The organism is Streptomyces europaeiscabiei (assembly GCF_036346855.1).
Classification (GTDB): domain Bacteria; phylum Actinomycetota; class Actinomycetes; order Streptomycetales; family Streptomycetaceae; genus Streptomyces; species Streptomyces europaeiscabiei.
Genome location: NZ_CP107841.1, coordinates 1,828,220 through 2,289,592 on the forward strand (window position 1 = coordinate 1,828,220; position 461,373 = coordinate 2,289,592).

Annotated in this window: 399 protein-coding genes, 8 tRNA genes, 8 pseudogenes and 1 riboswitch (1 of these 416 running past the window's edge); of the genes and pseudogenes, 143 read left to right on the top strand and 272 right to left on the bottom strand. The window is 70.7% G+C overall.

Features of this window, described 5'->3' with window-relative positions; all coding sequences use genetic code 11:
* Positions 1–118 precede the first annotated feature (118 nt).
* Entirely contained in the window at positions 119–511 is a 393-nt protein-coding gene (locus OG858_RS07750; RefSeq protein ID WP_086747158.1) for an ankyrin repeat domain-containing protein, read from the bottom strand.
* Between the two features lie 271 nt (positions 512–782).
* On the opposite strand from OG858_RS07750, the gene OG858_RS07755 reads away from it, so the two are divergent.
* Positions 783–977 (top strand): hypothetical protein, encoded by a 195-nt coding sequence (locus OG858_RS07755; protein WP_005485586.1) that lies wholly within the window; start codon positions 783–785, stop codon positions 975–977.
* Positions 978–1,014: 37 nt separating this feature from the next.
* Positions 1,015–2,565 carry an ATP-binding protein gene (locus OG858_RS07760; protein WP_327743553.1) on the top strand — a complete coding sequence of 517 codons (1,551 nt, stop codon included), beginning with the start codon at positions 1,015–1,017 and terminating at the stop codon, positions 2,563–2,565.
* Between the two features lie 105 nt (positions 2,566–2,670).
* Here OG858_RS07760 and OG858_RS07765 read toward each other — a convergent pair whose 3' ends face one another.
* Positions 2,671–4,170, bottom strand: coding sequence for an SCO1417 family PLP biosynthesis transcription factor (locus tag OG858_RS07765; RefSeq protein WP_319067408.1), 1,500 nt, complete (start codon positions 4,168–4,170; stop codon positions 2,671–2,673).
* A gap of 201 nt (positions 4,171–4,371) precedes the next feature.
* Here OG858_RS07765 and yczE point away from each other — a divergent pair, with 201 nt between their 5' ends.
* From yczE to OG858_RS07785, 4 genes are all read left to right on the top strand, one after another.
* Positions 4,372–5,004 carry a membrane protein YczE gene (yczE, locus tag OG858_RS07770; protein WP_086752353.1) on the top strand — a complete coding sequence of 211 codons (633 nt, stop codon included), beginning with the start codon at positions 4,372–4,374 and terminating at the stop codon, positions 5,002–5,004.
* Positions 5,001–5,768, top strand: a complete 768-nt coding sequence (locus OG858_RS07775) for a glycerophosphodiester phosphodiesterase (RefSeq protein WP_086752351.1) — start codon at positions 5,001–5,003, stop codon at positions 5,766–5,768. Before yczE ends, OG858_RS07775 begins: the two co-directional genes overlap by 4 nt.
* 40 nt (positions 5,769–5,808) lie before the next feature.
* Positions 5,809–7,164 (top strand): MFS transporter, encoded by a 1,356-nt coding sequence (locus tag OG858_RS07780; RefSeq protein WP_107482453.1) that lies wholly within the window; start codon positions 5,809–5,811, stop codon positions 7,162–7,164.
* A gap of 266 nt (positions 7,165–7,430) precedes the next feature.
* Positions 7,431–7,805: an RNA polymerase-binding protein RbpA gene (locus tag OG858_RS07785; RefSeq protein WP_003977404.1), complete on the top strand. Its 375-nt coding sequence runs from the start codon at positions 7,431–7,433 to the stop codon at positions 7,803–7,805.
* Positions 7,806–8,072: 267 nt separating this feature from the next.
* Here OG858_RS07785 and fxsA read toward each other — a convergent pair whose 3' ends face one another.
* From fxsA to OG858_RS07805, 4 genes are all read right to left on the bottom strand, one after another.
* Complete coding sequence (fxsA, locus tag OG858_RS07790; protein WP_319067390.1) at positions 8,073–8,669, bottom strand: FxsA family membrane protein; 597 nt, start codon at positions 8,667–8,669, stop codon at positions 8,073–8,075.
* Positions 8,670–8,782: 113 nt separating this feature from the next.
* Entirely contained in the window at positions 8,783–9,598 is an 816-nt protein-coding gene (locus tag OG858_RS07795) for a polyprenol monophosphomannose synthase (protein ID WP_319067389.1), read from the bottom strand.
* A 592-nt stretch (positions 9,599–10,190) separates the two neighbouring features.
* A complete protein-coding gene (locus tag OG858_RS07800; protein WP_086753675.1) occupies positions 10,191–11,795 on the bottom strand; it encodes an amidohydrolase in 1,605 nt (534 codons plus the stop codon).
* 179 nt (positions 11,796–11,974) lie between these two features.
* Positions 11,975–12,415, bottom strand: a complete 441-nt coding sequence (locus OG858_RS07805; protein WP_086753677.1) for an Lrp/AsnC family transcriptional regulator — start codon at positions 12,413–12,415, stop codon at positions 11,975–11,977.
* Positions 12,416–12,684: 269 nt separating this feature from the next.
* Between OG858_RS07805 and OG858_RS07810 the strand changes: the two genes are divergently transcribed.
* The gene (locus tag OG858_RS07810; protein ID WP_086753682.1) at positions 12,685–13,110 is read left to right on the top strand and encodes a hypothetical protein; all 426 of its coding nucleotides are present in this window, start codon (positions 12,685–12,687) and stop codon (positions 13,108–13,110) included.
* A 135-nt stretch (positions 13,111–13,245) separates the two neighbouring features.
* Positions 13,246–13,545, top strand: a complete 300-nt coding sequence (locus OG858_RS07815; RefSeq protein WP_256961091.1) for a hypothetical protein — start codon at positions 13,246–13,248, stop codon at positions 13,543–13,545.
* On the opposite strand, the gene OG858_RS07820 is transcribed toward OG858_RS07815, so the two are convergent.
* Positions 13,508–14,716: an acyl-CoA dehydrogenase family protein gene (locus OG858_RS07820; RefSeq protein WP_086753680.1), complete on the bottom strand. Its 1,209-nt coding sequence runs from the start codon at positions 14,714–14,716 to the stop codon at positions 13,508–13,510. The two genes, OG858_RS07815 and OG858_RS07820, sit on opposite strands and share 38 nt — an antisense overlap.
* 356 nt (positions 14,717–15,072) lie before the next feature.
* Here OG858_RS07820 and OG858_RS07825 point away from each other — a divergent pair, with 356 nt between their 5' ends.
* The gene (locus OG858_RS07825; protein WP_086748914.1) at positions 15,073–16,320 is read left to right on the top strand and encodes a glycoside hydrolase family 18 protein; all 1,248 of its coding nucleotides are present in this window, start codon (positions 15,073–15,075) and stop codon (positions 16,318–16,320) included.
* A gap of 88 nt (positions 16,321–16,408) precedes the next feature.
* Here the strand turns inward: OG858_RS07825 and OG858_RS07830 are convergent, their stop codons facing one another.
* The 3 genes from OG858_RS07830 to OG858_RS07840 form a co-directional block, all read right to left on the bottom strand.
* Positions 16,409–17,068 carry a TetR/AcrR family transcriptional regulator gene (locus tag OG858_RS07830; protein WP_086748913.1) on the bottom strand — a complete coding sequence of 220 codons (660 nt, stop codon included), beginning with the start codon at positions 17,066–17,068 and terminating at the stop codon, positions 16,409–16,411.
* Between the two features lie 103 nt (positions 17,069–17,171).
* Positions 17,172–17,318: an SCO1431 family membrane protein gene (locus OG858_RS07835; RefSeq protein WP_107305778.1), complete on the bottom strand. Its 147-nt coding sequence runs from the start codon at positions 17,316–17,318 to the stop codon at positions 17,172–17,174.
* Positions 17,319–17,466: 148 nt separating this feature from the next.
* On the bottom strand, positions 17,467–18,849 hold the full coding sequence (locus OG858_RS07840) for a peptidase C39 family protein (RefSeq protein ID WP_327723538.1): 1,383 nt from the start codon (positions 18,847–18,849) through the stop codon (positions 17,467–17,469).
* A gap of 173 nt (positions 18,850–19,022) precedes the next feature.
* Here OG858_RS07840 and OG858_RS07845 point away from each other — a divergent pair, with 173 nt between their 5' ends.
* Together OG858_RS07845 and OG858_RS07850 are read left to right on the top strand one after the other, a co-directional pair.
* Entirely contained in the window at positions 19,023–19,676 is a 654-nt protein-coding gene (locus OG858_RS07845) for a uridine kinase family protein (protein WP_319267731.1), read from the top strand.
* Between the two features lie 434 nt (positions 19,677–20,110).
* The gene (locus tag OG858_RS07850) at positions 20,111–21,985 is read left to right on the top strand and encodes an AAA family ATPase (protein ID WP_319267733.1); all 1,875 of its coding nucleotides are present in this window, start codon (positions 20,111–20,113) and stop codon (positions 21,983–21,985) included.
* 143 nt (positions 21,986–22,128) lie between these two features.
* Here OG858_RS07850 and OG858_RS07855 read toward each other — a convergent pair whose 3' ends face one another.
* The 9 genes from OG858_RS07855 to OG858_RS07895 all read right to left on the bottom strand — a co-directional run bounded on the left by OG858_RS07855 (position 22,129) and on the right by OG858_RS07895 (position 29,608).
* The gene (locus OG858_RS07855) at positions 22,129–23,217 is read right to left on the bottom strand and encodes a hemolysin family protein (RefSeq protein WP_086748496.1); all 1,089 of its coding nucleotides are present in this window, start codon (positions 23,215–23,217) and stop codon (positions 22,129–22,131) included.
* Complete coding sequence (locus OG858_RS07860; protein WP_086748497.1) at positions 23,214–24,557, bottom strand: hemolysin family protein; 1,344 nt, start codon at positions 24,555–24,557, stop codon at positions 23,214–23,216. The genes OG858_RS07855 and OG858_RS07860 overlap by 4 nt, the downstream gene beginning before the upstream one ends.
* A gap of 268 nt (positions 24,558–24,825) precedes the next feature.
* Positions 24,826–25,290 (bottom strand): PH domain-containing protein, encoded by a 465-nt coding sequence (locus OG858_RS07865; RefSeq protein ID WP_086748498.1) that lies wholly within the window; start codon positions 25,288–25,290, stop codon positions 24,826–24,828.
* A 20-nt stretch (positions 25,291–25,310) separates the two neighbouring features.
* Entirely contained in the window at positions 25,311–26,168 is an 858-nt protein-coding gene (gene hisG / locus OG858_RS07870; RefSeq protein WP_086748499.1) for an ATP phosphoribosyltransferase, read from the bottom strand.
* Between the two features lie 50 nt (positions 26,169–26,218).
* Positions 26,219–26,491, bottom strand: a complete 273-nt coding sequence (locus OG858_RS07875; protein ID WP_037701316.1) for a phosphoribosyl-ATP diphosphatase — start codon at positions 26,489–26,491, stop codon at positions 26,219–26,221.
* 34 nt (positions 26,492–26,525) lie between these two features.
* Complete coding sequence (gene ribH, locus OG858_RS07880) at positions 26,526–27,011, bottom strand: 6,7-dimethyl-8-ribityllumazine synthase (protein WP_037701318.1); 486 nt, start codon at positions 27,009–27,011, stop codon at positions 26,526–26,528.
* A 49-nt stretch (positions 27,012–27,060) separates the two neighbouring features.
* Positions 27,061–28,350 carry a bifunctional 3,4-dihydroxy-2-butanone-4-phosphate synthase/GTP cyclohydrolase II gene (locus tag OG858_RS07885; RefSeq protein ID WP_086748500.1) on the bottom strand — a complete coding sequence of 430 codons (1,290 nt, stop codon included), beginning with the start codon at positions 28,348–28,350 and terminating at the stop codon, positions 27,061–27,063.
* Positions 28,347–28,979, bottom strand: coding sequence for a nicotinamide mononucleotide transporter family protein (locus tag OG858_RS07890; RefSeq protein WP_328545029.1), 633 nt, complete (start codon positions 28,977–28,979; stop codon positions 28,347–28,349). The genes OG858_RS07885 and OG858_RS07890 overlap by 4 nt, the downstream gene beginning before the upstream one ends.
* Positions 28,976–29,608 (bottom strand): riboflavin synthase, encoded by a 633-nt coding sequence (locus OG858_RS07895; RefSeq protein WP_319067383.1) that lies wholly within the window; start codon positions 29,606–29,608, stop codon positions 28,976–28,978. The genes OG858_RS07890 and OG858_RS07895 overlap by 4 nt, the downstream gene beginning before the upstream one ends.
* Before the next feature lie 156 nt (positions 29,609–29,764).
* A riboswitch (FMN riboswitch) is annotated at positions 29,765–29,895 on the bottom strand.
* Between the two features lie 378 nt (positions 29,896–30,273).
* On the opposite strand from OG858_RS07895, the gene OG858_RS07900 reads away from it, so the two are divergent.
* Both OG858_RS07900 and OG858_RS07905 read left to right on the top strand, forming a co-directional pair.
* The gene (locus OG858_RS07900; protein ID WP_327723540.1) at positions 30,274–31,164 is read left to right on the top strand and encodes an RNA polymerase sigma-70 factor; all 891 of its coding nucleotides are present in this window, start codon (positions 30,274–30,276) and stop codon (positions 31,162–31,164) included.
* 126 nt (positions 31,165–31,290) lie between these two features.
* Complete coding sequence (locus OG858_RS07905) at positions 31,291–32,049, top strand: SDR family oxidoreductase (RefSeq protein WP_319067381.1); 759 nt, start codon at positions 31,291–31,293, stop codon at positions 32,047–32,049.
* A 259-nt stretch (positions 32,050–32,308) separates the two neighbouring features.
* Here OG858_RS07905 and OG858_RS07910 read toward each other — a convergent pair whose 3' ends face one another.
* Positions 32,309–33,514 (bottom strand): ROK family transcriptional regulator, encoded by a 1,206-nt coding sequence (locus OG858_RS07910; protein WP_319067380.1) that lies wholly within the window; start codon positions 33,512–33,514, stop codon positions 32,309–32,311.
* Between the two features lie 421 nt (positions 33,515–33,935).
* Here OG858_RS07910 and OG858_RS07915 point away from each other — a divergent pair, with 421 nt between their 5' ends.
* Positions 33,936–35,147 carry an MFS transporter gene (locus OG858_RS07915; protein ID WP_086750449.1) on the top strand — a complete coding sequence of 404 codons (1,212 nt, stop codon included), beginning with the start codon at positions 33,936–33,938 and terminating at the stop codon, positions 35,145–35,147.
* 213 nt (positions 35,148–35,360) lie between these two features.
* On the opposite strand, the gene OG858_RS07920 is transcribed toward OG858_RS07915, so the two are convergent.
* Positions 35,361–36,515, bottom strand: a complete 1,155-nt coding sequence (locus tag OG858_RS07920; protein ID WP_327749573.1) for a glycoside hydrolase family 6 protein — start codon at positions 36,513–36,515, stop codon at positions 35,361–35,363.
* Positions 36,516–36,770: 255 nt separating this feature from the next.
* Between OG858_RS07920 and OG858_RS07925 the strand changes: the two genes are divergently transcribed.
* A complete protein-coding gene (locus tag OG858_RS07925; RefSeq protein ID WP_086753432.1) occupies positions 36,771–37,454 on the top strand; it encodes a DUF5995 family protein in 684 nt (227 codons plus the stop codon).
* A 47-nt stretch (positions 37,455–37,501) separates the two neighbouring features.
* Here OG858_RS07925 and OG858_RS07930 read toward each other — a convergent pair whose 3' ends face one another.
* The 8 genes from OG858_RS07930 to OG858_RS07965 form a co-directional block, all read right to left on the bottom strand.
* Positions 37,502–39,214, bottom strand: coding sequence for a flavin monoamine oxidase family protein (locus OG858_RS07930; protein WP_086753430.1), 1,713 nt, complete (start codon positions 39,212–39,214; stop codon positions 37,502–37,504).
* A gap of 57 nt (positions 39,215–39,271) precedes the next feature.
* The gene (locus tag OG858_RS07935; protein WP_319067379.1) at positions 39,272–40,060 is read right to left on the bottom strand and encodes a carbon-nitrogen hydrolase family protein; all 789 of its coding nucleotides are present in this window, start codon (positions 40,058–40,060) and stop codon (positions 39,272–39,274) included.
* Positions 40,061–40,324: 264 nt separating this feature from the next.
* Positions 40,325–41,521, bottom strand: coding sequence for an MFS transporter (locus tag OG858_RS07940; RefSeq protein WP_327723542.1), 1,197 nt, complete (start codon positions 41,519–41,521; stop codon positions 40,325–40,327).
* Between the two features lie 148 nt (positions 41,522–41,669).
* Entirely contained in the window at positions 41,670–43,139 is a 1,470-nt protein-coding gene (locus OG858_RS07945) for an HAD-IA family hydrolase (RefSeq protein ID WP_086750503.1), read from the bottom strand.
* Between the two features lie 255 nt (positions 43,140–43,394).
* Positions 43,395–44,468, bottom strand: coding sequence for an ABC transporter ATP-binding protein (locus OG858_RS07950; RefSeq protein WP_086750502.1), 1,074 nt, complete (start codon positions 44,466–44,468; stop codon positions 43,395–43,397).
* Between the two features lie 3 nt (positions 44,469–44,471).
* Positions 44,472–45,320, bottom strand: coding sequence for an ABC transporter permease (locus OG858_RS07955; protein ID WP_086750501.1), 849 nt, complete (start codon positions 45,318–45,320; stop codon positions 44,472–44,474).
* A complete protein-coding gene (locus OG858_RS07960) occupies positions 45,308–46,210 on the bottom strand; it encodes an ABC transporter permease (protein WP_086750500.1) in 903 nt (300 codons plus the stop codon). The genes OG858_RS07955 and OG858_RS07960 overlap by 13 nt, the downstream gene beginning before the upstream one ends.
* Positions 46,207–47,358: an ABC transporter substrate-binding protein gene (locus OG858_RS07965; protein WP_086750499.1), complete on the bottom strand. Its 1,152-nt coding sequence runs from the start codon at positions 47,356–47,358 to the stop codon at positions 46,207–46,209. The genes OG858_RS07960 and OG858_RS07965 overlap by 4 nt, the downstream gene beginning before the upstream one ends.
* 228 nt (positions 47,359–47,586) lie before the next feature.
* Here OG858_RS07965 and OG858_RS07970 point away from each other — a divergent pair, with 228 nt between their 5' ends.
* Positions 47,587–48,330: a GntR family transcriptional regulator gene (locus tag OG858_RS07970; protein WP_086750498.1), complete on the top strand. Its 744-nt coding sequence runs from the start codon at positions 47,587–47,589 to the stop codon at positions 48,328–48,330.
* A 13-nt stretch (positions 48,331–48,343) separates the two neighbouring features.
* On the opposite strand, the gene OG858_RS07975 is transcribed toward OG858_RS07970, so the two are convergent.
* The 6 genes from OG858_RS07975 to rpe form a co-directional block, all read right to left on the bottom strand.
* Positions 48,344–48,796 carry an Lrp/AsnC family transcriptional regulator gene (locus OG858_RS07975; RefSeq protein WP_086750497.1) on the bottom strand — a complete coding sequence of 151 codons (453 nt, stop codon included), beginning with the start codon at positions 48,794–48,796 and terminating at the stop codon, positions 48,344–48,346.
* Between the two features lie 10 nt (positions 48,797–48,806).
* Positions 48,807–50,318 (bottom strand): amino acid permease, encoded by a 1,512-nt coding sequence (locus OG858_RS07980; protein WP_327749170.1) that lies wholly within the window; start codon positions 50,316–50,318, stop codon positions 48,807–48,809.
* A 344-nt stretch (positions 50,319–50,662) separates the two neighbouring features.
* Complete coding sequence (locus tag OG858_RS07985; RefSeq protein WP_037702236.1) at positions 50,663–52,105, bottom strand: GuaB1 family IMP dehydrogenase-related protein; 1,443 nt, start codon at positions 52,103–52,105, stop codon at positions 50,663–50,665.
* Between the two features lie 131 nt (positions 52,106–52,236).
* On the bottom strand, positions 52,237–52,875 hold the full coding sequence (locus tag OG858_RS07990; RefSeq protein ID WP_328545028.1) for a hypothetical protein: 639 nt from the start codon (positions 52,873–52,875) through the stop codon (positions 52,237–52,239).
* A 70-nt stretch (positions 52,876–52,945) separates the two neighbouring features.
* Positions 52,946–53,989, bottom strand: a complete 1,044-nt coding sequence (locus OG858_RS07995) for a sugar-binding transcriptional regulator (RefSeq protein WP_037701381.1) — start codon at positions 53,987–53,989, stop codon at positions 52,946–52,948.
* A 137-nt stretch (positions 53,990–54,126) separates the two neighbouring features.
* On the bottom strand, positions 54,127–54,813 hold the full coding sequence (gene rpe / locus OG858_RS08000) for a ribulose-phosphate 3-epimerase (protein WP_046705599.1): 687 nt from the start codon (positions 54,811–54,813) through the stop codon (positions 54,127–54,129).
* A 161-nt stretch (positions 54,814–54,974) separates the two neighbouring features.
* On the opposite strand from rpe, the gene OG858_RS08005 reads away from it, so the two are divergent.
* On the top strand, positions 54,975–57,122 hold the full coding sequence (locus OG858_RS08005; protein WP_086750493.1) for an MMPL family transporter: 2,148 nt from the start codon (positions 54,975–54,977) through the stop codon (positions 57,120–57,122).
* 11 nt (positions 57,123–57,133) lie between these two features.
* Here the strand turns inward: OG858_RS08005 and OG858_RS08010 are convergent, their stop codons facing one another.
* On the bottom strand, positions 57,134–58,564 hold the full coding sequence (locus tag OG858_RS08010; protein ID WP_319067372.1) for an RsmB/NOP family class I SAM-dependent RNA methyltransferase: 1,431 nt from the start codon (positions 58,562–58,564) through the stop codon (positions 57,134–57,136).
* 158 nt (positions 58,565–58,722) lie between these two features.
* Entirely contained in the window at positions 58,723–59,655 is a 933-nt protein-coding gene (gene fmt, locus OG858_RS08015) for a methionyl-tRNA formyltransferase (RefSeq protein ID WP_086750491.1), read from the bottom strand.
* Positions 59,656–60,013: 358 nt separating this feature from the next.
* Here fmt and OG858_RS08020 point away from each other — a divergent pair, with 358 nt between their 5' ends.
* Positions 60,014–60,571 carry a hypothetical protein gene (locus OG858_RS08020; RefSeq protein WP_037701392.1) on the top strand — a complete coding sequence of 186 codons (558 nt, stop codon included), beginning with the start codon at positions 60,014–60,016 and terminating at the stop codon, positions 60,569–60,571.
* Between the two features lie 85 nt (positions 60,572–60,656).
* Here OG858_RS08020 and OG858_RS08025 read toward each other — a convergent pair whose 3' ends face one another.
* From OG858_RS08025 to pyrR, 14 genes are all read right to left on the bottom strand, one after another.
* Positions 60,657–62,852 (bottom strand): primosomal protein N', encoded by a 2,196-nt coding sequence (locus OG858_RS08025; RefSeq protein ID WP_319067370.1) that lies wholly within the window; start codon positions 62,850–62,852, stop codon positions 60,657–60,659.
* 173 nt (positions 62,853–63,025) lie between these two features.
* On the bottom strand, positions 63,026–64,234 hold the full coding sequence (metK, locus tag OG858_RS08030; RefSeq protein ID WP_037701396.1) for a methionine adenosyltransferase: 1,209 nt from the start codon (positions 64,232–64,234) through the stop codon (positions 63,026–63,028).
* A 240-nt stretch (positions 64,235–64,474) separates the two neighbouring features.
* Positions 64,475–65,677 carry a bifunctional phosphopantothenoylcysteine decarboxylase/phosphopantothenate--cysteine ligase CoaBC gene (gene coaBC / locus OG858_RS08035; protein WP_086747547.1) on the bottom strand — a complete coding sequence of 401 codons (1,203 nt, stop codon included), beginning with the start codon at positions 65,675–65,677 and terminating at the stop codon, positions 64,475–64,477.
* Between the two features lie 141 nt (positions 65,678–65,818).
* Positions 65,819–66,088 (bottom strand): DNA-directed RNA polymerase subunit omega, encoded by a 270-nt coding sequence (gene rpoZ, locus OG858_RS08040; RefSeq protein WP_005485492.1) that lies wholly within the window; start codon positions 66,086–66,088, stop codon positions 65,819–65,821.
* Positions 66,089–66,152: 64 nt separating this feature from the next.
* On the bottom strand, positions 66,153–66,710 hold the full coding sequence (gmk, locus tag OG858_RS08045) for a guanylate kinase (protein ID WP_319265597.1): 558 nt from the start codon (positions 66,708–66,710) through the stop codon (positions 66,153–66,155).
* A gap of 60 nt (positions 66,711–66,770) precedes the next feature.
* Positions 66,771–67,094: an integration host factor gene (locus OG858_RS08050; RefSeq protein ID WP_003977346.1), complete on the bottom strand. Its 324-nt coding sequence runs from the start codon at positions 67,092–67,094 to the stop codon at positions 66,771–66,773.
* Positions 67,095–67,360: 266 nt separating this feature from the next.
* Positions 67,361–68,200 (bottom strand): orotidine-5'-phosphate decarboxylase, encoded by an 840-nt coding sequence (gene pyrF / locus OG858_RS08055; protein ID WP_327723699.1) that lies wholly within the window; start codon positions 68,198–68,200, stop codon positions 67,361–67,363.
* On the bottom strand, positions 68,197–69,303 hold the full coding sequence (locus OG858_RS08060) for a quinone-dependent dihydroorotate dehydrogenase (RefSeq protein WP_086747549.1): 1,107 nt from the start codon (positions 69,301–69,303) through the stop codon (positions 68,197–68,199). The genes pyrF and OG858_RS08060 overlap by 4 nt, the downstream gene beginning before the upstream one ends.
* Before the next feature lie 75 nt (positions 69,304–69,378).
* Positions 69,379–72,687 carry a carbamoyl-phosphate synthase large subunit gene (carB, locus tag OG858_RS08065; RefSeq protein WP_086747550.1) on the bottom strand — a complete coding sequence of 1,103 codons (3,309 nt, stop codon included), beginning with the start codon at positions 72,685–72,687 and terminating at the stop codon, positions 69,379–69,381.
* Entirely contained in the window at positions 72,680–73,822 is a 1,143-nt protein-coding gene (gene carA / locus OG858_RS08070) for a glutamine-hydrolyzing carbamoyl-phosphate synthase small subunit (protein WP_319265589.1), read from the bottom strand. Before carA ends, carB begins: the two co-directional genes overlap by 8 nt.
* Positions 73,819–74,439, bottom strand: a complete 621-nt coding sequence (locus tag OG858_RS08075) for a PH-like domain-containing protein (protein ID WP_086751522.1) — start codon at positions 74,437–74,439, stop codon at positions 73,819–73,821. Before OG858_RS08075 ends, carA begins: the two co-directional genes overlap by 4 nt.
* Complete coding sequence (locus tag OG858_RS08080) at positions 74,436–75,722, bottom strand: dihydroorotase (RefSeq protein ID WP_327723701.1); 1,287 nt, start codon at positions 75,720–75,722, stop codon at positions 74,436–74,438. Before OG858_RS08080 ends, OG858_RS08075 begins: the two co-directional genes overlap by 4 nt.
* A 4-nt stretch (positions 75,723–75,726) precedes the next feature.
* Positions 75,727–76,758 (bottom strand): aspartate carbamoyltransferase catalytic subunit, encoded by a 1,032-nt coding sequence (locus OG858_RS08085; RefSeq protein WP_328545027.1) that lies wholly within the window; start codon positions 76,756–76,758, stop codon positions 75,727–75,729.
* Between the two features lie 89 nt (positions 76,759–76,847).
* Positions 76,848–77,459 carry a bifunctional pyr operon transcriptional regulator/uracil phosphoribosyltransferase PyrR gene (gene pyrR / locus OG858_RS08090; protein WP_319265583.1) on the bottom strand — a complete coding sequence of 204 codons (612 nt, stop codon included), beginning with the start codon at positions 77,457–77,459 and terminating at the stop codon, positions 76,848–76,850.
* Positions 77,460–77,678: 219 nt separating this feature from the next.
* Here pyrR and bldD point away from each other — a divergent pair, with 219 nt between their 5' ends.
* A complete protein-coding gene (gene bldD / locus OG858_RS08095; protein ID WP_069761463.1) occupies positions 77,679–78,179 on the top strand; it encodes a transcriptional regulator BldD in 501 nt (166 codons plus the stop codon).
* 175 nt (positions 78,180–78,354) lie between these two features.
* On the opposite strand, the gene nusB is transcribed toward bldD, so the two are convergent.
* From nusB to aroB, 5 genes are all read right to left on the bottom strand, one after another.
* Entirely contained in the window at positions 78,355–78,789 is a 435-nt protein-coding gene (gene nusB, locus OG858_RS08100) for a transcription antitermination factor NusB (protein WP_037701424.1), read from the bottom strand.
* Positions 78,790–78,791: 2 nt separating this feature from the next.
* The gene (efp, locus tag OG858_RS08105) at positions 78,792–79,358 is read right to left on the bottom strand and encodes an elongation factor P (RefSeq protein WP_005485474.1); all 567 of its coding nucleotides are present in this window, start codon (positions 79,356–79,358) and stop codon (positions 78,792–78,794) included.
* 59 nt (positions 79,359–79,417) lie between these two features.
* Positions 79,418–80,524 carry an aminopeptidase P family protein gene (locus OG858_RS08110; protein WP_086751514.1) on the bottom strand — a complete coding sequence of 369 codons (1,107 nt, stop codon included), beginning with the start codon at positions 80,522–80,524 and terminating at the stop codon, positions 79,418–79,420.
* A gap of 195 nt (positions 80,525–80,719) precedes the next feature.
* A complete protein-coding gene (locus OG858_RS08115) occupies positions 80,720–81,688 on the bottom strand; it encodes an AAA family ATPase (RefSeq protein ID WP_327723704.1) in 969 nt (322 codons plus the stop codon).
* 177 nt (positions 81,689–81,865) lie between these two features.
* Positions 81,866–82,957, bottom strand: a complete 1,092-nt coding sequence (aroB, locus tag OG858_RS08120; RefSeq protein ID WP_086753694.1) for a 3-dehydroquinate synthase — start codon at positions 82,955–82,957, stop codon at positions 81,866–81,868.
* 158 nt (positions 82,958–83,115) lie between these two features.
* Between aroB and OG858_RS08125 the strand changes: the two genes are divergently transcribed.
* Positions 83,116–84,324 carry an RNA-guided endonuclease InsQ/TnpB family protein gene (locus OG858_RS08125; RefSeq protein ID WP_319265579.1) on the top strand — a complete coding sequence of 403 codons (1,209 nt, stop codon included), beginning with the start codon at positions 83,116–83,118 and terminating at the stop codon, positions 84,322–84,324.
* Between the two features lie 13 nt (positions 84,325–84,337).
* On the opposite strand, the gene OG858_RS08130 is transcribed toward OG858_RS08125, so the two are convergent.
* The 15 genes from OG858_RS08130 to OG858_RS08200 form a co-directional block, all read right to left on the bottom strand.
* Complete coding sequence (locus OG858_RS08130; RefSeq protein ID WP_086753702.1) at positions 84,338–84,820, bottom strand: shikimate kinase; 483 nt, start codon at positions 84,818–84,820, stop codon at positions 84,338–84,340.
* Between the two features lie 32 nt (positions 84,821–84,852).
* Positions 84,853–86,037 (bottom strand): chorismate synthase, encoded by a 1,185-nt coding sequence (aroC, locus tag OG858_RS08135; protein ID WP_086753696.1) that lies wholly within the window; start codon positions 86,035–86,037, stop codon positions 84,853–84,855.
* A gap of 325 nt (positions 86,038–86,362) precedes the next feature.
* The gene (locus tag OG858_RS08140; RefSeq protein ID WP_086753700.1) at positions 86,363–86,821 is read right to left on the bottom strand and encodes a (2Fe-2S)-binding protein; all 459 of its coding nucleotides are present in this window, start codon (positions 86,819–86,821) and stop codon (positions 86,363–86,365) included.
* Positions 86,822–86,901: 80 nt separating this feature from the next.
* Positions 86,902–89,109: a xanthine dehydrogenase family protein molybdopterin-binding subunit gene (locus tag OG858_RS08145; protein WP_328545026.1), complete on the bottom strand. Its 2,208-nt coding sequence runs from the start codon at positions 89,107–89,109 to the stop codon at positions 86,902–86,904.
* Between the two features lie 107 nt (positions 89,110–89,216).
* Positions 89,217–90,056 carry a shikimate dehydrogenase gene (locus OG858_RS08150; protein ID WP_319067362.1) on the bottom strand — a complete coding sequence of 280 codons (840 nt, stop codon included), beginning with the start codon at positions 90,054–90,056 and terminating at the stop codon, positions 89,217–89,219.
* Positions 90,057–91,859, bottom strand: a complete 1,803-nt coding sequence (gene mltG, locus OG858_RS08155; protein WP_327743566.1) for an endolytic transglycosylase MltG — start codon at positions 91,857–91,859, stop codon at positions 90,057–90,059.
* A 124-nt stretch (positions 91,860–91,983) separates the two neighbouring features.
* A complete protein-coding gene (gene ruvX / locus OG858_RS08160) occupies positions 91,984–92,490 on the bottom strand; it encodes a Holliday junction resolvase RuvX (protein ID WP_037701449.1) in 507 nt (168 codons plus the stop codon).
* Positions 92,487–95,159, bottom strand: coding sequence for an alanine--tRNA ligase (gene alaS, locus OG858_RS08165; RefSeq protein WP_328545025.1), 2,673 nt, complete (start codon positions 95,157–95,159; stop codon positions 92,487–92,489). The genes ruvX and alaS overlap by 4 nt, the downstream gene beginning before the upstream one ends.
* Positions 95,159–95,533 (bottom strand): hypothetical protein, encoded by a 375-nt coding sequence (locus tag OG858_RS08170; RefSeq protein ID WP_086750973.1) that lies wholly within the window; start codon positions 95,531–95,533, stop codon positions 95,159–95,161. Before OG858_RS08170 ends, alaS begins: the two co-directional genes overlap by 1 nt.
* 7 nt (positions 95,534–95,540) lie before the next feature.
* Positions 95,541–95,987 carry a DUF948 domain-containing protein gene (locus OG858_RS08175; protein ID WP_086750974.1) on the bottom strand — a complete coding sequence of 149 codons (447 nt, stop codon included), beginning with the start codon at positions 95,985–95,987 and terminating at the stop codon, positions 95,541–95,543.
* Between the two features lie 244 nt (positions 95,988–96,231).
* The gene (gene rpsD / locus OG858_RS08180) at positions 96,232–96,846 is read right to left on the bottom strand and encodes a 30S ribosomal protein S4 (RefSeq protein WP_005485453.1); all 615 of its coding nucleotides are present in this window, start codon (positions 96,844–96,846) and stop codon (positions 96,232–96,234) included.
* Positions 96,847–97,146: 300 nt separating this feature from the next.
* Complete coding sequence (locus OG858_RS08185) at positions 97,147–98,502, bottom strand: replication-associated recombination protein A (protein ID WP_086750975.1); 1,356 nt, start codon at positions 98,500–98,502, stop codon at positions 97,147–97,149.
* A 122-nt stretch (positions 98,503–98,624) separates the two neighbouring features.
* A complete protein-coding gene (locus OG858_RS08190) occupies positions 98,625–99,263 on the bottom strand; it encodes a vitamin K epoxide reductase family protein (protein ID WP_319265567.1) in 639 nt (212 codons plus the stop codon).
* Positions 99,264–99,400: 137 nt separating this feature from the next.
* Positions 99,401–100,663 (bottom strand): histidine--tRNA ligase, encoded by a 1,263-nt coding sequence (gene hisS / locus OG858_RS08195; protein WP_086750977.1) that lies wholly within the window; start codon positions 100,661–100,663, stop codon positions 99,401–99,403.
* A 13-nt stretch (positions 100,664–100,676) separates the two neighbouring features.
* On the bottom strand, positions 100,677–101,387 hold the full coding sequence (locus OG858_RS08200) for an MBL fold metallo-hydrolase (protein ID WP_319317333.1): 711 nt from the start codon (positions 101,385–101,387) through the stop codon (positions 100,677–100,679).
* 169 nt (positions 101,388–101,556) lie between these two features.
* Between OG858_RS08200 and OG858_RS08205 the strand changes: the two genes are divergently transcribed.
* Together OG858_RS08205 and OG858_RS08210 are read left to right on the top strand one after the other, a co-directional pair.
* Entirely contained in the window at positions 101,557–102,399 is an 843-nt protein-coding gene (locus OG858_RS08205) for a peptidylprolyl isomerase (protein ID WP_086750980.1), read from the top strand.
* A 135-nt stretch (positions 102,400–102,534) separates the two neighbouring features.
* Positions 102,535–103,764: a DUF349 domain-containing protein gene (locus OG858_RS08210; RefSeq protein WP_086750981.1), complete on the top strand. Its 1,230-nt coding sequence runs from the start codon at positions 102,535–102,537 to the stop codon at positions 103,762–103,764.
* Positions 103,765–103,864: 100 nt separating this feature from the next.
* Here the strand turns inward: OG858_RS08210 and OG858_RS08215 are convergent, their stop codons facing one another.
* The 15 genes from OG858_RS08215 to pgsA form a co-directional block, all read right to left on the bottom strand.
* A complete protein-coding gene (locus tag OG858_RS08215) occupies positions 103,865–106,408 on the bottom strand; it encodes a RelA/SpoT family protein (RefSeq protein WP_319067357.1) in 2,544 nt (847 codons plus the stop codon).
* A gap of 372 nt (positions 106,409–106,780) precedes the next feature.
* A complete protein-coding gene (locus OG858_RS08220; RefSeq protein WP_046704895.1) occupies positions 106,781–107,320 on the bottom strand; it encodes an adenine phosphoribosyltransferase in 540 nt (179 codons plus the stop codon).
* Positions 107,317–108,411, bottom strand: a complete 1,095-nt coding sequence (gene secF / locus OG858_RS08225; protein WP_086748862.1) for a protein translocase subunit SecF — start codon at positions 108,409–108,411, stop codon at positions 107,317–107,319. The genes OG858_RS08220 and secF overlap by 4 nt, the downstream gene beginning before the upstream one ends.
* A gap of 1 nt (position 108,412) precedes the next feature.
* Positions 108,413–110,197 (bottom strand): protein translocase subunit SecD, encoded by a 1,785-nt coding sequence (gene secD / locus OG858_RS08230; protein WP_319265564.1) that lies wholly within the window; start codon positions 110,195–110,197, stop codon positions 108,413–108,415.
* A 133-nt stretch (positions 110,198–110,330) separates the two neighbouring features.
* Positions 110,331–110,837, bottom strand: coding sequence for a preprotein translocase subunit YajC (gene yajC / locus OG858_RS08235; RefSeq protein ID WP_319063118.1), 507 nt, complete (start codon positions 110,835–110,837; stop codon positions 110,331–110,333).
* A 174-nt stretch (positions 110,838–111,011) separates the two neighbouring features.
* Entirely contained in the window at positions 111,012–112,082 is a 1,071-nt protein-coding gene (gene ruvB / locus OG858_RS08240) for a Holliday junction branch migration DNA helicase RuvB (RefSeq protein WP_086748859.1), read from the bottom strand.
* A 190-nt stretch (positions 112,083–112,272) separates the two neighbouring features.
* Entirely contained in the window at positions 112,273–112,878 is a 606-nt protein-coding gene (ruvA, locus tag OG858_RS08245) for a Holliday junction branch migration protein RuvA (RefSeq protein WP_046704891.1), read from the bottom strand.
* Positions 112,875–113,459 carry a crossover junction endodeoxyribonuclease RuvC gene (gene ruvC / locus OG858_RS08250; protein WP_319265560.1) on the bottom strand — a complete coding sequence of 195 codons (585 nt, stop codon included), beginning with the start codon at positions 113,457–113,459 and terminating at the stop codon, positions 112,875–112,877. Before ruvC ends, ruvA begins: the two co-directional genes overlap by 4 nt.
* Positions 113,460–113,604: 145 nt before the next feature.
* The gene (locus OG858_RS08255) at positions 113,605–114,357 is read right to left on the bottom strand and encodes a YebC/PmpR family DNA-binding transcriptional regulator (RefSeq protein ID WP_037701510.1); all 753 of its coding nucleotides are present in this window, start codon (positions 114,355–114,357) and stop codon (positions 113,605–113,607) included.
* Positions 114,358–114,405: 48 nt separating this feature from the next.
* Positions 114,406–115,014 (bottom strand): pyridoxal 5'-phosphate synthase glutaminase subunit PdxT, encoded by a 609-nt coding sequence (gene pdxT / locus OG858_RS08260; RefSeq protein ID WP_037701512.1) that lies wholly within the window; start codon positions 115,012–115,014, stop codon positions 114,406–114,408.
* A 6-nt stretch (positions 115,015–115,020) separates the two neighbouring features.
* Positions 115,021–115,938: a pyridoxal 5'-phosphate synthase lyase subunit PdxS gene (gene pdxS / locus OG858_RS08265; RefSeq protein ID WP_086748856.1), complete on the bottom strand. Its 918-nt coding sequence runs from the start codon at positions 115,936–115,938 to the stop codon at positions 115,021–115,023.
* Positions 115,939–116,202: 264 nt separating this feature from the next.
* Positions 116,203–116,748, bottom strand: a complete 546-nt coding sequence (locus tag OG858_RS08270) for a LemA family protein (protein ID WP_086754586.1) — start codon at positions 116,746–116,748, stop codon at positions 116,203–116,205.
* A 194-nt stretch (positions 116,749–116,942) separates the two neighbouring features.
* A complete protein-coding gene (locus OG858_RS08275) occupies positions 116,943–118,103 on the bottom strand; it encodes a glycosyltransferase family 4 protein (RefSeq protein ID WP_319265556.1) in 1,161 nt (386 codons plus the stop codon).
* Positions 118,100–119,089 (bottom strand): phosphatidylinositol mannoside acyltransferase, encoded by a 990-nt coding sequence (locus tag OG858_RS08280; protein ID WP_086747698.1) that lies wholly within the window; start codon positions 119,087–119,089, stop codon positions 118,100–118,102. Before OG858_RS08280 ends, OG858_RS08275 begins: the two co-directional genes overlap by 4 nt.
* A complete protein-coding gene (pgsA, locus tag OG858_RS08285; RefSeq protein ID WP_086747697.1) occupies positions 119,086–119,826 on the bottom strand; it encodes a phosphatidylinositol phosphate synthase in 741 nt (246 codons plus the stop codon). The genes OG858_RS08280 and pgsA overlap by 4 nt, the downstream gene beginning before the upstream one ends.
* 275 nt (positions 119,827–120,101) lie before the next feature.
* Here pgsA and OG858_RS08290 point away from each other — a divergent pair, with 275 nt between their 5' ends.
* Positions 120,102–122,300, top strand: a complete 2,199-nt coding sequence (locus OG858_RS08290; RefSeq protein ID WP_086747696.1) for an elongation factor G-like protein EF-G2 — start codon at positions 120,102–120,104, stop codon at positions 122,298–122,300.
* A 267-nt stretch (positions 122,301–122,567) separates the two neighbouring features.
* Positions 122,568–124,238 carry a hypothetical protein gene (locus tag OG858_RS08295; RefSeq protein ID WP_319265553.1) on the top strand — a complete coding sequence of 557 codons (1,671 nt, stop codon included), beginning with the start codon at positions 122,568–122,570 and terminating at the stop codon, positions 124,236–124,238.
* 213 nt (positions 124,239–124,451) lie between these two features.
* Here OG858_RS08295 and OG858_RS08300 read toward each other — a convergent pair whose 3' ends face one another.
* On the bottom strand, positions 124,452–125,012 hold the full coding sequence (locus OG858_RS08300) for an HIT family protein (protein ID WP_086747694.1): 561 nt from the start codon (positions 125,010–125,012) through the stop codon (positions 124,452–124,454).
* A 67-nt stretch (positions 125,013–125,079) separates the two neighbouring features.
* Here OG858_RS08300 and OG858_RS08305 point away from each other — a divergent pair, with 67 nt between their 5' ends.
* Entirely contained in the window at positions 125,080–125,736 is a 657-nt protein-coding gene (locus OG858_RS08305; protein WP_086747693.1) for a potassium channel family protein, read from the top strand.
* 52 nt (positions 125,737–125,788) lie between these two features.
* Here the strand turns inward: OG858_RS08305 and thrS are convergent, their stop codons facing one another.
* The 3 genes from thrS to OG858_RS08320 form a co-directional block, all read right to left on the bottom strand.
* The gene (thrS, locus tag OG858_RS08310) at positions 125,789–127,765 is read right to left on the bottom strand and encodes a threonine--tRNA ligase (RefSeq protein WP_319067352.1); all 1,977 of its coding nucleotides are present in this window, start codon (positions 127,763–127,765) and stop codon (positions 125,789–125,791) included.
* A gap of 100 nt (positions 127,766–127,865) precedes the next feature.
* Positions 127,866–129,293, bottom strand: coding sequence for a hypothetical protein (locus tag OG858_RS08315; protein ID WP_328545024.1), 1,428 nt, complete (start codon positions 129,291–129,293; stop codon positions 127,866–127,868).
* Positions 129,290–129,856 (bottom strand): DUF4365 domain-containing protein, encoded by a 567-nt coding sequence (locus tag OG858_RS08320; protein ID WP_037701541.1) that lies wholly within the window; start codon positions 129,854–129,856, stop codon positions 129,290–129,292. Before OG858_RS08320 ends, OG858_RS08315 begins: the two co-directional genes overlap by 4 nt.
* A 168-nt stretch (positions 129,857–130,024) precedes the next feature.
* Between OG858_RS08320 and OG858_RS08325 the strand changes: the two genes are divergently transcribed.
* Positions 130,025–130,750 (top strand): 3'-5' exonuclease, encoded by a 726-nt coding sequence (locus OG858_RS08325; RefSeq protein WP_086749982.1) that lies wholly within the window; start codon positions 130,025–130,027, stop codon positions 130,748–130,750.
* 37 nt (positions 130,751–130,787) lie between these two features.
* Here the strand turns inward: OG858_RS08325 and OG858_RS08330 are convergent.
* Both OG858_RS08330 and OG858_RS08335 read right to left on the bottom strand, forming a co-directional pair.
* Positions 130,788–130,859: transfer RNA gene (locus tag OG858_RS08330), tRNA-Val, on the bottom strand.
* A 39-nt stretch (positions 130,860–130,898) separates the two neighbouring features.
* The gene (locus OG858_RS08335) at positions 130,899–131,357 is read right to left on the bottom strand and encodes an SRPBCC family protein (protein WP_086749983.1); all 459 of its coding nucleotides are present in this window, start codon (positions 131,355–131,357) and stop codon (positions 130,899–130,901) included.
* Between the two features lie 66 nt (positions 131,358–131,423).
* On the opposite strand from OG858_RS08335, the gene OG858_RS08340 reads away from it, so the two are divergent.
* The gene (locus OG858_RS08340; RefSeq protein WP_107482385.1) at positions 131,424–133,892 is read left to right on the top strand and encodes an SCO7613 C-terminal domain-containing membrane protein; all 2,469 of its coding nucleotides are present in this window, start codon (positions 131,424–131,426) and stop codon (positions 133,890–133,892) included.
* Between the two features lie 94 nt (positions 133,893–133,986).
* On the opposite strand, the gene OG858_RS08345 is transcribed toward OG858_RS08340, so the two are convergent.
* The 7 genes from OG858_RS08345 to OG858_RS08375 form a co-directional block, all read right to left on the bottom strand.
* Positions 133,987–136,734, bottom strand: a complete 2,748-nt coding sequence (locus tag OG858_RS08345) for an exo-rhamnogalacturonan lyase family protein (protein ID WP_086749984.1) — start codon at positions 136,732–136,734, stop codon at positions 133,987–133,989.
* A 113-nt stretch (positions 136,735–136,847) separates the two neighbouring features.
* Positions 136,848–137,456, bottom strand: a complete 609-nt coding sequence (locus tag OG858_RS08350) for a hypothetical protein (RefSeq protein ID WP_086749985.1) — start codon at positions 137,454–137,456, stop codon at positions 136,848–136,850.
* Positions 137,457–137,468: 12 nt separating this feature from the next.
* Complete coding sequence (locus tag OG858_RS08355; RefSeq protein WP_086749986.1) at positions 137,469–138,368, bottom strand: carbohydrate ABC transporter permease; 900 nt, start codon at positions 138,366–138,368, stop codon at positions 137,469–137,471.
* A complete protein-coding gene (locus OG858_RS08360) occupies positions 138,365–139,366 on the bottom strand; it encodes a carbohydrate ABC transporter permease (protein ID WP_179201178.1) in 1,002 nt (333 codons plus the stop codon). Before OG858_RS08360 ends, OG858_RS08355 begins: the two co-directional genes overlap by 4 nt.
* Positions 139,366–140,655, bottom strand: a complete 1,290-nt coding sequence (locus OG858_RS08365) for an ABC transporter substrate-binding protein (RefSeq protein WP_319067350.1) — start codon at positions 140,653–140,655, stop codon at positions 139,366–139,368. Before OG858_RS08365 ends, OG858_RS08360 begins: the two co-directional genes overlap by 1 nt.
* A gap of 553 nt (positions 140,656–141,208) precedes the next feature.
* A tRNA-Val gene (locus OG858_RS08370) sits at positions 141,209–141,280 on the bottom strand.
* A gap of 77 nt (positions 141,281–141,357) precedes the next feature.
* On the bottom strand, positions 141,358–141,837 hold the full coding sequence (locus tag OG858_RS08375) for a TIGR02611 family protein (protein ID WP_037701562.1): 480 nt from the start codon (positions 141,835–141,837) through the stop codon (positions 141,358–141,360).
* Between the two features lie 191 nt (positions 141,838–142,028).
* On the opposite strand from OG858_RS08375, the gene OG858_RS08380 reads away from it, so the two are divergent.
* Positions 142,029–142,442: an SsgA family sporulation/cell division regulator gene (locus tag OG858_RS08380; RefSeq protein ID WP_004002642.1), complete on the top strand. Its 414-nt coding sequence runs from the start codon at positions 142,029–142,031 to the stop codon at positions 142,440–142,442.
* Between the two features lie 300 nt (positions 142,443–142,742).
* Entirely contained in the window at positions 142,743–143,303 is a 561-nt protein-coding gene (locus tag OG858_RS08385) for a CGNR zinc finger domain-containing protein (RefSeq protein ID WP_319317448.1), read from the top strand.
* An 83-nt stretch (positions 143,304–143,386) separates the two neighbouring features.
* On the opposite strand, the gene OG858_RS08390 is transcribed toward OG858_RS08385, so the two are convergent.
* Together OG858_RS08390 and OG858_RS08395 are read right to left on the bottom strand one after the other, a co-directional pair.
* A complete protein-coding gene (locus tag OG858_RS08390) occupies positions 143,387–143,539 on the bottom strand; it encodes a hypothetical protein (RefSeq protein ID WP_162948480.1) in 153 nt (50 codons plus the stop codon).
* A gap of 181 nt (positions 143,540–143,720) precedes the next feature.
* A complete protein-coding gene (locus tag OG858_RS08395; protein WP_328545023.1) occupies positions 143,721–144,179 on the bottom strand; it encodes a hypothetical protein in 459 nt (152 codons plus the stop codon).
* A 159-nt stretch (positions 144,180–144,338) separates the two neighbouring features.
* Between OG858_RS08395 and OG858_RS08400 the strand changes: the two genes are divergently transcribed.
* A complete protein-coding gene (locus tag OG858_RS08400) occupies positions 144,339–144,857 on the top strand; it encodes a DsbA family protein (RefSeq protein WP_086749432.1) in 519 nt (172 codons plus the stop codon).
* Positions 144,858–144,882: 25 nt separating this feature from the next.
* Here the strand turns inward: OG858_RS08400 and OG858_RS08405 are convergent, their stop codons facing one another.
* From OG858_RS08405 to OG858_RS08415, 3 genes are read right to left on the bottom strand one after another with little or no spacing between them, the layout of a single operon-like run.
* Positions 144,883–145,707 carry a GNAT family N-acetyltransferase gene (locus tag OG858_RS08405; protein WP_086749431.1) on the bottom strand — a complete coding sequence of 275 codons (825 nt, stop codon included), beginning with the start codon at positions 145,705–145,707 and terminating at the stop codon, positions 144,883–144,885.
* A gap of 51 nt (positions 145,708–145,758) precedes the next feature.
* Positions 145,759–146,580, bottom strand: a complete 822-nt coding sequence (locus tag OG858_RS08410) for an aminotransferase class IV (protein WP_086749430.1) — start codon at positions 146,578–146,580, stop codon at positions 145,759–145,761.
* Entirely contained in the window at positions 146,577–147,620 is a 1,044-nt protein-coding gene (locus tag OG858_RS08415) for a chorismate-binding protein (protein WP_327723712.1), read from the bottom strand. The genes OG858_RS08410 and OG858_RS08415 overlap by 4 nt, the downstream gene beginning before the upstream one ends.
* Positions 147,621–147,777: 157 nt before the next feature.
* Between OG858_RS08415 and OG858_RS08420 the strand changes: the two genes are divergently transcribed.
* The 5 genes from OG858_RS08420 (at position 147,778) to OG858_RS08440 (ending at position 148,251) form a co-directional block, all read left to right on the top strand.
* Positions 147,778–147,850 (top strand) — tRNA-Gly (locus OG858_RS08420).
* Positions 147,851–147,886: 36 nt separating this feature from the next.
* A tRNA-Cys gene (locus tag OG858_RS08425) sits at positions 147,887–147,960 on the top strand.
* A 1-nt stretch (position 147,961) separates the two neighbouring features.
* Positions 147,962–148,033, top strand: a tRNA-Val gene (locus tag OG858_RS08430).
* 40 nt (positions 148,034–148,073) lie between these two features.
* Positions 148,074–148,145, top strand: a tRNA-Val gene (locus OG858_RS08435).
* Positions 148,146–148,179: 34 nt separating this feature from the next.
* Positions 148,180–148,251, top strand: a tRNA-Val gene (locus OG858_RS08440).
* A 76-nt stretch (positions 148,252–148,327) separates the two neighbouring features.
* On the opposite strand, the gene OG858_RS08445 is transcribed toward OG858_RS08440, so the two are convergent.
* The 4 genes from OG858_RS08445 to OG858_RS08460 form a co-directional block, all read right to left on the bottom strand.
* Entirely contained in the window at positions 148,328–148,633 is a 306-nt protein-coding gene (locus tag OG858_RS08445) for a TFIIB-type zinc ribbon-containing protein (protein ID WP_037702246.1), read from the bottom strand.
* Positions 148,634–148,720: 87 nt separating this feature from the next.
* Positions 148,721–149,662 carry a phosphotransferase family protein gene (locus tag OG858_RS08450; RefSeq protein WP_319067348.1) on the bottom strand — a complete coding sequence of 314 codons (942 nt, stop codon included), beginning with the start codon at positions 149,660–149,662 and terminating at the stop codon, positions 148,721–148,723.
* Positions 149,663–150,019: 357 nt separating this feature from the next.
* On the bottom strand, positions 150,020–150,220 hold the full coding sequence (locus OG858_RS08455; RefSeq protein WP_020114444.1) for a hypothetical protein: 201 nt from the start codon (positions 150,218–150,220) through the stop codon (positions 150,020–150,022).
* A gap of 252 nt (positions 150,221–150,472) precedes the next feature.
* Positions 150,473–150,712: a hypothetical protein gene (locus tag OG858_RS08460; protein WP_028796681.1), complete on the bottom strand. Its 240-nt coding sequence runs from the start codon at positions 150,710–150,712 to the stop codon at positions 150,473–150,475.
* 196 nt (positions 150,713–150,908) lie between these two features.
* Here OG858_RS08460 and OG858_RS08465 point away from each other — a divergent pair, with 196 nt between their 5' ends.
* Entirely contained in the window at positions 150,909–152,228 is a 1,320-nt protein-coding gene (locus OG858_RS08465; RefSeq protein ID WP_179200777.1) for a serine/threonine-protein kinase, read from the top strand.
* 119 nt (positions 152,229–152,347) lie between these two features.
* On the opposite strand, the gene OG858_RS08470 is transcribed toward OG858_RS08465, so the two are convergent.
* From OG858_RS08470 to OG858_RS08505, 8 genes are all read right to left on the bottom strand, one after another.
* Positions 152,348–153,169, bottom strand: a complete 822-nt coding sequence (locus OG858_RS08470) for a TrmH family RNA methyltransferase (RefSeq protein ID WP_086746491.1) — start codon at positions 153,167–153,169, stop codon at positions 152,348–152,350.
* A gap of 107 nt (positions 153,170–153,276) precedes the next feature.
* Positions 153,277–154,509, bottom strand: a complete 1,233-nt coding sequence (gene cobA, locus OG858_RS08475; protein WP_086746490.1) for a uroporphyrinogen-III C-methyltransferase — start codon at positions 154,507–154,509, stop codon at positions 153,277–153,279.
* A gap of 331 nt (positions 154,510–154,840) precedes the next feature.
* A complete protein-coding gene (gene cobT, locus OG858_RS08480) occupies positions 154,841–159,289 on the bottom strand; it encodes a nicotinate-nucleotide--dimethylbenzimidazole phosphoribosyltransferase (RefSeq protein ID WP_319266498.1) in 4,449 nt (1,482 codons plus the stop codon).
* Between the two features lie 347 nt (positions 159,290–159,636).
* On the bottom strand, positions 159,637–160,848 hold the full coding sequence (gene cbiE, locus OG858_RS08485; protein WP_319266496.1) for a precorrin-6y C5,15-methyltransferase (decarboxylating) subunit CbiE: 1,212 nt from the start codon (positions 160,846–160,848) through the stop codon (positions 159,637–159,639).
* Positions 160,849–160,974: 126 nt separating this feature from the next.
* Positions 160,975–161,613 (bottom strand): GNAT family N-acetyltransferase, encoded by a 639-nt coding sequence (locus OG858_RS08490; RefSeq protein WP_086746276.1) that lies wholly within the window; start codon positions 161,611–161,613, stop codon positions 160,975–160,977.
* A gap of 200 nt (positions 161,614–161,813) precedes the next feature.
* Positions 161,814–162,644 (bottom strand): MetQ/NlpA family ABC transporter substrate-binding protein, encoded by an 831-nt coding sequence (locus OG858_RS08495; protein ID WP_086746275.1) that lies wholly within the window; start codon positions 162,642–162,644, stop codon positions 161,814–161,816.
* 83 nt (positions 162,645–162,727) lie between these two features.
* Complete coding sequence (locus OG858_RS08500) at positions 162,728–163,459, bottom strand: methionine ABC transporter permease (protein ID WP_086746274.1); 732 nt, start codon at positions 163,457–163,459, stop codon at positions 162,728–162,730.
* Entirely contained in the window at positions 163,456–164,499 is a 1,044-nt protein-coding gene (locus OG858_RS08505; protein ID WP_327749118.1) for a methionine ABC transporter ATP-binding protein, read from the bottom strand. Before OG858_RS08505 ends, OG858_RS08500 begins: the two co-directional genes overlap by 4 nt.
* A gap of 454 nt (positions 164,500–164,953) precedes the next feature.
* Here OG858_RS08505 and OG858_RS08510 point away from each other — a divergent pair, with 454 nt between their 5' ends.
* Together OG858_RS08510 and OG858_RS08515 are read left to right on the top strand one after the other, a co-directional pair.
* A complete protein-coding gene (locus tag OG858_RS08510; protein ID WP_086746272.1) occupies positions 164,954–165,313 on the top strand; it encodes a hypothetical protein in 360 nt (119 codons plus the stop codon).
* Between the two features lies 1 nt (position 165,314).
* Positions 165,315–165,752, top strand: coding sequence for a hypothetical protein (locus OG858_RS08515; RefSeq protein ID WP_086746271.1), 438 nt, complete (start codon positions 165,315–165,317; stop codon positions 165,750–165,752).
* Between the two features lie 76 nt (positions 165,753–165,828).
* Here the strand turns inward: OG858_RS08515 and OG858_RS08520 are convergent, their stop codons facing one another.
* The 3 genes from OG858_RS08520 to OG858_RS08530 all read right to left on the bottom strand — a co-directional run bounded on the left by OG858_RS08520 (position 165,829) and on the right by OG858_RS08530 (position 168,221).
* A complete protein-coding gene (locus OG858_RS08520; protein ID WP_328545022.1) occupies positions 165,829–166,326 on the bottom strand; it encodes a GNAT family N-acetyltransferase in 498 nt (165 codons plus the stop codon).
* Positions 166,327–166,371: 45 nt separating this feature from the next.
* A complete protein-coding gene (locus OG858_RS08525; RefSeq protein ID WP_086746269.1) occupies positions 166,372–166,878 on the bottom strand; it encodes an RNA polymerase sigma factor in 507 nt (168 codons plus the stop codon).
* 140 nt (positions 166,879–167,018) lie between these two features.
* Positions 167,019–168,221, bottom strand: coding sequence for a glycerophosphodiester phosphodiesterase (locus tag OG858_RS08530; RefSeq protein WP_319067344.1), 1,203 nt, complete (start codon positions 168,219–168,221; stop codon positions 167,019–167,021).
* 331 nt (positions 168,222–168,552) lie between these two features.
* Here OG858_RS08530 and OG858_RS08535 point away from each other — a divergent pair, with 331 nt between their 5' ends.
* Positions 168,553–169,227, top strand: a complete 675-nt coding sequence (locus OG858_RS08535) for a lysophospholipid acyltransferase family protein (protein WP_037701619.1) — start codon at positions 168,553–168,555, stop codon at positions 169,225–169,227.
* 91 nt (positions 169,228–169,318) lie between these two features.
* Here OG858_RS08535 and OG858_RS08540 read toward each other — a convergent pair whose 3' ends face one another.
* From OG858_RS08540 to argH, 4 genes are all read right to left on the bottom strand, one after another.
* A complete protein-coding gene (locus OG858_RS08540) occupies positions 169,319–170,842 on the bottom strand; it encodes an MFS transporter (protein WP_319067342.1) in 1,524 nt (507 codons plus the stop codon).
* On the bottom strand, positions 170,839–171,405 hold the full coding sequence (locus OG858_RS08545) for a TetR/AcrR family transcriptional regulator (RefSeq protein WP_162948287.1): 567 nt from the start codon (positions 171,403–171,405) through the stop codon (positions 170,839–170,841). Before OG858_RS08545 ends, OG858_RS08540 begins: the two co-directional genes overlap by 4 nt.
* Positions 171,406–171,509: 104 nt before the next feature.
* Positions 171,510–172,481 (bottom strand): aldo/keto reductase, encoded by a 972-nt coding sequence (locus OG858_RS08550; protein ID WP_086746265.1) that lies wholly within the window; start codon positions 172,479–172,481, stop codon positions 171,510–171,512.
* Positions 172,482–172,692: 211 nt separating this feature from the next.
* Positions 172,693–174,123, bottom strand: a complete 1,431-nt coding sequence (argH, locus tag OG858_RS08555) for an argininosuccinate lyase (RefSeq protein WP_086746264.1) — start codon at positions 174,121–174,123, stop codon at positions 172,693–172,695.
* Between the two features lie 266 nt (positions 174,124–174,389).
* Between argH and OG858_RS08560 the strand changes: the two are divergent.
* From OG858_RS08560 to OG858_RS08580, 5 genes and pseudogenes are all read left to right on the top strand, one after another.
* Positions 174,390–175,238 (top strand): annotated as a pseudogene (locus OG858_RS08560) (hypothetical protein); the annotation flags it as partial.
* A gap of 778 nt (positions 175,239–176,016) precedes the next feature.
* Positions 176,017–176,604, top strand: coding sequence for a pyridoxamine 5'-phosphate oxidase family protein (locus OG858_RS08565; RefSeq protein ID WP_086746262.1), 588 nt, complete (start codon positions 176,017–176,019; stop codon positions 176,602–176,604).
* A 168-nt stretch (positions 176,605–176,772) separates the two neighbouring features.
* Positions 176,773–178,110, top strand: a complete 1,338-nt coding sequence (locus tag OG858_RS08570) for a ferredoxin reductase family protein (RefSeq protein WP_086746261.1) — start codon at positions 176,773–176,775, stop codon at positions 178,108–178,110.
* 156 nt (positions 178,111–178,266) lie between these two features.
* Positions 178,267–179,352: an FMN-binding protein gene (locus OG858_RS08575; protein ID WP_328545021.1), complete on the top strand. Its 1,086-nt coding sequence runs from the start codon at positions 178,267–178,269 to the stop codon at positions 179,350–179,352.
* A gap of 4 nt (positions 179,353–179,356) precedes the next feature.
* Complete coding sequence (locus OG858_RS08580; RefSeq protein ID WP_086753802.1) at positions 179,357–180,151, top strand: FAD:protein FMN transferase; 795 nt, start codon at positions 179,357–179,359, stop codon at positions 180,149–180,151.
* A gap of 271 nt (positions 180,152–180,422) precedes the next feature.
* Here OG858_RS08580 and OG858_RS08585 read toward each other — a convergent pair whose 3' ends face one another.
* From OG858_RS08585 to OG858_RS08615, 7 genes are all read right to left on the bottom strand, one after another.
* Positions 180,423–180,959: an arginine repressor gene (locus OG858_RS08585; RefSeq protein ID WP_319067337.1), complete on the bottom strand. Its 537-nt coding sequence runs from the start codon at positions 180,957–180,959 to the stop codon at positions 180,423–180,425.
* Positions 180,960–180,966: 7 nt separating this feature from the next.
* Positions 180,967–182,193 carry an acetylornithine transaminase gene (locus tag OG858_RS08590; RefSeq protein ID WP_319067336.1) on the bottom strand — a complete coding sequence of 409 codons (1,227 nt, stop codon included), beginning with the start codon at positions 182,191–182,193 and terminating at the stop codon, positions 180,967–180,969.
* Positions 182,190–183,101 (bottom strand): acetylglutamate kinase, encoded by a 912-nt coding sequence (gene argB / locus OG858_RS08595; RefSeq protein ID WP_086746561.1) that lies wholly within the window; start codon positions 183,099–183,101, stop codon positions 182,190–182,192. Before argB ends, OG858_RS08590 begins: the two co-directional genes overlap by 4 nt.
* The gene (gene argJ, locus OG858_RS08600; protein WP_086746560.1) at positions 183,098–184,252 is read right to left on the bottom strand and encodes a bifunctional glutamate N-acetyltransferase/amino-acid acetyltransferase ArgJ; all 1,155 of its coding nucleotides are present in this window, start codon (positions 184,250–184,252) and stop codon (positions 183,098–183,100) included. The genes argB and argJ overlap by 4 nt, the downstream gene beginning before the upstream one ends.
* A gap of 109 nt (positions 184,253–184,361) precedes the next feature.
* On the bottom strand, positions 184,362–185,390 hold the full coding sequence (gene argC, locus OG858_RS08605) for an N-acetyl-gamma-glutamyl-phosphate reductase (protein WP_086746559.1): 1,029 nt from the start codon (positions 185,388–185,390) through the stop codon (positions 184,362–184,364).
* 132 nt (positions 185,391–185,522) lie between these two features.
* Positions 185,523–187,046: a hypothetical protein gene (locus tag OG858_RS08610; protein ID WP_328545020.1), complete on the bottom strand. Its 1,524-nt coding sequence runs from the start codon at positions 187,044–187,046 to the stop codon at positions 185,523–185,525.
* A gap of 220 nt (positions 187,047–187,266) precedes the next feature.
* Positions 187,267–187,671 carry a DUF5997 family protein gene (locus OG858_RS08615; protein WP_319067332.1) on the bottom strand — a complete coding sequence of 135 codons (405 nt, stop codon included), beginning with the start codon at positions 187,669–187,671 and terminating at the stop codon, positions 187,267–187,269.
* A gap of 321 nt (positions 187,672–187,992) precedes the next feature.
* On the opposite strand from OG858_RS08615, the gene OG858_RS08620 reads away from it, so the two are divergent.
* Positions 187,993–188,757: a LysR substrate-binding domain-containing protein gene (locus OG858_RS08620; RefSeq protein ID WP_086748891.1), complete on the top strand. Its 765-nt coding sequence runs from the start codon at positions 187,993–187,995 to the stop codon at positions 188,755–188,757.
* A 107-nt stretch (positions 188,758–188,864) separates the two neighbouring features.
* Here the strand turns inward: OG858_RS08620 and OG858_RS08625 are convergent, their stop codons facing one another.
* The 4 genes from OG858_RS08625 to OG858_RS08645 all read right to left on the bottom strand — a co-directional run bounded on the left by OG858_RS08625 (position 188,865) and on the right by OG858_RS08645 (position 194,531).
* On the bottom strand, positions 188,865–191,348 hold the full coding sequence (locus tag OG858_RS08625; RefSeq protein ID WP_319067331.1) for an alpha-L-arabinofuranosidase C-terminal domain-containing protein: 2,484 nt from the start codon (positions 191,346–191,348) through the stop codon (positions 188,865–188,867).
* 594 nt (positions 191,349–191,942) lie between these two features.
* A complete protein-coding gene (locus OG858_RS08635) occupies positions 191,943–192,518 on the bottom strand; it encodes a histidine phosphatase family protein (RefSeq protein ID WP_086748889.1) in 576 nt (191 codons plus the stop codon).
* 105 nt (positions 192,519–192,623) lie between these two features.
* On the bottom strand, positions 192,624–193,070 hold the full coding sequence (locus tag OG858_RS08640; RefSeq protein WP_319266476.1) for a GNAT family N-acetyltransferase: 447 nt from the start codon (positions 193,068–193,070) through the stop codon (positions 192,624–192,626).
* Positions 193,071–193,088: 18 nt separating this feature from the next.
* Entirely contained in the window at positions 193,089–194,531 is a 1,443-nt protein-coding gene (locus OG858_RS08645) for an aminotransferase-like domain-containing protein (RefSeq protein ID WP_328545019.1), read from the bottom strand.
* Between OG858_RS08645 and OG858_RS08650 the strand changes: the two genes are divergently transcribed.
* Together OG858_RS08650 and OG858_RS08655 are read left to right on the top strand one after the other, a co-directional pair.
* A complete protein-coding gene (locus OG858_RS08650; RefSeq protein WP_319315760.1) occupies positions 194,530–195,528 on the top strand; it encodes a DMT family transporter in 999 nt (332 codons plus the stop codon). The two genes, OG858_RS08645 and OG858_RS08650, sit on opposite strands and share 2 nt — an antisense overlap.
* A gap of 102 nt (positions 195,529–195,630) precedes the next feature.
* Positions 195,631–195,828 (top strand): DUF1918 domain-containing protein, encoded by a 198-nt coding sequence (locus OG858_RS08655; RefSeq protein ID WP_037701681.1) that lies wholly within the window; start codon positions 195,631–195,633, stop codon positions 195,826–195,828.
* Positions 195,829–195,855: 27 nt separating this feature from the next.
* Here the strand turns inward: OG858_RS08655 and OG858_RS08660 are convergent.
* The 13 genes and pseudogenes from OG858_RS08660 to OG858_RS08720 form a co-directional block, all read right to left on the bottom strand.
* Positions 195,856–196,195: pseudogene (locus OG858_RS08660) on the bottom strand (hypothetical protein); the annotation flags it as partial.
* Positions 196,196–196,666: 471 nt separating this feature from the next.
* Positions 196,667–197,815 (bottom strand): hypothetical protein, encoded by a 1,149-nt coding sequence (locus tag OG858_RS08665; RefSeq protein ID WP_328545018.1) that lies wholly within the window; start codon positions 197,813–197,815, stop codon positions 196,667–196,669.
* Positions 197,816–197,905: 90 nt separating this feature from the next.
* Positions 197,906–199,489, bottom strand: coding sequence for an amidohydrolase (locus OG858_RS08670; protein ID WP_328545017.1), 1,584 nt, complete (start codon positions 199,487–199,489; stop codon positions 197,906–197,908).
* Positions 199,490–199,672: 183 nt separating this feature from the next.
* Positions 199,673–200,458 (bottom strand): AlkZ-related protein, encoded by a 786-nt coding sequence (locus OG858_RS08675; protein WP_179201035.1) that lies wholly within the window; start codon positions 200,456–200,458, stop codon positions 199,673–199,675.
* Positions 200,459–200,506: 48 nt separating this feature from the next.
* Positions 200,507–201,544, bottom strand: coding sequence for a methyltransferase (locus OG858_RS08680; RefSeq protein WP_086748883.1), 1,038 nt, complete (start codon positions 201,542–201,544; stop codon positions 200,507–200,509).
* Entirely contained in the window at positions 201,541–202,257 is a 717-nt protein-coding gene (locus OG858_RS08685; RefSeq protein ID WP_319266467.1) for a DUF6875 domain-containing protein, read from the bottom strand. The genes OG858_RS08680 and OG858_RS08685 overlap by 4 nt, the downstream gene beginning before the upstream one ends.
* A 21-nt stretch (positions 202,258–202,278) precedes the next feature.
* Complete coding sequence (gene speD, locus OG858_RS08690; RefSeq protein WP_179201034.1) at positions 202,279–202,725, bottom strand: adenosylmethionine decarboxylase; 447 nt, start codon at positions 202,723–202,725, stop codon at positions 202,279–202,281.
* A 5-nt stretch (positions 202,726–202,730) separates the two neighbouring features.
* A complete protein-coding gene (locus OG858_RS08695; protein WP_086748881.1) occupies positions 202,731–203,927 on the bottom strand; it encodes an ATP-grasp domain-containing protein in 1,197 nt (398 codons plus the stop codon).
* Positions 203,924–205,159, bottom strand: a complete 1,236-nt coding sequence (locus OG858_RS08700) for an MFS transporter (RefSeq protein ID WP_328545016.1) — start codon at positions 205,157–205,159, stop codon at positions 203,924–203,926. The genes OG858_RS08695 and OG858_RS08700 overlap by 4 nt, the downstream gene beginning before the upstream one ends.
* Before the next feature lie 44 nt (positions 205,160–205,203).
* On the bottom strand, positions 205,204–206,628 hold the full coding sequence (locus tag OG858_RS08705; RefSeq protein ID WP_319266461.1) for a coproporphyrinogen-III oxidase family protein: 1,425 nt from the start codon (positions 206,626–206,628) through the stop codon (positions 205,204–205,206).
* Positions 206,628–207,830, bottom strand: coding sequence for an ATP-grasp domain-containing protein (locus OG858_RS08710; protein WP_086748878.1), 1,203 nt, complete (start codon positions 207,828–207,830; stop codon positions 206,628–206,630). Before OG858_RS08710 ends, OG858_RS08705 begins: the two co-directional genes overlap by 1 nt.
* A 512-nt stretch (positions 207,831–208,342) precedes the next feature.
* Positions 208,343–208,841, bottom strand: a pseudogene (locus OG858_RS48505) (IS1380 family transposase); the annotation flags it as partial.
* Positions 208,842–209,289: 448 nt separating this feature from the next.
* On the bottom strand, positions 209,290–210,561 hold the full coding sequence (locus tag OG858_RS08720; RefSeq protein WP_319266457.1) for a glycoside hydrolase family 10 protein: 1,272 nt from the start codon (positions 210,559–210,561) through the stop codon (positions 209,290–209,292).
* Between the two features lie 176 nt (positions 210,562–210,737).
* On the opposite strand from OG858_RS08720, the gene OG858_RS08725 reads away from it, so the two are divergent.
* Both OG858_RS08725 and OG858_RS08730 read left to right on the top strand, forming a co-directional pair.
* A complete protein-coding gene (locus OG858_RS08725) occupies positions 210,738–211,613 on the top strand; it encodes a 3-hydroxybutyryl-CoA dehydrogenase (RefSeq protein WP_079024363.1) in 876 nt (291 codons plus the stop codon).
* A 204-nt stretch (positions 211,614–211,817) separates the two neighbouring features.
* Positions 211,818–212,075: a hypothetical protein gene (locus OG858_RS08730; RefSeq protein WP_086748876.1), complete on the top strand. Its 258-nt coding sequence runs from the start codon at positions 211,818–211,820 to the stop codon at positions 212,073–212,075.
* A gap of 28 nt (positions 212,076–212,103) precedes the next feature.
* On the opposite strand, the gene OG858_RS08735 is transcribed toward OG858_RS08730, so the two are convergent.
* From OG858_RS08735 to infC, 10 genes are all read right to left on the bottom strand, one after another.
* Positions 212,104–212,649 (bottom strand): NUDIX domain-containing protein, encoded by a 546-nt coding sequence (locus OG858_RS08735; RefSeq protein WP_086748875.1) that lies wholly within the window; start codon positions 212,647–212,649, stop codon positions 212,104–212,106.
* Positions 212,650–212,747: 98 nt separating this feature from the next.
* Entirely contained in the window at positions 212,748–214,088 is a 1,341-nt protein-coding gene (locus tag OG858_RS08740; RefSeq protein WP_086748874.1) for a transcriptional regulator, read from the bottom strand.
* Positions 214,089–214,448: 360 nt separating this feature from the next.
* Positions 214,449–215,417 (bottom strand): PP2C family protein-serine/threonine phosphatase, encoded by a 969-nt coding sequence (locus tag OG858_RS08745; RefSeq protein ID WP_328545015.1) that lies wholly within the window; start codon positions 215,415–215,417, stop codon positions 214,449–214,451.
* 321 nt (positions 215,418–215,738) lie between these two features.
* Positions 215,739–218,240, bottom strand: a complete 2,502-nt coding sequence (gene pheT / locus OG858_RS08750; RefSeq protein ID WP_328545014.1) for a phenylalanine--tRNA ligase subunit beta — start codon at positions 218,238–218,240, stop codon at positions 215,739–215,741.
* On the bottom strand, positions 218,240–219,370 hold the full coding sequence (gene pheS / locus OG858_RS08755; RefSeq protein WP_086748872.1) for a phenylalanine--tRNA ligase subunit alpha: 1,131 nt from the start codon (positions 219,368–219,370) through the stop codon (positions 218,240–218,242). Before pheS ends, pheT begins: the two co-directional genes overlap by 1 nt.
* Positions 219,371–219,505: 135 nt before the next feature.
* Positions 219,506–220,642, bottom strand: coding sequence for a sensor histidine kinase (locus OG858_RS08760; protein WP_319067322.1), 1,137 nt, complete (start codon positions 220,640–220,642; stop codon positions 219,506–219,508).
* 53 nt (positions 220,643–220,695) lie between these two features.
* Positions 220,696–221,538 (bottom strand): TrmH family RNA methyltransferase, encoded by an 843-nt coding sequence (locus tag OG858_RS08765; RefSeq protein WP_319067320.1) that lies wholly within the window; start codon positions 221,536–221,538, stop codon positions 220,696–220,698.
* Between the two features lie 289 nt (positions 221,539–221,827).
* Entirely contained in the window at positions 221,828–222,211 is a 384-nt protein-coding gene (rplT, locus tag OG858_RS08770; protein ID WP_057580434.1) for a 50S ribosomal protein L20, read from the bottom strand.
* A 114-nt stretch (positions 222,212–222,325) separates the two neighbouring features.
* On the bottom strand, positions 222,326–222,520 hold the full coding sequence (gene rpmI, locus OG858_RS08775; protein ID WP_003977225.1) for a 50S ribosomal protein L35: 195 nt from the start codon (positions 222,518–222,520) through the stop codon (positions 222,326–222,328).
* Between the two features lie 131 nt (positions 222,521–222,651).
* Entirely contained in the window at positions 222,652–223,398 is a 747-nt protein-coding gene (infC, locus tag OG858_RS08780; protein ID WP_406195364.1) for a translation initiation factor IF-3, read from the bottom strand.
* A gap of 331 nt (positions 223,399–223,729) precedes the next feature.
* On the opposite strand from infC, the gene OG858_RS08785 reads away from it, so the two are divergent.
* Positions 223,730–224,086: a DUF1844 domain-containing protein gene (locus OG858_RS08785; RefSeq protein WP_020114430.1), complete on the top strand. Its 357-nt coding sequence runs from the start codon at positions 223,730–223,732 to the stop codon at positions 224,084–224,086.
* 46 nt (positions 224,087–224,132) lie between these two features.
* Here OG858_RS08785 and OG858_RS08790 read toward each other — a convergent pair whose 3' ends face one another.
* Entirely contained in the window at positions 224,133–224,864 is a 732-nt protein-coding gene (locus OG858_RS08790) for an SseB family protein (RefSeq protein WP_328545013.1), read from the bottom strand.
* A gap of 149 nt (positions 224,865–225,013) precedes the next feature.
* On the opposite strand from OG858_RS08790, the gene OG858_RS08795 reads away from it, so the two are divergent.
* Positions 225,014–226,078, top strand: coding sequence for a serine hydrolase (locus OG858_RS08795; RefSeq protein ID WP_328545012.1), 1,065 nt, complete (start codon positions 225,014–225,016; stop codon positions 226,076–226,078).
* 9 nt (positions 226,079–226,087) lie between these two features.
* Here OG858_RS08795 and mycP read toward each other — a convergent pair whose 3' ends face one another.
* Both mycP and OG858_RS08805 read right to left on the bottom strand, forming a co-directional pair.
* The gene (mycP, locus tag OG858_RS08800; RefSeq protein WP_319067313.1) at positions 226,088–227,323 is read right to left on the bottom strand and encodes a type VII secretion-associated serine protease mycosin; all 1,236 of its coding nucleotides are present in this window, start codon (positions 227,321–227,323) and stop codon (positions 226,088–226,090) included.
* On the bottom strand, positions 227,320–228,144 hold the full coding sequence (locus OG858_RS08805) for a hypothetical protein (RefSeq protein WP_328545011.1): 825 nt from the start codon (positions 228,142–228,144) through the stop codon (positions 227,320–227,322). The genes mycP and OG858_RS08805 overlap by 4 nt, the downstream gene beginning before the upstream one ends.
* Before the next feature lie 1,709 nt (positions 228,145–229,853).
* Between OG858_RS08805 and OG858_RS08810 the strand changes: the two genes are divergently transcribed.
* Positions 229,854–231,056 (top strand): amino acid deaminase/aldolase, encoded by a 1,203-nt coding sequence (locus tag OG858_RS08810; RefSeq protein ID WP_086753912.1) that lies wholly within the window; start codon positions 229,854–229,856, stop codon positions 231,054–231,056.
* A gap of 55 nt (positions 231,057–231,111) precedes the next feature.
* On the opposite strand, the gene OG858_RS08815 is transcribed toward OG858_RS08810, so the two are convergent.
* From OG858_RS08815 to OG858_RS08830, 4 genes are all read right to left on the bottom strand, one after another.
* On the bottom strand, positions 231,112–232,041 hold the full coding sequence (locus tag OG858_RS08815) for a DUF2510 domain-containing protein (protein WP_327743581.1): 930 nt from the start codon (positions 232,039–232,041) through the stop codon (positions 231,112–231,114).
* Positions 232,042–232,096: 55 nt separating this feature from the next.
* Complete coding sequence (locus OG858_RS08820) at positions 232,097–232,879, bottom strand: 3-oxoacyl-ACP reductase (protein ID WP_046709794.1); 783 nt, start codon at positions 232,877–232,879, stop codon at positions 232,097–232,099.
* Positions 232,876–234,270, bottom strand: a complete 1,395-nt coding sequence (locus OG858_RS08825; protein ID WP_179201469.1) for an aldehyde dehydrogenase family protein — start codon at positions 234,268–234,270, stop codon at positions 232,876–232,878. Before OG858_RS08825 ends, OG858_RS08820 begins: the two co-directional genes overlap by 4 nt.
* A 167-nt stretch (positions 234,271–234,437) precedes the next feature.
* On the bottom strand, positions 234,438–235,796 hold the full coding sequence (locus OG858_RS08830; RefSeq protein ID WP_086753918.1) for a glutamine synthetase family protein: 1,359 nt from the start codon (positions 235,794–235,796) through the stop codon (positions 234,438–234,440).
* Positions 235,797–235,901: 105 nt separating this feature from the next.
* Between OG858_RS08830 and OG858_RS08835 the strand changes: the two genes are divergently transcribed.
* The 3 genes from OG858_RS08835 (at position 235,902) to OG858_RS08845 (ending at position 239,039) form a co-directional block, all read left to right on the top strand.
* Complete coding sequence (locus tag OG858_RS08835; RefSeq protein ID WP_086753920.1) at positions 235,902–236,648, top strand: FadR/GntR family transcriptional regulator; 747 nt, start codon at positions 235,902–235,904, stop codon at positions 236,646–236,648.
* A 127-nt stretch (positions 236,649–236,775) separates the two neighbouring features.
* Positions 236,776–238,215: an ethanolamine permease gene (eat, locus tag OG858_RS08840; protein WP_086753922.1), complete on the top strand. Its 1,440-nt coding sequence runs from the start codon at positions 236,776–236,778 to the stop codon at positions 238,213–238,215.
* Positions 238,216–238,346: 131 nt separating this feature from the next.
* Positions 238,347–239,039, top strand: a complete 693-nt coding sequence (locus OG858_RS08845; RefSeq protein ID WP_086753924.1) for a gamma-glutamyl-gamma-aminobutyrate hydrolase family protein — start codon at positions 238,347–238,349, stop codon at positions 239,037–239,039.
* Between the two features lie 899 nt (positions 239,040–239,938).
* Here the strand turns inward: OG858_RS08845 and OG858_RS08850 are convergent.
* A complete protein-coding gene (locus OG858_RS08850) occupies positions 239,939–240,865 on the bottom strand; it encodes a LysR family transcriptional regulator (protein WP_037701736.1) in 927 nt (308 codons plus the stop codon).
* A 70-nt stretch (positions 240,866–240,935) separates the two neighbouring features.
* Between OG858_RS08850 and OG858_RS08855 the strand changes: the two genes are divergently transcribed.
* The gene (locus OG858_RS08855; protein ID WP_319067291.1) at positions 240,936–242,120 is read left to right on the top strand and encodes a TDT family transporter; all 1,185 of its coding nucleotides are present in this window, start codon (positions 240,936–240,938) and stop codon (positions 242,118–242,120) included.
* Here the strand turns inward: OG858_RS08855 and OG858_RS08860 are convergent.
* The 3 genes from OG858_RS08860 to OG858_RS48100 all read right to left on the bottom strand — a co-directional run bounded on the left by OG858_RS08860 (position 242,047) and on the right by OG858_RS48100 (position 244,500).
* A complete protein-coding gene (locus tag OG858_RS08860) occupies positions 242,047–242,790 on the bottom strand; it encodes a helical backbone metal receptor (protein WP_086746617.1) in 744 nt (247 codons plus the stop codon). The genes OG858_RS08855 and OG858_RS08860 overlap by 74 nt on opposite strands.
* Positions 242,791–242,797: 7 nt before the next feature.
* Entirely contained in the window at positions 242,798–243,379 is a 582-nt protein-coding gene (locus OG858_RS08865) for a helix-turn-helix domain-containing protein (RefSeq protein WP_037701740.1), read from the bottom strand.
* A gap of 404 nt (positions 243,380–243,783) precedes the next feature.
* Positions 243,784–244,500 (bottom strand): glycine betaine ABC transporter substrate-binding protein, encoded by a 717-nt coding sequence (locus OG858_RS48100; RefSeq protein WP_179200788.1) that lies wholly within the window; start codon positions 244,498–244,500, stop codon positions 243,784–243,786.
* Between the two features lie 447 nt (positions 244,501–244,947).
* Between OG858_RS48100 and OG858_RS08870 the strand changes: the two genes are divergently transcribed.
* From OG858_RS08870 to OG858_RS08880, 3 genes are all read left to right on the top strand, one after another.
* Positions 244,948–245,892, top strand: coding sequence for a 5'-3' exonuclease (locus tag OG858_RS08870; RefSeq protein ID WP_086746620.1), 945 nt, complete (start codon positions 244,948–244,950; stop codon positions 245,890–245,892).
* A gap of 176 nt (positions 245,893–246,068) precedes the next feature.
* The gene (locus tag OG858_RS08875; protein ID WP_328545010.1) at positions 246,069–246,914 is read left to right on the top strand and encodes a siderophore-interacting protein; all 846 of its coding nucleotides are present in this window, start codon (positions 246,069–246,071) and stop codon (positions 246,912–246,914) included.
* Positions 246,915–247,458: 544 nt separating this feature from the next.
* A complete protein-coding gene (locus tag OG858_RS08880) occupies positions 247,459–249,075 on the top strand; it encodes a serine hydrolase (RefSeq protein WP_328545009.1) in 1,617 nt (538 codons plus the stop codon).
* Here OG858_RS08880 and OG858_RS08885 read toward each other — a convergent pair.
* Complete coding sequence (locus OG858_RS08885; protein WP_319263366.1) at positions 249,062–250,060, bottom strand: N-formylglutamate amidohydrolase; 999 nt, start codon at positions 250,058–250,060, stop codon at positions 249,062–249,064. The genes OG858_RS08880 and OG858_RS08885 overlap by 14 nt on opposite strands.
* A 260-nt stretch (positions 250,061–250,320) precedes the next feature.
* Between OG858_RS08885 and OG858_RS08890 the strand changes: the two genes are divergently transcribed.
* The 3 genes from OG858_RS08890 (at position 250,321) to OG858_RS08900 (ending at position 254,402) form a co-directional block, all read left to right on the top strand.
* A complete protein-coding gene (locus tag OG858_RS08890; protein WP_319263367.1) occupies positions 250,321–251,871 on the top strand; it encodes an amino acid permease in 1,551 nt (516 codons plus the stop codon).
* Between the two features lie 457 nt (positions 251,872–252,328).
* The gene (locus tag OG858_RS08895; RefSeq protein WP_086748366.1) at positions 252,329–253,414 is read left to right on the top strand and encodes a hypothetical protein; all 1,086 of its coding nucleotides are present in this window, start codon (positions 252,329–252,331) and stop codon (positions 253,412–253,414) included.
* Positions 253,415–253,460: 46 nt separating this feature from the next.
* Positions 253,461–254,402, top strand: a complete 942-nt coding sequence (locus OG858_RS08900) for an RluA family pseudouridine synthase (protein ID WP_086748365.1) — start codon at positions 253,461–253,463, stop codon at positions 254,400–254,402.
* Positions 254,403–254,447: 45 nt separating this feature from the next.
* Here OG858_RS08900 and OG858_RS08905 read toward each other — a convergent pair whose 3' ends face one another.
* The 6 genes from OG858_RS08905 to OG858_RS08930 form a co-directional block, all read right to left on the bottom strand.
* Entirely contained in the window at positions 254,448–255,917 is a 1,470-nt protein-coding gene (locus OG858_RS08905; RefSeq protein ID WP_086748364.1) for a cytochrome P450, read from the bottom strand.
* A 90-nt stretch (positions 255,918–256,007) separates the two neighbouring features.
* A complete protein-coding gene (locus OG858_RS08910) occupies positions 256,008–256,646 on the bottom strand; it encodes a GTP-binding protein (RefSeq protein WP_086748363.1) in 639 nt (212 codons plus the stop codon).
* Complete coding sequence (locus OG858_RS08915; protein ID WP_319067277.1) at positions 256,627–257,049, bottom strand: DUF742 domain-containing protein; 423 nt, start codon at positions 257,047–257,049, stop codon at positions 256,627–256,629. The genes OG858_RS08910 and OG858_RS08915 overlap by 20 nt, the downstream gene beginning before the upstream one ends.
* Positions 257,046–257,453, bottom strand: coding sequence for a roadblock/LC7 domain-containing protein (locus OG858_RS08920; RefSeq protein ID WP_037701766.1), 408 nt, complete (start codon positions 257,451–257,453; stop codon positions 257,046–257,048). The genes OG858_RS08915 and OG858_RS08920 overlap by 4 nt, the downstream gene beginning before the upstream one ends.
* Positions 257,450–259,105 (bottom strand): sensor histidine kinase, encoded by a 1,656-nt coding sequence (locus tag OG858_RS08925; protein ID WP_328545008.1) that lies wholly within the window; start codon positions 259,103–259,105, stop codon positions 257,450–257,452. Before OG858_RS08925 ends, OG858_RS08920 begins: the two co-directional genes overlap by 4 nt.
* Before the next feature lie 346 nt (positions 259,106–259,451).
* A complete protein-coding gene (locus tag OG858_RS08930) occupies positions 259,452–260,087 on the bottom strand; it encodes a TetR/AcrR family transcriptional regulator (protein ID WP_319067276.1) in 636 nt (211 codons plus the stop codon).
* Between the two features lie 191 nt (positions 260,088–260,278).
* Here OG858_RS08930 and OG858_RS08935 point away from each other — a divergent pair, with 191 nt between their 5' ends.
* The 4 genes from OG858_RS08935 to atzF all read left to right on the top strand — a co-directional run bounded on the left by OG858_RS08935 (position 260,279) and on the right by atzF (position 267,187).
* A complete protein-coding gene (locus OG858_RS08935; RefSeq protein WP_328545007.1) occupies positions 260,279–261,103 on the top strand; it encodes an urea amidolyase associated protein UAAP1 in 825 nt (274 codons plus the stop codon).
* Entirely contained in the window at positions 261,100–261,735 is a 636-nt protein-coding gene (locus OG858_RS08940) for an urea amidolyase associated protein UAAP2 (RefSeq protein ID WP_319263374.1), read from the top strand. The genes OG858_RS08935 and OG858_RS08940 overlap by 4 nt, the downstream gene beginning before the upstream one ends.
* Complete coding sequence (locus OG858_RS08945) at positions 261,732–265,250, top strand: 5-oxoprolinase/urea amidolyase family protein (protein WP_327743585.1); 3,519 nt, start codon at positions 261,732–261,734, stop codon at positions 265,248–265,250. Before OG858_RS08940 ends, OG858_RS08945 begins: the two co-directional genes overlap by 4 nt.
* Positions 265,251–265,522: 272 nt before the next feature.
* Positions 265,523–267,187 carry an allophanate hydrolase gene (gene atzF / locus OG858_RS08950; protein WP_327743586.1) on the top strand — a complete coding sequence of 555 codons (1,665 nt, stop codon included), beginning with the start codon at positions 265,523–265,525 and terminating at the stop codon, positions 267,185–267,187.
* 481 nt (positions 267,188–267,668) lie between these two features.
* Here the strand turns inward: atzF and OG858_RS08955 are convergent, their stop codons facing one another.
* The 11 genes from OG858_RS08955 to OG858_RS09005 all read right to left on the bottom strand — a co-directional run bounded on the left by OG858_RS08955 (position 267,669) and on the right by OG858_RS09005 (position 279,288).
* Positions 267,669–270,518 (bottom strand): DEAD/DEAH box helicase, encoded by a 2,850-nt coding sequence (locus OG858_RS08955; RefSeq protein ID WP_086747783.1) that lies wholly within the window; start codon positions 270,516–270,518, stop codon positions 267,669–267,671.
* A gap of 132 nt (positions 270,519–270,650) precedes the next feature.
* Positions 270,651–271,607 carry a twin-arginine translocase subunit TatC gene (gene tatC, locus OG858_RS08960; protein ID WP_086747782.1) on the bottom strand — a complete coding sequence of 319 codons (957 nt, stop codon included), beginning with the start codon at positions 271,605–271,607 and terminating at the stop codon, positions 270,651–270,653.
* 50 nt (positions 271,608–271,657) lie between these two features.
* Entirely contained in the window at positions 271,658–271,945 is a 288-nt protein-coding gene (gene tatA, locus OG858_RS08965; protein WP_060891971.1) for a Sec-independent protein translocase subunit TatA, read from the bottom strand.
* Between the two features lie 258 nt (positions 271,946–272,203).
* Positions 272,204–272,398, bottom strand: a complete 195-nt coding sequence (locus OG858_RS08970; protein WP_086747781.1) for a hypothetical protein — start codon at positions 272,396–272,398, stop codon at positions 272,204–272,206.
* A gap of 167 nt (positions 272,399–272,565) precedes the next feature.
* The gene (locus OG858_RS08975; RefSeq protein WP_037702271.1) at positions 272,566–272,826 is read right to left on the bottom strand and encodes a hypothetical protein; all 261 of its coding nucleotides are present in this window, start codon (positions 272,824–272,826) and stop codon (positions 272,566–272,568) included.
* Positions 272,827–272,984: 158 nt separating this feature from the next.
* The gene (locus OG858_RS08980) at positions 272,985–273,983 is read right to left on the bottom strand and encodes a helix-turn-helix transcriptional regulator (RefSeq protein WP_107084625.1); all 999 of its coding nucleotides are present in this window, start codon (positions 273,981–273,983) and stop codon (positions 272,985–272,987) included.
* A 14-nt stretch (positions 273,984–273,997) separates the two neighbouring features.
* Entirely contained in the window at positions 273,998–274,951 is a 954-nt protein-coding gene (locus OG858_RS08985) for a helix-turn-helix transcriptional regulator (protein ID WP_086747780.1), read from the bottom strand.
* Between the two features lie 150 nt (positions 274,952–275,101).
* Positions 275,102–275,473, bottom strand: a complete 372-nt coding sequence (locus tag OG858_RS08990; protein WP_046707742.1) for an FKBP-type peptidyl-prolyl cis-trans isomerase — start codon at positions 275,471–275,473, stop codon at positions 275,102–275,104.
* 61 nt (positions 275,474–275,534) lie between these two features.
* Positions 275,535–276,527, bottom strand: a complete 993-nt coding sequence (locus OG858_RS08995; protein WP_328545006.1) for an FKBP-type peptidyl-prolyl cis-trans isomerase — start codon at positions 276,525–276,527, stop codon at positions 275,535–275,537.
* Between the two features lie 130 nt (positions 276,528–276,657).
* On the bottom strand, positions 276,658–278,019 hold the full coding sequence (gene pafA, locus OG858_RS09000; RefSeq protein ID WP_086747778.1) for a Pup--protein ligase: 1,362 nt from the start codon (positions 278,017–278,019) through the stop codon (positions 276,658–276,660).
* 9 nt (positions 278,020–278,028) lie between these two features.
* A complete protein-coding gene (locus OG858_RS09005) occupies positions 278,029–279,288 on the bottom strand; it encodes an MFS transporter (RefSeq protein ID WP_086747777.1) in 1,260 nt (419 codons plus the stop codon).
* 108 nt (positions 279,289–279,396) lie between these two features.
* Between OG858_RS09005 and OG858_RS09010 the strand changes: the two genes are divergently transcribed.
* Positions 279,397–280,410: a LacI family DNA-binding transcriptional regulator gene (locus tag OG858_RS09010; protein ID WP_327723747.1), complete on the top strand. Its 1,014-nt coding sequence runs from the start codon at positions 279,397–279,399 to the stop codon at positions 280,408–280,410.
* A 152-nt stretch (positions 280,411–280,562) separates the two neighbouring features.
* Here OG858_RS09010 and prcA read toward each other — a convergent pair whose 3' ends face one another.
* The 6 genes from prcA to arc form a co-directional block, all read right to left on the bottom strand.
* The gene (prcA, locus tag OG858_RS09015; protein WP_037701805.1) at positions 280,563–281,303 is read right to left on the bottom strand and encodes a proteasome subunit alpha; all 741 of its coding nucleotides are present in this window, start codon (positions 281,301–281,303) and stop codon (positions 280,563–280,565) included.
* Between the two features lie 67 nt (positions 281,304–281,370).
* Positions 281,371–282,216 (bottom strand): proteasome subunit beta, encoded by an 846-nt coding sequence (gene prcB / locus OG858_RS09020; protein ID WP_037701807.1) that lies wholly within the window; start codon positions 282,214–282,216, stop codon positions 281,371–281,373.
* Positions 282,168–282,761, bottom strand: a complete 594-nt coding sequence (locus OG858_RS09025) for an endonuclease VII domain-containing protein (RefSeq protein WP_256960558.1) — start codon at positions 282,759–282,761, stop codon at positions 282,168–282,170. Before OG858_RS09025 ends, prcB begins: the two co-directional genes overlap by 49 nt.
* Before the next feature lie 43 nt (positions 282,762–282,804).
* Positions 282,805–283,020: a ubiquitin-like protein Pup gene (locus OG858_RS09030; RefSeq protein WP_045557092.1), complete on the bottom strand. Its 216-nt coding sequence runs from the start codon at positions 283,018–283,020 to the stop codon at positions 282,805–282,807.
* A gap of 189 nt (positions 283,021–283,209) precedes the next feature.
* Positions 283,210–284,721: a depupylase/deamidase Dop gene (gene dop / locus OG858_RS09035; RefSeq protein ID WP_406195401.1), complete on the bottom strand. Its 1,512-nt coding sequence runs from the start codon at positions 284,719–284,721 to the stop codon at positions 283,210–283,212.
* 234 nt (positions 284,722–284,955) lie between these two features.
* Complete coding sequence (gene arc / locus OG858_RS09040) at positions 284,956–286,722, bottom strand: proteasome ATPase (RefSeq protein ID WP_046707750.1); 1,767 nt, start codon at positions 286,720–286,722, stop codon at positions 284,956–284,958.
* Positions 286,723–286,973: 251 nt separating this feature from the next.
* On the opposite strand from arc, the gene OG858_RS09045 reads away from it, so the two are divergent.
* Complete coding sequence (locus tag OG858_RS09045; RefSeq protein WP_086749425.1) at positions 286,974–287,273, top strand: ferredoxin; 300 nt, start codon at positions 286,974–286,976, stop codon at positions 287,271–287,273.
* 90 nt (positions 287,274–287,363) lie between these two features.
* On the opposite strand, the gene OG858_RS09050 is transcribed toward OG858_RS09045, so the two are convergent.
* From OG858_RS09050 to OG858_RS09060, 3 genes are all read right to left on the bottom strand, one after another.
* On the bottom strand, positions 287,364–287,939 hold the full coding sequence (locus tag OG858_RS09050; protein ID WP_086749424.1) for a hypothetical protein: 576 nt from the start codon (positions 287,937–287,939) through the stop codon (positions 287,364–287,366).
* A 248-nt stretch (positions 287,940–288,187) separates the two neighbouring features.
* Positions 288,188–289,090: a tRNA (adenine-N1)-methyltransferase gene (locus OG858_RS09055; RefSeq protein WP_037701818.1), complete on the bottom strand. Its 903-nt coding sequence runs from the start codon at positions 289,088–289,090 to the stop codon at positions 288,188–288,190.
* Positions 289,091–289,238: 148 nt separating this feature from the next.
* Positions 289,239–291,020, bottom strand: coding sequence for a site-2 protease family protein (locus OG858_RS09060; RefSeq protein ID WP_319263386.1), 1,782 nt, complete (start codon positions 291,018–291,020; stop codon positions 289,239–289,241).
* A 218-nt stretch (positions 291,021–291,238) separates the two neighbouring features.
* Here OG858_RS09060 and OG858_RS09065 point away from each other — a divergent pair, with 218 nt between their 5' ends.
* The gene (locus OG858_RS09065) at positions 291,239–292,138 is read left to right on the top strand and encodes a RecB family exonuclease (RefSeq protein ID WP_319263388.1); all 900 of its coding nucleotides are present in this window, start codon (positions 291,239–291,241) and stop codon (positions 292,136–292,138) included.
* Positions 292,139–292,246: 108 nt separating this feature from the next.
* A complete protein-coding gene (locus OG858_RS09070) occupies positions 292,247–292,918 on the top strand; it encodes a response regulator (RefSeq protein WP_046709843.1) in 672 nt (223 codons plus the stop codon).
* Between the two features lie 79 nt (positions 292,919–292,997).
* On the opposite strand, the gene OG858_RS09075 is transcribed toward OG858_RS09070, so the two are convergent.
* The 4 genes from OG858_RS09075 to metH form a co-directional block, all read right to left on the bottom strand.
* Positions 292,998–294,581 (bottom strand): ABC transporter substrate-binding protein, encoded by a 1,584-nt coding sequence (locus OG858_RS09075; protein WP_086750910.1) that lies wholly within the window; start codon positions 294,579–294,581, stop codon positions 292,998–293,000.
* A gap of 92 nt (positions 294,582–294,673) precedes the next feature.
* A complete protein-coding gene (locus OG858_RS09080; RefSeq protein WP_328545005.1) occupies positions 294,674–296,278 on the bottom strand; it encodes an ABC transporter substrate-binding protein in 1,605 nt (534 codons plus the stop codon).
* 406 nt (positions 296,279–296,684) lie between these two features.
* Positions 296,685–297,389, bottom strand: a complete 705-nt coding sequence (locus OG858_RS09085; protein ID WP_086750912.1) for an HAD family hydrolase — start codon at positions 297,387–297,389, stop codon at positions 296,685–296,687.
* A 222-nt stretch (positions 297,390–297,611) separates the two neighbouring features.
* Entirely contained in the window at positions 297,612–301,139 is a 3,528-nt protein-coding gene (gene metH, locus OG858_RS09090) for a methionine synthase (protein WP_086747094.1), read from the bottom strand.
* Positions 301,140–301,521: 382 nt separating this feature from the next.
* Here metH and OG858_RS09095 point away from each other — a divergent pair, with 382 nt between their 5' ends.
* The 5 genes from OG858_RS09095 to OG858_RS09115 all read left to right on the top strand — a co-directional run bounded on the left by OG858_RS09095 (position 301,522) and on the right by OG858_RS09115 (position 307,572).
* Positions 301,522–302,286 carry an IclR family transcriptional regulator gene (locus OG858_RS09095; RefSeq protein WP_086747095.1) on the top strand — a complete coding sequence of 255 codons (765 nt, stop codon included), beginning with the start codon at positions 301,522–301,524 and terminating at the stop codon, positions 302,284–302,286.
* Between the two features lie 446 nt (positions 302,287–302,732).
* A complete protein-coding gene (locus OG858_RS09100; RefSeq protein WP_086747096.1) occupies positions 302,733–303,533 on the top strand; it encodes an MIP/aquaporin family protein in 801 nt (266 codons plus the stop codon).
* Between the two features lie 100 nt (positions 303,534–303,633).
* Positions 303,634–305,172: a glycerol kinase GlpK gene (gene glpK, locus OG858_RS09105; protein WP_086747097.1), complete on the top strand. Its 1,539-nt coding sequence runs from the start codon at positions 303,634–303,636 to the stop codon at positions 305,170–305,172.
* Between the two features lie 54 nt (positions 305,173–305,226).
* Complete coding sequence (locus tag OG858_RS09110; protein ID WP_086747098.1) at positions 305,227–306,843, top strand: glycerol-3-phosphate dehydrogenase/oxidase; 1,617 nt, start codon at positions 305,227–305,229, stop codon at positions 306,841–306,843.
* A gap of 156 nt (positions 306,844–306,999) precedes the next feature.
* Complete coding sequence (locus tag OG858_RS09115) at positions 307,000–307,572, top strand: SMI1/KNR4 family protein (protein WP_086747099.1); 573 nt, start codon at positions 307,000–307,002, stop codon at positions 307,570–307,572.
* Here OG858_RS09115 and mtnK read toward each other — a convergent pair.
* The 4 genes from mtnK to OG858_RS09135 are packed head-to-tail and all read right to left on the bottom strand — an operon-like array spanning position 307,558 to position 312,503.
* Positions 307,558–308,733 carry an S-methyl-5-thioribose kinase gene (gene mtnK / locus OG858_RS09120; RefSeq protein WP_319263393.1) on the bottom strand — a complete coding sequence of 392 codons (1,176 nt, stop codon included), beginning with the start codon at positions 308,731–308,733 and terminating at the stop codon, positions 307,558–307,560. The two genes, OG858_RS09115 and mtnK, sit on opposite strands and share 15 nt — an antisense overlap.
* Positions 308,734–308,748: 15 nt before the next feature.
* Positions 308,749–309,795, bottom strand: a complete 1,047-nt coding sequence (locus OG858_RS09125) for an ABC transporter permease (RefSeq protein ID WP_086747101.1) — start codon at positions 309,793–309,795, stop codon at positions 308,749–308,751.
* 58 nt (positions 309,796–309,853) lie between these two features.
* Positions 309,854–311,407, bottom strand: a complete 1,554-nt coding sequence (locus tag OG858_RS09130) for a sugar ABC transporter ATP-binding protein (RefSeq protein WP_328545004.1) — start codon at positions 311,405–311,407, stop codon at positions 309,854–309,856.
* On the bottom strand, positions 311,394–312,503 hold the full coding sequence (locus OG858_RS09135; protein ID WP_086747103.1) for a substrate-binding domain-containing protein: 1,110 nt from the start codon (positions 312,501–312,503) through the stop codon (positions 311,394–311,396). Before OG858_RS09135 ends, OG858_RS09130 begins: the two co-directional genes overlap by 14 nt.
* 594 nt (positions 312,504–313,097) lie before the next feature.
* Between OG858_RS09135 and OG858_RS09140 the strand changes: the two genes are divergently transcribed.
* The 3 genes from OG858_RS09140 to mtnB are packed head-to-tail and all read left to right on the top strand — an operon-like array spanning position 313,098 to position 315,033.
* On the top strand, positions 313,098–313,697 hold the full coding sequence (locus tag OG858_RS09140) for a 1,2-dihydroxy-3-keto-5-methylthiopentene dioxygenase (protein WP_086747104.1): 600 nt from the start codon (positions 313,098–313,100) through the stop codon (positions 313,695–313,697).
* Positions 313,694–314,428 (top strand): acireductone synthase, encoded by a 735-nt coding sequence (mtnC, locus tag OG858_RS09145; protein ID WP_328545003.1) that lies wholly within the window; start codon positions 313,694–313,696, stop codon positions 314,426–314,428. The genes OG858_RS09140 and mtnC overlap by 4 nt, the downstream gene beginning before the upstream one ends.
* Positions 314,425–315,033 (top strand): methylthioribulose 1-phosphate dehydratase, encoded by a 609-nt coding sequence (gene mtnB / locus OG858_RS09150; RefSeq protein WP_328545002.1) that lies wholly within the window; start codon positions 314,425–314,427, stop codon positions 315,031–315,033. Before mtnC ends, mtnB begins: the two co-directional genes overlap by 4 nt.
* 72 nt (positions 315,034–315,105) lie before the next feature.
* On the opposite strand, the gene mtnA is transcribed toward mtnB, so the two are convergent.
* Complete coding sequence (gene mtnA / locus OG858_RS09155; RefSeq protein ID WP_086747107.1) at positions 315,106–316,137, bottom strand: S-methyl-5-thioribose-1-phosphate isomerase; 1,032 nt, start codon at positions 316,135–316,137, stop codon at positions 315,106–315,108.
* 151 nt (positions 316,138–316,288) lie between these two features.
* On the opposite strand from mtnA, the pseudogene OG858_RS09160 reads away from it, so the two are divergent.
* From OG858_RS09160 to OG858_RS09170, 3 genes and pseudogenes are all read left to right on the top strand, one after another.
* Positions 316,289–316,802: pseudogene (locus OG858_RS09160) on the top strand (amidohydrolase family protein); the annotation flags it as partial.
* A 67-nt stretch (positions 316,803–316,869) separates the two neighbouring features.
* Positions 316,870–317,541: a FadR/GntR family transcriptional regulator gene (locus OG858_RS09165; protein ID WP_086747108.1), complete on the top strand. Its 672-nt coding sequence runs from the start codon at positions 316,870–316,872 to the stop codon at positions 317,539–317,541.
* 158 nt (positions 317,542–317,699) lie between these two features.
* Positions 317,700–318,725, top strand: coding sequence for a PAC2 family protein (locus tag OG858_RS09170; RefSeq protein ID WP_328545001.1), 1,026 nt, complete (start codon positions 317,700–317,702; stop codon positions 318,723–318,725).
* Between the two features lie 115 nt (positions 318,726–318,840).
* On the opposite strand, the gene OG858_RS09175 is transcribed toward OG858_RS09170, so the two are convergent.
* Complete coding sequence (locus tag OG858_RS09175; RefSeq protein WP_319263400.1) at positions 318,841–319,848, bottom strand: SMP-30/gluconolactonase/LRE family protein; 1,008 nt, start codon at positions 319,846–319,848, stop codon at positions 318,841–318,843.
* 252 nt (positions 319,849–320,100) lie between these two features.
* Between OG858_RS09175 and OG858_RS09180 the strand changes: the two genes are divergently transcribed.
* Entirely contained in the window at positions 320,101–321,963 is a 1,863-nt protein-coding gene (locus OG858_RS09180) for a S8 family serine peptidase (protein WP_328545000.1), read from the top strand.
* A 144-nt stretch (positions 321,964–322,107) separates the two neighbouring features.
* Here the strand turns inward: OG858_RS09180 and mshC are convergent, their stop codons facing one another.
* From mshC to OG858_RS09200, 4 genes are all read right to left on the bottom strand, one after another.
* Entirely contained in the window at positions 322,108–323,337 is a 1,230-nt protein-coding gene (mshC, locus tag OG858_RS09185) for a cysteine--1-D-myo-inosityl 2-amino-2-deoxy-alpha-D-glucopyranoside ligase (RefSeq protein WP_086750770.1), read from the bottom strand.
* 265 nt (positions 323,338–323,602) lie between these two features.
* Positions 323,603–324,472: an SCO1664 family protein gene (locus tag OG858_RS09190; protein WP_086750771.1), complete on the bottom strand. Its 870-nt coding sequence runs from the start codon at positions 324,470–324,472 to the stop codon at positions 323,603–323,605.
* Positions 324,436–325,026, bottom strand: a complete 591-nt coding sequence (locus OG858_RS09195) for a DUF3090 domain-containing protein (RefSeq protein WP_086750772.1) — start codon at positions 325,024–325,026, stop codon at positions 324,436–324,438. The genes OG858_RS09190 and OG858_RS09195 overlap by 37 nt, the downstream gene beginning before the upstream one ends.
* Positions 325,027–325,122: 96 nt before the next feature.
* Positions 325,123–325,809, bottom strand: coding sequence for a histidine phosphatase family protein (locus tag OG858_RS09200; protein WP_086750773.1), 687 nt, complete (start codon positions 325,807–325,809; stop codon positions 325,123–325,125).
* 119 nt (positions 325,810–325,928) lie between these two features.
* On the opposite strand from OG858_RS09200, the gene corA reads away from it, so the two are divergent.
* Entirely contained in the window at positions 325,929–326,924 is a 996-nt protein-coding gene (gene corA, locus OG858_RS09205) for a magnesium/cobalt transporter CorA (RefSeq protein WP_086750774.1), read from the top strand.
* A 91-nt stretch (positions 326,925–327,015) separates the two neighbouring features.
* On the opposite strand, the gene OG858_RS09210 is transcribed toward corA, so the two are convergent.
* Together OG858_RS09210 and OG858_RS09215 are read right to left on the bottom strand one after the other, a co-directional pair.
* Positions 327,016–327,804, bottom strand: coding sequence for a hypothetical protein (locus OG858_RS09210; protein ID WP_086750775.1), 789 nt, complete (start codon positions 327,802–327,804; stop codon positions 327,016–327,018).
* Positions 327,805–328,085: 281 nt separating this feature from the next.
* Positions 328,086–329,141: an LLM class F420-dependent oxidoreductase gene (locus OG858_RS09215; protein WP_086750776.1), complete on the bottom strand. Its 1,056-nt coding sequence runs from the start codon at positions 329,139–329,141 to the stop codon at positions 328,086–328,088.
* Positions 329,142–329,486: 345 nt separating this feature from the next.
* Between OG858_RS09215 and OG858_RS09220 the strand changes: the two genes are divergently transcribed.
* Both OG858_RS09220 and OG858_RS09225 read left to right on the top strand, forming a co-directional pair.
* Positions 329,487–330,470 (top strand): aldo/keto reductase, encoded by a 984-nt coding sequence (locus OG858_RS09220; RefSeq protein ID WP_037702285.1) that lies wholly within the window; start codon positions 329,487–329,489, stop codon positions 330,468–330,470.
* Positions 330,467–332,788 (top strand): helix-hairpin-helix domain-containing protein, encoded by a 2,322-nt coding sequence (locus OG858_RS09225; protein ID WP_319067229.1) that lies wholly within the window; start codon positions 330,467–330,469, stop codon positions 332,786–332,788. Before OG858_RS09220 ends, OG858_RS09225 begins: the two co-directional genes overlap by 4 nt.
* 97 nt (positions 332,789–332,885) lie before the next feature.
* Here OG858_RS09225 and OG858_RS09230 read toward each other — a convergent pair whose 3' ends face one another.
* On the bottom strand, positions 332,886–333,575 hold the full coding sequence (locus tag OG858_RS09230; RefSeq protein WP_086750778.1) for a hypothetical protein: 690 nt from the start codon (positions 333,573–333,575) through the stop codon (positions 332,886–332,888).
* 47 nt (positions 333,576–333,622) lie between these two features.
* Between OG858_RS09230 and OG858_RS09235 the strand changes: the two genes are divergently transcribed.
* Positions 333,623–333,811 (top strand): DUF5703 family protein, encoded by a 189-nt coding sequence (locus OG858_RS09235; RefSeq protein WP_005485166.1) that lies wholly within the window; start codon positions 333,623–333,625, stop codon positions 333,809–333,811.
* 69 nt (positions 333,812–333,880) lie between these two features.
* Here OG858_RS09235 and OG858_RS09240 read toward each other — a convergent pair whose 3' ends face one another.
* The 3 genes from OG858_RS09240 to OG858_RS09250 all read right to left on the bottom strand — a co-directional run bounded on the left by OG858_RS09240 (position 333,881) and on the right by OG858_RS09250 (position 336,939).
* Entirely contained in the window at positions 333,881–335,029 is a 1,149-nt protein-coding gene (locus OG858_RS09240) for a chaplin (RefSeq protein WP_328544999.1), read from the bottom strand.
* A 132-nt stretch (positions 335,030–335,161) separates the two neighbouring features.
* Positions 335,162–335,395, bottom strand: coding sequence for a chaplin ChpH (gene chpH, locus OG858_RS09245; RefSeq protein WP_037701886.1), 234 nt, complete (start codon positions 335,393–335,395; stop codon positions 335,162–335,164).
* A 218-nt stretch (positions 335,396–335,613) separates the two neighbouring features.
* The gene (locus tag OG858_RS09250) at positions 335,614–336,939 is read right to left on the bottom strand and encodes a M20/M25/M40 family metallo-hydrolase (RefSeq protein ID WP_328544998.1); all 1,326 of its coding nucleotides are present in this window, start codon (positions 336,937–336,939) and stop codon (positions 335,614–335,616) included.
* A 199-nt stretch (positions 336,940–337,138) separates the two neighbouring features.
* On the opposite strand from OG858_RS09250, the gene OG858_RS09255 reads away from it, so the two are divergent.
* The 4 genes from OG858_RS09255 to OG858_RS09270 all read left to right on the top strand — a co-directional run bounded on the left by OG858_RS09255 (position 337,139) and on the right by OG858_RS09270 (position 343,340).
* Positions 337,139–337,223, top strand: a tRNA-Leu gene (locus OG858_RS09255).
* 281 nt (positions 337,224–337,504) lie between these two features.
* Positions 337,505–341,380, top strand: coding sequence for a Pls/PosA family non-ribosomal peptide synthetase (locus OG858_RS09260; protein ID WP_328544997.1), 3,876 nt, complete (start codon positions 337,505–337,507; stop codon positions 341,378–341,380).
* Between the two features lie 77 nt (positions 341,381–341,457).
* Positions 341,458–342,840, top strand: coding sequence for a M1 family metallopeptidase (locus OG858_RS09265; protein ID WP_319263408.1), 1,383 nt, complete (start codon positions 341,458–341,460; stop codon positions 342,838–342,840).
* 59 nt (positions 342,841–342,899) lie between these two features.
* Positions 342,900–343,340, top strand: a complete 441-nt coding sequence (locus OG858_RS09270; RefSeq protein WP_319263410.1) for a YchJ family protein — start codon at positions 342,900–342,902, stop codon at positions 343,338–343,340.
* 1 nt (position 343,341) lies between these two features.
* On the opposite strand, the gene OG858_RS09275 is transcribed toward OG858_RS09270, so the two are convergent.
* Complete coding sequence (locus OG858_RS09275; protein WP_319067220.1) at positions 343,342–344,067, bottom strand: FadR/GntR family transcriptional regulator; 726 nt, start codon at positions 344,065–344,067, stop codon at positions 343,342–343,344.
* Between the two features lie 143 nt (positions 344,068–344,210).
* Here OG858_RS09275 and OG858_RS09280 point away from each other — a divergent pair, with 143 nt between their 5' ends.
* From OG858_RS09280 to OG858_RS09290, 3 genes are all read left to right on the top strand, one after another.
* Entirely contained in the window at positions 344,211–344,729 is a 519-nt protein-coding gene (locus tag OG858_RS09280) for a gluconokinase (protein ID WP_328544996.1), read from the top strand.
* Between the two features lie 75 nt (positions 344,730–344,804).
* The gene (locus OG858_RS09285; RefSeq protein WP_319067217.1) at positions 344,805–346,202 is read left to right on the top strand and encodes a GntP family permease; all 1,398 of its coding nucleotides are present in this window, start codon (positions 344,805–344,807) and stop codon (positions 346,200–346,202) included.
* Between the two features lie 111 nt (positions 346,203–346,313).
* Positions 346,314–346,514, top strand: a complete 201-nt coding sequence (locus OG858_RS09290; RefSeq protein WP_327723759.1) for a type II toxin-antitoxin system VapB family antitoxin — start codon at positions 346,314–346,316, stop codon at positions 346,512–346,514.
* A gap of 192 nt (positions 346,515–346,706) precedes the next feature.
* Here OG858_RS09290 and OG858_RS09295 read toward each other — a convergent pair whose 3' ends face one another.
* The 3 genes from OG858_RS09295 to OG858_RS09305 form a co-directional block, all read right to left on the bottom strand.
* Positions 346,707–347,330, bottom strand: a complete 624-nt coding sequence (locus tag OG858_RS09295; RefSeq protein WP_086754179.1) for a cytochrome b/b6 domain-containing protein — start codon at positions 347,328–347,330, stop codon at positions 346,707–346,709.
* The gene (locus tag OG858_RS09300; RefSeq protein WP_319067214.1) at positions 347,314–348,108 is read right to left on the bottom strand and encodes a molybdopterin-dependent oxidoreductase; all 795 of its coding nucleotides are present in this window, start codon (positions 348,106–348,108) and stop codon (positions 347,314–347,316) included. The genes OG858_RS09295 and OG858_RS09300 overlap by 17 nt, the downstream gene beginning before the upstream one ends.
* An 88-nt stretch (positions 348,109–348,196) precedes the next feature.
* Positions 348,197–349,852 (bottom strand): FAD-binding dehydrogenase, encoded by a 1,656-nt coding sequence (locus OG858_RS09305; protein ID WP_319067213.1) that lies wholly within the window; start codon positions 349,850–349,852, stop codon positions 348,197–348,199.
* A 305-nt stretch (positions 349,853–350,157) separates the two neighbouring features.
* Between OG858_RS09305 and OG858_RS09310 the strand changes: the two genes are divergently transcribed.
* The 8 genes from OG858_RS09310 (at position 350,158) to OG858_RS09345 (ending at position 356,449) form a co-directional block, all read left to right on the top strand.
* Positions 350,158–351,072 carry a DMT family transporter gene (locus OG858_RS09310; RefSeq protein ID WP_319263417.1) on the top strand — a complete coding sequence of 305 codons (915 nt, stop codon included), beginning with the start codon at positions 350,158–350,160 and terminating at the stop codon, positions 351,070–351,072.
* 122 nt (positions 351,073–351,194) lie between these two features.
* Positions 351,195–351,710, top strand: coding sequence for an NUDIX hydrolase (locus OG858_RS09315; RefSeq protein WP_319067210.1), 516 nt, complete (start codon positions 351,195–351,197; stop codon positions 351,708–351,710).
* A gap of 51 nt (positions 351,711–351,761) precedes the next feature.
* Positions 351,762–352,154, top strand: a complete 393-nt coding sequence (locus OG858_RS09320; RefSeq protein WP_037701919.1) for a YidH family protein — start codon at positions 351,762–351,764, stop codon at positions 352,152–352,154.
* A complete protein-coding gene (locus OG858_RS09325) occupies positions 352,151–352,483 on the top strand; it encodes a DUF202 domain-containing protein (RefSeq protein ID WP_319263421.1) in 333 nt (110 codons plus the stop codon). Before OG858_RS09320 ends, OG858_RS09325 begins: the two co-directional genes overlap by 4 nt.
* 192 nt (positions 352,484–352,675) lie before the next feature.
* Positions 352,676–352,972: a hypothetical protein gene (locus OG858_RS09330; protein WP_037725554.1), complete on the top strand. Its 297-nt coding sequence runs from the start codon at positions 352,676–352,678 to the stop codon at positions 352,970–352,972.
* 150 nt (positions 352,973–353,122) lie between these two features.
* On the top strand, positions 353,123–354,034 hold the full coding sequence (locus OG858_RS09335) for an MBL fold metallo-hydrolase (protein WP_327723761.1): 912 nt from the start codon (positions 353,123–353,125) through the stop codon (positions 354,032–354,034).
* 159 nt (positions 354,035–354,193) lie between these two features.
* On the top strand, positions 354,194–355,228 hold the full coding sequence (locus OG858_RS09340; RefSeq protein WP_086750835.1) for a phosphotransferase family protein: 1,035 nt from the start codon (positions 354,194–354,196) through the stop codon (positions 355,226–355,228).
* 6 nt (positions 355,229–355,234) lie between these two features.
* On the top strand, positions 355,235–356,449 hold the full coding sequence (locus tag OG858_RS09345) for an acyl-CoA dehydrogenase family protein (protein WP_086750833.1): 1,215 nt from the start codon (positions 355,235–355,237) through the stop codon (positions 356,447–356,449).
* 142 nt (positions 356,450–356,591) lie between these two features.
* Here the strand turns inward: OG858_RS09345 and OG858_RS09350 are convergent, their stop codons facing one another.
* Both OG858_RS09350 and OG858_RS09355 read right to left on the bottom strand, forming a co-directional pair.
* Positions 356,592–357,185, bottom strand: coding sequence for a TetR/AcrR family transcriptional regulator (locus OG858_RS09350; RefSeq protein ID WP_037701931.1), 594 nt, complete (start codon positions 357,183–357,185; stop codon positions 356,592–356,594).
* Positions 357,186–357,327: 142 nt separating this feature from the next.
* The gene (locus OG858_RS09355) at positions 357,328–358,092 is read right to left on the bottom strand and encodes an SDR family oxidoreductase (RefSeq protein WP_086750832.1); all 765 of its coding nucleotides are present in this window, start codon (positions 358,090–358,092) and stop codon (positions 357,328–357,330) included.
* 256 nt (positions 358,093–358,348) lie between these two features.
* Between OG858_RS09355 and OG858_RS09360 the strand changes: the two genes are divergently transcribed.
* Together OG858_RS09360 and OG858_RS09365 are read left to right on the top strand one after the other, a co-directional pair.
* Positions 358,349–359,602, top strand: a complete 1,254-nt coding sequence (locus OG858_RS09360) for an exo-beta-N-acetylmuramidase NamZ family protein (RefSeq protein ID WP_086750831.1) — start codon at positions 358,349–358,351, stop codon at positions 359,600–359,602.
* 106 nt (positions 359,603–359,708) lie between these two features.
* Positions 359,709–361,028 (top strand): serine-threonine protein kinase, encoded by a 1,320-nt coding sequence (locus OG858_RS09365; protein ID WP_086750830.1) that lies wholly within the window; start codon positions 359,709–359,711, stop codon positions 361,026–361,028.
* 44 nt (positions 361,029–361,072) lie between these two features.
* Here OG858_RS09365 and OG858_RS09370 read toward each other — a convergent pair whose 3' ends face one another.
* A complete protein-coding gene (locus OG858_RS09370; protein WP_327743596.1) occupies positions 361,073–363,889 on the bottom strand; it encodes a penicillin acylase family protein in 2,817 nt (938 codons plus the stop codon).
* Between the two features lie 334 nt (positions 363,890–364,223).
* On the opposite strand from OG858_RS09370, the gene OG858_RS09375 reads away from it, so the two are divergent.
* On the top strand, positions 364,224–364,826 hold the full coding sequence (locus tag OG858_RS09375) for a hypothetical protein (RefSeq protein WP_086750828.1): 603 nt from the start codon (positions 364,224–364,226) through the stop codon (positions 364,824–364,826).
* An 86-nt stretch (positions 364,827–364,912) separates the two neighbouring features.
* Here the strand turns inward: OG858_RS09375 and OG858_RS09380 are convergent, their stop codons facing one another.
* Positions 364,913–365,434 carry a hypothetical protein gene (locus tag OG858_RS09380; protein WP_086750827.1) on the bottom strand — a complete coding sequence of 174 codons (522 nt, stop codon included), beginning with the start codon at positions 365,432–365,434 and terminating at the stop codon, positions 364,913–364,915.
* A 121-nt stretch (positions 365,435–365,555) separates the two neighbouring features.
* Positions 365,556–366,266, bottom strand: coding sequence for a hypothetical protein (locus OG858_RS09385; protein ID WP_319067201.1), 711 nt, complete (start codon positions 366,264–366,266; stop codon positions 365,556–365,558).
* A 170-nt stretch (positions 366,267–366,436) separates the two neighbouring features.
* Between OG858_RS09385 and OG858_RS09390 the strand changes: the two genes are divergently transcribed.
* Positions 366,437–367,513, top strand: a complete 1,077-nt coding sequence (locus tag OG858_RS09390; RefSeq protein ID WP_086748284.1) for an RNA ligase (ATP) — start codon at positions 366,437–366,439, stop codon at positions 367,511–367,513.
* Positions 367,514–367,725: 212 nt separating this feature from the next.
* Here the strand turns inward: OG858_RS09390 and soxR are convergent, their stop codons facing one another.
* Entirely contained in the window at positions 367,726–368,253 is a 528-nt protein-coding gene (gene soxR / locus OG858_RS09395) for a redox-sensitive transcriptional activator SoxR (RefSeq protein ID WP_086748283.1), read from the bottom strand.
* 108 nt (positions 368,254–368,361) lie between these two features.
* On the opposite strand from soxR, the gene OG858_RS09400 reads away from it, so the two are divergent.
* Positions 368,362–368,823, top strand: coding sequence for a MaoC family dehydratase (locus OG858_RS09400; RefSeq protein WP_086748282.1), 462 nt, complete (start codon positions 368,362–368,364; stop codon positions 368,821–368,823).
* A 102-nt stretch (positions 368,824–368,925) separates the two neighbouring features.
* Here the strand turns inward: OG858_RS09400 and OG858_RS09405 are convergent, their stop codons facing one another.
* From OG858_RS09405 to OG858_RS09425, 5 genes are all read right to left on the bottom strand, one after another.
* Positions 368,926–369,630 carry a polysaccharide deacetylase family protein gene (locus OG858_RS09405; protein WP_319067196.1) on the bottom strand — a complete coding sequence of 235 codons (705 nt, stop codon included), beginning with the start codon at positions 369,628–369,630 and terminating at the stop codon, positions 368,926–368,928.
* Positions 369,627–370,325 (bottom strand): glycoside hydrolase family 11 protein, encoded by a 699-nt coding sequence (locus tag OG858_RS09410; RefSeq protein ID WP_086748280.1) that lies wholly within the window; start codon positions 370,323–370,325, stop codon positions 369,627–369,629. Before OG858_RS09410 ends, OG858_RS09405 begins: the two co-directional genes overlap by 4 nt.
* 230 nt (positions 370,326–370,555) lie before the next feature.
* Entirely contained in the window at positions 370,556–371,182 is a 627-nt protein-coding gene (locus tag OG858_RS09415) for a TetR/AcrR family transcriptional regulator (protein ID WP_086748279.1), read from the bottom strand.
* 124 nt (positions 371,183–371,306) lie between these two features.
* Positions 371,307–371,594 carry a YiaA/YiaB family inner membrane protein gene (locus tag OG858_RS09420; RefSeq protein WP_086748286.1) on the bottom strand — a complete coding sequence of 96 codons (288 nt, stop codon included), beginning with the start codon at positions 371,592–371,594 and terminating at the stop codon, positions 371,307–371,309.
* A 91-nt stretch (positions 371,595–371,685) separates the two neighbouring features.
* Positions 371,686–372,837 (bottom strand): acyl-CoA dehydrogenase family protein, encoded by a 1,152-nt coding sequence (locus OG858_RS09425; RefSeq protein ID WP_086748278.1) that lies wholly within the window; start codon positions 372,835–372,837, stop codon positions 371,686–371,688.
* A gap of 73 nt (positions 372,838–372,910) precedes the next feature.
* Here OG858_RS09425 and OG858_RS09430 point away from each other — a divergent pair.
* A pseudogene (locus OG858_RS09430) lies at positions 372,911–373,537 on the top strand (TetR/AcrR family transcriptional regulator); the annotation flags it as partial.
* 229 nt (positions 373,538–373,766) lie between these two features.
* A complete protein-coding gene (locus OG858_RS09435) occupies positions 373,767–374,792 on the top strand; it encodes a DMT family transporter (protein ID WP_328544995.1) in 1,026 nt (341 codons plus the stop codon).
* A 173-nt stretch (positions 374,793–374,965) separates the two neighbouring features.
* Here the strand turns inward: OG858_RS09435 and OG858_RS09440 are convergent, their stop codons facing one another.
* The 10 genes from OG858_RS09440 to OG858_RS09485 all read right to left on the bottom strand — a co-directional run bounded on the left by OG858_RS09440 (position 374,966) and on the right by OG858_RS09485 (position 388,029).
* A complete protein-coding gene (locus tag OG858_RS09440) occupies positions 374,966–376,309 on the bottom strand; it encodes an MFS transporter (RefSeq protein WP_327723763.1) in 1,344 nt (447 codons plus the stop codon).
* A 228-nt stretch (positions 376,310–376,537) separates the two neighbouring features.
* Positions 376,538–377,623, bottom strand: coding sequence for a Zn-dependent alcohol dehydrogenase (locus OG858_RS09445; RefSeq protein WP_319067182.1), 1,086 nt, complete (start codon positions 377,621–377,623; stop codon positions 376,538–376,540).
* A gap of 130 nt (positions 377,624–377,753) precedes the next feature.
* A complete protein-coding gene (locus tag OG858_RS09450; protein WP_319067180.1) occupies positions 377,754–379,142 on the bottom strand; it encodes an aldehyde dehydrogenase family protein in 1,389 nt (462 codons plus the stop codon).
* 138 nt (positions 379,143–379,280) lie between these two features.
* On the bottom strand, positions 379,281–379,823 hold the full coding sequence (locus OG858_RS09455; protein WP_319263432.1) for a DUF3574 domain-containing protein: 543 nt from the start codon (positions 379,821–379,823) through the stop codon (positions 379,281–379,283).
* A gap of 123 nt (positions 379,824–379,946) precedes the next feature.
* Positions 379,947–380,579, bottom strand: a complete 633-nt coding sequence (locus tag OG858_RS09460; RefSeq protein WP_319067304.1) for a class F sortase — start codon at positions 380,577–380,579, stop codon at positions 379,947–379,949.
* Between the two features lie 406 nt (positions 380,580–380,985).
* Positions 380,986–381,762, bottom strand: a complete 777-nt coding sequence (locus OG858_RS09465; protein ID WP_328544994.1) for a hypothetical protein — start codon at positions 381,760–381,762, stop codon at positions 380,986–380,988.
* A 100-nt stretch (positions 381,763–381,862) separates the two neighbouring features.
* Entirely contained in the window at positions 381,863–383,167 is a 1,305-nt protein-coding gene (locus OG858_RS09470; protein ID WP_319067175.1) for an MFS transporter, read from the bottom strand.
* 146 nt (positions 383,168–383,313) lie between these two features.
* Entirely contained in the window at positions 383,314–384,771 is a 1,458-nt protein-coding gene (locus tag OG858_RS09475) for a CitMHS family transporter (protein WP_086749435.1), read from the bottom strand.
* Between the two features lie 121 nt (positions 384,772–384,892).
* Entirely contained in the window at positions 384,893–387,148 is a 2,256-nt protein-coding gene (locus OG858_RS09480) for a molybdopterin oxidoreductase family protein (RefSeq protein WP_319067173.1), read from the bottom strand.
* Between the two features lie 263 nt (positions 387,149–387,411).
* Positions 387,412–388,029, bottom strand: a complete 618-nt coding sequence (locus tag OG858_RS09485) for a TetR/AcrR family transcriptional regulator (protein ID WP_086753298.1) — start codon at positions 388,027–388,029, stop codon at positions 387,412–387,414.
* 292 nt (positions 388,030–388,321) lie between these two features.
* Here OG858_RS09485 and hmgA point away from each other — a divergent pair, with 292 nt between their 5' ends.
* The 3 genes from hmgA to OG858_RS09500 are packed head-to-tail and all read left to right on the top strand — an operon-like array spanning position 388,322 to position 391,634.
* Positions 388,322–389,647 carry a homogentisate 1,2-dioxygenase gene (gene hmgA, locus OG858_RS09490; RefSeq protein WP_319067171.1) on the top strand — a complete coding sequence of 442 codons (1,326 nt, stop codon included), beginning with the start codon at positions 388,322–388,324 and terminating at the stop codon, positions 389,645–389,647.
* Positions 389,648–389,675: 28 nt separating this feature from the next.
* Positions 389,676–390,425 carry a GntR family transcriptional regulator gene (locus OG858_RS09495; RefSeq protein ID WP_319263440.1) on the top strand — a complete coding sequence of 250 codons (750 nt, stop codon included), beginning with the start codon at positions 389,676–389,678 and terminating at the stop codon, positions 390,423–390,425.
* Between the two features lie 12 nt (positions 390,426–390,437).
* Positions 390,438–391,634 carry a type ISP restriction/modification enzyme gene (locus tag OG858_RS09500; RefSeq protein WP_319067169.1) on the top strand — a complete coding sequence of 399 codons (1,197 nt, stop codon included), beginning with the start codon at positions 390,438–390,440 and terminating at the stop codon, positions 391,632–391,634.
* Between the two features lie 100 nt (positions 391,635–391,734).
* On the opposite strand, the gene OG858_RS09505 is transcribed toward OG858_RS09500, so the two are convergent.
* Positions 391,735–392,442: a TetR/AcrR family transcriptional regulator gene (locus OG858_RS09505; protein ID WP_086747120.1), complete on the bottom strand. Its 708-nt coding sequence runs from the start codon at positions 392,440–392,442 to the stop codon at positions 391,735–391,737.
* 63 nt (positions 392,443–392,505) lie between these two features.
* Between OG858_RS09505 and OG858_RS09510 the strand changes: the two genes are divergently transcribed.
* The 3 genes from OG858_RS09510 to OG858_RS09520 all read left to right on the top strand — a co-directional run bounded on the left by OG858_RS09510 (position 392,506) and on the right by OG858_RS09520 (position 395,583).
* The gene (locus OG858_RS09510) at positions 392,506–393,474 is read left to right on the top strand and encodes an ATP-binding cassette domain-containing protein (protein WP_086747121.1); all 969 of its coding nucleotides are present in this window, start codon (positions 392,506–392,508) and stop codon (positions 393,472–393,474) included.
* Entirely contained in the window at positions 393,471–394,253 is a 783-nt protein-coding gene (locus OG858_RS09515; protein WP_319263444.1) for an ABC transporter permease, read from the top strand. Before OG858_RS09510 ends, OG858_RS09515 begins: the two co-directional genes overlap by 4 nt.
* 106 nt (positions 394,254–394,359) lie before the next feature.
* Positions 394,360–395,583: a CaiB/BaiF CoA transferase family protein gene (locus OG858_RS09520; protein ID WP_319067167.1), complete on the top strand. Its 1,224-nt coding sequence runs from the start codon at positions 394,360–394,362 to the stop codon at positions 395,581–395,583.
* Positions 395,584–395,623: 40 nt separating this feature from the next.
* Here OG858_RS09520 and OG858_RS09525 read toward each other — a convergent pair whose 3' ends face one another.
* The 3 genes from OG858_RS09525 to OG858_RS09535 form a co-directional block, all read right to left on the bottom strand.
* Positions 395,624–395,890: a hypothetical protein gene (locus OG858_RS09525; RefSeq protein ID WP_086751565.1), complete on the bottom strand. Its 267-nt coding sequence runs from the start codon at positions 395,888–395,890 to the stop codon at positions 395,624–395,626.
* A gap of 115 nt (positions 395,891–396,005) precedes the next feature.
* Positions 396,006–396,818 carry an anti-sigma factor gene (locus OG858_RS09530; RefSeq protein WP_086751567.1) on the bottom strand — a complete coding sequence of 271 codons (813 nt, stop codon included), beginning with the start codon at positions 396,816–396,818 and terminating at the stop codon, positions 396,006–396,008.
* Between the two features lie 82 nt (positions 396,819–396,900).
* The gene (locus OG858_RS09535; RefSeq protein ID WP_086751569.1) at positions 396,901–397,443 is read right to left on the bottom strand and encodes a sigma-70 family RNA polymerase sigma factor; all 543 of its coding nucleotides are present in this window, start codon (positions 397,441–397,443) and stop codon (positions 396,901–396,903) included.
* A gap of 265 nt (positions 397,444–397,708) precedes the next feature.
* Between OG858_RS09535 and OG858_RS09540 the strand changes: the two genes are divergently transcribed.
* From OG858_RS09540 to OG858_RS09555, 4 genes are all read left to right on the top strand, one after another.
* The gene (locus tag OG858_RS09540) at positions 397,709–399,229 is read left to right on the top strand and encodes a DUF4331 domain-containing protein (RefSeq protein ID WP_086751570.1); all 1,521 of its coding nucleotides are present in this window, start codon (positions 397,709–397,711) and stop codon (positions 399,227–399,229) included.
* Between the two features lie 138 nt (positions 399,230–399,367).
* The gene (locus tag OG858_RS09545) at positions 399,368–400,948 is read left to right on the top strand and encodes a tetratricopeptide repeat protein (protein WP_328544993.1); all 1,581 of its coding nucleotides are present in this window, start codon (positions 399,368–399,370) and stop codon (positions 400,946–400,948) included.
* Positions 400,945–402,807 carry a HoxN/HupN/NixA family nickel/cobalt transporter gene (locus OG858_RS09550; protein WP_328544992.1) on the top strand — a complete coding sequence of 621 codons (1,863 nt, stop codon included), beginning with the start codon at positions 400,945–400,947 and terminating at the stop codon, positions 402,805–402,807. Before OG858_RS09545 ends, OG858_RS09550 begins: the two co-directional genes overlap by 4 nt.
* A 60-nt stretch (positions 402,808–402,867) precedes the next feature.
* A complete protein-coding gene (locus OG858_RS09555; RefSeq protein WP_328544991.1) occupies positions 402,868–404,613 on the top strand; it encodes a serine/threonine-protein kinase in 1,746 nt (581 codons plus the stop codon).
* Here OG858_RS09555 and OG858_RS09560 read toward each other — a convergent pair.
* The gene (locus tag OG858_RS09560) at positions 404,597–405,403 is read right to left on the bottom strand and encodes an SGNH/GDSL hydrolase family protein (RefSeq protein ID WP_319067164.1); all 807 of its coding nucleotides are present in this window, start codon (positions 405,401–405,403) and stop codon (positions 404,597–404,599) included. The two genes, OG858_RS09555 and OG858_RS09560, sit on opposite strands and share 17 nt — an antisense overlap.
* Before the next feature lie 316 nt (positions 405,404–405,719).
* On the opposite strand from OG858_RS09560, the gene OG858_RS09565 reads away from it, so the two are divergent.
* On the top strand, positions 405,720–406,925 hold the full coding sequence (locus tag OG858_RS09565) for a S8 family peptidase (RefSeq protein WP_319263457.1): 1,206 nt from the start codon (positions 405,720–405,722) through the stop codon (positions 406,923–406,925).
* Between the two features lie 137 nt (positions 406,926–407,062).
* On the opposite strand, the pseudogene OG858_RS09570 reads toward OG858_RS09565, so the two are convergent.
* Positions 407,063–407,655 (bottom strand): annotated as a pseudogene (locus tag OG858_RS09570) (xylan 1,4-beta-xylosidase); the annotation flags it as partial.
* 223 nt (positions 407,656–407,878) lie between these two features.
* On the opposite strand from OG858_RS09570, the gene OG858_RS09575 reads away from it, so the two are divergent.
* Both OG858_RS09575 and OG858_RS09580 read left to right on the top strand, forming a co-directional pair.
* Complete coding sequence (locus OG858_RS09575) at positions 407,879–408,973, top strand: DUF5925 domain-containing protein (protein ID WP_319067162.1); 1,095 nt, start codon at positions 407,879–407,881, stop codon at positions 408,971–408,973.
* Positions 408,974–409,024: 51 nt separating this feature from the next.
* A complete protein-coding gene (locus OG858_RS09580; protein WP_086750458.1) occupies positions 409,025–409,795 on the top strand; it encodes a DUF72 domain-containing protein in 771 nt (256 codons plus the stop codon).
* Between the two features lie 364 nt (positions 409,796–410,159).
* Here the strand turns inward: OG858_RS09580 and OG858_RS09585 are convergent, their stop codons facing one another.
* The gene (locus OG858_RS09585; RefSeq protein ID WP_046705023.1) at positions 410,160–410,528 is read right to left on the bottom strand and encodes a GntR family transcriptional regulator; all 369 of its coding nucleotides are present in this window, start codon (positions 410,526–410,528) and stop codon (positions 410,160–410,162) included.
* Positions 410,529–410,599: 71 nt separating this feature from the next.
* Here OG858_RS09585 and OG858_RS09590 point away from each other — a divergent pair, with 71 nt between their 5' ends.
* A complete protein-coding gene (locus OG858_RS09590) occupies positions 410,600–411,529 on the top strand; it encodes a GNAT family N-acetyltransferase (RefSeq protein WP_086750457.1) in 930 nt (309 codons plus the stop codon).
* Positions 411,510–412,022 (top strand): DUF402 domain-containing protein, encoded by a 513-nt coding sequence (locus OG858_RS09595; protein WP_086750456.1) that lies wholly within the window; start codon positions 411,510–411,512, stop codon positions 412,020–412,022. Before OG858_RS09590 ends, OG858_RS09595 begins: the two co-directional genes overlap by 20 nt.
* 50 nt (positions 412,023–412,072) lie before the next feature.
* Here the strand turns inward: OG858_RS09595 and OG858_RS09600 are convergent, their stop codons facing one another.
* A complete protein-coding gene (locus OG858_RS09600) occupies positions 412,073–412,732 on the bottom strand; it encodes a class I SAM-dependent methyltransferase (RefSeq protein ID WP_319263462.1) in 660 nt (219 codons plus the stop codon).
* Between the two features lie 138 nt (positions 412,733–412,870).
* Between OG858_RS09600 and OG858_RS09605 the strand changes: the two genes are divergently transcribed.
* A complete protein-coding gene (locus tag OG858_RS09605) occupies positions 412,871–413,005 on the top strand; it encodes a hypothetical protein (protein WP_267893159.1) in 135 nt (44 codons plus the stop codon).
* Positions 413,006–413,078: 73 nt separating this feature from the next.
* On the opposite strand, the pseudogene OG858_RS09610 reads toward OG858_RS09605, so the two are convergent.
* Positions 413,079–413,409, bottom strand: a pseudogene (locus OG858_RS09610) (GNAT family N-acetyltransferase); the annotation flags it as partial.
* A gap of 441 nt (positions 413,410–413,850) precedes the next feature.
* Entirely contained in the window at positions 413,851–414,621 is a 771-nt protein-coding gene (locus tag OG858_RS09615) for a dienelactone hydrolase family protein (RefSeq protein ID WP_086752332.1), read from the bottom strand.
* 282 nt (positions 414,622–414,903) lie between these two features.
* Between OG858_RS09615 and OG858_RS09620 the strand changes: the two genes are divergently transcribed.
* Positions 414,904–415,956 carry a lytic polysaccharide monooxygenase gene (locus tag OG858_RS09620; RefSeq protein WP_086752330.1) on the top strand — a complete coding sequence of 351 codons (1,053 nt, stop codon included), beginning with the start codon at positions 414,904–414,906 and terminating at the stop codon, positions 415,954–415,956.
* A 120-nt stretch (positions 415,957–416,076) separates the two neighbouring features.
* On the opposite strand, the gene OG858_RS09625 is transcribed toward OG858_RS09620, so the two are convergent.
* Positions 416,077–416,946 carry an esterase/lipase family protein gene (locus OG858_RS09625; RefSeq protein WP_086752328.1) on the bottom strand — a complete coding sequence of 290 codons (870 nt, stop codon included), beginning with the start codon at positions 416,944–416,946 and terminating at the stop codon, positions 416,077–416,079.
* Between the two features lie 296 nt (positions 416,947–417,242).
* On the opposite strand from OG858_RS09625, the gene OG858_RS48105 reads away from it, so the two are divergent.
* Both OG858_RS48105 and OG858_RS09635 read left to right on the top strand, forming a co-directional pair.
* Positions 417,243–417,527, top strand: coding sequence for a hypothetical protein (locus OG858_RS48105; RefSeq protein ID WP_179201372.1), 285 nt, complete (start codon positions 417,243–417,245; stop codon positions 417,525–417,527).
* Positions 417,521–417,787: a hypothetical protein gene (locus OG858_RS09635; protein ID WP_256960920.1), complete on the top strand. Its 267-nt coding sequence runs from the start codon at positions 417,521–417,523 to the stop codon at positions 417,785–417,787. The genes OG858_RS48105 and OG858_RS09635 overlap by 7 nt, the downstream gene beginning before the upstream one ends.
* On the opposite strand, the gene OG858_RS09640 is transcribed toward OG858_RS09635, so the two are convergent.
* Both OG858_RS09640 and OG858_RS09645 read right to left on the bottom strand, forming a co-directional pair.
* Positions 417,778–418,578 (bottom strand): DUF6585 family protein, encoded by an 801-nt coding sequence (locus tag OG858_RS09640; RefSeq protein ID WP_086752326.1) that lies wholly within the window; start codon positions 418,576–418,578, stop codon positions 417,778–417,780. The genes OG858_RS09635 and OG858_RS09640 overlap by 10 nt on opposite strands.
* A 46-nt stretch (positions 418,579–418,624) precedes the next feature.
* Positions 418,625–419,728, bottom strand: coding sequence for a M20 family metallopeptidase (locus OG858_RS09645; protein WP_408059470.1), 1,104 nt, complete (start codon positions 419,726–419,728; stop codon positions 418,625–418,627).
* Between the two features lie 267 nt (positions 419,729–419,995).
* Here OG858_RS09645 and OG858_RS09650 point away from each other — a divergent pair, with 267 nt between their 5' ends.
* The 4 genes and pseudogenes from OG858_RS09650 to OG858_RS09665 all read left to right on the top strand — a co-directional run.
* Positions 419,996–420,880, top strand: a complete 885-nt coding sequence (locus OG858_RS09650; RefSeq protein ID WP_319067149.1) for a LysR family transcriptional regulator — start codon at positions 419,996–419,998, stop codon at positions 420,878–420,880.
* A gap of 991 nt (positions 420,881–421,871) precedes the next feature.
* On the top strand, positions 421,872–425,324 hold the full coding sequence (locus OG858_RS09655; protein ID WP_328544990.1) for a DNA polymerase III subunit alpha: 3,453 nt from the start codon (positions 421,872–421,874) through the stop codon (positions 425,322–425,324).
* 5 nt (positions 425,325–425,329) lie between these two features.
* Positions 425,330–426,310 (top strand): DNA polymerase Y family protein, encoded by a 981-nt coding sequence (locus OG858_RS09660; protein ID WP_319263528.1) that lies wholly within the window; start codon positions 425,330–425,332, stop codon positions 426,308–426,310.
* Positions 426,311–426,595: 285 nt separating this feature from the next.
* A pseudogene (locus OG858_RS09665) lies at positions 426,596–426,778 on the top strand (IS5 family transposase); the annotation flags it as partial.
* 141 nt (positions 426,779–426,919) lie between these two features.
* On the opposite strand, the gene OG858_RS09670 reads toward OG858_RS09665, so the two are convergent.
* Positions 426,920–428,026: an ABC transporter substrate-binding protein gene (locus tag OG858_RS09670; RefSeq protein WP_086746256.1), complete on the bottom strand. Its 1,107-nt coding sequence runs from the start codon at positions 428,024–428,026 to the stop codon at positions 426,920–426,922.
* Between the two features lie 157 nt (positions 428,027–428,183).
* On the opposite strand from OG858_RS09670, the gene OG858_RS09675 reads away from it, so the two are divergent.
* Both OG858_RS09675 and OG858_RS09680 read left to right on the top strand, forming a co-directional pair.
* Complete coding sequence (locus OG858_RS09675; RefSeq protein ID WP_086746255.1) at positions 428,184–428,660, top strand: MarR family winged helix-turn-helix transcriptional regulator; 477 nt, start codon at positions 428,184–428,186, stop codon at positions 428,658–428,660.
* 418 nt (positions 428,661–429,078) lie between these two features.
* Positions 429,079–429,366, top strand: a complete 288-nt coding sequence (locus tag OG858_RS09680) for a hypothetical protein (RefSeq protein ID WP_086746254.1) — start codon at positions 429,079–429,081, stop codon at positions 429,364–429,366.
* A gap of 184 nt (positions 429,367–429,550) precedes the next feature.
* Here the strand turns inward: OG858_RS09680 and OG858_RS09685 are convergent, their stop codons facing one another.
* Genes OG858_RS09685 through OG858_RS09720 form a run of 8 tightly spaced genes read right to left on the bottom strand, consistent with a single transcriptional unit; the run spans position 429,551 to position 436,882 of the window.
* Positions 429,551–430,009: a hypothetical protein gene (locus OG858_RS09685; protein WP_328544989.1), complete on the bottom strand. Its 459-nt coding sequence runs from the start codon at positions 430,007–430,009 to the stop codon at positions 429,551–429,553.
* A 2-nt stretch (positions 430,010–430,011) separates the two neighbouring features.
* On the bottom strand, positions 430,012–431,610 hold the full coding sequence (locus tag OG858_RS09690; protein ID WP_256960139.1) for an acyl-CoA synthetase: 1,599 nt from the start codon (positions 431,608–431,610) through the stop codon (positions 430,012–430,014).
* A 50-nt stretch (positions 431,611–431,660) separates the two neighbouring features.
* On the bottom strand, positions 431,661–432,497 hold the full coding sequence (gene hcaB / locus OG858_RS09695; RefSeq protein WP_086746251.1) for a 3-(cis-5,6-dihydroxycyclohexa-1,3-dien-1-yl)propanoate dehydrogenase: 837 nt from the start codon (positions 432,495–432,497) through the stop codon (positions 431,661–431,663).
* Positions 432,494–433,351, bottom strand: coding sequence for an alpha/beta fold hydrolase (locus tag OG858_RS09700; RefSeq protein WP_256960138.1), 858 nt, complete (start codon positions 433,349–433,351; stop codon positions 432,494–432,496). Before OG858_RS09700 ends, hcaB begins: the two co-directional genes overlap by 4 nt.
* Before the next feature lie 12 nt (positions 433,352–433,363).
* Positions 433,364–433,939, bottom strand: a complete 576-nt coding sequence (locus OG858_RS09705) for a 3-phenylpropionate/cinnamic acid dioxygenase subunit beta (RefSeq protein ID WP_256960137.1) — start codon at positions 433,937–433,939, stop codon at positions 433,364–433,366.
* A gap of 59 nt (positions 433,940–433,998) precedes the next feature.
* Positions 433,999–435,195: an NAD(P)/FAD-dependent oxidoreductase gene (locus OG858_RS09710; protein WP_328544988.1), complete on the bottom strand. Its 1,197-nt coding sequence runs from the start codon at positions 435,193–435,195 to the stop codon at positions 433,999–434,001.
* The gene (locus OG858_RS09715; RefSeq protein WP_086746248.1) at positions 435,192–435,533 is read right to left on the bottom strand and encodes a non-heme iron oxygenase ferredoxin subunit; all 342 of its coding nucleotides are present in this window, start codon (positions 435,531–435,533) and stop codon (positions 435,192–435,194) included. Before OG858_RS09715 ends, OG858_RS09710 begins: the two co-directional genes overlap by 4 nt.
* The gene (locus tag OG858_RS09720; protein WP_327743611.1) at positions 435,530–436,882 is read right to left on the bottom strand and encodes an aromatic ring-hydroxylating dioxygenase subunit alpha; all 1,353 of its coding nucleotides are present in this window, start codon (positions 436,880–436,882) and stop codon (positions 435,530–435,532) included. The genes OG858_RS09715 and OG858_RS09720 overlap by 4 nt, the downstream gene beginning before the upstream one ends.
* A gap of 101 nt (positions 436,883–436,983) precedes the next feature.
* Here OG858_RS09720 and OG858_RS09725 point away from each other — a divergent pair, with 101 nt between their 5' ends.
* From OG858_RS09725 to dmpG, 5 genes are read left to right on the top strand one after another with little or no spacing between them, the layout of a single operon-like run.
* Positions 436,984–437,982, top strand: coding sequence for a zinc-binding dehydrogenase (locus OG858_RS09725; protein ID WP_086746246.1), 999 nt, complete (start codon positions 436,984–436,986; stop codon positions 437,980–437,982).
* Positions 437,979–438,926 (top strand): 3-carboxyethylcatechol 2,3-dioxygenase, encoded by a 948-nt coding sequence (locus OG858_RS09730; RefSeq protein WP_319318284.1) that lies wholly within the window; start codon positions 437,979–437,981, stop codon positions 438,924–438,926. The genes OG858_RS09725 and OG858_RS09730 overlap by 4 nt, the downstream gene beginning before the upstream one ends.
* Positions 438,923–439,726, top strand: a complete 804-nt coding sequence (locus OG858_RS09735; protein WP_319318281.1) for a 2-keto-4-pentenoate hydratase — start codon at positions 438,923–438,925, stop codon at positions 439,724–439,726. Before OG858_RS09730 ends, OG858_RS09735 begins: the two co-directional genes overlap by 4 nt.
* Positions 439,723–440,676: an acetaldehyde dehydrogenase (acetylating) gene (locus OG858_RS09740; protein ID WP_086746243.1), complete on the top strand. Its 954-nt coding sequence runs from the start codon at positions 439,723–439,725 to the stop codon at positions 440,674–440,676. Before OG858_RS09735 ends, OG858_RS09740 begins: the two co-directional genes overlap by 4 nt.
* The gene (dmpG, locus tag OG858_RS09745) at positions 440,673–441,695 is read left to right on the top strand and encodes a 4-hydroxy-2-oxovalerate aldolase (RefSeq protein WP_328544987.1); all 1,023 of its coding nucleotides are present in this window, start codon (positions 440,673–440,675) and stop codon (positions 441,693–441,695) included. Before OG858_RS09740 ends, dmpG begins: the two co-directional genes overlap by 4 nt.
* A gap of 63 nt (positions 441,696–441,758) precedes the next feature.
* Here the strand turns inward: dmpG and OG858_RS09750 are convergent, their stop codons facing one another.
* Positions 441,759–442,544, bottom strand: a complete 786-nt coding sequence (locus OG858_RS09750) for an IclR family transcriptional regulator (protein ID WP_328544986.1) — start codon at positions 442,542–442,544, stop codon at positions 441,759–441,761.
* Positions 442,545–442,615: 71 nt separating this feature from the next.
* Between OG858_RS09750 and OG858_RS09755 the strand changes: the two genes are divergently transcribed.
* Positions 442,616–443,278: a helix-turn-helix domain-containing protein gene (locus tag OG858_RS09755; protein WP_319067303.1), complete on the top strand. Its 663-nt coding sequence runs from the start codon at positions 442,616–442,618 to the stop codon at positions 443,276–443,278.
* A gap of 22 nt (positions 443,279–443,300) precedes the next feature.
* On the opposite strand, the gene OG858_RS09760 is transcribed toward OG858_RS09755, so the two are convergent.
* Together OG858_RS09760 and OG858_RS09765 are read right to left on the bottom strand one after the other, a co-directional pair.
* Positions 443,301–443,879, bottom strand: coding sequence for an amidohydrolase family protein (locus OG858_RS09760; protein ID WP_330346587.1), 579 nt, complete (start codon positions 443,877–443,879; stop codon positions 443,301–443,303).
* A gap of 30 nt (positions 443,880–443,909) precedes the next feature.
* Positions 443,910–445,103 carry an acyltransferase family protein gene (locus tag OG858_RS09765; protein WP_327723778.1) on the bottom strand — a complete coding sequence of 398 codons (1,194 nt, stop codon included), beginning with the start codon at positions 445,101–445,103 and terminating at the stop codon, positions 443,910–443,912.
* 404 nt (positions 445,104–445,507) lie between these two features.
* Between OG858_RS09765 and OG858_RS09770 the strand changes: the two genes are divergently transcribed.
* The 3 genes from OG858_RS09770 to OG858_RS09780 all read left to right on the top strand — a co-directional run bounded on the left by OG858_RS09770 (position 445,508) and on the right by OG858_RS09780 (position 450,713).
* Positions 445,508–449,221: an nSTAND1 domain-containing NTPase gene (locus tag OG858_RS09770; RefSeq protein WP_328544985.1), complete on the top strand. Its 3,714-nt coding sequence runs from the start codon at positions 445,508–445,510 to the stop codon at positions 449,219–449,221.
* Positions 449,222–449,719: 498 nt separating this feature from the next.
* A complete protein-coding gene (locus tag OG858_RS09775) occupies positions 449,720–450,472 on the top strand; it encodes a LolA-like protein (protein WP_256960132.1) in 753 nt (250 codons plus the stop codon).
* Positions 450,473–450,581: 109 nt separating this feature from the next.
* Complete coding sequence (locus OG858_RS09780) at positions 450,582–450,713, top strand: hypothetical protein (protein ID WP_319067122.1); 132 nt, start codon at positions 450,582–450,584, stop codon at positions 450,711–450,713.
* 176 nt (positions 450,714–450,889) lie between these two features.
* On the opposite strand, the gene OG858_RS09785 is transcribed toward OG858_RS09780, so the two are convergent.
* Positions 450,890–451,588: a TetR/AcrR family transcriptional regulator gene (locus OG858_RS09785; protein ID WP_086746236.1), complete on the bottom strand. Its 699-nt coding sequence runs from the start codon at positions 451,586–451,588 to the stop codon at positions 450,890–450,892.
* A 300-nt stretch (positions 451,589–451,888) separates the two neighbouring features.
* Between OG858_RS09785 and OG858_RS09790 the strand changes: the two genes are divergently transcribed.
* Positions 451,889–452,962 carry a DUF3533 domain-containing protein gene (locus OG858_RS09790; protein WP_086746235.1) on the top strand — a complete coding sequence of 358 codons (1,074 nt, stop codon included), beginning with the start codon at positions 451,889–451,891 and terminating at the stop codon, positions 452,960–452,962.
* A 57-nt stretch (positions 452,963–453,019) separates the two neighbouring features.
* On the opposite strand, the gene OG858_RS09795 is transcribed toward OG858_RS09790, so the two are convergent.
* The 6 genes from OG858_RS09795 to OG858_RS09820 all read right to left on the bottom strand — a co-directional run.
* Complete coding sequence (locus OG858_RS09795) at positions 453,020–454,099, bottom strand: S1 family peptidase (RefSeq protein ID WP_086746234.1); 1,080 nt, start codon at positions 454,097–454,099, stop codon at positions 453,020–453,022.
* 529 nt (positions 454,100–454,628) lie between these two features.
* Positions 454,629–455,495: a slipin family protein gene (locus OG858_RS09800; protein ID WP_328545350.1), complete on the bottom strand. Its 867-nt coding sequence runs from the start codon at positions 455,493–455,495 to the stop codon at positions 454,629–454,631.
* Between the two features lie 234 nt (positions 455,496–455,729).
* Entirely contained in the window at positions 455,730–456,632 is a 903-nt protein-coding gene (locus OG858_RS09805; protein WP_037702068.1) for a S1 family peptidase, read from the bottom strand.
* 489 nt (positions 456,633–457,121) lie between these two features.
* A complete protein-coding gene (locus OG858_RS09810; protein WP_328544984.1) occupies positions 457,122–458,222 on the bottom strand; it encodes an LLM class flavin-dependent oxidoreductase in 1,101 nt (366 codons plus the stop codon).
* Between the two features lie 304 nt (positions 458,223–458,526).
* Complete coding sequence (locus tag OG858_RS09815; RefSeq protein WP_179201394.1) at positions 458,527–460,347, bottom strand: FAD/NAD(P)-binding protein; 1,821 nt, start codon at positions 460,345–460,347, stop codon at positions 458,527–458,529.
* 411 nt (positions 460,348–460,758) lie between these two features.
* Positions 460,759–461,373 carry the 3' portion of a DUF5685 family protein gene (locus tag OG858_RS09820; protein WP_319067115.1) on the bottom strand. Its footprint extends 603 nt past the window's final position, so the window shows 615 of its 1,218 coding nt (coding positions 604–1,218); the start codon falls outside the window, past its right edge — the gene reads right to left on this strand; its stop codon occupies positions 460,759–460,761.

A 461,373-nucleotide genomic window follows, 5' to 3' on the forward strand; every position in this document is an offset into this window, starting at 1 on the left:
TGTCCGTGAATCACGACGTCATGATGACCCGGCGGTTCTTCCTACCGCGACCGAAATATCCGGCGGCCCCGTACCGCCTCCCCCGTCTTTCGTGTTTTACCTGGTCAGAACTTGTGGATCAGTGTGCTGCGAACAGTTCGAGCAGTTCGTTCCTGCCGAACATCCGGGCGGTGTCGATCGCGTTCGGAGTGCCCGCGACCGGGTCGGCCCCGCCGTCCAGCAGGACCCGGACGACGCCTTCCTCACCCTTGAAGACCGCCCCGGCGAGGGGGGTCTGGCCCCGGTCGTTGACGCGGTCGGCCGCACCGCCACGGGCCAGGAGGGCCCGTACCGCGTCGGCGTGACCGTGGTACGCGGCGAGCATCACGAGCGAGTCGCCGCGGTCGTTGGTGAGATCGGCCGGAACCCCCGCGTCGACGTACGCCACGAGCGCCTCGGTCTCGCCCCGTCGGGCCAGATCGAAGATCCTGGTCGCCAGCTCCACGACCTCCGGGTCGGGGGCTTCACTCATCGCCGGGACCACCTCTCACAATCGCGTTTCGAGCCGAACGGGTGAATCGCCAGGGTACTGGCTCCCCGCGCACATCAGCGGACAGAGCCGAGGCAAAGATCACACCGAGTCCCGTCGTGCGCAACAGCCCAGCCCGGACGGCCCAACGCGGATTCCGCCACTCAGGCGAAATCTGCGGAATTTCACCCAGTTGCACCTTTTATCGTATGGATACATGCTGTGACCTTGGAAGAACTCATGGTGACTGTCCCCATCAACCAGGAGAACCCAAATGATCCTGAACATCTCAGGCGTCGTCCTGCTCGGCGTCATCGTCTTCCTGTTCTTCCGCAAGGACGGCCTGAAGGCCTCGCACTGCATCGTCGTCACCCTCTTCGGGTTCTACCTCGCCAGCACGGGCATCGCCCCGAGCATCACGGCAGGCGGCGAGAGCCTCGCGAGCCTCCTCGGTGGGATCAAGTTCTGACCCCGTCCCCATCCGCACGCACCCCCAGGAGACAGCCGTGGCCCGGGTCCCCCTCCCCCGCATTCTGAGCAGCGGCGGCGCGCACCTCGCCAGGAGCCGGGAACTGGCCCGGACGGCCGCCGACGGCGCCACCGACGTCCTCCACCCGTTGATCACGATCACGCGTGGACTGCGCCGGCTGGTCGCCGCCGGGCGGCGCAGATGGGCCGAGACCCCGAAGGACCGCCGGGGGTCACTGCTCTTCCTGGCGGCCTCGGTCGTCCTGGTCGTGACCCTGGTGCCGTACGGCCTGCTGTTCGCCGTCATCACCCTGATGGCGGCGGCAGCCTGGGCGGGCCGGCCCGGCGCCGCCCGGGAGCCCGTCGGCCCCGACGAGTCCCAGACCCAGCGTCTGCGCTCCCTCTACGAGGCCCTGGTCCCCTATTTTTCGGCCGCCGAGGACCCCGAGCCCCTCTACTCGCACGGCGGCGCCTGGGACAAGGCCTTCCCCACCTACGCGTTCGACGGCACGGGCCGCGTCTGTCATCTGCTGATCCGCTACCCCGCGTACTTCACCGACGGCGAGCCGGAGGCCCGCGCGCGCATCGAGCAGCTGCTGCACGCCAAGGCGGGCCGCGGCCGTGAGTACCGCTTCACCTGGGACGAGGAAGGCAACGAACTCACCGTGGCCGTCCTCCCCCCGCTCGCCACCGACATCACCGCCCAGCGCTTCGTGACGGCCCCGGGCGAGACGGTCCTCGGCTTCACCGACGCCGTCCACGTCCAGCGCACCCTTCCCCTCTCCTCCGGCGAGGAGCAGCGCGACGTGCCGCCGGTCGTCTGGCGCACCGGCCTGCGTTCCACCGAGCCGCATCTGCTGGCCGTGGGCGAACCGGGCAGCGGTACGACGACCCTCCTGCGCTCGATCGCCCTCCAGGCCCTCCAGCACGGCGACGTCGTCATCGTCGAGGGCGGCGGCAGCGGCGAGTACGCCTGCCTCACCGGCCGCGACGGGGTCCTCGCCGTGGAGTGCGGTCTCTCCGGAGCCCTGGCGAGCCTGGAGTGGGCCTCCCAGGAGACGGAGCGCCGACTGATCGCCACGAACCGGGCCCGCCAGGCGGGGCAATCCGCACCGGACGACATCCGTCGGCCCCTCTGGCTCCTTCTCGACCGCCCGAGCGTGCTGACCCACCTCGCCGCGGCCGACGGCCGGAGCGACCCGCAGTCACTCCTCCAGGTCCCCCTGCGCCACGGCCGGGCGGTCAACGTCACCGTCGTGATCACCGAACAGTTCGACCACCTGGACACCCTCACGGACGCGGTACGCCGGCACACCCGCGCGCGCGTGGTCCTGGGCCCCGCCTCCCCCGAGCAAGTGGAAGCGGTCCTGGGCACGGCACCCCCCACCACCCCCACCCCGGACGTCCCCCCGGGTCGCGGCTACGCCCGTCTGGGCCCCGCTCCCACCCTCCGCCTCCAGGTCCCCACCACCCCGGACCCCTACGACGAGAACACGCCCGAACCACACCGCCAGGCGGTCCTGGCCCTCCTCCCGCCACACACGACCCCACCGGACTCGCTCGCGAAAGCCGCGGTGGCCGAGACCTGAGGCTCCCCGCCCGACCGCGGACAGCCGTGCCGCTGGGGGCGACGGGTGCACCTCCCGCTCGAGCGAAGCCGAGAGCAGGGAGGGTGGGCGCAGCCCGGCCGAGTCTCACGCCACGAACGTCCGCGGCCCCTCGCTCCCGCCCGACGCCCCGTCCCGCACCAACCGCGCGGCCGCGGCCAACCGCGCGGCCGCCTCCTCGGCGACCGCTCCCCCCACGGTGAACGGCAGCCGCACATACCCCTCGAACGCCCCGTCAACCCCAAAGCGGGGCCCGGACGGCACCCGAACACCCACCCGCTCCCCCACCTCCGCGAGCCTCGACCCCGACAGGCCCCCGGTACGGACCCACAGGGTCAGCCCACCCCGAGGCTCCGAGAACTCCCAGTCCGGCAGCTCCCGACGCACCGCGGCCACCAACGCGTCCCGGTTCCCCCGCGCCTGCTCCCGTCGGATCCCCACGGCCTGCGCCCAACCTCCCGTACTCATCAGCCAGTTCACGGCCAACTGCTCCAGCACGGGCGTCCCCAGATCCGCATAGGCCCGCGCCGCGACGAGACTCCGGATCACATCCGGCGCCGCCCGCACCCACCCGATCCGCATCCCCGCCCAGAAGGCCTTGCTGGCCGACCCGACCGTGATGACCGTGGACCCCGCCGGATCGAACGCACACACGGGACGCGGCATCTCCACCTCGTCGTCGAGCCACAGCTCGCTCATCGTCTCGTCGGCGACCAGCACCGTCCCGGCCCCCCGCGCCGCGTCGACGAGCCCCCGCCGCCGGTCATCGTCGGCGAGCGCGCCGGTCGGATTGTGGAAGTCGGCGACGACGTACGCGAGCCGGGGCGCCGCGTCCCGCAGGACCTGCCGCCACCGGTCCATGTCCCACCCGGCGAGCCCGTCGGCCATGGCGACCGGCACCAGCCGCGCCCCCGCCTCCCGCATCAGCTGAAGGATGTTGGCGTACGACGGCGACTCCACCGCGATCCGTTCCCCGCGGCCCGCGAAGAGGTGACAGATCGCGTCCATGGCGCCCATGGCTCCCGTCGTCACCATGATCTGCTCGGGCATCGTGGGGATGCCGCGCGCGGTGTAGCGGTCGGCGAGCATGGAGCGGAGCGCGGGCAGTCCGGCCGGGTAGTCGCCGTGCGTGTGGGCGTAGGGCGGCAGTTCCTCCAGCGCGCCCTGCACGGCCCGGGTGAGCCAGGGCTCGGGGGCGGGCAGAGCCGCGCAGCCCAGGTCGATCATCGAGCCGAGCGCCTCGGGCGGGAGGGGCTCGAGTCCGCGTGCGGGAAGCGGCTTCCCGGCCGGCACGGCGGTCCAGCTGCCCGCTCCCCGCCGGGACTCCAAAAACCCTTCCGTGCGCAGTGCCTCGTAGGCCGCCGCGACGGTCGTCCGGCTGACGGAGAGGGACAGGGCCAGCTCGCGCTCCGCGGGGAGCCGGGCGGCCACGGGCACGCGGCCCTCCAGCACCAGCAGCCGGATCCCGTCGGCGAGCGCACGGTAGGCGGGCGGGCGGCGGGTGCCGGGGCCGGCGGGACGCTCCTGCTGCGAGGTGAGCAGCCGTGCGAGCTGGGCCGCTCCCACCGCTGAAGTCCACTGCGCCATGATTTCCAGTCCACCTTCCCCGAATTGGCCATGGATGGCTGCACTCTCCAAGCCACAGAGTGTCATGCATCAGGCCACCGGCACCACCAGGGGGAAGCCTTGCCCACACAGCACGAGCCGCCGCACGAATCGCAGCACGAATCGCAGCAGGACCCGCGGCAGGATCGGCGACATGACCCGCGGGACCATCCACAGCGCCGTCTGGGCCGACGGCTGACCCAGCTCTACACCGGCCTCGCGCTGTACGGTGCCAGCTCCGCGCTCCTCGTGGAGGCAGGACTCGGCCTGGAACCGTGGAACGTGCTGCACCAGGGCCTGGCGGAGCTGACCGGCCTGACCATCGGCGTGGTGTCCATCATCGTGGGCGCGATGGTGCTGCTCCTGTGGATCCCGCTACGGCAGCGCCCTGGCCTCGGCACGGTCTCCAACGTCTTCGTGGTCGGCATCGCGATGGACGCCACCCTGGCCCTGGTGCCCGAGGCGCACACCATGGCCGTACGGATACCCCTCCTCGTCGGAGGGATCGTGCTCAACGGCGTGGCGACCGGCCTCTACATCGCGGCCCGTTTCGGACCGGGCCCGCGCGACGGCCTGATGACGGGACTGCACCGCCGTACGGGACGCTCGGTCCGGTTGATGCGGACGGCCGTGGAGGTGGCGGTGCTGGCGACCGGTTTCGCCCTCGGCGGCACGGTCGGCGTGGGCACTCTCCTCTACGCCCTCTCCATCGGCCCGCTCGCCCAGCTCTTCCTGCGCATGTTCGCCGTCCCCTCGGAATCCGGCAGCACGGTCGTTGCCACCGGTCCATCGGAGCGGGCCATACTGCCCGGGTGACCGCCCTCGTACGCCACCCCTACCTCGACCATCCGGGCCCGATCGCCTTCGCCCACCGGGGCGGGGCGGCCGACGGCCTGGAGAACACCATGACCCAGTTCCGGCGGGCGGTGGAGTCGGGCTACCGCTACATCGAGACCGATGTCCACGCCACGCTCGACGGCAAGCTGGTCGCCTTCCACGACTCGACCCTGGACCGGATGACCGACGGGTCGGGCCGGATAGCGGACCTGCCGTGGAAGGACATCGGGCACGCGCGCGTGGCGGGCGTCGAGCCGGTACCCCTCTTCGAGGATCTTCTCGAAGCGTTTCCCGAGGTCCGCTGGAACGTCGACATCAAGGCGGAGCCCGCCCTCCACCCTCTCCTCAATCTGATCGCCCGCACCGATTCCTGGGACCGTGTCTGCGTCGGTTCCTTCTCCGAGTCCCGGGTCGCCCGCGCCCAGCGCCTCGCCGGGCCGCGCCTGGCCACCTCGTACGGCGCGAGCGGCGTCCTGGGGCTGCGGCTGCGGTCCTGGGGCGTCCCGGCCTCGGTGCGCCGCTCGGCGGTCGCGGCACAGGTGCCCCAGGCACAGTCCGGGGTGCCCGTGGTCGACCACCGGTTCGTGCGCGCCGCCCACGCGCGCGGGCTGCACGTCCACGTGTGGACCGTGAACGAACCGCAACGTATGCACCGGCTGCTGGACCTGGGCGTCGATGGCATCATGACCGATCACATCGACACGCTGCGCAAGGTGCTTGAGGACCGGGGGACCTGGGTCTGACGCCCTCGCGCGGACCGTTCACGGGGAAGCGAGGGCACGGGTGGGCACCGACACCGTGCGGACGGACACGGCCGACGAAGCTGCGGGCAGGCGGCGTGAGCAGCGCGGCTGGTACTTCTACGACTGGGCCTGCTCCGTCTACTCGACCAGCGTCCTGACCGTGTTCCTCGGCCCCTATCTGACCGAGGTCGCCAAGTCCGCCGCCGACACGGATGGTTATGTACACCCGCTGGGCATACCGGTCCGCGCGGGCTCCTTCTTCGCGTACTCGGTGTCCCTGTCGGTGATCCTCGCCGTCGTGATCATGCCTCTGGTGGGTGCGGCCGCCGACCGCACGGGCCGCAAGAAGCCTCTCCTGGGCGCGGCCGCCTATGTCGGTGCCGCCGCGACCGCGGGCATGTTCTTCCTGGACGGTGACCGCTACCTGCTCGGCGGCGTCCTGCTGATCGTCGCGAACGCGGCGCAGTCCGTGGCGATGATGCTCTACAACTCCTATCTCCCCCAGATCGCACCCCCCGAGGAACGCGACGCCGTCTCCTCGCGCGGCTGGGCGTTCGGCTACGCGGCCGGCTCACTGGTCCTCGTCGCCAACCTGATCCTCTTCACCGCCCACGACAGCTTCGGCCTCTCGGAGGGCATGGCGGTCCGTATCTGCCTGGCCTCGGCCGGCCTGTGGTGGGGTGCCTTCACCCTCATCCCGCTCCGCCGCCTGCGCGACCGCCGCAGCCCGGCGGCCGAGACCGGGGAGGCGACCGCCCCCGGCCTGCGCCAGCTCGCGGCGACCGTCCGCGACATGCGCCGCCACCCGCTGACCCTGGGCTTCCTCCTCGCCTACCTCGTCTACAACGACGGCATCCAGACGGTGATCTCCCAGGCCTCGGTGTACGGCTCCGAGGAACTCGACCTGGAGCAGTCCACGCTCATCGTGGCGGTCCTGCTGGTGCAGATCCTGGCGGTGGGCGGCGCCCTCGGCATGGGCCGGCTCTCCCGGCGCTACGGCGCCAAGCGCACGATCCTCGGCTCCCTGGTCGCGTGGACGGTGATCCTCGCCGCCGGGTACTTCCTCCCGGCCGGGGCGCCCGTCTGGTTCTTCGTCCTCGCCTCGGGCATCGGCCTGGTCCTCGGCGGCAGCCAGGCCCTCTCCCGCTCCCTCTTCTCCCACCTCGTCCCGCCCGGCAAGGAGGCCGAGTACTTCTCCGCGTACGAGATGAGCGACCGCGGCATGAGCTGGCTGGGCCCGCTGCTGTTCGGTGTGACCTACCAGCTGACCGGAAGTTATCGGGACGCGATCATCTCCCTGGTCGTCTTCTTCGTCCTGGGATTCGCCCTGCTCGCGAGGGTTCCGGTGCGCCGGGCGATCAGCGACGCGGGAAACCCCGTACCGGACAGGATTTAGCGCCGGAAGCGAAAGGGCTGTAGTGTACGCGTTTGGCCTGCCAGGCGTACCGTTACTGCGCGTCAAAGATGCCGAAACGCTGGGTGACATCTGCTGTCAGATGTGACAAACCGGGCGCGGGTGGGTAAAACAAGGGCGGCTACGACGGCGACGCGTGACCCGGATCGGGACACGCAACGGGAATCTTTACCGCCGACCGGACGTTGACCGGATGACGACGACAGCGACACCTGTCCTGTGGGCGACAAGCCCGGGAGGCACGATTCATGAGTGAGCGAGCTCTTCGCGGCACGCGCCTCGTGGTGACCAGCTACGAGACGGACCGCGGCATCGACTTGGCTCCACGCCAGGCCGTGGAGTACGCATGCGAGAAGGGGCACCGCTTCGAGATGCCCTTCTCGGTCGAGGCGGAGATTCCGCCGGAGTGGGAGTGCAAGGTCTGCGGGGCCCAAGCACTCCTCGTGGACGGCGACGGCCCTGAGGAAAAGAAGGCCAAGCCCGCGCGTACGCATTGGGACATGCTGATGGAGCGGCGCACCCGTGAGGAACTCGAAGAGGTCCTCGAGGAGCGCCTCGCAGTTCTCCGCTCCGGCGCGATGAACATCGCGGTACACCCGCGAGACAGCCGCAAGTCCGCCTAGCCCGCCCTTCTGGGGGTTGAGCGGAACCACACAGCGCAACCGATGACCGTGGGCGCCGTACGAACATGTACGGCGCCCGCGGTCTTTTCGCGCGCCCCGCGCCCCATCACGGGCGCGCGGGGCATCAGGGGCGCGCGGGGCGCGGGGAACCACGCGAGAAGCCCACGGCCGCGGGCGGGAGCCACCCGAGCGGGGCAGAAGGGGCAGCAACCCCTGAAGGACGGGACGGCATGGGACGGGCAGGGGCGGCGGGGGCGAGAAGACCCCTCACCGGTTCAACGGCGGGCGCGGCCCCTGCGGCGGCGAAGCATCCCCGAAACCCTCATCGTCCCGAATCACTTCCCCCTGCACGACCTTGCCGTCGGGTCGATGGATCCGCGCCTGCTGAAAGGCGTCCCCGAGGCCCCCGGAACCCGCTTCCCGAATCTTCCGCTCGAAGGTCCGCTCCGCATAGCGCCCCAACGCCTTCTGTACCGGCGGAATCAGCAGCACCAGCCCCACCGCATCTGACACCAGCCCCGGCAGCATCAGCAGCAGGCCCCCCAGCATCAGGAACCCGTTGCCCTCGCTCTTGCCCGGTCCACCTCCGGCGCCCGGCTCACCCGCGGCGCCCTGCTGCTGTTGCAACGTCTCGCTCAGCGCCCGGAACGCCCGCCGCCCGGCCCGCTTGACCACCGCGGAGCCGGCGACGAATCCGGCGACGAGGAGCAGGAAGACCGTGAAGCCACCGGCCGAGCCCGCGACCACAGTGAGCAGCCAGATCTCCAGCACCAGCCACGCGGCGACACCCAACGGCAGAAACGTGCGCAGCCGGGAGCGCCGGGGCCGGGCGGGATACGTCGGGGGCGGAGCGCCAGTCGTCATGCTCCCAGTGTGCCTGGCCCAGGCTCAGCACGGCATAAGGGGATGATCAGGCCCGGCTGTGGAACACGACCGGACCTCCACCGGCCGCGAACGGGCCCGTCCACCCCGCAGGTTCAGCCCTGCTTGTCGTCCCCGGACCCCTTGCCGTCCCGCCCCAGCACCTTGCCGACCCGCTCCCGCACGCCCCACGCCGTGACCCGCCACAGCGCCTCGACGAGGATGTCCCGGCTCATCTTGGAATCGCCCAGCTCGCGCTCGACGAAGGTGATGGGCACCTCGACGACGTGGTAGCCCGCCTTGATCGCGCGGCGGGCGAGGTCGACCTGGAAGCAGTAGCCCTGGGAGGCGACCTCGTCCAGGCCGAGCCCTTCGAGGGTCTCGGTGCGGAAGGCCCGGTAGCCGCCGGTGACGTCGCGGACGGGAACATCGAGCAGGACACGGGAGTAGAGGCTGCCGCCGCGGGAGATGAACTCGCGGGACCTCGGCCAGTTCACCACGCGCCCGCCCGGCACCCAGCGGGAGCCGAGGACGAGATCGGCGCCCTTCAGCGCGGTCAGCAGCCGGGGCAGTTCCTCGGGCTGGTGGGAACCGTCGGCGTCCATCTCGATGAGGACGCCGTAGCCGTGCTCCATGCCCCAGCGGAAACCCGCGAGGTAGGCGGCGCCCAGCCCTTCCTTGCCCTTGCGGTGCAGCACCTGGACGCGGTCGTCCTCGGCGGCCAGTTCGTCGGCGAGCTTGCCCGTGCCGTCGGGGCTGTTGTCGTCGGCCACCAGGACGTGCGCGTCGGGAACAGCCTTCCGCACCCGGCCGACGATCGCCTTGATGTTCTCCGCCTCGTTGTAGGTCGGGATGATCACCAAGGCCGTGCCGAGCGGGCCGAACCGCCTCTCCTGGCCTTCCGCCGCGAGGGTCCCGTCGCCGTCGTTCACTGCTGCCCCTTCAAGTCCTCCGTGCGCAGGGAACCACCATAGTGGCCACGGCCTGCGATGGAGTGTCGGCCGGCGCCCGGAGAGACGCCTATTGAACAGGGGGTGTGCGGGAGCGCGCTCTGAGTAGCCTGTGTGCCGCCACAGACAGATCTCACGCCGACGCGGGACGGAGCACCGATGCCGCCTCCTGCGGATGGGGGCCCGACGCCCTTCGGGCCGACCTGGGGCCCGCTGGCTGCGGGTCGACCGAAAGCCGTTGTCTACTGAGCGTCCGGGCCCCACCCGGGTCACACCTACCCGACCGGGCCGGAACGTTCCCTCGCCGGAGCGCGAACCCTGGGCCTGGCTCCCAGTGGTGGTGCGCCGGTACGGCACACCACCCTCGACCCAGCGGCGCTCCGTACGACCGCGCGGAAGTTCCCCGATCGGACGTCCGGTGGTGGACCCGGCAGAACCTACCCGTCTCCTGCGGCCACCTGTCAACCGCTTCCTGACCTGCGAGGTTTCCCGCAAAGGCCTGGTCGGAGGGGAGGAGTCGCAGGTCGCGCGGCGCGCCGCCGGGTCGTGGTCGGCTCCGCGCCCGCACGGTAGATCACTCCCCCGGCCGTACGAAAACCGTTCGCCCGGCCACCACGGTCCGCAGACAGACGGGCAGGTCGGCGCCGGGGCTCAGGTCGGGCAGACCGGGGGTGCCGGAACGGGGGTCGGTGGACCAGCGGGCGACGCGGTCGTCGGGGGCCTGGACGACGAGTTCGCCGGTGCGCCACACCGCGTAGTCCGCGGGCGCGCCCGGTACGAGGACACCCGCGTCGTCCCGTCCGATCGCCCGCCAGCCGCCCCGCGTGTGTGACGTGAACGCGGCGCGCACGGACACCCGGTGCTCCGGCGTGCGATGGAAGGCCGCCGCGCGGACGGTGCCCCACGGATCGAGGGGGGTGACCGGGCTGTCGGAACCGAAGGCAAGGGGCACGCCGGCGCGCAGCAGAGCCGCGAACGGGTTGAGGGTGCGGGCACGCTCCACGCCCAGCCGCTGGGCGTACATTCCCTCCTCGCCGCCCCACAGCGCGTCGAAGGCGGGCTGGACGGAGGCGGTGAGGCCGAGTTCGGCGAAGGCGGCGACGGTCTCGGGGGTGAGCATCTCGGCGTGCTCGACGCGGTGCCGGGCGGCCCTCACCCGGGCCGGACCCACCTTCTCGGCGGCGGCGCGCACTCCCTCGACGACCGAGGCCACCGCGGCGTCCCCGATGGCGTGGAAGCCCGCCTGGAGCCCCGCCTCGGTGCAGGCGACCACATGGGCGGCGACTGCCACGGCGTCCAGGTAGGCCGTGCCGGTGTGCGCGGCGTCGGCGTACGGCTCGTGCAGGCACGCGGTGTGCGACCCGAGGGCCCCGTCGACGAAGAGGTCGCCCGCGGCTCCGACGGCACCGAGGGCACGCGCCCTCTCGACGTCGCGCTCCGCCCAGTAGCCGACCACGCGCGGGCCGGGCTCCTCGGCGGCCAGCCGCAGCAGCCCCGTGAAGTCGTCCTCGGAGGAGATCTCGGGACCCGCGCACTCATGGAGCGAGCCGATACCGAGCGAGACGGCGTGGGCGAGGGCGGCCCGCTGGGCCTCGGTGCGCTGGGCGGGAGTGATGGCACCGAGGGCGGTGGCACGTACGGCGTGGTGGGCGTCCCGGGTGAGGGGGCCGTCCTCGAAGGCGTGGGCGCCCGGGACCAGGTCGAGCAGGGCCGTGGTGACGACCGCCGAGTGGACGTCGATCCGGCTCAGATAGAGCGGGCGGCCGCCGGTGGCCTCGTCGAGTTCGGCGCGGGTCGGCGGGCGGCCGCCGGGCCAGCGGGCTGCGTCCCAGCCGTGGCCGAGGAGGACGCGGTCGGCCGGGCGGGCTGCCGCGAATTCCCGTACGAGAACGAGGGCGGCGTCCAGGGCGGGGGCGTCGGAGAGGTCTAGGCCGGTGAGGGCGAGGCCGGTGGCCGTGGTGTGCACATGGGCGTCGGTGAACGCCGGGGTGACCAGGGCGCCTTCGAGGTCGATCACCTCGTCGACGCCGGCCGCGAAGGCGTCGGCGGCGCCCTCGGAGCCGACCCAGGCGATCTGGCCGTGTTCCACGACCATCGCGGTGGCGAACGGGTCGGCGGGGCTGTGGACTTCTCCACCGCGGAGCAGCACGGTTTTCGACGAGGCGGTGCGATCACTCATGGGAACAGTTTCGCGTGCGCCGGCTGCCGCGCCGCACCAGGGCCGCGCTTTCGAGGTGGCCCGACCCTGTCGGCTGCGCCCATCCGTTCCGCCCTGCGGAACGATCGCCCACGGCGGTGAGCAGTCGATCGGGCCGGTCGGCCGCCGGCCGTCGGCCCGTCGGCGGCCGGCCGTATCGGTCAGATCCTCGGCGGCCTCGCCTCGTACGGCGTCGACAGGACCACCGTCGTTCGCGTCGACACGCCCGCAAGGGACCGGAGCCGGGCCAGGAGTTCCTCCAGTTCGTGCGGGGTCGCCACGCGGACCTTGAGGATGTAGTTCTCCTCACCGGCCACGCTGTGGCAGGCCTCGATCTCCGGGACGCCGGCGAGGCGTTCGGCGATGTCGTCGGGGGCGCTGGGGTCGAAGGGTTTGACCGAGATGAACGCGGTCATCGGCAGCCCGACGGCCTCCGGGTCGACGACCGCGGCATAGCCCCGGATGACGCCACGCTGCTCAAGTCGGCGCACACGCTGATGCACCGCCGACGTGGACAGGCCCGTGGCCTTGCCCAGGTCGGTGTAGCTCATCCGCCCGTCCGCGACGAGCAGCTGCACGATCTGTCGGTCCAGCTCCTCCATGGCGCAAGAACCTACAGGGCGGTTGATCTCCTTCGATACCTGAGCGGCGCAGGTCATGCCCGGTTCGTGATGCGACCGAGAGCCGCCGATGAGCCATATGGGTGACAACGTCGCCGTGTTGGGCATCTGCGAGCGGCATGTGACGAAGACCACAGCACCCGAACAGGCTTCGTGATGATCTCGTGATTACGGTCGAGACGGGGCGGGAAGTGCTTGCTGTGGTCGGAGGCCGCAGTGCCTTCACGGCCCAGCCCGAGGGGGAGAATCCCATGCAGAGTCTTAAGCGCCCTGGTCGTACCGTGCCCAAGCGGCTCCAGGCCGTCATCGATCCCGAGCCGGAGGGCGTCGAACCGGACGACGAGTTCGACGCGTACGACACCTTCGACATGTACCGGGTGATCTGCCCGGACTGCGCGCAGCCCATCGCTCTGCTGTCCGACGAGGACAGCCTGCCGGAGCACGCGCTGGTCGTGTCGCCGTGGAACCCCTTCGGGCTCACGGTCTGCGCGGGTACGGGCCGTTCGTCCGGCGACGCCCGGTCGGCGGACGAGGCCGTCGAGCCGCAGGAGCAGGACACGGCCCTTCTGTTGACGCTCCCTCAGGGCCTCGACTGGCGGACACAGCCCTTCTCGCACGTCGGCGGTCCGGGCTCGCGTCCGATGCGCGTGCCGGTGATGCGGCGTCAGGCGGCCTGATTCCAGGGCCTGTTCGGCCCAGTCCGTCCGCGCGCCCGACGGGCAGGCCCCGTCCTGCCCCGTTCGGTTCCGTCGCGAACTCAGACACGATTCCCGGGAGTGGTGACCGGGCGCCCTCACGGGCGTTGGCCCGGTATGACCCCAACATTTTCGGTGACCGGGAATCGGCGTCACATCCTCGTGCCGGCTTCGGCAGAATCGCTTCCGCAGGGGTCGGCCCAGTCGCAGGACCCGCCGATCTACCGGGCCCTGCTGCGGACTTGGGCCGACCGAGGCCGCACCCTGCCGGGGCGTCACGATCCGGAGTGGGTGCGACTGGCGACGCCGCCGAGCGGCCTCGACCAGTTCGGCAGCACCATGGATCCCTTCGCCGTGCCCGACTTCTTCCGTGGCTCCTTCAGCGTGACTCGGGCCCCGCGAGGTGACGGGCGATGACCATCCGCTGGATCTGATTGGTGCCCTCGACGATCTGGAGCACCTTGGCCTCGCGCATGTACCGCTCGGCGGGGAAGTCCGCCGTGTAGCCGTACCCGCCGAGGATCTGCACGGCGTCGGTGGTGACCTTCATCGCGGCGTCGGTGCACAGCAGCTTCGCCATGGCCGCCTGCTTGGAGAAGGGCCTGCCCGCGTCGCGCAGCCGGGCGGCGGAGAGGTAGAGCGCCCGGCCCGCCTCTATCTGCGTGGCCATGTCCGCGAGCATGAAGCGCAGCCCCTGGAAGTCGGAGACCGGCCGCCCGAACTGCCGCCGTCCGGTGGCGTACTCGACCGCCTCGTCCAGTGCCGCCTGGGCCACGCCGATCGCGCAGGCCGCGATGCCGAGCCGCCCGGAGTCGAGCGCGGACAGGGCGATCGCGAAACCCTGGCCCACCTCGCCGAGGCGCCGGCTGTCGGCGACGTGCACCCCGTCGAAGTGGAGCTGCGCGGTGGGTGAGCCCTTCATGCCCATCTTCTTCTCGGGCGCGGCGGCGCTCAGCCCCTCGGCGTCCCCGGGCACAAGGAAGGCCGTGATGCCCCGGGAGCCCTCGCCACCCGTGCGGGCCATGACCGTGTAGAAGTCGGCGATGCCACCATGCGTGATCCAGGCTTTCGTGCCGGTGATCACCCAGCCTCCCCCACTCTCGGCTCCGCTCGAGCGGGAGGTGCCTCCCTCGCCCCGCTCCGCCTTCGTCCGCAGGGACGCGGCGTCCGAGCCGGACGAGGGCTCGGAGAGGCAGTACGCGCCGAGCAGGCGGCCGCCGAGCATCGCCGGCAGATGCTCGGCCTGCTGCTCCTTGGTGCCGTAGTTGGCAAGGGCGTGGCAGGCGAGGGTGTGGACGCTCACGCCGAGGCCGACGGTGAGGCGGGCCATGGCGAGCTCTTCCAGAACCTGGAGATAGACCTCGTACGGCTGATCACCGCCGCCGTGTTCCGAGTCGTACGGCAGACCGAGCAGTCCCGACTCCGAGAGCAGGCCGAAGAGTTCGCACGGGAAACGGCCGGCGTCCTCCTCCTCGGCCGCGTGCGGGGCGATCTCCCGCTGCGCGATCTCACGGACGAGCGAGATCAGATCCCGGGCCTCTTCCGTGGGCAGTTGACGATCCACCGGCTGCGGGGCGCGGTCGGGCATGGCGACGTTCTCCTCCCTGTCGGGCACTGCGGCGGACACGCACAGGGGATGACGTGGTGCCACCGGGTCTCACGTGCCACAGCCGATGGTCCTCCTCCGGATCGCGGAAGCCGCTGATCAGCGGCGGTGGCGCTTGGAGTATGCCCGATCCGGAGCAGCGAGTCACCGGTTAACGAGCGTTCATTAGGACACATTCGACGACCGGCCCGCACCCCGCCGGAATTGGTCCGAACCATTGACCCCAGTGGTCTAGTCCTCTACGGTCTCCCCAACCAACGCGCCACCGCGTTCGTGCCATCGGCACAGCAGGTCCAGGCAGCACCCTCCCCGCCCTGCTCCCCTCCCCCGGAGTCACGATGCTCAGATCGCACAGCTCCCGCGTCCCTGTCAGGACGCTTGTCGCCGCCACGTGTTGCGCCGCCCTCGCCGCCGGACTCCTCGCCGGAGCGGGCACCGCGACGGCCACGCCCACGAAGGCCGCCCCCGAGCCCCACGCGCCCGGCGCGGCCGGCTCGAAGGTCGTCGGCTACTTCATCGACTGGGGCATCTACGGCCGCCAGTACTACGTCAAGAACATCGAGACGTCCGGTTCGGCCAAGAAGCTCACGCACATCAACTACGCCTTCGGCAACGTCGTCGACGGCAAGTGCGTGATCGGCGACCCCTGGGCGGACACCGACAAGCCCTTCACCGCCGAGGAGTCCGTGGACGGCGTCGCCGACAGCGCGGACCAGCCGCTGAGCGGCAGCTTCAACCAGCTGCGCAAGCTCAAGAAGCTGCACCCGAACCTCAAGATCATCTGGTCCTTCGGCGGCTGGACCTGGTCCGGCGGCTTCGGCGAGGCGGCCAAGGACCCGCAGGCCTTCGCCAACTCCTGCTACGACCTCGTCGAGAACTCCCGGTGGAAGGACGTCTTCGACGGGATCGACATCGACTGGGAGTACCCCAACGCCTGCGGTCTCACCTGCGACACCAGCGGCAGCGAGGCCTTCGAGGACGTGATGGCGGCTCTGCGTAAACGATTCGGCAAGAAGGAGCTCGTCACCGCGGCCATCACGGCCGACGCCAAGCCCGGCGGCAAGATCGACGCGGCGGACTACGCGGGCGCCGCGAAGTACGTCGACTGGTACAACCCGATGACGTACGACTACTTCGGCTCGTGGGACGCGACCACCGCCCCGCACTCGCCGCTGTACCCGTACCCCGGCATCGCCGACAAGGCGTTCAACACCGCCGCCACCATCAAGAAGCTGAGGAGCCTCGGCATCCCGCCGTCCAAGCTGCTGCTGGGCATCGGCTTCTACGGGCGCGGCTGGACCGGTGTCACACAGTCGGCGCCCGGCGGCACCGCGACCGGCCCGGCGGCGGGGACGTACGAGGCGGGCTACGAGGACTACAAGGTGCTCAGGGCGACCTGCCCGGCCAACGGGATCGTCGGTGGCACCGCGTACGCCAAGTGCGGTGACGACTGGTGGAGTTACGACACCCCGCAGACCATCAAGGGAAAGATGGCCTACAAGAACGCGCAGGGCCTGGGCGGCACCTTCTTCTGGGAGCTGAGCGGCGACACGGCGAACGGTGAGCTGATCAAGGCGATCAAGTAGCCGCCGCGACGGGGGACTTGGGGTGGGGGTCGGTCGGCGGACCTCCACCCCGAGCGCGTTTCCCGGGCGTTGCCGGCTTGCGGGGCGCTCAGCAGCCCCGGCGGGCGGGTTCCGGTGCGAGGTAGGCCGGGGCGAGCTCCTCGATGGCGCGCAGCGAGCCGCCCAGCATCTTGACGAGCAGATCGCGCATGGTGTCGCGGGGCAGCTCCGGGCGGCCGATCCAGTCGAGGGTGGCGCCCTCGACCGCGCACACCCAGCCGAACAGGCCCATGCGGGCGACCGGTTCGATGTCGCTCCTGCCGTACGCGCCCTCGGCGATGGTGGCGACGATCGCCTCACGCACGCCGTCCCGGATGGCGTGCACCTGGGCGTCGAAGCCGACGCCGCCACTGACGATCGTGCGGTAGGCGGCCTGGTTGTCCTCCGCGTAGCGCAGATAGCTTTCCATGGTCCGGTGCACCCGCTCCACGGGCGGCAGTTGGACGCCGCTCGCCGCGAACGTGATCAGATCGGCGACCGAGTCCTCGACGATCGCGAGGTAATAGCCGCGCTTGGACTTGAAGTAGTAGTAGATCAGCCCCTTGGCCACGTGCGCCTGCCGCGCGATGTCGTCCATCGACAACGTGTCGTACGACGTGTCGGCGAACAACTTGCGCCCGATGGAGATGAGTTCGGCGCGGCGCGCTGACGAGCGGTCGGTGCCGCGGGCCCGTGGCGGTTCGACACCACGCTGTTGGCTACTCTTCAATTTCGGTCCTGGTCTCCAACTGCCAGCGGGACAACCGCAGTATTGCAGACCCTCACCACCAGCTTGTTCGACTCTGATCGACAGAATCGACCGGCCGATCAGGTCACAGCAGACCCAGCTGGGTCACCAGCATCGCGACGACCACGACCAGGGTCCAGCCCATGATGTGCTCGACGGTCTTCGGGCCGTCGTCCCTGGGGCCGCCCGTGCGGGTCTGGACACGGTTGGCGGTGGCGGAGGTCGCGGTCATGGCAGCTCGCTGGTGTGATCGGCATGCGGTGGGCTCCCCCACCGTTCCGTCCACCTTGCCACCGCATGGGCGGTTCGCGGCCGAGAGCTTGGTCACATGGCGGCGCGGCCCCGGGTCACCCGGGGCCGCGCCGCATCGGCACACCGCGTCAGCGGACGCCCACCGCCGCGAGCGCCGTGAGCTGGCGGGACGTGGGCCGAGCCGGGAAGTACAGGTAGCAGATGCCGCCCGTGCCGGAGACGACCTTGCCGGCGGCGTTGTACCGCTTGGTCCGCAGCCAGATGTTCTCCCACTCGCGCCGCCGGTAGATCCGGCGCACCGCCTCGTTGGTCGGCGAGTTCGGGTCGTTGGCGATGACGTCGCCGTCGGCGGTGAAGCCGATCACCGTCATGAGGTGACCGGCCGTGCCGTAGCCCGCCCCCGTGAGTTCCGCCGCGAGGAACGACTGCGAGGTGATCACCGGGATGCCCGCCGCGATCAGCGTCTCCAGGTCGGTGAGCGAGCCCAGCCGGGTCACCACGCCCTGGAGGTCCTTGTAGGTGGCGGCGTACGCGGCGTTGAAGGGCCAGTTGCCACAGCCCTCGTACTGGTAGTCGAAGGTGAACCGCGCCGCGTGGCACACCTGCGGGTCCGCGTACGCCGGGTCGACCCAGGCCAGGTCCGCGGCGCTGGGCTTCCGGCCCCAGAACTCTGTGATCATCTGCGAGGAGGTGGGGCTGCACCAGGCCTCACCACCGTTGTCGTACTCGGGGTACTGGCCCTTGTGGGTCTCCTGGGAGTAGCGCGGAACGTTCAGCTCCCGGGCGAGCCCCGGGGCGGAGGCCGGGACGGTGAAGCGGTCGGGCACGTCGGAGCCCATGGCACCGAGCCGCCACACCGTGGGGGTGAGCCGGGTGCCGGGCGTGCGGTACAGGGTCAGCCGCAGCCGGTACGAGGCGAGACGCAGGCCCGTGGCCGGGTCGTCGACGGCGAAGGTGTCGGTCCAGACACTGCTCCTGCCGTCCTCCTGGCCGTCGACGGAGGTCCGTCTGATGTCCTGATCGCCGGCCGCCCAACGGCCCAGGACGTACCAGGGCGTGTCCGTGCCGTCGGAGTACGTGCCCTTCAGCTCGATCCGGATCCAGGTGCCGGCCGGGGTGCGCGCGTTCCAGGACGCGATGACCTCGGTGGCGGGCACGGTGACCCGGTGGACCGGGGAGGTCCAGGTCGCGTACTCCCAGGCGGCCGTCCGCCCGGTGTGCGGGTCGGTGTAGTCGGTGGTGCCGAGCGGCACGTCGATCACCAGCCCCGGCCGCTCCCCCGCCTTCGCCCGGGTGCCCTCGGCGCCGCCGGCACGCCAGTCGGTGTACGAGGTCCAGGCGTGGTACTCCGCCGGGCGTTCCGGTGCTTGTGCGAGGTGGGCGGGGACTTCGCCCCGGCCGCTCGTGGTGTCGGCGACCGCCCGACCCGCCGATCCTCCGGCCGCTGCGGCGGCGGTGGCGACGGCTGCGGTCAGGACGGTCCTGCGGGACGGCTCGGAAAGGCTCGTCATCTGCGGGAGACCCCCAGTGATCCGGAAGGAACGGTTCAGACGCACGGCTGTTCGCCCACTATGGACGCCGGGGAAGGGCTTCTGCCAGCACCTCGCGCCTCGCCACGCCCGCCAATATTGGTCGACACCACTGGCATGCTCCGGGGCCTCGCGCCACGGTGTTCAATCCACGTATGCACGCCTCCCCCGCGCCCATGGACCCCGTCGTCGACGCCCTCGCCGCACGGCTGCGGCGGCTGTCTCCCTCCTGCGGACCGGTCCGGCTGGTCGGCGTCGACGGGCACGCCGGCTCCGGGAAGAGCACCTTCGCCGGGCGGCTCGCCGACGCGCTCGGCGGCGCCCCGGTGCTGCACCTCGACGACATCGCCACGCACGAGGAGCTGTTCGCGTGGACCGAACGCCTGCTGGACCAGGTGATCGAGCCGCTGCGCCACGGCCGGAGCGCGCGCTATGCCCCGTACGACTGGCGTGCGCGCGGTTACGGCGCCGCACGCGTCCTGCCGCCGGCGTCCGTGATCGTCGTCGAGGGGGTGGGCGCGGGCCGGCGCGCACTGCGCCGATATCTGGCGCGGCTGGTGTGGATGGAGTTGCCGGAGGAGGAGGCCTGGGCGCGTGGGCAGGCGCGGGACGGAGCGGAGCAGAGCGAGTTCTGGGCTGGCTGGGTCCGGGCGGAGCGTCGGCATTTCGCCGAGGATCCTTCTCGGCCCTTCGCCGATCTGCTGATTCGGCCGGGAGGCGCGGGGTACGAGGTGCTCACGGGACCTGCGACGACTCCCGGATCGGGACCTCATCTCACTCAGGGTGACGACCCATCCGCAATGTGCTGAACCTGTGAAGGCGGCCGTCCGAGAAGTTCCTCAAGTGCCTCAACTCGGCTTGACCGGGGGGCCGTACAGGTCTTACGTTCTGAATGTGCGGTCGTTCGTGACCGCCCAGAGTCGCGAAGCCCCCGGTTGTTCCCCCGTGATCGGGGGCTTCGTTCTGCCTTCTTCCGGCGCTACCGGAACTCCCGGGGCACGATTCCTTCACCCTCGGTCACCGTCCGCAATGCGCCCCGTCCGCTCCCACCTCGTAAGACGAGGGCTGCGGCGCCCTTCGAAGGGCGACCGACCCGCAGGTACGATGCCCAGGGTGCGACCTTCGGACGGCTGCAGCAACGCACCGGCGCAACTCCCGTCCACGGCACAGCGGTTCGACGAAGGCTGCCGACGGGCAACGGCCCGTTCGGTTTCCAACGGGGGCACGGTTTGTGGGGGACGTGATGGACTTCGGCTCGCGGGGCCCCGAGGCCCCGGCCGACCTCGCCTGGCTGCGAGGCGTGGACGCCTACACGATGGGCGCCTATCCGCAGGCGGAGGAGGAGTTCCGCGCCGCGGTGCGGATGGATCCCGGGATGGCCGACGGCTGGCTCGGGCTGCACGCCCTGCGGGTGGACACGACGACCGCGCTGCTGCGGATGTTCCGGCATCGGGAGCGCTTCGGGGAACAGCGCACACGGCACCGGCGCACCCTCAACTCCTGGTACTGGCTGGGCTGGTGGGTGCAGCCGGTACTGGAGAGCCCGCGTGATCTGCTCCTCGCGCACGCCTCGCACTGGCTGGACGGGCGCCATGTGCCCGAGCTGGACCGGGCGCTCGCGGGGCTGCCGCCGGTCGACGCGGACCACCAGGTGCGCTTTCTGCACGCCTGCCGCGCCTACCTCGTCAAGGACTGGGAGCAACTGGTCCGGCACACCGATCCACTGCTCGACGATCCGCTGCTGGGGATCGAGGCGGGCCTGTTCGGCGGGATGGCCCGGGTCCGGCTGGAGACGTACGGGCAGGCCGAGCCGCTGCTCTCCGCCGCGCTGATGCGATGTCGCAGCGAGCAGCCGCAGCGCAAGGAGCTGCGCTACTGGCTGGCGCGCGCCCACGAGGGCACGGGGCGCAGCGCGGCCGCGCTGCCGCTGTACCGGGCCGTGCACCGGGTCGACCCCGCGTTCATGGACACCTCCGCGCGGCTCGCGGCGATCGCCATGGGGGACGGGTACGACGACGACGCGAGCGACTTCGCGGCGATCGCCCTCGCCGGGATCGGGCAGGACGTGCTCGACGGCGACGGGCTGGAGCCGTTCTTCGACCCCGAGGGACGGGATGTGAAGGTCTCCGATCCCGGACCTCCGCCGCCGGGCGGGCTGCCGCCCGAGGCCGGCGACACCTTCGTACGGGAGAAGTCCGTGGTACCGGTGGAGCCGCTGTCCCTGCCGGCCGGGCCGACGGATCCGGAGCTGCTGGAGGAGGCGCTCGCGGAGCTGGAGCGGATGGTCGGTCTTGAGCCGGTGAAGCGACAGGTCAAGGCGTTGTCCGCGCAGCTGAACATGGCGCGGTTGCGGACCGGGCAGGGGTTGCCGGTCCAACCGCCGAAGCGGCACTTCGTCTTCTCCGGGCCGTCCGGTACCGGGAAGACGACCGTGGCGCGAATACTGGGCCGTGTCTTCTACGCGCTCGGCCTGCTGGGCGGCGATCACCTCGTCGAGGCGCAGCGGGCTGACCTCGTGGGCGAGTACCTCGGGCAGACCGCGGTGAAGGCCAACGAGCTGATCGACTCGGCGATCGGTGGCGTGCTGTTCGTCGACGAGGCGTACTCCCTGTCCAACTCCGGCTACGGGAAGGGCGACGCGTACGGCGACGAGGCGCTGCAGGTGCTGCTGAAGCGGGCCGAGGACAACCGGGATCATCTGGTCGTGATCCTCGCGGGCTATCCGGAGGGGATGGACCGGCTGCTGGCCGCGAACCCCGGATTGTCCTCCCGGTTCACGACCCGCGTGGACTTCCCCTCCTACCGGCCCTTGGAACTGACCTCCATCGGGGAGGTGCTCGCCGCCGAGAACGGGGACGCCTGGGACGAGGAGGCTCTCGACGAGTTGCGGTCCGTCTCCGGGCACGTCGTCGACCAGGGGTGGATCGACGAGCTGGGGAACGGGCGGTTCCTGCGGACGCTGTACGAGAAGAGCTGCGCGTACCGGGATCTGCGGCTGTCGGGGTACCCGTCGATTCCCACGCGGGACGATCTGTCCACGCTGCGGCTGCCGGATCTGATGCAGGCGTACGGGGAGGTGTTGTCGGGGCGGGGGCCCGGGGGTCCTTCGGCGCTGTGATTTTTTCGCCCCCGCCGCCCCTACCCGTCCCATCCTCAGGGGGAGCGCGCCCCTTCGACCCCCGTCAAAGACTCGGGGCTCCGCCCCGGACCCCGTTCGCGCAGTTCCCCGCGCCCCTCAAAAAAAGGGGCGCGGGGGCGGGGTCAGCTCGCCAGGACCTCCTCCGGGGTCTCGCTGCCCCGCGGTTCCGTCACCCTGACCGGCTGGATCTCCCGGTGTGCCGGATCGCGAACCTCGCCGACCAGCAGCTCCAGGACATCCTCCAGGGCGACCAGGCCCAGGACCTTGCCGGAGGCGTCCGCCACCTGGGCCAGGTGGGTGGCCGCGCGGCGCATGACCGTCAGCGCGTCGTCCAGCGGAAGCTCCGCGCGGAGGGTGGTCATGGGGCGCCAGATCTGCTGGGGGACGGCGCGGTCGGAGTCCTCCAGATCGAGGACGTCCTTGACGTGGAGGTAGCGGCCCATGAAGGCGCCGTTCTCCGCGACCACCGGGAAGCGGGAGTAGCCGGTGCGGGCGGTCAGCGCCACGACCTGGGCGGGGGTCACCGAGGGGACCACCGTCACCAGGGAGTCGCGCTTCAGCAGGACGTCCGTCACCGGGCGGGAGCCCAGCTCCAGCGCGTCCTCCAGACGCTCCTGCTCCTCGGGGTCGAGCAGCCCGGCCTGCCCGGAGTCCTCGACCAGCCGGACCAGCTGGACGCTGGTGAATACTGCCTCGACCTCGTCCTTGGGCTCGACGTGGAAAAGTCTCAGGATGACGCGGGCACAGGCTCCGAGGCCGATCGTGACGGGCTTGCACAGCCTCGCGAAGGCCACCAGCGCCGGGCTCAGCCACAGCGCCGTCTTCTCGGGCGCCGCCATGGCCAGGTTCTTCGGCAGCATCTCGCCGATGACGAGGTGCAGGAAGATGACGACCGCGAGGGCGATCACATATCCCAGGGGGTGGATCATGCCGTGCGGCAGGTGGATCGCCTCGAAGACCGGCTCCAGCAGCTTCGCCACCGTCGGCTCGGCCACCGCGCCCAGTGTCAGGGAGCAGACGGTGATGCCGAACTGGGCCGCCGCCATCATCTGAGGCAGGTTCTCCAGGCCGTAGAGGACCTGTCGGGCCCGCGCCGTCCCCAGCGGTTCGATCTGGCTGCGGCGGACGGAGACCAGGGCGAACTCGGCGCCGACGAAGAAGCCGTTGGCGAGCACGAGAAGCAGGGCGAACAGGAGTTGGAGGACGGTCATCGGGCCGCCTCCACCGCGGTGAGGGAGTCCGTGGCCGGAGCGGTCCGCACGAGGCGTACACGCTCCGCCCGGTAGTGCCCGACCTGGCGTACCGCCAGCCGCCAGCCGGGCAGTTCCGCCCTGTCCCCCGGCGCGGGGATGCGGCCGAGGAGGTCGGCGACGAGGCCGGCGACCGTCTCGTACGGGCCTTCCGGGACGTCGAGGCCGATGCGCTGGAGCACGTCGACCCGGCAGCTGCCGTCGACGTCCCAGGCGGGGCGGCCCTCCTCGGGCGGGGCGACGGCGAGTTCGGGCAGGTCGTGCCCGTCGTGCTCGTCGCGCACCTCGCCGACGAGTTCCTCGACGATGTCCTCCAGGGTCACGACCCCGGCCGTACCGCCGTACTCGTCGACGACGACGGCGATGGGCTGCTCGCTGCGCAGCCGGGCCAGGAGCGGCTGCACGGGCAGCGACTCCGGGACGAGTAGCGGAGGCTTGGCGATGCGGCCGACCGGGGTGTGCAGCCGGTCGTGGGCCGGGATCGCGAGGGCGTCCTTGAGGTGGGCCATGCCGACGATCTCGTCGATCCGCTCCCGGTAGACGGGGAAGCGCGAGAGGCCGGTGGCCCGGGTCAGGTTGACCACGTCCTCGGCGGTGGCCGTCGACTGCAGGGCGCTGACCTTCACGCGCGGCGTCATCACGTTCTCCGCGGTCAGCTCGCCCAGGGAGAGCGTGCGGACGAAGAGGTCGGCCGTGTCCTGTTCCAGGGCGCCGGCCTGGGCCGAGTGCCGGGCGAGGGAGACCAGTTCACCGGGGGTGCGGGCGGAGGCCAGCTCGTCGGTGGGCTCGACGCCGAAGGCGCGGACCAGGCGGTTGGCGACCGCGTTGAGAGCGGCGATGACCGGGCGGAAGAGGCGGGAGAAGACGTGCTGGGGGCCCGCGACGAAGCGGGCGACCTGCATCGGCTTCGACACCGCCCAGTTCTTGGGCACCAGCTCGCCGATCACCATCTGCACGGCGGAGGCCAGCAGCATGCCGACGACCACGGCGACACCGGACACGGCGCCTTCGGGTATGCCGATGGCGGTGAAGGGGCCGTGGAGTATCTCCGCGAGCGCCGGTTCGGCGAGCATGCCGACGACGAGGGAGGTGATGGTGATGCCGAGCTGGGTGCCGGAGAGCTGGAACGACAGCTCCTTGAGCGCGCCCACCACCTTGAGGGCCCGGCGGTCACCCTCGGCCGCGGCCTTCTCGGCCTCCGGCCGCTCGACGGTGACGAGGCCGAACTCGGCGGCCACGAAGAAGCCGTTGGCGAGGATCAGCAGGAACGCGGCTCCGAGGAGCAACAGGGGGATGGTCATGCCGCCGCCTCGAGATGTCGAGAGGGGGCGGCGCAGGTACTACAGGACGATCCGTCCATCGCTGGAAGGAGTCACTCCTCGATTAGCAGGGAGCCTCCGCCTTCCGGGGGGCGGAACGGCAGAGGCGGAGGCGCGACGAAAACGCCTCCGCGAACAGATTAATCAAGACATGGGCCGGTGCGGCAGGGGCGACGGCCCCGAGTCGGACCTGATCTTGTCCGGGTCCGTCCCCGACGCGAAGCCCCACCGTCCCCGGCACGGAGCCGGGTCAGCCCTGACGCGGCTCGGGCTCGGTGACCGACCGGGCCTCCACCAGCGCCCGAAGGATCCGGGCGTCCTCGATGGCGCGCTGCCTGGCGATGCCCGGCTGGATGCCGAGCGCGGGCAGGCTGGTGCCGTCGGTGAGGTCGAGGAAGACCCAGGGGTCGCCGGACCTCAGGTTCACCTGCACGATCTCCGCCCAGCCCAGACGGCGCCTGCCGGCGATGTTGACGACGGTCACCCCGGAGTCGTCGGCGACCACCCGGGGCCGGGAGAGCATGCCCAGCACCCCGGCGAGCATGGCGGCCGTGAAGACGAAACTGAGCCGCTCCCCCGGACCGAGATTCGGCAGCAGCAGTCCGACCACCGTGATGACCACGAAGATCGCGCCCGCTGCACACAGCAGCACGGCCCGGGTGCGGCCGGGCCGAAAAGTGACCGGCAGGGCGGGGAGGGAGGACTGGTCCGGCATGGCGTACGACTCCCCGGCCGTCAGAGGCGGCAGGCGTGGATGGCGGTGGTCAGGATGGCACGGGCGCCGATGTCGTACAGGTCGTCCATGATCCGCTGGGCCTCCTTGGCCGGGACCATGGCGCGCACGGCGACCCAGCCCTCGTTGTGCAGCGGCGAGACGGTGGGGGACTCCAGGCCCGGCGTGAGCGCGACGGCCTTCTCCAACTGCTCGACGCGGCAGTCGTAGTCCATCATCACGTAGGTCCGGGCCACGAGGACGCCCTGGAGGCGGCGCAGGAACTGCTGCACCTTGGGCTCGTTCTCCGTGTCGGTGTCGGCGTCCACACGGCGGATGACGACGGCCTCGGACTTCATGATCGGGTCGCCGAAGACCTCCAGCCCCGCGTTGCGCAGCGAGGTGCCCGTCTCGACGACGTCGGCGATGACCTCGGCGACACCCAGCTCGATGGCGGTCTCCACGGCACCGTCGAGGTGGACGACGGAGGCATCGACGCCGTGGTCGGCGAGGTGCCCCGCGACGATCCCCTCGTAGGAGGTGGCGACCGTCTTGCCCTTCAGATCCGCGACACCGTTCGCCGTGCCCGGCTTGGCGGCGAACTGGAAGGTGGAGCGGGCGAAGCCGAGCGGGAGGATCTCCTCGGCCTTGGCGCCGGAGTCGATCAGCAGGTCGCGGCCGGTGATACCGATGTCGAGCCGGCCGGAGGAGACGTAGATCGCGATGTCGCGGGGGCGGAGGTAGAAGAACTCCACCTCGTTGACCGGGTCGACGATCCGCAGCTCCTTGGACTCCCGGCGCTGCTGGTAGCCGGCCTCATGCAGCATCTCCCCCGCAGGTCCGGACAGGGAACCCTTGTTGGGGACGGCGATGCGCAGCATGAGGCGAGCTTCCTTCGTTCGTATGTTCGGGATTGAATGCTGGGTGTGGCTCAGAGGTGGGCGTACACGTCGTCCAGGGAGATGCCGCGGGCGACCATCATCACCTGGACGTGGTACAGCAGCTGCGAGATCTCCTCGGCGGCCGCTTCCTTGCCCTCGTACTCGGCGGCCATCCAGACCTCGGCGGCCTCTTCGACGACCTTCTTGCCGATGGCATGGACGCCCTTCTCGACCAGCTCTGCGGTGCGGGAAGTGGCGGGGTCGCCGGTGGCGGCCTTGTGCTGGAGCTCGGTGAACAGCTCCTCGAACGTCTTCTTGGACATGGTGGGGCTCAGCCTACGCGCAACCGCCCGTGTCTCAGCGCCAGGGTTCAGATACTGAACGGAGGGTGGCCGCCGTCGCCACGGCCGCCGTCACCGCCTCGTGGCCCTTGTCCTCGTTCGAGCCCTCGATGCCCGCGCGGTCCAGGGCCTGTTCCTCGGTGTCGCAGGTCAGTACGCCGAAGCCGATGGGGACGCCCGTGTCGACGGAGACCTGGGTGAGGCCCTGCGTGACGCCGTGGCACACGTACTCGAAGTGGGGGGTGCCGCCGCGGATGACGACGCCGAGGGCGACGATCGCGTCGTAGCCGCGGCCCGCGAGGACCTTGGCGACGACGGGCAGCTCCCAGCTGCCGGGGACCCGCAGGAGGGTCGGCTCGTCGATGCCCAGGTCGCGCAGGGCGCGCAGGGCGCCTTCGACGAGGCCGTCCATCACCTTCTCGTGCCACTGGGCCGCGATGACCGCGACGCGCAGGTCGCCACAGTTGCGTACGGACAGTTCGGGTGCGCCCTTGCCGCTCACGTTGCTCCTTGGTTCCTGGAACTCTTGCTCGTTCGTCTTGCCGCTGGTGTTACTGGTTGCCGCAGGTGGACGTGGTGGTCGTGTCCAGCCAGGGCAGGTCGTGACCCATCCGGTCGCGCTTGGTGCGCAGATAGCGGAGGTTGTGCTCGCCCGCGCGGACCGGCATCGGTTCGCGGTCGGTGACGGCCAGGCCGTGGCGGACGAGGGCGTCGGTCTTCTCGGGGTTGTTGGTCATCAGGCGCACACTGCGGACGCCCAGGTCCTGGAGGATCTGCGCGCCGGCGCCGTAGTCCCGGGCGTCGGCGGGCAGGCCGAGCTCCAGGTTGGCGTCGAGGGTGTCGCGGCCACGCTCCTGGAGTTCGTAGGCGCGCAGCTTGGACAGCAGTCCGATGCCGCGGCCCTCGTGGCCGCGCAGATAGACGACGACGCCCCGGCCCTCGGCGGCGATGCGTTCGAGTGAGGTCTGGAGCTGGGGGCCGCAGTCGCAGCGCAGCGAGTGGAAGATGTCGCCGGTGAGGCATTCGGAGTGGACGCGGACGACGACGTCCTCGCCGTCGCCGATCTCGCCCTGGACGAGGGCCACGTGTTCGACGCCGTCGACGGTGGAGCGATAGCCGTACGCCGTGAAGTCGCCGAAGGCCGTGGGGAGTCGGGTCTTCGCCTCACGCTTGACGGTGGGTTCGGCCGAGCGGCGGTAGGCGATGAGGTCCTCGATGGAGATGATCGTCAGGCCGTGCTTGCGGGCGAACGGGATCAGTTCGGGGAGGCGCAGCATGCGTCCGTCCTCGCCGGCGATCTCGACGATCGCACCGGCCGGGCGCAGGCCCGCGAGGCGGGCGAGGTCGACGGCGGCCTCCGTATGACCGTTGCGCACGAGCACTCCGCCGGTCCGGGCACGGAGCGGGAAGATGTGGCCGGGGCGGACGAAGTCGCCCGGCTCGGCCGAGCCGCTCGCCAGGAGCCGGAGGGTCGTGGCGCGGTCGGAGGCGGAGATGCCGGTGGTGACGCCGTGCTGCGGGGCCGCGTCGACCGTGACGGTGAAGGCGGTACGCATGGACTCGGTGTTCTGCTGCACCATCTGCGGCAGTTCGAGCCGCTCCAGTTCGTCGCCCTCCATGGGGGCGCAGATCATGCCCCGGCACTCGCTCATCATGAAGGCGATGATCTCGGGGGTGGCCTTCTCTGCGGCGATGACGAGGTCGCCCTCGTTCTCGCGGTCCTCGTCGTCGACGACCACGACCGGGCGGCCCGCCGCGATGTCCGCGATGGCCTGCTCGATGGGGTCGAGCCCGAAGTTCTCGATGTCGTCGGTGCTGTACAGGATCGGCGCCGTGGTCATGCGGGGGCTCCTTCCAGGGCGGGCTTGCGGGAGCGCAGCCACCAGTCGCGCATGCCCCACAGGACGAGCGCGCCGTAGATGATGTAGACGAATCCGGAGAACGCGTAGCCGTTGGCGAAGTTGAGCGGGACGCCGACCAGGTCGACGAGCAGCCAGGCGAACCAGAACTCGACCATGCCGCGCGCCTGGGCGTACATGGCGACGATGGTGCCGGTGAAGACGTACGCGTCCGGCCAGGGGTCCCAGGACAGGGTGGGGAACGCGGTGAAGAGGCCGGCGACGGCGAGCGTGCCGAGCACGGCACCGGCGATGAGATAGCCGCGCTCGCGCCAGGTGGCGAAGCGCGGGGTGATGGCGCCGTCCGAGGACTGCCCCTTCGTACGGTTCCACTGCCACCAGCCGTACGCGGCGACGGCCATGACAATGACCTGCTTGCCGGCGCTGCCGGTCAGATGGCCGACGAAGGCGCCGAAGAGGACGAGGCCGGAGAGGAACTGTACGGGCCAGTTCCAGATGGAGCGGATCGCGCCGAGGGCGAGGGCGATCAGACCGAGGATGTTGCCGATCATGTCCGACCAGAGGATCTGCTGGCCGAACGCCATGAAGGCGACGGTGTTCAGCGAGTTCACCGCGCCTCCCCCGGAATACCGATCCCCTGGCTGTCCGCTCCCCGTGCGCCGAGCAGCCGCTCGACGTACTTGGCGATGACGTCGACCTCGAGGTTGACCGGGTCGCCGGGCTGCTTGCGGCCGAGCGTGGTCAGGTCGAGGGTGGTCGGGATGAGGCTGACGGTGAAGTAGTCGGGGCCGGCATCGACGACGGTGAGGCTGATGCCGTCGACGGTGATGGAGCCCTTCTCGACGACGTACCGCGTGAGGTCCGCCGGGAGCGAGATCTTGACGATCTCCCAGTTCTCGGACGGCTTACGCTCGATGACCTCGCCCGTGCCGTCGACGTGGCCCTGCACGATGTGACCGCCGAGGCGGTCGCCGACGGCCATGGGGCGTTCGAGGTTGACGCGGGAGCCGGTGGTGAGGGCGCCGAGGCTGGAGCGTTCGAGGCTCTCCGCCATGACGTCGGCGGTGAACCAGTCGTCCTCGTGCTCCACGACCGTGAGACAGACACCGTTGACGGCGATGGAGTCGCCGTGGCGCGCGCCCTGTGTGACGACGGGGCCGCGCAGACGGAAGCGGGAGGAGTCGCCGAGCTTCTCGACGGCGGTGACCTCACCCAGCTCTTCGACGATTCCGGTGAACACTTCCCGGGTCCTCCTGCCACATCGGGGCACGGACTCCGGGGCTGTCGAAGAGACAGACATGAGCGGACAGCGGCACAGGGAGCGACGCCGCGTAGAAGACCCACCCCTGTCGGGGTAGGCCAAAAACAGACGGCGGCGCGCACGAATGCCCGCCCGCCGCGCACTGCCTCCCATCCGGACTTTAACCGTCGGTCCAGGAATTTCACCTGGTCAACCGGCCGCTGGAAGCGACCGGGTCGCGGACTGTAACCGCCGGTTCGGACTTTCACCGACCCCGGAGTGCGCTGCTTCTGGTACACGGCCAGTGTGCCACGCCCGGTCGACACCCATGCGGGTGAGGGATGTGGGGTGGCTCACAGGACGCGTCACTGTACTTCTCCAGCGGGAGCCGGCGGGTTTCTGTATCACTGACCAAGGGTCAACTTCCGTGACGGCGACGGCATCCGAAGAGGGCCGACCCATTGACCGGCCTGGTCTAGTCCTTTTAAAGTCTGCGGTCGCGGTACCCGCCTCGAACGGCCCGGCGGCGGTGACGACGGCCCTTGCCCCGTCGCCGGGTCCCACTCATGTGTCTCCCGGCGGCCTCCGGGAGAGCGCGGGCGTGCGCTCGGGGAGGGTGTGCGTGCGCGCTCGGGGGGGGGTGCGCGCTCTGGGAAAGTGGGGGCGTGACGACGACCGCCGCCGCCGACGAGTTCGAAGCGCACCGCCCCCGCCTGTTCGGCCTGGCCTACCGTCTGCTGGGCTCCGCCGCGGACGCCGAGGACACCGTGCAGGACACGTATCTGCGCTTCAGCGGCGCCGACCGTACGGTCATCGAACAGCCCGGCGCCTGGCTCGCCAGGGTCGTCACCAATCTCTGCCTCACCCGGCTGACCTCCGCGCGGGCACGTCGCGAGCGGTACACGGGGACCTGGCTGCCGGAGCCGGTGCTGACCTCCGACGGCACCCTGGGCCCGCTGGAGTCGGCCGAGCAGCGCGACGCGGTCTCGCTCGCGCTCCTGGTCCTGCTGGAGCGGCTCACCCCGACCGAGAGGGCCGTGTACGTACTGCGGGAGGCCTTCGCGTACGGGTACCGGGAGATCGCGGCCGTCCTGGACATGACCGAGGCCAACTGCCGTCAGCTGTACCGGCGGGCGGCGGGGCGGGTGGCGGTGGCGGAGGCCCGGTTCGAGCCGGCACCGGAGCGGCGGGCCGGGCTGGTGGAGTCCTTCCTCGCGGCGGCACAGAACGGGGACATGGCCGGGCTGGAGAAGATCCTCGCCGAGGACGTGACCTGGTGGTCGGACGGCGGCGGCAGGGTCAGCGCGGCGCGGCGGCCGGTCGAGGGACGGGAGAAGGTACTGCGGCTGGTGGCCGGCGGCTGGGAACGGTTCGCGGGCGGCCTGGACTTCGCCGTGGCCGAGGTCAACGGCTCCCCAGCGCTGATCGCCAGGGCCGGGGACGCGCTCGTTGGCACCGCGTCCTTCGCGTTCCGGGGCGGTGTCGTGACGGACGTGCGGGTCGTGGTGAACCCGGACAAGCTGGAGTTCGCGGGCCGGCAGCTGATGGGGACGTGACCGTGCGCCGATGGCATGGGTCCGCTCGGTCGCCTCGGTTGTCACATTCCCCAGGGGCTGTCCCGTCGTAGCTGCCGTAGGGCGTTTCCGGCCGGGAGCGTCCGAGTTACGAAGGGGATGAACAGCATGACCACGATCCTGGTGACCGGCGGCACCGGCGTCCTCGGCCGGCCCGTCACCGAGCGGCTGCGGGCGGACGGGCACGAGGTGCGGGTGCTCAGCCGGCACGCGCAGCCGTACGCCGTCGATCTCCTCGCGGGCGGGAGCGGGCTGGACGCGGCCGTGGCGGGGGTGGACACCATCGTGCACTGCGCGACGTCGCCGCGCGGGGGCGACGAGAAGGCGGCGGAGAACCTGATCGCGGCGGCGGGGCGGGCCGGGGTGCGGCACCTGGTCTACATCTCGATCGTCGGCGTGGACCGGGTGCCGTTCGGCTACTACCGGTCCAAGCTGGCCGTCGAGCGGCTGGTCGAGGGGTCGGGGCTGGGCTGGACGACCCTGCGCGCGACCCAGTTCCACGATCTCGTGGTGATGCTCTTCCAGGGCCTTTCCAAGCCGCCGGTCATGATGCTCCCCGCCGGGGTGAGCGACCAGCCCGTCGCCGTCGCCGAGGTCGCCGAGCGCCTGGCGGAGCTGGCCGTGGGCGCTCCCGCCGGCCGCGTCGACGACCTGGGAGGCCCCGAGATCCTGTCCTTCCCCCAGCTGGCCCACGCCTACCTCGCGGCCACCGGCCGTCGCCGCCCCCTGCTGAACGTCCCGCTGTTCGGCAAGGCGTACCGGGCCTTTCGCAGCGGCGGCCACCTCACGCCGGGGCGGGCCGTGGGCAAGGGGACGTTCGGGGAGCACCTGGCGGAGCGGTTCGGTGGTGGTCGGGGGAAGGGGTGAGGGGCTGGGCGGGGACCGCTCAGGGGGTGGCGGCGACACACCCCCTGAAGACAGCGGTGGCGGCGGGCGGCTCGGCGGCCGGCAGGTGAAACCGCCAGGTGAAACCGGCTGGGGTGACGGGCTGGGGTCACCGGCAGGGATGACCGGCAGGGTGCCATCGATCGTCCGGCGCGTGGGCGGGGCGGCGGCCGCGTCGAGCGGCCTGCGGTGACGGGCGCCGCCGGGTCGGGCTCGGAGCGCCCGGCCCGAAACGCGCCCGCTATCGCGCGGGTGGTGCGAACAGCTCGTCCTGAGCCGCCTCCCGGGCCATGAGCAGCGCGCCGCGCAGCACAGCGGCCCCGCCCAGGCCACTGGCCCGCACCTCGGTGGGCAACGGCGACATGGCCGCCAGCCGCTTGCCCACCCTTACGGCCAGCTCCTCCCCACCGGCCTGCCCGACCTCACCCCCGAGCACCACACAGCCCGGGTCGAGCACCGCGACGACGGAGGCAGCGCCGAGGGCGAGGCGGTCGGCGAGGGCGTCGAGGAAGCGGGCGCGGGGGTCGGCCGAAGGGCCGGGCGCGGCCGAGAGTCCGGCGACCGCCGCCCGTACCAGCGTCGCCGCGTGCGGCTCGTTCGGGGCTGCCTCGGCCGTGACGCCGTGTGCGGTGGCCAGTGCCGCCACCGCCGCCGCGCCGCCCAGGGAATGGAAGCCGCCCTCGCAGTCGGTGGCCGAGGGGACCGTGGTCGTACCGGGAACAGGGAGAAAGCCGATCTCGCCCGTGCCGCCGGAGGCGCCCCGGCGGAGGTGGCCGTCGAGAACGACCGCGGCGCCGGTACCCAGGCCGAGCCAGAGGAGGACGAAGGTGTCGCGGTCGCGGGCGGCGCCGTCCCGCTGTTCGGCGAGGGCGGCGAGGTTGGTCTCGTTCTCGACGAGGACACGGGCGGGGAACCGCTCGCCGAGGGCGGCGACCAGGCGGCGGTGCCATTCGGGGAGGCCGCTGGAGACGCGGAGTTCGCCCGTGGCCGGGTCGATCAGACCGGGGGCGCCGATCGCCACCGTGTGCAGCCGGTCGGCGCCCGCCTCCTTCGCGGCACGCTCCACCAGGGTGACCGCCTGCTCCACCGCGGGCCCCGTGCCGGCGTCGTCCGCGATCGGGACGGACTCCCGCGCCAGCTCCGTACCGAGCAGATCGGCGACGACGACCGTGACGCCCTCGGTGCGCACATCGAGCGCGGCGAGATGCGCACGGTCCGCCACGATGCCGTAGAGACGGGCGTTGGGCCCGCGCCGTTGCTCCCCCGACTCCCCCACGACCTCGATCAGACCGGCGGCCGTGAGGCGCTCCACGAGGTCGGCGACCGTGGGCCGGGACAGACCGGTGAGCTGCTTCAACTGCCCGGCCGTCAGCGGCCCTTCCTGCTGCAGCAGCCGCAGGGCGAGCCGGTCGTTGATGGCTCGGGCGGTGCTGGGTGATGCGGGCATGCCGGGATCCTCCCAGATCTGCGGCGCCGTACGGCCGGTGGCCCTCGGGCGGCCGCTCCCTATCTATCAGGCAGGGTTCCTGATAGTTTACTGCGGCGCGCCGAAGGCCGGGTGGGCGGAGGGCACCGGGGAACCGGAAACTCGAAGGGCTTCGAGAAGTCCGGAGGTTTCGGGGACGTCGAAGCACTTCGCGCGCCGGGAGGCTTCGAGGACGTCGGACGCTTCGCGCACTTCGGAGGCTTCGAGGGCAGCGGGCGAGTCGGAGTACGGGACGCCGAAGCTCCGGGTTCTGCGACGCTTCGAGAACACCGGCAGCGCAGAGAACCCGGCGGCACCCGCAGGCCTGCGGGCCCGTGGGCGACGACGGACGACGACCGGGCACGCCGACATCGCGGCGCATCGAAGTACAGGGAGGCGGAGAATGAGCGTGGTGGTCTACGAGCAGCGCGAGGTGAGGCGGGCGCGGTACGCGGTGGCGGCCGTGTTCGCGGTGCACGGCGCCGTCACCGGCTCGTTCGCGACCCGCGTGCCGTGGATCCAGGACCACGCGGGGGTCAGCGCGGGCCAACTGGGCCTCGCCCTCGCCTTCCCGGCGATCGGCGCGTCCTTGGCGATGCCGCTCGCGGGCCGGATCAGCCACCGCTTCGGCGCCCGCACCGCACTGCGCGGACTGCTCTCCCTGTGGACGCTCGCGCTGATCCTGCCGTCCCTCTCGCCGAATCTCTGGACGCTCTGCTTCGCGCTGTTCGTGTACGGCGCGTCGGCGGGCATGGCGGACGTCGCGATGAATGCGCTCGGCGTCGAGGTGGAAAGCCGTCTCGGGAAGTCGATCATGTCGGGCCTGCACGGTATGTGGAGCGCGGGCGCCCTCGTCGGCTCGGCGGCCGGTACCCTCGCCGCCCATCTGGGCTCGGACGCCCGGCTGCACCACGCGCTTGCGGCGGTCACGCTCACCGCCCTCGGTCTGGTCGCCTGCCAGTGGGTACTGGACCTCAGGGCCACCGAGGACGAGGAGCCGCCGCCCAGGTTCGCGCTACCGCCGAAGTCGGCGCTGCTGATCGGCGCGGTCGGGTTCTGCGCGGTGTTCGCGGAAGGGGCGGCGCTGGACTGGTCGGCGGTCTATCTGCGGGACCAGTTGGAGACCTCGGCCGGGCTCGCGGCGGCGTGCACCACCGGTTTCATGCTGACCATGGCGGTGGCCCGGCTCGCGGGCGACGCGGTGGTCAACCGTTTCGGCGCGGTCCGTACCGTCCGGGCGAGCGGTGTGCTGGCCGCGCTCGGCGGGGTCCTGATCGTCTTCGCGAACCAGCCGGCGCTCGCCATGGGCGGCTTCGCGCTGATGGGGCTCGGCATCGCGGTCGTCGTCCCGCTCTGCTTCGCCGCCGCCGGCCGCAGCGGGCCGAACCCCAGCCAGGCCATCGCGGGCGTCGCGACCATCACGTACACCTCCGGCCTGGTCGCGCCGAGCGCGATCGGCGGTCTGGCTCAACTGACCAGCCTGGTCGTGTCGTTCGGCCTGGTCACCGTGCTGGCGTGCGGCTTGGTCGCCTTCGCGGGCGTCCTGCGCACCAGCGACCGGGACCGCCCACGACTCACGCGGACGGACGTAGCAATTCCCGACCCGAAGCCCTGACACCGCGGCCGTCCACGGAGGCGGACACAGGGTCCCCGCGTCCAGCCGTACGAGGACGTGGAAGGCGCGGACATCGAGCCGTGCGAGCGGTACGAGGACGTGTAGGACGCCGACATCCAGCCAGTACGAGCGGGACACGGGCTCGGGCTCGGCCCGTGCCGGGACTACGAGTGTCCGCCTCACCCCCGCGCGTCTCTCACCCCCGCGTGTCCCTCACCCCCGCGCCAGCTCGTACGCGTACCCCGGTGAGAACGCCCCCGCCCTCCCCCGGCAGCCGTCGGACTCGCCGGGCAGTTTCACCCACAGGTAGGCGTCGATGCGGGGCTCCCCGGTGGTGAGGGTCGGTGGTCGGCCGAGGCCGCGGCCTGCGGGGTCGCACCACTCACCGTCGGCCGGGGCGCCGTTGCCGTTGCGGCTGGTGTCGATGACGGCACCGAGGCCCGCGGGGCCGCCGAGGGCGTCGAGGACCCGGCGGTCGTAGGCGGCCTCGGCCTGCGTGCGGTTGAAGTTGGACACGTTGCTGAAGACGCCGTCGGAGCCGTCGGGCGAGGCGGCGCCCGCCCGGCGGAGAAGTGCGGCCTGCTTTCCCGGCACGTTCCACTCCGAGTGCCCGGCGTCGTAGTAGACGCGGGCATGGGGGTCGGCGGCCTTCAGGACGCGTCCGGCGCGAGCGAGCGAGGCGAAGCGGTCGGCACGGGTCTCGGCGGAGAGGCAGTCGGACTGGGCGATCGCGTCCGGCTCCAGGATCACGATGACGTCGTCCGACCCGAGCCCGGCGGCGAACGCGTCGATCCAGGCGTCGTACGCGTCCAGGCTCGGCGCCCCGCCCTGCGAGGCCCCTCCGCAGTCGCGGTCGGGGATCGCGTACGCCACGAGGACGGGCACCTGCCCCCGCGCGGCGCCCGCGGAGGCGACCGCCGCGACCCGGGACCTGGTGGTGGCCGGGGTGGGGTCGGTGAACCAGACGGCGGCCGGACGGTCGGCGATGCCGGTCTCGATGGCGGTGCTGCGCGGATCGTCCGGGTTGTCCCGGACCCAGTCGAGAACCTGGGAGTCGGGGTGGCGGTAGAGCGCGCCGGGGCCGGGCACGGGTTGCGTCCGCCGTTCGGTCCGCTGCGCCGAGGGCCCCACCCTGGCCTCCTCGGACGGTACGGGCGATTTCGAAGGCGGGGGCGCGGTGCGTGACGGGTGGGGCGAGCCCGCGGTCGGCTCGGTCGGCTCGGTCCGTCCGACCGCATCGGACAGGAGGCCCGGTGAGCGGCTCGCCAGTGGCCGGGCCTCGTGCGCGGCACCTCTTTCGCCGCCCAGCGCGGCCACCATCCCGGTGACGGTTCCGACGACTGCCATGGCCGCCGCCGCTGCCACCAGGGCGCCGCGCCTGGCCGCCCGCCTGCGCTCGGCTCGGCGTGCGGCCAGACGCCGGGCGCGCATGCCTGACACGTGGTGCTCCCCCCTGCTCCCCGGACCGGCTCCCCGGAACCGCTGCCCGCTCCCCGGACCTGCTCCCCGGACCGCGTTCCGTCGGCTTTCCGATACTTCCCGCCGGGCCCGCGTTACCCCGTTCCGGGGACGCGACGGGCACGGCGACGCCGGTGGCAGCCTAGGCCTGGGACCCTGCCCCCTATGGCGCAGTTGGAGCAATTCACCAATTCCGTGGACTCGGTGGACACCGTCGTCTCCCGTATGCACGCCCTCGACGCGGTCCTGCCCGAGCGGGACGGGATCGCCGTCTTCAACCGCGTCTACCTCACCGTCACGGAGGCCATCGACCGACGACTGGACTCCGGCCACTTCCCGGACGCCGAGGCCGCGATCACCTTGGACGTGCTCTTCGCCGAGCGGTATCTGAGCGTCGCCGAGGGCGGCTGTGCGCCCGCCTGCTGGCGGCCGCTGCTGCAGTTCCGGCACCATCCCGGCGTACGGCCACTGCAGTTCGCCCTCTGCGGCATCAACGCGCACATCGGACACGATCTCGCGCTGGCCGTCGTGGACACCTGTCGTACGCTCGGCTGCGAACCCGCCGACCTGGAGGACGAGTTCGAGCATGTGGGCGATGTCCTCGTGTCGCTGGAGGAGCACATCCGCGAGGAGCTGATGCCGGGGCCGGATCTCCTGCAGATCGCCGATCCGCTCACCCATCTGCTCGGCGCGTGGAGCCTGGAACGGGCCCGTGAGGCCACCTGGTCGACCGCCCGCGCACTGTGGGCGCTGCGTGGACTCCCCGATCTCGCCGAGGAGTCCGCCCTCCGCCTGGACGCGGCGGTGGGCCTGACGGGCCGCATGCTGCTGACCCCGCTGCCGACCTGACCGGCCGCCACCGACCGCCACCGACAGGCCCCGGTCCTCTGGCAGTTCTAGTCCTCCGGCAGTTCCACCGGTGCGATCTCGTCGTAGACGTCCCCGGGCCCGGGGTTGGTCGCGTCGGTGGCGCCCCCGAAGTGGTGCATGACGCCCCAGACCGCGTTGAGCGCGGTCTGGATCGCGCCCTCGGCCCAGCCGGCCGTCCAGGAGATGTCGTCGCCGGCGAGGAAGATGCCCCGCTTGTCCTCGGGCAGCCGGTCCTGCATGAAGTGTGTGAACAGGCGCCGCTGGTAGCGGTAGTGGCCGGGCAGGTTCGCCTTGAACGCGCCCATGAAGTAGGGCTCGTTCTCCCAGGAGACGGTCACCGGGTTGCCGATGACGTGGCTGCGGATGTCGACCTTCGGGTAGATCTCGCCGAGCGACTTCAGCATGACCTCCATCCGCTCGCTCGCGGACAGCGGCAGCCACTTCAGGCTGTCGTCGCACCACGTGTAGGAGAGGCAGATGACGGCGGGCTTGTCCGGACCGTCGTCGAGGAGGTAGGTCCCGCGCGTCATCCGGTCGGTGAGCGTCATCGACATGACGTCCCTGCCGGTCGGATTTCCCCTGTCGTCGACGGCCTTGTCCAGCCAGAAGGGCCGGTCGACCGGGACGAACAGCTTCGAGCTCTCCATGTAGTGCGTCCGCTCGATGGCGGTCCAGTGGTCGATCGGGAAGAGCGAGTCGTCGCAGGCGATCTTCGACAGCAGCATCCAGGACTGGGCGGTGAAGATCGCCACCTGGTAGGTGCGGATGTCGCCGTTCGCGTCCGTCACGGTGATCCGGTTGCCGGCGGTCCGGTGCAGCCGGGTCACGGCGGGCCGCGGCTCACCGTCGACGTGCAGGGACTTCAGGGACGTCCCGTACGGCCAGTGCACGATCTTCTCCGGCTCGCGCTCCCACAGCCGCAGCGGGAGCTGCTGGCTGCCGCCGACGATGCCGCGGTGGTGGTCGTCGGCCTCGGTGTAGACGACCCGCAGGATCTCCAGGATGGAGTTGGGGAAGTCGGTGTCCCAGCCGCCCGTGCCGAAGCCGACCTGGCCGAAGATCTCGCGGTGCCGGAAGGACCTGAAGGCCTCGGAGTCGCAGAGGAAGCCGTAGAAGGTCTGGTTGTCGAGCCGCTCGACGAGCTTCCCCCAGATCTCCCGGATGCGCGGCACATCGCGCTCACGCAGCGCCCGGTTCATGTCGGAGAAGTCGGCGCCGTCTTCGAGGCAGGCGTTCCAGGCCGCGGCGACGTCCCGGTACACCTGCGGCAGGTCGTCGATCGTCTCGGCGTAGTGCGACTCGCCCTTGAGGTCGACGACGGTCGAGGGCGTGGCCTCCGCCAGGGGGTTGGGGAAGGGCCGGGTCTCCAGACCGGCCAGATCGATGTAGTGCTGCAGCGCGGTGGAGGACGGCGGAAAGCGCATGGCCCCCATCTCGGCCGTGAGGGAAGGATCGCAGCCGTCGAACCCGACCGTCCGCAGGCGCCCGCCGATCCGGTCGGCCTCGTACACGACCGGCTTGAGCCCCATCTTCATCAGCTCGTACGCCGCCACGATGCCGGACAGTCCGCCGCCGATGACCGCGACCTCGGTGCCGTGCTCGGTGGCCGGTATCTGCCCCAGGCCGGCCGGGTGGGCCAGGAAGTCGTCGTACGCGTACGGGAAGTCCGGGCCGAACATGGTGATCGGCTGCTGCTGCTCGTCTGCGTGCTCGATGGCGTTGGGCACGGTGGACGTCATGGGGTACGGACTCCTAGCGGAAAGGGGTGTGCGGGGCGGGGCGGGGCGGGGCGGGTCTCAGACGAGGGACCCGTAGAGACCGGGACGACGGTCCCGGAGATACGGGTTCGCCTCGCGCTGGGCCGCGAGGAAGGCGGGGTCGACATCGGCGAGGACGAGCTCGTCCTCACGTCCGGCCCGGGTACGTGCGACCCCGTCGGGCCCGGCCAGTGCGGAGAGCCCGACGAACTCGAACTCCCCTTCGCGGCCGACCCGGTTGACGTACGCGACGTACATCTGGTTCTCGAAGGCCCGCACCGGGATCATCGACTCGGCGACGAACTGGAACGGATGCATCTGGGCCGTCGGCACCACGAGCAGGTCGGTGCCGGCGAGGGCGTGGGCACGGACGTTCTCCGGGAACTCCACGTCGTAGCAGATCAGGATCCCGACGCGGAGCCCGTCCAGCTCGGCCTGGACGACGGACTGCTCGCCCGGCGTGAAATGATCGCGCTCGAAGCAGCCGAACAGGTGGGTCTTGCGGTAGTTCGCCAGCCGGACGCCGTCGGCGGAGACGAGCTGCGCCGAGTTGAAGACCGCCTCACCGGCGCGCTCCGGGTACCCGTACGCGATCGCGACCCCGTGCCGCCCCGCGATCTCGGCGACCGCGTCGGCCGCGTCACCGTCGGCCGCCTCGGCGAGCCGCGCGATGTCGTCGCCGATCGCATAGCCCGTGAGGAACATCTCCGGCGCCACCACCAGCCCCGCCCCGGCCGCGGCGGCCCGCCCCGCGGCCTCGTCGAGCACCTTCAGGTTCCCGACGACCGAGCCGGGACGACCGGAGCTCTGGAGCAGGGCGGTACGCATGCGTGTTCCTCACCGGGACAGGGGGTTTGGGGGCCATCCATGGGGCCATCTAGACGGTACGGTCGGCGCGCGGGGCCGGACAAGCAGGAGCCATTGCGCGCCGAGGCGCGATTCGTTGCGTACCTGATGCCACGGACGACGATTCGTTGCGTCTGTGCTCAGGGGCGCGCCCCGCTCCCCGAGGGAACGGGGAACCGCGAGATCGATCACGCCGAACCCGCGGCCGCCCGCGGCCCCCCGGTCCATCCCCCTCGCTCCGTCCCCTCAGGCGTCCCTCCGCATCAACATGATCGCCGTCACCAGATACGGCACCGCGAACACGGCGAACGCGACCCCGTGCGCGTGGGACGCGCCGATCACGGCGTACGCGGCGAACACACCCACCGTGGCCAGTTCCGTCCCCATGCTCGCGACCGACGTCACGGTCGCCCGCCGAGCCCCCTCGATCCGATCCTGCAGCCGCGCGTCGGCGAGCACGTTGACCAACTGGAAGCCGCCGAAGGCGACGGCCACCAGCCCGATACCGGTCGGCGTACGCATCGACGCCCCCACGGCCAGCGCGAACGCCGAGCCCGCCAGCACCACTCCCAGTCCGGCCGTGCCCAGCCGCTCCCCCGCCCCGGTCAGCAGGCTGCCGATCGTCGGCCCCACCCAGATCACCAGCAGCAGATACGGCACCGTCTGCTCGGCCACCCCGGTGTCCCGGACCAGCAGCGGCGTGTACTCGTCGAGGGCGCCCCACACCGCGCCGACGGCGGGCACGAGCAGCAGCGCCCCGCGGACGGACCGGTCCCGTCGGACCTCCGCGATTCCGGTCCGCAGGGTCGTGAGAATGGAGACCCGGTCGCCTCCGCCCGACCCGGCCGACCGGTGCTCCGGGAACCGTGTGGCCACCACCGAGGTCAGCACACAGACCAGCACGCTCGCGGCGCCCACGGCCGGGTAGCCACCGAGGTCGAGGACCGGCCCCGCCAGCCCCATCGCCGCCATCACGGCGACCATGCCGACCGCCTGGGCCCGGCCGATGACGCGCGCGTACCGGTCGGCCGCGCCGAGCCGGTCCAGTTCGTCGTAGACCAGCGCCTCCAGCGCACCGGAGCCGAGCGCGCCGCGCACCCCCCACAGGACGAAGCCGAGGGCGAAGGCCCAGTACGACGGGACGATCACCCACAGCGCGAAGCCGGTGGCGGTGAGCAGCGGGCCCAGCCACAGCAGCAGCCGTCGGGAGACGGCGTCGGCCCAGGCGCCGGAGGGGACCTCCAGCAGGATGCCGGTGATCGACCACAGGGCGAACAGTGAGGAGATCTGCCAGATCGACAGTCCGGTGTCGCTGAACAGCAGCGCGTACACCGGGTAGAGCAGCACGAAGTCGTCGAGGAACGCGTATCCGTACAGCGTGGCCGTCAGCCGCCGGACACCAATGGTTCCGGCATCAGGCACACGCGCAGGTGAGAGAGTCATGAGGCCTTCCCGAAGGAGCGATTCGGACGTCGGTGGTACGGCGTCCGAGGCGGCCCTCGGGAGGAGGCACGGCTGGTGGATCAATGTCGCCAGGTCATGGCACCGATGCTAGTCCGGCCGGCCCGTCCGGCCCAGTGGATATCCGGAGTCACTCCCTGGCGGCCGTGACCGGCGCGAACATGGTGATCACCGCCGCGTGGTCGGACGGCCAGTCGTTGTCCTCGACGTCCGGCCAGGGGCGGGGCGTGCCGCTGACGTAGGTACGGGAGTCGAGGACCGCGAGGCCTCGGTGCAGAACGAAGTCGATCCGGTCCTGGGGCTCCGGCCGTCCGCTGCCGTCCTCGTGTTCGGCGTGGACCGGCGACCAGGTGTGGCCCGGCTCCCGTGCGGGGTCGGGATGGGCCTCGCGGTAGGAGTCGCGCAGGCCTGCCGTCTCGGCGGCCCTGGTGACCGGCCAGTCGACGTCCGGCCGGTCGAGGTGGGACGGGCTGTTGAAGTCGCCGACCACGACGACCGGCACGGTGCCGTCGAGCCGGCTCAGGCAGTCCCGCAGCCGGCCGAGCCGCACTTCCTCGTGGGCGGTCAGCTCGGCGGCCTCCAGCCCGTCGAAGGCGGCCTCGTAGGGCCCGTACGGCTCGCAGTCCAGGTGGACCGTCCAGATGTCCACCTCGGTGCCGGAGCCGGTCCTGATCCGGACGCCCGCCGCCCCGTAGAAGCCGACGTCGGGGTCGCCGAAGCGGGCCGTGATCGGGTGTCGGCTGATGATGCCGAGGTTGTCGCCGGCCCGGTGGTGGTGCCAGCCGAGGGCGTCGGCGAGTTCCTGCGCGGCGGTGCCGTCCGTCTCCTGGAGGCCGACCACGTCGACGTCCGTCTCGGTGATGACCTTGAGCTGCTTGGCCCGGTGATCGCGGACCCTGGTGCCGCCGTGCCAGAGGTTCCAGGTCATCACCCGCAGGGCGGGTCCGTCGGGGGCGACCAGCCGGCGCAGGCTCGCCGGGGTCACCGACTCCAGGCTCTCCCGTACGGTCCGCCCCGGGGCCTCGTCGATCGGCGCGAGCGAGGGCACGGCGAGGACCACGCATCCCGCCGCCTCGGCCGAGGCGACACCGGTCTCGGTGTCCTCGACGGCCACACAGGCGGCGGGGTCGACGCCGAGGGCGCGGCAGGCGGCGAGGTAGGGGTCGGGGGCCGGCTTGGTGTGCTCGGTGTCGTCGGCGGTGACCGAGACGGCGAACAGGTCGCGGCCGAGGGCGTCGAGGACGGTGTCGGCGACGGCTCGCGGGGACGCCGTGACCAGGGCGGTGGGGACGCCCTCGCGGGCCAGGGCCCTGAGCAGTTCCAGCGCGCCAGGGCGGGGAACGGTCCCGGTGCGGACCCGGTCGGCGAACTCCCGGTGCAGGTCGGCGGCCAGTCCGTCCCCCGGTGCGCCCGTGATCCCGGCGAGCCAGGCGGCGGTGTACTCGACCGGACGGCCCAGTACGTCCGGTTGGTCGGCCTCGGTCAGTGCGCGCCCTAGGCCGGCGGCCACCTCCTCCACCGCATCCCACCAGAGCCGCTCGGTGTCGACGAGCGTGCCGTCCATGTCGAACAGGGCGGCCTGGAGCGGGAGTCGAGACAAGGGTTTCTCTTTCTTTGACATCCTCCCTCGGCTGAAGCCTAGGGATTCCAGCCTTTGTGGGCTGAGGTTCACGGGCATTCGAACCCTCACGGGGTGTCACCCCTCCGGCGTGTCCCGCCGCGACCCGCACTGCTTCCAGCTTGGCGCCCGCTTGGTTGTCGCCAAGCGCCGCAGCCAGACCACCACTTGTGTGCGGGTCGTCACGGAGAGCCGGTGGTTCGGGGCAGTACCCGGCAGGAGCCGGGCAAGGGTCGTTCAGCGGGTGGCGCGCGCGGCGACCAGTACCGGCCGTTCGGGGAGGCTCACGGTCACGGCCGCCCCGGCGCCGAGGGCCGCCGCCTCGTGCGTGGGCAGGTCGGCCTTGACCTCGGTGCCGTCGGCGAGCCGTACGGTGAGGCGGGTGGCGGCGCCGAGGAACGCGGTGGCCACCACCCGGGCGTCGCCGGTGTCGTCCGCCCGTACCCCGACCGCCTCCGGCCGTACGAGTACATCCACCTCGGCGGTGGTGGGCGCCGCGCCGTCCACGGGCAGCCGTCGGCCCAGCACCTCGACCGTCGTGCCGTCCAGCCGGCCCGGGATCCGGCTCATCGTTCCGACGAACTCGGCGACGAAGGCGGTGGCCGGACGGCCGTACAACTCGACCGGGGCCGCGCACTGTTCGAGCCGCCCGGCGTGCATCACGGCGACCCGGTCGGCCATGGACAGCGCCTCCTCCTGGTCGTGCGTCACGAACAGCGTGGTGATGCCCAGCTCCTGCTGGAGCCGACGGATCTCCTCGCGGAGGGTCAGCCGCACCTTGGCGTCGAGGGCGGAGAGCGGTTCGTCGAGGAGCAGCACCCGGGGCCGCAGGGCGAGCGCCCGGGCGAGGGCGACGCGCTGCTGCTGGCCGCCGGACAGCTGGTGGGGGTACTGGGCGCCCTTGTCGGCGAGGCCCACGAGGTCGAGCAACTCGGCGGCGCGGGAGCGCCGTTCGGCCGTGCGCACCTTGCGCATGCGCAGCCCGAAGGCCACGTTGTCGAGGGCGCTGAGGTGCGGGAAGAGGCTGTACGACTGGAAGACCATGCCGGCGTCGCGCCGGTGGGCCGGGACGCGGGTGACGTCCTCCCCGTCGACCAGCACCTCGCCGGAGTCGGGGTGTTCGAAGCCGGCGAGCATCCTCAGCGCGGTGGTCTTGCCGCAGCCGGACGGGCCGAGCAGCGCGAGGAGTTCACCGGGCCGGACGGTCAGGTCGAGTCCGTCCAGGGCGACGGTGGCCCCGAACTCCCGGCGCAGGCCCCGGAACTCGACGGTGGCGGCGGTGTCGGTCGCAGTTTTCTCAAGCACGGTCATGGTTCATCCCCGGGAGGCGGAAGCGGTTGGGGTACGTCCGCCGAAGGAGGCGAGCGCGAGGAGCATGGCCCAGGTGACGAGCAGGCTGAGCACCGAGACGGCGACGGAGAGCTGGGCCTGCGAGCCGCTGACGTTGACGATCCACACGGCGAACGGCCTGAAGCCCAGCAGCTGGGCGACGGTGAACTCGCCGAGCACGAGCGCCAGGGTGAGGAAGGCGGAGTTGAGCAGCGCCCCGCGCAGATTGGGCAGCACGGCCCGCACCAGCGCCTGCGGCCAGCTCGCCCCGCAGCTGCGCGCGGCCTCGACGAGAGTGGGTACGTCCATGGCGCGCAGCCCCGCGTCCAGCGCCCGGTACACGAAGGGCAGCGCCATCACGACGTAGGCGAGGACCAGCACCACGGGGAAGTCGGGGTTCTGGATCGCGACGAAGGTCTGGAACAGCGGGGTCCGGGAGAGGTGTTCGGGCCCCCACTTGAGCACGGTCCCGAGCCCGGCGACGAACGCGATCGGCGGCACCACCAGCGGCAGGGAGCACACCACCTCCACGACGGGCCGCAGCCTGGGCGCGCCGAGCCGCAACGCGACCATGGCGGGCACCATCAGCAGCAGTACGACGGCGATCGTCACGGCGGCCAGCTCCAGCGAGAGCAGCAGGCTGGTCACGAAGCCCTCGGTGCCGAGGATCTGCCCGTACGCCTCGAAGGTGATCCCCTCGCCCGGCACGTCGACCGTGAAGATCACGGAGGCGGCGAGCGGGACGAGGAAGTACAGCCCGGCGCAGGCGAGGACGAGCGGGCGCCACAGGGCGGGGCGCCGCGATGCCGGGCGCCCGGGGTTCAGGCCAGCCATCGCGCGCTCCGTCGTTGCAGGGGCAGGTACACGGCCATGACCAGCCCGGCGATCAGGACCATGTCGAGGCTGAGGGCGAGCGCCACGTTCTCCTGGCCGACCAGGACGTTGCCGGAGATGGCGTCGGCGATCTGCAGGGTGACCAGCGGGATCGAGCTGCCCACCATGGCCGCGGCGGTGGCGTACGCGGCGAAGGCGCTGCCGAAGAGCAGCACGAGCCCGCCGAGCAGCGAGGGCGCGAGCACGGGCAGGGCGACGTGCAGCCAGTACTGGAAACCGGTGGCGCCGTTGTTCTGCGCGGCCTCCCGCCACTGGACGCGCAGTCCGTCGAGGGCGGGGGTGATGGTGAGGACCATGAGCGGGATCAGGAAGTACAGGTAGACGATGACCAGTCCCCAGAAGCTGTAGAGGTCCCAGCCCTTGTCCGTCAGACCCAGTTGCCGGGTCAGCACGCCGGCGTTGCCGAGGGTGGCGACGAAGGCGAAGGCGAGCGGGACACCGCCGAAGTTGGCGAGCACCCCGGAGGCGGTGAGCACGGCCTCGCGCAGCGCCGGGAAGCGGGAGGTCACCACGGCCTGGGCGAGGGGCAGCCCCAGTACGGCCGCGAGCCCGGCCGAGACGGCGGACAGCTTCACGCTGCCGAGCATGGCCGTGAGGTAGGCCCCCTGCACGGAGGCCGTCATGTTCGCCGTGGTGTACGAAGTGGCGCCCGTGGTCTGGTCCTTGACCGTGAACGCGCCGTTCAGCATGGCGAGGGCGGGCAGCCCGAAGGCGACCGCGACGAAGGCCAGCAGCGGGAGCACGGCGAGCCATCCGCCGGGGCGGGGCCGCCGCTTCGGGGAAGCGGCGGCCACCAGTGCCGGGTCGGCCTCGGTGACGACGGCGGTCACCCGGAGACCGCCTTGGCCCAGCCCTGTCCGAGCACGTCCTTGGCCTTGGTCTGCTGGTCCTCGGTCGGGAACTCGGGCGTGCCGGACACCTCGGGCAGCTTGGCCGCGGCGGTCTTGTCCAGCGTGCCCGCCTTCTCCATGGCGGTCATCAGGGCCGGGCGGGCGTATCCGGCGAGCCACAGGTTCTGGCCCTCGGCGCTGTAGAGGTACTCCTGCCAGAGCCGGGCGGCGGCCGGGTGGGGTGCGTCCTTGTTGATGGCCTGGGAGTAGTACTGGGAGAACTTGCCGTCCTCGGGGACGACGACCTTCCAGTCGACGCCCTTGGACTTGAACTCGTCGGCGTACCCGGCGTTCAGGTAGTCCCAGTCGATACTGATGGGCGTCTCGCCCTTCTCGACGGTGGCCGGCGTCGACTCGACGGGCGTGTAGTTGCCGTTCTTCTTCAGCTTGGCGAAGAAGTCGAGTCCGGGCTGGATGTCGTCGAACGAGCCGCCGCTCGCCAGCGAGGCCGCCCACACCCCGCCGAAGGCGGAACCGGACTTGGTGGGGTTGCCGTTGAGCGCGACCTGCCCCTTGTACCGCGGCTTCAGCAGGTCGGCGAAGGTCTCCGGGCATTCCTTCACGCGCTTGGCGTCGCACCCGATGGATATGTAGCCGCCGTAGTCGTTGTACCACTGGCCCTTCGGGTCCTTCTGGCCCTCGGGGATGTCGGCGAACGCGGCCACCTCGTACGGGGCGAGCAGCCCCTGCTGGGCGGCGCTCAGAGCGAAGGAGCTGCCCAGGTCGAGCACGTCGGGCGCCCGGTCCTGTCCCTTGCGCGAGGTGACGGCGTTGATCTCGTCCTGGCTGGCCCCGTCCGGGTTCTCGACCTCGATCTTGATGCCGTACTTCTTCTCGAACCCGTCGATCAGCGCGCCGTAGTTGGCCCAGTCACGGGGCAGGGCGATCGCGTTGAGCGTGCCCTCCTTCTTGGCCGCCTTGATCAGCGCGTCCAGGCCGCCGAAGTCCTTCGCCGAGGTCGCGGTGGCCGCGTTCCTGCCGTCGGTGGTGGTCGTGGTCTCGGGGGCCGCGCCACAGGCGCTGAGGGTGAGTACTGCGGCGGCGAGGGCGCCACCGATGACGGCGGTTCTCGGCGGGAAGAGGGTCACGGGCTCTCCAGGGGTACGCGCAGGGACGATCTGGGTGGAGCACTTGTCTGAACAAGTTGGCCTCATTAGGTCCGCGCTTCATATCACGCACGTAAACTCCGGCGAAATACTCGTGCACGTTTTCCCGCACAAACACTGGCCGATCAACCGGTTCGGCAGTTCCTTCGCCACCTCATTAGGCTGGCCGCACTGTGCACAGCGGGCGACCGGGACGAGCGGAGGGGGATCATGGCGGCGCGACACGAGGAGATCGCCGAGGCACTGCGGCGGGCGATCGACCGTGAGGACTACACGGTGGGGAGTCTGCTGCCCCCCGAGACCGAACTCGCGGCCCGCTACGGCGTCTCGCGCGGCACCGTCCGTCAGGCGGTGGCGACCCTGACCGCCGAGGGCCTCATCGGCTCACGCCAGGGTGCCCGCCGGGTGGTCCTGGCCGGCCGCCGCAGCCAGAGCTTCGCCGAGTTGCGCAGCTTCGCCCAGTGGGCGCGCGCGATGGGCCGTGAGGCGACGGGCCGGGTGATCGCCCAGGAGTACCGGACCGCCGGCGCGGAGGACCGCGTACGCCTCCAGCTCACCCCGGGCGCCCGCGTCCTGCACGTGCTGCGCCTGCGCGGTCTCGACGGCCTGCCCGTCCTGCTGGAGCGCACGGTCTACGCCGACTGGATCTCCCCGGCCGTCGAGCACATCGAGGCGGACTGTCCCTCGGTCACCCAGCGCCTGCTCGACGACACGGGCCTGGTCTTCGCCTACGGCGAGCACATCATCGACGCCGTGGCCGCCGGCGCCCAGGACGCCGAGTTCCTGGCCGTGCGCCGTACGAGCCCCCTCCTGCGTGTCCGGCGCGTCACCACCACCCGCGAGGGCCGCCCGGTGGAGTGGTCCGACGACCGCTACCGTCCGGACGCGGTGAGCTTCAGCGTGCACAACTCGATAGGGAACAACGCGCTGGCGAGGACGACCGCGGCTCCCTGAGGGGCACGCACTGTCAGGCGGGCGCCCCGGAGGAGAACCGCCGCAGCAGGGGCGACAGCACCAGCACGGACTTGGTCCGCTCGACGAACGGCTCCCCGGCGATCCGCTCCAGCACCCGCTCGAAGTGCCGCATGTCCGAGGCGAAGACCTGCACGAGGGCATCGGCCTCCCCGGTGACGGTCGACGCCGCGACCACCTCCTGATACCGCTCCAGCCCCCGCTGGATCGTCTCCGGCGAGGTGTTCCGCCGGCAGTAGATCTCGACGAACCCCTCGGTCTCCCACCCGAGGGCGGCGGGGTCCACCCGAACCGTGAAACCGGTGATCGCCCCGGTCGCCCGCAGCCGGTCCACCCGCCGCTTGACCGCGGGCGCGGACAGGCCGACGAGTTGGCCGATGTCGGAGTAGGAACGGCGGGCGTCCTCGGCGAGGGCGTGCACGATGCGTTCGTCGAGATCGTTCAGCACTGCGGGTGGATCACTTCTCTGGAGTCGACGGAGCCGATGAGGACGAGGGAGTCGAAGGGGTCGAGGGGATCGCGAGACGCGAGCGGCGATAGCCGTAGCTGAAGTAGAACACGAGCCCGACGGCCATCCAGACCCCGAAGACGACCCAGGTGACGGTGTCGAGGCTGCCCATCATCCAGACGCAGAACCCGAATCCGAGCGCGGGCAGCACCGGCGACAGCGGCACCCGGAACGACCGCGGCATGTCCGGCCGGGTCCGACGCAGCACCACGACGGCCACGTTGACCAGCGCGAACGCGAACAACGTACCGATGCTCGTCGCATCCGCGAGCTGCCCCAGCGGAATGGCGGCGGCGAGCACACCGCAGAACAGCGAGACGATCACGGTGTTGACGCGCGGCGTGCCGGTCCTCGGGTGCACACGCGAGAACACCTTGGGCACGAGCCCGTCCCGGGACATGGCGAACAGGATGCGGGTCTGCCCGTACAGCACGGTCAGCACCACACTCGCGATGGCGATGACGGCCCCGGCCGCCAGCAGCGTTCCCCAGAACGCGTCCCCGGTGACGTCCTTCATGATCCCGGCGAGCGCGGCCTCGGACTCGCCGAACCGCTCCCAGGGCCGCGCCCCGATCGCGACGGCGGCGACCAGTACGTACAGCGCGGTCACGATGACCAGGGAGAGCATGATCGCGCGAGGCAGATCGCGCTGCGCGTTCTTCGCCTCCTCGCCGGCGGTCGAGGCCGCGTCGAACCCGATGTACGAGAAGAAGAGCGTCGCTCCGGCCGCACTGACACCCGCCATGCCGAGCGGCATGAAGTTCTCGTAGTTGCCGGACCGGAAGCCCTGCACACCGATGAGGCAGAAGAGCAGCAGGGCGGCGATCTTGACCACGACCATGATCGTGTTGGCTCGGGCGGACTCCCGGGCCCCGCCCAGCAGGAACGCCATCGCGAGCAGTACGACGATCAGCGCGGGCAGGTTGAAGACGCCCCCGTCTCCGGGCGGAGCGGACAGAGCGGCCGGAATGGTCACGCCGATCGTCCCGTCCAGCAGCTCGTTGAGGTACTCGCCCCAGCCGACCGCGACGGCCGCCACCGACACCCCGTACTCCAGCACCAGACACCAGCCGCAGACCCAGGCGACGAGCTCGCCCATCGTTGCGTACGTGTAGGAGTACGAGGAGCCGGAGACCGGGATGGTGCCGGCCAGCTCCGCGTACGACAGGGCGGAGAACAGCGCGGTGAGACCGGCGATCACGAAGGAGAGCGTGACGGCGGGCCCGGCCTTGGGGACGGCCTCGCCGAGCACGACGAAGATGCCGGTGCCGAGCGTGGCACCGATGCTGATCATCGTCAGCTGCCACAGTCCGAGGGAGCGCCGCAGCGACCCTCCCTCCCCCTGGCCGCCCTCGGCGACCAGGCGTTCCACGGGCTTGCGGCGCATCAGCCGCGCCCCGACGCCTCCGGACGGCGGGGCGGGCCGATTCTCATGCTGCGGGGGTGCGCCTTGGTCGAGCACGCGTGGCTCCTTCATCGCTGCCGGTCAGGGCGGGTGGGGACCGACAGCACCGAACAGCAGGGGGCCACCGAGCAGGAGGTCCCCGCCACGCCACGTACAGCGCATGACCCTATGAGCCAGACCTTCACGAGCGTAATGCGGCAACCTTGCGCACTCACGCAAGATCGTTGCGTGCATCGAACGACGGCGCAGCTTCGTTGCACGGCCCTTTAAAACCCTTGCGTGACACCGGCGGAGTCAGGGGCGCGGGGCCGCATTCGACGTGCGGCTCCGCCGCATGGGCGCGACAAGCCACAACGAACCCGCAGCCGCCGCATCACCGCTCCCCGAGCTCTCAGGCGCCCCTAGCTCCAACTGGCGTGCAACGGCTTGCCCTCCGCATACCCCGCCGCACTCTGGACCCCCACCACGGCCCGCTCCGCGAACTCCTCCAGGGACCCGGCCCCCGCATACGTGCACGAGGACCGCACCCCCGCGATGACCGAGTCGATCAGGTCCTCGACCCCCGGCCGGGCCGGGTCCAGGAACATCCGCGACGTCGAGATGCCCTCCTCGAACAACGCCTTGCGCGCCCGGTCGTAGGCCGACTCCTCGCTCGTACGGTTGCGCACGGCCCGAGCCGACGCCATCCCGAACGACTCCTTGTACAGCCGCCCGCTCGCGTCCTGCTGAAGGTCGCCCGGCGACTCGTACGTCCCCGCGAACCACGACCCGACCATCACGTTCGACGCGCCCGCCGCCAGCGCCATGGCGACATCGCGGGGGTGGCGCACCCCACCGTCGGCCCACACGTGCTTGCCGTACTTCTTCGCCTCGGCCGCGCACTCGAGAACCGCGGAGAACTGGGGCCGCCCGACGCCGGTCATCATGCGCGTCGTACACATCGCACCGGGTCCGACACCGACCTTGACGATGTCCGCGCCCGCCTCGATCAGATCCCGCACTCCCTCGGCGGCGACGATGTTGCCGGCCACGATCGGCACCCGGGGGTCGAGGTCGCGCACCAGCTTGATCGCGTTGATCATCGACTCCTGGTGGCCGTGCGCCGTGTCGATGACGAGCGTGTCGACGCCCGCGTCGAGCAACTCCTTGGCCTTGCCCACGAAGTCGCCGTTGACCCCGACGGCGGCGGCGACGCGGAGCCTGCCGTTCGCGTCGACGGCGGGGGTGTACAGCGTGGCCCGCAGCGCGCCCTTGCGGGTGAGGATGCCGGCGAGGCGGCCGTCCTTGTCGACGGCGGGCGCGTACCGGCGGTTGGCCGCGTCGAGCCGGTTGAAGGCCTCACGCGGGTCGATGTCGGCGTCCAGGAGCAGCAGGTCCCGGGACATGACGACTTCGAGCTGGGTGAAGCGGTCGACGCCGGTCAGGTCCGCGTCGGTGACGACACCGACGGGGCGGAGCGCCTCGTCGACGACGACGCCCGCGTTGTGCGCCCGCTTCGGCAGCAGGGCCAGCGCGTCGGCGACCGTCTGGTGCGGGTTCAGCACGATGGGGGTGTCGAGGACGAGGTGGCGGCTCTTGACCCAGGAGATGACGTCGGTGACGACCTCGTTCGGGATGTCCTGAGGGACGACCACCAGGCCACCGCGGCGCGCGACCGTCTCGGCCATGCGGCGGCCCGCGATGGCGGTCATGTTGGCGACGACCAGCGGGATGGTGGTGCCCGTGCCGTCCGGGGAGGTCAGGTCCACGCCCTGGCGCGATCCGACGGCGCTGCGGCTCGGGACCATGAAGACGTCGTCGTACGTCAGGTCGTACGCGGGCTGGATGTCATTGAGGAAACGCACGTGCCGCACATCCCGGTCGATCAGAGGTGACCCCCTGACAGGACCGCCAGAGGGAAGAGCACGTACTTCATTGTCCCATGTCGGCGGGTACGAGTGGCCCCGACGGATCGTCCAGAGGGGCGGTGGGTGGCCTAGGAGGATCCTCCGAGAGCCAGCAGGATCCGCAGGTCGGTGCCGCTGCGGTGCCGGCGCGGTGCGGTGCGGTGCGGTGCCGGCGCGGTGCGGTGCGGTGCCGGCGCGGTGCGGTGCGGTGCCGGCGCGGTGCCGTGCCGACGCGGCGCGGTGCGGTGCCGTGCCGACGCGGCGCGGTGCGGTGCCGTGCCGACGCGGCGCGGTGCCGTGCGGTGCGTTGCGGTGCCGTGCGGTGCGTTGCGGTGGTCGGCGGCGTCGGCGGACACCTCCCGCGCGATGTTCCAGCCGTTCGGATCGGCTCCGGCGTACTCCTGCCGTCCGGTGACCTCGACCAGGCGTCCCCGGGGGCGGCGCCCGCGGCAGGTCGGTGAGGCGGTCGGCGAGGGCGTCCCGATCGCGGCCGGGTGCACCTCGGGCCGAAGTCGGGCGGGTCGAAAGCGCAGGCGCAGCGGATTGGTGCAGGCGGGCCTGGCCGCGACACCGCCCGGCTTCGGCCCGAGGTGCACCCGGCCGCCGGCGCGCAGCACCTCGGCGAGCGTGCCGTCGCTGTCCGTCCCGCACGACTCGTACTCGTACTCGTCATCGGCCCGCCGGGCTGGGACCGCGCCCCGAAGGGGCGCGGGGAACTGCGCGATCACCCCCCACGCACCCGCAGCCACCCACACACCCCACCCGGTAGACGCACCCCACCGGCCACCGAGCGGAGCGCTACGGCCCGTCCGGGTCCGCCCGGTTGAGCGCCGGCCGCGGCGTCTGACCGGCCGTCAGCAGGTAGTCCGCCGCGGAGGTGTCGGTGACGAGGCTGGTCACCAGCCCCGACCGCAGCACGGCGTCGATCGCGGCCGCCTTGCGCTGCCCGCCCGCGATCGCCACGACCTCGGGGATACGGCGGAGCTGGTCGGCCTTGACCGTGATGCACCGCTCGCCGAGGTCGCGCCCGACGCGGCGGCCCTCGGCGTCGAAGAGGTGCGCGGACATCTCGGCGGCGACACCGAGGGAGGCGTAGTGGCCGCGCTCCTCGTCGCTGAGCATGTCGTGCACCGTGGAGATGCCCGCCTCCCACGAGCCGATGGAGACACAGGCGACCGTGACCTTGTCGAAGTACTCGAAGGCCCGCGCGATCCCGGTCTGGTGGCGCAGCGCGATCGCGGTCGCCGCGTCCGGCAGCAGCATCGGCGCGTAGATGGGGTGGGCGTCGCCGCCCGACACCTGCGCGGCCCGCCGGACCGCCTCGACCGAGCCGCGCTCGGCGGTCCCCGCGTCGTACACCCCCGTCAGCTGCACCACCGTGCAGGGCGGCAGCCGGTCGAGGGCGGCCGCCATGTGGATGGTGGAACGGCCCCAGGCGAGGCCCAGGATGTCGCCCTCGTTGACCAGCTCGCCGAGCAGGTCCGCGGCGACCTCGCCGAGGTTCTCCGGGTCGGTCGTCTCCTCGGCCTCCGCCGGGGACTCGACGACCACGGCGTGCCGCAGGCCGTAGCGGGCGCGCAGCGCGTCGGAGCGCTCCGCGTCCAGTTCCGCGGGGACGCGGATCTCGATACGTACGAGATCCCGTTCGAGGGCGGTCTCCAGGACCCGGGCCACCTTGAAGCGGCTCACGCCGAACTCCTCGGCGATCTGGATCTTGGACTTGCCCTCGAGGTAGAAACGGCGGGCCATGGCCGCCGCCTGAACCAGCTCAGCGGGTCCCATCCGCATGGCTGACCGGCCCGCCGACATACCCGACACGGTCATCTCCTCACTGCTCTTCACACATGGATACGCCGTTCATCCTTGCAGATCCGGCGTTTTCGATCAGCCCGAAGGAACGTCGTTCACGTTCCCTTGGCCCTCTGGACGTACGACGTGCCGCGCTCACCTCGGTGTTCGCACAGCCGTACCCCCGTGACTCAGTGGCCGCAGGCCCACCCGGCGGTTGCCGTCGTGGCCTCCGCCTGGGCCCGCAGCGCGCGCACCGCCTCGGCCGGGTCGTCCGCCCCGTACACCGCGGAACCGGCGACGAAGACGTCGGCACCCGCCTCGGCGCAGCGCTCGATGGTGGACGCGGCGACACCGCCGTCGACCTGCAGCCACAGGTCGAGGCCGTGCTTGCTGATCAACTCGCGGGTCCGCCGGATCTTGGGGAGCATGATGTCGAGAAAGGCCTGGCCTCCGAAGCCCGGTTCGACCGTCATGATCAGCACCATGTCGAGTTCGGGCAGCAGGTCCTCGAAAGGCTCGATCGGCGTCGCGGGCCTCAGCGCCATGGAGGCTCTGGCTCCCTTGGCCCGGATCTCGCGGGCGAGCCGCACCGGTGCGGCGGCCGCCTCGGCATGGAAGGTGACGGAACCGGCACCCGCTTCCACGTACTGGGGCGCCCAGCGATCGGGGGCCTCGATCATCAGATGGCAGTCCAGCGGCGTCCGAGTCGCACGGGCCAGGGACTCCACGACCGGCACACCGAGCGTGAGGTTCGGGACGAAATGGTTGTCCATCACGTCTACATGGAGCCAGTCGGCGCCTTCGACCGCCTTCGCCTCGTCGGCGAGACGGGCGAAGTCGGCGGACAGGATGCTTGGGTTGATCTGCGCGGCCATGGGCCAAGACTGCCATGTCCGCCGGGGGTTGCGGGCATCGGTTCGGGGTGGAGACGGTGGTACGTCCGCTGTGGGCCGTTCGTGGTGGACCGCGCCCACGCGACGGAGTCGCACATGTCGCTGTCCCGCGCCCCTGAGGGGGCGCGGTCCTGGAGGTCGGTATGACAGGAAACCGGGGCATCGGTCACCTCGTCTGCGGGCGGCGTGCCAAGTGGATCGTGCTGGGGCTGTGGCTGGTGGTGCTCTTCGTGGTCGCGCCGTTCGCGACGAAGCTCACCGACGCCCAGGACAACGACGCCTCCTCATGGCTGCCGGGCTCGGCCGAGTCGACCCAGGTCCTGGAGATCTCCGAGGGCTTCCGGCCCGAGCAGATCCCCGCGGTCGTCGTCTACGCCCGTGAGAGCGGCCTCACCGCCGAGGACCGGTCGATGATCGAGGAGGACGTGCGGGAGCTCAAGCGGCTCACCGACCACGGGATCATCGGATCCCAGACCCGTGGCCCCGTCTACGACCGTGCGGTCGACCCGAGGGCCGCCCAGGTCTATGTGCCGATCACCATGGACGAGAAGGGCTGGGAGCGGATCGCGCCGGCGGTCGACTCGATCCGGGACGACGTGGGAGAGGGAGGTGGCGGGCTCGCGGTGCACATCACGGGTCCGGGCGGTACGTCCGCCGACTTCTCCGAGGCCTTCGAGGGCATCGACTCCACGCTGCTGATGTCGGCGATGGCCGTCGTCATCGTGATGCTCCTGCTCACCTACCGCAGTCCGACACTCATCCTGGTCCCCCTGATCGGGGTCATCGCCGCCCTGTTCACGGCCCAGGCCCTGATCTACCTGCTGGCTGAACACACCGGGTTGACCGTGAACGGCCAAAGCGCGGGCATCCTCACCGTCCTCGTCTTCGGCGCGGGCACCGACTACGCCCTGCTGCTCGTGGCCCGCTATCGGGAGGAGCTGCGCCGCCACGAGGACCGCCACGAGGCCATGGCCCTCGCCCTGCACCGGGCGGGCCCGGCGGTGCTGGCGTCCGGCGCGACGGTCGTCCTGAGCATGCTGGTGCTGCTGGCCGCCGAGATGAACTCGACGAGCGGTCTGGGCCCGGTGGCGGCCATCGGCGTCGCGGTCGCCCTCGTCGCGATGATGACGCTGTTCCCCGCCCTGCTGGTGATCTTCGGCCGCTGGATCTTCTGGCCGGTGATCCCGCACCTCGGCAGCGCCGACCCGACCGAGCACGGCGTGTGGGCCCGCATGGGCCGCCGTTTCTCCCGTCGGCCCCGCACGGTCTGGGTCGCCACGGCGGCCGCCCTGGCCGTGTGCTCGCTGGGTCTGCTCCAGCTGCGCGCGGAGGGCATCAGCAACGCGGACGCCTTCACCGGCGAACCGGACTCGATCGTGGGCCAGGAGATCTCCGCGACCTACTTCCCGGCGGGCAGCGGCGACCCCCTCGTGATCATCAGCAACCAGGAGCAGGCCAGGGAGGTGGGCCGCGTGGTCGCCGACACGGAAGGCGTCGTGCCGGACTCGCTCGGCCTGCCCCCCGGCACGAAGCCCGCCCACGAGGGCCAGGTCCTCTTCGAGGCCACCATGTCCGACCCCGCCGACAGCGAGGCCGCGAAGCAGACCGTGGAACGGGTCCGCGACGCCGTCCACGAGGTGCCGGACGCCGACGCCCAGGTGGGCGGCGGCACGGCGGCCCTGCTGGACATGGACGAGGCGACGACCCACGACAACATCCTGATCATCCCGTTGGTGCTGCTCGTGGTCCTGCTGATCCTCTGTGCCCTGCTCCGCGCCCTGATCGCCCCGCTCCTGCTGATCGGGACGGTGATCCTGTCCTTCGCCGCAGCGCTGGGCATCAGCGCGCTCGCCTTCAGACACCTCTTCGACTACGCGGGCGAGTCGACCGACTTCCCCCTGTTCGTCTTCGTGTTCCTGGTCGCCCTGGGCATCGACTACAACATCTTCCTGACCACCCGCATCCGCGAGGAGGCCGCCCGCCAGGGCACCCGTAAGGCCGTGGTGACGGGCCTCGCGACAACGGGCGCGGTGATCACCTCGGCCGGCCTGGTCCTCGCGGGCACCTTCGCCGCCCTCGGCACGCTCCCCATGGTCGCCTTCGCCGAGATCGGCTTCGCGGTGGCCCTGGGTGTCCTCCTGGACACCTTCATCGTGCGGTCCGTGCTGGTCACGGCACTGTTCCTGGACGTCGGACCGAAGGTGTGGTGGCCCCACCGGCTGGCCCACGAGGACGGCGGCGCGCCGCCGCCGAAGGAACCGGCGGGCAGCGCGGCGGGTCCGGGCAGCTGACGGGTGAGGGGTTACGCGACCCGGCGGATCAGGGCCAGATACATGGCATCCGTCCCGTGCAGATGCGGCCAGAGCTGGATGTCGGGCCCCTCGCCCAGCGCGGGTACGCCCGCCAGCAGCGGCCGGGCGTCGATGAGGTCGGCCGCGCCGTCGTAGTGCTTGAGCACGTCGTCGACGACCGCGCGGGTCTCGGCGAGATGGGGCGAGCAGGTCGCGTATCCGACGACCCCGCCGATCCGTACGGACTCCAGCGCGGTCCGCAGCAGCGCGCGCTGGAGCGGGGCGAACCCCTCAAGGTCCTCGGGCCGCCGCCGCCAACGGGCCTCGGGCCGCCGCCGCAGGGCCCCGAGCCCCGTACAGGGCACGTCCATCAGTACCCGGTCGAACGAGCCGGGCCGCCAGGGCGGACGGGTCCCGTCGGCGGCGATCACCTGATACGGGCCTGGATTGCCGTGCAACGCCTTCGCGACGAGCCCCGCCCGGTGCGGCTGCTTCTCGGAGGCCAACAGCACCGCCCCGCGCTCGGCGGCGAGCGCGGCGAGCAGCGCGGCCTTGCCGCCGGGCCCGGCACACCCGTCGAGCCACGCCTTGTCGGGCCCCTCCACCGGGGCGCCTGCGAGAGCGAGCGCCACGAGCTGGCTGCCCTCGTCCTGCACACCCGCACGGCCTTCCCGTACGGCGTCCACGGCACCCGGCTCCCCGCCTTCGGAGAGCCGCACTGCGTACGGCGACCAGCGCCCCGCCACCGCGGCCTCCTCGCGGAGCAGTTCCTCGGTGGTGGCCCGACCGGGCCGGGCGACGAGGGTGACCTCGGGCCGCTCGTTGTCGGCCTCCAGCAGGTCCTCGATCCCGGCGCGCCCGCCGCCGAGGGAGTCCCAGAGCGCGGAGACGACCCAGCGGGGATGCGAGTGCACGACGGCGAGGTGATCCTCCGGATCGTCGTCGTAGGGCGGTGCGACCCGCTCCAGCCACCCGTCCAGGTCGTGCTGCGCGATCTTGCGCAGCACGGCGTTCACGAACTTGGCCCGCCCGTCCCCGAGGACGACCCGCGCGAGGTCGACGGAGGCGGACACGGCGGCATGGGTGGGAATCCGCGTCCCCAGCAGTTGGTGCGCGCCCAGGCTCAGCACATCGAGCACCGGCGGATCGACCTCGCGCAACGGCCGGTCCACACATTCCGCGATGACCGCGTCGTAGGTCCCCTGCCGGCGCAGCGTCCCGTACACCAGCTCGGTCGCGAGGGCCGCGTCCCGCGCGTCGAACTTGTCGGGTCCCTCCTTCTCCCGCGCCCTGCGCAGCAGCGGCGGCAGAACCAGGTTCGCGTACGCGTCCCTTTCGTCCACGGCCCTGAGCGCCTCGAAGGCGAGCATGCGGACGGGGTCCTTGTGGGGACGGCGGTACGGCTTGCCCGGCTTACGCGGACGACGGGACTGCTCACTCACGAAAAAGGTGCTCCGGATACGGGTCGAGATGCCACCCCCAGGGTACGCCGCGGGGACGAACCGCCTGGCGTCGGCCGCGTGGGCCTGCGGGCACGGTGGCGATGGGCTCTGCCGGGCGTCGGTCCCCGGCCGGTCCGAGACGGTCGCTCTGCGACGATTCAGTCGCCGACGGACTCTCCGGACTCGATCCGCACCCCGCGCGCCCAGTCCGCGGCCCGCATCGGCTTCTTGCCCTGCGCCTGCACCCAGAGCAGTTCCACGGCGTACGACCCGGTGCCGACGTACACGTTGTTCTTGCCGACGCCGAGGGCGCCCGGAGCGAGATCGGTCCGCTCGGACACCGGCACGACCTGGATGAGCTTCAGCCGCTCGCCCCGGAACGTCGTCCAGGCACCCGGCGCGGGCGTGCAGCCACGCACCACCCGGTCGACGCGCAGCGCGGGCGTGGCCCAGTCGACCTGTGCGTCCTCCACGGTGATCTTCGGCGCCAGGGTGATCCCGTCGGCGGGCTGGGGCACGGCCTTCAGGGTCCCGTCCTCGATCCCGTCCATCGTGGCGGCGAGCAGCCCGGACCCCGCGAAGGCGAGCCGGGTCAGCAGATCACCGCTCGTGTCCGTCGGCCGGATCACCTCGGTGAGCGTCCCGTAGACGGGCCCGGAGTCGAGCCCCTCCTCGATGAGGAAGGTGGACGCCCCGGTGATCTCGTCCCCCGCCATGATGGAGTGCTGCACGGGGGCGGCGCCCCGCCAGGCGGGCAGCAGGGAGAAGTGCAGGTTGACCCACCCCTGGGCGGGCACATCGAGGGCGACCCGAGGCAGCAGGGCCCCGTACGCGACGACAGGACAGCAGTCGGGGTCGATCTCCCGGAGCCGGGCGAGGAACGCCTCGTCCCGGGGCCGGTGCGGCTTCAGCACCTCGATGCCCGCCTCCTCCGCACGCCGCGCCACAGGGCTCGCGACCAGCCGCCGCCCCCGCCCCGCAGGCGCGTCCGGCCGCGTCACGACCGCGGCCACCTCATGCCTCCCCGACGCGATCAACGCGTCCAGCGCGGGGACAGCGACCTCTGGGGTACCAGCGAAGACAAGCTTCATGGATGACTGACGGCCTCTCGCACGGAAGTTCGTACGCCCCGCACGCGACGACGCGGGACAACGCCCCAGTCTATGTTCCGCGCCCAACCACCGACCGACCGCAGCCGCCGAGGGCGATCGGCCCCTTGGCAGATCCGTTTCTGTCAGCCGACCCGCACGGACGGTGCGCGCGCGGCAGACCCGGCAAAGCCCGGCGACAGCAGGGGCGCACCCCCACCCACGCGCCCCACGCATATGCCCCCACGCCCCCACCCCGTTACCAGCGGAGCGAATTCGCGTTGGTCAAGAAAGAGTTGACCACTACGGGCCGCAATCGCGGCACTTTCCCTTTTTCAACGCCGGTTCGAGAGGCTTGTTCATGGCCGACCACGCAACCCACGACGCCCAGGCTCGGGCCAGCCTGCACTTGCTGGTGCGGGACATCGAGCGGGTCCGCCGGCAGGTGGACGCACTGCGCACCCTCACCGCCCAGTTGGGCAACGTCTACCGCCCGCGCCGCTCCGGCCCCTCCACGGGCTTCGTCGTCTACGGACGCGCCCCCGCCCCGACCGTCCGCCTCGCCCAGGAGCTGCGGGACAGTGTAGAGACCCTGGTCACGGCCGCCGTGGACTTCGACCGCTCACTCGGTTTCTCGTGGGACGCGGTGGGCTCGGCCCTCGGGGTCACCAAGCAGGCCGTACACCGCCGTTACGGCGCCCGCCGTGCGGCCGCCCAGGCAGCGGCGGAGGCGGAGCGTACGGGAGATCCCCAGGGCAGCCGCCCCGTCAATGTCGGCTCCGGCATCCCCACGGTCCCCGCTGCCCGCTCGATGCCGGCCCCGATGCCCGCGCACATGCCGACCCAGCCGACAGCCGGCAGCCCGACCCTCCGAGAAGACGTCAGACCCACGGCCTTCCCCGGCCCGCGCAACGGCTGACCCGACCCCCTGCACTGCCTCCCGGTGTCCCACCGGGAGGCAGTCGCACGCCCGGCCACCCTCCGGCTCGGGTCCCGTGAGCCACTCACCCGATGTCCGGCGGATCCACCCGGATCCGCACCCGCTCGCTCTCACTCACCCCACGCGCCATCCGCGCCGCCTGCGCACTCTTCAACGCGGCGGCCAGCGCCGCCCCGCTCCCCGGCGGCACCCGGACCAGCGCCCGCTCCCACGGCTCCCCCGCCGACGGCGCCCCTGCCCGCCGCGCCCTTTGCGCATCCGTACCCGCGACGGATCCGGTGCCGACCCCGGAGGCCGGCACCGCCATGGGCACGGGCCCCAACACCTGCGCGTCCGAAGGCAGTTCGACCGCACGCAGGAAGTCGACCACGGCCTGGGCGGCCCCGGACACGGCGGCCATCCGTGACACCGGCGGAAACCCCAGCTCGGCCCGCTCGGACAGTTCCCGCACCGCGTGCCCCACCGGGTCCCATCGCACGAGCGCCTGCACGGGCCGCAGGGTCGGCTCGGCGACCACGACGACCGTGCCGCCCACCCCCTGGTTCCGTACCAGCGCCGCGGCGCCGATCCACCGCCGCAGCGCCTCCTCCCCGGCCCGCAGATCGGGCCGCCCGAGCATGGCCCACCCGTCGAGCAGCAGGGCGGCCGCGTACCCGCCCTCGGCGACCGGCTCGGCCCCCGGCGTACTCACGACCAGCGCGGGCGTCCCCGGCACGGTGTCCAGCACATGTTCCCGCCCGGAGGTCCGCACGGGCACGGCGGGAAAGGCCCGCCCCAGTTCCTCCGCGGTCCGCCGCGCCCCCACGACCTGCGCCCGGAGCCGGTAGCCCCCGCACTCGGGGCAGTGCCAGCCGGCCTCCTCCCGCCCGCACCACCCGCACAGCAGTGCCCCGGCGCCGTCCCGCGCCTCCAACGGCCCCGCACAGTGCCGGCATCGCGCGGGCTCCCGGCACCGCGCGCAGGCCATCCGCGGTACGTACCCCCGCCGAGGCACCTGCACGAGCACGGGTCCGTCCCTGAGGCCGTCCCGCGCGACCTGCCAGGCGAGGCTGGGCAGCCGTGCCGCCCGAGCCGCCTCGTCCCGCGCGAGCTCCCCGTCCCCCACGGTCCGCACCAGCGGCGCGGCGGCCCGTACCTGCTCCCGCCCGGCCACGATCGGCGCGGCCCACCCGCTCTCGACGAGCTGGGCGGCCTCGACCGTGCAACTCCAACTCCCCAGCAGGAAAGCGCACTTGTCCCGAGAGGCCCGCAGCTCCAGCACCTCTCGCACATGCGGGAAGGGAGCGTTGTCGTCGCTGTGACTGGCGTCGCCGTCGTCCCAGACGACGACCAGCCCCAAATCCCGCACCGGCGCGAACATGGCCGCCCGCGTCCCGACCACGGCCCGTACGGCCCCCCGCCGCACGGCCAGCCACTCCCGGTACCGCCGCTCCTGCCCGGCGTCGGCGGTCAGCAGCGCGTGGCGACCCTCCCCCAGCAGCTCCCCGAGCGCCTCGTCGACCCGGGCGGCCGGCCGCCCGGCCGGTACGACGACGAGCGCCCCCCGCCCGGAGGCAAGCGTCGCCTGCACGGCCCGCGCGATCTCCTCGGCCCAATCCGGTCCCGGCAGCGCGGTCCACACTGCCCTGGGCGCACCCCCATCGGCCAGCGCACGCAGGAAGTCCGCACCTCGCCCGTACCGCGACCACGATCCGGGCTCGGGCGCGACCGGAGGCTGCGCCCGCCCCTCCATCTCCACGGCCTCCGCCCGAGCATGCCGAGGGGGAACGGCCAGCTGCAGCACGTCCGCGAGACTCCCCGCGTACCGGTCCGCCACGGCCCGCGCCAGCCCCAACAGCTCGGGGCCGAGCACCGGCTCCGGCGAGACGACCTGCGCGAGCGCGGCCAGGGGTCCGGAGTAGTCCGATTCAGCGACCCGCTCGACGAGGAACCCGTCGATCAGCGCGCCCCCTTCGCGCCGCCCTTCCCTGACATTGCGCCCCCCGGCCCCGAACCGGACCCGGACCCGGACCCCGGGCTGAGCGACGGCGTCCAGCTCCTCCGGCACCGCATAGTCGAAGTACCGGTCGAGATGCAGCACGCCCTTGTCGACGAGCACCCGGGCGACCGGCAGCTCCTTCGCCAGCGCAGCCCCCCGCCAGGTCCGCGGCTTGGCCCGCGGCACCTTGGCCTTCCGTACCGCCTCCCGTACGAGCGCGAGCTGCTCCGGCACCGCGTCCCCCGCCGCGCCGCCGCCCCTCGTCCCGTCCTCGCTGCTCACGCTTGCATTCTTCCAAACGCCACTGACAACCGACGCCGCCCGCGATCACTGAACCGAGAGCCCGGAACAGAAGGCACAGAGCTGAGGGCACAGAGCTGGGAGCACAGAACGACGAGGCCCGGCGTCCCCAAGGGGACGCCGGGCCTCGTCGGAGAACCGAGGAGCCGCGGGCCTTACAGCCCCGCGGCCTTGCGCAGCGCCTCGACCCGGTCCGTGCGCTCCCAGGTGAAGTCGGGGAGCTCACGGCCGAAGTGACCGTACGCGGCGGTCTGACCGTAGATGGGGCGGAGGAGGTCGAGGTCGCGGATGATGGCGGCCGGGCGGAGGTCGAAGACCTCGTCGATGGCCTTCTCGATCCGGTCGGTGTCGACCTTGGCCGTGCCGAAGGTCTCGACGAAGAGACCGACGGGCTCGGCCTTGCCGATGGCGTACGCCACCTGGACCTCGCAGCGGGAGGCGAGGCCCGCCGCGACGACGTTCTTGGCGACCCAGCGCATCGCGTACGCGGCGGAGCGGTCGACCTTGGACGGGTCCTTGCCGGAGAAGGCACCGCCGCCATGGCGGGCCATACCGCCGTAGGTGTCGATGATGATCTTGCGGCCGGTGAGGCCGGCGTCGCCCATCGGGCCGCCGATCTCGAAGCGGCCGGTCGGGTTGACCAGCAGGCGGTAGCCCTCGGTGTCCAGCTTGATCCCGTCGTCCAGGAGAGCCTTCAGCTCCGGCTCCACCACGAACTCGCGGATGTCGGGGGCGAGGAGGGACTCCAGGTCGATGTCGCTCGCGTGCTGCGAGGAGACGACGACCGTGTCCAGGCGGACCGCCTTGTCACCGTCGTACTCGATGGTGACCTGGGTCTTTCCGTCGGGACGCAGGTAGGGGATCGTGCCGTTCTTGCGGACGTCCGACAGGCGCTTCGACAGACGGTGCGCCAGGAAGATCGGCAGCGGCATCAGCGTCGGCGTCTCGTCGGAGGCGTACCCGAACATCAGGCCCTGGTCGCCCGCGCCCTGGCGGTCCAGCTCGTCCTCGTCACCCTCGACCCGGGACTCGTACGCGGTGTCGACACCCTGCGCGATGTCCGGGGACTGCGCGCCGATCGACACCGACACACCGCAGGAGGCTCCGTCGAAGCCCTTCTTCGACGAGTCGTAGCCGATGTCCAGGATGGTGTCGCGCACCAGCTGGGCGATCGGCGCGTACGCCTTGGTCGTGACCTCGCCGGCCACGTGCACCAGGCCGGTCGTGATGAGCGTCTCCACTGCGACACGGGACGTGGGGTCCTCGCGCAGGAGCGCATCGAGAATGGCATCGCTGATCTGGTCAGCGATCTTGTCGGGGTGACCCTCGGTCACAGACTCCGAGGTGAACAGACGACGGGACACAACGCTCCCTGGGGTTGCAGCGGCTGCTGGCTGATCATTGGCGGACGTGCTCGGGGGCTGCGCCCGGCGTCGTCCGAGAACAGTTTATCGGTCGGGCTCGGCCGCGGGCCCACCTGTCTCGCCTCTCGGGAGCTCTGTGACCTGCGGCACGTGCATTCTGCCCAAAGGCTGTCGCTGTCCGCCAGGGTCGCCACACCCCAATGTGCGAGGTTCGGCTCAGACGTGACGCGAATGGCAGCGTCAGTCGAGCCGGCTCACGACCAGGTCCCACACCGTTTCGGCCAGGGCCTCCTTCGGGCCGTACGGCACCGGCGTCTCGCTCCCGTCGGCTCCCAGCACCATGGCCTCGTTCTCCTCGGAACCGAAGGTCTTGCGCTCCCCCACCTCGTTCACCACCAGCAGATCGCACCCCTTGCGTGCCAGCTTGGCGCGGCCGTTGGCGAGGACGTCGTCGGTCTCCGCGGCGAAGCCGACGACCACCTGTCCGGGGCGGGGGCGGTCCGCCGAGATCTCCGCGAGGATGTCCGGATTACGCACCAGGACGATGGGCGCGGGCTCCTGGCCGTCCTTCTTCTTGATCTTCCCGGCGGCGTACGTGTCGGGTCGGAAGTCCGCCACCGCCGCCGCCATCACCACGACGTCCGCGTCCGGCGCCGCCTTGAGCACCGCCTCGCGCAGCTGGACCGCCGTGCCGATCCGTACGACGTCCACGCCCGCGGGGTCCGGCAGCCCGGTGTTGGCTTCGATCAGCGTGACCCGGGCGCCCCGGGCGGCGGCCGTACGGGCCAGCGCGTAGCCCTGCTTGCCGGAGGAACGGTTGCCGAGGAAGCGGACCGGGTCGAGGGGCTCACGTGTGCCGCCGGCGGTGACGACGACGTGGCGGCCGACGAGGTCCGGCTCGGTGACGCCCCGGGCCAGCACCCGGCGGCAGACCTCGAAGATCTCCGCGGGGTCCGGCAGCCGTCCCTTGCCGGTGTCGACGCCGGTCAGCCGGCCCACGGCGGGGTCGATGACGAGGGCGCCGCGGCGGCGCAGCGTCGCCACGTTCTCCTGGGTGGCCGGGTGTTCCCACATCTCGGTGTGCATGGCGGGGGCGAAGACGACGGGGCAGCGTGCGGTGAGGAGGGTGTTCGTGAGGAGGTCGTCGGCCAGGCCGTGGGCGGCCTTGGCCAGCATGTCGGCGGTCGCCGGGGCCACGACCACCAGGTCGGCCTCCTGCCCGATACGGACGTGCGGCACCTCGTGGACGCTCTCCCAGACCTCGGTGGAGACCGGGTGGCCGGAGAGCGCGGACCAGGTGGCGGCGCCGACGAAGTGCAGCGCGGAGTCGGTCGGCACGACCCGTACGTCGTGCCCGGACTCGGTCAGCCGACGCAGCAGCTCGCACGCCTTGTAGGCGGCGATCCCCCCGCTGACACCCAGAACGACCTTCGGCTTGCCCACCGTGCCTCCCCGCACTCGGAAACGTACAACTCCATGCTGCCTCACGCCTGGGGACGACCACCGTGCCCCCGAGCACACCACAGGCCCGGCAGTCGCGCTGCCGGGCCTGTGGAAAAACCTACCGCGATCTGCAGACAGGACTTACGCGGGGCCCTCGACGGCCTCGGACGTCAGCAGACCCGCGTTGATCTCGCGCAGGGCGATCGAGAGCGGCTTCTCGTGGACGTGGGTGTCGACGAGAGGACCGACGTACTCGAGGAGACCCTCGCCGAGCTGCGAGTAGTACGCGTTGATCTGGCGAGCACGCTTGGCCGCGTAGATCACGAGGCTGTACTTCGAGTCAGTGGCCTCGAGGAGCTCGTCGATCGGCGGGTTGATGATGCCCTCGGGCGCGGAGATGGAAGAGGACACGCTCTACCTTCCGATGGATGGGAAAAGATCGGTCGTGATCACAGAAAACGGACAGAACCCGTGATCACACAACATCCATCAAGGCTAGCAGCTCGCGGGCCACGTCCTCGACGGAGGTGTTGACCAGGGTCACGTCGAACTCGGGCTCGGCCGCCAGCTCGATCTTGGCCGCCTCCAGGCGGCGCTCGATCACCTCGGGCGGTTCGGTGCCCCGCCCGGTGAGTCTGCGCACCAGTTCCTCCCAGGAGGGAGGAGCCAGGAACACCAGCTGGGCATCCGACATGGTCTCGCGGACCTGCCGTGCACCCTGGAGGTCGATCTCCAGCAGGACCGGCTCGCCCCGCTCCAGACGTTCGAGCACGGCGGCCCGGGGAGTGCCGTAGCGGTTGCCGGCGAACTCGGCCCACTCCAGCAGTTCGCTGTTGGCGATCAGCTTGTCCATCTCCTCGTCGGTGACGAAGAAGTAGTGGACTCCGTCCCGCTCGCCGGGGCGCGGCTTGCGGGTTGTCGCCGACACCGAGAGCCAGACCTCGGGGTGTGCCTTGCGCATATGAGCGACGACCGTGCTCTTGCCGACCCCGGAGGGGCCGGAGAGCACGGTCAGCCGCGGACGTTCACTCATGCAGCGATTATTCCAGCAATCCCGGAGTGTCCGGGACTCCCTTCCCGGCGGTAGCCGGGATCAGGAACCGGTGCTGCCGAACTCACGCTCCAGGGAAGCGATCTGGTTGGAACCGAGGCCGCGTACACGACGGCTCTCGGAGATACCCAGTCGCTCCATGATCTGCTTGGCGCGGACCTTGCCCACGCCAGGCAGTGACTCGAGCAGAGCGGAGACCTTCATCTTGCCGATGACGTCGTTCTCCTGTCCCTGCTTGATGACCTCATGCAGGGAGGCGCCGGAGTGCTTGAGTCGATTCTTGACCTCGGCCCGCTCCCGGCGAGCCGCGGCGGCCTTTTCGAGCGCGGCTGCGCGCTGTTCAGGGGTAAGGGGCGGAAGAGCCACGCCTACGTCACCTCGGATGTCGAACTGTCGGATACGGACCGGTGAGGAACCTAGTCGCCCCACACCTGGGGTGCCACGAGCAACACGCTTGCCCGTTCACCCTGCTCGGAGACTAGCGGCCAACTCCGCCAGAGTCAGCGAGAACAGCGGAAAAGTCCTGGTCAGCCTCCATGGAGTCGGACATAAGCCGCATAGTGCCCCGGATTTGAGAATGTATTCAGACTCAAGCCGTCCGGGAACCGCCCCGCGGGCACTCATCGGAGCTCTCAGGCTGTCGCCGTCGCGGTTCGGATCTCGTCCGCGAAACGATCCGACGCGTCACGCAGTGCGACGACGTCGGGACCGTGACGAAGGACACCTCGGCTGACGTTCGGGACCACATTGCGCACAGCGGTCCCGAAGGCCTCCGGCAGATCGGCCGGCGTCGCTCCCTGGGCACCGATCCCGGGGGCGAGGAGAGGTCCGTTGATGTCCAGGTCGTAGGACGAGAGGTCACCCAGCGTGGCACCGACGACGGCGCCGAAGGACCCCAGGGGCGCCTCTCCCGCGTTCTCGGCCGCCAGGTGCGCCAGCATGGTCGCCCCGACGTTGCGGCCGTCGCTCCGTACCGCGTGCTGCACCTCGCCGCCCTCCGGGTTGGAGGTGAGCGCCAGCACGAACAGTCCGGCCCCGCTCTCACGCGCCAGGTCGACGGCGGGCTTCAGGGAGCCGTAGCCCAGGTACGGCGAGACCGTCAACGCGTCCGAGAACAGGGGTGCGTCCTTGTGCAGGAAGGTCTCGGCGTACGCGGCCATGGTGGAGCCGATGTCGCCGCGCTTGGCGTCCATGACCACCAGCGCGCCGGCCGCCCGCGCCTCCTGGACCGACTTCTCCAGTACGGCGATGCCACGGGACCCGAAGCGCTCGAAGAACGCGCTCTGCGGCTTGAGGACGGCCACCCGGTCGGCCAACGCGTCCACGACCGTGCGGCTGAAGCGCTCAAGGCCCCCGACGTCGTCGCCCAGGCCCCAGTCGGCGAGCAGGGAGGCGTGCGGGTCGATGCCCACGCAGAGCGGCCCGCGCTCGTCCATGGCACGGCGCAGCCGCGCGCCGAAGGGCTCGGTCATACCGTCTTCCTCACGTCGGCGCCGACCGCGTCGGCGAGGGTGGCGTACGGGCTCGAACGCAGGCATGCGGCGAGGCCCTTGTGGAGGGTGCGCGCCCAGAAGGGGCCCTCGTAGATGAAGGCGCTGTAGCCCTGGACCAGCGTGGCACCCGCCAGGATGCGCTGCCAGGCGTCCTCGGCGTCGCCGATGCCGCCGACGCCCACCAGCGTGATCCGGTCGCCCACGCGCGCGTAGAGGCGGCGCAGGACCGCGAGGGAGCGGTCCCTGACGGGGGCGCCGGAGAGACCGCCCGTCTCCTTCACGAGGGAGGGTTCGGATGTCAGACCGAGGCCCTCGCGCGCGATGGTGGTGTTCGTGGCGATGATCCCGTCCAGGCCCAGCTCCAGGGCGAGGTCGGCGACGGCGTCGATGTCCTCGTCGGCGAGGTCCGGCGCGATCTTCACCAGCAGCGGCACCCGGCGGGTGCGGACCGTGCGGTCGGCGGCCTCGCGCACGGCGGTGAGCAGGGGCCGCAGCGCCTCGGTGGCCTGGAGGTTGCGCAGGCCGGGCGTGTTGGGCGAGGAGACGTTGACGACCAGGTAGTCGGCGTACGGCGCGAGGCGCTCGGTGGACTTCACGTAGTCCGCGGCTGCCTCGTCCTCCGGGACGACCTTGGTCTTGCCGATGTTGACGCCCACGACCGTCCTGAAGACGGGCGTACGGGAGGCCAGCCGCGCGGCGACGGCGAGCGAGCCCTCGTTGTTGAAGCCCATGCGGTTGATCAGCGCGCGGTCGGCGACCAGGCGGAACAGCCGCTTCCTGGGGTTGCCGGGCTGTGCCTCGCCCGTCACCGTGCCGATCTCGATGTGGTCGAAGCCGAGCATCGACATCCCGTCGATCGCGACGGCGTTCTTGTCGAAGCCGGCGGCCAGCCCGAACGGGCCGTGCATGCGCAGTCCGAACGCCTCGGTGCGCAGTTCCTCGTGGCGGGGCGCCAGCGCGGCGGCCACGAAGGTGCGCAGGACGGGGATGCGGACGGCGCGGCGGATCCAGCGGAAGGCCAGGTGATGGGCGTCTTCCGGGTCCATCCGTTTGAAAACCAGACGGAAGAAAAGCTTGTACATGAGTCGGTGTCCTCTTGAAGCCTCGTGGGTCCCACGAAGAGGGGGACACCGTTTCCGGTGTCCCCCTCAGGGCTGCTAGTCGCGGGCCGCGGTCAGGTGTTCTGCGTGTTCCTGGAGTGAGCGGACGCCCACGTCGCCGCGGTTGAGCGCGTCGATGCCCTGGACGGCCGCGGCGAGCGCCTGGACCGTCGTCAGGCACGGCACGGACCGGGCCACGGCCGCCGTACGGATGTCGTAGCCGTCGAGACGGCCGCCGGTGCCGTACGGGGTGTTGACGATGAGGTCGACCTCGCCGTCGTGGATGAGCTGGACGATGGTCTTCTCGCCGTTCGGGCCGGTGCCCTCGGACTGCTTGCGGACGACGGTGGCATTGATGCCGTTGCGCTTGAGCACCTCGGCCGTGCCGGACGTGGCGAGCAGTTCGAAGCCGTGGGCGACCAGCTCACGCGCCGGGAAGATCATCGAACGCTTGTCACGGTTGGCGACCGAGATGAACGCGCGCCCCTTGGTGGGCAGCGGCCCGTACGCGCCGGCCTGCGACTTGGCGTACGCCGTGCCGAAGACGGAGTCGATGCCCATGACCTCGCCGGTGGAGCGCATCTCCGGGCCGAGGATCGTGTCGACGCCACGCCCGTGGATGTCGCGGAAGCGCGACCACGGCATGACGGCCTCCTTGACGGAGATCGGCGCGTCGAACGGCAGCTCCCCGCCGTCGCCGTTGGCCGGAAGCAGCCCCTCCGCCCGCAGTTCGGCGATGGTCGCGCCGAGCGAGATCCGGGCGGCGGCCTTGGCCAGCGGCACCGCGGTCGCCTTCGAGGTGAAGGGGACCGTGCGGGAGGCGCGCGGGTTGGCTTCGAGGACGTAGAGGATGTCCCCGGCCATCGCGAACTGGATGTTGATCAGGCCGCGCACGCCGACGCCCTTGGCGATGGCCTCGGTGGAGGCCCGCAGGCGCTTGATGTCGAAGCCGCCGAGGGTGATCGGGGGCAGGGCGCACGCCGAGTCGCCGGAGTGGATGCCGGCCTCCTCGATGTGCTCCATGACGCCGCCGAGGTACAGCTCGTGGCCGTCGTAGAGGGCGTCGACGTCGATCTCGATCGCGTCGTCGAGGAAGCGGTCCACGAGGACCGGCCGGGAGGGGCTGATCTCGGTCGACTCGGCGATGTACGACTCCAGGCGGGCCTCGTCGTACACGATCTCCATGCCGCGCCCGCCGAGCACGTACGACGGGCGGACGAGGACCGGGTAGCCGATCTCGTCGGCGATGGCCTTGGCGCCGACGAAGGTGGTCGCGGTGCCGTGCTTCGGCGCGGGCAGGCCGGCCTCGGCGAGCACCTGGCCGAAGGCACCGCGGTCCTCGGCGGCGTGGATGGCCTCCGGGGGCGTGCCGACGATCGGTACGCCGTTGTCCTTGAGCGCCTGCGCCAGGCCCAGCGGGGTCTGGCCGCCGAGCTGGACGACGACACCCGCGATCGGACCGGCCAGCGACTCGGCGTGGACGATCTCCAGCACGTCCTCGAGGGTCAGCGGCTCGAAGTACAGACGGTCGGAGGTGTCGTAGTCCGTGGAGACGGTCTCCGGGTTGCAGTTGACCATCACGGTCTCGTAGCCCGCGTCGCTCAGCGCGAAGGAGGCGTGGACGCAGGAGTAGTCGAACTCGATGCCCTGGCCGATGCGGTTCGGGCCCGAGCCGAGGATGATCACGGCGGGCTTCTCGCGCGAGGCCACCTCGGTCTCCTCGTCGTACGAGGAGTAGAAGTACGGCGTCTTCGCGGCGAACTCGGCGGCGCACGTGTCGACCGTCTTGTACACCGGGCGTACGCCCAGCGCGTGCCGGACCTCGCGCACGACGTCCTCGCGCAGCCCGCGGATCTCGGCGATCTGCTGGTCGGAGAAGCCGTGCCGCTTGGCCTCCGCCAGCAGATCCGGGTCGAGCTTGTCGGCCTGGGCCAGTTCGTCCGCGATCTCCTTGATCAGGAAGAGCTGGTCGACGAACCACGGGTCGATCTTCGTGTACTCGAAGACCTCCTCGGGCGTGGCGCCCGCGCGGATGGCCTGCATGACGGTGTTGATGCGGCCGTCGGTCGGCCGGACGGCCTCTTCGAGGAGGAGGGCCTTGTCGCCGGGCTCGCCGACGAACGTGAACTGGCTGCCCTTCTTCTCCAGCGACCGGAGCGCCTTCTGCAGCGCCTCGGTGAAGTTGCGGCCGATCGCCATGGCCTCGCCGACCGACTTCATGGTCGTGGTCAGGGATGAGTCGGCGGACGGGAACTTCTCGAAGGCGAAGCGGGGGGCCTTCACGACGACGTAGTCGAGCGTCGGTTCGAAGGAGGCCGGGGTCTGCTCGGTGATGTCGTTGGGGATCTCGTCGAGCGTGTAGCCGACGGCCAGCTTGGCCGCGATCTTGGCGATGGGGAAACCGGTCGCCTTGGAGGCGAGCGCCGAGGACCGCGACACACGCGGGTTCATCTCGATGACGATCACCCGGCCGTCCTCGGGGTTCACCGCGAACTGGATGTTGCAGCCGCCGGTGTCGACGCCGACCTCGCGGATGACGGCGATGCCGATGTCCCGCAGGATCTGGTACTCGCGGTCGGTCAGGGTCATCGCAGGCGCGACCGTGATCGAGTCGCCGGTGTGCACGCCCATGGGGTCGAAGTTCTCGATGGAGCAGACGACCACGACGTTGTCGTTCTTGTCGCGCATCAGCTCCAGCTCGTACTCCTTCCAGCCGAGGATGGACTCCTCCAGGAGCACCTCGGTGGTCGGCGAGAGGGTGAGGCCCTGGCCGGCGATGCGACGCAGCTCCTCCTCGTCGTGCGCGAAGCCGGAGCCGGCGCCGCCCATGGTGAAGGAGGGGCGCACGACGACGGGGTAGCCGCCGAGCGTCTCGACGCCCCCCAGTACGTCGTCCATGGAGTGACAGATGACCGAGCGGGCGGACTCGCCGTGCCCGATCTTGGCGCGGACGGCCTCGACGACGTCCTTGAAGAGGTCGCGGTCCTCGCCCTTGTTGATGGCCTCGACGTTGGCGCCGATCAGCTCGACGCCGTACTTCTCCAGCGTCCCGGCCTCGTGCAGCGAGATGGCCGTGTTGAGGGCCGTCTGACCGCCGAGGGTCGGCAGCAGGGTGTCCGGGCGCTCCTTGGCGATGATCTTCTCGACGAACTCGGGGGTGATCGGCTCGACGTACGTGGCGTCGGCGATCTCCGGGTCGGTCATGATCGTCGCCGGGTTGGAGTTGACGAGGATCACGCGCAGACCCTCGGCGCGCAGGATGCGGCACGCCTGGGTGCCGGAGTAGTCGAACTCGGCGGCCTGGCCGATGACGATCGGGCCGGAGCCGATGACCAGGACGGACTGGATATCGGTGCGCTTAGGCACGCTGGCCCTCCATCAGGGATACGAAGCGGTCGAACAGGTAGGCGGCGTCGTGCGGGCCCGCTGCCGCTTCGGGGTGGTACTGGACGCTGAAGGCGGGGCGGTCCAGGAGCTGGAGCCCCTCGACCACGTTGTCGTTGAGGCACACGTGGGAGACCTCGGCGCGGCCGTAGGGCGTCTCGGAGACCTGGTCGAGCGGGGCGTCGACGGCGAAGCCGTGGTTGTGCGCGGTGACCTCGACCTTGCCGGTCGTACGGTCCTGCACCGGCTGGTTGATGCCGCGGTGGCCGTACTTCAGCTTGTAGGTGCCGAAGCCGAGCGCTCGGCCCAGGATCTGGTTGCCGAAGCAGATGCCGAAGAGCGGGGTGGAACGCTCCAGGACGGCCCGCATGACGGAGACGGGGTGGTCGGCGGTGGCCGGGTCGCCCGGACCGTTGGAGAAGAACACGCCGTCGGGGTTCACGGCGTACACGTCCTCGACCGTCGCCGTGGCCGGGAGCACGTGCACCTCTATGCCCCGCTCGGCCATGCGGTGCGGGGTCATGCCCTTGATGCCGAGGTCGACGGCGGCGACGGTGAACTTCTTGGTGCCGATCGCCGGGACGACGTACGTCTCCTTGGTGGCGACCTCGGCGGAGAGGTTCGCGCCCTTCATCTCGGGGGCCTGGCGGACCTCGGTGAGCATGGTGCCGTCGTCGGGCAGCGCGTTGCCGGAGAAGATGCCGACGCGCATGGCGCCGCGCTCGCGCAGATGGCGGGTGAGGGCCCGGGTGTCGATGCCGCTGATGCCGACGACCCCCTGCTGCGCCAGTTCCTCGTCCAGCGAGCGCCGGGAGCGCCAGTTGGAGGGCACGCGCGCGGGGTCGCGTACGACGTACCCGGAGACCCAGATCCTTCCGGACTCGGGGTCCTCGTCGTTGATTCCCGTGTTGCCGATGTGCGGGGCGGTCATGACGACGACCTGGCGGTGGTACGACGGGTCGGTGAGGGTCTCCTGGTAGCCGGTCATCCCGGTGGAGAACACGGCTTCGCCGAAGGTCACCCCCACGGCCCCGTAGGCGCGGCCGCGGAAGATCCGGCCGTCCTCCAGGACGAGTACGGCGGGAACCCTGGTGGCTCCCCGGGTGGAGGTCGTCATCGTGCGCCTTCCGTTTCCGTCTTGTTGATCATCTGGTTCAGGGTCGCGACCCACTCGTTGTGCTCGGCCGCGCGGTCGGAGCGGAATCCGGAGTCCAGCAGCCTGCCGCCGTGCTCCCAGGTGACGACCAGCAGCCCGCCCTCGGTAAGGACCTTGCCGGCGATGCCCTTGTCGAGCCGGGCCTCGCGCAGGGCCTCGACGGGGACGAAGAAGTCCGTCGCTCCCGGGCGTACGACGTCCAGGCCCGCGTCCGTCAGCGTCAGCTCGACCCTGCTGCGGGTGCCCAGGCCGTGCGCCACGATCCGGTCCAGCCACTGCCCGGCGGTGGTGGAGCCGTGGTAGCGGCCGCTCATGCCCAGTCTCGCCTCACCGGGCTCGTCCGGCATTCCAGACAGCGGCGGCTTGCCGTCTCCGTTGAGGGTGGTGGTGGGCGACGGGCGGGTGGAGAGGGCGGGCAGGTCGCTCTGGAGCGTGCCGCGCCACTTCCAGCCCTCGCGCATCAGCCAGTAGACGAGCGCGACGAAGAGGGCGAGTCCGACGACCCAGCCGATGCGCGCGGCCCAGTCGGTGACCTCGGCCGATTCCTTCTCCGCGGCCAGCAGAATTACAGGTGTCACGTGAGCTTCCCGTCGACGAGCGTGGCCTTGCCCCGCAGCCACGTGTGCGTGACACGGCCCGGCAGCTCGCGGCCCTCGTAGGGGGTGTTGCGGCTGCGCGAGGCGAAGCCCGCGGGATCCACCGACCCACGGTATGCCGTGTCGACGAGCGTGAGGTTGGCGGGCTCACCTGCCGAGACGGGACGTCCGTGTCCGGCCGCCCTGCCGATCCTGGCCGGCTTGAAGGACATGCGGTCCGCGACGCCCGCCCAGTCGAGCAGACCGGTCTCGACCATCGTCTCCTGGACCACCGACAGCGCGGTCTCCAGGCCGACCATGCCCATGGCGGCCGCGCCCCACTCGCAGTCCTTGTCCTCGTGCGGGTGCGGGGCGTGGTCGGTGGCGACGATGTCGATCGTGCCGTCGGCGAGCGCCTCGCGCAGGGCCAGCACGTCGCGCTCGGTGCGCAGCGGCGGGTTGACCTTGTAGACCGGGTTGTAGGAGCGCACCAGCTCGTCGGTGAGCAGGAGGTGGTGCGGGGTGACCTCGGCGGTGACGTCGATGCCGCGGGACTTGGCCCAGCGGACGATCTCGACGGACCCGGCGGTGGAGAGGTGGCAGATGTGGACCCGGGAGCCGACGTGCTCGGCGAGCAGGACGTCCCGGGCGATGATCGATTCCTCGGCCACCGCGGGCCAGCCGCCGAGGCCCAGCTCGGCGGAGACGACGCCCTCGTTCATCTGGGCGCCCTCGGTCAGCCGCGGCTCCTGCGCGTGCTGGGCGACGACCCCGCCGAAGGCCTTCACGTACTCCAGGGCCCGGCGCATCATCACGGCGTCGTCCACGCACTTGCCGTCGTCCGAGAAGACGGTGACCCCGGCGGCAGACTCGTGCATCGCGCCCAGCTCGGCGAGTTTCCTGCCCTCCAGGCCGACGGTGACGGCCCCGATGGGCTGCACGTCGCAGTAGCCGTGCTCCTGGCCGAGCCGGTAGACCTGCTCGACCACACCGGCGGTGTCGGCGACCGGGAAGGTGTTGGCCATGGCGAAGACGGCCGTGAAGCCGCCGGAGGCCGCCGCGCGCGTGCCGGTGAGCACGGTCTCGGAGTCCTCGCGGCCGGGCTCCCGCAGGTGGGTGTGGAGGTCGACCAGGCCCGGGAGGAGCACCTTGCCGTCGGCCTCGACGACCTCGGCACCCTCGGCGGACAGGCCGACGCCCACCTCGGTGATGGTCCCGCCGTCGATCAGGACGTCCTGCTCCTCGCCGCCCAGCACCTTCGCACCACGGATAAGGATCTTGCTCATGGTCTTACTTCTCCTCGGTGGTGCGGAATTCGGAGGTGGGCGCGAAGCGCCTCGTCGAAAGGGTGGTGGTGGGCGACGGGTGGGTGACGGCGGGCTCGTTGCCGCCCAGCAGCAGGTACAGCACGGCCATCCGGATGGAGACGCCGTTGGCGACCTGCTCGACGACGGTGCAGCGGTCGGAGTCGGCGACCTCGGCGGTGATCTCCATGCCGCGGACCATCGGGCCGGGGTGCATCACGATGGCGTGCTCGGGCATCCGCGCCATGCGGTCGCCGTCGAGGCCGTAGCGCCGCGAGTACTCGCGCTCGGTGGGGAAGAACGCGGCGTTCATCCGCTCCCGCTGGACGCGCAGCATCATCACCGCGTCGGACTTGGCGAGCGTGCTGTCGAGGTCGTACGAGATGTCGCAGGGCCAGGTCTCGGCGCCGACCGGCACCAGGGTGGGCGGGGCGACGAGGGTGACCTGGGCGCCGAGGGTGTGCAGCAGGTCGACGTTGGAGCGGGCGACGCGGCTGTGCAGCACGTCGCCGACGATCGTGATGCGCTTGCCGGACAGGTCCTGGCCCAGCCCGGCGTCCCGGCCGACGAGGCGGCGGCGCATGGTGAAGGCATCGAGCAGGGCCTGGGTGGGGTGCTGGTGGGTGCCGTCGCCCGCGTTGATCACGGCGGCGTCGATCCAGCCGGAGGTCGCCAGGCGGTACGGGGCCCCGGAGGCGCCGTGGCGGATGACGACGGCGTCCACGCCCATGGCTTCGAGGGTCTGGGCGGTGTCCTTGAGGGACTCGCCCTTCGACACGCTCGACCCCTTGGCGGAGAAGTTGATGACGTCGGCGGAGAGGCGCTTCTCGGCGGCCTCGAAGGAGATCCGGGTCCGCGTCGAGTCCTCGAAGAAGAGGTTGACGACGGTACGGCCGCGCAGGGTCGGCAGTTTCTTGATCGGCCGGTCCGCGACCCGGGCCATCTCCTCGGCGGTGTCGAGGATCAGGACGGCGTCGTCGCGGGTGAGGTCGGCGGCCGAGATGAGATGACGCTGCATCTTTCAGGCTCCGTAAGGCAGTTCGGGAGATTACGGGCAGGCAGGGGCATCGCGAAGGGGCGTACGGCACGAGGCCGTACGCACGCGTGCTACTGCCGGGCGGTCCGCTTCGCACCGAGCAGAACGGTGTCCCGACCGTCTTCCTCGGCGAGCTGGACCTTGACCGTCTCCCGCAGCGACGTGGGGAGGTTCTTGCCGACGTAGTCGGCGCGGATGGGCAGTTCGCGGTGGCCCCGGTCGACGAGGACCGCGAGCTGGACGGCGCGCGGGCGGCCGATGTCGTTCAGCGCGTCGAGCGCCGCGCGGATCGTCCGGCCGGAGAAGAGCACGTCGTCGACGAGGACGACCAGGCGGCCGTCGATGCCGTCACCGGGGATCTCGGTGCGGGCCAGCGCACGCGGGGGGTGCATGCGCAGGTCGTCGCGGTACATGGTGATGTCGAGCGAGCCGACCGGGATCTTGCGGTCGGTGATCTCTTCGAGCTTGGCGGCGAGCCGCTGGGCGAGGAAGACGCCCCGGGTCGGAATGCCGAGGAGCACCACGTCGTCGGCGCCCTTGGCGCGTTCGACGATCTCGTGGGCGATGCGGGTCAGCACTCGGGCGATGTCGGGGCCTTCGAGAACGGGCCTGGCATCGGACGCCTGCGCATCCTGTTGCGCATCCTGTCGCGGGTCTTCTTGCGGAATTTCTTGCGAGTCCATATGAAACGGACCTCCTTCTCCGCCTCACGGGACGGACCTTAAAGGACGTCGGAATTGCGCCGTCAACGCTAGCAGGTCCCAGGAACACCCCTGATCACCCCCCTGGCGCAACGGATCACGGCTACCACGGAAGAGCCGGTCCGGACCATTCGGCTTGACGGGGCAGAGTCACGCTGCGTAACCTCACAGTGAGTCACCAGCCTTCGTCCGGGGAGCTATATGTCCAGCGAATACGCCAAACAGCTCGGGGCCAAGCTCCGGGCCATCCGCACCCAGCAGGGCCTTTCCCTCCACGGTGTCGAGGAGAAGTCCCAGGGACGCTGGAAGGCGGTCGTGGTCGGTTCGTACGAGCGCGGAGACCGCGCCGTCACCGTGCAGCGCCTCGCGGAGCTGGCGGACTTCTACGGGGTCCCCGTGCAGGAACTGCTTCCTGGTACGACCCCTGGTGGCGCCGCCGAGCCGCCGCCGAAGCTCGTCCTGGACCTTGAGCGCCTGGCCCACGTGCCGGCCGAGAAGGCGGGCCCGCTGCAGCGTTACGCGGCGACGATCCAGTCCCAGCGCGGTGACTACAACGGCAAGGTGCTCTCGATCCGCCAGGACGACCTGCGCACACTCGCCGTCATCTACGACCAGTCCCCCTCGGTCCTCACCGAGCAGCTGATCAGCTGGGGCGTCCTCGACGCCGACGCGCGTCGCGCCGTCTCCCACGAGGACGGCTGACACTCCCGGCAGCGCCCAGCAGAAACGTGCCGCCGGGGTGGCCCGAACCATTCGGTTCGGGCCACCCCGGTGGTTTTTTGTTTCTGAGGGGCGCGGGGAGCTGCGCGATCAGCCACGGACCACCCGCGGCCGGCGTCGTGCAGCGTCCCCCACAGTGCTTCCCTGCTCGTCGCGCCTACTCGCCCTCTCGGCGGAGCGAAGGCTTCAGGTCCTTCAGACGGCCCAGCAGACCGTTCACGAAGGACGGCGAGTCGTCCGTGGAGAACTCCTTCGCCAGCTGCACCATCTCGTCCAGCACCACCGCGTCGGGAGTCGCGTCGACCCAGATCAGCTCGTACGCCCCGAGCCGCAGGATGTTGCGGTCCACGACCGGCATCCGGTCGAGCGTCCACCCCACCGAGTACTGCGCGATCAACTCGTCGATGCGCTTGGCGTGCTCCGAGTACCCCTCGACCAGCTGCATGGTGTACTCGCTGACCGGGGGTTGCCGGGTGTCGTTGTGAGCGTGCCGGATCCAGTCCGCGAGGACGGTCAGGACGTCGGCTCCGCGCTGGTCGCCCTCGAAGAGGATCTGGAAGGCGCGCTTGCGGGCCGTGTTGCGGGCAGCCACGGTTAGCTGTTCACCCGGCCGAGGTAGTCGCTCGTGCGGGTGTCGACCTTGATCTTCTCTCCGGTGGTGATGAAGAGCGGCACCTGGATCTGGTGGCCGGTCTCCAGGGTGGCGGGCTTGGTGCCACCGGTGGAGCGGTCGCCCTGGACACCCGGCTCGGTCTCCTGGATCACGAGCTCGACGGCGGCCGGCAGCTCGACGAAGAGCACCTCGCCCTCGTGCTGCGCGACGGTGGCGGTGAAGCCCTCGATCAGGAAGTTGGCGGCGTCGCCGACGGCCTTGCGGTCGACCATGAGCTGGTCGTAGGTCTCCATGTCCATGAAGACGAAGTACTCGCCGTCCATGTAGGAGAACTGCATGTCGCGCTTGTCGACAGTGGCCGTCTCGACCTTGACGCCGGCGTTGAACGTCTTGTCGACGACCTTGCCGGAGAGCACGTTCTTGAGCTTGGTGCGCACGAAGGCCGGGCCCTTGCCGGGCTTGACGTGCTGGAACTCGACGACGGACCAGAGCTGGCCCCCGTCGAGCTTGAGCACCAGGCCGTTCTTGAGGTCGTTCGTGGAAGCCACGGTTGCGGAATCTCCTGGACTGACGTGGACGACCCCGGGCCCCGCGCACAGCCGGTGAGCTAGAGCGCGAGCAGCTCCTTGGTCGTGATGGTGAGTAGCTCGGGTCCGCCGTCCGCCTCGGGGCGTACGACGAGCGTGTCATCGATCCGGACGCCGCCCCGGCCCGGGAGGTGAACCCCCGGTTCGACGGTGACCGGCACGCAAGCGTCCAGTTTACCCATGGCCGCGGGGGCCAACTGCGGGTCCTCGTGGATTTCGAGTCCGACCCCGTGGCCCATCCGCACCGGAAGGCCGTCACCGTACCCCGCGGAGTCCAGGACCTGGCGGGCCGCGCGGTCCACGGCACGGTAGGCCGCACCGGGTGCCAACGCCTCCCGTCCGGCGCGCTGGGCTGCGAAGACCAGGTCGTACAGCTCGATCTGCCAGTCCGCCGGCGAGGTGCCGATCACGAACGTACGGCCGATCTCACAGCGGTAGCCGCGGTAGGTCGCGCCGAGGCAGACGGAGAGGAAGTCGCCCTCCTCGACCCGGCGGTCGGTGGGGATGTGACCGGGGCGGCCGGAGTTCGGGCCGGCGGCGACGGAGGTGGCGAAGGCCGGGCCGTCGGCGCCGTGGTCGACGAGGCGGCGCTCCAGTTCCAGGGCGAGGTGGCGCTCGGTGCGGCCGACGAGGATCGATTCGAGCAGTTCGCCCAGCGCCTGGTCGGCGATCTCCGCGCCGATCCGCAGACAGGCGATCTCCTCCTCGTCCTTGATCACTCTCAGCTGCTCGACCGCGCCCCCGAGGTCGGCGAGCCGCAGCCGGGGCGCGACCGAGCGGATCGCGCGGTGCCGGCCCACGGTGAGGTGGTGTTCCTCCACCCCGAGCGACTCGGCGCCCAGGGCCGTGACCAGATCGGCGGCCGCGACCGCCGCGTCGCCGCCGGGTCCGGGCAGCACCTGGATACGTACCGCCTCGTCGGGCCGGCCCTCGCCGATCTCGCCGCTCGGCGGTGTGCCACAGAGCAGGACGTCCTCGCTCCTCCCGAGCAGCAGCACCGCGCCCTGCGGTGCCGCGCCCGCGAGATAGCGCACGTTGGCCGGGCGGGTGACAAGTGCGGTGGCGCTGCCGCCGGAGTGGCAGCGTTCTCTCAGTCGAGCGCGGCGGGCCGCGTACACCTCTGACATGTGCCGAGCGTATGAGCTTCGCTGCCTGGCCGCCGGTTGAGCGCAGCCGAGCGGGGGCGTTCCGCGGGAAACGGGGGACGGGGCCGACGTGGGGTGCCGGGTGCGGCCCGGTAGGGGTTGTGCGCGCGGTTCCCCGCGCCCCTTGGGGGTCGGCTCAGGCCACGGTGTTCCCCGGTGCCGTCCTCTGGTGCTCGGCTACCACTTGGGTGGGCTGGCGATCGACCTGGCCAGGACCTCGTCCAGGACCCTCGCCGTGGCCGGGACATCCAGCTGGGAGTTGTCGATGATCGGCAGGCCCGAGCCGTACCAGCCCGCCATCCGGCCGTGGATGCGGGCGACCTCTTCGTCGGTGAGGCGGCGGTTGCCCGAGCGCTTGGCGTTGCGTTCGAGGACAATCTCCAGGCCCGGCAGGAGCACGACGGGCAGCAGGCCTGGGCCGACATGCCTCTTCCAGCCACCGAGGCCGACGACGGGGCGGTCGGGGAAGACGGCGTCGTCGAGGATGCAGGAGATGCCGTTGGCCAGGAAGTTCCGGGCGGAGAAGCCGCAGGTGCGGCGGGCGAGACGATACTGCGCCTCGGAGTTGTCGTTCCAGCCGGACTGCGGGTCCGCGAAGCCGGAGCGCACCCACTCGCGTACGTCGTCCAGGCTGATGTGGGCGGTGGGCACCCGGCGGTGGTCCGCCCAGTACTTGGCGACGCTGGTCTTGCCTGCCCCGGCGGGCCCGATGAGCAGGACCGCGAGCGTGGTGGCCGTGACGTCGGGCGCGCCGGTGGCGGGCGGCGGCATGGTGACGGGGCCGCCCGGCGGCAGTTGCACGTGTCCGGTGGTGTCCCGCGGGATCCCGGTCTGCTGCGGGGCCGAGGTGTGCGGATACCCGGGGTTTCCGGCGAAGCCCGGCGCGGGCGGGGGCACGGACCCCGGAGGCGCGGCCGGTGCGGGCGGGCCCATGGGCGCGGGCGGGGGTGGCGGCACGGGGCCCGGGTGTGTGCCCGGCGGCACCGGGTGGCTCGCGCCCGTGTGCCCCGGAGGGTTCGTGCCCGGCGCTCCCGGGTGAGGGGGTGCCGGGTGTCCCTGCTGGTTCGCGGGCGGCGCCCAGGGGGCCGCCGGGTCCTGCCCCGGCCGATGGGGCGGCGGCAGCGGAGCTCCCACTGCGTGCTGCATCCGGTGCCACTCCGTCTCGTACAGTCACATCGACACTGGCGGGCGGGGCCTCTCGACCCCGCCCTTACCGAACGGTACCGTCCCCGGCCGTCCTTTGGTGAACGGCCGGGGGCAGCCCGAAGTGCCCAAGTGGCCAGGGACACAAGGCGAATCGGGCAAGAGCTGCCCGAGCGGGCGTTACTGGCCCACTTCGCCGTAGGCGGCGAGCAGGATCGCCGGGTCGGGTCCTTCGAGGACGGTGGGCTTGGCCAGGCCGTCCAGGACGATGAAGCGCAGCAGGTCGCCCCGCGACTTCTTGTCGACCTTCATCGTCTCCAGCAGCTTGGGCCACTGGTCGTAGCGGTAGTGCAGCGGCAGCCCGACCGCTTCGAGGACCGCGCGGTGACGGTCGGCGGTCGCGTCGTCCAACCGGCCCGCCAGACGGCCCAGTTCTGCCGCGAAGTGCATGCCGACGGAGACGGCCGCGCCGTGGCGCCACTGGTAGCGCTCGTTCTTCTCGATCGCGTGGGCCAGGGTGTGCCCGTAGTTGAGGATCTCGCGGCGCCCGGACTCCTTCAGGTCGCCGGAGACGACCTCGGCCTTGACCCGGATCGACCGCTCGATCAGCTCCGCGGTGTGCGGGCCGGCCGGTGTGCGGGCCGCCTGCGGGTCGGCCTCGACCAGGTCCAGGATCACCGGGTCCGCGATGAACCCGGCCTTGATGATCTCGGCGAGCCCGGAGACGTAGTCGTTGACCGGCAGTGAGTCCAGTGCCGCCAGGTCGCACAGCACCCCGGCCGGCGGATGGAACGAGCCCACCAGGTTCTTGCCCTCGGCCGTGTTGATGCCGGTCTTGCCGCCGACAGCCGCGTCGACCATGGCCAGTACGGTCGTCGGGATGGCGATCCAGCGGACCCCGCGCAGCCAGGTCGCCGCCACGAACCCGGCGAGGTCCGTGGTGGACCCGCCGCCGACACCGACGATCACATCGGTGCGGGTGAACCCGGACTGGCCCAGCGCCTTCCAGCAGTACGCCGCGACCTCGGCGGTCTTGGCCTCCTCCGCGTTCGGCACCTGGATCGCGACCGCCTCGAAGCCCTGCCCGGCCAGATCGGCCCGCAGCGCCTCGGCGGTGTCGTCCAGCGCCTCGGGATGGATCACCGCGACCCGCTTGACCCGGTTGCCGATCAACCCGCCCAGCTCACCGAGGAGCTGACGCCCCACCAAGACCTCGTACGGCTCGGTACCCGCGGTACCGCCGACCTGGATACGGGTCACTGTCTCGCTCATCAAGATTCCTTCGTGGATACCCCGGCCGCCAGGCCGGGGAGGAAACGGACTCCTGCGGAGCAGGGCGGAGGATACCGAAGCGCTGTCAGGGCGGTCCGGTATCCGGCAGTTGCTGGCCGACACCCTTGACTCACACGGGAACTGATAGAATGTGATGCGTGACACAGCAGGTCAAGCGGGCATTCAAGTACCGCTTTTACCCCGCGGACGAGCAGGCAGCCGAGCTGTCGCGCACGTTCGGCTGTGTCCGCCTCGTGTACAACAAGGCGCTGGAGGAGCGCACACAGGCGTGGTACGGCGAACAGCGCCGCGTCTCCTACGTGCAGTCGTCCGCCGCTCTGACGGAGTGGAAGAAGAGCGAGGAACTTGCCTTCCTGACCGAGGTGTCCTCTGTTCCGCTTCAGCAGGCACTGCGCCATCTTCAGACAGCGTTCGGGAACTTCTTCGCCAAGCGGGCCAAGTACCCACGCTTCAAGTCGCGGAAGAAGTCGCGCGCATCGGCCGAGTACACCCGCAGTGCCTTCGCGTGGCGCGAAGGGAAGCTGACTCTGGCCAAGATGACGCAGCCCCTGGACATCCGATGGTCGCGCCCTCTCCCAAAGGGCGCGCAGCCCACGACAGTGACGGTGTCCCACGACAGCTCGGGTCGCTGGTTCGTCTCGCTGCTCGTCGAAGACACCATCGCCCCTGCTCCCGCCACCGACGCGGCGATCGGCCTGGACGCCGGGATCACCTCCCTGGTGACCCTGTCCACCGGGGAGAAGATCACCAACCCGCGGCACGAGCGCCGTGACCGCGCCCGCCTCGCCAAGGCACAGCGGGAGCTGTCGCGGAAGGCGAAGGGCTCCGCCAACCGGGAGAAGGCCCGGCGCAAGGTCGCCGAGGTGCACGCCCGGATCAGCGACAGGCGCCGGGACTTCCTCCACAAACTCTCGACTCGTATCGTCCGTGAGAACCAAACGGTAGTGATCGAGGATCTGACCGTCCGCAACCTGCTGAAGAACGGCAAGCTCGCGCGCGCCATCTCCGACGCAGCCTGGACGGACCTGCGCATGATACTGGAGTACAAGTGCGCCTGGTACGGGCGCGAACTCGTCGTGATCGACCGCTGGTTCCCCAGCTCGAAGCTGTGCGGGGCCTGCGGCACGATCCGGGCGAAACTGCCGCTGAACGTCCGCGAGTGGATGTGCGAGTGCGGCACAGTGCACGACCGCGACGTGAACGCGGCGCGCAACATCCTGGCCGCCGGGCTGGCGGCATCTGCCTGTGGAGACGGTGTAAGACCTCAACGGGAGTCCTCCCGGACGGGGCAGTCGTCGGTGAAGCAGGAACCCCAGCGGGCGACCGCTGGAACCCCCCGCCTTTAGACGGGGGAGAAAGTCAAGCTTCCTTCAACTCCAGTGCGTCCAGGGCCGCTCGGGTGACTTCCTCGGGCGTACGGCCGTCGGTGGCGACGACGGCCGTGGCGACCTCCTCGTACAGGTTCCGCCGTGCCTCCATCAACTCCCGCCACTGCTTGCGGGGGTTGACGGCCAGCAGCGGGCGGGCGGCGTTGAGACCGGTGCGCTTGACCGCCTCCTCGACGTCCATCGAGAGGTAGACGACGCGCTGCCCGGCCAGCAGGGCGCGTGTGTCGGCGTCGAGGATCGCGCCGCCGCCGAGGGCGAGGACGCCGTCGTGGGCGGCCAGTGCCCTGTGCACGGCCCGCTTCTCAACGGCGCGGAAGGCGGACTCGCCCTCGTCGACGAAGATCTCCGCGATGGCACGGCCCTGCTCGGCCACGATGTCGTCGTCGGTGTCGCGGTAGGCGACACCGAGCCGCTCGGCGAGCAGTTGTCCGACGGTGGACTTGCCGACGCCCATGGGGCCGACGAGTACGACCAGAGGCACCGGGGTCACCGGATCGCGAGGTGGTCGAGGTAGGAACGGACGTTGCGAGCCGTCTCGGTGACGCTGTCGCCGCCGAACTTCTCCGCCACCGCGTCCGCCAGGACCAGGGCCACCATCGCCTCGGCGACGATGCCCGCGGCGGGCACGGCGGAGACGTCGGAGCGCTGGTGGTGGGCCTGCGTGGCCTCGCCCGTGGTCACGTCCACGGTCCGCAGGGCGCGCGGCACGGTCGCGATCGGCTTCATCGCCGCCCGCACCCGCAGCAGCTCACCCGTGGTCAGACCGCCCTCGGTGCCACCGGAGCGGCCGGAGACCCGCCGGATGCCCTCGGGGGTGTTCACGATCTCGTCGTGCGCCTTGGAGCCAGGTACCCGCGCCAGCTCGAAGCCGTCGCCGATCTCGACGCCCTTGATGGCCTGGATGCCCATCAGCGCGCCGGCGAGGCGGGCGTCCAGCTTGCGGTCCCAGTGGACGTGCGAGCCGAGGCCCACCGGCACGCCGTACGCCAGGATCTCGACGACGCCGCCGAGGGTGTCGCCGTCCTTGTGGGCCTGGTCGATCTCCGCGACCATCGCCTTCGACGCGTCCGCGTCCAGGCAGCGCACCGGGTCCGCGTCCAGCCTCTCCACGTCGGCCGGCGTCGGGTACACGCCCTGCGGGGCCTTCGCCGCCGCCAGCTCCACCACGTGGCTGACGATCTCGATCCCGGCCGTCTCCTTCAGGTACGACCGGGCGACGGCGCCGAGGGCGACCCGGGCCGCGGTCTCCCGGGCCGAAGCCCGCTCCAGGATCGGGCGGGCCTCGTCGAAGCCGTACTTCTGCATACCCGCCAGGTCGGCGTGACCGGGCCGGGGGCGGGTCAGCGGGGCGTTGCGGGCCAGACCGGCGAGGATCTCCGGGTCGACCGGGTCCGCCGCCATGACCTGCTCCCACTTCGGCCACTCGGTGTTCCCGACCATGATCGCCACCGGCGAGCCCATGGTCAGACCGTGCCGCACACCGCCGAGGAAGGTGACCTCGTCGCGCTCGAACTTCATCCGCGCACCGCGCCCATAGCCCAGGCGCCGCCGGGCCAGGTGGTCCCCCACCATCTCGGTGGTGATCGGCACGCCGGCGGGAAGACCCTCCAGCGTCGCGACAAGTGCGGGACCGTGGGACTCCCCCGCGGTCAGCCAGCGCAACCTGCTCAACGGTGCTCCTCAGTGCTCGCGCCCGGTACTGCGTCCTGCCTGCGTGTACGCGTGTCCTCGCGTACGGCGACGGCTACCGGGTGCGCGGCCCCGGCCCGCCACCTCCGATCCTCCCACGTCCGGGGCGGGACCTGGTCACGGGTCCATCAGACGGACGGGCGTACACGGAGACCTCGCCGTCCGGCAGACGGGCCTGCACGAGCACCTCGCCGTCCGGCAGACGGGCGTGCACGAGCACCTCGCCCGTCGGGCGGACGGCAGCCGTACACACGGAGCACCGTCCCGCCGATCGAACGGACGACCGCGCGCGGAGCACCCCGCCGCGTCACCCCATCTTCGCCGCCGCGCTCTTGATCGCCTCGCGGATGCGGAAGTACGTGCCGCAGCGGCAGACGTTCGCGATCTCGTCGATGTCGGCGTCGGTGGGGTTTTTCGTCCGCTTGAGCAGGGCGACGGCGGCCATGATCTGTCCGGGCTGGCAGTAGCCGCACTGGGCGACGTCCTGCTCCAGCCAGGCCTCCTGGACGGGGTGCAGCTCGTCGCCGTCGGCCAGCCCCTCGATGGTGGTGACCTCGCGGCCGGCCGCGTCGGCGACCGGGACCACACAGGGCCGGACGGCCTCGCCGTCTAGGTGGCTGGTGCAGGCCTTGCAGACGTCGATGCCGCAGCCGTACTTGGGCCCGCGGACGCCGAGCAGGTCGCGCAACGCCCACAGCAGGGGCAGGTCGTCGGGGGCATCGACGGTGACGGTCTCGCCGTTGACGGTGAAGGTGTGGGAAGGCATCGATGTGCTCCTGGAGCCTGGCGCGGGTCGGCGCGCGGACGTACGAGGGGGCTCGGCGGTGACGGCTGAGGCGAGCGGGCTCAGCGGGGGAATGGCGTGAAGTCCACGTCGAAGTTGACGGGGAAACGGCGTGGCTTGGTGCCGGTGGCCCGCGCGTAGGCGTTGGCGACGGCGCCGACGGCCGCCGGGACACCGAGTTCGCCCGCGCCGCCGGGTTCGTCGGCTCCCTCGATGACGAAGATCCTGACGTCCTTCGGGGAGTCCTTCTGGCGGGCGTAGTGGAACTGCGAATAGCTGCCTTCCAGGGGCAGCCCCTCGTCGATGTGGAGCCCGGCCCGCAGGGTGGTGGAGATGGCGTCCGTGAGCCCGCCGAGGAGCTGGGCTTCCAGTCCGCGCGGGTTGATCACCCGGCCCACGTCGGCCACGATGACCGCCTTCGTCACCCGGGGTTTCTTCGGATCGGTGGCGTCGATCTCGACCAGGCAGGCCGTGCAGGCCTTGTACTCGTCGTGGAAGGCGACGCCCTGGGCCCAGCCGTCCGGCAGGCTCCGCCCCCAGTCGCCTTCCGTCGCGGCCCTGTCGAGCACGGCCCGCTGCCGCGCCGTCTTGAGGAACTCCCGCCGGAAGACGACCGGGTCCTTGCCGAGCTTCGCCGCCAGTTCGTCGACGATGATCTCCTCGGCCCCGCGTGTGTTGGCCGAGTACACCGAGCGCCACGACCCGGTGTGCATCTTGACCGGCACCTCGGTGAGCGTCTGCGTGGTGAATCCGAAGTTGTACGGGGACTTCACCGTGGTCAGGAACAGGGTCTGCGCGAAGGTCGCGTTCCCGATGCCGGACGGCAGTCCCGCCGCGGCGGCGGTGATCGCGTCGCCGAGCCCGTGTCGGAAGTCGGTCTCCACGGCGGCCACCTGGTGCTGGAAGGTGAGCACCTGCCCCACCGCGTAGGTGGCCCGGATCCGGTGGTGGGTGGCGGGCCGCATCCGCCCGTGCCGCATGTCGTCGATCCGCGACCACATCAGCCGTACGGGCCGTCCGCTCTTCTTGGACACGACGGCGGCCTCCAGAGCCGCGTCGTGGAAGAGCCGCCGCCCGAAGGAGCCGCCCGACTGCACGACGTGGACCTTCACTTTGGACACCGGAAGTCCGACTGCCCTCGCGATGGCCGCCTGCGCGACGATCGGCGACTTCAGCCCGGACCAGATCTCGGCACGGTCGGCCCGTACGTCGGCGACCGCCGAGTTGGTCTCCAGCGGCGCGTGACTGGCGAATGCGAAGTCGAACTCCCCCTCCACCTTCTTCACCAGCAGCCCGAGCACGTCCAGCGAGGGCGTCGCCGCCTTCAGCCTGGCCGTGATGGCGTCGTCCGACAGCGCGTCGACGCTCCCCGGGCCCCAGGTGACGTCCAGCGCCTCCTTGCCGTCGAGGGCCTGCCCGAACGTCTCCGCGACAACGGCGACACCACTGTCGATGGTGACCACGTCGAGCACACCGGGCATGGCCCGTACGGCGGCCTCGTTGTTCACCGCCTTCACGGTGCCGTTGATCGTCGGCGGCCGGCGCACCATGCACGGCTTGGCCCCGGGCACGTCGAGGTCCAGTGTGTAGACCTGCTTGCCGGTGACCATGGCACGGGCGTCGATGCGCGAGGTGGGGCTGCCGACGACGGTGTGTTCCGACTCCTTCTTCGGCGTGACGACGAGGGAGCCGAGGTCGAGGGAGGCGGCGGCCGCCGACAGCGAACCGTAGGAGGCGGTACGCCCGTCCGGCGCGACCACGACGCCCTGCCGCACCGCCAGATCTCCCGCGCGGAGTCCCCATTGCTTCGCGGCGGCACGAACCATCCGCGCCCGCGCGGCAGCCGCCGTATGGCGCACCGGGTCGTAGAGCGAACGGATCGAGTTGGAGCTGCCGGTGAGCTGGTTGAAGAGCAACTCGGGGCGGGCGTCGTCCAGTTGGATGCGTACCCGGTCGAGCGGGGTGTCCAGCTCCTCCGCCACCAGCATCGCCACCGCCGTGGTGAGGCCCTGCCCGACCTCCTCCCTCGGCAGCCGGAAGTGGGCGATGCCCTCCTCGTCGACGCTCAGCACCAGCATGTTCGCCGTCGGTGCCCCGGCCAGGATCAGCAGATCACCGAGGTCCACGAGATCCGCCGGCGCCGGCAGCGTGGGTATCGCCGCGTCGGCGACGTCGGGCGCATAGGCGTCCAGACCTATCTTGGTCGCTACGGCGAGCGTGGGCGCGGCCACCAGATAGGTGAGAAACCTGCGCCGGGAGTGACGTGACATGGGGGCTCCGTTCAACGCCCCGCCTGCGTCGCCGGGCCGCCCGATGATGATTGCCGCTGGTTACCCCTTGGTACAAGTGGCGCCCATGATCAGCACACTCCGGGCGCTCAGCCCCGTTCGGCCAGCGCCCGCTCCCCGGCCCGGCGCATCGCGCCCACGGGAGCCGTCTTGCACCCGGTCATCTGCTCGACCTGCAACACGGCCTGGTGCACCAGCAGATCAAGCCCGCTGACCACGGCACCGCCGAACGCGGACCATCGCGCCGCCAGCTCCGTGGGCCACGGGTGGTACAGCACGTCGAACAGCGTCGTCGGCCGCTCCGGCACCGCACCGGACAGCGCGTCCGTCGCCCCGGCAGGCGTCGTGGCGATGACGAGGGGAGCGCTCAGCCCACGCGCGGCCTCCGCCCAGTCCGCCGTACGCACCTCGACGTCCAGCCGCTCGCCCCACTGCCGCATCTCGGCGGCCCGAGCCTCGCTCCGTACGTACGCCACGACCTCACCGGTGCAGATCCGGGCGAGCGCGGCCAGCGCGGAGGAGGCGGTGGCTCCCGCGCCGAGAATGGCCGCCGACTCCACCTGCTCGATGCCCCGCTCCCGCAGGGCGGCGACGATCCCGGGGATGTCGGTGTTGTCGCCGAGCCGCCGCCCGTCCTCCGTGAACACCAGGGTGTTGACGGCCTCGACGGAGGTCGCCGTCTCGCTGATCTCGTCCAGCAGCGGAATGACCGCCCGCTTGAGCGGCATCGTGAGCGAGAGCCCGGCCCACTCCGGTCCGAGCTTCTCGACGAACCCCGGCAGCGACTCCTCGTCGACCTCGAAACGGTCGTACGTCCAGTCGGTGAGCCCCAGTTCGGCATACGCGGCCCGGTGCAGTACCGGGGAGAGCGAGTGAGCGATCGGCGAACCGAGCACGGCGGCCCGGTTCTTGCTGTCGGTGCGGCTCATCTATCCGTTCTGCGCTTCCTCGTACTTCTTACGGTTTCTATTGTGCTCTTCGTTGGTCACGGCGAAGAGCGTCTCGTCCTCGTTGATCGACACGAAGTAGTACCAGTCGCCCTTGGCGGGCTTGAGCGCCGCCTTGATGGCCACCTCACCCGGATTGTCGATCGGCCCGGGCGGCAGACCCGTGAACTTGTACGTGTTGTACGGATCGTCAATCTGCCGAAGCGAGTTCACTGAACCCGTGGCCAGCTTGGATTCACCGCGCAGGTAGTTCACCGTGGAGTCGAAGTCGAGCAGTCCGTAGGTCTCGGTGTTGTTCTCGGCGAGCCGGTTGTAGACCACGCGGGAGACCTTCAGGAAGTCCTTCTTGTACTTCCCCTCGGCCTGGACGAGACTCGCCACCGTGAGCACCTGGAGCGGATTCTCCAGCTTCAGCCCCTTGGCCTTGCCCTCAAGGTCCAGTTCCTCGTACTTCGCCTTGGCGAGGTCGACCATTTCCTTCAGGACCGCCTCGGGCTTCATGCCCTTGGCGACCGGATAGGTGGACGGGTAGAGGAATCCTTCCAGCGGATCCTTGATGTCGTCGTTGTCGTTCGCCCAGTCGGGGAGGCCGAGGGAGGCCCACTTCTTCTCGGCGACCTCCTCGGTCGTTCCCTTGTCGAGGCCCAATTCCTTGTCGATCAAGGAGTAGATCTCGCGGTTCCGAAGACCTTCCCTGATAGTGAAGTTGCTCTGACTCTTCGGGTCGAGCATCAGAGCCACAGCACTTTTGGCTGACATCTCCTTTTTGAGGAGATAAACGCCGACCTGAATCTGCCTCGTGGGATCCTTTGCCAGCGCGGCCGTGAAGGCATCAACGCTCTTGACAACCCCGGCCGCCTTGAGTTTCTGCCCGATGTCCGACCCGAATTCGCCCTTGGCGACCGTGATCGTAACGACCTCGTTCGTACCGTCCCCCGAATAGTCGGGATTCTCGCCGTAACGGCTCTGGAAGAACTGGTACCCGAAATAACTGACCCCGGCGAAGCCGCCGCCGAGAACCACGACGACCACCAGGCAGGCAAGACCACTGCGGCGCTTCTTACCACCCTTGCCCGGCTTCTTCGCCTTGCCGCCGCGGCCCTTCCGGTCGCCCCGGCCGACGCGTTCCCCGGCCTCGTCGTCATCGTCGTCGTCTCCGCCGCCGGCGAAGAACGCGTGCTCGCCCTGGTCCGGCCCGGGATCCCACTCGGTCCGCTCGGCGGCGGGCGACGGCTGCTCGGCCTCGGGCTCCGGAGAGGGTGCGGTTTCGGCTGCGGGCGTGGCTTCCGCGCGACGGCGCGAGGGCGGCTCCGGCGGCGGATACGCGTCGGGCGTGCCGTAGAAGTCCTGTTGGCCGCCGCCGTAGGCCATCGCCTGCTGCTGCGCGCCGTAGGGGTCGGCCGGGTCGCCGACGTAAGGGCCCTGCGCGTGCTGGTGTGTTCCGTTGTTCCAGCCGCCGTTGGTGTGGTCGTACTGCTGCTGGCCATGACCGGTGTACTGCTGCTGATGCTGGTTCTGGCCGGGGTACTGCTGCCCGGGGTCGCCGTACTCCTGCTGGTACTGCTGCTGGGCGTAGGCGTCCTGATGACCGTTGTTCCAGACGCCGTTGCCGTTGTCGTACTGCTGCTGGTACTGGTGCTGCTCCGGGTAGTGCTGCTGCGGCTGGCCGCCGTAAGGGGACTGCTGGCCCGCCTGGGCCTGCTGTCCGTCCCATCCGGCGTCCCCGTACAACGGGTCGTCCGGATGCCACGGTTCGGAGCCCGGGCCCCGGCCATACTCAGTCATCGATCCCCTAGAGCCGCGAGGCGGCGGTCACGCGGGGCCTGTGGCTCTGCTTTCGTCCCCGCCTCTTTTTGTGCGGTGGCTGTTCGAAGGCCACCGCATCGCGCGGAACGTTACCGTATCGCGATCAGATGACCACTTCGACGCCCTCGCCCGGAGCTTTACCAGACGCCCGTTCGGATTCCAGCGCCTGTTGCAGGATGATCACGGCTGCTGCCTGGTCAATGACCGACCTGCCCTTTTTGGATTTCACACCCGAGGCACGCAGCCCTTGACTCGCCGTCACCGTGGTCATCCTCTCGTCGACGAGTCTGACCGGAACGGGCGCGATCATTCGAGCCAACTCCTGGGCGAAACCCCGTACCTTGACGGCGGCCGGGCCCTCTCCTCCCTTGAGGGAACGCGGAAGTCCGACGATTACCTCTATGGGTACGTACTCGTCGATCAGTTGTCTCAATCGACGCTGAGCTGCGGGGATATCGCGTCCGGGAACGGTCTCGACCGGGGTGGCGAGGATGCCGTCGGGGTCGCAGGAGGCGACGCCGATGCGGGCGTCCCCGACATCGAGCGCGAGCCGACGGCCGCGGCGCAGGGCCGGGCCGTCGTCTCCGCTCGTGTGATCCGTCGTACTCACTTGGCCGTCTCGGCGACCAGGCGTTCGACCGCGTCCACGGCCTCGCCGATGGCGGCCGGGTTCTGGCCACCACCCTGGGCGACGTCCGGCTTGCCGCCACCGCCGCCGCCGAGGGTCTTGGCGGCCGTACGGACCAGGTCGCCGGCCTTCAGACCGCGCTCGCGAGCGGCCTCGTTGGTGGCGATGACCGTCAGCGGCTTGCCGTTCACAGCGGTGAAGAGGGCGACCACGACGGCCCGGCCGCCCTGGATGCGTCCGCGCACGTCGAGCACCAGCTTGCGGAGGTCGTCGGCGGTGGTTCCGTCCGGGACCTGACCGGTCACGACGGCAACTCCGGAGACGTCCTTGGGGGACTCGGCGAGACCGGCGGCGGCCTGCAGCACCTTCTCGGCGCGGAACTTCTCGATCTCCTTCTCGGCGTCCTTCAGCTTGCCGAGCATGGCCGAAACCTTCTCCGGAAGCTCCTCCGGACGGCCCTTGATCAGCTCCTGGAGCTGGGCGACGACCGTGTGCTCACGGGCGAGGAAGTTGTAGGCGTCGACACCGACCAGAGCCTCGATCCGGCGTACGCCGGAGCCGATGGACGACTCACCGAGCAGCTTGACCAGGCCGAGCTGCGAAGTGTTGTGGACGTGTGTGCCGCCGCACAGCTCCTTGGAGAAGTCGCCGATGGTGACGACGCGGACGCGCTCGCCGTACTTCTCGCCGAACTCGGCGATGGCGCCCTGCTTCTTGGCCTCGTCGAGGCTCAGGATCTCCGCGTGCACGTCCAGGTCGCGGGCGAGCACCTCGTTGATCTTCTGCTCGACGTCGGTCATCACGGCCGTCGGAACGGCGGAAGGGGAACCGAAGTCGAAGCGGAAGCGGCCGGGCTGGTTCTCGGAACCGGCCTGGGCGGCCGTCGGGCCGAGGGCGTCACGAAGGGCCTGGTGGGTGAGGTGCGTGGCGGAGTGGGCGCGGGCGATGGCCGTACGGCGACGGCCGTCGATCGAGGCCTGGGCCTTGGCACCGACGGTCACCTCGCCGACCTGGACGACGCCCTTGTGGACGTACACGCCCGGGACCGGCTTCTGGCAGTCGCGGATCTCGATGACGGCACCGGAGTCGACCTTGATCCGGCCGGTGTCACCGATCTGACCGCCGCCCTCGGCGTAGAACGGGGTGCGGTCGAGGACGATCTCGACCTCGTCGCCCTCGGTGGCGGCGGGCGAGGACAGACCGTCCACGAGGATGCCGACGACCGTCGACTCGCCCTCGGTGTCCGAGTAGCCGATGAACTCGGTCTCCCCGGCGGCGTCGGCGATCTCGCGGTAGGCGCCGAGGTCGGCGTGGCCGGTCTTCTTGGACCGGGCGTCGGCCTTGGCCTTGTCCCGCTGCTCCTTCATCAGGCGGCGGAAGCCGTCCTCGTCCACGGAGAGGCCCTGCTCGGCGGCCATCTCCAGGGTGAGGTCGATCGGGAAGCCCCAGGTGTCGTGGAGCAGGAACGCCTTGTCGCCGGGCAGCTGCTTGCCGCCGGTGGCCTTGGTGTCGGTGATGGCCGTGTCGAGGATGTTCGTGCCGGCCCTCAGCGTCTTGAGGAAGGCGTTCTCCTCGGCGAGGGCGACCTTCTCGATGCGCTCGCGGTCGGTGATCAGCTCGGAGTACTGCTGGCCCATCATGGCGATGACGACGTCGATGAGGTCCTGGACGACCGGGCCGGTGGCACCGAGCAGCCGCATGTTGCGGATGGCGCGGCGCATGATGCGGCGCAGGACATAGCCCCGGCCCTCGTTGCCCGGGGTGACGCCGTCGCCGATGAGCATCACGGCGGTGCGGATGTGGTCGGTGACCACGCGCAGGGAGACGTCGGAGTCCTTGGCGTCGCCGTAGGAGACACCGGTGATCTCGGTGGCCTTGTCGATGACGGCCATGGAGGTGTCGATCTCGTACAGATTCTGCACGCCCTGCAGAATCATGGCGAGGCGCTCCAGGCCGAGGCCCGTGTCGATGTTCTTGCTGGGCAGCTCGCCGAGGATCTCGAAGTCCTCCTTCGAGGTGCCCTCGCCGCGCTCGTACTGCATGAAGACCAGGTTCCAGATCTCCACGTACCGCTCGTCGTTGACGGCCGGGCCGCCCTCGACGCCGAACTCCGGGCCGCGGTCGTAGTTGATCTCGGAACACGGGCCGCACGGGCCGGGGACGCCCATGGACCAGTAGTTGTCCTTCTTGCCGAGGCGCTGGATTCGCTCCTTGGGCACGCCGATCTGCTCGTGCCAGATGCGCTCGGCCTCGTCGTCGTCCTTGTAGACGGTGATCCAGAGCTTCTCCGGCTCCAGGCCGTAACCACCCTTGTCCTGGGGGCTGGTGAGCAGCTCCCAGGCGTGCTTGATGGCGCCTTCCTTGAAGTAGTCGCCGAAGGAGAAGTTGCCGCACATCTGGAAGAACGTGCCGTGCCGGGTGGTCTTGCCGACCTCTTCGATGTCCGGCGTACGGACGCACTTCTGCACGCTGGTGGCGCGGTCGAAGGAGGGCTTGACCTCACCGAGGAAGTACGGCTTGAACGGGACCATGCCCGCGTTGACCAGGAGCAGAGTCGGGTCGTCCGCGATGAGCGACGCCGAAGGGACGACGGTGTGACCGCGCTCCTCGAAGAAGCTCAACCAGCGGCGGCGGATTTCAGCCGACTCCATCAGTGGTCCTCATTCCGGTTGTACGGGTACGACGAGCTGTCGACGTACCTCGGATTCCTGCTGTACTTCGGGGTGTTGGTGTTCTCGATGGCGACGATGTGCCTCGGGGCCGGAAGCTCCGGGTACTGGTCGGGGTTGGCCTCGATGCCGAGTGCCTCGCCCAGTTCGGCCTCCCGCTGGGCCATGTTGTCGCGGACGTCGAGCGCGAAGCCGACCGCCCGGTCCTTGAGCCTGTGGCCCGCCTCGACCGCCTTGTGCGCCGCCTGGGTGGCGAGGTGCTCGGGGGTGAGCTGCTTGAGCTTGCGGTTGACCTTGGTGGTGGCCCACACTCCGGCGGCGACCCCTGTGGTGAACCAGAACGTACGGCGGAACATCGCTCGGTCAGTCCTTCTTTCCACGGGAGTTGCGCCTGCTCCTGCGCGCGCCCGGCACGGTGCGGCCGACGATCACGGTACGACGCTGCTCCTCGGCGGGCTCGCCCTCCCGGCGGCCGCCCATGGCCCGGCGTACGCCGTAGCCGAAGGCGGCGACCTTGACGAGGGGGCCGCCGAAGGTGGACGCGACGGTCGTGGAGAGCGCCGAGGCGTTCGACGTGACCTCCTGGACGTCGGACGCGATGGCGTCGACCCGTTCGATCTGGGTCTGCGCGGAGCGGACGGCGGTGGACGCGTCGGCGAGGAGGGGGACGGCCTGGTCGGTCACGTCCGCGACGAGCTTGGTGGTCGCCTTGAGCGTCTGGGCCAGCCTCGCCAGCGCGACGGCGAGGAAGGAGACCAGGATCGCCCAGAAGACGGCCACCAGGATCCCGGCCACCTCTCCACCGGACACTGTCTGCACCCGCTCCCTGGAACATGCCTGAACGTCGAAAAGTCGTGTCCCGAGCCTATCGCGCCGGAGCGATCGCCCAGTACCGCATTAATGCCTACCGCAGTGCCTACCGCAGTGCCTGGCGCCGTGCCCGCCGCAGCGCCTGCCGCAGTACGGCGTCAGCCCGCCGTCCCGCCCGCCGGGAAGGGCGGGGGGACGACGGGCTGACGCTCGGTGCGTGTGTACTACGTCCGTCGAAAGAGGATCAACGGGCGTAGTACTCGACGACGAGCTGCTCGTCGCAGATGACCGGGACTTCCTTGCGGTTCGGCTCGCGGTCCAGGCGGAACGCCAGGGCCTTGAGGTTCACCTGCAGGTAGCGGGGGGTCTCACCGTCCGCGGCGAAGCCACCCTCGCGGGCGACCTCGAACAGCGGCTTCTGGCGGCTGCGCTCACGGACCATGACGACGTCGTCCGGCTTGACGCGGAAGGACGGCTTGTCGACCTTGTGGCCGTTGACCTCGATGTGGCCGTGGACGACCATCTGGCGGGCCTGGTAGATCGTGCGGGCGATGCCCGAACGCAGGACCAGCGCGTCGAGACGGCGCTCGAGCTCGATGATCAGGGCCTCACCGGTCTTGCCCTGGACCTTGGAGGCACGCTCGTAGGCGCGGACGAGCTGACGCTCGGACACGTCGTACTGCGCGCGCAGACGCTGCTTCTCCAGCAGACGGACCTTGTAGTCCGAGTTCTGCTTGCGGCCGCGGCCGTGCTCGCCCGGCGGGTAGGGGCGGGCCTCGAAGTACTTGACGGCCTTCGGGGTCAGCGCGATGCCGAGGGCACGCGACTTCTTGACCTTGGGGCGGGACTGGTTCGCCACTTCTTTTCCTTTTCTCTTCGGCTGCCTCAGGGTTAAGGGAGGTCGCATCCGCAGCCGGGGAATCCCGTCAGGTCCACGAGGGACTTGTCGGGTAGCCGTTCCCCTGGTCTGGGCACATACGTGCAGCACACGAACGGCCCACCGACCGGTCCCGGGATTCCGAGTGGTGGTGGGCTGCCCGCGACACCTACGACGGTGCGCGACGCTCCTGGATCATGAAGATCCGGCTGAATGTCCCGCCTGAGGCGCCGACCGGAGCCGGACACGGGACGCAGCACTGGGGAGAAGTCTACAGGGGGTTCAGGACTGCTTCCGACCGAGGTTCTTCCTGGTCCACTCCACCGCGTCGGCGTACCGGGCCTCGGCTCCGTGCCTGGTCGGTGTGTAGTACTCCCGCTCCTTGATCTCGTCCGGCGCGTACTGCTGGGCGGCGATCCCCTCGGGCAGATCGTGCGGGTACACGTACCCCTGCGCGTGCCCGAGCTTGGCCGCGCCCTTGTAGTGCCCGTCCCGCAGATGCGGGGGCACGGGGCCGGCCAGCCCCTTCCGTACGTCCTCCATGGCGGCGCCGATCGCCATGGTCGCGGCGTTCGACTTGGGCGCCAGAGCGAGGGCGATGGTGGCGTGGCTGAGGGTGAGCGCGGCCTCGGGGAAGCCGATCATGGCGACGGCCTGGGCGGCGGCGACGGCTGTCGGCAGCGCGTTCGGATCGGCGAGGCCGATGTCCTCGCTGGCGGAGATCATCAGGCGGCGGGCGATGAACCGGGGGTCCTCACCGGCCTCGATCATCCGGGCCAGGTAGTGCAGCGCGGCGTCGACGTCGGAGCCCCGGATGGACTTGATGAGGGCGCTGGCCACGTCGTAGTGCTGGTCGCCGTCGCGGTCGTACTTCACGGCGGCGCGATCGACGGTCTCCTCCAGCGTCTGGAGCGCGATCGCCTCCGCCCCCTTGTCGAGGGCGGCGCCGGCCGCGGCCTCCAGGGCGGTCAGGGCGCGGCGGGCGTCGCCGCCGGCGATCCGCAGGAGGTGGGCCTCGGTGTCCTCGGGGAGGGTGACGGCGCTCTTGAGGCCGCGTTCGTCGGTCAGCGCGCGCCTCAGGAGGCCGCGCAGGTCGTCGTCGGTGAGGGGTTCGAGGGTGAGGAGGAGGGAGCGGGACAGGAGGGGGGAGATCACCGAGAAGTACGGGTTCTCCGTGGTCGCCGCGATCAGGGTGACCCAGCGGTTCTCGACGGCCGGGAGCAGGGAGTCCTGTTGGGCCTTGCTGAAGCGGTGGATCTCGTCGAGGAAGAGAACGGTCTCCTTGCCGTACCCGCCGGTGGCGCGGCGGGCGCCCTCGATGACCGCGCGGACCTCCTTGACGCCGGCGGTGATCGCCGAGAGTTCCACGAAACGCTTGTCGGTGGCCTTGGAGACGACGTACGCCAGGGTCGTCTTGCCGGTGCCGGGCGGGCCCCAGAGGATCACCGAGGAGGGACCGGCGGGTCCGCCGCCGGACTCGCCGACCAGTCTGCGCAGGGGCGAACCGGGCTTCAGCAGGTGCTGCTGGCCCACGACCTCGTCGAGGGTGCGCGGACGCATCCGTACGGCCAGGGGGCTGGCGGCGGGGTCCTTCTCCTGGCGTTCTTCTGCGGCGGCGGTGAACAGATCGGGCTCCACGCGAAAACCCTATGTCACGCCACTGACAGTCCGGCCGGTGCGGTCGGCCGGTACGGTCGGCCGGTACGGTCGGCCGGTACGGTCGGCCGGTGCCCGGGGCCGCCGACGGCCGTCCGGGGCCGTCAGCTGGTCCAGAAGTCCCACCAGCGGGTGAGGATCAGCATGCCGATGACGCCGATGTGCATCACGGGCAGGACCCAGGTGAACTCGCCGAAGAAGTTCTTCAGCCAGCCGGGCGCGGGCAGGAAGCCGTGACGAATGTTGGAGGACGTGACGTACCAGAACATCAGGATCGTGGCGACCCAGGCGAGGCAGCACCACAGGCAGAGCGAGTTGATGTTGTACAGCGACTGGTACTGCAGCCAGGTCACGAAGCCGACGCCGAAGGCGGTGCCCGCGTTGAAGGTCAGCCAGTACCAGCGCGGGTAGGTCGCGCGGGCGAGCAGGCTGATGCCGACGCAGATGACGATGCCGTACGCGACGAGGCCGAGCATCGGGTTGGGGAACCCGAAGACGGAGGCCTGGTCGCTCTTCATGATGTTGCCGCAGGAGACGACCGGGTTGAGGCTGCAGCCAGGGATGAAGTCCGGGTCCTCGAGCAGCTTGAACTTGTCGATCGTGATGACCCAGGACGCGAGCAGCCCGGCCGCGCCGGTGATCAGCAGCAGGATCGCGAAGGCACGACTGCCGCCCACCGTGCGTGGGACCACGGTGTGTTCCCGCTCGGCGGCGGAGACGTCCTTGACTGTCGTCTTGCTCATCACGTCGATTCCATAGCTTCGAAGGGGCCTCTGGGGCACGGTCATTGTGCCGTACACCCTCGCGCGCGCACCGTTCGCTGGACATAAAAGTCGCCCCTGCCACCCGTACAGGGCGGCAGGGGCGACAAGGGTTCGACTCAGCCGAGCCGGGCCTCCAGCTCCGCCACGATCTCGTTCACGCCGACGGCGACCTGCTCGCCGGACTCCATGTCCTTGAGCTGGACGACGCCTTCGGCCAGGTCGCGCTCCCCGGCCACGACGGTGTAGCGCGCACCGCTCCGGTTGGCGTTCTTCATCGCGCCCTTCAGCCCCTTCCCGCCGTACGAGAAGTCGGCCGCGATGCCCACCTTGCGCAACTCCGTGACCTTGGCGAACAGCAGGCGGCGGGCCTCCTCGCCGAGCGGGACGGCGAACACGCTGGTGGCGGCGGGGAGTTCGAGCTCGACGCCCTCCGCCTCCAGGGCCAGGACGGTGCGGTCGACGCCGAGGGCCCAGCCGACCGACGGCAGCGCGGGGCCGCCGATCATCTCGGAGAGGCCGTCGTAGCGGCCGCCGCCGCCCACCGCGGACTGCGAGCCGAGGCCGTCGTGGACGAACTCGAAGGTCGTGCGGGTGTAGTAGTCCAGGCCGCGCACCAGCTTGAGGTCGTCCTCGAAGGAGACGCCCGCCGCCGTGATCAGCCCGCGCACCTCCTCGTGGTACGCCTTGCAGGCGTCGCAGAGGTAGTCACGCAGCAGCGGGGCGTCGGTCAGCTGCTTCTGGACGTCCCCGCGCTTGTCGTCGAGGACCCGCAGCGGGTTGATCTCCGCACGGCGGAGCGTGTCCTCGTCCAGGTCCAGGCCGCGCAGGAACTCCTGCAGGGCGGCCCGGTAGACGGGACGGCACTCCTTGTCGCCCAGGCTGTTGAGCAGGATGCGGAAGTTCCGCAGCCCCAGCGAGCGGTACGCCTGGTCCGCCAGGATGATCAACTCGGCGTCCAGGGCCGGGTCCTCGGCACCGATGGCTTCGGCGCCGACCTGGGAGAAGTGGCGGTAGCGACCGGCCTGCGGCTGTTCGTAGCGGTAGTACGAGCCCGAGTACCAGAGCTTGACGGGGAGGTTGCCCTGGCGGTGCAGGTTCGCTTCCAGCGCGGCGCGCAGTACGGACGCGGTGCCTTCGGGGCGCAGGGCCAGCCTGTCGCCGCCCTTCGTCTCGAAGGCGTACATCTCCTTGGTCACGATGTCGGTCGACTCACCGACACCGCGCGCGAAAAGCTCGACGTTCTCGAAACCGGGCGTCTCGACGTAGCCGTACCCGGAGTTGCGCAGCGGGCCGGCGATCGCCTCACGGACCGCGAGAAACGTCGCGGAGCGGGGCGGCAGCAGGTCGTACGTGCCCTTAGGGGCCTGAAAGGTGCTCACGGAAGGTCTCTCGTCACATTCCTCGTCGGGGAGCCGAGGGGGCTCCCTGGCCGCCGGCGGCCACCTGCCGCAGATACGGGTTGGTGGCGCGCTCCTGGCCGATGGTCGTCTGGGGGCCGTGGCCGGACAGCACCACGGTCGAGTCGTCGAGCGGCAGGCACACGCGGGCCAGCGAATCGAGCATCTCGGCCATGTCACCGCCGGGCAGGTCGGTGCGTCCGATGGAGCCGGCGAAGAGCAGATCCCCGGAGAAGAACACGGAGGGGATCTCCGTGTTCTCGGGCATCCGGAACGTCACCGACCCCTTGGTATGGCCGGGCGCGTGCGCGACGGACAGTTCCAGACCGGCCAGCTCCAGCCGAGCGCCGTCGGTCAGCTCCTTGACGTCACCCGGCTCCCCCACGGTCAGCTCGCCCATGAGCGGCATGCCGATGGAACGGCCGAGCGCCTTCTCGGGGTCGCTCATCATGTACCGGTCCTCGGGGTGGATCCACGCCGGTACGTCGTGCGCGCCGCACACCGGGACGACCGAGGCCACGTGGTCGATGTGGCCATGGGTGAGGACGACGGCGACGGGCTTGAGCCGATGCTTCTTCAGCGTCTCCTCGACACCCTGGGTGGCCTGGTGGCCCGGGTCGATGATCACGCACTCCTCACCCGCGGCGGGGGCGACCAGATAACAGTTGGTCCCCCAGGCCCCGGCGGGGAACCCGGCAATGAGCACGATCGTCCTTCTTGTGTCGTACGAGGGTGGTGGGTTGCTGTGGATCAGAGCCTACCGGCGCTGCCGTTTCCCCAGCGAACCCATATACGGTACGGGTCACACGCAAACAGTCGACTCAACGGACGCGCGACACACCCGTCGACATACAGACTCATGAGGAGAGAACCCCGTGGTCAGCCAGGATCAGCGGCGGCGTCAGCTCGCCCGGGAGAAGTTCTTGCGGCAGCAGCAGCGGCGTACGTCCGCGCGACGCAAGGCCCATGTCCGCAACGCCGTGATCGCCTCGGTGCTCGGTGTGATCCTGGTGGGCAGCGTGGCGCTGTACACGACCGACGTCCTCAAGGGTGACGACAAGCAGGACAACGCCGGCGCGGAGGTGACCCCCAGCGCCTCGCCCAGTGCCAGCAAGGCGCCGGACCCGTGCGAGAAGGCGGCTGCGGGCAAGGTGGAGAAGCTCACCTTCAAGAAGGAACCCGCGATCACCATCGACAAGACCGCGAAGTACACGATGGATCTGCAGACGACCTGCGGTTCCATCCCCATAACGATGGACGCGGCGAAGGCCCCGCACACGGTCAACTCGTTCGACTTCCTGGTGAACAAGGGCTACTTGGACCACACCAAGTGCCACCGCCTCACCACGCAGGGCATCTACGTGCTGCAGTGCGGTGACCCGCAGGGCACCGGCATGGGCGGTCCCGGCTACACGATCCCGGACGAGAACCTCAAGGACTCGCGTCTGAAGGGCGATGTGTACCCGGCGGGCACGGTCGCGATGGCGAACCAGTTCAACGGGCAGACGGGTGAGGGCAAGAACAGCGGTGGCAGCCAGTTCTTCCTCGTCTTCCAGGACAGTCCGCTGCCGGCCAACTACACACCGTTCGGCACGATCTCCGAGGCGGGGATGAAGGTCCTGACCAAGATCGCCAAGGCCGGTGAGAACACGGGGATGGGTGATGGGACGCCCAATGCGACCGTTGTGATCAACAAGGCGACTGTCAAGAAGTCCTGACCTCCAACAGTGAAATTTCGGTCGCGCGGGATGCGGACAGGCAACCCGCCGGTCGCCTATGTTGGCCGTGACGAAACTGTGGACGATGCTCGGGGGCGCTGAGGCTCCTTGCAGGCATCATGTGGAGGAGGCGCTGTGAGCAGCGACCCGTGGGGCCGCGTCGACGAGACGGGGACCGTGTACGTGCGTACGGCCGACGGCGAGCAGGTCGTCGGTTCCTGGCAGGCAGGCTCCCCCGAGGAAGCGCTGGCCTACTTCGAGCGCAAGTACGAGGGCTTGGTCGTCGAAATCGGCCTCCTCGAGAAGCGGGTGAAGACCACCGATCTGTCGGCGAAGGACGCTCAGGTCGCGATCGATCACATTCGCGAGCAGGTGGACGCGCATCATGCGGTCGGTGACCTGGCCGCGCTCAAGGTGCGGCTGGACAGACTCGTGGAGACGGTCGAGGCGCGCCGCGAGGAGCGCAAGCAGCAGCGGGCGAAGCAGTCCGACGAGGCCCGGCACTCCAAGGAGGCCCTGGTCACCGAGGCGGAGGAGCTCGCCCAGTCCGACCAGTGGCGGTCCGCCGGTGAGCGGCTGCGGGCACTGGTGGACACCTGGAAGGGTCTGCCGCGGCTGGACCGCAAGTCCGACGACGAGCTCTGGCACCGCTTCTCGCACGCCCGCTCGGCGTTCTCCAAGCGTCGCAAGGCCCACTTCGCGCAGCTCGACGCGCAGCGCGAGGATGCCCGCAAGACCAAGGAGAAGCTGGTCGCGGAGGCCGAGGCGCTGTCGAACTCGTCCGACTGGGGTCCCACGGCGGCGCGCTACCGCGAGCTGATGGCCGACTGGAAGGCCGCCGGACGCGCCCAGCGTGAGCACGAGGACGACCTGTGGAACCGCTTCCGCGGGGCCCAGGACGTCTTCTTCGCCGCCCGCAGCTCCGTGTTCGCCGAGCGTGACGCGGAGCAGTCGGAGAACCTCAAGCTCAAGGAGGAGCTGGCCGGGGAGGCGGAGAAGATCCTGCCGGTGACGGATCTGAAGACGGCGCGTGCCGCCTTCCGCTCGCTCAACGAGCGGTGGGAGGCCATCGGCCATGTCCCGCGTGACTCCCGCCCGAAGGTCGAGGGCCGGATGCACGCGGTCGAGCGGGCCATCCAGGAGGCCGAGGAAACGGAGTGGCGCCGCACCAACCCGGAGGCCCGCGCCCGCGCCGCCGGTCTCACGGGCCAGCTCCAGGCCGCCGTGGACAAGCTGGGCAGTCAGATCGAGGCGGCCCGCGCCCAGGGCAACAACGCGAGGGCCGACAAGCTCCAGCGTGAGCTCGACGGCCGTCAGGCCCTGCTGGACCAGGCGCTGAAGGGTCTGCAGGAGTTCGGCGGCTGACGTCGACAGCCGGATAAGAGTGGGGCTCCCGTACGGTTCGTACGGGAGCCCCACTCGTATCGTCGGCTTGCCGCCCGCTCTTCACCGGCCCCCGCCCTAGCTAGGGCCTCCGCGCCGACGTCACCCGGTACACGTCGTAGACGCCTTCCACACCGCGTACGGCCTTCAGGACGTGGCCCAGGTGCTTCGGGTCGCCCATCTCGAAGGTGAAGCGGGAGGTGGCGACGCGGTCGCGGGACGTCTGGACGGCTGCGGACAGGATGTTGACGTGCTGGTCGGACAGGACTCGGGTGACGTCCGACAGCAGACGGCTGCGGTCCAGGGCCTCGACCTGTATGGCGACGAGGAAGACCGAGGACTGCGTGGGCGCCCACTCGACCTCGAGGATCCGCTCGGGCTCGCGTGAGAGCGACTCGACGTTGACGCAGTCGTTGCGGTGCACCGATACGCCGCTGCCGCGGGTGACGAAGCCGATGATGGGGTCGCCGGGGACGGGCGTACAACAGCGGGCCAGCTTGACCCAGACGTCCTCGACGCCCTTGACCACGACTCCGGGGTCGTTGTTGCCGCGCCGCTTGCGGCTGCGGGTGGGCGGTACGGCCTCGTCGATCTCCTCGGTGGCGGCCTCCTCGCCGCCGAGGGCCTGGACGAGCTTCTGCACCACGCTCTGCGCGGAGACATGGCTTTCGCCTATGGCCGCGTAGAGGGCGGAGATGTCCGGGTAGCGCATCTCGTGAGCGAGGGTGACGAGCGAGTCGCCGGTGAGGATGCGCTGGATCGGCAGGTTCTGCTTGCGCATCGCGCGGACGATGGCGTCCTTGCCCTGCTCGATGGCCTCGTCGCGGCGCTCCTTGGAGAACCAGGCCCGGATCTTGTTGCGGGCCCGCGGCGACTTCACGAAGTTCAGCCAGTCCCGGGACGGTCCGGCCCCGGCCGCCTTGGAGGTGAAGACCTCCACCAGGTCGCCGTTGTCCAGGGTCGATTCCAGCGGGACGAGGCGTCCGTTGACGCGGGCTCCTATGGTGCGGTGGCCCACCTCGGTGTGCACCGCGTACGAGAAGTCCACGGGCGTGGCGCCGGCCGGCAGCGCTATCACGTCACCCTTCGGCGTGAAGACGAAGACCTCGTTGCGGGACAGGTCGAAGCGCAGGGACTCCAGGAACTCGCCGGGGTCCTCGGTCTCCTTCTGCCAGTCCAGCAGCTGACGCAGCCAGGCCATGTCGTTGAGGTGGTCGTCCTTGCCGGTGGTCCGTGGCTGGTCCGAGCGCACCTTGGAGGCGCCGGCGACGGCCTCCTGCTTGTACTTCCAGTGCGCGGCGATGCCGTACTCGGCGCGGCGGTGCATGTCGAACGTCCGGATCTGGAGTTCGACCGGCTTGCCGTTGGGCCCGATGACCGTCGTGTGCAGCGACTGGTACATGTTGAACTTGGGCATCGCGATGTAGTCCTTGAACCGCCCCGGAACCGGGTTCCAGCGGGCGTGGACGGTGCCCAGGGCCGCGTAGCAGTCACGGACGGTGTCCACCAGGACGCGGATGCCGACCAGGTCGTAGATCTCCGCGAAGTCGCGACCGCGGACGATCATCTTCTGGTAGACGCTGTAGTAGTGCTTCGGGCGGCCGGTGACGGTCGCCTTGATGCGGGCTGCCCGCAGGTCCTGCTGGACCTCGTCGGTCACTATGGCCAGGTACTCGTCACGCTTCGGTGCCCGCTCGGCCACCAGCCGGACGATCTCGTCGTACATCTTGGGGTAGAGGATCGCGAAGGCGAGGTCCTCCAGTTCCCACTTGATGGTGTTCATGCCCAGGCGGTGGGCGAGCGGCGCGTAGATCTCCAGGGTCTCGCGCGCCTTCTTCTCCTGCTTCTCGCGCTTGAGGTAGCGCATGGTGCGCATGTTGTGCAGGCGGTCGGCGAGCTTGATGACCAGGACGCGGGGGTCCTTGGCCATGGCGACGACCATCTTGCGCACGGTCTCGGCCTGGGCGGCCTCGCCGAACTTGACCTTGTCCAGCTTCGTGACGCCGTCGACGAGGAGGGCGACGGAGTCACCGAAGTCGCGGCGGAGCTGGTCGAGGCCGTACTCGGTGTCCTCGACCGTGTCGTGCAGGAGCCCGGCCATCAAAGTGGCCGGGTCCATGCCCAGCTCCGCGAGGATGGTGGTGACGGCGAGGGGGTGCGTGATGTACGGGTCGCCGCTCTTGCGCTTCTGGCCGCGGTGCCAGCGCTCGGCGACCTGGTAGGCCTTCTCGATCTGACGGAGTGTCGCCGTCTCGATCTTCGGGTCGTTGCCGCGGACGATCCGCAGCAGCGGCTCCAGGACCGGGTTGTACGGGTTGGAGCGCTGCACGCCGAGGCGGGCGAGGCGGGCACGCACGCGGTTGGAGGAGCCGGAGCGCGCCGGCTGGCCCGTGGGGGCGGGCCGGGCCGGGGGCGCCGGAGTGGGCGCGGGCGCGGGGCTCTCTGCCGAGGCTGGCTTGGGGCGCGCCGGGCCGGCGGCCTTGTCGGCGGGCGCGGACTGGGCATGCTCGACCGGGCCCTGCGCGGACGTCGTCGCGGGGTGCGTCGCGTCCTGCGCGGGCTTGGCCGCGGGGCCCGAGGCGGACTCGGGCTTGGCGGCGGTCAGGTGCTGGGCCTCGTCTGCCAAGAGGACTCCTCGTACGCGATCCGGGTCCCCCGGTCAGGCTCCGGAGCACCCATGGTAGCGATCCCGCGTCCCGGACTCGCCTTCAGGCCACTGTGAGGGACGTCTACCCATGGAACACGAGGGGCGCGCAGCGGATTCCTGGGGCCGCCTCGAGGCCGTGCGCAACGGGGCGTCCGGTGGGTCGGTCGGTGCTGGGTCGGTACGGTCCGTGTGTGGTTGCTCGCGCGGTTCCCCTCGGCCCTTCGGAGCGCGCTCGGCGGGCCGGTGGGGTGGCGCGGAGGGGCGCGGGAGCGTTCCGTTCACCGGGCGCGACACGACGGGCGCCCCGGGAAGAATCCCGGGGCGCCCGTCGTGTGGTCGTCACGCTGTGGGTCAGACGGTGATCAGGGCCTCCAGCGGGGCTCCGGCCAGCGCGGACTCCAGGCGCTGCCGGCCCGTCAGGAAGGACAGCTCCATCAGCACCGCGACGCCGGCGACCTCGGCGCCCGCGCGGCGGATCAGCTGGAGGGAGGCCTCGGCGGTACCGCCGGTGGCGAGGACGTCGTCGATGACCATGACGCGGTCGCCCACGGCCAGGTCCTCGGCGTGCACCTCGATCTCGGCGGAGCCGTACTCCAGGTCGTAGGCCTGGCTGAGCGTGGCTCCGGGGAGCTTGCCCGCCTTGCGTACGGGGATGAAGCCGACGCCGGCCCGGATCGCGGCCGGGGCTCCCAGGATGAAGCCCCGGGCCTCCAGGCCGACGATCTTCGTGGCGCCGTGCCGCACGGTCAGCTCCGCCAGCGCGTCCGTCAGCGCGGTGAACGCCGCAGGGTCGGCCAGCAGCGGGGTGATGTCCTTGAACATCACGCCCGGCTCCGGGTGGTCCGCGACGTCACGGATGCGGCTGAGCAACAGCTCCTTGATGTCCGTCATCGCCGCTTACCACCCCGGCCGCGGCTGCGGCTCCCCGGCTGGGCGCGCGGGCCGACCACCGCGGGGGTGGCGTCCGCCGACTCGTCGTCGTACGGACCGTCGGCCTCCGGCTCCTCGTCGTGCTCGGCCTGGGCCCGCTTGGCGAGTACGCGCTTCTTGAGTGCCTTCAACTGCGGCTCGCGCTCCTTGAGGTCGGCGACGAGCGGCGTGGCGATGAAGATCGACGAGTACGCACCGGCCGCGAGGCCGACGAACAGCGACAGCGAGATGTCGTTGAGCATGCCCGCGCCGAGGACACCGCCACCGATGAACAGCAGACCGGCGACCGGCAGCAGCGCGACCACCGTGGTGTTGATCGAGCGCACCAGGGTGCTGTTGATCGAACGGTTGGCGATCTCGGCGTACGTCCAGCGGTTCTGCTTGGTGATGTCCTTCGTCTGCTCCTTGAGGCTGTCGAAGACGACGACCGTGTCGTAGAGCGAGTAACCGAGGATCGTGAGCAGACCGATCACCGTGCCCGGCGTCACCTCGAAGCCGACGAGGGCATAGATGCCGATCGTGATGGTGATGTCGTGGATCAGGGCGACGAACGCGGCGATGGCCATGCGCAACTCGAACGCGATCGCCAGATAGATCACCACGAGGACCAGGAAGATCGCGAGGCCCTGCCAGGCCTTGGTGGCGATCTGCTCACCCCAGCTGGGGCCGACCAGGTCTGCGTTGATCGTGTCCGCGTCGACCTTGAGGTCCTTGGCGAGCTCCTGCTTGATCTCGTCGGACTTGGCCGTGTCCACGCCGGAGATCTGGATGCGCAGGGTGTCGTTGCCGAGCTTCTGCACGATCGCGTCGTGGCCTGAGGCCTCCTCCGCGTACGTCTCGGCCTGGGTGACCGAGACGCTCGTCCGCTCCGTGGTGAAGACGGCGCCGCCCTGGAACTCGATGCCCATGCTCAGGCCGCGCACCGCCAGGCCGAGGATGGCCGTGATGGTGATCAGGATCGAGACGCCGTACCAGATCTTGCGGTTGCCGACGAAGTCGTAACCGACCTCGCCGCGGTGGAGTCGGGCTCCGAGGTCACCGAGCTTCGACATCTCAGGCCTCCTTCGGGTCGGCGGGGACGGCGGGACGGCGGGTGCGGCGCAGCGGCGGCCGGGCGCCCAGTCGCTTCGGGTCGAGACCGGACCAGGTGTGGCCGTTCCCGAAGAACTTCGTGCGGGCCAGCAGCGTCAGCAGCGGCTTCGTGAAGAAGAAGACGACCACGACGTCGAGCACGGTCGTCAGACCGAGCGTGAACGCGAAGCCCTGGACCTTGCCGACGGTGACGATGAAGAGCACCGCCGCGGAGAGGAACGACACGAAGTCGGAGACCAGGATGGTGCGCCGGGCACGCGGCCAGGCCCGCTCGACGGCGGGGCGCAGCGTGCGGCCTTCGCGGATCTCGTCCCGTACGCGTTCGAAGTACACGATGAACGAGTCCGCCGTGATACCGATCGCGACGATCGCACCGCAGACGGCCGGGAGGTTCAGCGCGAAGCCGATGGTCGGGCCGAGCAGCGCCATGAGCACGTAGGTCAGTGCCGCCGACACCAGCAGGGAGGCGATGGCGATCAGTGACAGGCCGCGGTAGTAGACGACCAGGTAGATCATGACCAGGGCCAGACCGATCGCACCGGCGATCAGGCCGGCGTGCAGCTGGTCACCGCCGAGCGCGGGGCTGACGGTGGTGACGCTGGATTCCTTGAAGGTCAGCGGGAGCGCGCCGTACGACAGCATGTTGGCGAGGTTCTGGGCCTCGTCCTGCGTGAAGCTGCCGGAGATCTCGGCCTTGCCGCCGGTGACCGCCGCGCGCACGTAGGGGTGGGAGACGACCTCGTCGTCGAGGACGATCGCGAACTCGTTCTGCGGGGAGGTCTGGGTCGCCAGCTGGCCGGTGATGTCGGCGAACTTCTTCTCTCCCTTGGAGTCGAAGTCCATGACGACCTGCCAGCCGGTGCCGTTCTGGGTGTCGAGCAGCGCCTGGGCCTTGTCGACCTCGGTGCCGTCGACCCCGACCGGGCCGAGCACGAACTTGCTCCAGCTGCCGTTGTCCTGGCCACAGGCCACGACGATGTCGGTGGTCTTGCCCTTGCCGGCCTTGGCGCGCTGCTTGGGGTCGTTGCAGTCGAGGGCGGCGAACTCGGCCTGGAGCGCCTGTGTCGCCGCGTCGACGCTCGGGCTCGCCGACGGCGAGGCGCCGTCGGAGGCCTTGGCGGACGCGGAGCCGCTGCCGGAGGGCGTGGGGCTGGCCTTCAGCGCGTCGGTGACCGCACGGCCCTGGGACGTGGCGGAGGACGACGGGCCGGCGGTGTCACCGGACTCGGGCGAGGTCGCCTCGTCCTTGCCGTCGGAGCTCGACGGGCTCGGCGAGCCGCTGCCACTGGGGCTGGTGCTGGTGCTCGGCGAGCCGCTCGGGGTCTGGGTCGCTCCGGTGCCGATCTGGCTCTGCAGAACCGGGCGGAAGTACAGCTTCGCGGTGGTGCCGACCTGGTCCCGGGCCTCTTCGGAATCCGTGCCCTTGGGAATGTTGACAATGATGTTGTCACGGCCCTGGGTCTGGACCTCTGCCTCGGACACGCCCAGACCGTTGACACGGCGGTTCATGATCTCGACCGCGGTGTCCATGTTGGTCTTGTTGATCGCGTCGCGCTCGCCGGGCTCGTTGATCGCCGTCAGTGTGATGCTCGTACCACCGGCGAGGTCGATGCCGAGACGCGGAGTGGTGTGTCCGGAGGCGAACATTCCCCCGGTGAGCGCCACAAGGGCGATCAGGATGAGGGCCAGCGCGCGCCCAGGCTTGCTCTGGGCGCTGGCGCTCCGGCCCTTCTTCGGTGCTGCCACCTTCTCGTACTCCCTCTCGGGCCGCCGTGCGCGGGGTCAGCGCGATGGCGGCCATGACTGGTGTCGGGAATCCGGGCGAAAACGGCACGTGCCCGGGGCGCGGGCGGTTCTCGCTCGCACTCCCGGGACGTGACTACTTCGCGTCGGACTCGCCGTCGGTCTTCTTCGGCTCTGCTTCGGCGGCCTTGTCGGCGGCCTTCGACTCGGCGGTCTCGTCGGTCGCGTCGTCGGACGCGTCCTTCTTGCCGAGGTCGATGGGCTTGTCGTCGGAAGCGGCGGAAGCGTCGTCGGAGGGCTCGTCGGTCTCGGTGAGGGAGGAGGCGTCGTCCGGGACGACGTCGGACTTCAGGTCGTGCTCGATGCCGTGGACGATGCGGTTGTACTCCTCGTCACTGAGGACGGCACCGATGGCGTTCTTGGCGAACAGCAGCTCGACGCCCGGCCCGGCATCGAGGAGCAGCGTGTCCTCGCTGACCTCCTTGACGGTCGCGTACATGCCCCCGATCGTGCGGACGCCGGAACCGGGCTGCAACTGGTTCCGCATGTCGACGGCCTGCTGCTGCTTCTTCTTGGCCGATCGGGTCATCAGGATCATGGCCCCGATGAGCACGATGAACGGGAGGAGGGTCACGAGACTCACGGGTCGGAACTTCCTTCACATGACCGCGATGGCGAGCGGCCTGATGGTTGGGGGTATGTGTGCTGCCGACAGGGGCGGCATCGGCGGAGTCTAAGCGAGTCCACCGTGATGGAACAACGCACAGCATGTCACCGGGGTTCCATGACGGGCGAGTACCGCGCCGTCACGAGACGGTCACGCCCCGAACAGGTCCTGTTGTCCGTTTCCGCCGGTCGTGGCGCGTGGCGGGGTGAGTCCGAGGTGGGCCCACGCGGCGGGTGTCGCCACCCGGCCGCGGGGGGTTCGGGCGAGCAGTCCCTCACGGACGAGGAAGGGCTCGGCGACCTCCTCCACGGTCTCGCGCTCCTCCCCCACGGCGACCGCGAGCGTCGACAGACCGACCGGTCCGCCGCCGAAGAGCTTGAGCAGGGCTTCGAGGACGCCCCGGTCGAGGCGGTCGAGGCCGCGGGCGTCCACCTCGTACACGGCGAGGGCGGCCGCGGCGATGTCGCGGGTGATGAAGCCGTCCGCCTTGACCTGCGCGTAGTCCCGTACACGGCGCAGCAGACGGTTGGCGATACGGGGCGTGCCGCGCGAGCGGCCCGCGATCTCGGCGGCGCCGTCCGTGTCGATCTCGACGTCGAGGAGGTTCGCCGAACGGTGGATGACCCGCTCCAGCTCGGCGGGCTCGTAGAACTCCATGTGTGCGGTGAAGCCGAAGCGGTCGCGCAACGGCGGCGGCAGCAGTCCCGCGCGCGTGGTGGCGCCGACCAGGGTGAAGGGCGGCAGTTCGAGGGGGATCGCCGTGGCGCCGGGGCCCTTGCCGACGATCACGTCGACGCGGAAGTCCTCCATCGCCATGTACAGCATCTCCTCGGCCGGCCGGGACATGCGGTGGATCTCGTCGAGGAAGAAGACCTCGCCCTCCTGGAGGGAGGAGAGGATCGCGGCCAGGTCGCCGGCGTGCTGGATGGCGGGGCCGGAGGTGATGCGGATGGGGGCGCCCATCTCGGCCGCGATGATCATCGAGAGGGTGGTCTTGCCGAGGCCCGGGGCACCGGAGAGCAGGACGTGGTCGGCGGTGGCCCCGCGCGCGCGTGCCGCCCGCAGGACCAGGTCGAGCTGTTCGCGGACCTTCTCCTGACCGATGAACTCGTCCAGGTCCTTGGGGCGCAGGGCGGCCTCGACGGCCTGGTCCTCACCATCGGCGACAGAGCCCACCAGCCGCTCGGAGGCGGTGTCGTCGGTCGTGTCGTCCCAGTTCACTGAAACTCTCCTCGCAGGGGCGTGCCGGGTGCGTTCGGTTCGGCCGGGGGGCCGGCCCGCGGCCGGAGGCCGCTTTCAGGTGCTGCGCCCCCGGACAGACACAGCATGGCGTGTGCCTCGCGGTCGCGGTCGGACGGAGCCGGTGGCCGTACCCGTCGTACGGGTTTCGTACGAGGGCCCGACAGTCCGGTCAGCGGGCTCTGTTGAGGGTCTGGAGGGCGGCCTTCAGCAACTGGCCCACCTGGGGCGTGCCTTCGGCGGCCTCGGCCTGGGGGGCCACGGCCGACACCGCCTCGTCCGCCTCGCGGGTGGCGTATCCGAGGCCGATCAGGGCGGCGTGCAACTGGTCGCGCCAGCCCTGGGTGACCGGGGCGCCGATCGCGGGGGCGCCGATCGGCTCGCCGAGGCGGTCCTTCAGTTCGAGCAGCAGCTTCTGGGCACCCCTCTTGCCGATGCCGGGGACGGCGATCAGCGCCTTCTCGTCACCGGTGGCCACCGCCCGGCGCAGGGCGTCGGGTGTGTGCACGGCGAGCATCGCCTGGGCGAGGCGCGGGCCGACGCCGCTCGCGGTCTGCAGCAGCACGAAGACCTGCCGCTCGTCGTCGTCCATGAACCCGTACAGCGTCAGCGAGTCCTCCCGTACGACGAGGGAGGTGGCGAGCTTGGCCGGCTGACCGAGCCGCAGCGTGGACAGCGTGTTCGGCGTGCACTGCAGGGCCATGCCGACCCCGCCCACCTCGACCACCGCTGTGTCGGGAGCGAGTGCGGCGACCGTGCCGCTGACGAAGGCGATCATGCCGTACGGCCTTTCAGTGCGTTCGATGTGCGCGAGGTGTTCGCCGCGCGCGAGGTGTTCGCTGCTTTGGTCGCCTGCAGGGCGACGGCCTGCTGGAGGCGGTTCTGTGCGGGAGCCCGCCAGATGTGGCAGATGGCGAGGGCGAGGGCGTCGGCGGCGTCCGCCGGTTTCGGAGGTGCGTCGAGCCGGAGGAGACGAGTGACCATGGCGCCGACCTGGGCCTTGTCGGCGCGGCCGCTGCCGGTGACGGCGGCCTTGACCTCGCTGGGCGTGTGCAGGGCGACGGGGATGCCGCGGCGGGCGGCACACAGCATGGCGACGGCGCTTGCCTGGGCGGTGCCCATGACCGTCCTTACGTTGTGCTGGCTGAACACCCGTTCCACGGCGACGAATTCGGGGCGGTGTTCGTCGAGCCACTGCTCGATGCCCTGCTCGATCGCGACGAGACGGAGCCCCAACTCCGCGTCCGCGGGCGTGCGGACGACACCGACGCCGAGCATGGTGAGCGGCCGTCCGGCGACACCCTCCACGACTCCGACCCCGCAACGGGTCAGCCCCGGGTCCACCCCCAGTACGCGCACACGACCCTCCCATCGATCACCTGTTTGTGCAGGCTATCGGGTGCCACTGACAACAGCGGAGAACGCGACGGGCCGACGGGGTGTGTCCCGTCGGCCCGTCGAAGTCCATCGGCCGTGGAGCCCGTTCGGCTCGGCCGGCGGAGCGCTACGCGTCGACCTTGGCCATGACGTCGTCGCTCACGTCGAAGTTGGCGAAGACGTTCTGGACGTCGTCGCTGTCCTCCAGGGCGTCGATCAGCTTGAAGATCTTCCGGGCGCCCTCCTCGTCCAGCTCGACCTGCATGGTCGGGACGAAGTTGGCCTCGGCCGAGTCGTAGTCGATCCCGGCCTGCTGGAGGGAGGTGCGGACCGCGACCATGTCGGTGGCCTCGCTGAGCACCTCGAAGGCCTCACCCAGGTCGTTGACTTCCTCGGCACCCGCGTCGAGCACGACCTCGAGGACGTCGTCCTCGGACAGCTCGCCCTTGGGGACGATCACGACGCCCTTGCGGTTGAAGAGGTACGAGACGGAGCCCGGGTCCGCCATCGAGCCACCGTTGCGGGTCATGGCGACGCGGACGTCGGAGGCGGCCCGGTTGCGGTTGTCGGTGAGGCACTCGATGAGCACCGCGACACCGTTCGGACCGTAGCCCTCGTACATGATCGTCTCGTAGTCGGCGCCACCGGCCTCGAGGCCGCCACCGCGCTTGACCGCGGAGTCGATGTTCTTGTTCGGGACCGACTGCTTCTTGGCCTTCTGGATGGCGTCGTAGAGAGTCGGGTTGCCCTCGATGTCGACGCCACCCATCCGGGCCGCGACCTCGATGTTTTTGATCAGCTTCGCGAAGAGCTTGCCGCGCTTGGCGTCGATCACGGCCTTCTTGTGCTTCGTCGTAGCCCATTTAGAGTGGCCGGACATCTGCCTGTCTCCTTCGCGTAACCCAACTCCGTACGAACCCGAGAGATCCTACAAGGACTCCGCCGCCCGGTTCGCGCGCACCATCTCGACGAAGAGGGCGTGCAGCCGGTGGTCGCCGGTCAGCTCCGGGTGGAACGACGTGGCGAGGGCGTTGCCCTGGCGTACGGCGACGATGTGGCCGTCGTGCTCGGCGAGCACCTCGGTCCGCGCGCCCACGGATTCGACCCAGGGGGCGCGGATGAAGACGCCCTCCACGGGATCGCCCTCGACGCCCCGCACGTCGACCGCCGCTTCGAAGGACTCGTTCTGGCGGCCGAAGGCGTTGCGGCGCACGATCATGTCGATGCCGCCGATGGTCTCCTGGCCCGAGCGGGGGTCGAGGATCTTGTCGGCCAGCATGATCAGTCCGGCGCAGGTGCCGTAGACGGGCATGCCGTCATGCACGCGCGCGCGGAGGGGTTCCATCACGCCGAAGAGGACGGCCAGCTTGGAGATGGTGGTGGACTCGCCGCCGGGGATGACGAGGCCGTCCACCTCGGCGAGTTCCTCGGGGCGCCGAACCGGCCTGGCCACGGCATCGGCCGCGGCCAGGGCGACGAGGTGCTCCCGTACGTCGCCCTGGAGGGCCAGGACGCCTATGACGGGGGTGTCGCTCATGGGTGCTTACCAGCCCCGGTTCGCGTAGCGCTCGGCCTCGGGGAGGGTGTCGCAGTTGATGCCGACCATGGCCTCGCCCAGGTTGCGGGAGGCGTCCGCGATGATCTTCGGGTCGTCGTAGAAGGTGGTGGCCTTCACGATGGCGGCGGCGCGCTTGGCCGGGTCACCGGACTTGAAGATGCCGGAGCCGACGAAGACGCCCTCGGCACCGAGCTGGCGCATCAGCGCGGCGTCGGCGGGGGTGGCCACACCGCCGGCGGAGAACAGGACGACCGGGAGCTTGCCCAGCTCGGCGACCTCCTTGACGATCTCGTACGGGGCGCGCAGCTCCTTGGCGGCGGCGTACAGCTCGTTGTTGTCGAAGCCGCGCAGCTTGGCGATCTCGTTCTTGATCTGGCGCAGGTGACGGACGGCCTCGACGACGTTGCCGGTACCGGCCTCGCCCTTGGAGCGGATCATGGCCGCGCCCTCGGCTATGCGGCGCAGGGCCTCGCCGAGGTTGGTGGCGCCGCAGACGAAGGGGGTCGTGAAGGCCCACTTGTCGGAGTGGTTGACCTCGTCGGCCGGGGTGAGGACCTCGGACTCGTCGATGTAGTCCACGCCGAGGGACTGCAGGACCTGGGCCTCGACGAAGTGGCCGATGCGGGACTTGGCCATGACCGGGATGGAGACGGCCTCGATGATGCCCTCGATCATGTCCGGGTCGGACATCCGGGCCACGCCGCCGTCCTTGCGGATGTCGGCGGGGACCCGCTCGAGGGCCATGACCGCGACCGCGCCCGCGTCCTCGGCGATCTTGGCCTGCTCGGCGTTGACGACGTCCATGATCACACCGCCCTTGAGCTGCTCGGCCATGCCGCGCTTCACGCGGGCGGTGCCGGTCTCGGGGGTCGGGGCGGAGGGGCTGGAGAGCGTGCTGGACACGGGATTGACCTCGCTCGGGGAAGGGGGTTTCTGCAAGCTCCGAGGAAACGCGAGGGGACCAGGCCACTGCAAGGGCCAATGGGGAGGCGGTGGCTCGTTTTCCGGCACGGTCGTGGCTGAGCTGGGCTTTCTTCGCCCCGCCTCCCCTGCCCGTTTCCCATCCCCTGGGGCGCTGCCCCTTCGACCCCGAGGAGCGGGTTTCTTCGAGTGCGGGTGGGTGGGGGCTTGTCTCGCAGTTCCTCGCGCCCCTGAGGGGGCCGGGGGTTACGTGGTCGGTCTTTCCGCCACGGCCGCCGGGGGCTCGTCGTCCATCTCGAAGGCCATCGGGAAGGGTGCGTGGCCGGCCAGGCGGAACCAGCGGACCGTGCGGTGGCGGCGGAGGGCGCGGGCCGCGCGTACGGCGTCGTTGTGGAAGCGACGGGCCATGGGGACCCGGCGGACGGCCTGGGCCAGTTCGTTCGCGGCGTCCTCACCGCCGGGCGCCTCGCGCACCACCTCCACCTGCTGCGCGTCCGCGAACACGGCTCGCAGTGCCTGGCTCAGCTCGCTCTCGGCAACCTCGCGCTGTTCCTCCTCGGCCTGCCGCGCCGCGTGCGCCGCCTCGTAGAGGACGATCGAGGCGGCCGGGTCCAGCACTCCGGACGTGGCCAGCTCCTGGGCGACCGACGCGCGGCGCAGCAGCTGCGCGTCGAGGGCGGCGCGGGCGGCGTCGATGCGCGCGTGCAGTCGGTCGAGGCGTCCCGCGGTCCAGCTCAGGTAGAGGCCGATCGCGAAGAGGACGACCGCGATCCAGATGAGTGTCGAAGTCACGGGCGGCAAGGCTACTACCGGTGTCCACCACAGCCACGTACGTGTTCAGCGCCCCGCCAGGGGCACGGGGAACTGGGCGACCGCCCCCACACACCCGCGGCGAAGGAACCCACCGCGGCGGGGGTCCGGGGGCGCAGCAGCCCCCGGAGGGTGGGACGGGTAGGGGCGGCGGGGCGGAACACGAAGCCCCGGCATCAGTCCCGGGCGAACCCCAACCGCGCCCGCAATCCGGTCCGTTCGTCCGCCGCCACCGAGGCCGCTCCCTCCGTGACCGTCTCGTAGACACCGAGGATGTCCGCCCCGACGGTCGACCAGTCGAACCGCCGGACGTGGGCACTGCCCCGCTCGCGGAGCTCGGCGCGACGGACCGGGTCGCCGAGCAGGCGTACGGCGGCCGCCGCCAGGGCGTCCGCGTCCTCGTTGGCGAAGAGTTCGCCCGCACCGCCCTGGTCGAGGACCTGGGCGAAGGCGTCGAGGTCCGAGGCGAGGACGGGGGCTCCGGCGGACATGGCCTCGACGAGGATGATGCCGAAGCTCTCGCCGCCGGTGTTGGGGGCGACGTAGACGTCGACGCTGCGCAGGAAGCGGGCCTTGTCCTCGTCGCTGACCATGCCGAGGAACTCGACGCGCGAGCGCAGCTCCTCGGGCAGCGTCTCCACCGCCTCCTCCTCGTCGCCGCGCCCGGCGACCAGCAGCCGGGTCCGGGGGCGCTCGGCGAGGATCTTCGGGAGGGCCCTCATCAGCACCGGCAGGCCCTTGCGGGGTTCGTCGATGCGGCCGACGAAGCCGAGGGTCTCGCCCTGCCAGTCCGGGTTGGGCTTGGCGCGGGCGAAGAAGTCGACGTCCACGCCGTTCGGGATGACGACCGCGTCGCCGCCCAGGTGTTCGACGAGGGTGCGGCGGGCGTACTCGCTCACCGCGATCCGCGCACTGATCTTCTCCAGCGCGGGCTGCAGGATCGGGTACGCGGCGATCATCGCCCGGGAGCGCGGGTTGGAGGTGTGGAACGTGGCGACGATCGGACCCTGCGCGGCCCAGCAGGCCAGCAGGCCGAGCGACGGGGAGGCCGGCTCATGGATGTGGATCACGTCGAACGTGCCGTCGTGCAGCCAGCGCCGTACCCGGGCCGCCGACAGGAAACCGAAGTTCAGGCGGGCCACCGAGCCGTTGTACGGCACCGGGACCGCGCGGCCCGCGGAGACGACGTACGGCGGCAGCGGGGTGTCGTCGTCGGCGGGGGCGAGCACCGACACCTCGTGGCCGAGGCGGATGAGGTGGTCGGCCAGGTCACGGATGTGGAACTGGACTCCCCCGGGCACGTCCCAGGAGTACGGGCAGACGATCCCGATCTTCACGCGCGGCCCTTCTCGGAACCCGGCTCCGTGGCCGTCTCGGAACCGCTGTCCGAACCCGTCGCGGGAGTCGCGGGCCCGTCGGGACTCTTCGCGGGGTCCAGGTCCGCGAGCCACAAGCGCTGGAGCATGTGCCAATCCTCCGGGTGGTCGGCGATGCCGGTGGCGAAGGCGTCTGCCAGCGCCTGTGTCATGACAGACGTCTTCTCGGCGCGGGTACCTGTCTCGGGTGTCTCGATCGGAGCGTGCACACGGCCCCGCATGACGGGCGAGTCGTCGTACCAGAGCGTCACCGCCAGCAGCAGCGCGCCGGTCTGCTGGGCGAGGAGGGCCGGCCCGGCGGGCATTCGGGCCGGCTCGCCGAAGAAGTCGACCTCGACGCCGGACGCGGACAGGTCGCGGTCGGCGACCAGGCAGACCAGGCCCCCGTCGCGCAGCCGCCGTGCGAGGGTGCCGAAGGCGGAGCCGCCACTGTGCGGCAGGACCTCCATGCCGAGGCCCTCGCGGTAGGCGACGAAGCGGTCGTAGAGCGTCTCGGGCTTGAGGCGTTCGGCGACCGTCGTGAACGGGGTTTTCAGCTCGGTGGTGGCCCAGGCGCCGGCAAGGTCCCAGTTGGCCAGGTGCGGAAGCGCGAGCACGACGCCCCGGCCGGAGGCTAGGCCGTCGGTGAGGTGGTGCACGTCCTTGCAGTCGAAGCCGGTCCTGATGCGCTCCTCGCTCCAGGCGGGGAGGCGGAAGGACTCCATCCAGTAGCGCAGGTAGGAGCGCATGCCCGCGCGGGACAGCTCGGCGAGGCGCTCGGGGCTCGCGCCCGGCACCACGCGCGCGTAGTTGGCCTCCAGGCGCCGTACGAGGGGGCCGCGCCGCTTCCAGGTGGCGTCGGCGATCGTCCGGCCGAGGCGTACGGCGACGGGCTCCGGGAGCTTCTTCACGGTGCTCCAGCCGAGGCCGTACAGCCCGTCGGTCAGACGCTCCCGCAGAGCGCTCACGGGGTTGCCTCGCTGTTCCGGGCGGTGTCCGGCGTCTCCTGGGCGGACGCGGCGGCCGCCTCCGCCTCGGCCTCGGCGGATTCGCGGCGGACGGTGACGACGCGCTGGATCAGCGTGACGAGGCTGCCGACGGCGACGATCCACAGCGCGATGGGCAGCAGGACATCGACGCCGGGCACGCCGAACGCGTGCATGCCCGACAGACCGGCCGCGACCAGCGAGATCACCAGGCGCTCGGCACGCTCCACCAGTCCGTTGACCGCCACCGGCAGACCGATCGACTCGCCGCGCGCCTTGGTGTACGACACCACCTGGCCGCTCGCCAGACAGAAGATCGAGACGGCGCACAGGGCGATGTCGTCGCCCTTGCCCGCGTACCAGAGGGCGAAGCCGCCGAAGATCGCGCCGTCGGCGACCCGGTCGAGCGTGGAGTCGAGGAAGGCGCCCCAGCGGCTGGAGCGGCCCATCTGACGGGCCATGTTGCCGTCGACGAGGTCCGAGAACACGAACAGCGTGATGACGATCGTGCCCCAGAAGAACTCGCCCCGGGGGTAGAAGACCAGCGCGCCCGCGATCACTCCGGCGGTACCGAGGAGCGTGACCGTGTCGGGGCTCACACCCCTGCGGATCAGAAACGCGGCGAACGGTGTGAGGACACGCGTGAAGAATGCACGCGCGTACTTGTTCAGCATGGCCTTCCCGAGGGTCGGTGTCGCCGCGTGGCCCCTGCTGGCCATCCGGCTGGCCCATCGTAGCCACGCGGTCGCGTGTGCGACCGTCGGGCATCAGCCCGCCGTGTCTTGTCCTGATGGCGCCGGTGGCACGGCGGGATCGCGGAGCGGGCGTACCGGGCCGCACCCGGGCCGCGGGGAGCGATCGCGTCCCTCGTATGGACGCGCGGTGACGCGGGTGCAAAGCTCGAAGGCACCGCGGGCGTCATCGGAGCCGCCACCGCACGCGGATCCGCATGTCCGCGCCCACAGTGACCTCACCGTGCACGGGAGGCAGGACCATGGGCGACAAGGCGAACGCACACCCCGGAGCCGCCGGCAGGGCTACGGCGGCCGACCACCCCGCGTCCGTACGGAATGTGGTGCTGGTCGGCCACTGCGGATCGGGCAAGACGACTCTGGTGGAGGCTCTCGCGCTGACGGCGGGAGCGGTGAACCGGGCGGGCCGTGTGGAGGACGGCGGCACCGTCTCCGACTACGACGAGATCGAACACCGGCAGCAACGCTCGGTGCAGCTCTCCCTCGTCCCCGTCGAATGGGGCGGGTACAAGATCAATCTTCTGGACACACCCGGATACGCCGACTTCGTCGGGGAACTCAGGGCCGGTCTGCGAGCGGCGGACGCGGCCCTTTTCGTCGTCTCGGCCTCGGACGGCGTCGACGGCTCGACCCGCATGGTGTGGGAGGAGTGCGCGGCGGTCGGCATGCCACGGGCGATCGTGGTCACACACCTGGAGGCCGCGCGGGCTGACTTCGAGGAGATGACCAGAATCTGCGCGGAGACGTTCGGCGGGGACGACCCCGACGCAGTACTGCCGCTCTATCTGCCGCTGCACGGCCCTCAGGGGCCGGACGGGCACGCGCCCGTGACCGGTCTGACCGGGCTGCTGTCGCAGAAGCTGTTCGACTACTCCTCCGGTGAGCGCAAGGAGTCCGAGCCGGGCCCCGAGCAGCTGCCCGCGATCGAGGAGGCCCGCAACCGGCTCATCGAGGGGATCATCGCCGAGAGCGAGGACGAGACCCTCATGGACCGCTATCTCGGCGGTGAGGAGATCGACGTCTCCACTCTCATCGACGACCTGGAACGGGCCGTCGCCCGCGGGGTCTTCCACCCCGTGCTGGCCGCCGCCCCCGCGGCCGACGGCGCCAAGCAGGGTCTGGGCACGGTCGAACTCCTCGAACTGGTCACCGGCGGCTTCCCCACCCCTCTGGAGCGCGAGGCGCCCGCGGTCACCACCCCCGAGGGCAGGCCCCGCGAGATCAAGGCGGCCTGCGACCCGGACGGACCGCTGGTGGCCGAGGTCGTGAAGACCGCCAGCGACCCGTATGTGGGCCGTATCTCCCTGGTACGGGTCTTCTCCGGGACGCTGCACCCCGACGAGACGGTGCACGTCTCCGGGCACGGGCTCGCCGACCGGGGGCACGAGGACCACGACGTCGACGAGCGGATCGGCGCCCTGTCCACCCCGTTCGGGAAGCAGCAGCGGACGCTCACGCACTGCATCGCGGGCGACCTGGCGTGTGTGGCGAAGCTGAACCGCGCGGAGACCGGGGACACCCTTTCGGCCAAGGACGACCCGCTGCTCATGGAGCCGTGGGAGATGCCCGACCCCTTGCTGCCGCTCGCCATCCAGGCACACAGCAAGGCCGACGAGGACAAGCTCTCCCAGGGCCTCGCCCGGCTCGTGGCCGAGGACCCGACCATGCGGCTCGAACAGAACCAGGACACCCACCAGGTGGTCCTCTGGTGCCTGGGCGAGGCGCACGCCGACGTGGCGCTGGAACGGCTGCGCAGCCGGTACGGCGTCCAGGTCGACGTCGTGCCGCACAGAGTCTCCCTGCGGGAGACGTTCGCCGACAGGTCGGCCGGGCGGGGCCGGCATGTGAAGCAGTCCGGCGGGCACGGGCAGTACGCGATCTGCGAGATCGAGGTGGAGCCGCTGCCCGGCGGCTCGGGCATCGAGTTCGTCGACAAGGTCGTCGGCGGCGCGGTGCCCAGGCAGTTCATCCCGTCCGTCGAGAAGGGGGTGCGGGCGCAGGCGGCCAAGGGCGTCGCGGCCGGCTATCCGCTCATCGACGTACGCATCACGCTGCGGGACGGCAAGGCGCACTCGGTGGACTCCTCGGACGCCGCGTTCCAGACGGCGGGCGCACTGGCGCTGCGTGAGGCCGCGGTGGACGCGAGGATCCATCTCCTGGAGCCGGTGGCCGAGGTGTCGGTCCTGGTCGGCGACTCGTACGTGGGCCCCGTGATGAGCGACCTGTCCGGGCGGCGTGGCCGGGTCGTCGGCACCGAGCAGGCGGGTGGTGGGCGCACCCTCGTCCGGGCCGAGGTACCGGAGATCGAGATCGACCGGTACGCCGTCGATCTGCGTTCCCTGTCCCACGGCACCGCGCGCTTCGGCCGCCGGTACACGCGGCACGAGCCGATGCCCTCCCATGTGGCCGAGAAGGTCCGCGAACAGACCAAGGAGCACTGACGGTTCGGGATCGAGGGAAGGTCCGGCGACCTCTCGGCGGACGGCCCCGGCCGTCCGCCGAAGGCCGTGGGGCCGGACGAGGCCGGTGCACGGCCCGTGGATTGCGTGAATGTCCGTTCTTCGCACCGCACGATGTCCATGGCTGCGGATACGCTGATCACCTGATCGACAAGTATGGCTCGATCAGGCCCGGATCGGGTTATGACCTGATCAACAGGTGTGCGGAGCACGGAAGTCGGGAAGAGCCGCAGGAGCGAGTGTGCGGCGATGGGGGCGGCGGCGGTGGCGGACAATTTCGATTTCACTCCCGGGGCACAGGTGCCGCTGATGGGCACCGCGGGCCAGACCGCGGCGACGTACGCCCTGGCGTCCGCGGCCTACCGGGACAACGAGATCGCGGAGATCCTCAAGGCCAACAACGACTGGCACAAGTCCACGGTCAAACCGGGCCGCAAGTGGGCGACCATCTTCCGGCCGAACCTCGGGGAGGCGTTCTCCCTCGCGGTGCGGGACCGGATGGTCGGCGCGGGCCGCAAACCGCTCATCCAGTCCTTCGGCATGGAGCCGCAGGTCGTCGTCGAGCACTGCCTCGCGGCGAACAACATCCGCCGGGAGCGCGACAACTGGCTCTCGGCGGTGATGGTCCTGTGCGGCCTGCTCTTCCTGCCCGGACTGCTTCTCTGGCTGCTGGTCTTCCAGATCCGCACGACGGTCGCCAAGCGTGACAAGCGCGCCGGCGCACTCGGCACCACGCTGCTGGTCGCCGTGGGCGCCCTCGCCGTGATCTTCCTGCTCAGGATGCCGTTCGAGGGCATCTGGGCCTGGTACGCGCGTGCGTGCGTCGTGCTGCCCGTGGTCGGCTGGTTCTGGGCCAAGCAGATCTGCGAGCGCGCCGCCACGGACCTGCGGGACCGCTGGTCCGGCCTGCTGGCCGGCGGTGGCGTCGGCGCCAAGATCCCCGAGGCCGTGCCCGGCAGCCCCAACGAGACCAAGGCCGAGCAGCTGCGCAAGGAGCTCGCCCGGCTCAGCGCCGAACAGCGCTCCAACCTCGTCTTCTACGCCGGCCCCAAGGGCATCCTCGGCATGGGCACCCGCTGGGGCGCCTGGCAGCTCGCCGAGGACCTCGTGCCGGCCGACTCCGGCAAGGAGATCCACCCGTTCCGCAGCTGGGACGTCATACGCGCCATCCACGACCAGCTGCGGATGCTGGAGCGCACCCCTCTCAACACCGGTGGTTTCACGGCGCCCTCCATCAAGCACTGGGTCGTCAGCCCCATCGGCGAGGGCGCCGGTGCGGTGGCCCGGCCCGACAGCACCGACGTGGACGCCTACCAGTACAAGAACCACGCGATACAGGAGATCTGCAACAAGCAGCACTTCGGCAGCGGCAACCGGCACTACCTGGGTGTCCAGTGGACGCTCTGGGACGGCCAGTTGATCATCACCATGATGGTCACGGTCACCGTGCTGCACCAGACGCTGCGCATCGAGGTCACCGGGCACGCCCTGGGCCCGGTGCACGGACTGTTCACGACCGGGCCGGCGGCCAAGGAGAAGGAAGTCCAGAAGTCGCTGAGGTTCTGGGAGACCCGCAAGGTGAAGCTCCCCCTCGTCGACGCGGACGAGGTCGTACGGCTCGCCGCGCGCGCCCCGCTGACCTGGTATCCGCCGCTGCTCAACTGGCTCGGCGGGTCCATGGGCCTGCCCGAGCCGTTCGGCCTGCGGCACGCCTGGGCCGACCAGCCGTGGCGGCACCGTTTCATGGCCGACGACGCGCTGCGCGCCGCGACGCCCGTGCTCCGCGTGGTGCACAACGCCGCGATCAAGGTCCTCAAGGACAACGGCGTGGACACCGAGAAGTTCGGCTCGCGGGCCGGGTTCCTCAGCGGGGCGGTGCAGGACCCGACGCCGCGGAAGGCGGACCTCTACGACGCGTGAGCGCTGCGCTCGCCTTGGCCGGGGGTGCGTGAGGTCGGGCGCCGATTTCGTCCGCGGGCCCGGTGGGGGCTGGTCGCGCAGTTCCCCGCGCCCCCGAAAACAGGGGCTGCGCCCCGTGCTTTTCGGCCCGAGGGGCCATAGACCCTTAGGGCCGCGGGGAACTGTGCAAGAGGCCCCACGCACCCGCGGACGAACGACCACCCGACCCGGCAGTCACACCGTGGGCCAGGCCTCCGCGAGCATCTTCCTCGTGTCGGCCAGGAGTTGGGGCAGGATCCGCGTGTGGCCGACAACCGGCATGAAGTTGGTGTCGCCGCCCCAGCGAGGGACGATGTGCTGGTGGAGATGGGCCGCGATGCCCGCTCCCGCGACCGTGCCCTGGTTCATGCCGATGTTGAAGCCGTGGGCGCCTGAGGCGGTGCGCAGGGCGGTCATGGACTGCTTGGTCAGCTCGGCCAGCTCGGTGGTCTCCGGCCCGGTGAGATCCGTGTAGTCGGCGACGTGCCGGTAGGGCACGACCATGAGGTGGCCGCCGTTGTACGGGTAGAGGTTGAGCACCGCGTACACGTGCTCCCCACGCCTGATGATCAGGCCGTCCTCATCCGATTTCGCCGGAATCGAGCAGAACGGACAGCCGTCGTCGGCGCCGGGGCCGGTCGGCTTGTTCTCACCCTGGATGTACGCCATCCGGTGGGGCGTCCACAGGCGCTGGAACGCGTCCTGCGTTCCCACTCCGATCTGCTGCTCCGGCTCACTCGTCATGCAGTGCAGCATATGACTTCGCCCGTTCGCGGCGTGTCGCCGGGTACCGGGGCGGGCCGGGCGAGGCCAAGCTGAGGCGATGGACCTCGACAGCCGCGCGCTCCGCTGGGAGCAGCGCACCGGACGCGTCCTCGCCGGGGCGTCGGCTCTCTTCCTCGCCTCCTACACGGTACGGGTGCTCGCCCACAGCCTCCCTCAGGGCTGGCTCGACCTCTGTCTGGCGGTGACCCTGCTGACCTGGGCGGTGTTCGCCGTCGACTACGCGGTGCGCTGGCGGCTGAGCGGGATGGGCCCGAGATTCGTCCGCGTCCACTGGCTCGACACCCTCGTGCTGGTGCTGCCACTGCTGCGGCCCCTGCGTGTGGTGCAGATCCACGACAACGTGCGGCGTCACCACGCCCGGCCCCGGTTCTCCCTGCACGCGCGCGTGGCCGTCTACGCGGGCCTGTCGGCGACCCTGCTCGGCTTCACCGCCGCCCTCGCCGTCTACCAGCAGGAGCACACGGCCCCCGACGCGACGATCCTGACCTTCGGGGACTCCGTGTGGTGGGCCTGCTCCACGCTCTCCACGGTGGGGTACGGGGACGCCACACCCGTGACCCCGCCGGGGCGGCTGATCGCCGTGTTCCTGATGGCCTGCGGTCTCGCGCTGCTCGGGGCGGTGACGGGGTCGTTCTCGTCGTGGCTGCTGCAGGTGTTCGCACGGGAGGACGAGCGAAGGCCCCCGGGAAGCTGAACCCCGGAGGCCTTCGACGACGTACGTGGATCACTCACGTACACCGCGTGTCTCAGATCTGGACGCGGTCCTCCACGACCTTCGCGATCTTCGCGATGGCCTCCTCGACGGGGATGCCGTTCTCCTGGGAGCCGTCGCGGTAGCGGAAGGAGACGGCGCCGGCCGCCATGTCCTCGTCACCCGCGATGACCATGAAGGGCACCTTGGCCTTCTGTGCGTTGCGGATCTTCTTCTGCATACGGTCGGAGGAGGCGTCGACGTCGACGCGCAGCCCCTTCTTCTTCGCCTCGGCGGCGAACTTCTGCAGGTACTCCACGTGCGCGTCGCCGATCGGGATACCGACCGCCTGGACGGGCGCCAGCCATGCCGGGAACGCGCCCGCGTAGTGCTCCAGGAGGACGGCGAAGAACCGCTCGATCGAGCCGAACAGCGCGCGGTGGATCATGACCGGGCGCTGCTTGGAGCCGTCCGGGCCGGTGTACTCCAGGTCGAAGCGCTCGGGCAGGTTGAAGTCGAGCTGCACCGTCGACATCTGCCAGGTGCGGCCGATGGCGTCCTTGCACTGCACGGAGATCTTCGGCCCGTAGAACGCGGCGCCGCCCGGGTCCGGGACCAGCGGGAGGCCCTGCTTCTCGGCCACCCGCTGCAACGTCTCGGTGGCCTCCTCCCAGGCCTCGTCCGAGCCGACGAACTTCTCCGGGTCCTTGGTGGACAGCTCAAGGTAGAAGTCCGTGAGGCCGTAGTCGCGCAGCAGGTTCAGGACGAAGGTCAGCGTCTTGTCGAGCTCGTCCGCCATCTGCTCACGGGTGCAGTAGATGTGCGCGTCGTCCTGCGTGAAGCCGCGCGAACGGGTCAGACCGTGCACGACGCCTGACTTCTCGTACCGGTACACGGTCCCGAACTCGAAGAGGCGCAGCGGGAGTTCACGGTACGAACGACCACGCGCGTCGAAGATCAGGTTGTGCATCGGACAGTTCATGGGCTTGAGGTAGTAGTCCACGCCATCGTCGAGCTGCATGGGCGGGTACATGCCGTCGGCGTACCAGTCCAGGTGGCCCGAGGTCTCGAAGAGCTTGCCCTTGGTCGCGTGCGGCGAGTAGACGAACTCGTAGCCCTCCTCCTCGTGCCGCTTGCGCGAGTAGTCCTCCATGACCCGGCGGATGATGCCGCCCTTGGGGTGGAAGACGGCAAGGCCGGGGCCGACCTCCTCCGGGAAGGAGAACAGGTCCAGCTCGTTGCCGAGCTTGCGGTGGTCGCGCTTCTCGGCCTCGGCGAGGAAGTCGAGGTGCGCCTTCAGCTCCTCCTTGGAGGGCCAGGCGGTGCCGTAGATGCGCTGGAGCATCGGGTTCTTCTCGCTGCCGCGCCAGTACGCGGCGGCGTTGCGCATCAGCTTGAACGCGGGGATGTTGCGGGTGGTGGGCAGGTGGGGACCGCGACAGAGGTCCTTCCAGCACAGGTCACCGGTCTTGGCGTCCAGGTTGTCGTAGATCGTCAGCTCGCCGGCGCCGACCTCGACGTCCGCGCCGTCGTCGGAGGAGGCCGAGCCCTTGAGGCCGATCAGCTCCAGCTTGTACGGCTCGTCCGCGAGCTCCTCGCGGGCGGCCTCGTCGGTGACGACGCGGCGAGAGAAGCGCTGGCCGCGCTTCTGGATCTCCTGCATCTTCTTCTCGACGGCCTTGAGATCCTCGGGCGTGAACGGCTTCTCGACGTCGAAGTCGTAGTAGAACCCGTCCCGGACCGGCGGGCCGATGCCCAGCTTCGCCTCGGGGAAGAGCTCCTGCACGGCCTGGGCCATGACGTGCGCGGTCGAGTGGCGCAGGATGTTGAGGCCGTCCTCGGAGGAGATCTCCACGGCCTCGACGGTCTCGCCGTCCCGCACCTCGTACGCGAGGTCCTTCAGCTCACCGGCCACGCGGGCGGCGACGACGGTGCGCTCGCCGGCGAAGAGGTCGGCGGCCGTAGTGCCCGTCGTCACCACACGCTCGTCCCGCTCGGAATCGCGTTGGATGATCACACGGACGTCGGACACCGGTTTCTCCTACCTGAAGGGGCGGCCCGGTCGTCTGCTGCGCCTGGGCCATCGGGAAGGATCGTACCGAGCCCGGGGTGCTCCTCGCGAAACAGATACCTCAGTCCCCTCCGCAGGCCTCCTCGAAGAAGGCCGTGATCTCCGCGGTCTCCTGGAGCGACTTCATCAGCCGGTCCCGCTCCGCCTCGTCGACCTGCACGGGTGCGATCCCGTCGGCGTTCGTGAGCCGCCGGAACCCGCCCCGGCTCTCCAGCCGCCCGTGCACCCGGACCGGCAGTCCCACGAGATGGGCCTGCCCCGCTATCCGGTACGACTCCTCGTCCAGGGTCATGCGGACGTGCGGGACCTCGGCGCCGGCGATGACCCGCATCCGTACGGTGCCCTCGCCGCGCGCCCCCGACCGGCGCATCCGCACGACGGCCCCGGTGATCCGCACCGGCATCGAGGGTTCCTCGCGCAGATAGCGGGCCCCGGCCTCGCGCAGCACGGGCAGGTCGCCCGGTGAGAACTCGACGGGCTCGGCCGGTGTCGCGCCCCCCTCGGGGACCCCGGCGGCAGGCGCCCAGTCGACGGCGACGCGGGCGCCCTCGGTGCCGCGGACGAGGGCGACGAGGGCCTCGGTCAGCTCGTGGCTGACCCCGGCCTCGACAGCGCCGTCGAAGGCGTCCATGCCGCCGGTGGCGCGCTGGTAGTCGATGGCCTCGCGGGTGGCGTACAGGGCCTGGTGGAGGCGCAGAGCCAGGGGGCGGCCGGTGGCCACGGGGACGAAGGCGGTGAGGCGGCGGCCGCCGGGAGCGGCGCCGACGAGGACCTTGTCGAGGGAGGCGGCTGCGGGCAGGCGGTGCCGGGCGCCGTAGTAGCCGGCACGGGCGCGGGTGGCCAGCGCCGCCGCGAGGAGCATCTGACGGGCGGACGAGCGCAGTTGGTCCTCGACAACCCAGGAGGCGGTGCCCAGCGGCCCGGTCGGCACGTCCCGCCACCAGTGGATCTCGTCGCTGGGCACGGCGAGGGCGGTCAGCACGTCCCGCGCGGCGGGCGAGCCGCTCCGGGACAGGGCCGTGAGGGCTTCGCCGAGCAGGTCGTCGCTGTCGGGGAAGGCCCGGTTCTCGGGCACGAGCAGGCTCATGCCCCGCCCGGCCGGCTCCGGTGGGGTCCAGCGGCCGTACCGTCCGGCGGCTCCGCCGCGTCGCTGCCAGCCGTGTCGGCCCAGCAGGGCTCCGAGGACCGCGGGGTCGACCTGGGCGGGGTCGGGCGGCCGGGTCCAGGTGGGCTCGACAGGGTGGGGGCGCACGGGGCGTACGGGCTCCCCTATGGGACGGCGTACGGACACGTCCTCCCCGTAGGGACGTTTCGTCGGACCGCCCTCGTCATGGGGACGACTCATGGGCCTGTCCTCGGCGTAGGGGCGTCGGCCGGACGTCTCCCCGCGGTGCGGGCGTCGGCCGGACGCGTCGTCGTAGGGCTGTCGGCCCGGCCCCTCGCCGTAAGGGGGCGGTCCGGTGCCGTCGTCGATGGGGCCGTGGGTCACGGTCTGCCTCCCGTTCCGACCCGCGTCATGATCTCGCAGAGCGCTCGGTCGTCGAAGATGCGCGAGGTCGGTATGCGCACGGTGGTGCGGTGCCGACCGGTGATCGGGTGTCCGGCGAGGTTGATCCAGTAGCAGCAGTGCCGCAGGTCGAGCCGGTCGTGGCCGGCCCGCAGCCACTGCTCCTGCGATCTGGGGACGATCATCACGACCAGGATCTTGTGCACCGAGACGGGGGTGCGGGCGAGTTTCGCCAGGTGCTGGTTGTCGAGAGTGAAGGAGAAGAACCGGCCCGTCGGGTTCGCCGCGAGCTGGTAGGTGGCCTTGAGCTGCACCTTGATGGTGACTTCGTCGTCGACGGTGTGACCGGGCGAGCCGTGGCTGACGTGCCAGTCGATGCCGTTGTCAGGAAAGGGCTGGGAGAGGGAGCAGCCGGCCGCGGCGGCCACGGCGTGCAGGTAGCCCACCTGCAGGGTCTCCATGCAGGCGGTGGTGGCGAGGGAGCCGCGGAGCGGTGCCGCGTGCTCGGGCAGCAGCCCGCCCCGCTCGGGCTGCGCTATGGCCATGACCAACAGCCTTCCAGTGCTGGTGTGTCCCTGTACCGAGCCCCTGAACTGCGCAGACCCGTACTTCTGTTGTCTCCTTCCGGCGTACGGCGCAAACAGCCCGGGTATCACCAAACTGGCAGAAGACGGGACGTCAGCTGCCGTGGGTGAACGAGGAGTTGTGAACCTATGACGTGTTGGTACGAGGGGCCCTTGGCGGCATTCGACACGGAGACCACTGGTGTGGACGTCGAGACCGACCGGATCGTGTCGGCCGCCGTCGTCGTCCAGGACGCGCCCGGCACCCGTCCCCGGGTGACGCGGTGGCTGGTGAACCCGGGCGTGCCGGTGCCCGCCGGGGCGACGGCGGTGCACGGGCTGACGGACGAGCAGTTGCAGCGCGACGGCCGCTGGCCTGCGCCGGTGATGGAGGAGATAGCCAGGGCGCTGGCCGAGCAGGCGGTGCGCGGCCGTCCGCTGGTGGTCATGAACGCGCCGTTCGATCTGACGCTGCTGGACCGTGAGTTGCGGCGGCATCGCGCCTCGTCGCTGGACCACTGGTTCGAGGCGACCCCGTTGCGGGTCCTCGATCCGCGGGTCCTGGACAAGCATCTGGACCGTTACCGCAAGGGTCGGCGCACCCTCACCGATCTGTGCGCGCACTACGAGGTCGTCCTGGACGGCGCGCACGACGCGGGGGCCGACGCACAGGCGGCGATGGACGTCGTCCGCGCTGTGGGGCGCCGCTTCGCGACCCGTCTCGCCCGTCTCTCCCCCGCCGAACTGCACACGCTGCAGGCTGTGTGGCACGCGGCGCAGGCACGCGGTCTGCAGGCCTGGTTCGCGCGCAGCGGCACGGAGGAGGCGGTGGACCCTGCGTGGCCGCTGCGGCCGGAGCTGTCGGCGGCGGCATGAAAAAAGCCGGTCCGCGTGGCGGACCGGCTTTACCCGGTGGGCGATACTGGGTTCGAACCAGTGACCTCTTCGGTGTGAACGAAGCGCTCTCCCACTGAGCTAATCGCCCGGGAACGGACTGAACAATACAGGTCCCGACGGGTCTGGTTCAAACCGCTTGGCCATGGGCCGCGAGGTACGCGAGGAGTCCTCGTCGGCCTGCCCGCATCATCAGCGCGTGGTTGGCCCGGAACACGGGCCGTCCCGGCACGGCGAGCCGTCTCAGCAAGGGCTTGGCGACATCGACTTCCTGGTCGTAACGGGCGAGGGTGCCGGGCCCGTCGGCGGTGAGCGTCCAGCGGGCCCAGCCGTCCAGGTCACCGGTCATCTCGATCTCCAGGATCCCGGCCGCCGCGTCGCGCCGCACCTCCCGCGCGGTGAAGGCGAGGTCGTACGGCAGGGCCGAGCGGATCCGGATGATGCCGGTGGTGTCGTCGATCCGGATCACCTCGCGGACCTGCGGCCACCAGTGCGGATAGTCGTCGGCCCGCTGGAGCACGTCATACACGGCGGCGGGCGGCGCGGGCAGGTCCCAGCGGCTGCGGAAGCGGTAGTGGCACCAGTCCATGGTCGGATTGTGCCTGCACAGGGGCGTTCCGTGCGGGATCTGAGTACGTCCTGAGTACCCACACTCATGCCGTACGGCGTGACACGGACCACACTCCGGGACATGACGCATTCTCCGTCCCCGGCCGAGGAGTTGCGGGTCCTCGACTCCGAGCTGCGGCAACTCGACGCCCGCCGCGCCTTCCTGCTGGCGCGCCGCGCGTGGCTGCTGAACGTCCTGTACACGCCGACGCCCGCACCCACCGCTCCCTCCGTACCGCCCGTGCGGCGCCCCGAGGCGACGGCGCCGAGCGTCCAGAACGTGCTGCTGCTCCTCGGTGGCGTTCTGCTGACCGTCGCGGCGATCGCGTTCACGCTGGTCAGCTGGGGAAACCTGGGAATCGCCGGCCGGGCCCTGGTCCTCGGCGCGGTGACCGTGGCCGCGCTGGGCACCCCGGTGCCGCTCCTGCGCCGCGGCCTGCGCTCGACCGCCGAGACTGTGTCCGGTCTCGGTCTCGCCCTGACGGTCCTGGACGCGTACGCCCTGCACGAGGTCGTGTTCACCGGGGCGGACGGCACGGGCTACGCCGCGGCCGCGGCGGCGGTGCTGGCGGTGGTGTGGGCGGCGTACGGGCTGGGACTCGGCGCGCTGGTGCCCCGGGCCGCCGACACCGACTCGGCGATCACCCGCACCGCCCTCGGTCTGCCGCTCCCCCTCGCCCTCATCGCCGCTCAACTCCCTTTCCTCCTCTGGTCGTTCGCGATGAACGCGGGCGTGGAGACGGTCACGGCCGTGGTGCTGGTGACAGCGGCGGCCGACACCGCGATCGCGCTCCGGGTGTCCCACAAGCCGGTACGGATCGTCGCCGTCGTGGGCGCGTTCGGCTGGGGTGTCTGGGGTGTCCTGGCGGCCGGGTGGCTCTCGTGGGCCGCCGCCGGCCCGAGCGCCGCCGCCCGTGCGGCGGCGCTCCTCGCCCTCGCCGCGGCGATCGCCCTGACCACCGCCTGGCTCACCGCGAAGCCGACCCTGGCCCTCGGCACCGCAGTCGCCGGAGGGCTGCTCGCGGTGACGGGCCTCGGCGGTATCGCCCGCGCGGCCCTGCCCGACATGTGGACGGTCCCGGGCTATCTGCTCTGCGGGATCGCCCTGTTGGCGACCGTACGGACGTCCGCTCCCGAGCCCGTACGTCGAGGCCTCGCCCACGCCTCCGCCGTCGTCCAGGCCCTCGCCCTGGCCACCGCGCTGCCGGTCGTGGCCATCGCGCTGCTCGGCCCGGTCAGCCGACTGGAGCACATCTGGTCCGGCGCGCCCGAGGACGCCCGTGCGGCGGTGACGCTCGATGTGCCGTGGCCCCCGAACGCGGCGACCGTGCCTCTCATGCTCGCCGTGGTCGCCGGCGTGCTGGCTCTGACCGCGCGCACCGCCTCGTGGCGCACCCAGGCCCTGGTCGGCGCCTTCGTCCTCGCCTGGGCGACGGCCCTGGCGCTCCCGGCGGTCCTCGAACTGCCGTACACGGCCGGGCTGGTGGCGCACGGCCTCGTGTGCGTGGCCACGCTCGCCTTCGCGGGCCTCTCACGGTCGACGGAAACCCAGCGGCTCCGGGCACCGCTGCCCCTCACCGGCGCGCTCCTGGCCCTCGTCACGTCCCTGAACCTGGCCCTCCACTCCCTCGCCACCGAACCGGTGACCCTCACCGTCCTCGCCGCCTCGACCGTCCTCTTCGCGGCGGCGGCATGGCGCACGGGCCTCGGCCCCCTCACCGCGCCCGCCTCCCTCGTCCACGCCACCGCCCTGACCTGCGCGATCGGCGCGTCCGTCGGCTGGGAGCCGCAGCATACGGCCCTGCTCGTCCTCACCGTCCCGGCCGTCGCGGCCCTACTCGCGGCACGCCTCGGCGCCGCGCCCATGACCATCCCGGTCGAGGCGGCCGGCGCCGCGGCCGGCCTCCTGGCGATCGCCCTCTCCGCCACGCACCCGCCCCTGCTGGCCCTGACCCTCGCGCTCTGCGGAGTCATCGCCGCGGGTACGGCCGTACGACCGGACCGCAGAGCCGTCGGCTACGCCTCCGCCGCTCTGTTCGTGCTGGCCTCCTGGGTACGACTGGCGGCCTGGGAGGTCGGCTCCCCGGAGGCGTACACGCTGCCGGTGACCGTCCCGGCCCTGGTCGTCGGCCACCTGCGCCGGCGCCGGGACCGGACGACCTCGTCCTGGACGGCCTACGGCCCGGGACTCGTCGTCACGCTCGTCCCGAGCCTCGTCGCCGCCTGGGGCGACCAGCACTGGCTCCGCCCCCTGCTGCTGGGCGCCGCCGCCCTGGCCGTCACGCTGCTGGGCGCCCGCCACCGCCTCCAGGCCCCACTTCTCCTCGGCGGCGCCGCACTCGTCCTGGTCGCCCTGCACGAACTCGCGCCGTACATCGCCCAGGTCGTCGACACCCTCCCCCGTTGGGTGCCTCCCGCACTCGCGGGCCTGGTACTGCTCGCCCTGGGCGCCACGTACGAACAGCGGTTGCGTGACGCACGGCGTATGCGGGACATGCTCGGAAAGCTCGGCTGAGGCGCCCCGTCAGGGTCGCGGGGAACTGCGCGCCCGGCCCCGACGGGCCCGCAGTTCCCCACAACGCCGAGCCCCCGGCGCCCCGAGCGGAGCGTCACGGCATCTTGTCGCCCACCAGCGCCAGGTTCTGGATCGCCGCCAACCCGTACAGCGCCGTCGCGTTGGTCGACACCCACGCCGCCTCACTGCCCGGCACGAGCGCCGTCGGCCCCTCGATCTTCTTGGTGGTCCAGTCCGTCGACTCCTTGTAGTCCCAGGTGTCGGCGCTGTTGTAGAACTGCCGCCACGCACGGGCCGCGAGTTTGTCGTCCTTCAACTGCACGGCGGCGTAAGCGTCCTGTCGCGAATGCCCCTGGAAGAGCAGCAGGGTGCCGAAGTTGGAGCCGTAACGCGCGGCCTGTTCCGCCTTCGTCGCGTTGAAGTAGCGGCAGTAGTCGAGCCACGCCTCCTTGAACCTGGGCATCTCGATCTGGTCGAGGAGTTCGGCGTTCAGCTCGACCAGGCCGAACATCGCCGACAGGTGCGAGACGCCGACCCTGGCCTCGGTGGCGACGGCGAACTTGCCGGTGTCCAGGTCGTAGAGCGCGTTGCCCTGGACGAAGCCGTTCGGCTGGGCCGCGATCGTCTCCATGGTCGACAGCACGCGCGCCTTGGCCTTCTCCCACTTGGGCCCGCGCCGCTCCCACTCGGTCAGCCACGCCGACACGAGCCCGGACCAGTCGGTGCCGAAGCCGATCGACAGCGCGTTCCGGTCGGGGGTGTAGGGCTCGGTGCGGATCTTGCGGATCGGGTCGAGGACGAGGAACGTCTCGTCGGAGTCGACGTTGGCGTGCATGAGGTCACCGACGCGTTCGTCGGCGGTGAGGAAGTAGTAGTAGCGGCGGTACGTCGTGTTGGCGATCCGCTGCTGCTTGGCACTGTCGGCGTAGTGCTGGACGCCGTGGCGGGTGCCGAGGCCGGCCCATTTGCCCAGGTGATAGACGTCGACCTCGCCGGTGTGGCGGGTCATGGCCTCGGCGAAACGGAAGATGTCCGCGCGCCCGGAGCGCATGTACGCGAACCAGAGCCACAGGTCCGGCGAGAGTTCGGAGTTGTCCCAGGCGTAGCCGCCGACGTCGTAGCACCACTGGTGGCGGCTGGGGTCGTAGCTGTGCATGATGTCGCCGTAGTCCCAGAAGCCGTACCACCGGCGCATCTCCACCTGGTCCTTGTAATAGGTGAAGAGGAAGTCGAGGTGGTCCTCGATCTTGGCCTTGGCGGCGGTGGAGCGGTCCGGCTCGGCAAACAGCCGTCCGAAGACGCCCGCCTTGATCAGTTGCTTGGGCGGGGTGGCGAGCTGCGGAGGTGTGCGGACGGCCTCGACCTGCTCGGCCATGGCCTCTGCGCCCGGCGTGGACTCATGGGCCCAGAAGAGGAGTTCGCTGGTGCGGGCGATGCCGTAGGGGGTGCCGAACTCGGGCTCGTAGTCCTCGTAGGTGATGTTGAGGCCTTCGAGCTGCTCGGCGAAGGTGTCCTGGCCCATGCCGTCGTGGTAGAAGCGCAGGTCCATGGGCTGCGCCTCGGGCGACCAGAGCCAGAGGGTGACCTCGGCGGTGTCGGTCTGGGCGTCGCGGATGTCGAGCTGGGCGGGGAACTTCTCCCAGAAGTCCCTGAGGCCGAAGGCGAATCCGCCGGACGCGCCACCCACGTACCCGAAACCGCTCGCCCGCCGGCCACCGCCGGCCGGGATCCAGCCGTGGCCCTTCTTGGTGCGCTTGCGGACACCGAAGCCGTCGGCGGACAGCTGCGAGAGCGTGTAGTCGCCCCACTCGGGGATGTACTGCAGACGGGTCGTGACGCGCTGGTCCCAGGTGGAGGGGTCGGGCAGCTTCTTCCCCTCGAACTGGGCGGTGCGCACCGCCGTCCCCGGGTCGCGCCGCAGCCCCGTGATGCCCTTGACCGCCTCGCGCAGCAGACCCGTGCCCTCGCCGCCGATGCGGATGTGGCGGTCGTACGCGGCATCACGCATCGGGACCTCGAAGCGGACGCCGATGCCGCGAACGAAGTCGCCGGCGGCCTTTCCGGGCTCCTGGGTGCCGTCGAAGGTGATGGTGTGCACCATGCGGAAGGACTCGGCGCCCGCGTAGAAGTACAGGCGGATCGAGAAGGGCAGCCAGCTGTGGCTTCCCCTGCGGTGCTTGCCGTCGATGCGGACCACGGCACGCACCGGGCCCTCCTGCTCGACCTTCACCTCGTCGATGGCGCTCTCGTAGCGCTGGGACTTCTCCGTGCCCTGGTCGCCGCTCTCGATCTCGGGCTGGCGCAGCAGCACCAGGTGCCCGCTGTGGGCGATCTCGGTGGAGCCGCGCAGCACGGACTTCACGAGCGTGGAGCCGGACTTGCCGATCTTGGCGGTGATGACACCGGTCGACACGTCGATGGTGCCGGCCCGCTCGTGGACGGTGACCTTCTTCTCCGGCGTGGTCGGCGTGCCCGCGGCGAGGGTGAGCTTGCCGGAGCCGGCGCCCGCGCCCACCGCGTGCGCGGTCCACTTGAGGGAGCCGTCGGGCCAGTAGCCGATCGGCCAGGACTGCACGGCCACGGCCTTGCCGTCCGCGTCGGTCAAGGAGAACGACTGTTCTTTCTCGTACGCGCCCTTCGGCCAGGGCACACCCACGGTCGAACCGGGAGCGGCGCCGAGTCCGCCGTCCTCCAACCAGTCCAGGGTCACCGGGTCCGCCTCGGCCGTCTCGGCTCCGGGCGCGGCCTGCGCGTGCGTACTCCCTAGCGCCCAGCTGAACTGCGCGGCGGCTCCTGCGACGGCGGCCGCCTTGAGAAGGGACCTGCGGTCGATGGGGGACATGGCCTTTCCTTTCCGTACGGGAAGTCTTGCGTGCGGGTAGTCAGGGGCATGACAGCGAGAGGTGCGGCGCCTCGGGGGCGCCGACCTGGGTGCGTGGGCACCGTCCGCTCGGGTCAGCGGCGGCGCCGGTACCGCTCCTCCACGGCGACGGCCGCCGCCGCGACGGCCCCGAGGACCGGGATCGCCAGCGGCGCAGCGAACCAGGCGGAGCAGGCCACCACAGCCAGTCCGCCGACGAGCAGGAACGATCCGGCGGGGTCGAGCACGGTCCGCCGCCCGGCCGCGCCGAGCAGCGCCCGCCAGGTGGCGCCGGGCCGCCATGCCGCCGCCGCGCGCAGTCCGGCGACGACGGCGCCGATCAGCGCGAGGACCCCGGTCGCGCCGACCAGCGGCCCGCCCGGGATACCGGCGCGTACGGCCAGGACATCCACCCACACCGCCGCGAGGGCCGCCCATCCGGCGAGCCCGACGAGCCAGCCGCCGCGCACCGCCGTCCGGAAGTCGGCCACGAACTCCCGCCAGCCACCGCTCTCATGAGCCGTACGGCGTCTCAGGTGCCGGGAGCCGGCGGCGAACGCGGCGGGGTACGTCACCAACGGCAGCGAGGCCAGCGCGATCCACACCCCGGTGAGCAGACACTCGGCGAACAGCGCGAACCGTTCGGCGAGCACGGACTCCTCACGGGGTGCGGCGGTTTTCGCACGGGCACGGGCCTGGGCCATGGTCAGCTCACCTCAGCCCTTCAGGCCCGAGGTGGCCATACCGTCGATCAGATAGCGCTGGAAGGCGAGAAAGAAGGCGAGCACCGGCAGCAGGGCCACCAGCGACATCGCGATCATGCCGCCGTAGTTGGCTACCCCCTCCTGGTCCACGAACATCTTCAGGCCGAGCGAGACCGTGTAATTGTCGGGCTCGCTCAGATAGATCAGCGGGCCCATGAAGTCGTTCCAGGTGTTGATGAACGTGAAGATCGCACTGGTGATGAGCGCGGGCCGACACAGCGGCAGCACGATCGACCAGTAGATGCGGAAGTGCCCGCAGCCGTCGAGCCGCGCCGCCTCGTCGAGCTCCTTGGGCAGGTTCCGCATGAACTGCACCATCAAAAAGACGAAGAACGCCTCCGTGGCCAGGTACTTCGGGAGCAGCAACGGGGTGTACGTGTCGATCATGTCCATGTTGCGGAACAGCACGTACTGAGGGATCAGCAGGACGTGGTACGGCAGCAGGAGGGTGCCGATCATCAACGTGAAGAGCAGATTGCGGCCCGCGAACCTGATCTTCGCGAAGGCGTACGCCGTCAGCGAGCAGGACACCAGGATCCCGATCACCGAACCGACGGCGAGGAAGAGCGAGTTGAAGAAGAACGTGGAGATCGGGATGTCCGCGATGCCGTCGGCGAGGCTCGTGTAGTTCGAGATGATCGGGTCGCCCGGGAAGAGGTCCAGGCTGCCGATGACCTCCTCGCTCTTCTTGAACGAGCCACCGATGACCCAGAGCACCGGGTAGAGGATCACCGCGAGGATCGCGAGGGACCCGATGTGCCAGGCGAGGGAACCGGGCAGCCTGCGCCGCAGGGCACCGGCCTTCGTGGACGGGGCCGGGGCTGGGGTGATCTCGGTGGCCTGTGCGCTCATCGGGCGCCTTCCTCGTAGTGCACCCAGCGCTTCTGGGACCAGAACAGCACCGCCGTCACCAGGGCGACCGCGACCAGCAGCATCCAGGCCATGGCCGAGGCCAGACCCATCCGGCTGTTCTCGAAGCCCTGGACGTACAGATAACAGGTGTAGACCATCGAACCGTCGGCCGGACCGCAGGCGTTGCCGCCGGCGCCGCCGCCCACGATGTAGGCCGAGCTGAAGATCTGGAAGGAGTGGATCGTCTCCAGCAGGACGTTGAAGAAGAGGACCGGGGAGATCATCGGCAGGGTGATGTTCCAGAACCGCCGGAGCGTGCCCGCCCCGTCGACCTCGGCCGCCTCGTACAGCTCGCGCGGAACCTGCTTGAGGCCGGCGAGGAAGATGACCATGGGGGCGCCGAACTGCCAGACGGTCAGCGCCACCAGGCTGTAGATGATCAAGTCGGGGTCGCCGGTCCAGCCACCGGCATCGATCCCGAATATCTTCTGCGTACGGTCGACGATCGCGTCGTCGGAGAAGATCGCCTTCCAGACGATCGCGATGGAGACACTGGCCCCGATCAGCGACGGCGCGTAGAAGGCGGCCCGGTAGAAGGCCTGTCCACGCCGCTTCTGCGCCAGCAGCAGCGCCACCCCGAGGGCCGCGGCCAGCTTGATCGGCGTACCGACGACGACGTACCAGAGCGTCACCCGCACCGAATGCTGCCAGCGCGGATCGGCGAACATCTCGGAGAAGTTGTCGAGGCCGATCCACTTGGGCGCGTCGAACAGGTTGTAGTCGGTGAAGGCGAAGTAGAGCGAGGCGGCCATCGGGCCCGCTGTCAGCAGCAGGAACCCGGCGATCCACGGGGACATGAAGAGATAGCCGGTCAGGGTCTCCCGGCGGCCCCGCCGCTTGAGCGCGGCGGGGCGGGGAGCCTTGGCCGGACGGTGCCGCGGCTCGGAGTCCTGGGTCAGGTCCTCCATCGCAGGGGCGTGTGTCACGGCGGTTCCCATCAGCTGCCGAGAGCCGTCTTCGACTCGGTGAAGAACTGCTTGACGGCGTCGTCCACCGACCGCTTGCCCATGGCGAGCTCCTCGGCGATGCGCATGAACCCGGCCTCGCAGATGTCCGCGCCGTTCGGATGCGGGGTGATGGGCTCCAGGACGCCTGCCGCGACCAGGGACTCCTCGTACGCGGCGATCGCCTTGTTGACCGGGTCGGTCGGCTGGAACGCGTCGTACTGGGCCTGCGTCGCGGGCACACCCCGGTCGTAGCCCATGATCTTGGCGACCTCGGGCTCGTGCACCATGAAGTCGATGAACTGCGCGACCTCCTTGGGATGCTGCGTGCGCTTGGACGCGCTCAGCATGAGGGAGCCGAGGTACTGGCCGGTCTTCTTGCCGTCCGTGGTCGGGATGGGCGCCAGGCCGTACTCGCTCTTGCCCTCGGAGGTGTAGCGCACGGTGAAGTTGTCCCAGGTGAACTCACCACCGGCGAGTTCCGCGGCGACAGCCGACTTGGGCTTGATCTGGGCGACCTTCTTGGGGTCGGCGTAGAGACCCTCCTTGATGCCCTTCTCGGCCTTCGCCCACCAGGCCTTCAGATCCGCCTCGGTGAAGCCGAGCCCGTCCTCCGTGAAGAACGCCTTGCCGTTCTGGCGCAGGTAGAGGTCGTAGAGGTACATGACGCCGTACATGCCGCTGTCGCCGGCGCGCCCCGCCTTGTCCCGGATCTTCTTCATCGCGGCGTCGAAGTCGTCCCAGGTCCAGCCCTGCTCCGGCTTCACACCCGACTTGGTGTAGACGGGCTTGTCGATCACCAGGGCCATCGAGTTGGAACCGACCGGAACGCCGAGCAGCTTGCCGTCGACCTCGCCGAACTTCTCCAGGCCCGCTCTGAAGCCGTCCAGGGAGAGGTTGCCCGCCTCGACCTGTGCGTTGAGATCGAGCAGCACATTCTTCGCGTCGTATTTCCGCAGGAAACCGACGGCATTCTGGAACACATCCGGCGGATTTCCACCGGAAGCCTGGGTGTTGAACTTCTTCCAGAAGTCCGGATACGCCTGGAAGTCCGTCTTGACCTTGATCTTCGGGTACTTCTTCTCGAAAAGGGCGATGGTCTTCTTGATGCGCTCCGCGCGGTCCTCGGCGCCCCACCAGGCGTAACGGATCGTCACCGTCCCGTCCCCCGCGCCACTGCCGCCCCCACAGGCCGTGGCCGTCGCCCCCAGCCCCGCGACGGCCAGTGAGGCTCCGGCCGCCTTGAGGACCGTTCGCCTCTCAACGTTCCTGTTCTGCTGCATGGTTGAGCCTCCCCGCGACGTTGCGTCCGCGCCGTGAATCGTTTCAAGTAAGCGCTTGCTGGCACAAGGTACGGAGACCCTCAGGCGACGTCAATGATTCGGACAGGAATTGATGGAAAGCGGAGCCGTCCCTGCGCCGGGCGCGGCGGGGCCTCAGATGACGGCCGGTCAACTGAAAGCGCAGGTCCGGGAGTTGTGGTCGACTGGCCGAACGCGACGGGTGTCTTCGAGCCGCGAACAGAAGAGGCTGAAAGGAGTCAGTGGGGCGACCCCGGGCATCTCTCGCCGAACCACCCCCGGAGCACGGCGGACCGACCGGGCGCGAGTCCCGAGCGAGGACGAGGAAGCACCGGATTCGGCCAAATCGAGACGGAGTTGGAGGCGCCACCTCAGTCGGCGCAGCCGCCGGCCCGCCCCCATCGGCCGCGGCCCGCCCTCATCGGCCGCGGGCCGCCCAAGGGCGCACGGCCCGCCCGGCACCCCGAGGCCTCTGCGCGCCCACGACGAAAACGACCCGGCCCACGTTTCCGTGGACCGGGTCGCCGTCATCCGGTGGGCGATACTGGGTTCGAACCAGTGACCTCTTCGGTGTGAACGAAGCGCTCTCCCACTGAGCTAATCGCCCGGACGCAGGGAGAACATTACCCCATGTCAGGGGGTTCCCCCGACCATGCTCCGCGCCCCCTGCCATCCCGTCCGGGATCACTGGTCCTTGATGTTCCAGGGCATCTCGAGACCGAACTTCCAGACGTAGAAACCGACGAGAACGGAGACGATCACCAGGCCGATCGTCGTCAGAATGATGTTGCGGCGGCGGACTCTGGGATCGAGGGCGCGCTGGGTGGCCTCGGAGACCTTCCGCTTGGTCCAGCGGAGCACCAGCTGGGCCCAGACGAACTCCGTCGCCCAGATCGCCATGCCACCGAAGATCACGAGCCAGCCGGGGCCGGGCAGCGGAAGCATGATCACACCCGCGACGACCACCGCGAGCCCGATGACGAAAACGGCCACCTGCCAGCTCACGTGCAGCATCCGCCGCGCCTTGACGAATTCCGGCGCACGGGATCCGAGCCGCGCTTCGTCCTTGGCCACATCGGCCTCACTGTTCGCTACGTCCGTGTCACTCTTCGTTTCATCGGCCGCCACGGCGACCTCCCCCGTTCCGTAACTCCCCGTGTCCATACGGCCAAACCCTACCGGAGAGAAACCAGTCACCGGAATGGTCGTACCCACAGAAGACGGTCTCGGCCGGATGAGCTACCAAAAGCGACGCAAAACTCCCAGAGGGGTTTACAACGGCACCGTAGGTGGCATGTCGATTTCGCCGACGTGCGAATCCCCGAGCGCACACTGAGCGAAAGGCCTTGGCGCTTATGAACACCACGGTCAGCTGCGAGCTGCACCTGCGCCTCGTTGTGTCGAGCGAGTCCTCACTGCCTGTTCCGGCCGGACTGCGGTATGACACGGCCGATCCCTACGCCGTGCACGCCACCTTCCACACCGGAGCAGAGGAAACGGTCGAATGGGTGTTCGCCCGCGACCTCCTCGCCGAGGGCCTGCACCGGCCCACCGGCACCGGCGACGTCCGTGTCTGGCCGTCGCGCAGCCACGGCCAGGGCGTCGTGTGCATCGCCCTGAGCTCCCCTGAGGGCGAAGCCCTCCTCGAAGCCCCGGCGCGAGCCCTGGAGTCCTTCCTGAAGCGCACAGACGCCGCCGTGCCACCCGGCACGGAGCACCGGCACTTCGACCTCGATCAGGAGCTCTCCCACATCCTGGCCGAGAGCTAGGGCGAGGCCCTCACAGAGCCGCCCGGCGCCGTCCACTCGGGGAGACGGCTCGGGCTCAGACAACCGAATACGGCTTCAGGCCGACCCAACCGACGCCGTCGTCGCGGACCTCCGCACGGCGGCGTCGCCATGCCGTCACCGAGCGCGACCGGACCGGGGCACCAATCGGGCCCCTGGCCCGTTCCGCTCGTACGAGGGTGCTCCGGGCCGGTTCGCACCGGTCCACCGCCTCGCCGAGCGATTACCATCGGCCAGCATCGGCGGGCGCCCGCCCGACCCGCGCAGGCCAGGGAGCGAAACGTGCTGATCACCCACGACACCCGGTGTTCCCTCGATGCCGTGGTGGATCTGGTGAACACCGCGCCGGAGAACGACACGGCGACCGACGGGCTCGCGACGGTCGCGGCGCTCGCCGAATTCGTACGGAATCACGAGGTCAGCGATGTCGGCGTGCTGTCGGAGTTCGACCTCGCGGCCGTGCGCCGAGTCCGCAGCCGGTTCGCGGAGGTCTTCGCGGCTCCCGAGGCGGCCACGGCAGCCTCGGTCATCAACGATCTGATCGCCGCGGCGGGCACCACACCCCGGCTCACCGATCACGACGGCTACGACTGGCATGTGCACTACTTCGCGCCCGGCGCGTCGCTCGCCGACCATCTCTCGGCCGACTGTGGCATGGCGCTCGCCTTCTTCGTCGTCGCCGGGGAGCAGGAGCGGCTGCGCCGCTGCGAGGCCCCCGACTGCCGGCGCGCCTTCGTCGACCTCTCCCGCAACCGGTCGCGCCGCTACTGCGACAGCCGCACCTGCGGAAACCGCCTGCATGTGGCCGCCTACCGGGCACGCCGCAAGGAGGCAGCGGGCTGAGGCTTCGCCGACCGGTCCGAAGGGGTTGCGTACGGGGACTGACGGAGCCCTCGACGGATGACGCCAGGGGCTCCGTTTACGGCTCAGAGCATCAGCAGATCGTGCAGTGATGCCATGAGCAGCAAGCAGCCGATCACCGCTAGGAAGATCATCAGCGGTGGCTGGGAGAGCGCGAAGAGACAACCTCGCCGCTCCTGTGGTGGGGCGACGGTGTCGCTCTGTGGTGTGTCCAGCATCTCGCCGCGATGATGACGCAGCGGAGACCCTCCGCGCGATCAACCCACCCGGAATGACGGAGAGTTCGCCAATATCCACACGGTACGGAGCGAACGTGATCACTTCGGCGCCGCCGCCCGACCTACTGTGTCGTTTCAGTCCGAAGCGCTCCCGCGGCTGACGACCCGCCCGCCGGGCGGGTCAGATGCCGTGCTTCTTCAGGATCGCCTCGATGTCGCTGAAGTCGTCCGCCGCTGACGTACCCGAACCCGTGGTCCGGGGTGCCGCCGCCGGGCGGGCCGCCGGACGTGCCCCCTGACCCAGCGAGGGCGCCGAGGCCGCCGGGGCTATCGCCCCGGTGCGGGACGCCTTGGCCTCCTTGCGCTGTTCCCTGTCGGGAGCCTGGCGGCGGCGCTCCACGGCGCGGGTGGTCATGAACAGGAACCAGGCGGCGCCGAGCACACCGAAGCCGGCCCACGCGGTCGGACTGAACGCGGTGTCGGCCACCCACTCGACGATCCCGGTCAACACCAGCCCGAGGGGCACAAGGGAGTAGGCGGCGATGCGGGTCGCCCTGAGGAAACGCTTCCGGTACGCCGTGATCGCGGCGATGCCCAGGCCTGCCGCGGAAACGGCGGCGCAGACGGTCTCGGCAATCATCCGGTCCTCCAGGCGGTGCTCGGTCGGTCGGTCTCGTTGCGTCCCTTCCATCCTGCACCGCCCCGCGTCCGATATGCCATGGTCCGGGGAGACCTCAGGGACATCTCCGGGTCGTCTCGGGGTCGGCCCCCCGTCCGGGAAGCTGGGAGACTGATCTCCATGAGCGACTCCTCCCCCGTCCCGTCCGCCGTCGTCCTGGACGTCTGGTGCGAACTCCAGTGTCCCGACTGCCGCAGCGCCCTCGACGACGTCCGCGCGCTGCGGGCCCGCTACGGCGACCGGCTCGACGTACGGCTGCGGCACTTCCCGCTGGAGAAGCACAAGCACGCCTTCGCCGCCGCTCAGGCCGCCGAGGAGGCCGCGGAGCAGGGGCAGGCCTGGCCGTACGTCGAGGCCGTGCTCGGGCGGGTCGAGGAGCTGGACCGGACCGGAGAGCCGTTCCTGATCGAGACGGCCGGTGAACTCGGCCTGGACGCCGAGGAGTTCGACACCGCGCTCATCGACGGCCGGCACATGCTGATCGTGGATGCCGACCAGGCCGAGGGCAAGGCGATCGGTGTGACCGGCACCCCCACCTACGTCATCGGTGGCGAGCGCCTCGACGGCGGCAGGAGCCAGGCGGGGCTGCGTGAGCGGATCGAGGAGATCGCCGACCGGCTGCTGGCCGGGGGCGCCTGACCACCGGGGCGCCTCCCGGCAGCCGTCAGACCAGTGGCTTGGACAGGTGATGGGCGGTCGTCCCGTAGCCGAGAGACTCGTAGAGGCATTCGGCCCGGACGTTCCCCGCGAAGACGTTGAGCGCGATGGCGGTCTTCCCTGCCGCCACCGCCTGCGCCTCGGCCAGCAGCATGAGCGTACGGCCGTGACCCCTGCCCCGGTGTGCGGCGTCCGCCTCCACGTCGTACACGGAGGCGTCGTCGTCGGCCAGCCACAGCCACAGCGTGCCGACTCTCGTGCCCTCGTGTTCCAGCACACTGCACAGGCTGTTCTCGGAGAACGGCCCCTGCGGCAGGCACCGCTCGTAGTCGTCAGTGGCCTTCGTGCGGGCCTCCGCGTCGGGCATGCCACGGGTGATCAGGTCCTGTGCGTAGCCCTCCAGCCCGGCCTCCTTCCACGGCCCGTACTCGGCCTCGGTCATGGGGCGGCCCCGGCTGCCCTCGGGCAGTTCGGGCGGGGTGCCGTCGAGGGGCTTGCGCATGCTCCGGGCGCGCAGGACGTAGCCGAGCGTCTGGGCCAGCCGCAGCGCGGGCTCGGCACCCTCGGGGACGGACGCCTCGATGCGCCGGCAGCCCCAGCCCCGGGCCACCTCCTCGGCGGCGAGTGCGGCCACCGTGGCCCGGCCGCGCCGCCGGTCCGGTTCGTCGATCCGCAGATCCAGGATCCGGGCGGCCGAGGACCCGGGGCCGGGGCGCGTACCGAGGTGGATCTCGCCGGCGGGACGGCTGTTCACGCACACCTGGTAGCGGCGCGAACGGGACCCGTCGGCGGCGTGCTGAAGCGGCTCGATGGGCCGCAGGGTGGTGGTCATCAGGGTGTTCTACCCGCTCCGGGCCGCCGGGTCAGCCCAATGTCCGAGGCTTTACGGATCGAGGTCGTCGCCGGAGCGCTCGTCGAAGACCCGCATCGCCTTGGCCGTCACCGGACCCGGGGTGGCGGAGAGTTCACGGGCGTCCACGCGGCGCACGGACTGCACGTCGCGCAGGCTCGACGTCAGGAAGACCTCGTCGGCGCGTTCCAGGACGTCCAGCGGCAGGTCGGTCTCGCGGGCGCCGGTCCACTCGACGACGAGGGCGCGGGTGATGCCCGCGAGGCAGCCGGAGGCGACCGGCGGGGTGTGTATCTCGCCGTCGAGGACGACGAAGACGTTGGAGCCGGTGCCCTCGCAGAGCCGGCCCAGGGTGTTGGCGAACAGTGCCTCGGTGGCGCCCTGTTCGTGGGCGCGGGCGAGGGCGACGACGTTCTCGGCGTACGAGGTGGTCTTGAGGCCGGTGAGGGCGCCGCGCTCGTTGCGGGTCCACGGAACGGTGATCGCGGCGGTGGAGTCGGCGCGCCGGGCGGTCTCGCCGAGGGCGACGACGAGGGTCGGGCCGTGGTCGCCCCGGTCGGAGCCGAGCGGGGAGACACCGCCGGTGTAGGTGATGCGGAGCCGCCCGAGGGGCACCGGGTTGGCCTCCAGGACGGCCGAGCAGGCGCGGCGCACCTCGTCGAGGTCGGGCTCGGGCAGACCGAGTCCGCGTGCCGAGAGGGCCAGCCGGTCGAGGTGGCGGGTCAGCGCGAACGGCCGCCCGTCGACCGTCTTGGCGGTCTCGAAGACGCCGTCGCCCACGGTCAGCCCGTGGTCGAGGACGGAGACACGGGCGGAGTCGATGTCCTGCAGTCCGCCGTCGAGCCAGATCTTCACGTAAGGGTCCTCCCACTCGCCTCGTACGTCCCCGACGCTACCGCGAGCAGCCTGGCGGCCTTCAGCTCGGTCTCCCGCCACTCCGCCTCGGGGTCCGACCCCCAGGTGATGCCCGCGCCCGTACCGAAGCGGAGCTCGCCCGCCGCCCGGTCGATCCAGAAGGTACGGATCCCCACGGCCAGCTCCGCCGTGCCCCGGTCGGCGTCGACCCAGCCGATACCGCCGGTGTACGGGCCGCGCGGGGCGGTCTCCAGGGCGTCGATGATGCGCAGGGCACTCGACTTGGGCGCGCCGGTGACGGAACCGGGCGGGAAGGCCGCGGCGAGCAGTTCCGGCCAGCCGGCGTCGTCGCGCAGTTCGCCGCGCACCGTCGACACCAGGTGCACCAGCCCCGGATGCTTCTCGACGACGCACAGGTCGGGCACGGTCACGGTGCCGGTGGCACACACCTGCCCGATGTCGTTGCGGACCAGGTCGACGATCATCACGTTCTCGGCGTAGTCCTTCTTCAGGAGATCCGCCTCGGTGCGGCCGGTGCCCTTGATCGGGCCCGACTCGACGACCCGGCCGTCACGGCGCAGGAAGAGCTCCGGGGAGGCAGTGGCGATCTCGACCCCGCAACCCGGGAGACGAATCGTTCCTGCAAAGGGTGCCGGGTTGCCGCGGGCCAGCAACGCGGTCAACGCGTCCACGTCGGCGTCCGGCGCGACGGGCGCGGACAGTACCCGGCACAGGTTCGCCTGGTACACCTCGCCGGCGGCGATGTGCTCGCGGATCCGGCGGACCCCGGCCGTGTAGGCGGCGCGGTCCAGGGACGAGGTCCAGTCGCCGACGCCCGGCCCGTGCCACTTCCCCGGCTCCGGGGCGGGCGCGGGTTCGCGACGTACGTCACTGAAGCGTGCGCACACCAGACCGCCCTCGTAGTCCGCGCACACGGCCCAGAAGCCGGAGGAGTCCAGGGCGGCGGCGTCGCTGGTCACATCGGTGAGACCGGTGGCCACGAGGTTGCCAAAGCGGGCGAGCGGAGGGAGGTCGGGCACGCAGTCGAGTCTAGGACGGGTGACCTGCGGGCGGGCCCGGCCGGGTCTCGGACTGGACGCACCGCAGCACGCTGCACAAACGCGTTTTTGTGCTGGCCCCGGAATCCGCTAGAGTTCAACTCGTCGCCGGGTCGCGCAAGCGGGCCGGAAACGACAAGCGGACGTAGCTCAGTTGGTAGAGCGCAACCTTGCCAAGGTTGAGGTCGCCAGTTCGAACCTGGTCGTCCGCTCGCAGGAAAGCGGGGATCTTCTGGCCCCGCACTCCTGGTGGAGTGGCCGAGAGGCGAGGCAACGGCCTGCAAAGCCGTCTACACGGGTTCAAATCCCGTCTCCACCTCCAAGGACGATTAGCTCAGCGGGAGAGCGCTTCCCTGACACGGAAGAGGTCACTGGTTCAATCCCAGTATCGTCCACTGAGGCCTCAGGGCTTCTGGAGCCGCGAGGCTTCCACCCGCGCGATTAGCTCAGCGGGAGAGCGCTTCCCTGACACGGAAGAGGTCACTGGTTCAATCCCAGTATCGCGCACGCAAGATCCACAGCCGCAGTGCTGTGATCCCGAGGACGATTAGCTCAGCGGGAGAGCGCTTCCCTGACACGGAAGAGGTCACTGGTTCAATCCCAGTATCGTCCACACACCGAGCCCCCGGCCGTCTCGTACGGTCGGGGGCTTCGTCGTGCGCAGGGCGCGGGTGCGCCCTGCGCGCGGCTCAGCTGGAGAACAGCATGTGGCCGAAGCCGCGGTTGTGGTGACCGTGACCCCCGTGGTGGCCACCCTGGTGACCGCCGTGCGGGGCGCCCCAGGCCGGAGCGCTGTGACCGCCGCCCGCCGGGTACTGCGGAGCGGCCGGCGGGGGAGGAACGGCCGGGCCGCCGCCCCACTGGCCCTCCATGCGGGTCAGTGCCTCCAGCTCGCCGTAGTCGAGGAAGATCCCACGACAGCCGCTGCACTGCTCGATCTGGACGCCACTGCGGTTGTAGGTGTGCATCGGCGCATGGCACTTCGGACACTGCATGTGCATGGTTCGGTTCAACTCCTCGGCGTTCGGTCCTGCTTCGCGTTACGCCAGCACAGACACCGTCCGGCTGGGGTCGGTTGCACCCTACTTCGGGAAAGGGCCGTCCAACTCCGGCGGGATGCCTCCCATTCGGTCACATGCGTCCACAACGGACTGTTGCGCGTCGTCGAGGGGGCGGTCGGCCGCCGTGGACTTCGCGATCGCGAGAGCCGCGGTCTGCACGGTGAGTGCGCGGGCCGGTACGTCCAGTACGTGCCACGGGTCGCCGTCCGCGGGGACCGCCGGGCCGCCGGCCCGCCGGTAGGCGGTGAGGAAGCGGGTCCACTCGTCGGACAGGAGAAGGCCGCAGGCGTACCAGGCGGCCGGGCGGGCGAGGTCCCAGGCGGGGACGCCCACTCCCAGGTCGTCGACGTCGATCAGCCGCCAGGGCCCCGTGGCCGCCGGGTGACGGACGAGCTGGCCGAGGTGCAGGTCACCGTGGCAGAGGGTGGTCGTGTCGGGCATGGGGGCCTCGGACCTGGCCCAGGCGGGGAGGGTGTGCCAGGCGCGTAGCACCGGGGCCGTGGCGGGGTGGCCGGGTGCGGCAGCCACGAGGCGGGCGATGGCCTGCGCGGCCTTGGCCGGGCCGCGCATGGGTGGCAGGCCCGGGGGCGACGGCTGCCGGTGGAGGCGGGCCAGGAGGGTGGCCGCCGCCTCCCACGGGGCGGCTTCCGGGGTCTCGGGGTCGACCGGGGTGCCGTACGGCCAGAGCGTGACGAGGCGGTCGTGGAGGGGGGCCGGGGCCGGAAGGAGGGGGGCGAGGAGGGTGTCCGGGTGGGAGGTGGCGACGGTCAGGCGGAGGGCCAGGTGGGTGGGGTCGGTGTCGGGGGCGTGGGCCTTGGCGACGGTGTCGGCGTGGCGGACAACCGTGCCGTCGGCGCGTTCCGCGAGGACCGAGTCGGGGTGGGAGCAGGGCGTGGATTCGGGATGGGCCGTGCTGCGCACCCTGGCCCTGAGGGCGGGGAGTACGTCGGCGGTGGCGGTCATGGGTCCCCCTGCGAAGTCGTACGGCGCTGTCGGCGAGCCTACGTTCCGGGTGCGCCTTGCCGGGCTGTGACCGGGAGGAGGTCCCGCCGCCCGGCGGTCACGAGGCGCCCCTGCGCCCACCCGCGCCGCCCCGGCTGGCACGACTGCCCTCAGGGGGACGGCCGGGGAGCACGAAGGAGGACAGCCGAAATCACGGCGAAGGGCTGCCCGTGGCCAGGTGGGCCCAGAAAAAGACAACGCCCGCGCAGCTCCCCAGCTGCGCGGGCGTCTGTTGCCGTCCGCCGCACCCCCGTCCCCACGGGGTTTCATGGATGGATGTCCCCGCCCGGACCGCTCTTCCGGGCCTGGGGTCGCCGCTCAGCGCCCCAGCATCACACCCACGGACGACGCTTGTGTGACCACTGCTTCCCAGCCGCCGAAGGCGTACACGAGCAGGGCCGCCAGAGGGAGGACCATCGCGGTCGCCACCAAGGGGTGGCGACGACCCGGACGGCGGTCGGCGGTGAACGTCCTGCGCTCCCGTGTGCGGATCGCGGTCCGCGGTGCCGTGTGGGCCATGGTCCCTCCTCTGATCTTCTCGTCGGTGTTGCTGTCTTGGCAGCGGCGGGTGTCTGACCTCGGGGGACGAGTGCTGCACCCGCCGCTTGACCTCAAATCTAGGCGCGCGGCGGGCCCGGGTCGTCATGCCCTCGTACCGATTGCCGGGCCTCCCGGAGGATGAGCGATGACCTGCGACGTACTCCCCAGGGTGGAGACGAGGTCCTAGGTCTCGGGGTCTTCCCGGAAGGGACGCCCGGTCTGCCCCATCTGCTACCCGTTCCGCTCCGAACCGTCCTCGCGGGGCACCGGCTGCTCGACCAGCGCGAGGACCCGGTTCGCCATGAACCTGGCCGTCCGCACCACGGAGCCGTTTCGGGTGACTTCGCTCACTTCCACGACACCGCGCCGTACCGCCGTCTCCACCCGGCGGCCCGCCCTGCTCGCGATCACCTCGTAGGTGCGCGTCGTGTCCCCGGCGTCCACCACTATCTCCACTCGGTCACCCTTCACGGGTTCAATCCCCCTTCTCTGGTGGCTGGTTGGGATCACCGGCAGCCCAACACCGCCCCGAACTGCTGTTCCCTGACCACTCTTCAAGTTTCCCACCCGGCACTGACAATCCATCGGGTCGTGAGGGCGCGGCCTCTGCGCACGCCCAGCCGTGGAAACGTAAGCTGTGGCTCGTCAGACGGAACGGGCAGCGGGGATGAACATGGCGATGATGCGCCTGAGGCGCGAGGACCCGCGCGTCGTCGGCTCGTTCAGGATCCACAGACGGCTCGGCGCGGGTGGAATGGGCGTCGTCTACCTCGGCTCCGACCGGCGTGGACAGCGCGTCGCGCTCAAGGTCATCCGGCCGGATCTGGCAGAGGATCAGGAGTTCCGGTCGCGGTTCGCGCGCGAGGTCTCGGCGGCGCGGCGGATCAGGGGTGGGTGCACCGCCCGGCTGGTCGCCGCCGATCTGGACGCCGACCGCCCGTGGTTCGCCACGCAGTACGTGCCGGGGCCCTCGCTGCACGACAAGGTCGCCGAGGAGGGCCCCATGTCGGCCGCCGATGTGGCCGCCGTCGGTGCAGCCCTCGCCGAGGGGCTCGTGGCCGTGCACGAGGCCGGTGTCGTACACCGGGATCTGAAGCCGTCCAACATCCTGCTGTCCCCGAAGGGGCCGCGGATCATCGACTTCGGTATCGCGTGGGCGACCGGGGCCTCGACCCTGACGCATGTCGGCACCGCCGTGGGATCGCCCGGCTTCCTCGCGCCCGAACAGGTGCGCGGGGCCGCCGTCACCCCGGCCACGGACGTCTTCTCCCTCGGCGCCACGCTCGCCTACGCCGCGACCTCCGACTCGCCCTTCGGACACGGCAGTTCGGAGGTCATGCTCTACCGGGTGGTGCACGAGGAGGCGCAGCTGCGCGGGGTGCCCGACGCGCTCGCCCCCCTCGTCCGCGCCTGTCTGGCGAAGGACCCGGAGGAGCGGCCCAGCACCCTGCAACTGTCGCTGCGGCTCAAGGAGATCGCCGCCCGTGAGGCGCAGGGGCTGTCCGACGTCCGGCCGCCCGCGCCGCGTACGGATCCGGACCGGCCCTCGGGGCGGCTCGCGGAGCAGTACGTCGAACAGCGCACGCTGCGGCAGCCGCCGGACACGCGCCGGTCGCAGCCGGGAGGGCAGGGTACGCCACCGCCGCGGAGCGGGGCCGGGTCCCGGACGGGCGGGAGCGGTTCGCGGACCGGCGGTGGGTCTCGGCCCGGTGTACGGCCTGTGCCGTCACGCAGCACGACCGGGTCCGGGAAGCGGCCCGCGCCGCGCGGTGGGGCGGGGCGTCCGGGTGCCCGGACCAATGGGACCGGGCGGCGACCCGCCAATCCTCGGCTGTTGCGGCAGCGGCTCGTGGTGTTCGTCGTGGTGACGTTGCTGGCCGCGCTCGGTATCGCCACGGCGCAGGGGTGTCAGGGACCGTCGCGAGGGCTCGGCGGGGATGGTGGCGTACGCCAGGAGCTGTCGTTCGTGGAGTCGGACGGCGGCTGACGGTCGGCCGGTGGCAAGGACGCCGAAGACAGCTCGCGACTGCGGCTCGGTCGCACACTGCGCGGGTCGTAGGGGGTTGATCGCGCTGTTCTCCCGCGCCCCCGACAGCCCAGCCCCTTTCAGAGTCGCGGGCGTCCCGTCGCCACCGCGTAGAAGGCCACTGCCGCCGCCGCGCCCACGTTGAGGGAGTCGACTCCGTGGGCCATGGGGATGCGGACCCATTCGTCGGCGGACATGAGGGCCTTGGTGGAGAGGCCGTCGCCCTCGGCGCCGAGCATGAGGGCGACGCGGTCCATGCGGTGCGGGGCGGTCTCGTCGAGGGACTTCGCCTTCTCGTCCGGGGTGAGGGCGAGCAGGGTGAAGCCGGCGCCACGGACCGCGTCGAGTCCCTTGGGCCAGGTGTCCAGTCGGGCGTACGGCACGGAGAAGACCGCACCCATGGAGACCTTGACGCTGCGGCGGTAGAGCGGGTCGGCGCAGTCCGGGGAGAGCAGGACCGCGTCCATGCCGAGCGCGGCGGCCGAGCGGAAGATGGCGCCGATGTTGGTGTGGTCGTTGACCGACTCCATGATCACGACCCGGCGGGCGGCCCCCACCAGCAGCTCGTCCGCCGTGGGCAGGGGCTTGCGCTGCATGGAGGCGAGAGCGCCCCGGTGCACGTGGTAGCCGGTGACCTGCTCGGCGAGCTCGGGGCTGACCGCGTAGACGGGGGCCGGGAGTTCGTCGATGACGTCGCGCATGACGTCGACCCACTTGGCGGAGAGCAGCATCGAGCGCATCTCGTAGCCGGCTTCCTTGGCCCGTCTGATGACCTTCTCGCCCTCGGCGATGAACAGGCCCTCGGCGGGTTCGCGCCTGCGGCGCAACTCCACGTCGGTCAGGCCCGTGTAGTCGCGCAGGCGCGGGTCGTCGGGGTCCTCAACGGTGATGAGATCGGCCACAGGGTGATACTGCCTTGTCCTGGGTGTGGTGCCAACGGCTTGGGACGGGTCGGGTTACCGGTGGTTACGGTTCCGCGGCCCTACGGTCCGGGGTCGCCGCCCGGAGGTCATGCTTCCGTTCCCGGCCCCACCTTCACGACCTCGCCGATCACGATGACCGCCGGCGGCTTGACCTCCTGCGCACGCACGGTCTCGGCGACCGTGGCGAGGGTCGCGTCGACCCGGCGCTGGGCGGCCGTGGTGCCCTCCTGGACCAGGGCGACCGGGGTGTCCGGGGACTTGCCGTTCGCCACCAGGGTCTCGGCGATCCTGCCGATCTTGTCGACGCCCATCAGGATCACGAGCGTGCCGGTCAGCCGGGCGAGGGCGGGCCAGTCGACCAGGGAGCGCTCGTCGTCGGGGGCCACATGACCGCTGACCACGGTGAACTCGTGGGCGACGCCCCGGTGGGTGACCGGGATACCGGCCGCGCTCGGGACGGAGATCGAGCTGGAGATGCCGGGGACGACCGTACAGGGGATGCCGGCCTCGGCTAGCGCGTGCAGCTCCTCCATGCCGCGGCCGAAGACATACGGGTCGCCGCCCTTGAGGCGCACGACCGACTTGCCCTGCCTGGCGTGCTCGATCAGCGCGTTGTTGATGGCCTCCTGGGCCATGAAACGGCCGTACGGGATCTTCGCCGCGTCGATCACCTCGACGTGCGGCGGGAGTTCGGCCAGCAGGTCGCGCGGGCCGAGACGGTCGGCGATGACGACATCGGCCTCGGCGAGGAGGCGGCGGCCGCGCACGGTGATCAGGTCCGGGTCGCCGGGGCCGCCGCCGACGAGGGAGACGCCGGGGGTGCGGGTGCGGTGGTGGGGGGCGACGAGGGTGCCGTCGCGCAGGCCCTCGACGACGGCGTCGCGGATGGCGGCGGTGTGGCGAGGGTCGCGGCCCTGGGCGTTGGCGGTGAGGACGGCAACGGTGACGCCTTCGCTGTGGCCGGTCGCCGGGGTCCAGGCGGTGGCTTCCTCGGCGTTGTCGGAGCGGACGCACCAGATGCGGTGGCGCTCCGCTTCGGCGGACGCGCGCGCGTTCGCCAACGGGTCGCCGGTGGCGATCAGGACGTACCAGGCCTCGGCGAGGTCGCCCTCCGCGTACCTGCGCTTCTCCCAGGTCAGCTCGCCCGCGTCGGCCATCGCCTCGACGGAGGGGGTCGCGCTCGGGGACACGAGGAGGATGTCGGCGCCGGCCGCGATGAGGGCGGGGAGGCGGCGCTGGGCGACCTGGCCGCCGCCGATGACGACCACTCGGCGGCCGGTGAGGCGGAGGCCTACGGGGTAGGCGGGGTGTTCGGCCATGAGGGTGCGGCTCCTCGGACTGGCGGCGGTGCGGAGGGGGCGCTGCGGCTTTGGAGCGGCCCTGACGTGGGAATTTTAGGCTGCGGGTCCGGTGGGTGGCTGAGGTGGGTGGGGTTCCTTTCCCCAGGCCCACCCCTTCCCGAAACCGGGGGCGCTGCCCCCGGGCCCCGGGTAGGGGTGAGCACCGTTGCCGAGTGCTCGGCCGTGGGCGGTTGTGCCCACCCTCTCCCATTCTCGGCTTCGCTCGAACGGGAGGTGCCCCCACCGCCCTGCGGAACGATTGCCCGCGACCGCGCAGCCGGGTCGGAAAGGCGGCCGGTACCCACCTCGTCTACTTCTCGGTCACCCCCGCCGAGTCGAACGTCGCCACCTCGTGCATCGCTCTGGCCGCGCTCTGGACGACCGGGAGGGCGAGGAGAGCGCCGGTGCCCTCGCCGAGGCGGAGGTCGAGGTCGACCAGGGGGCGCAGGCCCAACTTCTGGAGGGCGGCGACGTGGCCCGGCTCGGCGCTGCGGTGACCCGCGATGCAGGCGGCGAGGACCTCGGGGGCGATGGCGCGGGCCACCAGCGCGGCGGCGCCGGCGCTGACGCCGTCGAGGATGACCGGTGTACGCAGGGAGGCGCCGCCCAGGAGGAGGCCGACGATGGCGGCGTGTTCGAAGCCGCCGATCGCCGCCAGGACACCGATGGGGTCGGCGGGGTCGGGCTGGTGCAGCTCGATGGCTCGGCGTACGACGTCGGTCTTGCGGGCGAGGGTCTCGTCGTTGATGCCAGTGCCCCGGCCGGTGACCTCGGAGGGGTCCGCGCCGGTGAAGACGGCGATCAGAGCGGCGGAGGCCGTGGTGTTGGCGATGCCCATCTCGCCCGTGAGAAGGGCCTTGTTGCCGGCCGCGACGAGGTCACGGGCCGTCTCGATGCCCACCTCGATGGCCTGCTTGGCCTCCTCGCGGGTCATCGCGGGACCGGTGGTCATGTCGGACGTACCGGCGCGGATCTTGCGCGGCAGCAGCCCCGGGGTGGCCGGGAGGTCGCTCGCCACGCCCACGTCCACGACGCAGACCTCGGCGCCCACCTGGGTGGCGAAGGCGTTGCAGACCGCTCCCCCGCCGAGGAAGTTGGCGACCATCTGGGCCGTCACCTCCTGGGGCCAGGGGGTGACACCCTGGGCGTGGACGCCGTGGTCACCCGCGAAGATCGCGACGGCCGCGGGCTCCGGGATGGGCGGCGGGCACTGGCGGGACAGGCCGGACAGCTGGGCGGAGATGATCTCCAGCATGCCGAGCGCGCCCGCCGGCTTGGTCATCCGCTTCTGACGCTCCCACGCCTCGCCGAGCGCCTTGGCGTCCAGCGGGCGGATACCGGCGACGGTCTCGGCGAGCAGGTCGTGCGGCTCGGCGCCGGGCAGGGCACGGCGGCCGTACGTCTCCTCGTGGACGACCCAGGACAGTGGGCGGCGCTTGGCCCAGCCCGCCTGCATCAGCTCGGGCTCCTCCGGGAACTCGTCGACGTATCCGACACACAGATACGCCACGACCTCCAGGTGGTCGGGCAGGCCGAGGGCGCGGACCATCTCTCTCTCGTCGAAGAAGCTGACCCAGCCGACGCCGAGGCCTTCGGCTCGGGCCGCGAGCCACAGGTTCTCGACCGCGAGGGCGGAGGAGTACGGGGCCATCTGCGGCTGGGTGTGCCGACCCAGGGTGTGGCGGCCGCCACGGGTCGGGTCGGCGGTGACGACGATGTTCACCGGGGTGTCGAGGATCGCCTCGATCTTCAGTTCCTTGAACTGCTTCGCCCGGCCCTTCGGCAGCGACTTCGCGTACGCCTCGCGCTGGCGCTGGGCGAGTTCGTGCATCGTGCGGCGCGTCTCGGCCGAGCGGATGACGACGAAGTCCCAGGGCTGCGAGTGGCCGACGGACGGCGCCGTGTGGGCGGCCTCCAGGACGCGGAGCAGCACGTCGTGCGGGATCGGGTCGTCGCGGAAGCCGTTGCGGATGTCCCGGCGCTCACGCATGACCTTGAGGACGGCCTCGCGTTCGGCGTCGTCGTAGGGGGGCGCGGCCGGGCCCGCGGGCTGGCGTACGTCTTCCCGTACTTCGTCCCGTGAGTCTTCGGGTGCTTCTTCCACCGGTGCCGTGCTCTCTTCGGCTGCTGCTTCCACTGCTTCTGCCTCCGGCGCCGCCGCTTCGCTGTCCTCCTGGTCGGCGGCCCTGGTGTCCAGGTCCTCGGCGTTCTGGACGACGTCCGGGTGCGCGTCGGCCGCTGCGAGCGGCTGCGGTACGACGATCGTCTCGGCCTCGGAGTCCCGGGGGGCGGGGACCGCGGCCGGGGCCTGCGGGCCGGGTGCGGACTCGGCTGCCTGCGTCTGTCCCTCGGCCGCCGGGAACTCGGTGACGACCGGCGTCGCCAGGTCGTCCGCGGGCAGCGGCGGGACCACCGTTCCGTGGGGCGCGGCCGGGGCCGGGTGCGGGGCGGTCGGCACCGAGCCGTCGACGGGCACGAACCGGCCGAGCGGCAGGTCGGCGTCGGCCTGCGGTGCGGGCTCCTGGAGGGTTCCCGCGAGAGGGGCGTCGGGGGCGAGCTCGGTCGGGGGCTGGACCACGGCGCCCTGGGGTGCGTCGATCCGGGAGGCCACGAGGAGCGGCGCCTCGACGGCGGGGGGCTCAGCGGCTGAGGGGTCACCGGTCGCCAGGTCCTCGGTCGCAGGGTCCTCGGTCGCAGGGTCCTCGGTCGCCGGGTCGGCTGCGGGCTCGGAGGGGTCGGCCGGAACCTCGCCGGTCGGCTGATCGGTGGCGGCGGTCTCCTGGGTCTCCGCGCTGTCGGCCGGCTGGTCCGCTGCGTTCACATCCGTGGCCTCGGGCTCGACGACGGCTTCGGGGACCAGCGGCTGAGCGGGCTCCGGCGCCGGAGCGGTCTCGGCGGGCTGGGCCACCACGGCCTCGTCGCGGTCCCCGTTGTTGTGGGCCTGGTCCTGGTGCTGGTCCTGGTCCGCGACGACGGCGACCGGCTCGGTGGACTGCGGGCCCTGCACGGCGGGCGGTTCCGGCTGCGCCGGCGACGGCGGCTGGGGCTCCTCAGTCACGGCCTCGGGCTGTGCGGCCTCGGGCTGTGCGGCTTCCGCCGGGGCTTCCGATGTCTCGACCTCGGCTTCCCCGGCCTCTGTGTGCTGCGGCTCCTCGGCGACCGGCGTCTCCGCCGGCTGCTGGAGGTCCTGCGTGAGGGCGGCCTCCTGTGCGGTGTCCGATACGGCGTCGGCGGGCGGCTGCTCCTCCGGGGCAGGGAGGGCGCTCTCCTCGTCCGGCGCGGCGGTCGCGAGCTGCGCGTCCGGCACGCCGGGGTCCGCATGCTCATCGGCCACGGCAGGCGCCGCCTGCTGTTCGGGGGTGACGGCGTGCTCGGCGTCCTCCGCCACGGCCTCGTCGGCCTGCGCGGGCACTGCGGCCGCGCCGTCGGCCTGGGGCAGCCCGTCGGCCTCGGCGAGCCGGTCCGGGACGAGGGTGTCGACGGCCTCGGGGACCTCCTCGGGCTCCTGTGAAAGCGCGGGAGCGTCCTGGGCCTCGGCGACGGTCTGGGCCGGGACCGGCTCGGGGTCCTGGGCCGCCGGGGGGAAGGGCGTCGTGTCCGGCGCCTGGGCGACCGGGGTAACGGGCGCGGCTTCCTCGAAGGTCTGCGCCTCGGGTGCCGTCGCCACCGGCTCGGGAGCCTGCGGTACCTCCGTCCCGGCGGTTTCCACGACGGCCGCGATGTCGGCGGCCTCGGGCGCCGACGGCTCCGCGGCTTCCTCCGGGGCCGGCGTACGACCGACGAGCGTGGCTTCGACGGCCTCCGCGACCTGGGCCTGGACCACAGCCGGTGTTTCGGCGGGCTCCGGCAGCCGCGCCTCGACGGCAGCCTGCTCTTCCACGACCACCGGGGCGTGGGCCTGGGCTTCGACCGCCTCCGGAACCTCCGTCCGCACGGCGGTCGGCGCTTCCGCCTCCTCCGGGACGTCCGGTGCCTGGAACTGCGCGGCGACCGGTGTCCCCACGGCCTCCGGCGTCCGGAACTGCGCGACCGCGGCCTCCTGGGCCAGGGCGTAGGCGGCGTCCTGGGCCTGGTGGAGGGCCTCGGCGTCCTGGATCTCCTCCGCCGCGTCCGCGGCCTGCGGCGTCTCCACGGCGGGCGAGGTCTCCGCCACGACCACGGAAAGCCGCGCCTCCTGCGGAACGACCGTTTCTGCGGCCGCTCCCCCGACAGCCACTGCCGGAGCGGCCGTGGCGGGGGCGCCGACCCACTGCGACACGGGCTGCTGGGGCACGTCGAGGTACTCGGGGCCGATGGTGGCCGGGCCGGGCTGGCGTACGGCGCCGGGCGGAACGGGGGCGCCCGCCGGGCCTCGGTCGGCGAGGGAGCGGACCGGGCTGGCGGAGGCGTCGGGGGTGGGCGGGCCGAGATGCAGCGGTCGGCGGGCCACCGGCGGCTGCGGGACGGGGGTCGCGACGGGGGTACGGACGGCGCCGAGGTCGAGCGAGCCGCTGTCCCGGCCGGACATCTCGTGCGGGCCCGGTTCGTGGACGACGGGCTCGTGGACGACCTGGACGACGGGCTCGGGGGCGGGCGGCGGCATCTCGTTGCCCCACGCGCCCTGGGCACCCGGCAGCAGGAGGTCTTCGTCCTCGGTGGTGGTCTCGGTGGTGGTCTCGGAGAGGTAGGTGTACGCACCCGGCGCAGGGACGCCCGGCTGCTCCACCATGCCTGCGCTCTCCGGCAGTCCCTCGCCCGGGACCTGGCCGGTGTCGGTCATGCGTACCCCTCGCCCATCGGTTAGTGCCTCCATGCCAGCTGGCCCGGGAACGGCGCACCTACCGCCCCACTGTGAAGAACGAGCGTGCGTGCCCAGCGGCACGTGACGACCCGGCTGCTTGTCGACAAAGCCATTGAAAGGCCATTGTCCCGGTCGTCCCCCCGTCGCGACAGCTTGATCCGCGACAGTCCGCTGTGGACTGCGCCACGTTGCGCGTCCTCCCCGTTTCGCCGTACCACACACGCCCCCAAAACGGGCGCGTTTTTAGGACATTGACCGACGAAGTGCCGGGTGTCGAAGTGCGGTACAACAGTCGGCCAGCCTACCGCGCCGGTACGACAACCGGATCACAGGGAACGATCGGGCAACGTCCCGCTGAGCAGGAACGCGACGCTCCGTTCGCGCTCCGTCCAAGCCCTTGTATCGAGTTCCACGGACTGGACGAAGTCGCAGCGGACCTCGTACCCGTGCTCGGTCAGGTCTCGTCCGATGCGCTCGGCGGCGGGACGGGTCAGGGCGTGGGTGACGATGCACTGCGGACGGCGGTCGGCGACGGCGGAGACCACCGCCGCTCCCCCGCCGCCGACACGTACGACGTCGGGTTCGGGGAGGTTCTCCAGGACGTGCGGGGCGGCACCGTGGACCACCTGGAGTTGTACGCCGAAGCGACGGGCGGCGAGGGTCGTACGGCCGCAGGCCTCGGGGTCGCGGTCGACGGCGATGACGGCGGCACCGCAGCGGGCGGCGTCGGTGGCGAAGGCGCCGCTGCCGGAGCCGATGTCCCACACGAGGTCGCCCACGCGCGGCCCCAGGCGGGCCAGTTGGGAGGAGCGCAGCAGTTCGGCCTCGCCCTCGCCCATGGCGCCGCCGTAGACGCCGGAGGGCAGGGCCCAGCCGCGTGGTCCGGTGCCGGGATCGCGGCCTGCGAGCCAGCCGCCGCCCTCGGCCGCGGCGGCGTGGCCGCCGATGACGATGACGAGGTTGGGGTCGCGCCAGGTGCGGTCGACGGCCTTGTCGGAGGTGACGACGGTGACCCGCTCGCGTGCCGTGCCGAGTTCCTCGCCGACCACGAAGGTGCGGTGCACTCCGTCGAGGAGCAGGCCGAGTTCGGCGGGTCCGGCGCCGGGTGAGGTGAGGACGGCGACCTTGGTGTGGGCACGGCACACGTTCACCGCGCGGCGCAGCGTACGGCGGTGGGCGACGACCACCTGTGCGTCGTCCCAGGGCATGCCCGCACGGGCGAAGGCGGCGGCCACGGAGGAGACTCCGGGGACGACCTCGACCTCCAGGCCGAACTCGGGGGACCTGAGGGTGCGGACGACGCCGAAGAAGCCCGGGTCGCCGTCGGCGAGGACCACGGCGGTGCCCCGGTGGCCGGCTATGCGGCGGGCGGCGAGGGCGACGCTGCCGAGGCGGATGCGTTCGGCGGCCGGGGGCACTTCGGGCAGGGCGAGGTGGTGGGCCGCGCCGGCCACCAGCGTGGCGGCGGCGAGGGCGGAGCGCGCCGCCGCGGTCAGGGGGGAGCCGTCCCAGCCGATCACCGTGACCCGGTCGGCCATCTTCGTCAGTCTCCAGAGGGTCTTCGCAGGTCGTCGGGGCGCCCGCACGAGGTCCCGTGAGGGTACCTGGTGACGCGGTGGGACCCGGTGTCCGGGCTCACGGCCTCACCTGTACCCGTGGGTGGTTCAGTTCCAGTCCGAGTACGAGCCGAACCCGCCGCCGTCGGCGAGTTCCTCGCTGACGCCCTCGATGTCCTCCGGGAGGAGGCTCCAGACGATGAAGTCCGTGCGGACCTCGGTCCAGCCGTCCTCGGCGGTGCGGGTGCGCGCTATGCAGGCGTTGCGCAGCACGCCCTCGCTGATACAGCCGATCTTCTGCGCGACCTGCTGGGAAGCGGTGTTGTCGGCGGCGGTGCGCAGCTCGATCCGTTCGAACTTCTGCTCGCGGAACAGCCATTGGGCGGTCGCGAGGGCGGCCTCGGAGGCGTAGCCCTCGCCGCGCGCCCAGGGGGCGACGACGTACGACAGTTCCGTGGCCCGCACGTGCCAGTCGGTTCTGGTCAGCTGGATGACACCGACCAGGCGCTGGGTGAGGAACTCGGTGACCGCCAGGTCGAGGCCGCGTCCGGAGGTGCGTTCGGTGGGCGCGTACTCCGTGATCCAGGTACGCGCCTCGCGTTCGGTGAAGGGCTGCGGGACATCGGTCCAGGCCATCACCTGTTCGTCGTTCATCATCTCGATGAACGCCGGGATGTCGTCGTCGTCGAACGGGCGCAGAACCAACCGATCCGTGCTGATGGAGATGTCGGGAAAGGTCCTCATCATGCGCCGCTCCGTAACCTTCGAAAACTTTGAGAGCCTGCTGAACTGCCCAGCATGCAGCATGAAAGCACTCAATCGCACCACGGAGTCCACTCCCAGTGAGGGAGCGGACCCCATGCGTGGCGATACGCCGTATACGTGCCGTCGGCTCGGAAGGACACGTTCGAAAAACACGTTCGAAGGACGCGGCCGAAGGACGGGAATCAGAAGGACGGGACGACGGAGCCGTTGCTCCACTTGTCCTCGATGAACTTCCTGACCTCGTCGGAGGTGAGGAGCTCGGCGAGCTTCTTGACGCGCGGGTCGTCCTCGTTGCCCTTCTTGACGGCGAGGAAGTTGCCGTTCGGGTTGTTCTCGGCGGGCTCGACGGCGAGGGCGTCGTCGGCGGGCGAGAGGTCGGCTTCGAGGGCGTAGTTGCCGTTGATCACCGCGGCGTCGACGTCGTCCAGGGAGCGCGGGGTCTGGGCCGCCTCCAACTCCTTGAACTGGAGCTTCTTCGGGTTCTCGGTGATGTCGGTGGGGGTCGCGTCGGTACCCACCCCGTCCTTGAGCGTGATGATCCCGCTCGCGTCGAGGAGCCTCAGGGCACGCGCCTCGTTGACGGTGTCGTTGGGGACGGCGACGGTCGCGCCGCTCTTGAGGGCGTCGGCGCTCTTGACCTTGTTCGAGTAGAGGCCGAGGGGTTCCAGGTGGACCGTGACGACGGGCACGATGTCGGTGCCGTTCTTCTTGTTGTAGTCGTCGAGGTACGGCTGGTTCTGGAAGTAGTTGGCGTCCACGGAGCCGTCCTCCGTGGCCGGGTTCTGCAGGACGTAGTCGCTGAATTCCTTGACCTCCAGCTCCAGGCCCGCGTCCTTCGCCAGCTTGTCCTTCACGAAGTTGAGGATGTCGGCGTGCGGGGTCGGGCTGGCGGCGACGACCAGCGGGCCGCTGGTGTCGGAGGCGGAGTCGTCGCCCGCGCCGCATGCGGTGAGTCCGAGGGTGAGGGCTCCGGCGGCGAGTACGGAGGTGGCGATTTTTGCGGTGTTACGCACGAAAAGTGCCTTTCCTTTTGGGTGGAGCGATCCCGTCGTGGGTGGGACGGGACATCTGCGGGTGCCTGAAGTCGACGTACGGCCTAGGCCTTGGTGACCTCGGGCGCGGTGGACTCGGCCTTCAGGAGGCGGAGCCTGGGCGTGGAGCCGGAGTGGCCGCCGCGCCGGTGCAGGGCGCGGGCCGCGTGGTCGCCGGCGAACTGGATGACGGAGATGACGACCGCGAGGACCGCCACGGTGATCCACATCAGTTCGGTCTCGAAGCGCTGGTAGCCGTACCGGATGGCGATGTCGCCGAGGCCGCCCGCGCCGACGGTGCCGGCCATGGCCGAGTAGCCGATGAGGGCGACGACGGTCGTGGTGGCCGAGGAGATCAGCGAGGGCAGCGACTCGGGGACGAGGACCCTGCGGACGACGGTCCAGGTGTTGCCGCCCATGGCCTGCACGGCCTCGACGAGCCCGTGGTCCACCTCGCGGACGGCCGTCTCGACGAGGCGCGCGAAGAACGGGATCGCGCCGACGGCGAGCGGCACGATGGCGGCCTCGCGGCCGATCGTCGAGCCGGTGACCCAGCGGGTGAAGCCCATCAGCGCGACCATCAGGATGATGAAGGGCATCGAGCGGGCGATGTTCACGATCTGCCCGATCATTTTGTTGGCGAGGACGTGTCGCAGCAGGCCGCCCCGGTCCGTGAGGACGAGCAGGATGCCGAGCGGGAGGCCGCCGACGATCGCGATGAGGGTGGACCAGCCGACCATGTAGAGGGTGTCCCAACACGCCTGCTCCAGCAGGGGCCACATCTCGTTCCAGGTCACCTGGCACCTTCCTTCACGAGCGTGGACGCCTGGACGTCCCGGCCGACCACGTCGATGTGCAGGCCCTGTTCGCGCAGGAAGCCGACGGGGACGACGTTGTCCTCGTAGCGGCCGGGCAGCTCGAGGCGCATCCGGCCGACCTGGAGGCCGCCGACGGTGTCGAGGGCGGCTCCGATGATCGAGATGTCGATGTTGTACGTGCGGGACAGCTGCGAGATGACCGGCCGGGTCGCCGCCTCGCCCTGGAAGGTGACGTCGAGGACCGTGCGGTCGTCGCCGGTGGCCTCGCCGCCCACCGGGAAGAGGGCGGAGGCCAGTTGGGAGCCGGGGGTGGCGAGCAGTTCGCCGACCGTGCCGGACTCGACGATCCGCCCCTTCTCCATGAGGGCGGCCGAGTCGCAGATCGTCTTGACGACGTCCATCTCGTGCGTGATGAGCAGCACGGTCAGGCCCAGCTGCCGGTTGAGGTCGCGCAGCAGCGTCAGGATCGAGCGGGTGGTCTCCGGGTCGAGGGCGCTGGTGGCCTCGTCGGAGAGGAGCACCTTCGGGTCGCCTGCCAGCGCGCGGGCGATTCCGACGCGCTGCTTCTGGCCGCCGGAGAGCTGGGCCGGGTAGGCCTTCGCCTTGTCGGCGAGGCCGACGAGGTCGAGCAGTTCCGCGGCCCTGCGGGAGCGGTCGCTGCCGGACCTGCCGAGGATTTCGAGCGGCAGCTCGACGTTGTCCTGGACGGTGCGGGTGGACAGCAGGTTGAAGTGCTGGAAGACCATGCCGATACGGCTGCGCGCCCGGCGGAGTTCCCGGCCGGCGCGGGGGCCGCGGCCGGCCAGGGCGGTGAGGTCCTGGCCCGCCACGGTCACGGTTCCGGAGGTGGGGCGTTCGAGGAGGTTGACGCAGCGGATCAGCGAGGACTTGCCGGCGCCGGACTGGCCGATCACGCCGTACACCTCACCCTCGCGTACATGCAGATCGACGCCGTCGAGGGCGGTCGTCTCGCGGCCGCGACCTCGGTAGACCTTGGTCAGGCCCGATGTGGTGATCACTGGATTTCCGTCACTGTCGAGTGCGCGGGCGTGGGTGTGCCCGGGCACGGGTGCAGGCTGTCAGGGACGCGACACGGTTCTCGCTGTGGCGATGGAACCGGGGGAGAACATGCGCGCGCGGGGAGGCTCGGTCCGTCACGCGCAGCGGCGTGCGGGGCCTTCTAGAAGGCGCACATTCGACACATACAACGAGCACCGGGCGTCATCGTCGCCTCGGTCGCAGGGGTGCGGTAGCTCGTCGTGGTCATGAGATCAGTAAAGCAGATGTATGAAGCATGTGAGAGAGGGCTGTCCGTATAGCGGACAGCCCTGAGGGACGTATCCGCAGGTACGGGGTGGTGCCGTCCACCCTGTGGGCATCTGCCGTTGTGGCCAAGGCCACGATGTGCGACCTGCGGGTTTCGACGCCCGGGGCCGGGCGCGGCGGGGTTTTGGGCCGTAATAGGGTCGCGGCATGCTTGTTGCCCTGACGGTGACGACCGCCGTCGCCGCGCTTCTGCTCGCCGCCTGGTGCGGCTGGGCCGCGTATCGCGATCAGCCGACCAAGGACTGGCACTTCATCGGCATGGCCGTGGTGTCGGCGCTGGCCCTGATTCAACTGGTCATCGGGATCGTGCAGTTGGCGCGCGGGGAGAGGCCGGAGCAGGGGACCACGATCTTCGTCTCCTACCTCCTCGGGGCGTTCGCCTGTGTCCCGGTGACCGGATTCATGTCACTGGCGGAGCGCACGCGCTGGGGCAGCGTGACCGTCGCGGCCGGCGGTGTGGTGCTCGCCGTGCTGCAGGTACGTCTCTACGACATCTGGGGAGGCTGACATGACCGCCACGGACCGCGAGCCGCGGGAGAACGGGCGGGCACGGCTGATCAGTGGGCCGGGGATGCTGCTGGTGTGGCTGTACGGCGTGATGGTCGTCGGGGCGGTGTCACGGTCCGTCGTGCAGATCTCGACCGAGTTCGAGCACGCACCGCTCGCGTACTCGCTGTCCGCGGCGGCCGGTGTCGTGTACGGGTTCATCACGTACTCGCTGGTGCGGGGCGGGGAGTTCGCCCGCAGGGCCGCGCGGATCTGCTGTGCGGTGGAACTGGCCGGTGTGCTGATCGTGGGCACCTGGACGCTGGTCGAGCCGTCGGCGTTTCCGGACAGGACGGTGTGGTCGGACTACGGGATCGGGTACCTGTTCATTCCCGTACTCCTTCCGGTCACCGCGATGTACTGGCTGCGGAAGAGTGCGCGACAGGAGGAGGCCGCCTGAGGGACGTCAGGCGGCTACGGGTCCGCCGTGGCCGGTCGCGCGGTTCTCCGCGCCCCTCGCGGACGCGCTCCCCTCGTTAGGCCGTCGCCGCGTACGCCTGCGCCGGCTTCTCCAGGATCACCATCGGTACGCCGTCCCGCCCCTGGCTGGTGCCCACGGTCTCGTAGCCGACTCGGCGGTACAACCGGAGGTTTCCCTCGCTGCGATGGCCCGCACTGAGGCGGAACCTGGTGGCACCGCGCTCCTCGGCGAGGGCCGACTCGGCGGCACGGAGAAGCCTCGCGCCGATGCCGTGGCCCTGGAGGCGCGGATGGACGCAGAGTTTGCCGATGGCCGCGGTGCCGTCGGCGTCGAGTGCGCCGCGCACCGAACCGACCACCTCGTCACCCAGCCGGGCCACGAACACGCAGTCCGAGGCGACCTCCTCACGGACCGAGTCGAGGCTCTGGACGAGCGGATCGATGCGGTAGTTGCCGTACAGTGCCGCCTCGCTCTGGAAGCACAGGTACTGCAGCCTGAAGATCTGCTCGGCGTCCTGATCGGTCGCCACCGAGATGGTCACGCTCATGCCCATGTGTGCACGCCTCCCGCTCACCTGCTCACCCGATGTCCTTCACTCCTATCCCCGTGGTTCGCGTGCCGCAACCTCCGCGGCCAGCAATCGTCGAAGACATCCCAGGCATCTGGAACGTTCCGGACCCAGGCTGCCCTGTGAGATACCCAACGCGCCCGCGATCTCCCGATAGGTGAGGTCCTTCGGGGACAGCAGGGCCGCGAGCAGCCGGGGGCAGCGGCCGGGGAGCCGGCGTACGGCCGCGTACAGCGCGCGGCGGCGGGCGGCCGTCAACGCCAACTGTTCGGGGCCGGGTGCGTGCTCGTCGGCGGGCTCGTCGGCGTAGGGCTGTTCGACCCGGGCCGCGCGACGGCTGAGGCGGGCCTCGAAGCGGACGGCGCTGCGCAGCCAGCCCTCGGGGTCCGCGGGTGGGCCGTCGGCGTCGAGCCGTTCCAGCAGACGCAGCCAGACCGCCTGTTCCAGGTCCCCCGCCTCGGCGCCGGCCGCGTAGGCCTCGGCCGACACCTCCGCGACCAGCAGGGGGCGGAGGGTGGTGAGCATGTCGTGTGTCATATGCCCCGGGACGCCGCCGCCCCGGCAGGGGTTGCCGGGGCGGACGGGAGTCACCCCAATCGGGGCACGGTGCTCAAATGTTGACGGTCGGTCCACCGGTCGGGCGTCGGTCGTGGACGGCCAGGTCCACCGGTCGGACCTCAGCCGTCCACGAAGTCCGCGTGGGCCAACAGGCCCGTGTCCGGGTTGTCGGTGAAGATGCCGTCGATGCCGGTCTCGAAGTACACCTTGAACGCACCGAAGGCGTCGCCGTAGGCGTTGGCGTCCGTGCCCCTGCGGAAGTTCGCGGGCAGGAAGGTGTTCTCGTTGCGCATGGTGTAGGGGTGCAGGATCAGGCCCTCGGCGTGCGCGTCGGCGACGAGCGTGGTCGGCGTGGTGAGGTTGCCTGCCGAGTCGCGCGGGATGACCAGGTCGAGCGTGGGGCCGATGCCGCCTGCGTACGAGGCGATCCAGGCGAGCCCGGCCGGCTTGACCAGGTCGGCGACGGTACGCGGGTCGCCGGCCTCGACGAAGTCCCAGGGGCGGGTGGCGGCACCGGAGAGCAGCACGACGAGGGGGCTGCCGACCAGGCGGTTCAGGCGCTGGATGCTGCTCGGCTCGAACGACTGGAGGAAGACCGGCGAGTTCTTCTTGTGCCGGTCGTACTTGCGCAGCAGCTTGGCGAGGGGCTCCTCAAGGCCCAGGCCCAGCTTGCGGAAGTAGGTGGGATGCTTCGTCTCGACGTGCAGCCAGACACGCTTGCCCCGCTTCTTCCCCTCCCTGTCGGCCCATCGCAGCACCTCCTCGAAGGTGGGGATCTCCCAGCGGCCGTCGTAGAGGGTGTTCTCCTGGCGGTTGCCGGGGATGCGCTCCTTGGCGCGCAGGGTCTTCAGCTCGGCGAGGGTGAAGTCCTCGGTGAACCAGCCGGTGTAGGTGACGCCGTCGACGATTTTCGTGGTCTTCCGGCCGGCGAACTCGGGGTGCGCCGCGACATCGGTCGTGCCGGTGATGTCGTTCTCGTGACGGCATACGAGATGGCCGTCCTTGGTGGGCACGAGGTCCTGCTCGATGACGTGCGCGCCCAGGTCGAGGGCGAGTTGGTACGAGCCGAGCGTGTGCTCCGGGCGGTAACCGCTGGCGCCGCGGTGCGCGATGATCGTCGGCACCGGCAGGCCCCGGTGGCCGCCGCCCGACTTCCCGCCCGACTTCCCGCCCGACTCGGCCTCGTCGGCTCTCGCCGCGGCCGGCAGTCCGAGGACCGCTCCGCCCGCGCCGAGCACCGCGGCGCCGAGCAGCGCCCGTCGGCCCGCTCCGCGTCCCTGCTCGTTCGAGTCCTGCGCCTGCCGCGACTCCTGCGTCCCCATGAACGGCTCCTCCACCGTGATGCCCTGCACCTGTCAAAGCGGGACGATCGTAGGTGTCCCGAGGTGACCGTTGGGAGACCTGGGACCGAACACGCGGAAGACGCCTTGTGTCGCACGAGAGGCGGATTCTGACAGAGTGTCGGTTCGGTGGCGCGATGTCCGTCACATGTTTCGTGTCCGTGACAGGCCGCCACCTGTGCGTCACCGCAGGTAAAACAGCGTCAACACTTGGTATCCACTCGGTGAACCCGGTGTGCGCCGGCCCGTGAGCCGGGAGTATCGTCCTCACCTGCACAGACTTGTACCGGAACGCTTGACATGGGAGGGCCTGTTGTCCCGCTTCGTGCTCATCAAGGCAGTGCTCGGACCGATCATGCGCCTGATGTTCCGCCCCCGGGTGGAGGGCGTGGAGCACATCCCGGGGGACGGGCCGGTGATCCTCGCCGGTAACCATGTGACCTTCATCGACTCGATGATCCTGCCCCTGGTCTGCGACCGGCAGGTCTTCTTCATCGGCAAGGACGAGTACGTCACCGGCAAGGGGATCAAGGGCCGTCTGATGGCCTGGTTCTTCACCGGCGTCGGCATGATCCCCGTCGACCGCGACGGCGGCCGGGGCGGGGTCGCCGCGCTGATGACCGGGCGGCGGGTGCTGGACGAAGGCAGGGTGTTCGGCATCTACCCCGAGGGAACGCGGTCGCCCGACGGCCGCCTGTACCGGGGGCGTACGGGGATCGCCCGGCTGACCTTGATGACCGGGGCGCCGGTCGTCCCCTTCGCGATGATCGGGACGGACAGGATTCAGCCGGGAGGTGCGGGGGTGCCCCGGCCGCATCGGGTGACCGTGCGGTTCGGTGAGGCGATGGAGTTCTCCCGGTACGAGGGGATGGACCGGGACCGGTATGTGCTGCGGGCGGTGACCGATTCCGTGATGACCGAGGTCATGCGGCTGTCCGGGCAGGAGTACGTGGACATGTATGCGTCGAAGGCGAAAGAGGCGGCGTAGCCCCACGCCGCCGCTCCGCCGGGGGTGCCGGGGACTTCGGCCGTTCGTTGGCTGCGGGTCGGTGGGGCCGGTCGCGCAGCCCCCCGCGCCCCTAAGCCTTGCTGTCCAACCGTTGGCCGCGAAGCAGGAACCAAGCTGCCGCCGCTGTTGCCAGGAGAACCGCCGCGCCTGCGCCGGAGGCGATGGCCAGGCCGTCGACGAAGGCCGCTTGAGCCGATGCCAGCATTTCCCGCCCCGCGTTCGGCGGCATGCCCGCCGCCACCTCCATCGCTCCGCCCAGTGACTCGCGGGCCTCGGCCGGAGTGCCCGCGGGTGCGGCGAAGTCGCGGTAGACGCCCGTGACGATCGAGCCCAGGACCGCGATGCCCAGGGCGGCCCCCAACTCGTACGCCGTCTCGGACACCGCCGAAGCCGACCCCGCCTGTTCCTTCGGGACGCTGGAGAGGATGACGTCGGCGGTGACGGTGAAGGAGAAGCCCGCGCCGATGCCGACGATCAGCAGCGCGGCGCCGATCAGGGGGTAGCCGGTGGACCGGTCGACCAGGGTGAGCAGGGCGAGGGCCACGCCGATGGCAGCCAGGCCGCCCGCGACCACGGAACGGACCGAGAAGCGGCGGGCTGCGGCTCCGGCGATCAGACCCGCGGCCACCGCGCCGATGGCCGCCGGCAGTTCGGCGAGGCCGGCCTCCAACGGGCGTCGACCCTGGACGAGTTGCAGGAACTGCGAGAGGAAGAAGACCAGGCCTGACAGGCCGAGTATGGTCAGCAGGTCGGCGAGGACGGCACCGGAGAAACCCCGGTTGCGGAACAGTCGCATGTCCAGCAGCGGGTGCGGCAGGGTGAGCTGACGGCGTACGAAGAGGAACAGTCCGGCGACGCCGAGGAAGCCTGCGGCGAGCGCGTTGCCCTCGAGGCCGTGGGTGGCGGTCTCCTTCACCGCGTACACGACACCGATCATGCCGACGAGCGACAGACCGACGCTGAGCGCGTCCCACGGGCCCGGGTTCGGGTGGCGGGACTCGGGCAGCAGCTTGATGCCGACGAGGACGAGGACCGCCATCACCGGCAGGTTGATCAGGAAGACCGACCCCCACCAGAAGTGTTCCAGCAGGAAACCGCCGACGACCGGACCGACCGCCGTGCCGGCGGAGGCCGTGGCGCCCCAGATACCGACGGCGAGGCTGCGCTCGCGCGGGTCGTGGAAGAGGTTGCGGATCAGGGCGAGGGTGGCGGGCATCAGGGTCGCGCCCGCGACACCGAGCAGCGCCCGCGCGAAGATCATCATCTCGGGCGTCGTGGCGTAGGCGTTGAGCACGGATATCGCGCCGAACGCCGCGGCACCTATGAGCAGCAGCTTCTTGCGGCCGATGCGGTCGCCGAGGCTGCCCGCCGAGACGAGCAGGCCCGCGATGACGAACGAGTAGACGTCACCGATCCACAGGAGCTGAGTGCCCGAGGGCCTGAGGTCCTCGCTGATGTAGGGGGTCGCGAGACCGAGGACGGTCGCGTCGACGGCCACCAGCAGCACGGCGAGCACGAGGACGGAGAGCGCGAGCCAGCGGCCCGGCCTCTTCTCCGCCTCCGTCGTGCGGGCCGGCTGCAGGGTGCTGGTCATGATTCCTCTCTCGGTTGTTCGGGGTGACGCAGTGCGCCGCCGAGCAGCAGCTCGGCGATCATGAAGGTGAAGTCCTTGGAGGCCACGCGGCCTTCCGAGACCGCCCAGGCCCCGGAGGCCAGCAGGCCGTACAGCGCCTCGGTGAGCCAGGCCGGGGTGAGGTCGATACGGAACTCGCCGGCCGCCTGGCCGCGTTTGAAGAGGGCCGCGATGCGGTCGTCGATGCGGGACCAGCCCTCGTGCTGCTCCTCCCCCTCGAACAACTGGCTCTCGGTGTAGAGGAAGGCGAGGAGGCCCGCGGCCGGTTCGATCTCCCGCACGAGCCGTCGTACGGCCTCGCGTGCCGGACCCTCGGTCGGGCGTGCGGCGTCGAGCGCGGCCTCGCACTCCGCGATGCCGAGCGCCTCCAGCGCCCGTACGAGCGCGTCGCGCCCGGCGAAGTGGCGGTGCAGCGTGGCCCGGCTGATCCCGGCGGTCTTCGCGACCTCGTCCATCGTCGCGGTGGACTTACGGGCCAACAGGGCGGCTGCGCTGCGCAGCACATGCTCACGATCGACGGCCATGAGACGACCATATCCCATACGAGACAGTTTTGTCTCAGCGCGGGCATGGGCGTCTCACGGTGAACGGCTCAGCAGGGTTCTTTCCGTGCCCGGGGCAGCCGTTCTCAGTTCCAGGGCAGCTGTCCGCGCTTCTCCCAGTACGTCCGCGGGTCCTCGACCAGGTCCGCGAGACCGGTGAGCTGCTCGTCGTCGAGGTCCACGACCGCCGCGTGCAGGTTGGAGGCGAGTTGGGCGGTGGTGGCCGCGCCGGAGAGGACGACGCCGGCCCACGGCTGCCGCAGTACCACCGCCAGGGCCACCGCGTCGCAGCCGAGGCCCGTCTGCTCGGCGACGGTCCTGAGCACGTCCGGGGCGTGCGGCCCGGCCAGGCGGCCGTTGGCCATGCCCTCCTTGACGATCACGGTGAGCCCGGCGTCATGCGCCTCGGCGAGGGCGGGCGCCGCGGAGGTCTCCAGCGCGTTGTACGTCGACTGGACGGTACGGAAGAGGGGTTCGCCGTCGACGGTCACGGCGAGGGCGGTGCGGATGGCCTCCGCCTGGGCCGGGCCACTGGTGGAGAAGCCGATGGTGACGCCCTGGGCGGCGGCCTCGGCCAGCCTGGCGTGGAGTTCCTTGTCGGTGAGGGCCGGGCTGTCCGGGGTCACCGAATGGATCTGGTAGAGGTCGAGGCGGTCGCCGAGCAGGTCACGCGTTTCGGCACGCTGTCGCTCGAACGTCTGGAGGCTGTGGTCCTTGACCTCGTGCCTCTCGGCGTCGGTGGTCCAGTCGGCGGTGTAGGTGTAGCCCCACTTGCTGCCGACGACGATGTCGTCGATGCCGGGGCGGGCCTTCAGCCAGTCGGCGAGGAACTCCTCCGAGAGGCCGTACGAGCGGGCCGCGTCGAAGTAGCGGACACCCTGGGCGTGGGCGGCGTCGAGGAGTTCGTGGGTGCGCGTGCGGAGCGCTTCGACGGTGCGGTGCTCTCCGAGGTCGGCGTCGCGGCCGAGGTTGATGTAGCCGGGGCGGGCGACTGCGGCGAGGCCGAGTCCGATGTGGCAGGTGGGGGTTGTCGCTGCGGCCAGTCGGGCGAAGGGCATCGCGGGCTCCGTTCGGTCGGCTCCTTGCGGTTCCCGACCAACGTAACTCGCGATGACCTTCGTGGTGTGGAGTGGGGGCTTCCGGGGAGTTTTCGCCCCCGCCGCCCCTACCCGTCCCATCCTTGAGGGGCTGCGCCCCTTCGACCCCCAGGGCGCGAGTCCGTGGGGGCTTGTCGCGCAGTTCCCCGCGCCCCTTTCAGGGCGCTTGCCCTCAACCCTTCTTGGCAGTTGCCCACGCGTGCTGGGACGCGACGTTCGTCTTGATCTCCGCCAGTTGGATCGCCACCGCGCTCGGGGCCGTGCCGCCGCGGCCGTTTCGGGAGGCGAGGGCGCCGGGGACGTTGAGGACCGTGCGGACCTCGGGGGTCAGATGGGAGGAGATCTTGGCGAACTGGTCGTCCGTCAGGTCGTTGAGTTCCTTGTTCTCGGCTTCGGCGGCCTTGACGCACTCGCCGGCGACCTCGTGGGCGACACGGAAGGGGACGCCCTGCTTGACGAGCCACTCGGCGATGTCGGTGGCGAGGGAGAAGCCGGCGGGGGCCAGTTCCTCCATGCGCTCACGGTGGACGGTGAGGGTCGCCATCATTCCGGTGAAGGCGGGGAGAAGGACCTCCAGCTGGTCGATGGAGTCGAAGACCGGCTCCTTGTCCTCCTGGAGGTCGCGGTTGTAGGCCAGGGGCAGGGCCTTCAGGGTCGCCATCAGGCCCGTCAGGTTGCCGATCAGGCGGCCGCTCTTGCCGCGCGCCAGCTCCGCGATGTCCGGGTTCTTCTTCTGCGGCATGATCGACGAGCCCGTCGAGAACGCGTCGTGGAGGGTCACGAAGGAGAACTCCTTCGTGTTCCAGATGATGACCTCCTCGGCGATCCGGGAGAGGTTCACGCCGATCATCGCGGTGATGAAGGCGAACTCGGCGACGAAGTCGCGGGACGCCGTGCCGTCGATGGAGTTCGCGGAGCTGCCGTGCTCGAAGCCCAGGTCCTTGGCCACCGCCTCCGGGTCGAGGCCGAGGCTGCTGCCCGCGAGGGCGCCCGAGCCGTACGGGGAGACGGCCGTGCGCTCGTCCCACTGACGCAGGCGCTCCGCGTCCCGGGAGAGGGACTGGACGTGGGCGAGGACGTGGTGGGCGAAGAGGACCGGCTGGGCATGCTGGAGGTGCGTGCGGCCGGGCATCGCCACGTTCGGGTGGGCCTCCGCGAGGCCGATCAGCGCGTCCTGGAGGTCGGCGATGAGACCGCCGACCGTGCGGGCGTGGTCGCGGAGGTACATACGGAAGAGGGTCGCGACCTGGTCGTTGCGGGACCGGCCGGCCCGCAGCTTGCCGCCCAGGTCGGGGCCGAGGCGCTCCAGGAGGCCGCGCTCCAGGGCGGTGTGCACGTCCTCGTCGGCGACGGTGCCGACGAACTCACCGGACGCCACGTCCGCTTCGAGCTGGTTCAGGCCCGCGATCATCCGGGTCAGCTCGTCCTCGGTGAGCAGGCCCGCCTTGTGCAGCACGCGCGCGTGGGCGCGGGAGCCCGCGATGTCGTACGGGGCCAGCCGCCAGTCGAAGTGGACGGACGCGGACAGCTTCGCCAGGGCCTCGGCGGGACCGTCGGCGAAACGGGCGCCCCAGAGCCGTACGTCACCGCTGTTGCTGCTCACTCGCGTTGCTCCTAGAGAGGGTGGGGATGTGACCGCGGACCTTTATACGCCTCGGGCGAGGTCGCAGCCGGTCACGGTCTCTCCGCACACTGCGTTCACCGTCATGCATGAGTATGCAGAAGTCTGCATGAATCGTCAATCTGACGGAACTTTGAGAGATGCAGAGAAACGTTTGAACAAACGAAACCGCTTACCCGTAACTCTCACCGAACGCAGGCGCCGCGTTTGTACACACAGACCACACCCGACTCGAGTGAGGCATCCGCATGTCCAGGGCTCTTCCGAAGTACAACAAGCGTCGCGTAGGGATCATCGGCGGCGCCGCCGCGGTCGTGCTCTCCGGAGCGGTCATCGCGGGTTCCGCCCTCGCCGGTGAGGGTGCCAACAACAACGGGCAGGACGCCGCGGGGAACGCGTCCCCCGGCACCATCTCCTGCCCCGCCGTCGAGGGAAGCCTCCCGGCGATCCCCGCCTCCGCGCAGGCCGAGGTCGACCGCAACCTCGCACAGTTGCAGACCCAGATCCAGGAAGCCAACCAGCGCCTCATCGACACCGTCGGCCAGGGCGGCGCCAACTTCGTCCAGAACGCCATCCTCGGCCCGCTGGAGGACAAGCGCGTCGCCGCCCTGAACCGCATCGAAACGGCCATCGGCCGCGCCGCCGCCAAGCCCGAGGGCCTGGAGGCGCTCGCCCCCTGCCAGCTCAACCAGGGTGGCGCCGCAGGCGCCGGTGAAGAGGCGGACGCCGAGGCCGGAGCGGGTGCGGAGGCGGGCGCGGGTGCGGAGGCGGGCGCGGGTGCGGAGGACGCGGGCAACGCGGGTGCCGCGGGCACCATCACCTGCCCCGAGGTCGAGGGAAGCCTCCCGGCCATCCCCGCCTCCGCGCAGGCCGAGGTCGACCGCAACCTGGCCCTCCTCGACACCCAGATCCAGGAAGCCAACCAGCGCCTGATCGACACCGTCGGCCAGGGCGGCGCCAACTTCGTCGACAACGCCATCCTCGGCCCGCTGGAGGACAAGCGCGTCGCCGCGCTGAACCGCATCGAGACCGCCATCGGCCGCGCCGCCGCCAAGCCCGAGGGCCTGGAGGCGCTCGCCCCCTGCCAGCTCAACGAGGGTGGCGCCGCGGGCGCCGGTGAAGAGGCGGACGCCGGTGCCGAGGCCGGTGCCGGCGAGGAAGCGGGCGCGGGCGAGGCCGCCGAGGACGCGGGCAACGCCGGCGCCGCGGACAACGCGGGTGCCGCGGGCACCATCACCTGCCCCGAGGTCGAGGGAAGCCTCCCGGCCATCCCCGCCTCCGCGCAGGCCGAGGTCGACCGCAACCTGGCCCTCCTCGACACCCAGATCCAGGAAGCCAACCAGCGCCTGACCGACACCGTCGGCCAGGGCGGCGCCAACTTCGTCGACAACGCCATCCTCGGCCCGCTGGAGGACAAGCGCGTCGCCGCGCTGAACCGCATCGAGACCGCCATCGGCCGCGCCGCCGCCAAGCCCGAGGGCCTGGAGGCGCTCGCCCCCTGCCAGCTCAACCAGTAGTCAGTCGACTCAACCGGTAGGCACCTGCACGATCGATGGTCGACCGGCTCGATCAGCGGTCCGGCGGTCACGGTGACAGCCCACGCACGACGACCGCACGGTGATCCGCTCACGTGGATCCGTTCACGGTGATTCGTTCACGGTGATTCGTTCGTTCGGCGAGTGACCTCCTGCGCTCCTCGGGAGCGACAGGGGCCGTGGCCGCCCCGCGCGCCGGCCGGGACGGCCATGGAAGACCTGGTTCCGGGTGGACCCCAGCAATGGGGTCCACCCGGAATTCGCGTTTCCGGGCGCAGTTCCTCGGATCGGGGCCCAATTCCTTAGACAGGCGAAGCGTTTCCGTCGATAATCGTTAGACATGGGAAAGACTTACGACCGCATCGACGGCCGCCTGCGTACCTTCATCGAGGCCCAGCCTCTCTTCTTCACCGCGACCGCGCCCCTGTCCGCCGACGGCACGGTCAACCTCTCCCCCAAGGGGCTGCGGGGTTCGTTCGTGATCCTCGACGAACTGACCGTCGCCTACCTGGACTTCGCCGGATCCAACGCGGAGACGGTCGCGCACCTGCGGGAGAACGGCCGGATCACCCTCATGTGGTGCGCCTTCCAGGGCCCGCCCAACATCGTGCGGGTGCACGGCACGGGCGAGGCCGTCTTCCGCGACGACCCGCGCTTCACGGACCTCCTCGCCCGCTTCCCCGACATCGACCCCACCCCGCACGGCCTGCGCGCCGTCATCGTGGTCCGCGCCGAACGCATCCGCGACAGCTGCGGCTACGCCGTGCCGTTCATGGCGTACGAGGAGGACCGCGACCTGCACGGCAGGCGCTTCGCGCGCGAGGACGACGACTCGCTCAGCGCCTACTTCGGCTCCAAGGAGCACATCGCGACCAGTCTGGACGGACTGCCGGGACTGCCTCTGCCGCTGCCGCCCTCGAACCTGTGACGGCGTGGGGCCCACGCCCGTCGTTCGGGACCGCGCGTTCCGCGAGACAGTTGTTCACGCGGTTGAACACACGGCACTCCCTGCACGTACGTGTGGGCCAAGGGTCCAGCCCACCACGGAGGAACCGTGTCCACGATCGCCGGAGGTCGCGCAGCGCGCCGCCAGACGATGCGCCGCATCCGACCTCGTCGTTCTCCCGCCGTCCCGTTGCTCATCGCCTTCTGGGCGGGCGCGGCCGCGGTGGTGTGGCTGTGGTGGGACAACACGCCGTCCATCGCCGACCAGGGCAGCAAGATGGTCAACGCCGGGCGGATCACGGGTCTGCTCGGCGGGTACCTGATGGCTCTGGTGGTGCTCCAGATGGCCCGGGTGCCCGCGCTGGAACGCCGGGTCGGCTCCGACCGGGTGGCCCGCTGGCACGCGATGACCGGCCGCTACACGCTCTGCCTGGTCGTCGCGCACGTCGTCCTCACGATGTACGGGTACGCGCTGCAGGCCGGCCTCACCCACACCGCGATCCTCCAGCAGACGATCGACTCGATCAACCAGCTGCCGGACATGGGCAAGGCCGCCATCGGCACCGGTCTGCTGGTGTTCATCGGGCTCATCTCCATCGGCCCGGTGCGCAAGCGGATCCCGTACGACCTCTGGTACCACACGCACCTGCTGACGTACGCGGCCACGTTCCTGACGTTCTGGCACCAGATCACCACCGGCAACGAGTTCGCCGCCACCCCCGCCGCGAAGACCGGCTGGTACGCGCTGTACGGATCGGTGACCGCGCTGGTGGTCTGGTACCGGATCATCAGCCCGATCAAGCTGAACATGAAGCACCGGCTGCGGGTCGAGGCGGTCATCGAGGAGTCGCCCGGCATCGTCTCGGTGCTGATGAGCGGGCGCAAGCTGCACCGGATGGGCGCGGAGGCGGGGCAGTTCTTCCGCTGGCGGTTCCTCGCACCGGGCATGCGCTTCAGCTCGCACCCGTACTCGCTGTCGGCGGCCCCCCGCCCCAACATGCTGCGCATCACCGTCAAGGCGATCGGCGACCACAGCTCGGCCCTGCGCGACCTGGAGCCCGGCACCCGGGTGTGGGCCGAGGGCCCGTACGGGGCGCTCACGGCCGGCAAGCGCAGCCGGGGCAAGGTGCTGCTGGTGGCCGGCGGTGTGGGCATCACGCCGATGCGGGCCCTGTTCGAGACGCTGCCCGGCGCGGCCGGTGACCTGACCCTGCTCTACCGGGCCAACACCACCCAGGACCTGGCCCTGTGGGACGAGCTGGCGCAGATCGCGGAGGAGCGCGGGGCTCGGCTGATGTACGCGGTGAACAGCCCGGAGGGCGAACGCCCCGACATCTCGCCGGACTCCCTGCGTCGCAAGATCCCGGACATCGAGAGCCACGACGTCTTCCTGTGCGGGCCGCCCGGCTTCGCCCAGGGCGTGTACGAGGCGCTGCGCGGCGCGGGTGTCCCGACCCGCCGTATCCACCACGAGTCGTTCGAGATGTGAGCGACGGGACCGCTCGCCGCCGGTCCCACCCGCCCGACCGTCCCAGCCGTAGGTCTCCACGACCGTCCCACCCCGACTTCTGGCCATGGGTTTCCCCACGGGTTCGCCCCTCGGGTCTCCCCCGCGAGACTTCACACTTCAGGAGCTGAAGGAGCGATGAAGAAGAGCCACCCCATCCGGCGGACCCTGCTCGCCACCGCCGCCACCGTGTCCGGCATCGTGCTGCTGCTGTCGCTGAAGCCGGCCTCGGACGCCGGATCGGTACAGGCCGGAGCGGCCGGGGGCGCACCTTCTGCACAGGGCGGGGTGGCGGCCGGCGCGCAGACCCTGACGGGTAGCGCCGTCACGACCGAGTACGGCCCGGTCCAGGTCCGGATCACCGTCAACGGCGGCAAGATCACAGGCGCCGAGGCCGTGCAGCAGCCGAGCGGCGGGCGCTCCACCCAGATCAGCGGCGACGCCATCCCCAAGCTCAACCAGGCGGCCGTGGCGGCGGGCAGCGCCGACATCGACGCCGTCTCCGGCGCCACCTACACCAGCGCCGGCTACAAGGAGTCCCTCCAGTCCGCCCTGGACCAGGCCGGCAAGGCACAGGACTCGGGCGCCCAGGTCCTCACGGGCACCACCGTGCAGACCGACTACGGGCCGGTCCAGGTCCGGATCACGGTCAGCGGCGGCAAGATCACAGGCGCCGAGGCCGTGCAGCAGCCGAGCGGCGGGCGCTCCACCCAGATCAGCGGCGACGCCATCCCCAAGCTCAACCAGGCGGCCGTGGCGGCGGGCAGCGCCGACATCGACGCCGTCTCCGGCGCCACCTACACCAGCGCCGGCTACAAGGAGTCCCTCCAGTCCGCCCTGGACCAGGCCGGCAAGGCACAGGACTCGGGCACCGAGGTCGAGGCGGGCGGCTCGCAGGACGCGGGTGGCGACGCCGAAGGCACCGAGGACTCCGGGGCCGGGCAGTCGACGGGCACCCAGGTGCTCACGGGCTCCGCCATCAAGACGGACTACGGCCCGGTCCAGGTCCGCGTCACGGTCACCGACGGCAAGATCACAGGCGCCGAGGCGCTGCAGCAGCCCACCGGCGGCCGCTCCACCCAGATCAGCGGTACCGCCATCCCCCAGCTCAACAAGAACGCCGTCTCGGCAGGGAGCGCTGACATCGATGCTGTCTCGGGCGCCACATACACCAGCGGTGGTTACAAGCAGTCCCTCCAGTCCGCGCTGGACCAGGCCGGCTGATCCGGTGGCCGAACCCGCCGGGGCCGCGGCACCCTCCCAGTTGCGCCACGCCGAGGAGGTCATGGGCACCGTCTTCTCCTTCGACGTCAGAGGAGGCGAGTCCACGGCGGTCAGGGCCGCGCTCGACGAGGCAGTGGCCGGGCTCCACGCCGTGGACGAGGTGTTCAGCACCTATCGCGAGCACAGCCAGATCTCCCGGCTGGCCCGGGGCGAGGTGACGATCGAGGAGTGTGCTCCCGAGGTCGGCGAGGTGCTCGAACTGTGCGCCGAGGCCGAGCGGTTGAGCGGCGGCTGGTTCAGCGCCACGTACGAGGGCCGCTTCGACCCGACGGGGCTCGTGAAGGGGTGGGCCACCGAACGGGCGGCCCGGTGTCTGGTCGAGGCCGGGGCGAGCGGGGTGAGCGTGAACGGGGGCGGTGACGTCCAGTTGTGCGGTGTCCCCGGGACCGAGCGGCCGTGGCGCGTCGGTGTGGCCGATCCCCTCCGCCCCGGGGGCCTCGCGGCCGTCGTCACCGCCGCCGGTGCCGACCGCCTCGCCGTCGCCACCTCCGGAACGGCCGAGCGGGGCGCCCACATCGTCGACCCCCGCACCGGCAGGTCCGCCGTGACGGACCTGGTCTCGGTGACGGTCGTCGCCCCCCGCCTGACCTGGGCGGACTGCTGGGCGACCGCGGCCTTCGCCATGGGTTCCCGCGAGGGCCTGGCGTGGCTGGAGGCCCTTGAGGACACCGAAGCCCTGCTCATCACGGCGGGCGACGAGGTCCGCTGCACGGGAGGGCTGGCCCGGCGGCTGGGCTGAGCGGGGGCGTCTCACTCACCGGCGTCGGCCGGGTGCCGCTGCGCCCGCCCTCATCGCCCCAGCAGCACGACTGCCCGCAGCCGGGTCGGAGCGGGCGGGGAAAGGCGGCCGGGGCCCGGCTCTTCAGGGGCGCGGGGAACCGCGCGACCAGCCGCGACGCACCCGCAGCCGGCCTCCCCGCGAAACGCGCCCCTTCAGTGACCGCTCGCCGACCGCTCGCCGACCGCTCAGTGACCGCTCGCCGACCGCTCAGTGGCCACTCGCCGACCGCTCAGTGACCGTTCTGAGCCAGCCGCAGCAAGTGATCGGCCAGGGCCTGCCCACCCACCGGGTCCCGGCTGATCAGCATCAGCGTGTCGTCGCCGGCGATCGTCCCCAGGATGTCGTGCAGCTCCGCCTGGTCGATGGCCGAGGCCAGGAACTGGGCCGCGCCCGGCGGGGTCCGGAGCACCACCAGGTTCGCCGAGGCCTCCGCGGAGATCAGCAGCTCCGCGGAGAGCCGCCGCATCCGCTCCTCCTTCGCCGACTCCCCCAGCGGAGCCCGAGGGGTGCGGAAGCCCCCCTCGCTCGGCACCGCGTAGATGAGGTCGCCGTCGTTGTTGCGGATCTTCACCGCGTTCAGCTCGTCCAGGTCCCGGCTGAGCGTCGCCTGCGTGACGCTCAGCCCGTCGTCGGACAGCAGCTTCGCCAACTGGCTCTGCGACCGCACAGGTTGCCGGTTGAGGATGTCCACGATCCGCCGGTGGCGTGCGGTGCGGGTCTGCGGCACCGCGGGCCCCGCCTGGTCGTGCTCCTGCGCCTGGCTCATCGTCGTCTCATTCCCCGGCTCGTCCGTCCCCACTGGCTTCGTGTGCCGCCCGCGCCGCTTCGAGAATGCCGGGCAGCGCCTGGAGGAGGGCATCCACCTCCGCGTCACCGATATTGAGCGCGGGCATCAGCCGTACGACATCGGGGGCGGGCGCGTTCACCAGGAAACCGGCGTCCTGCGCGGCCTGTTGCGCCAGCGGCGCGAGCGGCTCGGTGAGCACGATACCCAGCAGGAGGCCCGCGCCACGGACATGGCCGATCATCGGGTCGCCGAGGGACTCGATTCCGTTCCGCAGCTTCTCGCTCTGCCGCTTGACGTTCTCCAGCAGGCCCTCCGCCCGGATGGTCTCCAGGACGGCGAGTCCGGCGGCGCAGGCGACCGGGTTGCCGCCGAACGTGGTGCCGTGCTGGCCGGGCTGGAGCAGGTCGGCGGCCCGGCCGAAGGCGACGGTCGCGCCGAGCGGCAGTCCGCCTCCGAGCCCCTTGGCGAGGGTGACGACGTCCGGCAGGACGCCCTCGTGCGCCTGGTACTCGAACCAGTGCCCGGTCCGGCCGACGCCGGTCTGCACCTCGTCGAGGACCAGCAGCGAGCCGGTGGCGGCCGTGATGGCCCGCGCGGCCTTCAGATAGCCGGGCGGCGGGACCACGACCCCCTTCTCGCCCTGGACGGGCTCGATGATGACGAGGGCCGTCTCCTCGGTGACCGCGGCGGCCAGGGCCTGCGCGTCGCCGTACGGGACGTGCGTGACGTCGCCGGGCAGCGGGTGGAAGCCGGTCTGCTTGCCGGGCTGACCGGTGAGGGCGAGGGCGCCCATGGTCCGGCCGTGGAAGCCGCCCTCGGTGGCGACCATGTGGGTCCGCCCGGTCAGCCGGCCGATCTTGAACGCGCCTTCGTTGGCCTCGGCACCCGAGTTGCAGAAGAAGACCTTGCCGTCGCGGCCGAAGTGCTCCAGGAGCCGTTCGGCGAGGGCGACGGGGGGTTCGGCGATGAACAGGTTGGAGACATGGCCGAGGGAGGCGATCTGGGTGCTGACGGCCTCGACGATCGCCGGGTGGGCGTGGCCGAGCGCGTTGACGGCGATACCGCCGACGTAGTCGACGTACTCCTTGCCGTCGGCGTCCCACACCCGGGTGCCCTCGCCGCGGACGAGCGAGAGCTTCGGCGTGCCGTAGTTGTTCATGAGCGAGCCCTGCCAGCGCTGGGTCAGCTCCGCGTTCTTCGCGGTCTCGGTCATACGGCATCCCCCTCTTGCTCTGCGTCGGGCACGACCATCGTGCCGATGCCCTCGTCGGTGAAGATCTCCAGCAGGATCGAGTGCTGGACCCGGCCGTCGATGACACGGGCGGTCTGGACGCCGTTGCGCACGGCGTGCAGGCACCCCTGCATCTTCGGCACCATGCCGGAGGACAACTCCGGCAGCAGCTTCTCCAGTTGGGAAGCGGTGAGGCGGCTGATCACCTCGTCGCTGTTGGGCCAGTCCTCGTAGAGGCCCTCGACGTCCGTGAGGACCATGAGGGTTTCGGCGTCCAGAGCAGCAGCGAGTGCCGCAGCCGCCGTATCAGCATTGACGTTGTAGACATGTCCGTCGTCCTGGCTACGGGCGATCGACGAGACGACCGGGATACGGCCGTCGGCGAGCAGTGCCTCGATCGCGCCCGTGTCGATCGCGGTGATCTCGCCCACCCGCCCGATGTCGACCAGTTCGCCGTCGATCTCGGGCTGGTGCTTGATGGCGGTGATGGTGTGCGCGTCCTCGCCGGTGATGCCGACGGCCAGCGGTCCGTGCTGGTTGAGCAGTCCGACCAGTTCGCGCTGCACCTGTCCGGCGAGCACCATGCGTACGACGTCCATGGCGTCCTCGGTGGTGACGCGCAGGCCGGCCTTGAACTCGCTGACGATGCCGTGCCTGTCGAGGGCGGCGCTGATCTGCGGGCCGCCGCCGTGCACGACGACGACGTTGAGCCCGGCGTGGCGCAGGAAGACGACGTCCTGGGCGAAGGCGGCCTTCAGGTCCTCGTCGATCATGGCGTTGCCGCCGAACTTGATGACGACCGTCCTGCCGTTGTGGCGGGTCAGCCACGGGAGCGCTTCGATGAGGATCTGGGCCTTGGGCAGGGCGGTGTGCTTCCGTGTGGTGCTCATGAGGAGTACGCGCTGTTCTCGTGGACGTAGTCGGCGGTGAGGTCGTTGGTCCAGATCGTGGCCGTCTCGGACCCGGCGGCGAGGTCGGCGACGATGTGCACCTCGCGGTAGCGCATGTCGACGTTGTCGCGGTCCTCGCCGACGCCGCCGTTCTTGCAGACCCAGACGCCGTTGATGGCGACGTTGAGCCGGTCGGCCTCGAAGGCGGCCTGCGTGGTGCCGATGGCGGACAGCACCCGTCCCCAGTTGGGGTCCTCGCCGTGGATGGCGCACTTGAGGAGGTTGTTGCGGGCGATGGAGCGGCCCACCTCCACGGCGTCGTCCTCGGTCGCGGCGTTGACGACCTCGACCTTGATGTCCTTGCCGGCGCCCTCGGCGTCCCGGATCAGCTGCTGTCCGAGGTCGTCGCACACCTCGCGCACGGCCTGCGCGAACCCATCGTATTCCGGGGTGATTTGGGAGGCACCGGAGGCGAGCAGCAGCACGGTGTCGTTGGTGGACATGCAGCCGTCGGAGTCGACACGGTCGAAGGTGACCCTGGTCGCGGCACGCAGGGCCCTGTCCAGGGTCTCGCTGTCGAGGTCGGCGTCGGTGGTGAGGACGACGAGCATGGTGGCGAGGCCTGGGGCGAGCATTCCCGCGCCCTTGGCCATGCCGCCGACGGTCCAGCCGTCCTTGGAGACGACGGACGTCTTGTGCACGGTGTCGGTGGTCTTGATGGCGATGGCGGCCTTCTCACCGCCGTGCTCGGAGAGCTGCGCGGCGGCCGTCCCGACACCCGGGAGCAGCTTGTCCATCGGCAGCAGTACGCCGATCAGGCCGGTGGAGGCGACGGCGATCTCGCCCGCGCTGTGCCCGTCGAGGACCTCCGCGACCTTCTCGGCCGTCGCGTGGGTGTCCTGGAAGCCCTTCGGTCCCGTACAGGCGTTGGCGCCACCGGAGTTGAGGATGACGGCGGAGACCCGGCCGCCCTTCAGCACCTGCTCGGACCAGAGAACCGGGGCGGCCTTCACACGGTTGGAGGTGAAGACGCCCGCGGCGGCGAGGCGGGGCCCGTTGTTGACCACGAGGGCCAGGTCCGGGTTGCCGTTCTCCTTGATTCCGGCGGCGATGCCCGCCGCCGTGAATCCCTTGGCTGCCGTCACGCTCACTGCATCTCCTCGTTCGCCCCGCCGCGGAAGCGGCTGATGTCGCTGTCGCCCGTGCAGCGCAGCGGTGCGGCCATCGTCGTCTGCGGCCCGGTGGCTGCACGTGCGTCGCTCACGGTGCGACTCCGATCGTGGAAAGCCCCGTCGTCTCGTGGAGTCCTAGGGCGATGTTCATGCTCTGGAGGGCGCCGCCGGCGGTGCCCTTGGTGAGGTTGTCGATGGCGCTGATCGCGATGATGCGGCCCGCGGTCTCGTCGTACGCGACCTGGATCTGAACGGCGTTGGAACCGTAGACGGACGCCGTCGCCGGCCACTGTCCCTCGGGGAGCAGGTGGACGAACGGCTCGTCGGCGAAGGCTTTCTCGTACGCGGCGCGCACGGAGTCGGCGGTGGCGCCGGGCTTCGCCTTCGCGGTGCACGTGGCGAGGATGCCGCGGGGCATCGGGGCGAGGGTCGGTGTGAAGGAGACGGAGACCGGTTCGTCGGCGACCCCGCCGAGGTTCTGCATCATCTCGGGCGTGTGCCGGTGGCCACCGCCGACGCCGTACGGGGTCATCGACCCCATGACCTCGCTGCCCAGCAGATGCGGCTTGGCCGCCTTGCCGGCGCCGGAGGTGCCGGAGGCGGCGACGATCACGGCCTCGTTCTCGGCGAGGCCCGCCGCGTAGGCCGGGAACAGGGCCAGCGTCACTGCCGTGGGGTAGCAACCGGGTACCGCGATGCGCTTGGACCCCTCCAGCGCGGCGCGGGCACCCGGTAGTTCGGGGAGGCCGTAGGGCCAGGTCCCGGCGTGGGGCGAGCCGTAGAACCGCTCCCAGTCCGCCGGGTCCTTGAGGCGGAAGTCGGCGCCCATGTCGACGACGAGCACCTCCGGGCCGAGCTGCTCGGCCACGGCGGCGGACTGCCCGTGCGGCAGCGCGAGGAACACCACCTCGTGCCCGGCGAGGACCTCGGCGGTCGTCTCCTGGAGCACCCGGTCGGCCAGGGGCAGCAGGTGCGGCTGGAGCCCGCCCAAGCGCTGGCCCGCGTTGGAGTTGCCGGTCAGTGCACCGATCTCGACCTCGGGGTGCGCGAGCAGCAGGCGCAGCACTTCGCCGCCCGCATAACCACTCGCTCCCGCCACCGCCACGCGTACCGCCATGGAACCCTCCTCTTGGATGGCATGACTATACGTTTCGCTGCACGTTTATGCAATCTGTGCGGGGAGGGGGCGGCACGGCCGCATACGGGCCGGCGGGCGGCTCGGCACCGGTGACGACGGTCCAGGGAATGGCTAGGGCAGCAGTTCTCTCGTCAGCCTCTCCATCACGGCGGGCGGGAGCGACGGGTTGGCGGCCGCGGCTTCCGCCACCTGCGGGCCGGGGTCGGTGAGCAGGTCCGTGATGACCTCGGGCGGGAGCGCCGGGTGGCCGGCGGCGAAAGGTTTCGCCCGTTCGTCCGCCAGGCAGGCGAGAAGCGCCGCGGCCGTGGCGCGGCGGTGCCGGGCGATCTCGCGGAACGCCTTCCGCGCCGGGGGCGCGTGCCGGGACAGGTGCTCCAGCAGTGCGGGGGTGGCGTCCGGATTGGCCGCCACCCCGGCGGTGACCTGGACCCCGTGCCGATCGACCATGGCCCGCAACCGCGCTTCGGAGAGGCCGGGGTGCGGAGCCACGGACTTGGCCACTTTCGCGTCGGGGTCGTCGGCCAGCGCGTCACGCATCGCGGCCGGCAGATCACGCCGTCGCGCCAGAAGCATGCGTACGACCGCGTGCGGCGACCGCGCCAGCTCCTCGGCCTCGGCGGCCGTGGCGGAGGCGATCCGCGGCAGGAGGGTGCTGCCGATCCTGGTGGTGGCGGCCACGTGGGTGAGCACGTCGAGCGGCACACGTGGGTTGTGCGCGAGCCTGCGCCGTACGTCGGGGGACGTGTCGTCGGCCAGCGCGCGGATCAGGGTGTCGTCGATCGCGGGGTTCTCGGCGAGGTCGGCGCGGGCGCCGGGCGTGGGATCCGCGGCGAGCCGCGCGTATGCCTCCGGGGGCAGACCGGGGCGGGCGGCGAGCGCCCATCGCAGCACCGTCGACGGGTGGTCGGCGAAGCCCGCGACCGCCTGAGCCGGTGTGGCCGGGTTGTTCAGGGCCGCCCACAGCATGTCGTGCGCGGTGGATTCGTGGGAGCCGTCGCAGGAGGCGCCCGGCCGCAGATCGCAGTCGAGCCGCGGGCAGTCCGGGCGGTGCGTGAACGGCGGCTCCTCCCGGTCGCAGACCAGACAGCGGCGCGCGGGCGGCAGCCCCTCGCCGCTGACGAGCGCCGCCAGCACGTCCGGCGGCGTCGCCTCGTTGACCGCCACCGCCCGGCGGACCTCGGCGTGCGGATGCCCCGCGAGCCGGGCGGCCACGTCCGGCGCGGCCCACAGGCCGAGCTCCACGACGACCCGTACGTCCGTGTCCGCGGCGAGCGTCTCCACCACGTCCGGCGGCAGGCCGGGGCAGGCGGCCAGCTTCTCCCGGTGTTCGACGTCCGGATCCACCGCGAGGAGGCGGGCCCACTCCGGGGCGCCGGCACCCTCGTCGAGCAGCGCCAGGGCGACGCGCGGCTGTGCCGTGGGGTCGACGTCGGCAGCGGTCAGCCTGCCCTCGTACGCCAGCAGCACACCGTTCCCCTCGTCCCGCGTGGCCAGCGTGGCCGCCTGCGCCCGACCGAGGTCGGCACGGCCGGCGAGAGCGTGGTCGACGTCGGCGTCCGCCACCGCGATCAGCCGGTCGACCAGCTCGGACGGCAGGGCCGGATTGGCGGCGAGTCCGCACAGGAGATGGTTCACGGAGGGCATCCTGCCCCGGGGCCCTGCTGCACGGCTCATGGATTTTCGCCGGACGGCGGCCGTGGTGGGCGGGTACGGGCGTGATGGGCGGGTACGGGTGTCCGGTTCGGCTGATGCGGGCTTCGGTTCGCCGGGCGCGGGCACGGACGTCCGGTTCACCGGGCGCGGCGTCGGGCTCGTCCGGTGCCGCCGAGCGCCCGGCGGCACCCGGCGAACCGGGTCAGGAACGGCGGTCGTCCGACTGGGCCGCCCGCTCCGCGTTGCGCTTCTTGATGCGGGCGCCTTCCTTGCGGACCTCGGCCTGGGTGGCGCGCTCCTTCTGCAGCCACTCGGGGCTGTCCTGCCGCAGGGCCTCGATCTGCTCGGTGGTGAGGGCCTCGGTGACTCCGCCGCGCGCGAGCCCCGCGATGGAGATACCCAGCCTCTCGGCGACCACCGGGCGGGGGTGCGGGCCGCTGCGGCGCAGTTCCGCCAGCCAGGCGGGCGGGTCCGTCTGGAGCGCGGTCAGCTCGGCGCGCGTGACGACGCCCTCCTGGAACTCGGCGGGGGTGGCCTGGAGGTACACACCCAGCTTCTTCGCCGCGGTGGCGGGCTTCATGGTCTGGGTGGTCTGGTGCGACGTCATGAGGTCAAGGGTATCGACCATGCGCGCGACCGCCGACCACGACCGCCGACCGGGCCCGTGACCGCCCGCCGTGCCCGTGACCGTCGGCCCGTACCCGTGACCCCGCCGTACCCGTGACCGTCGGCCCGTACCCGTGACCGCCCGCCGTGCCCGTGACCGCCGTACCCGTACCCGGGCCCGTGCCCCCGCCGTGCCCGTGACCGTCGACCCGTACCCGTGACCCCCGCCGTACCCGTACCCCCCGCCGTACCCGTGACCGCCGGCCGGGCACCTGGCCGCCCGCGGTGCCGGACCCGTGCCCCCGCCCGTTAGCCTGGTCCCGTGACAGGCTCGGAAGCATCCCCTTCGTTCCGGCTCGCGTACGTCCCGGGAGTGACGCCCACCAAGTGGGTGCGGATCTGGAACGAGCGGTTGCCCGACGTCCCCCTGACCCTCCTCCAGGTCTCCTCCACCGAGGCGTTCGGTGTGCTGCGGGACGGCGGCGCCGACGCCGGTTTCGTGCGGCTGCCGGTGGACGACACCGACCTCAGCGCGATCCCCCTCTACACCGAGACGACGGTGGTCGTGGTCCCCAAGGACCACGTCGTCGCGGCGGTCGACGAGGTGACGACCGAGGACCTGGCGGACGAGGTCGTGCTGCATCCGCTCGACGACACCCTCGGCTGGGAGCGTCCGCCGGGTGAGCCGGCGTTCGAGCGCCCCGTCACCACGGAGGACGCGATCGAACTGGTGGCGGCCGGGATCGGGCTGCTCGTCGTCCCCCAGTCGCTCGCCCGGCTCCACCACCGCAAGGACCTCACCTACCGTCCGGTCACGGACGCCCCCGAGTCCCGCGTCGCCCTGTCCTGGCCGCAGGACGCGACCACCGACCTGGTCGAGGACTTCATCGGTATCGTCCGGGGCCGAACGGTCAACAGCTCACGCGGTCGCACCCAGGCTCCGGCGGAGAAGCAGCCCCCGAAGGCCAAGCGCCCACGCCAGCCCACGACGGGCAGGCCGACCGCCCGAAACCCCCGAGGCGGCTCGTCCGGCGGCAGGAACGCCAAGAGCGGCGGCAAGACCGGAAAGCCCCGCCGCCGCTCGTGAGAAGCGCCCCCTAGAGGGGCCGAAGGCCCCACAAGGTACGCGGGGAACCGCGCGAGCAGCCCCCACACACCCGCACCCGGCTCATGAACCCCGGGCCACCCTCACCATCACCGCTCCCTGATCCGCAAGAACGTCACGGAGTTGGCCGGAAACGTGTAGCTGAACTCCTCAGCCACCCCACTGAACGTGGACGTCACCGGCGCGACCGGCGTGGCCGTCTCCGTGTTCACCGCGTCCGGCGCCGCCGAAAGCGTGGTCACCCGGGCCTTGGAGCGCACCTTCGCACCCCCGAGGTCGATCGCCGTACGCGCCGCCGCGGCCTGTGCGTTGACGACCTTGACGATGAGGTCACCGGTCCCGGCGTCACGCGTCACGACCTGCCGGAACGGTTCCGCCGGCTTGTCGTCGGTGAAGCTGCCCCACTCCTTGCCGTCGAGGAGGAGGGTCACCTGCCGCCCGCGCACCTTGACCTCGACGTCGTACGCGCGGCCCGTCTCGATCGTGCCCGGCTTGGAGATCAGGGACGACTTGCCGCCGTCCACGGCCTGCTCGACCGCGCTGGTGGTGTTGTTCCAGCCGCCGAGGTTCCACCAGTAGTAGTTGCCCGTGTCCTTGACACCGAAGGCGACGAGGAAGCCCTCCTTGCCGGACTTCTTGGTGGCCTTCACCTTCAGGTCGTAGTCGTGCCAGGCGGTGTCACCGGCCGAGACCATGGTGTTCTCGGCGGCCACGTCGCTCTGCACGTACTGCCCGTCCTGGATGCTCCAGCTGCCCCTGCCGGTGTGGGTCCACTTCGAGGCGTCGCCGCCGAAGTCGTCGGTGAGCAGGCTCGCGCCGTCCGCCGAGGTCACCGACACGTCGTCGTACGCCGCTGTCGTCGCCCAGGTGGAGAGGCCCACGGCGCCGGTGATCGGGCCGGAGAGGGCCGGCGTACCCGTGGCCTTCGACGGCACCACACGGTCCCCGACGTTGGTCATGAAGAGCTTCTGGGTCTCGTAGTTGGCGGAGTTCCAGGACGCCCGGTTGTTGAACCAGATCATGTCGGGGCTCCACTGCACGTAGTCCTCGTTGGCGAGGAGCGGTGCGTAGGAGGCGAGCTTCACGATGTCGGCGTTGCGTTCCAGGCCGGTCATGAACGCGGCTTCGGAGAGGGCGTTCTTGAAGGCGTTGCCCTGGGAGGCGTACTCGCCGAGGAAGACCTTCGGACCGCCGCGGTCGTAGGAGTCGTAGCGGTCGTTGTTCTGGAGGAACCACTGGGGGCTGTTGTAGTAGTGCTCGTCGACCATGTCGACGCCCGCCTCGCGGTTCAGCTTCCACGCGGTGTCGAAGGTGGTGCCCGTGTCGTCGGGGCCGGAGTTCGAGACCACCGTGATGTCGGGGTACTTCGCCTCGATGGCGGCCCGGAACTTCTGGAAGCGGGCGAAGAACTCGTTCGGCAGGTTCTCCTCGTTGCCGACGCCGAGGTGGGTGAGGTGGAAGGGCTTCGGGTGGCCCATCTCCGCCCGCTTCTTGCCCCACTCGCTGGTCACCGGCCCGTTGGCGAACTCGATGAGGTCGAGCGTGTCCTGGATGTGCCGCTGGAGCAGGGCGTCGTCGTCGGTGGCCCTGTTCTGGCCGCAGCCGGTGACGAGGGCGGGCACCACGGGCAGCGGCATCGCGCCGATGTCCTCGGAGAACTGGAAGTACTCGTAGTAGCCGAGGCCGTAACTCTGGTTGTAGCCCCAGAAGTTGGCGTTGGTGGCGCGCTCCTCGACCGGGCCTATGGTGTCCTTCCACTGGTACGAGCGCTTGCGCTCCCAGTTCGAGGCCTCGCTGTAGTCCTGCATGGAGCCGGTGTTGACGAGGCAGCCGCCGGGGAAGCGGACGAAGCCCGGCTCCAGCGCGGCGATCTTCTCGGCGAGGTCCTCGCGCAGACCGTTCTTGTGGCCCTTGTAGGTGTCGCGCGGGAAGAGGGACACCTCGTCGACGGCTGCGGCGCCGGCAGCTCCGACGGTCAGACGGCCGTCGGAACTGGTCCGCGTCGCCTTGAAACGGACCTTGTACTTGGCCCAGCCGCCCTTGACCGCGACCTGGTGGGCCTCGGCCAGCGTTCCGTCGGCGTCCTGGAGGGTGACGGTCAGCGTCGTACGACTCTCGGCGCGTGCCCACACCGAGAAGTTGTACCTCTTGCCCTCCTCGACGCGGACCCCGGTGTTGTAACCGGCGTTGGTGACGGACGAACCGGCGCCCAGGGAAAGGTAGTTGCGGTTGCGCTCGTTGAGGCGGCCGGAGTCGTTCACGACCCGCGCGGTGCCGTCGACGGCCCAGGAGGTGAGGGGGGTGTAGGCGCGGTTGTCGGCGGTCGAGTACTCGAAGGACCGGTTCTGCACGAGTTCGGCGTACAGACCGCCGTCGGCGGCCCGGTTGATGTCCTCGAAGAAGACGCCGTACATCGTGTCGTCGATCTTCGCGCCGGAGGCGGACGGGTCGACGGTGATCGCGTAGTCGGTGACGTCCTCGGCGTGCGCGGGGGCCGGGACGGAGGCGGCCGCCACGAGGAGGGCGGTGGCGGTGAGGCCGAGTCTCCAACGGGTGCGGGTGCTGCGTGACATGGATACTCCGCGGCTCGGGGTGGGGTCTGGAGTTGTTCGAAATATCAGACAATGATCAACACATCGAACGGCAACATAGGGAGGTGACCAGACCGGCGTCAACGGGCCACACGGCACCGAAAGTGTCGGAAGTGAAGGACGGACGGGCGATTTCCTGCCAGTTCCCGATGTACAGGCACATCGCTGCGGGAGGTGGCGGGTCCCGCGGCCCGTGCGGGACCTCGCGAGCGGGCGGAAGGGGCACTTGACGGGGACGACCGATTTCGGCCCGCCGCAGGACGGCTGCCCCCTCCACCGGGAGGTCGGAGCTTTCGTCCGGCGGGGCGTCCCGCGCCCCGCCGGACGCACTCCGCGTTTCCCGCCGGGCGCCCCGGCCCCCGCACGGCGGACGTCCGCTTCGGCGCCGACCGCCTTTCCCACGACCTGGACCTGACCACCGGCTGCCGGCGCACGGACCACCCCTGCCCGCCGGTCTCCACCGGGCGGGTTCGAGGTGTACGACGAAGGCCGCCGACGGACGGTCTGGCGGGTCGGTGGCCCTGCGGAGAACCAGCTCCCGGTCACCGACCACACCCGTCGGAGCGCGGACCTCGCCTACTGCGCGGCGCCCAGCCGCAGGTTCCAGCGGCCCGCGTGACCCGCGATGGTGACCGTCGACAGGGGCGGGATGTCCATGTTCCAGTAGGACGACGGCGGGGCCTTCAGCGCGTAGACGAGGGCGGCGCGCAGCACGGACGGCTCGGCCACGGCGACGATACGGCCGCCCTCGCCCACCGGACGGGTTTCGAGCCAGCCGCCTATGCGGGAGATGAAGGCGATCAGCGACTCGCCGCCGTGCGGCGTGGAGTGCGGGTCGGCGAGCCAGGCGTCCACGGCCGAGGGCTCCCGGGCCATGGCCTCCCCGAGCGTGAAGCCGCGCCAGCGGCCCATGTCGCAGTCCCGCAGCGCGGGCTGGCCCAGCGGCGCGTAGCCGAGGGCGTCGCCGGTGGCCCGGCTGCGGGGTGTGGGTGAGCAGTAGCGCAGCTCGGCCGCGGCCAGCGGCACCAGCTCATGGGCGGCGCGCTGCACTTCGTCCCAGCCGGCCTGGTCCAGCGGCCGGTCGTCCTCGAAACGCTCCGCGAGCAGCGAGGAGCAGCGCGCGGCGGCGACGAACGTGACCCGAAATGGCATGCGGCGATGGTGGAACGGAGGACTGCGCAGGTCAAGAGGCGTTACTCAGGAGTTACCCGGGGTATTCGCCGCTCACCCCGGGTACTCGTCGTCGCGACCGGCGCCTCATTCGAACACGAGCGCCATCCACTGGTCCGGCTTTGCGAGCGGCTCGAACCCGAGCTTCGCGTAGACGCCGTGCGCGTCGTGCGTGGCGAGCAGAACGCGCCGCAGCCCGTACGGCCGCAGGTGCTCGCGCACGGCCGCGACCAGGGCGGTGCCCAGCCCCTTCCCACGCGCCGACGGGTCGACGTACACATCGCAGAGCCACGCGAAGGTGGTCCGGTCGGTCACCACCCTCGCGTACGCCACCTGCTCCCCCGAACCCGTCTCGTACACCCCGAAGTTGAGGGATCCACGGATCGCGCTCTCCTGCTTCTCGCGGGGCCGGCCGAGGGCCCAGTACGCGTCGGTGGACAGCCAGTGGTGGACCCGACCGACGTCGACGCGGTCGGGGTCGTCGGACATCTCGTAGCCCTCGGGCAGAGGGGGCAGGGTCGACTCGTCGCTCATGGCTTGGACGTTCGCAGGTCACAGGCCCGCTGTCGAACCGTTTACCGCCGTCCTCAGCCGCCGTACCCCTTCCGCGATCTCCCCCGTGCCCGCGACCCCGGCGAAGCTCAACCGCAGGTGCCCGGCCGGGGGTTCGGCGCTGAAGTAGGGGCGGCCGGGGGTGACGGCCACACCCGCGCGGAGGGCCGCGGCGACCAGGGCGGGCTCGTCGGTGCCGTCCGGGAGGCGCAGCCACAGGTGGTAGCCGCCGGAGGGGATGTGGGGCAGGGCGAGTTCGGGCAGGCACATGCGCAGCTCGGAGGTCAGCGTGTCCCGGCGGTTCCTCAACTCCCTGGAGACCGCGCGGAGATGGCGGGGCCAGGCGGGTGAGCCGACGAGTTCGAGGGCTGCCTCCTGGAGGGGGCGCGGTACGAAGAAGGTGTCGACGACCTGGATGGCGCGCAGCCGTTCCAGGACCGGGCCCCGGGCGGCCAGGGCGCCCACCCGGAAGCTGGGCGAGGTGGCCTTGGTCAGCGAGGAGACGTGCACGACCACTCCGTCGGGATCGTCGGCCGCCAGCGGCCCGGGCAGCGGTCCGGCGTCCTCGTGCACGAGACGGCGTACGAAGTCGTCCTCCACCACGAAGGCCCCCGCCTCGCGGGCGATCCGCAGCACCTCACCCCTGCGGTCGACGGACAGGACGGCACCGGTGGGGTTCTGGAAGAGCGGCTGGCAGACGAAGACCCGGGCGCCGGACGCCCTGAACGCGTCGGCGAGCAGGGCGGGTCTGACGCCGTCCGCGTCCACCGGTACCGGAACGGGCCGGAGCCCGGCCGCCCGCGCGATCGCCAGCATGCCCGGATAGGTGGGCGACTCGACCAGCACGGGCGCCCCGGGCGGCGCGAGGGCGCGCAGGGCGGTGGTCAGGGCGGACTGACCGCCCGCCGCGACGATCACCTCGGCCGCGGTGATCGCCCCGCCGATGCTCCGCGCGAACCACTCGCGCAGCTCCGGCACCCCCTCGACCGGCGGTCGCGCCCACACCCCGGGCCGCCGTCCTGCTCTCGACAGGGCCGCGCCCATGGCCTGTTCCGGCTGCAGCGACGGGTGCAGATAGCCGCTGTTGAACTCGATCACGCCCGGGGGCGGGGAGGCGAGCGAGACCAGCACTCCGGAGGCGTCCACCGTGCGGGGCGACGGTTCGGCGCTGCCGTCCGCGCTGAGGGCGACCTCCTGCCAGGACGTGTCCCCCACGGCCGCCCCGCTCTCACGTGGCCGCGCCCGGAAGGCGCCCGCCCCCGGCCGGGTCACCACGAGCCCCTCGGCGGCCAGCTGCGCAAGAGCCCGCGAGACGGTCACCGGGCTCACCCGGAAGCGTTCGACGAGCGCCCGACTCGACGGCAGCTTTCCACCAGGTGAGTAGCGGTCCAGCTCTTTTCGCAGCTGTTCCGCCAGTTCCACACCACTGCTACGCTCATGCATGAGAGTAGAGAGTAGCGCTATCGCCTGCGATTCAGTAGCGGTGGACAGTGGCACGGAAGGCACCGAGCCGCGCGCGGCCACCTCCGGAACCCGTCCGGCCGCGGGCACCGGCCCGGTCGCGCCGGAGACCGACCACCGCCCCCGTACCGGCGGCACGCTCCAGGCCGCGCTCGGCGTCACCGCCTTCTCCCTCACCTTCCCGGCCACCGCCTGGGGCCTGGAGGGTTTCGGCCCCTGGTCCCTCGTCGCCGTGCGCAGCGTCCTCGCCGCCGTCATCGCGGGCTGCTGTCTGTCGGCCCTGCGGGTGCGGCCGCCGGCCCGCCGGCACTGGGCGGGGCTCGCGGTCGTGGCCGCCGGAGTGGTCGTCGGTTTCCCCCTGCTCACCACTCTGGCTCTGCGGACCTCGACCACCGCGCACGCCGCCGTCGTCGTCGGCCTGCTCCCGCTGACGACCGCCCTGTTCTCGGCGCTGCGCATGGGCACGCGCCCCTCGCGCACCTTCTGGACCGCCGCCCTCGCCGGGGCCGCCGCCGTCCTCGCGTTCACCGTGACCCAGAGCGGCGGCGCCCTCACCACGGCCGACCTCTACCTCTTCGGCGCCCTGCTGGTCTGCGCGGCCGGCTACACCGAGGGTGGCCGACTGGCCCGGGTGATGCCCGGCTGGCAGGTCATCGCCTGGGCACTGGTGCTGTGTCTGCCGCTGAGCGTGCCGGGCGCACTGCTGGCCCTGTCGTACGAGCCGGTGCGGCTGACCGCGCACAGTGTGGCGGGGCTGCTGTGGGTGGCGGCCGGGTCCCAGTTCCTGGGGCTGGTCGTCTGGTACCGGGGCATGGCGGCGATCGGCATACCGAAGGCCAGCCAGTTGCAGCTGGCGCAGCCGCTGCTCACACTGGTGTGGTCGGTGCTGCTCCTCGGTGAGCAGCTCACCCCGGCCGCGCCCCTGACGGCCGCCGCCGTGCTGGTCTGCATCGCGGTCACCCAGCGCTCCTCAGCCTGAGAGCGCCAGGGAGCCCGTTACGCACACCGGTCCGACCGGTGCCGCCCGCAATGGACTGCGGTCACGGACCGCCACTCCCGTGCGAGACGAGGAGGCCCCCCGATGCAGGCAGCTGTAGGCGACACCCTGCTGGTGCACGGCAGGACCGTCGGGCACCACGACCGGACCGCGGAGGTCCTGGAGGTGCTCGGCCATGACGGGAACCCGCCCTACCGGGTCAGGTTCGAGGACGACGGGCACGAGGCGTTGATGTCCCCGGGCCCGGACACGGTCGTCCGTCACCCCGGTGACCCGAGGTAGCCGTCCCGCGTCCGTCCACCGGTCCCGTCAGCGCGGTGGTTCCGCCGGCCGCTGGTAGTGGTCGGCGACCACCCGCGCCGTCGCGTGGTCGGCGACCACCCGAGCCGTCGCGCCGATCCGGTCGTCCTCGACATCCTCGGCCGAGAAGAGGACGTGTCCGCGTGCCTCCGGGACGTCGCGGGCGAGGGTGAGGTGCTCCGACAGTTCGGCCGATTCCTGCCAGGTCGCGCCGGCTGCGCCGGGTCGCCCGCCTTGTACAGGGCCCCGATGTACATCCGGGTCCCGCTGCCCCGGGCGGTCTCGGCCACCAGGGCAGCAGTTCGGCGTAGTCGGCGGCGGCGAAGCCGATGCTCCGGTACAGCTGCGGGCAGAAGTCCTGACTCTCAAGAGCGCACAACACGGTGATGGCGTGCCTGAAGACGGCTCTGTCCGCAGTTCCGTAAATGCTCAGGTCAGGGCCGGGAACGCAGGATCGCCTCGGCAGATTGTGTCCCGCCGAGGCAAGCGTGACGGGTCACGGAGCAGCGCGCTGCAGCCCGTATCGGCGCACAAGTCAAGGCTGCCTGCGGCGCGGAGATACGCACGGCGAGGCTCGCCCCCATGATGAGCCCGGCCGTCGAACTCGCCCGCCAGGGGCTCCTTGAGCATCGTCCTGCTCGTCGGCGCACTGCAGTGGGCGGCGACGCAGGCTCCCTCGGCAACCTCGCCGCTTCCTCACCGAACGGCGTCCGGCCCCAAAAGGTCGGCCGAGCTGCTTCGAGGGCGGCCTCGACGGCCCCGCGAAACCATCGACACGAAGTCCCGCCGGGTCAACATCCGGCGGGACTTCTCGCTCACGCTACACGGCCCTCAAGACACCGTTTTTCACCAGGAACCGGGCGAGAGCCAAGGTCTCCCGGTCGTCAGGTATGTCTTGTTCGGCACCGATCGGGAGGTCGGCGAAGCCGATGTACCACGGGAGCACAGTCGAGGAGACCGTGCTGCTCTTCCCGTGCGCGGCAACCAGTATCGCGCCCTGCCACTCGCACCAAAGGCGAGGCGCATGGCTGTCGACCGCCACCCGGCGCAGGTTGATGATCTCTCCGTCCTCCGGTTCGGCACCTGCAAGTCCGTAGGCGGAGGCGCCGGCCAGCGCCGAGGCCGGGTCGACGCCGTCGCCGAGGAAGTCCTGATAACCGGCCAGCCATGCCGCGCTCACCCGACCATCCGGTTCCGCCACGATGGGGTAGGTACCTTCGCCTGGAACGAAGGACCTGGTGTATCGCGCAATATTGAACGCGAATGCCGGGCCAACCGTCTCGGCCACGTGCCAGGTGCCCGTGTCCCAGGTGAAGAACTCACCGCTGGAGGCGATCAGCGATGTGCCGCGGTCGACCACCGAAGGCACGGAAAGGGACGGCAGGTATTCCTCGGGGTCTATGGCGTTCATACCTTCTGCCGCACGCCACTCGACGGAATCCGGTATCCAGTCCTCACCGTGCCAGAAGTGCATGTACTTGCGTCCCTGGAGGACAAAATGACTGTTGGCGCACTGCTCTCGATGGATACCGCCAGGTGTCGCACTATATTCGCCGAGGAACACCTCAATGTCTATGTTTCCGCGCACCAGCCCATAATCCTCGAACACCGAACGGCCGAAAGCCGACAGCAGCAGCTCGAACAGATCACGATCGTGCGAGGCCAACTCACGCGCGTAGAGCAGAATAGGGGTTCCCGCGCCGAACTCTTGCTGCAACCTGCTCAGCCATTGATCCGGCGACTCGGTGCCATCAGGAGCCGGCATCAGGGCACGGTCGGAGAGCACTTCGTCGCCCACGGTGATCTTTATCAGCTCGCGTTTGTCGTCACCTCCCAACACGGCGCGCACCGCGCCGATCACTCCCTTCCAGACCGCCTCGGGAGTGATCGCAGGGCAATCCCACGCCTCGACCCGCGTGCTCCTGGCCGAGTCGGGAGACTTCGCGATCGTCAATTGGGTTGCCACCATGGCTGTCTTCCTCTCTGAAAAATGCCTCTGCTGTCGCTCTGACGGTTGCAGCGAGCGCCTGGAGGTCCGCTGTGGAGCGTCGTTGACCGGTCATTCAGTGGGGCCGCCGGATGAGAGCGCCGCGGCGTGCGTCCGCGAGCCACCCAGGCCGGCCACAGGTTCCGCTTCGAACACCTGGAGCCGGTCATACACGCACTGGCCGGCTGCGATGGTGAGGTCCACCTGCGCCTCGCACAAAGCGTCCGGTCCCTCCCGCAGGACGTCGAGGTCGAGTACCACGACATCGGCAGGGGCTCCGGGAGTCAGGGTTGCCGGGTGCTGATGCAGGTGGCCTGTGCCGGTCGTGAATGCCCGGAGAATGTCAGGCATGCCGATCCGCTCGTCGGGGTTGAGCGGATCGGGGCTGTATCCCGGGCCAAGCCAGGGCGCACTGGCCAGAGCAGGTAGCCGGGTGACCGCGACGTAGGCGCCCCAGAGCGGGTTCGGGCTGCTCACGGGCCAGTCGCTGCCGGCTGCCAGCCGGGTGCCCGCTCGGGCGAGGCTGGCGAACTGATACTGACTGTCCACGCGGTGTGTGCCGAGCATCGGCTCGTACGTCTCTCGCATGTGCGGGATCTCCGCCGCCCAGAGCGGCTGCACGTTCGCTGTCACGTCGAGCTCGGCGAACCTGGGCAGGTCGGCGTCGGCTACGAGCTGCACGTGGGCGATGTGGTGCCGTCGCTCGAAGGAGCGCCCGGCCGCCTGGACCGCGTCCAGGCACTCACGCACCGCCCTGTCTCCGACGGCATGGAAGTGCACGGAGAAGTCCGCGCGAACCAGCGCGCTCACAGCCTCCCTCAGCTGTGCGGGGTGGAGTTTGCCGGGCGGCGTGACGGACCTGTCGAGGTAGGGCGAGAGCAGAGCGGCCCAGCCGTTCTCACATATGCCGTCCTGCATGATTTTCACGTGGTCCGCGGGCAGGCCAACAGCTCGGGCCTGTTCACGTCGCGCGCACAGTTCGTCCACCTGCTCGAGCCCGCGGCCGGGATCCCACCACAGTGCCAGTGACACGGCGCCAGTCAGCTCTCCGCGGCCGGCCAGCGCGACGTAGGCAGGCAGCGGGTCGGGTAAGCCGAGGTAGGGGCCGACGAGAGCGTCCTGCCAGGCCGTGAGACCGTGCCGGTGCAGGATGCTTTGTGCCGTGAGCAGAGCGTTCTCCAGCGCTGCTCGATCCGGTACGGGTATGTGCCGACCCACCAGAGCAGCCGCTGCCTCATGGAGCAGACCCGTCGGTCGGCCGCGATGGTCCCTGACGATCGTCCCGAACGGCGGATCGGGAGTGTGCGTGCCGATGCCGGCGCGAGTGAGGGCAGTGCTGTTCACCCAGGCGTCGTGCAGGTCCGAGCCCAGAAGATAGACGGGACGGTCGCGTACGACTTTGTCGAGGAGGTCGACGGCCGGCGTACTGCCTGAAAAGAACGCCGAGTTGGCGCCTCCTCCGACGATCCAGCCAAGGTCCGTGTGCTGCCGCGCGTATGCCTGGATCCGCTCCAGAGCATCAACGGCGTCGACCGCGTCGCGCAGGTCGCACCACGATTCGAGCAGCCCGGCCGCCAGTGGATGGACATGCGCATCCTGAAAGCCAGGCATGACCAGGCGGCCGTGCGTGCCGATCACCTCGGCGTCGTGGCCCACGTCTGCCCACACCTCCCGGGCAGAGCCGACCGCGAGCACACGGTCCCCCCGCAAGGCGATCGTGTCCGCGGCATCCGATCCGAACACTCGGCCGCCAGTGAGAATGATGTCTGCCATACCCTCGGTCCTTAAAGCGACGATATGTCCACTTGTTTGCAAAAAGGGGGAGAGCGGAAGACAGCATCAGCGATCCGGGAATCGGTAGCGGCCATCGGCATCGACCGTGGCAAGACCACGTCGATCCAAGTCGCCGAGTACCGAAGCGGCTTCCTTTGCTGTCCAGCGGAACGCGCGAAACAACTCTCGCGTCGTTCCCCGCACCATGGTGTCGAGGAAGGCCGAGGCTGCTTCATGTCGGCTGGGGCCTCGTCTGACGGCAGGATCGGGAAAGAACGCCCGACTCGTCAGTTCGATCACGCAACTGGGCCAGCCCGGACCGTCCTGCCGAGTTCCGAAATTCGTGATGAGGAGCGACCGGCCGAGTTCCGTAAGGATCCGCTGTGCCACCTTCCCGTCCAAGCCGAATGCCTCACGGATGAGGCGCATGGAGGTGGGACCTTCGAGCAGCAGGTGCTGTGCAATTTGCTTCGCCGTGGGAGACAGGGCCACCATGCGGAAGTCCTCGGGATCTCCGGCATGTGGATAGAGCATGTCGAGCATGTACGGTGAGAGAAGTGATTGTCGGCCGGCGACGAACCGGCCGCACCAGGCACGTTGCTCCGTGGGCAGCATGTCCTTCCACGTCCAGACCAGCTCCAGATCCTCCCCCCACCCTGCGGGGAGGAGTTGCGCTTCGCTGTCTCTCCCCGCCTCTCGCAACGAGGGATAGCTGGCCGCTTTGTCGCCGAAGAGGACGACAAACCCCAAGTCCGCAATGTATGAGGCGGCTTCGTCTGCAGTTCGCAGCGGAGGTTGATCCATGCGCCAGCGGCTGATTCTCTGCGCATGCAAGATCGAATCGACGGACATCTGATGTACCTGGATTCTGGGAACGGTTGGGCGTCGAGAGTCGATCTGTCAGCTATCGGGGCGGGTAGGCTGTGGGACGGCCTCGATAACGACGACTTGTCCGGGGCTCCGGCTGACGGCCGAGCATGCGAATCCGGCCGCGGACAGGAGTCGCTCGAAGTCGCCGAGGGTGCGCTCCTCTCCACGGAGGACCGACATCATGTACAGGTCCATGAGGGCAGTCATCCTGGACTCCGCGTCACGGAGATCCTGATCCGTCGCAACACGTTCAATGATCACGAGCCGCGCGTCGGGCGTCATCGCGTGACGGCAGGCGCGGAGTATGGCAATGCACTGCGGATCGTCCCAGTCGTGAAGGATCTCGCGCAGCAGGTAGAGATCACCGCCGCCGGGAACGTCCACGAAGAAGTCTCCGGCAACGACCTCAGTTCGCTCCTCCAGCCCGGCTTCGGCCAGAACGTCCTTAGCCCGAGCAGCAGTCGCTTCTGTGTCCAGAAGAACGCCTCGCGCTCCAGGCGACCCGGTGAGCAAGTAGGCAAGGAGGGTTCCGTCACCGCCGCCCACGTCCACGATCGTGCGGCCGACGGGGGCGACCGCGGACTTGATGTGTTCCAGGGACAATTGGAGATCGCAAGCCTGGGATTGGTCGAACGTCTCGCGGAGCGTGGGGTGGAGGTCCAGATAGTCGAACAACGGCATGCCATGCACGGCCTCGAATCCCGGTCGGCCAGTGCGCACCGTGCCGAGCAGAGCCGCCCAGGCCGCCCCCATCTCACCATTGACGAGAAGCGCTGTCGGCCGTGCGGACCCGGGTGCATCAGCGCGAAGGGTGGCACCAAGAGGGGTCAGGGCGTACTTGCCATCGGGCAGTCGATCGAACACATCGAACGCCGTGAGAGTGCGGAGCAGTTGATTCAGAAGGTCGGGAACGGCATCGACCTCTTCAGCCAGCTCTTCGGCACTTCGCGGACCGGTGGCGAGGGCATCGGGGATACCCATGACCGCTGCCGCACATAGAGCTCGGGACAGCAATGCACCGTAGAGCATCTCGCGCATCTGCATGGGTGCTCGAAGGTCTTGAGTCATCCACGATCACCTCCTCGGTCGACCAATGCGAACCCTTCGGTCGCCTTCGTATAGAGCCGACGCAGAAGACCATCTCGTACGCGATCGTCCGCGTAGTGCTGCCTGAAACGGGATTGATAGGCATCGAACTCGCTCCGCGTTCGATGCAGAAACAGAATATCGTGGACCGCCATGTGTCGAATCGCGATGACACAGGTCGGGGACTTGGAGACGGCGAAGAATTCGTTCCTGATTGCCCGCTCATCGCAATCGGGATGGAACTGACCAATCATCAAACCCTTGCTCACGGCAGACGATTTCAGCTCACTGTACAGGGCATCGATGACCTTCCAGCCTTCCGGGCCGGCGTCCGGAAGGACGACAAGAAGACTCGAGAGAGAACTGCCGGAACGCCCGGTCGATGTGCTGGTGGCGGCAAAACCGCTCAGTTCGTCAAGGATCAGGGAGCGTATGTGCTCATCATCCTCGCAGCTCACACCGTAGTGAAAACGCAGGCGCATGGCTCCGCTCTGGAGAGCGGGCATAACGAATGGGCAGACAGGGCCACCTCTGCCCAGATCCGGTGATGGCTGACCGACGTAATCGCGCAACCATTGGAGTACAAGTGAGAGGTCGTCGCTGATCCTGTCGTGGTGCCGGCCGACAGGAGTGACTTCGATGGCTCCAGGGGGCAGTGCGGATGCCGACTGGGCCGGCAGCAGGTCTGTATTCATCGTCTCCTCCTCTGACGTTGATCAGATCCCGGCCAAGGCGCGACCTGTGCCATTGTCAAGGCTCTTCCCCTTTTGAACTCCGCTCGCTGGAGGGGCCGCGGCAGGCAGTGAGGACGAGGGCACGCCGCGCTGAATGACGCTCATGCGGTGATTCCCTGCCTCCAGGCTTTCGACCAGCGCTTCCACGACCTTCTCCGGCCTGCAGTTGGTGCCGCAGGTGAAAGTGTCTATGAAGAGAGAGTGAGTGTCGGGATACGTGTGCACAGCGACGTGGGACTCGGAGAGGAGGAAGACAGCGGTAAAACCACTGGGCTCGAAGTTCTTGGTCTGAACGCTACAGATGCTGGCCCCGGACCTCGATATCCCCACGCGAAGCGCCTGCAGTATCAAGTCATTGTTCGTGATCTTATCGGTCGGCACATCGTAGACGTCTGCGAAGACATGGGTTCCGACGAAGTCATAGGTCACCGGCATTACATCCATTTCATGAAGCCTTGAGCCACCAGAGTGAACTCACCGAGGCGCCGTTCGAGAAGCTCTGACGTTTCACCTTTCGCAACAAAACTCAGTACCGCGTCCGTGCTCGCTGAGGCACCAGTGAAATCTTGCGGGGCGGCAGCTCGCACATTGAATTCTTGAATGTGAGTCGGTAGGTCCGGGACGTCGATCGCCAGCAGGGTGCCCCTTTTCGGAGGGATGAGGACCCACCCGTAGAGCTCCTTGGAAAGTTCGATCGAGCCGTTTCCGGGAACCGCCAGGCCGGCTTGGTAGCGAATCCAGGACTCAGCCGGATTCACACCGGTTCGATAGGTCAGGGCCTGTGGAACGTGCGCACCACCGAGCCGGGATGCGATCTCGCAAAAGTAGAGCTGCCCGTCGGCCTCATGGAGCATGACCTCAAGATGAAAGGGAGACCGGTCACCGGGCGGCATCGCTGCCAGCACTTCACGCGTGTACGCATTCAGGCGTGCAGCTACCGGGTTGCTCGGCTCCAGCTGCACACTGCCCAGCGGCGCGCTGTCATGGAAGGACAGGCAATCGTTGATGTACTGCGAGGGACAGGAGTACCTGAGCTCGCCGAACTCCGCCTCGCCGTCGACATGGTAGACCAGGCCCGGAATATACTCCTCCATCAAGATGTCGGAGAACTCCCGCTGTGCGATCTCATCCGTGAGTTGTTTTTCCGACCGAATGAGCTGCACTCCGGACGAGGCATACCCGAGCCGCGGCTTGACGACAACGGGCCAACCGAATTCGGCCGCAAAAGCATGAGCCTCGTCGAGGTCCCGCGGCGCGCAGAACCCAGGCGTGCGCAGACCCGCCGCTGCCACACGCTGCTTCATCACCAGTTTGTCTCGAAACGGCAAGGCCTCTGCAAGCGACTGACCCGGGATGCCGAACAGATCTCTGGCCTGAGCGGCTCTGAGAACGTCTTCCTCGGTCACGTGCACGATTTGTGTAACATCGTTCGCTTGGCACAACAGTTCGAGTGCCTCCTGCGTGCCGGCACCGGTCGAGTAGTCCTCGATCTCCACCATCGTGGGGAAGGTGCCGCGGTACCCGACGGCGGCCTCGGCGCTCGTGATGAGAGCCACGTCTTCTGCGACTTCTGCGAGCCAGTCACCCAGCGGGGTCAGGATGGCCGGCACACGATTGAGCACGACGATCACGGCAAGGCCTCCACTGCCGATTCAGAGCGGTTTGCAGATTTCGCGAGCAACGGGACGCATCCGAAGATGGCCACCGCCATCACAACGAAATAGATCGTGGCGCCGACTGCGAGCAGACCACCACCGATGACCGGGCCCACGAAGAAGCCGACATAGCGCAACTCTGCCAGGCCGAAGTAGGTACCCTTCTGTCCGTCTTCCGCCATCTTGTGAATGGCGATGTCCGGCATGGGCAGCAGGATGGCCTCGCCCAGTGTCCAGAACACGATTCCTACGTAGAGGAAAACGAAGCTCACCTGCATGGCCGAGAAGAGCAGGAGCCCTGCAGCGAACGCACCGCAACCCAGCACGATGAGCAGCCGTTCTGAAACCTTCTTCCCGAGCCATGCGATAGGCACCTGCAAGACGATGCCGAGTACCGCATTGACCATGAGGAGGGAGGCAATCAAGGCAACCGCCTTGCCGGCGTTCTGCTCCTTGATGAACAGCGGGATGATCGAGTCGATCTGTGAGAAAACCAGGAAGATCATCCCGCCGGCACCGATGGCCGCCATCAGCCGCCGGTCGCGGACGAGCCCCCGGAAGAGTTCGGCGTACGACTGCCGGCCCTCTTCCGCGTCTCCACCTCCTCGACCCGGATCCAATGCGACAAGAGTCGTGCCCCGGACCACCAGGAGAAGGAGGTATCCGGCAAAAAGTGCCGCAGGACATACGAACAGGTAGACCGAGCCGCCCAGGTAGAGAAGGCCGCCAATGGCCGGCCCGACGATGGCGCCGATGCACAGAGTCATGTACCGGAAGCGGAAGATGCTGCCGTCGTCGCCCCCGGCCAGTGACATGAGTTTCTTCATGGCCGGCTCGACGAGGAGACGCCCGACACCGAGCAACATGATCAAAGCCACGATCGCTGCCGTACCTTGCACCATGGCGAGCAGGAGGTATGTAGCGATGTAAACAGCAAGACCCAATCGGATACAGAGCACAGCACCGAGGCGATCCACCATAACGCCGCCGGCGATGCCGCCGATGGCGCTGATCAGTGCGATGCTTCCGACAACAGCCCCAATTATCGCCAGACTGAGTTGACTGTGGTCCTTGAGATAGAGGGTCAGGAAGGGCGACGCCGAAAAGAAGGCGATCGAGTTGAGCAGACTGCCCGCGATGAGTAACCTGTTCGCTTCCCGCTGTTTACCACCGTGGGCTTCGGGAGCGGATTCATTGGTTCGTGCCACAAGGGTCCTCTGGTTTCACATGTGCAGGCGATGAGCCGGTCGTATCAGGCGCTGATGACCGGGAGAGTCATCCGTCGTTCGCCGTCCGTTATGCCCTTGACGCGGCTCTTCAGCGCAACGAAGTCGTCGAGGATCTTCTGATCCGACGCCGGGGACATGTAGTACATCATGTTCACGTACCAGTACCACCCGAGTTCGGTGATGCGAAATTCTTCGGCATCCTCCACGACCAACCCCTCGGCGATGAGGTTCCCCAGTTTGTCCTTGAATTCCTGGGGGATTCGTTCCCATTCGAGCCGGCTCTTCGGCACCCATCCGAAGAAGGGGAGCCTGAAGACCAAGGATTTCTCATAGGGGATGCCGTCCGCTTGCGTCACGTTGATCTTGAAGTCGCTCTTGTCCAGCAGGTTCCTGGTGTAGGTGGCCCGGTTCTCGTCATTCATGATGGTGTAGGCGCCGGTCTGCGATATGGATGAATTACCGAAGCCGATGAGGTCGTCGTCGCTGTGGGACCAGAAGAAGCTGTTGTACAGATTGGTGTAGTCGCGAGAGATGAAGTTCGGATCAGGCTGCTCGCCGTCGGGGATCCGGTAGAATCCGTTGCCGTTGTGCTGTTGGAATCCGGAGGCGCGGATGTACTGGTTCAGGTAGATCGACATGGCCATCTTGTTCATGAAGCTGAGGGGTGCAAGGCTATTTCGCACGTAGCCATGGTGCAGAGATGCCTGGGTCACCACGTTGGTGATCGGATAGAACTCGATGGTCTCGGTGCCGAGATCGACAGCGGACTGGATCTCTCTTGAGAACTGCTCGATGGTCTGGCCATGCATGCCATAAATGATGTCGAAACTGGTGTAGTCAAAGTAGCGGCGAAGCAGCGCAGCCGCTTCATATGTCTGGTCCAGGGTTGCGGTGATGTTGAAAAGTTCCCTGTAGACGGGATCGAATGTCTGGAGTCCGAATCGAGCCTTATTCACTCCGATATCCCGCATCGCCACGATCTTCTCTTCATCGATGCTCTTGACTTCCATCTCGAACGTGAACTCTTCGAGAACGGACATGTCAAAATGATCGTGAATGGCCTTTCCTATGCGGCGGATCTGTCCAGCTGTCAGCGTGGTCGGTGTGCCTCCGCCGAAGAATATGGCCTTGATCGGGCGGCAAGTAACCGACTCATACTTTGCTTTGATCTGAATTTCGCGGATCAATGCTTGGACATAAAGCTCGATCGCCTCATCGCCCGGCTTCCCGAGACCTCGGTTCAGCGTGCAGAAGGAGCATATGGTTTCACAGAACGGGATGTGAAAGTAGAGAGCCCTGTCACGGATTCGGTCCACATCCAGGCTCGGAAAGAGCTTGTCATGCGACGTGACGTCCAGCTCCTGCCCCTTCATCGGGTAGAGCCAATTGTAGACGGGGAACTGCTCATCGAATTTCATCAGGGTTTTCCCTGGCAGCAATTTCACCATTACGTTATCTCCACACTGATAGTCGAACGAACGGCTCGAAGAGTTTCCAGGACGTCTGCTCTCGCGGATCCTGACACCAGCAGCTTCGCTACCACGGTATTGAGATCGCGGGTCATCGGAATGAAATCGCCCGGTTGATGCGGTGAATGAACCACTTGCACGCCCGGTATCTCGGCGGCCTGAACGAGGCCATGAATTGCTTTGAGCTCCCCTGAGTGAGCGTCATTCCTGATACAGCAGATTGCCAACAGAGCATCGAAGGCGACGCGCCCGTCCACTACAAAAGACTTACCGGGTGCATCTGTATCGCCGAGCAGGACCGACAGGGTGTCTTCGTAGGGCCTGAACGAACTGTTCAATTCCCAGTGCTCGGCGATCGAGGCTCCGGGCAGGCGGCTTCCGATTTCGATGAGGTAGATTCCGTCATCCGTGCACTTGATTTCGATGTGGCTGGGACCGAATCTGACCCCGAAGCATTCCAGCACTTCTCCGGCGAACCGGGCTGCATTCGAAAAATCCGGATCTTCATCTGTGATCTGTATGAGGTCCCAGTAGGGCTGATCATAATCTGCCGTGCCCGGTTGCCGGTACTCCCAAATGTCGATGACCCGATGTTCGCCGTCCATTGAGAACATGTTGACGGCCAATTCCCGGCCCCGTGCATAGCGCTCGACCAACCACTGGTCGATATCGGCACCGAACAGATCATGGTGGCTCAGTTCGCGAACAGTTGCCTGGAGCAGTGCGGGCTCTGCGACGAGACGAACATCCCTTGAAGCCGCCCCGGTCGAGGGCTTGATAATCAGCGGATAGCCGATCCTTCCCGCCGCGGCCGGCACCTCGGCGAAATCGCGCACGATCTCGTACTCCGGAACCCTCACGCCGCCGGCTGCGGCGAGGTCTCGCATCTCCGCCTTGTTTCGCCTGGCTCCGGCACGCGCAGGGTCATTGCCCGGCAAATTGAGGATGCCCGCAAGCGTATCGGCAAGGAAAACGCCGGGTTCCGTGGCCGGCACGACTGCCTTGATGGGCCAGCCGAAGTCATCCGGGAGATCATCAGGCGTTCGAGCGTACAGGCTCAAATCGTCTTTTTCCCGGTGCTGCGCGGCAACTTCCGCCAGGACATCCAACGAGATCGTGTAGATGGAGACAACGGCGAATCCGAGTGAACGACATGCGTCCTTGAACGCTTCGCCGGTCATTACGGGGTCGACGAGGACTACTGCTTCACGTCGGTCCGACCCCGCCCGGATGCGGTTCCTTGGATTCGGCTGTCCGTTGTAAGTGTCAGGTGCAGACCTATTGCCCGCACCTGGCAGGTTCACGCGCGCCGCCGGCAGGTACTCTCTCTTGTCAGTGCTCGTCCCATTTTATCCCCCGTTGATAGATGGCACGCCACGAAGTGCAGTGCGAACCCGCGAGGATATGCCAGTCTGCTCGGATAGTTCGGAGTCAGTCATTCTCCGAGTGAGGAGCAAGGCGACACATTTAAGGACGGGACGGTCCTGCATCCGCTGACTTTTGTCATGCTGCCAGAGCGTCAAGGTTCGATGCAAGCCTTTGTTCGAATGCCTTGGCCTCGGCAGCGAGGGTTCAGAGGGGCCGCCAGATTCCCGAAAGCCCCTTTGTACTGAGAGTTTGTAAGGATTCTCGGTGTCCGGTGGCTCCGTTGGGGCGGTGCTGCTCGTAGGGCTGGAAAGGTACTTGTCAATCGGGGGTTCGAGGGGCTCTGGAGCCGGTCCAGGGCGTCGGTGATCAGTTCGGACCAGGGCCAGTGCCTGGCGAGTCGGAGGATGCGGTGGTGACCAGGTGAGCGGGGGTGGAGAACCGTCGCAACGGCAAACGGCGGGGCGCCCGGAGCCGGGCACAGCCGGTCGGTGCGGGTATCGGCACCCAGGTGAGCAGGAGGGGGGCGGTCTGGGCGTTTTCGAGCCAGGTTTGATTCGGCCTGTCGTCGTGGAGGGGATGGTTGCGCACGCTGGTGGCGCGGATGCGGTCCTCGGCCGGACCTCCTGCCGGTGGCGCACTTGCACGGCGGCGATCGGCGTGCGTGCCAACGGTGTTGGTGGCGAAGCGGTTCGGCCGCATGCCGTCGGCGTCGGTGAGACGGAGCGGGGCACCCGGGTACGGCCGCTCCTCGCGGACGACCAGCCACAGCTCTTCCGGCCGACCGGCACATCGTCGGCGAGTTCGGTGACCCAGGTGCCGGTACGGAACGCGCAACCGCCGATCTTCCAGCGTCGTGGGGATCCGCGGCAGCAGCCCCTGGCCACCCCCCGCAGGTCATCGCCCGCCCGCCGGGACCCATGGGCGGAGCCGCGGTGTTCAGTGGTGGAAGGAGGTCACCCGCACGACCCTTCTCCCACGCGGCGGGCCTTCGCGGGGGCGCCCGGCTGCATGCCGTCGTCGGCCGCATTCATACGGCGCGTGGCGCTCCGGCCGTGTCCGCGCCGGCGCTGATGTTGTGCCCTTGATCGCGGTCACCTGGAGCCTGGGAGGTGTGAGCCCAGAGGAAGCAGTGCCGGGTGGGAATCACGTGCACGCAGCCGTACTCGGAGGATCTCAGGCGGGACGTGATCGCGCTCGTGGCGTCTTCGGGCCGGACCTTGACCGAGGTCGCCCGAGATCTACGTGAGCACCCTGCAGGGGCCCGTCCCTCAATCATCGGGGCGTGCGGGCCGGCTGCCGGTAGTGGTCAGCAACCACCCGGGCCATGGCCCCGATCTTGTCCTCCTTGACCTCCTTGGCCGAGAAGAACACGTGCCCCCGCAGTTCTGGGTGCTTCTTGGCGAGGGTGAGGTGGCGGGACAGTTCGGCCGGGTCCTGCCAGGCCGCGGGCTGTGCCGGGTCGCCCGCCTTGTAGAGGGCCTCCCCGACGTAGAGCCGTGTCCCAGACCCCCTCGCGACCTCTGCCCACCAAGGCAGAAGGACTGCATAGTTGGCAGGAACCTGCTGGTCAAGCGGGTGTGCCGACCAATACAGCTGCGGCACGATGTAGTCGATCCAGTTCTCCCTGACCCATTTCCGTGTGTCCGCGTGCAGGTCGTCATACGTCTGCACACCCGCCCGTGTGGCAGAGCCTCGCTCGTCGGTCTCGGCGTTGCGCCACACCCCGAAGGGGCTGATCCCGAACTGCGTGCCGGGCCGGATCACTTTGATCTCCGCCGCGGTCTCCCGCACGAGCCTGTCGACGTTGTCACGCCGCCAGGCCGCCCGGTTCGGGAAACTCCCGCCGTAGCGGTCGTACGCCGCGTCGTCGTCGAAGACCTGGCCCGCCACCGGGTACGGGTAGAAGTAGTCGTCGAAGTGCACGGCGTCGACCGGGTACTTCCGTACGGCGTCGAGCATGGCCTTCCGTACGTAGGCGCGGACGGCGGGGACACCGGGGTTGTAGTAGAGCTTGCCGCCGTAGGGGACGGCCCAGCCGGGGTTCTTCCGGGCCGGGTGCGAGGCGACGAGACGGCTCGGGTCGGTGTGGAGGGCGATCCGGTACGGGTTGAACCAGGCGTGGAGTTCGAGGCCCCGGGCGTGGGCCTCCTCGACCGCCGTGCCCAGCGGGTCCCAGCCGGGGTCCTTGCCCTGGGTGCCGGTGAGGTACTGCGACCAGGGCTCGTGCGGGGACGGCCAGAGCGCGTCGGCGGTGGGGCGGACCTGGAAGATCACGGCGTTGAGGCGGCGGGCCACGGCGGTGTCGAGGTGGGTGAGGAGTTCGGCGCGCTGCTGGTCGGCGGTCAGACCGGGCGCGGAGGGCCAGTCCCGGTTGGAGACGGTCGCCAGCCACATGCCCCGCAGTTCGCCCTCGTCCGCCCTGCGGCGGGGGCTCGGCTCCCCTCCGGCGATGGCGGTGCCGGCCGCCGCACCACCGGCCGCCAGGAGCGTCGTCACCGCGGTCGCCCAGAACGCCCGTCGTGACATCCGTGACTTCCGATGCATCGCCGTACCTCCGCGTACCGCTTCCCGCGCGTCCGCCCCGTCGCGGACCGGTCCTGGCCAGCCTTCCATGTGACACCCGGAATACTGATCAGTAGGCGTCGCGGGTAACGTGCAGGTTTGGCGCAGTCCCACACCAGGGGTATCTGCCAGGCACGTAGACCAGTGAAAGGGACGATGTGACGGACTTCCCAACGGGAGATCTCGCACGAGTCGGAGTCGTGGGCTGCGGCCAGATGGGAGCGGGCATCGCCGAGGTGTGCGCCCGCGCCGGACTGGACGTGAAGGTCGCCGAGACCAGCGGCGAGGCTCTGGAGATCGGCCGTACCCGGCTGTTCAACTCCCTGTCCAAGGCAGCCGAGCGCGGCAAGATCACCGAGGCGGAGCGGGACGGGACGCAGGCGCGCCTCAGCTTCACCACCGACCTCGGCGAGTTCGCCGACCGTGACCTCGTCATCGAGGCGGTCGTGGAGAACGAGCAGGTGAAGACCCAGATCTTCCAGGTTCTCGACCAGGTGGTGACCCGCCCGGACGCGATCCTCGCCTCGAACACCTCCTCCATCCCGCTCGTGAAGCTCGCGGTCGCCACCTCGCGGCCCGACCACGTCATCGGCATCCATTTCTTCAACCCGGCCCCGGTGCAGAAGCTCGTCGAGCTGATCCCGGCGCTCACCACCTCCGAGGGCACCCTCAGCCGGGCGCAGCTGTTCGCCGAGAAGGTGCTCGGCAAGCACGCCGTGCGCGCCCAGGACCGCTCGGGCTTCGTGGTCAACGCGCTGCTCGTGCCGTATCTGCTCTCCGCGATCCGGATGTTCGAGTCGGGCATCGCCAGCCGTGAGGACATCGACAACGGCATGGAGATGGGCTGCGCCCACCCGATGGGCCCGCTGAGGCTCTCCGACCTGATCGGCCTGGACACCATCGTCTCCATCGCCAACTCGATGTACGAGGAGTACAAGGAGCCGCTGTACGCCGCTCCCCCGCTGCTCCAGCGCATGGTGGACGCAGGCAGGCTCGGCCGGAAGACGGGGTCGGGCTTCTACTCGTACGCCTGATTCCCTCCGGACCGCTACGGACGGTCAGTTGTCCTCCCGAACGGGCCCGGCACCGGGTGACGGTGCCGGGCCCGCCGCATTCACACACCGTGTGCGCGACGGACACGCATATGCCGTTCGCACACTCTCCCCATGCGCCCACCAGGCGAGTTGACTTCACGTGCGCACGCAAGGGACTGGACAACTACAGAAAGGAGCGGACTCGTGGCCATCGACCCCGAGCATCCGGTGCACCACGGCGAACTCGCAGAGTTACGACGCCGCCTGGATGTGGCGCACACACGCGTCGAAGGAGGGCTGACCCTGCTGAGCCACCGCGCCGAACAGAGCGCCAAGGAACTGGACGACCTGAGCACCCGGGTCGTCACCCTGGAGCACGCCCGCTGGCCCCTGCCCGCGGTGGCGGCCCTCACGGCCCTGGGCGCCCTGATGGTGTCCATCTGGCAGGCGATCGGCCGCTAGGCCCTCCGGGCGGGACGCGAGGGGGATTTCAGGGCTTGGCGTCCTGCCCGAGACGCAGGTGGTGCAGCAGGAGCAGGGCGGCCGCCATGTTGGCGGCCGGGACCTCGCCGCGGGCGACCATGTCGGGAACGAGCTTGAGGGGAACCCATTCCCTGCGGTCCGACTCGAAGTCGTCCACCGGGTGACCGACGTACGCGCCCTCGTCGGCCCAGTAGATGTGGTGCCGGGCGTCGGTGAGCCCGTTGGAGGGCTCGACGCTCATCAGGTGGTGCAGGGGTCCCGGCCGCCATCCGGTCTCCTCCTCCAGTTCGCGGGCGGCCGCCTCGGCGATGGCTTCGCCGTCCTCGACGACGCCCGCCGCGAGCTCCCACCCCCAGCTGTCGGTGATGAAGCGGTGCCGCCACAGCAACAGCACCTCGTTGGCCTCGTTGACCACGGTGGCCACGGCCACGGGCCGCAGCCGTATCAGGAAGTGATCGAGGCGCCGCCCGTCCGGCAACGCCACATCTGCGAGATTGACGCTGAACCAGTGGTTCGAGTAAACAGTTTGTTCGCTCTGTTTCGTCCACTGCATGGTTCTGCCACCTTCCGCCGAGTAAGTGGCAATATCGCAGCAGGAGCTTGGTGACAGCAGGCGCACAGCCGGTGCACGGCCGCGCCCCGGGCACTGCGTCAGAGCGGTACGCGCAGTGCTCCGTCGATGAGCTCGGCGGCTTCCGAGGTCCCCGCGCAGCCGCTGCGCACGAGGTGTTCGCGTACCGCCCGCAGTCTGTCACGCAGGCGCATGGACTCCATTCCCCGCGCCCACTCGGCCATTTCCACGGCGGTGGCCACGGCCTTGTCCGCGTTGCCCTGCCGCAGCTCGATCTGGCTGAGCATCGCGAGCCGGTGCACACGCCCCCGGTCGTGCGCCGGGGTGTCGACCGCGGCCACGGCGTGCTCCGCCGCCGCCGTCAGGTCGCCGAGGCTGAGCAACGCCTCCGCCACCTGTACGTTCACCAGGCCCGGTTGGACATAGCCGGTCTCATCGGGTTCATGACCGCGCCGGATGTGCTCGGCGGCCTGCTCGGCCCGCCGGATGCAGGACAGGGCGCTCGTGCCGTCGCCCAGGTGCGCGTACGCCTTCGCCTGCATCGCGTAGAGGTCGGAGGCGAGCGCCGGGGTGATGTGCTTGCCCGCGGTGCGCAGCGCCGCCTCGGCGAAGGCGACGGCCTGCCGGTTCTCCCTCATGAACAGCGACTGGTTGACAAGGAGTGCGATGACATAGGCACCCAGCCCCCGGTCGCCGCTGGCCTTCGCCAGCCGCAGTGCCTGGTGGAAGTACCGCTGGGCCAGCCCATGGGCGTCGGAGTCGTACGCGCAGATCCCGGCGATCGCCACCAACCCCCCGGTGGCCCGGTGCAGTTGGCGCCCGGTGGCGTCGGTGTAGCTGCCCCGCAGCAGCGGCGCGGCCTCCGCGTTGAGGAATCCGACGATCCGGGTGCGCGTGGCGACGCCCCCGGCCTTCCGGTACATCTGCTCGTAGTGCGTACGGGCCGCGCGCAGCATCTCGATGTCGGCCAGGCTGACGCGATGCCGTCCGCCACGGGACACATCGACGTCCTCCGGCGGGTTCTCCCACTCCCAGACGGGCATCACGGCGGGCGTCCCGGTGACGGCGGGGGCACCGAGGACATGCGCGCGCTGCTGTTCGTCGGAGCGCCACAGGGCGGTGGCACGCTCCACGAAACCGGAGAGCCCGGCGCCGTGCTGCGAGATCGGCTCGCCGGGCACGCCGAGCCCGATGTCGTCGAGGGTGACCGTCCGGTGCAGCCGCCCGGCGAGCACCTCGCAGATCAGGTCGGGCACCTGGCCACGCGGGCGCTGCCCCTTCAACCACCGGGCCACCGCGGTGTGTTCGTACCTCAGCGCCAGCCCTCGGGACCGCCCCGCCTGGTTGACGTGCGCGGCCAGACCGGCGTGGGAGATACCGGCCTCGTCGAGGATCGCGTCGAGCAGGGTGTTGGGCTGCATGGAGGCCCTCCGGTGGCTCGGTGCCGGCGAGTGGCAGCGTAGCGCCTCCCCTTTCACACGGGGTGTGATGGGAATGCCCGAATTCGGGGCGTGCGCACGCTGTCACAGAGAGTTGCCGACAGGTTGACTGAAATGCCTCGCAAGAGGCCGGCCGGGCCGCCGGCTCCCCCTCGTACAGTGCGGTGGCCCTGCCGGGACGCTCCGCTGGAGACGCCGGGCGACTAGGCCGTTTCTGACGGCTCTTGAAGCCGTTCGTGAGCGGTCACGGACGAGTCCGGTGAGGCAGTCAGCGCCTCACGAGTCGCCTCGCGCGGCGCCGGTCGGCCGGATGATCTCCGGCCGAGAGCCATCAGAAGCGCACTAAGGGGTGGGGGCAAAAGGCGGGTTGTCGGCTGCGGGTTGTCCGTGGCTGGTCGCGCCGTTCCTCGCGCCCCTGAGGGTGAGTGGACGTTCGTTGCGGAGTACCAGTATCGCGATGTCGTCCTTGGGCCTTCCCCCCGCGTGGCGGAGGAGTTGGGTGAACACCGCGCGGAGCACGGACCGAGGGGAGATCGGGCGGCCCCTCACGGCTTCCTCCAGCGCGCCCGCCAAGGGAAAGAAGCGGCCCTGTCCGTCTCTCGCGTCCTCCACCCCGTCCGTGTGGAGGAACAGGGCCTCGCCCGGAAGGAGTTGACCGCAGGCGGTGACCGGGAGTTCGGCGGGCAGCGGGAAGAGCCCGAGCGGGGGCATGGGGTCGGCGCAGGTGACCGGCGCCGCTCGGCCGACGCCGAGCAGGTAGGGCCAGGGGTGGCCGCAGTTGAGGGCATGGAGTTCGCCGTCGGGGGCGATCTCCAGGAGGAGGACGGTCACGAAGTCCTCGGTGTCCTCGGCTCGGGCGCGGTCGCGGAGGTGCCGGGCGAGGGCGCGGTCGCGGAGGTGCCGGGCGAGGGCGCGGTCGAGGCGGGCGAGTACCCCGGAGAGTTCGGCCTCGTCGTGGACGGCCTCGCGGAAGCTGCCCAGCACGGCGGCGACGGTGCCGACGGCGGCGTGGCCGTGACCGCGTACGTCGCCCATCACCACGCGTACGCCGTGCTCGGTGGCGATCACCTCGTACAGGTCACCGCCGACGCTCGCGCCCCGTTCGGCGGAGAGCTGTGCGGCGGCGGTGGCCAGCCCGGCGATCCGGGTGGGCAGCGGCCGCAGCAGCACGCTCCGCGCGGCGCCCGCGGCCTCGCGCGCCTGGCGCACTTCGCGCAGTATCACCTGCCTGCCGTGCAGCAGCAGCCCGGCGCCGACCGTGAGGAACACGGCACTGCCGACGACCCGGGCACCGACCAGCGCCCGCCGCACGGACCGCCGACCGGAAAGACGACGCCCCCGGGACGAAGCCCGACGAGGAGCCCCAGCCCTGATTCGAATCATGCCGTTGGCCCCCCATCAGGCCCGGACAGCGCGAACGGCCCCGAGAGGCCGGTCCGATTCTGTCGACTCGGATGCCTCATTGGGGGAGATCACCTGAGATTGTCACTCAAATGGGTGAGGTGGCTGCGGGGGTGCATGGTGGGGTGTGTGGGGGCTTGCCCTCCACACAAGGGGCGCGGGGAACTGCGCGAGCAGCCGCGGACGAACCCGCAGCCGCCGAAGAATCGCAGCTCCCCGCCCTTGGGCGCCCTAGCTCCGCAGAACGGCCCCGGTGCGCTCGCCCGCGAGGGCGACCGCCGCGTCCCGAGCCGCCGAAGCCTCATCCACGGTCAGCGTCCGATCCCCGGCCCTGAAGCGAAGCGCGTACGCCAACGACTTCCGCCCGTCACCGAGCTGCTCCGCGTTCTCGTAGACGTCGAACAGCCGGATGCCCTCCAGCAGGTCACCCGCACCCTCACGCAGCGCGGCCTCCACGTCGGCGTGCGGCACGAACGCGTCGACGACGAGCGCGACGTCCTGCGTGGCCACCGGGAACGTGGAGATCTTCGGCCCCTTCGGCACACCGGCGCTCGTCTCCAGCGCGTCCAGGTCCACCTCCATCGCACAAGTGCGCGCAGGCAGTCCCATGGTCTTCAGAACACCGGGGTGCAGCTCACCGGCATACCCGATGACCCGCTCCTCGCCGTCCACGACGACCGCCAGCTCGGCGCAGCGGCCGGGATGCCACGGCCCGTACTGGCCCTTGCGGACGATCAGCTCGGTCCCGGCCTCACCGGCGAGCAGCCGCGCCGCCTCGATGGCGTCGGCCCAGTCGGCCGGACGACCCTTGCCCCACCAGCCGGCCTGCTCACGGGCGCCCGCGAGGACGACGGCGGCGTGCCGGGGTTGGACGGGGAGCGCGGCCGTGAGCGAGGCCAGCTCCTCGTCGGTGGGACGGCGGTCGACGGGCAGGCGGGCGGCGACGCCTCGCTCGTCCTGCGGGTGGAAGACCAGGCCGGTCTCGAAGAGGGCCAGGTCGTGGCTGCCCCGGCCGTCGTTCCGGCGCAGCGCGCCGAGGAGGCCCGGCAGCAGCGTCGTGCGGAGGGCGGGCTCCTCGTCGGAAAGCGGGTTGACCAGCTTGACGACCCGCCGCTTGGCGTCGTCGGCGGCCAGACCGAGCTGGTCGAAGAGGTGCTCGCCGATGAACGGGTAGTTCGGCGCCTCGACGTATCCGGCGCCGGCCAGCACCCGGCCGACCCGGCGGTGCAGTCGCTGCCGCTCGGTCAGACCGAGGCCCGCCGGGGGCTTCGGCAGCGTGGAGGGCAGGTTCTCGTAGCCCTCGAGCCGGATGACCTCTTCGGCCAGGTCGTTCGGGTCGGTGAGGTCGGGCCGCCAGGACGGGACGGTGACGATCAGCTCGTCCTGCCCGTAGACATCGCAGCCGACCTCCTGGAGGCGGCGGACGACGGTCTCTCGGCCGTACTCCATGCCCGCGACCTTGTCCGGGTGGTCGGCCGGGATGATGATGGTGTGCGGCGCGGAGGGCGCGATGACCTCGGTGACACCCGCGTCGGCGGTGCCGCCGGCGAGGAGGACCAGCAGGTCGACCGTGCGCTGGGCGGCCGCGGCACCGGCCAGTGGGTCGACGCCACGCTCGAAGCGCTTGGACGCCTCGGAGGCCAATTTGTGCCGACGGGCCGTACGCGCGATGGCGATCTCGTCGAAGTGCGCGGCCTCGATGACGACCGCGGTGGTTGTGCCGTCGGTCTCGTCGACCTCGGTGTTGGCGCCGCCCATGACACCGGCGAGGCCGATGGGCCCGCGGTCGTCGGTGATGACCAGGTCCTCGGCGTTCAGCGTGCGCACGGTGCCGTCGAGGGTGGTGAGCTTCTCGCCCGCCTCGGCGCGGCGTACGCCGATGGCGCCCTGGACACGGGCGCGGTCGTACGCGTGCAGGGGCTGGCCCAGCTCCAGCATCACGTAGTTGGTGATGTCGACGGCCAGCGAGATCGGGCGCATGCCGGCCTTCTGCAGGCGGCGTTTGAGCCAGATCGGGGACTTGGCGTCGGGGTCGAGCCCGGTGACCGTGCGGGCGGTGAAGCGGTCGCAGCCGAGCGGGTCGGACACCTGCACCGGGTGGCCGAAGGCGTTCGGGCCCGGCACGTCGAGGAGCGCCGGGTCGCGCAGCGGCAGCCCGTACGCGGTGGCCGTCTCGCGGGCGATGCCGCGCAGCGAGAGGCAGTAGCCGCGGTCGGGGGTGACGGCGATGTCGAGGACCTCGTCGACCAGTTCGAGCAGCTCGATCGCGTCGGTGCCGACCTCGTACTCGGGCGGGAGCACGATGATGCCCTTGGTGCCGTCGTCTCCCATGCCCAGCTCGTCGCTGGAGCAGATCATGCCGTGCGAGTTGCGGCCGTACGTCTTGCGCGCGCTGATCGCGAAGCCGCCGGGCAGTTCGGCGCCGGGGAGGACGACCACGACCTTGTCGCCGACCGCGAAGTTACGGGCGCCGCAGACGATCTCCTGGGGCTCACCGGTGCCGTTGGCGGTGGAGACGTCGACGGTGCAGAAGCGGATCGGCTTCTTGAACTCCGTCAGCTCCTCGATGGTCAGCACCCGGCCGACGACGAGGGGGCCCTTGAGGCCGTCGCCGAGCTGCTCGACGGTCTCGACCTCCAGACCGGCCGAAATGAGCTTGGCCTGGACGTCACGGCCTGTCTCGGTGGCCGGCAGGTCGACGTACTCCCGCAGCCAGGAAAGCGGGACGCGCATCAGATCTCCATCCCGAACGGCCGGGTGAACCGGACGTCACCCTCGACCATGTCTCGCATGTCTTCGACGTTGTGGCGGAACATCAGCATCCGCTCGATGCCGAACCCGAAGGCGAATCCGCTGTACTTCTCGGGGTCGACACCGCAGGCGGTGAGCACCCGCGGGTTGACCATGCCGCAGCCGCCCAGCTCGATCCAGCCCTCGGAGGAGCAGGTACGGCAGGGGCGGTCGGGGTTGCCGACGGAGGCGCCCTTGCAGACATAGCAGAGCATGTCCATCTCGGCGGACGGCTCGGTGAAGGGGAAGAAGTTCGGCCGCAGCCGGGTCTTCATGTCCTCACCGAACAGCGACTGGACCATGTGGTCCATGGTGCCCTTGAGGTCGGCCATGGTCAGGCCCTCGTCCACCGCGATCAGCTCGATCTGGTGGAAGACCGGGGTGTGGGTGGCGTCCAGCTCGTCGGTGCGGAAGACCCGGCCGGGGCAGACGACGTAGACGGGCAGCTCGCGGGAGAGCAGCGAGCGGGCCTGCACGGGCGAGGTGTGCGTACGTAGTACGACACCGGACCCGCCGTCGCCGTCCGAACCCTTGGGGCCCTCGACGAAGAAGGTGTCCTGCATCTGGCGGGCCGGGTGGTCCGGGCCGAAGTTCAGGGCGTCGAAGTTGAACCACTCGGCCTCGACCTCGGGGCCCTCGGCGATCTCGTAGCCCATGGAGACGAAGACGTCGGCGACGCGCTCCATCATCGTGGTGAGCGGGTGGCGGGCGCCGGCCGGTACGCGGTCGTAGGGCAGCGTGACGTCCACCGCCTCCTCGACCAGCACCCGCGCGTCGCGCTCGGCCTCCAGCTCGACCTGACGGCCGGCGAGCGCTTTGTTCACCGCGCCCCGTGCCTGGCCGACCAGCTTTCCGGCCGAGGCCTTGGCCTGCGGCGGCAGCGCGCCGATCTCGCGGTTGGCGAGGGCGAGCGGGGAGGTGCCGCCGGTGTGGGCGACCTTGGCCTCCTGGAGTGCGTCGAGGGAGTCCGCGGCGGCGAAGGCGGCGAGCGCCTCGTCCCGCATGCGCTCGATCTCTTCCGGTTTCAAGGCCTCGACCTCTACCGGGTCGTACGACTTATTCGGTGCCGACATCTCTTCCCGTGCTTCCGATTGGCTGGCTGAAGGTCCCCGTACCGACTCGTGGACAGATCGTCACGGTTTTTGGGACACAAAGGTGCCAAAGGCCGAGTCTAACGGGGTGGAGGTGAACGAACGCGCCCGTGGTGCTCAGGCCAGGTAGGCCGGGGCCGCCACGGGCAACGTAAATCGGAACTCGGCGCCGCCGACAGGGGCGCGTCCGACCGTGATGGTGCCGCCGTGGGCCTCGACGATGCCCTTGACGATGTACAGCCCGAGGCCGGTGCCACCGCGCTTGCTGCCCCGCCAGAAGCGGGTGAAGACGCGGTTCATGGACTCCTCCGGGATGCCGCTGCCCTCGTCGCTCACCGTGACCGACGTACCGGTGTCCTCCCCCTCCCGGGGGGACGCCGTGGGCGTGACGTCAATCGTGACGGTTCCCTCGCCGTGCCGCACCGCATTTTCCAGCAGGTTGCTCAGCACCTGGTCGATCTTGTCCGGGTCGGCCCACAGATCGGGCAGCGGCTGCTCGATCCGCAGCAGGAACCGGTCGGCGGGCTGCCCCGCGGCGACGTACGCCTGGATGTGCCGTCCGACGGCCGCGCCTATGTCGACGGGCTGCCTGCGCAGTTCGAGCCGCCCGGAGTCGATCCGCGAGATGTCCAACAGCTCGGCGATGAGCCGCGTGACCCGGTTGGCGTCGGCGTCCACGGTCTCCAGCATCAGCTTCTTCTGGTCGTCCGTGAACCGCTCCCACTTGGCGAGCAGCGTCGCGGTGAACCCCTTGACCGACGTCAGCGGCGACCGCAGCTCGTGGGCCACGGTGGCGATCAGCTCGGAGTGGCTGCGCTCGGTGCGGCGCCTGGCCTCGGTGTCGCGCAGGGAGACGACGACCCGGCGGACGGGACCCTTCGGCTCCGTCCGGATGTAGCGGGCCGACACGAGGATCTCGCGCGCCCCGGGCAGGAGCAGGTTCCGCTCGGGCTGTCCGACCCGGATGGCGAGCCCTCCGTACGGGTCGGTCAGCTGCCACCAGCGGCGGCCTTCGAGGTCTTCTAAGGGGAGGGCCCATTCGAGGGGGCGGCCGAGGGCGTCGGCGGCGGGGGTGGCGGTGATCCGGGCGGCGGCGGCGTTGAAGCAGATCACGCGGCCGTTCTCGTCGGCCACGACCAGTCCGTCGGGAAGGTCGTCGGGGGTGATGCCGAGCTCGGCGAGATCATCGTGCCGGGCCGCCGATGTGGCGAGCACGTCCAGTGCTCCCCGGGTGCTGCTCGTGCCGACCCTCATCCCCGTACCCCACCTCTCGCGTTGTGCAGTGGGCCCCCGAGCCCGTCACCCTACTAGCTGGGCGTGACGGTCCGGCACCCTCCGAAGGCGCGCTGTGCACGTGCGGACGCGTAGAGACATACGGCGGCGGCGGTCGCCAGGTTCAGGCTTTCCGCCTTTCCGTGGATCGGCACGCGTACGACGGCGTCGGCCAGCTCTCGGGTCTCCTCGGGCAGCCCCCACGCCTCGTTCCCGAACACCCATGCCGTGGGCCCGCCCATGGTCCCTTTGTCCAGCTCGTCGTCGAGGTCGTCCTGCCCCGCCCCGTCAGCGGCGAGAATCCGCACTCCGGCGTCCTTGAGCCCCGCCACGGCCTCCTCGACGGGCACGCCGACGGCGACGGGCAGGTGGAACAGCGACCCGACGGAGGCGCGCACGGCCTTGGGGTTGTAGAGGTCCACGGACGCGTCGGTGAGCACGACCGCCTCCGCCCCGGCGGCGTCGGCGCAGCGCAGTACGGTGCCGGCGTTGCCGGGGTCGCGGACGTGGGCGAGCACGGCGACGAGCTTGGGGCGGCTCCTGAGGATCTCCTCGAAGGGGGTGTCGAGGAACCGGCAGATCCCGACGAGGCCCTGCGGCGTGACGGTGGTGGAGATGTCGGCGATGACCGCCTCGTCGGCGAGGTGGACGCGGGCGCCGGCCGCGCGGGCCTCTCCGACGATGTCGGCGTACCGCTCCGCGGCCTCGACCGTGGCGAACAGCTCGACCAGGGTGTCCGCGTGCCCGGCGGCCTCCCGCACGGCCTGCGGCCCCTCCGCCAAGAAGAGGCGGTCCTTCCCCCGGAAGTTCCGCTTCGCGAGCCGCCGCGCGGCGGACACGCGGGCGGAGCGGGGGGAGATCAACTCGGGGGCGGGCATGGATCACCTTTGGATCGAAAGAGCTCGGGGGTTCGGTTCGTTGGCGGGTGCGGGTGCGGGTGCGGGTGCGTGGGACTTCTCGCGCAGTTCCCCGTGCCCCTGAGAAGCAGGGGCTGCACCCCGTGCTTTTCGGGGGCGCGGGGGCCTGGGTTTTCGGGGGCGCGGGGAACTGCGCGACCAGGCCCCACGCACCCGCAGCCGACAACGCACCCGAAACACCCGGACCCGCAGGCGGCAAGCACCTGCGGGTCCGGGTCACAACAACACGCGGCTCAGGCCAGCGCCAGCGTCACGCCGCCTTGGGCGCGTTCACGTCCGCCGGCAGCGCCTTCTGCGCGACCTCGACCAGCGCGGCGAAAGCCGTGGCGTCGTTGACGGCCAGCTCGGCGAGGATCTTGCGGTCCACCTCGATGTTGGCGGCCTTCAGACCCTGGATGAGGCGGTTGTACGTCATGCCGTTCTGGCGGGCCGCAGCGTTGATGCGCTGGATCCACAGCTGACGGAAGTCGCCCTTGCGCTTCTTGCGGTCGTTGTAGTTGTAGACCAGCGAGTGGGTGACCTGCTCCTTGGCCTTGCGGTACAGGCGCGAACGCTGACCGCGGTAGCCGGAGGCGGCTTCGAGGATCGCCCGGCGCTTCTTGTGGGCGTTTACTGCCCGCTTGACGCGTGCCACTTTTTGACTCCTTGTAGCGGGGCCGTGGTTGTCCTCACACGACCCGAAATCGATTGGGTCCCGGTCCTGACGTACGTACGGCGCGCTTCGATCGGTTGATCAGGCGCCGTCGCGTCACTTGCCGAGAAGCTTCTTGATCTTCGCGGCGTCGCCCGGGGCCATCTCGGCGTTGCCGGTGAGGCGACGCGTCACGCGGGACGACTTGTGCTCGAGCAGGTGGCGCTTGCCGGCGCGCTCACGGAGCACCTTGCCGGAGCCGGTGATCTTGAAGCGCTTGCTGGCACCGCTGTGCGACTTGTTCTTCGGCATAGCGCCGTTCTCTCCTCGTCAGTGGCGTTCCGGTGCCCGGTCGTGAAACCGGGCACAACGGAACGTCATTTCTATCGGTTGACACCCTGGACCGGTGTCCAGGGTTTCCCCCGGACTCGCGTCCCGGGGACTTACGCCTCGGCAGGCTCCTCGGCCGGCGCCTCGGCCTCGACGTGCTGCACGTCGGTGCCCTCGGCGTCGGCGTGCTCGGCCTCGGCGGCGTTCTGCGACTTGCCGGGGTTGGCCTTCGCTTCCGCCTTCCGGGCTTCCTGCGCCTGACGGGCCTCGGCCATCGCCTCGGTCTTCTTCTTGTGCGGACCGAGAACCATGATCATGTTTCGGCCGTCCTGCTTCGGGTTCGACTCGACGAACCCGAGGTCCTCGACGTCCGAGGCGAGACGCTGCAGCAGTCGGTAGCCCAGCTCGGGCCGGGACTGCTCGCGACCACGGAACATGATCGTGATCTTGACCTTGTCGCCCTGCTTGAGGAACCGGACGACGTGACCCTTTTTGGTGTCGTAGTCGTGCGGGTCGATCTTCGGCCGGAGCTTCATTTCCTTGATGACCGTGTGCGCCTGGTTCTTGCGCGCCTCACGGGCCTTCATGGCCGACTCGTACTTGAACTTCCCGTAGTCCATGAGCTTGCAGACCGGGGGACGCGCACTCGCCGCCACCTCGACCAGGTCGAGGTCGTACTCCTGCGCAAGCTCCAGGGCCTTGGCAAGCGGAACAATCCCGACCTGCTCGCCGCTGGGACCGACAAGCCGCACTTCGGGAACGCGAATCCGGTCGTTGATGCGGGGCTCGGTGCTGATGGATCCTCCTCGGTAGCACCACACGCCGGTCTGGCGGACCGCCGTGTTATGTCTGGTTGACATAGAGACCAACCATCAGGAGCCATGAAAAATGCCCCGGACGGGACACAGGCGGGGCTCCATGTACTGCCGGAGCACCGCCGCGGGTGTGCCGCGGGGCGCAAACTCGGACGACTCCACCGTCCGTACGGAACGGTGGGGGCCGTCTGACCGGGTGACCTGCCGTCCCGGAGGACAGTCAGGTGGGAGTTCGGAGCCTCCACTTGCGGGCCGGGCACACAGGTGTCCAGCCGGTCGTTGGGACCACCATACCGGGTTGAAACCTGGCGTGCCAATCGGGGGCGACGGGCTCCCGCAGGTCGGGGCGTACGTGCCGGGGCCTATCGTGTGGGGCATGAGTGAGACCCCTCCTGAGAACCCCGACTTCGACTCGATGACCCGCGACATCGCCGAGGTCCCCGCGGTCGAGGTGATCGTGACGGTCGCCGTCAACCTGATGAGCGCCGCCGCGGTGAAGCTCGGTCTGACGGAGGAGGGAGACAAGTACAAGGACCTGGACGAGGCCCGCAAGCTGGTCACCGCCCTCGCCGGTCTGCTGGACGCGTCCGCCACCGAGATCAGCTCCTTCCACGCGGCCCCGCTGCGCGACGGTCTGAAGTCGCTGCAGCTGGCGTTCCGCGAGGCGTCGGTCGTGCCGGACGAGCCGGGTCAGGGTCCGGGCGAGAAGTACACGGGCCCGGTCTACGGCTAGGACACCGGCCGGGCCGTGGGTCGCGCGTTCACCGATCCGCGCGCGCTCACCGGCGTACGTACAAGGGCTCGCCCGATGGCGTCGCCCCGGCCGGCAGCAGTGCCAGGTCGAGGCCACGCACCAGGCGGGCCCGCAGTGTCTCGTCGGCGGCGAGGCGGCCCGCCACGGACCGCGCGGCTTCGGCCGGGCCCGCGGACGGGTCGAGGACGAGGGCGAGGGTGCCGTCGGCCTGTCCGGGGCCGAGGTGGGCGCGGAGCACGGCCGGTTCGGCGGCGACGGCGGAGCGTACAGCGTCGAGGACGGCGGGGTCGGCGAGCGGGTCGGTGGTGGTGCGTCCCTCGGCGAGCGCGCGCAGGGCGGGGCCGGTCAGCTCGTAGGGGACGGGGCCCGCGAGGTCGAGGACGATCGTGTCGGCCTTCTCGTGCGCGGCGGCCTGCAGGGCCTGGTGCAGGGGTACGGCGACGGGGCGGGCGGCGGGGTCCCAGCGGGCGAGGGAGTCGGTGGAGGTGAAGGCGGGCAGGGCGGTGCGGCCGCCGGCCTTCAGGGTGGGGACGGCCATGTCGCTGGTCTTCTCGCGGCGCAGCCCGTTCTCGTCGACCTCGACCTCACCGAGCACGGCCACGACGGGCACGAGGAGCCGGGCCCCCTTGAGGGCTTCGAGGACAGGGCTCACAGCGGTCCGGTCCTCGGCCCAGGCGGCGAGCGCGGCGCTCAGCCGGGGGTCGGCGGAGCCGTCGTCGTCGGAGAAGCCGGGGTCGGGAATGTTCTTGTTCGCCACGGTCGTCGACCCTATCGGGGGAAGTCTCCCGGGCGTTCGGCAGGCCGGAAACGTGACGGTCACATCACTCACGGTTTTCTCAGCGATCCCTGACAAGGATCTAACAATCGCCTAACCAGGCGCACAGCGCGGCGCAGAACCATCACGGCATGCCCTCATCAAGAGCCCGCCGCAGCGCCCGTCCGTCCGGGCGCCGTCCGCTCGTCCGCATCGCGCTCGCCACCCTCGTCCTCGTGGGCGGCACGGCCGCCGGGTCGGTGTACATGAGGGCCCAGGCGCAGGACGGCGGAAGCTCCGCCGTATCGTCGTCGGCGTCATCGTCGGTATCGCCCTCGGCCTCCGCCTCCACGGCGCCGGGCGCGGACGTGGTCGCTGAGGAGGCTTCGGTGGAACCTGTGGCGGCGCCCGAGGTGGACCACGACGCGCTGCTCGCGGCGGCCCTGGCGGACGTGGCCGTCGAGGACGGGGCGGAGGTGTCCGTGGCCGTGCTCGACGTGGCGTCCGGTGACTCGGCCGGGTACGGGAGCGCGCGGTTCGACACGGCCAGCATCGTGAAGCTGGACATCCTGGCGGCGCTGCTGCTGCAGGCGCAGGACGCGGACCGGCAGCTCACCGTGCAGGAGAGGACGTACGCCTCCGCGATGATCCGTGACAGCGACAACGTCTCCGCGACGGCCCTGTGGAAGGCCATCGGGCAGGCCGACGGTCTGGACGCCGCGAACGCGCGGTTCGGGCTGACGGGCACCGAGGGCGGCGACGGCCTGTACTGGGGACTCACGCAGACCACGGCGGCCGATCAACTCGCCCTGCTCCAGCAGGTGTTCGGGGACGACGACACGTCCGAACTGAACGAGGCGTCGCGGGGGTACGTCCAGGAGCTGATGGGCCGGATCGCGCAGGGTCAGGACTGGGGCGTCTCGGCGGCGGCGTCGGGCGGGGCCTCGGGGTCCGGATTCGCGCTGAAGAACGGGTGGTTGCCGCGTACCGCCACCGGGCTGTGGGACATCAACAGCGTCGGCCGGGTCGCGGTGGACGGGCGGGAGTACCTGGTCGCGGTGGTGTCGAACGGCAACACGACGAAGGCGAAGGGGATCTCGCTGGTCGAGGCGGCGGCGCGGGCGGCCGTCTCGGTGTTCGGGGACACGGCGGAAACGGCCGGCGACGTGGCTCCGGCGGACGCGACGGTCACGGCGGGCGTGGCCACCGGCTCGTAGACGCCGGCTTCAGACGACGTACTCGTCGGGTCGGCCGCGACCGCGTCCGCGCCAGACCATCACCGCGGTGACCAGCAGGACCACGCCGAGTCCGCCCGCGGCGGGGGCGGCCCAGCCGGCGGTCGGGTCCTCCTCCTCGACCGGGTCCGGGCCGGAGCCGAAGTACTTGCCGCCGTACGACGCGGTCTTGAGGTCGTCGGACGTGAGCTTGCCGCCTTCCTCGATGGCGGCCGCCGGGTCGACGAAGCCGAAGCCCCGGGAGTCGTCGCGACCGCCGACGGGGGCTTCGCGGGCGGTGCCCTCCAGGAGGCGTTTGACCTGGGCGGGGGTCAGGCTCGGGTGGGCCGCCTTGATGAGGGCTGCGGCGCCGGAGACGAAGGCCGCCGCGGCGCTGGTGCCCCAGCCCTCGTAGTACTTACGGTCGGGGTCGGCGATGACGACGTCGACGCCGGGGGCGCTGACGGTGGCGTACCAGCGGCGGGTGGAGAACGGGGCGCGGTCGCCGTCCTCGTCGACGGCGGTCACCGCGATCACGCCCGGGTAGGCCGCCGGGTAGGAGATGTGGTCGCCCTTCGCGCCGCCGTTGCCGGCCGAGGCGACGACGATCGAGCCCTTCTGCAGGGCGTACTGGACCGCGGCGTCCTCGGAGGGGTCCGGGTGGGCGGACTCGGAGTCGTCGCCGAGGGAGAGGTTGATGACGTCGACGTCCTGGTCGGCGGCCCAGCGGATGCCCTCGGCGAGGGCGTTGCCGCGGGTGCTGCGGGCCTTGGAGCGGGCCGAGTCGCCGTCTTCGAGGATGACGCGGACAGGGAGGATCTTGGCCTCGGGGGCGACGCCGAGGACGCCGTCGGCGTCGTTCACGCCGTGTCCGTGTCCGGCGATGATCCCGGCCATCGCGGTGCCGTGCCGGGCCCAGGAGCGGTCGCCGCGCGAGGCCCCGAAGCCGACCATGTCCTTCGTCGGCAGGACGTTGCCGGCCAGGTCCGGGTGCTCGTCGTCGACGCCCGTGTCGAGCACCGCGACGGTGATACCGGCGCCCTTGGTCGTACGCCACGCCTCCTGCGCGTGCATCGCCCCCAGCGCCCACTGCTGGTCCCGGATGCCGTCGGCGTGCGCGGCGGTGGAGGGCAGCAGGGCCAGGGAGGCGGCGAGGGGTACGCCGAGCAGACCGAGGCGCGGGACGCGCCGGTGGCGTCGGTCGGCTTTCGCGACCCTTCCGGTGGTCCCGGGTTTGTCGGCTTTCATGAAGGCTGCTCCGTGGCGGACGCGGCGGTCCTGCGCAGGCCGCGTTCGATGCGGTCGGCGAGGCCCTGCGCCTCGTGGCCGAGGCCGGACTGGGCGGGGGCGGTCGTGGCACCGGACTTCATCGCGTCCGCGGCCGGCTGCGGTTGGGTGACGGTGCGGCCGTCGGCGAAGCCCGAGACGGCGTAGGCGACCACGGGGACGTCGGTGAGGACGGAGATCGTCCAGGAGGCCCGCTGACCGTCGCCGAAGCCGGCGGCGACGGTGTCCTCGGCGGCGTACGCCCGGGGCATCAGGTCGGTGCGGCGGTCGAGGCCGTCCTTCGTGAAGCGGTTCCCGAGCGCGGCCATGGCGGCGGCGTCGGCCCTGGTGAACATCAGGCCGACGGTGGTGACGCTGCTGTGGGTCGCGTCGGTGTAGGTGGCGCGCAGCAGTCGCAGGCAGCCGACGGGGGCGAGGGCCTTGCGCAGCAGCGGGTCGAAGGCGTCCGCGCAACCGCTGTCGCGCGCGACGGCGACCCGGGTCCAGGTGCGGTCGGTACCGCCGGGTCCGGCGCCCTCGCCCTGCACGGTGGGTGGGAACAGCTCGTCGACGGGTACCCCGTGCCACAGTTGCCCGGCCACCGCGAAGGTGTCGCGGGAGCCGTCCGCCCCGGGGTCCCCGGTGAGCCAACTCCCGGCCGCCGCGCCGCCGATGAGCCCGACGCCGAGCACCACGCACGCGGCCACGGCCGCCGCCCGCGCCTTGGTGGGCCGCGGCTTGCGCCGCCCGTCGTACGGCTCGGGCGGTGTCCACGGCGATGTGTCCGGCTGCGCGAACGTCACGAAGGGTCGCCCGGGAGGCGCCCCGAGGACTCCGTCGAGCGCCTCGGCGGACCGCCGGGACGAACCCGCCGGAGGCTGCCAGCCACCGGAGCGCTCGGGCGTGATGGGCCGCGGCCGAGGCGTCCCCTCGGGGCCCGTCTCCTCGGGCAGCGGGCGACGGAGGGGTGAGGCCGGGGGTGGAACGGAACCGCCGGAAGCCGGTACGCCGTCACGGGGCGCCGGTGTCGGGGGCTGTCCGGCCGGGCGGGGGGTCGTGCCGCCGGGGGTGGAGTCGGAGGGACGGGTGGAACGGCCGCCGTTGGAAGGGCCGGAGGTCCGAGGTGGCGTGCCGCCGACGGGCGAGCCGGCCGGACCGGAGTGCCGGGGCGGGCGGTCGCCGAGGGGCGGGGCCGAGCCGGCGGTCCGGGCGTCCGGGGACGGTGCGGCACCCGAAGGCCGGCCGGCACCCGTACGCCGTCCGGCGTCGCGCGCGGGGGGCGGGGTGTCGGGGAAACGAGCAGTCCCCGAGGCAGGCGCGCCGTCCGGGCGACGAGCCGCCGGCGGACCGTCCGGGAAACGGGCCGACACCGAGGGCGGGGCGTCCGGGAAACGGGTCGGAGCCGTCGGCGGAGCGTTCAGGAAACGGGTCCAGGACGCCGGTGGGGAGTCCGGGAAGCGAGCGGAGGCGGCCGGGGGCGGCGGGGTGGCCGGGGTGCCTGGGTTCTGGCCCGCCGTGCGCCGGAAGTCGGAGAAGCGCGGGTGTTCGCCTCGGCGCGGGGCGGCGCCACCGTCCACGACGGAGCCGCGCGGGGGAGTCTCGTCCGCCGCCGCACCCGAACCACGTGCGGGGCTCTGCCCGGCTGTCTGCCGGGATCCTTGCGAAGGGCCGCCCTGACCGGCCACCGGGCCGGGGTCGTGCGCACGGGAGGGTGTGTGCCCGCCCTGACCGGCGGAACTCCGGCTGTTCTCCGGGGTGTTCGGGGCGTCGGCCGCACCCGGGCGGCGTACGTCCCGGGTCGTGCCCGGAGTCGGGGACGGCGCCGAGGACGGGCGAGGCGGAGTGCTGGGTCGGGCGGGCGCACCCGCCACCGGTGGCCGCTGAGGGCGGCGTGGCATGGTCGGACCGTTCCCGGCCGAGGGCATGCGATCCGGGCGGGGCGGGGGAACCGAGGGGCCACCCACCGGGCTTGAGCCGACCGGAGGGGCCGAGCCGGGCGCACCCGAGGCGGACGGACACGTGTCCGGGGCGGTCGCGTACGCCCCTGGTGCCTCGCTGCCGGACCCGGGCCCCCGCGACGGCCGCCGCGGCGGGGTTCCCGGCGTCGCGGTGTTCGATGTCGTGGCGTCCGGTGTCATGGTCGACGCGTCGTGGTCCGGCGGTATGGACGGGCGGGGCGGACCCGGTGGTCGCGGGGGGATGGAGGCGCGGCGCGCTTCCGTGCTCATGCACCCCCCGTTTCCTCGTCCGGGCCGACCCGGAGGTCGTCCGGGCGTCCGACCGCCCGTGGGGAGCGGTCGTCACGCATACCTGGGACGGGCCCCGCCGACGGTCCAACACCACGGGCAAGCCATACCCGTGGCAGCGGATCCGCATCCCCGTCGAGGTCGTCCCTGCGTGCGCGTCACTCTACGGGTTGGCCCCGGTCGAACGGGAACCAGTCCGCCGACCCGCGGCTTCTGCCCGGAACGTCCCCCTACCCTGCGGTAATCATGTCTGGCAGGCTTCGTGCATGACTGCGCGCGCCGCCGACCGGGCCCGGTACGACCGGGCCACAGCTCATCTCGACGCACCTCTGGCGATCGTCGACCTCGACGCCTTCGACGCGAACGCCGACGACCTCCTCCGCAGGGCCGGCGGCAAGCCGATCCGCGTCGCGAGCAAGTCCGTTCGCTGTCGGGCGCTCCTGGAGAGGGTCCTGGCCCGGGAGGGCTTCCAGGGCATCATGTCGTTCACCCTCGCCGAGTCCCTGTGGCTGGCCCGCTCCGGGTTCGAGGACATCCTTCTCGCCTACCCGTCGGCCGACCACGAGGCCTTCGCCGAACTGGCGGGCGACCCCAAGCTCGCCGCCGCGGTGACCGTCATGGTCGACGACCCCGCCCAGCTCCAGCTGATCGACAACTCCCGGCGTGGCGGCACCGAAGTCGTGCGCGTCTGCCTGGAGTTGGACACCTCGCTGAAGCTGCTCGGCGGACGGGTGCGCGTCGGCGCCCTGCGCTCCCCGTTGCACTCCCCCGCGCAGGTCGGCGAGATGGCCCGCGCCGTGGCCGAGCGCCCGGGGTTCAAGCTGGTCGGGATCATGGCGTACGAGGGGCACATCGCCGGTGTCGGCGACTCGGTGGCCGGGCGGCCGTTCCGGTCGCGTGCCATCCGGCTGATGCAGGCCACCGCCAAGAAGGAGCTGGCCACGCGGCGGGCCGAAGTGGTGCGCGCCGTACGGCGGGTGGCGCCGGACCTGGAGTTCGTGAACGGCGGCGGCACGGGCAGTGTGCAGCACACGGCGGCGGAGGACGCGGTCACCGAGATCGGCGCCGGCTCCGGGCTCTACGTGCCCCGGCTCTTCGACAACTACACGTCGTTCAGCGGGCGTCCGGCCGCGCTCTTCGCCATGCCCGTCGTACGGCGCCCCGGTGTCGGGGTCGTCACCGTGCTGGGCGGCGGCTACCCGGCGTCCGGCGCACCCGGCCCCGACCGGCTGCCGGTGCCGTATCTGCCCGAGGGGCTGAAGTACGACCCGCAGGAGGGCCCCGGCGAGGTGCAGACCCCGCTGCTCGGCGCGCCCGCGGACGACCTGCTGCTCGGCGACAAGGTGTGGTTCCGGCACGCCAAGGCCGGCGAGCTGTGCGAGCGGTTCGACGTGCTGCACCTGGTGGAGGGCGACGAGGTGACGGCGGCCGTGCCCACGTACCGCGGCGAGGGGCACACGTTCCTGTAGGCCGGCGGCGGCCGGGAGCCCCGCTCGGCCTCCCGGCTCCGCGCGCCGCGAGCGCTCACGACGGGCCGAGGCTGCTGCCCACTCCCCCGCCCGTGTCCGCGTCCGCGTCGCCCACCGGTCGGATGCCCTCGACGATCTCGTCGATGTCGCCCACCGACGGGCCGTCGTCGCCCGCGTCGAGGGCGAACCGGACGAGCACCGGGGCCTCGGAGCCGCTGCTGGACGGGAAGACGAGGGACTGGACGTAGCCGCCGGGTCCGGCCCCCGTCGTGACGCGCCAGCGCACGTAGTAGCCGGCGCGGCCCGCGACGGCCACCGAGCCGGAGGAGACGACCTCGTGGCCGGTGATGCCGTTGTAGGGGCGCCGGTCCAGTTCGTCGCGGTCGTACGCGTCGTTCGCCGCGTCCTCGATGTCGCGCTGGGCGAGGACCTTCGGGGATGTCTCGCTGCTGCCGGTGACGGTCCGCGAGACGACCGTGCCCCTGCGGCACAGGCCGTTGTCGCCGGGGCAGTCGTAGATGCCGTCGTCCGTGACCAGGACCGCGTCGTCCTCGGCGGATCCGTCGCCGTCCTCCCAGCCGTCGGGGATCGGGAAGGCGATGCCGTTGAGGTCGTCCACGACGGTGGTCGGGTCGCCGGTGGGGGTCGCGGTGGCGGGCTTGGTGGGGGTCGGGCCGTCGCTCCCGTCGGCGTCGGAGGTCGGGGAGGTCGTCGCCGTCCTCGTCTCCCGGCCGCCGTCGCCGTCCCCGCCGAGCAGCAGGACGCCCCCCGTGACCGCTCCGGCGACCAGGACGGCCCCGACGGCGGCCAGCGCGACGACCTTGGTGCGTCCGGGGCCCTTGCCCGGGGGCGGCTGCGGCTGGAGCACCGGCGGGACGGGCTGCTCCGGCTGGCGCCGGTGATCGGTCCACGCGGTCCCGTCCCACCAGCGTTCGGTGAGCGGGTAGGACGGGTCGCGGTACCAGCCGGGCGGCGAACTGCTCATCCCGGCACTTTAATCACACCGGTGGTGGCGGTGCTCCGTCGCCCTGGAGCGGGGTCTAGAGCGGGGTGACGTACGCGCCCGAGATGCCGCCGTCGACCAGGAAGTCGGTGGCGTTGACGAAGGACGAGTCGTCGCTGGCGAGGAACGCGACGGCGGCCGCGATCTCGGTGGCCTCGGCGAACCGTCCGACCGGGATGTGCACGAGGCGGCGCGCGGCGCGCTCCGGGTCCTTCGCGAACAGCTCCTGGAGCAGCGGGGTGTTGACCGGCCCCGGGCAGAGCGCGTTGACGCGGATGCCCTCCCGCGCGAACTGCACGCCCAGCTCCCGCGACATGGCGAGCACACCGCCCTTGGAGGCCGTGTACGAGATCTGGGAGGTCGCCGCGCCCATGCGGGCCACGAAGGACGCGGTGTTGATGATCGAGCCCTTGCCCTGGCGCCGCATGTAGGGGATCGCCGCCTTGCAGCACAGGTACACGGAGGTGAGGTTGACCTCCTGGACCCGCTTCCAGGCCTCCAGGCCGGTCTCCAGGATGGAGTCGTCGTCGGGCGGCGAGATGCCCGCGTTGTTGAACGCGATGTCGACGCTGCCGTAGGTGTCGTACGCGGTCCTGAAGAGCGCCTCGACCTGCTCGGCGTCGGTGACGTCGACCTTCACGAAGAGCCCGCCCACCTCCTCGGCGGCCGCCTTGCCGCGCGCCTCGTCCAGGTCGCCGCAGACGACATGCGCGCCCTCGGCGGCGAGCCGGCGCGCGGTGGCGAGGCCGATGCCGCTGCCAGCACCGGTGATGACGGCGGTGCGGCCGACCAGGCGGCGGCAGATGTTTTCTGAGGTCACTGTGCGGGGCCCTCCGTGCTGATGAAGACGTTCTTGGTTTCGGTGAAGGCGGTCAGGGCGTCCGGGCCGAGTTCACGGCCGATGCCGGACTGCTTGAAGCCGCCGAAGGGGGTCCAGTAGCGGACGCTGGAGTGGGAGTTGACGGACAGGTTGCCCGCGCGGACGGCCTGGGAGACGCGCAGCGCGCGGCCGACGTCCCGGGTCCAGATGGAGCCGGAGAGGCCGTACGGGGTGTCGTTGGCGAGCCGGATCGCGTCGGCCTCGTCCTCGAAGGGGAGGACGACGGCGACGGGGCCGAAGACCTCCTCGGCGGCCACGCGGGCGCCGGGATCGACGCCGGTGAGGACGGTCGGCGGGAACCAGAAGCCGGGGCCCTCGGGGGCCTTGCCGCGGATGCCGGGCGCGTCCGGGTCGACGTACGAACGGACACGGTCCAGCTGGACCTTGGAGATGAGCGGGCCCATCTGGGTGGCCTCGTCGGCCGGGTCGCCGACGCGGACGGACTCGATTCCGGGGACCAGGAGGTCGAGGAAGCGGTCGTAGACGGAACGCTGGACGAGGATGCGGGTGCGGGCGCAGCAGTCCTGGCCGGAGTTGTCGAGGAACGACATGGGGGTGGCCGCGGCGGCGGCTTCGAGGTCGGAGTCGGCGAAGACGATGTTGGGGCTCTTGCCGCCGAGTTCAAGGGTGACGCGCTTGAGCAGCGCGGAGCCCTTGGCCAGCACCTGTTTGCCCACGGCCGTCGACCCGGTGAAGACGATCTTCGCGACGCCGGGGTGCTCGACGAGGGCGTTGCCGGTGACGCGGCCGTGGCCGGGCAGCACCTGGAACAGGCCCTCGGGAAGCCCCGCCTCGCGGGCCAGCTCGGCGAGGCGGAGCGCGGTGAGCGGCGTCGTCTCGGCGGGCTTGAGGATCACCGCGTTGCCGGCCGCGAGCGCGGGGGCGACGCCCCACGCCGCGATGGGCATCGGGAAGTTCCAGGGGGCGATGACCCCGACGACGCCGAGCGGTTCGAGGAGGGTGACGTTGAGACCGCCGGCCACCGGGATCTGACGGCCGGTGAGCCGCTCCACGCCGCCCGCCGCGTAGTCGAGCAGGTCCCGGACGTTGCCGGCCTCCCAGCGGGCGTTGCCGATGGTGTGCCCGGCCTCCCGGACCTCCAGCAGCGCCAGCTCCTCCAGGTGCTCGTCCACGGTCGCGGCGAAGCGGCGCAGCAGCCGGGCACGGTCGGCGGGGGCCGTGGCGGCCCACCGCCGCTGGACCCCGGTCGCCAGGGCCACGGCCGCGTCGACGTCCGCCGCGCCGGCGGCCGGAACCGAGGCGACGACCTCCTCGGTGGCGGGGTTCAGTACCTGGAGCTGCTGCTCGTACTGCTGGGACTGCTCGGACAAGACAGGACCTCTCACAGCGGGTGCGTCACGGACGTGCTCGGTGCATCACGGACCTCGGTGCACCGCGGACCTCGGTGCACCACGGACGTGCTCGGTGCATCACGGACCTCGGCGAGTCACCGACCTCGGCGAGTCACCGACCTCGATGAGTCACAGACCTCGATGAGTCACAGACGTTCGAAGGAACGGCGCAGCTCCCAGTCGGTCACGGCGGCGTCGAAGGCGGCCAGTTCGACGCGGGCCATGTTGCTGTAGTGCGCGACGACCTCGTCACCGAACGCGGCCTTGGCGATGGGGCTCTTCTCCCACAGCTCGGCGGCCTCGCGCAGGGTGGTCGGCACCTGGTCGTACCCGGCGGCGTACGCGTTGCCCGTGCACACCTCCGGCAGTTCGAGCTTCTGCTCGATGCCGTACAGCCCGGCCGCGATCAGCCCGGCGACGGCGAGGTGCGGGTTGACGTCACCGCCGGGGAGGCGGTTCTCGAAGCGCATGGAGCGGCCGTGGCCGACGACCCGCAGCGCGCAGGTCCGGTTGTCGTAGCCCCAGGCCACGGCGGTCGGCGCGAAGGAGCCCGGCTGGAACCGCTTGTACGAGTTGATGTTGGGCGCGTAGAGCAGCGAGAAGTCTCGGAGCGCGGCGAGCTGTCCGGCGAGGAAGTGGCGCATGACGGGCGACATGTCGTGGCCGTCGGCCATCACGTTGGCGCCGTCGGCGTCCGCCAGGGACAGGTGGATGTGGCAGGAGTTGCCCTCGCGCTCGTTGAACTTCGCCATGAAGGTGAGCGAGACGCCCTCCTGCGAGGCGATCTCCTTGGCGCCGGTCTTGTAGACCGCGTGCTGGTCGCAGGTGACCAGGGCCTCGTCGTACTTGAAGACGATCTCGTGCTGGCCGGGGTTGCACTCGCCCTTGGCGGACTCGACGGTCAGCCCGGCGGCCTCCATGTCGTTGCGGATCCGGCGCAGCAGGGGCTCGATGCGCCCGGTGCCGAGGACCGAGTAGTCGATGTTGTACTGGTTCGCCGGGGTCAGACCCTTGTAGCCGGCGTCCCACGCCTGCTCGTAGGTGTCCTTGAAGACGATGAACTCCAGCTCGGTGCCCACGTTGGCGGTGTAGCCCAGTTCGGCGAGGCGCTCCAGCTGGCGGCGCAGGATCTGGCGGGGCGCGGCGACGACCGGTGAGCCGTCGTTCCAGGCGAGGTCGGCGATCAGCATCGCCGTGCCTTCGTTCCAGGGCACCCGGCGCAGGGTGCTGAGGTCCGGGTGCATGGCGAAGTCGCCGTAGCCGCGGTCCCAGGAGGACATCGTGTAGCCGTCGACGGTGTTCATCTCGGTGTCGACGGCGAGCAGGTAGTTGCAGCCCTCGGTGCCGTGGGCGAGCACGTCGTCGAGGAAGAAGCGCGCGGCGAACCGCTTGCCCTGGAGGCGCCCTTGCATGTCGGGGAAGGCCAGGACGACAGTGTCGATCTCACCGCCCGCGACGAGGGCGTGGAGTTCCTCGACGGTGAGCGGGGGTGTGCGGTCTGCCACGGGAAAGCCTCCTAGAAGCTTCTTCGGCCACCCCGGAGGCATTCAGCCATCCGGGAGCCATAAGGTATTACCCGTAACCATTAGTTGGGAAGGGGCAACGGCCACATGTCGCAGACAGGGGCGGAACCGGGCACTCCCTGGGCCGACGACCGGCTGGCGTCCGTACTGCGGCCGGTGCGGGCGGGCAACGGCTTCGAGGAGGCGCTTGAGCAGATCATGCAGGTCGTCCGGCTCGGCCTGGTGCCGGGCGGCGAACGGCTGCCGGCGGAACGCGAGTTGGCCGAGCGGCTCGGGATCAGCCGGGTCACGCTGCGCGAGGTGCTGAAGGTGCTGCAGGACCAGGGGCTGATCGAGGCCCGGCGCGGGCGCTACGGAGGGACGTTCGTACTGCCGCGCGTCGACACCCCGGGCGAGGACGAGCTGCGCCGCCGCCTGAAGGGCATCGACGTCGAGGACACCCTGCGCTTCCGCGAGGTGCTGGAGGTGGGCGCGGCGGGACTGTGCGCGGCACACGGCCTGACCAGCGAAGAGGTCGAGAGGCTGCGTGCGGCCCTGGCCCGTACGCACAACGCGCCGCTCACGGAGTACCGCCGCCTGGACACCCTCCTGCACCTCACCATCTCCGAGCTGTCCGGCTCCCCGTCGCTCGCCGGCCAGTACGCGGCCGTCCGCGCCGGGGTCAACGACCTCCTCGACTGCATCCCGCTGCTGGTGCGGAACCTGGAGCACTCCCAGCAGCAGCACGCGGCGCTGGTGGAGGCCGTTCTCGACGAGGACGCCGAGGCCGCGCGGGAGATCATGCGGGAGCACTGCTCCGGTACGGCGGCCCTGCTGCGCGGCTTCCTCGGGTGAGCCCGCCCACCCGAACGAACATCCCGAATGAGTACGGATTTACGCTCGCTTAACGCAGGGGTATTGCTTTTCGGCCACCCACCCCACAAAGGTATGGATCCATTCCTTTGAGTGGGGAGAGTGCGCCATGTCCCTGAAAGACACGGACACCGCCGATGCGGCGGACGACTACCTGGAGCGCCGAACGCTCCGCCGGGGCAGCGCCGGCTGGGTACTGCTGACCGGCCTCGGCGTCGCCTATGTCGTCTCCGGCGACTTCTCCGGCTGGAACCTCGGCCTGGCGGAGGGCGGCTTCGGCGGCCTGGCGATCGCCACGGTGCTCATGGGCACCATGTACGCCTGTATGGTCTTCGCCCTCGCCGAACTGTCCGCGATCCTGCCCACGGCGGGCGGCGGCTACGGCTTCGCACGTCGGGCGCTCGGCCCGTGGGGCGGCTTCCTGACCGGCACGGCGATCCTGATCGAGTACGTGCTCGCCCCGGCCGCCATCGTGATCTTCATCGGCGACTACGTCGAGTCGCTGGGCCTCTTCGGCCTGACGTCGAGCTGGCCGGTCTATCTGGTCTGCTTCGCGCTGTTCATCGGCATACACCTGTGGGGCGTCGGCGAGGCCCTGATAGTCACCTTCGCCGTCACCGGTTTCGCGGTCTTCGCCCTGATCGTGTTCGCCCTGGGCGCGCTGCCCGACTTCAGTGTGTCCGCGCTGGACGACATCCCGGTCGACTCCGCCGCGCTCGGCGCCAGTTCGTGGCTGCCCATGGGTTTGCTGGGCATCTGGGCGGCGTTCCCCTTCGGCATGTGGTTCTTCCTGGGCGTCGAGGGTGTGCCGCTGGCCGCCGAGGAGACCAAGGACCCGGCTCGTGCCCTGCCGAAGGCGATCCGCTGGTCGATGGGCATCCTCGTGGTGCTGGCGGTGATCACCTTCTTCGCCGCGGCCGGGGCGCGCGGCTCGAACGCCATACAGGCGGCCGGCAACCCGCTGGTCGAGGCGCTCCAGCCGGACGGCAAGGTCACGGTGCTCAGCCGGTTCGTGAACTACGCCGGGCTGGCCGGGCTCGTCGCGTCGTTCTTCTCCCTGATCTACGCGGGCTCCCGGCAGCTGTTCGCCCTCTCCAGGGCCGGTTACCTCCCTCGGGTCCTGTCCCTCACCAGCAAGCGCAAGGCCCCGTACCTGGGCCTGCTGGTGCCGGGCACGATCGGCTTCGTGCTGGCCGCCGCCACCGGCGACGGCGGCCGGATGCTGAACATGGCCGTCTTCGGCGCCACGATCAGCTACGCGCTGATGTCCCTGTCGCACATCGTCCTGCGCCGCCGGGAGCCGGAGCTGGAGCGGCCGTACCGCACGCCGGGCGGGGTGGTGACCTCCTCGGTCGCCCTCGTCCTCGCGTGCTCGGCGCTGGTGGCGACCTTCCTGGTGGACGTGACGGCCGCGATCATCGCGCTCGTCGTGTACGCGGTCGCGGCGGCGTACTTCGGGCTCTACAGCCGTAAGCACCTGGTGGCGAAGGCACCGGAGGAGGAATTCGCCGCGCTCGCCGCCGCCGAGGCAGAGTTGGCCCGGGACTGATCGCGCCGCGCCACACGTGTGGAACCGGCACGGAACCGATCATTCCGTTCCATGGGTTCAACCAGCTCCATGGATTCCACCGGTTCCATGGGTTCCACCAGTTCCATGAGTTCCATGAGTAGGGAGCACGCGTGACCAGGCCGCTGATCGGTGTGAGTACGTATCTGGAGTCCGGCGCGCGCTGGGGCGTCTGGGAGCTGGAGGCGGCCCTGCTGCCGGTCGGCTACCCCCGGCTCGTGCAGGCGGCGGGCGGCGTCGCCGCGATGCTGCCGCCGGACGACCCGTCGTACGCCGCCGGGGCGGTCGCCCGCCTCGACGGCCTGGTCATCGCGGGCGGGCCCGACGTGGACCCCGCCCTCTACGGGGCCGAGCGCTCCCCGCGCTGCGGCCCGCCCGCGCCCGAGCGCGACGCGTGGGAGCTGGCCCTGATCCGGGCGGCGCTGGACATCGGCACGCCGCTGCTCGGCATCTGCCGCGGTATGCAGCTTCTGAACGTCGCCCTCGGCGGCACGCTGGTCCAGCACCTCGACGACCACGTCGTCGAGGTCGGCGTCTTCGGCCGCCATCCCGTGAAGCCCGTACCCGGCACCCGGTACGCGGACATCAACGCCGAGGAGACCGACGTACCGACCTACCACCACCAGGCGGTCGACCGGCTCGGCGCCGGCCTGCTGGCCTCGGCCCACGCCTCCGACGGCACGGTCGAGGCCATCGAACTACCCGACCCCGCCTGGGTCCTGGGCGTCCAGTGGCACCCCGAGATGGGCGAGGACGTACGGGTGATGCGGGCCCTCACGGAGGCGGCGTCCTGCCGGGTTCTTTGACTCACCGGGACGCCGTCGGGACGGGCGAGCCGGGGCGGCGCCAGGGTTGGGCCGTCCACGGCACGGGCCGAGGCCCCTCCCGGGCGGAGGACCCTGCCCAACCGGACCCCTACCGGACCGGCCGCGAAGCCAAGTCCTGAGCCGGCCCGTCCGGGGGCCGCGATGAGGGCTGAGCCGGCCCGTCCGGGGGCCGCGATGAGGGCTGAGCCGGCCCGTCCGGGGGCCGCGATGAGGGCTGAGCCTCCTGTCCGAGCCACGGAGCGGGCCGCGCCCCTTCCCCCGTGGGCCCCGCTCTGCGCTCCGGCCCTCCCCCGCGCCGGACCCCCTACCCGATCCGCGTCCTCAGCCATTCCGGTGCCGCGTCGCCCTGGACGCGCTGGAAAGGGCGGAGGCGCGGGATGCCTGGGACCGGTGGCCGACGGGAGTTCTCCGGTCAGGAAGCTGGTAGCCCGCGAAGGCCGCCAGGGTGGCGGTCACACCGTCCGGGTCGGCGTCCCTCCCCAGGGGGTGGGCCGTGGTCACCGTCTCGGGGTCGGGTCCGCCCGGGAATCGCCGTCTACGCGCGACTCCGGGGCCCTGACGCAGGGCAGCAGCAACAGGAGGTCGAACCAGGGTGCGGCCCCGCTGCGGGCCTGCGGCCGGTCGACGGGCAGGGCTTCCCAGGGCGTACGGACACCGGCGGCGGGCGGGGCGGTGGAGGTCGCGCCCGCCGCGGATCCGTAGTGGTTGCTCGCGCGGTTCCCCGCGCCGCTGGTGGGCCGCAGGCCCCTTCCAGGGGCGCGGGGAACCGCGCGACAAGCCCCCACCCGCCCGCAGCCGACCGAAGACGTGAACGGGGTCGAAGGGGCAAAGCCCCTGGAGGAGGGGACGGGTAGGGGCGGCGGGGGCGAAGACCGCCCTCATCCGCCGACCGCGGTCCCCCGGGTGAGCCCCAGCAGATCCCGCGCCGGGCCCGTGGGCCGGTGTCCCGTCGGCCACACCGCCCGCAGGGCCCGCCGCAGGCGTACGCCGTTCAAGGGGATGCGGACCAGGCGGCGGGCGGAGAGCTCCTCACCGAGGGCCAGTTCGCTCAGGACGGCCGGGCCGGCGCCGCTCAACGCGGAGGACTTGACCGCGGTGGTGGAGGAGAGCTCGATGAGGGGGCGGGCCAGGCTGCCGAGGGCGTCCTCCAGGACCTGCCGGGTGCCTGAGCCCTTCTCACGGAGGATCAGCGGCGTGGCGGCCAGTTCGGCCGCGTCCAGCGGCTTGCGGCGGCGGGCCCAGGGATGGCTGGGCGCGGTCACGACGATCAGGTGGTCGTGGGCTATCACGGCCGCGTCCAGCCCGGCCGGGACGGTCGGCCCCTCGACGAAACCCAGGTCGGCCTCGTCCGCGAGCAGCCGCTCCGCGACGACCGTCGAGTTGCCCGCGAGGAGCGACACCGCCGTGTCCGGACGCGCGGCGCGCAGCGCGATGAGCCAGCCGGGCAGCAGATACTCGGCGATGGTCATGCTCGCGGCGACCCGGAGCCGGGAGTCGCGCCGGTCCCGCAGCGCCTGTGCGCCCACGTCGAACGCCTCGGCCGCCTCGACGATCCGCCGGGCCCAGTCCGTGACGAGCGCCCCCGCGTCGGTGAGCCGGGACCCGCGCGGCGACCGGTCGACCAGGGCGACGCCGAGCTGGCGTTCCATCGAGCGGATCCGGCTGCTCGCGGCCGGCTGGGTGATCCCCAGCTCCCGCGCCGCCCGCCCGAGCGAGCCGAGGCGGGCCACGGCCAGCAGCAGTTCGAGCGCCCCGAGATCCGGCACCCGATGGGCCAGCCCGCCCCGCCCCTCGCTCTCACTCATAACCCCAGCTTATGTCCCCATACAACCGAACTCCCTGGTGGGCCTCGCGCGGCAGCGGGACGCTCGCATCATGGTCACCGCAGTACGCCCGGCCCGTACGGTTCGCCCCACCCGGCCGGCCCGTCCGTCCACGGCCCGGCCCCGCCGCCTCCCCGCCCTCCGCCACCTCGGCCCCCACTGGTACGCCCCGGTCATGGGCACCGCGATCGTGGCGTCCGCCGGTGCTGGGCTCCCCCTGGGCGTCCCGGGCCTGCGGACGGCCTGCGCGGCCTTCTGGGCGCTCGCGCTCGTCGCCCTGCTCGTCCTGCTCGGCGCACGCGCCCTGCACTGGACCCACCACCGCGACCAGGCCCGCGCCCACCTCCTCGACCCGGCCGTGGCCCCCTTCTACGGCTGTCTCTCCATGGCCCTGCTGGCCGTGGGCGCCGGTGCCCTCGTCGTCGGCCGGGACCGGATCGGGGTGCGGGCGGCCGTCGCACTGGACGTCGTGCTCTTCGGCGCCGGGACGGCCGTGGGCCTGGTCGCCGCCGTGGTGGTGCCGTACCTGATGGTCGTCCGCCACCGCATCGAGCCGGACCGCGTCACCCCCGTACTGCTCCTCCCCCTCGTCGCGCCCATGGTCTCCGCCGCACTCGGTCCGCTGCTCGTCCCGCACCTGCCTCCCGGGCAGGCACGGCAGACGCTGCTGTTCGGCTGTCTCGGGCTGTTCGGGCTGAGCCTGCTGGCCACGCTGCTCGTGCTGCCGCTGGTGTTCGGCCGACTGGTCACGGCGGGGCCGCTGCCGCTCGCCCTCACACCGAGCCTGTTCCTGGTCCTGGGGCCGCTGGGGCAGTCGACCACCGCCGTAGGCAACCTCGCCGACGCGGCCCCCGGCGCCGTACCGGCCCCGTACACGCACGGCTTCACCGCGTTCGCCGTCCTCTACGGCGTGCCCGTCATGGGCTTCGCACTGCTCTGGCTCGCCATCGCCGCGGCGATGGTCGTGCGGGCCCGGCGGCGGGGCATGGGGTTCTCGATGGCGTGGTGGGCGTTCACCTTCCCGGTCGGCACCTGTGCGACCGGCGCGGAGGGGCTGGCCCGGCACACGGGGCTCGTGGCCCTCGACGTCCTCGCCGTCGCGCTGTACGCGCTGCTGCTGGCGGCCTGGGCGACGGCCGCCGCGTCCACCCTGCGCGGGCTGGTCAGCGGCGAGCTGCTCGCAGCGCCGCGCCCAGCACCTGCGGAGCCTCGGCCAACGACGGCCCGTACCAGGTGAGATGACGGCCGCTCACCAACGCGCACGGCAGCCCGGGGAACGCCTCGGGGCCGTCGTCGGCGGTGAAGAGGTACGGCTCGTCGGGCAGGACCACGACATCGGGGGCGGCGGCCCGCAGCTCCTCCACGGGGATCCGCGGATAGCGCTCCGTGTGCCCGGCGTACAGGTGGTCCACGCCGAGCCGGGCGAGCACGTCACCGGCGAAGGTGTCCCGGCCGAGGACCATCCAGGGCCGGCGCCAGATGGGCACCACGGCGGTCGTACGACGGCCGGGACCGCCCACGGTGCCCGGCAGCCGGGACCACGCCGACTCGGCCTCGTCCAGCCAGCGCGGCCGGGACCGGGCCCCGCAGGCGCGCAGCACGCGGTCCAGTTCGGTGATGGCGCCCGGCACGTCCCGCACCTCGGTGACGAGGACCTCGACGCCCGCCTCCCGCAGCGCGGTCAGGTCGGGCTCGCGGTTCTCCTCCTCGTTGGCGATCACGAGGTCCGGAGCGAGCCTGGCGATGGCGTCGGTCCTGGGGTTCTTGGTCCCGCCGATCCGTACGACATCAAGATCACTCGGGTGGCCGCACCAGTCGGTGGCGCCCACCAGAACACCGGGCAGCGAGACGGCGACGGCCTCCGTCAGTGACGGGACGAGGGAGACGACGCGGGACACGGAGCGCACGGCGACGTCACGCTCCCCGGCGGTGACGGTCCTCCAGGGCCTCGATGTGGTCCGCGACGGCCACCACGATCACCCGGGTCTCCGGCTCGGTGGCCCGCCAGCGATGCCGTACGCCACCGGACATGTACAGCGTGTCGCCGCGGCCGAGGCGGTGGGCACGGCCCTCGGCCTCGACCTCGACGGCCCCGTCGACGACGTACATCAGCTCGTCGTTGCGGTGCTGGACCTCACGGCCCTCGTCGTGGTCGCCGGTGAACTCCATGGCGTGCAACTGGTGGTGCCCGCGCACCAGGGAGCGCGAGCAGGAGTCGGGGGGCGTGAACCCGTCCTCGTCGGCGGCGCGTACGACGTCGACGCTGCATGCCGGGTCGGCCGCGGCGAGCAGTTCGACGGCGGTGGTGCCGAGGGCGTCGGCGATGCGGTCCAGCGAGGGTCTGCTGGGGCGGGCCCGTTCGTTCTCCACCTGGCTGAGGAAGGGGACCGACAGGCCGCTGCGCTCGGCCACGGCGGCGAGGGTGAGCTGCTGCGCCCGGCGTCGCCGCCGGACGGCCGCGCCCACCCGAAGGGGCTGTTCTTTGTGGTCGCCCATCGCTCCGGCTCCCTCCTTCGCTCGTCGGTCGGCTGTCGCACACCCACCGGGTGGGCTCGCGAACACTCACTGGTCCGGTACGGATACCACCCGTCCGGCACTCATCGGGCGCGCTTCTCCCGAAGAGTTCTCTGCACCCTACGCATGTTCGGCAAACCGTTTCATGCGCCCGTCACATCCCTGTAAACCGGCAGGGGGTCCATGCTCACACTTCACGCCAGTGGAACCACTGTCCCACCTCCGCTCTCGGGGCCCCTCGCGCGGCACGGAAGGGGTGCCGGTCGCCACGGCGACCGCGCAGGGTGGCCCGTCCGGTACGCCCCGTCACCGGACGCCAGGTGTACGTCCGGCGCGTGCCGAAGTCGTCCCGCGCAGCCACGACACGGTCCGGCCGGTCACCGGACTCACCCTCCGGGGCGCGAAGTCGTGGGCCGTGGCGCGGAGTTGCTGATCCGCGTGCGGCCCGCCCCGCCTGCCGGGGGAGCTCCGCATCCGGGGGGCTCGGGTGGCCCCATCGTTGTCCGGATCCTTCTCGTACGCCAGTACGTGACCACTCTCGCCCGTTCGGGGCGGCTCCGCACGACGGAGCCACCGCGTGCGGCTGCTTCACGGGGACATCCCGTCGACGATGCCCGGATGCGCGTCGATCCAGTGCCGACGCCCTCGTCCTCCTGGGCCACCCCGGCTTCCGGATCGCCCGTTCCGGACTCGTCAGCTCGTCCGGGGGCATGTGCCAGGTCACCCGGCCAGACGTTCAGCTCGGAGTACTTCCCGGGGAAGCCCTTGGTGGCGAGCGTACGGATCCGGTTGTCGGCGCCCCGGGCCTTCTCGGGGTTCTTCCGGTATGCGCGGTCCAACTGGGCGAGCATCGCGGAGGTGTTGGACCTGACCAGCTCGTATTCGCCGTCGAGGCCGTATACGTTCCGAACCTTGCTCTCGCAGGGCTTGGTCTCGCCCGCGCCGGGCTCGATGCCGTAGATCCCGCCCTTTGAACTGATCGCCCCTGCCCGAGGTCGTCGAGCGACGTCACGCCCTTGACGTAGGAGGGGACGGCGATCTCCAGCGAGGTCTCGTCGTACCGGCTGCCGTGGTCCTTCAGCCAGTTCCGGTACATCGCCCAATACGAGGCGTGCGTGGCCGACAGCCGGGAGTTGGTCGTGCCGATCGGGCGGCCCCGGCCGACGGCCGCGGCGGCCTCGTCGCCGACGTCGGGCCTGCCGAAGGCGGTCAGGCCGCAGGCGACCGGCGCGATGACGAGCACACCGACGACGGCGACCGGGGTGGCCGGCTTCCAGCGAAAGACCCTGAAGCCGCCGACGGCCGTTCGGCCTCGGCGAGCGCGTGACGGGTCGGTGGTCTCGGAACCCGCCCGGCGCTGCTCCGGGGCCGCGCCCGCCCCCGGCCCCACCGTCCGAAACGCGTCAGTGGTCCGCTTCACAGGGCATTTCACCGCAGGCAAGGGGTACTCACGGGAAGCCGGAAAGGGGTACGCACGGGAAGCGGGCCAGGGGCGCTCACGGAACGCGTGCGCGGGTGTCACGGGCGGTTGCGTCGGGAGCCGTGTGTCGGTGGCGTACGGCATGATGCGGGGCGTGACCCGACGCCTGATGCTTCTCGACACCGCCTCGCTGTACTTCCGCGCGTACTTCGGAGTGCCGGAATCCGTGAAGGCCCCGGACGGCACACCGGTGAACGCCGTGCGCGGGCTGCTCGAATTCATCGACCGGCTGGTCAAGGACCACCGGCCGACGGACCTGGTGGCATGCATGGACGCGGACTGGCGGCCGCAGTGGCGGGTCGACCTGATCCCCTCCTACAAGGCTCACCGCGTGGCCGAGGAGCGCGCGGCCGGGCCGGACGAGGAGGAGGTGCCGGACACCCTGTCACCTCAGGTGCCGGTCATCGAGGCGGTGCTGGACGCCCTCGGCATCGCGCGCGTGGGCGTCGCCGGGTACGAGGCGGACGACGTGATCGGCACCTTCACCGCCCTGGCGAAGGACCCGGTCGACATCGTCACCGGCGACCGCGACCTGTACCAGTTGGTCGACGACGGGCGCGGGGTGCGGGTGCTGTATCCGCTGAAGGGCGTGGGCACGCTGCAGCTGACCGACGAGGCGTGGCTGCGCGAGAAGTACGGGGTGGTCGGGCGCGGGTACGCGGATCTGGCCCTGCTCCGCGGCGATCCGAGCGACGGGTTGCCGGGCGTGCCGGGCATCGGTGAGAAGACGGCGGCGAAGCTGCTCGACCAGTTCGGCGACCTGGCCGGGATCATGGCCGCGGTCGACGACCCGAAGGCGAAGCTCACGCCTTCGCAGCGCAAGAGGCTCGACGAGGCGCGCCCCTATGTGGCGGTGGCGCCGAAGGTCGTGCTGGTGGCGGCCGACGTACCCTTGCCGGACGTCGACACGGCTCTGCCGCGCGAACCGCGGGACCCGGCGGCGGTGGAGGCGCTCGCGGCGCGCTGGGGACTCGGCGGATCGCTGCAACGGCTGCTCACGACACTGCGGACGTGACGGAGACGCCCCCGCGGGTGGGGCGTACGCCGGAGGGTGGGGTGACACTTCGGTGGTGAGGACTCTGAGGCGCGATTCACATCGTGAAGTCCTCACAGACGCCTCAAGAGTGGGGCGCCGGCAAGGGGGAGATGATAACTTAGGTAAGCCTTACTAGGTTTTTTTGGGAGGCCGTCATGGCAGAGCGCCCGGTACGCAGGACCCCGAAGCCCCACTCCGCGCGAGTCGTCCGCACCGAGCGGCTCACTCCGCACATGCAGCGCGTCGTACTCGGTGGCGACGGCCTCGCCGAGTTCTCCCCGCGCGGCAGCACCGATCACTACGTGAAGCTCCTGTTCGGCCCGGAGGGTGTCACCTACCCGGAGCCCTTCGACATCGAGCGGATCCGCGCGGAGTTCCCCAGGGACCAGTGGCCCGTGACCCGGACGTACACCGTGCGCGCCTGGGATTCCGAACTGGCCGAGCTGACCCTCGACTTCGTGCTCCACGGCGACGAGGGCCTCGCCGGCCCCTGGGCCACGCGCGTCCAGCCGGGCGAGCTGATCCGTTTCCTCGGCCCCGGTGGCGCCTACGCGCCCAACCCTGAGGCCGACTGGCATCTCCTCGTCGGCGACGAGAGCGCCCTGCCGGCGATCGGGGCGTCCCTGGAGGCCCTCCCGGACGGCGCGCGCGTCCACTCCATCGTCGAGGTCGCCGGGCCCGAGGAGGAGCAGAAGATCAACTCCGATGCGGAGGTCGTCTGGCTGCACCGCGGTGACCGCCCGGTCGGCGCCGCTCTGGTCGAGGCCGTACGCGCGCTGAAGTTCCCCGAGGGCCGGATGCACGCCTTCGTCCACGGCGAGGCGGGCTTCGTGAAGGAGCTGCGCCGCCTGCTGCGCGTCGAACTCGCCGTCCCCCGCGAGGACTTGTCGATCTCCGGCTACTGGCGCCTGGGCCACGACGAGGACGGCTGGCAGGCGTCGAAGAAGGAGTGGAACGCCCGCGTCGAGGCGGAGCAGGAGGGCACACCGACGACGGCGTGAACGCGGGGCCTGGTGACCGGCCGACCGGCCGACATGACCTCGGGTGACCGGCCGACCGGCCGACACGACCTCGTACGAGGAAGGCTGCCTGCACGGCTTCGGGCGACCCCGGCCACCGCGCCCGCGCCCGCACAACAGCACGGGTCACCGGCGGCTCGGCCCCAGGCATCCCGCTCGGAACCCGGCGACCGGCCGACCCGACACCGTACGAGTCCGGCAACACGACCTCATACGGCCCGGCGACTGCACCGCATTTCACCCCACGGGACACCGACGGCCCGGCCCGCATCACCCCACGGGACACCGACGGCCCGGCCCGCGTGACCCGTGCGGTTCGGCAACCCGGCCCGCGTGACCTCGTACGGACCGGCCACCCCGCCCGCACGACCTCGTACGGACCCGCCACCCCGCCCGCACGACCTCGTACGGACCCGCCACCCCGCCCGCACGACCTCGTACGGACCCGCCACCCCGCCCGCACACCCCCGCGACCGCGCCCCGTCCTCCGCAGGACAAAGACCGGCTCACCCGTTTGAATGAACTCATGGCTGTTCGGCAGACGAGGGCACGCCGCAGAAGCAGGATCCGGGGCGCGACGGCCCTGGCCTCGCTCCTCGTCCTCGGCGTTGCCCCGTACGGCATCGGCACCGCCTCCGCCGCGCCCCCGCCGCAGCCGCCGCCCCAGCTCACGCAGGAGGACGTCGACCGGGCGGTCGATGCCGTCGACGGCATCGTCGAACGCGGCATGGACCGGACCGGGGTGCCCGGCGTCGCGGTGGCCGTCGTGTACAAGGACCGGGTCGTCCACCTGGACGGCTACGGCAAACGGCACGTCGGCCAGGACGGCCGGGTCGACCCGGACACCGTCTTCCAACTGGCGTCCCTCTCGAAGCCGCTGGCCTCGACCGTGGTCGCCGGGGCCGTCGGCGACAAGGCCGTCGACTGGGACGACCCGGTGGCCGAACACCTCCCCGGTTTCGTCCTCAAGGACCCCTGGGTGACCGGCCACGTCACCGTGGCCGACCTCTTCTCCCACCGCAGCGGCCTGCCCGACCACGCCGGGGACCTCCTGGAGGACCTCGGCTACGACCGCGAGTACATCCTCGAACACCTGCGCCTGGAGCCGTTGACGCCGTTCCGCGCGAGCTACGCGTACACCAACTTCGGGGTCACGGCAGCGAGCCAGGCCGTCGCCGACTCCGCCGGAACGACCTGGGAGAAACTCGCCGAGGACACCCTCTACAAGCCGGCCGGCATGGACGCCACCAGCTCCCGCTTCAGCGACTACGAGGGCGCGAACAACAAGGCCTTCGCCCACGTCCGCGAGGGCGGCACCGAGAGCGGGGACACCGGCGACTGGGAGGCACGGTTCGTACGGGACGCCGACGCCCAGTCCCCGGCGGGCGGCGCGAGCTCCACGGTCCGCGACCTCTCGCTCTGGCTGCGGCTCCAGCTCGCGAACGGCGAGCTGGACGGCGACCGGATCATTGCCGCCGACCCCCTCGAACGCACCCACCTCCCCGAGATCGTCTCCACCCCGCCCCCCGCACCGGCGGGCCGCGCCGGTTTCTACGGCCTCGGCTGGAACGTCTCCTACGACGACCTCGGCCGCCTCCGCCTCAGCCACTCGGGCGCCTTCGCCCTCGGCGCCAACACCAACGTCACGATGCTGCCCGGCGAACAGCTCGGCATCGCCGTCCTCACCAACGGAGCGCCCGTCGGCCTCGCGGACGCCGTCTCCCTCGACTTCCTCGACACGGCCCAGCACGGCAAGCCGACCGAGGACTGGCTGGACCTGGCGGGCCGGCTCTACGAGCAGGAGGCCCAGGAGGCCCGCTCCCCCACCGACTACTCCAAGCCCCCGGACGACGCCTCCGACGCCCGCGCCGACTCCACCTACACGGGCACCTACGCCAACCCGTACTTCGGCCCCCTCACGGTCACCGAGACCAACGGCGACCTGACCATGCGCCTCGGCCCGAAGCCCATGACCTTCCGCCTGACCCACTACGCGGGCGACACGTTCCACTTCGAGACGGTGGGCGAGAACGCGAGCGGCCCGTCGGGCGTGACGTTCAAGGGCGACGAGAACGGCAGGGCGACATCGGTGACGATCGAGGCGTTCGACGAGAGTGGGCTGGGAACGTTCAGACGGTCGTGAGTACGTCCACCAGCCGGGCCAGCGCGTCCGCGAGCACCCCGACCCCCGGCCCCGCCGCCCCGCCCGGCTCGGTCATGTAGACGTCCCGGCGGATCTCGATCATCAGGGCGGTCACCCGCGGGTCGTGCCCGTAGTACTTCAGCGGGACGTACGCGCCCCCGAAGGGACTGTCGACGCCGGTGCCACCGAACCCGGCGAACGCCTCCCCGGCGGCGGCCGTCAGGTAGGCCGGGGTGTGGAAGGGGTCGGTGCCCAGGCAGACGGGCGGCCGGGGACCGTCGCCGTGGAGTTCGTAGGGCAGGGGCTCGCTCGGATACGAGTGGACGTCGACGATCACGGCCCGGCCCACGGCCGCCAGCCGGTCGGTCACGGCATCGGTCATGGCTGCGGCGTAGGGATGGAAGTAGCGGTCGATGAGCGACTGCCCGCCACCCGGCGAGTGCCCACCACCCAGCGGCTTGCCGCCACCGAGCGACTGGCCACTACCCGGCGGCTGCCCGCCACCGAGCGACTGCCCGCCACCCGGCGGCTGCCCGCCACCGAGCGATTGCCCGCCACCCGGCGGTTGTCCGTCGCCGAACGACAGGCCGTCGCCGGGTGACAGGCCGTCGCCGAACGGCAGACCGTCCCGTCCCGCCGGGCGGAGCACCTCCCCGTGCGTGGTCCTCGTGTAGACCGCCCCCATCCCCACCGCCAGCATCTCCTCCCGCTCGTCCGGGAACCGCTCGGGGTCGACCACGAGCCGGGACAGCTGATTCACGAACCTCCAGGGGCGCACGGCCGACCGCTCGGCGGCCCGCTCCGCGACGCGGTCCGTGTACGCGTCGGTGATGTGGTCCAACTCCCGTTCCAGCGCGGCGTCGTCGAGCACGATCCCGTCCCGTACGTCCGCCGGGATCACCCGTGAACCATGCGGCACATGCAGCAGCACGGGCGACTCGGGCGCACCCGGGAGAAGCCGGTAGGAGGGCGGCACGTCATTCATCCGGGGATCGTCGCACAAGGCCCCCGACGCGCGCGGAGGCGAGGGGCACCGACGCACCCACCACCGCTCCGAACCCCTCACTCCCCTGTCATGACCCCAACTCCCCACCCCTGAATCGATCGTGAGGATTTGGGCTCGCCCCGGACACGGTCGCGTGACACGTGCGACACAGGCCTCCCCTAATTTCTGTCGCCCGACAGGAATTCGCGCCCGCCGGTGCGCGAATGCTCGCGCCGCTTGTGCGAAAGCAGGTTGCCGCCATGACGAGCACCGCCCCCCAAGTCCGTCCGGAGCCACCCCACTCCCCCGACGACCGTTCCCTGACCGAGTTCGGCTACCGCCAGGAACTGCACCGCAGCATGCGCGGGTACGCCTCGTTCGCCGCCGGTTTCTCCTTCATCTCGGTCCTCACGACCGTCTTCCAGTTCTTCGCCTTCGGGTACGCCTTCGGCGGCCCGGTCTTCTTCTGGACCTGGCCGGCTGTACTGATCGGCCAGCTGCTGGTGGCCGCGTGCTTCGCGGAGCTGGCGGCGCGTTACCCGATATCGGGCGCGATCTATCAGTGGTCGTCCCGCCTGTCCAACCCGACGTTCGGCTGGTTCGCCGGCTGGATCATGGTGATCGGGCAGATCGTGGTGGTCGCGGCGGCCGCGCTCGCGCTCCAGATGGTGATGCCCGCGATCTGGTCGGGCTTCCAGATCGTGGGCGGCGACCCGACGCCCACCACGCCGACGGGCGCGGCGAACGCGGCCGTCCTGGGCGTGATCCTGCTGGCCCTGACCACGTTCGTGAACATCCTCGACAACCGGGTGCTGTCCGTGGTCAACCGGGTCGGCGTGACCGCCGAGATCATCGGCGCGATCCTGATCGTCGTCCTCCTTCTCACCCACGCCGAGCGCTCCCCCGGCATCACCTTCCACACGGCCGAGGGCAGCACCGACCTCCTCGGCGCCCTGCTGGTGGGCTCGTTCATGGCGGCGTACGTGATGATCGGGTTCGACAGCGCGGGCGAGATGAGCGAGGAGACCCACCACCCCCGCCGCACCGCGCCCCGCACGATCCTCACGGCACTGGGCGCGGCCGGTCTGCTCGGCGGTCTCCTCGTCCTGGCCGGTCTGCTCGCCGCGCCCAGCCTCACCGACGGCAGGCTGGGCGTGGACGGCCTGAGCTACGTGCTGACCAGCAGTCTCGGCGACGGCGTGGGCCGCTTCCTGCTCGCCGACGTGGTGGTGGCGATCACCGTGGCCACGCTCGCGATCCAGACGTCGGCCTGCCGCATGCTCTTCTCGATGGCCCGCGACGGCCGGCTCCCCTTCGCCGGGCGACTCGCCAGGGTCAACCCGCGCACGGGCATGCCCACCGCCCCCGCCGTGGTCGTCGGCATCCTCGCCGCCGCCCTGCTGCTCCTCAACTTCGCCTCGCCGGAGGCGTTCCTGGCCATCGGCACCACCTGCATCGTGATGTTGTATCTGGCGTACGCGATGGTCACCGGCCCGCTCCTGGTACGGCGCCTGAAGGGCACCTTCCCCTCCGCCGGCACCGACGAGACCGGCAAGCCCCTCTTCTCCCTCGGCCGCTGGGGCATCCCCGTCAACGCCCTCGCCCTCCTCTACGGCCTCTTCATGACCGCCAACCTGGCCTGGCCCCGCGCCGAGGTCTACGACCCCGCAGGCGGCCACTGGTACTTCCAGTGGTTCACCCTCCTGTTCCTGCTCGCCACGGTGACCCTCGGCCTCCTCCACCACCTGACCCGGGCCCGCCGGGCGCGCGCTGCGGGGAAAGCCGCCCCGGCGCCACCGGAGCAACCTTGAAAATCGAACGGTCTGATCGAAGCAGGGGACATCTCCAGCCATCCTGCGTATCATTCATGACAAATTTTCAACCGAATGCGCCCCTTATGTGCCGCAGTACGCTCGCCGTACGCCCCTTCACGGCGAGCGGCCATCGCCCGCACGCTGGGATTGCAGCCAGAAGTGGGGACTTCTTGCGGAGGCTCGGGCTATGGCGACAAGTGGCGTTGCGGTCTCGACAGTTACCCCGGACATGCTCGCTTGGAAAGGCTCCGTACGACAGGCTCTGGAGCGGCTCTCAGGCGCGAGGGGGATTCAGGAACTGCTGCATCGGTCGCACGCACTCTGGTGCGGACCGGATTGTGATCGCGGTACGACTTGTTCGTTCCTGCACTACCCGCGGAGCCCGGCGAAGGCCGTCCGTCCCGCGACCACGAGGTCCCGTTACAACAAGCAGACCGCTCACCTGTACGCCGTCATGGGCGAGCACGGATACGCCGGCCCGGTCGCCCAGTGCCACGAGGTGAACGTGTGGCCGCTGCTGGAGAAGGTCACGGAACGGTGGGACGCGGCACGGGGACGAGGCGGCAGAATTCCCGAGCACTACGCCGACTGGACGAAGAAGCGTGACGCCAAGGCCGCCGACACGGTGTCACGCGCCTGCCGGGACACCCTCCAGTGGATGGCCTGCTGGTGCGGTGAGCGATTCGACGCGGACCCGCTGGGGCTCCACTACATAGCCTTCGCCACCATCATCGACGACATCTGCATACCCCCGCTCGACCTGGTCCAGGGCCGCTTTCGCATGTACGGCAGGTCCGTGCCCGACCTGGTGCGGGCGATGGACACGGCCGGCTGGGGGCGCGACGCGGTCCATGCGCTGCTGTCACTGGTCCGGCAGGCCATCTTCCAGTACGCGGAGAAGATGGACTACCTGCCGGGGGACGACCACGTCGGGCTCCAGGAGGCGCTGAACGACTCGCCGAACATGTGGGACGGGGTCATGTTCCGGGGCAACACCGGCAACGCGTACGGGACCGCCATCATGGTGGCCCGGAACAGCGCGACGGGACCCGTGTCCTTCCCCTGGCTCATGGACAGCGCGATCTGTGACTGCCTCTCCATGGATCTGTGCAAGTCGACGCTCGGCATCTACTCGGCGGACGACCACCAGCCGACGTCGAGCAAACACCGGGCGGAGGAGCGGAAGGCCAGCTACCGGTCGATCTACCTCGACCTCATAGACGACCTGGTCTTCACGGGCGCACCCGAGCCGCTGGTCCACTTCGGCCGCAGCGGTTTCCTCTTCGTGCAGATCCAGGACCGGTACCAGGAGCGCCGCCAGGGCAAGCGATTCCCGCTGGCTCCGCCGATGGTCCGCGAGCTCGAACGGCTCTTCGGCGAGGTACCGACGGACGACTGGCTCGACCAGGCGTTCACCGCGGCGAACCGCCTCCGCCTCGCCGGGGTGCACGGTCCCACCAGCACGCCGGACGTCGAGCAGCCGCACCGTCTCCACCCGAGCGGGCGGCAGGACCCGCAGGCCACACGACTCCTCGCCTGAACAAGCGTGCAGGGCCGGGCCACGCCCGCTCGTATGCTTGATCGTGATGAGACGCCGTACCCCGTCCCCGCCCCCTCCCCTGCCGCAGCGCGACGGGGTCGATCCGGTGCGGGTGCGGTTGCCGGCCGGGGACGCGTGGGCGACCGTACGGGATCACCTCGTGGCACGGCTGTCGGCCGGGGCCGGGGTGATCGACGCGATGCTCGACGCGGGGCTGATCGTGGACGTCACCGGGCGTCCGGTGCCGCGGGACATGGTGTACGTGCCGGGCATGTCCGTGTGGTTCCACCGGGAGCTGCCCGCCGAGGAGCGGGTGCCCTTCGCGATCGACGTGCTGTACCGGGACGAGCATGTGGTGGTCGCCGACAAGCCGCACTTCCTGGCCACCACCCCCCGCGGCAGCCATGTCACCGAAACGGCCCTGGCCCGGCTGCGCAGGGAGCTGGGCATCCCGACGCTCGGCGCCGCGCACCGGCTGGACCGGCTCACCGCCGGGGTGCTGCTGTTCACCGTGCGGCCCGGCGAACGCGGCGCGTACCAGTCGCTGTTCCGGGACCGGCGGGTGAGGAAGGAGTACGAGGCGGTCGCCCCGTACGACCCGGCGCTGGTCCTGCCCCACACCGTGCGCAGCCGGATCGTGAAGGAGCGCGGGGTCATGGCGGCGTACGAGGTCGAGGGAGAGCCGAACGCCGTCAGCCGGGTCGAGTTGCTGGACCACCGGGACGGGCGTGCCCGGTACCGGCTGGTGCCGAATACCGGGCAGACACATCAACTGCGGGTGCACATGAACGCGTTGGGGGTTCCGATCCTCGGCGATCCCCTCTATCCGGTTCTCACCCCGCCCGTGCCGGCCGGTGACTTCCGGCGTCCGCTCCAACTGCTGGCGCGGAGCCTGGAGTTCACCGACCCGGTCACGGGGTTCGAGCACCGGTTCGTCAGCCCGCGCGTGTTGCGGGCCTGGTCCTCGTACGAGGAGTGGGCGGCGTAGGCCGGGCACGGGGTGCGGGCGGCACGGGCCTGGCGCCCGGTCGGCTCAGTTGCCGCCGAACCAGCGCACGATGCGCCGGAACAGTCCTGGCCGGCGGGCCGGTTCGGGCTGCGGCGCGGGCTCGGCCGTCGTAGCGGGTTCCGGGGTGACGGCCTGCGGCAGTTGTGTGCCGCCCCGCCGCTGGTGCGGGGGCTTCGGCGGCACCGGGTTGACGGCGGGCCGCTGCATGACGTCCTGCTGGGGCCTCGGCGCGAACGTCACCGGCAGCTCCACCAGGTGCCGGTTGGAGATGGACTCCCGCCACCGCAGTTCGTCCTCCGGGCAGGCGAGCTGGATGTCGGGAACACGGGTCAGCAGCGCGTCGACGCCCACGTCGGCGATGGCGCGGCCGATGTCCTGGCCCGGGCACTCGTGGGGGCCGCCGCTGAAGGCGAGGTGCGAGCGGTTGCCCTGCATGTTGGCCTTGAGGTCGGGACGGACGCGGGGGTCGACGTTGCCCGGCGCCATGCCGAGGAGGAGCCCGTCGCCCTTGCGGATGCGCTGGCCGCCCAGCTCGGTCTCCTGCTTGGCGAAGTAGGCGAAGACGGTGCTGAACGGAGGTTCGTCCCACAGGGACTGCTCGACCGCCTCGGGCACGGTCATCTGACCGCCCTTCAGCTGGGCGCGGAAACCGGGATCGGTGAGCACCACGCGCAGCACATTGGCGAGGAGGTTGGCGGTGGCCTCGTAGGCGGCGAGGAGCACCACGCGGAGGTGTTCCCTGACCTCGTCGTCGGTGAGCCCGGCCGGGTGCGTGATGAGGTGGCTGGCGAAGTCCTCCTGGGGCTGGGCGCGGCGGCGCGCGGTGAGCCGGTCGAGAACCTCCATCACGTAGGCGTGGCTGACGAGCGCGGTCTCGCTGCCCTTCAGGCAGTCGCGGGCGGCGTGCACCAGCCGTTCGTCGTACGAGTCGGGCATGCCGAGGATCTCGCACATCACCGCCATCGGCAGGTGTTCGGCGAACTGGCCGACCAGGTCGGCGCTGCCGTCCTCGCAGAACTTGTTGACGAGGTGCTGGGTCGCGCGGTTGATGTAGCGGCGGATGCCCCGGTGGTCGATGGTCGACATGGCGCCGGTGACCGCTCCGCGCAGCCGCAGGTGCTCGTCGCCCTCGGCATGGGCGCAGATGGGCTGCCAGGCGAAGTGCGGCATGAGGGGGTGGTCGGGCTTCACGGTGCCCTCCCGCATGGGGGACCACAGCCGGGTGTCCTTGCAGAACTGCGACGGCGTACTCACCATGTGCAGGTTCTCGCCGTGTCCGAGCACCACCCAGATCGGCACGTCGTCGTGGAGCAGCGCGGGGGCCACCGACCCGTGCTCCGCGCGCAGTTTCTCGTACACGGCGCCCAGGTCCTCCGCCTCGGGGCCGTAGAGCCGGCGCAGTCCGCCGGGGCCCATACCGTGGGCGGGGCAACCGGGGGGAGGCGCGAGCGTGGGGTCGTCCGTGCCGGTGAGGGAGTTTGATTCAGGCGTCACGGTGATCGCTTTCGAACTGAGGTGGATCCGGTGTCCGGATGTCGTTGGGGTCCTAGGGGACGTGCGGGCCGTACGGGGCTCAGGCGCGGGTCATGACGACGCGGCCCCCGATGCCGCCGCTCCCGACGTGGCCAGGGAGTGCAGGAAGGTCATGAGGGTCATCAGGACGTCGCGGCTGGACGCCCGGCGGCGCGCGTCGCAGCGGAGGATCGGGATCTCCCGGGCGAGGTCGAGGGCCTGACGCATTTCCTCGATGTCGTAGCGGGGCGCGTCCGGGAAGTCGTTGACCGCCACGACGAAGGGCACACCGCGCTCCTCCAGGCGGCCCATGACGTCGAAGCTGACCTCCAGCCGACGGGTGTCGACCAGGACGACCGCACCGAGGGCGCCCTCGAACAGGCCGTTCCACAGGAACCAGAAGCGCTCCTGGCCGGGGGTGCCGAACAGATAGAGCACCAGCTCGTCCGTGACGCTGATACGGCCGAAGTCCATGGCCACGGTGGTGGCCGTCTTGGACTTGGAGCCGAAGTTGTCGTCGACACCGATGCCGGCCTGCGTCATGGTCTCCTCGGTCGTCAGCGGCCTGATCTCGCTGACGGACCCCACCATGGTCGTCTTGCCGACGCCGAAACCGCCCACGATCACGATCTTCGCCGCGGCCTGCGCGGTGTGCGGCAGGTGGTCCTCGGTCCGTGGACCCGTGATGGTGTCAGAGCTTTTGAAGTCCATGCATCACCGCTTCGAGGAGGGAACGGTCTGCCCGCGCCTGCCGGACGACCGGTGCGCGTGCCTGTACCAGTTCGGCCGTCAGCAGCTCGGTGAGCAGGACGGTCACCACGCTGATCGGCAGGTTGAGGTAGGCCGAGATCTCGGCCACGGACAGGGGTGCCTGGCAGATCCGGAGCAGTGCCGACTGCTCCGGAGCGGCGGACGGCGGTGGATCGGCGCGCGCCACGATTAACGTGACGAGGTCGATCGGAGCTCGCTCGCCGTCCTCGCCGGTGAGGATGTAGAGCCGCTCGGGCGGGCGCCCCCCCGTCTCGCTCGTTTCGCCCGTGGGATCGTCCTGGGGCGGCGGTGGGGGAGGCGGCTCGTGCTTGGGCTGGCGCCGCTGGCGACGGGGAGGCGTCATACGGTCTGCCCGTTCCGCCGCGGCGGACTGGTGAGGTGGGAGCCGATCCGGTCGACGAGGTCGCGCATGCGGTTGCTCATCAGTCCGGGTTCCGCGATCTCGTTGGCGAGCACCGCGAGATAGGCGTTGGAGCCGGCGGCCATCAGATAGAAGTAGCCGCCGTTGATCTCGATGATGACCATGCGCATGTGGCCGTCGCTCTGCGGGATCTCGTCGGCCACGGCGCCGGCCAGGCTCTGCAGTCCGGCGCAGGCCGCGGCGACCCGGTCGGCGGCGTCCGGGTCGCCGCCGTGGCGGGCGATCCGCAGGCCGTCGGCGGAGAGCACGACGATCTGCTGGATGCCGGGTACGCCGTCGGCCAGATCCTTCAGCAGCCAGTCGAAATTGGCCCGTCGCTGGATCACTTGAGGTCCCCCTCGTCGTCGGCCTCGGTGCGGGCCGGCTCGGTGTTCGCGGTACGTGCGGTGGACGCCGTCGGGTCGTCCGGATGGTTCCTGAAGGCGTTCGGGTCGGGGTCGCCCTTGAGTCCGGCCATGAACGCCTCGACCCACATGCCGGGCGGGGGCTGCTTCTTCTCCGGATCGGGCTCCGGCTGCCACACCGGGGCGGCGGCCATGGCGGCCTCGGCCGCGGCCTCCGCGGCGGCGGCCTCGGCGTAGCGCTGGCTGAGCGGAATCTTGTTCCGGCTGCGGCGCTGCGGCAGGCCGTTGGCCGTCCACTCGGTGACGACGGGGACGTCGTCGTCCATGTCGTGGCCCCTGCCCTGGCCGCCCGTGTCCTCCGCGGAACTCGGGATCCGCGGTCCGGTGGTCGGGCGACGGCGCTTGGCCTTGCGGTTGGGGCCTTCGACACCACCGTTGTCCATGATCGTCACGGCGCCGGCGCCGATGCCGTGGGCCAGGCCGGGGGCGGGTTCCTCGGTGAGCATGTCGCGCGGTACGACGACGACGGCGCGGACACCGCCGTAGGCGGACGGCCGCAGCGAGATCTGCATGTTGTACATCGTCGACAGCCGGCCCACGACGGCGAGGCCGAGGCGCGGGGTGTCGCCCATGTCCTGCACGTCGATGCCCTGCTGGGCCTTGGCGAGCATGTCCTCGACCTTGGCCCGGGTCTCCTCGCTGAGGCTGATGCCACCGTCCTCGATCTCGATGGCGATGCCGGTCTGCACCTCCACGGCGGTGACGTGCACCTTGGTGTGGGGCGGCGAGTAGCGGGTGGCGTTGTCCAGAAGTTCGGCGCAGGCGTGGATGACCGGTTCGACGGCCACACCGTCGACATTGACCTTGGCGATCGAGTCGAGCTCGATGCGGCGGTATTCCAGGATGCGGGACATGGCGCCGCGCAGGACGCTGTACAGCGGGACGGGCCGGGACCAGACACGGCCGGGGCGGCCGCCGCCGAGCACGGCGATGGAGTCGGCGAGGCGGCCGATCAGGGCGGTGCCGTGGTCGATGCGCAGCAGGTCGTCGAAGACCTCGGGGTTGCGCCCGTGGTCCTCCTCCATCTCGCGGAGTTCGTTGTTCTGCTGGTGGACGATCGCCTGGACGCGGCGGGCGATGTTGACGAACGACCGCTGCGAGGAGTCGCGGAGCGCGTCCTCGCGGTCGACGATGGTGAGCAGGGTGCGCAGCAAGTCTCGCTGGGACTCGGGCAGTTCGCGCCACTCGGCGTCACCGTCGACGACGTGACGAATCACCTCTGCGGGGGATTCTCCGCCGCGCAGCCGGTACAGCGCGGCGGGCAGGATCTCCTTGCCCAGCCGGGTGAATTCCTGGTCGTGGGCGGTGATCCGCTGCTCGAGGAGAACGGTCCGGCGCTGCTGTTCGGCGCGCAGTTCGCGGACCGTGCGACGGCCGCCGCGCACCGCGACGACGGCGACCACGATCAGCAGGAACGTCGCGACGGCTCCGCACAAGCCGACGGCGAGCCGGGCCGACCCCGTCACCAGGGAGACGGTGGTCCCGGTCGCCGCGGCCATCAGTATCGCCGGTAGCGGCAGCACGCGCGCGTAGGGAAGTTCACGGCCACCGGGAGGCGATTGAACACTCACCATGTATGCCCTCTAAAGACAGATCGGCTGAAGGTCGGGGTACTTGCGGGGAGTTGCTGGAGCTTGCTCGGGTTCATCGGGGAATCAAACTGGATCTTCGGTATTTTTTGGAACAAGCGCCCGAATACATCTCAACTCGGTGCGCTGCGGGCGAGCTTAGTCCGACCGGATCATCGCTGTGTCATATTCAGCAACCGACTGAAATCGCCCTCGGGACAGGAGTACGCTCTGGTCATTTACACGCAGGGGCGCCATTCGCACACAGTGCGTGACGACGAACAGGCGTACGAAAAGTGCCCCTTGACAAGGTGAACCGGTGCCGGAGGCGGCCTGTCGGGGACGCCCTTCCTCAGACGCCGACGATGCGCAGCGCGGCGTCCGCCGTCGCCTCGGCGAAGGCGGAGACCGGGCGGTCGGGGTCCGAGCGGTGGACGAGGATGACGCCCTCGATCAGCCCGAAGACGAGATCCGTCCGCAGATCCAGCTCAGTCTTGGCGAGCGCCCCGCCCGCGGCCGTGGCCGCGATCAACTGCCGGTACGCGTCCTTGAGTTCGGCCCGTACCGCATGGAAGCCGGCGAAGCGTTCGGTGCGGACCTCCGGGAGGAGGTAGAGCCCGCCGAGGTTGTGCGGGCCGCCGCACAGCAGGGCGACATCCGCGCGGCACAGCTCCCGGAGCCGCTCCTCGGCGCGGGCGCCGTCCCGGGCGAGGAGTTCACGGGCGTACGCGAGCGACGGGGTGACCGTGGACTCCAGCAGCTCGGCGAGCAGCTCCTCCTTGCCGGAGACGTAGTGGTACATGGACGCCTGCCGCATTCCGGCGCGCTCGGCGAGGGCCCGGGTGGTGGTGGCCGCGTAGCCCTGCGTCGTGAACAACTCGGCGGCGGACGCGCGCAGTTCGTCGCGGGGCGACAGTCCGCTCTCGGGCCGCCCTCCGGCCCGGGGCCTGCCGACCCGCCGCCCACCGGTGCCGCCCGCGCTTCCCATGTGTTCGATCCTCGCACACGGCACCCGCGCGTCCGCTGCGACCGGTCGCACGGTTCCCCGGCCCCCTGACGAGGCACGACCATCGTGAGGGGTCGGTAACTGCCCCGCAACGCCAGGGACATGGCGACGACCCGCCCCGCCCCTAATTTCTGTCGCACGACAGAAATACAGCCGCACCCGGAGGTCCCACGATGGCGACATCGACGACGTACGGAGCACGCGACCACGCCCGCGCACAGGAGGGCGCCCGGGCCGAGGCGATGCCCGTGGTGCCCGCGAGCCGCTGGCCGGCCCCGCCCTGCGAGGCGGAGCACCTGGTGTGGGCGGAGACGGTGGCGGGCGGCAACTACACCCACAGGGTGCTCGCCCGGGGCACCGAGTTCCGCCTCACCGACCTGCGCGGCGACGCGTGCGCACATCTCCTCCTGCACCACGCCGACCGCCCCTGGGAACGGCTGAACGTCGCCGACACCGTCAAGGTCCAGTGGAACGCCTACCTGGGCGAGGGCGTCCTGCTCCTGTCCGACCAGGGCCGCGTCCTCGCCTCGGTCGTCGCGGACACCTCCGGCCGCCACGACGCGCTGTGCGGCACCTCCACCCTCGTACGCAACACCGAGCGGTACGGGGACGGCACCCCGCAGTCCCCCTCGCCCGCCGGGCGCGAGCTGTTCAAGCTGGCCGCCGCCAAGAACGGCCTCGAACCCCGGGACCTCCCGCCCTCGCTCTCGTTCTTCCAGGGCGTGGAGGTACGCGAGGACGGCACCCTCGACTTCACCGGCTCCGCCGGCCCCGGCGCCGCCGTGACCCTGCGCGCCGAGCAGGACGTGACCGTACTGATCGCCAACGTGCCGCACCCTGCCGACCCGCGCCCCGACTACGTCAGCACCCCACTGGAGGTGCTCGCCTGGCGCGCCGGGCCGACCCGGCCCGGCGACCCCCTGTGGGACGCCACCCCCGAGGGCCACCGCGCCTTCCTCAACACCGCCGAGTTCATCGCCGCGAGGGAGACCGCATGAAGACCGCCACTTCGGTGAAGACCGCCACCTCGGTGAAGACCGTCGTTCCGGCCAGGGCCGCCTGGTCGTCCGTGATACGCGCCGGTGAGACCCTCACCCTCACCGATCTGCACGGCAACCAGGCCGTCGACTTTCTCGTGTACGACGCCCACGACACCTCCGTGCGCTACAGCGCACCCGACACCATCCACGCGCAGGGCGGCATCTTCCTCACCACCGGCAGCGTGCTGATGTCCAACGAGCACACCCCGCTGATGACCGTGGTCGCCGACGACGTGGGCCGCCACGACACGGTCGGCGGCGCCTGCTCCAAGGAGTCGAACACCCTGCGGTACGGGCACCACACCTGGTCGCAGCACGCCTGCGTGGACAACTTCCTCGCGGAGGGCGCCCGGCACGGCCTCGGCAAGCGCGACCTCGTGTCGAACATCAACTGGTACATGAACGTGCCGGTCGAGAAGGACGGCACTCTCGGCATCGTCGACGGCATCTCCGCCCCGGGTCTCGCACTGACCCTGCGCGCCGAGTGCGACGTGCTCGTCCTGGTCTCCAACTGCCCCCAGATCAACAACCCCTGCAACGGCTTCGACCCGACGGCGGTGGAGATGACGATCACCGGAGCCGGCGCATGACCTTCGACACCCTGCTGGTCGCCAACCGCGGCGAGATCGCCGTCCGCATCATCCGCACCGCCCGCGAACTGGGCCTGCGGACGGTCGCCGTGTACTCCGACGCCGACCGCGCCGCCGCCCACGTCCGGCTCGCCGACGAGGCGGTACGGCTCGGCCCGGCACCCGCGAAGGAGTCGTACCTCGACGCGGACCTCATCCTGAAGGCAGCCAAGGACACGGGCGCGGGCGCCGTCCACCCCGGCTACGGCTTCCTCTCCGAGGACGCGGCCTTCGCCCGCCGCTGCGAGGACGCGGACATCGTGTTCGTCGGCCCCACCCCCGACCAGCTGGAACTGTTCGGCGCGAAGCACACGGCACGGGAGGCCGCCGAGGCCGCGGGCGTCCCGCTCCTGCCCGGCACCGACCTGCTGCCCTCGCTCACCGAAGCCCTCCACCAGGCCTCGGCCCTCGGCTACCCGGTGATGCTCAAGGCCACCGGCGGAGGCGGCGGTATCGGCATGTCTGCCTGTCGCTCCGCCGCCGAACTGACCGAGGCCTGGGAGCGGGTGCAGCGCGTCGCCGCCGCCTCCTTCTCCTCCGCCGGCGTCTACCTCGAACGCCTCGTCGAGCGGGCCCGCCATGTCGAGGTGCAGGTCTTCGGCGACGGCGACGGCCTCGTCGTCACCTTCGGCGACCGCGACTGCTCCCTCCAGCGCCGCAACCAGAAGGTCGTCGAGGAGGCCCCGGCGCCCGGCCTCCCCGACCATGTGCGCGAGCGGCTGACCGCCTCCGCCCGCGACCTGTGCGCGAGCGTGGAGTACCGCTCCGCCGGAACCGTCGAGTTCGTCTACGACGCCGCCCGCGAGGAGGCGTACTTCCTGGAGGTCAACGCCCGCCTCCAGGTGGAACATCCGGTCACCGAGGAGATCTACGGCGTCGACCTCGTCGCCTGGATGCTGCGCCTGGCCCGCGGCGACTCCGCCGTCGTCCAGGCCCCGGCGCAACCCCGCGGCCACGCCGTCGAGGCCCGGATCTACGCCGAGGACCCCTCCCGTGCGCACCGGCCGAGCGCGGGCCTGCTGACCCGGGTCGAGTTCCCGCCGGACGTCCGCGTGGACGGCTGGGTCGAGACGGGCACCGAGGTCACGACCTCGTACGACCCGCTGCTCGCCAAGGTCGTCGCGCACGGCTCCGACCGCGCCCACGCCCTGCGCCGGCTGGACGAGGCGTTGGCCGGGACCCGGGTCGACGGCATCGAGACGAACCTGGGCCTGGTCCGGGCGGCCCTCGCCGACCGGGACTTTTGCCGGGCCGCCCACTCCACGGCCACGCTCGCGACCGTGACCGACCCGACCCCCCGCGTCGAGGTCGTCGCCGGCGGCACCCTCACCACCGTCCAGGACTGGCCCGGCCGCAGGGGCTACTGGCAGGTCGGCGTCCCGCCCTGCGGCCCCATGGACGACCTCTCCTTCCGCCTCGGCAACCGGGCCCTCGGCAACCCCGAGGGCGCCCCCGGTCTCGAATGCACTCTCCAGGGGCCGTCGCTCCGCTTCACCCACGCCACCACGGTCTGTGTGTCGGGCGCCCCCGCCCAGGTGACCGTGGACGGCTCACCGGTCGCGCAGTGGGAGCCGGTGACGGTACCCGCAGGAGCCGTCCTGGCCGTCGGCGCCCCCACGGAACAAGGACTGCGCACCTACGTCCTCTTCGCGGGCGGCGGCCTGGACGTCCCGTCGTTCCTCGGCAGCGCGGCCACCTTCACCCTGGGCCGCTTCGGCGGCCACGGCGGCCGGGCACTGCGGACCGGCGACGTGCTGCACGGCGGAGCGGTCACAGCCGGAGGTCACCCGGTCCCGCCGGGGGCCCGCCCGCCGTTCACCTCCTCCTGGCAGGTGGCCGCCCTCGAAGGCCCGCACGCGGCACCGGAGTTCTTCACCGAGGAGGACATCCACGAGTTCTACGCGGCCGACTGGAAGGTCCACTTCAACTCGGCCCGCACCGGCGTACGGCTGGTCGGCCCCAAGCCCCGCTGGGCCCGCACCGACGGCGGCGAGGCCGGCCTGCACCCCTCCAACATCCACGACACCCCGTACTCGGTCGGCGCCGTCGACTACACCGGCGACATGCCGGTTCTCCTGGGCCCCGACGGCCCCTCCCTCGGCGGCTTCGTCTGCCCGGCCACCGTCGCCTCCACCGAGCGCTGGAAGCTCGGCCAGCTGCGCCCGGGGGACACGGTCCGCTTCCTACCGGTGGCGGACGACGCCTCGCCCCGCCCCGCGATCGTCGACGGCGGCGTCCTGGCCCGCGACGGCGACGTGACCTACCGCCGCAGCGGCGACGACAACCTCCTCGTCGAGTTCGGCCCCATGCAACTCGACCTGGCGCTGCGCATGCGGGTGCACGCCCTGATGGAGGCGATCTCCGAAGCGTGCCTCGACGGCGTCACCGACCTCACCCCCGGCATCCGCTCCCTCCAGATCCAGACGGCCCCGGCGGTCCTCCCACAGCCCGAACTCCTCACCCGGGTACGGCAGATCGTGACGTCCCTCCCCCCGGCGGACGAACTGGTCGTCCCCTCCCGCACGATCCACCTCCCCCTCTCCTGGGACGACCCCGCGACCCGTGAGGCCATCGCCCGCTACATGGCGGGCGTCCGCGACGACGCGCCCTGGTGCCCCTGGAACATCGAGTTCATCCGGCGCGTCAACGGCCTGGACTCGGTGACCGACGTCTACGACACGGTCTTCGACGCGGAGTACCTGGTCCTGGGCCTGGGCGACGTCTACCTGGGCGCCCCGGTCGCGACCCCGCTGGACCCCCGCCACCGCCTGGTGACGACGAAGTACAACCCGGCCCGCACCTGGACCGCCGAGAACTCGGTCGGCATCGGCGGGGCGTACCTGTGCGTCTACGGCATGGAGGGCCCCGGCGGCTACCAGTTCGTCGGCCGCACCACGCAGGTCTGGTCGCCGTGGCAGCAACGCGGCGCGTTCGAGCCCGGCTCCCCCTGGCTGCTCCGCTTCTTCGACCGCATCAAGTGGTACCCGGTGGACGCCGACGAACTACTGGCCCTCCGCGCGGACATCGTGTCGGGCCGCTTCGTGCCGCGCGTGGAGCACGGCACCTTCTCCCTGGCCGCCCACCAGACCTTCCTCACGGAACACGCCGACTCCATCGCCGAGTTCGGAACGAGGCAGCGGACCGCCTTCGCGGCGGAGCGGGCGGCCTGGGAAGCGGCCGGCGAGTTCACGAGGGCGGAGGTGGTGTCCACGCCTCCGGCCACCCCGGCGGAGGTGCACGTCCCCGAGGGCAGCCATCTGATCGAGGCCGAGTTCACCGCGTCGGTCTGGCAGGTGAACGTGCGCCCGGGCGACCTGGTGACCACCGGCCAGCCCCTGCTGACCCTGGAGGCAATGAAGATGGAGTCCCGCGTCCGCTCCCCCGTGGACGGCACAGTCGACCAGATCCTGACCAGCCCGGGCACCCAGGTGGACGCGGGCACCCCCCTACTCATCCTGGCTCCGGCCGACACCTAGCCCCGCCAGGGGCGCGGGGGAACTGCGCGACGAGCCCCACCGAACCCCGCACCCGCCCACGACTCCGAACCCCCCGCCCCCCAAGGCGCCCAAGGCGCCCGAGGTGGTCGAGGTGGTCGAGGTGGTCGAAGGGGCACAGCCCCTGGATGGGGGCACCTCCCGCTCGAGCGAAGCCGAGAGTGAGGGAGGGACGGGTAGGGGCGGCGGGGCGAACAACCCACACGCACCCCCTCCGCCCCGCAGCCGACCACAGCACCCACCCAGGAGCACAGATGCCACAGTCCCCCACCCCCGTCCTCACCAGAGTCCGCATGGCCTACGCCCGCATCGACGCCGTGAACCGCCCCGAGATCTGGATCGACCTACGCCCCCAGCCCGAGGTGGAGGCCGAGGCCCGCGCCATCGACGCCCGCCTGGCCGCAGGCACCCACCTCCCCCTCGCCGGCCGCCTCTTCGCCGCGAAGGGCAACATCGACGTCCACGGCCTCCCCACGACCGCCGGCTGCCCGGCCTACGCGTACATCCCCGACGCCGACGCGCCCGTGGTCGCCCGCCTCCGCGAGGCCGGCGCCCTCGTCCTCGGCACCACCAACCTGGACCAGTTCGCCACGGGCCTCGTCGGCACCCGCTCCCCGCACGGCGCCGTCCGAGGCGCCCACGACCCGTCCCGCATCAGCGGCGGCTCCAGCTCCGGCTCGGCCGTGGCGGTGGCGCTCGGTATCGTCGACTTCGCGCTCGGCACCGACACGGCCGGCTCCGGCAGGGTCCCCGCCGCCTTCAACGGCATCGTCGGCCTGAAGCCCACCCGAGGCCTGGTCCCCACGACCGGCGTGGTCCCGGCCTGCGCCTCGATCGACTGCGTCACGGTGTTCGCCCGCACCCTCCCGGAGGCCGAACAGGCCCTCGCCCACATGTCCTCCCCGCCCGACCGCACCCTCCCGCCCCTCCCCCAGCGCGTCCCGGGCCCGTGGCGCGTCGCCGTCCCGCCACGCGAACAGCTGGGCGAACTGGACGAGGGCTGGGCGCAGGCGTACGAGGCGGTGGTGACCCGCCTCACGGCCGCGGGCGCGGACGTACGTCCCCTCGACCTCACCCCCTTCACCGAGGCCGCGGCCATGCTCTACCAGGGCGCGTTCGTGGCCGAGCGCTACACGGCGGTCGGGAGCTTCGTCGACAAGGCGATCGCGGACGGCGTCGACTCCCTCGACCCCACGGTCGCCGGCATCATCACCCGGGCCCGCGACATCCCGGCCCACCTGCTCTTCGCCGACCAGGACCGGCTGGCAGCCCTGCGCACCCGTGCCCTCGCCGAACTGGCCGACGCGGACGCCCTGTTGCTGCCGACGGCACCGGGCCACCCGACGCTCGCCGAGGTCGCCGCCGACCCGCTGGGCGCGAACGCCCGCCTGGGCCGTTTCACCAACTCCACGAACCTCTTCGACCTGGCGGCCGTCGCCGTCCCCGCGGGCGAGGTGAACGGCCTCCCCTTCGGCGTCATGCTGATCGGCCCGGCCTTCACGGACGACCGCCTGGCCCGCGTCGCCGCCCTCCTCCAGCCGGGGACCCGCCTGGCGGTCGTGGGCGCCCACCTCTCGGGCCAACCCCTGAACCCTCAGCTCCTGTCCCTGGGCGCCCACCTGGAGCAGACGACCACCACGGCCCCCGTCTACCGCCTCCACGCGCTCCGCACGACCCCGCCGAAGCCGGGCCTGGTCCACGTGGGCGAAGGCGGCGCCCCCGTCGAAGCCGAGATCTGGCGCCTCCCGCCCGAGGGCCTGGGCCGCCTCCTGACCACCCTCCCCCGCCCCATGACCCTGGGCTCCATCGAACTGTCCGACGGCACCCGGGCCCCGGGTTTCCTCTGCGAGCCCGGCGCCTTGCAGGACGCCCCGGACATCACGGAGTACGGCGGCTGGCGGAGATACCTGACCCACTGAGCAACGCCCCACGCCTCTCACCCAAGGCGAGCGCAGACAGCCTCACGCCCTCGCGGGAGCGTCGGCCGACTCTCCCCATCCTCCCCGGAGACGCCCACCCACTCTTGCCCTTCTCACGGGCACCGGCCGACGCTCGCCTTCCGGGGGACGCCGTCCGGCTCGTGTCTCCCCGGGGACACCCGCCGACTCTTGCCCTTCCCAGGGGCACCGGCCAGCTCTTGTCCTTCTCGGAGACACCCGTCGGGCTCTTGCCCTTCCCACGGGCGCCAGCCTGCACTTGCCTTCCCGGGGGACGCCGGCCCGCTCACGTCTCCCCGGCGACACCCGTCGGCTCTAGCCCTTCCCGGGGACGCGGGCACACCCTTGCCATCAGGGGGCGCGGGCAAGCTGTTGTCTTTCAGGGGCGCGGGGAACTGCGCGACCAGCCACACCCCACCCGCACCCGCCGAAACCACCCGCCCCACCCTCGCCGGGCGAACCCTCACCCCACCGACGAGTAGGCCACAACCCCCCTCAACAGCCCCTCCACAGCCTTACGCGCACTCTTTCCGACGCTCGACCCGGTCGGCGCCGCCGCCGAGACCTGCCCCAGCACATCGATCACCTGCTTGCACCAGCGCACGAAATCCCCCGCCGGCATGTCCGCCTCCCGCAGGACCTCGTCGAGCCCCGACCCCGAGGCCCACATGTACGCGGCCCAGGCGAAGCCGAGGTCGGGCTCACGCTGCCCCACCCCTTCACTCTGCGTGATCCGGAACTCGTCCTCCAGCGCGTCCAGCCGTCCCCAGATCCGCACCATCTCCCCCAGCGCGGCCTTGGCGTTCCCGGACGGCAGCTTCGGTGCCATCGCATCGTCCGCGGCCCGAGCCTCGTACACCAGAGCAGATGCGCACGCGGCAAGCTCGGCAGGCCCCAACCCCTCCCAGACACCCGCCCGCAGACACTCGCTCGCCAGTAGATCCAGCTCGCCGTAGAGCCGCGCGAGCCGCTTCCCGTGCTCGGTGACCTCGTCGGCCCGCAGGTAGTCCAGCTCGGTCAGCAGGGCGACGATGCGATCGAAGGTCCGCGCGATCGTGTTGGTACGGCCCTCGATGCGCCGCTCCAGTTGCGCGGTGTCCCGCTTGAGCCGGTAGTAGCGCTCGGCCCAACGCGCGTGGTCCTCACGGTCGTTGCACCCGTGGCACGGATGCGCCCGCAGCTCGGCACGCAGCCGGGCGATCTCACGGTCGTCCGCGGCGGCGGCCCTCCGCCTGCGGTTGCGGTCGGGCACGAGATGCCCGGCCTTGGTGCGCAGCGCCGACGCCAGATCCCGCCGCGACTGGGGCGAACGCGGGTTGAAGGACTTCGGGATCCGCATCCGCTCCAGAGCCTCCACCGGCACCGGGAAGTCCATGGACGCCAACCGCTTGACCTGCCGCTCGGCGGTCAGCACCAGCGGGCGCGGCCCGTCGTGCTGCTCGAACCCACGGTGGCCGTTGGACCGCCCCGCGGGCAGCCCGGGGTCCAGCACCAGCGCCAGACCCGCGTACTTGCCGGTCGGGACATGGATGACATCGCCCGGCTTCAGCTTCTCCAGCGCGACGGCCGCCTCGGCCCGCCGCTGGGCCGCGCCCTGCTTCGCCAGGTCGGTCTCGCGGTCCTTCAGTTCCCGCCGCAGACGCGCGTACTCCTCGAAGTCCCCGAGGTGGCAGGTCATGGACTCCTCGTAGCCCTCCAGCCCCTCCTCGTTGCGCTGCACCTGACGGGAGATCCCGACGACCGACTTGTCGGCCTGGAACTGCGCGAAGGACGTCTCCAGCAGTTCCCGCGAGCGGTGCCGGCCGAACTGTTCGACGAGGTTGACCGCCATGTTGTACGACGGCTTGAAGCTGGAGCGCAGCGGATACGTACGGGTGCCCGCGAGCCCGGCCAGATGGTCGGGGTTCATGCCGCGCTGCCACAGCACCACCGCATGGCCCTCGACGTCGATGCCGCGCCGACCGGCGCGCCCCGTCAACTGCGTGTACTCACCCGGTGTGATGTCGGCGTGCTGCTCGCCGTTCCACTTGACCAGCTTCTCCAACACCACCGAGCGGGCGGGCATGTTGATGCCGAGCGCGAGGGTCTCCGTGGCGAACACGGCCTTGACCAGGCCGCGTACGAAGAGTTCCTCGACGACCTCCTTGAACGTCGGCAGCATGCCCGCGTGGTGGGCCGCGATGCCGCGCTCCAGGCCCTCCAACCACTCGTAGTAGCCGAGGACATGGAGGTCCTCGTTCGGGATGGACGCCGTGCGCTCCTCGACCAGGGCGCGGACCCGGAGCCGGGCGTCGTCGTCGTTCAGCCGGAGGCCCGCGTACAGGCACTGCTGGACCGCGGCCTCGCAGGCGGCGCGGCTGAAGATGAAGGTGATGGCGGGCAACAGGCCTTCGGAGTCGAGCCGTTCGATGACCTCGGGGCGGCTCGGGATCCAGATCCGGGAGCGCTGTCTGCGCTCGCGCTCACGGTCGGCCTCGCGCATGGCGCGGCCGCGTCGGCGGTCCTGGTAGGAGGGGCGGCTGGCCTCCATGCGCGCCATGCGCGTGAGGTCGGGGTTGACTGCCTTCTTGTTGCCCTCGCCCTCCTCGAAGAGGTCGTACATCCGCCGTCCGGCGAGCACGTGCTGGAACAGCGGCACGGGCCGGTGTTCGGAGACGATCACATCGGTGTCGCCTCGTACGGTGTCCAGCCAGTCGCCGAACTCCTCCGCGTTCGACACGGTGGCCGAGAGGGAGACGAGGGTGACCGACTCGGGCAGGTGGATGATCACCTCTTCCCAGACGGCGCCCCGGAAGCGGTCGGAGAGGTAGTGCACCTCGTCCATGACCACGTACCCGAGGCCGAGAAGCGTCTGGGAACCCGCGTACAGCATGTTCCGCAGCACCTCGGTGGTCATCACGACCACGGGGGCGTCGGAGTTGACGCTGTTGTCGCCGGTGAGCAGGCCGACCTTGTCGGCCCCGTAGCGGCGGCACAGGTCTGCGTACTTCTGGTTCGACAGCGCCTTGATGGGTGTCGTGTAGAAGCACTTCTTGCCCTGCGCGAGGGCGAGGTGGACGGCGAACTCGCCGACGATCGTCTTGCCCGAGCCGGTCGGGGCGGCCACCAGGACGCCCTTGCCCGTCTCCAGCGCCTGGCAGGCCTCGATCTGGAAGGGGTCGAGACCGAAGTCGTACATCGCGCGGAAGTCGGCGAGAGCGGTGGCCTGCTCGGCAGCGCGCTTGCGGGCTGCCGCGTATCGCTCGGCCGGTGAGAGGTCCTCTGTCATCGTGCTTTCGAGACTACCGGCCCCCACTGACAACAGGACGATCATTATCCGGATCGTGCCACCGTCGAGATCCGGACCGCCTTCCGTCCGAAAAGGAGTCCGAGAACGGCAGGGGCCCCACCGAGAACCTTCGGTGGGGCCTGCTGTCGTCGTCGCATCCGGCGCGGTGGCCGGTGCTCAGGTGACGTCGTCGTAACCGTTGATCCGTTCCCGCTCGGACTCCGCCTGCGCGGGGAGCGCCCGGCTCGCCGACACGCTCTCGATCTCGCCGACGTCCTCGGGGGTGAGGTCCAGCTCGGAGGCCTCGTCGTCGGCGGGGCCTAGCGCCTCGCGCTGTCGCCTGCGCTTGTCGTTCAGCAGGGAGAACCCGGTGGCCACGAAGTAGAGCGCGATGATCGGCGCGGCGAGCGAGAGCATCGAGACCGGGTCGACGGTCGGCGTGGCGAACGCGGCGAAGACGGTGACACCCATGATCATGGCGCGCCACCAGCTCAGCATTCGTTTTCCCGTGACCATGCCGGTCATGTTCAACATGACCAGCACGAGCGGAAGCTCGAAGGAGAGCCCGAAGACGATCACCATGCGGGTCACGAGGTCCAGCAGCTCGTCCAGGGGCAGCAGGTTCACTGCGTTGTCAGGAGTGAAGTCGAGCAGGACCTCGGCAGCCGCGGGCAGCACGTGGTACGAGAAGTAGGCGCCCACCATGAAGAGGGGGAAGCCCGCGGCCACGAACGCCATCGAGTAGCGCTTCTCGTGCCGGTGCAGACCGGGCGCGATGAAGGCCCAGAGCTGATAGAGCCAGACCGGGCTGGCGATGACCACACCGGCCGTCAGGGACACCTTGATCATCAGCGTGAACGGGCCCATCAGACCCGACATCGTGATGTTGCCGCAGGCTCCCTTGCTCTCCTTGGCGAGCTCCGTGAAGTCCCGCGTGCAGCCGACGGCCTCCTGGACGGGCCGGGTGAGGAAGTTGATGATCTCCTGGTAGAAGACCAGACCCACCACCGAGGCCACCACGATGGCCAGCATCGCCTTGCCGAGCCGGTTGCGGAGCTCGCGAAGGTGTTCCACGAGGGGCATCCGCCCCTCGGGATCCTTGTCCTTCTCCGTTTTGCGGGCAGACTTGAGCAACCCACGTCCTCATCTCGTGCGGCAGGCCGGAAGTCTCGTCCGGCCTTGCGTCAGCGCTTGGTGGTGTCCGTCGGCTCGGTGACCGGGCGGGAGCTGGTCACGTCGCCGGGGGCGGCCTGGATGGTGCGCTGCGCCGGGGCTTCGCCGCCGGGGTGCGGAGGCGCGGCCGCCGCGGTGGTGTCGTCCTGGCCGTCGGACTTCATGGCCTTGGCCTCGCTCTTGAGGATGCGGGCGGACTTGCCCAGCGAGCGCGCCATGTCCGGAAGCTTCTTCGCACCGAACAGCAGGATGATGACGACGAGGATCAGAATGATCTCGGTGGGGCCGAGCCTACCCATAGCTGTCTACCTTCTTCACCGAGGCGGCGGGTGGGGGCTGTCCGACCGGTCGGACAGGTGTCCGAACGATCGTGCTGGCAGCGATCGTAACGCTCAGGGGTAAACGTCGGGCAATCCCTGTGCGCACTCCCGAATCGCGACCCGGGCCTCGTTCACCGTGCCGCGACAGGCAGCGTACCTGCCAAAGGTGAGAAGGTGACAGGGCGAAGTGGCGCAAAACGCACTCACCCACCAAGTCACAGGGGCCTCGACCGGAACTCACAGAGCGTCCACAGAGCGGGCCGCGCTCGCCGTCGCCCGCTCCAGGTCCTCCGCCGCCCGATTGATCCGTCGCGCCGACTCCGTGACCTGTACGCCCAGCCGCTGGGCCTCCAGAAAGACCCGCACGGCGAGCACCCCGAGCACGACGAGCCCCACGAAACCCACAGCCACCGCGAACATCGCCCAGAACATGCCGCCGACCCTAGAGCCTGCTCGGCACCTCATGCCAGCGAGACGGGGCCCGGCCGCGCACACCCCCACAAGCGAACGGCCGCGAGCGAGCGCACCTCGCTCACCGGCGGAGGTGAGCCGCCCTGGCCCTCCCGCCGAGCAGACGCTCACCCCACCCTCGCCTCGCCCTAGCCCGCCGAATGCAGCCGCAGGGTCCGTACCCCGCCCCCGGTCAGCAGCTCCACGATCCGCTCACCGGCCGGCTTGCGGACGGCGGTGCCGCACTCGGGGCAGGTGAAGGAGTAGAAGGTGGTCTTGCTGGTGGCGCCGATGGCCAGGCGCAGCGCGCTCGCGCCCAGCTCGAAATTGGCCCGGCAGTCGGGGCAGCCGGCTCGGAACACCACGTCGACCGCCTTCTTCATGCCCGCGAAAGCGACCGCCACGGTCATCTCCCGGATCTCCTGGATCTCCTGCACACCGGACTTCACGCCGGCCTTCACACCCGACACAACCGACCCGCCGCTCACAGCCCTCGCATCTCCCTGTCCCGGTCCCACCCCGTCGTCGTCACGGTGTCGCCGCCGTGGTCACGGCCTCGTCTGCACAGTCACGGTCTCGTCGTCCCCGTCGCGTCATAGGCTGCCAGCGCCTCGCGGGCCGCCCGGCGGGCGCTGTCGGCGAGGTCCTGCGGGGAGACGATCCGGCCGTCGCGCCCCAGCCGCAGCGCGAGGCGCCGCAACGAGGTGGGGTCGGGGGTACGCAGGCTGATGCGCAGCCCGCCGTCCGGCAGCTCCTCGGCGCTGTCGTGCGGGTAGTACTCGGCGACCCAGCGCCCGCCGGGCCCGACCTCGACGACGACCTCGGGATCCTCGGCCGCGGGCTGCACCAGCGCCTCCGACAGGTCCCGCAGCTCTACCTCGGGCGGCGCGGACGGCTCGTCGAGGATCTTGATCTCGGCGACCCGGTCCAGCCGGAAGGTGCGGCGGGCCTCGGAGCGGCGGCACCAGGCCTCGACATAGGTGTGCCCGACGCTGACCAGGCGGATCGGGTCGATCTCGCGTTCGGTGACCTCGTCACGGGCGGGCGAGTAGTAGCGGATCCACAGCCGCCGGCGCTCCGAGATGGCCCGGTCGACGTCCGCGAAGACCCCGCCCTCGGCCTCGAAGGTGACCGACAGACGCGCACTGGCACCCGCCGCCTCCCCGGCCGCCGTCTCGACCTTGGCGGTGGCCCGCAGCAGGGCCTGCCGGTCGCTCTCGCGCAGTCCGGGCAGCGTGGCCACCGCGCGGGCGGCCACCAGCAGGGCGGTCGCCTCGTCGGCGGCGAGCCTGAGCGGCTCGGCCGCCTCCGCGCCGAGGGCGGCCGGGTTGTGCCACCAGATGCGCTCGCCGTCGGTGTCGATGTCGAGCAGATCACCGCCGCGGAAGCTGGTCCCGCACATGGGCAGCACATCGAGGTCCGAGACCAGCTCGTCCTCGGTGATTCCGAAGGCACGGGCCACGTCCTCGATCCGGGCGCCGGGCCGCTCCCGCAGATACGTCACCAGGGAGAGCATCCGCCGGGTCTGGTCGATGGCGTTCCCCGGCCGCGCCGGTTTTCCGACCACGTTCTTACGTCCCCTCAACCCTTGGCCACGGCACGCAGCCGGTCCACCACATCGGCCCGCAGCTCGGCAGGCTCCAGGACCACCACGTCGGGCCCGAACTCCACCAGCCAGGCATCCAGACCGTGCCCGTACGGAATCTCCAACTCGTCCCAGCCGTCTCCGAGTTCCCGGACGGCGGAGGCCTTCGCCCGCAGCGGGTAGCCGGCGCCGGAACGCAGGCGGATCAGCGCGGAGCGGTCGGCGGTCTCCCCCGCCCAGCTCGCGACCGTCTCCCGCACGGTGACCACGTCCGGCACCTCGGCGGTGAAGGCACTGCCCCGGCTGCGGACCTTGCCGGTGATCCGGGAGAGCCTGAAGACCCGCTCGGCACCCCGGTCACGGTCGAAGCCGGCGAGGTACCAGTGACCGCGCCAGCACTCCAGCGCCCACGGCTCGACATGGCGGGGCTCGGGACGCACGGCGGTGGCCTTGCGGTACTCGAACAGGACCGGACGACGGTCCCGGCAGGCAAGCATCAGCGGTTCGAACGCGGCCTCGTGCACCGGGATGCGCGGCTCCAGGGCGCCATGGGCCTCGTACGGGTCGACGTCCTCGGGCAGCCCGGCCGCGCGCAGTTTCTGCAGGGCGCCGCTCGCGGCTCCGGCGAGGCGGGCCTGCTGCCAGACCTTCGCGGCGAGTCCGAGGGCCGCGGCCTCCTCGGCGTCGAGGGTGATGGGCGGAAGGCTGTTGCTGTCGCGGCGGGCCAGATAACCGACCTCGCCGTCGAGGTTCTCCACCGTCTCGATGACCAGGCCGAGTTCGCGCAGATCGTCCTTGTCACGCTCGAACATGCGGTTGAAGGAGTCGTCGCTGCCCGCTTCGAGATAGGCCTCGATCGACTCCCGCAGCTCACGCTTGCTGAGCGGCCTGCGCGTCCCCAGCAGACACAGCGCCAGGTTCATCAACCGCTCGGCCTTGGCAATGGCCATCGACGCCCTTCCTCCGGGTGTTTCCGCGGCACGAACCTACCGCTACTCAGCGTCGCGGCAAAAGCCGAGGGCCCATGCCCGAACAGGCATGGACCCAAGACAGTCGAGACCGGTCACGACACGGTCGGCCCTGACACGGCTTCCGACAGATCAGACCCCGAGCAGGTCGACCACGAAGATCAGCGTCTCGCCCGGCTTGATCGCCGGAGTCGGGCTCTGGTTACCGTAGGCGAGGTGCGCCGGGATGGTCAGCCGGCGGCGGCCACCGACCTTCATGCCCTGCACGCCCTGGTCCCAGCCCTTGATGACACGACCGCCACCGAGCGGGAAACGGAACGGCGCCCCGCGGTTCCAGCTGGCGTCGAACTCCTCACCGGTGGAGAAGGACACACCCACGTAGTGCACGGTGACGGTCTGGCCCGCCTGGGCCACCTCGCCGTCGCCCTCCCAGATGTCCTTGATCTCCAGGTCCGCCGGCGGCTCACCCTCGGGGAAGTCGATCTCGGGCTTCTCAATGCTCACGTCTTCAGGCTCCTGCTTGTGTATGTACTGGGCAACGCCGGACAGTCTCGCATCCCGAGCCTCACATCTTCGCGAGGATGTCCACGGTGAACACCATCACGGAGTCCTTCTTGATGTCGCTGCCACTCGGCGGCGTGTCCCCGTAACCCAGCTTCGGCGGGATGACGATGAGAAGGCGACTGCCCACCTTCTTGCCGGTCATGCCCTGCGACCAGCCCTTGACGACCTGCTTCAACCCGAACGAACTCAGCGCCTCCCGGCTGTACGAGGAGTCGAACTCCTTGCCGGTGTCCCAGAGGACGCCCTTGTACTGCACGAGCAGGCTGTCCTCAGCGCCCACCTCGGGGCCGTCGCCCTCGATGATGTAGTTCGCGACCAGCTTCGTCGGCGGATCGACCTTCGGCACCTCGATGGAGGGGGCCTTGCCGTCGGTGTTGGTAGCCACCTTCGGCAGATCCACGTTGTCCTGAGCGACCTTCGTACCCTTCGCCGAACTCTTGGCGTTGAAGGTGTTCTGCACGTCGACGACGAAGACCAGCGTGTCGGTGCCCTTGATCCCCGCCTGCGAGTTGCCGTCCGGGCCGTAACCCCAGGTCGGCGGCACGGCCATCTGGACACGACTGCCGGCCTTCTTGCCGGTCAGCCCGTACCGCCAGCCGTCGATGATGCCCTGCGGGCTGAGCTGGATGACCAGCGGCGTCTTACGGTCGTAGGAGTTGTCGAAGACCTTCGCCGTGGACCAGATCTGCCCCAGGTAGTTCGCCTGGACGTAGTCCCCCTCGGCGACCGTCTGCCCGCTGCCCGCGATGACCGTCTTCACCGCCAGGTCCTTCGACGGATCACCACTGCCCTTCGCGACGGTCGGCTTCTCGTCGAACTTCACCCCGTCCGTGATCGCAGGCAACGGCCCGTCCACGATCTTCGGCGGCTTCGCCCCACTCGCCGACGCGGACGGGCTGCTGCTGGCCTTGGCCGAGTCGGACTCACCGTCACCACAGGCGGAGAGCGTGACCAGTCCAGCGGGGACAGCGATGAGGAGTGAGCGTCGGCGCACGGTGAAGGCCTCGTATCGGTCGATCTTGTCGGATGGCGTGCGCGCAACTCTACGACGTGAGAAGGGCGCCGTACGGCAAACGTACGGCGCCCCGCGTTGCGTTCCGGAAAGACTCCCGGAACACTGCTGCTCACATTCCCGCGATGAGCTTCTCCACCCGGTCGTCGACGGAACGGAACGGGTCCTTGCACAACACCGTGCGTTGTGCCTGGTCGTTGAGCTTGAGATGCACCCAGTCGACCGTGAAATCCCGACGCTGTTCCTGTGCGCGCCGGATGAAGTCCCCGCGCAGCCGCGCCCGAGTGGTCTGCGGCGGAACCGACTTGCCCTCGAAGATCTTCAAGTCATTGCAGATACGAGTGGCTTGACCTTTCCTCTCCAACAGGTAGTAGAGGCCACGACGACGGTGGATGTCGTGATATGCGAGGTCTATCTGCGCGACCCGCGGATGCGACATGGTCATGTTGTGCTTCGCCCGGTACCGCTCGATGAGCTTGTACTTCATCACCCAGTCGATTTCGGTACCGATCCGGTCGAGGTCCTCCGCCTCGATCGCGTCCAGCGTGCGGCCCCACAGCTCCAGGACCTGCTCGACGGTGCCTGTACGGATGCCGCGACGCTCGACGAAGTCCACGGCCTTCTCGTAGTACTCGCGCTGCACCTCCAGCGCGGAGGCCTCACGGCCGCTGGCCAGCCGCACCTTGCGGCTGCCGGTCAGGTCATGGCTGACCTCGCGGATCGCCCGGATCGGGTTCTCCAGGGTGAGGTCACGCATGACCGTGCCCGCCTCGATCATGCGCAGCACCAGGTCGGTGGCACCGACCTTCAGCAGCATGGTCGTCTCGGACATGTTCGAGTCGCCCACGATGACGTGGAGACGGCGGTACCGCTCCGCGTCCGCATGCGGCTCGTCGCGGGTGTTGATGATCGGCCGGGAGCGGGTGGTCGCCGAGCTGACGCCCTCCCAGATGTGCTCCGCGCGCTGGCTCACGCAGTACACCGCACCACGCGGGGTCTGCAGCACCTTGCCCGCACCACACAGCAGCTGCCGGGTGACGAGGAACGGAATCAGGATGTCCGCGAGCCGGGAGAACTCCCCGTGCCGCGCCACCAGATAGTTCTCATGGCAACCGTATGAGTTGCCCGCCGAGTCCGTGTTGTTCTTGAAGAGGTAGACGTCGCCCGCGATTCCCTCCTCGTGCAGGCGGCGTTCGGCGTCGACCAGCAGTCCTTCGAGAATGCGCTCGCCGGCCTTGTCGTGAGTGACGAGTTCGGTCACGTTGTCACATTCGGGTGTCGCGTATTCCGGATGTGAGCCCACGTCGAGATAGAGGCGGGCCCCGTTCCGCAGAAACACATTGCTGCTGCGGCCCCATGACACGACACGGCGGAAGAGGTACCGCGCCACCTCGTCAGGAGACAGACGGCGCTGTCCCCTGAACGTGCACGTGACGCCGTACTCGTTCTCCAGCCCGAAAATGCGGCGGTCCATGACTGAACATTACGCCCGATCCACCGAGCTGAAACGGGGTTCGGCAGCACGGTTTGGATCATTTTCCGATGAGACCGCAACCACCGCACCCTCAGAAGGAACAGCGAGAACCCTCCCGGTCGCCAGCAGAACCAGCAACGACACCGCCCCCGCGGCACCCGGCACCACGAACCCCCACAGCGTCCCGCCCCACTCGACGACCGGTCCCGCGACCGCCGTTCCGGCCGACTGGCCCACCGTGAACGTCGTCACGATCCAGGAGAACGCCTCCGTGACCGTGCCCCGTGGCGCGTGCCTGTCGACAAGGACGAACACACAGGCGATGGCCGGCGCCAGGAACACACCCGCGAGCGCCGTCAGCCCCGTCATGCCCACCGGACCGGGCATCAGCGTCAACGGCACATAACAGACCGCCAGAAGCGCCACCAGCACCTGCAGACGACGCTCCGGCGCACCACCCCACTGCCGCGCGCCGTACACCGTGCCGCCCACCAGCGCCCCCAGCCCGACGCCCGCCATCAACCATCCGTAGACGGCGTCCCCACCGTTGTCGTCCGCATAGGACACGGCGGCCACGGTGATCGAACCGAGCGCGATACCGACGAAGAAGAACGCGCCGAGCAGCGCCAGCAACCCCGGCGAACGCAGCGCGCCCAGCCAGTGGGCCTCACGCGGAGCGGAACGCCAGGCCCGCGAGGGCGGCGAGACGACCACCCACAGAGCCCCGAGCACCCCGACGACACTGAGCACGACGAGCGCGGCCGACGCCGACCACAGCGCCACGCACAGGGTCACCAGCAGCGGCCCCACGGTGAACATGACCTCCTGCGCCACCGCGTCCATCGCGTACGCCGTGTGCACCTGCCCCTCCTTGTGCAGGACGGAGGACCACAGGGCCCGCAGCCCGCCCTCCAGAGGCGGCGTGAACAGCCCGGCGACCGCCATCGCGAGATACGCCACCGGCAACGGATCCAGCCCCGAGAGAGCGAAGACGGACATGGCGAGAGCGGCGACGACAGCCGCCGGCAACTGCACACGCGGCTGCCCGTGGAGGTCCACGAGCCGCCCCAGCAGCGGCTGCCCCACCGCATTGGCGACGCCGTACACGGCGGCCAGCGCGCCCGCCAGACTGTAGGTACCGCCCTCCGCACGGACGAAGAGCACGATCGCGATCGCGGCGGTGGCGTTCGGCAACCGGCCCACCAGCGTTCCGGCGAGCAGCCGAGCGGCGTGCCGCGTCCTGAGGATCTCGAGATATCCGGCGGCCATGTCCTGCCTCTCGATGCGCTCTCGACGAGCGAAGTGTTACGTATAACGTCCTCCGTCATACGTACCATGTGCCCTGTCCACGAGTCCAGACGAAGGAGCAGGCCGACAGTGGCACGAGGTAGTACACGGCCCACGAGCCGTGACGTCGCCCAGGCCGCCGGCGTCTCCCAGGCCGCCGTCTCCCTGGTCCTCGGCGACAAGTGGCGCGGCCGCGTCTCCGAGACCACGGCAGAACGCGTACGCGAAGCCGCACGCGAAATGGGCTACCGGCCCAACCTCGCCGCCCGCAACCTCCGCCTCGGCCACACCCGGACCGTACTGCTCGTCGTCCCCGCCCTGACCACCGAATTCTTCGCCGGCGTCTACACAGGCGCCGCCCGCGTCGCCGCGCACCACGGCTTCGGAGTGGTCCTGTACCCCTCCCCCGAAGGCGTCGGCCCCGCCCGCGACCCCTTCGCCTCCGCCCAGGCCGCCCTCGACGGCGTCATCGCCTCATCCATGGCCGCCGACGCCCTGACCGCCATCCGGGGCGACCAACTGCCCCTGGTGATGCTCGACAGCGACCCCGAAGGCAGCCTGGGAGCCGCCACCGTCAACCTCGACATCCGCGACGGCGTACGACAGATCGCCGAACACCTGCTCACGCTCGGACACCGCCACTTCCTGCACCTGGCCGCCGACATCCCCTCCTGGACCTTCGACGTACGCGCCCGCGAACTGGCGGCCCAGGTCCGCTCGACACCCGGCACGTCCCTGACCACGGCAGCCGCCCCGATCTCCATCGACGGAGCACTGGCCGCCGCGGAAGCCGCGCTGAACGGACCCGGGAACCGGCCCACCGCGGTCGTCTGCGACGACGACAAGCTGGCCGCCGGCGCCTACAAGGCCGCACGACGGCTCGGACTGCGGGTACCGGAGGACGTCTCCGTGACCGGACTCGACGACCTGGCCCTCGCCACCGCCCTCGACCCCGAGCTGACGACCGTACGGCTGGACTCCGAGCTGTTCGGGGAACGGGGCATGGAAGCGCTGCTGGCCGTCCTGGAAGGCCGCACGCCCGCCGAGGGGGACATTCCCGTGGAGTTGGTGGTGCGGGGGTCCACGGCACCACCAGGACCCTGACGAGGGCCACCAGACCGCGGGACGACCCTGGCTGATCACGCAGTCCCCGCGCCCCCACCAGGGACACTCCGGTGCGACCTCACAACGCCGCGCGCCCCGGCCTGTGCCGGCCGGGGCGCACTACGGGCGGGGTGTTTCCTAAAACGCCGGTACTACTCGTCCTCGTCGGCGCTCTCGGCCTCGGTCGCGGCACCGTCGATCTCCAGCAGGCGGCCCAGCTGGCGACCCACGATGCGCTTGAACTTGCGCTTCTGAGGGCGGGTACGGTCGAGGACGGCGACCTCCAGACGCTCGGCGGGGATCTCCCGCTGGGTGCCGTTGGTGTCGCGCGACAGGGCCTGCACGGCGAGCTTCAGGGCCTCCGCCAGAGACATACCGTCCTCATGGCGCTGGTCCAGATAAGTACTGATCTGCTCGGCGTTACCACCGACCGCGACCGAGCCGTGCTCGTCCACGATCGAACCGTCATGTGGCAGCCGATAGATCTGATCGCCCTCGGGGGTCTCCCCCACCTCGGCCACGACCAGCTCCACCTCGTACGGCTTCTCGGCCGCCGAGGAGAAGATCGTGCCCAGCGTCTGGGCGTAGACGTTGGCGAGACCACGGGCGGTCACGTCGTCACGGTCGTAGGTGTAACCACGGAGGTCGGCGTAGCGCACACCACCGATCCGCAGGTTCTCGTACTCGTTGTACTTACCGGCGGCCGCGAAGCCGATCCGGTCGTAGATCTCGCTGAACTTGTGCAGCGCACGGGACGGGTTCTCGCCGACGAACACAATGCCGTCGGCATACTGCAGCACGACCAGGCTGCGGCCACGGGCGATGCCCTTGCGGGCGTACTCCGCCCGATCCGCCATCGCCTGCTGGGGTGAGACATAGAACGGCGTCGACACCGGTTATCCGTCCCTTTCTGTCGAAGTCACTGGATCACCTTGATAAGAAGGCCGTCGACCGGACCGGCTAGAGCAGCGCGGCGCGCGGGCCGTCGGGCTGCTCCAGGCGCCGCTCCAGGATCGAGCGGGCGATCTCGGAGGACTCCTCGTCGGTGAGCCGGCGGAAGCCGTCCTCGGTGATCACGGTGACGATGGGGTAGATCCGGCGGGCGACATCGGGGCCACCGGTGGCCGAGTCGTCGTCTGCCGCGTCGTAGAGGGCCTGGATCACGAGGGTCGTCGCCTCGTCCTCGGTGAGGTCGGCACGGAAGAGCTTCTTCATCGCGCCGCGCGCGAAGATCGAGCCGGAACCGGTGGCCGCGTAGCCGCTCTCCTCGGAGCGGCCACCCGTCACGTCGTAGGAGAAGATGCGGCCCTTGTTCCGGTCGACGTCGAAACCGGCGAAGAGCGGGACGACGGCCAGGCCCTGCATGGCCATGCCCAGGTTGGAACGGATCATGGTCGACAGACGGTTGGCCTTGCCCTCCAGGGAGAGCTGGGCGCCTTCGACCTTCTCGAAGTGCTCCAGCTCCAGCTGGAACAGCTTCACCATCTCCACGGCCAGACCGGCCGTGCCGGCGATCCCCACCGCCGAGTACTCGTCCGCCGGGAACACCTTCTCGATGTCCCGCTGCGCGATCATGTTCCCCATCGTGGCCCGACGGTCACCGGCAAGCACCACACCACCGGGGAACGACACGGCCACGATCGTCGTGCCGTGCGGGGCCTCGATGACGCCCTGGACCGGCGGCAGCTGCCGCTTGCCGGGAAGCAGCTCCGGCTGATGGTCCGACAGGAAGTCCATGAAGGACGACGACCCAGGCGTCAGGAAGGCAGCTGGTAGACGCCCGGTGCTACGAGTGTTGGCTTCCACGCGTTTCCTTCCAGGTATTCGGCCGCTCGGTTCATCGCTGCGGGGTCATCTCCCAACAGGCCGAGGCCGGAATTGCAGTTGAAGCACAGTACGCCTCGGACCCTACCCGTCTCATGGCAGTGATCAACCTGCGTAGCTGGCGCCGCCAGGCAGATGCAACAGACGCCCATCTGCGAGGCGATCATCTCGTCACGCTCGGCTTCGGTGATGCCGTACTTCCGGCGAAGATGACCAGCCGGGCCAGTAGCCGCCTTGCATGCCTTGCAGCGGCTTGCCAGGCCATCGGGTGCGCTGTTCTTGCGGTGCCATTCAATGTGGGGCTTCACCTCGCCGCAGCCCCGGCAGTACTTGTGGCCGGGTGGGACGGGCGCCTTTTCGCGCACCGTCCGCCCCTTCGCTACCTGGCGCTGCCGGTAGTACTCAGCCGAGCACTCCCGGCAGTACGCCTGGAGTCCGTCACGCATGGACTTGTTGCTCGCGAATGCCGTACGCGGCTTGTTCTCCTGACACCGCGAACACTTCTTGACTTCTCGCTCGTCGAACACTCACGAACTCCCCCACCACCTTCAATTCGAAGGCGAAATGGACCTACTGCCCGCCCTTTTGAACGAAGCTTCGAACGAAATCCTCAGCGTTCTCTTCCAAGACATCGTCGATCTCGTCCAGAACCGAGTCCACGTCGTCGCTCAGCTTCTCCTGTCGCTCCTTGAGGTCCTCCGACGCCTGCGCCTCCGGCGCCGCCTCGGTCTCCTCGGTGGAACGGGTCGCCTTCTGCTGGCCGCCGCCGGTGTCCTTGGTCGCCATAACCCTCACCCCGCTCAGTTCGCCCGACATGGTCGACAGGTCGGCTTTCCTGCCGATCGGTCATGATCAGACCCTACAAGCCGGGTCTGACATTGGCCCCGTTGTTTCCACAACGTCCGGGGGCCACCTCGATGATTCCCGGACGCCGCTGTTTCCACCCTGTCCGGCGGAATCGGATCAAAGCCCGGTTCAGTGACCGGACAACACCCTGACCAGGTCTTCTGCCGTGCGGCAGCGGTCCAGGAGCTCCTTGACGTGATTTCGCGTTCCGCGAAGCGGTTCGAGGGTTGGGACGCGCTGGAGCGAATCCCGACCAGGGAGATCGAAGATCACCGAGTCCCAGGAGGCCGCCGCGACGTCGTCCGCGTACTGCTCCAGACAGCGGCCGCGGAAGTACGCCCGGGTGTCCTCCGGCGGCTTCGTACGGGCCCGGTCGACGTCCGTCTCGTCCAGGAGGCGCTTCATCTTGCCGCGGGCCACGAGACGGTTGTAGAGGCCCTTCTCGGCGCGTACGTCGGCGTACTGAAGGTCCACGAGGTGGAGGCGGGCCGCGTCCCAGTCGAGGCCGTCACGGCGGCGGTAGCCCTCCATCAGTTCCCGCTTGGCGACCCAGTCGAGTTCCCCGGAGAGGCTCATCGGGTCGTTCTCCAGGCGGTTCAGGGTGTCTTCCCAGCGGGCCAGGACGTCCTTGGTCTGGTCGTCCGCGTCCGCCCCGAACCGCTCCTCCACGTACTTGCGCGACAGCTCGTAGTACTCCATCTGCAGCTGCACGGCGGTCAGGGTGCGCCCGCTGCGGAGGGTGACGAGGCGTTGCAGGGTCGGGTCGTGCGAGACCTGGTGCAGGGTGCGTACGGGCTGGTCGACAGCCAGGTCGACGGCGATGAAGCCGTCCTCGATCATGGACAGCACCAGGGCCGTCGTGCCGAGCTTCAGGTAGGTGGAGATCTCCGAGAGGTTCGCGTCGCCGATGATCACGTGGAGGCGGCGGTACTTCTCCGCGTCCGCGTGGGGTTCGTCGCGGGTGTTGATGATGGGGCGCTTGAGGGTGGTCTCCAGGCCGACCTCGACCTCGAAGTAGTCGGCGCGCTGGCTGAGCTGGAAGCCGTGTTCGTGGCCGTCCTGGCCGATGCCGACGCGGCCGGCGCCGGCGAAGACCTGGCGGGAGACGAAGAACGGCGTGAGGTGGCGCACAATGTCCGAGAAGGCGGTCTCCCGCTTCATCAGGTAGTTCTCGTGTGTGCCGTAGGAGGCGCCCTTGTTGTCGGTGTTGTTCTTGTAGAGGTGGATCGGCTGGGCGCCGGGGAGCTGGGCGGCGCGTTCGGCGGCTTCGGCCATGATGCGTTCGCCGGCCTTGTCCCACAGGACGGCGTCGAGGGGGTTGGTGACCTCGGGGGCGCTGTATTCGGGGTGGGCGTGGTCGACGTAGAGCCGTGCTCCGTTGGTGAGGATGACGTTGGCGAGGCCGATGTCCTCGTCGGTGAGTTGGCTGGAGTCGGCGGAGTCGCGGGCGAGGTCGAAGCCTCGCGCGTCCCGCAGCGGGTTCTCCTCCTCGAAGTCCCAGCGGGCCCGGCGGGCCCGGTGCATCGCCGCGGCGTAGGCGTTGACGATCTGGGACGAGGTGAGCATGGCATTGGCATTGGGGTGGCCGGGGACGGAGATCCCGTACTCCGTCTCGATGCCCATTACTCGCCGTACGGTCATGCGGCCCTCCTTGCCCGGCGGCGTCCTCGGTCGGGGACGCTGCTCAAGTACCGCTGGCGCTCCGGTGCGTGTGCGGTGCCCGTCCCCGCACTGCGCGACTCGGCGGTACGGAAGAGCCTAGAACGGCTCTGCGCTGGTGGGGAGATCATTTGCGTCATTGCCTTGCTCCGGCCGTTGCCCGAAAAACAGTCGGCTGCGGGTACCCACTGAGGGCACCCGCAGCCGCCCTGTGTTTTACAGGTACTGTCCGGTGTTCGCCACCGTGTCGATGGAGCGTCCGGTGTCGGAGCCCTGCTTTCCGGTGATCAGCGTACGGATGTAGACGATCCGTTCGCCCTTCTTTCCGGAGATTCGGGCCCAGTCGTCCGGGTTGGTGGTGTTGGGCAGGTCCTCGTTCTCCTTGAACTCGTCCACGCAGGCCTGGAGGAGGTGGGAGACGCGGAGGCCCTTCTGGTTCTTGTCGAGGAAGTCCTTGATCGCCATTTTCTTGGCGCGGCCGACGATGTTCTCGATCATGGCGCCGGAGTTGAAGTCCTTGAAGTAGAGGACTTCCTTGTCTCCGTTGGCGTAGGTGACTTCCAGGAAGCGGTTTTCCTCGGTTTCGGCGTACATGTGTTCCACTGCCGTCTGGATCATGCTCTGGACGGTGCCGGACCTGGAGCCGCTGTGTTCGCCGAGGTCGTCCGCGTGCAGCGGGAGACGTTCGGTGAGGTACTTCTGGAAGATGTCCTTCGCCGATTCGGCGTCCGGGCGCTCGATCTTGATCTTCACATCGAGGCGGCCGGGGCGCAGGATGGCGGGGTCGATCATGTCCTCGCGGTTGGAGGCGCCGATCACGACCACGTTCTGCAGGCCTTCCACGCCGTCGATCTCGGCGAGGAGCTGGGGGACGATGGTGTTCTCCACGTCCGAGCTGACGCCTGATCCACGGGTGCGGAAGAGGGATTCCATCTCGTCGAAGAAGACGATGACGGGGGTGCCCTCGCTGGCCTTCTCCCTCGCACGCTGGAAGACGAGGCGGATCTGCCGCTCGGTCTCGCCGACGTACTTGTTGAGGAGTTCGGGGCCCTTGATGTTGAGGAAGAAGCTCTTGCCGGTGGCCTGTCCGGTGACCTCGGCGACCTTTTTGGCCAGTGAGTTGGCCACGGCCTTGGCGATGAGCGTCTTGCCGCATCCGGGGGGCCCGTAGAGGAGGACGCCCTTGGGCGGGCGGAGTTCGTGCTCCTTGAACAGGTCCGGGTAGAGGTAGGGGAGCTCGACCGCGTCGCGGATCATCTCGATCTGGTTGCCCAGGCCGCCGATCTGCTCGTAGCCGATGTCCGGGACCTCTTCGAGGACGAGTTCTTCGACCTCGCTCTTGGGCACGACTTCGTAGACGTAGCCGGAGCGGGGTTCGAGCAGGAGGGCGTCGCCGGGGCGGATGGTGATGTCCAGCAGCGGCTCGGCGAGCCGTACCACCCGTTCCTCGTCGGTGTGCCCCTGCACGAGGGCGCGCTCGCCGTCCTCGAGGATCTCCTTGAGGGTGACGATGTCGCCGACGCTCTCGTACTCCATGGCCTCGACCACGTTGAGCGCTTCGTTGAGCATTACTTCCTGGCCGCGCCGGAGCTCTTCCAGGTCGACGCTGGGGCTGACGTTCACCCGAAGCTTGCGGCCTCCGGTGAAGATGTCGGCCGTGCCGTCCTCGTTCGCCGTGAGGAAGACACCGAAGCCGGCCGGTGGCTGTGCGAGCCGGTCGACTTCCTCCTTGAGGGCCACGATCTGGTCGCGGGCCTCACGGAGTGTGTTGGCGAGCCGCTCGTTCTGTGCGGACACGCCGGCCAGGTTGGTCTGCAGCTCGACGATCCGCTCTTCGAGAATCCTCGTGTGTCGCGGAGAGTCGGCGAGCTTACGTCGCAGGACGGCGATCTCCTGCTCAAGATAGGCAATCTGCCCGGCAGGGTCGTCGGACCCTCGTCCCGGGCGGATGCCGCGGTTCATGTCGTCGTCGTGGGCTGCCACGGTCCTCACCTCCTCCAAGGGGAGCTGGACGCTTCCAGACCCTACCTGGGTGGGTGTCGATTGAAACCCCTAGATCACAAAGACGGTCGGGGTGTGTCCGATCTTCACCCTTGCGCTCTCCCTCACGCCAGGGGAATACCCACAGAACATGATTGGGAAGCCGCTCCAGGTAGGGTCGAAGTGTTCAACACCCGTCAGAGCCCGCATCGTTCCCGACCGGCTCGACGATCTAGACGGCAGGAGAGAAGACCGTGCAGCAGGAGGCCGGGACCGAGGGCGGGCCGCTGGAGGTCTGGATCGACCAGGATCTCTGCACCGGTGACGGTATCTGCGTCCAGTACGCGCCCGAGGTGTTCGAGCTGGACATCGACGGACTGGCGTACGTGAAGGGTTCGGGCGACGAGTTGCTGCAGGCCCCGGGGGCCACAACGCCCGTTCCTCTGCCGCTTCTCACGGATGTCGTGGACTCGGCGAAGGAGTGTCCGGGCGAGTGCATCCATGTACGTCGGGTTTCGGACAGGGTCGAGGTCTTCGGACCTGACGCGGAGTGACCTGTCGGGTGCTCCGCGTCGCCCTGTGTCTGCTTTCTCACACCGGGTTTGCCGGGTGATCACTTCCCGTTCGCCCGGGGTGGGCGGGTGTCAGACGTTTTGCGCTCCGGCGGGCGTCGAGCGTACGAACGCCCCGTTCTTCCACTGCCACTTGGCACGGTCCGTGACGTCGGGGCAGCAGTTGGGTACGTCGGCCGACGAGTAGCCGTGCAGGGTCGCGGTGACGACGGCGTCATGGACGGCGAAGTCGGTGACGGTCTTGCGGTCCTTCGGGTTCACGAGCGTGGCGACGACCCGGGGCTGTGCGGCGTCGGTGGAGCGGGTGAGGACGTACACGCCGTCGGGCGGGGTGCCCATGCTGGCGTCGCAGTGCACGACGGCCACGGTTTCGGGGCGGCCGTCTCCGTCGAGGTCCCCGGAGCCCTTCTTCTTCACGACGACGCCGACGGTCCCGCAGTCGAGCGGGAGGTCGACCTCGGCGGGGTCGGGGGCCGCCACGACGGCCGGGGCCGGATTGGCCTTCGGAACGGGCTGGGCCGCTCTCGCCGCGTCGGGTTGGAGGGCGGACGACAGGGCGACGACACCGGCGAGGGCGGTGGCCGTGGCGAGCCAGTGGATGGGGCGGGCGTGCGTGTGTGCCAGTTCCGGGACGGCGGATTGCTGCACTAGGAGCGTCTCCTGAGGGTGCTGTGCCGGTTGGGATGACCCGCATGGTGCCACACGTCACAGTGGGGGTGGAACGGCGGGGTAGGTGGTTCCCGCAGCTTTCCGGTGGCGCGTCAACGGGAGAGCGCCGTGGCCGAGTTCCCGGGCGCTGCCGGGAAGTCGGCGACGTCAAGGGCGCGTTGTACGCGGCGGGCGGGCGGCCCGTGATGCCGGGGTGGGCGGCGTGGGCCGCCCACCCCGGGGGTGGCTCAGCGGCCGGCGCCGCCGTCGGCGTTGGGGCCGGAGTAGTCCTCGCCGTAGGCGCCCTTGGAGGGGCGGCGGCGGCGCATGGGCGGCTCGACGCCGTCGGCGAGGCGGCGGGCGGTGAGGAGGAAGCCGGTGTGGCCGATCATCCGGTGGTCCGGGCGGACGGCCAGGCCCTCGATGTGCCAGTTGCGGATCATCGACTCCCAGGCGCTCGGCTCGTTGAAGCAGCCGATCTCGCGGATGGACTCGACGGTGCGGGCGAGCTGGGTGGTGGTCGCCACGTAGCAGCAGACGATGCCGCCGGGGACGAGGGCCTTGGAGACGGCTTCCAGGCATTCCCAGGGGGCGAGCATGTCGAGGATGACGCGGTCGACCTCGGTGTCGCTCAGGTTGTCCTGGAGGTCGCCGACGGTGAGCTGCCAGGCGGGGTGGGGGCCGCCGAAGTAGCGCTCCACGTTGGCCTGTGCGATCTCGGCGAAGTCTTCGCGGCGCTCGTAGCTGTGCAGCATGCCCTGGTCGCCGATGGCGCGCAGCAGGAAGCTGCTGAGTGAGCCGGAGCCCACGCCGGCCTCGACGACGCGGGCGCCGGGGAAGATGTCGGCGAAGGCGAGGATCTGCCCCGCGTCCTTGGGGTAGACCACGGCGGCGCCGCGGGGCATGGACAGGACGTAGTCGGGGAGCAGGGGGCGGAGCGCCAGGTAGGCGACGTTCCCCGTGGTGCGGACAACACTGCCCTCGGGAGCGCCGATCAGCTCGTCGTGCGGGAAGGAACCCTTGTGGGTGTGGAAGTTCTTTCCCTCTTCGAGCGTGAACGTGTAGTGGCGTCCCTTGGGGTCGGTGAGCTGGACCTGGTCCCCGACCTTGAAGGGCCCGCGACGGCGGGCGGCACCGGTCGGTTCGGACATGTGAGTCAGCGTACCGGTCCCCGGGGGGCTCGCTGACCACGGCCTCGGTGAGCCGGGGTCCGTGGGCATCGCGGGTTCGTCGTGGCTGGTCAGGCCCGCGTGGGCGGAGCCGTGTGTCGAACGCGGCCCCGCGCCTGTGTCGGGGCGCTCAGCTGGGCCTTGCCATCGCCTTCACGAAGGCACGCTCCACGTCTGCCGCCGAGAGGACTCCGTAGATCTCGCCCGACTGCTCGACGACCAGGTACTCGGTGGCCGGGGCCGCGCGGAGGGCGTCCAGGAGGTCTTCGCCGGCGAGTTCCGCGGAGACTCGCATGCCGTCGGTGAGGTCCTGGGCGAGGCCGCTGACGGCGACCCAGGGGCGGCGGTGTTCGGGTACGCCGACGATGGCGGCCTCGCGGACGAGGGAGACGGGTTCGCCGTCGAGGTCGACGACGACGAGGGCGCGGGCGCCGGCTTCGTTGGCGCGGCGCAGGGCTTCGGAGAGGGGGGTGTCGGTCTCGACGGGGACCGCGCGGCGGGTGAGGGCGCGGGCCTGGAGTTCTGGCAGGTGTTCGCGCAGGCGGGCCATGCGGAGGCTGTTGCCGGCGCCGGTCCAGATGATCGCGGCGAGGATGGCGGCGAGGAGGGCGTCCAGGACGGTGTCCATGCCGACGCTGTCCTCGGCGGCGGCGCCGAGCAGTCCGGACTGGGTGAGCAGTGGCAGTCCGATGAGGACGCTGACGGCGAGGGCGCGGCCGACCCAGGCGGCGGCGATGGTGCCGGTCATGGGCTTGCCGGTGATCTTCCAGACGACGGCGCGGAGCATGCGGCCGCCGTCGAGGGGCAGTCCGGGCAGCAGGTTGAACGCGGCGACGATCAGGTTGGAGATCATCAGGCCGGCGAGGAGGACGCCGGGGACGGTGCCCGGTTCGACGGCGAGCATGGCCACGTAGAAGATGCCCGCGAGGATCAGGGAGAGCAGGGGGCCGACGAAGGCGAGGACGAATTCGCGGCCGGGGGTCTCGGACTCCTTCTCGATCTCCGAGACGCCGCCGAAGAACTGGAGCTGGATGCGGCGCACCGGCAGTTTGTAGCGCAGGGCGGCGATGGTGTGGGCGAGTTCGTGGACGAGTACGGAGGCGTAGAAGGCGATCGCGAAGAACAGGGCGACGAGGTAGCGGGCGGCGCCGAGTTCGGGCAGGACGCGGTCGAGCTGGCCGCCGAAGACCCAGGTGATGAGGGCGGCGACGAGGAACCAGCTGGGTGCGACGTACACGGGCACGCCGAAGGGGCGGCCCATGAGGATGCCGCCGCCTGGGTCCTTGGGGCGCTCGGGCGGTTTGGGTGCGGCGCCCGAGGGGGCGTGGGGGCGCGCGAAAGTTGCCGTGCGCTCTGGCTCGTCCGTCGGCGCCTTGTCCAGGTCGGCCGGGGTTTCCGGGTCCGCCGCCGGGGGCTCGCTCACCGGGTTCGCCGACGGTTCGTCCACGGCGTCCGCCGAGGGACGGTCGGCCGGGTCCGTCGGGGGTTGGTTCGGCGGGGCCGGCGGTGGTGGGTCGGCTGAGGCCGCGGACGGCTTGTGTACGGGGGTTTTCGACGGGGCCGGGGGCTCGGAGTCTCCGGGGGGCCTGGGAGCGGTTGGTTCCCGGGCGGCGCCGTGGTGCTCGGTGGTGCCCTGTCCGTCGGCGGCGTTCTGTTCCTCGGTGGGGCTCTGCTCCTCGGTGGGGCCGGTGGGCTTGGAGGCGTCCGGGGTTTCCGAGTCGTCGGTCTTCTCGGGAGCGTCTGCCGCCCGGGGGGCCTCGGAGGTGGTGGCGGGCTCGTCGGGGGTGTGGCGGGTCGGGGCGTGGGTGGGGGCGCCGTTCTCCGCCGGTGGCTCGGTCGCGTCGCGGTGTGCGCGCTCGGGCGCCCCGTCGCTGTCGGACCGCGGCTGCCCGCTCCCGCCGCTCGTCTCCACGATGTCCCCTCGTTCGAAGCGTCTTCCGCGCCCGGTGGCCGGGCGGAAGGGTCTGCGGTCGATGCTATGCGGTCGGCGGGGCGCGTTCCGCCCCGGCACCCCCTGTCTTCTCCCCCGCGTCGCACGAGGCACACGGGTGTCGGCGTGTGCGGTGTCGGTCGGTGGTCCAACGGGCCCGTGGCTGTCACTGTCAGTGGTGGGCCGTATGGTCTGGGGTCATGGAAACCAGCACCGACGGCACGGCCGCCGTTCCCGGGGGCGGCGAGGACGGCCGTCCTGCCGTGCGGGCGGCCGCGCCGCCCGCCTCGCTGTCACCTTCGCGCGCCAGCGACTTCATGCAGTGCCCGCTGTTGTACCGGTTCCGGGTGATCGACCGGCTGCCCGAGAAGCCGAGCGAGGCGGCGACGCGCGGCACGCTGGTCCACGCGGTGCTGGAGAGACTCTTCGACGCGCCGGCGGCCGAGCGGACGGCACCGCGGGCCAGGTCGCTGGTGCCCGGACAGTGGGACCGGCTGCGGGAGACCAGGCCGGAGGTCGTGGAGCTGTTCGCGGACGACGCGGAGGGTGAGCGGCTGGCGCGCTGGCTGGCCGAGGCCGAGCAGCTGGTGGAGCGTTGGTTCACCCTGGAGGACCCGACGCGTCTGGAGCCCGCCGAGCGGGAGTTGTTCGTGGAGGCGGAGCTGGAATCGGGGCTCAGGCTGCGCGGGATCATCGACCGGGTGGATGTGGCGCCCACCGGCGAGGTGCGGATCGTCGACTACAAGACGGGCAAGGCGCCGCGACCCGAGTACGCCGAGGGTGCGCTGTTCCAGATGAAGTTCTACGCCCTGGTGGTGTGGCGGCTGAAGCAGGTGGTGCCGCGCCGGTTGCAGCTCGTCTATCTCGGCAGTGGTGACGTTCTGACGTACGACCCGGTGATCGCGGATCTGGAGCGGGTGGAGCGCAAGCTGCTCGCGCTGTGGGAGGCGATCCGGCTGGCCACGGAGACGGGTGAGTGGCGGCCCCGGCCGACGAAGCTGTGCGGCTGGTGCGACCACCGGTCGGTGTGTCCGGAGTTCGGCGGTACTCCCCCGCCGTATCCCCTCCAGGTGAGGTCGCCCGGGTCGGCCGCCGACTGACAGGGCAGAATGGGCCCGGACTGGGGCCTGTCCGGTGGATCAGGCCTGGGCCGCGGGGGCCCGAAGCCGGCCTGATCCAGAGGACAGGCCCTAGCGAAGGAGACTTTCGTGGCCGTCCGGGTCCTACTGGTCGACGACCAGCCGCTGCTGCGCACCGGCTTCCGGATGATTCTGGAGGCGGAGCAGGACATCGCGGTCGTCGGGGAGGCCGGAGACGGTCTGCAGGCCCTCGACCAGGTGCGGGCGCTGCAGCCCGATGTGGTGCTGATGGACATCCGTATGCCTCGGATGGACGGGGTGGAGGCGACCCGGCAGATCACCGGGCCCGGGCGGGACGGTCCGGCCAAGGTGTTGGTGCTGACCACGTTCGACCTGGACGAGTACGTGGTGGAGGCGCTGCGGGCGGGTGCCAGCGGGTTTCTGCTCAAGGACGCGCCGGCCAATGAGCTGGTGCAGGCGATCCGGGTGGTGGCGGGCGGGGAGGCGATGCTCGCGCCGAGCATCACGCGCCGGCTTCTCGACAAGTACGCGGTGCATCTGCCGTCGGGTGACGAGCCGGTGCCGGACACGCTGCACACGCTGACCGACCGTGAGGTCGAGGTGCTGAAGCTGGTGGCCCGTGGTCTGTCGAACGCGGAGATCGCCGCCGATCTGTTCGTCAGTGAGACCACGGTCAAGACGCATGTGGGTCATGTGCTGACCAAGCTGGGGCTGCGGGACCGGGTGCAGGCGGCGGTGTACGCGTACGAGAGCGGGCTGGTGCGCCCCGGCGCGCAGTAGGCGGCGGGCATCGCATTGCGCGCCGAGGGCGCCCTCTTCCTGTGAAGAGGGCGCCCTCGGTGTGTGTGGCCGCGTCGCGTCAGTCCTTGCTGATCTCCCAGAAGCGGAAGACGGTCGACGCGTCCAGGCAGTACTCCAGGCCGTAGACGTCGTCGCCGACGACGGCGTACTGCTTGGCCTGCCAGATGGGGATGAGGGGGACGTCGGTGGCGACGAGGTTCTGGAGTTCGGCGTACTCCTTCTCCGTGGAGGAGCGCTCGCTCTCGGCGGCGGTCTTCGGGAGGAGTTCACCGGTGATGGTGTCGTTGGCGTAGTTGTTGCCCAGCACGTTGCCCTTGCCGAAGAAGGGGCCGGTGAAGTTGTCGGGGTCCGGGTAGTCGGGGACCCAGCCCTTCACGTACACGCCGTACTTGCCGGCGGCGATGTCCTTCTCGTACTGGCCGAAGGCGACGGATTCCACGTCGGCGTCGAACAGCCCGCTGTCGTTGAGCTGCCCGGCGATGGCCTCCAGTTCCTCGTCGGTGGAGGGGCCGTAGCGCGACGGTGTCGACCAGAGGGTCAGTTCGACCTTGTCGGTGATGCCGTCGGCGCGCAGCGCGGCCTCGGCCTTGTCCACGGAGGGGCGGGCGCCGTAGGTGTCGAAGAAGGCCGTGTTGTGGCCGGTGATGCCGGCCGGGATGATCGAGTACAGCGGTGTGGCGGTGCCCTGGTAGACCTTGTCGACGAGGGCCTCTCGGTCGAGGAGGTGGGCGATGGCCTGGCGGACGCCGAGCTTGCCGGTGACCGGGTCGTCCATGTTGAAGACGAGGTGCTGGACCTCTGCGCCGGTGCCGTCGACGATGTCGACTCCGTTGGCGGTGGAGGTGTCGGTCTCGATGTCGGAGATGTCGGAGGCGCTGAGGCCGCGGTAGGTGACGTCGAGGTCGCCCTCCAGCAGGTCCTTCTTCAGGGCGTCCTGGTCGCCGTGGAAGAACTTGAGGGTGACGCCGGTGTTCTCGACGTCGGCGGTGCCCTTGTAGTTGTCGTTGACGGTGAAGACGGCCTCGTCGTCGCCGAAGGACTCCAGTTTGTAGGGGCCGGAGCCGACCGCCTCGCCGTCCTTGCGGAGTCCGTCGGCGTCGTAGGAGCTCTCGTCGACGATCGAGCCGGCGCCGGAGGCGATCTTGCTGGGGAAGGTGGCGTCGGCGTACTTGAGGTCGAAGCGGACGGTCTTGTCGTCCGGGGTCTCGACCTTGTCGAGCATGGGGAACATGATCGCGGGGCCGGCGTCGTCGTTGATCTTCAGCATGCGGTCGAAGGAGAACTTGACGTCCTTCGCGGTGAGCGCCTCACCGTTGCTGAACTTCAGGCCGCTCTTGAGGGTGCACTCGTAGACCTTGGTGCCGTTGTCCGCGAAGGCGCATTCCTCGGCGAGGTCCGGTTCGGGCTCGGTGGCGCCGTTGGGGAAGCTCAGCAGCGACTGGAAGACGTTGTTGAAGAGGAGCCAGGATCCGGGGTCGTAGCCGGAGGCGGGGTCGGTGGCCAGGACGTCGTCGGACATCCCCACCACGATGTTGGAACCGGAGTCCCCGGAGCCCCCCGAGTCGGAGCCACAACCGGTCAGCAGGCCGGCGGCAAGCCCTGTCGCCATGGTCAGGACGGGCCACTGGGTGCGTATGTTCACGTATGGATGCCTTGTGTCGTCGGGTGCATTGCGGGCGCTCCGGGTTCCCCCGAGGCCGGACGGCCTCTGTCCGGAGGTGTGGTGAGGTCCGGTCAGTCGCCCCTGCCGCGGCCCAGCTCCCAGAGCTGGAGCGTCGAGGCGGCGTTGAGGGCGTACTCGGCGCCGGTGATGTCGTCCCGGGCGGCGACGTACTGCTTGCCCTGCCACAGCGGGAGGATCGGCACGTCGTCGGCGACGATGTCCTGGATGCCGGTGAGGCTGCCCGAGGCGGTGAGACGGTCGGCCGCGCGGCGGGAATCGGGGATCAGCTCGGTGCGGATCTCGCGGTTGGCGTACGGCAGGCCGAGGAAGTTGTCCTTGTCGAGGAAGGGCGCGAGGTAGTTGTCGGCGTCGGGGAAGTCCGGGAACCAGCCCATGCCGTAGACCGCGTACTCGCCCTCCTGCTCGGCGGGGCGGAACGTGGACCAGGGGGCGCCCTTGATGGTCACGTCGAACAGGCCGCTGCCGTTGAGCTGCTTCTTCAGCAGCTCGAACTCCTTCTTCGTGGCCGAGCCGTAGTGGTCGGTCGTGTAGTGCAGGGTCAGCTTCACCGGGGTGGTGACGCCTGCGGTCTCCAGGGTCGACTTCGCCTTGTCGACGTCCGGGTCGCCGTACTTGTTGAAGAACGAGTTGGAGTGGCCGGTGATGCCGGCGGGGACCAGCGAGAAGAGGGGTTCGGCCTGGGAGCCGTACACCTTGGAGACGAGTTCGCCCCGGTCGATGATCTCGGCCATGGCCCGGCGGACGGCCGTGCTCCTGACCGGGGAGGCGTCGGTGTTGAAGGCGAGGTAGCGGATCTCCAGGCCGGCGGACTCGATCACGTCGATGTCGCTGTCGGCGGACTCGGAGAGTTTGGTGATCTGCTCCGGCGTCATGGTGCGGGTCATCAGGTCGATGTCGCCGTCCTTCAGGGCGGTGCCCATGGCGTCGGCGTTCGCGAAGGAGCGCAGCTCGACCTTGTCGTTCTGCGGGTCCAACTGCCCCTTGTAGTTGGGGTTCTTGGTGAAGACGGCCCGGACCAGCTCGTTGTTCTCGACCTCGGCGTCCAGGGTGTACGGGCCGGAGCCGTCGACCTCGAAGCCGTCGCGCAGCTCGCCCTTGTCGTAGTCGGCAGGGTTGACGATGCCGGCGACCGGGGTGGACAGCTTGTACGGGAGGGTCGCGTCGGGGCTGTTGAGGTGGAAGATCACCTCGTTGTCGCCCTTGGTCTCGACGAGGTCGATGGTGGACAGCAGGGCGAAGACACCGCTGTCGGCCTTGAGGGAGCGGGCGCGGTCGATGGAGAACTTCACGTCCTCGGCGGTGACCGGGGAGCCGTCGGCGAACTTCAGGCCGCTGCGCAGGGTGCAGGCGTAGCGCTCGTTGCCGCTGTCGGTGAAGGAACAGCTGGAGGCGGCTTCGGGTTCCGGTTCGCCGTCGCCGGGGGGCTGGACCAGGAGGGTCTGCACGGTCTGGCGAAGGATGTTCCAGGTGCCGACGTCGTAGGCGTAGGCCGGGTCGATGGGGGCCGGGGCGCCCTTCGAGGCGGTGAACCGGTCGGTGGTGCCGACGACGATCGCGTCGCCGCTGCCACCCGCGCTGTCGGTGGCACCGCAGGCGGCGAGTACCGGGGCGAGCAGCCCGATCGCGGCCGGCAGCACCAAGGTCTTGCGGTTCATGCTCGCGTTTCTCCAGAGCTGTGTTCCGGGACGGGTGCTGGCGGGGTGGTGCGAGCGCGTCACGGGAAGTACGGCGATGTTCTCGTGTCGAGATTAGCCCGCACCGCCAGAGGGGCCCGCGCGCACCGGAGTTGAGTTCCCATCACGCTGCGGAACCGGATGTGGACACAAACGGTGTAGTGCGCACGGAATCTTTGGGTGCACCCTTCACCAATCGGGACACAAGGGCGTGCCGAACACCCCTGAATGCGGGGATTGGGCGCGCCCGGAGGCCACCCCGAAGTCCTGCGCGAGTGGTAAACGTCACAGACGGAAAGGGGTTCCCGAGTCCGGGAATTCAGTCATTGCGAGCGGACCGAATTCCCGGCGCGGGGCGCTGTGCGCGATCTTGGAATTGCTTGCGTTTTCAATTGCCCGTCGTCGTCATCAGGCCGCGCAGAAATGGCAGGTCGACCTCTTCCAGCGAGGTCACGACGGTGCGCCGGACGGCGGGAGCGATGGGGGCCACGGACGGGACGGCGACCACGTGGCAGCCGGCGGCCTCGGCGGCGGCGACGCCGGTCGCGGTGTCCTCGATGACCGCGCACCGGGCCGGATCCGCGCCGAGACCGGAGGCCGCGAGAAGGTAGGGGTCCGGGAACGGCTTGGTCCGCTCGACCTCGTCGCCCGCGACGGTCAGCGCGAAGTACTGGGGGCCGAGCGAGGTCAGGACGCGGTCGATGATGCGCCGGTGCGAGGCGGAGACCAGGGCGGTGGGGACGCCGTGCGCGGCAAGCTCGGCGAGCAGTCTGGAAGCGCCGGGCATCAGGGGCAGCGCGTGTCCGATACGGGCTTCGAAGCCGTCGTTGAGCAGCACGCTCAGCTCGGGGAAGGTGATGTCGGCGCCGGTGGCCTCGATCAGGAAGCCCGCGCTGCGGCTCATGGGACCGCCGACCACGACATGACGCCAGGAGTCGTCGAGGGTGTGACCGAGGCCGGCGAAGATCTCCACCTCCACGTCCCACCAGAAGCCCTCGGTGTCCACCAGGGTGCCGTCCATGTCGAGGAGCACGGCCTGCAGCGCGGAGCCTTCGGCCGTACGGGTTCCTAGCGCGGGGATCGTCGTCGTCATCCGGCGCACCTCCTTGTGGGACGAGCAGGCCGGTTCCCGGGTGGGGAACCGGCCTGCGGTGGACCGTCCAGTCTACGACGCCGCGCCTGGAAGCGCCTTTGGACGAGGATGCACCGCGCCCCCGCAAGGGGCGCGGTGCCGTGTTCGAGGTGCGGCTGCGCCGCGTGGGCGCGGCCGGCCACAACAAACCCGCGGACGAGCAACGGCACCCCGGGCGGAGCGCTATCGCGCGTTGAAGTACTTCGCCTCGGGGTGATGGATCACGATCGCGTCGGTGGACTGCTCGGGGTGGAGCTGGAACTCCTCCGAGAGCTGTACGCCGATCCGCTCGGGCTCCAGCAGTTCCGCGATCTTGGCGCGGTCCTCCAGGTCGGGACAGGCACCGTAGCCGAGGGAGAATCGGGCACCCCGGTACTTGAGGTCGAACATGTCTTCGATCACGGTCGGGTCCTCCCCTGCGAATCCCAGCTCCGAGCGCACGCGGGCGTGCCAGTACTCGGCGAGGGCCTCGGCCAGCTGTACGGACAGGCCGTGGAGTTCGAGGTAGTCGCGGTAGGAGTTGGACTCGAAGAGCTTGGCGGTCTCCTCGCCGATGCGGGAGCCGACGGTGACGACCTGAAGGCCGACCACGTCGGTCTCGCCGGACTCCTCCGGGCGGAAGAAGTCGGCCAGGCACAGCCGGCGGCCCCGTCGCTGCCGCGGGAAGGAGAACCGGGTCCTTTCGTTGCCGTCGTCGTCCAGGATGATCAGGTCGTCGTCCTTGGAGACGCAGGGGAAGTAGCCGTAGACGACGGCCGCTTCGAGGAGGTTGTCGGTCTGCAGCTTGTCCAGCAGGCCACGCAGCCGGGGCCGGCCCTCGGTCTCGACGAGTTCCTCGTAGGTCGGCCCGTCGCCGGTGCGGGCCTGCTTCAGCCCCCACTGCCCCTTGAAGAGGGCGCCCTCGTCCAGCCAGGTCGCGTACTCCTTGAGCTGGATGCCCTTGATGACGCGGGTGCCCCGGAACGGGGGCGTGGGGACGGGGTTGTCGGTGGCGACGTCGGAGCGGACGTGGCCCTCCTCGGGGCGCTCCTCGACCGCCGTGGCGGTGGCCGTCGCCCGTACGCGGCGCTGCCTCAGCTCGGGCAGGGTCGCCCCCGGCACGCCGCGCTTGACGCCGATGAGGGCGTCCATCAGGCGCAGGCCCTCGAAGGCGTCGCGGGCGTAGCGGACCTCGCCGCCGTAGATCTCGTACAGGTCCTGCTCGACGTAGGCGCGGGTGAGGGCGGCGCCGCCGAGGATGACCGGGTAGTCGGCGGCCAGGCCGCGCTGGTTCAGCTCCTCCAGGTTCTCCTTCATGATCACTGTGGACTTGACCAGGAGGCCGGACATGCCGATGACGTCGGCCCGGTGCTCCTTGGCCGCGTCGAGGATCGCGGAGACCGGCTGCTTGATGCCGAGGTTGACGACGTTGTAGCCGTTGTTGGACAGGATGATGTCGACGAGGTTCTTGCCGATGTCGTGGACGTCGCCGCGCACGGTCGCCAGGACGATGGTGCCCTTGCCCTCAGCGTCGGACTTCTCCATGTGCGGTTCGAGGTGGGCGACGGCGGACTTCATGACCTCGGCGGACTGGAGCACGAACGGCAGCTGCATCTGTCCGGAGCCGAACAGCTCGCCGACGACCTTCATGCCGTCCAGGAGGGTGTCGTTGACGATGTCGAGGGCGGGACGGGTCCGCAGGGCCTCGTCGAGGTCCGCTTCCAGGCCGTTCTTCTCGCCGTCGATGATGCGGCGCTTGAGGCGTTCCTCCAGCGGGAGGGCGGCCAGTTCCTCGGCCTTGCCGGCCTTCAGCGACTTGGCGGTGGCGCCCTCGAAGAGCGCCATGAGCTTCTGGAGGGGGTCGTAGCCCTCGGCGCGGCGGTCGTGGATGAGGTCGAGAGCGGTCTGCACCTCCTCCTCGCTGAAGCGGGCGATCGGCAGGATCTTCGAGGCGTGCACGATCGCCGAGTCCAGGCCCGCCTTCACGCACTCGTCGAGAAAGACGGAGTTGAGGAGGATGCGGGCGGCCGGATTGAGGCCGAAGGAGATGTTCGACAGACCCAGCGTCGTCTGCACCTCGGGGTGGCGGCGCTTGAGTTCACGGATCGCCTCGATGGTGGCGATGCCGTCCTTGCGGGACTCCTCCTGGCCGGTGCAGATGGTGAAGGTCAGGGTGTCGATGAGGATGTCCGACTCGTGGATGCCCCAGTTGCCGGTGAGGTCGTCGATGAGGCGTTCGGCGATCGCGACCTTCGTCTCCGGCGTGCGGGCCTGCCCCTCCTCGTCGATGGTCAGCGCGATCAGCGCGGCGCCGTGCTCCTGGGCGAGCGCGGTGACCTTGGCGAAGCGGGACTCGGGCCCGTCGCCGTCCTCGTAGTTGACGGAGTTGATGACCGCACGGCCGCCGAGCTTCTCCAACCCGGCCCGGATGACGGGCACTTCGGTGGAGTCCAGCACGATCGGGAGGGTGGAGGCGGTGGCGAAGCGACCGGCGAGTTCGGCCATGTCGGCGACGCCGTCGCGGCCCACGTAGTCGACACACAGGTCGAGCATGTGGGCGCCCTCGCGGATCTGGTCGCGGGCCATCTCCACACAGTCGTCCCAGCGGGCCTCCAGCATGGCCTCACGGAACTTCTTCGACCCGTTGGCGTTCGTCCGCTCGCCGATCGCCATGTACGCGGTGTCCTGGCGGAACGGGACGGTCTGGTAGAGGGAGGCGGCGCCCGGCTCGGGGCGCGGGTCGCGTGCGCCGGGCGTGAGGTCCCGGACGCGCTCGACGACCTGCCGCAGATGCTCGGGCGTCGTACCGCAGCAGCCGCCGACGAGGGACAGGCCGTAGTCGCGGACGAAGTTCTCCTGGGCGTCGGCGAGCTCGGGGGCCGTGAGCGGGTAGTGGGCGCCGTCCTTGGTCAGGACCGGCAGGCCGGCGTTGGGCATGCAGGACAGCTGGATGCGGGAGTGGCGGGCCAGGTAGCGCAGGTGCTCGCTCATCTCGGCGGGGCCGGTCGCGCAGTTCAGGCCGATCATGTCGATGCCCAGCGGCTCCAGCGCCGTCAGGGCGGCACCGATCTCGGAGCCGAGCAGCATGGTGCCCGTCGTCTCGACCGTCACCGAGACGATCAGGGGAACGTCGTATCCGGCCGTCTCCATCGCACGGCGGGCGGCGATGACGGAGGCCTTCGTCTGCAGCAGGTCCTGGGTCGTCTCCACCAGCAGCGCGTCGGCGCCGCCGGCCAGCAGACCTTCGGCGTTCTGCTGGTACGCGTCCCGGATGGCGGTGAAGGTGGTGTGGCCGAGGGTCGGCAGCTTGGTGCCAGGACCGATCGAGCCCAGCACCCAGCGCTGACGGCCGTCGCGCGCGGCGAACTCGTCCGCCGTCTCGCGGGCGATACGGGCACCGGCCTCGGACAGCTCGGCGGTGCGCTCGGGAATGTCGTACTCGCCCAATGCGGTGAGGTTCGCGCCGAAGGTGTTGGTCTCCACGCAGTCGACGCCCGCGTCGAAGTACGCGGCGTGCACCGCGCGGACGATGTCGGGGCGGGTGGCGTTCAGGACCTCGTTGCAGCCCTCCAGCTGCTCGAAGTCCTCCATCGTGGGGTCCTGGGCCTGAAGCATCGTGCCCATCGCGCCGTCGGCGACCACCACACGGGTGGCGAGGGCCTCGCGCAGGGCGTCGGATCGGGCCCGCCCGGCGGCGGCGGACGAAGGGGACGGGTTCGGCAACGAGGCCATGGAGCTGCTCCCTGGAGTGCGACGGCTGTCGGCTTTGCGGCTTCCCATGGAAGGCGCACGCCGCAAGGGTAGCCCGGAGCGCCGCGGAGGGTCAGGGGAGTCCACGGGACGGACGGGCGTGGCGTACGTGGCCGAGTGCGGTTTACTCCGACGACGAAAAGAACGACGGACACCGCTACGGCACCGAACGCACACCCCACGATCACATGACCGCCGAACGGGCACCGGTCGGGCACGGGAACGTCACCGCTCGGGGAGTGTGGCCGAAAAGCTGTTGACGGCCATTGGCGGGAGGTCGGCAACGACCGGTAGTGTTCGACATTGCCGAACGATGGTAGTTCAGTCGCGTACGGCGGCCGAAGGGGACGGAGGCAGGACGGCGATGGCACGGAACATCCAGTCGCTCGAACGGGCGGCCGCGATGCTGCGGCTGCTCGGGGGCGGCGAGCGGCGGCTCGGCCTGTCGGACATCGCCTCGTCGCTGGGCCTCGCCAAGGGCACCGCCCACGGGATACTGCGCACGCTCCAGCAGGAGGGGTTCGTCGAACAGGACGACGCCTCCGGGCGCTATCAGCTGGGGGCCGAGCTGCTGCGGCTCGGGACCACCTATCTGGACGTCCACGAACTGCGGGCGCGCGCCCTGGTCTGGACGGACGACCTGGCCCGTTCCAGCGGCGAGAGCGTCCATCTGGGCGTGCTGCACCAGCAGGGCGTACTGATCGTGCACCACGTCTTCCGGCCCGACGACAGCCGTCAGGTCCTGGAGATAGGGGCCATGCAGCCTCTGCACTCCACGGCCCTGGGCAAGGTCCTCTCGGCGTACGACCCGGTGGCGCACAGCGAGGTCCTGGAGGGCGAGCGCAAGGCGTTCACCGACCGGACCGTCCACACCCTGGACGACTTCGAGGGCGTCCTGGACATCACCCGCGCGCGCGGGTACGCGGCCGACGTCGAGGAGACCTGGGAGGGGGTGGCGTCCATCGCCGCCCCCATCCACGACCGGCGGCGCATGCCCGTCGGCGCGGTCGGCATCACCGGCGCCGTGGAGCGGCTGTGCCGCGAGGGCGAGCTGCGCCCCGAGCTGATCGCGGCCGTACGGGACTGCGCCCGCGCGGTGTCGCGGGACCTGGGCGCCGGGCGGTTCTGACGACCCCGCGGCCCGACCTGGCCCGACGCGACCTGACGTGACCGGACCTGGCCCGACCCGACGTGACCTGCCTGACCTGACCTGACCTGCGAAACCTGACCCGCGAAGGCCGGGACACCCCTGGGGCGTCCCGGCCTTCGCCGCGTCCGGCTCCCTCGTGCGCGTACGCGTGGCGCACCGGCGCGGGCACCCATACCAGCGGTCTCAAGATCGATAAGCCACTTCGATCAATAACGATCGTGTTTTCGATAACAGGACCCTTGACTAGGCACTCACGCCACAGCGAGACTCGCGTCCATCGGTCGGCATTGTCGAACACCTACCGGCAATACGCGCTAGAGTGTGACAACGCCAAGGGCCGGGACAGCTCTCACCCCCGAGGGCGCGGACCCCCGGATGGGACCCGGGGTTCGCCTTCCCCTGGACGAAGGACAAAGGAGTCGCGGGTGTCCAGCTCCGACATCTTCATCGGCGAGACCATCGGTACCGCCATACTCATCCTGCTCGGCGGCGGCGTCTGCGCGGCCGTCACCCTGAAGGCCTCCAAGGCCCGTAACGCCGGTTGGCTCGCCATCACCTTCGGGTGGGGTTTCGCCGTTCTGACGGCCGTCTACACCTCCGCGCCGCTCTCCGGCGCCCACCTCAACCCGGCCGTGACCCTCGCGCTCGCGCTGAAGAAGAACGGCATCGCGTGGAGCGATGTCCCGGTCTACTGGGGCGGGCAGCTGCTCGGCGCGATGATCGGCGCGGCTCTGGTCTGGGTCGCCTACTACGGCCAGTTCCACGCCCACCTCACCGACAAGGACATCGTCGGCGATCCGGCCGCGAAGGGCGCCAAGAGCAAGTCCGTCGAGGCCCGGGAGGCCGGCGCCGGCCCCGTGCTCGGCATCTTCTCCACCGGCCCCGAGGTCCGCGTCGCCTGGCAGAACGTCGCCACCGAGGTCATCGGCACCATCGTGCTCGTCCTGGCGGTCCTGACGCAGGGCCTGAACAACGACAACAAGGGTCTCGGTACTCTCGGCGCCCTGATCACCGCGCTCGTCGTGGTCGCCATCGGTCTGTCCCTCGGTGGCCCGACCGGTTACGCGATCAACCCGGCCCGTGACCTCGGTCCGCGTATCGTCCACGCCCTTCTGCCCCTGCCCAACAAGGGCGGCTCCGACTGGAGCTACGCCTGGGTCCCGGTGGTCGGCCCCCTGATCGGCGCAGCCATCGCTGCAGGCATCTACAACGTCGCCTTCGCTTGAGAGCACCGAGCCGCGGATCCCGGAAAACCCCGGCTCTCTCGAAACGCTCAGCACGCGCCGTACGTACAGCCCCATACCCAGTGACTTCCAGGAGCACACCGTGACCGACGCCCACACCGCCGGGCCCTTCATCGCCGCCATCGACCAGGGCACCACCTCCAGCCGCTGCATCGTCTTCGACCGCGACGGACGCATCGTCTCCGTCGACCAGAAGGAGCACGAGCAGATCTTCCCGAAGCCGGGCTGGGTCGAGCACAACGCCACCGAGATCTGGACGAACGTCCAGGAGGTCGTCGCCGGGGCCATCGAGAAGGCCGGCATCACCCGCGAGGACATCAAGGCCATCGGCATCACCAACCAGCGCGAGACCACGCTGCTCTGGGACAAGAACACGGGTGAGCCCGTCCACAACGCCATCGTCTGGCAGGACACCCGCACCGACGCCCTCTGCCGTGAGCTCGGCCGCAACGTCGGCCAGGACCGCTTCCGCCGCGAGACCGGCCTGCCGCTGGCCTCGTACTTCGCCGGTCCGAAGGCCCGCTGGCTGCTGGACAACGTCGAGGGTCTGCGCGAGCGCGCCGAGGCCGGCGACATCCTCTTCGGCACCATGGACAGCTGGGTCATCTGGAACCTGACGGGCGGTGTCGACGGCGGCAAGCACTACACCGACGTCACCAACGCCTCCCGCACCATGCTGATGAACCTGCACACGCTGGAGTGGGACGAGAAGATCGCCGAGTCCATCGGCGTCCCGCTGAACATGCTGCCCGAGATCCGCTCCTCCGCCGAGGTGTACGGCGAGGTCACCGGCGGCAGGCTCGGCGACCTGCTCGGCGGCATCCCGGTCGCCTCCGCGCTCGGCGACCAGCAGGCGGCCCTGTTCGGCCAGACCTGCTTCGAGGAGGGCGAGGCCAAGTCCACGTACGGCACCGGCACGTTCATGCTGCTGAACACCGGTGAGAAGATCATCAACTCCTACAGCGGCCTGCTGACCACGGTCGGCTATCGGATCGGCGACCAGAAGCCGGTCTACGCGCTGGAGGGCTCGATCGCCGTCACCGGTTCGCTGGTGCAGTGGATGCGCGACCAGATGGGCCTCATCTCCACCGCCGCCGAGATCGAGACGCTGGCGCTCTCGGTCGAGGACAACGGCGGTGCCTACTTCGTGCCGGCCTTCTCCGGCCTGTTCGCCCCGTACTGGCGCTCCGACGCCCGCGGTGTGATCGCCGGTCTCACCCGGTACGTCACCAAGGCGCACCTCGCGCGCGCCGTCCTGGAGGCCACCGCCTGGCAGACCCGTGAGATCACGGACGCCATGACCAAGGACTCGGGCGTCGAGCTCGCGGCCCTCAAGGTCGACGGCGGCATGACCTCCAACAACCTGCTGATGCAGACCCTCTCGGACTTCCTCGACGCCCCCGTGGTGCGCCCGATGGTCGCCGAGACCACCTGCCTCGGTGCCGCCTACGCCGCCGGTCTCGCCGTCGGCTTCTGGACCAACACCGACGACCTGCGCGCCAACTGGCGACGGGCCGCCGAGTGGACGCCCCGCATGGACGCGGAGACCCGCGACCGTGAGTACAAGAGCTGGCTCAAGGCCGTCGAGCGGACCATGGGCTGGCTCGAGGACGAGAGCTGAACAGGAGCCGACGAAGGCTCCGACACCGGCTCTGATGAGGAGTAATAACCCGACATGACCAGTCAGACCACCCTGCAGACCCTGCCTGCCCTGGGGACGCGCCCGGCGTCCGGCTCGAACCCGAGCCGTGCCGAGACCCGGGAGCAGCTCGCCAAGGCGTCGTACGACCTTCTCGTGATCGGCGGCGGCATCCTGGGCATCTCCACCGCCTGGCATGCCGCGCAGGCCGGGCTCAGGGTGGCGCTGGTCGACGCCGGCGACTTCGCCGGCGCCACCTCCTCCGCCTCCTCCAAACTGCTCCACGGCGGTCTGCGCTATCTGCAGACCGGCGCGGTGAAGCTGGTGGCGGAGAACCACTTCGAGCGCCGTGCGGTGTCCCGCCAGGTGGCCCCCCACCTGGCGAACCCGCTCACGTTCTACCTCCCCGTGTACAAGGGCGGGCCGCACGGCGCGGCGAAGCTCGGGGCGGGCGTCTTCGCCTACTCCGCGCTGTCGGCCTTCGGTGACGGCGTGGGCCATCTGCTCTCGCCGTCGAAGGCCGCGCAGGACGTGCCCGAGCTGCGCACCGACAACCTCAAGGCCGTGGCCGTGTACGGCGACGACCAGATGAACGACTCCCGGATGGCCCTGATGACGGTCCGCGCGGCCGTCGAGTCGGGTGCCGTCGTCCTGAACCACGCCGAGGTCACCGGGCTGCGGTTCACCAAGGGCCGGGTGACCGGTGCCGAGCTGCGCGACCGACTCTCCGGCGACGAGTTCGGCGTGAGCGCCCGGCTGGTGCTGAACGCGACCGGGCCGTGGGTCGACCACCTGCGCAGAATGGAGAACCCGGACGCGGCGCCGTCCATCCGGCTGTCCAAGGGCGCGCACCTGGTGCTGAAGCGGACGGCTCCGTGGAAGGCCGCGCTCGCCACCCCGATCGACAAGTACCGCATCACCTTCGCCCTCCCCTGGGAGGACATGCTGCTGCTCGGCACGACCGACGAGGTGTACGAGGGCGACCCGGCGGACGTGGCCGTCAACGACAAGGACATAGCCCAGATCCTGGACGAGGCCGCGTTCTCCATCCGGGACCAGCAGCTCGACCGTGACCTGATCACGTACTCCTTCGCCGGTCTGCGGGTGCTGCCGGGCGGTCCCGGTGACACCGCGAAGGCCAAGCGCGAGACGGTCGTCACCGAGGGCCGGGGCGGCATGCTGTCCGTGGCGGGCGGCAAGTGGACGACCTTCCGGCACATCGGCCGCACGATCATGAAGAAGCTGGAGGCGCTGCCGGGGCACCCCCTGGGTGAGGACTTCGAGCCGGTCGCCTCACTGCCGAAGAAGCTGCCGCTGCCGGGGGTCGCCAACCCGCGCGCGGTCGCCCACCGGCTCCTCGTCGACCGCCCGGCGCCCGGCCCCCGCATGGGCGCCGACACAGCGCGGCACCTGGCCACGCACTACGGGTCGCTGGCCTTCGACATCGCCCGTCTCGCCAACGAGAACCCCGAGCTGGGCGAGCGCGTCCACCCGGACGCCCCCGAGATCTGGGCGCAGGTCGTCTACGCCCGTGACACCGAGTGGGCCGAGACGGCCGACGACGTGCTGCGGCGCCGGACGACGCTGACGATACGGGGGCTGGCGACGGACGAGGTCCGCACGAAGGTCCAGGACCTGCTCGACAAGAAGTGACCCGGTCTCGGCGCCGCCCCTCCCCTGACCGGGGCCGGCGCCGACAGGGACGGCCCCTTCCGCCCCGGGGCCCGACCACGGAAGGGGCGGCCTCCCGGCTGGGGGGCCGCCCCTTCCGGCTGTCCGGTTGTCAGTGGCGGGTGTTCTCATGAGCGCATGGACATCGATCAGGCCGACCCGGTCGAGCTGGCCGCCCTGCGCGAGGCGTTCGCCGTGGACGACGGCGGGGCGTCGGCGCTCGGCTGGGCCGCGGTGCACGCCTTCGAGGCGGAGCACGCGGTGGTGCTCCCGGAGCCGTACCGCACGTTCGTCGCGGAGATCTCCGACGGCTCGCTCCAGGGGCCGCCGGAGTACGGGCTCATGGGGCTGGCCGAGCTGCCGTCCGACTGGGGGAACGACGGAGCCGACCGGGCCCTGGACAAGCCGTTCCCGCTCACCGCGTCCTGGCTGTGGGAGGAGGACGAGGGGCCGTACGAGGATCCGGACGCCGTCCTCGAAGCGGTCTTCGACCATGGCTCGATCGTGCTCGGTACGGACGGGTGCGCCATGAACTGGCACCTTGTCGTCACCGGCCCTCACCGGGGACACATATGGCACGTCACCGATGTGGGTGCCCTGCCGTTCGGCGCGGAGTTCGGGCAGACGACCTCCGCGCCCGGCTTCGCCGGCTGGGTGGCGCACTGGGCCGCGGGCAAGGAGTGGTTCGACGCCGAGTCAGCCGAGTGGTGAGGCCACGAGGTCGCGTACGGCCTCGGGTGAGGTCAGTTCCGTACGGCGGACGATGAGTTCGCGGCCCAGGAGCAGGGCGCGGCGGGAGGCCGGGGCCGGGTCGTCCAGGGTGGTCAGGTCCGTCAGATGGGCGAAGCCGATGACGCGGCGGACGAGTTCGGTGCCGGCGAAGCCCAGGGACTCCGTCCAGACGCGGCGCAGGAAGCGGTCCAGGTAGGCGTCGTCGAAGAAGGTGTCGACGCGGGTCGGCCAGAGGCGGCGGAACTCGGTCTCGAACGCCTCCCAGGAGAGGCGGAGCTGGTCGCCGTGGTCGGTGAGGGTACCCAGGGCGCGGGCCCGTTCCTCGGAGACGAGCGCGTTGGCCCAGTACAGGCCGAGGTCGAAGCCGATGGGGCCGACGAAGGAGAACTCGGGGTCGAAAACCCGGACGACATGGCGGCCTTCGCGTGTCCCGACCATGACGCTGCCCGAGTGGAGGTCGCCGTGCAGGAGGGCCTGCGCGCTCGTCATGAAGACATGGCGGAGGTCGGCGACCTCGGTGCGCAGGACGGTGTCCGCGCGGAAGGCGGCGGCCAGGTCGTCCAGCCCCGGGTGCCAGTGGTTGTGCTCGTGCTCGATGTACGGCTCGGAGAGGACGACATCCTCGGTGATCTTGCACAGCTCGGCGTTGACCGAGGCGGCGAGCAGCGCCTTGCGGTCGGCTGACTCCATGCCGAAGTCGCTGGTGGCGAAGGAGAGCCGGGCGACGAGGCGGCCGATCTGGGGTGAGGTGTGCGGTCCGTACGACGCGCCCTCGTTGAGGAGGGTGCGCAGGACCTCCAGGTCGGAGAGGTCCTCCATGACGAGGGCGTGGTTCTCGGGGTCGTAGCCGTGGATCCCGGGGATCTCGTCGGGGGCGACCTTGGCGAGTTGCTCGTACGCGCGGGCCTCGGCGTCGGCGCGCTCGGGGCTCAGCGGCCAGGACGGGCCGGCGACGCGGACCCAGGGCAGGGCCTGCTTGAGCGCGAGACCGCGGGTGCCTGCGGCGTTCGAGGCGAGGAAGACGCGGTTGACGTTGCCGTCCGAGACCTCGCGGACGGTGATGTCGTCCAGGTCCTCCCAGTGGCCCCGCTCACGCAGGTACGCGGGGATGTCGTCGGTCTCCAGGATGCGGTAGCCCATGGTCGGTGAACTCCCTTATGCGGTGCGGCGCTTGGACAACGTGAAGCTGAAGACCAGGGCGAGGATGAGGACCGCGCCCTCGACGACGTCCTGGGTGTAGTACGGCAGGCCCTTGATGGTGAGGCCCGTGGTGATGATGCCGATCAGTACCGCGCCGAGGGCGGTGCCCCAGACGTTCGGGCGGCCCCGGCCGAGGACAGAGGTGCCGACCAGTGCCACCGCGACCGCCTCCAGCAGCTGGGAGGTACCGGCGCTGACGTCACCCTGCCCGATGCGGGACGCCAGGATCAGGCCGCCGACGGAGGCGAGGACGCCGGAGAGGACGTACGCCAGCGCGCGGTAGGCGCCGACGCGGATGCCGGCCAGGCGGGAGGCCTCCGGGTTGGCGCCGATCGCGTAGAAGACGCGGCCCCAGCGGGTGCGGGCCAGGAAGACCCAGGCGGCGACGGTCAGCGCGCCGAAGACGACGACCGAGATCGGGATGGAGAGGACCGTGCCTCGGTCGATCTTCAGGAAGTCGGCGGTGAACCTGCCGGGTGCGGTGGTGCCGTCCTCCAGCGTCATACCGGGGGTGATCGACTGGCCGTCCACGAGGATCAGCTTGGTGCCCTGGATGACGAACATGGTGCCGAGGGTGGCCAGCATGTCGGGGATCTTCATCACCACGATCAGCAGGGCGTTGAGGAGGCCCGCGAGGGCGCCCGCCACGAGGACGGCGAGGATCGCGACCGTGCCGACCTGGTTGAGGACGACCATCGTGTGGGCGGCGACCGAGACGCCGAGGCCGGCGACCGCGCCGACGGACATGTCCATTCCGCCGACGGCCATGGTGAGGGTGACGCCGAGGCCGAGGATGGCGGCGACGGAGACGTACCGGAGGGTGTCGAGGAGGGTCGCCGACTCGCGGAAGGAGCCCTCGCTCAGCGCGAAGTACGCGAAGAGCGCGACCGTGACGAAGATGAAGCCGTACTTGATGACGGCGTTCTGGACGCGCACGGCCGTGGAGGCAGCGGGCGGGAGCGCCGCCTTGGCGGGGACCTCGGTGCTCTGGGTGGTGGTCATGGGTGCTTCCTCGGACTTCCTGGTCCTGGTCCTGTGGCTTCCTTGCGGCGGGCCGGGGTCACACGGACGCCGAGATGGCCCGGATGACGCGGTCGCGCTCCGCGTCCTCGCCGTACGCGTCGAGGTGGATCTCTCCGGCGGCGAGCACGACGACCCGGTCGGCGACCTCCAGGATTTCGTCGACGTCGGCGGACAGGACGAGTACGGCGGCGCCCTCGGCGGCGAGCGCGCGGGCGCGGCGGCCGATGTCGCGCCGGGCACCGATGTCCACCCCTCGGAACGGCTCGTCCAGGATGAGGACGCGAGGGGTCTCGGCGAGCCAGCGGCCGACGACGATCTTCTGCTGGTTGCCGCCGGACAGCTCCTCGACGGTGCTGTGCTCGTCGCGGGTGACGACGCCGAGGGCGTCGATCGTGTCTCGGCCGAGGGCGTGTTCCCTGGCCGTGTTCATCAGGCCCAGCCTGGACAGGGACCTGAGGAACGGCAGGGAGATGTTCTGGGCCACCGACCAGCCGGGGACGAGGGCGTCGGCATGCCGGTCCTCCGGGACGAGGTGGACGCCGCCGCGGATGGCGTCGGCGGGGCGGCGGGGCGCGTACGGCCGGCCGGCCAGCTCGACCGTGCCGGTGGTGAAGGGCTCGGCGCCGAAGAGACCGCGGGCCAGTTCGGTCTTGCCGGCGCCCAACAGGCCGACGACGCCGGTGACTTCGCCGGTGTGGATGTCGAGGTCGAGCGGGGTGCGGCCCTTGAGGAGGCGTACGCCCTTCAGGCACAGGACGACATCTCCCTGGTCGCCCTCCCGGACCGGGCGGGCGGTGGTCGTCTCCTGGGCCTGGGCGAGCATCGCGCGCAGGGCGGCGTCCCAGTCGAAGGGGCGGATCTGGTCCTCGGTGAGACGGCCGTCCCGCAGTACGACCAGACGATCGGCCAGGGCCTCGATCTCGCCGAGGCGGTGGGAGACGTAGAGGACCGCGATGCCGTCCTCTCTCATCCTCTCGACCAGCGCGAACAGGCGCTCGGCCTCGGCTGCGGAGAGCGCGGAGGTCGGTTCGTCGAGGATCAGCAGCCGGGGGCGGGTGGCGAGGGCGCGGGCCAGGATGAGCAACTGGCGGTCGGAGATGCCGAGTTCGGTGACGTCCTGCTTGAGGACGGCGTCGGTCCAGTCGAGGCCGAGGGCGGCCTGGATCTCCCGGGCGCGGGCGAGCAGCCTGCTCCCGTTGAGGAACGGGTTGCCCCGCTTCTGGGCCAGCTCCTCGAAGACGAGGTTCTCGGCGACGGTGAGGCCGGGGACGACGCCCTCGCTGATGCGCTGGTGGACGGTCTGGATACCCAACTGGCGGGCGGTGAGGGGGCTTTGGAGGGCGGCCGGGGAGCCGTCCACCAGGACCTCGCCGCCGTGGTCGGCGTGCACCCCGGACAGGATCTTGATCAGCGTGGACTTGCCGGCGCCGTTCGCGCCCAGCAGCGCGACCACGCTGCCCGGCGCGATGTCCAGCGAGACGGAGGCGAGCACCGTCCTGCCGCCGAAGGCCTTGCTGATGTCCCTCAGGCTGACGGCGGCGACACTCCTGCCGCCGTCAGCCTGTTCGTGGCCGGTGTCAGTGGGCGACATTCGAGATCCAGTCGGCGGTCGAGACCTGCGACAGGTTCAGCGCGGGCAGCGCCTCGCGCAGCTGGTCCATGTTCTCGATCTTCTTCTCACGCAGGAAGTCCTGGGTGATGGCGACGGCCGGGAACTCGACGGAAGTCTTGTTCAGCTCGCCGGCCAGCTCCAGGGCGGCCGTACGGACCACGGCGGCGCCCACCGCGGAGGGGTCGGTGCCCGCCGTGGCGACCCAGGGGCTGTCCTTGGCGGTGATGGCCTGGATGTCGGCGTTGGAGACGTCGGCGCCGAAGACCTTCACCTTGTCCTGGAGCTTCTTGTTCTGCACTGCGAGGACGGTGCCCTTGGCCAGCTCGTCGTACGGGGCGAAGACGCCCGCCACGTCGGAGTGCTGGGTGAGGGCGGCGGAGACGAGGGGAACGTTGTCAGTGGCCGTCGAGTCGGTGACCTTGCCGACCTTGAACGCCTGCTTCCAGCCCTGCGCGTCGACCGTGGACTTCCAGACGGTGTCGCGCTTGTCGAGGGCCGCGTAACCGGCGACGTTGACATAGCCGACCTTGGCGTCCTTGCCGACCTCCTTCGCCATCACGTCGAGGACGGCCTGCGCCATGCTCGCATCGTCCTGCTTGGTGGAGACGACACCCTTGGTATCGGTCTCCACGTCGTAGACGACGACCTTGATGCCCTTCTTCACGGCCTTGTCGATCTCCGGCTGGATCGTCGCCGGGAAGCCGTGGTCGATGATGATCGCCTTGGCGCCGGAGTTGATCGCCGAGGACAGGTCGGTGGCCTGCTTGGCGTTGTCGGCCTGTGCGTCGTACACCGTGAGGTCGATGCCGAGGGCCTTGGCCTGCGCCTTCGCGCCGTTGCCCCACTGCTCGAAGTAGTCGCCGGCGCCGCTCTGCCGGACCAGGGCGACCTTGACCGCGCCGCCGCTGAAGGGGGCGGGCTTCTTGCCGGTGGCGGCGGAGGCCTTGGCGGCGGTGTCGCCGGTGTCCTTGGAGGTGTCCGTCGACTGTGCGCACGCCGACAGGAGCAGGGCCGAGGCGGAGGCGAGGGAGAGCGCGGCGAGGGGGAGGCGGGTGCGGCGGGACGAGCGGGACATTGCGGCTCCAGGTACGGGGTGGTGCGAACACGCGTGAGTGCGTGGGTGCGCGAGGATGCGAGGGGATGGTGAAGCGGGGGTGCGGGCCCGGAGCGAGGGACGGGAATGAGCCACCGGCGGACGGCGGTGAACGCCTCGGGAACGAGGGCGCGTCGGAGCTCCGGGAGAGGTCAGCGACAGCTGGCCGTGGTCGACCGGAGCAAGTCCACGTACAGCCGCCGCACGAGCAGCAGCGTCTTCATACGCAGATCATGAGAACGATTTCAGCCATCCGTCAAAAAAATGGACGCCGGATCTCGATATTCGAGACAACGATTACGTCACACGCGATGCACCCATGACGGACACACCCTCGGGAGTTACCATCACGGGACCGGCACCCGACCCGGCACAGCGAGGCCCCGATGACGACACCGAGCGCAACAGCACTGCGTATGCCCTGCATGCGCCGCTGTACCGGCGCGCCGTGTCGTGGCTGACCCGCTGCACGCCGCTCCACTCGCCGCCCCAGTCGCTGCCCCTCCTCTCCCCCCTCCCTGTCCGGCGCTGGTCTCAGCATCCGGACTTCCCTTCCCGACTGCTGGAGTTGCTCTCATGACCCTGCTGACCACCTGGCCCGAGTCCGGACCGGAGACCCTGGTGCGTCGTACCTCCGACCCCGTCGAGATCGCGGCCGCGCTGGCGCCGCTCGGGGTGCGCTACGAGCAGTGGCCGATCCGCGAGGACGTGCCGTTCGATGCGGACAGCGAGACCGTGTTCGCCGCGTACGGCCCGGAGATCGACCGGCTCAACGCCGAGGAGGGCTTCACGACCGTCGACGTCCTCGGACTGCACCCGAGCGACGACCCCGGGTTCCCGGAGAAGGCGAAGGCAGCGCGCGCGAAGTTCCTGCAGGAGCACACGCACGACGACGATGACGAGGTCCGCTTCTTCGTCTCCGGTTCCGGCATCTTCTATCTGCACGTGAACGGCGAGGTGCACGCGGTCTACTGCGAGAAGGGCGACCTGCTGGGGGTGCCGCGCGGCACGACGCACTGGTTCGACATGGGAACCAGCCCCTCGTTCACAGCGATCCGGTTCTTCCACGAGGAGGACGGCTGGATCGGCAACTTCACCGGCTCCCCCATCGCCTCCCGCTTCCCGGACTACGACACGATCGACGCCGGGTACCAGCAGGACAAGGCAGCGGTGTGAGCCAGGTCTTCGACCTCGACGCCATCGACTCCGTGGTCCTCGACATCGAGGGCACCACCAGCGCCACGGGGTTCGTCGTGGGCGTGCTCTACCCGTACTCCCGCTCCCGCTTCGGAGCACTGCTCTCGGAGCGGAGCGGTGATCCAGAGGTGGCGCGGGCGGTCGCCCAGGTGCGGGATCTCATCGCCGAGCCGGACGCCGACAACGTTCGCATCGAGAAGGCCCTCGACGAGTGGCTCGACGAGGACCGCAAGGCGACCCCGCTGAAGACCCTCCAGGGCATCATCTGGTCCGAGGGTTTCGCCCGCGGCGACCTCGTCTCCCACTTCTACGACGACGTCCTCCCGGCCCTGCGCGCCTGGCACGCGGCGGGCGTACGCCTCCACGTGTACTCCTCGGGTTCCGTGGCCGCCCAGCGCGCCTGGTTCCGGTCGAGCCCCGAAGGCGATCTGCTGCCGCTGGTCGAGGGGTTGTACGACACCGAGAACGCGGGGCCCAAGCAGGAGGCCGCGTCGTACCGCACCATCGCGTCGGCCCTCGGCCTCGCCGCCACCCCCGACCGCATCCTCTTCCTCTCCGACCGGCCGGGCGAGCTGGACGCGGCGCGGGAGGCCGGCTGGCACGCCGTCGGCATCCGCCGGCCCGGGGAGCCGTACTACGAACAAGGCGTCGGCGACCACGCACAGACGGGGACGTTCGACGGGATCACCATCACCAGGAGCACCGCATGACCACCGAGATTTCGACACTCGACCTGGAGGAGGCCGGCGCCGTCCTGGCCGCCGAGTCGGCCCGCTTCGCCTCCTTCGGCTGGATGCGCGGCACCTCCGGCAACCTGTCGGTGGTGCTGTCGCGCGATCCACTGCGGCTGGCGGTCACCGCGAGCGGCCACGACAAGGGTGAACTGACGCCCGCGGACGTGGTGCTGGTCGACGGCGACGGTGCCGCGGTGCGGGGCGGCAGGCCGTCCGCGGAGGCCGAGCTGCACGCACGGGTCGCCGCGCTGACCGGTGCGGGCGCCGTGGTCCACGTCCACACCGTCGCCTCCGTGGCGATGGGCCGCCGTGAGCCCGGCGGCATCGTCTTCAAGGACCTGGAGATGCTCAAGGGTGTCGGCCAGCCCGCCCACGACGTCGAGGTCACCCTCCCGGTCATCACCAACAGCCAGGACATGAAGGTGCTGGGCGACCGTCTGGAGGCGGCCCGCGACCCGCGTATGCCCGCGGTGGTCGTGGCGGGGCACGGGCTGTACGTGTGGGGCGACACGCCTCGCCAGGCCCGCCACCACACCGAAGTGGTGGAGTGGCTGCTGGAGTTGGAGCTCTCCCAGCGCTGATGGCATAGCAAATGGCGGCTCGGTCAAGGTGACCGGGCCGCCATTTCGTTGGACGGGAATGGAGGGGCGGGCCTAGCGCAGGCGCTCGCCCGGCAGTTCGCCCGCCGACACCTCAAGGACGCCCCGCTCGGTGACCAGCCCCGTCACCAGGCGTCCCGGCGTCACGTCGAACGCCGGGTTGTGGCCCCGCGACTCGGCCGGCGCGGTCCGTACGCCGCCCCACTCCAACACCTCGTCCTCGCCCCGGAGTTCGATGTGGATGTCGGCGCCGGAGGCGGTGTCGAGGTCCACCGTGGTGGTGGGGGCCGCGACCAGGAAGGGGATGCCCGCGTCGGCGCAGGCGAGGGCGACGCCCACCGTGCCGACCTTGTTGGCGGTGTCACCGTTGGCCGCGATGCGGTCCGCGCCCACGATCGCCGCGTCGACCTCGCCCCGCATGATCGTGCCGGCGGCGGCCCCGTCGGCCTGGACGTAGTGCGGTATGCCCTCCTGGACCAACTCCCAGGCGGTCAGACGGGATCCCTGGAGGAGCGGACGCGTCTCGTCGGCGTACACCACCTCGACGCGCCCCCGCGCGTGGAGTTCACGGATGACCCCGAGTGCCGTACCCCATCCGGCCGTCGCGAGCGCGCCCGTGTTGCAGTGCGTCAGTATCCGCAACGGCCGGTCGACGCCCACCCTCTTCAACAGCCAGTCGGCGCCGTGCGCCCCCATCGCCCGGTTCGCCTCGACGTCCTCTCGCTGGACGGCGGCGGCCTCCTCCAGCACTGCCTCCAGCCCCTCGTCGAAGCGGGTCATGACGCGGTCCACGCACACCATCAGGTTCACCGCGGTCGGCCGTGCCTCGCGGACACGGGCGACAGCGGCACGCACCTCCTCGGCCGGCCGGCCCTCACGCTCGCCCTCCAGCAACGCGAGCGCCACGCCGTACGCGCCGGCCGCGCCTATCGCGGGCGCACCGCGGACGACGAGGCGCTGGATGGCGGAGACCAGGGCGTCGACGTCGCGGATCTCGACCGTCTCGGTACGGTGCGGCAGGACCGTCTGATCGATGAGCGCAAGACTGTTTCCTGTCCAGTCGACGGCGCGCAGTTCCTGTGGCATAGCGGGGCACTCCTGGTGTTCCGAGGGTGCCCGACACCGTACATGACCTCGAAGAATCGACGGGAACCACAGTTCGAGGCAGCGGTGCGCGCGTCCGGAAAGCGGTGTTACGGTCCAGCACCGCCCGCAGCCCGAAGGCCGATGTGAAGCCGGCCCGGAGATCGCGGCGCCGGCCCGCACCGGGACCTCGGTCGCGCACTGCCCGGTGTCGAACCTGAAGCTGGGCTGCGGGATCGCCCCGGTGCCCCGGCTGCTGAGCGCGGGCGTCACCGTCGGCCTGGGTACGGACGGGGCGGTCAGTTCCAACACGCTGGACGTGCCGGGTGCCGCACGGCAGGCCGCGCCGGTGACAAGGCGGCCGGTGATCCCAGGGCGGTCGGTGCCGAGCAGGCGGTGCGCATGGCGACGATCGAGGGTGCCCGCGCGCCGGGGCTCGGCGACCACCTGGGCTCCCTGGAGCCGGGCAAGCGGGCCACCTGATCGTGCTCGACCTGGGCGGACCGCATCTGCGACCGCGGCACGACCCTTGGTCCACCCTCGCCTACGCTGCACACTCGGCGGACGTGCGCGACACGGTCGTCGAGGGGCGGGTGCTGATGCGTGAGCGCGTCCTCACCACCCTGGACGAGGCCGCGGCTCTGGCCGACCTGGAGGCTTTGGCCTGATAGGGCCGACGGAGCCCCCATAATGAACTCAAGACATCGGATGTCTAAACGACAGGGAGGGTCTGCCATGGCAGTCACCGACGAGGCGATCGAGAAGATCAAAGGCATGATCGTCTCCGGCGCGCTGCGCCCCGGCGACCGGCTCCCGAAGGAGAGCGAGCTCGCCGCCGAGCTCGGATTGTCCCGCAACTCCCTGCGCGAGGCCGTGCGCGCCCTGTCCCTGATCCGCATCCTCGACGTACGGCAGGGCGACGGCACCTATGTCACCAGCCTGGATCCCCAACTTCTCCTCGAGGCAATGAGTTTCGTCGTCGACTTCCACCGCGACGACACGGTCCTGGAGTTCCTCGCCGTGCGCCGCATACTGGAACCGGCGGCGACGGCGATGGCCGCCCTGAAGATCAGCGAGCAGCAACTGGACGCGCTGGCCACTCAGCTGGACAGGCTCGGCACCGAGCCGTCGGTGGAGGAGCTGGTCGCCTGCGACCTGGAGTTCCACCGGGGCATCGTGCAGAGTTCCGGCAACTCCGTGCTCTGTTCCCTTCTTGACGGACTGTCAGGTCCGACCACCCGGGCCCGTATCTGGCGCGGCCTGACGCAGGAGGACGCCGTCAGCCGGACCCTGCACGAGCACCGCGCCATCCTGGCCGCCCTCCGCGACCGCGACGCCGACGCCGCGCGTTCCTGGGCCACGGTGCACATCGCGAGCGTGGAGCAGTGGCTGCGGTCGACGCTGTGAGAAGTTGATCACTTGCGGCTCCGGCGGCCGATGAGTGTCCGAGCCGTGCGAACGGGGCATTGATCCGTTCACTCCCCCGTGCAAGGGGGCTGCGGAGGCCCCCTCGGCACGCCGTAAGGTTGGGGCGTACGCGAGGGCACGTCGGAAGGAGGCGCTGGGTGATCGAGCTGGAGGGGGTTCCCGAGCTGATCGACCCAGTGATGGTGGCCGCGTTCGAAGGCTGGAACGACGCCGGCGACGCCGCCTCCACCGCGGTCGCGCATCTGGACAAGGAGTGGAAGGGCGAGGTGTTCGCGGCGCTGGACGCCGAGGACTACTACGACTTCCAGGTGAACCGTCCCACCGTGTGGCTGGACGGCGGCGTACGGAAGATCACCTGGCCGACGACAAGGTTGTCGGTGGTCCGGGTCGGCGGCGACAAGCCCCGCGATCTCGTACTCGTGCGGGGCATCGAACCGTCGATGCGGTGGCGCTCGTTCTGCAACGAGCTGCTGGGCTTCGCCCACGAGCTGGGCGTGGAGCTGGTGGTCATCATGGGCGCGCTGCTCGGGGACACCCCGCACACACGTCCGGTCCCGGTCAGCGGTGTCACGTCGGACCCGGACCTGGCGCAGCGGATGGATCTGGAGGAGACCAAGTACGAGGGCCCCACGGGCATCGTCGGCATCCTCCAGGAGGCGTGCACCCACGCGGGCGTCCCGGCGGTCTCGCTCTGGGCGGCGGTCCCGCACTACGTGTCGCAGCCGCCGAACCCGAAGGCGACGCTGGCCCTCCTGAACCGGCTGGAGGACCTCATCGACGTGCGCATCCCGCTGGGCGAGCTGCCCGAGGACGCACGCGCCTGGCAGGTGGGCGTGGACCAGCTGGCCGCGGAGGACAGCGAGGTCGCCGAGTACGTGCAGACGCTGGAGGAGGCCCGGGACACCGCGGAGCTGCCGGAGGCGTCGGGCGAGGCGATCGCACGCGAGTTCGAGCGATACCTCAGGCGCCGCGACGGAGGCGGCCCGGCGCCGGGCGGTCACGCCACGGTGGACGGGGGCGACGGGACCACCGGGGCGTGGAATCCCAAGGACAACCCCGGCGGGCGTACGCGGCCGCCGAAGCCGCCGCGGCCTGAGACCGAGACCGAGGCTGAGGCTGAGGCTGAGGCTGAGGCTGAGGACGAGGATTCGTCGGACGACTGAGACCCGGATCCGGGCGGGAGACACCGCGTGGGATCTTCGGGTCCGTCGTGGCTGGTCGCGCAGTTCCCCGCGCCCCTGGAAGCAGGACAGAGCGCGGGGTACGGCACCCCGGTGTCTACACGACGCTCCTCTTCACGGCCACCACCGCGTACGTCGTGTCCGGGGTCGGGGTCGTGGTGAAGCGGGCGTTGGGCAGGTAGAGGCGGTTCTTGTGGGACGCGACCGTCGTCGGGACGTCGAAGTCGGAGTCCGTGAGGCGCCCCTCGAAGATGCCGCTGCGGCCGTCGGCGGAGAGCTTGAACACGTCGATCGCGTTCTGGCGGTTCTGGACGACGTAGAGCCGCCGGCCGAGGAGCAGCAGGCCGTCGCCGTTGGTGAGGGGTGCCGCGTCGCCGAGGTCGACGAGCTCGGTGACGCCGGTCTTCGGGTTCACCCGGTGGAGGCCGCCCGCGCCGGACTGGACGACCAGGAGTGCCTTGCCGTCCGGGGTGCCGGTGATGCCGTTGGCATGGACGACCTCGCCGGGGGTCTGTGTCCAGTCGCCGCCCAGGGTGACCGTGACGACCTCGTCCGGGTCCGGCAGGCCGCCGTGGCCACCGAGCGGCAGGGCGTACAGGGCGGGCTGGAACGAGTCGGTGAACCAGGCGGTGCGCGAGGTCAGGAAGACGTCGTTGGCGAAGGTCGGCGTCTTCGTGGTGAGCGTGTACGACGCGATGATCGCGCCGGTACGGACGTCCACCACCCGGGCGCCCTGTCCGCGTCCGGCGACGAACAGCCGCCCCCGGTCGTCGAGTTTGAGCCCGACGGAGGGCGTACCGGGGCCCGCGGAGATGATGCCGCCCTCTCCTGTGCGCAGGTCGGCGCGGTAGATCGAGCCGTCGCCGAGGGAGCCCAGGTAGGCGTAGGGGCCGCCGCCGATGGTGATGCCCTCGGGGCGGAAGCCGTCGGGCAGGGGGATGAGGTCGGGCCAGGTGTGCTCGGAGGCTGAGGCGGAGGAGGCCACGGCCGAGGACCCGACGAGCAGGGCGCCCGCGGTGGCGGCGGACGTCGTGAGCAGTCTTCGCCGACTGATGTGACGAGCGGAGGGGGATTGCGGGGGGTTCGGGGGTTGCGGGGGTGCCACTGTGCGTCCCTTCCACGAAGGGACCGGCAGCTGGCCGGTCCGGCGTTCAACTGACGTCTGTCACCCCATCACATGCCGACCGGCCCCGCAGCCCTTGGACGTGCGACCGACAGTGCCTTGACAGCCCCAGGACAGCTTCCGGCCGGATTGTGACGGTCTGGACGACTCACCGCTCGCGTGCTTGGTTGTGCCCCGGGCCCAGGAGTTCCACGCGCCACCCGGCACCCGCAGGACCGAAGGGAGCGGTACGCGATGAACGACCAGGTACAGCCGGCCGAGGGCCCGGGAGCGTCCGGGCCGGGGCCCGACGGAGCGGGGTTCACCCATCGAGGATCCGAACAGGAACTGATCGTCGTCGCCCGCCCCGAGTTTCGGCTGCGGGCCGGGGCCGAGGGCGTCAGCTCGGCGGCCGGCGCGGACGTGTCGGCCCTGAACGTGTTCCTCGGCGACGAGCAGCTCGTCCTGGAGCCCCTGTTCGGGGACGAGGAACGACTCCGGGCGACCGACTCCGGTGACGACGGGGTACCCGACCTCGCCCTCTTCTACCGGGTGCGCGGCGCCCGTGCCCCGGGGCTGCGCTCTCGCATCGCGGCACTGCCCGGCATCGACACGGCGTACGTCAAGCCCGGCGCCGTACCGGCCTCCGTCGATTCCGCCGCGTCCGCCGGCTCGGCCACGTCCGTCGGGTTCGGCTCGGTCGACCGGGTCGACCCGGTGCGCCCGGTCGGCCCGGTCGGCCCGATGGGCTTCGACGGATCCGGCGGATCCGGCGGATCCCGCAGTCCCGACGGTCCGGAGGCCGGCAACGGCCGACAGGTGAGGGAGAGCGCCCCTCCGACTCCCGACCACAACGGCCGCCAGGGCTGTCTGCGCCCGGCGCCCGAGGGCATCGACGCGCACTGGGCCTGGCAGCATCCCGGTGGCAGCGGCCGTGGCGTGACGGTCGTCGATGTGGAGGGCGCCTGGCAGCTCGGCCACGAGGACCTGACCGCGAGGCCCGCGGGCGTCGCCGTCGGCATCCCGTCGGCCGACCTCGCCGGGCGCAACCACGGCACCGCCGTCATGGGGGTGCTCGTCGGCGACCGGGGCGAGCGCGGGACCACCGGCATCGTGCCGGACGCGGTGACGGCCGCCACGTCCGTCCACGCCATCGGCACCGCCGCGACGATCCGGGCGGTCGCCGACCGGCTCGGCCCCGGCGACATCGTCCTCGTCGAACTGCACCGCCCCGGCCCCGGGTTCGCGTACCAGCCGCGCGACGACCAGCGGGGCCACATCCCGCTGGAGTGGTGGCCGGACGACTTCGCGGCGATCCGGTACGCCACCGCGCGGGGCGTCCTGGTCGTCGCGGCGGCCGGCAACGGCGCCGAGTCCCTGGACGACGCGGTCTACGAGCACCGCCCCGACGGGTTCCCGGCGTGGTGGCGCAACCCGTTCAACCCGTCCCACCCCTCCTCCGGCGCGATCCTGGTCGGCGCGGGCGCCCCGCCGCCCGGCACCCACGGCCGCGACCACGGTCCCGACCGCTCCCGCCTCGCGTTCTCCGGCCATGGTGCCCGTGTGGACGCCCAGGGCTGGGGCCGCGAGGTAGCGACCACCGGCGGCTTCCGGGACCGGCCGGGCGACCTGCAGGGCGGGGCCGAGGAGGTCGTCCGGTACACGGACACGTTCTCCGGGACCTCGGCGGCCGCCTCGGTCGTGGCCGGAGCGCTGGCCGCGCTGCAGGGCATGCTCAAGGCCGCCGGCCGGCCACCGATGTCCCCCGGACGAGCCCGCGAGGTCCTGCGGGCCACCGGGTCCCCCCAGCAGGACGCCCCCGGCCGGCCCGCCTCCCAGCGCATCGGGAACCGCCCCGACATCAGGGCGGCCGTCGCCCACCTCCTCCCGGAGGCCGTCGGGTCCGGCACGGCCGAACGCTATTGGGACGAACTGCTCCCCTATCCCCGTGAACTCCCGCCCAGGCTGCGCCTGTTCGTGTCCGGCGCCTGGCGGAACCTGACCGACCCGTCCCCCGAGATCCGCCGGGCGGTCCACGCCGCCTTCGCCGGGGGACGTCCCGACGTCCGTGTGTGGTTCTCCGACGACGAGGTCGTCGGCCTGGTGATCACCGGGTGACGACCGCGGGCTCCCGGCCCCTGAGGAAGGCGAAGGGGCGCCTCCTCCGGCCGGAGGAGGCGCCCCACTGGTCTCGTGCCGTACGACCCGTGTGACACGTGCGACGTCTTCGGCGCCCGTGCAGAGTCGTTACTTCACGTGTTCCTACAGCGCCACGCCGAGCAGCGCGTCCACGGCGCGCGACACGACGCCGGGCGCGCCCTCGTCCGTACCGCCACGTTCCTGCTGGAGCACGGCCCAGCGGTCGACCGCCGCGAGCGCGGTCGGCGCGTCCAGGTCGTGCGCGAGGGCCTCGCGGATCTCCTCGACGAGGGCCTCGGCGGACGGTCCGTCGGGCCGGGACACGGCGGCGCGCCACCGGTCGAGGCGGGCGACGGCGTCCTGGAGGACCTGGTCGGTCCACTCCCAGTCGGCCCGGTAGTGGTGTGCGAGGAGCGCGAGCCGTATCGCGGCCGGGTCGACCCCGTCGCGGCGCAGCCTGGAGACGAAGACCAGGTTGCCCTTGGACTTCGACATCTTCTCGCCGTGCAGCGCGACCATGCCGGCGTGGACGTACGCCTTGGCCATGGGGAACTCGCCGGTCAGCGCCTGCGCGTGTGAGGCGCCCATCTCGTGGTGCGGGAAGGCGAGGTCGGAGCCGCCGCCCTGGACGTCGAAGCCCATGCCCAGGTGGTCGAGGGCGATGGCGACACACTCGATGTGCCAGCCGGGCCGGCCGCGTCCGAGGGAGCCGCCGTCCCAGCTGGGCTCGCCCTCACGCGCGGACATCCAGAGCATCGGGTCGAGGGGGTTCTTCTTCCCGGCCCGGTCCGGGTCCCCGCCGCGCTCGGCGGAGAGCAGCCGCATCGTGGCGGCGTCGAGGCGCGAGACCTTGCCGAAGTCCGGGTCGGCCTCGACGGAGAAGTAGATGTCCCCTTCGAGTTCGTAGGCGGCGCCGGAGGCCAGGAGCCGCTCCACGAGCGGAACGATTCCGGGGATGGCCTCGACCGCGCCGATGTAGTGGCGCGGCGGGAGCATCCGCAGGGCGGTCATGTCCTCACGGAAGAGGGCGGTCTCCTTCTCGGCGAGGGCCACCCAGTCGATGTCGTCGCGCGCGGCCCTCTCCAGCAGTGGGTCGTCGACGTCCGTGACGTTCTGGACGTAGTGAACCTGCCGCTTGGTGTCGAGCCACACGCGCTGGACGAGGTCGAACGCATTGTAGGTCGCCGCGTGACCCATGTGGGTCGCGTCGTACGGGGTGATACCGCAGACGTAGATACGGGCGACGGGACCGGGGTCAAGGGTGATGAGCCCATCGGTCGCGGTGTCGTGGATCCGAAGGTCGCGGCCCTTGCCGGGCAGGGCGGGGACCTCAGAAGCGGGCCAGGCATGCATGCCACGAGCCTAACCCGATCGCCGCATGACTATGCCGGGCGCCTGGGCACTCGGAGGTACGCCCTGTCCTGCGACTGCGGCCGGTACGTGAGTGATCGCGCAGTACCCCGCGTCCATGACGGGGCCCGCCCCAGCCGCCCGGCACGGCGCGACCGCCCCGGTTGCGGGCAGTCGTGCCGCCAGGAGCGCCACGGGTGGGCGCAGCGGCGCCTCGTGACCGCCGAGCTGCGGAACCCGCCCCCGGTCGGCCCCGGCGGGCGTGCTGTCAGACCGGTGGCCAGGGGATCGCCGGCCACTCCCCGCTCGGCTCCGGGTGCCGGCCGCTCGTCAGCAGCGCGGCCACCCGCTCCCGCGTGGCGTCCAGCTCAGCCGGTGTGATCAACGAGCCCAACTTCCCGGCCAGCGCCCCACCCTCACCGAGCGCGTCCCGCAGCCGCCGCAGCACCTGGACGGCCTCTTCGGTGAGCGGCTCCCCCGCCCACCCCCACAACAGCGTCCGGAGCTTGTTCTCGACGTTGAAGGTCACCCCGTGGTCGATGCCGTACAGCCGCCCCTCGGCGCCCGGCAGCAGATGCCCGCCCTTGCGGTCGGCGTTGTTGACCACCGCGTCGAGCACGGCGAGCCGCCGCAGCCGCCGGTCGTCGGCGTGGACGAGGAGCGCGGTCTCCCCGTCCCCGACCTCCGCGAACCCGACGGCCTTCCAGCCCTCCCCGGCTTCCTCGCCCTCCACGAGGGCCAGCAGTTCGGACCCCGGCTCACCCTCGATCCACAGCTGGCACATGCCCTCGCCGTACGGCCCGTCCCGCAGCACGGTGGGCGGGACGAGCCCCCAGCCGGTCGCCTCGGACACCTCGTACGCGGCTACCTCCCGCTGCGCGAGCGTCCCGTCGGGGAAGTCCCACAGGGGCCGCTCCCCGGCGACGGGCTTGTAGACGCAGGCGGCCTCCCTTCCCTCGTAGGAGACCGTGCAGTACAGCACCGCGTTGGACGCCTCCCGCACCCGGCCGCGCACGGTCAACTCGCCCTCGGCCAGCAGCCGGACCGAGGGCTGGGCGGACGGCTGGGCGGGCGAGGACGAGCCGGCGGAGGCGGAGGAGGTCACGCCCCGCGCCGGTATCCGTTCTGGCGCGGACATACGTGTCCCTCCGGATCGAGCGGCAGACTGCACAGCGGGCACGGCGGCCGCCCCGCGTTGACGACGTCGAGGGCACGCTTGGCGAAGGCACGGGCCTGTGAGCCGGTGAGCCGGACGCGGAGCATCGGCGGGCCGTTCTCCTCGTCCTGGAGCATCCGCTCCTCCGCCTCGGCCAGGTCCTCCTCGGAGTCGGCGTCCAGCTCGACCAGGGCCTGGGCCTCGACGATCATCCGCTCCTCGTCGCCGTCCCAGGCCAGCGCCATGGTGCCGACCCGGAACTCCTCCTCGACGGGGGCCTCCAGCGGCGCCGTGTCCGCGACCTCGGTGGGCGCGACGGCCGGCACCGCCGCACTTCCGCCGCTGCGCCGCACGACCTCGTCGAGTAGCTCGTCCATACGCTCGGCGAGCGCGGCGACCTGGGTCTTCTCCAGGGCGACACTGGTGACACGCTGCCCGGAGGAGGCCTGCAGGAAGAAGGTCCGGCGCCCGGGCAGCCCGACCGTACCGGCCACGAAGCGGTCCGGGGGGTCGTAGAGGAACACCTGACGGGACACGTCCTGTCTCCATTGGAATCGACGTCGGGAGCGGCCGCGCCGGCTGCTGACTGGTTCAGTGCCGCCGCGACCGCTTCACCCTACTGCGGTTGACGATCACGGTGCCCCCGCACCACCCCCGACGGTCGCGTCACCGCTCGGGGGCTGCTCACGGGGCGCCAGGGACGCGAAGTCCCCGGTGTCACCGAGGCGGACGAGAAAAGGCCTGAGTCGGGTGTAACGGATCGCGGTGATGGAACACGGTTCGACAGAGATCCGCTGGAAGAGGTCCAGATGAAGTCCGAGTGCGTCCGCGACGAGCGACTTGATGATGTCGCCGTGCGAGCACATCAGATACACGGCGTCGGCACCGTGCTCGCGCTCCACACGCGCGTTCCACTCCCGCACCGCCTCCGCGGCCCGGTGCTGCATGGCCCGCATCGACTCGCCGCCCGGGAACTCGGCCGCCGTCGGATACGTCTGTACGACCTCCATCAGCGGCTCGTCCTTCAGCTCGCCGAGCTTGCGGCCGGACCAGTCGCCGTAGTGGCACTCGCCGATACGCTCGTCGGTGTGCGGGCCGAGACCGGGCCGGGCGTCCAGGAGCGGGCGAACAGTCTCCTGGCAGCGCTGGAGCGGGCTGGTGACGACCTCGGCGATCGGCAGCCCGGCGAGGCGGCCGGGCAGCGCCGCGGCCTGCGCCGCGCCCCGCTCGTCGAGGGCGACCCCGGGCGTCCACCCGGCGAGCACTCCCTCGGTGTTGGCGGTGGAACGTCCGTGCCGGACAAGGATCAACGTGGGCATGCGCCCCAGCCTAGACGCCCGCCCGACGGCCCCCTTCGGCCCTGTGGACAAGGCCTCTGTGGGCAAGGCCTCTGTGGACAGGTCTCTGTGGACAAGGCCCCCCGAGAAAGGAACTCCCAGTGATCGTCGACTGCGCCGTCTACCACGACGGGCACCGCACCGAGGGCCCCGACGACCTCTCCGACGCCCTGGCCGCCGCCCGCGCCTGTGGCGGCTTCGTGTGGATCGGCCTGCACGAACCGTCGGAGAAGGAGTTCGCTCTGGTCACGGAGGAGTTCGCGCTGCACCCGCTGGCCGTGGAGGACGCCCTGAAGGCGCACCAGCGACCCAAGCTGGAGGTGTACGACGACTCGCTGTTCATGGTCCTCAAGCCGGTCGTGTACGAGCCGTCCAGTGACACGGTGACCACCGGCGAGGTGATGGTCTTCCTCGGCCACGCCTTCGTCGTGACCGTCCGACACGGCGAGGGCTCGCCCCTGGGCGTCGTACGCAGTCGGCTGGAGCGGGAGCCCGAACTGCTCGGCAAGGGCCCCACGTCCGTGCTGTACGCGATCACGGACGCCACCGTCGACCACTACCTGGACGTGGCGACGGAACTCCAGACCGACCTGGAGGAACTGGAGGCGGAGGTCTTCTCCCCCGACATCGGCGGCTCACGGAACACGGCGGCCCGGATCTACACCTTCAAACGCCAGGTCCTGGAGTTCCGCCGGGCCACCGGCCCCCTCGCCGCACCGCTCGTCCGGCTCTCCGGCACGGCCGGTCACACCACCGCGGTGCCCTTCGTGGACGAGAAGGCCCAGCCCTTCTTCCGCGACGTCAACGACCACCTCACCCGCGTCAACGAGTCCGTCGAGGGCCTGGACCGGCTGGTCTCCGACATCCTCTCCGCGCACCTGGCGCAGATGAGCGTCCGCCAGAACGACGACATGCGGAAGATCTCCGCCTGGGCGGCCATGGCCGCGATCCCGACCATGGCCGCCGGCGTCTACGGCATGAACTTCGAGCACATGCCCGAACTGCACTGGGTGTGGTCGTATCCGGCGCTGATGGCACTGATGGTCGTGACGGAGGTGCTGGTGTTCCGGCTCTTCAAGCGCCGGGGCTGGCTGTAGCCCTCCGCCGCGTGGCTCCGTGTTGCCGTGCCGGACGCGCGCGTGGACGAATCCCGACGCCCCACGCGCGCGTACGGGGTACGAAGGTGTGTCAGGCGAACTCGGGGGCCGCCGTCGCCGGTCCGCCCAGGGCGTCGCGGCGTGCCGGCGTCTCCAGCGTGACCATGCGGCGCCAGCCGAAGGCTCGCTCGTACGCGTACATGGCGTGGATGCCCCCGGCGAGGACGGCCGCCTTGGCCTTCGGCCAGCCCAGGATGCGCCCCATGCGGTCCATCACGGCGAGGCTGACGTCCCGGTAGACGGCGATCTCCGCGAGGGCGCACTCGCGCAGGGTCCGCTGGATGAGGCGCCCGTGTCCGGCGGCCGCGTAGCGCAGCAGTTCCTCGTGGGTGTAGGCGAGGTGGTTGTCCTCGTCGTCGGAGATCATCCGGACGGCCTTGCCGATCTCGGGGTGGCCCCCGAAGTGCTTGCGGAGCATCACCATCTGGTCGGCGGCACGCTGTTCGGTGACCCGGCTGTGGGACAGGTAGACGATGATGTCCCGCACCGAGAGGGTCTGGTCGGCCTTGAGCCTCTCGTGCGCGAGGCCGATGCCGCCGCGCTCCAGAAGCATGGTGTAGTCGGTCTCGGGCGGAACCTCCACGGGTTGGAGGCCGCGCTTCTTCATGAGGGCGTTGAAGATCCGCCCGTGCTTGTCCTCGTCGGCGCCATGGCGGGTGATCTTGGGTGCGAGGGCGCGCTCGCTCGGCGGGACGAGCGCGGCGATCCGCGCGTTCTCCCAGCCTCCCTGCGTCTCCCCGCCGGCGGCGATGGAACAGAACAGCCGGAACGACTCGTCGTTGTCGACGATCTCCTGGAACAGACTCTTGGCCGAAAGCATCGAAGACACCTCTCTGCAGGGGTCCTGGCAGGGGTCCTGCAGAGAACGAGTCAAATGGGGTACCAGGAGCCGGGCAACACCTGTGTCGGACAAATCCGCCGAACGGAGGATGCCGGGGCGGCGAAGGGGCGTAACCGAGCGGGGCGTGCCGCGTTGTCCCGGGTGACGGCCGTGGCGGGGAAGACCCCCGAGCCCCCACCACGGCCGTAGTACTTCCGGATCCCGATGTTCGGCCGATTCCGGCCGATTCGCGACTGTCGTCGGCCGCTGCGCCGTTCGGGTTAAGCGAGCCCGGCCAGCTCCATGGCCTCCGAGCCGGCCCGGAGCGACGCGATCCGCTCGTCCAGGGTGAAGCCCGCCGGGGCCAGCGTGAGGGTGGTGACCCCGGCCTCGGCGTAGGCCTTCATCCGGTCGGCGATGCGCTCCACGGAACCGAGCAGCGTCGTCTGGTCGATCAGCTCGTGCGGGATGGCGGCCGCGGCCCCGGCCTTGTCGCCGGCCAGGTACTTGTCCTGGATCTCGGCGGCCTCCTTCTCGTAGCCCATGCGCTGGGCGAGCTGGTTGTAGAAGTTCTGGTTGCGGCTGCCCATGCCGCCGACGTACAGCGCGGTGTAGGGGCGGAAGGTGTCGGCGAGCGTCGTCACGTCCTTGTCGTCGCCGACGGCGAGGGGCAGGGTCGGGCAGATGTCGAACCCGTCGAGGGTCTTGCCTGCCTTCTCCCGTCCCGCCCGCAGGTACTTGACCGCGGTGTCCTCCAGGTGCGCGGCCGACGGGAAGATCAGCAGGGCACCGTCGGCGATCTCACCGGTCTGCTCCAGGTTCTTCGGGCCGATCGCGGCGATGTACAGCGGGATGTGCTCACGGGTGGGGTGCACGGTCAGCTTCAGCGGCTTGCCGGGGCCGCCGGGCAGCGGCAGCGTCCAGTGCTCGCCTTCGTGCGACAGACGCTCGCGGGTCATCGCCTTGCGGACGATCTCCACGTACTCGCGGGTGCGGGCGAGCGGCTTGTCGAACTTGACCCCGTACCAGCCCTCGGAGACCTGCGGCCCCGAGACACCGAGGCCGAGCCGGAAGCGGCCGCCGGAGAGCGAGTCCAGCGTCGCGGCGGTCATCGCGGTCATCGCGGGCTGGCGGGCCGGGATCTGGAAGATGGCCGAGCCCACGTCGATGCGTTCGGTCTTGGCGGCGACCCAGCTGAGCACAGTGGCGGCGTCCGAGCCGTACGCCTCCGCCGCCCAGCACACCGCGTATCCCAGCCGGTCGGCCTCCTGGGCCACGGCCAGGTTGTCCCCGTCCATTCCGGCGCCCCAGTAGCCGAGATTGATCCCGAGCTTCATATAGACCCGCCTTCCCCTTACCGATCAGTAACGTCTTGTCGCGCCGACCCTACCGGGCTGGGCCGCCGCGGCAGAGCTCGGGAGGCCTGCGGTGCGGGTGCGGGTGCGGGTGGGCTGTGGCTGATCGCGCAGTTCCCCACGCACCTTGAAGAAGCCCGCGGCCCTCAGGGATCGGCCTGCAGGGCCGTCTGGAAGGGCGCGGGGAAGTGCGCGACCAGCCCCCACTCGGTCGCGGACGAGCCACGATCCTGGAATGCCCGGCCGAATCGAAGCGCGGCTCCGCCGGGGAAATCGGTTGTCCACAGGCCCCCACGTGGCGAACTCCGGCCAGTAATGTCGCCGTTCATGGAGCAGAGGCATCTCGGCCGTACCGGCCTGCGTGTGTCCCGGATCGGGCTCGGCACCCTGACGTGGGGCCGCGACACGGACGAGCATGACGCCGCGGACATGTTGAAGCTGTTCTGGGAGGCGGGCGGCAGCCTCGTCGACACGGCGGACGTGTACGGGGACGGCGAGGCGGAGTACCTGCTCGGGCAGTTGATGGACGGACTCGTGCCCCGCCGCGACCTGGTCATCTCCACGAAGGCCGGCAGTGTCCCGGACCCCGACCGCCGCTTCGACGGATCCCGCGGCCACCTCCTCGCCGCCCTGGACGCCTCCCTGGCCCGCCTCGGCACGGACTACGTCGACGTCTGGCACATCCACGCCTACGACCCCGAAACCCCGTTGGACGAAACGCTCCAGGCCCTCGACCTGGCCGTCAGCAGCGGCCGGGCCCGTTACGCCGGGGTCTCCAACTTCTGCGGCTGGCAGCTCGCGAAGGCCGCCACCTGGCAGCTCGCGGCCCCCGGCATACGCACCCGCCTGGCCAGCACGCAGCTGGAGTACTCCCTGCTGCAACGCGGCATCGAGCGCGAGGTGCTGCCGGCCGCGCTGGACCTGGGCATCGGTCTGCTGCCGTCCTCGCCGCTGGGCCGCGGGGTGCTGACCGCCAAGTACCGCCACATCACGCCCCCGGACTCGCGGGGCGGCTCGGAGCACATGGCTCCGTTCGTCGCGCCGTACCTCGACGAGGCGGCGACCAGCATCGTCGACGCGGTGCAGACCGCCGCGGACGGCCTCGCCGTGACCCCGATCCAGGTGGCCCTCGCCTGGGTCCGCGACCGGCCCGGCGTGGCCGCGCCCATCATCGGCGCGCGCAACGCGCTGCAGCTCGCGGGGGCATTGTCAGTGGAGACCCTTAGTCTTCCTGACGAGATCTGCCGGGCTCTCGACGACGTGTCGGCGCCTGTGCACCGCTATCCCGATCACGACTGGAGCACGCTGTGAGCACGGAGCCCGCGACCGCGGAGACGGACGAGCCGGAGGGACGGGGCGACGGGACGCCCGCCGCCGGCGCCGACACGCCCGGCGACCGGGAGGCCGCGCTCGCGGCGACGCCGGAGGGCGGGGCCACGGTCGAGGGCGAGCCCGCCGAAACAACCGGTGAGGCCGACGGCGCGGAAAGCGGGGACGACGGGGACGAACCCGCCGAGAGCGGCACACAGACTTCCGCCGAAGCCGGCGGCGCCGAGGCTGCTCAGGAAACGTCCGAGGCACAGGCCGAGTTGGCGGCCCAGCGGCTGGAGCGGGAGCGGATCGAGCGACGCAAGGCGGAGAAGAAGACACCGATCACGAGCGGGGCGGGGCTCAGCGGGACGGCCGCCGATCTGCTGGCCGCCGTACGGGCGGTGGAGGGCGGCCGGAAGCCCACGGCCGCCGCCTTCGACAGGCCCGAGCCCGCTGCGCGGCGGCCCGCGCCGGAGCCGGTGCGGCGACCGGAGCCCGTGGCGAACACGGCCGGTGCGGCGGCTCCCTCGGGCGAGACCGTCGAGGGGGTGCGCGCGGTGCTGGCCGAAGGCGGCGCCCCCGAGGCGCTGGCGCCCCAGGTCGCCGAGGCGCTCGGCGAGGGCGTCGGCGCTCGACTGCGCGAGGATCCCTGGCAGTTGTTGCGGGTTCCGGGCGTCCGGCCTGAGCAGGCCGACGGGTTCGCGCGGGCGCTGCTCGGCGCGGAGTGCGGCCCGGACGACGAGCGGCGGGGCCGGGCGGTCACCGTATGGCTGCTGGAGCAGGCGGCCATCGCAGGGCACACGGCGCTGGAGGCCCCGGCGCTGGCCGCCGCGCTCGCCCAGCGTTCCGTGCCCGACCCCGACGAGGCCGTCCAGAGCACCGTCGCCGAGGGCGAGGCCCTGGTCTTCCAGGACGCGCTCGACGACGCCCCGACCGCGACACGGTCCGCGTCCCCGCCCCCCGCCGCGGCCGACGACACCGGCATCGAGGACGACGAGGCGGAGGAGGAGCGCCCGGTCCGCGTCCTCATCGGCCTGGAGCGTTACGCGCTCGCCGAGGAGAGCCTCGCCGACGGACTCGCCCGTGTCATGAACTCTTTGCCCAAGGAGGACACGACCGACTGGACCTCGGCGGCCGCGTCGGCACCGCGTTCCGCCGAGGAGCTGATCCGCGCCGTCGCCGGACACGGGCTCGTGCTGCACACCGGCGGCGAGGCGGCCCGAGCGGAACCGGCGGCGCTGGTCACGGCCGCCCGGACGCTCGGCCTGCGGGCGTACGCCGCGACGCACGGCGCGGACGGGCGACGGCGGTTCTCCTCCCGGTCGGACGCCGAGGGAGGCGCCCCTGCCGAGGGAGGCGACAGCGCCGTGACGACCCTCACCGGGCTGCTGTCCGGCGCCGAGGGGCCCGGCCGGGACATGGACGGCATGCTCGCCCTCGACCTGCTCGTGGTGCTGGACGCGCCCCAGGTGGACGTCGAGACCGCCGCCCTGCTCGCCGAGTCGCTGCCCGACGGGGCCCGGCTGGTGCTCAGCGGCGACCCGGGGGTGCTGTGGTCCGCCGGGCCGGGCCGGGTGTTCGCGGATCTGCTCGCCGCCCGCGCCTGCCCGCAGGTCGCCTCACGGACGCCCGACCCCGGGCCCATCGGCGAGCTGGTCTCCGGGATCGGGATCGGAGAGCTGAACCAGGTCGACGCGCCCGGCAAGGAGGTCGTGATCGTGCCGGTGCGGGACGCGGGTGAGGCGGTGCACCGCACCGCGCAGCTCGTCGTGGACTCGGTGCCGAGGGCGTTCGGGATCCCCGCCGAGGAGGTGCAGGTGATCACCCCCGGGCATGGGGGCGCGGCCGGCACGCGTGCGCTGAACACCGCGCTCAAGGAGCGGCTGAACCCCGGTCCGGGCCGCTTCGGCGGGTTCGACCCGGGCGACCGGGTGGCCTACTCCCCCGCGCCGGGCCGTTCGACGCCCGGCCGTGTGGTGAAGGCCGATGCCGAGGGGCTGCACCTGGAGTGCGCGGGCACGCCTGTGGTCGTACCGAAGGAGCGGGTCGAGCAGAGCGTGCGCCACGGGTGGGCGCTGACCGCGCACCAGGCCGTGGGGCACCGGTGGCCGGCCGCGGTCGTGGTGCTGCCGGGTGACGCGGCGCAGGCGCTGAGCCGGCCGTGGGTCTACACCGCCTTCGGCCGCGCAGAGCGGCATCTGTCCGTGGTGCACGGTGTGGAGCAGGCCCTGCCACGCGCGGTCGCCGAGGTCCCGGCCAAGCCACGCACGACTCGGCTGCCGGCGTTGCTGAAGGCCCAGGTGCCGTCAGCCGATTGACCGTGCTGCGGGGTGGTGCCGGGCGGGGACAAGTCACACGGCCCGGCGCTCGCGGGGGCGCCCGAGCCACTGGGCGCCCGTCGGCCGGAGCCCCGCGCTAGCGATCCGCGTCCAGCGGTTCCAACTCCTCGTCGTCCTCCAGCTCCGGTTCGAGCACGAGGTCGTCGTCGAGGTCGTCGTCCTCCACGTCGTCGTCGAAGACCGCGCTGACGTCGAAGCGGCAGACGACCCTCTGCGGATCGACCCCTTCGAAGGGTGCCTCCAGCCACTCACCGGGCTCGGCGGTGTCGTCCGCCGCGGTCACCCAGAGCGTGGAGTCCCCCTCCTCCAGACCGAACTCCTTGTGCCGGGAGGCGATCTCGTCCGGCTCGAACTCCCCGAACAGCAGACCCAGCGCACCGTGCACCGTGCTCGCCGCCCCGTCGGAGCCGACCGGCTCCTCCGCGGCCTCCACCCGCTGGGCCTGTGCCAGCAGCCGCTGCGGTTCGGCCACCGTGTAGTCCCGGCGGATCATCACGCTGAGCGCGCTGGGTTCCTCGGGGCCGGTGTACGGCGGCATGTCCTCGCTGCCGGGGATCTCGAAGGGAGTGACCTCGTCATAACGGTCATAGAGCAGTTCGTCGTACTCCTCGGCGGCCGCGGCCAGCTCGTTGAACGCCTCGTAGACGGCCGGGTCGTCCTCCCCCGACCGGCGTTCGACCGCCGCCAGGTGGCGGTCGAGCGCGGTCTTGACCGCCTCGGCGGCGGCGCGTACCTCGGCAGCGGTGGGCTGCGCAGCATCAGACATAGTGCAGACGCTATCCGTACCGGACCCCAGCCCGCACAATAGATGCGATGCCGGAATACGAATTTGTCGACGTGTACGTACCGCGCGGGGTCTCCCGCAAGGACGCCACACGCCTGCTGACGGACCATGCCGAGTACGGACACTGGGAGTTGGACCGACTGAGCCTGCTGCGTGACGGCAGCCGGAGGGTGCGGTTGCGCCGACGGATCATCCGCCAGGTACGCGCCACGTGGTGAGTGGGCGGAGCACAACGGAGCGGGCCCCGCTGGTGCGGGGCCCGCTCCGTTTGTGCGCGCCGGGTCCGGCTACAGAGCGGCGGCCCGTGCCTTGCGGTAGATCAGGGCGCCCCCGATCAGTGCGCCCGCGCCCACCGGGAGTGCGAGCCCCAGCGGCAGGTCACCGCCGGTCTGGGCGAGCTGGGCCGCGCCGTCGGGCCGGGTGACGGTCTGCGTGCCCGGGGTGTTGGTGTCACCGCCGGCGATCTCACCACCGGGCTTGCCCGGTGCACTCGGCTTGCCCGGTACCTGCGGGGACGCCTCCTCGGAGTCGCCCGGCGGGTTCTGGTGGCCACCACCCGGATTCTCGTGCGCCCCTCCGCCGCCCGAGTTCCCGCAGTCGTTGCCCGTGACCCCGTTGCCGATACCGATCACGCTGATGTTGTTGCCACACAGATTGACCGGCACATGCACCGGAACCTGTACGTGGTTGCCGGAGGCCACACCCGGCGAACCGCTGGTGTGACCGTCCGCCTGGGAGCCGCCGTGCGAGGAACCGTGCCCACCGTCGCCGTAACCGCCGCCGCCGTTGTAGCAGTCGTTGTCGGTGGCCGGGTTGCCGACACCGACCACGTTGACACTGTTGCCGCACACGTTGACCGGCACATGCACCGGAACCTGTACGTGGTTGCCGGAGGCCACACCCGGCGAACCGCTGGTGTGACCGTCCGCCTGGGAGCCACCGTGCGAGGAACCGTGCCCACCGTCGCCGTAACCGCCGCCGCCGTTGTAGCAGTCGTTGTCGGTGGCCGGGTTGCCGACACCGACCACGTTGACACTGTTGCCGCACACGTTGACCGGCACATGCACCGGAACCTGTACGTGGTTGCCGGAGGCCACACCCGGCGAACCGCTGGTGTGACCGTCCGCCTGGGAGCCGCCGTGCGAGGAACCGTGCCCGCCACCGCCCTGGCCGCCGCGTGCGTGCTTGCCGCCGCCGTTGGAACACTTGTTGCCCGCCGCCGGGTTGAGCAGTCCGACCACGTTCACCGTGTTGCCACAGGCGTTGAGCTCGGCCTCCACCGGCGCCTGCACGGTGTTGCCGGAGAGCACGCCGGGCGAGTTGGTGGCGGAGCCCTGCGCACCGGAGTCGGCGTGCGCCGCACCGCCGCCCGCCGCGGCGAGCACACCGGACGCGGCCGCCACCGTCATGAGGCCTTTTCGGGTGACCTGTCGCATTGCTGAATTACCTGCCTTAGCCCTATGTTCTGATCTTCTACACCTTGCCGGGAAACCGGTCGGCCCCGGAGTGCATGGCGCGCACTCCGGGGCCGACGGCTATTTCAGACCCTCACCGGGTGAGGCACAACGTCACTTGTTGATGCAGGTGTTGCCGAAGGCGGGGTTCAGCAGCCCGATCACCGAGATCGTGTTGCCGCACACGTTCACGGGGACGTGAACCGGCACCTGGACGACATTGCCGGACGCGACACCCGGGGAGCCGATCGCGGCACCCTGGGCCCCGGCGTCGGCAACGGCCAGACCCGCGCCCGCGAGAACCAGACCACCGGTGGCTGCCGCGACGGCGACGACCTTCTTGAGCATTATTCCTCCTTGTAGGCAAAGCGACCCCAAGTAGCGAGTCACATCACCAGTAACGAGGAGGGAGTAATGGAGCTACGAGCTTATGGTCCGATTCACTCGACCCGGTCGACCTTCGTACAGGCTGCCGAATAGTGGAGTCTCGTTTCAGCGCGCAATTCCGGACAGAACAAAGGCGCTTCAGGACCGGTCCGGGACCGGCAGGCTCCCGTCGCGGAATGTCAGGACGCGTCGATGAAACGGTCGAGCACGCGCACGCCGAACTTCAGACCCTCCACCGGCACCCGTTCGTCGACGCCGTGGAACATGCCCGCGAAGTCCAGCTCCGGCGGCAGCTTGAGCGGCGCGAAGCCGAAGCCCCGGATGCCGAGGTCGTCGAAGGACTTGGCGTCCGTACCGCCGGAGAGCATGTACGGGACCGCCTTCGCGGCCGGGTCCTCGGCGAGCAGCGCCGACTGCATGGCGTCGACGATCGCCCCGTCGAAGGAGGTCTCCAGGGCCTTGTCGGAGTGCACGTCCTCGCGCCGCACCTTCGGGCCGAGGATCTTGTCCAGGTCGGCGAGGAACTCCTCCTCGAACCCGGGCAGGAACCGCCCGTCGACGTGCGCGGTGGCCTCGCCCGGGATGACGTTGACCTTGTAGCCGGCACCGAGCTGGGTGGGGTTGGCGGTGTTCCGCAGGGTCGCGCCGATGAGCTTGGCGATGCCGCCGAGCCTGGCGAGGGTGCCCTCCATGTCCTCCGGGTCGAGCTCCGTGCCGAGCGCGTCGCCGAGTTCGTCGAGGAAGGCCCGGGTGGTCTTGGTGACCCGCACCGGGAACTGGTGGCGACCCAGGCGCGCGACGGCCTCCGACAGCTCCGTGATGGCGTTGTCCCGGTGGATCATCGAGCCGTGCCCGGCGGTACCGGCCACGGTCAGCTTCATCCAGTGCATGCCCTTCTCGGCCGTCTGGATCAGATAGAGCCGCCGCTGCTCGCTCACGGTGAACGAGAACCCGCCGACCTCGCTGATCGCCTCGGTGACGCCCTCGAAGAGATCGGCATGGTTCTTGACGAGGTGCTTCGCCCCGTACGTGCCACCGGCCTCCTCGTCCGCGAGGAAGGCGAGCACGATGTCCCGCGGGGGCTTGCGGCCGCTGCGCAGCCGATCGCGGACGACCGCCAGCGTCATCGCGTCCATGTCCTTCATGTCGACCGCTCCCCGGCCCCACACACAGCCGTCCGCGACCTCGCCGGAGAACGGGTGGTGGGTCCAGTCCGCCGCGTTGGCCGGTACGACGTCGGTGTGACCGTGGATGAGCAGCGCGGGCCGCGACGGGTCCTCGCCCTCGATGCGTGCCACCGTCGAGGCACGGCCCGGGTGCGACTCGAAGATCTTCGGCTCGAGACCCACCTCGGCCAGCTTCTCGGCGACGCACTCGGCGGCCTTGCGCTCCCCCGGGCCCGAGTGGTCCCCGAAGTTGCTGGTGTCGATCTGGATCAGCTCGCGGCAGAGGTCCACGACCTCGTCCTCGCCGGTCACGCGCCTGCCCGTGTCCGTCTCGCTCACGCTGGTTCCTCCCGCTGTCGCTGCTGGTGGTTCCCCCTCATACTCCTCCTGCCCCGCCACTCGCCCCAAGACCGGGACCGGCCCGTCACAAGCCGTTCACGCCCCGCCCGCCCCCGTGACGGGGGTGATCGGAGGCCCCGGAAGACCTGGTAATGTTTCCTTCGTCGCCGCGGGGGAAACTCCGCACGACAGACACCTTGTCCGGGTGGCGGAATGGCAGACGCGCTAGCTTGAGGTGCTAGTGCCCTTTATCGGGCGTGGGGGTTCAAGTCCCCCCTCGGACACATAGTGGCGAAGGCCGCGACCATCAGGTCGCGGCCTTCGAGCGTTAAACTGGCCAAATGTGGGCCACGTCTCCTGCCACCAGAAAACCCCAGGTCACGGCCCATCCCGGCACCCCTCCCGGCTGTCCGGCGGACGCCCCCGCTTGGCCGACACGACAGGCCGTAGTCACCCGAGCACTACAGTATTGGGCTTGTTCGGTGCCGATACGGAAATATCCCCAGGCAGACCTGCGGGCCCGTCGGTGCCCCCGGATGGTCCGGGTTCGAGAGGCGAGGATCCGATGGCCGCCGTATACGAGAGTCCCGACCTGACGCTGCTCGACGGCGAGCTGGCGGAGGGAGCCGGGGGCTTCGGCGGGGCGGCGCGATTCACGGCCGGTCCGGCGGCCTCCCCGCGCACACTCGTCGATGTCTTCGAGGCGTCCGTACGGTCCTACCCGGACGAGCCCGCGCTGGACGACGGGAAGCGGCGGCTGACCTATCGCGCACTGGCGGTCGAGGTGGAGAACCTGCGGCGGCGGCTGGGGGCGGCGGGGGTCGGGCTCGGGGACCGGGTCGGGGTGCGGGTGCCGTCGGGCACGAACGAGCTGTATGTCGCCGTCCTCGCGGTGCTCGCCGCCGGGGCCGCCTATGTACCCGTCGACGCAGAGGACCCCGATGAGCGGGCCGAGCTGGTGTTCGGCGAGGCGGAGGTGCGGGCGGTCGTCGGAGCCGGGCACCGGCTGACCGTCAACGGAGCGTCCGACTCCCCCGCCGCCAGGCCCGGGGTCGAGCACGACGCGTGGATCATCTTCACCTCCGGGTCGACCGGGAAGCCCAAGGGTGTGGCCGTGAGCCACCGCAGCGCGGCCGCGTTCGTGGACGCCGAGGCGGAGCTGTTCCTGACGGAGGAGCCGATCGGGCCCGGGGACCGGGTGATGGCCGGCCTCTCGGTGGCCTTCGACGCGTCCTGCGAGGAGATGTGGCTGGCCTGGCGGTACGGGGCCTGTCTGGTGCCGGTGCCGCGCTCGCAGGTCAGGAGCGGCGCCGATCTGGGGCCCTGGCTCGTCGAGCAGGAGATCACGGTCGTGTCGACCGTGCCGACGCTGGCCGCGCTCTGGGAACCCGAGGCCCTGGGCGACGTACGGCTGCTGATCTTCGGCGGTGAGGCCTGCCCGCCGGAGCTGGCGCAGCGGCTGGTGACGGAGGGGCGCGAGGTCTGGAACACCTACGGGCCGACCGAGGCCACCGTCGTCGCCTGCGCCTCGCTGATGTCCGGCGAGGAGCCGATCCGGATCGGGCTGCCGCTCGACGGGTGGGAGCTGGCCGTCGTCGACGAGGCCGGGGAGCCCGTGGCGATGGGTGACAGCGGGCAGCTCGTGATCGGTGGCGTGGGGCTCGCGCGGTATCTCGACGCCGAGAAGGACGCGGAGAAGTACGCGCCGCTGGAGTCGCTGGGCTGGGAGCGCGCCTATCGCAGCGGTGATCTGGTGAAGGCCGAGCCCGAGGGGCTGGTCTTCCTCGGGCGGGCCGACGAGCAGATCAAACTCGGCGGGCGGCGGATCGAGCTGGGCGAGGTCGACGCCGCGCTGCAGGGGCTGCCCGGGGTCGCGGGCGCCGCGGCGGCCGTAAGGACCGCGCGGAGCGGGAACCAGCTGCTCGTCGGCTATGTGGTGACCCAGGACGGCTGGGACCAGGCCACGGCCGTGGAGAAGCTGCGGGCCGAGCTGCCCGCCGCGTTGGTGCCGCTGCTGGCGCCGGTGGCCGAGCTGCCGACCCGGACGTCCGGGAAGGTCGACCGGAACGCCCTGCCGTGGCCGCTGGCCGATCTGGAGACCGCCGGGCCGGCCGAGGATCTGTACGGGACCGAGGCGTGGCTCGCCGAGCAGTGGGCCGAGGTGCTGGGCGTCCCGGTCGGCAGTGCGCAGGACGACTTCTTCGCGATCGGCGGCGGCAGCCTGGGCGCCGCCCAGCTGACGACGCTGCTGCGGAGCCGGTATCCGAGCGTCGCGGTGGTGGACATCTACCAGCGGCCCACGCTCAGAAAGCTGGCCCGGTATCTGGAGGAGTCCCGCGAGGAGGACGGTTCCAGCCGGGCGGTGGCACCCGTGCCCGTGCGAGCGCGGTTCGTGCAGCTCCTGCTGCTCGTCCCGCTGTTCACGCTGCTCGGGCTGCGCTGGATCGTGCCGCTGGCCGCACTGGGGAATCTGCTCGGGCCGTACGCCTGGCTGCCGACCGCGTCCTGGTGGGCCGTGGCGGCCGGGGCGGTGCTGTTCTACTCCCCGCCGGGGCGGCTGGCGATCGCGGCGGGCGGTGCGCGGCTGCTGCTGCGCGGGGTCGAGCCCGGGCGGTACGCGCGCGGCGGGAGCGTGCACCTGCGGCTGTGGGCGGCCGAGCGGCTGGCCGAGTTCAGTGGGGCGACCTCGCTGACCGGGGTGTGGCTGGAGCGGTACGCGCGGGCGCTGGGCGCCAGGGTCGGGGCCGAAGTCGACCTGCACACGCTGCCGCCGGTGACCGGGATGCTCAAGCTCGGGCGGGGCGCTGCCGTGGAGTCCGAGGTGGATCTCTCCGGATACTGGCTGGACGGGGACCGGCTGGAGGTCGGCCCCGTCAGGGTGGGCGCCGGCGCGGTCGTCGGGACGCGGAGCATGCTGCTGCCGGGCGCCAGGGTCGGCAAGCGGGCGGAGGTGGCGCCCGGGTCGGCCGTGGCCGGGCAGGTCCCCACCGGGCAGCGCTGGGCCGGGGCACCGGCGGTCAAGCTGGGCAAGGCGAAGCGGAACTGGCCCAAGGAACGGCCGCAGCGGGGCCTGTTCTGGCGGGTGTCGTACGGCGTGACGGGGGTCGGGCTGACCGCGCTGCCGGTGCTCGCCGGGGTCGCCTCGCTGGCCGTGCTGAGTCTGTTCGTGGCCGCGGACACGGGGCTCGGCGCAGCCGTGCGGGGTGCGGCGCTCGGGCTGGTGCCGGCCACGCTCGCGTTCGGGGCGGCGTACGCGCTGCTGCTGCTCGTCGCCGTACGGGTGCTGAGTCTGGGGCTGCGGGAGGGCACGCACCCGACGCACAGCCGGGTGGGGTGGCAGGCGTGGACGGTCACGCAGCTGATGGACCGATCGCGGCAGACGCTGTTCCCGCTGTACGCCGGGCTGGTCACGCCGGTGTGGCTGCGGCTGCTCGGGATGCGGATCGGGAAGGGCGCCGAGGTGTCCACCGTCCTCGCGCTGCCGAGTCTGACGACGGTCGGCGACGGGGCGTTCCTCGCGGACGACACGCTGACCGCGCCGTACGAGCTGGGGGGTGGCTGGCTGCGGATCGGACGGGCCGAGATCGGGCGGCGGGCGTTCCTCGGGAACTCCGGGATGACCGCGCCGGGCCGGTCCGTGCCGGAGGGCGGCCTGGTGGGTGTGTTGTCGGCGACGCCGAAGAAGGCCAAGAAGGGCAGCTCGTATCTGGGGCTGCCGCCGGTGAAGCTGCCCCGGTCGGCCGCGGACGGTGACCAGAGCCTGACGTACGAGCCGCCCGCGCGGCTGCTGTGGGCGCGGGCCCTGGTGGAGCTGTGCCGGATCGTGCCGGTGTTCTGCTCGGCGGGGCTCGCGCTGCTGACGGTGGCGGCGCTGAGCGTGCTGGACGGCTGGGCGTGGCTGCTGGGCGGCGTCGTGCTGCTCGGGGCGGGCGTGCTGGCGTGTGGGGTGTCCGTCGTCGCGAAGTGGCTGCTCGTGGGACGGCACCGCAGCGGTGAGCATCCGCTGTGGAGCGGTTTCGTGTGGCGCAACGAGCTGGCGGACACCTTCGTGGAGGTGCTGGCCGTGCCGTGGCTGGCCGGGTCGGTGCCGGGTACGCCGGTGCTGAACGTATGGCTGCGCGGGCTCGGGGCGAGGATCGGCAAGGGGGTGTGGATCGAGAGTTACTGGCTACCCGAGACCGACCTCGTCACGCTCGGCGACGGGGCGACGGTGAACCGGGGGTGCGTGCTCCAGACCCACCTCTTCCACGACCGGATCTTGCGGACGGATACTGTTGAGCTCCGTGAGGGTGCCACCTTGGGCCCGGGCGGCATCGTCCTGCCCGGCAGCGTGGTCGGGGCCCGCACCACGCTGGGTCCGGCGTCGCTGGTCATGGCCGCGGAGTCCGTTCCAGACGACACCCGGTGGCTGGGCAACCCGATCGAAGCATGGCGCCGCTGAATGCGGCTCGTGCGACGTCGGGGTACTCGGGGGACGATGGACGTCGTACGAGAGCTGAGCGGGGAGCAGAAGCGGCAGTGGCGGTTCAGCAGTCAGTGGGTCCGGACCCGTACTTCCCGGCGAACGGTGATTCCCGTTACCGGGTGCATCGGTACGAGCTGGCTGTGGACTACCGGCCGGGGCCGAACCGGCTGTCGGGCACCGCGCGGCTCAACGCCATCGCGGGCCGGGTCGCGCTCCCCGAGTTCCAGCTGAACCTCGCCGACTTCAAGATCGGCCGGGTGCGGGTCGACGGCCGGGCGCCGCACTACACGCACCGGGGCGGCAGGCTGCGCATCCGGCCCGCGAAGCCGATCCGGCCCGGGGCCGCGTTCACGGTCGAGGTCCACTGGTCGGGCAATCCCCGACCGGTCAACAGCCCCTGGGGCGGGATCGGTTGGGAGGAGCTGACCGACGGGGCGCTGGTGGCGAGCCAGCCGGTCGGGGCGCCGTCCTGGTATCCGTGCAACGACCGGCCCGCCGACAAGGCCTCGTACCAGATCTCGGTCACGACGCCGTCCGCGTACCAGGTGGTGGCGGGCGGGCGGCTGCTCACCCGTACGGCGAAGGCGTCCACGACGACGTGGGTGTACGAGCAGTCGGCGCCGACGTCGAGCTATCTGGTCGGTCTGTCGATCGGCAAGTACCAGACCGTGCTGCTGGGCGATCCGCGCCCCGGAGGCGTACCCCAGCACGGGCACATCCCGGCCCACCTCCTCACCGAGTTCTCCCGGGACTTCGCGCGGCAGCCGGCCATGATGGAGCTGTTCGAGGAGCTCTTCGGGCCGTACCCGTTCGGGGAGTACGGGGTGGTGGTGACCGAGGAGGAGCTCGATGTCCCGGTCGAGGCACAGGGGTTGTCGCTGTTCGGCGCCAACCATGTGGACGGGGCGCGGGGTTCGGAGCGGCTGGTCGCGCACGAGCTGGCGCACCAGTGGTTCGGCAACAGTGTGTCCATCGCCGACTGGCGGCACATATGGCTGAACGAGGGGTTCGCCAAGTACGCGGAGTGGCTGTGGTCGGAGCGCTCCGGCGGGCGTACGGCGCACCAACTGGCCGCCGTCGCACACCGGAAGCTCGCCACGCTCCCCCAGGACCTGCGGCTGGCCGATCCGGGCCGGAAGCTGATGTTCGACGACCGGCTCTACGAGCGCGGCGGCCTGACCGTGCACGCGGTCCGCTGCGCGCTCGGCGACGAGGCGTTCTTCCGGCTGCTGCGCGGCTGGGCGACGGTCCATCGCGGCGGCGCCGTCACGACGGCCGGCTTCGTCGCGCACGCCGGGCGCTACGCGGACGGACCGCTGGACGCCCTGTTCCGGGCGTGGCTGCGGGAGCCCGCGCTGCCGCCGCTGCCCGCGCCGAAGGGGCCCGTGGTCCCGGCGCGCCCGCCGTATCCGCCGACGAACTCGGGCTCGGCATAGGACGCCGACCCTCAGGCAGGTGCTGCCTCGTGTGGGCCGGGGCTCGTGGGGCGGGCACAATGGCGGGCATGTCGTCGCGCCGAAGCAGTGCCAGGGCCAGGTCGAAGAGTCCCGCGAAAGCCTCGTCGCAGGCTCCTCGTACATGCCCCTGCGGGTTGCCCGAGACGTACGAGGCCTGCTGCGGCCGCTGTCACTCGGGCGGCGCCGCACCGACCGCCGAGGCGCTGATGCGGTCGCGGTACAGCGCGTTCGTCGTGCGCGACGAGGCGTACCTGTTGCGCACCTGGCATCCACGGACGCGGCCCGCCGGCATCGACTTCGACACGACCATGCGCTGGACCGGTCTGGAGATCCTGGACACCCGGGACGGCTCGGCCTTCCACGCCACCGGCACCGTCACCTTCCGCGCCTCGTTCCGGGGCGGCTCGATGCACGAGCGGAGCCGGTTCGAGCGGGTGGACGGGGCCTGGGTCTATGTGGACGGGGAGTTCCTGACCTAGGTCAACGGGCGGCCGGGGAGTGGCTGTTGGGCGCCAGGATGTCGAGTTCCTGGAGGGCGCCCGTGGTGATCTCCCTGGTGAGTTCCTCGGCTCGGGGGGCGTCGTGTTCCCGGATGGCCTCGGCCACCTGGACATGGAGGGTGACGGCGACCGGGTCGGGGTCGTCGAACATGACGGCGTGGTGGGTGCGGCCGGCGAGAACCTCCTCGACGACGTCGCCGAGGCGGGCGAACATCTCGTTGCCGGAGGCGGTGAGGATGAGGCGGTGGAAGGCGACGTCGTGGTGGAGGTAGCCGTCCAGCTTGTTGCCTCGTGAGTGGGCGACCATGCCGATGGCGCACTCGGTGAGTGCGGCGCACTGCTCGGCCGTGGCGTTGCGGGCGGCGAGGCCCGCGGCGATCGGTTCGACTGCCGAGCGCAGGACCGTGAGCGAGCGCAGTTGACGGGGGCGGTCCGCGCCGGCCAGGCGCCAGCGGATGACCTGGGGGTCGTAGACGTTCCACTCGACGGACGGGCGGACGATCACGCCGACCCGGCGGCGCGACTCGACCAGGTGCATGGACTCCAGGACGCGGACCGCCTCGCGCATCACCGAGCGGGACACATCGAAGGTCTGGGCGAGTTCGTCCGTGCGCAGCACGCTCCCCGGCGGGTACTCGCCCGCCGTGATCGCCGGTCCGAGGGTTTCCAGTACTCGGCCGTGCAGCCCCCGGCCCGGTGTGCTCATGGGGATCAGGGTACGAGGAGGGGAGCCCCGAGAAAAAGTCAGACTTATTCGTGTCGGGGGGTTGAATTCGTCGTACCTAATGAGTTTCAGTGTCGTCGACGTCGGGTGACGTCCCAGGTGTCGACGAAGGCAGCGAGGTAGTGATGCGTACCCCTCACGTCGTCGTGGTGATGGGCGTGGCGGGGACCGGGAAGACCACGATCGGTTCCCTTCTCGCGGCCCGGCTCGGCGTTCCGTACGCCGAGGGCGACGACTTCCACCCCGAGGCCAACATCGCCAAGATGTCGGCCGGGACACCGCTGGACGACGCGGACCGGGGGCCGTGGCTGGACGCCATCGGCGCCTGGGCGCACACCCGGGACGGGCTCGGCGGGGTGGTCAGCTGTTCCGCGTTGAAGCGCGCGTACCGGGACCGGCTGCGGGCCGCGGCGCCCGGAGTCGTCTTCGTGCATCTCGCCGGTGACCGTGCGCTCATCGAGGACCGGATGTCCCACCGGCAGGGCCACTTCATGCCCACGGCGCTGCTCGACTCGCAGTTCGCCACGCTGCAGCCGCTGGAGGCGGACGAGGCGGGCGTCGCGGTCGACGTGTCGGGCGCGCCCGAGGAGATCGCCGAGCGGGCGGTCGTCGCGCTCCGGAGATTCGACCCGGCCAGGTCGTAGGGCCGCTGTCCCGCTGTCTCCTGCTTCTCCTTCTCCTTCTCTTCCTCCCACAACTTCCCCACTCAAGGATTCACCGTGACCAGACTCAACGTCGAGCTGCTGGCAGCGGACCCCGTCGAGCCGATCACCTCGGCGGGACACGCTCAACTGGGCATCGCCGTACTGGCGGGCATCGCCGTCATCGTCGTGCTCATCACCAGGTTCAAGGTGCACGCCTTCCTGGCGCTGACCATCGGCTCGCTCGCGCTCGGCGCGTTGGCCGGGGCGCCGCTGGACAAGGCGATCGTCAGCTTCACCACCGGGCTCGGGTCGACCGTGGCCGGGGTGGGCGTGCTCATCGCGCTGGGTGCGATCCTCGGCAAGCTGCTGGCGGACTCCGGGGGCGCCGACCAGATCGTCGACACGATCCTCGCCAAGGCCGGCGGGCGGGCGATGCCGTGGGCGATGGTGCTGATCGCCTCCGTGATCGGGCTGCCGCTGTTCTTCGAGGTCGGGATCGTGCTGCTGATCCCGGTCGTCCTGATGGTCGCCAAGCGCGGCAACTACTCGCTGATGCGGATCGGCATCCCGGCCCTGGCGGGTCTGTCTGTCATGCACGGGCTGATCCCGCCGCACCCCGGCCCGCTGGTCGCGATCGACGCGGTGCAGGCCAACCTGGGCGTCACGCTGGCCCTGGGGCTGCTCGTGGCGATACCGACCGTGATCATCGCCGGGCCGCTGTTCTCGAAGTACGCGGCGCGCTGGGTGGATGTACCCGTCCCCGAGCGCATGATCCCCACGCGCGCCTCGCAGGAGCTGGAGAAGCGGCCCGGGTTCGGCGCGACCATCGCGACCATGCTGCTGCCGGTGGTGCTGATGCTGGCCAAGGCGCTGGTGGACATCATCGTGGACGATCCCGAGCAGATGGTGCAGCGGGTCTTCGACGTGGCCGGCTCGCCGCTGATCGCGCTGCTCGCGTCGGTGATCGTGGGCATGTTCACGCTGGGGCGGGCGGCCGGGTTCACCAAGGAGCGGCTGGGGTCGACCGTCGAGAAGTCCCTGGCGCCCATCGCGGGGATCCTGCTGATCGTCGGTGCCGGTGGCGGTTTCAAGCAGACGCTCATCGACTCCGGGGTCGGCCGGATGATCCTGGAGATCTCCGAGGACTGGTCGATCCCCGCGCTCGTCCTGGCCTGGCTGATCGCGGTGGCGATCCGGCTGGCGACCGGCTCGGCGACGGTCGCCACGATCTCGGCGGCGGGGCTGGTGGCTCCTCTCGCCGCGGACATGTCGACCACCCACACGGCCCTGCTGGTCCTCGCGATCGGCGCCGGCTCGCTCTTCTTCAGCCATGTCAACGACGCCGGGTTCTGGATGGTGAAGGAGTACTTCGGGATGACCGTCGGCCAGACCATCAAGACCTGGTCGGTGATGGAGACGATCATCTCGGTGGTGGCGGGGGCGATCGTGCTGCTGTTGTCGCTGGTGATATAGCGCCGTGTCAGGAATCGTTCGCCCTGTTGTTGTCCCGTGCCATGGGACCTCAGAGGGAACGAGTCGCCGCTGTGCGGCTGTTGGAGTCCGGACCGACGAAGGGGGCCGCTCGTGGCCAAGGTCAACATCAGTCTCGATGCCGAACTGGTGGTGGAAGTGATGGTCCTGGCCGGGGTCGGCTCGCCCCAGGACGCCATCGAAGCGGTCGTGCGCGACTACATCGCCCGTGGACACCGTACCGAGGCGCGCACCGGGCTCAGGGAGCAGAGCCTGCGCGAGGTCGAGGTCAAACCGCAGGAGCCTCAAGGCTGACCACGGTGATCGCGTGAAGTCGCTCCGGCTCCGTCGGCACGCGCCCGGCCGGCTGCGGCGAACCCGCCACGGCGACGGCCGGCGCCTACGCGTCGTCGTCGACGGGGCGAACGTCGCCTGATGCGGCTGTGGGCGTACGGGACACCGGTGATCAGGCGGTACGGGACCGGGGACTCCCGGCTGTGTCCGGCGCTACGGCCGCCACAGCGGGTGTTCCCGGTCCGCCCATTCCCGGCTCACCGAGCCCGTCCGCAGGCCCCGGCGGGCCTCGGGGTCACCCAGGGCCATGCCGATGTGGCCCGCCAGGACGATGCCGATCGTCAGGGCCAGCCAGTCGTGGACGAAGGTCGCGCTGGTGCGCCACATCAGCGGAGTGAGGTGGGTGAACCACATCATCAGGCCCGTGGCGAGCATGACGAGGGTGGCGCCGGCGATCCAGGAGGCATAGAGCTTCTGGCCGGCGTTGAACTTGGCGGCGGGGCGGGTGCCCGGAGTGCGGCGGCGGGCGGCTCGGAGCCAGAGACGGTCGTGCGGGCCCCAGCGGTTCAGTCGGCCGAGGTCCGCGCGGAACGCGCGGGAGACCAGGCCCGCCAGGACGGGGAGGGGCAGGAGCAGGCCCGTCCATGTGTGGACCGTGACCACCAGGGCCCTGCGGCCGACCAGTTCGGCGACGGCGGGGACGTAGAGGCAGGCCGCCGTCGCCACGCAGATGCCCATCAGGGCGGCCGTCGTGCGGTGGATCCAGCGTTCGGCGGCCGTGAAGCGCCTGACGCGGGCCTCCGCCCGGACGGATGGCACCTCAAGTTGTCGGTTCATCGTCCCGCCCGTTCGATCGGCCGACCCACGCGTCGATGTCATAGCCCCGCTCCTCCCAGTAGCCGGGCTCGACCTTCTCCGTGACCTCGATGCCGGAGAGCCATTTGGCCGACTTGTAGAAGTACATGGGGGCCACGTACAGGCGTACGGGGCCGCCGTGGTTGTGGCTGATGTCCTTGTCCTGCATTCGGAGGGCCACCAGGACGTCCGTGCGGCGGGCCTGCTCCAGGGTGAGGCTCTCGCTGTACGCCCCGTCGAAGCAGGTGAAGCGGACCGCGCCCGCCGAGGAGCGGACCCCGGCCGCGTCCAGCAGCGCGGAGAGCCGCACGCCCTCGAAGGGAGTGTCCGGGACCCGCCAGCCCGTGACGCACTGGACGTCCTTGACCATCCGGGTCTGCGGAAGGGCCCGCAGGTCCGCGAGGGTGTACGAGGTCGGCTTGTCGACCAGGCCGTCGACGGTGAGGCGGTAGTTCTTCGCGTTCTTGCGCGGGACGGACGACGTCACCGAGTAGTAGCGGAAGCCGCCGCCGTTGGGGAGCAGCCCGGTCAGGCCGGTGGGGTCCTTCTGGGCCGCCTCGCCGAGGAACGCCTCCATGCCGCGCTGGAGGACGGGCGCGGAGACCACGCCGAGGGCGCCGAGTCCGAGGGTGCCCAGGAGGACACGGCGGCCGATGGGCTTGCCCCGCTCGGGTTCCTGGCCGTCCTGGCGGTCCTGGCCCGTCCGGTCTTCGGGGTGTTCCTTCGGCACGGGCCGCGCTTCGGGATGTTCAGGGTTCACCTACCGATTCGACCATCCGCCGCCCCGGTCGGGCCAGTGGCGGCGGATATTCGTCAGGATTCGGTAAGCCTTCGCGGGCTCCCCCGGCTCAGCGCACCGCCTTCGCCGCCGCGCGGCCCGCCGTGCGGCCCGAGAACAGGCAGCCGCCGAGGAACGTACCCTCCAGGGAGCGGTAGCCGTGGACACCGCCGCCGCCGAAGCCGGCGGCCTCGCCCGCCGCGTACACACCCTCCAGCGGGTCGCCGCCCTCGGTGAGGACGCGGGAGGAGAGGTCGGTCTCCAGGCCGCCGAGGGTCTTGCGGGTCAGGATGTTCAGGCGGACGGCGATCAGCGGACCCGCCTTCGGGTCGAGGATGCGGTGCGGGGTGGCGGTGCGGATGAGCTTGTCGCCGAGGTAGTTGCGGGCCCCCCGGATCGACATGATCTGCAGGTCCTTGGTGAAGGGGTTGGCGACCTCGCGGTCCCGGGAGACGATCTCGCGGCGCAGCTCGGCCTCGTCGATCAGCGGCTCCTTCGTGAGCGCGTTCATACCGCGCACGAGGGAGCCGAGGTCCTTCTCGACGACGAAGTCGACGCCGTTGTCCATGAAGGCCTTCACCGGGCCGGGGACGTCCGCGCGGGCCCGGATGAAGACGTCCTTGATGGACTTGCCGGTCAGGTCGGGGTTCTGCTCGGAGCCGGAGAGGGCGAACTCCTTGCCGATGATCTTCTGGTCGAGGACGAACCACGTGTAGTCGTAGCCGGTCTTCATGATGTGTTCGAGGGTGCCGAGGGTGTCGAAGCCCGGGAAGAGCGGCACGGGAAGTCGCTTGCCGCGGGCGTCCAGCCAGAGCGAGGACGGGCCGGGCAGGACCCGGATGCCGTGGTTCTCCCAGATGGGGTTCCAGTTCTGGATGCCCTCGGTGTAGTGCCACATGCGGTCGCGGTTGATGAGGTTGGCGCCCGCCTCCTCGGCGATGCCGAGCATCCGGCCGTCGACGTGCGCGGGCACGCCGGAGATCATCTTCTCCGGGGGGTTGCCGAGGCGCTCGGGCCAGTTGGCGCGGACGAGGTCGTGGTTGCCGCCGATGCCGCCGGAGGTGACGATCACGGCCTGGGCCTTCAGTTCGAAGGCACCGGTGACCTCGCGGCTGCTGGCCTGGCCGCGCTCGATGGCCGACGGCTCCAGGATCTCGCCGGTGACGGTGTCGACGGCGCCCGCGCTGCGTGACAGGCCGGTCACCCGGTGCCGGAACTTCAGCTGGACCAGCCCCCGGGCCACGCCCTCCCGCACCCGCCGCTCGAAGGGCTCGACGAGGCCGGGGCCGGTGCCCCAGGTGATGTGGAAGCGGGGGACGGAGTTGCCGTGCCCGTTCGCGTCGTAGCCGCCGCGCTCGGCCCAGCCGACCACCGGGAAGAACCGGACGCCCTGCTGGTGGAGCCAGGAGCGCTTCTCACCGGCCGCGAAGTCGACGTACGCCTCGGCCCACTTGCGCGGCCAGCGGTCCTCCTCGCGGTCGAAGGCGGCCGTGCCCATCCAGTCCTGGAGGGCGAGCGCGTGGCTGTCCTTGATACGCAGGCGGCGCTGCTCGGGCGAGTCGACGAAGAAGAGTCCACCGAAGGACCAGTGCGCCTGGCCGCCGATCGACTGCTCCGGCTCCTGGTCGAGGAGGATCACCTTACGGCCCGCGTCGACGAGCTCCGCGGTCGCCGCGAGCCCGGCGAGGCCCGCCCCGATCACGATCACATCTGCGTCGTACGACATTGGAGGACGTCCTCTCGGGGAACGGGTCAGGCAAGCGGGAGCAGGCCGAAGCAGGCCGGCACGGCCCCACGCCTTGTTACCGGCCGGTCAGCAGCTTTGCACCAGATCCTTCGGCAGAAGGAGTGACCTAGTCAACTGCCGAGATGTGTCTCCTCTTACGGACAGCCTTCGTCGGGGCGGCTACAGTCGTCCGAATACGTATCGGGCCACCCGTCGAGGCACAAATCGCCTCCGTGGCGGGGTACCGAGCGGGACGTCCGGTGGGACGGTCACCGCGGCCCGTCCGACGACCCGAGGTATTCCGCGTGTCGGTTCTCGTTCTTCTTCTCGCCGTGGGCGCCGCCTGCTGTCTGGGCTTCGGCTTCGTTCTCCAGCAGCAGGCCGCCGCGCACGCCCCGCTGGGCGACTTCCTCTCGCCCCGGCTGCTGCTCGACCTGATCCGGGTGCCGCGCTGGCTCGGCGGCATCGGGCTGATGGTGTGCGGCATGGCTCTGGGCGCGATCGCTCTCAGCCAGGGCGAGGTCACCCTCGTGGAGCCGCTCCTGGCCACGAACCTCCTCTTCGCGCTCGCCCTCTCCCGTCGGCAGACCCGTCAGCCGCTGGGCCGCCAGGGCTGGGCGGGGCTCGTGCTGCTCGCGGGCGGAGTCACCGCGTTCATCGTCGCCGGGCGGCCGGAGGGCGGGGCGGCGGTCGGCGGCCCCTTCCGGCAGTGGCTGATCATCGGCGTCATGCTGGGACTCGCGCTCCTGCTCACGACATACGCGAAGCGGTCGCGGCTCAGTGCGGCGCCGGTGCTGCTGGCGGTCGCGGCCGGGCTCCTCTACGGCGTCCAGGACGCGCTCACCCGGGTCAGCGGCCAGCTGTTCGCCGGGGCCGGCTGGGGCGGGCTGTTCACCTCGTGGCAGCCCTACGGGGTCGTGCTGCTCGGCGTGACCGGGCTCCTGCTCGTGCAGAGCGCCTTCGAGGCGGCGCCGCTGCGGATGTCCCTGCCGGCGCTCACCGCCGCGCAGCCGCTGGCGGGGATCGCGTGCGGGGTGGGGTTCCTCGGGGATCGGCTGCGGATGGACGCGGGGGCGCTCGCGTGGGAGGCGGCGGGGCTGGCAGGGGTCGTCGTGGGGGTGGTGCTCCTCGGGATGCATCCTGCGATGCCGTGCGGGGTCTCCGGGGGGACGCGGGAGAGCTCGGGGGTGCAGGAGAGCTCGGGGGTGCGGGTTGCGTAGCGAGTGCGGCTGGGTGGCGAGTGCGGCTGAGTGGGGCTTCTCGCGCAGTTCCCCGCGCCCCTGAGAAGCAGGGGCTGCGCCCCTTGCTTCTCGCCACACCCTCCCCTTGCTTGGATGGGGACATGAGTGCCGCCGACGAGATCCTCGACATCGTGGACGAGAGTGACCAGGTCATCGGGCAGGCCCCGCGAGGGGAGGTGTACGCCCGGGGGATGCGTCATCGGGCCGTGTTCGTGCTGGTCAGGGACGCCGAGGGGCGTGTCTTCGTGCATCGCCGGACGGGCACGAAACTGATCTTTCCGTCGCTGTACGACATGTTCGTGGGCGGGGTCGTCGGAGCGGGCGAGTCCTACGACGACGCGGCGCTCCGCGAGGCCGAGGAGGAGCTGGGTGTCTCCGGGCTGCCCCGGCCCGACCCGCTGTTCAAGTTCCTGTACGACGACGGGGCCGGGCGGACCTGGTGGTCGGCCGTGTACGAGGTCCGCTGCGAACTGCCGGTGGACCCGCAGGCGGAGGAGGTCGCCTGGCACGGCTTCCTGGCGGAGGCCGAGGTGGAGCGGCGGCTGGGCGAGTGGGAATGGGTGCCGGACGGGATGGCGGCGTACCAGCGGCTGAGGGCGCGCAGGGGCGCGGGGTGAAGCGCGGGGAGGGCGACCTGCGCTCCGAAGCCGACCGGTAATGTCCTGCGAGTGATCGAATTTGTACAGAACGTCCGGCTCTGGTTCGCCCCCGGTGAGATCCGGGAGGAAGGCCGGACCCCGGACTACCGGTTCTCCCTGGCCAACGAGCGGACGTTCCTGGCCTGGCTGCGTACCGCGCTCGCCCTCGTCGGCGGCGGTTTCGCGGTGGACCAGTTCCTGCCGGACCTGCGCTGGGGCTGGCGCGTGGGGCTCGCGCTCGCCCTGTTGGCCGCCGGGGTGCTGTGCGCGTTGCGCGCGGTCAACCACTGGGTGCGCTGCGAGCGGGCGATGCGGCGCGGGGAGGACCTGCCGGTGTCCCGCTTCCCGGCGGTGCTCGGCCTTGTCGTCGCCGTGGTCGCCGTCGCCATGGTCGCCGTGGTGCTGGTCGGGTGGGAGGGGTGAGCCCGCCCCCCGCTCCCCGTGCGGCCCCCGACCGTGACCCCGGCCTCCAGCCCGAGCGCACCCGGCTCGCCTGGCGGCGTACGACCCTCGCGGGTGCCGTGATCGCCGTGCTCGCCGCGAAGTCCGCGCTGCACGGCGGGCCGTCGACGGCCGGAGTGGTGGCCGCGGCCCTGTGCGCGGTGCTGTGGCTGGGCTTCCTGACCCTCGCCCATCGCCGTATCGACGCCCTGACGGCCTCCCGCCCACCGGTCCTCGTACCCCGGACGGCCGCGGCGGCCGTCCTGTGTGTGATCGCCCTCGCGGTGTGCGGCGCGGCCCTGGTGTCCTGACACCCGGCCCTGGCGTCACGGGGCCGCCGAACGACAGGACACGACGGAGAGTGACAGGAAGCAACGCGGAGCGATCGAGCAAACCGAAGTGGGGACAGGTCTTGGTGCGCGCATGGAGTTTCAAAAAGGTAGAAGTGGGACTTCTGTGACTAGCCTTGTTATGTCACCCCCGTACCACCGAAGGTGAGCGCGATGACCACCCTGCACCAGGAACACCCCGTCCACGACCACGACCATGGCCCCGCCTGCGGGCACACCGCCGTGTCGCACGGCGACCACACCGACTACGCGCACGACGGGCATCTGCACCGCGAGCACTCCGGCCACTGGGACGAATGCGAGCCGAGCGGGCACACCGCGCACGACGGTCACGGCCACGAGCACGGCGAGGACTGCGGGCACCAGGCGGTCACGCACGGGGACCACGTGGACTATGTGCACGACGGACACCGGCACGCCGCCCACGACGGGCACTGGGACGACCACTGACGGCACCGTCGGCCGACGGCGGGTGCCGACACCGGCGACAGCACAACCACCTGCGCCGCTTCCGTAGACCCCGGATTCCACCGGATCGTCACCGACTGGCAGGCTCTGAGCACCAGTTGGCGACGATCCGGGGGGATGAAGGGGGTCATTATGACCGCGGAAGAGCCGTACACCGTCGAGCTCGCGAGCGACGTGTACGCGTATGTACAGCCGGACGGCGGATGGTGTCTGAACAACTCCGGTTTCGTGAGTGACGGCACCACCACCCTGCTCGTGGACACGGCGGCGACGGAGCGCAGGACCCGTGCCCTGGGCGCCGCGCTCGACGCGACCGGCGTCCCGAAGCCCCGGCTCCTGGTCAACACCCACCACCACGGGGACCACACCTACGGCAACGGCTTCTTCACGCCGTCCGCCACCCTCGTCTCGCACTCGGCCTGCCGCCGCGAGGCCCTCGCCAGCGGGCAGCACCTCCATCTGCTGTGGCCGCAGACCGACTTCGGCGACGTCGACATCCAGGGCGCGGACCTGACGTACGACGACCGCGTGACGCTCCACGTCGGCGACATCGAGGCCCAGGTCATCCACCCCGGCGTCTCGCACACGGTCGGCGACTCGGTCGTGTGGCTTCCGCACCGGCGGGTGCTGTTCGCGGGGGACCTGGTCTTCGAGGGCGGGACGCCGTTCTTCCTGATGGGCTCGCTGAGCGGTTCGCTGCGGGCGCTGGCGCTGCTGCGCGAGCTGGGCGCCGAGACCGTCGTACCGGGACACGGGCCGGTCACCGACCCGTCCGCGTTCGACAGGGCCGAGCGGTACATGCGGTTCGTGGCCGAGGTCGCCGAGAAGTCGCACGCCGCGGGGCTGACGCCGCTGGAGGCGGCCCGGAGCACGGATCTCGGGGAGTACGCGGCACTGCCGGAGAGCGAGCGGCTGGTGGCGAACCTGCGCCGGGCGTACGCCGAGCTGGACGGGGAGCCGGAGGGCGAGGGCGTCGACCCGTTCGCCGGGTTCATGGACATGGCGACCATCAACGGCGGGGAGATGATGACCTGCCACGCGTGACGGCCCGTCCCGGGATCCGGCCGCACCCCCGGCCGGATCCCGGCCGGATCCCGGCCGGATCCGTGGAGACTCCGATCACTTTCGTGCCGCCCACTGGACGACATACCGACCGGTCGGCATCATGAGACGGGTCACGGTAAACCGCGTGTAGGAGCGATGATGCACCCAGAGCAGCCGCCAGGTCTCGATCCCGACCGGCTCCGCGCCCTGCTCGACGCCGAGCGGCCCGGACTCGTGGGCGGCCCGCTCACCGGCCGGCTGATCGAGGGCGGACGGTCGAACCTGACGTACGAGGTCACGGACGGCTCCGCGAAGTGGGTCGTACGGCGGCCCCCGCTGGGCCATGTGCTGGCGACCGCGCACGACATGAAGCGCGAGCACCGCGTGATCAGCGCGCTGCACGCGACGGACGTACCGGTGCCGCGTCCGGTGCTGTTCTGTGGGGACGAGGACGTGCTCGGCGCGCCCTTCTACGTCATGGACTTCGTGGAGGGCACCCCCTACCGCACCGCCGAGCAGCTGGCCCCGCTGGGCCCGGAGCGCACCCGGGCAGCCGTGCTGAGCCTGGTCGACACCCTCGTCGAGCTGCACGCGGTGGACCCCGCCGAGGTGGGCCTCGCCGACTTCGGGCGCCCGGAGGGCTTCCTGGACCGGCAACTGCGGCGCTGGGGCAAGCAGTTGGACGCGTCCCGCAACCGCGACCTGGCCGGCATCGACGAACTGCACGCGGCCCTGGGGCGCCGGCTGCCCCACTCCCCCGCCCCGACCGTCGTGCACGGCGACTACCGGCTCGACAACGTCCTGCTGGGTGACGACGACCGGATCAGGGCGATCCTCGACTGGGAGATGTCGACGCTCGGCGATCCGCTCACCGACCTGGGCCTGCTGGTGATGTACAGCGTGCCGCTCGCGACGCCCGACTCCCCCGTCTCCACGACCGCGGCGGCGGCCGGGCATCCGGATCCGGCCGAGATCGTCGAGCGGTACGCGGCACGCTCGGGCCGCGACGTCGCCTCGGTGTCCTGGTACACGGCGTTCGCCTGGTTCAAGCTCGCCGTGATCCTGGAGGGCATCCACTACCGGTACACACTCGGCCAGACGGTCGGCCGAGGCTTCGACCGCATCGGCGATCTGGTCCCCGTCTTCATCGAACACGGCCTGACAACTCTTCGCGCCGGCACCCAGGAAGGCTGACCCGCCATGGACTTCGCATTCGACGCCCGCACGGAGGAGCTGCGCGCCAAGCTCCTCACCTTCATGGACGCGTACGTGTACCCGGCGGAAGCCGTGGCCGAGGAACAGCGCGCCGAGCTGGCCTCGCCGTGGGACACGCCCGCCGTGGTGGAGGAGCTGAAGGCCGAGGCCCGCAGGCAGGGCCTGTGGAACCTCTTCCTGCCCGACTCCGAGTACGGGGCCGGACTCACCAACCTCCAGTACGCGCCGCTCGCCGAGATCACCGGGCGCTCGCCGCAGCTGGCGCCGACCGCGCTGAACTGCGCCGCGCCCGACACGGGCAACATGGAAGTACTGAGCCAGTTCGGCGACGATGCGCAGCAAAAGCAGTGGCTGGAGCCGCTGCTCGCCGGTGAGATCCGGTCGGCCTTCGCGATGACCGAGCCGGAGGTGGCCTCCTCGGACGCCACCAACATCACCACGCTGATCGAGCGGGACGGCGACGACTATGTCGTCACCGGGCGCAAGTGGTACATCTCCGGGGCCATGAACCCCGACTGCCGGATCTTCATCGTGATGGGCAAGACGGACCCGCACGGGGCCGACATCCGCCGCCAGCAGTCGATGATCCTGGTCCCTCGTGACACCCCGGGTGTCACGGTGAAGCGCGCGATGCAGGTGTTCGGCTACGAGGACCACTCCCACGGCGGTCACGCCGAGGTGGTCTTCGAGGGTGCGCGGGTGCCGGCCGCCAACCTGATCGGCGAGGAGGGCGGCGGTTTCGCCATCGCGCAGGCGCGGCTCGGGCCGGGGCGTATCCATCACTGCATGCGGCTGATCGGGATGGCCGAGCGGGCGATCGAGCTGATGTGCCGCCGGGCGGTGGCGCGGGAGGCCTTCGGCAAGGCGCTGGCGCAGCAGGGGGTCGTGCACAACTGGATCGCCGACGCGCGGGTGGCGGTGGAGCAGTTGCGGCTGCTGGTGCTGAAGACGGCGTGGATGATGGACACGGTGGGCAACAAGGGGGCCCACGCGGAGATCCAGGCGATCAAGATCGCTACGCCGCGGACGGTGGTGGACATCATCGACCGGGCCATCCAGCTGCACGGTGCGGGGGGTGTGAGCCAGGACTTCCCGCTGGCCGAGCTGTACGCGGGGGCGCGGACGCTGATGATCGCGGACGGGCCCGACGAGGTGCATCAGCGGTCACTCGCTCGGCGGGAGCTGAAGCGGTACGTGTGAGTGTGCGGGGGGGGTGCGTTGTCGGGTGCGGGTGAGTGGGTGGTGCGGGTGAGTGGGGCTTCTCGCGCAGTTCCCCGCGCCCCTGAAAAGCAGCGGCTCCGCCCCGTGCTTCTCAGGGGCCCGCAAGGGCCGTGCTTTCGCCCTACGGCCGCAGCGCCCGCAGGAGCAGGTCCGCCAAGTGGTCCGCCACCTCCTGGGGGGCCATCGGGCCATCCGGGCGATACCACGTCGACAGGTGGTGGACCGAGCCGAAGTGGTAGTCGACCACCAGGTCGGCGGGGGTGGCCCTGGAGAAGACGCCCGTCTCCTGTCCCTCCTCCACCAGCGCCCTGAAGCGCTCGTGGTAACGGCGGCGTTCCGCTCGGACCTGCTTGTTCTTCTCGGGGCTCAGATGGTGCATGGACCGGAAGAAGATCATCGCGTCGTCGAGGTTGTCGATGGTGGTGACGACGACATCGGCGGCGGCACCCCGCAGGCGCTCCTCGACGGGCGCGTCGGCCCCGGCGAACGCGTCCAGCCGCTCCTGCTGGATGCGCAGCACGCGCGCGTACACCTCGTGCAGCAGGTCGTCCTTGGACCCGAAGTAGTGGTACAGCGCGCCCTTGGTGACGCCGGCCGCCTCGACGATCTCCTGCACGGAGGTGCGGTCGTAGCCCCGCTCGGCGAAGAGCCGGGTGGCTGCGGCCAGCAGCCGCTGCGGGACGGGAGTACCGTCACCGTCCGTCGTCCTGGGCACTGCCGCCACCTGCCTTCCGAGGTTCTGTTGTCACCTGGCGGTGGTCGCCCGTCGGGCCCCGGCCGGTTCCTACCGGCCGGAATCGGGCGCTCCCGCCGGAGGATCATCCCACTCTCCGGCACCCGCCCGCCGGGCAGGGCCGTCAGCCCGTCGTCTCCCACTTCTGCTGGATGTGGTTCATGTTCGTCAGCCAGCGCTCCGGGTCGGCCGCCCTGGCCTGGTAGAAACCGGCCACCTCGGGGTGCGGCAGGATCAGGAAGCGGTCCTTCTCGATGCCGTCGAAGAGCGCGTCGGCCACGTCCTCCGGCTCGATCGCGGTCGGCGCGAGCACCAGGTCGCCCGCGCTGCCGGAGGCCGTCAGCATGTCGGTGCGCACGCCCTGCGGGCAGATCGCGTGGACCTTGACGCCCCGGTGCCGGTAGGTGAGCGACAGCCATTCGGCGAACGCGTACGCCCCGTGCTTGGTGACGCTGTAGGGCGCCGCGCCGATCATCGTCAGCAGCCCCGCCGCCGAGACCGTCGAGACGAAGCGCCCGCTGCCCCGCTCCAGCCATGCCGGCAGCAGCTCGTGGGCCGCCCGGACGTGCGCCATCACGTTGACATCCCAGGCGAGCGCCCACACCTTCTCGTCGGCCGCTTCCGTCCCGCCGGAGGCGAGCCCGGCATTCGCGCAGTACACGTCCACGGTGCCGCCGAGCGCGTCACGCGCCTCGGCGATGATCGAGGACGCGTCCCCGGGCACCGCGATGCCGCCGATCTCGTCGGCCACGGCCTTCGCCCGGTCACCGTTCAGGTCGTTCACCACGACCCGGGCCCCCTCGGCGGCGAACCGCCGCGCCAGAGCGGCCCCGATCCCGCCCCCGGCCCCTGTGACGACCACACCCGCACCCTGTACGGCTCCCACGATCGGTCTCCTTCGCCTTCGACGCGACGTACCACGAACGGCTCCACTCAGGCCACCAGACTAACCGGTCGGTATGCAGCAGAGAAGAGCCACTCGCAGCACACACCGGCGGGAGCCCCCCAAGGGGCGCGGGGCTGCGACGTCTGCGGCTCCGCCGCGTGGGCGCGACCAGCCACAACCGCCCCGCAGGTTACAAACCACCCGCGGGAGCGCTTAGCTTGCGTATACGCCGCTTCCCGCGACCCGGAGGTCACCCCCCATGCGCCTCTCCCGCCGCACCTTCCTCGCCGCCTCCACGGCAGCCACCGCTTCCACAGCCGCCACCGCGAGCCTCACCACCGCTCCCCCGGCCGGGGCAGCCCGCCAAGGGCTTCGTACCGGCTTCGAGCGTCTGGCCGCCGACGGCTACCGAACCCTGGGCGGTCAGAAGGTCGGCATCGTCACCAACCCCACCGGCATCACCGAGGACGCCCGCCACATCGTCGACGTGATGCACGCCGACGACCGCGTGGACCTCACAGCCGTCTTCGGCCCGGAGCACGGCTTCCGGGGCACCGCCCAGGCCGGCGGCTCCGAGGGCCGCCACGACGACCCGGCGACCGGGCTGCCGGTCTACGACACGTACCTGAAGAGCGGCCGCCCCCTCGCGGACATCTTCACCGCCTCCGGCGTGGACACGGTCGTCTTCGACATCCAGGACGTGGGCGCCCGCTTCTACACGTACATCTGGACGCTGTACGACTGCATGGAGGCGGCCCAGCTCGCCGGGAAGCGTTTCGTCGTGCTGGACCGGCCGAACCCGATCACCGGGCGGAGCGCCCAAGGACCCGTGCTGCACAAGGAGTTCGCGACGTTCGTCGGGCGGCAGCCCATCTCCCAGGCGCACGGGATGACGGTGGCGGAGCTGGCAGGGCTGTTCAACGAGGAGTTCCTCACCAAGCCCGTGCCGCTGGAGACCGTACCGATGTCGGGCTGGAAGCGGTCGCGGTTCCACGACGACTCCGGGCTGCCCTGGGTGCCGCCGAGCCCGAACATGCCGACGCCGGACACCGCGCTCGTGTACGCGGGCACGTGTCTCTTCGAGGGGACGAACCTGTCGGAGGGGCGCGGCACCACACGGCCGTTCGAACTGCTGGGCGCGGAGGGCGTCGACCGGAGGTGGGCGGCCGCCGCGAACGAGCTCGGGCTGCCCGGCGCGCACTTCAGGGAGGCCTACTTCGCGCCGACGTTCTCCAAGTTCCAGGGGAAGACCATCGGGGGTGTGCAGATCCATGTCCACGACCGGGCCGCGTACGACCCGGTGCGCACCGGGATCGGCCTCCTGGTGACCGCCAGGAAGGTGTGGAGCGGCTTCGCCTGGCGTCCGGACAACTGGATCGACAAGCTGACCGGTTCGGCGCGGGTGCGGACGATGATCGACGCGGGGGCCGACACGGACGCGATCGTGGCGGGCTGGCAGGAGGAGCTGGCGGCGTTCCGCAAAGTACGCAAGGAGTACTTGCTGTACCGATAAACCGATAATGGGCGTCAAGAGCCCTTCGTGACCTATGGCCATCCCTCGCCGTTGGCAGGACCATGCGCCTGAGCGCATTACCGACGGGGGCCGAAGGGGGCTCGTCATGGCGGATCCGGAAATGAGCGTGACTCCCTACTGGGAACTGACCTTCGACGCGGACGGCGACGTGGACACCGGTCAGCGGGACCGGCTGCTCGACGGGGTCCGCAGGCGCGGGGTCGTGGACCTGGTCGTCTTCGCACACGGCTGGAACAGCGACCGGTCCGGCGCGACCCGCCTGTACAGCCGCTTCCTCGCCCCGTTCCCGGCGCTCGCGCCGCACGCGAAGCTGGGGTACGTGGGCGTGCTGTGGCCCTCGATGCGGTTCTCGGACGAGCCGATCCCTGACCTCGAGCCGGTCCCGGCCGTGGCGCCCAGCCGACCCGCACTGGACAAGAGCACCCGGCACGCGCTGCTGGAGGTCTTCCCCGGGCGGGCCACCGTGGTCGAGCAGCTCGCGCGGCTGCTGAACCAACGGCCGCACGACGGCGCCTCGTTGGAGGAGTACGGGCGGCTCGTACGACTGCTGGTGGAGGTGGCGCCGCAGGGACCGCAGGCGGCGTTCACTGCGGACACCATCGCGGAGGGAGTGCCGGAGGGCACGCCCGGGATGCTGTGCGGGGACGCGGCGACGGTGTGCGCGGACTTCGCGGCGGCGCTGGCGGAGGTCGAGGCCTCGGGGGTGATGACCGGGGCCGTGCCCGCCTTGCCGCAGGCCTGGGACGGCGCCCATGAACTCCTGCGTCAGGCCACGTACTTCGCGATGAAGCGCCGGGCGGGGACGGTCGGCGAGCGTGGGCTCGGGCGGCTGCTCGGGCAGCTCGCGCGCACGGCTCCGAACGTGCGGGTGCACCTCGTCGGGCACAGCTTCGGCGCGCGTCTCGTGTCGTTCGCGCTGCGCGGGCTGCCCGAAGGGGTGCACACCGTGAAGTCGGTGACGCTCCTTCAGGCGGCCTTCTCCCACTACGCGTTCGCGGCGCGCCTGCCCCACGACGCACGCGCGAGCGGCGTCCTGAACGGTCAGCACAAGCGCATCGACGGGCCGTTGGTGTGCTGCCACTCCAAGCACGACTCGGCGCTGGGCACGATCTACCCGCTCGCCTCCCGGATGGCGGGCGACGCGCGGACGGTGCTGGGCCTGAGCGTGAACAGCCTCCTCGGCGCCAAGTGGGGGGCCCTCGGCTACGGCGGGGTGCAGGCCGTCAAGGGCACCCGGTCGTTCAGGCTGGCCGACGCCCTCAAGACCCGACTGCCGGCATCGGGTTGCGTGAACATCGACGCGGCGGCGGTGGTCAGACGCGGAGGCGCACCGTCCGGCGCCCACAGCGACATCTGCCACCAGGAGTTGGCGAGGGTGGTGCTGGCGGCGGGCCGTATCGCCTGACCACGGCCCGCCGCCTTCGTTCTCGCCCGCTCACTCGTCGGCGCTCACCTGTGCGAGGTGAACTCCACGACCTGCTGGTAGGTCGGCCGGTTCTGCCAGCTGATCTTGTTGTGCTTGATGCCTCCCAGGGGCTGCTGGATGATCGAGTCGGCGCACCACTGGTCGCCCGCCGAGCAGTACGCGTCACCGGGGTAGACCTGCGCGGCGGTCTTGCCTGCCGCCTCCTTGAGGGTGTTGATCAGCAGGGTGCGGCAGGCGCTGAGGCTGCCGCCCCCGCAGTACTGGTTCGCCAGCGGACCCCGTACGGTCTCGCCCAGCACCGAGCGGATGTCCTTGTCGACGTAGCTCCACCAGCCGTACTGGAAGGAGCTGCCGGCGTGGGAGCCGGTCGGGCCGTGCGCGGCCGACGGGGACTCGTCGATGGGAAGGTTGGCGGCGATGGCGGTGTACAGGTCGGTACCGAGGCCCGGTTCGAACTCGGCCTTCACCAGCAGCGGCCACCAGGCGTCCAGGATGCGGATCGCCTCGGCGTTGGCGTAGGTCTTGGAGCCGGCGGAGGTCTCCGTGCGTTTGGAGCCGGAGGTGACCCAGGCCTGGAGCTTGGAGACCGCCGCGGCGGCCGCGGAGTCCGTGACCGTGCTGCTGTTGACGACCTTGAGCAGGTCCGGGACGACGTCCTCGGCCCGAAGGTCGGCCAGGCCCGCCTCGGCCATGGCCTTCGTCAGCGAGGCCCGGGTGACGCCGCCCGCGGCGACCAGTCTCTTCACCCGGTCGTCGAGGAGGTTGCCGCGGTGGACGGAACCGTCGCCCCACGAGGCGCTGGTGTAGTCCGCGGCCTGCTTGTTGTTCCAGGAGATGTAGTAGTCCTGGTCCATGGAGTTGGGGTGGGCGGAGGGCGCGGTGTAGTCGGCGGTGTTGGTGGTGGGGTTCCAGTTCCGCCACTCGTACGCCGACTGCGCCCAGGCCGGGAACTCGGGGTCGACGGCCGCGGCGCGCACCGGGTTGTCGCCGCTGTTGTAGTACGCGGTGCGGGTGGAGTCGGCGTAGAACCAGTTGAAGGTGTAGTTGATGTTCTGGACGGCCTTCTGGAAGGTCTCCGGGCCCTTGACGTAGTCCGGGTCGTTCAGCATCTGGAAGCCGATGATCGACTCGGCCTCGTTCAGGTACGAGGAGCGCAGGGTGGTGTAGGCGACCTTCTTGCCGTCGACCGTGGCGCGGTGCGTCACGGGGCCGTACTTGGTGCGCCAGACCTGCATGCGGTAGGAGCCGGCCGGGGTGGAGTCGGCGGTGGTGGGCTTCCAGGAGTTGGTCTGCTCGATCTTCTCCATGGCCGTGCAGGTGCCGTGGTACAGGTAGTGGACGTCGTCCTGGCACAGCTCGACCGCGTACGCGTCGATGATGTCCTGGCCGGAGGTGGTGGCGCTCCAGGCGTAGTCCTGGCCCCGGCCGAGTTCGATGTACATGCTCAGGCCCGCGAAGGAGGCGCCGCGGGCGCTGATGCCAGGTCCCTGGATCTCCTGGAGCATGAGCAGCTGCGGGGCGAAGTAACCGGTCTGGGGCCCGAAGACGGCGACGGGGTGACCGCTCGCGGTGTGCTCGCCGCTGACGACGAGGGCGTTGGACATGCCGCGCCGGGCGGAGCTGAGGGCGCTGTCGGTGGCCTCGGTCGAGACGGTCGTGGAGGCTGCCGTGGCCGCGCTGCCGGTGCGGTCGTGGACCAGCGGCTCCTCGGTGACGGTGCCGTCGTCGGGGAGGGCCATGCCCTGCGGGTTCGCGGGCTTGGTGGCGTAGGGGAAGCTGCCGTCGTGGACGGTGAGGGCGGCCTCGGGGTCGTTGCGCTCGCGGAAGGACTCCCAGACCTTGGTGCCCTCGGTGACACCGTACTTCTCCTGGGCGGCCAGCAGGGACAGGGCGTTGTTGACCTCGCCGCCGCCCCCCGAGCCGAAGAGGGCGCCGATGACGGAGGCCAGGGCGACCAGGTCGGTGGGCTTGAACTTCTCGATGGTGCCGGCGTTGGTGACGGAGTCCTTGTGGCCGGTCAGGACGTACTCGCCGGGGTAGTTGCGGGCGCTGTCGGAGGCGTCGATGTAGGCGTTGATGCCGGCGACATAGGCGTTGACGTCGGCGAGGGCCAGCTGCCCGCGCTCGCCGTTGGAGGCCACCGCCTTGTCGATCTGGGCCTGGAGGTCGGCCTCGGTGTAGGGGGCGTGGCGCCAGAACTCCTGCTCCAGGCCCTGGTTGGACGCGGCGCCACCGGCGAACGGGGTCAGCTTGCCGCGGCCGACGTGCCGGAAGACATCCATCAGCCACAGCCGGTCCTGGGCGGCCGCGTAGCCCGCGCCGAACTCGGTGCCGTAGCGGGTGGTGCCCGTGATGTGCGGCACACCGGTCTTCTTGTCACGGACGATCGTGACGTCGGTGCGGCCGGCCGGGTTCAGGGTGGAGGCGACCTGGCCGGAGGGGACACCGAAGGAGGCGTCGTTGAAGAAGGTGTTGATCGTGGAGTTGGTGAGGCCCGAGTAGCCGGTGGCCAGGTTGTTGTAGGGGCCGAGCTGGTTGCTCGCGTTCTCCGGCATGGAGCCGAAGGCCTGGTTGAGGAGGATCTGGGCGAGGGTCGCGTTGCCGTTCTGGCCGGGCGGCAGGATGTCGGAACACTGTCCGCCGCAGTGGTCGGTCACCGCCGCCGCCTCCGCGACGGCGGCGGTGTCGGCTGCCGCCGCTGGGGAAGCAGGGGAAAGAGGTGACAAAAGACCGGCAACGAGTGCGCATATGGAGGCGGCCTTGAGGAACTCCGGGAATCCACGGGGAGTTCTCAGTCTGTCGAGTGCGGTGTGTGAGGTGCGTGGGGTGCGCCAGGGCATGGCAGCTCCTCCTGACAGGGGTGGGCCGGATGTTACCGCCGGTATCCCCGGCTTTGAAGATGAACATGCGTCACGTTTTTTGGATCACCGCCGCCGGACAGGTGACTGACAGCGTGAACAGGTACTCAGAAGTAGTCGTAAGCAGACGAGAAGAAGTCAGAGGCAGTCAGACGTAGGCAGGAATGGTCCGTGAACGGCTCAGTAGACGACTTATGGAGGTCATCGGAAATCGGATGGAGCCGAATCGCGTGTCGATACGTCTATTCGGCGACGTCCCGACGACGACGCCGAAGTGACCGAAGTACAGGTGCAGGTGTGACGGAGGTGCAGGGCGATGGCCGGTTTCCGGAGTCTGGCAAGACAGGTGCGAGATCCCAGGTGCGATCTGGCACTGCGGCGCTATTCGCTGCGCAAGTGCCTTGAGAGGTTCGCCCCCTACGGGCATCGGGCGACATGGGACCACCTGTGCTCACGGGCCGGGTTCGGCCCCGAGGACCGCAACCCCGACCCGGCGCGGCTCGTGGCCGCACTGGAGGAGTTGGAGGAGGCCCGCTCCGTCTGGCTCGACTACGAGGTGCAGTTCGCGCAGCGCCGCAAGAAGGAGAAGCACGACGGGCTGCGCAGGCCGGGCACTGTCGACGACTGGCACCGGCTGACCTGGGGCGGATTCGGGGTCGCCTGGTGCGACGACCCGAAGGTCCATCCCCGTGAACCGATGGCGGAGGTACTGCGCCGGCTCATCGCCGCGCTGGAGCGCGAACCGGGCTCGACCTGCCCGGTGTGCGACGGCGAGCGCCTCGTCTGGATGTACGACCTGGCCCACGAACCGTCCTCGGGCCCTGCCTGCACGGAGTGCGGAATCGTGGTGCCACGACCGGTGCTCACCCCCGAGGCCCTGGTGGAGTCCAGGCGCGGACGACTGCTGATCTCGGCGTAGCGCGGCGGGGGTGCGCCGGGGATGCCGCACCCCCGTGCATGAGCACGTACGGCGCACAGGTACGACGCACAGGCAGGGCGTGACGACTACGGCTTCTTGACGTCCGTGTGGATGGCGAGCTTGAACTCGGCGAGGGTGAGCGTCGTGGCCCGCCCGGTGTCCCCCGACCCACGCGCGGACACCTTCAGCCCGAGCGGCATGCCCTTGTCCACGAACATCTGCCACATGTAGGTGCGGAACTGGCCGCCCCGCGTGGACGCGCTGTCCGTCGTGCCCGTCGAGTCGTACTTCTTCTTGGTCAGGTTCAGGGGATCGCGCACGAAGCGGGCCCGGTGCTCCAGTGTCCTCGGGTCCGCCTCCCAGAACACCATCGCCGAGAGCACGCCCCAGCCGTCATGGCTGGGCCAGATCAGTCCGGAGCGCGGGTCGGGGAACTTCGACGCGGTGTCGCCGCCGTGCGCCGGGTCGTGCATCTTCCAGGGGTCGTAGGACTCCGCGGTCTTCTCGTACGGGAAGCGCACCAGGTGGTAGCCGTCGGAGTCGTAGCTGATCCTCTGGACGCCCGAGTGTGCCTTCTCCCACTTCAACGAACATATGACGACGCTCATCAGCGCCCCTTCCCTTGCCGGGGGGCGTGCCGTACCGCCCCCTCCGTGTCCATGACACAGCCTCGGCGAAAGCGGTTGCACCGCAGGGGCGAAACGCGCCGGGGAGCGTCGATTCACAGGTTCACGGCAGGCGGTCCCAGCGCTCCGGCGCGGGCAGCCCGAGTACGCCGGCGCGCACGGCGAGGCCGTAGTCCAGGGGTTCGATGCGGGCGGGCGCCTCAGCGGCGAGCCAGGTCTGCAGGTCGCGTACGACGGTGCTCTCGATGTCGGGGTCGAGCCGGGAGAACGGTGGAGCGTCGAGCAGCAGATCGTCGATCCACGAGTCGACGCAGCGCGCGAGATGCGCGTCGGCCTCCGGGCCCGCGGGCCAGCGGTCGAGCAGCGGCACGACGGTGCCGAGGAGCGCGACGCAGGCCTCGAAGACGCCAGCGACCGGCTGTGGCGGGCGGGCCTTCGCCAGGTTGTCCTCCCACCAGGCGTGGACGAACGCCTCGACGGCGGCGGCCTGTTCGGCGGGCCACCGGCGCCAGTCGACCTCGCTCAGCCCGAGGGGCTCCCACCCCACGCGGGCGGCCAGTGTGCCGTCCGCCAGTGCCCGCGCGCCCTGCGGCAGCAGTCGGCGCATCGCGGCGGGATGGTCATCGAAGTGGTCGCGCACCTCGAACAGGAAACGCTCCAGCACGTCCGGCGGCACGCGCGTGTACGGCGTGCGCAGGTACGCGGTCTCCTCGGGCAGATGGCAGCGGCCGCACCCGGTCTCGTTCGGGCTGGAGAAGCCGTCGAAGATCGTGTCGATGTCGGCGAGTGCGGCCTCAAGGGCGGCTGAGAACAAGGGAGTCGATCCCGTCGGTACTCCGTGCCGCGCCCGTCCACTCCCGTGTCCGGCGGCCGAAGATCGCGACCCTACCAGCCGCAAATCCCCTCGCTCCACCCCTTTCCCGTAAGGACAGTTGGGGGGCGATGAAACAGCCCTGAGCGACCCAGGAACCGAGGAGAGCCCCGATGTCGACGCTGCGTGTCACCGCCGAAGTGCTGACGATCCACGAACACCCCAACGCCGACGCGCTGGAACTGGCCCAGGTCGGCCTGTACCGAGCCGTCGTGGCGAAGGGCGCGTACCGCACCGGTGACACCGCCGTCTACATCCCCGAGCAGTCCGTGCTCCCGGCCGGGCTGATCGAGGAGCTGGGGCTGACCGGACGGCTCGCGGGGAGCAGGTCGGACCGGGTGAAGGCGGTACGGCTGCGGGGCGAACTGTCACAGGGCATCGTCTGCCGTCCGCGGGCGCTCGCGGACGTGGACCTGACGGCCGCCGTCGCTGACGGCACGGACTTCGCGGAGCGGCTCGGCATCGTCAAATGGGTGCCGCCGATCCCGCCCACGATGAGCGGCGAGGTCGAGTCGGCGCCGGAACTGCTGCCCTGGGTCGACATCGAGAACATCCAGCGCTACCCCGACATCTTCACGCCCGGCGAACGGATCGTCCTGACGGAGAAGCTGCACGGTACGGCCTGCCTGGTGACGTACTTCACCGAGGACGGCCGCGTCCAGGTGTCCTCGAAGGGCTTCGGCTCGAAGTACCTCGCCCTGAAGGAGGACCCGCGCAACCTGTACTGGCGTGCCGTCCACGGCCACAAGGTCGCCGAGGCCGCGGCGCGGCTCGCCGAGCGGCTGGGGGCACGCCGGGTCGGGATCTTCGGCGAGGTGTACGGCGCCGGGGTGCAGGACCTGTCGTACGGCGCCGACGGCCGTCGCGAGACGCTCGGGTACGCCGTGTTCGACGTCTCCGCCGACATCGACGGCCAGGTCCGCTGGCTGGACTCGGCCGAGCTGTCCGAGCTGCTCGACGGCGAACTGCCGCTGGTGCCCAAGCTGTACGAGGGCCCGTACGCCATCGACCGGGTGCTGGAGGTGGCCACCGGCCGGGAGACGGTCTCCGGGCGCGATCTGCATCTGCGTGAGGGGGTCGTGATCCGGCCGGCCACCGAACGGTACAGCCCGGTGACCGGCGGGCGCGCCGTCGCCAAGGCGGTCAGCCCGGCGTATCTGACCCGTAAGGGCGGCACCGAGTACGAGTGAGAACCAAGGACAGGTGCGACCAAGGACAGGTGACGGCCAAGGACAGGTGACGGCCAAGAGCGAGTGCCAGCCCAGAGCAAGTGACGGCCCAGAGCGAGTGACGGCCCAGAGCGAGTGACGGCCAAGGACGGCTGAGACCGGACCACCACGGGACTTTCGGGGGACCCATGGGGCCCGCGGGGGACTCGTGGGGCCCGGGGCCCGGGAGCCGCTCAGCGGCAGCTCCCGGGCTCCTCCTGCTTCTCCTCCTGCTTCTCCTGGCGTTCCTCCTGGTCGACCGTCCCCCGACCCTCGACCAGGAGGCGGGAGCCGCTCTGCCGTTCGCCGAAGACGTCGTCGGGGTTGGACAGCACGCAGGTGGCCAGGGACAGACAGCCGCAGCCGATGCAGTCGCTGAGGTGGTCACGCAGCCGGTTGAGCTGCTTGATCCGCTCGTCGAGTTCGGACCGCCAGACCTCGGAGAGGTGGGACCAGTCCTCGCGGGTCGGCGTCCGCTCCTCGGGCAGCTCGGCGAGCGCCTCGCGGATGGTGGCGAGCGGGATGCCCACGCGCTGAGCGGCCCGTACGAAGGCGACGCGGCGCAGGGTGTCGCGGGTGTAGCGGCGTTGGTTGCCCGCGGTGCGGCGGCTGCTGATCAGCCCCTTGGACTCGTAGAAGTGCAGCGCGGAGACGGCGGCACCGCTACGGGCCGACAGCTGGCCGACGGTCAACTCGTGGATCTTCTCAGGGATCTGGGGCACCCCTCCGACCCTACCCATACCCGATCGGGTCACGGTCCGTTGACAGGGACCGCGCGGCCGACCATGCTAAGCAGTTGCTTAGACATTTGGGACCAGGGAGGCCGGGACATGGCAGAGCCGAGGATCTTCACCTCCGCCGAGGAACTGAAGGCGGCGGTGGGTGAGCAGCTGGGGTACAGCGACTGGCTGGAGGTCGACCAGAAGCGGATCGACCTCTTCGCCGAGGCCACCGGTGACCACCAGTGGATCCACGTGGACCCGGAGAAGGCGGCGGCAGGGCCCTTCGGGACGACCATCGCCCACGGCTATCTGACCCTGTCCCTGCTGCCGTTGCTCGTTCCGCAGGTGCTCAAGGTCGAGGACGCCAAGATGGGCGTCAACTACGGCACCAACAAGGTCCGGTTCCCCGGACCGGTCCCGGTCGGCTCACGTCTCCGCGCCACCGCCACGCTCCAGGAGGTCGCCGAGGCGGGTGGCGGGGTGCAGGTCACGGCCGCCGTGGTCGTGGAACGCGAGGGCGGCGAGAAGCCGGTCTGCGTGGCGGAGTCGGTGTCGCGGTACTACTTCTGAGCCCCGGCGAGGGGGCGACTCGCGGTGCCGCCGCCGTCGTCACCCTCGCCGGGACCACCGGACCCGGACCGCTTTGGCCCGGACCACCCTGGCCCGGACCACTCAGGTCGGGGCCACCGCCCGGCCGGTCTGCGGTGAGATCATCCCGGCGCACAGGCCTCGGCCTGCCAGCCCCTGCGCGATACGCGGGATCGCCGCGAGTGTGTTCGCGGACCAGTCGTGCATGAGGATGACCTGGCCGTTGGTGAGCCGGGCGGCGGCCTGCACGACGGCGTCCGCACTGGCACCGTTCCAGTCCTGCGAGTCGACGTTCCAGATGATCTCGGTCAGGCCGTACCTGGCCGCGACCGATCTCACCGTCCCGTTGGTCTCACCGTAGGGCGGCCGGAACAGCTTGGGAGTGCCGCCGCCCGCACCGGCGATGGCCTGCTGGGTCCGGGAGATCTCCGAGTCGATCTGCGCCTGGCTCAGCCGTGTCAGGTGCGGGTGGGTGTAGCTGTGGTTGGCCACCCACATACCGGCGGCGACCTGGGCCCGGACCTGCGCCGGGTTGGCGGCGGCGTACTGGCCCTGGTTGAACATCGTGGCCCGAAGGCCGTTCCGCTGCAGTGCGCCGAGCAGGGCCGACGTGTTGCCGGACGGGCCGTCGTCGAAGGTGAGCCCGACGTACCCGTTGCAGGCGGCGGCCCGCTCCGGAGCCGCCGCGGCGGCCGTGAGCGTGAGGGGGACGGCACTCGCGACGGCCGTCGCGACGACGGCCAACCGCTTCCCCAGGAGACGTAAGGAGCGGCGCGGTCCGGTGTTCACGGCGCCACCGTGATGTTGGAGTTGCCGCTGCTCCGGTACCCCTCGGTGGCCATGATCATGTAGTACCTGAAGCTGCCGAGGGGCATTCCGGCGCGGGCCCAGGCGTCGAAGTGGTTGCCGGTGGTGATGCTGCCGCCCGTCCGCTTCGACTGACGGACGCTCCAGTACTGGTCGAAGGTGCGGGTGCCCTCGACGGACGGCGCGTTGTACCGCGTCGTCCTGTAGATGTCGTACGTGCCGCCGTTGCTGGTGACCGTGCCCTTGTACGTTCCCGTGGGCCGGTAGGTGCCCCAGTTGTCGACGATGTAGTACTCGACGAGCGGACTGGACGTCCAGCCGTAGAGGGTCAGGTAGGCGTTGCCGGACGGGTTGAACGAGCCCGAGTAGGTCACGGTCCTGCGGGAGCCGTTGCTCCAGCCCTTGCCAGCGACGAAGTTCCCGGTGTTGCTCCAGGAGGTCCGGTAGTTGCCGCCGGAGGCAAGGGTCATGGAGACCGTGCCCGGGGCGTCGGTCCAGAACGAGTAGTAGAAGCCGTTGTCGGTGCCGGTCCGGTTGCTGGTGACGACCGTGTCCGCGTGGGCGGTGCCGGGCAGGGCCAGCGTGGTCGCGGCTGCCAGCGCGGTCGCACTGAGACCGGTCATGAAGAGCCTGCGACTCGGGGGCGGGGTGGGAGCGGGTGCGGATGCGTCGTTCATGTGCGCGTCCTCCTCGGGCTCGTGGGGGTTCGCCCTTTCACCCAGGGAGTGTTGGCCTGCCCCTGCCAACTGTCAATGGTTTCGGCATTGATCCCGAAACATTCGCTGGCTGCACCTGGGGCGATCCACCACGACAACAGAAGGGAAGATCGGAAGTGCGGACCACATCTTCGAATGTTTCGGAGAACACCCCGACCGAAGGATGCTCAGCGGCCGGCGCGCGGCGCCGGCTACTTCGTCGCACCCACCATGCGCAGGACGAGGTCCGCGTACAGGCTGCCGACCTCGTCGGGGGTGCGCGGGCCGTTGACGTTGAACCAGCGGGCGACGTCGATGCAGAGGGAGAGGACGGCGATGGTGGTGCCGCGGACGTCGGGGACGTCGAAGTCACCGGCGGCGACGCCGTCCTCGATGATGCCGCGCACCGCAGCGTCGTTCTCGCGGCGGAGGGTGACGATCTCGGCGCGGGCGTCGGGGCCGAGCGCGTCGAGCTCGTACTGGACGACGCGGGCCACGGTGTGCTGCCCGGCGTGCCAGCGGACGAAGGAGCGCACGGCCTCGGCGAGGCGGTCGGCCGGACTGCCCTCGGACTCGGCCGCGTTGCGCAGCACGTCGAGGGCCTTCTCGTGGCCGATGCGGCTGATCCGGTGGAGCAGCTCTTCCTTCGTCTTGTAGTGGATGTACAGCGCGGCGGGGCTCATGCCCGCGCGGCCCGCGATGTCACGGGTCGTCGTCGCGTGGTAGCCACGCTCGGCGAAGGCCTCCACGGCGGCCACCAGCAGCCGCCGGGCCGCGTCCGGGTTGACCTCGCCCCACGGCTGCGGCTCGCCGCCCGCCGTGTCCTCCGCCGTACTCATCGCTCGTTCGCCCCTTCCGATGGCTGGGCACCACCATACCGCCGAAGGGTGAGCGAGCGCTTAGAAGGCCCGCTCAGGGCTGTGCCGTACGGCCGTACGGCACGTACTGCCGGGCCGGCGCCCCTCAGAGCTTTTCGAAGGGGTCGTGCTCCGCGAGGAGCTTCTCCAGTCTGGCCTGGTCGACCCGGCTGACGATGCTCCCGGCCTCCTGCCGGTCGCGGATCACCTTGGCCAGGGTGAAGGTCGAGGTCACGAGGTAGAGGACCGCGATGGCCAGGAAGGCGCGGACCCAGGAGTCGGCGTCGAGTCGGTAGATGCCGACGGTGGTGGCCGCCATGGCGACGGCGAAGGACGCGACGGCCTGGCCGTAGAAGGCCGCCGTGCTCTGCTGCTTGACCGGTGTCTCACTCATGGGGACATGGTTCGGCAGCTGTGGGCCGGACCACATCCGTTGGAGTACTCAGTCGGCGGGCCCCACGTACTCAGGCCGACCCGCATGCGGCTCAGAACGCCGAAACCCCCGTCAGCGCCCGCCCGATGAGCAGCTTCTGTATCTGGCTGGTGCCCTCGTAGAGGGTCATCACGCGGGCGTCGCGCAGGAGCTTTCCGGCCGGATACTCGTCGATGTAGCCGTAACCGCCGAAGACCTGGAGGGCGTTGTTCGCGGCACGGACGGCGGCCTCGGAGGCGAAGAGCTTGGCCTTGCTGGCCTCGGTGGCGAAGGGCTGCCCCCGGTCGACGAGATCGGCGACGCGCCAGGTCAGGAGCCGGGCGGCGTCGACGTCGACCGCGATGTCGGTGATGAGTTCCTGGACGAGCTGGTGGTGGGCGATGGACTTGCCGAACTGCTCGCGCTCGGTGGCGTAGCGGATCGCGACGTCCAGTGCGGCCTGGGCGATGCCGACGCAGCCGGCCGCGACGGACATCCGGCCCTTGGCGAGCGCGGACATGGCGACGGTGAAGCCCTTGCCCTCCGGGCCGAGCATGGTGGAGGCGGGGACGCGGACCTCTTCCAGGACCAGTTCGGCGGTGGCCTGGCCGCGCAGGCCGAGCTTGCCGTGGATGGCGCGCCGGGTCAGGCCCGGGGTGTCGGTGGGAACGAGGAAGGCGGAGACACCCTTGTGGCCGGGGGCATCGGTGGAACGGGCGAAGAGGAGGACGACATCGGCCCAGGTGCCGTTCGTGATGAACATCTTGGTGCCGCTGATGACGTAGTCGTCGCCGTCCCGGACGGCGCGGGTGGTGAGGTTGCCCGCATCGGAGCCCGTGCCGGGTTCGGTGAGGCCGAAGCAGCCGACGTGGTCCCCCGCCGTGAGCCCCGGCAGCCAGCGGCGCTTCTGCGCCTCGTCGCCCCAGGCGGCGATCGTCTTCGCGACCAGGCCGAGGGAGACGGAGACGATGCCGCGCACGGAGGAGTCGCCTCGGCCCAGCTCCTCGGTGACCAGGCAGTACGCGAGATGGTCGCCGCCGGAGCCGCCGTACTCCTCGTCGACGGTGAGCCCCAGGAAGCCGACCTCGCCGAGTTTCTTCACGACGGCCCGGTCGACCTCCTCCGCCCGGTCCCAGGCGATGACGTGCGGGGCGATCTCGCGCTCCACGAAGTCTCTCGCGAGTCGGCGTACGGCGGTCTGCTCCTCGCTGAGCTCCAGGTTCACGCGGCCCGCCCCTCATCCGTTCCCATTTAAATTACCACTGCTAGTTTTAGGGTGCAGCCCTACTATGTGCGCCATGGCCCGACCGCGCAAGCCCCTGCTGAGCACCGACCGCATCGTGGAGACGGCGCGGGCGCTGGTGGACGCGGAGGGGCTGGCGGCGGTCTCCACGCGACGGCTCGCCGCCGAGCTGGGGGTGAGCGGACCTTCCCTCTACAACCACTTCCGCACCATGGACCAGATTCTGGAGGCCGTCGCCGACTCGGTGAGCGCGCAGGTCGACCTGTCGATGTTCGAGGACGGCCGGGACTGGCGGACCGCACTGCACGACTGGGCGGTCTCCTACCGGGCCGCCCTGCGCGACCACCCGAACATCGTGCCCGTCCTCGCCCGGGGGCCGGGGCGGCGTCCCGCGGGGCTGAAGGTCGCCGACGTCGTGTTCGGGGCCATGGTCGAGGCGGGGTGGCCGGCCGCGCAGGCCACGTCCGTCGGGGCGTTGATGCGGTACTTCATCATGGGGTCCGCGATCGGCTCGTTCGCCGGGGGGTTCGTGGACGACGAGAGCGCGTACGACCCGGCCGACTATCCCCATCTCGGGCAGGCCCATCTGCTGGCGGAGCAGCAGCAGAAGGTGGACGAGCGGGCGTTCGAGGCGGGGCTGCGGGCGTTGCTGGACGGGCTGGAGCAGCAGTACCGCCAGGTCGGGACCCGTCAGGGGCCCGGGGCCGTGAGGAACCCGGGGCCGCAAGGAGCCCGGGACCGCGAGGAGCCCGGGACCGCGAGGAGCCCGGGACCGCGGCATCTGCGGCTCCGCCGCGTGAGCGCGGCCGGCCACGAACCGCCCCCTTCGGCCGCGACACGACGTACCCTCCCGAGCCAGGCGTCCGAAAACCGCGAGCCTCCAGGTGCCGCCCCCACCTAGCCTCGACCCCATGACGAACGACTCCCGGTCCACGCCCACCCGCAAGGTCGAGCTGCTCGCCGCGGGGGCGGCCGCTGTCACCGTCGTGTTGTGGGCGTCGGCGTTCGTGTCGATCCGCAGTGCCGGGGAGGCGTACTCGCCGGGTGCGCTGGCGCTCGGGCGGTTGCTGGCCGGGGCGCTGGCGCTGGGGGCGATCTGGCTGGTGCGCCGGGAGGGGATGCCGCCGCGAGCCGCGTGGCGGGGGATCGCGGTGTCCGGGGTGCTGTGGTTCGGGTTCTACATGGTCGCGCTGAACTGGGGTGAGCAGCAGGTCGACGCGGGTACGGCTGCGCTGGTGGTGAACATCGGGCCGATCCTCATCGCTCTGCTCGGCGCCCGGCTGCTGGGCGACGCGATGCCGCCCCGGCTGCTCGCCGGCATGGCGGTGTCGTTCGCGGGCGCGGTCGCGGTGGGGCTGTCGATGTCCGGCGAGGGCGGGGCCTCCGTGCTGGGGGTCGTCCTCTGCGTGCTCGCGGCCGTCGGATATGCGGCGGGGGTCGTCGCGCAGAAGCCCGCGCTGGGCTCGGCGAGCCCGCTCCAGGTGACCACGTTCGGCTGTCTCGTCGGTGCTGTGGTCTGTCTGCCGTTCGCCGGGCAGCTCGTGCGGGAGGCAGCGGACGCGCCGGTCACGGCGACCCTCAACATGGTGTACCTGGGCGTGTTCCCGACCGCCCTCGCCTTCACCACCTGGGCGTACGCGCTCGCCCGCACGACCGCGAGCCGGATGGGCGCGACCACGTACGCCGTGCCCGCGCTGGTCGTGCTGATGTCATGGCTGGCGCTCGGCGAGGTACCGGGGCTGCTCACGCTGGCCGGTGGCGCGCTGTGCCTGGCGGGAGTGGCGGTGTCACGGTCCCGGGCGCGGACGCGGGAGGCGGCGCCCGGCGCCGGGGCCGCGGCCCCGGATGCCGTTCCGGAACCGCGACCCGGGCCGTCCCCGCGAGGCCGGAACCGGTCCGGCGGATCAGGGCGCGGGGGCAGCAGCGGAGCCTCATGAGCACGGTGAACGGGGTGTGGTGCGTCGAGCCGCGAGGCGGAGGAAGGCATCGACGCGCCGGGTTCCTCCCCCTTGGGCGATGCCTGGCGCAGGGAGTCGGCGACCGGCGACAGCACCGCGGACTCGGCGTGGAACACCCCGAGTCCGCGACACGATCCGCCGGACAGGCCCGGCTAACCGTCCGTTCGTGAACTCGCCCTCCCCGCGAGGATCTTGATCGACACCAGGGCGATCACCGAGAGCCCGATGATGTACGCGGACACCGCCATGGACGTGCCGGTCGCCTCCAGGAGGAGGACCATCAGGAACGGGGCGAGGCCGCCGCCGAAGACCGCCGCGATCTGGTAGCCGAGGGAGGCACCCGTGTAGCGCATCTCGGGGGTGAACAGCTCGGCGAACAGGGCGGCTTGGGGCCCGTACATGATGCTGAGGAAGCAGCTGGCGACGAAGGTGCCGACGGCGAGCCACAGCAGGGAGCCGGTGTCGATGAGCAGGAACAGCGGGACGGCCCACACGGCGATGCCGACCGCGCCGAACGCGTAGACGCGGATACGGCCGACACGGTCGGAGAGGGCCGCGGCGGCGGGGATGAGCACCAGCTGGGTGAGGCTGACGCAGAGGGAGACGGCGAGGACCGCACTGCGTTTCATGTCGAGTTCGCGGGTGGTGTAGTCGAGGACGCCGGTGATGAGGATGTAGAAGGTCGCGGTGTTCACGGCGAAGGAGCCGCCGGCCAGGAAGACCGTACCGAGGTGACCGCGGAGGATCGTCCTGAGCGGGGAACTCTGTTCGCCCTTCTCCTTCTCCGCCAACTCCCGTTCCGCCGCCCGGAACTCGGGGGTCTCCTCCACGTGCCGGTGGATGTACCAGGCGAGGCCGAGGACGAACAGGCCGACCAGGAACGGCACACGCCAGCCCCAGGCGGAGAAGGCCGAGTCGCTGGTGGCCGCGCCGACGACGAGGAACATGGTGTTGGCGCTCACCACGCCGATGGGGACTCCGAGCTGGACGAAGCTGCCGTACACCCCGCGCTTGCCCTCGGGGGCGTACTCGGTGGCCAGCAACATCGCGCCGCCCCACTGGGCGCCGACGGCGACGCCCTGCGCGACGCGGAGGAGGACGAGCAGGATCGGAGCGGCGATCCCGATCGTCTCGTACGTGGGGAGCAGGCCGATGGCGGTGGTGGCCAGGCCCATCAGGGTGAGGGCCATGACCAGCATGGGCTTGCGGCCCCGTTTGTCGCCGAGGTGACCGGCGACGACGCCGCCGAGGGGGCGGGCGAGGAAGCCCACGGCGAAGGCGGCGAACGCGGCGAGCACTCCGGCGGAGGAGCTGCCGGCCGGGAAGTAGAGATCGCCCAGGACGAGGGCGGCGGCTATGCCGAAGACGAAGTAGTCGTACCACTCCACGGCCGAGGCGAGCGCCGCGGCGGTGGCGACCTTGCGGTGGCTCTGGGGGCGGGGGGTGGTGGGCGCGGGCGTCGGGGGGACGGACGGGGTGGAAGGAGCGGTGTCCATGCGAGCACACTCCGATGGGTGCGGGGACGTTCCGGGGAACGTACTGACCGGACGGTATGTAGGTCAACGGTCATGCATGGTCGAGTTCGCTCGAAGGGGGTGTTGTCGGCTGCGGGTGAGCGGGGGCTGGTCGCACAGTTCCCCGCCCCTTGAAAGCCCGGGGCGCGCCCGGGGTCTCTCAGGGGCGCGGGGAGCTGCGCGAACAGCCCCCGCTCACCCGCAGTCGAATCAGAACGTCACCAAGGCCCGGCCGCCCTTGCCCGCTCGCATGTTGTCGAAGGCCACCGGGATGTCGTCCAGGGAGATGCGGTCGGTCACCAGGGCGGCCAGGTCCAGACGGCCGGCCCGGACATGGTCCGCGAGGATCGGGACGTCGCGCGCCGGGTCGGAGTTGCCGTAGACGCAGCCGGAGAGGGTACGGCCCCAGTGGAAGAGTTCCAGTGCGTTGAAGGTGACCTGCTGGTCCTTGCCGCCGATGCCGACGACCGTGGTGCGCCCGCCGCGCCGGGTGGACTCCCAGGCCGCCCGGATGGTGACCGCGCGGCCGACGCACTCCACGGCGACGTCCACACCCTGTTTGCCGGTCAGGGCACGGATCTCGCGGGCGGTGTTCTCGGAGGCGACGACGTACTCCGTGGCTCCCGCCGCACGGGCCAGTTCCTCCTTCGCCGGTGAGACGTCCACGGCGACGATCCGGGACGCGCCCGCGATCCGCGCGGCCTGCAGCGCGGCCAGCCCGACACCGCCCACCCCGAACACGGCGACGGTCTCGCCCTGGCGGACCCGCGCCGAGTAGTGGACCGCGCCGTAGCCGGTGAGGACGGCGCAGCCGAGCAGGGCCGCGTCGGTGAGCGGGACGCCGTCCGGGGCGGGGAGCACACACCCGGCGGCCACGACGGTCTCCTCCGCGAAGGCGGCGACGTTCAGGCCGGGGTGGAGGTCGGCACCGTCGGAGGCCCGCCGGGCGTAGACGTTGCCCGCGCCGAGCAGCGCGTTCGCGCACAGCCACACCTCGCCGAGCGAGCAGGCGTGACAACTCCCGCAGGCCGGCGCCCAGTTGAGGACGACGCCGTCGCCGGGCGCGACATGGGTGACCCCGTCGCCGACCGCGAGGACCGTGCCCGCGCCCTCATGGCCGAGCACGGCGGGCACCGGAACCCGCATGGTGCCGTCGGACAGCGACAGATCGGAGTGGCAGACCCCGGCGGCGGCGAGCCGCACCCGGACCTGGCCGGGCCCGGGGTCCGGCAGATCGATCCCGGTGATCTCCAACGGGGCACCGACGGCGGGCAGTACGGCGGCACGAACGGCCATGGGGACGACTCTCCTACGCTCGCTGGAAAACGACTCGCTCGGACCGGCAGGCGGAGACGGTTCGTCCGGCGACACCGGCCCTCGACCGGCACCCGCTGCGCAACCGTCCCCGCCGTCGGCCCGAACCCGCTCAGAACTGAAGGGACTTGGTCTGCAGGTACTCGCTCAGACCGTGCGCACCGAGTTCGCGGCCCACTCCCGACTGCTTGTAGCCGCCGAAGGGGGCCAGCGGGTTGAAGCGCCCGCCGTTGATGTCCACCTGGCCGGTGTCCATACGGCGGGCGAAGGCCACGGCCTCGGTGTCGTCGCCGGCCCAGACGGCGCCGGCCAGCCCGTAGACCGTGCCGTTGGCGATCCGCAGGGCGTCCTCCTCGTCCTCGTAGCGGAGGATCGACAGGACCGGGCCGAAGATCTCCTCCTGGGCGACGGTCATCTCCGGAGTCACGTCGGCGAGGACGGTGGGGCTGACGAAGTAGCCCTGCTCGCGCGGGGGTTCGGCGCCGCCGGCGATCAGTCGGGCGCCCTCGGCGACACCCTTCTCGATGTAACCCCGCACCCGCTCCTGCTGCTTGGCGTTGACCAGCGGGCCGATGCGGTCGCCGTACTTCGCGGCGGCCTCGGCGGCCAGTTCGACGGCCTCGTCGTACTGGGAGGTGTGGACGAGCATCCGGGTCCAGGCGCTGCACGTCTGGCCGGAGTTGGACATGACGTTGGCGACGCCGACGCCGACCGCCTTGGTCAGGTCGGCGCTCGGGAGGATGACGTTGGCGGACTTGCCGCCGAGTTCCAGGGCCACCTTCTTGATGGCCGCTCCGGCGGTCGCGGCGATGCGCCGGCCGACCGCCGTGGACCCGGTGAAGGAGACCAGGTCGACGCCGTCGTGCTCGGCGAGGGCCTGCCCGGCGACCGGGCCGAGACCGGTGACCAGGTTGAACACCCCGGCGGGTACGCCCGCCTCGTGGACGGCCTCCGCGAAGAGCTGGGCGATCAGCGGGGTGTCCTCGGCGGGCTTCAGAACGACCGTGCAGCCCGCGGCGAGGGCCGGGGCGACCTTGGCGACGATCTGGTGGAGCGGGTAGTTCCAGGGGGTGATCGCGCCGACGACGCCGATGGGCTCGTGGTGGACGGTCGAGTTGCCGACCCTCTCCTCGAAGGCGTGCCGCGCGGCCAGGTCGGCGTACGAACCGGCGACCGCGACCGGCAGGTCCGCGTGCACCCGCTGGGAGAACGGCAGCGGCGAGCCGAGCTCCGCCGTCACCGTCTCGGCGATCTCCTCCCGGCGCGCGGCGAGCGCGTCGCGCAGCGCGCCGATGATCGCGCCCCGTTCGGCGGGCGGGGTGGCTGCCCAGCCGGGGAGGGCGACACGCGCGGCGCGTACGGCGGCGTCGACGTCCTCGGCGGTGCCCGCCGGGACGCGGTCGATCACCTGCTCGTCGGCCGGGTTCACGACCTCGATCGTGTCGGTCCCGGCGGCGGGCCGCCAGGCACCGCCGATGTACATGCCGTCGTGTGCCTTCATCGTGCTGCCTCCCGGGCGGGCGTGGTCGTCCGCCCCAAAAACTAGCTCTGATAGTTTTCCGGCACCAGTGCCCCGGGGAGTGAGGCAGGACTCGTCGGCGGCCCCGGCCTCCGCCCCGCCCGGAGGAGCGGCCCCGCCTCAGAAATCGACCCGCGTCCTGTCGTCGACCCGCGCCACCGCCTCCTGCGCGAACTCCTTGAGATAGTCGCCGCGGATCTCCTCGATCTTCCGGTCGCTCGTGGCGGCCGCCGACACCGGATACAGCAGGATCAGCTCGTACGACCGCTCCTTCTCGATCGTGCCGCTCGCGTCCCGCCACTGCCCGCGCCCCTCCTGCACGGTCAGCCCGTCCGGGAAGCCGGGTGTGACCTCCCGGTCGACGAAGGCCGTGAACTGCTCGTCGGTGACGGCCGGACCGCCGTCGGGCCGCTCGGTGCCGAAGAGGAGCCGCGTCTGGATGTACGGCGTGCCGCGCGCCGGGGCCACCACGGAACCGGTGGGGGCGTCCTCGGCGAGGGTGGCGTACGCGGTCGGGGCCCCGACACTCAGCAGGCAGACGGCGGCCGCGACGGCTACTCGGGGGCGGGGGCGGGGAAAGCGCGGGGTGAGCGTACGGGTACTCGCGCGGGGAGGTGTGTCCGTGGGGGTACTGGTGCTCGTGGGGTTGGTGGGCGAGGTCATGTGTCCACCTCTAGCGGGACCACGTCCTCGGCACCGTCGGCCGCGCCGGTAGCCGGGCCGCGGGTGCGCCCGTACGCCCCCGGTGCTCGCCGAGAGGACACGTCACGCGCTCGGCGCGCTGGTTCACGGCTTGCGCGCGGGTTCCCGGGTCGCGGTGAGGTGCGCGAAGACGACGACATTGCTCGCGTAGCCCTTCCGCCTGTCGTACGTCCCGCCGCAGGTGATCAGGCGCAGCTCGGGGCGGCCGCGGTGGCCGTACACCTCCTTGTTGGGGAAGCGGCTCTTCTCGTACGTCTTCACGGCGTCCACGGTGTAGACGGCGGTGCGGCCGTCGGCCCGCAGGACCTCCACGATGCGGCCGGGTTTGATCACGCCCAGCGAGGCGAAGACGGCGGGGCCAGTCCGGGTGTCCCGGTGGCCGACGACGACCGCGGTGCCGGGACCACCGGGCGCGGGCCCCTCCGCGTACCAGCCGACCAGCTCGGGCCTGTCGTCGGGCGGCGCGGGAAGCCGCCGCCCGCTGTCGAGGCGGAGCCCGGTCACCGGTGCCTCGATACCCAGGTACGGGATGGTGACGGTCTTCGCCGGGGAGGGCGGGAGCGTACGGGGCCGGGCGGGTCTCTTCGGCTCGGCAGGCCCGGTGGCGGGGGCGGGACGCGCGGGTGCGGCGGGGGCTGGGCTCGTGGGCCGGGTGGGCGCCGGCCCGGTGGGGGCGGCGGGAGTGAACCCTTCCGGCCCGGCGGGCCCCGGGCTCACCCGCTCGGCAGGCTCGGTGCGCCCGGCCGGCTCTGTGCCTTGGGCCGGCTCTGTGCGCTCGGTCTGCTCTGCGTCTTGGGCCGGCTCTGTGCGCTCGGTCGGCTTGGCGTCTTGGGCCGGCTCTGTGCGCTCGGTCGGCTTGGCGTCCTGCCGGGGTGCCGTGCTCGGGGACGCGGCGCGTGCGGGCTCGTCGGCCGGCGGGGGCGTGAAATGCAGGGACGCCTGGGCGCGCGGCGCCCCCGCACCGCGCGCCCCGGTGTCGGCCCAGGCGGAGCGGGCCTCGGCGGATGCGGTCCGCTCCCTGTCCTCCGCCAGGTGGACGCCGCCCACCACCAGCGCGACGGTCATCACGACCGTCCGCGTCAGGCGGTAGGCGCGCGTCCGGTACCAGGGCCTCGGCCGGCGTCTACGCGGCGCCATCGGCGCGGCGACGGCGCAGCCGCAGGTAGGCCACCCCACCGGCCGCGGCGAGGCCCACTCCGGCCGCGCCGGCGACCGGCGCGAAGTTCTGGGTCATGGCGAGACCGCCGGCGCCGGCCGGGACGGCACCTTCGGGACGGGCACCTTCGACACGGGCACCTTCAGGACGGGCACCTTCAGGACGGGCACCCTCGGGACCGGCACCTTCAGGACGGGCACCCTCGGGACCGGCACCTTCAGGACGGGCACCCTCGGGACCGGCGCCCTCGGGACGGGCGCCCTCGGGACGGGCGGCAGCGGTGAGCGGGCAGTCGACGGTGATCTCCCTGCGCCCTTCCTCCAGCGAGCCCCCGACGGTCCTCCAGGTCAGCACGTACTCCCCGTCGGGGAGCCGCGCCGTGTTCTCGGGCGCCACGGGCGTGCTGTGCCCGGCGCCGTCGGTCGCGAGGGGGATCTCGCCCGTGGCGACGGGGTCGGTACGCGGTGCGGGCGGCTCCCGGTCGATCGTCCAGTTGATGCGCTGCGACGGCGTGGGGTCCTTGGGGAAGTTGAAGGCGGAGAGATAGAAGTCGCAGACCAGCGGCTGGTTGCGCTGGTTGTCGAACGGGAAGCCCACCTTGTGGATCACGACATCGGGGTCGCCCGGGGCGGCGACGGCGGCCGGTGCCGTGATCAGGCTGGCTCCCGTGACGGTGAGTGCCGCGAGGACGGCGGCGGCACTCGCGTGTACTCCGGCAGGGAGCGGGCGGGACGAGGTGGACATACAAGACCTCCGAGTCAGACGATTTTCACACAAATCGCTCTTCCGCCCGACTCTCTGTCACATCACACGGGACACAGACGGAGCCGCGCCCGACGACCCGTCAGATATCCCTCTTCCGGCCCAGGCACACACGAGGCCGAGAGCCCTTCCGCTTCCCCTTCCCGCTCCCGTTGCTCTGCTCCTTGCCCTTTTCCTTGCCCTTCTCCTTCTCCTTCTCCGACCTGCCGCTCCCCTGCCCCGGCTGCGCCGGTGAGCGCAGGGCGATGCCCGACGACACCAGCAGCAGCGCGCCGAGCATCACGAAGGGCGCGGCCACACCCGCGACACCGGCGATCAGACCGGCGGCGGCGGGCGCCCCTGCCTGCCCCAGCCGGTTTCCCGTGAGCCGCAGCGCGAGGGCGGTGGACCGGGCCTCGTCCGGCGCGGCCTGCACCACCGTCGTCATGGACAGCGGCTGTCCGACCCCGAGGCAGAACCCGAGTGCGGCGAGTATCAGGGCCAGCGCCCACACCGGCACCGGCAGCGCGATCCCGGCGCACAGTACGGCCCCGAGCACACAGGTGACGGTGAGCAGCGCGGTCCGGCCGAGCAGCCGCAGCATGGGGGTCATCACCAGACGGCACGCGATGGTCGCCGCCGCGCGCAGACTCAGCAGGGCACCGATCACCGAGGGCGCGATGCCCCGGTGCTCACCGACGACCGGGAGATACGCGGTGAGGATGTCGGTGGCCGACAGCACGGCGAGGCTGATGAAGATGCCGCCCGGCACTCCCCGGGTGCGCAGGATGCGGTGCACAGGGACCCGCTCCCCCTGCGCCGTGCGGGACTTGGGCTCGACCGGACGCTCTATCCGCCACAGCGAGGTGAACGCGACCGCCGCCCCGGCGCCCGCCACCACCAGCGCCAGGGCGCTCGTACGGGCCATGTCCGGGCCGCCGATCAGGGCGCCCGCGGCGATCGGGCCGACCAGTTGGCCGAGGGAGGCGCCGATGGTGAAGTGGCCGAAGTTGCGGTCGTGTTCGTGCGGCGCGGACTGGCGGGCCACCAGCGACTGGGCACCGATCACGAAGGAGAGGTGCCCGAGGCCCATCACGCCGCTCCACACGGCCATCGCCGCCAGCGAGTTCGCCAGGCCGCTCATGACGCAACCGCCGGATATGAGGACGACACCCACGGGCAGCAGGGGTGCGCACCGGCCCCGGTCGGTCCTGCGGCCGAGCGGAACGGCGGCGAACAGCGGGAGCAGGGCGTAGACCCCCGCGATCACACCGATCGCCCGCTCGTCGGCGCCCAACGCGAGGGCCCGGTAGGACACGGCGGGCCGGGCCATCGACACCGCCCCCTGCGCGAAGCCGAAGGCGATGACGAGGCGGAGCAGCCAGCCGCGGTTCCTACCGGGCCTCACGATGAGGGTCCTCCTCGGGGAAGTGCACGCCGGTGCGAAGGAAGTTCACCCCGGTGGGAAGGAGTCGGTCCCCCCGGTTCGGGGGAACTTCGCTCCGGGTCGGGGGAATCGGGCTCCACCCGGTTCAAGGGAACGGGCTCCACGGTTCAGATGATGCCGAACAGCACGCCGGCGCCGAGGATGATCAGCGAGGTCGCCGCCGCCCACTTCACCACGAACTTGGTGTGGTCGCCGAACTCGACCTTCGCCATACCGACGAGCACGTACACGGCCGGCACCAGCGGGCTGGACATGTGCAGCGGCTGGCCGACGAGGGAGGCGCGGGCGATCTCCAGCGGCGAGACACCGTGGGCGGCGCCGGCCTCGGCGAGGACCGGGAGGACGCCGAAGTAGAAGCCGTCGTTGGACATGAAGTAGGTGAGCGGCAGGCTCAGGAAGCCGGTGACGAGGGCCATGTGCGGGCCCATGCCGCCCGGGATGCCGTCGACGATCCACTTGGCCATCGAGTCGACCATGCCGGTGCCCTGGAGGACGCCGGTGAAGACGGCGGCGGCGAAGACCATGCCGGAGACGTTGAGGACGTTGTCGGCGTGGGCGGCCAGCCGGGCCTTCTGGTCGGGGATGTGGGGGAAGTTGACCGTCAGGGCGAGCGCGGCGCCGAGCAGGAAGAGGACCGGGATCGGCAGCCACTCCATGATCATGGCAGTGAGCAGCGTGACCGTGAGCAGGGCGTTGAACCAGTACAGCTTGGGGCGCAGCGTCGGACGGTTGGGGTCCAGGCCCTGGAGACGGACGTCGTCCTCGTCGTCGTCCTCGGAGTCGGTACCGGAGCCCGCCCCGCCGGTGGCCTTCGCCGTACGGCCCTGGTCGTCCCCGGAACCGACGGCGGAGGACGCCGCGCCCGCGCCGACGAGCACGGTCTCCTCGGACTCGGACTGCTCCTCGTCCTTGACGATCTTCTCCTGCTCCAGCACCTCGTCGAGGCTCAGTACACCGAGGCGCTTGCGCTCCCGCAGGCCGAGGAAGTAGGCCAGGATGAAGACGAAGAGCAGGCCGACGAGGAGCGCCGGGATCATCGGGACGAAGATGTCGGCGGCGTCGAGCTTGAGCGCGGTGGCGGCGCGGGCGGTGGGGCCGCCCCAGGGCAGTGTGTTCATCACGCCGTTGGCGGTGGCGGCGACACCGGTCATCACGACCAGGCTCATCTTCAGGCGCTTGTACAGCGGGTACATCGCCGAGACGGTGATCATGAAGGTGGTCGAGCCGTCGCCGTCCAGCGAGACGATCGCGGCGAGCAGGGCCGTGCCGACGACGATGCGCAGCGGGTCGGCCTTGCAGAACTTCAGGATGCCTCGGACGATCGGGTCGAAGAGACCGACGTCGATCATGAGCCCGAAGTAGACGATGGCGAACATCAGCATCGCGGCGGTGGGCGCGAGGTTGCCCACCCCTTCGATGACGTAGTCGCCGAGATGGGCTCCCTTTCCGACGAACACGCAGAAGAGCGCGGGGATCAGTACGAGTGCCGCGATCGGCGACATCTTCTTCATCATGATCAGGACCAGGAAGGTCGCGATCATGGCGAAGCCGAGGATGGTCAGCATGTGGATACCTAACGTTCGCCCTTGAACTCCCACCAGGGCACCGGCGGTGCGACGACGTTAGGGCGGGTCCACAAGCCTTAACAAGACGTTGACATGCGAGCAATAAGAGCAGAACTCCAGGTCACAGCGTTGCGCCTGCTGAGGACAGCTCCACGGGAATGCCGTTGAGGACCGCGTTGCCCGACAGGGGGTCGAGCAGCGAGCCGTCGAGGAGCTGGTTGACGTTCACCCCGGGGTCGATCGCGGCGTGGCTCATCCGGGTGCCCGGGCGGTCGTGTCCCCAGCCGTGCGGAAGGCTGACGACACCGCGCCGTACGACGTCGGTGACCTCGACGGGAGCGGTGACCTCTCCCCCGGCGCCCTTGATCCGTACGGCGTCGCCGTCGGCGAGTCCGAGGCGGCTCGCGTCGTCGGGGTGGATGTGCAGGGTGCAGCGGTTGGTGCCGCCGGTGAGGGCGGGGATGTTGTGCAGCCAGCTGTTGTTGGACCGCAGGTGGCGTCGGCCGATGAGGACGAGGCCGTCGGGGCGCTCCCGCAGGGCGCTGCGGAGCCTCGGCAGATCATCGACGATCGGCCGCGGCAGCAGTTCGATCCTGCCGCTCACCGTCTTCAGCGGCTGCGGCAGCCGCGGCTTCAGCGGCCCGAGGTCGATGCCGTGCGGGTGGGCCAGCAGCTTCGCGAGGGTCAGCCCGTCCGGATCGGCGCCGAAGCCGTCGCCGTACGGGCCGAGGCGCAGCATCATGTCGAGCCGGCGCTCGGGGCCGCCCGTGCCGGTGAGCCGGGCGGCGAGTTCCTCGGGGTCGCGGCCGTGCACGGGCGAGTGGGTCTCCTTGACGGCCTTGCCCAGGGTCTGGCCGATGACCAGGTCGTCGACGGCGGAGGGGTCGGCGCCGTGCATGCCGGTGGCGGCGAGGACGAGCCGCGCGAGGATCTCCGTCTCGGACATGCGGCCGTCCTCCAGGGGCACGGCGGCACGGTTGTAGCGGACCTGGTTGCGTACGGCCAGGGTGTTGAGCGCGAAGTCGTAGTGCGGGGCCTGGGAGGGCGGGGGCGGCGGCAGGACGACGTCGGCGTGGCGGGCGGTCTCGCCCAGGTAGGGGTCGACGCTGACCATGAAGTCCAGGGAGCCGAGCGCCTTGTCGAGGCGGTCGCCGTCGGGTGCGGAGAGCACGGGGTTGGCGGCGATCGTGACGAGGGCGCGGATCGGGCTGCCCTCGGGCGTGGCGGTGTCGATCTCCTCGGCGAGCGAGGACAGCGGCAGCTCGCCCTTGGCCTCGGGGTGGCCGCTCACCCGGCTGCGCCAGCGGCCGAGCGCGAAGCCGTGGCCGGGGCCGGCGGGCCGGGGCGTCCTGTCGGTCGCCGACTGCGGGAAGAGGGCGCCGCCGGGCCGGTCGAGGTTGCCGGTGAGGATGTTGAGCACGTCGACCAGCCAGCTGGCGAGGGTACCGTGCGGGACGGTGCAGCTGCCTATGCGACCGTATACGGCGGCGGTGGGCGCGGCGGCCAGTTCGCGGGCGAGCGCGCGGATGGTCCCGGCGTCGACGTCACAGGCCCCGGCGACGGCCTCGGGCGTGAACTCCCGCACGGCGACGGCCAGCTCCTCGACCCCCTGGACATGCGGGGCGAGGTCCCCGAGGTCGACGAGGTCCTCCTCGAAGAGGACCTGCGCCATCGCCGCGAGCAGCAGCGCGTCCGTTCCGGGCCGGATCGCCACGTGCCGGTCGGCGAGCTTGGCGGTGCGGGTCAGGCGCGGGTCGACGACGGTGAGGGTGCCGCCGCGCGCCTTGAGCGCCTTGAGCTTGCCGGGGAAGTCGGGCGCGGTGCACAGACTGCCGTTGGACTCCAGGGGGTTGGCGCCGAGGAGCAGCAGGTGGTCGGTGCGGTCGAGGTCGGGCACGGGGATGGCGTTGGCGTCGCCGAAGAGCAGTCCGCTGGAGACGTGCTTGGGCATCTGGTCGACCGTGGAGGCGCTGAACATGCTGCGGGTGCCGAGGCCGCCGACGAGAAGCGGCGGGTAGAGGCCGCCGGCCACGGTGTGCACGTTCGGGTTGCCGAAGACGAGGCCGACCGCGTTCGGTCCATGGGCCTCGACGACGGGCCGGAGCCCGGCGGCGACGGCGTCGAAGGCCTCCTGCCAGGTGGCCTCCCGCAGTTCGCCGTCCCTGCGGACCAGCGGGGTACGCAGCCGGTCCGGGTCCCCGTCGGCCGCGCCCAGGGAGGCGCCCTTCGGGCAGATGAATCCCTTGCTGAACACATCGTCCCGGTCACCGCGTGCCTTGGTCACCCGGGTGCCCTCGATGGTGAGGGTGAGCCCGCAGGTGGCCTCGCAGAGGGGGCAGATACGCAGGGCGGTGCGGGAGTCGATGGTGGTGGACACGGGTCCTCCCGGAGGGACGGCTGCGACGATGGCGCTCGGACGGAGGCCGCGCACGGGGAGGCACGCGGCACCGAGGCCGAGCATACCGACCGGTATGCATCGCCGGGAGGTCCTGCCGGGGTCCAGTCGGGAATTCGCGTGACCGACACCCGGTCGGATCCCGGCCCCCGCCTCGCCCGGGGGGCGGGGCCGGACGGTCCGTACCCCGACCCGGAGGGCCCGCACCCCGACTCGGACGGCCCGCACCCGGGCCCGGCCCGGCGTCAGTCCAGCACGCGCGCGAGGTAGGCCCGCAACAGCTCCCGCATCTCCTGGATGATCCGCGGGTCGCCCTCCGGGGAGACCCGGAAGGCCAGGTGGACAAGGGTGTCGGCGGTCTCCACGGCGATGAGGAAGGTACGACGGAGGTCCTCGTCGGGGGTGCGGTCGATGAACGCGGAGAGCAGTTCGGACAGCCGGTCGGCAACGAGGTGGTTGGGTTCCTGGCGGTGGCCGCCGACGGGGATCTGGTTGCCGAAGTCGATGAGGGCGAAGCCGGGAGCGTTGCGCTTCATGTCGAGGTACTCGTCGAGGACGGCGTCCATCGCGGTGCGCCAGTCCCCGCCGCCCGCCGCCCGGAGGCGACGGGTGACGCGGTCGGTGAAACGGTCCAGGTTGCGTTCGGCGAGCGCGTCGGCCATCGCGCGCTTGTTGCCGAAGAAACGGTAGACGGAGCCGATGGGCACACCCGCGCGCAACGCCACGGCACGGGTGCTCAGCGCGTCGTAGCCGACCTCGTCGAGGAGGTCGGCGCAGGCGTCGAGGATCCTGGTCAGTCGTTCGGCACTGCGCCGCTGCACGGGTGCGCGGCGCAGGGAGGTCGCCTGGGACACGGGCTTCATGATGCCTTCCGCCGAGGTCCGATGAGCTGTCCGAATATCAGTACGGCCGGTACCGCCGCTCCCGCTCAGCCGTGGAGCACGACGGACAGCACACATCCGCACGTCCACGGCCTGCCGGGAGACTAGAGCACCGCACTGACAGGACGGATCCCCTCCCCATCCGGTTCTCCTCCGCCCGATGCACCCGATCTGCCGACGTCCCGTCGCGTCCGGTTGCCGCCCTGTCCCCTTGCGCCCGCCCCGGCCGAATCCTACGGTGAAGCATAGGAATCAGGAGTGCGAGGGAGCGGGCATGAGCGGGGACGCGCGGAAGACGGCCGAGGGGTTGGACCACCTCTCCGGTTTCGGCAACGAACACGCCTCGGAGGCGGTCCCGGGCGCACTGCCGCACGGCCGCAACTCCCCGCAGCGCGCCCCGCTCGGCCTGTACGCGGAGCAGCTCAGCGGCACCGCGTTCACCGAACCGAGGTCCCACAACCGCCGCTCCTGGCTCTACCGGATCCGCCCCTCGGCCGCCCACCCCGCCTTCACGCGCACGGACAACGGCGCCCTTCGCACGGCCCCCTTCACCGAGACGGTCCCCGACCCCAACCGCCTCCGCTGGGACCCCCTGCCGGAGCCCCCGGCGGGCACCGACTTCCTCGGCGGCCTGTGGACGCTCGGTGGTAACGGCGACGCGGCCCAGCGCACGGGCATGGCCGTGCACCTGTACCACGCCGATTGCGCCATGGAGCGTGTCTTCAGCGACGCGGACGGCGAACTGCTGATCGTCCCGGAGCGCGGCGGCCTCCTCCTGCGCACGGAGTTCGGCCTGCTCCACGTAGGACCCGGCGAGGTGGCCCTGATCCCCCGGGGCGTCCGCTTCCGCGTCGACCTCCTGGACGGCTCCGCCCGTGGCTACGTGTGCGAGAACTTCGGCGCCCCGTTCCGCCTCCCCGACCTCGGCCCGATCGGCGCCAACGGGCTGGCGAACGCCCGTGACTTCCGGGCACCGGTGGCCGCGTACGAGGACGTCGAGGGCCCGGTGGAGGTGGTGAACAAGTTCTGCGGCAACCTCTGGACGGCCACGTACGACCACTCCCCGCTCGACGTGGTCGCCTGGCACGGCAACTACACGCCGTACGTCTACGACCTGCGCCGTTTCAACGTCATCGGGTCGATCTCGTACGACCACCCGGACCCGTCGATCTTCACGGTGCTGACGTCGCCGTCGGACACCCCGGGGCTGGCCGGAGTGGACTTCGTGGTGTTCGCGCCGCGCTGGCTGGTGGGCGAGGACACGTTCCGGCCGCCGTACTTCCACCGGAACGTGATGAGCGAGTACATGGGCCTGATCGAGGGCGCGTACGACGCGAAGACGGCCGGCAAAGGGGGCTTCGTGCCGGGCGGCGGCTCGCTGCACAACATGATGTCGGCGCACGGCCCGGACCGCGAGACCTTCGACCGGGCGAGCGCGGCGGAGCTGAAGCCCCAGCGGGTCGACGACGGGCTCGCCTTCATGTTCGAGACGCGCTGGCCGATCCTCATGACCGCGCAGGCGGCCGACGCGGAGCACCTGCAGCGGGGGTACGACGACGTGTGGTCCGGGCTCCAGCGTCACTTCGGCCCGTTGCGCTGAACGCGCCGCGCCGGGTACGGATACCGTCGTGACCTCATTCGCTCCGGACTCGATCGTCCTGAACCGCAAACTGCCGCTCTGGTATCAGGTGTCGCAGTCCCTGCGTGCCTCGATACTCGGCCGAACGCCCCGGGATCCCCTGCGGCTGCCGACCGAGGAGCAGCTGGCCGGGCACTACGGGGTGAGCGTGCTCACCATGCGGCAGGCTCTGAAGGAGCTGGAGGACGAGGGGCTGATCACCCGGCACCGCCGGCGCGGCACGTTCATCGAGCCGAGCGCCCGGCGGGGCTCGCCCGTACGCCTGCTCGGCTCGGTGGACGCGATCGTGGCCCAGCAGTCGGGGATGACGACCGAGCTGCTGGACCAGGGCAGCACCCCCCTGTCGGGTGAACTCTCCGAGTACTTCCCCGACTTGACCGAGGTGGCCACGTACCACCGGCTGCGCTGCGACGAGAGGACGGGCGAGCCCACCAACCACGCCCGCAACTACGTCCGCCCCGAGCTGGCCGAACGCATCGACCACGACGACCTGCTCCGCTGGCCGATGACCAAGGTCCTGCGCGATGTCGTGGGCGTGGCCATCGGCCGGATCACCGACACCGTCGAGGCCCGTATCGCCGACCCGGAGACCGCCCGGCTTCTCCAGGTCCCCCTGCTCAGCCCGATCCTCCACTACACGGGCGTCACCCATGACGACTCCGGCCGCGTCCTCGACGTGGCGGTCATCCACTACCGCGGCGACCGCTTCTCGTTCACCGTGACCCTCGACGCCCACTGACGAGGCCTTACGATGCCCGACGTGACGCCCGACGACGCTCCGCTGCTCGCGGACCTCATGCCGTGGTCCGTCGCACCGCCACGGCTGGGCCGGGGGTGGCCCACGGCCCCCGACGCGGCCTCCCTGAAGGCCCGCTGGGACGCCCTGCTGAAGGCGGAGGGCCCGGACCGCGAGACCCTGTTCGCCCCCACCCGCTCCCGCACCCTGGCCTCGGCGGTGACCCAGCTGCCGGGCCAGTCCAGCGGCACCGGCCGCCTGGCCCGCGAGTCGGGCCCCTGCCCCGAGCCGGTGCGTGTCCTGGCCGCCCCGTTCGACGAGCAGTGGCTCATCCCCGACCACCGCCTGATCGACGCCGCCCGCCCCGAGCTGTGGCGCGTGGCGGACGAGCGGCAGATCTTCGTGGTCGAGCAGCCGGCGGCTCCGGAGGCGTCGTCGGGCCCCGTCCTCCTCGCCTCCCCCGTCCTGCCCCTGCTCCCGCCCCACGGCCCACGCGTCGGCCGCGTCCGCCCCCTGTACCGACGGCCGGGCGGACGGGAGCCGAACCTCGCACCGGGGCTGCCGGAGTATGTCGGGGAACGTCTCGGCACCGGCCCCGTCGATCCCGTCGACGTCCTCGCCTGGATCCTGGTGGCCGCGCGCCCCGGCCCGAACCGCGTCGAGGTCCCCCTGCCCACCGACCCAGACGCCTGGTCCCACGGCGTCGATCTGGGCCGCCGCTCCCGCCGGCTCATGTGCCGCGACGGCGACCGGCCCAAACTCCCGGGCGGCCGCCGCCCCTACGTCCGCGCCCCGCTCCCCTCCCGCCCCCTCGAACTCCGCTACGACCGCGACGAGGAGACCCTCCTCGTGGACGAGGGCCGTATCTCCCCCGTTCCGTCCGAAGCCTGGGACTTCCACGTCGGCGGCGTCCGCGTCCTGGCGGAGTGGTTCACCCGCAGAACGGAACAGGCGGAGCCGGGCACGCTGGAGGCGATCCGCCCGACGACCTGGCCGCAGCCGTGGACCTCGGAGCTGCTCGAACTGATCACCGTGCTCGCGCTGCTGGCGGAACTGAGGTCGAGGCAGGCCGAGTTGACGGTCGACCGGCCGATCACGACGGCCGACCTGCGCGGGGCGGGCGTACTCCCGGTCCCGGACACATCCCAACGCCCCGCCTCGGTCCTGGACCACCACGAGGAGGGCCCGGAGGGCCAGTTCACGTTGTTGTAGGAGAGGGGAACCGTCAAAGCGGCCGGGTACACCCCAGGGGCGCGGGGAACCGCGCGACCAGCCCGCACCGGACCCACAGCCGCCCACCGTCCGCAATCCCCTACGGCGCGAACGAATCCAGCACCCTCCCCAACATCCACTCGAACGCGGCCTCCAGATCGATCGGCCCCGCATCCTCCATGAACGCCGCCGCCATCCGCGGATACGCCCCGGAAGCGATCTGACCCCCCAGATACGCGATCCGTACCTGGTTCTCCTGCTCCTCCGACCACGGCAACGACCGCGTCCGCTCGGCCGTCGCCAGCTCGTTCGAGACGTACACCGTCACGCATCCGTTCAGCATCGCCAGCAGCTGGATCTTCGTCCCGTACGGCGCCTCGATCGGATCCAGGCAGGTCAGACAGTGCTCCAGATACCGCAACGCGTTGGGGCTGAAGCCGTACACAGGTGACATCAGCCGCGGCAGCCACGCGTGCCGGTGCATCAACTCACGCGACTGGTACGCCACCCGCCGCATGTCCGCCCGCCAGTCCCCGCTCGGCTCCCACAGCTCGTGCTCACCGCCGACGGCGTCGACCATCAGTTCGTACAGGTCCTCCTTGCGCGGCACGTAGTTGTACAGCGACATGGTGCCGCAGCCCAGCTCGGCCGCGACATGCCGCATGGACACCGCGTCGAGACCTCCCGCGTCGGCGAGCCGCACGGCCGCCGCCGCGATGTCCACGCGGCTGAACGCGGGCCGCGGGCCTCGGCCGGTGCGCTCGGGGCGCGCCCAGATCACTTGGGGTTCGGCCGCTCGGCCAGCCATCGATCATCACCTCGGCCACCATCCTAGTTACGTACAGCGTACGTAGTGCGCTATGGTCGACCCATGACTACTACGTACGCTGTACTTAGTGAGGGTCTGGAGAAGAGTTTCGGGGACGTCCACGCCGTGCGCGGCCTCGATCTGGCCGTGGCGGAGGGCACGGTGGTCGGGATGCTAGGCCCGAACGGGGCGGGCAAGACGACGGCCGTACGGCTGCTGGCCACGCTGCTGCGGCCGGACGCGGGCTCCGCGCGGATCGCGGGCCACGACCTCGTACGGGAGCCGGGCGCGGTCCGGCGGGCGATCGGGGTGACCGGGCAGTACGCGTCGGTGGACGGCGACCTCACCGGGCGGCAGAACCTGCGGCTGTTCGCACGGCTGCACCGCGTCCGTGACACGGCGGCCCGTGCGGGCGAACTCCTCGACCGTTTCGGCCTGGCCGAGGCCGCCGACCGGCCGGCGTCCACGTACTCGGGCGGTATGCGCCGCCGCCTCGACCTGGCGGCGAGCCTGATCCGGCACCCGGCGGTGCTCTTCCTCGACGAGCCCACCACCGGGCTGGACCCGGTCAGCCGCAATCAGATCTGGGACGCCGTGCGCGCCCTGAAGGCGGAGGGGACGACCGTGCTGCTGACCACGCAGTATCTGGAGGAGGCCGATCAACTCGCCGACCGGATCGTGCTGATGGACCGGGGACGGATCGCGCACAGCGGCTCGCCGCCCCAGCTCAAGGCGCTCATCGGCTCGTATGCGGAGGTTGTCGTCGCCCACGCGGAGGCGATGACCGGGGCGGCGGGCGTCCTCGACCAACTCACCGGCGCGGAACCCTCGTTCGACCACGACCGGCACGCCGTGGGCGCGGTCTCGCTCGACCCGACGCTCACACTCCCCCGACTCGTCCGTGAACTCGACGCGGCGGGCGTGCCGTTGCTCGACGCGAGCCTGCGCCCGCCGACCCTCGACGACGTGTTCCTCCGCCTCACCGAGGGCACCGTCGCCGACCGGACCGACCTCAAGGAGCGTGCGGCATGAGCGCGTTGGCGTACGACGGCACGGCGATGCTGGGCCGGCAGCTGCGGCGGGTCCGCAACAACCCGGGGCTGCTGATCCTCACCCAGACGATGCCCATCTCGATGCTGCTGTTCTTCGGGTACGTCTTCGGCAGCGCCCTCGCGGTGCCGGGCGAGGAGTACCGGCGGTTCCTGGTGCCCGGTCTGCTGGTGGCGACCGCTGCCGGCGGGATCATGACCGGCATGTTCCAGGCCGCGGGGGACACACACCGGGGCGTGATGGACCGCTTCCGCACCCTGCCGATGAGCCGAGCGGCGGTCCCCCTGGGGCAGGCGCTGGCGGACGTGCTCGTCACGGCCGCCGGGACGGTGCCGTTCCTGCTGGTCGGGCTCGCGGTGGGCTGGCGGATCGAGGGGGGCGCGCTCGCGGCGGCCGGTGCGTTCGGGCTGTTGCTGCTGTTCCGGTTCGCGGCCGTGTGGATCGGCATCTTCCTGGGCCTCCTGACCCGCAACGAGGAGGCGGCCGGCCAGCTGGGCGGCGCGACCTTCCTGCTGCCGCTGCTGTCCAACGCGTACATCCCGGCCGAGGGGCTGCCCGGCTGGCTGCGCACGGTCGCCGAGTGGAACCCGATCAGCGCGGTCGCCACGGCCCTGCGCGACCTCTTCGGGAACGCGCCCGTGCCCGAGGGAGCCGCCTGGCCGGTCGCCCATCCCGTCGCAGGATCGCTGCTCTGGTGCGCCGTCCTGCTCGCGGTGTTCGTGCCGCTCGCGGTCCGCACGTACGCCGCCGGGCACAGGTGACCTCCGGTCCGCCCGGGGGACGGGCCGGACCTCGGTCGAGCCGGGGCGGGAGGCCGGGCATGTGACGCCCGGCACGCCCTGGTGACAACGGCGCTCCGGCGGGGACATGATCCACGGCATGCGTCCACTCCCCCGCACCGGCGATCCCCTGCCCCTCGACGGCATCACCGTCGTCGCCGTCGAGCAGGCCGTCGCGGCGCCCTTCGCCACCCGGCAGCTCGCCGACCTCGGCGCACGGGTGATCAAGGTCGAGCGGGTGGACGGCGGTGACTTCGCCCGCGGGTACGACGCCGCCGCCCGGGGTCTGGCCTCGCACTTCGTGTGGTGCAACCGGGGCAAGGAGTCCCTGGCGCTGGATCTGAAGGACTCGCGCGCCCTGGCCGTCGTACGGCGCCTGGTGGCGGACGCGGACGTGTTCGTGCAGAACCTCGCGCACGGCGCGGCGGCCCGGCTCGGTCTGGACGCCGCCACGCTGTGCGCCGCGCACCCCCGACTGATCGCCGTGGACATCTCGGGCTACGGGGCGTCGGGGCCGTACGCGGACAAGCGGGCCTACGACATGCTCGTGCAGTGCGAGGCCGGTCTGGTGTCGGTGACGGGAACCCCGGAGCAGCCGGTGAAGGCGGGCATCCCGGCGGCGGACATCGCCGCCGGGATGTACGCGTTCTCGGGGGTGCTCGCGGCGCTCGTACGGCGGGGGACGACCGGGCGGGGCGGGCCGGTTGAGGTGTCGATGCTGGAGTCGCTGGCCGAGTGGATGGGGCATCCGCTGCACCACACGATGCACGGCGGAAGCGCGCCGGCGCGGACGGGGCTCGGGCACGCGGTGATCGCGCCGTACGACGCCTATCCGACGGCGGACGGCGGGCGGGTGCTGCTGTCGGTACAGAACGACCGGGAGTGGCGGCGGCTCGCCGAACAGGTGCTGGGGCGGCCGGAGTTGGCGGACGATCCGGCGTTCGCGACGAATCCCGCGCGGGTCGAGCGCCGAGAGCGTACGGACGAGCTGGTCGCAAAGGCGCTCGGGGTGCTGGACACCGACGAGGCGCTGGCGCGGCTGGAGGCGGCGGGGATCGCCTGCGCGCGGCTACGGGACGTCACGGAGGTGGCGGAGCATCCGCAGTTGGCGGCCCGGGACCGGTGGCGGGAAGTGGATTCACCGGTGGGGCCGCTCAGGTCGCTGCTGCCGCCCATCACGCTGCCGGGCGGGGACGAGGCGCGGATGGGTGCGGTGCCCGCGCTCGGGGAACACACCGGGTCGCTGCTCCGTGCCGCGGGGATGACGGACGAAGAGATCGCAGCGCTGCGCCGGGACGGTGTGGTCGCCTGAACGCGGGCCTCCTGCGGGAAAGCCCTTGATGCTGTGGTGTCTAGCGGCTGCCGAACAGCGAGCGACGCAGCCTCTTCAGGGGTGCGAACAGCGAGACCCTGCCGACACGCGTGTCCTTGCGACTGCTGCGCTCCTGCGGGGAACGTGACGTTATCTCACGCATCAGCGAGGTCGCGTCGGCCGCCTCACGCTGCGGAACGGCGGGGCCGCTCAGCACCGAGAGATGGCGGTCGAGCCGCGAACTGGTCGCGCTGCTCCCGCACGTGATCGCAGGGACTCGCGCCCTGCGCACTGTTATCTGTTCCATGTCACTCCCCACCCGTACGAGTCCACCCGGCCCGGGCAGCGTAACCATATCGCCCCGTTGGAGCACTCGGGAATCACGGTCCCGGTATTCATCTACCCCGTCCCGGCGTTGTTGACTACTCTCCGAATCCGACCGATTCCAGGGCGAGTTGGACAACTGGCTGGCTGGTGGGTTGCGCTGATCCACCGTCGGGTTCGACGGTCACCGCGAGTGACGTCGCATCGGTGTTCATTCCACTGGTGACCAAGGGCGTGTCGCCGTCGAAGAGACCCAGGGAGCGTGGTTGCACGTCGGGGCGCATGAGCCAGAGCTGGTGCACCCGGTTCTTCGGGAGGTTCCCGAATCCGCTGAGGGTCACGATCGCGCTCCCCTCCTCGGCGGAAGCGATCACTCCGATTCTGTGGCCCTCCGTGTCCCGGTCACTGCTGGCGCGGGCGTCCGGCGCGGCGAGAACGTGGGCGATCTCACTGGCCTGCGCGCGCTCGGCGGCCAGCTGGTCGCGGGTCCGGTCGGCCTGGACGGCGAAGAGGGACGCCACGACGAGTGAGGCGGCGGCCGTCGCGGTGGCCAGCGGGACGAACAAAGAGCGCATCCGGGGCGCACGGGCGCGCGACCTCGGTGGCGGCTCGGCGCCCCACACATGCCGCGGCAGATGCTGCGGCGGCGCGGACCGGGCGCTCCGGGACCGGCTCTCCTGGGGTGTGTTGCGCACGGCGGCGAAGACCCTCTCGCGCATCTCCGCGGGTGCCGGGGCGGCCGTCGACCAGGCGAGGCGGACCGCGTCCTCGGACAGGGCGCGCACCTCGGCCGGACAGCGGTCGCAGCCCGCCAGGTGCTTCTCGTAACGGCGCCGTTCGTCGGGCTCCAGGGCGTCGAGCGCGTAGGGAGCGGCGAGCGAGTGGAGGTCCTCGCGGCGGAACAGGCTCATGCCGCGCCTCCCCTCGCCACGCACGCCCCGCGGGCCGCGCGACCGAACGGGACCCCGCGTTCCACGAGGCCGATCAGGGCGCTCATACGACTCCTCCCAGGCATTCGCGCAGCCGTGTGAGTCCGTCGCGCATACGGGTCTTGACCGTGCCGAGCGGCAGCGAGAGCCGCTCGGCCACTTCACGGTAGGTGTAGCCGTCGTAGTAGGCGAGGGTGACGGACTCGCGCTGGAGGGTGGTGAGCTTCTCCAGGCAGTGGCGCACCCACTGGCGTTCGAGTCCGGCCTCGACCTCCTCGGCGACCTGGTCGAAGGCGGGGTGGTGGTTGCGCCGTCCCTCGCGCTGCTCGCGCTCGGTGGCGGCGCGGGCGCTGCGCACCCGGTCCACCGCACGCCGGTGCGCGAGGGTGAGTATCCAGGACAGGGCGCTGCCGCGGACGGGGTCGAACCGGCCCGCGGAGCGCCAGAGTTCGAGCAGCACTTCCTGAGCCACCTCCTCCGACTGCGCGGGATCGCGCACGACCCGGCGGACCAGCCCGAACACCGGGCCGGACACCAGTGCGTACAGCTCCTCGAACGCCCGTTGGTCGCCTCCGGCCACCTGGACCAGAAGCTTGTCCGCCTCCACACGCTCCCCCTCGCCTCCGGCCGAGCACGGCCATCCCCGCGCGTAGGGCATTCGCAACGAACCCACCTCCGGATGGGGTTACGGATCAGGCTGCCCAAAACGCGGGTCACCGGTCGACCGATCCGAACATCGGATCAACGAATCGTGCTCTCCGCTGAAACAACCTTTCAAACGCGCCGTAAGAACGTTTGGGATTCGACCAATCCACCCTGCCGACCGCTCCGAATGGCGTTCGTCAGGCAAGTTGGCACAGAGGACGGACGTCATGACACCTACTTCCAGGAGCGGCTCGGGACGCAGGAGCGTCGCGTCCCTCATCTGCGCTTCGCTGGCCGCCGGCGGACTCGCGGCCGCCGGCGTGACCGTGCTGGAGCCGGGGGCGGCCTCCGCCTCCAGCCACCGGGAGGCTCCCCTCATCTCGGGTGAGCCCCAGTTCGACAACACCGATGTGTACGCGTTCGTCAGCCCGGACCACCCGGACACGACGACGGTCATCGCGAACTGGATCCCCTTCGAGGAGCCCGCGGGCGGACCGAACTTCTTCACCTTCTCCGAGGACGCGCAGTACGACATCCGCGTCGACCAGGACGGCGACGCGCAGGAAGACCTGATCTTCCGGTACACGTTCAAGACGAAGACGAAGAACGACAAGACCTTCCTGTACAACACGGGCGTCGTGGAGAGCCTCGACGACCCGGACCTGAACATCACGCAGACGTACGACATCGAGCTCATCAAGCTCAAGAACCGCCGCGCGGTCTCCAAGACGCGGCTCGCGGACGACGTGTGGGTGGCGCCGTCGAACGTCGGCAAGGCGTCGATGCCGAACTTCAAGAAGCTGCGCGACGAGGCGGTCTACAAGACGGCGAGCGGGGTGACGACGTACGCCGGCCAGGCCGACGACCCGTTCTTCCTGGACCTGCGCGTCTTCGACCTGCTGTACGGCGGCGACCTCTCCGAGGTCGGGCGGGACACGCTCAAGGGCTACAACGTCAACTCGATCGCTCTGCAGGTGCCGAGCGAGGCCCTCGTCCAGTCCAAGGACCAGCCGATCGTCGGCATCTGGTCGACGACCCAGCGCGCGGGCGCCGACGGCCAGTACCGCCAGGTCTCGCGTCTCGGCATGCCGCTGGTGAACGAGGTCGTCAACCCCATCGGTGACAAGGACAAGTTCAACGCGTCCTCGCCGGCGGACGACGCCCAGTTCCTGAAGAACGTCACCGAGCCGGAGCTGCCCAAGCTCATCGAGGCGATCTACAAGATCCCGGCGCCCAAGGAGCCGCGCAACGACCTCGTCGACGTCTTCCTCAAGGGCGTCGAGGGCCTCAACCAGCCGCCGCACGTGACCCCGTCGGAGCAGCTGCGCCTCAACACCTCCATCGAGCCCACCAAGAAGCCGAAGCGGCTCGGTGTGCTGGACGGCGACAACCAGGGCTTCCCGAACGGACGCCGGCTCACCGACGACGTGATCGACATCGCGCTGCAGGTCGTCGAGGGCGAACTCGTCGACGCACCCAACGACCTGGGTGACGCGGTCAACAAGAACGACAAGAAGTTCGGCAAGTCCTTCCCGTACGTCGGTCTGCCGACGGCCGGTTCGCGTGGCAAGACCGTCCAGGGCAACACCACGAACAGCGTACGCAGCGCGATCGGCACCGGCGTCGAGAGCGGCACCGACGACACCACGCTGATCGCCGCCTCGGCCGGTGCCGGCGCTGCCGGTGTCCTGCTCATCGGCTCGGGTCTGCTGTGGTGGCGCCGTCGGAACGACCGCGCCTACTACTAGGCCGCCCCGACCGGGCCCTTCCCCATGGGGCCCGGTCACCGAGACCGGCGCGGCCCGCTCGTATCCATCCCCCACGGCGCGGGCCGCGCCCCACCGTGTCACGACCACCGCACTCGGCAAGGATGTTGAGGAGAGGGCATGTCCCCGCGTACGAACGACAGCGCGTCGGAGGACGGGCGTCCGCGCCCCGGCGAGGGGACTGCCGAGGACGACCGGCGCGACGTCGCCGAGTCCCGCCCCGCGTCCGACGCCGAGCCCGGACACGACATCGCCGAGCCCGAGCCCGCATCCAAGACCGAACCCGGACACGACATCGCCGAGCCCGGCCCTGCGTCCAAGGCCGAGCCGGGCCCGGAGCCCGCTTCCGGGCCCGGCCGTCGGCCCGTGCCCGAACCCGCCCGGCGACACCTGCTGCGGCTCACCGCGTGCGCGGCCGCGCTGGCCGTCGCGTTCACCGGGTTCGCCGTGGCACTGGGGGCCAGGGACGACGACCGGACGGTGGCCACCTCGACCTCGGCGGGCGTCTCGGCCGCGCAGCTCGCCCATGGCGACCTCGACACGGCGGTCGAGCTGCTCCAGACGCACCTCAAGGAACAGCCCAGGGACTTCGGCTCCTGGTCCACGCTCGGCCTCGCCTACGTCGAGCAGGCCCGCGTCAAGGGCGACTCCACCCGCTACCCGCAGGCCGAGAAGGCCCTGCGGCGTTCGCTGAAGCTGCGTCCGGAGAACGATCCGGCGCTCGCGGGCCTCGCCGCCCTCGCCGCCGCCCGCCACAAGTTCGGCGACGCGCTGCGGTACGCGGACCGCGCGCTCAAGGAGAACCCGTACAGCGAAAGGGCGTTGTGCAGCCGCGTCGACGCTCTGGTCGAACTCGGCCGCTACGACGACGCGTTGAAGGCGGTGAAGCTCGCCGACACCCGCCGCCCCGGCATCCCCGTGTTCACTCGGTACGCCTACGTGTACGAGCTGCGCGGCGACGTGAAGACCGCCCGGCGCGTCCTGGAGCAAGCCCTCCGCTCGGCGGCCACACGGGGCGACATCGCCTACGTGGCCACCCAGCTCGGCCAGCTCGCCTGGCGGCAGGGCGACTACAAGACCTCGCTCGACCACTACGCCCGCGCCCTCGGCGCCGACGACACCTATCTCCCCGCGCTGGAGGGCCGAGCCCGCGCCCAGGCCGCGAGCGGCGACAGCGCGGAGGCGATCCGCGGCCTGGAGCAGGTCGTGTCCGCCTATCCGCTGCCCGGACCGCTCGTCGTGCTCGGCGAGCTGTACGAGGCGAAGGGCGACAGGACCAAGGCGGGCGACCAGTACGCGCTGGTGAACGCCTACACCGCCATCGCCCGGTCCAACGGCGTCAACGCCGACCTCGACACCGCGCTGGCCGCCGCCGACCACGGCGACGAGAAGGCCGCGCTGCGGGCCGCCGAGGCCGAATGGAAGCGCCGGGAAACGGTCCACACGGCGGACGCCCTCGCCTGGGCGCTGCACGTCAACGGCCGCGACGACGAGGCCCTGCCGTACGCCCGCCGCGCCACCGCCACCGGCTACAAGGACGCGACGTTCCTGTACCACCGGGGCATGGTCGAGGCCGCGGCCGGCGACAAGAAGGAGGCCAGGGCCTCGCTGAAGGGGGCGCTCGGTCTCAACGCAGGTTTCTCGCCGCTCGGCGCGGCACAGGCCCGCAAGACCCTGAAGGCTCTGGAGACCGCCAAGTGATCTCTCCCCGGCGTGTGTTCGCCTCCGGCACGGCCGTCTTCCTGGCCACCTGCGCGCTCGTCCTCGTCCCCACCGGGACGGCGAGCGCGCATCCGCTCGGCAACTTCACCGTCAACCGGTACGACGGCCTGGTCGCCACCCCCGGACAGCTGAAGATCCTCCACGTCGAGGACCTCGCGGAGATCCCGGCGACCCAGGCCGCGCCCGCCATCGAGCGGCAGGGCGTGGGCGACTGGGCCCGGGCGCGGTGTGAGAAGGCCGCCGAGGGCAGCGTGGTCACCGTCGACGGGAGTGCCGTCGAGGTGACGCTCAGGTCGAGCCGGGCCGAGGAGCGGCCGGGCCAGGCGGGGCTGAAGACGCTGCGCGTGGAGTGCAGGCTGACGGCTCCGCTGCCGGACCGGGCCGCCGACGTACGCTTCCACGCGGCCGTGGACTCCGGGCCCGGCTGGCGCGAGGTCACCGCGCAGGGCGACCGGATGACCCTGGCCGGGTCGGACGTGCCCGAGGAGTCGGTCTCGGAGCGGCTCACCAGCTACCCCGAGGAGTTGCTGCAGTCGCCGGAGGACACGGCGACGGCCTCCCTCCAGGTGAAGCCGGGCGGCCCGGCGCTGGCCGAGCAGCGGAGCGACGCACCCGGTGCCTCGATCCTCCCCCGTGGCGCGGACCGCTGGACCAGGGCCCTCGACGACCTGGTCTCCAGCCAGGACCTCACCCTCGGTTTCGGCGCCCTGGCCTTCGGCATCGCCATGTTCCTTGGCGCCATGCACGCGCTCGGTCCGGGCCACGGCAAGACCCTGATGGCCGCCACGGCCGCCGCCCGCGACCGGGCCCGGATGCGCGACGTCCTCCCCATGGCTGCGTCCGTGACGGTCACCCACACCCTGGGCGTCGTCGCCCTCGGCCTCCTCGTTCTCGCCGGCTCCGCCGCCGCCCCGTCCGTGATCACCTGGCTGGGCATCGCGAGCGGCCTGTTCGTGATGGGCGCCGGCGTGACACTCGCACGACGTGCGTGGCTGAACCGCAAGCTGACGCTCGCGCACGCGAATACTCAGGAACACGGCCACACGCACGACCACGGGCATGAGCACGGGCACGGGCACGGGCACGACCATGACCACCAGCACGATCACCACCACCACGGGCACGGGCACGACCACGAGCACCCCCACAGCCACGGAGACGGGCACTCCCCCACGCACGACCACACACCCGAGCCCGACCGCGAGCTCGTACTCGCCCAGGCCGCCCCTTCGCGCACCCACGCGCACAGCGAAACCCACACACCCCACACGCACACCCACGCCTCGGTCGCGACCCACACCCACAAGCACGCACCTGCACCGACACCGGCCGAGACACACACCCACACCCACAGCCACGACCACAAGCACGACCACGACCACGACCACAGTGCCCCGCACACCCACGACCACGCCCCCGAGCAGAAGCGCTCCCTCTTCGGCGGCGGCGTCACGCACACCCACGGCGGCTTCACCCACACGCACCCCACCGCGCCCACCCTGCGCGGCACGATCCTGCTCGGTTTCGCGGGCGGCATGGTGCCGAGCCCGTCGGCCGTGGTCGTGCTGGTCGGCGCGGCGGCGCTGGGCAAGGCGTGGTTCGGGCTGCTGCTCGTGGTGGCGTACGGCGTCGGGCTCGCGCTCACGCTGACGGCGGCCGGGTACGCCGTGGTGAAGGCGGGCGGCTGGGTGACGCGCGTGATGGACAAGGGCGAAGGCCGGCTCGGCGGGCCGACGGCCGCGCTGGTGCGCAACACCGTGCCGCTGGCGTCGGCCTTGCTGGTCGTCGCCCTTGGGGCTGGTTTGGTGTTCAGGGGGGCAACATCCGCACTCGGCTGAGCTACTTTTGTGGGGAAATCGCACGGAGTGGAGATTTCAGGCGGATGCGAGTGACGGGGGATGGCCGTGTCCGAAGATCCGGGCAGTGAACGGGTGATCGCGGGCCGCTACCGGCTGCTGACCCCGCTGGGCGAGGGCGGCATGGGAACCGTGTGGCGGGCCCGCGACGAGGTGTTGCACCGCGAGGTCGCCGTCAAGGAGGTGCGGGCGCCGGGCGGGATCCCGGTGTCCGACGTCGAGCGGATGTACGCCCGGCTGGAGCGGGAGGCGTGGGCGGCCGCGCGGGTCGCCAACCGCAATGTCGTCACGGTGTACGACGTGGCCATGGAGGACGGCCGCCCGTGGATCGTGATGGAGCTGGTGCGCGGTCTCTCGCTCGCCGACCTCCTGGACGCCGAGGGCCCGCTCGACCCGCAGCGCGCCGCGCACATCGGCGCCGAGGTACTGTCCGCGCTGCGCGCCGCGCACGAGGCCGGGGTGCTGCACCGGGACGTGAAACCGGCCAACGTGCTCATGTCCAACGAGGGCCGGGTCGTCCTCACCGACTTCGGCATCGCCACGGTCGAGGGAAGCTCCGCGCTCACCATGACCGGCGAGGTCATCGGCTCCCCCGAGTTCCTCGCCCCCGAGCGTGCGCTCGGCCGGGCGTTCGGCCCCGAGTCGGACCTGTGGTCGCTCGGTGTACTGCTGTACGCGGCTGTCGAGGGCAACTCGCCCTTCCGGCAGAACACCCCGCTGAGCACTCTGCGCGCGGTCGTCGACGAGGAACTGCCGCCGCCGCACCGGGCCGGGCCGCTGACGCCGGTGATCGAGGGGCTGCTGCGCAAGGATCCGGCCGACCGGATCTCCGCCGAGCAGGCCGAGCAGGACCTGCGGATCATCGGCGCGGGGGGTACTCCGCGTTCCGACACGGTGGCTTCGGGCCCGTACAGCCCGACGGTGGCTGCCTTCCCGAGTCCGGACGCGAGCGCGAGCCCGGGGCCGGGCCCGAACCGGTTCGGGCCGCCGACCCCGCCGCATCCCGTTCCGGCCGCGACCCACCCCTCCGCGGTGCCGTCCCGCGAGCCGGACCGCAACCGCCGGGCCCTCGTCTTCCTGATCGCCGGTATCGCCGCGATCGCCTTCGCCATCGCCGGACTGACCTACGCCCTGGTCAACCGCGACGACGGTGGGAAGGACGGCAACCCGACCAACGGGACGGGCGCGGTGGGCGGCACCAACGACCAGACGGGCGACGGCGGAACGGGCGAGGAACCCGGCGGCGGCGACACGAGTGACGACGGCGACACCCCCTCCGAGACATCCGAGGAGGCCCCGACCAGCAAGCCGCCCGCGCAGTCGGTCGAGGTGACGGTCGAGGGCGCGAACACCGACTACTCCGGCACCTGCCCGCCGCCGGACGCCGAGGTGCCCACCTTCACCGCCACGTTCACCGTGGGCAGCGTCCCCGTGGACGTCGAGTACCGCTGGGTGGCGAAGAACGGCAAGGTCGAGGACGAGGGCTGGAAGACCCTGTCGTTCGCGTCCGGCGGCGAGAGGACCAAGCAGGACCAGGTCGTCGTCTCGACGAGCGGGAGCCACGCGGACGAGATCAGCGTCGAGGTCCGCGGTCCGGTGAAGGCCGCGTCCAACTCGGTCGCGTTCTCGGTGACGTGCGAGACGGAGGCCCCGACCACGGGCGGGACCTCCCCCTCCGACGACTCGGAGAACCCTGACGAATACAGCGACTCCGAATTCGACTACGACGACGAGGCCGCAGCCCTCGGCGAAGCAGCCGTGAACGGGGCCGTCAGGCCGCGTTCCTGAACACCGGCAGATAGCCGCCCGACTGCCCCGCTGCCTTCGGGTGGTACGACTCGCCCACGTTCAGCAGGTTGAGGCTGTGCAGCCACGCGCTGCCCGAGCACAGCTCGTGCCCGGTGAACACGGAGCGGACGTCGCCGAAGGTGAACCCGTGGTCGGCGGCGCGTTTGGCGATCGCGGTGTTCAGGTAGTCCGCCGCGTTGTTGATGGCGGACCGCTTGGCCTGGGAGAGGCCGGGGCAGGTGCCGCCCAGCTGGTAGAAGCGGGGATAGCCGAGCACCACCACATGGGCGGCCGGTGCCTTGGCGCTGATCGCCGTGTAGACCTTGTCGAGCTGGCCGGGGAGCGTCGAGTCGACGTACGCCTTCGCCGTGTTGATGCGCGCGAGGCAGTTGCTGTCGGACTGGAGGACGCAGGTGGTCATGACGTCGGCGAAGCCGGCGTCGTTGCCTCCGACGCTGACGGAGACGAGCCCCGTGCCCGCGCCGAGCGGTCCCAGCTGATTCGCCAGAACATCACCCGTTCGGGCGCCCGAGCAGGCCGTGAAGTTGAAGGACGAGGGTGAGTTGGCGGCTGCCCAGAGGTACGGGTAGGCCTTCGTGCTGCGCTTGCAGTCGCCGCTGGAGGAGATGTAGCTCCCCGCGCCGACGCCCGAGGAGTAGGAGTCGCCGAGCGCCACATAGCCGGTGGCGGCGGCCTGTGGGGACGCCTGCGCCGTCGCGGCCCCGGTGAGGGCGGCGCCGACGGCGAGGAGGAGTGAGGTCATGTATGCCGCAAGTCGGGAACGTCTCATGGAACCTCCCTTTAGCAGGATCTCTGCCTCAACCGTCGTAGCAACTACGCGTGTTGATCGGAAGTGTCCATGTCAATACTTTCCCTCTCGCAACAGAACGTATCCACCACGTTCCATGCCCGCTCGATTTCACGCGCGTGACAGAAACATGACAACCCCTCAACTCCCTTGAGCTGCCCCCTTCGATCACCCAGTCTGCTTATCAGCCGCGAGCGGAACGCGACGCTCCTGGCTGTGAGTGCGAGCCCGCACACACACCCCCACAGACGCGCGCCCCACCCAGGCGTGCGCCGCCCATGAGGAGGAATCCCTCGTAATGGCACACCTGCGCATCAGGAACATCCGGGTCGCCGCCGTCACCACCATGGCGACCGCCGCCCTGCTCGGCGGCCTCACCGCGCTCCCCGCCCAGGCCGCCCCGGCCGAGGGCAAGGTGCTCGCGGCCGGCTCCCCCACCGCGATCAAGGACAGCTACGTCGTCACGCTCAAGAAGAGCGCGGGCCTCAAGGCCGCGTCGAGCGCGGGCAGGAACCTGGTCGAGGAGTACGGCGGCACGGTGAAGCGAACGTTCAAATCCGCGCTCAACGGCTACTCGGCCGAACTCTCCGCGGCCGAGGCCGGGAGACTGGCCGCCGACCCGGCGATCGCCTCCGTGGAACAGAACCAGGTCTTCACCGCCGACGCCACCCAGTCCAACGCCCCGTGGGGCCTGGACCGCTCCGACCAGGCGTCGCTGCCGCTCTCCGGCACGTACACCTACCCGGACACCGCGGGCAGCGGCGTGACCGCGTACGTCATCGACACCGGCGTGCGCATCTCGCACTCCCAGTTCGGCGGCCGGGCGGTCAACGGCTACGACGCCGTGGACGGCGACAGCGTCGCGCAGGACGGCAACGGCCACGGCACGCACGTGGCGTCCACCATCGCGGGCTCGACCTACGGCATCGCCAAGCAGGCGAAGATCGTGGCCGTGCGCGTGCTGAACAACGCCGGCTCGGGCACCACGGCCGGCGTCGTCGCGGGCATCGACTGGGTGACGGCCAACCACAGCGGCCCCTCGGTCGCCAACCTGTCGCTCGGCGGCGGCGCCTCCACCGCCATCGACACGGCCGTCCGCAACTCCATATCCAGCGGTGTGACCTACGCCGTCGCGGCCGGCAACAGCAGTGCCAACGCCTCCTCGTACTCCCCGGCCCGCGTCACCGAGGCGATCACGGTCGGCGCCACCACCAGCACGGACGCCCGGGCCAGCTACTCCAACTACGGTTCGGTCCTGGACATCTTCGCCCCGGGTTCGTCGATCACGGCCGGCTGGTACACCAACGACACCGCGACCAACACCATCTCGGGCACCTCGATGGCCACCCCGCACGTCGCGGGCGCGGCCGCCGTCTATCTGGCGGGCCACCCCTCGGCCACCCCGGCCCAGGTCGCCTCGGCGCTGACGGCCGGCGCCGTCACCGGCAAGGTCACCGGCCCGGGCACCGGTTCCCCGAACCGTCTGCTGCAGATCGTCCCGTAACGGCAACTGCCGCGACGTGAAAGGAAGTTTCCCCGGAGGCCTGCGAGGCCTCCGGGGAAGCTTCGTATGCGGCGGCGAATTTCCCTGCCGGTGCACCACAACCGGACGTGCGGTCCCGTAGCGTGTCTCGACGTATTGACGATGAAGTGCCGCACGTCCGGGTACGCCTGGCGACGGTCGCGGCGAGGGCGGCGTAGTCCGCGAAGTGCTCGGGCTCGGGCGCGGTCTCCAGCGCGGCCTGACTCCAGTCGGTGCTGTCGGCGCCGGACCTGTCGCCCTTCATCCAGTCGGGCGCGCAGCACAGGGTGACGACGGGGGTGCCGCCGGTGGCGCGGACGAAGTCGATGCGCCGGTCCATCTCCTCGAAGTCGTAACGCCCCTTGACGGGTTCGGGGTTGTCGGCGCCCCAGCCCATGATGTGCTGGATCTGAGGCAGGGGCTGCTCGCCGAGACGTTCCTCGACGCGCTCCACGGCCGACTTGCTGCCCTCGTCCGCGCTGAACTGGGTGTGGGTGAAGCCCCAGCCCACGTCGGGCCCGGTGTCCTTGGACGGGGTGGCGGGCGTGCCGTGCACCTTGTCGCCGTCGCGCGTGGTGCCGGCGGTGCTGCCGCCGTTACCGGGAAGGGTGTTGAGCAGGGTCACGACGAGCGCCAGAACGGCCGCCCCCACTCCGAGAAGCGCGGTGAGCCGCCACCGCCGGTCCCCCGAATTCCACCCATGACGTCCCATCATGGGCAACAGTAACCGGGCGGACCCGTGGTGGGGGAGGTTCCGCCGGTGAACTCCGGGCAAGGAAACCGACCGTGTGGCCGACCGTGGCCGGGGAGCGCGGGCTTCCGCCCGCACCACCGGCGCACCACGGAACGGGGCGGGGAAGAGCCGGGGGCCTGCACAACCGGCGCACTGCGGAAAGCGGGTGCACGGGGAGCCCTGGGTGACGGATCATGGCGCCATGTCTGCCAACCCACACGACGCACTGCCGATCCGGCTCAACGTCGACGACAGCGACTCACCGTCCGATGTCGTCGACGCGCTGTTCCTCGGTCGTTTCGCGACGGGCGAGCAGCCGTACGCGCACGCGGCGAACATCGACCGGGTACGGTCCGGCGCCACCCTGCTGCCGCCGGGCGCCCGGGTACTGCGGGCCGCGCGGGACGACGACCGCAGCGCGACCCTCGCCGAGGGCGACGGCTGGACCGTGCTGATCTCCCGCTGGAACCGGGGCGCCGACGTCACGGTCACCGCGACCACCGCCGAGCTGGCGGAGAAGGTGCTCGGCCAGGCCACCGACGGCGCGGCCGACGAACCCGAGCCGCAGCCGGAGAACGTGACCATGGGCTTCTGGTACGTCTCGCCGCGCCGGGGCCCGCACCGCACGACCCGGCAGATCTCGGCGGGCACGTGGGAAGAGGTACGGCCGAACTACACGGCGCCGGTGGCGGACGCCATGGACCACCTGATGAAGACGACCCCCGAGGACATCGCGGGCCGCCTCCTGCTGCTGCACGGCCCGCCCGGCACCGGCAAGACCTCCGCGCTGCGCACGCTGGCCCGTTCCTGGCGGGACTGGTGTCAGGTCGACTGCGTCCTGGACCCCGAGCGACTCTTCTCCGACGTCGGCTATCTGATGGACATCGCGATCGGCGAGGAGGACTCCGCGGGCAAGGGCCGCTGGCGCCTGCTGCTCCTGGAGGACTGCGACGAACTGATCCGGGGCGAGGCCAAGCACACGGCGGGCCAGGCGCTCTCCCGTCTGCTGAACCTCACGGACGGCCTCCTCGGCCAGGGCCGCAACGTCCTGGTCGGCGTCACCACCAACGAGGACCTGGAGCGCCTGCACCCCGCGGTGGTCCGGCCCGGCCGCTGCCTCGCCCGCATCGAGGTGGGCGCCCTGACCCGCGCGGAGGCGGTGGGCTGGCTCGGCACGGAGGAGGGCGTCGGCCGCGAGGGCGCGACCCTGGCCGAGCTGTACGCACTGCGTCGCGGCACGTCACCGACGTCGGTGCCGGAGCCGAGGGGCGGGGCGGACGCGGGCCTGTACCTGTAGCGCTTCCGCGGTGCTCCCGCGGGGCTTCGCCGGTAGTGGTTCGATGGGCATATGACCCTGTTCGTCGGCACGTCGGGGTGGCAGTACCAGGACTGGCGGGGCGTCTTCTACCCGGAGGGCTGCCCGACCCGGCTGTGGCTGGAGGAGTACGCGGCCGGCTTCGCCACGGTCGAGATCAACAACGCGTTCTACCGGCTGCCGACGCGGGAGAACTTCGAGGCGTGGCGGGACAGGGTGCCGGGGGATTTCGTGATCGCGGTGAAGGCGAGCCGGTACCTGACCCACATCAAACGGCTGCGGGACCCCGAGGAGCCGGTGCACCGCCTGATGAGCCACGCGCAGGGCCTGGGCGACCGTCTGGGCCCGATCCTGCTGCAGCTGCCGCCGACGCTGCGGGCCGACGCGGACCTCCTGGACACCTGCCTGGGCTGCTTCCCCTCCGACACCCGGATCGCGGTCGAGCCCCGCCACGACTCCTGGTGGGCCCCCGAGATCCGCGAGGTCCTCAAGTCCCACGGCGCGGCCCTCTGCTGGGCCGACACCCACTCCCGCCCGGCCACCCCCCTCTGGCGCACCACCGACTGGTCCTACCTCCGCCTCCACCAGGGCCGGGCCCACCCCTGGCCCCACTACGGCCGCCGGTGCCTGTCGACCTGGGCCACCCGAATCGCCGACACCTGGCCGGCTACCGCCGATGCACACGTCTACTTCAACAACGACCCCCACGCGGCGGCCGTGCAGGACGCGACGACCTTCGCGAGGGCGGCACGAAGAGCGGGCCTACGGCCGACACGGACACCGGAACGGCCGACGCGAACCTGAGCACCGCCTCGGCCACCACGACAGCCACAACAACCTGAACAACACCTCGGGCCCACGGCTGCTGAACAAGGCCTCCGTATCGCCTCGACGACCACACCGGCTGCGCGAACCTGAACACCGCCTCGGCCACCACGACGGCTCGCGCGCACTCAGCGCACTCTTCTCAGCTCGCTCCCTCTGCCGTTCGGTTGCGCCCTCTACCGTTCGGCTGCTCCTTCTTTGCTCAGCTGCTCTTTCTCTGCTCCGCCGTTCTTCCCTCCGCCGCTCGATCCCTCCCGCCGCTCGATCCCTTCCGCCGCAGCGGCGCTCAGTCACGGCGGCGGATGTCAGCGGTGTGGACCGGCGCGCACCCCGACTCGGCGTTCTACACCGCGTACGCGGCCCGCAGGGCATCCCGGGCGGCGGCCAGGGCCTCCGCCTCACTCAACCCGAGCCGACGCACCCGCTCCGCGTACGCCGCAGCGGCACCCGCGGCCTCGCGCTCCGCCGCGGAGCCGGCCGCGGCCACGAACGTCCCGTTGCGCCCCCGCGTCTCGATCACCCCGTCCGTCTCCAGCGCGCGATACGCCTTGGCGACGGTATTGGCCGCCAACCCGAGCTGCTCGGCGAGCCCCCGTACCGTCGGCAGCCGGTACCCCACGGGCAGCGCGCCGGAGCGGGCCTGTTCCGAGATCTGGGCGCGCACCTGCTCGTAGGGCGCGCCCCCCTCCACGATGCGAATCTTCAAGGTCACGCGGCGATTGTCCCGTACCCGCCGGAAATTCGGAGGCAGCCCACCGTGCGCCCCACGTACCGTGCGCACACATGACACTGATCGTGCGCGACCTCCGCGCCACCGACCCCGTGGACGCCGACGCCTTCGCCGAGGTGCGAAGGTCGGCCCTGCCCTTCATGGTCAGCACCGCCGAGTCCCTGCTCCACGACGCCACGCGCAGGCCGCCCGAGGCCCACTACCAGCAGCTGGTCGCCGAGGCGGACGGCGAGGTGATCGGCACCGTTCAGCTGTACATCGCCCACGAAAGCCCGGTACCGGGCCAGGGCAACGTCAACGTGTACGTGCACCCGGAGCACCTGCGCCGGGGCGCGGGCGGCCTGCTGGCGCGCACCGCCGAGGAGCGGTTGAAGGCGGTGGGCGCGAAGCGGCTGCTCTCCTGGGTGCTGGACGCCCCGGAGAATCGCGCGTTCGCGGAGCGTCGCGGTTACACGCCCAGCCGCTCCGCCCACTTCCTCAGTCTGGACCTGGCGCGCGGCACCCTCCCCCCGCTCCGGACCCTGCCCGACGGCGTCGAGCTGCGCACGGCCGCCGACTTCGCCGACGACCCGCGTCCCCTGTTCGACCTGGACGCGGAGGCGACGGCGGACGAGCCGAGCGACGTCGGCGCGGAGTTGGACGACTACGAACAGTGGCTGGAGGAGAACTTCCACCATCCGTTGCTGGACCGCGCCCTGAGCACGGTGGTCGTCGTGGACGGCACGCTCGCCGCGTTCACGGCGGTCCGCACGGACGGCCGTGACCGCTACTTCACCGGTATGACGGGCACCGCCCGCGCCTTCCGCGGCCGCGGCCTCGCCAAGCTCGCCAAGAACGACTCCCTGCACCGCGCCCGCGCCGCCGGCTACACGGAGGCCTTCACGGGCAACGACACCGACAACGGCCCGATGCTCGCGGTCAACAAGTGGTTCGGGTACGAGGTGTGCGCGACGGAGGTGCGGTATGTCCGCGAACTCGGCTGAGCCCGGAGACGAGTCGCACGACGTGGACGTCGTCCTGCTCAAGGCGGGCCGTACGAAGATCCGTTACCCCGCGCGGCTGCTGGGCGACGACGGCACCCGGATCGTGGTCCACGCCCGCTGGGCGACCGACGGCGTACGGGACTTCGGGTTCGTGCGGTTCGAACCGGGTGACGTCTTCACCGAGTACTACTGGCGCGACCGGTGGTACGCCGTCAAGGAGGTCCGTGACGCGCGAGGCACTCTGAAGGGCTGGTACTGCGACATCACCAGGCCCGCCACGCTCTCCGGCGGGGAACTCGTCGTCGAGGACCTCGACCTGGACCTGTGGCGCTCCGCCGACGGCACGACCGTACTGCGACTGGACGAGGACGAGTTCGAGGAGAGCGGGCTCGCGGAGAGCGACCCGGAGGCCGCCGCGGCCGCCGTGGCCGCCCTGGACGAACTGGAGGTGCTCGCCACCACCGAAGGCGGCCTGGAGTCGCTGCTGACGTAGACGGCGCCGGTGGGGTCGGCGGTGATGCGGCCGGCTCAGATGTGGGGCGGTCAAAGGCGGGCCACCACCGCGTACCGCTCGTCCTCGACCGTCCTCCCCCACAGCCGCGAGTCGTCCTCCAGCCGCACCACCGCCGTGTCGGACACGAGCGGCGCGAGAAGCCCGTACAGCCGCTCGGCGGCGATGCCGACCGGGCTGACCGTGCCCCACACCCCCTCGACCAGCACGAGCCGCCCTCCGGGACGCAGCAGTCCGCACCAGCGGCGCAGGACGCGGCCCGGGTCGGGCAGGGTCCACAGCACATGGCGGACGAGGATCACGTCGAACCGCTCCTCCCCCACGGGCGGGGCCGCCGCGTCACCGACGAGGAACACGGCTGGGTGCCCGGCGAGTTTGGCGCGGGCGAGGGCGATCATGGCCGGGGACGCATCCACCCCCGTCACCCGGTGCCCCTGTTCGGTCGCGAGGAGTGACAGGCTGCCGGTGCCGCAGCCGAGGTCCAGCACGTCGCAGGCGCGGTGCGGCAGCCAGTCCCGCAGCCGGGCCGCCCAGGCCTCCCGGACGGCGGGTTCCCGCAGGCCATGATCGGGTTCGTCGTCGAAAGCGGGCGCTTCCGCGTCCCAGTCGATGCTCTCCGGAGAGTCATCTGCCGCCGGTTTATTCGGTGTTCGAAGGGCCGGGGAGGTTTCACCGTCGTCGATGTTGGTCATGCCGCCAGAGTGACACCTGCCACTGACAGTCCAGATGGTGACAGCCGCCACTGACAGAGCACGAACGATGAGTAACGCTCCCGGAAAAGGTCTACTTCCGTGAAAACGCGGAACCCGGTGGACCGCAAGGAGGCAGCCATGCGCCGTACGACCGTGCAGAAGCCCCTGAGGAAGTCCACGTCCCGCCAGGTGCGGGACGAGGCCGACGAACGCCCCGTCGAGCGCCGGGAAGTGCGAAAGGACATCGCACGCACCTGGTGGCCGGACGGCTGAGCGGCCGCGCCCCGGCCCGCCCGCCCACGAGAACCGACGCCGACCCCCTCCCGATGAATCCCGACGAGTCCTGTCAGGCGAGCCTCTTGCGGTAGTGGATCCGGTCGCATGGACCGTCCACCCGGCGCTCCACGACCTCGTACCCGAATTTCGGGTGGATCTCCTGGTTCTCCCACATCAACGTGTTCGTGCAGAGCCTGACCTCGGCAGGCCGAGGGCACGCGCGCGCGGGTGTCGACGAATTCCAGCAGCCGCCGCCCGACGCCCCGACCGTGGGCGTCGGGACGGACGGCGATGCTGTCGAGGAAGAGATGCTCCTCGTACGCCTCGACGACCACCGGTCCGATCACCGGGTCCCCGGTGACGAAGACCCGTCCCGCGGCGACGTTCGCCGCGTGGTCCGCCGTCGAATTAGCTCGATCGTGTGATGGTCGGCTTCCGGGCTTGCAGTGTCCTGGGCCGTTCGGGTCGGCGTGATCGTGCGATCCGGGACGCGGGGTACGGCGTCAGCGTGCGGGGCCACTGTTTCACTCGAGGATGGTTCAGGGCTTCCCCGTCGCCTCTGGCTGTGCCTGTTCGGCCAGGTCGCGCAGGGCCGTGTCCGTCAGCGGCTCCGGCCGCGGGGGTCTCCCGGGCCCGGACCACGTACAGGATGCGTGTCGCCACCCGGGGTCGAGTACGCCGGGGACCAGCTCGCCCAGGACCGTTCGGGGCGCGCGGCCGAACTGACTCACCCCCCGCTCGGTCCACAGGAACGGTGGTGGGCCAAGTCCGTCACGGCCCGCACGGCGGCCACGTCGGCGGTGCCGTCCGCCCTGATGACGGCCTGCTCGCCCGGGCCTCCGTCATGACCGGGGCCGGGACAGGTTGCGGTCCAGCAGGTCCAGCAGCGCGGTCCAGTGGCGTGCCGTCGCCCCGGCGTCGTAGGCGGCGGTGTCGGCCTGGGTGTAGCCGTGCGAGGCGCCCGGGTAGACCTCGGTGCGGTGGCGGACGCCCGCCTCGGTGAGCGTCTTGTCGAGCAGGTCGATCTGCTCCGCCGGCAGGGACGGGTCCTCGTCGGCGTGGCCGAGGTACACCTCGCCGGTGATCCGGGCCACCGCCAGGTGCGGGCTGTCCGGGGCGTCGGTCGCCAGGCGCCCGCCGTGGAAGCCGGCCGCGGCGGCCACCCGCTCCGGGAAGGCACCGGCGGTGTGCAGGGCCAGCCGGGCGCCCATGCAGTACCCGGTGATCCCGACGGGCCCGGCGGCGACCCGCGGGCTGTCGGCCAGCCATTCCAGGTAGGCCGCCGCGTCCCGCAGCGCCAGTTCCGGCGTCAGCGTCAGCATGACCGGCAGGATCTGGTCCCATATCTCCGGACGTGCGACCGGGTCGATGAACTCGGGCAGGTCGAACACCGGGGTCCGCCCCGACCGGTGGAAAAGGTTGGGCACGAGGACCGTGTATCCGGCACCGGCCAGCCGGTCGGCCATCGCCCTCAGATGCGGTCGCAGCCCGAACGCGTCCATGTAGAACAGGACCGCCGGATGCGCGGCGTCGTCGTCGGGGTGGACGAGGTAGGCGTCGGCGGTGCCGTCCTGGGTGGCGATGTCCACGGTGGTTCCGCGTACTGCGGTCATGGGCGCTCCTCATTCTTCTCTGCGACTGGTCCTCGACCTGTCGTCAACTGACGCGAGCGACCGCATTGTTCCGCGTCCGAGTAAGAAACGGATCACCGGCCGGGGCGGGAACCCCCGTTCCTGTGCCCTCGGTTAGCCCCTCCTTAACTCCACCATAAGGATCTCCCGCGCCCACCCCCAGCAGGCGATTTCACGGTTTCTTGGGGCTAGCTTGCTGATCGCCCCAGGCGCCCGGGACCGACCCCCGGAGCCGTCCAGGACCGTTTCGAGGAGTGCCCCGCCATGCCCGCTGCCCGTCGCAAGGCCGCCGCGTTCGCCACCGCCGGTGTCGTCGGTGCCGCCCCCCTCGCCCTGACCGCGTTCGCCGCCGGGCCGGCCGTGGCGCACGGTTCGATGGGCGACCCGGTGAGCCGGGTTGCGCAGTGCTACGCGGAGGGCCCCGAGAACCCGAGGTCGGCGGCCTGCGCGGCGGCGGTCACGGCCGGCGGCACCCAGGCGCTCTACGACTGGAACGGCGTGCGGATCGGCGACGCGGCCGGCCGCCACCGGGAACTGATCCCGGACGGCAAGCTGTGCAGCGCGGGCGACGAGGCGTTCGAGGGCCTCGATCCGGCCCGCACCGACTGGCCCGCGACGAGCGTGCGCGCCGGCTCGTCCACCTTCAGGTACCGGGTGACGGCCCCGCACAAGGGCACCTTCACGGTGTACGTCACCAAGGCCGGCTACGACCCGTCGCAGCCGCTCGCCTGGGACGACCTCGACCTCGCGAACCCGGTCGCGACGGCCACCGACCCGGCCGCGTCGGGCGGCTTCTACACGTTCTCCGGCACCCTCCCGCAGCGCTCCGGCACGCACCTGTTGTACGCGGTCTGGCAGCGCTCGGACAGCCCGGAGGCGTTCTACTCCTGCTCGGACGTCACCTTCGGCGGCACGTCGGCCCCGCCGAACGCGTCCGCCCCCTCCGAGGACCAGATCGAGGACGGCACCGACGAGTCGACCGTCGAGCACGGCGGCCATGGTGACGACGACGCGAGCACGACGACGGACCCGGCACCGAAGGCATCGGCCAGGGAGACGGCGAAGGGGGCCGCGAGGAGCGCCTCCGACGACGCGTCGCCGACCGCGAGATCGACGAGCGACGGATCGGCCGCGGGGGCCGTCCCCGTCGGCCTCGCGGAGCCCGCCGGGGGCAAGGACGGCCTCGCCGACACCGGTGGCGAGGGCATGACCCCGTACGTGGCCCTCGGCGGCGCGGCCGTGCTGGCCCTCGGCTCCTCCCTCCTCTTCGCCGCGGCCCGACGCCGCGCGACGACCGGCGACCGGCACGGCCGCTGACGGCTTCCGGGGCCTGTCGGGCGGCTCAGGCCGGACAGGCCCCGGCGGCATGTGCCGGCACCGCCGGGCGAGCATGCGTACGCACCGCGGGGTGGTCCCGGCGGTGCCTACGCACACGTGTCAGCCGACGGCCGAGAGGCAGGTCGTCGGGGTGGCGTGGGCCGGGTCCAGGGCGTTGACGACCTCGTGGAACGCGATGCGGTCGAGGAGCCCGATCACCGCGTGCTCGGAGAGGTCGAGCGCGCAGAGGTCCTGGATGACGACGTTGCGTACGTTCGGCCCGTCGAGGAACTGGGACCGGTACGGCGTGACCACCTCGTCGTACTTGGTGGCGAGGACCGTGTACGTGACGCCGGGGACGGTGTCGCCGCCCGCGTTGAGCTTGGTCATGAAGGCGGATCCGGCCACCTGGTCGGCGAGGGCCGGGGTCGCGGAGGACAGCAGGTCGCCCGCGCCGGGGAAGTACGCGAGGAGTTCGGTGAGGCCGTTCAGGGTGGTGCCGTGGTTGGAGGGGGCGATGCCGACGAGGGCGTTCACCTTCGCGGCTCCGCCGAGGAACTTGAGGTAGTAGCGGGGCATCATGCCGCCCTGCGAGTGGCCGACGAGGTCGGTCTCGGCGGCGCCGGTCGCGGCGAGCACCCGGTCGACGAAGGCGTCGAGCTGCTCCGCGGACTTGTCGATGGGGCCGAGCCCGTGGAAGAAGGCGACGCCGGGGAGTTGGCCGTAGTCGAGGGAGTAGACGCAGTAGCCCCGGTTCACGAGGTACGGCGCGAGGCCCAGCCAGTTGTCGACGGAGTTCGCGAGCGTTCCGTGGACGAGGACGACGGGGCGGGGGTGGGCGCTGGAGGGTTTGCAGGAGTAGTCGTTCCAGCCACGGCTGGGTGCGGCGGCCGTGTCGGCGGCCTCGGCGGCAGCAGCGGGGACGACGGTTGCCGCGGCGGCCAGGCACAGGGCGGCCAACGGTCTGATCAGGCGCTTCCAGGGCAGCATCGGGTGATCTCCTTGCGGCTCAAGGGACGTGCGACGACGTTCGCCCTGTGATCCGGATCACGAGGATGCTGTTCTAACCCGCCAAGTTACGGGCGAGTAGTAAAAGTGGGAAGTTACGCGTCAGTAAAAACTTCAAGTGATGGTCGTGGACGCTGACACGTGACGTCGAACCGTCACCAGGCGGGCCTGACGGGGCCGCGGGGCGCGATGCCCGCCGGCCGATCACGCAGCACCCGCATGTCACCCTCCCCGCCGAACGGCTCGGCCCAGCCCGCGACGACCTCGGCCGCCACCTCTTGCGCCGCCCGGGTACAGACCCACCCCCACTCGGCCGGCACGACCAGACGGGCCGGGGCGTCACCGGGACGCGGCCGGCGCCCGACATACCCCTTGCGCACGAGCTCGTCGACGAGCCGACCGGCGGCCTGCCGTGGGAAGCGCTGCGCGCGTACGGCGGCCCCGGTCCGACCGTGCCGCTCGGACCGCTCTCGGAGCCGGCCCGGGCCCTGGCGGTGGGCAGGGAGGACGTCGCGATGAAGCTGCTGGCGCCCTGGAAGGAGATCTTCGGGAGGGAGTGCTGATCGAGACCGGGAGCCTTGCACCCCGGCCCTGGCCGACGACGGGCGGCGATGTCTTCGAGACTTCGGTGCCGTGGCGTACGTTCCGCTGGCGGCAGGGCCGGCAACACTGCTCGGGCACGTACTGGTCCTCCACGATGCGCGAACATGCCGTATACGAGTCACGGCTTGAGCTGACGCGCCTGCTCTACGGCGACTTCGACCAGGACGTTACGACGGTCTTCGCCCAGCCGTTCCTGCGCGAGCGTGCGCGTCACCCGTAGAGGTTCGAGGCGACGGTCAGGAAGACGAGGAGGTTCGGCACGGTCTCGACCTTGGCGAGCGCCCAGGCCTTGGGCTGTCCGTGCTGCCGGACGGCCACGAAGCCCCCGCCGACATCGATCGTCGCGACGGCCGACCAGGGCAGGACCCCTTCGCGTTCGGTGGAGATACCGGTGGCGTCCACGCTGAACGGGCCGTGGCTCACCTGGTGCCCCTCACGGACCGCCTCCCACACCTTCTGGGCCTGGGCGCGGGCGATGGCCTCGGAGATCAGGGGCAGCCAGGTCCCGAAGTCGGCGAAGCGGGACGAGATCTCCGCTCTGGTGCCGTTGGGCGCTACCAGGGTGGAGGTGTGCGTGGTGTTGAAAGGGGTCTTCGTGCCCTTGTAGATGATCACTTCCTGGACGGTTTCCTGGTAATGGACCGCCTGGTCCCAGCGAACCGCGAACAACCGGCCGGCGCCCCTGTCCACGAGCAGACCCCTCTCGAAGAGGTGCAGGCGTTGACTGCCGAGTTTCTTGCGGAAGTTGGGGCTGTTGAGCAGGGCACCGATGCTCAACGCGGAGAAGAGCAGGGGGTACGCCCCCACCCACCAGCTCGCGTAGACCCACAACAGGATGCCTCCGGTCGCCAGGCCGGCGATGCCGGTCAGGGAAGCGACGATGAACAGTCCCCGGTACTTCTCCTGCACGTTGACCTCCTTCCTCGGCAGGAAGGTGTGTTCGAGTCGGCCGAAGCCTCTGCGGGAAGCCAGTTGGGCGACTTCAGGGGGCAGGGAACCAGGCACGCTCATACAGGGGCCTCGGTTTCGTTTCGGAGCGACACTCGTCAAGGCCGCTTCAGCTGGTCACGTGTTCAATGAGTCGAGCGAGCAGACGAGTGCGGGGGACCATCCGGGCGATCTCGACGTACTCGGTGTCCGCGTGCGCGCCACCGCCCACGGCGCCCAGGCCGTCCAGCGTTGGACAGCCCGCCGCCGCGGTGTAGTTGCCGTCCGAGGCACCGCCGACGGCGATCCCCCGCAGCGGTTCCTGGCCCAGTTCCGCGGCGATTCGGGAGGCGAGGGCGAACAGTTCGGCGGAGGACTCCGGTTCCATCGGCGGCCTTCTCCTGCCGCCCAGTACCTCCAGCCGGGCTCCGGGCAGCCGGGCGACGAGCCCCCGCATGAACTCGTCTATCCGGTCCTGCGCCGCCAGGGTCGGCACGCGCACATCCACCGACACCTTCGCCAGCCCGGGCACTGTGTTGAGAGTGGTGCCGGCCGTCAGGAGGGTGGGCGTGATGGTCGGCGCCCCCAGGGCGGGCCAGGGGGCTCCGGTGGCGCCCATTGAGCCTGCGAGGTCGGCGACGGCCAGGACCTGGTGAGCGGCCTCGACAGCGGCGTTGACCCCCTTCTGCGGTTCCGAGCCCGCGTGTGCGGCACGGCCGTGCACGACGACCTCGTACCGCGAAGTGCCCTTGCGGGCGGTCTTGAGCGCGCCTTCCTCGTCCGCGGACGCCTCCAGCACCAAGGCGGCCGCGCACCCCCGCACGGATTCCTCGATCAGCTGCCGGGAGGTCGCGGAGCCGACTTCCTCGTCCCCGTTGACCACAACGCACACTCCCTCCGGTGAGGGCAGGGAGGCCAGCGCGTGGAACATCTGCACCAGGCCCGCCTTCATGTCCAGGACCCCGGGGCCGCGGGCGATCCCGTCGACCACCGACCAGGGGTGGTTCTGAAGCGAGCCCATGGACCACACCGTGTCGTGGTGTCCCACCAGCAGGACCCGCGGAGTGCCGAAGCTCCACCGCAGATGGGTCACACCGTCGATCACGATCACCTCCGGCGCGGCCCCCAACAGCCTGGCCCCCAGGGCGCCGACCACCTCGGCGCTGCGCGCCACCGCCGCGTGGTCCGCCGAGAAGGACTCGCAGAGCACGAGGTCCTCCAGATCGGCCAGCATCGCCGGCAACGCGAGCGAGGCCCCGCGGGTCATCGGTCCCGCCCCATCCCAACTCCCTTTCGCACCAACACACTTCCCCCTCGGATTTCGCCGGCCATTGGAGAGCGGCGGTGCTTGTCCCCCCTCGAAGCACCGCCGCGTGAACGACGTTAGGGCGAGGCAAGACATTCCACCAGCGACTGGATTGCATAGGATCCATGCATCTGAGGAATGCATCGGCGCAAGATGGTGAGGGCCGGAGGAGAGGACCTCGGAGGAGGGAGGAACGTGTTCGAGATCGACGCGCTGCGGCTGCTCGTGGCCGTGGCCGAGACCGGATCGTTCACGAAGGCGGCGGCCAGGCTCAACTACACGCAGTCCGCGGTGTCCCGGCGGATCGCCGCGCTGGAACAGCGGGCGGGTGGGCCGCTGTTGGAACGGCTCCCTCGGGGCGTGCGACTGAATCCCGCAGGCCGTACCCTGCATCGGCACGCCATGGAGGTGCTCGACCGGCTGTCGCGGGCGGAGCGGGAACTGGCCGTGCTGCACGCGGGCCACGGCGGGCTGCTGCACATCGGCGCGTTCGCCACCGCCAACATCTCGCTGGTGCCCACCGCCCTGCGGACACTCCAGGAGGCCAGGCCGGATGTCGAGGTCGTCGCGGTCGAGGGCCCGACCGACACGCTGATGGCGCGCCTCGCGGACGGGGTGCTGGACCTCGCCATCGTCAGCGACTACCCGTCCGGTCTGCCGTCGGCCGACGGTGTCACGACGACCGCGTTGTGCGAGGACGAGCTGTTCGTCGCTCTCCCACGGGGGCACCGCCTGGCCGGAGCCGGGACGATCGACCTGCGTGAACTGCGCGACGAAGCCTGGCTCCAGAACGCGTACGGCGACCGTCCCACGATGCTCGCCGACGCCTTCGCCAGAGCGGCCTTCACCCCCAGGAAGATCATCCGGATCGCGGAGTGGTCCGGGAAGTTCGGCTACGTGGCCGCCGGGCTGGGGGTGGCGCTGGTCCCCTCGCTGGCGGCCTGGGCGGTCCCCGACGAACTCGTACTGCGCAGCCTCACCGACCCGGCCCTGCGCCGGACCGTACATGTGGCACTGCCTGCCGCCCCGCTACCGGCGGCACTGAAACTGCGGGATCTGTTGCGCGACGCCGTTGACTGAGCCGTTCTCCGGAGCGACCAGCCGGTATGCAAGGTGATGTGGGTACAAGGCATCGAGTGCGCCGGCCTGCGCCCAAGGCACCTCCTGAGACCTCACCGACAGGGACGAGATCGTGAGACAGATGCGGGGTGCCCCTTGGATGAGACAGCCGGAAAGACCCAGGTCGTTACAGAGAGTGGGACATTCTGATTGCTGACCTACAGACGTTGCAGGTTCGCATCGCCGACGTCCCCTTCTTATTGCCGTGGCCCTCCTTATTGCCGGTGGCCCTCGTCCGACCCAAGGGACAGCTCAATGAGACGAACCCCTGTCCGATAGTTCACTCGCCTTGCCCAGAGTCCCGCACGTCCAGACCGCAGGAGCGCTGCCGACCGGGCGCTGCGTACGGCGACGTGTGACTGCGCGGGCGCCGGTGATCCCTCTCTGCGGCCGACAGCCCTCTGCCTTGAGGCACACCCGGACCTTTCGGCTGGCCGCGGGTGTGCTGAGACGGACCGGATCGCGCGTGAGTGTGGACCCGGTCCTGCGGCTTTGTTCCCAGTACTCGACCGGTTGGCGGCGCCCTTCCTCTCCTTGAGCGTGGTCCTTGCCTCGGGAGATCCGAGCTGGGAGCTGCGCCGAAAGGCGATCGGTGTCAGCGGGCGGTCGATCGATCTGACGCCGATGCGAGTCCAGAGACCTGAGCGACCGACCTGAGACTCGACCCTTTGCGGAACACGTCATGCGTACTGCAAGCCGTTGCCGTTCGCCGTGAGTCGCCGAATGAGCGGTGCGGCGAGCGCCATGGTGATGTTTTCCCCCAACTGCTCTGCCTGGTCGGGGAGGTGACAGGAAGCCATCTGCTTCGGGTGTCGCTCACCTCGCCAAAGAATCGCAGATATGTTCGAATCAAGTCGCTGACCGGGGCTGATGGGGTTAGAGTAATCGAACGAGCGTACGATGAGCATATCGGGCGTATGGCCGAAAAGGGGTGGAGTGATGGAGGTGCGGCATGGCGGGCTTCGCCCATCTGCACGTCGCGTCCGGTTACTCCGTCCGCTACGGCGCCGCCCACCCCGAGCACCTCGTGCGGCGGGCGGCCGAGCGCGGCATGGCGACGCTCGCGCTCACCGACCGGGACACGGTCACCGGGGCGGTCCGATTCGCACAGGCATGCGCCGGAACCGGGGTGCGGCCGGTCTTCGGTGTCGACCTTGCGGTGGAGGCCATCGCGCCCCCGCCGCCCGCCCAGCGGCGTCGCACTCCCGCGCGCGGCGGCGCGCATGTGGTCGAGCCGCCGCTGCGATTCACGCTGCTCGCGCAGAACCAGGCGGGGTGGGCGCGACTGTGCCGCATCACATCGGCCGCCCACGCCAGGGCCGTATCCGGTGCGGCACCGGTGGTGCCGTGGGACGCATTGCGTGAGTACGGCGGCCCCGGCCTGGCCGTGCTGCTCGGACCGCTCTCGGAGCCCGTGCGGGCGCTGGCGGCGGGCCGGGAGGACGTCGCGATGAAGTTGCTGGCGCCCTGGAAGGAGATCTTCGGGAGGGGGCTTCGCTTGGAAACTGTTGCGCAGAAACGTTTCGGCACGAGTCCCGGATCTCTGCGCTTGGCCGCCCGCACCCTCGCCCTGGCCGACCGCACCCGCACCACCGCCGTGCTCTCCAACGCCGTCCGCTACGCCGACCCCGACCAGCACCGCCTCGCCGACGTCCTGGACGCTGCACGACTACTGAGGCCGATCGACCGGCGTCGCCTGGACGGCGGACAGCGCTGGCTCAAGGGCGAGCGAGGAATGGAAACCGTCGCGCGAATGATCGCCGAATGTGCCGGAGGGGACATTCGGCGGACCCGCCGCCTCGTAGCGGACACTGCCGCCACGGCGGCCGAGTGCACCGTCGATCCGGTGGCGGACCTCGGGCTCGGCGCCCGGCACTTCCCGGAACCGGCGCTGTTCGACGCCGAGCCCCGAGCGGGCGCAGCCGCGCAGTTGCTGCGGCAGCGGTGCGAGGCGGGCATGGTTCGACGCGGCCTCGACCGTGACCGAAGGGCGCTCGACCGGCTGGACGAAGAACTCAAGGTGATCTACGCGCTGGACTACGACTCGTACTTCCTCGCCGTCGGCCAGGTCGTGGCCGACATCCGGGCCAAGGGCATCCGGGTCGCGGCCCGCGGCTCCGGCGCCGGCTCGATGGTCTGCCACGCCCTGGACATCGCCACCGCCAACCCGCTCGACCACCGTCTTCTGTTCGAGCGCTTCCTCAGCGTGCGCCGGGCCTCGCTGCCCGACATCGACATCGACGTGGAATCCGCCCGCCGACTGGAGTGCTACGACACGATCTTCGAGCGGTTCGGCAAGGAGCGGGTGGCGGTCACCGCGATGCCCGAGACCTACCGGGCCCGCCGGGCGCTGCGGGACACCGGTCTCGCCCTCGGCATCGCCCCGGCGGACGTCGACCGGATCGCCAAGAGCTTCCCGCACGTGCGCGCCTCGGACATCACCGGCGCCCTCGCCGAACTGCCCGAACTGCGTCAACTGGCAGCCGAGGCACACCGGTTCGGACCGCTGTGGGAACTCGCCGAGGGCCTCGACTCCCTGGTCCACGGCATGGCCATGCACCCATGCGGCGTGGTCATCAGCGACGCGACCCTCCTGGACCGGCTGCCGGTCCAGCCCACCCCGCAAGGCGACTACCCCATGGCCATGGCCGCAAAAGAGGAGATCGAGGCGCTGGGCAACATCAAACTCGACGTCCTGGGAGTGCGGATGCAGTCCGCGATGGCCCATGCCGTCACCGAGATCGAACGAACCACCGGCAACCACATCGACCTCGACGACCCCCAGCAGGTCCCACTCGACGACGTCTTCGCCTTCAAGCTCATCCAGGAGAGCCAGACCCTGGGTCTCTTCCAACTGGAGTCGCCCGGTCAGCAGGATCTGCTGTCCCGATTGCAGCCCCGCGATCCGCAGGACGTCATCGCCGACATCAGCCTCTTCCGCCCTGGGCCGGTCGCCGGCGGCATGCCCGAGCGGTACATCGCCGCCCGGCACGGTGGCACACCGGCGTACACGCATCCGGACCTGGAACCGGTGCTCGCCGACACCTACGGCGTGACCATCTGGCACGAACAGATCATCGAGACCCTGTCGGTCATGACCGGCTGCGACTACGCGCTGGCGGAGATCGCCCGGCGAGCGCTCGGCGAGAAGGACCGACTGCCGAAGATCAGGGACTGGTTCCACGGCCTGGCGCGCGCACGTGGCTACAGCGCGACCGTACGGGACGAGGTCTGGAAGACCGTCGAGGCCTTCGGCGCCTACGGCTTCTGCCGCGCCCACGCGGTCGCCTTCGCGGTACCCGCTCTGCAAAGCGCCTGGCTCAAGGCGCACTACCCGGCATTCCTGCTGGCCGGCCTGCTCGAACACGACCCCGGTATGTGGCCCAAGCGCGTCCTGGTCTCCGATGCCCGCCGTGGCGGCGTACAGGTCCTACCCGTCGACATCAACCACTCCCAGGTGAAGCACACCGTGGAGAAGACCGACGGGGACCAGTGGGGTGTACGGCTCGCACTGTCCGGGGTGCGAGGCATCAGCGAGGAGGAGTGCGCCCGGATCGAGGGGGGACAGCCGTACGGATCGCTGTCGGACTTCTGGCAGCGGGCCCACCCCAGCCGCCCTGTCGCCGAACGCCTCGCCGAGATCGGCGCCCTGAGCTGTCTGCACGAGGGCCGTCTCACCCGACGTGATCTGCTGCTCCAGATCGCCGAGTTGCATCGGCAGTCCCGCACCCGGTTCGCGCACGAGGGTCAACTGCCCATCGATGCGGGCGCAGTTAGCGGCACGGAGCCCAGCGGGCTGCCGGAGATGACCGGACGCGAGGCCCTGAGCGCCGAGCTGAGCACGCTCGGCATCGACGTCTCCAAGCACCTGATGGAACACCACCACCGGCTGCTGCGCGAGGTCGGCGCGACCGACGCGGCGCATCTGGCCGGGATGCGCGCCGGCCAGCAGGTTCTCGTCGCGGGTGTACGGGCCTCGACCCAGACCCCGCCGATCGCCAGCGGCCGGCGCGTCATCTTCGTCACCCTGGAAGACGGCTCCGGTCTGGTCGACCTAGCCTTCTTCGAGGACTCCCACCCGGCCTGCGCACACACCGTCTTCCACAGCGGCCTGCTGCTGGTGCGCGGCACGGTCCAGGTGCGCGGCACCCGCCGGACCGTCGTCGGCTCCATGGCCTGGGACCTGGACGAGATCGCCGCCGCCCGCCGCGACCACGGTCCGGAGGCCGCTCTCGCCCTCCTCGGCGAGAGCCGCCCGCACCCGACCCCCGCCCAGCCGCAGCGCACCTTGGCCAACGGCACCACCGGCGCCCGCCTCCACCCCTACGCCGACCTCCAGCCCGCCGGCAACCGTTCGGCCGACCTGAAGAAGTTCGGCCACCGCAGCCCCGGGAGCGCGGGATGAACGGGATGACCACGCGGCAGCGCCACATTGCCCACCTTTACCTGCATGCCGTGCTGACCGGGGATCAGTACGCCGATGTAATCGAACTGATGTCTAGTGTCACGCCTCATGTCCAGGCCGTCCCGCCCAACTCCGTGCAATTGGACCTGACATCGGCGCTCCGGTACTTCGATCTGTCTCCCTACAACGTGGTCCAGCTGGCGAAGATCAGACTGAAGGCGCTGTACGGCATCGACAGCAGCGCCGGGCTCGCGGGCAACCGCATGCTGGCGGCCATGGCCGCCGACGCCTCTGCACCGGGAGACACCACCTGTGTTCCCATGGGGCAAGCGGCCGACTGGCTGTATCTGCGGCCGGTCACTGCCCTGCCCGGGATCGGCCGCACCACGGCGGAGACGCTACGCAGATACGGCCTGCACACCATCGGGCAGGTCGTCGATCTGCCCGCCGGAACCCTGCAGCGACTGCTTGGCGCAGGTCCCGCCCGGCTGCTGGCCGAGCGCGCCCGTGGACACGACCCACGCCCGGTCACCCCCGTGGAACCCGCGGCGCATCTGGTCGCCGACCTGGCGCTGGAGCGGGACTGTCTCGATCCGGCACAGCACCACAGAGCAGTCCTGGGGCTCGCCGACCAGATAGGCCAACGCCTGCGCGGAGAACGCCAGATCACCGGTCGGCTCACCCTCACCGTGCGGTACGCCGACAGCAGTTCCACCACACGTACACGCCCGCTGCCGGAACCCACCAACCACTCACCGTCCCTCGCGGCAACCGCCCTGGGTCTGCTGAACGCCCTTGGGCTGCAGCGGGCGAGAGTTCGCGCCTTCGTGATCCGTGCCGACGCCCTGCTGCCGGCCGACAGTGCCTACCGCCAACTCTCCATGGATCCGGGCGACGATCGCGCCCGCGTGGCCGAAGCCGCCGCCGACCGCGCCCGCCGCCGCTTCGGGCCCGAGGCCGTCCGCCCAGCGACTCTGGCCGACTGACCGCTGTGTGCTGTGTGCTGTGTTCTGTGACCGCATAGGTCCGCCGGGTTGGTCCAGGCTGCGACCACCGCCTGATCGACGACTGAATCACTGCTCAAGGCAGCGAACCAGGAATGTCAGTCCCTCCGGGCTGCTCAACCGCACAACACGACGACCGGTTTTCTCGGACCAGGTGGCCGAGTCTTGGCCGTGTTCGTGCCTTACAGACATCCCGCAGATCTCGCAGGTGTCCGCCAAGAGCCGTGTGACCAGCTCTTTATGCCGGCAGTCCACCCAGACCGGCCGCGGAGTTACGGCGGGCTCATGCTGCACCACCGCCTCGCCCGCGACTGCGAGACCCTGCTGGCCCGCTCCGAAGCCATGATCCACCTGGCCATGACCGACCTGATGGCCCGCCGCCTCACCGGCGAAGCCACCATCTCCTGGCGCGACCCGATACCTCTGGATCAGACACCGATTACGGGATGAAGCACCGGGGCGAAAACGCCCTCTGAGATCCCCGACAAGAGTCAAGTAAGCCGCCGGGAGTCCTTCTTGGTGCTGTCGAGCCGCCGAACCCAGTGGAAGCAGACACCGGCCGGAGATTGTGGCGTGGGGCCGCCGTCCCGGTCAGCGCCCGGGGTGCAGGCCGAGCCATCCCGGGGAGGGTGCCCCGGTCACCTCGCCGACGTAGAGCGTGAGCTGTTGCCTGAACTGCTCGACGAGAGCCCGATCGGCCATGAAGTCCTCGAAGCCGTCGAGGTGGGCGTTGCGGTACTCCCAGATGGGGCGGTAGCCCGCGTGGGGCTGGACGTCGGTGCGCACCGACCACATGTAGAAGTCGGACTGCGTTTGCTTCGACAGCCACCAGTTCAGGTACAGCTTCGCGGCGGCGGGGTGCTTCGCGTGCCTGAAGATGGCGGCGCGCTGGGCCCATGCCATGAACGGGTCGTGTTTCGGGACGACGAAGCGGGTCTTCACGCCCGCTGCCGGGGTCAGCATGCCGTCCGTGCCCAGTGCGACGACCGCGCTGCCCGCCTCGACCCGGTCCGCGGGTTCCTGCGTACCTCGCACCCAGGCCACGTCCTGGGCGACGAACCGCCGCAGCCACTCCCAGCCGTACTTGTCGACGATGAGGCTGTACAGGTACAGGACCGCGTCGTCGTCGTTCGGATAGGTCGAGACGATCTTCCCCTTCCAGCGTGGGTCGAGGAGGTCCCGGGCCGAGGCGGGTGTCGTGCCGCCGGCTTTGTCGACGTTGTAGATGGTGGAGAAGGCGTCGACGAAGATGCCGGTCCACGCGCCGTCGGGGTCCTTGAACGCCGGGTGGACGCGGGAGAAGCCGGCCGGCTTGTAGGGGAGCAGGGCGCCTTCGTGCTTCCAGCGGGGGAAGTCCTGCAGGGTCTGCAGTTGTACGACGTCCGGGACGAGGGAGCCGGTGGCGAGCTGGTTGTCGACGCGGGCGTCGTGGAACTTGCTGTAATCCACGACGATGTTCAGCGTGATGCCGGGGAACGCCTTCTCGAAGGCGGCCTTGTTGCCGTCCTGCTGGGTGGCGGTGTCGCCGCCGGCGTAGACGGTGAGGGTGCCGCCCTCCGCCTTCGCCTCGCGGTACAGCTGTTTCAGGCTCTTGGCCTCCTCACCGGGCTTCGCGGCGTATCCCGTTCCGGCGCCCAATGCGACCCCGGCGGCCGTGAGTGAACCTGCGGCGAGTACCTGACGTCGTCCGACCGACATGGACGTTCCCCTTTCAGTGCGGTGCTGCAGTGCGATGGACGGTAAGGAAGATACCTTCCTGCGCAGCTTTATTTCAATTTTCAAGTTAGCCATGTCGCCAAGTGGCGCGGTGTCTTGGCGCCCAGGAGGTGTCCTAGATTGCTGTATCGTCAGCTTTATGGGTGAGCTGCTGAACGATGAGGCCGTCGTCCTGTACGGCGACATCCTGCGACTGACGGACGCGATCGGCGGACAGGCCGAGCGCACCATCCGCGAGGCCACTGGGCTGGGCGGTTCCGAGTTCGAGGTGCTCCTGCGTCTGGCCCGCCACCCGGAGAACCGGACCACCAGCGCCCGCCTGGCCGATGACCTGTCGTTCACCTCGGGCGGGCTGACCCGGCTGATCGCCCGCATGGAGGGGGCCGGGCTGCTCGCTCGCCACCCCCACCCCGATGACCGCCGGGCCGCGCTCCTGGAAGCCACCCCGAAAGGGCGTGAACTGCTGGAACGCGCTCTCGCCGCGCATGGCCCGCAGGTCACCGCCGACCTCGTGGAGCCGCTCACCCCGGTCGAGCGGCTGGTCCTGCGCGAGCTGGTGACCAAGCTGTTGGCCCACTCCGCGCGCGGCACGGTGCAGGGGCCCGCACGGTCGTAACCGTCCAGTCTTTCCCTGCAGCCCTCCAGCTCCTCCCCCGGAGCGCATCGGGAAGCGGACTGGGTGCCGCTGGGAAGGCCCTCTTGACCGGCGCCATCGGCATGAGCCGGCTCCCACGTCGCGGCGGTAGGCCGAGCCGCGGCCGCGAGGGACCGCCGCCAACCGCCTCGGCGGCCGTCGCGCCCTGCCCGAGCATCCGGTCCTGGCCCCGCCGGCCCTCGCCATTTCCGTGCCCGGCGCGGTGGCCGAGGTAGCCGTCAAGCATGACGCGGTGTCCGCCGTGCCCCGCCGGCCCTCGCCATTTCCGTGCCCGGCGCGGTGGCCGAGGTAGCCGTCAAGCATGACGCGGTGTCCGCCGTCTTCCCGCCCCGGGACGGCCCCGACCCGACCGCCCCGCGTCGGAGGCCGTTTCGATGCCGTGCATCCAGCGGACGGGGTCGACGAGGACGCGCTCACTGGTGCGCTCGCCTCGCCGCGGTACGGGGCGGGCAGCGCGGCCATGAGCGAACACCTCACCGCCCGCGACACCCTCGTCGGCGCCCGGGCCGCCTTCGCCGCCACCGGCTCCCCGGGCTGGCCGCCGTACGCCCCGAAAGCCGAGGGCAACTCCCGGGCCATCGGCGGCTCCCCGGCCGACGCCGGCCGCATGATCACCGAACCCCCGGCCGACGACGTCACCGCCCTCTGGCCCACCCCGCCGACCTGACGCGCTGGGGGATCCCATACGACCGGCCGCCTTCACGGAAACGCCGCGGGAATCCTGACGCCGGGTGTCACCTATGACGCGGGATGCCGGCTGCCGTCCCGACGATCGCGCGAGTGAGAGGTTTCCGAGGAGCAGAGCACCATGTCCTACGCCTTCGATGCCGAGCTGGCCCCGTCCCGGCTCGTCAGGTTCCCGGTACGTGATCCAGGTCCATGTCCGTGACGGTGACCCAGTCGGGTTCGGCCACCAGCAGGCTCAGCTGTTCGTTCTGGAGATCGACATCGACGGCGTACCGGAAGCCGGTCGCCTCCGCGGCCTCGACACCAGCCCGGTCGCCCTCCGTCACGGCATAGACCACCCGGCGGCAGCCGGGATCCGCTGCCCGGACGGCACGTACCAGCGGCCGGAGGATTTCCGGCAGGGTCCCGGCCCGCAGGCCGGTGTGGATCAGCAGTTCCACGTCCCGGGCACCGACCGGATAGGCGTCGCGGAGCCGCCCGGCCGCGCAGCGTTCCACTGCGACGACGGTCTCGCCGCTCGGGCCGCGCATGCGCAGACTGCCCCTGAAGCGCGTCCACGACTCCACGGTGGTCTGCCAGGGGCCGGGGATGTCGAGCGCGGGCAGGGCCGGCACGGTGAGCATCGTCAGTTCCCCTCGTCGGCCAGCCGCCGGACGCCGGCCTTGTCCAGCTTTCCCGAGGCGTTCCTGGGGACAGCCGGCACGATCTTCAGGCGTCGGGGCAGCTTGTAGCGGGCGAGCTGTCCGGCCGCGTACTCGTGTACGGCATCCAGGGTGATCGCCGCCGTGTCGTCCACGCTCATGACGGCCTGTACGGTCTCGCCCCACTGTGCGTCGGGAATCCCCACGACGGCGACATCGACCACACCCGGCATGGAGGCCAGCACCCGCTCGACCTCCGCCGGGTAGACGTTCTCACCCCCGCTGATGATCATGTCCTTGAGTCGGTCGACGATGTACAGGTAACCGTCCTCGTCGAGGTAGCCGATGTCGCCCGAGTGGAACCAGCCCTCCTCGTCGAAGGCCGCGTGGTTCGCCTCCGGGGTGTTCCAGTAGCCGGCGGTGACGTTGGGGCCGCGGACGACGATCTCTCCCGGCTCCCCGGGCCGGAGGGGTGTGTTGGTGGCCGCGTCGACAACCCGGACTTCGGTGAACGGCATGGGGATGCCCGCGGAACCGATCTTGTCCAGGGTGCGTTCGACGGGCAGATGCGTGGCGAAGGGTGCCGTCTCGGTCAGGCCCCAGGCCTGCTGGAGCAGCACGCCGTGCTTGGCGTAGAGCTCGATGAGTGAGGGCGGCACCGGCGCGCCCGCGACCACGATCGACCGCAGGTGGCTCAGGTCCTCGTCGAACAGGCCGGGTTGTCTCGCCAGGGCGGCGAACATCTGGGCGACGCCGAACACGGAGTTGACCCGGTGGGTGACCAGGTCTTCGAGACACGTCTGCGGGTCGAACCCGCGTCTGATCACCACCGTGCCCCCACGCACCAGCGTGCGGAGCACGAAGCTGTTCAGGGCGCCGATGTGGAACAGCGGAGCGGCGGCATAGGTGACGTCGCCACGACGTGTGTCGAGACGGAGCTCGACATTCACGGAGTTCCACCAGAGGTTTCCATGGGTGAGGACGACACCCTTGGGCGTGCCGGTGGTGCCGGAGGTGAACATCAGGATCGCCGGGTCGTCGGCACCCTTGGCGGCGATGGAAGCCGTGGGGGCAGCGACTGCGATGCGGGGTGCCCATGGCTCCCAGCCCGATGCGCCCGCGGTCGGCACCTCGCAGTCGTCGTCCACCAGGAGGAGGAGCGCGAGGGCGGTCCTGTCGCGCACGTTGTCGACGCTTTCCCGGTGTCCCTCCTCGCAGACGAGGGCGGTGGCGCCGCTGCGGACGAGCACCGCTTCCAACTCGGCCTCGGCGAGCCGGAAGTTGACCGGGACGAAGACGGCCCCCAGCCGGTGCGCGGCGAGCAGCGTGACGAGGAAGGAGCTGCTGTTGAGGCCGAGGTGGGCGACCCGGTCTCCGTCGCCGATGCCGCCGTCTGCGAGGACGGTGGCCAGGCGGGCGGCCTTGTCGTCGAGCTGGGCGTAGGTGAGGTCGCCGCCCGGATAGCGGATGGCGATGGAGCCGCCCTGGAAGCGGGCGTTGCACGCGACGGCGGCGGCCGGGTTGAGGTCGACGTGCAGGCCCGAGTTACGTGGGTGCGGTGTTGTGGCTGATGGCGGAATCACGAGCGGCTCCTCGTTGAGCGTCGGAAATCGAGAGCGCAGGAGAACAGGTGTCAGAGGTGGTCGCCGCCGGCGGCACTGGCGAATCCGCGTACGCCTATGCCACCGTCGACGTTGATCGCGTGTCCGGTGATCGGACCGCTCTGGGCACGGGAGGCGAGCAGCACATAGGGCCCGGCGAAGTCACGCGGATCGGTGCTGGAATCGTGCAGCGGGATGGGCGGCGGCGGGGTGTCCGGGCCCTGCTTGGCGAAGGACGCCGAGATCGACCGGTCGGCCAGCCCCAGTCCCTGTGGCCCTCGCAAGTCGGTGTTCATGCCGCCGCAGGCCACGCCGTTGACGCGGACCTTGGGCGCCAGCTCGTAGGCGAGTTCGCGCATCAGGCCCAGGCAGGCGTGCTTGCTCGCCGTGTAGAGGGGTCCGCCGCCGTTGACGTAGAAGGAGGCGTTGGACAGGGTCATGACGATGCTGCCGCGCGTCTTGACCAGCTCGCGCCACGCGGCCTCCGCCGCGAGGACATAGCCCTTGACGTTGACGGCGAAGATCTCGTCGAACGCCGTGTCCAGTTCCTGGCCGCTGAGCCGGGTGAGCTGGCGCTGGTAGTCCCATACCCCCGCGTTCGCCACGAGGGTGTCGAGCTTTCCGAAGCGGTCGACGGCCTCGGCGACGGCGACGTGCAGACTTTCGGAGTCGCGCACATCGGCCACGACGGCGTGGATGCGCGACGGGTCGGTGGCATCGCGTACGACCTCGTCCAGCCGTTTCCTGTCGCGGCCCACAATCGTGACCGACGCGCCCTCGGCGAGGAAGCGCTCGGCGACGGCACGGCCGATGCCCGACCCGCCCCCGGTGATCAGAGCCGCGTCACCCTCCAGCCAGCCGCCCGTCATGACCGCTCCCCGAGGAAGCCGGTGACCAGCGCGTCGAACTCGCGCTGCCGCTCCAGCTGGACCCAGTGGCCGCATCGCCCGAACACGTGCAGCTGCACGTCACGGATCTGCTTGAGCATGAGCTGGGCGCCTTCGAGGGTGATGGTCCGGTCGTCGCGGCCCCAGAGCAGCAGCGTGGGCGCCTTGATCTTGTGCAGGTCCCGCCACAGGGGGTCCATGCCACCCCGCTTGCCGAAGGCCGCGTTGTAGTGGTGGTAGAAGCCGATGTGGCTTTCGTCGAGCGAGGCCTCGTAACGGGCACGGACGACGTCCTCACCGAACTGCCTGTGATCGAAGACCATGGTGCGGATGAACGCCGCCATCTTCTTCTCGCTCGGTCCGCCGCCGTTGTAGTAGCGGAACATCTCCTTCTGCCCCTCCGTGGGAGTGGGGCCGAAGGGGAGCCAGCCACCGCCAGGGGCCATCAGCACGAGCCGGGTGACACGCTCCGGGCGCTGCTGGGCCATGGCGAGGGCTGCGGCGCCGCCGAGGCTGTTGCCCAGCAGGTGGAAGGTGTCGATGCCGAGCGAGTCGAGGGTCTGGTACAGCGCGTCCGTGGTGATCTCGGTGATGGACCGCGTCTCCAGGTCCGCCTCACCGGGACGGTAACTGGTGCCGAAGCCGGGCTGGTCGGGCAGGACGACGCGGAAGTGCCGGGCCAGGGCGGGGAGGTTCTGACGGTAGTTGCTGACGCCGGAGGCGCCGGGGCCGCCACCGTGCAGCATCACCAGCACGGGGCCCTCGCCGGTTTCGGTGACGGCGATCTCACCGAGGGAGGTTGCTACTCGGTGGTGTTTGAGTTCGAGGTCGGTCACAGCGGTGTCCCATCAGAAAAAGGTCGAGAGGTTCTTCGCCTGGAGGATGTTCTGGTCCAGGAGGATGCTCCGGCGGGCCACCCGAAGTCCGCCGTGCTCGACGCGTCGCAGGACGTCCGTGCGGCCGCCTGCGAAGACGTTCTCCTCCCGCTCCAGCCGGTTGCGGTAGACGAGGAAAGCCGAGCGCACCCACAGGTCGTCCTCGGTGAATCCGTCGTGCTCGGCGGGGTCGATGTGGCTGACCATCACGTTGGTGATCAGATGCCGGGTCCGGGAGGGCGGGTCCTCGGCCCAGGCCATCCCGGAGTCGAAGCGGCGGATGCGCCAGGCGAGGCTCTCCTTGCTCTCGTCGTAGAAGGCCGCCTCGCCCCGCGCGGCCACGGACAGCGCCTGCTGCCGGCGCAGCCGGTTGCTGCGGGTGGGCATCCAGTAGTCGAGGTCGTCGGCGAGCAGGTCGAGCCAGTCGGCGTAGCGGCCGTCGTCGAGGAGGGCGGCCTCCTCGTAGTAGAACTGCTCGACCTCGAAGTGGGTGTCTCGGTCGGCGCGTGCCCCCGCGCGTGACCGGATCTGCTCGGTGCCTGTGCTCACGGTGTCATTCGATCCTTTCTCGGACCCGGGTGATATGGCCTGTGCCGCCTGGCGGTACATCAGCCGCGCAGCAGACCGCGCAGGTTCACGGCCGGGTCGGCCAGCCGGTCGGCGGCGACGTGGACACGGCGGTCGATCAGCCGGCGAGCGGCTCTGACGGCGGCCGGGTCGTCGACCGAGGCGGCCGCGACGACCAGCCCGTCCCTCAGACCGAAGACGGAGAAGGACGGGTCGTCGTAGGAGCCTCTGAGGACGGTCTGCGCGGCTGCCTCCATGTGCCCGACGGCCTCGATGTGGAGTCCGTGCCGGTCCGTCCAGAACCAGGGCGCGGCAGGCGCCGGTTCCGGGGCGCCGAGGAGGGTCGCCGCTGCCCTGGCACCGTCGTGCTGGGCTGCTTCCCAGTGCTCGGTGCGGGGCACTTGGCGCATTCGGGCAGGGTCGCCGACGGCGAGCACCGCCGGATTCGAGGTGACGTGACGCTCGTCGACGAGGATGCCGCGGTCCACCTCCAGCCCGGCCGCCCGCGCCAGCTCGGTGCACGGCACCATGCCGACGCCGAGCACCACCGCGTCGTGGAGCCGCGTGACTCCGCCGAGCCGGACCTCGACGCCCTCGGGCCGGTCGACGAAGGACTCCACGGCGGCCTGTACGGCTGTGACCCGGTGGCGGGTGTGCAGTGCGTGCAGCCAGGCAGCCAACTCCGGGCCGAGCGCGGCGGCCAGCGGCACGGCGACCGGGTCGACGAGGACGACCTCGCAACCGAGACGTACGGCGGTGGAGGCGACCTCGGCACCGATCAGTCCGGCGCCGACGACCAGCACTCTGGCACCGGGAGCGAGAGCCGGGCGCAACCGGTCGGCGTCGTCCGCCGTACGCAGGACATGCACGCGCTCGCCACCGATCCCCAAAATCGGGAGGCGGGCGGCGGCACCGCCCGTCGCGAGCACGACACGGTCGGCGCGCAGCAGGTGTCCGTCGCCGAGCTCGACGGCGCCGTCCCCCGGCCTCAGCGCGGTCACCGTCGTCCGGTTGATCAGCCGTACCCGCTGGTCGTCGTACCACCGGGAAGGCTGGAGGGCGATCTCCTCGACGTCCTTCGTGCCGGTCAGGAAGTCCTTCGACAGCGGAGGACGGTCGTAGGGGAAGTCCCCCGAATCGACGAGGGTGACATCACCGTCGAAGCCGCCCGCTCGCAGCGAGGCGGCGGTGCTCACGCCGGCGATGCCGCCGCCCACGATGACGACACGCTCGGTCACGGCGACTCTCCCGGGAAGAGGTAGACCTCGCCGTCACGGACCTCGACGCGGTGCGGGCAGGCGTTCCTCGTCGCGGGCAGGCCCTGGACCTCGCCGTTCTTCAGACAGAACTTGCTGGAGTGCAGAGGGCATTCGACGAATCCACCCTCCACCCAGCCATCGGCAAGCGAGGCGTCCTCGTGCGTACAGGTGTCGTCGAGCGCGTAGACACTGTCGTCGGTGTCGCGCAGCAGGGCGATGTCGTCGGCGGTGCCGGTGACCGCCTTGTCGATGGCGATGCCCTCGCCCTGGGGGATGTCGGCCAGGGCCGCTACTCGAATACCGCTGCCGTTGCTCATGCGTGGTGCTCCTCGTGCCAGGCGGGCGTGTTCATCAGTTCGCGCCAGCGTGCGTAGAAGGCCCGGCCGGCGGCGTCGCTGTAGAGCTCGCTGGTCCTGCCGGGGTGGCGGCCGTCCTCGCGTTCGCTGCCCATGCCCATCTGGTAGTTGAGAGCGACGCCGCCTGTGATGAACCCGTGCGAGATGGCCTGCACCTCGCTCCAGTTCTCACCGTCGTCCTGCTCGAAGATCCCGCTGGGTCCGAACGTCCGCAGGTTGTACAGGCGTTGGGCCTCGCGGACCTCTTCGGGCATGGACTTGTCGACGATGGTCCAGGCCCACACCTCCATGCGGTCGGGGCCCTTGGGGTGCCAGACCCGGATGGATCCGTTGACCGGCAGATAGGAGAAGTTGGGGAAGACGGTGGCGTGTCCGTTGGTCAGCGGTCCCTCGACGCGGGCCTCGCCGAGCCGCTCCCGCAGCGCGTCGTAGTCCGTCCACTCGTGCACGGTCTGGGCGTCGAAGCGGTTCTTGGGATGGACCGGGAAGCCGGCGCCGTGCCCGTTCGGGTCCACGTACTGGCGGCCGGTGCGGTGCACGACCTCGTCCTTGGGCTTCCTGCCGGACGGCGAGAGGACCATGAGCGCCGAGGCGTGGCTCATGTTGACGTGGTACCAGTCGGTGGCGAACTGTTCGGCGGCCAGCTTCCAGTTGCCTTCCAGGACCCACTTGTGGACTCCGCCGACGACGATCGTCCCCTGGTCGTCGTGGTCGAGCATCGCGTCCATGTACCAGGCCATGTCGCCGAGCGACTCCCGCAGCGTGACGGGATCCGGATCCCAGGTGCCGAAGACCAGCCCGCGGTACGTCTGCACGTGCGGCACCTCGACAAGACCCCACTGCCCCGTCTCGAAGGACTTTGGGTAGCCGTCCTTGTTGGGCACGCTGACCAGCGAACCGTCCAGGTTGTACGACCAGCCGTGGTAGGTGCAGGTGAAGTTGCGGGTGGTGCCGAAGTCGGCGCGGCAGACGCGGGCACCCCGGTGCCGGCAGGAATTGAGGTAGGCGCGGATACGCCGGTCACGGTCCAGCGTCACGATGACCGGGTCCTCGCCCATGTACGTCGTGAAGAAGTCGCCGGGCTTGTGGAACTGGTCGGTGTGCGCGAGGAACAGCCAGCTCGGCGCGAAGACGCGACGCAGCTCCTGGCGGTACAGCTCCTCGTCGGTGAAGATGACGCGATCCAGCAGCCCGCCCTCAGCGTCGACGAGCCCGGATACGTCGATGTTCCGCGCCAGGTCCGCCGGACGCCGCAGCGCCCCGCGCGGGGCCGCCGTGGCCGCGCCCTGAGGTTCGATCGTCGAGGTCATGAGCCCAGGCAACAGCAGCGCCGTGGCCGGGTGCCATCCGTCGTTCCGTACGGCGGCACACGCGCTGTCGGCAGGCGGCGGGCGCGGGGGAGCGTGAACGCATGCTTGCTGCCATCGCCATCTCCCAGAGCGCGACCGATCCGCTGTCGGGGCTCGTCCTCGGGGAAATCCTCAAGCCTGAGCCCCTCCCCGGCTGGTCGACCGTCCGTGTGGTCTCCTCGTCCCTCAACATGCACGACCTGTGGACCCTGCGCGGCGTCGGTCACCCGCCCGAGCGGCTGCCCATCGTCCTCGGCTGCGACGCGGCCGGCTATGACGAGAACGGCAACGAGGTGCTCGTCCACCCGGTGATCGCCGACCCGGACGCCGGCCTCGGCGACGAGACGCTGGACCCCGGGCGTGCTCTGCTGTCGGAGCAGCACCACGGGGCGTTCGCCGAATACCTCGCCGTCCCCACCCGCAACCTGATCCCCAAGCCGTCCTGGCTCACCTTCGACGAGGCGGCCTGTCTGCCGGTCGCCTGGGGCACCGCGTACCGCATGCTCTTCACCCGGGCGGGAATCCGCGCGGGCGACCGGGTCCTCGTTCAGGGGGCCGGGGGCGGCGTCGCGTCGGCCGCGATCAAGCTGGCCGTGGCCGCGGGCGCCGTCGTGTACGCCACCAGCCGCAGCGAGGACAAGCGACGGCAGGCCGAATCCTGGGGCGCGCGCAAGGCCGTACCCACCGGCGAACGGCTGCCCGAGCGCGTGGACGTCGTGATCGAGACGGTCGGTGAGGCCACCTGGTCGCACTCCATGAAGTCGCTGCGTCCCGGCGGCACGATCGTCGTCGCCGGAGCCACCAGCGGGACGAACCCACCCGCCGACCTCGGCCGGATCTTCTATCTCCAGCAGCGCCTCCTCGGCTCGACCGGCTGCACCCGCAGCGAACTGGTCTCGCTGCTGAAGCTCATGGACGCCACCGGCCTGCGCCCGGTCGTCGACCGCACGCTGCCGCTGGACGAGATCCACAAGGGCTTCCAGCTCATGATCGACGGGCGGCTCACCGGCAAGCTCGTCATCCATCCGCCCGCCCCGCACGAGCAAGGAGCCCCGCGATGACCGCCGCCGCCGTCGGACTGTCCCACTCTCCCCTCATCGGCAAGAACGACCCGGCCCCGGACGTCCTGTCGGCCGTCGAGGACGCCGTCGAGGCGGCTCGCTCCTTCGTCCGCGCCTTCGACCCCGACCTGGTCGTCCTGTATGCCCCGGACCACTACAACGGCTTCTTCTACAAGGAGATGCCTCCGTTCTGCCTGGCCACCGAGGCGAACGCCGTCGGCGACTTCGGCTCCGCCGCCGGACCCCTCTCCGTCGACACCGACGCCGCCCGCGCCCTGGCCCGCGGGGTTCTCGACCGGGGAGTCGACCTGACCGTCTCGGCCCGGATGACCGTCGACCACGGCTTCGTCCAGCCGCTGGAAGTCCTCTTCGGCGGCATCGACAAGGTGCCGGTCGTACCGGTGTTCGTGAACGGTGTGGCCACCCCGCTCGGCCCGGTCAGCCGCATCCGGGCACTCGGGACCGCGATCGGCGAAGCGGCCGCCCTACTGGACCGCCGTGTGCTGTTCCTCGGCTCCGGCGGGCTCTCCCACGACCCGCCCGTCCCCGTGCTCGACGGCGCCCCGCCCCGGGTCGCCGACGCCCTCATCGAGGGGCACTCGCCCACACCCGAGCAACGGGCCCGGGGCGAGGAGCGGGTGATCCGGGCGGGCCGCGAGTACGCCGCCGGCTCGACCCGCATGGTGCCCATCAACCCCGCCTGGGACAACCTCGTCCTGGACACCCTGGAGAGCGGCCGGCTCGCCGACGTGGACGCCTGGACCGTGGAGTGGATGGGCGCCGAGGGCGGTGGCTCGGCCCACGAGGTCCGCACCTGGATCGCGGCCTTCGCATCCCTTGCGGCGACCGGCTCGTACCGCACGACCTCCCGCTTCTACGCACCCATCCCCGAATGGATCGCGGGCTTCGCCGTGGCCACCGCAGAACAGGAACCGAACCGATGACCGAACGCGAACGAGCCATCACCCTCGCGACGGACAGGCTGACGACCGCAGCGGTCGAGCGGGAACCCTGCGCCCCGGTCCGCGATCTGCTGGGCACCGGCGACATCGACGCTGCCTACGAGGTCCAACGCCGTCTCACCGCCCGCCGACTGGCCGACGGGGCCGTCCGCACCGGCCGGAAGATCGGCCTGACCTCGCCGGCCGTGCAGAAGCAACTCGGCGTCGACCAGCCGGACTTCGGCGTGCTGTTCTCCGACATGGACGTCTCCGCCCTCGCCGAAGTGCCCACCACACGGCTGCTCCAGCCGAAAGTCGAGGCGGAGATCGCCTTCCTCCTCGCCACCGACCTGGACGGGGACGATCTCGACCTGGCCGCCGTCCGCGCCGCGGTCGCCTGCGCGATGCCCGCCCTGGAGATCGTGGACAGCCGGGTCGCCGACTGGGACATCACCATCACGGACACGGTCGCCGACAACGCCTCCAGCGGCCTGTACGTCCTCGGCGAATCCCGTCTCCCGCTCAAGGCGTTCGAGCCCCGTGAGACGACCATGCGGATGTACGTGGACGATGTCCTCGTCTCCGAGGGCACCGGCACCGCGTGTCTCGGCGATCCCCTGAACGCCCTGCTGTGGCTGGCCCGTACGGCGCGCGCCTACGGCGACCCCCTGCGGGCCGGCCAGGTCGTCCTCTCCGGCGCGCTCGGCCCCATGGTCAGCGTCGCCCCAGGCGTCACCGTCCTCGCGGAGATCTCCACCCTGGGCACTGTCACCGCCGCGTTCACCGACAAGGAGCCGTCATGACCGCCTCGAAGAAGACGAAAGTGGCCGTGATCGGTTCCGGCAACATCGGCACCGACCTGATGATCAAGGTGCTCCGTCTCTCGGAGACACTGGAGATGGCGGCGATGGTCGGCATCGACCCGGCCTCCGACGGACTCGCCCGGGCCCGCCGACTGAAGGTGCCCACCACCCATGAAGGCGTCGACGGCCTGATCCGCATGGACGGATTCGACGAGATCGACATCGTCTTCGACGCCACCTCGGCCAAGGCCCACATCGCCAACGCGGACCGGCTCGCCCCCTTCGGCAAACGGCTCGTCGACCTCACCCCCGCGGCTGTCGGCCCCTTCGTCGTCCCGGCGGTCAACCTCGACGACAACCTGGACGCCGCCGACGTCAACATGGTCACCTGCGGAGGGCAGGCCACCATCCCGATCGTCCACGCCGTCGCACGTACGACCCCCGTCCCGTACGCGGAGATCGTCGCCTCCATCGCGTCGAAGTCGGCCGGGCCCGGTACCCGCGCCAACATCGACGAGTTCACCGAGACCACCTCCGCGGCGATCGAGACCGTCGGCGGTGCCAAGCGCGGCAAGGCGATCATCGTCCTCAACCCCGCCGAGCCCCCGCTGATCATGCGGGACACGGTGTTCTGCCTCATCGGCGACGCCGATCACGACGCCATCCGCGCCTCCGTGACCGCCATGGTGGACGAGGTCGCCCAGTACGTCCCCGGCTACCGGCTCAAGCAGGACCTCCAGTTCACGCCCGTACCGGCCGACGAACCGGTCCACACCCTCCTGCCCGCCGAAGCGCCGCGGGTGACGACCAAGGTCTCGGTCTTCCTGGAGGTCGAGGGCGCCGCCCACTACCTCCCCGCCTACGCGGGCAACCTCGACATCATGACCTCGGCCGCCCTGCGCACCGCCGAGCGCATCGCCCGGCACTCACGACAGGGGGCATCCGCATGACCACCAGCCTCTACATCCAGGACGTCACCCTGCGGGACGGCATGCACGCCGTACGGCACCGCATCGCCCCCGCCGACGTCCAGCGCATCGTCGCCGCCCTGGACACGGCCGGCGTGGACGCCATCGAGGTCGCCCACGGCGACGGCCTGGCCGGCGGCTCCCTCAACTACGGCGCCGGCAGCCACACGGACTGGGAATGGATCGAAGCAGCCGCGTCGGTCCTCGAACGGGCCACGCTCACCACGCTCCTGCTCCCCGGCATCGGCACCATCGCCGAACTGAAGCAGGCCTACACGCTCGGAGTGCGCTCGGTCCGCATCGCCACCCACTGCACCGAGGCCGACGTCTCCGCCCAGCACATCGCCACGGCCCGCGACCTCGGCATGGACGTCTCCGGCTTCCTCATGCTCAGCCACATGGCCCCGGCCCCGGAACTGGCCGAGCAGGCACGGCTGATGGAGTCCTACGGCGCCCACTGCGTGTACGTCACCGACTCCGGAGGCCGTCTCACCATGGGCGGTGTCCGTGAACGCGTCCGCGCCTACCGCGACGCGCTGCGGCCGGAGACCCAGATCGGCATCCACGCCCACCAGAACCTCTCCCTGGCAGTGGCCAACTCGGTCGTCGCCGTCGAGGAGGGGGTCACCAGGGTGGACGCATCCCTCGCCGGACACGGCGCGGGGGCGGGCAACTGCCCGATCGAACCGTTCGTCGCCGTCGCCACCCTCAACGAGTGGAAGCACGGCTGCGACCTGTTCGCCCTGCAGGACGCGGCGGACGATCTCGTACGACCGCTGCAGGACCGTCCGGTCCAGGTCGACCGCGAGACGCTCACCCTGGGCTTCGCCGGCGTCTATTCCAGCTTCCTCCGGCACGCCGAGGCGGCCTCCCGGCAGTACGGCATCGACGTACGCGGCATCCTGCTGGAAGTGGGCAGGCGCGGGCTGGTCGGCGGGCAGGAGGACATGATCGTCGACATCGCGCTGGATCTGCTGCGGGCCGCTCCGGCGGTGTCCTGACCGGCGGCTGGTCGCGGCGGAGGGGTGCCACCGCGTGCGGTGGCACCCCTCCTGCGGTACGGGTCACGCGGTACGGGCCAGCCCCTTCGCCGCTGCCCGCGAGGCGGCGGCGGCGACCCGTCGGGCGTGGACGCTCAGTCGTCGTGTGTCGATCTGGCCGAGCCGACCGGCGACCGAAAGGGCCGCGACCGCTCGCCCGGCGCGGTTCAGCACCGGCACCGCCACGCAGGCCAGTCCGAGCTGGTACTCCTCGTTGTCGAAGGCGACACCGGTACGGCGAATGTCGTCCAGCTCGGCGGACAACTCGTCGGGATCGGTGATCGTGCTCGCGCTGTAGGAACGCAGAGGCTGCGCCAACACCCGCTCCGCGGCCTCGTAGTCGTAGGCGAGCAGGACCTTGCCGACCGCCGTCGCGTAGGCCGGCAGCCGGCCACCGATGCGGGACGGCACGGGCGCGGGCCGGTGACCGTAGAGCTTGGCGAGATACACCACGTGCGGGCCGTCCAGGACCGCCAGGTGCACCGTCTCCCGGCTCGCCTCGTACAGGTCGGCCAGGTAGGGCAGCAGCATGTCGCGGATGCTCTCGGAGCCGGGCGCGTAGACGGCCTTTCCCAGATGGTGCAGGCGCTCACCGAGCCGGTAGTCGGTCCCGACGCGCTCCACCACACCGTTGCGCTCCAGCATGCCGAGGACGCGGTACGCGGTCGACTTGCTCATCTGCGCCCGTCGCGCGAGTGCGCTGACGCCGGATTCCCCGCTGGACCTGTCCCCGAGGGCGACGAGGAGGCTGATGGCCTTGTCGACGGCGGCGCGGTCGTCACGCGCGGAACCGGCGAGGGTTGCGGTCATGGTTGTTCACCTCGGCTTCGAGGAGTGGTGTCACTTTTAATGCACCATCTGCCATGCTTTACGTGACAAGGATGCGAGCCCGCCGCCCGTTCGTCAATAATGACGGCATGCATATTAAAAGTGACACCCTTGCCCGGGAGAACGAGCTCGTCGCCCGCAACGTGCGCCGCTTCCGGCTGGAGCGGGCGATGTCCCTGGGCGAGCTGGCCCGCCGGTCGGGTCTGTCGAAACAGACGCTCTCCAAGATCGAACAGGGCGTGGGCAATCCCACCGTGGAGACCCTGTCGCTGCTGGGGACCGCGCTGGACGTGCCCGCGCGCCGCCTGCTGACGGAGTGGGGCACTCCGGTCTACGTCCAGCGGCAGAGCGAGGGCGAGTGGTCCGAAGCGGCGAACTGGACCGAGCGCCTCCTGGACGAGACCTACGGCTCCGGCTACGTACGCACCCTCGTCCTGCGTCTGGAACGGGGCGACCGGGACCCCGAGGCGATCCCCGCACACAGTGCCGGCACCCTGCATCACCTCTACGTGATCACTGGAAAGCTCCGCACCGGTCCGCTCAACGAATCGGTGGACGTGGCCGCCGGCGACTTCGTCCGCTTCCCCGGTGACGTACCCCATCGCCACATCTGCCTCAGTGAACGCGTCGTGGCCCACGTGGTCACCACCCTCCCTCAGGTCCGCCAGTTCGGCCCGACCGTCATGAAGGGCGGGGTGGTCCCGCCATCGGCGTGAGGCCGAGGCCCCGCCCTCACGGTCACTCGCCACCGAGGCGCACCCCGAGACCGGGCGCGAGCAGGCCCGGCGCGTGCCCTGTGTACCCACGCCCAGCGGTCGGTCGAGCAGTGTTCACCGCGCCGAGAACACGCTCCCGGCACCGCTCTGCCTCCGCGATCGTCCGGGCGACATCGGTGCCGATGATTCCCTCGCCCCATTTCCGGAGCGTGCCGTTGACGAAGACGACGTCGACGTCGCTGTTCGAGCAGAAGTCGACGACGGTGCCGACCGCGTCGCCACGAGGGCGCAGGTGCAACCGCCCGGTGTCGACGGCGATGAGGTCGGCAGGCAGGCCCGCCTTGAGCATCCCGAGCCGACCGGGCATGCCGACGCTCGGCGCGCCCCCGGACGTGGCGACCCGGAGCGCGTCGAGTGTGCCGAACGGGCTGATCGCCTGCTCGCCCGAGGAGGAGTTCAGTCGGGCGAACGCGGCACTGCGCTGGAGTGTCAGCAGCGTCCGCATCTCGGTGAAGAAGTCCAGTCCGTAGCAGACCTCGTGCCGATGGCGGGGTGGGCTCCCCGAGCGTCGGTGCCCCTTGGGCGCGGTGATCTCGTCGATGCGTCACCGTGAGCCGGTTCTGATTACCTGTCACGGTCGCTGCACGCGGTGTGCCAATCTGCGGCCCCAGGTCTGGCTCGGCGCTTCGATGTAACGGTAGGTCAGCACGCACAGAGGTAGCAGCACGGTGAAGAACGCCACTTCGAGCACGAGATTGTCCTGCCGCCGTCGGCTGATCGTGCTGTCGATCACGGCCAGCAGCACGGGGTGCACCATATAGACCGAGTAGCTGGTCGCTCCCAGTCCGGTCAGCATCCGCGGTAGGCGCCGGCGGCGCGACGCCAGTCCGGCGCCGAAGGTGAGTACGGCCAGCAGGAACGCGACGATCCAGCCGCGCCGTGTGAAGTGGTCACCGTCGCCGTACCGGTACGCACTCCCCACGGCACAGGCGACCACCATGACGGCGGTGCCAGCCGTACAGCGCCAGGTGTTCCGACCGTTCTCGGCGCGGTAGACGGCGGTGCCGAGGAACATTGCGGCGAGGATCACCAGGCCCTCCCACAGCGGGACGGTGCCGTTGAACAGAACCAGGGCGAGCGCCTGCACGCCGCCCAACACACCCCCGAACCTCCGGAGCACGGATGACCTGGCGCTCGCACAGCAGATGGCGACCCCCATCGCGATGGAGGCGAACGCGATCAGCGGGCCGGTGCCGACCAGGCCGGACAGGGCGGAGGGCGGCAGCGCTACCCCTGCTGTCACGCTCGCAGCGGCGAGAACGGCCAGGATGACGGCGATCGCCGCGGACTGCTGGTGGAGGCGGACCGTGAAAAGAGCGACGACCAGCAGGTAGAAGGACATCTCGTAGGAGAGCGTCCACAGGATGAGCAGGAGATTGGGTGTCCCCAGTAGCTCCTGGAGCATGGTGACGTGGGCGACGGCGACGGCGGCAGCGCTCTGCTGACCGAAGTCAGGTATCTCCGCAATGCCTGAGAGGTTGACGGCGAGGAGCACAGTGACGACAGCCGCCCACAGCGGGTACACACGGAAGATCCGTCCGATCCAGAACGTGCGGATGCAGCCCCGGCGCTCCAGCGACGCGGGGATGATGTAGCCGCTTACCAGGAAGAACACCATGATGCCGTAGCGGCTGGTGTTGAACTGCGGCATCAACTCCCTCCGGAAGTCCGCCATGAAGGTGTAGGACGAGTGGTCGAACACCACGACGAGTGCGGCGATGCCGCGCAACGCGTCCAGCCAGCCCAACCGCGACGAACCGGCCATCGCGATGACCTTTCGTAATCGCGATCTGATGGAGAGTGGGCGTGTCAGTGACGCGGGGAGGGAGGGCGGGGATTGCATGCGCAGACAGAGTCCTCTTCGGTGAGGTGTTGGTTGGGCGTGTCGTGGGGCGGTGCCGACGTGGTCCGTATGGGGCGGGGGATCGCCGAGCCTTCGATCCTGCTGGCGCGCTTACAGGCCGCCCTACTGGCCGCCGACGACCAGCAGGGGCACCCGCGGAGCGGTCCCCCGCGCCGCTCACATCACCGAGTTCAGCGGCTGGAGCATTGTTCGGAAGTACCGTTCCGGCGGCCGAACAATGACGGGGTGCGCGAGCCGCTCGGGTGTCATAGAGGTGCACGGGTTGGCTGCCGGTCTGATGCAGGGGCAGTTGGAGGGGTGAGGGTGTGGCGGGTCGTCGTGAAGTGCCGGTGGATCCGGCGGCGGGTCCGGTGCAGCGGTTTGCGTTCGAGTTACGCAAGCTGCGGGCGGAGGCGGACGGGATCACCTACCGGTCGCTGGCCCAGCGGGCGGGCTACTCGGTGACCACGCTGTCGCAGGCGGCGGCCGGCGAGCAGTTGCCGACGCTGCCGGTGACCCTGGCCTATGTGGAGGCGTGCGGTGGAGACCTGGCGGAATGGGAGGCCTGGTGGAAGGAGGCGCTGGAGGAGTCCGTCGGTGACGGCTCTCGGGACGACGACGGCTCACTCACGCCGTACCGAGGTCTTGCACGGTTCGAGACCGGGGACAGCGCACTGTTCTTCGGCCGGGAACAGCTCACCGGCGACCTGGTCGACCTGCTGCGCAGTCGGCGGTTCGCCGCGCTCTTCGGCCCCTCCGGCAGCGGCAAGTCCTCCCTGCTGCGGGCCGGCCTGATACCCGTCCTCCGGCGGACTCAGGAGCCGGACTTGCGCCCGGCCGCGATCCGGATCCTGACACCGGGCGAACGCCCTGCCCGCAGCCACGCGTCCCTCCTCACGCCCGCGATTCCCCGCGACGGCAGCATCGGAGCGGACACGTTCGTGATCGTGGACCAGTTCGAGGAGGTCTTCACCCTCTGCCACGATGCAGCCGAGCGCGCTCACTTCATCGATCTGTTGCTGACAGCCCGGCAGCCCGAGAGCCGCCTGCGGGTGCTGTTGGCGGTGCGCGGCGACTTCTACGGCCGCTGCGCCGAGCACCGCGACCTGGCCGACGCACTGCGCGATGCCAACCTCCTGGCCGGAGCGATGAGCCAGGCGGAACTGCGCGCCGCCGTGGTCAAGCCGGCCACGGCCGCCGGACTGACCGTGGAACGCGCCCTCACCGCCCGGCTGGTCGAGGAGGTCGCCGAGGCGCCGGGCGGGCTGCCGCTGCTGTCCCACGCGTTGCTGGAGACCTGGCGCCGCCGCCGCGGCAAGACACTGACCATGGAGGGGTACGAGGCGGCCGGACGCCTGGACGGCGCGATCGCCAAGACCGCCGAGATGGTCTACGGACGGTTCACCGAGGGCCAGGCGGCTGCCGCCCGCCGGGTGTTGCTGCGTCTGGTCGCCCCCGGTGACGGCACCCCCGACACCCGCCGTCCCGTCGAACGCGCGGAACTGCCCGGCACCGGCCGGGCTGACACCGCCCAGGTGATGGAAGCACTCGCCGGGGCGCGGCTGCTCACCCTGGACGGCGATACGGTCGAGATGGCCCACGAGGCCCTGATCACGGCCTGGCCCCGGCTGCGCGGGTGGATCGAGGAAGACCGCGAACGCCTGCGTGTGCACCGGAATCTGACCGAAGCGGCACACGCCTGGCAGGAACTCGGCCGCGAGCAGGGCGCTTTGAGCCGGGGAAGCCGACTCGCCGCCGCCCAGGAACACTTCGGCGGCGCATCGCGCGAGGACCTGACCGACTTGGAGCACGCCTTCCTCCACGCCAGCCGCGACCATGAGCGAAAGGGCCGTCGAAGGTACCGGCTGGTGCTCACCGCGGTCACCGCCGCCCTGTGCCTCGCCCTCGTCGCCGCCGGCCTCGCCGTGGGGCAGTGGCAGAGCGCGGCCACCGCCCAGCGCCTGGCCCAGTCCCGGCAACTGGCCGCCCAGTCCAGTGCCCTGCTGGCCTCCGAACCCGATCTCGCCTCACTGCTAGCCGTCCATGCCTACCGGACCAGCCCGACCCGCGAAGCCGCCGCAGCCCTGTATGCCGCCGCGGCGCTACCGCTGCGCAAGCGCCTGACCGGCGACACCGAACCCGTGACTTCCATCGCCCTCAGCACGGATGGCCACACCCTCGCCGCCCAGAGCGGAGACGGGAAGGTGCGGATCTGGGATCTGCCCGGAGGCCGGCTGCGGCACACGGTCACGTTCACCGGCTACGAGAGCGGCGAGGCCGCGGCGTTCAGCCCCGACGGACGCACCCTCGCTGTCACTACCGTCCGTGGCGCCGACGTGGTGGTAGCCCTGTTGGATCCGGTCGTTGGTAGGAAACTCAGAAGCTTCACCATCCCCGACGGGTCGGTACGCGGGATGGTCTTCAGCCCTGACGGTCGTGCTGTGGCCGTCTCTTCCGCAAGTGCTGTACGGGTGTGGGACGTCGCCACCGGCCGCAAGCAGCGCAGTTTCACCAGCCTCTCGGACCCGCGGGCGGTCGCCTTCAGCCCTGATGGACGTACCGTCGCGGCGGTGAACGACGGGCGGGTGTGGGTGTGGGAGGTGGCCACCGGCCGCACCCGGTCCGCCCATGACAGTCGAAGCAAGGGCGGAGTGGTGGTTTTCAGCTCTGACGGCCGGACATACGCGGTTGGCCGCACCGACGGTTCGGTACAACTGCGGGAGACGGCCACTGGAATCGTCCGACGCACCTTCGCGGACGGTCCCGCCGGGTTGAACGAGGTGGCCTTCGCCCCGGACGGGCAGACCCTCGCCATCCCTGGCCGTGGGGACACTGTGCGCCTGTGGGACACCGCCTCCGGCACGGCGCGGGCCACCGTGACCGCCGGTCACCACAGACGCGGGGCCATGAAAGTGGCCCTCAGCGCGGACGGCCGCACCCTGGTCACCAGCAACAACTCGGACCCCACCATCCGCGTCCACCGCCCAACTGCTGATCACCCGCAGACCACTCTGCGAGGCCATGCCGGCACATATCCCACCGACACGGCTTTCAGTGCGGACGGACGCACGGTGGCCACGGTTCACCAAGGGCCGCCCGGCCGTGGGTCGGTACGGCTCTGGGATGCCAGGACCGGCGATCGCGAAGCCGCACTGGCGCTCGACAGCGACCCGGCACTCCGAGGAAAGCAGCTGCCAGTTTGGCGCCTCGGGGCTGTGCGGTTCAGCCCGACCGGGCGCGCGCTGGCCGCCAGGGCCGTCAAGAACGGGGTGGTCGAGGTCCGGGATGTGGTCACGGGCCGCCTTCACAGAAGCCGTGTGCTGGGCGCCATCGAAACGGTCTTCAGCCCCGACGGAACACGACTCGCCATCGCCGACGGGAAGGGGTCGGTGCGGATCTGGCACCTTTCAACCGGCGCACTGCACACCGTCCGCCCCGGCCACGGCCGATCCGTCAGAACGTTGGCGTTCACCCCGGACGGCCGCACACTTGCCGTCGTGACCATCGAGGCCGATGGCGAACAGGTCACACTGTTCGACGCCGCAACCGGCCGCACACAGCGCACCATCAACCCGAGCAACCGGGGCCCGCTGTCCCTCGCGTTCAGCCCGGACGGGCGCACTCTGGCCACCGCACGCCGCAGCAACGGAGTCGTGAAGACATGGGATGCGCGCACCGGTCAGTTCCACGACAGCTTCAGTGTCAGCGGTGAGGTGGCGTCGCTGGCTTTCAGCCCTGATGGACGCACCCTGGTCGCCAGCAGCGCAAGAGGAGTCCAGTTGTGGGACCTCGCCACCAGCCGGATCAGAATCACCCTGCCGACCCGCTCGCTCGCACCAGTGGCGTTCAGCCCGGACGGACGGACCCTGGCCATCGGCACAGGCAGCTCCGTCGCTCTGTGGAAGGTCAACCTGCCCGACCCGGCCCGCGCGATCCGCAACATCTGCGGGGCCGTCGGCACAACTCTCACCCCTCTGGAACGGTCCCGATATCTGCACGACCAGTCCACCGAGACCGGCTGTCAGCCGACCGCGCGATAGGACCTCAGTGCATCACCGCGCGCCCGGCTCTGGCCGCGCCCGCGCTCCTGCCTTCGGCCCGCTCGGCGCCGCCGACGCCTACGCGCGCCCACAGGTGGACAGGGCAGCCGAGGGCCATGGGCTGATCACCGTGCAGAGCAGCCACGCTGCGAACAAGCCTCCGGCGGGGGCGCTCAGGCTCCGAGATGGCAGGGGCCCGGTACGCGAGTGGCGGCCGTGGTGGCTGGCGCGGGGGTCGCCTCGTAACCAGCTCCCATTCCGTCTGCCGTCGACCCAGGCAGAGCCGAGCAGTCGCGGCCCAGGGCGTCAATGTCGTTCGTACAGTGGCGCGTTCCACCTTGAGGCCCTGAACCACGCCGCCCGCGCCACGGTGTGGGGGTCGACGGCAGACGGGATGGGAGCTGGGGAGGGTGGTGGGTTGAGAAAAGGTGGAGTGCTTCAGGTTGTGCCCATGACAGACTCAGCGGCCTGTCAGCCACACTGAGGAGGTCTCCTGTCATGCGCCACTTGGCCACCGTCGCGGCCGGTATCGCGGCCGTCGTCCTGATCACCGGGTGTGGCGCCGGGGAGGCCGAGAAAGCATCCGCACCGACGTCGAAGAGCGGAGCATCGGCCACGCCGGGGTCCGATAGTTCGTTCGAAGTCGAGGCGGCGCTCAAGAACGCCGATCCAGCGCCCTACTCGGCTGAGATCAGGACGGAGACCTATACGGGCTCCACCCTGACGGTCGTCATGACCGGTCGGATGAACTTCAACGGATCAGGCCCTACGGGCAAACTGACCTTGACGACCTCCGACAGCGTCCCGGAGGATCAAGCGTTCAACGCGGAGACGATCCTGCTGGAGGACGCCACCTACACCCGGACACTTGATGACGACGGAGCAGCTGGGGAGTGGCAGCGTACGGGACTGGACCCCTCAAGCGCGGGCATAGCTGACTACGGTGCTTACGCACAGCTGCTCTTGGACCTCGGGCCGAAGGCCCGAAAGGGTCAAGAGGAGACAGACGGAGTCCCGGCGTACCGGCTGTCGGGGAGCCTCACCCAGGAGCAGCTCCGGACGGTGGACCGTCGGCTGTACGACAGGATGCGTGCCACGGGTACCAAGGAGTTCGCCTGCGACGTGTGGGTCAACGAATCCGGCCGAGTCGTGCGCTTTGAGCAGTGGCTGGAGATGTCCGGCAAATCGGCGCGCAACGTCGTGACGTTCAAGAACTTCAAGGACCCGGTGCCTGTGAGCGCACCCGAGTAGCTCCGTCCCGGCCGTCGCGCTTGGTCAAGACGGCATACGTCGGCTGACATCAGCGGCTGACACCGACAAGGGCGAAGAGCGGCGGTCGGCGCCGGCCCACAGGGGGCGATTGACCAAAGCGCTTAGCCGACAACCCGGCGGACGGCAACGCGCCGTCGTCGCCGTCCCCCTCCGGCGGATCGCCCACGGCGAGGACGAACACGCCGACGCGACGGCCGAGAGCACCGGCGCGAAGCGATGAGAGCAGCAACCCTGTTGGCGTGCGATGCGCACCTGCGTCGCACGCCAACAGCGTTGCCGAGCTCTCCGCGCCGCTGATCTGCGTGCGCCGCATCCTGCGCGACGTGCTGCCTTGGCCGCCCTTTCCGGGCACGTCGGCGCCGCGCTGCGCCCCGGCATGGCGGGACCGGCCGGGGGTCAGCTGGTCGCGTCCGATTCGGGCGTGGTGAGGTCGGCGGGACTGGCACGGAGCATGGCCTTGTGGAGGTCGTCGTGCGGGGGCGAGGGGGGCAGGGGGCCGCGGACCGGGGCCTCCAAGGACTGGATGAACAGCGCGACGACGCGGCGCCAGGCGTCGGGGGCAGCGCCACCGGTGGCGTTGACGACACCGGCGTTGGCCATGTGAAGCAGCACGATGTCCGAGGAGTCGAAGTCCTCGCGCAGCCGACCCGCGGCCTTGGCCCGGTCGATGAGCCGCAACATGCCCTCCAGTGCCTCGTTGCGGCGCCCCTCCATGGCCTTGGCGGTGGGGAAGGACGTGGTCAGCACGTCGGCGAAGCCGTAGTCTGCGGCCTGCATCGCGCAGGCGGTCTCGATGTAGCCGACGAAACCGTGCCAGGGGTCGGGGTCGTCGAGGGCGGTGGCGACCACGTCGGCGTAGGCGTCCATGCGGTCGGCGAAGACGGCGGCGACGAGCTCTTCCTTGGTGGGGAAGCGGCGGAACATGGTGGCGATGCCGACACCTGCCTCGCGGGCCACGGACGCCATGGAGGCGTTCAGTCCGTCGCGGGCGAAGAGCCTGCGCGCGGCAGCGACGATCCGCTCCCGGTTGCGTTCGGCGTCGCTGCGCAGCGGCTGGGCGGCGGGGTCGTCCGAGTGCGGGGAACCAGGAGCCATGCCCGCCAGTCTAGCAATCGGATTGACCTATCCATTTTAAGTCGACAGATGCGCGAACCCCGGCACCCCCACCTCCCGTGCCCGTTCGACCACTCGCCCCGATCGGCCACTCGACCCGATCGCTCACCCACCCGATCGACCACTCGACCCGATCAGCCACCAGGCCGATCAGTCCTTCGACTCGAACATCAATTCAAGACCTTCCCGCCTCCCCCGCAGACCACTTCTCGAACTTGTGCGCGAGGACCATTCGGCCCCATCCCACCTGCACAAACGCCGCCCGCCCCGGACCGTGGGGACATGACACAGACGGCCGATCCCACCCCCAGATCCTTCGTCGACGAGCTCAAGGACGGGGTCACCCCGCGGGCCACCCTGCTCGTCATCGGGGTGCTCGCCCTGCAACTGCTCTTCATCGCCTCGTACGTGGGGGCGCTGCACAGTCCGAAGCTCAGGGACGTGCCCTTCGGTGTGGTCGCGCCGCGGGCCGCGGCGGCCGAGCAGGCGGTGACCAGGCTGGAGCGGCTGCCGGGCGAGCCGCTGGATCCACGCACGGTGGCCGACCGGGCGGCGGCGCGCGAGCGGATCATGGACCGGGAGATCGACGGCGCCCTGCTGATCGACCCGGCGGGCACCACCGACACCCTGCTGGTCACCTCCGGTGGCGGCCGCACCCTCGCGAACGCACTGGTCGTACTGATCACCACGTTGGAGAAATCCGAGGGCCGCACGCTGCGAACGGTGGACGTGGCCCCGGCCGACATCGGGGACGCCAACGGGCTCACGTCCTTCTATCTGGTCGTGGGCTGGTGCGTGGGCGGCTATCTGTGCGCGTCGGCGCTGGCGATGAGCGCGGGGGCACGGCCCACCAACATCCGGCGCGGGGTGATCCGGCTGGCCGCCCTGGCACTGTTCGCGATCGTCGGCGGGCTCGGCGGCGCGGTCATCGCCGGGCCGGTCCTGGGTGCCCTGCCCGGGAGTGTGGCGGCGCTGTGGGGGCTGGGGGCGCTGGTCGTCTTCGCGGTGGGCGCGGCCACGCTGGCGCTGCAGTGCGTCTTCGGTATCGCCGGCATCGGGGTGGCCGTCCTGCTGGTGGTGATCGCGGGCAACCCGAGCGCGGGCGGCGCGCTGCCGCCACCGCTGCTGCCTCCGTTCTGGGCGGCGATCGGCCCGGCACTGCCACCGGGCGCGGGCGTGTGGGTGGCCCGCTCGATCGCGTACTTCGAGGGCAACGACGTCACCGGCCCGCTGTTGGTGCTCTCCGCCTGGGCAGTGGCGGGGGCCGCCATCACCGTGGTGATGGCGGCCCTGAAGAAGAAGCCGGAGCGCCGACCTTCGGAGCCTGAGCCTGAGCCTGAGTCTTCCGGGGCGTGAACCTCGGCTTCCGACTCCCAGGCCTTCCAGGACTTCGAACCTCAGCCGATCTACCGATCAGCCGATCTGCGTACCGGTCGCCGACAGCGCCTCGGTGACGGGCTGGAAGAAGGTCTCGCCGCCCGAGGTGCAGTCGCCGCTGCCGCCGGAGGTGAGGCCGATGGCCTTGTCGCCGGAGAAGAGCGAGCCGCCGCTGTCGCCGGGCTCGGCGCAGACGTCGGTCTGGACGAGGCCGTTGACGATGTCGCCGTTGCCGTAGTTCACGGTGGCGTCGAGGCCGGTGACCGTGCCGCTGTGGACCTGGGTGGTCGAGCCGCTGCGGGTGACCTTCATACCGACGGTCGCCTCGGCGGCCCCGGAGATCGCCTGGGTAGAACCGTCGTAGAGGTTGACCTCGCTGGGGTGGTCGACGTCCGCGGTGTACTTGACCAGGCCGTAGTCGTCGCCCGGGAAGCTGGAGTCCTCGTTCTCGCCGATGACCCGGCCGCCGGCCGACCACGTGGAGATGCCCTCGGTGCAGTGACCGGCCGTCAGGAAGAACGGCTCGCCGCCCTTGACCACGTTGAAGCCGAGGGAGCAGCGGCCGCTGCCGCCGGTGATGGCGTCGCCGCCCGCGACGAAGGGCTTGTACTCGCCCTTGGTGCGCTTGAGTTCGGCCTTGGCCCCGAGGCCGTCCACGACCTTCGTCAATCTCGCCAGTTCGGCCTTGGAGACGGTGCGGTCCGCGGTGACGACGACCTTGTTGGTGGTCGGGTCGGTGGCCCAGGCGGTGCCGGGGATGGTGGCGTCCGTCTTGAGGGTCGTCCGGGCGCTCTTCAGCTCGGCGAGGGAGTTCTCGACGATGCGGGCCTTGGCGCCGGCCGCCTCGACGGTCTCGGCGGCGGTCTCGTCGAGCACGTTCACGACGAGGAGCTTGCTCTTCGCGTCGTAATACGTTCCCGCGGCGTCGGCGCCGAGGTCCGTGTCGAGGCTCAGGGCGAGCTTTCCGGCCGCCGTGATGGAGAGGGCTTTCGGCTCGGGGGTCGGCGCGGTCTCGCTCGCGTTCGCAGTCTGGAAGGTCACTCCCGCGGCGACCAGTGCGGCGATGCCCGCACCTGTCACGACGGCACGGCGCCTGGGTATGCGTCGGTGCTTCAACTCTCGTCCTCCTGTGGGGGGTTGGCCGAGAAGGGCGTGGGGGCCCGTCCCGGCCGGAAGTCGTGCGGGCAAGGAGGCGACAGACGACAGAAAACGCCGCGTCCATGCCAACTGTGCGGCGCCAACTATTCCTAGGCGCACAGGGGGCACACAAGGTCGACTTCAGGCCGAGCACGCAACGAGGGCGCACGCCCCCTATGTCATTACCGTCCGGTAACGCCCCACCTCGCGGTCACGAGAATTCACAGTGCAAACACAGGAAGCAACGGCCTTCTGTGCAACGGGTGAGGTCTAGTCCTGTCCGAAAATCTCCCTATGGAGGTCCGATTTCAAACGGGTCCCGTGGGGCGGGAGTTGCTTCCGCATCGGTTTCCTCGCCCCCGCCGCCTCCGCCCGCCCCCTCCTCCAGGGGCACGCCCCTGAAGGCCTACGGCCCTTTCAGGGCGAGAAGCACGGGGCGCAGCCCCTGCTTCTCAGGGGCGCGGGGAACTGCGCGAGAAGCCCCACCCACCCGCAGACGACTCACCGGCTACGGCGCACCGTGCGGCGGAGGCGCACCATTCGACGGCGGCGCACCATTCGACGACGGCGCACCGTCCGACGGAGGGTTCGATACCCCCGGAACCGGCGGCGCCACCGGCTGGGCCCGCTCCAGGAACCGCAGCAGCTCCACCGGGAACGGCAGGACGAGCGTGGAGTTCTTCTCCGCCGCCACCGCCACCACGGTCTGCAGCAGCCGCAGTTGGAGCGCGGCGGGCTGGTCGGACATCTGCTGGGCTGCTTCCGCGAGCTTCTTGGAGGCCTGCAGCTCGGCGTCGGCGTTGATGATGCGGGCCCGGCGCTCCCGGTCGGCCTCGGCCTGACGGGCCATGGACCGCTTCATGGTCTCGGGCAGCGACACGTCCTTGATCTCCACCCGGTCGATGGTGACGCCCCACTCCACCGCCGGGCTGTCGATCATCAGCTCCAGCCCCTGGTTGAGCTTCTCCCGGTCGGCGAGCAGATCGTCCAGCTCGCTCTTGCCGATGATGGACCTGAGCGAGGTCTGCGCCATCTGCGAGACGGCGAACCGGTAGTCCTCCACCCGCACGATCGCGTCCGCCGCCGAAGTCACCTTGAAGTAGACGACGGCGTCCACCCGGACCGTGACGTTGTCCCGGGTGATGCCCTCCTGCGCGGGCACCGGCATCGTCACGATCTGCATGTTGACCTTCTGGAGCCGGTCGACGAACGGCACGACCATCGTGAAGCCGGGCCCGCGCACCGCCGGCCTCAGCCGGCCGAGCCGGAAGACCACCCCCCGCTCGTACTGCTTCACGACCCGTGCCGCCGACACCACGTACACCGTGCCGACGGATGCGAGGGCCACCCCCGCCGTCACCAGCTCCTCGACCATCACGGCCCCCCAGGGTCCGAAGTGGGCGTATGAGAGGGAGTACTCAGTGAGTGTATGAAGGGAGTACTCACGGGCGGCGCACGCGCCTCGGCACGCGCCCGCACGCATCTCGAAGGTAACTCCGCCGCCCGAACGAGGGCGAGCCCCGCACATCATCTGTGCGGGGGCTCGCCTGCTGCCGACTGCAGCTGGGTGGGGCCGGTGCCGGGGGAAGTGCGCCGGTTCCCGTTCGGCCTAGTAGACGCTGACGCCGTACGCGCTGAGGGCCTCGGTGACCGGCTGGAAGAAGGTCGTGCCGCCGGAGGTGCAGTTGCCGCTGCCACCGGAGGTCAGACCGTACGCCACGCCGTTGCTGCCGTAGAGCGGGCCGCCGGAGTCGCCGGGCTCGGCACAGACCGTGGTCTGGATCATGCCGTAGACGATGTCGCCGCCACCGTAGTTCACGGTCGCGTTGAGGGCGGTCACACGTCCGGTACGGGTACCGGTGGTGGATCCGGTGCGGATGACGTTGGTGCCCACGCTCGGGGTGGCGGCGCTGGTGATGTCCACGCTGCCCGCGGTGCCGTCCTTGGCGATGGACGTGTTGCTGTAGCGCACGATGCCGTAGTCGTTGGTCGGGAAGCTCGACCCGGTGGTCGGGCCGAGGACCGTGGTGCGGCCGGAGTTGGAGTACCAGGTGCCCGCACCGTCGGTGCAGTGACCGGCGGTCACGAAGTAGTACGTGCTCCCGCTGCGGACGTTGAAGCCGAGGGAGCAGCGCCAGCTACTCGCATAGATGGCGTCGCCACCCTTGATCAACTTGTTGAACTTGCCCGGGGTCCGCTTGATCGTCAGGGCGCCGGCGTTCTCGCCTGCCGCCTCCTTGATCTGCGCGAGTTCGCCCTGGGAGACGGTGCTGTCGATGGTGACGACGAGCTTGTCCGTCGCCGGGTCGATCGCCCAGGCGGTGCCCGGGATGTCGGCCTTGAGCACCGATGAGCTGGCACTCTTCAGCTCGGATGCGCTGAACGTCTGGGTGCCTGCCGCATTGGCGGTGGGGACCGTGACGGCGGCTGCGGCCACGAGTCCGGTGGTCACTGCGACCAGCCGGGTCCGTCTCGCTATGCCGCTGCGGGGGGTGGTGCGCTTGATCCTCACTGTTCGTTCCCTCCAAAGGGAAGTCGGGGGCCCGCGTGGGGTCGGGGCCCGTGAGGCGCAGATCAGGGACATCGGTCCGGATTCCGGACACGCCGTGCCCCTGACAAGGCGCTGGGGGGAAGTATTCGGCCGTACCGCCGACCCACGCAAGGGTGCCTTTCGGCCTCTCGGAGTCCCAACCGGCGCGCCCTCCACTCCAGTTGATCTCGCCAGGCCATATGTGCGGGTTCTGTGTGAATCCTGAACGGCTCCCGGCGAGACCGGCTGACGGGTCGTCGGAGCAGGCCGCAGGGCCCGGGAGCGTCGAGCACCATCATGGTCGCCCGCGACGGAGGACACCCTCCGAGGCGCCCGGTCGGAGTACGCGGATCCACCGCCCGGGGGTGTCCGGAAGTCATACGTTGGGCCGTTCAGCCGTTCGATCCCGCCACCCGGGGCTCGGGCGGCCCGAGGTGTGAGCACAGCGTCGTGCCCCGGTACTCCGTTCCGTCAGGACGCTCCCCCTGCCGCTCCCCCTGTCACGGCGGGCCGGGCGGCGGGCCGGGCGAGGCCCAGGTGCTCGCGGAGCGTGCTGCCCGGGTAGAAGGTGCGGAACAGCCCGCGGTGCTGGAGCAGCGCCACCGTCCCGTTGACGAGCCGTTCCAGGTCACGGCGCGGCTCGACGGGGACGAGGTGGAAGCCGTCGGCGGCCCCGGCCCGGTGCCAGGCGGTGATCAGTTCGGCGAGGTCGACGGGTCCGCCCCGGTACAGCGGGCCGTCCGCGGTCTGCCGCGGACCTCCCCCACCGTGCCCAGGCTCGGCCGCATGTTCACCACCGCCGAGATCCACTCTGAGACTCACCAGGACCCGCAGCCCATCGGGATCCCGCCCGAACCCGGTCGCCGCCTCCCGCAGTTCCGTCCGTACGGCGTCGGCGTGGGCCGGGGCGGCGACCCGCAGGAGGGCCACATCCGCGTACCGGGCGGCGGTCCCACGGCTCTCACCCTCGGTCGCGTCGACGACCCCCACGGGACACCCCTGCGGCGACCGGGGCACGGTCGAGGGCTGCCGGACGGAGAACCCGGCGCCCTCGACACCCTCGAAGTCGACGTGGTGCACCTTCTCCCGGTCGATGAACCGCCCGGTCCCGGCATCATGGGCCTCGGCGTCGTCCGCCCAGCCGTTCCGCAACCGGGCGGCCACGTCGGCCACTTCACCGGCCTCCCGCCACAGCACGTCGCCCGGCGCGGCAGGCCGCCGTCCGAACAACCGGGTCTCCTCCTCCGTGCCCGGCACCTCGATCCACCACCCGGCCCGCCCCCGGCTCACCCGGTCGAGCGTCGATACGGCGGCCCGCACATGAGACGGCTCGGAATGCGTCGTCCGCACGGCCGGCACCAGCCCGACCCGCCCCGTCTCCGGCGCCACCCGTGCCAACACCGCCGACGCGTCAAGCCCCGGCCGCCCGGAAGAATCCCCGAGCGTCACGAAATCCAACGCCCCCCGCTCCGCGAGCCGGGCGAGCTCGACAAACGCCCCCACCTCACACACCGCACGCTGATCAATGGCTGCGGCCAGGTGCAACCGCCCCCGACCGTACGACGACCCCATACCGACCGACCTCTCTCCACTCCGACCACGCGCCCCTGCGGCTCCTCTCCGCACACCCCAGGGACCCTCTCCGCACGACAACGCCGGCCACCGAAAGCCACACCTACCTCTCGGACGGGCCCTCCTCACCCAGCCGGCCCCCTCCCCGCGTCCGTCCTCCCAGCAGCACCGCCTCTCCCCGCACCACCGGCCCCTTCCACCACTCCACCCCACCACTCCGACCCTCCTCTCCGCCGCGACGGCGACCCACCACGACATCGCTGCCCGGCGGTCACCGACGCCGCGGCCTTCGTCGGTCCGCCTCTCACGCCGCCGCGCGGCACCCCAGGTCACGCAGGAACGCGAGTACGGCCCGAGCCGTCGCGTCGTTCTGCCGGAAGGCGGGGCCACCCGTACGCGGCCGGGTGAAAGCCCCCGGCGTACGGCTGTTCGTGTAGGGCCCGAGTGCGAAGCGCCGAGGGTGGGGGCGCCCGGACCGGTCCAACACCCGTCCGTCCGTGGGGTCGACGGCGACCAGCCCCTCCGCCGTCTCGACGACACCCCCGTCGTCGTACAGCTCGCGCAGCAGCCCGTCGCGAACACGCGCCACCGTCGGCTCCGGCAACCGCGCCTCGACCAGCGCCCTCGCCTCGACGGACCCCCCGGGCACGGTGACACCGGACGCCCGGAACACCCCGCCCTCGGCAGCCACTCGCATGTCCGCCCCGACGAACTTCAGGACACCGGCCCGCGACAGGGCGAGCATCTGCCGCAGCCGGGGACCGGGCGGACCGGAGGCGAGACAGCTGAAGAACCCGTGCCACCAGGACCCGACGTCGCCGAGCCGGATCAGCTGCCCGTAGACGGACAAAAGCCCGAAGAAAACCCCCAGGTCGGCGCTGAAGGCATTGTCGTGACGACGTGCCAGGTCGGCCTCGACATAGCCGCGCAGCCCGTCCTGGAACTCCGCGTGCGACCCGTACCGCACCCCCTCCAACGGGCGGTCCAGCGCGGTCAGGTCCAGCCGGTCGGCCACGTCCGGCACCGCTGACGCCACCAGCACCGCCCGCTCCCGCGCATCCGCCGCCGCGTACTTCTCCTCGAAGTCGGCCCAGGCCATGGCCGTCCGCTCGGGATGAGCCGTGAACAGCCGGTGGTAGTGCGCGAACCCCAGCTCCTTCTCCACCAGCGGCCACACATCACCCCGGAAGTCGAACCCGGCCGCGCGCCCCAGCAGTTCGTCGACCTCGGCCGGCCCGAAGAACCTCGGCAGCGGCGGCCGTTCCCCCTCCAGGTCGTACCCGATCTTCGAGTGGTACGGCACCCCGCGCCGCGAGCCGACATGCAGCACGGGCTCCCGCCCGGACGCGTGATACGTCAGCTCCCCGTCGGTGCCTCCCTCGTCCTGCTCGTACCGCCCGCCGCGGCCCTCCGTCAGCAGCACCATGAGGTCGACGAAGGCGAGCCCGAAGCCCCGTACGAGCACCGGTTCGCCGGGGGCCAGCCGCGACAGATCGCTGTCGGCGGTGAAGTCCGGCGGCATGTGGACGAGCCCATGGACGCGGGCGTACTCGGCCAATCGCTGCTGCTCGTCGTCGAGTTCGGCGTCCAGATGGCCGAGCGCGAGGACGACGAGGTCCGCGAGGAGCGGACGCGTGCGCCCCTCCAGCCACACCTGCTGACGCCCTTCGCCCGGTCCGCCGATCCGCAGCGCCCGCCGCGGGTGATGGTGAACCGTGACCCCCTCGGGCAGATCGGCCACGGCTCTCTCGTGCACCCAGCGCAGATACTCGCCCTGTATGCGCCGGTCCGGGAAGACCCGCCCGTCGAGCCCCGCCCACTCGTGCAGGGTGGGCCCCTCCCGTACGGGCCCGTCCATCCGCACCGTCTCGTCGGTGAACATGGTGACGTCCTCGGCCTGCGAGTTCATCCACAGCAGCGGCGACTGGTCCGCCCGCCAGATACGCCCGGCGCCCGGCGGATGAGGATCGACGAGATGGATGTCGAAGCCCGCCCCCGCGTACGGCTCACCGGCGTTGGCGGCGATCCGCTCGATCAGTCCGGTACCGCGCGGCCCGGCCCCGACGATCACCAGGGACGGCCGCGAGGGGAGAGTGGCGAAGTGAGAAGAAGAGGCAGACGGCATGCGAAAGGCTCCGTGATGTCCGAGTCGAACACGGTGCCTTCACACGGAGCGCGTCCATGGACATGGAGGCGGGCGACCGAGCCCCTCAGCAGCGGTCTGTGCCGAGAGTACGGCGGTCTTTCCCTTCGCTGTCAAGGTTGTCCGAACTGTGAGCGCTACGTCTCAAGCCGGTTGACGCGCAATCGGATGCCTGTTCCACTTGACCCCATGCATTCGCAGCAGTGGCTGGTCACCCGCTCCCACATCGACTTCGGTCGAGTGTGGTCCTCGTCCTGTTGAGCTGACCCGACCCCACTGCGCGCCCCGGTCTCCGAGGTTGCGCCGTTCGCGTTCTCTCCCTTGGCCTTCACACGCGCACCCCTCCCCTCGCGTTGCCCGTTCCTCATTCCTCGATCCGGCCCGGCTGCCGTCTCAACAGTCGCAACCGCAGCACTCGCACGACTCGCAGCAGTCACAGTCGCAGTCCCGGCAGCAGCCCTCGCGCTTCTTCCGGGACCAGGGGCCCTCGTACTCCTTCGCGCAGCACAACTGGCAGGTGCAGCACAGCAGCGTGAACATCCCGCACCCCGCCCAGAAACCCCGCCGCCTCGGTGGCTGCGGCGTCGGCACCCCGCCGAAGCCACCGCCCCCGCCGTATCCCCCGCCACCACTGCCGAACGGATTGCCACCGGTGTACGGAGCGCCGGCGCCACCCGCGTACGGATTCCCACCGTCCCCGGCATACGGACCGCCCGGCACCGGCGCCCCGCCCTGCTGATGCGCCGAACACACCGGCACCGCCCCGAACGCCCGGTCCACCGACCTGCGCAACTCGTGCACGAGCAGCAGATGGGCCAGCGCGCCGTCCACGAAGTCGGTCTCGCGCAGGGCGAGCCGGATGCCGTGCAGGGCGTCGTCGGCGAGCCGCCGGGCCTCGGCGAGGGAGGTACCCGTGGCGGTCAGCGGGTTCCACGCGCCTGCGGCGGCGTCGGCGGCCCGGTCCTCCACCGCGTCCAGCAGATGGGCGAGCCGTCCGAAAAGACGTCC

Bases quoted from the DNA above. Each gene is read 5' to 3' on its own strand.
- OG858_RS07750 (WP_086747158.1), bottom strand. From the start codon at position 511: ATGAGTGAAGCCCCCGACCCGGAGGTCGTGGAGCTGGCGACCAGGATC.
- OG858_RS07755 (WP_005485586.1), top strand. From the start codon at position 783: ATGATCCTGAACATCTCAGGCGTCGTCCTGCTCGGCGTCATCGTCTTC.
- OG858_RS07765 (WP_319067408.1), bottom strand. From the start codon at position 4,170: ATGGCGCAGTGGACTTCAGCGGTGGGAGCGGCCCAGCTCGCACGGCTG.
- OG858_RS07785 (WP_003977404.1), top strand. From the start codon at position 7,431: ATGAGTGAGCGAGCTCTTCGCGGCACGCGCCTCGTGGTGACCAGCTAC.
- fxsA (WP_319067390.1), bottom strand. From the start codon at position 8,669: ATGACGACTGGCGCTCCGCCCCCGACGTATCCCGCCCGGCCCCGGCGC.
- OG858_RS07800 (WP_086753675.1), bottom strand. From the start codon at position 11,795: ATGAGTGATCGCACCGCCTCGTCGAAAACCGTGCTGCTCCGCGGTGGA.
- OG858_RS07805 (WP_086753677.1), bottom strand. From the start codon at position 12,415: ATGGAGGAGCTGGACCGACAGATCGTGCAGCTGCTCGTCGCGGACGGG.
- OG858_RS07810 (WP_086753682.1), top strand. From the start codon at position 12,685: ATGCAGAGTCTTAAGCGCCCTGGTCGTACCGTGCCCAAGCGGCTCCAG.
- OG858_RS07815 (WP_256961091.1), top strand. From the start codon at position 13,246: ATGACCCCAACATTTTCGGTGACCGGGAATCGGCGTCACATCCTCGTG.
- OG858_RS07820 (WP_086753680.1), bottom strand. From the start codon at position 14,716: ATGCCCGACCGCGCCCCGCAGCCGGTGGATCGTCAACTGCCCACGGAA.
- OG858_RS07825 (WP_086748914.1), top strand. From the start codon at position 15,073: ATGCTCAGATCGCACAGCTCCCGCGTCCCTGTCAGGACGCTTGTCGCC.
- OG858_RS07835 (WP_107305778.1), bottom strand. From the start codon at position 17,318: ATGACCGCGACCTCCGCCACCGCCAACCGTGTCCAGACCCGCACGGGC.
- OG858_RS07840 (WP_327723538.1), bottom strand. From the start codon at position 18,849: ATGACGAGCCTTTCCGAGCCGTCCCGCAGGACCGTCCTGACCGCAGCC.
- OG858_RS07845 (WP_319267731.1), top strand. From the start codon at position 19,023: ATGCACGCCTCCCCCGCGCCCATGGACCCCGTCGTCGACGCCCTCGCC.
- OG858_RS07850 (WP_319267733.1), top strand. From the start codon at position 20,111: ATGGACTTCGGCTCGCGGGGCCCCGAGGCCCCGGCCGACCTCGCCTGG.
- OG858_RS07855 (WP_086748496.1), bottom strand. From the start codon at position 23,217: ATGACCGTCCTCCAACTCCTGTTCGCCCTGCTTCTCGTGCTCGCCAAC.
- OG858_RS07860 (WP_086748497.1), bottom strand. From the start codon at position 24,557: ATGACCATCCCCCTGTTGCTCCTCGGAGCCGCGTTCCTGCTGATCCTC.
- OG858_RS07865 (WP_086748498.1), bottom strand. From the start codon at position 25,290: ATGCCGGACCAGTCCTCCCTCCCCGCCCTGCCGGTCACTTTTCGGCCC.
- hisG (WP_086748499.1), bottom strand. From the start codon at position 26,168: ATGCTGCGCATCGCCGTCCCCAACAAGGGTTCCCTGTCCGGACCTGCG.
- OG858_RS07875 (WP_037701316.1), bottom strand. From the start codon at position 26,491: ATGTCCAAGAAGACGTTCGAGGAGCTGTTCACCGAGCTCCAGCACAAG.
- OG858_RS07885 (WP_086748500.1), bottom strand. From the start codon at position 28,350: ATGACCACGGCGCCGATCCTGTACAGCACCGACGACATCGAGAACTTC.
- OG858_RS07905 (WP_319067381.1), top strand. From the start codon at position 31,291: ATGACCACGATCCTGGTGACCGGCGGCACCGGCGTCCTCGGCCGGCCC.
- OG858_RS07910 (WP_319067380.1), bottom strand. From the start codon at position 33,514: ATGCCCGCATCACCCAGCACCGCCCGAGCCATCAACGACCGGCTCGCC.
- OG858_RS07915 (WP_086750449.1), top strand. From the start codon at position 33,936: ATGAGCGTGGTGGTCTACGAGCAGCGCGAGGTGAGGCGGGCGCGGTAC.
- OG858_RS07925 (WP_086753432.1), top strand. From the start codon at position 36,771: ATGGCGCAGTTGGAGCAATTCACCAATTCCGTGGACTCGGTGGACACC.
- OG858_RS07930 (WP_086753430.1), bottom strand. From the start codon at position 39,214: ATGACGTCCACCGTGCCCAACGCCATCGAGCACGCAGACGAGCAGCAG.
- OG858_RS07935 (WP_319067379.1), bottom strand. From the start codon at position 40,060: ATGCGTACCGCCCTGCTCCAGAGCTCCGGTCGTCCCGGCTCGGTCGTC.
- OG858_RS07940 (WP_327723542.1), bottom strand. From the start codon at position 41,521: ATGACTCTCTCACCTGCGCGTGTGCCTGATGCCGGAACCATTGGTGTC.
- OG858_RS07950 (WP_086750502.1), bottom strand. From the start codon at position 44,468: ATGACCGTGCTTGAGAAAACTGCGACCGACACCGCCGCCACCGTCGAG.
- OG858_RS07955 (WP_086750501.1), bottom strand. From the start codon at position 45,320: ATGGCTGGCCTGAACCCCGGGCGCCCGGCATCGCGGCGCCCCGCCCTG.
- OG858_RS07970 (WP_086750498.1), top strand. From the start codon at position 47,587: ATGGCGGCGCGACACGAGGAGATCGCCGAGGCACTGCGGCGGGCGATC.
- rpe (WP_046705599.1), bottom strand. From the start codon at position 54,813: ATGGCCGCGCAGATCAACCCAAGCATCCTGTCCGCCGACTTCGCCCGT.
- OG858_RS08005 (WP_086750493.1), top strand. From the start codon at position 54,975: ATGACAGGAAACCGGGGCATCGGTCACCTCGTCTGCGGGCGGCGTGCC.
- fmt (WP_086750491.1), bottom strand. From the start codon at position 59,655: ATGAAGCTTGTCTTCGCTGGTACCCCAGAGGTCGCTGTCCCCGCGCTG.
- OG858_RS08020 (WP_037701392.1), top strand. From the start codon at position 60,014: ATGGCCGACCACGCAACCCACGACGCCCAGGCTCGGGCCAGCCTGCAC.
- gmk (WP_319265597.1), bottom strand. From the start codon at position 66,710: ATGAGTGAACGTCCGCGGCTGACCGTGCTCTCCGGCCCCTCCGGGGTC.
- pyrF (WP_327723699.1), bottom strand. From the start codon at position 68,200: ATGACCGAGCCCTTCGGCGCGCGGCTGCGCCGTGCCATGGACGAGCGC.
- OG858_RS08060 (WP_086747549.1), bottom strand. From the start codon at position 69,303: ATGTACAAGCTTTTCTTCCGTCTGGTTTTCAAACGGATGGACCCGGAA.
- carA (WP_319265589.1), bottom strand. From the start codon at position 73,822: ATGACGACCTCCACCCGGGGAGCCACCAGGGTTCCCGCCGTACTCGTC.
- OG858_RS08080 (WP_327723701.1), bottom strand. From the start codon at position 75,722: ATGAGCAAGATCCTTATCCGTGGTGCGAAGGTGCTGGGCGGCGAGGAG.
- OG858_RS08085 (WP_328545027.1), bottom strand. From the start codon at position 76,758: ATGCAGCGTCATCTCATCTCGGCCGCCGACCTCACCCGCGACGACGCC.
- pyrR (WP_319265583.1), bottom strand. From the start codon at position 77,459: ATGGACTCGCAAGAAATTCCGCAAGAAGACCCGCGACAGGATGCGCAA.
- bldD (WP_069761463.1), top strand. From the start codon at position 77,679: ATGTCCAGCGAATACGCCAAACAGCTCGGGGCCAAGCTCCGGGCCATC.
- OG858_RS08110 (WP_086751514.1), bottom strand. From the start codon at position 80,524: ATGTCAGAGGTGTACGCGGCCCGCCGCGCTCGACTGAGAGAACGCTGC.
- OG858_RS08115 (WP_327723704.1), bottom strand. From the start codon at position 81,688: ATGCAGCACGCAGTGGGAGCTCCGCTGCCGCCGCCCCATCGGCCGGGG.
- aroB (WP_086753694.1), bottom strand. From the start codon at position 82,957: ATGAGCGAGACAGTGACCCGTATCCAGGTCGGCGGTACCGCGGGTACC.
- OG858_RS08130 (WP_086753702.1), bottom strand. From the start codon at position 84,820: ATGGGCGTCGGCAAGTCCACCGTCGGACAACTGCTCGCCGAGCGGCTC.
- OG858_RS08140 (WP_086753700.1), bottom strand. From the start codon at position 86,821: ATGCCTTCCCACACCTTCACCGTCAACGGCGAGACCGTCACCGTCGAT.
- OG858_RS08145 (WP_328545026.1), bottom strand. From the start codon at position 89,109: ATGTCACGTCACTCCCGGCGCAGGTTTCTCACCTATCTGGTGGCCGCG.
- OG858_RS08150 (WP_319067362.1), bottom strand. From the start codon at position 90,056: ATGAGCCGCACCGACAGCAAGAACCGGGCCGCCGTGCTCGGTTCGCCG.
- mltG (WP_327743566.1), bottom strand. From the start codon at position 91,859: ATGACTGAGTATGGCCGGGGCCCGGGCTCCGAACCGTGGCATCCGGAC.
- alaS (WP_328545025.1), bottom strand. From the start codon at position 95,159: ATGGAGTCGGCTGAAATCCGCCGCCGCTGGTTGAGCTTCTTCGAGGAG.
- OG858_RS08170 (WP_086750973.1), bottom strand. From the start codon at position 95,533: ATGTTCCGCCGTACGTTCTGGTTCACCACAGGGGTCGCCGCCGGAGTG.
- OG858_RS08190 (WP_319265567.1), bottom strand. From the start codon at position 99,263: ATGAGCAAGACGACAGTCAAGGACGTCTCCGCCGCCGAGCGGGAACAC.
- OG858_RS08220 (WP_046704895.1), bottom strand. From the start codon at position 107,320: ATGACGGACATCAAGGAGCTGTTGCTCAGCCGCATCCGTGACGTCGCG.
- secF (WP_086748862.1), bottom strand. From the start codon at position 108,411: ATGTCGAAGCTCGGTGACCTCGGAGCCCGACTCCACCGCGGCGAGGTC.
- ruvA (WP_046704891.1), bottom strand. From the start codon at position 112,878: ATGATCGCCTTCGTCAGCGGCACGGTCGCCGCACTCGCTCCCGACACA.
- OG858_RS08255 (WP_037701510.1), bottom strand. From the start codon at position 114,357: ATGTCCGGCCACTCTAAATGGGCTACGACGAAGCACAAGAAGGCCGTG.
- pdxT (WP_037701512.1), bottom strand. From the start codon at position 115,014: ATGAGCGACACCCCCGTCATAGGCGTCCTGGCCCTCCAGGGCGACGTA.
- pgsA (WP_086747697.1), bottom strand. From the start codon at position 119,826: ATGGCCAGCAGGGGCCACGCGGCGACACCGACCCTCGGGAAGGCCATG.
- OG858_RS08290 (WP_086747696.1), top strand. From the start codon at position 120,102: ATGGGCGACAAGGCGAACGCACACCCCGGAGCCGCCGGCAGGGCTACG.
- OG858_RS08295 (WP_319265553.1), top strand. From the start codon at position 122,568: ATGGGGGCGGCGGCGGTGGCGGACAATTTCGATTTCACTCCCGGGGCA.
- OG858_RS08300 (WP_086747694.1), bottom strand. From the start codon at position 125,012: ATGCTGCACTGCATGACGAGTGAGCCGGAGCAGCAGATCGGAGTGGGA.
- OG858_RS08305 (WP_086747693.1), top strand. From the start codon at position 125,080: ATGGACCTCGACAGCCGCGCGCTCCGCTGGGAGCAGCGCACCGGACGC.
- OG858_RS08320 (WP_037701541.1), bottom strand. From the start codon at position 129,856: ATGGCCATAGCGCAGCCCGAGCGGGGCGGGCTGCTGCCCGAGCACGCG.
- OG858_RS08325 (WP_086749982.1), top strand. From the start codon at position 130,025: ATGACGTGTTGGTACGAGGGGCCCTTGGCGGCATTCGACACGGAGACC.
- OG858_RS08335 (WP_086749983.1), bottom strand. From the start codon at position 131,357: ATGGACTGGTGCCACTACCGCTTCCGCAGCCGCTGGGACCTGCCCGCG.
- OG858_RS08340 (WP_107482385.1), top strand. From the start codon at position 131,424: ATGCCGTACGGCGTGACACGGACCACACTCCGGGACATGACGCATTCT.
- OG858_RS08345 (WP_086749984.1), bottom strand. From the start codon at position 136,734: ATGTCCCCCATCGACCGCAGGTCCCTTCTCAAGGCGGCCGCCGTCGCA.
- OG858_RS08350 (WP_086749985.1), bottom strand. From the start codon at position 137,456: ATGGCCCAGGCCCGTGCCCGTGCGAAAACCGCCGCACCCCGTGAGGAG.
- OG858_RS08355 (WP_086749986.1), bottom strand. From the start codon at position 138,368: ATGAGCGCACAGGCCACCGAGATCACCCCAGCCCCGGCCCCGTCCACG.
- OG858_RS08360 (WP_179201178.1), bottom strand. From the start codon at position 139,366: ATGGGAACCGCCGTGACACACGCCCCTGCGATGGAGGACCTGACCCAG.
- OG858_RS08365 (WP_319067350.1), bottom strand. From the start codon at position 140,655: ATGCAGCAGAACAGGAACGTTGAGAGGCGAACGGTCCTCAAGGCGGCC.
- OG858_RS08375 (WP_037701562.1), bottom strand. From the start codon at position 141,837: ATGGACACGGGGAGTTACGGAACGGGGGAGGTCGCCGTGGCGGCCGAT.
- OG858_RS08380 (WP_004002642.1), top strand. From the start codon at position 142,029: ATGAACACCACGGTCAGCTGCGAGCTGCACCTGCGCCTCGTTGTGTCG.
- OG858_RS08390 (WP_162948480.1), bottom strand. From the start codon at position 143,539: ATGCTGGACACACCACAGAGCGACACCGTCGCCCCACCACAGGAGCGG.
- OG858_RS08395 (WP_328545023.1), bottom strand. From the start codon at position 144,179: ATGATTGCCGAGACCGTCTGCGCCGCCGTTTCCGCGGCAGGCCTGGGC.
- OG858_RS08400 (WP_086749432.1), top strand. From the start codon at position 144,339: ATGAGCGACTCCTCCCCCGTCCCGTCCGCCGTCGTCCTGGACGTCTGG.
- OG858_RS08405 (WP_086749431.1), bottom strand. From the start codon at position 145,707: ATGACCACCACCCTGCGGCCCATCGAGCCGCTTCAGCACGCCGCCGAC.
- OG858_RS08445 (WP_037702246.1), bottom strand. From the start codon at position 148,633: ATGCAGTGTCCGAAGTGCCATGCGCCGATGCACACCTACAACCGCAGT.
- OG858_RS08450 (WP_319067348.1), bottom strand. From the start codon at position 149,662: ATGACCGCCACCGCCGACGTACTCCCCGCCCTCAGGGCCAGGGTGCGC.
- OG858_RS08455 (WP_020114444.1), bottom strand. From the start codon at position 150,220: ATGGCCCACACGGCACCGCGGACCGCGATCCGCACACGGGAGCGCAGG.
- OG858_RS08465 (WP_179200777.1), top strand. From the start codon at position 150,909: ATGAACATGGCGATGATGCGCCTGAGGCGCGAGGACCCGCGCGTCGTC.
- cobA (WP_086746490.1), bottom strand. From the start codon at position 154,509: ATGGCCGAACACCCCGCCTACCCCGTAGGCCTCCGCCTCACCGGCCGC.
- cobT (WP_319266498.1), bottom strand. From the start codon at position 159,289: ATGACCGACACCGGCCAGGTCCCGGGCGAGGGACTGCCGGAGAGCGCA.
- cbiE (WP_319266496.1), bottom strand. From the start codon at position 160,848: ATGGCCGACCGGGTCACGGTGATCGGCTGGGACGGCTCCCCCCTGACC.
- OG858_RS08490 (WP_086746276.1), bottom strand. From the start codon at position 161,613: ATGATGAGGACCTTTCCCGACATCTCCATCAGCACGGATCGGTTGGTT.
- OG858_RS08510 (WP_086746272.1), top strand. From the start codon at position 164,954: ATGCTTGTTGCCCTGACGGTGACGACCGCCGTCGCCGCGCTTCTGCTC.
- OG858_RS08515 (WP_086746271.1), top strand. From the start codon at position 165,315: ATGACCGCCACGGACCGCGAGCCGCGGGAGAACGGGCGGGCACGGCTG.
- OG858_RS08520 (WP_328545022.1), bottom strand. From the start codon at position 166,326: ATGGGCATGAGCGTGACCATCTCGGTGGCGACCGATCAGGACGCCGAG.
- OG858_RS08525 (WP_086746269.1), bottom strand. From the start codon at position 166,878: ATGACACACGACATGCTCACCACCCTCCGCCCCCTGCTGGTCGCGGAG.
- OG858_RS08530 (WP_319067344.1), bottom strand. From the start codon at position 168,221: ATGGGGACGCAGGAGTCGCGGCAGGCGCAGGACTCGAACGAGCAGGGA.
- OG858_RS08540 (WP_319067342.1), bottom strand. From the start codon at position 170,842: ATGACCAGCACCCTGCAGCCGGCCCGCACGACGGAGGCGGAGAAGAGG.
- OG858_RS08545 (WP_162948287.1), bottom strand. From the start codon at position 171,405: ATGGCCGTCGATCGTGAGCATGTGCTGCGCAGCGCAGCCGCCCTGTTG.
- OG858_RS08550 (WP_086746265.1), bottom strand. From the start codon at position 172,481: ATGCCCTTCGCCCGACTGGCCGCAGCGACAACCCCCACCTGCCACATC.
- OG858_RS08565 (WP_086746262.1), top strand. From the start codon at position 176,017: ATGGGAAAGACTTACGACCGCATCGACGGCCGCCTGCGTACCTTCATC.
- OG858_RS08570 (WP_086746261.1), top strand. From the start codon at position 176,773: ATGCGCCGCATCCGACCTCGTCGTTCTCCCGCCGTCCCGTTGCTCATC.
- OG858_RS08575 (WP_328545021.1), top strand. From the start codon at position 178,267: ATGAAGAAGAGCCACCCCATCCGGCGGACCCTGCTCGCCACCGCCGCC.
- OG858_RS08585 (WP_319067337.1), bottom strand. From the start codon at position 180,959: ATGAGCCAGGCGCAGGAGCACGACCAGGCGGGGCCCGCGGTGCCGCAG.
- OG858_RS08590 (WP_319067336.1), bottom strand. From the start codon at position 182,193: ATGACCGAGACCGCGAAGAACGCGGAGCTGACCCAGCGCTGGCAGGGC.
- argB (WP_086746561.1), bottom strand. From the start codon at position 183,101: ATGAGCACCACACGGAAGCACACCGCCCTGCCCAAGGCCCAGATCCTC.
- argC (WP_086746559.1), bottom strand. From the start codon at position 185,390: ATGGCGGTACGCGTGGCGGTGGCGGGAGCGAGTGGTTATGCGGGCGGC.
- OG858_RS08615 (WP_319067332.1), bottom strand. From the start codon at position 187,671: ATGACGTCGCACCAGACCACCCAGACCATGAAGCCCGCCACCGCGGCG.
- OG858_RS08625 (WP_319067331.1), bottom strand. From the start codon at position 191,348: ATGTCACGCAGCACCCGCACCCGTTGGAGACTCGGCCTCACCGCCACC.
- OG858_RS08635 (WP_086748889.1), bottom strand. From the start codon at position 192,518: ATGCCATTTCGGGTCACGTTCGTCGCCGCCGCGCGCTGCTCCTCGCTG.
- OG858_RS08640 (WP_319266476.1), bottom strand. From the start codon at position 193,070: ATGAGCGACGAGTCGACCCTGCCCCCTCTGCCCGAGGGCTACGAGATG.
- OG858_RS08650 (WP_319315760.1), top strand. From the start codon at position 194,530: ATGAGAGTAGAGAGTAGCGCTATCGCCTGCGATTCAGTAGCGGTGGAC.
- OG858_RS08645 (WP_328545019.1), bottom strand. From the start codon at position 194,531: ATGCATGAGCGTAGCAGTGGTGTGGAACTGGCGGAACAGCTGCGAAAA.
- OG858_RS08655 (WP_037701681.1), top strand. From the start codon at position 195,631: ATGCAGGCAGCTGTAGGCGACACCCTGCTGGTGCACGGCAGGACCGTC.
- OG858_RS08665 (WP_328545018.1), bottom strand. From the start codon at position 197,815: ATGGTGGCAACCCAATTGACGATCGCGAAGTCTCCCGACTCGGCCAGG.
- OG858_RS08675 (WP_179201035.1), bottom strand. From the start codon at position 200,458: ATGTCCGTCGATTCGATCTTGCATGCGCAGAGAATCAGCCGCTGGCGC.
- OG858_RS08680 (WP_086748883.1), bottom strand. From the start codon at position 201,544: ATGACTCAAGACCTTCGAGCACCCATGCAGATGCGCGAGATGCTCTAC.
- OG858_RS08685 (WP_319266467.1), bottom strand. From the start codon at position 202,257: ATGAATACAGACCTGCTGCCGGCCCAGTCGGCATCCGCACTGCCCCCT.
- OG858_RS08705 (WP_319266461.1), bottom strand. From the start codon at position 206,628: ATGGTGAAATTGCTGCCAGGGAAAACCCTGATGAAATTCGATGAGCAG.
- OG858_RS08710 (WP_086748878.1), bottom strand. From the start codon at position 207,830: ATGACCGGCGAAGCGTTCAAGGACGCATGTCGTTCACTCGGATTCGCC.
- OG858_RS08720 (WP_319266457.1), bottom strand. From the start codon at position 210,561: ATGCATCGGAAGTCACGGATGTCACGACGGGCGTTCTGGGCGACCGCG.
- OG858_RS08735 (WP_086748875.1), bottom strand. From the start codon at position 212,649: ATGCAGTGGACGAAACAGAGCGAACAAACTGTTTACTCGAACCACTGG.
- OG858_RS08740 (WP_086748874.1), bottom strand. From the start codon at position 214,088: ATGCAGCCCAACACCCTGCTCGACGCGATCCTCGACGAGGCCGGTATC.
- pheT (WP_328545014.1), bottom strand. From the start codon at position 218,240: ATGCGCGTCCCGCTTTCCTGGCTGCGGGAGTACGTCGACCTGCCGGCC.
- pheS (WP_086748872.1), bottom strand. From the start codon at position 219,370: ATGTCGGCACCGAATAAGTCGTACGACCCGGTAGAGGTCGAGGCCTTG.
- OG858_RS08760 (WP_319067322.1), bottom strand. From the start codon at position 220,642: ATGAGGGTCGGCACGAGCAGCACCCGGGGAGCACTGGACGTGCTCGCC.
- OG858_RS08765 (WP_319067320.1), bottom strand. From the start codon at position 221,538: ATGCCCGCCCCCGAGTTGATCTCCCCCCGCTCCGCCCGCGTGTCCGCC.
- rpmI (WP_003977225.1), bottom strand. From the start codon at position 222,520: ATGCCGAAGAACAAGTCGCACAGCGGTGCCAGCAAGCGCTTCAAGATC.
- infC (WP_406195364.1), bottom strand. From the start codon at position 223,398: ATGTCAACCAGACATAACACGGCGGTCCGCCAGACCGGCGTGTGGTGC.
- OG858_RS08785 (WP_020114430.1), top strand. From the start codon at position 223,730: ATGAGTGAGACCCCTCCTGAGAACCCCGACTTCGACTCGATGACCCGC.
- OG858_RS08795 (WP_328545012.1), top strand. From the start codon at position 225,014: ATGCCCTCATCAAGAGCCCGCCGCAGCGCCCGTCCGTCCGGGCGCCGT.
- mycP (WP_319067313.1), bottom strand. From the start codon at position 227,323: ATGAAAGCCGACAAACCCGGGACCACCGGAAGGGTCGCGAAAGCCGAC.
- OG858_RS08810 (WP_086753912.1), top strand. From the start codon at position 229,854: ATGACTGCGCGCGCCGCCGACCGGGCCCGGTACGACCGGGCCACAGCT.
- OG858_RS08815 (WP_327743581.1), bottom strand. From the start codon at position 232,041: ATGAGCAGTTCGCCGCCCGGCTGGTACCGCGACCCGTCCTACCCGCTC.
- OG858_RS08835 (WP_086753920.1), top strand. From the start codon at position 235,902: ATGTCGCAGACAGGGGCGGAACCGGGCACTCCCTGGGCCGACGACCGG.
- eat (WP_086753922.1), top strand. From the start codon at position 236,776: ATGTCCCTGAAAGACACGGACACCGCCGATGCGGCGGACGACTACCTG.
- OG858_RS08850 (WP_037701736.1), bottom strand. From the start codon at position 240,865: ATGAGTGAGAGCGAGGGGCGGGGCGGGCTGGCCCATCGGGTGCCGGAT.
- OG858_RS08855 (WP_319067291.1), top strand. From the start codon at position 240,936: ATGGTCACCGCAGTACGCCCGGCCCGTACGGTTCGCCCCACCCGGCCG.
- OG858_RS08865 (WP_037701740.1), bottom strand. From the start codon at position 243,379: ATGGGCGACCACAAAGAACAGCCCCTTCGGGTGGGCGCGGCCGTCCGG.
- OG858_RS08875 (WP_328545010.1), top strand. From the start codon at position 246,069: ATGGCAGAGCGCCCGGTACGCAGGACCCCGAAGCCCCACTCCGCGCGA.
- OG858_RS08880 (WP_328545009.1), top strand. From the start codon at position 247,459: ATGGCTGTTCGGCAGACGAGGGCACGCCGCAGAAGCAGGATCCGGGGC.
- OG858_RS08885 (WP_319263366.1), bottom strand. From the start codon at position 250,060: ATGAATGACGTGCCGCCCTCCTACCGGCTTCTCCCGGGTGCGCCCGAG.
- OG858_RS08890 (WP_319263367.1), top strand. From the start codon at position 250,321: ATGACGAGCACCGCCCCCCAAGTCCGTCCGGAGCCACCCCACTCCCCC.
- OG858_RS08895 (WP_086748366.1), top strand. From the start codon at position 252,329: ATGGGCGAGCACGGATACGCCGGCCCGGTCGCCCAGTGCCACGAGGTG.
- OG858_RS08900 (WP_086748365.1), top strand. From the start codon at position 253,461: ATGAGACGCCGTACCCCGTCCCCGCCCCCTCCCCTGCCGCAGCGCGAC.
- OG858_RS08910 (WP_086748363.1), bottom strand. From the start codon at position 256,646: ATGGACTTCAAAAGCTCTGACACCATCACGGGTCCACGGACCGAGGAC.
- OG858_RS08915 (WP_319067277.1), bottom strand. From the start codon at position 257,049: ATGACGCCTCCCCGTCGCCAGCGGCGCCAGCCCAAGCACGAGCCGCCT.
- OG858_RS08925 (WP_328545008.1), bottom strand. From the start codon at position 259,105: ATGGTGAGTGTTCAATCGCCTCCCGGTGGCCGTGAACTTCCCTACGCG.
- OG858_RS08930 (WP_319067276.1), bottom strand. From the start codon at position 260,087: ATGGGAAGCGCGGGCGGCACCGGTGGGCGGCGGGTCGGCAGGCCCCGG.
- OG858_RS08935 (WP_328545007.1), top strand. From the start codon at position 260,279: ATGGCGACATCGACGACGTACGGAGCACGCGACCACGCCCGCGCACAG.
- OG858_RS08940 (WP_319263374.1), top strand. From the start codon at position 261,100: ATGAAGACCGCCACTTCGGTGAAGACCGCCACCTCGGTGAAGACCGTC.
- OG858_RS08945 (WP_327743585.1), top strand. From the start codon at position 261,732: ATGACCTTCGACACCCTGCTGGTCGCCAACCGCGGCGAGATCGCCGTC.
- atzF (WP_327743586.1), top strand. From the start codon at position 265,523: ATGCCACAGTCCCCCACCCCCGTCCTCACCAGAGTCCGCATGGCCTAC.
- OG858_RS08955 (WP_086747783.1), bottom strand. From the start codon at position 270,518: ATGATCGTCCTGTTGTCAGTGGGGGCCGGTAGTCTCGAAAGCACGATG.
- tatA (WP_060891971.1), bottom strand. From the start codon at position 271,945: ATGGGTAGGCTCGGCCCCACCGAGATCATTCTGATCCTCGTCGTCATC.
- OG858_RS08970 (WP_086747781.1), bottom strand. From the start codon at position 272,398: ATGTTCTGGGCGATGTTCGCGGTGGCTGTGGGTTTCGTGGGGCTCGTC.
- OG858_RS08975 (WP_037702271.1), bottom strand. From the start codon at position 272,826: ATGACCGTGGCGGTCGCTTTCGCGGGCATGAAGAAGGCGGTCGACGTG.
- OG858_RS08985 (WP_086747780.1), bottom strand. From the start codon at position 274,951: ATGGCCATTGCCAAGGCCGAGCGGTTGATGAACCTGGCGCTGTGTCTG.
- pafA (WP_086747778.1), bottom strand. From the start codon at position 278,019: ATGGACCGCCGCATTTTCGGGCTGGAGAACGAGTACGGCGTCACGTGC.
- OG858_RS09005 (WP_086747777.1), bottom strand. From the start codon at position 279,288: ATGGCCGCCGGATATCTCGAGATCCTCAGGACGCGGCACGCCGCTCGG.
- OG858_RS09030 (WP_045557092.1), bottom strand. From the start codon at position 283,020: ATGGCGACCAAGGACACCGGCGGCGGCCAGCAGAAGGCGACCCGTTCC.
- dop (WP_406195401.1), bottom strand. From the start codon at position 284,721: ATGACCGTACGGCGAGTAATGGGCATCGAGACGGAGTACGGGATCTCC.
- OG858_RS09055 (WP_037701818.1), bottom strand. From the start codon at position 289,090: ATGTCCGAACCGACCGGTGCCGCCCGCCGTCGCGGGCCCTTCAAGGTC.
- OG858_RS09065 (WP_319263388.1), top strand. From the start codon at position 291,239: ATGGAAACCAGCACCGACGGCACGGCCGCCGTTCCCGGGGGCGGCGAG.
- OG858_RS09080 (WP_328545005.1), bottom strand. From the start codon at position 296,278: ATGAACCGCAAGACCTTGGTGCTGCCGGCCGCGATCGGGCTGCTCGCC.
- OG858_RS09085 (WP_086750912.1), bottom strand. From the start codon at position 297,389: ATGACGACGACGATCCCCGCGCTAGGAACCCGTACGGCCGAAGGCTCC.
- metH (WP_086747094.1), bottom strand. From the start codon at position 301,139: ATGGCCTCGTTGCCGAACCCGTCCCCTTCGTCCGCCGCCGCCGGGCGG.
- OG858_RS09095 (WP_086747095.1), top strand. From the start codon at position 301,522: ATGGCACGGAACATCCAGTCGCTCGAACGGGCGGCCGCGATGCTGCGG.
- OG858_RS09110 (WP_086747098.1), top strand. From the start codon at position 305,227: ATGACCAGTCAGACCACCCTGCAGACCCTGCCTGCCCTGGGGACGCGC.
- OG858_RS09115 (WP_086747099.1), top strand. From the start codon at position 307,000: ATGGACATCGATCAGGCCGACCCGGTCGAGCTGGCCGCCCTGCGCGAG.
- mtnK (WP_319263393.1), bottom strand. From the start codon at position 308,733: ATGGGCTACCGCATCCTGGAGACCGACGACATCCCCGCGTACCTGCGT.
- OG858_RS09125 (WP_086747101.1), bottom strand. From the start codon at position 309,795: ATGACCACCACCCAGAGCACCGAGGTCCCCGCCAAGGCGGCGCTCCCG.
- OG858_RS09130 (WP_328545004.1), bottom strand. From the start codon at position 311,407: ATGTCGCCCACTGACACCGGCCACGAACAGGCTGACGGCGGCAGGAGT.
- OG858_RS09135 (WP_086747103.1), bottom strand. From the start codon at position 312,503: ATGTCCCGCTCGTCCCGCCGCACCCGCCTCCCCCTCGCCGCGCTCTCC.
- OG858_RS09140 (WP_086747104.1), top strand. From the start codon at position 313,098: ATGACCCTGCTGACCACCTGGCCCGAGTCCGGACCGGAGACCCTGGTG.
- mtnB (WP_328545002.1), top strand. From the start codon at position 314,425: ATGACCACCGAGATTTCGACACTCGACCTGGAGGAGGCCGGCGCCGTC.
- mtnA (WP_086747107.1), bottom strand. From the start codon at position 316,137: ATGCCACAGGAACTGCGCGCCGTCGACTGGACAGGAAACAGTCTTGCG.
- OG858_RS09165 (WP_086747108.1), top strand. From the start codon at position 316,870: ATGGCAGTCACCGACGAGGCGATCGAGAAGATCAAAGGCATGATCGTC.
- OG858_RS09180 (WP_328545000.1), top strand. From the start codon at position 320,101: ATGAACGACCAGGTACAGCCGGCCGAGGGCCCGGGAGCGTCCGGGCCG.
- mshC (WP_086750770.1), bottom strand. From the start codon at position 323,337: ATGCATGCCTGGCCCGCTTCTGAGGTCCCCGCCCTGCCCGGCAAGGGC.
- OG858_RS09190 (WP_086750771.1), bottom strand. From the start codon at position 324,472: ATGTCCGCGCCAGAACGGATACCGGCGCGGGGCGTGACCTCCTCCGCC.
- OG858_RS09200 (WP_086750773.1), bottom strand. From the start codon at position 325,809: ATGCCCACGTTGATCCTTGTCCGGCACGGACGTTCCACCGCCAACACC.
- OG858_RS09210 (WP_086750775.1), bottom strand. From the start codon at position 327,804: ATGCTTTCGGCCAAGAGTCTGTTCCAGGAGATCGTCGACAACGACGAG.
- OG858_RS09215 (WP_086750776.1), bottom strand. From the start codon at position 329,141: ATGAAGCTCGGGATCAATCTCGGCTACTGGGGCGCCGGAATGGACGGG.
- OG858_RS09220 (WP_037702285.1), top strand. From the start codon at position 329,487: ATGGAGCAGAGGCATCTCGGCCGTACCGGCCTGCGTGTGTCCCGGATC.
- OG858_RS09230 (WP_086750778.1), bottom strand. From the start codon at position 333,575: ATGTCTGATGCTGCGCAGCCCACCGCTGCCGAGGTACGCGCCGCCGCC.
- OG858_RS09235 (WP_005485166.1), top strand. From the start codon at position 333,623: ATGCCGGAATACGAATTTGTCGACGTGTACGTACCGCGCGGGGTCTCC.
- OG858_RS09240 (WP_328544999.1), bottom strand. From the start codon at position 335,029: ATGCGACAGGTCACCCGAAAAGGCCTCATGACGGTGGCGGCCGCGTCC.
- chpH (WP_037701886.1), bottom strand. From the start codon at position 335,395: ATGCTCAAGAAGGTCGTCGCCGTCGCGGCAGCCACCGGTGGTCTGGTT.
- OG858_RS09260 (WP_328544997.1), top strand. From the start codon at position 337,505: ATGGCCGCCGTATACGAGAGTCCCGACCTGACGCTGCTCGACGGCGAG.
- OG858_RS09270 (WP_319263410.1), top strand. From the start codon at position 342,900: ATGGCGGGCATGTCGTCGCGCCGAAGCAGTGCCAGGGCCAGGTCGAAG.
- OG858_RS09275 (WP_319067220.1), bottom strand. From the start codon at position 344,067: ATGAGCACACCGGGCCGGGGGCTGCACGGCCGAGTACTGGAAACCCTC.
- OG858_RS09280 (WP_328544996.1), top strand. From the start codon at position 344,211: ATGCGTACCCCTCACGTCGTCGTGGTGATGGGCGTGGCGGGGACCGGG.
- OG858_RS09295 (WP_086754179.1), bottom strand. From the start codon at position 347,330: ATGAACCGACAACTTGAGGTGCCATCCGTCCGGGCGGAGGCCCGCGTC.
- OG858_RS09305 (WP_319067213.1), bottom strand. From the start codon at position 349,852: ATGTCGTACGACGCAGATGTGATCGTGATCGGGGCGGGCCTCGCCGGG.
- OG858_RS09315 (WP_319067210.1), top strand. From the start codon at position 351,195: ATGAGTGCCGCCGACGAGATCCTCGACATCGTGGACGAGAGTGACCAG.
- OG858_RS09330 (WP_037725554.1), top strand. From the start codon at position 352,676: ATGACCACCCTGCACCAGGAACACCCCGTCCACGACCACGACCATGGC.
- OG858_RS09335 (WP_327723761.1), top strand. From the start codon at position 353,123: ATGACCGCGGAAGAGCCGTACACCGTCGAGCTCGCGAGCGACGTGTAC.
- OG858_RS09340 (WP_086750835.1), top strand. From the start codon at position 354,194: ATGCACCCAGAGCAGCCGCCAGGTCTCGATCCCGACCGGCTCCGCGCC.
- OG858_RS09345 (WP_086750833.1), top strand. From the start codon at position 355,235: ATGGACTTCGCATTCGACGCCCGCACGGAGGAGCTGCGCGCCAAGCTC.
- OG858_RS09360 (WP_086750831.1), top strand. From the start codon at position 358,349: ATGCGCCTCTCCCGCCGCACCTTCCTCGCCGCCTCCACGGCAGCCACC.
- OG858_RS09365 (WP_086750830.1), top strand. From the start codon at position 359,709: ATGGCGGATCCGGAAATGAGCGTGACTCCCTACTGGGAACTGACCTTC.
- OG858_RS09370 (WP_327743596.1), bottom strand. From the start codon at position 363,889: ATGCCCTGGCGCACCCCACGCACCTCACACACCGCACTCGACAGACTG.
- OG858_RS09375 (WP_086750828.1), top strand. From the start codon at position 364,224: ATGGCCGGTTTCCGGAGTCTGGCAAGACAGGTGCGAGATCCCAGGTGC.
- OG858_RS09380 (WP_086750827.1), bottom strand. From the start codon at position 365,434: ATGAGCGTCGTCATATGTTCGTTGAAGTGGGAGAAGGCACACTCGGGC.
- OG858_RS09390 (WP_086748284.1), top strand. From the start codon at position 366,437: ATGTCGACGCTGCGTGTCACCGCCGAAGTGCTGACGATCCACGAACAC.
- OG858_RS09400 (WP_086748282.1), top strand. From the start codon at position 368,362: ATGGCAGAGCCGAGGATCTTCACCTCCGCCGAGGAACTGAAGGCGGCG.
- OG858_RS09410 (WP_086748280.1), bottom strand. From the start codon at position 370,325: ATGAACGACGCATCCGCACCCGCTCCCACCCCGCCCCCGAGTCGCAGG.
- OG858_RS09415 (WP_086748279.1), bottom strand. From the start codon at position 371,182: ATGAGTACGGCGGAGGACACGGCGGGCGGCGAGCCGCAGCCGTGGGGC.
- OG858_RS09420 (WP_086748286.1), bottom strand. From the start codon at position 371,594: ATGAGTGAGACACCGGTCAAGCAGCAGAGCACGGCGGCCTTCTACGGC.
- OG858_RS09435 (WP_328544995.1), top strand. From the start codon at position 373,767: ATGACGAACGACTCCCGGTCCACGCCCACCCGCAAGGTCGAGCTGCTC.
- OG858_RS09440 (WP_327723763.1), bottom strand. From the start codon at position 376,309: ATGGACACCGCTCCTTCCACCCCGTCCGTCCCCCCGACGCCCGCGCCC.
- OG858_RS09445 (WP_319067182.1), bottom strand. From the start codon at position 377,623: ATGGCCGTTCGTGCCGCCGTACTGCCCGCCGTCGGTGCCCCGTTGGAG.
- OG858_RS09450 (WP_319067180.1), bottom strand. From the start codon at position 379,142: ATGAAGGCACACGACGGCATGTACATCGGCGGTGCCTGGCGGCCCGCC.
- OG858_RS09455 (WP_319263432.1), bottom strand. From the start codon at position 379,823: ATGACCTCGCCCACCAACCCCACGAGCACCAGTACCCCCACGGACACA.
- OG858_RS09465 (WP_328544994.1), bottom strand. From the start codon at position 381,762: ATGTCCACCTCGTCCCGCCCGCTCCCTGCCGGAGTACACGCGAGTGCC.
- OG858_RS09475 (WP_086749435.1), bottom strand. From the start codon at position 384,771: ATGCTGACCATCCTCGGCTTCGCCATGATCGCGACCTTCCTGGTCCTG.
- OG858_RS09485 (WP_086753298.1), bottom strand. From the start codon at position 388,029: ATGAAGCCCGTGTCCCAGGCGACCTCCCTGCGCCGCGCACCCGTGCAG.
- hmgA (WP_319067171.1), top strand. From the start codon at position 388,322: ATGAGCGGGGACGCGCGGAAGACGGCCGAGGGGTTGGACCACCTCTCC.
- OG858_RS09500 (WP_319067169.1), top strand. From the start codon at position 390,438: ATGCCCGACGTGACGCCCGACGACGCTCCGCTGCTCGCGGACCTCATG.
- OG858_RS09505 (WP_086747120.1), bottom strand. From the start codon at position 392,442: ATGGCTGGCCGAGCGGCCGAACCCCAAGTGATCTGGGCGCGCCCCGAG.
- OG858_RS09510 (WP_086747121.1), top strand. From the start codon at position 392,506: ATGACTACTACGTACGCTGTACTTAGTGAGGGTCTGGAGAAGAGTTTC.
- OG858_RS09515 (WP_319263444.1), top strand. From the start codon at position 393,471: ATGAGCGCGTTGGCGTACGACGGCACGGCGATGCTGGGCCGGCAGCTG.
- OG858_RS09520 (WP_319067167.1), top strand. From the start codon at position 394,360: ATGATCCACGGCATGCGTCCACTCCCCCGCACCGGCGATCCCCTGCCC.
- OG858_RS09525 (WP_086751565.1), bottom strand. From the start codon at position 395,890: ATGGAACAGATAACAGTGCGCAGGGCGCGAGTCCCTGCGATCACGTGC.
- OG858_RS09530 (WP_086751567.1), bottom strand. From the start codon at position 396,818: ATGAGCCTGTTCCGCCGCGAGGACCTCCACTCGCTCGCCGCTCCCTAC.
- OG858_RS09540 (WP_086751570.1), top strand. From the start codon at position 397,709: ATGACACCTACTTCCAGGAGCGGCTCGGGACGCAGGAGCGTCGCGTCC.
- OG858_RS09545 (WP_328544993.1), top strand. From the start codon at position 399,368: ATGTCCCCGCGTACGAACGACAGCGCGTCGGAGGACGGGCGTCCGCGC.
- OG858_RS09555 (WP_328544991.1), top strand. From the start codon at position 402,868: ATGGCCGTGTCCGAAGATCCGGGCAGTGAACGGGTGATCGCGGGCCGC.
- OG858_RS09560 (WP_319067164.1), bottom strand. From the start codon at position 405,403: ATGAGACGTTCCCGACTTGCGGCATACATGACCTCACTCCTCCTCGCC.
- OG858_RS09565 (WP_319263457.1), top strand. From the start codon at position 405,720: ATGGCACACCTGCGCATCAGGAACATCCGGGTCGCCGCCGTCACCACC.
- OG858_RS09575 (WP_319067162.1), top strand. From the start codon at position 407,879: ATGTCTGCCAACCCACACGACGCACTGCCGATCCGGCTCAACGTCGAC.
- OG858_RS09580 (WP_086750458.1), top strand. From the start codon at position 409,025: ATGACCCTGTTCGTCGGCACGTCGGGGTGGCAGTACCAGGACTGGCGG.
- OG858_RS09590 (WP_086750457.1), top strand. From the start codon at position 410,600: ATGACACTGATCGTGCGCGACCTCCGCGCCACCGACCCCGTGGACGCC.
- OG858_RS09595 (WP_086750456.1), top strand. From the start codon at position 411,510: ATGTCCGCGAACTCGGCTGAGCCCGGAGACGAGTCGCACGACGTGGAC.
- OG858_RS09600 (WP_319263462.1), bottom strand. From the start codon at position 412,732: ATGACCAACATCGACGACGGTGAAACCTCCCCGGCCCTTCGAACACCG.
- OG858_RS09605 (WP_267893159.1), top strand. From the start codon at position 412,871: ATGCGCCGTACGACCGTGCAGAAGCCCCTGAGGAAGTCCACGTCCCGC.
- OG858_RS09615 (WP_086752332.1), bottom strand. From the start codon at position 414,621: ATGACCGCAGTACGCGGAACCACCGTGGACATCGCCACCCAGGACGGC.
- OG858_RS09620 (WP_086752330.1), top strand. From the start codon at position 414,904: ATGCCCGCTGCCCGTCGCAAGGCCGCCGCGTTCGCCACCGCCGGTGTC.
- OG858_RS09625 (WP_086752328.1), bottom strand. From the start codon at position 416,946: ATGCTGCCCTGGAAGCGCCTGATCAGACCGTTGGCCGCCCTGTGCCTG.
- OG858_RS09640 (WP_086752326.1), bottom strand. From the start codon at position 418,578: ATGAGCGTGCCTGGTTCCCTGCCCCCTGAAGTCGCCCAACTGGCTTCC.
- OG858_RS09645 (WP_408059470.1), bottom strand. From the start codon at position 419,728: ATGCTGGCCGATCTGGAGGACCTCGTGCTCTGCGAGTCCTTCTCGGCG.
- OG858_RS09655 (WP_328544990.1), top strand. From the start codon at position 421,872: ATGGCGGGCTTCGCCCATCTGCACGTCGCGTCCGGTTACTCCGTCCGC.
- OG858_RS09660 (WP_319263528.1), top strand. From the start codon at position 425,330: ATGACCACGCGGCAGCGCCACATTGCCCACCTTTACCTGCATGCCGTG.
- OG858_RS09670 (WP_086746256.1), bottom strand. From the start codon at position 428,026: ATGTCGGTCGGACGACGTCAGGTACTCGCCGCAGGTTCACTCACGGCC.
- OG858_RS09675 (WP_086746255.1), top strand. From the start codon at position 428,184: ATGGGTGAGCTGCTGAACGATGAGGCCGTCGTCCTGTACGGCGACATC.
- OG858_RS09685 (WP_328544989.1), bottom strand. From the start codon at position 430,009: ATGCTCACCGTGCCGGCCCTGCCCGCGCTCGACATCCCCGGCCCCTGG.
- hcaB (WP_086746251.1), bottom strand. From the start codon at position 432,497: ATGACGGGCGGCTGGCTGGAGGGTGACGCGGCTCTGATCACCGGGGGC.
- OG858_RS09715 (WP_086746248.1), bottom strand. From the start codon at position 435,533: ATGAGCAACGGCAGCGGTATTCGAGTAGCGGCCCTGGCCGACATCCCC.
- OG858_RS09720 (WP_327743611.1), bottom strand. From the start codon at position 436,882: ATGACCTCGACGATCGAACCTCAGGGCGCGGCCACGGCGGCCCCGCGC.
- OG858_RS09725 (WP_086746246.1), top strand. From the start codon at position 436,984: ATGCTTGCTGCCATCGCCATCTCCCAGAGCGCGACCGATCCGCTGTCG.
- OG858_RS09730 (WP_319318284.1), top strand. From the start codon at position 437,979: ATGACCGCCGCCGCCGTCGGACTGTCCCACTCTCCCCTCATCGGCAAG.
- OG858_RS09735 (WP_319318281.1), top strand. From the start codon at position 438,923: ATGACCGAACGCGAACGAGCCATCACCCTCGCGACGGACAGGCTGACG.
- OG858_RS09740 (WP_086746243.1), top strand. From the start codon at position 439,723: ATGACCGCCTCGAAGAAGACGAAAGTGGCCGTGATCGGTTCCGGCAAC.
- dmpG (WP_328544987.1), top strand. From the start codon at position 440,673: ATGACCACCAGCCTCTACATCCAGGACGTCACCCTGCGGGACGGCATG.
- OG858_RS09750 (WP_328544986.1), bottom strand. From the start codon at position 442,544: ATGACCGCAACCCTCGCCGGTTCCGCGCGTGACGACCGCGCCGCCGTC.
- OG858_RS09755 (WP_319067303.1), top strand. From the start codon at position 442,616: ATGCGAGCCCGCCGCCCGTTCGTCAATAATGACGGCATGCATATTAAA.
- OG858_RS09765 (WP_327723778.1), bottom strand. From the start codon at position 445,103: ATGGCCGGTTCGTCGCGGTTGGGCTGGCTGGACGCGTTGCGCGGCATC.
- OG858_RS09775 (WP_256960132.1), top strand. From the start codon at position 449,720: ATGCGCCACTTGGCCACCGTCGCGGCCGGTATCGCGGCCGTCGTCCTG.
- OG858_RS09785 (WP_086746236.1), bottom strand. From the start codon at position 451,588: ATGGCTCCTGGTTCCCCGCACTCGGACGACCCCGCCGCCCAGCCGCTG.
- OG858_RS09790 (WP_086746235.1), top strand. From the start codon at position 451,889: ATGACACAGACGGCCGATCCCACCCCCAGATCCTTCGTCGACGAGCTC.
- OG858_RS09800 (WP_328545350.1), bottom strand. From the start codon at position 455,495: ATGGTCGAGGAGCTGGTGACGGCGGGGGTGGCCCTCGCATCCGTCGGC.
- OG858_RS09810 (WP_328544984.1), bottom strand. From the start codon at position 458,222: ATGGGGTCGTCGTACGGTCGGGGGCGGTTGCACCTGGCCGCAGCCATT.
- OG858_RS09815 (WP_179201394.1), bottom strand. From the start codon at position 460,347: ATGCCGTCTGCCTCTTCTTCTCACTTCGCCACTCTCCCCTCGCGGCCG.